Origin of the sequence: Nocardia arthritidis, assembly GCF_011801145.1 — a bacterium.
GTDB lineage: Bacteria > Actinomycetota > Actinomycetes > Mycobacteriales > Mycobacteriaceae > Nocardia > Nocardia arthritidis_A.
Window position 1 is genome coordinate 4,012,215 of sequence record NZ_CP046172.1, and the last position, 461,373, is coordinate 4,473,587.

The following is a 461,373-nucleotide window of genomic DNA, read 5'->3' on the forward strand; positions in this document are numbered from 1 at the left end:
GTCCAATCGGTGGCGTACAAGGTCATCCGAGGCGCCTCTTCTTCGCAAATGATGATTTTGATTATTCGGGCCGAGGAGTCGGCCGAGCGTGGATTACCTTGTCAGAATGGCGTGTGAATCTCTTGGCGGGGATTCGATTCCCGGGCGGCGGTTTGTTCTTGCACGCAACGCGGGCAGAGCGGTACGAGGCGCGGGCATGCGGCGGGACCGACGGATAAACTGAATTCTCGGTGTGACCGGATAGTGGTCCCCGGAAACGAGTGATTCGTATGACGAATGTTCCGCACGACAACCGGTGTGCGCGGCGCGTGGCTCGTGGGGTGAAAATCGCGGGCGGTTCCGATTACGAGGCGGCGCTCGCGGTACATCGGCATTGCGGGGTGTCGTTGCTCCGGGCACACCGCATTGCCTGCGGTTACACGCTGATGGATGCGGTGGAGGCGCTCAAGGAGGTGCTCGCATCGCGGGGGATGCCCGCCGCGGGCCTACGCCATCAGCGGATGTCGCAGTGGGAGCACGGCCAGGATGTGCCGTCTCCGCACTATTTGGACGCGCTGTGTTTTCTGTATCGCACCAGACCCGACCGGCTCGGATTCGGGCACGACTATTCCGAACCGAGTGGTGTGTTCTCGGCGGATGAATTGCGGGAATCGATGGACCGACGTCATTTCGTGAGTTTTGCCGCGACCGGCGCGATGTTCATGTATGCGCCGCCGGACGGGATATTCGGCGACGATATCGACCCACCGGGTGGTCCGCGGGCTACGGCGGCGTATGTGGGTCTACTCGAGGAACTCACCGAGCAGAACGGTTATCGGCTCTATTCTCGGCCGACGGAGTTCATTCCCGCGCGCATGATCGATCTGGCTCGGGTACAGGCGTGCTTGCTGGCCGCGCCGACCCAGGATATTCAGCGCAGGCTGTATCGGATCTATGCCAAGAATGCCGGATTCATCGCCAGGCGGCTCACCGATATCGCGGGCGCGGGCGACGCGTTCGAGTGGTTCGGCATCGCCCGCCGCGCCGCCCGGCTCGCCGAGGACACGGCGGTGCAGGCCTGGATCGCCGGCTGGACCTGCGACGCATGCGCCTGCCATCGCCAGTTCAAACCCGGCCTGGACGCCGCGCGCGCCGCCCAGTCGATCGGAGTCCGCGATTCGTCGACGGTGCTGGGATACCTCATGGAGGCGGGGGTGCATGCCCGATTGGGGCGGCGCCGCGAAACTCTCGAGGCCGTATGCAACGCCGACCGGTTGTTCGCCGAGCTCCGGGCGGACGACTGCGTTCCCGACGGATTCCATACCAGCGAATATCTGTTGCGCTGGCACCAGGCCAACGCGCTGGCCCTGGTCGGCGCGCACAGCCAGGCCGCGTCGCTGCGCCGGCGGGTGCTCGAGTTTCCGTTGGCCGACCACGATCAGGTCGGACGCGCGCTGCTGTGGCTGGACGAGGCCGCCGCACATATCGACGCGGGTGAACTGGAATGGGGCTGTCACCAGCTCATGACGGTGTGGCAGCAGCTACCGAACGAGATCGGCGGTGGGCTGGTCCCGGAGCGCGTCGTCGAGATCCTGGATGCCCTTACCGTCGGGCGCACCGCCATCCGTCAGGTGGCCGAGGTTCGCCAACTCCTCGAATCCACCGCGGCCGGACGCCTGGCCCTCGCTCGATCGGCTCGACGATAGTGGTGCGCGACGTTCTCATCCGACGACCCGCAGCGCGCCACGGCGGCGGTGGGCCCGGACGGATGCGCAGGTGTACGTGCGCAGCAGCCATCGATCGGTACCGTCGTAACGCGGTTGAAATACCGTGCGGCCGTGGACCGTTCGCCGGTTGTCCACCAGCAGCAGGTCGCCGGGACGTGCGTGGTGACCGATCGCCGCACGGTCGAGGGCCGCGGTCAGCGCGATCATCGCCGCGGCCGCCTGACGGTCGTCGGGATCGGCGGGACGTTGGTAGATCGCGTCGAAGCAGATCTCCGGGTCGTCCTCGGGTCCGGTCAATATCGGCGCGGCGACGAGGTCGACGGGGTGCGGGAGGTCGTGTTCGGCCGAGGGCACCATGATGAACCGCGGCTGACGCAGGACCGCCGTTATCTCATCGGGCAGATCGAGGTTGCGGGCCGACGCCAGCACTGTCGCGGCCCCGGGGTGGCCGCGCAGACACAGCAATCCGAAGTAATCGCAACGGTCGTCGGTGAAACCGTCCTCGACATGCCACTGCAGCGCGGCGGTACTGCCGCCACCGTTCTGGTCGTCCTCGTGGCCGGCTACCGGGACTATGTGTTCGACAAGCCGTCCATCGATCAGTGATCGGAACGTGAACGGCTCACCCAGCGACCAGGAAACCGCCAACAGCAACAGTGCGGCGGCATCGACCACCGGTGTTGACACCGAGGGTGTCCGGGTTGCCGGAGTGGCAGGCAATCCGGCCGCACTCGCGCACAGATTCCGAACCAACAGCACATTGTGTGCGGTGCCGACGGTGCGGAAGCGGTGCAGTGCGCCGATCACACTCGACGGAAGGTAGGCAATGAGACCGGAAGCGACCTCGACGGAATCCTGCGATCCGCGGTGCGCGCAGGCCGCCCGCAGCGCCGCCGTCCACACCCGAGCCGCCTCCTGCCTGCGCAACTTCACGACTTCGCCGGGAACAAGTCGATCGAACATCAGCGATCGCCCCCTGAACATCCGTAAACCGCTGGGCGGTACTTATCGCGTCCGTATTTCGCCTCCGGTACGGCTCGCGGCGACAGCAATTGATTTCCAGCGAATGGTGAAAACTTGAATTTCATGCCCCGGTCGGCACGTTTGGTGGTGTTCGGATTCATAGTGGCTGTCCTTCGGATACGTCTGCGACACATCTGCCGCTACGAACAGCAAATCCGGACAAACCTCGCGTCCGACACCTGTTCGGACAGACCGGCGGATCCGCATTGCATTTCCGGACCGTCCGGCGGACATCGAGCAGACACTGCCGGACAATTGATGACGTGCGACGAAGGGGCGCTGGTGAAGGGGGGAAGTGCGTAATGGCCGCGATTCCGAACCGGGCGGTGACACGCGAATACCTGGCGAGGCTCACCAACCAGACCGAATTCGGCGGTGCGCTGCGCAGAATCCGGGAAGCGGCCGGCCTTTCGATTCGTCGGCTCGAACGAAAAGCGGCCGACCGGGCCAACGGCGGGCCGCACCGTTTCGTCGGTCTGACGAAGAATCTGATCGAGGACATGGAGAAGGGGAAACGGCTCGAAGGTAACCCTATCGGCGCGGCGAACGACAACAGGCTGGAGATCTATTTGTGGTGCTGCGGCGTACCCCGGGAAGACCTGCCCGCATGGCTGGAAACACGCCGCCGGATACGCCGCGCGGCACTGCGACCGGAACATGAGCCCGCCTCGGATGTCGCGACTCAGCTGCGTCCGGCGGTCAAGACGGCCCTGCGTCGCGACGTGGGCACCTTCATCGGACGCGACGCCGAACTCCAGCAGATCCTGGCCGCGGCCGCCACCGACCGCGGACCCCGGATCTACACCATCGATGGCATGCCCGGTATCGGGAAGACCGCACTTGCGACCCGGGCGGCGCACCTGTTGGTGGATCAATTTCCCGACGGCCGGTATTTCGTCGAATTGCACGCCCACACCGCGGATCGCGCGGTGGCCGAGCCGACGGATGTGCTGGCCGGCCTGTTGATCAGCCTCGGAGTCGACACCGATTACATCCCCGACAGTCTGGAAGGGCGGCGCGACCTGTGGCGCGACCGGCTGACCGGTAAGCGAGTGCTGCTGATCCTCGACGATGCGCGCGATGTGGCGCAGATCGAACCGCTCCTGCCCGCCGCCCCCGAATGTCTGACGCTCGTCACCAGCCGACGCAGGCTGATCACCCTGGACAACACGGTCCCGGTGGCGCTGGACATCCTCGATCCGCGCGCTGCCGCAGAGTTGTTCGCCGCCCTGGCGCAGCCCACCGCGGACGGCGACGCGGATCGGGCGGCGGTGGCGCGGATCGTCCGGCTGTGCGGATATCTACCGCTGGCGATCACGCTTTTGGCGGGCCGTTTGGCGCACCATCCGACGTGGACGATCGCCGAACTCGCCGACGAATTCAGCCGGGCAACGGATCGTCTCGGCGAACTCGATGCCGGTGACCAGGTCGTCCGCGCCGCGTTCGACCTGTCATACCGTGACCTGCCGTCCAAGCATCGCCTGCTGTTCCGCCGGTTGGGTCTGCACCCGGGCCCCGACTTCGATGCGCATGCCGCGGCCGCGCTGGTCGGCGTCGATGTCGCCACGATGCGATGGGACCTGGATTCGCTGTATACCGACCATCTCCTCGACGAGCCTGCTCGGGGCCGCTACCGCCTGCACGACCTGCTGCGCGAATTCGCTCGCGCCCTCGCCGACGCCGAGCCCGGCGGCGACAGCTCCCGAGCGCAGGAACGGTTGCTGGACTATTACCAGTACACGGCCGCCGCGGCGGATCGCTGGCTGACCCGCTGGACGCGCACCACCAGCGAGCGTGGCGACCCTCCGGCCGGCCGTAGGGTCGCCGCACGGACATTCGGCAACGAGATCCAGGCATTGGAATGGATGCGCCTCGAACGGGAGAACCTGCTGGCCTGTCTCGACACCCTCGCCGACAAACACCCGACCCGGGTGATCGCCTTGGCCGGAGCGCTGGCCGGACTACTGGACCGCGACGGACCTTGGCCACTGGCAGGCAAACTGCATCAACGTGCCGTGGGTGCCGCACGTGGTCTCGGCGACCAACTCGGCGAGGCCTGTGCGCTCAACAATCTGGGCGGCGTGCACTGGCGCGCCGGGAATTATCCGGCGGCCATCGACCGCTGCGAGGCGGCACTCACCCTGTACCGCAAACTGGACGACCGGCTCGGCGAGGCGAATGTTCTGAACAACTTGGGCACCATTCACGGTGAAACCAGCGACTATTCGAGGGCCGCCGGTCTGCATCGACAGGCGTTGACCCGCTATCGCCGACTCGGTAACCGGCTCGGCGAGGCGAATACGCTGAACAGTCTGGGCACCATTCATGAGAAAATTGGGGAATATCCGAAGGCCGGGGATCTGCATCGGCAGGCGTTGGCTTTGTATCATGAGTTGGGTAATCGCCTCGGCAAGGCGAATGCGTTGAATAACCTCGGAATTGTCCGCGCTCGGACGGGTTTGCACAGCGAGGCTGTTGATCTGCATCAGCAGGCGTTGGCTTTGTATCATCAGTTGGGTAATCGCCTCGGCGAAGCGAATGCGTTGAATAATCTCGGTATTGTTCGTACTCGGACGGGTTTGCACAGCGAGGCTGTTGATCTGCATCAGCAGGCGTTGGCTTTGTATCATCAGTTGGGTAATCGCCTCGGCAAGGCGAATGCGTTGAACAACCTCGGAATTGTCCGCGCTCGGACGGGTTTGCACAGCGAGGCTGTTGATCTGCATCAGCAGGCGTTGGCTTTGTATCATCAGTTGGGCGATCGCCTCGGCGAAGCGAATGCGTTGAACAACCTCGGAATTGTCCGCGCTCGCACCGGTCTGCGTGCCGAGGCCGTGGACCTGCACCAACGGGCTCTCGCTCTGTTCCGCCAACTCGGCTACCGTCGCGGCGTGGTCGAGGTTCTCGTCGATATAGGCACGTTGTTGCTCGATACCGGTGCGCCTGATGTGGCACTCGGCAGGTTCACCGAGGCCCTCGCGGTCGCCCGTGAGCTCGGCAGTCAACTCGAACAGGCGCACGCCCTGGAAGGTATCGCTCGGTGCCGAGTGGGCATGGGGGCGGAGGGTGATCTCGCGGAACTCCGCGAGGCGATCGAAATGTATGCGCGTATCGGAGCCCCGGAGGCAGCGGCGGCCGCCGCGTACCGGTCCACATTGCGGCACGGCAGGTCCTCCGCCTGATGGCCGTCAGCCGGCCGAAGCCCCTTCGCCCGGTGCCCGCGCCGTACCCGGAGCGGTAGCCGTGAGTTGATCGAAGAGGTAGCGATCGACCGACATGCGAATCGCCCAGGCTCTGCTGCGCTGCAACCGTGCACAGAGATCGGCCAATCGTGCCGAGGTCGGCGCATCGAGATGGATATCGACGGGCACGCCGACCCGGGTATCCGATCCGTCGTGCACGATGGCGCCCGTCAGCGGGTCGAAATCTCTGGATTCGACGATGCCCGCGTCGGATACCCGATACGTGCCTGCGTCCACTCTTTCGGCCGGTGCTCGGATTTCATCGTCGGCATCGAAGTAATCGAGCATCGCGACGACGGCCGCGCAGATCATTTCCTCTTCCGAGGCGGAGTGCGCGCGCGCCAGTGGGCCCACAAGCGATATGGCGGCTGACGTGAACATTACGGTGAGTCGTGTTTCGGCGGTGTAGCGCTTCATGAACGGCGCACCTCGTCTTTCGGCCATGTGGTGAATGGCTTTGTGGCGCAATGTCTTTGCTTCACAATTGAAAGGCTGATGCGACAACACACCAATAGGTATGATAGCACGCTGATCGCTGGAAATGCCATGAGATGCGTATTCTCATCGCGAAATGCGTTCTCGCCCCGGCGAATCCGCTAGACCGAGTGCGCGGGTGTTGGCCGTCCGAGATGTGCCTCCATACCCGGTGTCGGCCTTCGGATGGCCAAACCGTCGGCAACGAACGCGGGTACGACCGTGAACCCGCATCCGGCCAGTCCGCCGAGGTGCAGCACGCCGATGTGTCCGGTGATGCCACGCGGGACCCATTCGGCGATGGCCCGTTCGGCGGAGGGCCGAAGCCCGTACCAATACCGAATTTCACTGCCCGCCAGGGCGGGGCCGAACGCCGGAAAACGCTCGAATACGCGGTCCCTGATCTCCCGGACCGCCTCGGTGATATACCCGGGAGCGCGTGCGGGGTCGGCGAGTCCTCGCTCCAGTTCGTCGTATTCCTCCGGTTCCGTGACGAGCCGTCCGGACGCGCCGCCGAGGCATACGTGGCCACATGCACGATGAGGGATGCTGTAGGTCAACTCGTGGTCCCGATCCTGGTCCATCAGGACAATCCGGTCGAACGGCGCGGGCACTTTCCGAATATCGACGAGAAGTAATATCCCGAGATCTCCTTCGATTCGTTTGTCCCCGAGTAAGAATTGTGCGCGATCACCCGCGGCGACGCAGGCGATCTCGGCACCGAATTCGGCGGTGACGGCCAGTAGCTCGCCGAGGTCGCGCAGATGGAGCAGGCGGGTCGTGACACCGGGAAGTTTTTCTACCGCGGCGTACAGCTTGGGCATGAGAGAACAGGTGGAAATAATGGATCCGTCGTCGAGAAAATTGGCTCGACGATAGAAGGGCGCCGAGTAAGCGGTCGGATCCGATGACATCGCGGTGCCCGGATGTCCGGCCGGGATATGCACACCGCGTTCACGTGTGAGGTAAACGCTTTCGGTGCGGGCAAGGAAATTTCCGAAACCGAGCTCGGTCAGCATGGGCCAGTTCAGGAAAGATCGTCGCGCCCATGTGGCGATCCTGGGATCGCCATGCAGGAATGGCATGTGCCAGCCGGTGGCACCGAAACTCGCGATGCGATGATCATGTCGATCGGCGATCCACAGAATCTGGATGGGGCTGGACGCGCGGCGGGCTGCCGAGAATAAGCTGTACACGATTTGGTGGCCGACGATTCCGTGGCCTACCACGACCACCCGCCCGGTGCGCAGCGCGGTCTCGATTAACGACTCCGGCTCGCGATCCTCGATGTGCTTGAAGCTGACATCGGCCATGGCGAGCACCTCTTCCACCGCATCAAGGGTCCTCACGTGCAAGACCCCGATTCCTCGATGCTGTCCCAGCTCAGAGTGGATGTCAAGCGGTACTGAACCGTGCTGGCCGATCCGGTAAGTCCCACTTGATGTGTGATACAGTTCATACTCCTTGCCGCGCCTGGGTGGGAAATCTGGAGAGGGAAAGCCATGCGCGAGGTGAAGCTGGCCGCGACGCTGAAGCGACTCGTCGACGAGGGGGAATTCCAGGGCAATCGCAGGCAGGTCTGCGCCGAGCTGAATATTACTCCGGCGGCATTGTCGCAGTACATCAGAGGGCAGACGATGCCGAGTGTGGAAAAGCTGATCGCAATGGCGGACCTATTCAAGGTGTCGCTGGATTTCTTGATGTTCGGCGAGGATACTGTCGCCGGGCCGGGCGGTGTCCTCGAATATGGACCAATCGCCCGCTACATGGAGGTGAGTATTTCCTCGATACGTGCCGACATTGCCGCGGAGACCGCCTTCGTCGCAAAAATCGGAACGATCCTGACCGATCAGATCACGGAGGCGGCCCGGACCGCTGCCCGGCGGGCGATGACGCTGCACGGGATGCTCGACCGAGTGCAGATTCTCGAACTCGAGCGTTTCAGTGAAGACAGCACGATCGTCACCGGGAACCTCGATGACGATATCGTCGAGGTCAACAGCGATATCGAGCGGGGTATGGCCGCGGGCAACTTCATCACGGTCGTTGCCGAGAACTTGGCGAAGAAACGACGCTACCACTTCGTCCTGTCGCCGGATATGCCCGATCGTGAGCAGGTGGCCCAGCGATATCGGACGCTGCTGCTCGGGAAGGGGCTGAGCCGCAAAGATCTGGAACGTTGCCGATTCAGCGTCGCCGCCAGCAACCTATTCGTCGGCTTCGGGTTGTACACGCTGGATGTCGACGGTTTGCGCCGGAAGAGCCCGGTATTATTCCAATACGTCGAGCCTTATCTGGGCAATGGCGGCAGGGTCGGTTACATTGAACCGCCATCGTCGCCGTTCCAAGCTTTTTTCTTGATGGACCGGGGACGCCAGCAGTCGGCGTCCGAGGCGTTGGCACGATTGTGCCAGTAACCTGCCTCGACGACCGAAGGCCGCCTATATGAGTCTGCTCCGCCGGACGAGTTACTACATTCGCCCCGATCTCGCGGTTGCGTCGAGGGCGCACGCGGAGCAAACGCGGCGACATCGCCCAGTACGGGCGGTAGTCGAGGTGGTCAACCGTTGATTCCGGGTCTCACCTCCGGCGAGGTAGTGGCACTGACCGAGCCGGAGACGGCACACGTCTGGGATTCGGCGCTGCGGGCGGCGTATAAGCAGGCGGATCCCGCCGAGTCCGCCGCCGATCTGATCGCCGATCTGCCCCGGCGCCTGATCGCCGCCCTGCTTCGGTTTCGTGCCGTCGGCACGACACACAACGCGCTGTTGCTGCGGGGCATGTGCGGGGACCTGGCCGAATTGCCGACCACCCCGGCCACGGTGACACCGGGCGCGCTGCCGCCCACGGTCGGGGCCGCCGAATTGCTGCTACTCGCCGTGTCGTTGCTGCTCGGTGAGCCGTTCACGTTCCGGGGGCTGTACGACGGGCGGCTGGTGCAGCATGTCATCCCGGTCCCGGGGCACGAGAGCGCGCAATCCAGCGCGGGCAGTGCGTCGATGTTGCAGTGGCACGTCGAGGACGGTTTCACCGACGACCGCTGCCACTACTTCGGCCTGCTCTGTCTGCGCGGCCATCCAGGAGCCGTGACGATGCTCGCGCCCGCCCGGAATCTCGATCTGGCCGCCGATGTCGCGGCCGTGCTGCGTGAGCCCCGGTTCATGATCGCCGCCGACATCGCCCATGACGGGCCCTGTCATACCGCACCGGTCATCGGACCGGTGCTGACCGGACCGGACACCGACCCGGAGATCTGTTTCGATGCGATCTATCAGCAGCCGGCCGACCCCGCCGATCGTCCGGCGGCCGCCGCGCTGACGGCGCTTTCGGCCGCGCTGGATCGCGCCACGATCGGTCACGAACTGCGCCCCGGTGATGTGCTGGTGGCCGACAATCGCCGAATAGTCCACGGCCGCACCCTGTTTCATCCACGCTACGACGGTTTCGACCGATGGCTGCTGCGCGCTATGACGTCGGCCTCGATCGAGGCGCAACGTCGCCGTGGTTCGGTCCGCCTGGTCGGCTGACGCCGCCGGACGCCACGATTGCGCCCCTTCCCTTCCGAAAGGACCGTTTTGTGACGTACTCGGCCACGCCGCGGCCTGCCCCTGCCCCGCCTATGGCCGAGCCCGGTCCGGTGGAATCACATGACGAATTCAGCCCGCTGCTCGAGGTACTCGTCGGCACCGCGGAAGGTGCGCGAATACCGCCACTGGACCGTTCGGCATGGCTGAATCTCTATCCGGATCTCGATGCCGCCGAGCTGGCCGGTGTCGAGGTCGGCGCCTTTCCGCCCCGGGTGCTCGCAGAGGCCGCCGAGGATCTCGACGGACTCGCCGAGCTGCTGGAAGGCCTCGGGATTCGGGTGTTTCGGCCGGCCCCGGTGGCACATGAGCGCGAGTTCGGTACGCCGCACTGGCGTACCAGCGGCTTCTATTCCTACTGCCCCCGTGACCTCGCGCTGATCGTCGGCTCGACCATTATCGAGGCGCCGAGTCCTATGCGGGCGCGGCTGTTCGAACTCGCGGGCATGCGAGAGCTGTTCCAGCAGCGCATGCTCGCCGGATCGGTGTGGATCGCGGCGCCGCAGCCGCAACTGCGGGACGACTTGTTCCCCGACGACGGTCACGGCCGGGTCACCTTGGGCGAGACCGAACCGGTCTTCGACGCCGCGAACGTCCTGCGCTGCGGATCCGATCTGTTCTACCTGGTATCGGCCAGCGGCAACGAACTCGGCCATCGCTGGTTGCAGACCACGCTGTCCGCGCTGGGGGACTATCGCGTGCACCCGATTCGCGGCGTCTACCCCTATACCCACATCGATTCCACGATCAGCCTGCTGCGCGAGGGACTGGCGCTGTTGAATCCCGAACGGATCAGCGATCCGGCACAACTGCCCGAACCTCTCCGGTCGTGGGAGCACATCTGGTGTCCGCCGATGGCCGCCTCGCCCTGTTCCGCACGGTATCCGTTGTCATCGACATGGATCGGGATGAACCTGTTGATGGTGCGACCCGACCTCGCCGTCGTCGATGCCGCACAACACGACCTCGGTGTGGCCCTGCGGCGGCGTGGAATCGAGGTCGTCCCGTATACGCTTCGGCACGCGCGCACGATGGGCGGCGGATTGCATTGTGTCACTCTCGATCTGCGCCGAAGCGCCGGGCACGGCGTGGCGCGGTCCACTCGCCGAACCGATCACGCGGGGCTTCGCGGCCTGGTGGTGAAGGATTCCTGGTCGGCAGGGCGCCCGTGATCGCGGGGACTGCGCACCCGCTGGTTCAGCCGAAGTTGATGATGCCTTGGCAGCCGGCTTGGGAGCTGCCCGACCAGGGTTGGGAAGTCACCCGGTACGAGATCACGCCCGGGTCGTTGGTGCCCAGGTCGATGGAGTTGGGGGTCCAGAGCCAGGTGTTGGGTAGTTGCAGGTCGACGTTCTTGGAGGGGATCAGCAGGTGGGTTTGGGTGGTCGGGTTGAAAGCGGTGACGACCACCAGTTCGAGTGGTACGCGTGCGGCCGTGAAGATCTGTGTTCTGCTGCAGACGCCGTTGGTGACGCCGAGTTCGATCCGCAGCGGTTGCGGGTCGGCCGCGGCGGGGGTCGCGGCCGTGAGCAATCCGGCGGCGACGGTGCCGAGTAGGCCGATAATGTTGCGGTACAACGGTTTCTGGACAATATGCACGATCTTGCCTCGCTTCTCGAAGTGGAACCCGGCAAGCTTCGGTAACAACCTTCGGCAATATTGTAGCTAACCTAGGTGGCCACTGATCGCGAGGCGCGTCACCGCACCCGGAACACCGGTCCCTGTGCGGTGAACGGCAGCCGGGCGCCCTCGGGGATGAGGAAGGCGTGTTCGCGCCGGATGCGCAGCACATCGCATTCGGCGTCGGTGATGACCAGAATTGGTGCGCCGGAAGGGAAGTCGCGGGCGCGCTGCAGCAGGTCGATGCCGGGCTGGAGCACCGTGCCGCCGCGGCCGCGCACCCGGACGCGTCCGGCGATCTCGGTGACGGGAAGGAATCCGGCGTCGTGCGGGGCGGCATCGCAGAAGATGACGCGCGCGGCGGGCACATCGCGCGCCTCGGCATAGGATGCGATGGCGCCCAACGCCTTTCCGAGCAGTGTGCGGCTCATCGAGCCGGAGGTGTCGAGCACGACCCCGAAGGTGCAGCGCGCCACCTCTTCCGGCGGATACCACCGGCCGGCACGGGGGATATCCGGGGTGGCGGACTGGCGGCGGGACGGCCGGGCGTAGCTGCGCACCGGTTGCGGGCGCGGCACGAATTCGTCGAACCACCTCGCCAATTGGGCGTCCCACGGGATCGGTGGATGGGTCAGCGCACGGATCTCCTCGATCAGTCCGGCCGGAAGCAGGCCGCGATCGCGGGCGCTGTGCAATTCGAAGCCCTGCGCCAAACCGCGACGGTAGAACTCGTCGAGGTCGACGTAATGGGCGGGGCCGCGGGCGATCGGCTCGCCGAGAATATCGCCGCGGCCCTTGCCGCGCAGCGTCGCGAGGCGGCGCAGCCTGCGCAGGTCCACGGCGATCCGGTCGTAGATCTCCTCGGCCGAAAGGCCTTGGAGCTCAGGGTCGTACAGCAAACCCTCGGGCATGTCGCCGACATCCATCTCACGCAGCCAGCCGTTGATGACATAGTCGGCCGCGATATTGAACAGGTACGGGTCGCGAGCGCCGCAGCGGTCGCCGTGCCGCAGCGCGGCGTGCAGCATCTCGTGTGCCAGCACGAAACGCCACTCCTCGTCGGTGTAGCGGATCAGCGGGTTGATATAGATCTCCCCGGCCGTCGCGCTGACCGCCGCGATGGAAATATCGTGCGCGCGGGCGATTTCCGCGTCGGCCACCAGGGTGAGACCGGCCGCGATGCCGCCGAGCAGGGGATAGGAGGAGATGAACCAGCTGAGGGCGCGATCCCAGGCGCGCAACGGAATTCGCTCTCCGGTGAACTTCTCGCGCCGTCCGCCCGCCACATCCATGGCGGCCGAGATCGTCCGGGTGAGTGCGTGCGCGAACACCTCGGGCCAATCCGGCACCGCGGTATTCCACGTGTTCATCGGTTGCAGTATCTGGTCGGGCTCTGGTCCGGCGGCGCCACAGGATTCGTACTCCGCGGGAATGCCCTCGAGCCGCCACCGCCGGGCCAGTTGCTCCTCGTCACCCGCGGGGTAGGTGGCGGGCAGCCGGTCCGGGCAGCGGCCGACGGCGAACTTCTGCTGGAAGCGGCCGACCACGGCGCAGCGGGCCGCCAGCTCGAACCGATCCGGTTGGCGGCGTTCGGTTTTCGCGGCCGGGACATGACCGAAGCCGAGGTGCAGCAGGCAGTGTGCCAGCGCCCAAGCCCATTCGTCCGGGTCGGCGCGGCGGGTCGGGTGTGCGTGTATCGCGCCGTTCGAATCGACGGCGGCCAGCCCGTGTTCCGGTGCCGAGGTGCATTTCGGGTCCCGGCAGAAGTTGACCTGCAATGCGTCGAGCGCCGGGTTCGCCCGCACCAGCGCGAGACCGGCCAGATAGGCGATCGTCGCCGGATCTTGTTGGGTCTCGGCGCTTTTCGCGCGCGATCGGCTCACGCCCTGGCCTCGACGAGTCGAGGCGTGTCGCGGGCGGCCTCGATCAGGAACCAGCCGGGCAGCACCGGATGGCCGTCGGCGTCGGCGGCGATCACGGTCTGCGCCACCTCGACCGAGATCTCCGCCAACTGCACCAGCAGCGATTTCGCACGGTAGGCCATTTTCATGACCGCGGGCGAGGCGTGCTGCTTGTTCGCGGGCAGCTCCTTGATCAGCCGTCCGCGGAACGAATCCGCAAGGAAATACAGCAGATCCCGGTCTTCGACGCGATGCGGCCATGACGCCTCGCCCTTGAGGATCGCCTCGATGCCGTAGCGGCTGCGGACCGTCTTCACGTATCCACGGAACGCCGCCGCGTGCGCGGGTGTCAGCGTGCCCTGTGCGACCACGGCGAGGATGTCCTCGTCCAGGGCCGGGCCGAAGGAATGCAGCGCGTCGGACAATATGTGCCAGGAGCGTGGGGTGGAGAACGGCTCCTCTGTCTTCGGCGGCGCCGTCCACAGGTGATCGGGGCGATCGGTCAGGTAGTCGATCACCCACGGGTGGATGCCGTGACCGGCCGCCCACTCCAGCCAATCCGCCGACGAGGCCGCGAGATGCACGTGGGCGAGGCGGTTGATCAACGCCGAGGCCATCGGCCGCGCCAATGCGTTGTCGGTGGCCCGATTTCCGGCGCCGATGACGATGCTGCCCTGCGGCAGTTCGTAATTCCCGATCCGGCGATCGAGAATCAAGGAATAGAAGGCCTTCTGCACATCGGGTGTCGCCGCGTTGAGCTCGTCGAGGAATAGGCAGTACGGTTCGTCGCGGGCGATCGTCTCCGGCGGGCAGAATATGGAGCGCCCGTCGCGGATCTGCGGCACCCCCATCAGATCCTCCGGCGCCAGCTGCGTGCCGAGCAGGCTCACGCATGCCAACCCGAGCGATTCGGCGAAGTCGCGCACGAGTGACGACTTGCCGATACCCGGTGCGCCCCAGAGGAATACGGGGCGCACCGTGGCGAGCCCGAGTAGTAGCTCGGGCAAGCGGGCCGGGGTGACCGTGACAGCAGCCTGCACGCGGATCCTTTCGATGGTCGAGGTGGCGCGCAGGTGGCGCGATCCGGGTAGATCTCCAGCGTGCGGCACTACCCGTGCGGTTGCAACCGGTTTTCCGGATGGCTCGCGTGCTGCGCGCCCGACGTTCGACGCGGTATCTGGGTGAATCCCCAAACAGCAAGTCCGGCAAGGGAATAGCCCGCTCCGGCCCAGCACGAGGCCGCCCAACCCCAGGTGCCGTACGCCCAGGTGGTCGTGATCGCGCCGAGTGCGGATCCGAGGGAATAGAAGGCCATGTAGGCCCCGATGACGCTGCTGGCGCGGTCCGGATGCGCCGCGGTCAACAGATGCTGGCTGCTCACGTGCACCGCCTGGACGGCGAAGTCGAGCAGCACGATGCCGATGACCAGCAGCGCAAGCGTCGTCCGGAGCTGTGCGATGAGCAGCCAGGACACGGTGAGCAGCGCCAGTGCGGAACCGGTGATCAGCTGCGCGCGCCCGGCATCGGCCCATCGGCCCGCGCGGGCGGCGCCGAGCGCTCCGGCCAGGCCAACCAAGCCGAACAGGCCGATCTGCGTTGTGCCGAAGTTCCATGGCTCGGCGCCGAGGGGGAGGGCGAGCCCGGTCCAGAGCGTCCCGAACGACGCGAAGAGGAAGAAGGTGATCAGGCCTCGGCTCAGGAACAGGCGATCCGTGCGCACGAGCCGCCGCATGGACGCCAGCACCTGCGTGTATCGCGCACCGGGAGTTCCGCGATCGGCGTCGAGCGTCGCGTGGACGATATACGCCAGGGTCACGCAGAGCACGGCGAGCAGCGCGTACACCGCGCGCCAACCGACCGTATCGCCCAGGACGCCCGCGAGTACGCGGACGCCGAGGATGCCGATCACCACACCCGAGGTGACCGCGCCGATATTGCGGCCCCGCTCGCTCGGTGCGGAGACCGCGGCCACGTAGGCGACGGTCACCTGCACCACCACCGCGAACAGGCCCGCGACCACCAGTCCGGCGACCGCGACGGCGCCGTTCGGGGCGGCGGCCGCGACGGCGGCGCCCGTGGCGGTGAGTATCAGATGCACGGTGATGAGCCTGCGGCGATTCACCACGTCGCCGAGCGGGACCAGCAGGATCAGACCGGCGAAATAGCCGATCTGTCCGGCGGCGACCAGCCCGCCCATCGATTCACGCGCCAATCCGAGGCCGGCGCCCGCGGCCTCGATCACCGGCTGGATCGCATAGATCGTCGACACGGCCACCGCGCACACCAGCGCCAGCACGAATCGCTGCGACCTTGTCACACCTGTCGCCATCACACCTCCCAAATCAGTAGCAAAATGCAACCGTTTGACCGTAGGGCATAATGGTTTCGAATTGCAACCGATTGAGAGGTGGCTCATGATCACGACGCTCGGTACCGGCCGCGAATGGACCGATCCCACCTGTCCTGTCGCGCGAACCGCCGACCTCGTCGGCGACCGGTGGAGCCTGCTGATCGTGCGCGACGCCATGGACGGCGCGGCCACCTTCACCGAATTCCAGCAGCGCCTCGGCATCGCCCGGAATATCCTTACTGATCGCCTGCGCAGGCTGGTCGATCACGGCATCCTCGCCACCGCCCCCAGCGGTAAGCGGCACACCTACGAACTCACCGAAGCGGGTCGTGACCTCTTCACCGTCGTGGTGGCGATGCGCCAGTGGGGCGAACGCCACGCCTTCGCCGCCGGTGAACCCCACTCGGTGCTCGTGGACCGCGACGGCGACCCGATCGCCCAGTTGTGCGCCGAAAACCGCGACGGCGAACCGGTTTCCGCGGCGACCACCCGGGTCCGCAAGGTGGGTGATTTGTAATCGATCGCGCCACAAGCGATTCCGGTGGACCGGTGATGGCGGGCGTCTTCAGCGAAACGAAAATGGATTGGGCGGTGCCGCAATCACTTTCAATACCGCCCGATGGATGTGGCGGATAATGTCATTCCGGGCTTTTCTCAAGAGGTTGGAAAGCGGCGTCACCTGATTCGCGCGGCAACGGAGTGAGCGGCCCCGGTCCGTTGACGGATCGGGGCCGCTCCGGCTTTGCCGATGATCGCTATTTCCGCGCGATCAGCACTGCTTCCACGAGAAATGGTAAGTGGTGGTGATGCTGCCGTCCGCGGAATCCATGGTCATGAAGCTGGTGGTCCTGGTCGGATCCGAGGAGCCCGCGTTCACCCGCAGTTCGGTATTGATATTGAAGTTGCGGTTTTCGCCGCAGGGCAGGAATACGATCGACCCGACCGGGGCCGTATCCGTTGTCTGCCAGTCGTCGTCGTACACACCGTTGAACGGGTGGTCGATATACGTGCTCGGCGAATTGCCCTGGAAGTAGTACCGCGCCCGCTCCAGGCCGCTGGCACCGGCCTCGAGATGGGCGAATCCGCGGTAGTCCGCCTCACCTATGCCGTAGGTGAAACCCTGGGGGTAATGCACCAGCAGGTTCAGCTGGCAATTCTTGCGGAAATCGGTCGGGCTCGCCCCGACGCCGACCTGCGCGGTGTACTGACTGTACGTCACCGTGAAGGACGTATTGTCCGGCGCGACCGCGACGGCCGCGGATCCGGGCGGGCAGCCGCTTCCGTTCACGGTCACCACGTCGATGGTGATTTTATCCGGTGGCGGTGAATTCAACCCGGGATCCGCGGAGCTGGTCGAGCTGGATATCGGAATGGCGAACGCGAATATCGCTGCGCCGACGGCGGCGAACTTCTTGAACATGGATTTCTCGCGATATCTCTTGTTTGGAAAGGGAATTCGGAGGTCTGTGAAGTCAGGCCTCGCGAGTGCGCCCGGTGTCGGTCCCGATCCCGGCTGGCCCGAACGTGCCGAAATCGTAGCATCGTGACCAGGCGGTATAATGTCCCCAGTTGTGTTCTGCGCCAAGGGAAGGCGGATATCCGGGAACAAATCGCTTGTCCGGCAGCCGAAGTCGAGTCGCCTACCGCCAACCGCATTGTATTCCCCAGAATTCGGCCGAATCCAGGGCGCAACCGAGCGGTCCCGCGGTTCAATTCGCCGGCCAACCGGTGGTCGATTACGTCGCCGACAACAGGCCTGATCATCGGTCCGCCCGCGCGGGCTTCGGCCAGTGGGTCGGCACGAGCGGACCGTAGTCCGCCGCCCGCTCCGGAATGAGCACGGTGGTGCATCTGGTCCACGACGTCACCGTCGTCCGCGCCGGATGATCAATAGTCGCGGGTTCGACCGGTGGGTCGATATCGAGGAGTTCGTGTTCGGCGCAGTACGCGTCGTTGTAGACGGTGTCGAAATAGCGGTGCGGACCGTCGGGAAATATCGCGGCGATCCGCACATCCGGGTCGTGCACGCGCGCGACCCATCCCGCCACCAGTGCGACTGCGCCCACGCTCCAGCCGCCGGTCGCGTAGTGCGTCGCCGCCAGGGTGCGGCAGGCCCATACCGCCTCCGACGGTGCGACCCAATGGATTTCATCGAAGGCGCGGTAGTCCACATTGGCCGGATGAATGCTCGACCCGAGTCCGCGCATCAAACGCGGCCCGGCCGGCTGGCCGAAGATGGTGGAGCGGATCGTGTCGACGCCGACGAGTCTCATCGCTGGGTTGAACCGGCGCAGCACGCGGGCCACACCGGCGGAATGGCCGCCGGTGCCCACCGCGCAGACCAGCACGTCCACTCGGCCCAGCTGGCCGATCAATTCCAGTGCCAGCGACTCGTAACCAGCCACATTGTCGGGATTGTTGTACTGGTCCGGGCACCACGCACCGGTATCTCGCTCGAGCAGTTCGGCGACTCGCTCGCGCCGCGCCTGCTGCCAGCCGCCGACGGGATGGGGTTCGTCGACGAGTTCTATTCGCGCGCCGTACGCGTTGAGTAACCGCGCCACCATGGGTTCCAGCCCGGGATCGGTGACGACGACGACCGGATGCCGGGTGCTGATCCCGGCCAGGGCGAGGCCCAAACCCAATGTGCCGCTGCTTGATTCGATTATCCGCGCCCCCGGCGCGAGCTCTCCGCGCTGTTCGGCGCAGCGCACCATGTGCAGTGCGGGCCGGTCCTTCATTCCACCTGGATTGAACCCTTCGAGCTTGGCCCAGAACCCGCGGCCGCACGGCGCGAGCGGTGCGCCGACCCACATCACGGGTGTATTGCCGACGAGGGCGTGCGGCCGCCGGGCGGGTATGGGCGCCGCGACCAGCGCCGCGGGGATCTCGGTCGGGTCATCGAGCGCAATCTTGTTCATCGACTGTCGCTTCCGGTATCGAGGCCGCCGTCCAGCGGCGAAAGATGAGCAGGGCAGCGAACTCCGGCCGACGGGACCGAATACACCGTCGGCCTGCCGCTGACCTGTCAGCGCCGAGCGATACAGAAGCGATCGAGCAGAACCCGGCCATCGCATGCCGGAAGTTCCGCGACCGGCGGCCCGCGCACCGTGCCGACCCGCGACATCTCGAATTCGCCGGGCCGCGAGACCATTCCGTCGAGCGGGACGGAATGGATCAGGGGCGCGACGATATCGGTCACCGCCGACCGGGTCCTGGAGTCGATGACGTCCGGACCGCGATTGTCCGGGCATCCGTGTGCCTCTACCTGTGGGGCATCGGTGGTCGACGCGTATGCGGTATCGACGACGGCCGTCGACGTTTCGTCGTGATCGGCGCAGAGCAACTCGCAATTCGCCGCGGCGGGTACGGTCAAGAGGATCACGGCCAGCAGCGCCAGGACCGGGCCTGCCCGCCGTATCCGCGCCTTGCCGAGACCGTGTGGCACCGCATTACCCTCCCCGTTCTCGAAACACGTTACGGTGGAAGGCGTCTCGCGATCACCGAGGACGCGGGCGAGAACATGCGATCGATAGCTTTCGGCTACTGCCGGGATCGTAACCCAACCACTTCGGCCGGCGCGGCATCCCGAACTGGGGACGCGTTCGGGCGTGCGCAAGTGGCGATCCACTGTCCGTTGACAATCTCGCGGGCGCTCACCGATTCTCGGTGAATTCTCGGCATGACGATTGGATGGCGGTCTGCATGCATATCCTCACGCGCAGCGACCTGGCGGATCTGGATCTATCCCCGAAAGATGTGATCGACGCCGTCGAAAACGGTTACCTTGCACTGGCGAACGGGCGATCCCGGTGCCCGACGAAGCTGATGATGCCGCTGCCCGACGAGGCACGGGATTCGGTGTCGTATTCGATGCTCGGCTACGACGGCGACCTCGAATTCCTCGGCTTCAAGACGTCATACCGCCAGGGCAGCCGGACCAACGAAAAGTATTACACCACAATCAGTTTGTACGACGACGCGACCGGCCTACCGTACGCGCTCATGGACTGTCAGCGGGTCGGCGCCTCCCGCACGCCGGCCACCACGGCGCTGATCGCGCGCAGCTGTGCGCGACCGGATGCGCGGTCGGCGCTGATGATCGGCACCGGGGTGCAGGGCGTGCACACGCTGCCGTATCTGCTCACGACGCTGCCGCAGCTGGAGCGGCTGCGGTTATTCGGCACCCACCCGGATGGAATCGCCTTGTCGCAGCGCATCTTCCGTGAGCACTTCCCGGAAAGGGAACTCGAATTGGTGACGGATGTGCCCGCGGCGGTGGCTGCCTCCGATATCGTGGTCGCCGCCTCGGGGCGGGCCGCGCACCCGCCGGTGCAGACGAGTTGGCTGCCGCCCGGCGGACTGCTCGTCTCGGTGGCCAGCAAGGGCGTCGCCGGCGGCGCGTTGCGGGACGCCGACTACACCGTGACCACCAGCATCGGCCAATTAGGCGTTACCGGAACGCGATTGGCCGGACCCGACGGCAGCGTGCGCATCGACGCGGTCCTGCCCGATATCCTCGCCGGGCGGGCCGCGGGCAGGCGCAGCCGGGACGACCGCGTCTTCGCCTTCTCCAGCGGGATGATCATCACCGATATCCCGGTGGCGCACGCGCTCGCCACCCGCGCGATCGCCGCGGGCCGTGGACAGCGAGTCGAACTGTGGCAGTGACAGTTTCGGCCACCGGACCCGCTCTGCCCGCGATCCAGTCCGACTGGGCGCTGCGGGCGCAGGCCGACCCCCGCCTGCTCGCCGATATCGCCCGCGCGGTATCCGGACCGTTCCATGTGATCAATCCGGACGGATTCGGCGACAATCTCGCGGCATTCAAGGCTGCGCTCGGCGCTGCGGGCGTGGATGGCCAGATCTATTACGGGAAGAAGGCCAACAAGGCGGGCGCCTGGCTGGACGAATGCGCGCGCTACGACGGCGGCGTCGACGTCGCCAGCGCGCCCGAGTTGATTCACGCACTGGCGCATGGCATTCGGGGCGAGGACATCGTCGTCACCGGCGCGGCGAAGGCGGACCGCCTGCTGTGGTTGGCGTCTCGTCATCGGTGCCTCATCGCCATCGACAGCCTGGACGAACTCGATCGTCTGATCGACATCGGCGTCCGAGTCCGAATCCTGTTGCGAGTGCTGCCCGAAGCCGATCCGGACAGTCGATTCGGCCTCGACCCAGAGCAGCTCGCCCGCGCCGTCGACCGCTGCGCGCAAGCGTTGGACACGGTGACGATGGACGGATTCTCCTTCCACCTCAACGGTTATCAGGTCGCGCCGCGGGTGGAGCTCGCCGATCGACTGGTCGACGCGTGCGTGGCGGCGCGCGCCCGCGGACTGGCCGCGACATCGATCTCCATCGGCGGCGGATTCGCCTGTAGCTACCTCGAATCGGCCGACTGGCAACGTTTTCGGGACGGCTACCGCCCCGACTGGTTCCATTCCGGTATTCGATTCGCGAAGTTCTACCCCTACCATCAGAGCCCGGCCGGTGCGCGGATGCTCGCGGCGATTCTCGGCGAGGTCGGTCGGCGCTTCGCCGCGACCTCGACCCGGCTGCTTTGTGAGCCGGGGCGCGCGCTTCTGGATCAGGCCGGGTTCTCGGTGTTTCCGGTGCAGGGATTCAAATGGCGCGGCGACCACGGTGTCGTCACCGTGGCCGGGCTGAGCATGAGCCTGTCCGAACAGTGGAAGGGCAGCGAATTCCTTCCGGAACCCATACTGTGGCAAGCGAATTCGGACACCGACTCGCCGGTGACCGCATTTGTCGGCGGTGCGAGTTGCCTCGAATACGACGTGCTCACCTGGCGCAAGATCACCTTTCCGCGACCGCCGCGGCACGGCGATCTGCTCATCTATCCGAATACGGCCGGCTACCAGATGGACAAGAACGAAAGCGAATTCCATCAGTTGCCGCTGCCACCCAAGGTCCGGCTGCGCGAGCACGACGGCCGATACGTCTGGACGCTCGACACCAACTGACCGAGGGCTGCCGCATGATGCCACGATTCGTCGGCGACAAGATCCACCCGCGCGGCTATCGGCCGGTGATCGCGCTGGCATTGCCGATCGCGGGCATTCAACTCGCACAGGTCGCGTTGACCACCGTCGACCTGGCGATGATGGGGCTGATAGGCGTCGTCGCGGTCGCCGCGGGCGGGCTGGCCATCCTGCTGTACAACCAAGTGCGCACCATGTGCGTCGGCATGGTCACCGGGGTGGGGAATCTGATCGCGGGTGCGGTCGGCAGCGGTGAAAAGCGAACGGGTGGAACGGAAATCGATGATCGGACCCGCGCGCAGGTGCGCGACCTGGTGCGGTCGGGATTTCTCGTCGCCACCGTCGTTGGTCTCGTCGCCGCCATGGCGCTCACCGGGTTCGGGCTGCTGCTGCCGTGGTTCGGGCAACGCCGGGAGATCGTCGAGCAGGCCCGCCCGATGATGATCGTGCTCGCCCCGGGGCTGCTGCCGATGCTGTGGCTGAATGTGTTGCGGCAGTTCGCGATCGGGATGCGTCGGCCCGGCTCGCTGCTGAAGGTCACCATCGTGTCGATCGCGGTCAACGCGGTACTGAACGCCGCGTTCATCTACGGCTGGCTCGGGCTGCCCGCACTCGGCCTGACCGGCATCGGTCTGTCGACAACCTGCGTTCAGGTGTTCACCCTCGCGGTCTTCTACTCCCGCATCCGGCGCGACCCGCACCTCGCCGGGCTGCTCGCCCTCGACTGCTGGAATCTCGATCGCGGCAGCGCCCGCCGCATCGTGCGAATGGGGATCCCCATATCGCTCACCTACGGCAACGAGGCCGCCATCACCTCGGTCGCCACCCTGTTGATGGGTGCGTTCGGGCCGGCCATGCTGGCCGCGAGCAATGTGGTCAACCAGCTCACCTACATCGCCTATCAGCTGAATATCGGTCTTTCCCAGGGATCTTCGATTCTGATCAGCCGGTCCGTCGGCGCGGGCGACCGCGCCGAGGCCGGGCGGATCGGCCGCCGTGCGCTCACCGTCGGCGCCGCCGCCATGACGGTGCTCGCGCTGGCGTATCTCGCCGGGCCGCATCTCGTGCTGGCGCCGTTCCTGCACGGCGGTGACGATGCCGAGGTGGTCGCGACCGCGGCCACCCTGCTGTGGTTCGCCATCGCGCACCAGTATTGCAAAGGCGCACAGAATATTTGCGTCGGAATGCTGCGCGGCCTCGGCAATACGACCGCGGGCCTGCGCATTACGGTGATCGGCTATTGGTTGATCGGGATACCGGCGATGGCCGGGGCGGCCTACCTACTGCACTGGCGCGGCTACGGCGTCTGGCTCGGACTTTGCCTCGGCTTCGGCAGCACCGCGGTGCTACTCCTGAAACAATTCCGTGCGGAACTCCGCATCGAACCGGAACCGGCCGACAGCCGCTGACCACGATCGGTGCGGACCAGCAGAGGAGATGGATCGATGTCGGGTGTCAAGCCGTCGGCCCCCGGACCGGTCGAACGAGCCGAGTCGGTCGCATCGACGAGACGACGTTCGCTGGCAACGCTTTTCGCCGGCGCGGTGCTGATGAATACCGGCGCGGTGGGCTTGTCGACGGTGGCGACGATGTTCGCCGCGGAGCAGGCGGGACCGGGTGCGAGCGGGCTGTCCAACGCGGCGCTGGTATTGGGTACGGCGGCAGGGGCGTTGAGCACATCCGCGCTGCTGGCCAGGCACGGCCGCCGCACCGCGCTGCTGGTCATGTATTGCGCGGCCGGCCTCGGCGGAGTGGTCGCGACCGTTGGCGCGCTGCGTTCTTCGCTGCCGACACTGCTTGTCGGCGTGCTGGTCTTCGGCGGCGGCTACGGTGCGACCCAGTTGTCCCGCTATGTCGCCGCGGCCGTAATGCCCGACCATCGGCGCGGATTCGGAGTATCGCTGATCGTGTGGGCGGGGACGGTCGGCGCGGTCGCCGGACCCGCCCTCATCGCGCCCGCGTCGGCGGCCGCCGACGGTGTGCGGTTACCCGGCCTGTCCGGACCGGTCGCGCTGTCGGCGATATTCGCCGTCGCCACCGTGGCGGTGACCGTCGCGCTGCCGCACGCCGCGGGCCGGGCCGACGACGGGCGACCGGAGCGGTCCTCGCTGTGGTCGGCGCTGCGTGCACGAACGGTGCTGGCGCCGCTGGTGGCCATGGTCGCCGCGCAGGCGGTGATGGTTTCGGTGATGACGATGACGCCGGTGCAGATGCGCCATCTCGGCAGCGGGTTGGACACCGTGGGCTGGGTGATCAGCGCGCATATGGCCGGAATGTACGCGCTCGCACCGGTATCCGGCCGGATCGTCGACCGGTGGGGCGGCCGCGTCGCCATGACGGCGGGTCTGGCCGTGCTGCTGGTCGCGGCGATCACCGTCGTGGCGGCGCCGGGTTCCTATCGGCTCTGGATACCCATCGGGCTGTTCCTGGTGGGCTACGGCTGGAATCTCGTATTCGTCGGCGGCAGCGGCACACTCAGCCGCGACCTGCCGACTGGGGAGCGCGCCCGGTTACAGGGGCGGGTCGACGCCGTGGTGTGGGCCAGCTCCGCGCTGGCCAGTCTGTCGGCGGGACAATTGTTCGCCGCCGGTGGATTTCGGTTGGTGGCCGTGGTCGCGGCGGTGGTCGCCGGGGTGGTGCCCTTGGTGGTCGTTCGGCATCGTGGCGGCGGCCGGCGGTGACGGTTCGGTCGATCTGGGGATGACGAACGTATCGCGGGACGCGGTATCTCAATAAACTGGCCAGTCGATGTCGTGTTCACGACGCAGACGATGGAACGTTCGATGGTCGATCTCGGTGCAGCGCAGTCGCATTCGGCCGGGCAGGGTGCGCTGTCCCGGGCGGCGGAGCCGATCGCCCTCGTCGGCATGGCGTGCCGGATGCCGGGCGGGGTGTCGAGCCCCGAATCGTTCTGGCGGTTCCTGCGCGCGGGCGGCGATGGTGTCGTCGAGATGCCGAAATCCCGGATGGCTGTTCCGCATCGGGCCGGATTACTCAGCGGCATAGACGAATTCGACGCCGAGTTCTTCGGGATCTCGCCTCGCGAGGCCGCGGCCGTCGACCCGCGGCACCGGCTACTGCTGGAGGTCGGGTGGGAGGCACTGGAACATGCCGGATGCCCCGCCGACCGGCTGGTCGGCGAGGCGGTCGGGGTGTTCGTCGGCGTATCCCATGACGAGGGTGTGCGAATTCCTTCCGGGCCAATGGATTCGGTATCCGGGCATGCGCTCACCGGCGGCGCGGCCTCGTTCGCGGCGGGGCGGCTCGCGTACCATCTCGGGCTGCGCGGGCCTGCCGTCGCCATCGACACGGCGACCTCGTCATCGCTGGTCGCCGTGCATCTGGCCGCCCAGAGCCTGCGTGCCGGCGAATCCGATCTCGCGCTGGCGGGCGGGGCCAATATCCTGCTGTCCCCGTACTGGTTCCGGGTGCTGTCCGAGGCGCGAATGTTGTCGCCGACCGGACGCTGTCGAGTGTTCGACGCGACCGCCGACGGTTATGTGCGCGGCGAGGGTTGCGGCGTCGTCGTGCTCAAACGTCTGACCGATGCGACAGCGGACGGCGACCGCATCTGGGCGGTGATCCGCGGTTCCTCGGTCAACTCCGACGGCCGCAGCCGCGGCATCACCGCACCGGACACCGACGCCCAAATCGACCTGATCCGTGCGGCATTGCGCGCCGCGGACCTGCCGCCCGAACGGATCAACTATGTGGAGGCGCACGGCACCGGCACGCCCATGGGGGATGCGGCGGAGCTGCGCGCGTTGCGCACCGCACTCGGCGCGGACCGCGACGGTCGGCCGCTGCTGGTGGGTTCGGTGAAGTCGAATATCGGCCATCTCGAACCGGCCGCGGGTGTCGCGGGCCTGCTCAAGGCGGTGCTGTGCCTCGCGCACGGTGAGATTCCGCCGCATCCACACCTGAAAACACTCAATCCCATTGCCGGAACTGGCATCTCGGTCCCCACCGAGCTGACCACGCTGCCACCCGATCGGCCGCCCGTCGTAGGAGTGAGCTCGTTCGGGGCCAGCGGCACCAACGCGCACGTCATCCTCGAACGGGCCTGCGGCACAGCCGGAAACGACCCGGCCGGGCCGGATCGCACCGCGCACGTCCTTGCCCTGTCGGCGAAATCGGTCGCCGCCCTGACGAAACTGGCCGCCGCATACTCCGCCCGATTGTCGGCGATCGATGACAATCGGCTCGCGGACCTGTGTTTCACCGCGAACATCGGCCGGGCCTTGTTTCCATATCGCGCGGCAGTCACCGCGAGCACCGCGCGGGGCATGCGGAAACGCCTCGCGGAGCTGGGCTCCCAGCCCCCCGGCGGGCGGATCGTCTTCCTGTTCTCCGGGGAAGACGCGGTCTACCCGGGCATGTGTAGTCGGCTGCTCGATACGGAGCCACGCTTCCGGGAAACCCTGGCCGAAGCCGATGAAGTACTGCGGCCACTGCTCGGCTGCCCACTACCGGATGTGCTCAACCGCGACGATCTGCTCGCCCAGCCCCGCTACGCCCGCCCCGCGCTGTTCGCCGTGGAGTACGCACTCGCCCGACTGTTGCGGCATTGGGGTATCGAAGCGGATGTGCTGCTCGGCCGCGGTGTCGGTGGGCTGGTGGCTGAATGTGTAAAGGGTGCATTGGATTTCTCGACCGGGTTACGGTTGGCCGCAGAGAGCGGTGCGCGTGGCGGGACCGGTTTTTCACCTGGTGGGATCGACGGTGTTCCGGGGGGATCCGATCGCGCGTGTGACGGGTGCGACCGCGCGCCACGAGGATTGGATCGTGCGGCAGCAAGGTCGGAGTCCGCGGTAGGCGGGTTGGACCGTATGCCAGGCGGATTGGATGGTGCGGCGGCAGGGTTGGAGTCTGCGGCGGGCAGGTCGGACCGCACGCTAGGCGGGTTGGATCGTGCGGCGGCAGAGTCGGTGTCCGCGGTAGGCGGTTTCGACCGTGCGCCGAGTGAGTTGAGCGGTGTGGCTGCCGGATTCGCCGACGAGGTGCGTGCGGTGGCGACGCAGGGTGTCGGCGCCTTTGTGGAACTGGGGCCGACCCCGACACTGCTCGGTCCGGCGGAGGCTGCGGTGCCGGGCGCGCTGTTGTTGCCGACGCTGCGTCGGGGACGGGACGATTGGCAGGTGCTGGGGGAGTGTGTTGCCGCCTTGCATACCGCGGGTGTCGCGATCGACTGGCGCCGTTTCGATGAGGGCAGGGGGCGGCGTTTGGTGACCGCGCCGACCTATCCGTTCCGGCGGGATCGCCATGGGGCGGCCGGGCGGTCCGAGGAACCGCCGCTGCTCGGCCGACGATTGCAATCCCCGCTGCCCACTGCGCAATTCGAATCGACGCTGGCACCAGTGATGTATCGGGCGATCGATGAGCATGTGGTGGACGGCAGTCCACTGGTCGGGGCTGGTGTGCACCTGGCCATGGCGGCGGACGCGGCGCGAGAGTTGACCGGGACCGGGGCGGTGACCATTCGGGACTACGAGCTGACTCGGGCGCTGTGGTTGGAACCGGACGACCGCAGGCGCGTCCAGTTCGTGGTGGAGCCCGACGGTTCGTTTCGGCTTCATTCGACCGACGCGGCCGAACCCGCCGACTGGGACCAAATCTGCCAGGGGCGCACCGATATCGCCGCCGAGCCGTCCACGATGGATGTTGCCGCGATGCGAGGTCGGCTGACCGGCGAGCTGACCGCCGACGACCTGTACCGGCGGCTGTGGCGGCGCGCCGTGTACCTCGGTCCGGCGGCGCGCTGGGCCGAACATATCTGGTACGCCGACGATGCGGCGATGGCTCGGCTCAGCTCGCCCGAGCACATCCGCTGGGATGGGCGCACGCCGCACCCCGGATTGCTGGAAGCGATGTTCCACACCGTTTTCGGTTGTCTACCCGAGCAGCCACCCGTGGTCACTCGGATAGAGCGATTCGTCTGGCAGGGCACGACCACCGGCCAGCCGCTCTACTGTTACTGCCGAGTCGATCCGAATCCGCCGCTGGCATCGTTCTTTCTCGCGGATGCCTCCGGCAGAGTCGTCGCCGAGGCTCATCGCGTGGAATTCCGCGTGGTGGCTCGGGATTGCCCTGTCATCGTCCACGACTCGACCCGCACCCAGGACTCGGTGGATTCCGGGTCAGTGCTTGCCGCCGAGCCGGTGTTGGACGATGTTGCCGCTGGGTCGGTGCTCGATGGCGCTGTCGCCGAGCCGATACACGGTGCAGCTGCCGCTGCGTCGGTGACCGCTGTCATTGAGTCGATACCCGGTGCGGCTGTCGCCAATTCGGCGCTAGATGACGTTTCCCTCGAACCGATGCGCGAAGCGTCTGCTGCCGATTCGGTGCATGATGACGCTTCCGTCGAGCCGATGCGCGATGCGCCGACCACCGCCGCACCGAATCATGTTGCCGCACAGCCGTTCAACGATGCCGACCGAGTACGCACCGTCGTGATCGCAACGCTGGCCCGGGTTCTGGACATCCGCGAAGCCGATCTCGACCCCGGCATCCCCATGACCGATCTCGGCCTGGACTCATGGATGGCGCTGGAGGCGCAGGACGCGCTGCGCGACGACCTGGGCGTGGCCCCGCCGCTCGACGCATTCCTGAACGCGCCCAGCGTCGACAGTTTCATCGCCGACCTGGTCGGCGCGCCTGAAGCGGAGGGGCACGAGTCCGCGCCGTCGACGCCGGACGAGGCCGGTCGTCATGATCCGTTCCCGCTCACCGATTTACAGCACGCATATCTGGTCGGCCGGTCGACGGCGTTCGAACTCGGCGGAGTCTCAACCTATTCCTATTTCGAAGTCGATATCGTCGGCCTAGAAATAGACCGGCTCACCTCGGCGCTGCGGGTGCTGATTCGGCGGCACGACATGCTGCGCGCGGTGGTCAGCGCGGACGGCACCCAGCGAGTGTTGCCGACGGTACCCGAATTCACCATCCGCACAGTGGATCTCGCCGACCTGTCGGCCTCCGAACGGGACGCCGCGCTCGATCGCATCAGAAGCGAGTCGAAGGGCCAGGTCTTGGATGCGGCCACCTGGCCGCTTTTCGACGTCAGGGCCACCCGGCTGGACGCACGAACCACCCGGCTGCACATCGGTCTCGATGCGCTGGTGGTCGACGGCTGGAGCGCGGCGCTGCTGTTCCGGGAATGGGCCACGGTATACCGGGATGGTCCGCACGCGCTGCCGGAGCTGACGCTGACCTTCCGCGACTACCTTGCCGCGCTGCGGGAGCGGCGCAATGCCCGCCGGCGCGCCGATGCCGAGCGGTACTGGCGTGAGCGCATCGCCGAATTACCCGGGGCGCCAAGGCTTCCGCTCGCCATAAACCCGGCCGAGGTCGGCATCCCCGAATTCACCCACCACACTACGACATTGTCCGCCGCGGAATGGACCGAGCTGCGAAGGATCGCCGGCGCGCACGGCGTCACCCCGTCCGCGGCGCTGTGCACCGCGTACGCGTGGATTCTCGCCGCATGGAGCGGCACAAGCTCTTTCACCCTCAATGTGATGTTCGCGAACCGGGTGATGTCACACGAGCAGGTGGACTCCGTTGTCGGGAACTTCAGCACCACAACCCTGCTCGCGGTGGACCTCGCCGACGAAACCTTCGCCCGCACCGTCGAACGGATTCAGAGCCGGCTGTGGACGGATCTGGAACACGGCGACATGTCCGGTGTCGAGGTGCTGCGCGAGGTGAATCTGCTGCGCGGCAACATCATCGGCGCCAGTATGCCGGTGGTGTTCGCCAGCATGGTCAACTTCGCGGGCCGGGACGGCGCGGGCGGTATGACCGGCATGGTGCATCACCTGCTCGGGCTCGGCGAGGCGGCGACGGAGGTGTACAGCTGCGTTCGCACACCCCAGGTGTGGCTGGATCACCAGATCATCGAGGAGGCAGGCGAACTGGTCGTCAACTGGGATGTGGTGACCGGTCTGTTCCCGGACGGCATGATCGAGACGATGTTCGGCGCGTACGCCGGACTGCTGCGTCGCCTGGCCGCCGACGAGTCCGCGTGGCAGCGGCCGGCCCCGATCCTCGCGCCCGATGCCGATCTGCTGGCTCGCCGGTCGGCCAACGCCACCGGCGAATCCGTCGACGCGGGCCTGCTGCACGAGCCGTTCCTGTTGCGGGCCAAGGAGAATCCGCATGCCGTCGCCGTGATCTCGGCCGCGGCGACCCTCACGTACGGCGAGCTCGAAACGCGGTCGGCGCGGCTGGCGAGCCGCCTGCGGGATCGGGGTGTCGGCGGCGGAGCGCTGGTGGCGGTTGTGCTGGACAAGGGCGCGCATCAGGTGGTCGCCGTGCTCGGCACGCTCAGGGCGGGCGCGGGCTATGTGCCGATGGACGCCGACGTTCCGGCCGAGCGGTTGCGGGTGCTGCTCGCCGAGTCGGGCGTCGCGGCGGTCCTGACCGAGCGGGCGGTCGAACAGCGCACCGAGTGGCCGAGCGGCGTAGATCTGCTGTGCGTCGACGAACCCGAACCGGACGAGTCGACCGATGGCGCGCCGTTGCCGTGTTCCGCCAGGCCGGATGATTTGGCATATGTGATCTTCACTTCCGGATCCACCGGAACGCCCAAGGGTGTGATGATCGAGCATCGCGCCGCCCGCAACACCGTGCTCGACATCAACGATCGGTTCCGGATCGGCCCGGGGGACCGGGTGCTCGGACTGTCCGCGCTGAATTTCGACCTGTCCGTCTACGACATCTTCGGCACGCTGGCGGCCGGCGCGGCACTCGTGCTGCCGGAGCCCGCGGCACATCGGGAACCGGCTCGGTGGGCGGATCTCGTTGCCGCGCACGGAGTCACCGTGTGGAACAGTGTGCCCGCGCTGATGGAGATGTTCGTCGATCACCTGACAGCGCGACCCGCGCCGGTTCCGTTGCGGGTGGTGCTGCTGAGCGGCGACTGGATCCCGGTGACCCTGCCGGACCGCATCCGAAAGCTGGCCCCCGCCACCGTGATCTGCGGTCTCGGTGGCGCGACAGAGGCTTCGATCTGGTCGATCCACCACCCGATCGACAGGGTCGACCCGGCTGCGACGTCGATCCCGTACGGAAAACCCTTGCGCAACCAGCGATTCCACGTACTCGACGAGGCGTGGCGGCCATGCCCGACCTGGGTCCCCGGTGAGCTGTACATCGCGGGCGCGGGCCTTGCCCGAGGCTATCTCGGCGACGAGGCCAAGACGAAGGCCGCCTTCGTCCGGCACCCGGCGACCGACGAACGGATGTACCGCACCGGGGATCTCGGGCGTTACCTGCCGGACGGGTCCATCGAATTCCTCGGTCGCCGCGACACACAGGTCAAGATCAACGGCTATCGGGTGGAGCTCGGTGAGATCGAGGCGGCGCTGCTGCGCGACCCCCGAGTTCGGGCCGCCGCGGCCGCTGTCGTCGGCGAACAGCAGGATCGGCGGCTGGCCGCGTACGCCGTTGCCGACGCCGTGACACCCGACGAGTTGGTGACGGCGCTGCGCGCGGAACTGCCCGACTACCTGGTGCCGAGGCATATCATGCTGCTCGACGCACTTCCGTTGGGCCGCAACGGAAAACTGGATCGCGCCGCACTGCCCCTGATCGAACTGTCCCCGGCTGCCCCGCCCGCGCTGGTCGCGCCGCGCGACGACGTCGAACGGACGCTGGCCGATATCTGGGCCGAGCTGTTCCCCGGCCGGAACTTCGGCATGGACACCACATTCTTTGCGCTGGGCGGAAATTCGCTGCTCGCGGTGCGCCTGATGGCCCGCATCGGCACACAGCTGGGCCGTGCGCTACCCCTGTCCGTCCTCTTCGAGCACCCCACCATCGCCACGCTGGCCGAGGTGGTGCGCGAAGGGCGGGCTCGTCGGCGCGCACTGGTGCCGATCAGGGAAACCGGTTCGGCGACACCGTGGATCCTGGTGCATCCGGTCGGCGGCGATGTGCTCTGCTACTCGGATCTGGCTTCGCGGCTCGGCCCCGACCAGTCGGTGTACGCGCTACAGGTACCGGACACCGACGAGCCGCTGACCACAATTCCAGAGCTGGCCGCGCACTACGTCGACGCACTCCCACGCGGCCGGTACCGGCTCGGCGGCTGGTCCATGGGCGGCATGATCGCGCTGGAGATGGCGGCACGGCTGAACCGGCGGGGCGCCGAGGTCGAATTCGTCGCCATGGTAGATGTGCTCGAACCGCCGAGCCCCCGGAATCCGGATATCCCCGCGGACGCCACACTCCTGTCCTGGTTCGCGAGGGATCTCGCGGGCCTCGCCGGAATCGAGTGGGCACCAGTAGAATTCGATTCCCTCGACGATCTGCACGACTGGGCGCGCGCCACGGGCGTCCTGCCCGCCGACGTGGACGCCGCCACGCTGACCGCCATCGTCACCCGATTCTCCCGCAACACCCGGGCGCTGCTGACCTACCGGGCTCCCAATTACGCGGGCGCCGTTCGCTTTTACCACGCGGCGAACGGTGCGACCCCGGCCACCGCCGCCGCGTGGCTCGCGCATTGCACGGGCGACGCCCGGATCGTCGAGCTGCCCGGCGATCACTACGGCATCGTCCGGCCACCCCATGTCGAGGCCCTCGCCGAAGCGCTGCTGAACGAGATCCGCGAGTAGGGACGGAAGCAGTATGCGAATTGGTTGACCGGGTCGACCGCGGCTACCGCGTGTGCGTCGAGATTCCGTGCGGGACAACGAAGTAGCCGCGGCAACAGAACTGGAGATCTATCTGTCCGTTGGGTTCGGCGTAGCCGTCGTGGAGCATGTTCTCGGTGGGGGCGATATAGGCCTCGCCCGGGTGGATGGTGATCTTCGTGACCGGATAACGCGGGAACACCTCCATGAAGCGATTGCCCAGGGCGCGGCGCGGGTTGTCCGCGCCGTCGAGCAGCCCGCGTCGGCGCAGCGCCCGCTCCATCGCCTGGAGGGGAGCGTTGACGCAGAGCAGCCAGCGGTCGTGATGACCTACGTTGACGGACAGGCGATTCGGCGCCGTCGCGCGCTCCGCCAGCGGGCTGTCGTCCCAACTGTCGACGTGCAGTCCGACCCTGCGGCCGTCATCTCCCGTCGTCATCGTCGGATTCCCCGCGGGTGTTCTGCCGTAGATGAGCGGGTTTTCGATACCGGGCCGCGCCGGGTCGTTCAGCGTCATGGCCCAGCGGATCGCCTCGACCAGCGCCATGCGGCCCGCCGGACCGTCGATCAGTGATCTCAGTGCCTGCCCATCGCCGTCGGCCGCTGCGGCGCGCAGTGCGGTGAACGCCGAAAGCACCTGAGCGGGAACGGGAAGAACGGTGATCCAGTCACCGGGCCGCGCCTGCGGGGCGGGCGTGCCGTACAGGACGGAGCGTTCGTGACAGGTCGGTGGTCGCCACCGCTGGTTGGGTACCATCGCGCCATCGGAATACGTTGTGGCGCAAATGGTTTCGGTCGCCGGAAGGACGCCGGAACTCAGTTCCACCCGTCCGGCGGCCGGTGCGCCGGACGGGAGCATTAGGGTCATTCCGTCGAGGAGGCCGGGGTGGTCGATATCTTTTCGGATCAGCATGGTTGTTCCGGGGGTCGGTAAGTGGTTGGGGTGCCGCGTATTTCGCGGTTATGCGACGGCGTGCTGTCGTTGCCACTGCGCTACCGTCTCGGGTACCCGGCCGCGCAGCTGCTCGATGATGTAGGCGATCATCGGCCTGGCGGTGCACAGCAGGGTGCCGTGGCCGTCCTGGTCGCGATCGCGGGTCTCGGTATCGGCGACCAGCGAGCCGCCGCAGACGTCGAAGAACGGGCAGGACAAGCAGTTTCGAGCCACCCTGCGCTCGGCCTCGACCGCGCAGCGTTCGAAGACCGGGCCCGCCAGCATATCGGCGAACGGCTCGGTGAAGATATTGCCGATCGACCATTCGGGATCGCCGTAGGGTTCACCGTAGGTGAAGCACGAACCGTCGGTGTTGACCAACAGCACCGGCAGCCATTCCCGGCGGTCGCAATACTCGGTCCGCTGGGCCCCGGCCAGATGCTGGGCCGCGAACTGCACATAGCCGTCGAGCGGAGCCGGGGGTCGCGCCATCGTCTCGCCCGCCAGCCACAGATCGACCAGTCGCGCGAGCGCGGACAACTCCTGCTCCCTGCTCACCTCGAACGGTGTGGTCTGGCCGGGTTCGCCGGTATCGAACAGTGGCAGCACCCGAAAGTGCAGATTCCGTTCCTCGAAGAAGCGGAACACCTCGTCGACGGCATGGATGTTCTGTGCGGTCAGGACCGATATGCAGCCGAAGGGGATACTGTCGGCCAGCAGCGTGTCCAGGTTCCGCGCCACGCGGTCCTGCGAGTCACGCCCCGCCGCGTTCACCCGCAATCCGCCTGCCACGTCGATGGATACGCCGACGGAGTCGAAACCCTCGCCGAGCAACTGGCGGCGTTCGTCGTCCAGCACAACGAGATTCGTCTGTACGCTGTTGCCCGTCGGGATCTCCGCGCCGAATATCTCCCGCTGATCGGCCCACGTCTGTCGGTAGAACTGTGCAGGCTGCAGCAGCGGTTCGCCACCGTGCCAGATGAATTCGAGCCTCGTCCGCGCGCCGTCCCGGTTGTCGGCGAATCGGATATAGTCACGCAGGTTGCGGTACATGGCGGCCACCTGCGCATTGGACATGGCCGCGCGGTTGCCGAGTTCCGGGTATTCATAACAGTATCGGCAGCGCAGATTGCAGAATTTCGAGACCTTCACCACGATCTGCATACTTCTGTTGGTCGAATCCACTTGGGGCACAATCCTTCTTGCGTCGGCGTCTGGGGGGCGCCCGCCGCCAGGACGTGCACGGCCTGGCGACGGGCGGGTGCGCGGATCAGGGTTGGGACAGCTGCTGGAAGGGGTCCGGCGGCGGATTGACCGGCGGGGGCGCCTGGTGGAACGGCTTGAACTGGTCGAAGCCTGTTCCCTGACGGAATGGACCCTCGTTGTACTGATGGAACTGATGGAACGGATTCGGTTCCACCGTGTCCGGATGCACGCCGTGCGCGGCGGTGAGCTCCACGGTGGCCCCCTGGCCGAGCAATGTCGACAGGTGAGTCAGCGGTGCGGCCCCGACTGCGGGGGTCGGCACCGGCGGGGCGGTCGCCGCCTCGGCCGGACCGGCGACGCCGGCCACGACCGCCGGAACGGCGGCCATGGTCGCGGCGATCGCGGCGAGCCGGGCTATGGCCGCGGCTCTACTGCTTGGAGATGACATTCGGTTTCCTTCCGGTTGAGCCCCCGCCGGTACCGGTGGGCATCGACGGGGACATTTACGGATATGTCCGGGCGTTACACGCCGGGACCGGAAACCGATGCGGTGCACATCTTTCGAACGCCGACCAGCCGAGACTCACAGTGCCGCAGCATCGTCGGCGGGTAGACCGCCGCGACGGGCAACGGGCAGCAGCGCGCCGAGAATGCCGAAGCTCGCAAGGGATATGAGATCCAGCGAGATGGCGGACAACAGTACGCTCGCGATCAGCATGACCGGACTCCACCACGGCAGCCGGCCCGCCCGTGCGAGCAGAATCGCAAGCACTACCAATCCGAGGTAGAAAAGCTGCGGCCCAACGGTATACACCGCGAGGTGGATGCCTGGGATGGTCCAGAAATCGTGGTAGAGCTCGTTCATCCGAGCGTTGTCGCTCGCCATGGCGGCGACGACGATATCGGCGCCGAACTGAATGATCGCGGCGATCAACCCGGCGATGGTGACGGCCACGACGCCGCTGCGGGCTGCGGTGCGCGGCAGTTCCCCACCCAGGCCGAGCACCACCGGAACGAACAGCACCACTGCGGCCAGCCCGGCGAGATGCGCGGCCTGCCAGGCGAAACCGGGACCATACAGCCCACCCGCCTTTCCGGCAAGCCGGATCAGACCGTATCCGCAGAAACACAGAGATGCCGAAACAGTCAGCACACCAGAAAATTTCACCTGCTCATCCTGGTGGCCCGCCGCTCAGCGGACCTCAGGGAAAACCCTGGTTCAGGCCCTGAACGGCGGAACCACACCGCTCCCAACCGCTTTGGGCGCGGTCAGTCGAGACCTTCGACCACCCGGACATCGCGCCGCACCGTATCGCCGAGCACGGCGACGGCTTGTTGATAGCTCGCGCTGCGGTAGGCGGCGAGCGCCGCCGCGTAACTGGGGAACTCCACCAGCACGGTGCGCTCGGCGATGCCGAGCTCGAATCCGGTAACCCGGCCGCCGCGGGCCAGTATCCGCCCACCCGCCGCCTCCAGCGCCGGTTTGGCGAGCGCTCCGTATTCGGCCAGCCTTTCCGGATCCTGCACCGAGCGATAGGTGCCGACCAAGTATCCCTTCGCCACTTCCGACCTGCCCTTCTCTATTCGAATGTTTTCCCGGACGGATACTAGGCATCGAATGCGGACAGGTTTAATTCCTATTCCGAATGCGGTATGCACCACAGTTATGCTGGCTGGTCACGGTCTATGCTCGATGCTTATGGATGTCGAATTGCGGCAACTCCGCGCATTTATCGAATTGGCTCGGGAACGGTCGTTCACCCGGGCGGCGGAGCGATTGCACATCACCCAGCCTGCTCTTACTCGCACCATCCAGCAGCTGGAAACCGCGGTGCGTGCCCGACTTTTCGACCGCAGTTCGCGCCACGTCGCGCTGACCGCCGAGGGCCGCGAGCTGCTGGAACCGGTGGAACGCGCACTCGGCGAGCTGAACCGGGCCGTCGACGCGCTGCACCAGCGGGGCACGGTCCGGTTGGGTTTCAGCTGGCTGATGCCGGATCCGTGGGCGCAGAAAACCATCGACGAATTCGAGCGCAGCTGCGGCCACCGGGTGCAGGTGACCCGCTGCGAGGACCCGCTGGCCGATCTGCGGCGGCACACGATCGATATCGCCCTGGTCCGCGGGGATGTCGACGCGGAACGGTCGATCCGGCTGGTGCACCTGTTCGACGAGGCGCGCGTCGCGGTGGCGTGCTCGATCCGGTCGGAGCTGCGCGACGCCGAATCCATCGATTGGCGCGAGGTGCCGCGCTGGCCACTGGTGGCGAACGTGGTCAGCGGGGCCACCGGGCCGTGGTCCTGGTCGCCCGGCGCGGGTCCGGCGTCGGTGATAGAGACCGCGAACTACGACGAATGGGTGGAAGCGGTGGCCGCGAACAGGGGTATCGGCGTCGCGCCTGCGAGCGGGCGGCGCCGGATAAACCATCCCGGAGTGATGTTCATCCCATTGCTGAACGCACCTGCATTTCCGGTTCGATTGGCATATTTGCCGCAGTCGCAACGGCTGCCGCTGCGCCGTTTTATCGATGTGGCCGTGGCCTCGGTGGACTGACGCGCACATCGATCTATACGCTGCGGAAATAGATTCGGCACATCAGGCATTTCTCATCGGCGTGCGGAATATCTAGCGTTATCGGCGGGCTTCGTCCGCCGATGCCCAGAAAGAGCGCTGATGATCGACCACGAATTACGCACGAAGAAACCTGCGACCACAGCGGGAATCCGGATATTCGCCGTATACGCGGGCGCGGCACTCGGCCCGCTCGGCGGCGGAGTGGTGGCCCCGATGTTGCCGCAGATCGCCGGCTCGTTCCACGCCGGCACCGATACGACGGCGCTGACGATGACCGCGTACTTCATTCCCTTCGCGGCCGTACAGCTGATCTCCGGGACCGTCGGGGAACGCTGGGGCAGGCGCCGGACCGTGCTAGCCGCCTATCTGATCTACCTGATCGCCGCGGTGGCCGGGGCGGCGGCGCCGAATATGGTGGCGCTGTTGGTAACTCGGACGATCATGGGTACCGCCAACGCGTTCATCTCGCCGCTGCTGCTATCCGGACTGGCCGATATGGTGCCCGCCGCCCGGCTGAGCCGAGCGGTCGGACTGCTCGCCAGCTGCCAGGCCGCCGGACAGTCGGTGGCGCCACTGCTCGGAGGCATTGCGGCAGCGACGAATTGGCGTTGGGCGTTCGTCGGCGTCGCCGTCGCGGCCGGTGCGCTCGCGCTGGCGCCACCGCCGGGAGCGCCCCGCCCAGGCACCCGAGCACCGCGCCTACGGCCGCTGGTGAATCGGCGGATGGGCAAGCTGTCGGCGGCCGCGTTCGTCAGCTACTTCGGCGCGGCCGGATTGCCGTTCCTGGTCGCGCTGTACGCCGGGGAGCACCTGGGGGTCCGGCCCGCCGTGATCGGTGTCGCCCTGCTCGGATTCGGCGTCGCCGGACTGCTGCTCGGCGCGAGCTGGGGCGCGCTCGGCGACCGGTTCGGCGCCCGGCGCTGCGGGGCGATCGCCGCCGTCTGCTCGGCGGTGCTCGTCATCGCGACCGGATCGACGACAACGCTGCTGGAGCTGGTCATCTGCTGGACCGGCGCGGGCGTCGCCTACTCGATGCTCAATGTGTCGCTGCAAAACCTCACTGTCCGTGAGGTTCCCGACAATCGGGGCGGCGCGCTGTCCGCGGTGTCGGCCTTCCGGTTCGGCGGGGCCGCCGTCGCCCCCATCGCCCTGCTGCCGCTCTACCACGTGGCACCCGAGCTGTCGTTCCTCGTCGCCGGTGGATCGCTGCTGGTGGCGACGATCAGCCTGGCGCTGCTGCGGCCGCCGATCGCGCTCGCGGCACTGCGGCCGTGACACAGATGTAGCTGGCCGCCAGTGGTTTTCGACCGGACTATTGTTGGGTTCGATCGACGTCCGGTACGAGAGAGGATGTGCTGTGCCGACAGGGGGGCACAACGAATATCTGTTCGAGACAATGGGTTCGGAACCTCGGCTGATCGCCGACGGCGGCCGCGCGCGCGATTTCCGCAAGGTATCCAGCATCTTTCGGGGCGCCGAGCGGACATTGATGAACGGTCTGCTCGCCGAGGTCGTCGCGACGGGGGACACCGTGGTCCGGACCGGCCGCACCGCCGACGACGAACCGCGCACGATCGCCGGGTTTCCGGTGATCGGTCCGGACAACAACGTCGCCGGTGTGCGGGTCGCGGCCGACGCCGATACCGCAGCGCCGGTTCACCATCGGACGACCGTCGCCTACCAGTGGGAGCTCGGGATTCCGAACGGTCCACCGCGCCTGCATATGCCGCAGCAGTTGGTGGATCTGCTGGAGATCACCGAAACCCACCGGGATCGAGTGGTGTTCGGGCCGTTGGACTTTTTCATCCGGGTCGCCCGGACTCCGCAACTCGTGCGGATGTGGGAGTCGATCGTCGACGCGCAACCCGGCTATGTGGACTCCGGGACGTTGCTCATGCAGACCGGCGACGGGCAGCCGTGGGCGCTGCTGTACGCGCAACGGTACGTCACGACCGAGGTGGGGCCGCGGCTGCGGGTGCTGTGCCAGGACGTCACCGACACCATGGACCCGCGTGAGATGCGCAGGGAGATAATGGATGTCAACCTGGCGCACGCGGCCATCGAGTCCAGTGGGCAGTTCGGCAATATCTGGGACTGGCGGTGGCCGGTCACCTGCATCCTGAAATGGATTCCGGGTTTCCCGCCCGGCCTGGGACACGGCGCCAGCAGCGGCCAGCGGCCTGGGCTGCATCCGGACGATATCGCCCGGATGCCCGAGATCCGCGCCCGTGCGTTCGCCGAAGGGCATGTGCGAGAACGTGTTCGAGCGCGCCGATTGGCAGGCGGTTGGATGTCCGGCACCTTCACCTGGCGTCCCATCGATCCGGAGGTATCGAAGACCATCGGTTTCGCACTGGTGAAATTCGATGAGCCGGATGGCGAGTGACAGCCAGGTTGGCCGCAATTGTCAATGGATACCGATCATGGCTCGACTACTGTCCTGAATTGCGGTATGTCACTTCGAGGTCGGCCCCTTCCGGCGGTCCTCCCGCCATCCCGTACCACGCGTACCTCCCGATGAGGTTGTGGCGCCCCCGCACATCCGGGGCGTTACCCGCGCTCGACGGTTCCCGTAGGCGACTGCATGCGCCCACACCATCGAGGCCGAGGTATGCCCATCTTCCACTCCGTCCACATCCATTCGACATACCGCGAGTGCACCGAGGATTCCCGGATGTGGGGCTCGGTCAGCATTCATCAGGACATCGGTTCCCGGTCGGCCGAATCCGGGGAAAGCCAGTGGGGGAGCGCCGATCCCAGAGCTTCCGGAACCACCGACGCGGCGCGTCGATGCCGAAGGCTCCGCTGAACCGTGCCGTCGCCGCGATCACGATGGCGAGCGCGGGGAGCATCCACAGGGCGGCGCTCAGTCCGGTGCGGTCGGCCAGGTGGCCGATGAGTGGCGGTCCCGAAACGTAGCCGAACCAGCCGAGCGCCGCGACGGCCGCGATAGCCGAGCCGTGCGAATTGTCTTGGCCGACAGCGCCGGCCGCGCTGAACGCGCTCGGGACGAGCAATGCCAGCCCGACCCCCATCGCGGCGAAACCGAGTAATGCGACCGTCGGCTGGCGAACCGCCAATGCCGCGCACATGCCGACCGCGTACACCGTCGCCAGCGCCGGAAGAAGCGTCCTGTTACCGAATCGGCGTTGCAGCACAGCGCCGTTCAGCCTGGTCAGCACCATCGTGAACGCGTACGCCGCATAGCCGAGGCCGGACGACGCCGCACCGGCGCCGAGGTCGTCGCGGAGATAGGTCGCCGACCAGTCGGCAACCGCGCCCTCGCACAACATCGAGGCAAAAGCTATGCCGCCCAACGTCAATACCGTCACGGAGAGGTGTCCGCGCGTCGGATTGGGCTCGGTTGCGGCGGGTTTCGCGCCGTCGGCGATAAGTGGCCGGGACAGCGCCCAGATCAGCGCGATCGCGATCGAGCCGAGCCCGGCGAGTTGGACGCTCAACTCGAGGCCGATCGCGACGGCGCCCGCGCCGACCAGTGCGCCCGAGAATCCGCCGATACTCCAAATCCCGTGCAGCCGAGACATTATCGGCGCGGCCACCGCCCGCTCCACCGTCACGGCCTGGGTATTCATCGCCACGTCGAGCGCGCCCTGGAACAGGCCCCAGAACGCGAGCGCGGCGAACAGCAGGATCGTCGAATCCGCGAGTCCGACCGCCACCCCGCCTGCCGCGTAGCCGACCACCGTTGCCTGGATCATGCGCTTGCTGCCGAGCCGCGGCAGCAACCAGCTCGCGATCGTCATCGCCGTCACCGAACCGATCGGGGCGCCGAGCAGCGCGGTGCCCAAAGCTCCGTCGTCGAGCTGCAATCGGTCCTTGATGTGCGGGATGTGCGCGGTCCACGATGCGAACAGCAGTGCGTGCACGAAGAATGTCGCCGCGATCGAAACATGCGCGCGGACATGCGGTTTCGCTCGGGCGATGGTCGCGGCTCCCGCCGAATCAGACACGATGCACCTCGATGCCTTCGGCGCGTAACGCGGCGACCGCATCGTGCGGGGCGTCGGTATCGGTGACGACGATATCGATCGCCGAGGTCTGGCAGACGACGGCCATCGCCGTGCGCGCGAATTTGCTGGAGTCGACCATCGCGATGGTCCGCGTCGACGCGGACATGGCCGCCCGCTTGACCGCCGCGTCCTGCAGGTCGTAGGCCGTCACCCCGCGGTGTGCGCTGAAACCGCAGCAGGTCAACAACATTGTGTCGAATCGAAGCGTCGACAAATTCTGCTCGGCCATCGGTCCGACCAATGACAACTCACCTGTCCGCACGGTTCCGCCCGGCAGCAGCAGCGAAACCCGCGCCGCCGTCGCGAGTACCGCGAGCGAATTGACCGCGAGCGGCACCACCGTCACCCGGCGCGAGCTCAACGCGTGCGCCGCAGCCAAACCTGTTGTGCCGCTGTCGAGTACGACCGATTCGCCATCGGCGATCAACGAGACCGCAGCGGCGGCGATCCGGGCCTTGACCTCGCCGCGCTCCAACTCCCGCATGGCGAACGGCAGCCCCTCGCCCCGCAGCATCGAACTGACCGCGCCGCCGCGCACCCGCCGCAGCACCCCGGCATGCTCCAGTTCGGCCAGATCACGCCGAACCGTAACCTCCGATGTCCGCAATGCGCGGGCCAGTTCCGCGACGGTAACCACCTCACCGGCCTGCAACGCCCGAACGATCTCCGCATGCCGATCCGCCGCCACAGTCATGCCCATAACATACATCGACTCTGATCATTCGAAACTGTTTTATGATCGATTCGAAGGTTGACGTGGTCGTGTACTCGTATGTTGCCAGGGCTGTCTTCATCGGGCGGCGAACGTCAATTCGTTGCAGTGCAGCATGATTCGTGATGTACTGTTCGCCCGGCTCGCCGAGTCGCAAGCGAGTTGCCTTGTAGAGCTCCGTTCAATCGGCGAGCACGGAAGTCCATACCGGGGGGTGGCGGTTGTTTCCGCCTGATCGGTGGACAGCGTTTGGAACGTCTTGTCGGTACTGGTCGATAGTCTGCTCGAACGTCGCATCGGCCTGGCCTGGATCTGGTCGGCGAGAGGGTGGTGGTATGGCGGTAAGGTCGCGTGGCCCGATAACCGAACTGCGCGGGCGTTGGCAAACGCTGCAATTGTTGAGCCCGGTCTTCGAGTTGCTGAATCGGGCCGCGCCGCGAGCGGAGTTCGATCATCGGGGCTATGACCTCGCACAGCTAGCACTTCGGCTGATCGACTATGTGGTCGTCCATCAGGCGAGTCTCGAAGGAGCTGTGACGCCGAGCGCCGCGGTCGATCATCTGACTCAACTGTCCAGGCGCATGCATCCGGTGGATCCGGATCGGCCGTGGTCGAAGGTCGCAAGGATGGTCTTCGCGACTGTGCTGAACAACGGCCGTCCGCACGAAGCTGTTTGGGTCGAACCGGAATCCGAGCTCGGTCCGGCCCGAACCGAGGAGTTTCGTTTTCGACTGCTGCGGTTGGCCGATAGTGAAGCGGGGCCATGCGTCACGGCCAGCGATGAAGCCATCGTTCTGTACCTGCAGGCGTTGAATACCGATCTCGCGGATCGGGCGCTGGCGCTCAAGCTGATGGTCGAAATACAAATGAACGCAGGTGAGTTCGAGAAGGCGCTGGAGTCGGCCCGGCAGGCCACCCGGACGGCCCGGGGTCTGTCGGCCAGCCTGCGTGAGCGGCTGGCCGACACCAAACGCGATGTGTCGGCGGTGGATTGGCAGGGTGAGATGCCGGTCTGGTTGACCGACGTGGTGGGCCAAGTGGGGCAGCAGCTCGAGCGCGATCACCAATTGCGTGAGCTCGCGGCGAAATTCTTCAGCGACGTTGGCGCGGCGACGGTGTGCCGCAGCATCGACGAGGAGGTGCAGCGCGGCCAGGAGGTGTGGATTCGACTGGAACGTTATCTGCAACAAGCTATTCCGGTATTCCTGGAAGCGCAGGCGGTGCAGCGGTTTCAGCCGAGGGGTCTAGCGGTGGCCATCGATTTGTCGCGGGATGTTCTCGATCCGGCGCTGGGTCGCGACGACCTGCTCGAGATCGTTGCCGAACGATTGATCACGGGCGTCGCGCCGCCGGTGCGTCCGGCATGTTGGGGGCTCGGCGACCTGTGTGACATTCTGCTCCGTATCCCCGTAGCGCAGGAACGCCGTCCGCCGGATATCGACGATCCGGGCGAGTTGGGTGAGGCTATCGGTGACTCCATACCTGCGGATTCGGCGGCAGTGGCCGCCGAAATACTGAGCGGTGTTTCGGAAAAGCCGGCGAGGCTGTCGGAATTGCTGACAGCCGGGCGAGACCGCGCGGCCGATGTCGCCGATCCGGCGCGGCTACTGGACATCCTGTGGGGTGCCGCGCTGTGGACATTCGTCGTCGATGCCGATGCGACACCAGAGGAGCGGCCGCAGAGCACCGACCTGGCTGCTGCGGTGGCCGCGCTCGTAGCGACGCTGGACGACCGTCAACTGGCTGATGAGCGGTATTCGGGATCGGATTTGCTATTGGCGTCGCCGATCTCGTTGGACCGAATGGATCTCGACTCCGAGGAGATCGCATGAATTCCGCCGATATCTCCGATGCGGCGCGGCTACTGCGTTATGCATTCGGCCCCAAGGAAAGACCGGCACCAGGGAGCCAATATCGGATTCTGCTGGACCGCTACCGAACCGACGTCGGATTCGCGGAGATCGTCGGCCGGATCGCTGATGGGCTCGCGCTCGATATCCATACGGCGACTCAACTCGGACTGCTGATCTCGGGCCGAGCCGAGGGTCCGTTCGCGGTGAACCTGGACAGCTGTGGATTGCCGATCAGGTCCGGTGACGGGCGACTGCAGGATCGGCGATGCTTCGGACTGGTTCTGGTCGCGCTGGCCGCCTATGCGTACCCGAACGGGGAGGCGTTGGCCGATACAGTAAATCCCACGGTTCGTCGCGGCGAGCTCGAGCGGTTCCTCGATCGGCGCATCGCCGCACTTGTGGAGCGGCCGCCCGGCTCAGATGAGATGGAGCAGCAGCTCGGCGCGGCGGCCGGTATCTGGATGGACCTGCCCGAAGTGCTGCCGGGGCAGCGCGGGGGAGTGCTGCGCAACTGTCGCCGCTGGTATGTGAACCACCTGCTCGCGTTTCTGGTCGAGCAAGGGCGAGCGCGCCGGGAACCGACCCTGGACGACGAGCACGGCGAAGCGTACGTGCTCAACGACCGGTTCCGAATCGGATTGGCCGAGATGTCGGGAGCTCTGATGCCGGAGGCATGGCAGGAGCTGGGGGAAGCGGAGGAGCCCTGATGTTCCGTTTGCGCAGACTGTATTTCGATTCGATCGGCGTCACAGAAAACCGGTTCGCAGATCTGCTGGTGGACCTGACGGACTCGGCAGGCGAACCCGCCGATGCCATCGTCTGGCTGCGCAACGGCGCGGGCAAGACAACGATGCTGTCGCTGCTGCTCGCTCTGATCTTGCCGGATCGCCGCGACTTTCTGGCGACCCGAACCAAGAAACGCACACTCGAGGATCTGGTGCTGGCGGGAGATACGGCACACGTCGTCGCCGAATGGACCGATCCGGATGGGCAGCTCCTGCTGACCGGCGCGGTATACGAATGGGATGGGCGCACACGGCCACACGACTACAACGGGCGTGGTAAAGAGCGGCTACAGCGCAATTGGTGGTGTGTGCATCCGGATCCGGCCGTGGCGGGCGCCACGCTGGACGATCTGCCATTCACGCTGCGCAGCGGTGGAAACTATGACCGCGACCGATTCTGCACGCATGTAAGGGGTTTGGCCGCGCTCGGCGTCAACGCGGTCGTCGCGTCGCAGAGCATCGCCGAGTGGCACGGCGCATTGCGGGAGCGGCGGTTCGACCCGGATCTGTTCCGGTACTTCACCGAAGTGAATGCCGCCGAGGGCGGGATCGACGGTCTGTTCAACGACATCGATTCGCCGGGCCGATTCGTCCGTTACCTGTTGCGCTTCGTCGGCGATCATCAGCGCGTCGCGCCGGTGCGAGAGTTGTTGTCGGACACTGCGGTCGAGATCGCGAAACGTCCGGCCTATGCCGCCCAGCGGCAGTTCTGTGTCGACGCCGCGCCACGGGTCACGGCGCTGGGCGATGCACACCGGCGTTTTGTCGTGCGCCGTGACGAGCGGGCGGCGATCGTCGGCCGGTCCGCAGCCCTCAAACGTGCGCTGTTCGACGCGGTCGCCGCCGCGACGGCTCGTTACGAGCTCGCGGAACAGCGTGCGGCCGATTACGACGCTCAGATCAGCGAAGTGCGCGCCCAGATCGATCTGGCTCGTCGCAGACGGGACGAATATGCCTTCCGGGCAGCGAAATTCGAACTTACGGAGGCGAAAAAGCTTGTCGAACAGGCGAAGATCCGGATGGATCAGTGCAAGCTCGAAGCCGACGCGTGGGCGGCCGCGGAACGATATGCCCAACTAGAGGAACGCAAGGTGGCCTACGACGCACACCGGTCGGCGCTGGAAACAGCGGCCCGGGATGCGCGCCCGCTCATCGACCGATGCGATACGGCCAAGGCGGTGCTCGCGGCTGCGCTCACCGGCGAAATCGAAAAGATCGGCCTGGTGATCGAAGAGCTGGCAGTCCGCAGGGACCAGGCCGAAGCCGACGGGGACGCGGCCGCCGAGCGGTGGCGACAGGCGGAGCGGCGTTTGGCCGAACTCGATAGTGAAGCCGAACGAATTCGCGGCCAGCTCGCACGGTTCGAAGACGATTGCCGGTCGATGGTTGCCGATGGGATCATCGGTGCGAGTGAGCGACTCGGGGATGCGGTGAATCGCTTGGCCGAAGAGCACGTGGAAGCCGCGGCAGAACTGGAGCGGCTTCGTTCCGAACGTGACGATCTCCAGTATCGCATCGGAACTGCCGCGACCATCGAGACGAAAGCTCAGGAGAAAACCGGTGGCGCTCGCACCGCGTACCAGGAGTTGGACGGTCAGCTGAACCGCCTCGTCGCGAAGGCTCGGCGACTGGCGGATGACTCGCGACTGCGCACGCTGCACCAAACCGATCTTGTCGAGTTGGAAACTGTTGCGACCGAGACGATTACGCTGTTGACCCGCGAGATCACGGCAGCGGAGAAAATGCTTGCGGCGCTCGGCGAGGAATCGGCGCGTGGTGAACGCGCCATCCGCGCGCTGGCCGACATCCAGCTGCTGCCGCCGCGGCTGGCGGTTGAGAAAGTCATCGAAAAGCTGGATGACGCCGGTATCACCGCCGTCGCCGGATGGCACTATCTCGCCAAGCACATCGATCGAACCGACCACGGCCGCTACATCACGGAATTGCCGGAGGTACTCGACGGTGTAATTGTCTACGGCGACGCGACCGCTGTCGCCGCGGCGGCGGACCGCGCCGGATCCAGCGATGAGCTGGTTGTCATCTCCGCCGCAGGGGTTTTCGAGGATCGACGTGCCGCACATGTCGTCATCGGTCCGGCCGAAGCGCAACACGATACCGCCGCTGGATCTACAGAACTGCAGCGGCGCACCGGATTACGTGATGCGTTGCAGCTTCGGATCAGTGATGCGGCGAGGCGGCGCGATGCGGATCTCGAACTGCGGTCGGCGATTACCGCATGGGAGAGCGATCTGCCGCCGGACGGTCTCGGCGGATTGCGTACCAGGACCACTGCCGCGAAGGCCGCTTTGGACGATGCGATGACCAAGGAGAAGCGCGCGACAGAGGCATTGGCTCAGCTGAGAAGCGCCTTCACCGGGTGCGAGGCGCGCATATCGGACGTACGTGAACGACTTGCCCGTTTAGACAGCACGCTCCCCAGGGTGCGCAGCGCCGCAGAATATGAGAGCGACTATGTAGAGCCGGGTCGAACTCGGTCGGCCGCCATCCCCCGGGAGATCGATCGGGTTCGTGTTCAGCGAGATAGGGCGCACGAGGATCAGCGGCAGGCCATCGCAGACGTGCAGTCGATCGGGACCGAAAGTCAGCTCGAAAAACGTCGCCGGAATGAACTGCGCGCGGAGCTGGCGGCTCTCCCGGAACCGACAGGTCCGACAGATCTTTCGGTGGCGGCCGCGCGTGCGGCCGTGGAAATCGCCGAGACCAACCTCCGGGAGCGTTTCGAGGAAACAACACTACGGCAAGCGGTGCGGCAGGCGGAAAAGGAAGTCGCGAAGGCGGCGCAGCTCTGGAATGCCATCGAGGACGGGATTCGTGGCCGTGCGGCCGAATTAGCAACCAGCGCAACAGGATCCGATCCGGCCACGCGCGCGGAAGCCGCCGAGCGAGCGGGGGTGATGCTGACACGGGCAGCGGAGACGCATGGGACGGAACGCGGGCGGCTCCGTGACGCGCAAACGCGATATGAAACGGCGCAATCGGCTCGTCCGAAGGGCGCCGTCGAGATCGAGAATCCCACCGACCGCGAACACGCATTGGACCTGGCCGATCGATCGACCGATGAGATGGCGCAACGGGAGACCACCCGGCACCGGTTGGATGGTGATCGCGATGCCGCATTGAAGGATGCCACGGCGGCGAAGGCCCGCCAGGAAATGCTGAACGACCAGATCGCTCTACTGCGTTCGATCGAGCCAACCGACACATCCACCTTTGCGATACCGGTCGACAACGCCGGTGTCCGCTCGGTGGTCCAGCGCATAGTCGATGAACTGGCCGCTGCGGAGGCCGCTCTCGGTAAAGCAGATCGGGTGCGCGCCGAGCAGGCGGATCTGCTCGATCATTGGGCGGGGAGCGACGAATTCGTCACGCTCGCGGAGGACGAACACGGCAGCGCGGTGCGTCGGCTGCGCGAGATGTTCCGGGACAAGAACCGCATCGAGCGGGTGGCCGATAATGCCGACGAACTCGTGCACGATCTCGACGTACGCGCGAAAGCCATTGCACAGCAACTGGAGCAGGTCGAAACGCACAAGCGCAATGTGGTCGTTCGGATGATCGAGCTGGTCGACGACGGGCTGAGTATGCTCACCCGGGCTTCAACGTTGTCCGAGCTACCCGAGGGTATCGGACCGTGGGCGCACAAACGGTTCCTCGCGGTCGAGCCGCGATCCAGGCCCTCGCGTGAGCAGATCGGACTGCGGGTCGGCGAACTTGTCGAGGCGATGGTGGCCAGCGGGCGGATCGAAACCGACGCCGCCGAACTCCTGTGGCGAGCCACCGAAGTGTCTGTGCCGGAAGGTTTTCGGGCGACCGTGCTGAAACCGGCACCGGACCAGCCGACCGGCCGAACACCGGTGGAAGAGATGCGCAAATGGTCCGGCGGCGAGAACTTGACCGCCTCGCTGGTGCTGTTCTGCGTCCTGGCGAGGTTGCGCGCCGAGCGTCGGGTAGGCAGCCGGACCGGCGCCGCTGGCGGCGTGCTTCCGCTGGACAACCCCCTTGGCAAAGCGAACTACCTGCCGTTCCTCGATTTGCAGCGGAGGGTCGCGCAAGCCTGTGGCGTACAGCTTGTGTTCTGGACCGGTATAGGTGATCTCGGTGCGGTCACCACCTTTCCGCGGATCGCGGCGATGCACAAACGACCGTCGACTACCCGCGCGGGTCGCGCGTATGTCCAGGTCGATATGGAGAATTCGCAGCTACTCGACATCGTGTCGATGGTGCGTCGTGAATCGTGAGCCATTACTGGCCGCCGCGATTCGCGACTGGATCGCGACCCACCCCACGGTGCGGGTGCCGTTACGCGAGATACTCGGCGCGGCAGCGGCGGTGGACCGAACCGCCGCCGCATCGGTCGGCTGGCGGACGCGGATCATGGCTGCCTTGACCGACCTGACCGAATCCGGCGATATCCGCTTACCGACCACCTCCTGGGATCGCACGGCGCTACCTGCGCTGCCGTCGTTCGTGACCAGGGCCGTCGAGCCGAACGACCCGCCGCCGTCGCGAGAGCGAGCGGTTTGGCATGCGGAGCTGTCATGGGCAGCGCAGCTCTGTGATGCGGATGTACTGACGGCGACCGAGTACCGGCAGCTGACGGATATCAACGCATGGCTGCGCCGACGTACCGGGACGGTGATTCCGATGCGCGAACGGTCGTTGGAGATCTTCGGTGACGAAAAGGTTCTCGACACCGTTGTCCTCGGCCGGCTGTTCTCGCCTGGCAGACTCACTTGGGAACTGCTGCAAGCCTTTCCGTGCTGGCCGCCGGTCGAGCAGGTCGTGCTCGGCAACGCGGCCTGGCTCATCGTCGAGAATTACACGACCTATTACTCGATCGCTCGTCGTGCCCGCGAGACGGATTTCGACGGCCGGATCATCTGGGGATCCGGAAACCAGGTGGCAACTCGCCTTTCCGCGCTCACCGGTGCGCCGAAACCGTTGCGGTGCTGGTATTTCGGTGACATAGACGCAGGTGGATTCCGGGTGGCCCGATCCGCGTCCCGCCGGGCACAGCTGCTGGGACTGCCAGCTCTGGAACCTGCCCGCGGCCTGTATAGGCTGGCGTTGCGGCATGGGAACGCGCGTGTGGACAAGGCGAATTCGCCCAACGAGGACGCACTTATCTGGATCCGGGACTGGGTAGGCGGGCAGCTCGGGCGGGACCTGGCGGAGTCGGTTCGCGGCCGAAGCCGGATCGTGCAAGAGTACGTCGGGCGGGTATTGCTCGCGGAAACCAGTGTTGTGCAATGGTTTTGACGGTGCCTCGCCGGGGCCGAGCCCCCGCGAGGCACTCGGGTACTCAGGTGGTCATTCGGCGTTGATCATGGAGTTGCCGTCGAAATCCTTGCTGGCGGGTACGCCGAGCAGGGCGACGGCGGTCGGGGTGATGTCGACAAGCGAATTCGCGGTCTTGGCACCGGGTTTGAACGCCGAGCCGCGGGCGATCACGAAATTTGCCGTCTCCTCGGCGGATTGGCCGCCGTGGCCGCCATTGGGGCGGTGGCCATGGTCGGCGGTCACGATGATCTGCCACTTCTCGGCGGGGTTCGCCTTGGCCCTGGCGTCAACGGCCGCAACGATTTTGCCGACCTGCTCGTCGACGCGCTCGATGGCGTCGAGGTACTCCCGCGACTTGCTGCCGTGGCTGTGGCCCGCCTCGTCCACCTGGTCCAGGTGGACGAAAAGGAAGTCGGGAGCGTCCTTGGCGATCGCCGCTGCGCCGGTGTCCGCGGTGGCCGCGTCGATCTTCGATTCGTCCGTATCGTTCGGCTGACCGGGCGTCGCGATATTGACGTCGGCGTGCGGATCGTTGCTGCCCGCCATGATGGTGATCGGCTGCCAAGTGGCGATCGATTCGGTCTTCAGCCCCGGCTTGGCCTGCTCCAACTGGGTGAATACGGTCGGGTACTTCTCGAACGGCGTTGCGTCAAAGTTGTTGTTCTTGATGCCGTGCTTGGTATCCCACACCCGTGAGCACGGTGGCCCAGGACGGTCCGGAGATGGTGGTGTGCGGTGCGATCGAGGACTGGCCGAGCGTGCCCTGCTCGGCCAGCTTCAGCAGATTCGGCGCCTTCGCCTCGACGACCTTGCTGTACATGGTGCCGTCGAGCCCGATGACCACCACTTTCCTACCGCCCGGCCTGGTCGAGCCGCCATCGGACGATCCGCTGCCCGGCGAACCGGTATCGGGCAGCTGGGGGAGTGCCGCCGCAGGTCCGGCGGCGCCGAGCACGGCGGTGGCAATGGTGGCCGCGACGGTCGCGCGGAGGATGGTGTTGGCGTTGGCGGCGCTATTCGATCTCATGGTCTAGACCATTCCATCTGAAATTAGCTGAACGCTAGTGCGGTGCAGCTGAATTCACCGACGATTCGACCGGGTAAACTCCCGGGTGATGGACTTTGGCCAGCGAGTTGCCTTCCGCAGCTGGAAGTTTCATGTATCTGCTGGCCAGGTGGTTGTGCGCCCATCGTCCGGAAATGTCCGATTCTGTTCGTTTGCCGGTAACTCTCGGGCTATCGAGAGTCGGCGCGCAGCCGGGCGAAGTTGTCGTAGACTCGCTCGACTTCGGTCCGGCCGATCGCCGTGTATTCGCGCAGGCGTTGTTCGTAGCGGGCCACCGCGGTCGGCAGATCCGAGTCACCGTCGCGCACCTCGATCAACTCGGCGGCGAGCTGATCGGTATGCAGCAGTGCGACATTGGCGCCGTTGCCGCCGGGCGGTGCGAGGTGCCCGGCGTCGCCCAGCAGGGTGACCGCGCGAGTCTGCCACGCGGGCAATGGATCTCCTAGACGCATGGGCACGATCCCGCTGTTCTCCGGATCGGCGTGCCGCACCAGCGCGCGCAGCTCCGGATGCCATTCGCGGATCGAATCGAGTATCCGGCTCGGGTCGCCGTCCGCGGGCGCCGGGCCGGGCATCAGGAAAACCCAGCGGATATAGCTGGAGACGTCGGGCAGCCGCACATCCGGCGCCATGGTCTGCGCGGCGAGCGCGGGTGACCGACGAAAACGCATGGCGCCCAGCATCAATTGAATATCCGGGCTGGTGACGAAGAGGCTCCGCCCGGAAACCAACCCCGCGAATCGCTCGGTGAGCGGGGTGCGCCCGATGGCGGCGCAGATGGGTAGTTCGCGCATCTCGACCTGCGGCAGGAGTTGTCTGCGCACCTTGGAGCCCAAGCCGTCCGCGCCGATGACCAGATCGGCCGATGCGCTGCGGCCGTCGGCGAACGCCAATTCGACGTTCCCATCGGGCAATTCGGTATACCGCTCGAACCTGTGGCCGAACCGGACATGGTCGGCGACACCGGCGAACAGCAGGTGGCGCAGCACATTGCGGTCGAACATCCGGCCGTGATGGCTGAATTCGGGCTTGTCGAGCGTGGTCAGCTGTGGATCCACGGTGCGTGTGGTGCCGTGGAATTCGTCGCCGATCGCCTCGAGCAGCTCGTGCAGCCGGGTGGGTACCGCGCGGCGTAACGCCGCGAAGCCCGCCTCCTCCAAGGTGATTCGGTATCCCTGGAAGCGGGCCTGCAGCGCCGTATCTCGCTCGTAGACATCGACCTGGAATCCTGCCGCCAGTAACCGATGGGCCGATGCCAAACCGCCGAGTCCGGCGCCGATGATCGCAATTCGCATGCGGCTCAGCGTGCTCGGATCATCTTGCGGCGCGCTTGCGCCGCACATGCGTCGGCTCGGGACACGCTCGACGCACCGGTCAGGAATTCTTGCGGGTGAACGTGTATACCGAGCTCTGCATCTTGCAGGGAATCGGCTTGTTGACCACCACCGTGAGATTGCCGGAGGCCGGATCGTAATCCAGGCCCTCGGATTCGAAGGTGCCGTGGCAGACGCTGAGCTGCGGCAGGGTGCCGACGGAACGCACCATCGCGGATTTGTCCTTGCCGTCGAGCACCCCGCTCCAGCTGACCTCCAAGAGAGTAGGCGTGGTCCCGCCGCCGTTCGGGACGTCGGAGGTGCACAGCAGCGTCGTCGCGTCGAAAAAGGTGCAGCCCTGCACGTTCTGCACCGGCTTGTCGAGGTTCAGATACCCGGATCGAGTGATCGGTCCGGGCTGCGCCGCCGCCGTGTTGAGCAGCGGTGTCGGGAAAATCAGGAAGCGGGACATGCGATCCCACTCGCCGTTGAGCATCCACTGACCGTCGGGCGTGACTGCGACCCACGAATTATTGAATCGCGCACCGGGTTCGAGCGTGTAGACGAAGTCCGCGGTCGCGCCCGCGGGGTCCGTCGCACGGAAGAGTTTCGTCGAGCGACCCGACTGCTCGTAGGCGTCGAACAGGTAGCCCTGTGCCGAATCCGGATCGCCGACGTGATTCCAGCCCTTGTCCGCCAGGTCGGCGGGCACCTGCCCGACGCCGCGGAACACCAATTCCGAACCGGCGGCGGTCTTTCGGGTCGCGACACCCTCGCCGACGGTGAACACCGAATCCTGCCGGACCGCGGTCTGCTGCCAACCCTCCAGCGCGGCTTCGGCGTTCATCTCCGCCTGCGGCCCCTGCTGCGCCGGTTGCGCCGCGGCGACAGCCGGAACAGTAAGCGCGACAAAGGCTGCCGCGCAGATCGCACCCCAACGTAGTCTCATTCGCGTCTTCCCCGTTCAATCTGCCCGATACCCCCATGCGAATCCTGTCATGCGAGCACATGATTCGAGTGGGCTTGCCGACACGCCGGGAACGTCAGCGGATCGGACAAGAGCTCGGTGCCGCCACCACCCGCCGCGGCCGATGAGTTCCTTTGTGGCTAATGAACTTTCGATCCACCACCCGACGACTTCTTGCCGGAACCTGAGGTCAGGGCGTCACCGACCTTGCCGAACGAGCTGCTGCCCGTGCCCAGCGCCGCACTGCCGGAGCCGAGCGCCTTGGCCAGGGCGCCCAGCGGCTCGGCGATCGCGCTGCCGGTGCCTCCGGTGCTTCCGCTGCTGATCAGGCCCGCCACCGGCGCGGCGGCGGCGCTGCCCGTGCCGAGGGCCGAGCTGCCGCTGCCGAGGGCTTGCGCCAGCGCGCCACCCGCGGAGCTGCCGCTGTTCAATACCTCGGCGATACTGCTCAGCACCGCACCGAGATCGGGCGCCTTCTTCGAGTCGGCGACGGGTTCGGGGCGGGCGTGGCGGGGGCGCGTGGCCGGACGATCGGACACGTTCTGCGTCCGGCTCTTGTTCGGGGCCTTCGGCTCGGTATTCACCGCGGTTGTGTCGGGTTCCGTCGAAGCCTCGTCATCCGGGTCGGTGGCCTCGGTGAGCGGCAGACCGCGCTGGCTCGACGGCGTTTTCGGTTGTCCCACTTCGTATTCGATCGGGTCCGTCGCCGGTGCGACCGCGGCGATGCGGTCCGTTGTCGGCGCGGCCGCGGCGGGCGGGGCCGCATTGTCGGATTGCGGAGCGGTATCGAGGTCGGTCCAGCTGCTGGCCAGGGTCGTCGCCCGATCATCCGGCGTCGGTCCGTTCTCGGTCGAGACGGCGGCCGTGATCAGCGCGGTCATCGAAAGCATGGCCAACCGCGCCGAAACGAGGGGATTGCGCGGTGCGCTGTGTTTACCCATCAGTTCTGTCCTTCTGGAGTCGTGGATTTTCGCGAATTCGAATACTCGATGGCGCGATAATTTCGCGACGGGCGTATATCGATCTGGACAAGCTGCGGCATTGCATTTCGAAGCGTATGTGCCGGAATGCGAGATGGCCAGCCCGATGAGTGCGCCTAAAGATGAGTTAATCTCGGCCGAAACCCCTGGTCAGTCTTAAGTGGTGGCTTAAAACCCTTTCAGTGCAACACGATTCGCATTGCGAGCAGGTCACGGTTTGCCTACGATTGGGTGGCGGACCTGCTGACGGGATTCGCTGGACCGAATATATCGAATCCGTTCCGATGATATTTCGGATGCCGACTTCGGGCATCGAAGTACACGGGATATTTCTTTGTTCGCTCAGGCCGGAATATCCGAGCGCGCAGTCATCGCACATCATGCCGACGGCGAAATGCTGTGCGCCTATGTGGGAACGCTGTTTCTACCCGACATACCTCGAAGGAATCATGAGCCTTTCATCCCTTTCACTGCGATCACTGTCCGCCGCCGTCGCGCTGTCGGCCGTCGCGTTCTGTACCGTCACGGCGGCGCCCTTCGCCTTCGCCGCGCCGCAGTCCGCGTCCGCCGCCGACGAGGTGATCAGCCTGACCAACGCCGAACGCGCCAAGGCCGGATGCCCCGCGTTGAAGACGGAAAGTCATCTCACCCGCGCCGCCCAAGACCACACCGAGGATATGGCGGCCAACGGATACCTCGATCACAACTCGTCGAAGGGCGATCCGGGTGACCGGATCAGCGCGGCGGGCTACCGCGCTCAGGGTTGGGCCGAGAACATCGCCGAAGGTCAGCGCAGCCCCGCCGAGGTGGTCGACGCGTGGATGAACAGCGCGGGGCATCGCGCCAACATCCTCAACTGCGACCTTCAGGACATCGGTGTCGGCTATGCCACGAGCGGCGACGGCACACCCTATTGGACCCAGGACTTCGGCACGCCCGCTGGGACGAGCCCGGGTCGGCCGGGTAACGGCAACAACCCTGGCAACGGCAACAAGCCTGGCAACGGCAATCCCAGCGACGGCGACAACCCCGGCGACGGATACCCCAGCGACGGTGACACTTATCCGGGCGGTGACAACGACTGGGGCAACTGGGATACCTCCGACACCGGCCAAATCCCTTGGGACCCATGGCACAACGGCTACGACATGCCGTCCGAAGGCCAGATGGACGAATACTCGATGTACTGATCTGCTGGCGGGCCGTCACGGTACGACAGTTTCCGGCGCACGGTTGGCGCCAGTGGGATAGTGGCAACCGTGACAACGGAATTCACGGTGCGTCCGGTCGGCTGGGTGGAATCGTCGCTCACCGACCGGGCGGCGGCGCCCAAGCAGGGTGACGAAGGCGCGCCGCCTGCGCGAATCAGATTGTGCGCGGACATCTTCGAGGCCGCGGCCGACCTGCGGCCCGGTGCGGAGGTGCTGGTGCTGACCTGGCTGCACCAGGCGGATCGCGATGTTCTGACGGTGCGTCCGCGCGGGGATATGTCGCGGCCACCGACCGGCGTCTTCGCCACCCGGTCCCCGGCGCGGCCGAATCCGATTGGGCTGCACCGGGTGACGATCACCGGCATCGACGGAATGTTCCTCTCGGTCGACGCGCTGGAGGCCGTCGACGGCACGCCCGTCATCGATCTGAAGCCCGTGCTCGTCGGGGCCGACGAGCGATGATCACCACCGTCGTCATTTGCCAGTCGTTTTCGGGCAAGGGGCGGATCAGCGGGGTCGGTATCCGGCGATAGTCCTCGACCCCGATGTAGTCCGCGGCGTCGATCTCGGCCAGATGCATCGTGCGACGTCAGCGGTGGCCGAGCCCTGCCGTGAAAGCGGTGAACAGGTTGCGCCCGTATTGCCAGATGCCAAGGCCGCTGGCGGAATTGATGTGTCCGAGGCTGCCCGCGATGATGTGGTCGAGTCGCCACCCGGCCGCCAAGGCGGCGGTCGCGGCGGGCGCGCAGTAGGGATCGTCGATGCTCGAGACCACGACACCCGGAAACTTCAGTGGCGCGGTGGTGGTCGAAGCGAAACTCCGTGCGGCCGTTGGGAAGTTCGGGCCCGCGCTGTCGGGAGGCGCGACGAGGGACGCGCCGATCACGCCCGCGGCGCCGGGGCGTCGGCGGATCAACCATTCGGCGACCGCAAGGCAGCCGAGGCTGTGGGCCACCACCACCGTCTCCGGTGCTGCGACGGCGCGATCGAGGGCGTCGAGCCAGTCGTCGAGGTCGGGTTCGGTCCAGGACGACGGCGCGATACGCGTTGCCGCCGTACCCCATTCGGCTTGCCAGTGGCTCTGCCAGTGATCGGCGTCGGAGTCATCGATGCCGGGAACGACCAGATAGTGCACTATCGTTGCCTTTCATTCCCTGAAGCGGGATGGTGCGGATGTTTCGATGGACAACTGTGTGCGATCCATTCGCCGCTGTCACGGCAGGCCGATGAATGGAAAGCGGATGACCACACGGACAACGGTTTCATTGGATCCCACCGACCGGGCGATCCTTCGGTTGTTGCAAACCGAGGCCCGCCTCGGCGTCACCGAGATCGGCCGCCGGGTCAATCTGTCCCAACCGGCGGTATCGGCGCGGATCAAACGCCTCGAACAATCGGGCGTCATCACCGGCTACCGTGCCGTGGTCGATCCGGTGGCGCTCGGCCTGAATCTGCATGCCGTCATCCGGTTGCGCACCACCCATGCCCACCTCGCCGCCGTCCTCGCGCATTTCGAGGAGGTCCCCGAGATCACCACCGTCTACCGGCTGACGGGGGAGGACTGTTTTTTGATCGATGTGTTCGCCGAAAGCTCCGAACGCATCGAACAGATCGTCGACGCAATCGCCCGATTCGGTCCCGTCACAACATCTCTGGTCCTGCGAACCTACGAAACCAAACCCGTCGCACCCCGCTAGATACGAAGCGGCCCCGGTAACCGAGAGGTCACCGGGGCCGCTTTCAGGTCGCTCGACAGAGCACCCCGTATCAGCCGGCGCTGATGCTGATCCCCGTGCCGACAACCTTGACAATTTCGATCGCCAGGTTGGCGAGCGCGGTGAGCAGTTCGAGCATGAGGTGACTCCAATCATTCGGTACTACATCGGACGCTAAAGCATCCGTGAAGTCTTTTTCGGGAAAATGAACGCGCGGCGGCCGAGCGGCTTCGAATACCGGACGTTTCGCCGAAACGGGCGACGAGCACGCCTTATAGCCTGGAAATAATTCTATGGAAAAACTCACGGTTTCAACGTAATTCGCCCACATCGGACATTTAGCGGGTTTCGATCATTTTGCCGCTTTCAAAATTTTTAATGAACTCGGCGCATTGGCAGAATATGGCATTTCGTCCGATCGCGCGACCGAAGGGCCGATCCGGCCGGACGATGCAGTGCCGTGTGCGCGGGCTCCTCCGGTGATCGATGGAGGGCTTGCGGTCTCACTAGTCAGTGCTACTATCTACCGGTAGTCAATGGCACTAAGTAGTAACCGAGGGGTGATCATGACGATGACAACACAGCAAAATCCGGCGATCCAGGTGCGAGGTCTGGAGAAGTCGTACAAGGACCTGCACGTGCTGCGCGGCGTCGATTTCGACGTGGCGCGGGGGGACATCTTCGCCCTGCTCGGCTCCAACGGGGCGGGCAAGACCACGGCCGTGCGAATCCTGTCCACGCTGCTGAAATCCGACGCGGGGACGGCGAGCGTCAACGGCTACGACGTGGCCGCGCAACCGGCCAGTGTGCGTGAATCCATCAGCCTCACCGGGCAATTCGCCGCCGTCGACGAAATCCTCAGCGGGCGGGAGAATCTCGTGCTCGTCGCGCATCTGCGGCGCGTCGCGAATCCGGGGGCGGTCGCCGACGACCTGCTCGCGCGTTTTTCGCTGACCGACGCGGCCACCCGCAAGGTGTCGACATATTCCGGCGGTATGCGCCGCCGCCTCGATATCGCGATGAGCCTCATCGGGAATCCGCCGGTCATATTCCTCGACGAGCCGACGACCGGACTCGACCCCCAGGCCCGTATCGAGGTCTGGGAGGCAGTGAAAGAACTTGCCGCACAAGGCACCACGGTGTTGCTCACCACGCAATACCTGGACGAGGCCGAACAACTCGCGGACCGGATCGCGATCCTGCACGAGGGCCGGATCATCGTGAACGGCACCCTCGCCGAACTGAAGCAGCTGCTGCCACCGGCCAGGGTCGAATACATCGAGAAGCAACCAACTCTCGAAGACGTCTTTCTTGCCCTCGTCGGCGCCGACACCACGAGTAAGGATCAGTAATGACAGCACGTTTTCTCGGCGACACCGGCTACCTGCTCGGCCGGTCGCTGCGCCATATCCTGCGCAGCCCCGACACCATCATTACGACCGCGATCACGCCGGTCGCGATGATGCTGCTGTTCGTCTACGTTTTCGGCGGCGCGATCAAGTCGGGGTCGGATAAGTATGTGAACTACCTATTGCCCGGCATTCTGCTCATCACCATTGCTTCGGGCATTTCCTACACCGCATACCGGCTCTTCCTGGATATGAAGAACGGCATCGTCGAACGATTCCAGTCCATGCCGATCGCCCGCTCGTCCATCCTGTGGGCGCATGTGCTGACGTCGTTGGTGTCCAATGCGATCTCCCTCGTCGTCGTCGTACTCGTCGCCCTGCTCATGGGTTTCCGCTCCGGCGCGGGCCTATTGGCCTGGTTCGCGATCGCCGGGATTCTGCTCCTGTTCACCCTGGCATTGACCTGGCTCGCCGTCATCCCCGGCCTCACCGCGAAAACCACCGACGGCGCGGGCGGATTCTCCTACCCGCTCATCTTCCTGCCGTTCATCAGCTCGGCATTCGTGCCGACCGACAGCATGCCCGGGCCGGTGCGCGCCTTCGCCGAACACCAGCCGGCCACCTCGATCGTCAACGCCATCCGGGATCTGTTCGCGGAGCAGCCGGTCGGCAACGACATCTGGGTCGCCCTCGGCTGGTGCGTCGGCATTCTTCTTGTCGCGTACTACTTCTCGATGGTCGTCTACCGCCGCAAGGTCTCCTGACCGATCTCGCGTGAATTCTCCTGGTCCACACCGGGAGATTACGGGAGTACGAGGCAGATAGGTCCGAGTTGGATGCCGGTACCGACGTTCACCGATGCGGTGACAGGTGTTGCGCCGGGGTGGTTTTCCCGCACCCAGATGCGGTGCGCGCCTTTGGTCGTCGGCGTCCAGGTGACGGTCGCCTTGCCGTCCACATCGGTGGCCAGGTAGCTCGGCTTCAGCGTTTGGGTGGTGCGGTCGTTCGCGGTTTCGTCGACGAAGATCAGCGCGTCGTCCGGCGGGGCGCTCGCCGTGACCTGGTACGAGCAACCGGTGCCATAGGAACTGGAACTGCCGAAGCTGAGCCCGGGCGCGACGTCCACGCGGCTGATGTCGGCCTGTGCGGCGGGCGCCGCGAAGCCGATGGCGGTGATCAGCGCGCCGGATGCCAGCGCCGCCGCGGCGACCTTCTTCGAGTGGATCAAGGCGAATCTCCCTCTGTGTCAACAGGATTCCCCTGCAAAGGGGTCGAAATCGAGAGTACACAGGCGGAGTGCTGCCACCCGACCCAAGTTTCGGGGGATGGTGCTTCTAAGCAAGGTCGCGTCGGTCGGCCACCGAAATGCCCTCGAGTCATGTACTGCTCGAGGGCATTTCGATGGGCGATAGGTCAGCTGGTCGGGGCGGTCCTGCTGCCTGCCGTGGCGGGTGAACTCGTCCTAGGCGCCGCTTCGGGGGCTGCCGGTGCGGCGGTCGGAAGCGGGTCGGCCATGGCCATATTGATCACCATGTTGCCGAAACCCCTTGACATGAACTCCATTACAGCGAAATCGTTATTGTCGAAGTTATCGCACCAGCGGAACGGGTTGTCCACGCAGCCGCCGTCGGTGCCGGGCACGTTGCCCTCGAAGTTGCCGGTGGTCCCGCCGAACAGGGCGACATCCGAATCCAGCTTGCAGCAGTCCTGTCCGGTGAGTACGCCACTGGCCGGGATGCCCGCCTGGTTGAAGGTGAAGGCATCGGTGCCCACCGGCGAGAACAGAATGTTCTTCTTGCCGATCGAGTCGAAGTATTTGATACCCAGATCCCGGGCGACCTGCGACGGTTTGTACACGTTCGGCGGGAACTGGGTGGAGACGGTACGGGTGAACAGGTCCACCCCGGCCGGGTCGAGCACGCCGACATCGTAATTGGGCGTCGCGGTCACGTCCGCGTCCAGGTCGTATCCGATCTTGGCCTTATCGGCCGCGCTGAGATTGTTGACGTAGTACGTCGAACCCAGCAGGCCGAGTTCCTCGCCGCCGAACCAGATGAACCGTAACTTGTTGTGCGGCTTGGCCTTGTGCAGCAGTTGGGCGATGTTCAGGATCGTCGTCGAGCCGGAGGCGTTGTCGAGCATCCCGGCGCCGTAAATGGCGTCCAGATGCGCGTCCACGACGACGGTGTGGTCCGGGTCGCCTTCCTTGGAGTCGGCGATCACGTTGTAATCATCGGCATTCGGATTCACCACCGCCTGCACGTCGATGGTCATCGTCGGTACCGCGGATCCGCCCGCGTTGACCTGGGTGAGCAGGTCGCTGCCCGTCGCGAACGAGGTGAACGCGACCGGGATCTGCGGCACGATCCGGTTGCCGTTGGCGTCCACCAGGCTGCCGTTGACGACGCCGGTTCGCCCCGGATTCCCCTCGTTGAAGATGATCACTCCGGTGGCGCCCGCCGTTTGGGCGTTCTGCACCTTGACGCCGTAGGAGCAGCCGCCGCGCTGGATCAGCGCGATATGGCCCGCCGTGAAACCCGTGAAATCGGCGGCGGTGCAACCGCTGGTCGAGCTGGGCGCCGGGGTCGGCGGGATGACGATTCCGCCCGCGGCTTGCAGGGGCGCCGTGGCCGACCCTTGGGCCTGGCCGGGATTCCAGTCGGTGACGACGGTGTAATCATGTGGCGTAGGCGATGTTTCGCTGAATTTCGGCAGTCCCGTGAAAGCGAAGTAGAAGAACTTGTAGTTCTGGATCGTTACGTCATAACCGCTATGGCGCATGATTTCGGCTACGTAATCCGCCGACGCCTTGTAACCCGGTTCGCCGGAGTTGCGGGAGGGGTGGCCGTCGGGGCCCGGATTGGCATCGGCGATCGCTTGGAAAGCACGCATATGGTGCTCCAGATCCGCCGCCCGAATACAGGGCAGCAGCTTTTCCGCGGTGTCGTTCACGCGGTGAAAGCAGCCGGACCAGCTCGGGTCCTCGCCGTTCGCGGGCTCGGCGCCGGATGGCGCCGTGGCCATGGCGGCCGACAAGGCGGCTGCCGCCGAGAAGATCATTAATCGGCGGAGCAGCCGTCGAGGACGTCGTGACATTGGTTACGCTCCCATCAAAAACCTTGGAGCCGAATGAATTACGTATAGGGTGACATGCGCGCGTCAATACATGACTGGGGAAACTTCGCTCCCCAGAACACATTCCGGCGTCCGTTCAACGGGATTCGCGGTCGATCGCCTGTAGCCGCTGCCATTTGGCCATCGTTTGTTCGATTTCCTCGCGCAGGAATTCGAAAAACCGACGGGTCTCGTCCAGGCGGCGTCCGGCGGGGGAGTCGGGACCCAGGAGTGCCGCGCCTTGTTCGGCGTTTGTCTGCACCTGCGCCAGGATCGGATCGGATTGGCTGATGAAGTGGCTCCAGGTGTGCTCGTGGATCCGGCAGAAGTCGCGTCGGCTGCCGGGTTCGCGGCCGCGTTCGACCAGCCGCACCTGCACCAGATATTTGATCGCTCCGGAGATGGCCGACGCACCCACGCCGAGTTGGTCGGCGAGTTCGGCGGCCGACAGCTTGCCGGAGTCGTCGACCATCAACGCGGCGTATACGCGCGCGGCCATCCGTGGCGTACCGGATTCCACCATGATCTGTGCGAACCGTTCCCGAAAGGCAGCGATCGCACTCTGGTCCGCTCGCGTCACCGAAGCAGTCTCCTTCTCGCATCATATGTTTCACGAAATTCGTGAAACATGAGTAGCATAGCCGGTGTGCAAGCTACCGAACTCGACGGAGTGCAGCGGACCGCCAGCCCCGTCCTCAGGGCCAAAGCACTGGACAACCGGCTGCCGGACCCGATCCTCGCCGACACCTATGCCGAACAGACGATGCGCCGCCTCGACCCGGACTACGACAAACGCAGATTCGGCACCAGCCAGCTCGGCCTGGCCGCCGTGGTGCGCGCCAAAGCCCACGACGATTGGGCCCGAAGCTATCTCGCCGATCATCCCGACGCGGTGGTGCTGCACCTCGGTTGCGGTCTTGACGCCCGGGTGTACCGGCTCGACCCGCCGGCCACCGTCGACTGGTACGACCTGGACTATCCAGCGATGATCGAACTGCGGCAACAATTCCTGCCGCCGCGCGAGCACTACACCCTGATCGGCTCCAGCGTCACCGACCTGACCTGGCTGGACCGTATCCCCCGCGGCAGGCCAGTGCTGATGATCGCCGAGGGACTGGTGCCCTACCTGACCGAGGCCGACCTGCGGCGGCTGCTGACCGGTATCATCGATACCTTCCCCACCGGGCAAATACAGTTCGACACGGTGCCGGTCTGGGCGTGGCGAACCTCGAAATGGGATCCGACCCTGCGCAAATACCACACCCAATTCCATTGCGGCTTCGACGATCCCGCCGCGCTGGCCGATTGGCACCCGCGGCTCGAATTCGTCGACGAGGCGCCGATGAACGACTCACCGATCCTGATGGCCAAGGCCCCCGCGAACGCCCGCCGCATCTTCCACCTGCTGAACCTGCTGCCCGGTATGAAGCGGTCCTCCCGCATCGTGCGGTTCCGGTTCTGAATCCGACTGTCCGGTGGCGGTTTTCGCGCGCCACTGGTCAACGACCGTGGGTGATCTCGGCCCGGACACGCTCCTTCGGCGTCGCGACATCCCACCATCGGGCGGTGCCGCGCGCATCGCGGTAAGCGCCGGTGCCGCCGGTGATGGCCATGTCGAGCGGGCTCTCGTTCGCCGTCTGGAGCGCCTGCATCGTCAACGATCCCTGCTCGAGCTTTATCGTGAGCACGCATTGCATGGTGCTCTTGTCGCCCTCGATGCGGACCACCTGACATGAGCCACCGCCCTGTCCGACTCGACGGCCGTCCTTCAGCATCCAGCCCGAATAGGCGCTCAGATCACCGAGTTTCGCCACTGCCGGAGTCTGGTCCGGACCCGCGAACTGGTCGTTCTCGATCGCGAGTTCCAGAACCTCGACCCGATCATTCGGCGCCGTGTTCGCCTGACCGCAGGCGCTGAGCCCGGCACCGACGACCAACGCCCCGATGGCCGCCGTCAGGACGGTTCTTGTCGACGCCTTCTTCGAGTACATGAGATCTATTCCTTGTCTTCAGGTTTCGTTGTTGTCACAAGCTATGGCCGCGAAGGCGTTTCGACTAAGCCCGTTCCCGGTTTCGGCAACACCGCCTCGGCGGGTGTGCAAAGAGTCTTTGCAAAGAGTCTTTGCATGATCTAGCCTGGCTGGCGTGGCCGATCATCCCGCCCCCCGCACGATTACCGATGTCGCCGTGCTGCGGCTGCTCGCGCATCCACTGCGCCGTCGCATCGAGGAACAATTGCGCGGCGGGCCGGTCACCGCGACCACCCTTGCCCAAGCCCTCGGCGAAAGCAGTGGGCTCACCAGCTATCACCTGCGACAACTCGCCAAACACGGCTTCGTCGAAGAGGTTCCGGAGCTGGCCACCGGAAAGGAACGCTGGTGGCGCGCCGTGCCCGGCGACCGCCGCTGGCCGCCCTACACCGAGCAGACTCCCGAAATGCGGGAGGCCAGTGCGGAAATGAGCCGCAACAACCTCGCCGAACTCGTCGAACTCTATGAGCGATTCGAACGGCAAGCACCCGAGCTCGGGGCGTGGGCCGACGCATTTCTGTTCTCCCGCGCGACAATTCGCGTCGACCTGGCGCGATTGCGCGAATTCTTCGAGGAATACATCCGGCTCGTCCAGCGCTACGGCGCCGACGATGCCGCCGAGGAGCCGAAAACCGTGTTGCTGCGGCTGTTCAGCTTCCCCGAAGCCTGAATTGACCTGAAAGGCAACTGAATATGCGCTCCCTTCGCCCACTTCTGCTGGCATCGGTGCTGTTCACCGTTCTCCTCGCCCCGGCGGCCGCGGCCGAACCCGCGCCGGCGGCGCAGAGCACGGACGTCACGTTCACCGGTGGCGGCGGGACGACCCTGCACGGCAGCGTGATCGCCTCGGCCGCAACACCTTCCGGTGCACCCGGCATCGTCCTGGTCGGCGGCGCCGGATCCGGGCCGCGCACGGAATATCTCGCCGAGGCCCGCGCCTTCGCGGCGGCCGGGATCACCGCATTGATCTACGACAAACGAACCACGGGCTACTCACGCACCCACCGCGACTTCGACCTGCTCGCCGACGACGCCCTCGCCGCGGTCGAAACCCTGCGCCACACACCGGGAGTGCGAGCCGATCAGGTAGGGCTGTGGGGATTCAGCGAGGGCGGGTGGGTCGCACCGGCGGTCGCCGCGCGATCCGCCGACGTCGCATTCCTGATAACCCTCGGAGCCCCCGGGTTCACGCCATTGCGCACGCAGACCTGGAGCCTGGCCGAAACCCTTCGCCACCACGGCGATACCGGTCCGCTCGCCGGGGTCGTCGCGGGGCCCGCCGCCCGATTGCTCGGCGAGACCGGGGCGTTCCCCGAAGCCGCATTCGATCCGCTACCGGGATTGCGCGGCGTGCACGTCCCGGTGCTGGCGCTGTGGGGAGCTCGGGACGTACAGGTACCGCCTGCGGAAAGCGCTGCGGTGCTGCGGGATTCGCTGACCGCATCCCCTTCGGTGACCATCCGCTTCGTCGCGGGCGGCGCCCACAACGGGCGCTCGACCACCGACGGCTTCGACCGGCCGGGCGCCGCGGCGGGTCCGGGCGCGCCGCGCGGGGCCTTCGCTCCCGGCTACCTCGACACGATGACCGGATGGGTGAACCAGGTCGCGAACGCCGCCGCACCGGTTTCGTCGGCGGAACCGGTTCCGGCGCAGGCGCGTTCGAGTACCGACCCGGGCCACGGTTGGTGGGCCTCGGCGTGGGTCCAGTTGGTGGTGTTCGCCGCCGTGCTGGCCGGATTCCTCGCATCCCTGTTCATGAACCGCCGCCTCGGATCGGCTCGGCCGTCGGCGCTGTTCGGGTTGCTCTCCCTGGTCGCGACCGTGGTGTATGTGGAGTCGATCCTCGCCCAGTCCGCGCGGACCGTCGGCCCGGTGGTCGCGGGCCGGCCGCTCATCTGGCTGATCCTGCAGGGTCTCGCGATACTCACCGTCGCGCTGCTGGCCGTCACCGCGGCCGCGGCGGTGCGCGACCGGGCCGCGGCATCGCGCGCCGGGCTCGTCGTTCTGCTCGCCGCCGGGTCCGCCTGGCTGGCTTGGGCCATCACCTGGGGCCTGTTCGCCATTCGATGAAACGAGTCGACCATGTTGTGCGCCTTGGGTTCCGGCGCGCCGGTGGGCAAAGCCATCGATAGTGACGGGTTGCCGAGATCGCTGAACGGGAGAACGGTGGTAATTGCGCACGGGGGAGGGCGAGATCTCCGGACGAAAGCGAGTGTCGCGGACCCGCCGTCGCCCTGTTCGCGACGAAAGTGGAACCAGCGCAACACTGGAACATCCAGGGTGAGCATGTATGGCATCAGGCTGGCCGGAGCCGAACCGGCGGACATTCGGGGGATCGCCACCACACCGACCGGCACCGAGCGGTGTGGCACGTCGAGTCTGCCCGACCATTTATTGCCCGGCATCGTAGTTTTGAACGAGCGCTACTTCCCGGAGAACGAGTTGGCCGCCGCGCGGGTCGGCGCGACCTCGTTCGCCCGTTCGGTGCTGCGCTGCCTGCGGCGTGCCGAGCTGTTCGCCGGGATGATCCTGTACCGGCGCGACGAGACGTCCGACGAACCCGTGCTCGAGACGGTGTACCGGTCGGGCATCACCTGCATCGTGCTGAGGTTTCATTTCGGCATGAGTGAGCGCGCGGTGCGCGCCGCCATCGCCGAGGCCGCCGACCGGCTGCTCGCCGGCTACGGATGGGACGGCCACGGGGTGCTCTGCTACCAGACCGACGTGCTGCTCCGGTTCCATCCCGATGAGCTCATCTGCTGTGTCACCCACCACGGGCCGTTCGTGCACGACGTCGTCGGTACGTTCTCGGCGCAGGAGACCGGCCGCGCCTTCGGCGGGGCGACGAAGGCGCTGCATCTGCTCGAACAGCAGGAGCGCGGTCTGGCCAGGGTCCGGGAAAACGCGAATATGTATGTGCTGCAACACTCGTTCCTGCAGCGCTCGTATCTGATCGACCGGGGCGTCGACGACCGGCGCATCTTCGCCTTGCGGCCACCGATATCCGTTCCCGCCGCCCCGGCGCCCATGCGGTCGGCCGAACTGGCCGCGTTTGTCGCCGATGCCGGGCTGCTGCTCTGCACCGCGGTGGCCCGGTTGGACCACTTCAAGAATGTCGAGCTGCTCATCGATGCCGGTATCCGCCTCTGCGCCAAAGGAATACCGATCCGGATACTGGTGGCCGGCGGCGGAGACAACGAACAGTCCGTGCGCGCGGAATTGGCGAACCGGGTGCCGAGGGAGTACGCCGAGCAATTCATGGCGGTCCCCAAACTCACCAAACCCGAACTCTATTCGCTGTTCCGGCAGGCACGGCGCAACGGCATCTTCGTTTGCCCGTCCCGCTACGAGACCCTCGGCATAACTCCGTTGGAAGCCGCGCTGAGCGGTGTCTGCACATTGATCGCGGACTCCGAAAAAGTCGAGGCCGCACGGCTTTTCCCATCGACGTACCGCTTCGACCCCACGGTGGACGGCCTCGCGAAGGCGATCGAGCGCATCCACCGCAACCCCCGCCCGCCCGAAGCGATCGGCGCGCAACTGCGGCGGGCCGTCGCCGCGGAGGTCTCCGAGGAGAACTTCCGGCGCGATCTGCTGCGGGCGTGGGGTCAATTCGCCCTCGACACTCGGGGATCCGATGACTGATCGACGAGATCCGATGCGCGTCAGCGTGTTCGCACCCCATCCCGACGACGAGACGATCGGGTGCGGCGGCTGCATCCTCAAGCACGCGCGATCCGGCAACGAGGTGGCCGTGCACTATCTCACCAGCGGTGATGCCGGAAATCTGCGGTACACGCGGGCCGACCTCGGCGCCATCCGGGAAAAGGAGGCCATGGCCGCCACCCGGGCACTCGGCGTCGTCCGGGTCGATTTCCTGCGCCAACCCGACAGCCTGCTCACCGAAAACGCCGAATTGCTCGGGGCGATCGTGAATTCGATCCGGGACTGGCGTCCCCATCTCGTCTATCTGCCGCACGAGCACGACGACCATCACGACCACATCGCGGCCCACCGACTGGTATTGAAGGCCGTCAATATCGCTGCGGGCCCGTGGCTTCCGGAATCGGCGGGTCAACCGTGGACGGTGCGGACCATCCTGGGCTACGAGGTGTGGTCGCCGATCTCGCGACCCGGCTACCTGGAGGACACCACCGAATTCATCGACCGACAACTATCGGTGATCGACAATTACGCCTCGCAACTCGACGATATCCCCTACGAGCAGTTCATCCTCGGCCTCAATCGATACCGGGGCGCCAGGCTGGGGCGAGGCAGGACCGCGGAGGCGTTCCAGGTCCTACGCATGTCCGCATCCGTAACGGGAAGCGACTGATGCGCCCTTCGTACGCCGCCATCCTCTTCGACGTCGACGGCACCCTGGTCGATTCCCGCGCGGCGACCGAACGCACCTGGCGGACCTGGGCGCAGTCCTACGGCCTGGATCCCGCGCACGTTCTCCGAATCTGTCACGGCCGCCGCACCGAGGACACCGTCGCCGCGCTGCTACCGCCGCCCGAACGCACCCGAGCGATGGAACGCCTTGACGCGCAAGAGATCCGCGACCTGACCGATATCGTCCCCATGCCCGGCGCGCAACGCCTCCTCGGTCGATTACGCGACTTCCCATGGGCCCTCGTCACCTCATGCACCGCCCCGCTGCTGCGCGCCCGAATGTCCGCCGCCCACATACCGCTCCCCGATGTGGTCGTAACCGCCGACGACGTCCGCGACGGCAAACCGGACCCCACAGGCTACCTACTGGCGGCCGACGCGCTCGGCGTCCGCGCCGCAGACTGCCTCGTAATCGAGGACGCACCCGCAGGCATCGAAGCCGGCCTACGCGCCGGCGCCACCGTCCTCGCCATCACCACCACCCACGACGCATCGGACCTCCGCGCCGCCCATGTCATCGCACCCTCGCTCGACTGGGTGACGGTCGCCCACGGCCCGGACGGAGTCGTCGTGGGACTACGCCAGCCCTTCGAGCCTCGCAGGACCAGGTAATGCCGTTGGCGGGCAATCACATACGGCTACTTGTTGTTTCGCGGGCGATTGGTGAGGTGTCGACCGTACTGCCACGGTGACGGCGCAGTGTGAATGGCTGCAGCAGCCCCGCTATGCGGTTCGTCGATCAATACCGGCCTGCTGTGTCGGGATCGGCACGGCCGAACGGTAATCCCCATCGGAAGCAGATTCACCTATTCGGAAGCCGTTGTGCATCAGCGATTGTCGTCCGGGCTCGGGCGAAAAGTGTTAGCTTCTCGTGGATTGCTTTTCGGGGAGGAGTCTGTGTGGCGCATCTGGTTTCGTGGACTGTACCGGTCCCACGGTACCGGCCATGACCGGCCGACTGCTGGACTTCACCGGATCCCTCGTCGCGCTCGTGACGCCGTTCAACGCCGACGGCGGCATCGACTACGGCGCACTGTCGGAACTCGTTGCGCTGCACGAGGAGTCGGGCACCTCGGGCCTGTTCTTCCTCGGTGTTGCGGGAGAGGGCGCCACCCTGAGCGACGCCGAATTCGCGGAGTTCGTGCGACGGGTGCTCGAACCCCGCAGGCGCATCCCACATCTCATCGGTTGCACGGGTCGATACACCCGTGATGCGATCGATCGGGTGGCGCTCGCCGCCGAATACGGTGCTGACGGAGCCATTCTCACCGTTCCCGCGAATATGGGTCCGGACCAGGCGCAGGCGGCGAGCTACTTCCGCGAGGTCGCCGACCACAGCGCCATACCGATCGGCACGTTCAACAACCCCGCGCGGCTGATCACCGACCTCGACACGGCGACCCTGCTCGAGATCTTCGAGCATCCGGCGATCGAATTGCACAAGGAGGGGTCACCGCGGACCGGGCAGATCGGCGAAATCCTCGCCGCGCGTCCGAAGGTGTGCTTCCTGGCCGACGACAGCCCCGAACAGGACATCCTGGTGACCGCGATGTCCCTCGGAGCGCGCGGAATCGCCAACGCCACAGGCAATCTCGTGCCAGGCGAACTCGCGGCCCTCGCGCGGCCGTGGACGTCCACGACCGATCTGGATACCTTCCGCGCGCTATTTCCGGGTGCTGCCCCTGATCAACTTCCTTTACGGCTACCGGAGTCCGATCGGCATCAAATCGCTGATGAACGCGGTGGGATTGCCCGGCGGGCATCTGCGCCGACCGCTGAGCCCGCTGTCGGACACCCAGGTACAAGCCGGTGTGGACTTGATGAAGGCCCTGTCCGACGCGGTCGCCGACTGACCCATGGCGACGCCGCACACCCTGTCCCGGCTGCTTCCGGAGGGTGGGCCCAGCCGGGTGCTCGCCGCCACCGTGCTGGTGAATATGACCGCGGCGTCGGCTTCGCACTCTGTGGAGCGGTTGTCCCGACGGCCATCCGCTGGGCGGAACGACATCGACCCGCCGAAGTCGGGCGCACGGTGTGATCGTCATCACGAACCGACGGGATCGCTCGGGCCCGGGTCGAATAGGACAGCAGCAGATTCTCGCTGCGCTGAAACCTGATGGTGTAGGGCGATATCGGGCCGACAAGAGTCGGTGTCGAAATATGTTGCCGGGCATGCGAATTCAGAAGTATGCACACGCAGTCGCGTCTAGGCGGCTTGAAACAGACCGATTTTCTCCGGTCTGTACGGTCACCGCTCGCGATACGGTGTTTTCAGCGGCGAACATGGGGCGGTATTCGGTGGCGGGCACGGAAATATGTCGGGCGATCTGTTGATAGGACGAGGTAATGGGCGATATGACCCTGGTGCTGGTGCACGGGTTCTTCTCGAACGAGCGGACCTGGGATCGGTTCGCCGACGTGCTCGGCGCCGACCAGGAGTTCGGTAAATCATTGGTGGTCAAGCGATTCGGCTATACGACCCCGGTGCTGCGGGTGAGCCCGCTGCGGCGGATACCGGACCTGGGGGATATAGCGTCGAGCCTGCGCGGCTGGCTGCGCGACGAGGCGGCGCGGGGTCCCGTTTTGATCGTGTCGCACAGCATGGGCGGCCTTGTCACGCAGCGCTTTCTGGCCGATCGCCTGCGTGCGGGGCGGCTCGACGAACTGGCGAATATCGCCGGAGTCGTCATGTTCGCCTGCCCGAATCAAGGGTCGGAGATCTTCGGCGCGCTGCGGCGATCGATGCCGTGGTGGCGCCATCCCCAGGAGCGTCAATTGCGTCCGCTCAATGCGGAAGTGACCGAGGCGCAACAGGTTGTCATCGAACGGGTCGTCCACTCGGCGACCGCGAAAGTGCCGGGAGTGCCGATACCGATCTGGGCGTTCGCGGGCGATTCCGATCGGGTTGTCCGATCACGTTCGGCCACTTTCGTTTTCGACGACGAGCGAAGTTTCACGCTACCCGGCGACCACTCGTCGATCATCCGTCCGGACTCGGCCGCGCATCGCAGCTACGCGGCATTACGAAGGGCGGTGAACGAAGCGGCGCAATTGTTCACCGAACGAGAAACCGCAAAGTCAAGCACCGGAACCGGGGCGATTCCGGCGAGTGGGGCGAATGCCGCCGCCCCGAAGGGAATCGGCGCCACCCAGTCGATCACGAACAGCACGATCGGGGCAGATGCCGTGCAGCTGGCCGATATCCACGGTGACGTCGACGTCGTCAGGGCGCCTTCTGCGCCGCCGCCGGCGGGTACGCTGCCCGACCGTAGGGGCTCCGTGCCACCTCCGCCGACCGGATCCCAGTCGGTGCACGAATCATGGATCGGAGGATCGGTCTATCAGGTCGACGGAGTCGGTGGCGACGTGACCTTGGAATAGTGAAAGTCCTACCGGCCGTCAGCATTTCACCTCGATGATCCAACCGTGGGGAAAGCGCCGTCCGAGGTCGGGAATTGCCCACTCCGCAACGCCGATGAACGCGAGCCGAATGGTGTCACGGTCGGCCCTCCGCGTCGAATCCGATGCCGCGCTTGCCGATTCGATTACCGTTCGAGGTCGGTCTCGGCCTTTACCGGCGTGGGCGTTCGCGCGCTCGGCGCATGCCGGTGGCGTAGCCGTCGAGTAGCCGGTCCAGTCCATGTCGGAAGCCGCGTTCGGCGCGGTCCGCCGCATGCGGTTCGTTGGCGTCGAGCCAGGCTTTGGTGACCAGGGGGAATCGTCCGCTGTCGATGATCGTCCGGGCGTACGCGTCATGGGCGGCCATCCAGGTGTCGAGGTCTTGGCCGGACCGCAGTGTCGCCGCTCGCTCCGCCAATTCGCGAACCGCGTAACCCTGCACGTACGCGTCCATCGACTCGACGATGACGATCATTTCGTCGATCGAGAGCCCCCACCCGTCGACCGCGCGTAACCCGCGCTCCTGCAAGGCCAATCCGTGCGGCCCGACGGCCGGCCGGCCGGACAGTGACGCCATCCAGGGGTGGTCGAGGATCAGTGCTCGTTTCCACGATGCCAGCAGGGTGAGGTCGCGGCGCCAGTGTTGGGTGGGCCGCGGTAGCGGCACCGATCCCAATACCTGGTCGACCATCAGGTCGAACAGGTCGTCCTTCGAGGTCACATAGCGGTAGAGGGAGGTCGTTCCGGTCCCCAGCTCGGCGGCGACCCGTCGCATGGATACGGCTTCCAGGCCCTCGGCGTCGGCGATGCGCACGCACGAGGCCGCGAGCTCGTCCCGGCTGTGTGCCGGTTTCGGCCCGCGTGCCGCCCGCTCCGGTCGCATCCAAATGACATCCACTGCGAACAGTGTAGCCTGGTTTCATAACTGCGAACACTGTGCCCGGGAGAACCTGATGGATGTCATTGTTGTGGGAGCGGGTCCGGTCGGAATGCTCCTCGCCGCCGAACTGAAGCTGGCGGGCGCCGATCCGCTGGTGATCGAAAAACATGACGGCCCTTCGGGTCAGCCGCGCGCCAGGGGTATTGGTCCGCTGGCGACCGAGGCGCTGGTGCGCCGCGGCCTCGGCGCCGAACTGGCCGAACATGACGAGAAAGGACGCGCGGACAAGCTTCGCGATCACGGCAGCGCGAAGGGCCACTTCGCCTCGATCTTCAAGATCGACCAGGACGCCCAGGAAGAACCCGACCGCCGCTTCACGCTGATCTGGCAGGCGGAACTGGAGAAAGTCCTCCTTCGGTACGCACGCGGCCTCGGCGTCGAAATCCGTTACGGCACAGAGCTGACCGAACTGCACCAGGATGCCGACGGCGTCACCGCCAACGAGCTTCGCGCGGACTATCTCGTGGGCTGCGACGGCGGCCGCAGCACGGTCCGCAGGCTCGCCGGCTTCGAATTCCCTGGCACACCACCGCTGATGACCGTGCGCCGGGTCGTCGCCCAGGTCACCGGCGAGCTACCGCAACCAGGGCGACTCGACAACGGCACGTTCTACTACAGCGGCGGTACGGTCGCCACCTTCGATTTCGACGATCACGACCGCCATGACGGCCCGATCACGGCCGAAGAGATGCAAGCCAGCATCAAACGGGTGACGGGCGCCGATGTGACGGTGATGAACGTGGGTGATGGGCTACGGTTCACCGACCAAGCGCGCCAGGTCACCGATTACCGTCGCGGCCGCGTATTCCTGGCCGGCGACGCCGCGCATGTCCACTCGCCGAGTGGTGGTCAGGGCCTGAATCTCGGCCTGATGGATGCGGTGAACCTCGGTTGGAAACTTGCCAACGGCCGGGACGGCCTACTCGACACATATCACCTCGAGCGCCACCCCGTCGGCGCCGCGGTCCTGCACAACACCCGCGCGCAATCCGCACTGCTGCGACCCGGCCCGCACACCGACGCGCTGCGCGACATCATCTCCGACCTCATGGACATTCCAGCGGTCGTGCGGTACTTCGGCCGAATGACATCCGGCCTCGATACCCGCCATGACCTGCCGTATCCCATCGACCACCCGCTGGCCGGGACATACTGTCCCGACCTGCATCTCACCTACGCCGACGGCAGGCGTGGCAGGTTATCCGATCTGACCCGCACCGGCGGACTGGTGCAGATCGGTCCGCCGGACATCGTCTCGACCGGCCGCGGGGATCTGGCCGCCGCGCTGATCCGCCCCGACGGCGTCGTCGCCTGGGCAGTCGCACCGGGCGGCTCGTACGAGACGTTGGCCGCCGCGCGCAGCACTTGGGAATGACCTACGTCGTTGTGAATTCACGGCAAGGCCAGTAGTGCGATGGCGGTGGCGGCGCCGAGGAGGCCTGCGGTCTGGCGTCGGTTGACGCGCTCGCGCAGGAAGATCAGCGCCAGCAGCACTGGGATGGCCGGGTATAGGGCGGCCAAGACGGTGGCGACGGCCATCAATTGTTGGTGTGTGGCAATCCAATACAGGATTATCGCGACGCTGCCGATCGCTCCGGCGCCGGCGGCCGCGCATCCCCAGCCTGCGGGCATTCGTCTATTGCTGACGGTGGCCAGGACCAAGCTCATGATCACCAGCACCGAAACCACGCGGCTCACCACGACGGGCCAGAGCCCGGCCGACAACGGAATTCGTGTCATGCCGAGGAATTGGACGGCGAATCCCACACCGGCGATCAGTGAGTCGCGCACCGCCGATGGCCCGGTGACGTGTCCGGTTGTGGCCGGTCCGGCGGAGATCAGCCAAATCGCAGGCAGCGCAACGACAATGCCGAGCAGTCCGGTCCAGCCCGGGTGTTCGCCGAGTACGGTCAGCCCGATCAGGACGGGGATCGCGACGGCGCCGACATCGCTGATCGGCACCACCACGCTGAACGCGCCCGAACTCATCGCACGATAGAGGAACGCCACCCCGACTCCCGTTCCGGCGCCGGACAGCGCTCCCCAGCCGACGGCGGATATCGTCGCCGGGCCGTGCTGCCACAGCAGGGCGGCGATGATGGCGATCGCGGTGCCGCCCAACTGGGCATACAGCGACACCACCATCCCCGGCGCGCGGCGCGCGGCCAGCCCGCTGACGAAATGGGTGATGCCGAAGCACCCGGCCGCCGACAGCGCCATCAGCTCACCCATTACCGGCCGCTCGCCGGACCGAACAACCGGAGGCGGCTCTCTTTTCCGCTATGAATCTGCCTGTGGCGCATACGCATTCCCCTCTGTGCCGGATTCGAGAACGGTCAACCGTCGGCGATCGACGATCACCGAACGATCGTGAAGTTTCGATGGAGGTATGCCCACCGGCTTCGGGTTCGAAGCCCGGTCGCACACGGGAGCGCGCCGCAATTCCATACCGCCCAGCTGCTATCCGCCGACACACTCCCGGATCACACCGTGCCCCAGGCGGATTCATCTTGACCGGCCGAGGAGCCCCTGCAATCGGCTGGCGCGGGTGCCGCACTGGTTGAAAGCCGTGCTCGGGAAACCGCGCTGGGATTAATCAGGAAAGGAGGTTACTCAGCTCGAATTGTCTTCGCCGCCAACACATGCCAGAGCCACCGGCGCGGCTCATGAGGCGCCGTTGTGCGGGGATTCGGCGGTGGTGGGGTAGGGTGTTGGGCACGAGGCTAGACTTGGGGGGCAAATGCGTTGGGGCGCAACGAATGTCCTGCGAGACCGCAATGCGCGATTGTATCTGGGTGGGGTGATCGTCTCCGGATTCGGCGACACGGCGATGATGCTGGCCGCCGGAATCTGGGTGAAGACGCTCACCGGTTCCAACAGCCTTGCCGCACTGGTCGGGTTCTGTGTCTGGGCGCCGACCATCGCCGGGCCCGTGCTCGGCATCGTGGCCGACCGGGTGCCGCGTCGCCGGCTGCTGGTCGGCACCAACCTGGCACTCGCCGTGGTCATGACCGCACTGCTGACAGTGCGCACATCTGGACACGTGTGGCTGCTGTTCGCCGTGCTGCTGGTGGTCGGTATCGGCATGGTGATCACCGATGCGGCCGAGACGGCATTGGTGGCCACCGCGATCGCTCCGGAACTGCGCGGCGACTTCAACGGTCTGGTGCGCACGGCCATCGAAAGTATGAAACTGGTTGCGCCCCTTGCCGGAGCGGCGCTGTTCACCACGATCGGCGGGCCTGCGGTGGCACTGGTGGACGCGGTCACCTTCATGATGGCCGCGGCGGCGTTCCGGCTGCTGCGCGTCCCACGGCACAACCCGACCGTGCGCACCCGACGGTGGCGGACATCCGAAAGCGCGGGCATCCGGCTGCGGGACCGACGCGTCAGGCCGCGCACGCGGACCCGGTGGACGGCCGATACCGCCGACGGGATTCGCTATCTGTGGCGGCAACCCGAGTCGCGGGCGATCGTCGTCTCGGCGGGGTTCGCGATTATGCTGGCCAGCCTCAGCAGTACCGCCACCTACGCGATGCTGGACTCGGGGCTGCACCAGTCTCCGGCATTCGCCGGAGTCCTGATGCCGGTGCAGGGGATGGGTTCGATCGTCAGCGGACTGGCGGCCGGTGCGCTGATGCGCCGGACGTCCGAGCGCAGCTTCGCAACGGCCGGGCTTGTCGTATTCGCCCTCGGTGTTCTCGCGCGGGCCACGCCGTGGCTGCCGGTCGTGCTCGGCGGCAGTCTGCTGATCGGGCTGGGCCTGCCGTGCCCACTGGTCGCGGCTATGACCGTCATCCAACAGCGCACCCCGCACGCCCTGCTCGGACGCGTGGGCGCGACAGCAAACACGATCATGTTCGCCCCCAACGGCTTTGCGCTGCTTGGCGGTTCGGCGCTGGTAGCCGTGCTCGACTACCGAATGCAGACGATCACCGCAGGACTGCTCGCCCTGACCATCGCGACCCTCTTGGCCCGGACCACAACACGTCGAAACACCACGACGGCAGCAATATCCACCTCAGACATCGATGTGGTCTGATCGTCGAATTCGGAACAGAACTCGCTGAGCTGGTGCTGGGCCTGGATTCCGGCGCCGACGACTACCTGGCCAATCCGTTCGATTTCGCCGAGCCAGCCGCTCGCGTGCGCGCGGTGTCGTGCCACCCGGTGACGGCCGGCGGTGCGGAGCTCGCCGTCGGGGATGTGCGGCTCGATATGGCGACTCGGCGGGTGTGGTGCGCGGAGGTGCTGACCCCGTTGACCCCCAAGGAATTCGCCGTGCTCCATTTCCTGATGCAGCGCGGCCGGCGAGGTGGTCAGCCGCATTGGCCGGCGGCACCCTCGAAGCCCGACATGATCGGTCGACAGGTGAGGCGTCCGGAGGTGCGCTCGACGTCGACGAGTGTGTGTCGTGCTACACAGTGCGTGGCAGGGAGGTTAGTATCATTAGCTGTCTGTATCTCGCTATCGAGATGGATATCTGTTGGCTGCTAAGAACTTTCGTGCTTCGGGGGTGGCGTGACGAGACATTTTTATCGGTCTACGGCAAGGGAAGTACTCACCACGCCCTCACTGTCAGCAGTCATCACAACGCAGCTGAGTCGGAGGGCCCAGCCAGTAGAGCAAAGAGGGTGGGACGCTAGCCTGCCACGTCTTGCTGAGATCCTGGTTGATGCCGGACTGCCTCTGGTCGACATGCTCATCGAATATCCCCTGCCGGGATCGAGCTACCGGGCCGATGTGGTGCTCGCTGGAGTGCACCCGGTCACCGGTGCTGCCAACTACGTCGTAGTTGAACACAAGCAGTGGAGCGAAGCTCAGCTGGCGTGGAACAGCGATCGGATCGTGCGGTCGCGTCAGTTGCGTGGAGACCACATGCACCCAGTCGATCAGGTTCGGGGGTACTGCAACTATCTAAGGCAGTCAATGGTTCTGCTTCACGACCGGCCTGAAGCGATACACGGTGTCGCTTATCTATACAACGCGACCCGGCAGTCAGTGAGTGCACTGTTCGCGCGGGTACAGGATGACCTGGGGCGAATGTTCACGGGTGATCAGTACGATGAATTCATAGCGTATTTGCGTTCCCAATTCGCACCCGCTCCCGGCGCTGCGGCCGCAGACCTAATTATTGCCAGTGAGATTCGGCACAGGAAGACGTTATCTGTCCGGTTCGCCGTTGACGATCCCTGGATGGTTGCCGAGCGCTCCCTTCCTGACAGCCTAAAGCTCGCTTATGAGAGCGTCATGAATCGGATCAGGCTGGTGTCTACCTCGACACATAAGAGCGTCATACTTGTGACCGGCGGTCCCGGCAGCGGGAGGAGCCTGATTGCTGTTTCGCTTCTTGCCGAACTGTACAGAGCCGGGCGGCGAGTGCGTTACGCATCAGGTTCTTCGGCTGTCATCGAAACGATGCGTAAATTTCGCTGTGCGCAATCACCGGAGCTCAGGAAACTGTTCACTTACTATAAGCAATACGCTGCAGTCGAGCCGAACGCACTTGATGTGCTGATCTGCGATGAGGCGCATGGTATTCGTCGGACATCGGCAAATCGCTTCAGCCAGCGAGGGTATACTACCGAACGGCCCCAAATTGACGAGTTGATGACTGCAGCACGGGTGCCGATTTTTCTTTTGGATGAGCACGAGATTGTTCGCCCCGATCAGGTCGGGACAGTCGACTTAATCATGGACCATGCGGCTCGATCAGGATTTCCGGTATTTCATATCAAGCTTGACGGGCAGTTCAGAGTCGGCGGTAGTGCGGCATTTGACGAGTGGGTTTTGCGCTTGCTCGGCATACGGGCGGGAGGTCCGACAGTTTGGACGGGCGATGACTTCGAGGTACGCGTGGCGCGTTCACCGCAGGAGATGGAGGACTTTCTTCGTATCAAACACAATCAAGGGGAAACGGCTCGAATGGCGGCGGGGTACTGTTGGCCGTGGAGTGATACACGAGATGACGGGTCTCTTGTGTCCGACATTGTCATCGGCGACTGGTCGAAGCCGTGGAACAAGAGAGACAACCGAATTACTGGCAGTGCGCCACCTGCGACGTTGTGGGCAACTGACCCTCGTGGCTTTGAGCAAATCGGCTGTGTCTATACCGTGCAAGGGTTCGAGTTCGACTGGGCTGGCGTAATCATAGGGCCAGATATAGCAATCGACAGCCAACACTTAACGGTAACAAGGGAGTTTAACGTCGATCCGGGGTTGAAGGGTTCTAAGGAAAATCCGATTTTGGACGAGGACTTCGAGGCCCTCGTGCGCAATGTTTACAAGGTGTTGTTGACTCGCGGGATGCGTGGGGTAGTCATATACGCTGTTGATTCGGAAACGCAGGACTTCCTTACCGGCTTGGTCGGCCCGGGTCGTTCGATGCGTATACGTGAAACTGACACATCGAAGTCGGCGTGGGCTCCTCAGGGAAGTAGGGTGCAGAAGGCGCTTGTCTCACTGTCTGAGAACATTCCTGACTTTGGGCAGGCTTTTCTGTGTCATTCGTCTGGCGACAAGGCGGCAGTTCGGGATTTATATCAAAAGCTTCTCCGCGAGGGATTTCGACCATGGTTGGACGTGGAGGAACTTATACCAGGTCAGGATTGGGAGTACGAAATTCGTCAGGCTATCGAGTCGTCAGACGTGGTAGTCGTATGTCTATCCGAGAGTTCCATTACGAAGACAGGTTTCGTCCAGAAGGAGATTTCAATCGCTCTAGACGCCGCCGAGAGAAGGCCAGAAGGTGAGATTTACCTTATCCCTACCCGGTTGGAACCATGCTCAATTCCGCGTCGGCTCTCACGTTGGCATCGGGTGGATTTGTTCGACAGCGACGGCTACGGCCGTCTAACGGAAGCGATCCGTAGAGCGGCTCGCGGGCGGTAGGTTGGATGCGGTGCGGGCGCAGCCCGTTCCGCGAACTGAGGATGACATTGTGCACTGGGTAGGTATGACTTTAGAGATCCTGACGATCGGCAACGAGGAAAGTCCTACGGACATCCGAGACGCATCCCATCTCTTATCCGGAGCGCCTACACGAAATCTGCATGGCAGCGCCCTGCCAGCACCCTCGGGCCTGAACGCCATCCTGCCTAGTGACTTTGGAGTCTCTGTGAACACGTGCTGCATATAAGAAGTGAATGAGTCGGCGGCAGCGCTTTTTGTGGCCGAGTTGTTATCCGTCCAGGACGCATCGCATCCTTTCGCGCCGGCGGCCGCCTTTGGAATCCTGCCGTTTACGAGCTATACCCTCGTGGCCCTGCGGCGCAGTTCGGCTCTGTCGATTTTGCCTGTTGTCGTGCGGGGGATCGAGGGCAGAACGGTGACGGTACGCGGGTGCTCGTAGCGCGAGAGGCGATCGGTCAGCAGTTCGGTGAGGTCGTCGACCGCGAGCGTCTCGGCGGTGAGCACGATGTAGGCCGCCAGCGCCATTGTTCCGGATTCTGCTGGATATCCCACGACGGCCGCTTCGGTGACAACCGGATGGCTCAGCAGCACCGCCTCGACCTCGGCCGGGACGACATTGCAGCCATCGATGCTGATGGCGTCGTCGGTGCGGCCACGCATCCAGAAGTAGCCGTCGGAGTCGCGGCGGCAGAGGTCGCCGGTCAGCGTCCAGCCGTCTCGAATCGCGGTGAGTTGGCGCGGGTGGTTCAGATAGCGGCATCCGGTAGGGCCTCGTACCGCGAGCTGCCCTATTTCCCCGTCCTGGCATGGGTGACCGTTCTCGTCGACGACCCGGGCCTGATAGCCGGGTACCGGTAATCCGGTGGAACCAGGGCGGATTCGGTCTTCGGTGGCGCCGAGCACGCCGTTGGTCAATTCGGTCGCGCCCATTATGTCGATGATTTTTCGTCCAGTTCTGTCGTGCCATGTGTGCCACAGGGATTGGTCCAGGTGCTCGCCACCGGACACGTAACGACGAGGGGCACAAGGAATCTCGGTGTCCGGCAGGCCGACTCCGGCCCGGTAGCCGGACGGCGTGGTGAGTACGACATCTGCCCGGTGGCGGGCGCAGGCGTCGAACAGCGACTCGGGACCGGAGTCGTCGGACAGCAGCGACGCGGCACCGAATCGCAACGGCGACAACACAAGTCCGCCGAGGCCATAGGTCAGGGCCATACTCCGATTGCAGGCGACGAGGTCGTCGGGTCGTAGCCGCAGGAGATGGCGGCCGACGGTGTCGCCGACGGCGAGCAGATCGCGGTGAAAATGCAGAGATGCCTTCGGATTACCGGTGGTTCCGGAGCTGATCAGGATGAGCGCGACATCGTCGGCGGCCAGATCCGTTCTCGGACAACCGATAGGATGCCGCGTCAGGCGCCGACGCAGTTCGTCGGTATATTCGAGGACCGGCACACCGGCACCGTGGAGCGCGTCCAGGCTGTCGGCATCGCACAGCGCGGCCGACGGGTCGACCGCATCGACGATCGAGTTCAGTTCATGGCCGCGCACGATGGGTGGCAGCGGCACCGCGACCGCGCCGGCCTCGAGAATCGCCAGCAGACAGGCGATGAACCAGGGCGAGTTCGCGCCCATCAGCAGCACACGATTGCCGGATACGACTCGCAGGTCGTCGTGGAGCACGTGTGCGATCTGGTTGGCGCGGGCCAGCAGCTCCGCGTAGCTCCATACCGCGGATTCGGTGACGATCGCGCGGCGCGCCCGCCCGTACCGTGCCGCGGTGTCATCGAGCAAGGCGGTGGCGGCGTTGAATTGCTTCGGATATCGCAGGTGCGGCGAGGTGTGGATCAGGTCCGGCCATGGGCGCACCGCGAGCGCGTGGCGTCGGGTGAACCTGTCCACGTGCATCGACGGTGTCAGATTCGGGGCGTTGTCGGTCATGCGGGCAGCGCCTCGGAGACGATCACGCGATGCACGTCACCGATGTCGGAAGTTCGCCCGCAGCCGGTGCACCAGCAGCAGAACCAACGCTCGTCACGAGCCCAGAATTCTTGCACCAGTGCCGAATTCGGATATCTTCGCCCGCACCACGGGCAGTAGGTCGGCGTCGTCATGAGACCGCCTCCGCGAGGTCCGATCCCAGATCCAGCCCGACTTCGCCGTAGCGGCGGGCGATTTCGGCGCGCCGCGGGCTGAATCGGGGGTATGCCGCGGACAGGAAGTCGCGGACGAAATCGATGCCGGATCCGAACTTCTCGATCTCCTGTGGGATATCGATGATCTCATCGGCGCCGCGGTGCACGCCGAGCGGATCACGTCCTTCCGCGACGGCGGTCATGGCTTGGAAATACATGCGGCGCAACAGGATAATCCCGCGATCGACGGTTCCGAGGTGTTCCTTGGAGCGATCGGCGATCCGGCCCTGGGTCACCCAGGCCATGATGTCTTGGCCCTCGACGTGATCCACGCGATGTTCACCGTTGGGCCAGCGCCACGGCACCTCGAATGACGCGATCGGGCCGGGGTCGGGCACCGGCAAACCGCCGGGGCGCCACGCGGTATACCACAGCACCCAGGTGTTCTCGTCATCGATGGGCACCCGTAAGTGATAGTGCGAGCTACCACCGCCCCCGAGCCGGAGCATGTGCGGAAAGATCAGCGGGTGCCCGATCGACCAGTCGTCGGCGTCGGCCCCTTGGCCGTGCAGTTGACGGCGCATGAGGATGCCGTGCTCGAATTCCTCGAACGCCACTTCGCGATTGAGCTTGGCGAAGGTCGCCGGGATGCGCACCGCATGGCCGCGATCGGCCATCCACCGGCTGTACCGTCCGTGCAACCAGGCCACGTGATCGAGGTCGACCGCGTTCTCCATGATCTGCACGAAATTGCAAGGCACCGTTGCGTATCCGATGTCGCGGATGGCGTCGTCCCAGCAGAACAGGTCGTAGCGCGGCAGGGTCGGCGCCGGTTCGGGCCCCAGATACGCGAAGACCAGACCGCCCAATTCCCTTGCGGGATAGGCCCTCGCGGTGACCCGGTGCGCGAAGGTGGATTCGTCGGGTTCGCCGGGTTGCTCCAAACAGGTTCCGGTGCCGTCGAAAAGCCATCCGTGATACGGGCATCGCAACCCGTTCGCTTCGACGATCCCGTGGGAGAGCGCGGCGCCCCGATGGGGACAGCGATCCTCCAGCACGTGCACGCTGCCGTCGGTGAGCCGGTAGAGGACGAGGTTCTCGCCGAGCAGCCGCACCTTGCGCACCTCGGGTGCCGGGAGGTCGGCGGAGATGGCGACCGGCCACCAGTAGCGTCGCAGCAGCTCGCCCATCGCGGTGCCCGCGCCGAAGCGGGTGAGCAGCTCGTTGCGTTCCGTCGAAAGCATCTCAGACCTCCTCGATGCTCACGCGCCGCAGCTCGCCGGATCGGATGAGTTCGACCAAGGCCGCGATATCGGTGTCCGATCGCCGATCCGCGTCCAGGAACGCGACGCGCTTGCGGACCGCGCGAAACGCCGCCAGCGTGCCGCGTCCGAGCCGCTCGTGCCCACGCAATTCGACGGCCTGGCACAGTGCCGCCAGGTGAATCGCGGTGATGTTCTGCACCAATTCGACGATCGTGCGCGCATCGCGGGCGGCGATGGTACCCATGCTGACCTTGTCCTGGTTGTGTGCCTCGGTGGACCGGGAGAACACTGTCGCCGGAGCGGCCAGCTTGAGCGCCTCGGCCGTGAGCGCCGAACAAGCCAGCTGCATACCTTTGAATCCGTGGTGCAGCCCCGCCTGATAGTCGTCGTCGGCGAAGCGTGGAATGAGGTTCGGCGTCAGCCCGCGGTTGAACTTCTCGTCGACGATGAGCGCGAGCTGCCGGTCCAGGAGATCGCCGACGCTGGCCACCGCGACCTTGAGACTGTCCATCGCCTGCCCGACGTGCCCGCCGTAGAAGTTCCCGCCGTTGTACACACTCTGCGTGTCGACATCGAACAGGGGATTGTCGTTGGTGGAGTTGATTTCGGTATGCAGCCACGGGCGCACCCAGTCCAGCGTGTCCAGCAGAACACCGGTGACATGGGGTGCGCAGCGGATCGAATAGCGATCCTGAATCGGATGGGTCAGCTGGACGTATCCCTGGTCGCCGAGCTCCGGATTCTCCGCCAGCACCTGAGGTTGGTCGCGGCACAGTTGCGATCCGGCCAGCAGTGCGCGAATGCGCGCGGCGCTGCGCAGCTGGCCGGGATGCGGTTTCTGCGTGTGGATCACCGCCTCGAAATGACCGCGATTGCCCAGCAGCGCCTCGACCGCCAGCGCGGTGCACACATCGGCCGCCGCGGCCAGCTCGGTGGCGTCCGCCGCGGCCAGGACGGCGAACCCGGACATGAACGACGTGCCGTTGATCAGCGCGAGAGCTTCCTTGGCCTGCAACACGATCGGTCGCAATCCGGCCTCGGCCAGCGCCCGCTCGGCCGGCCACAGCGTCCCCCGGAACCGGACCTCGCCCGCGCCGGTCAGCATATTCGCCAAGTAGCACAGGGGAACCAGGTCACCGCTCGCACCGACCGAGCCCCGCTCCGGAATGACCGGCAGGACATCGGCATTCAGGCAGTCCAGCAGCAGCCGCACCACCTCGGGCCGGACGCTGGAGTAGCCACGAGCCAGACAGTTGGCGCGAATCAGCATCGTGGCGCGCACCACCTCCGCGGCCGCGTCCGGCCCGGATCCGTTGAGGTGGTAGCGAACCAGGTTGCGCTGCAACTCGATTACCTTGTCCGGGCTGATCTGCCGGATACAGCTGTCGCCGAAGCCGGTGGTGACGCCGTAGATGGGCTGGCGGTCGGCGATGAGCCGGTGCTTGAGCGCGACCGAGTTACGCATCCGCGCGATCGCGCCCTCGTGCAGCCCGGCCCGCCGCTGGCGGGGATTCCTTGCCAGACATACAGTTTCGCCGATGGTCAGGTTGTCCGCACCCACCTCCAGCTCGTCGGGCGCGACGTTTTTCACCATGACCAGCGGCCCGGTGTCGTTGACGGTGCATCGTTTGCTGGTGAAGGGGGCGGTTCGACGAGGTTCCGGGTTCCGTGTCATGGATCAGCCCTTCGCGGAGGAAAGCCGGCCAGATGGTCATCACCGCACGGCGCCGAATTTTGTTGCGCGCCTGCGGGAGATCGTTGCGATACAGATAAAGTGTGTCGGCGCTGGGCAGGTGCGGCCCAATCCCAGGTGGCCATGCCATCAGGGCATGGCCCGGTGTTCGTAAATGGCTTGTCAAGGAGGGTTTTTCACTAGCATCCCGGTATGGAGTTGGAAGTGCGCCACCTACGGATGCTCTGCGCGATCGCGGACCACGGCAGCCTGACCCGGGCCGCCGCGGCGCTCGGCATGTTGCAGCCGGCTCTGACCAGGCAGCTGCAACGCCTCGAACACGGGCTCGGCGGCCCGCTGTTCACCCGCAGCGGTAACGGATCGGTGCCGACGCCGCTGGGTGAATATGTGCTGTCCAGAGCCCGTGCGGTACTGCCCGCACTGGATGGGATCAACAGCGACGCCCTACGCGAGGCGGCCGGCGCCGACATCCCGAGCCGGATCCGCTTCGGTGCGGTGCTCGGGCCGTTGGCCGCTGGGCTGCTGCCACCGTTGCGGCGCCTGCTTCCCGCGGCGGAAATCCGGTTGCTCACCGAACCGTCCAACGCCGTGCTGACCGATCTGGTGGCCGGGGGACGACTGGAGCTCGCGGCGATCCTGGAGTTCCCGGGCTATGAGTTGCCGATGAAGCCCGATATGCGACGGCACGTCATCGCCACCGAACCGGTGTTCGTGCTGCTGCCCGATGACCATCCCGCGGTCGGGTGGCCCGAGGTCTGCCTCGCGGAGCTGGCGCGAGAAGACTGGGTTCTGGAACCGCCCGACGACAACAGATTTCGCGAGTACGTCACGATGGCCTGCCGCGACGCGGGCTTCATGCCGCGTGTGTGCTACGAGGCCGAAGCGGGCAGTTTGACGGATCTGATCAGTAGCGGTCAGGCAATCGGCCTGGGACAGGCCACATTTCGGGTGACCCCGCGGATCGTGGTCAAACCGCTGGCAGGGAACCCACTGTGGGCGAGCCACGCACTGGTCTGGCAGAAATACGGTCCGATCGCCGGGCTCGCACCGAAGCTGATCAGCGCGGCGGAAGAGGTCTACGAGGCTGCGGTGGACCGCAGTCCGACCTTTCTGGAGTGGCGAGACCGCCGAGCCCAACAGTCGTGAGTCGGGCGGAATCCGTTGCTGTTCAACCGGTTTCCTCAGGCGATGATTGGTGCCAGTCTGGGTTCGGCGAGCCGTAGGTAGTCCGCGGTGGCGACGGCGACCGAGCGGTCGAGGCGGGCGGCGTTGAAATACAGCTCGGGCGCGTCGAGCAGGGCCGGGTCGGCGATGACCTCGAGATCGGGATGGTAGCTGACCGGCAGCACGGTACCGCTGACGCTACCGGCCAGTGCCTCGGCCTTCTCCTTGCTCGCGAACGCGACATAAGTGCCGTCGAGCAGTGTTTTGATCGCGTTCAGGTCGAGTCGCGCGTCGCCCGGGACCACTGCCAGCACATGCCGGGTCACCTTCTTGCCGACCTTCACCATGACGATCAGGCATTTGGCCGCATGCGAAATATCGTGTCCGCGTAGGGCGCTCACCAGTTCGGTACGGCCCTCGGGCGCGTGATCGATGATCCGGTACTCCGCACCGCACGCCTCCAGATCGGCGATCAGCCGCCCGTACAAACCACTATCCACCGCTCGACATCCCTTGCGCCTCGGCCAGTTCCAGCAGGAAGGCATTATGGCAAAAAGCTAATTGCCTTGTCCATATGGTCGAGGCCCGTCGCGGTCGCGAACCGGAGCGATGGGTTATGACCTTCGGCGCGCCGAGTTCCTAGTCCGAGCCGATCACATCCCTTGGCGCGCAGACGAAGGTCTCGTGGTCCTTCTCGTCGGCGGCCAGGTTCTTGGTCCAGTCGGAGCAGACGGTGGGATTGCCCCGAGTGCGAACCGTGATGGTCGCCGGGCGATTACAGCGGTTGTGGTAGTAGACGGTGACGGTCGCGTTGTCGTCCTGCTCGTCGAAAGACCAAGAGATACAGCCCGAAACGCCTCGATCGGCGGAGGCGGTACCGGTGGCGATTCCGAGCCCGGCGGCTGCCATAGCAAATACCGTGGCAATCTTTACGATTCGCATAACATCCTTCGAATTGTTTTCGGGCATGAGCGCCCTCGGACCGCGCAGGACGGTTGTGCCCCCGACGATCGCACTTCTCCGTGCGAACGCCCCCGTACCCACACGATCAACGATGCTAGAAGTGGGCGGTGGGCCCGAATTGCCGGTGCGCGCACGAATGTTGTCGCCGCGCGCAGCACCTGCCCGGCCGCATAGCGGATGACCGTTCGGTGCAGCGACTTTCGGGCCTACGGTCATGTCCGCATGAGCCGATGGCATCACGCGCGAGGCTCCGATGGTGGTGTGCCATGGCGAATATCGCGGGGAGTGACGCCGAAACGGTGGCGGAAGGCGGTGCTGAAACTACTCGCGGAACCGAAACCCAGGTCCAGACCGACGGTGGCGATGCTCTGGTGGCGATACGCGGGACTTTGCAAACGGGCGCGCGCGAGCCGCAGGCGTTCTTCCTTGATGAGTTCGCGAGGTGTGGTGCCGCCGCGTTGGAGGGCGAGTTGAACCTGGCGCAGCGACCAGCCGAGGTCGCGGGCTACTTTGGCGCCGATCAGTTCGGGATCGTGGGCATGTTGTCGAATGTATTGGCGGACCGTTGCTTCCACGGCATCGAGGTGATGCGGTTCGGTGGGCTGGTCGCCGAGGATCTGCATGCACAGCAGTTCGACCAGTCGTTCGGCGACGGCGTCGAACTGGTGCTGGGTGAGGACGTCTCGTTCGGCGACCAAACCGGTGGCGAGATCCGCGACCACCCGTCCGATGCCCGATCCGAAATTCAGTAGCTGCGCCGGTTGCCTGCGGTCGAGGCGATGATCGATCTCGCTCCGGGGAATGGTCATGGTAAGGCCCTCGGTGCCATCGATCTGGCTGAAGGCGAACGGTTGATCGACGGTCACCAGACAGCCGATGCCCGGTGTCAGGGTCGCGGGCCGATCGGGCTGCCAGATCGCGACGCGCCCGGTGGTGGGCAGCATGAGGCGGTAGTCCTCGTCGGAATCGGCGCGCACGAGGCCAGGAGTGCGGTAATAGGTGACCGCATCGGCTCGCCAGCCGATGATCTGATAATTGGTGGTGCGCCGAAGTACGGTGTGCCCGTGAAAGTCTCGTCGGCGCGGGAAGGCGTGACCGATGCGACGGCCGTGGTGCGATTGAATCAGCGCGGCCCAGTAATCCATGCGCTCATGGGGAGCGACGGTCCGCGTCGTCGCGGACTCGACGAGATCGACTCCGTCGTTCATCGGCTTCCTCCTCGATAGTGGTCAGCTGAGAGCGCCACGCAGGATAGTTGGCCGACCTTGCGTGCGGCCACAACTTTTCTGCGTGTATCGAAAACGCTGGCCCCGCGCAGTAGCTATAGCGTCGAAATCTCGACTGACAGAAGAGGTTGCAAGACCATGGCGCTGACTCACTGGGGATTCATCTATATCGCGGACGGCTGCGATCCGACCCGCGACGTCTCCGTCATCGATACCGGCGCCAGCCGCACCGTATTGGTCGGTGTCGGCAAACCCGACCAAGCCCTCACTGTCGCAGCGAAATTGGTCGCCGACGGCGCCCAATTGATCGAGTTGTGCGGCGCATTCGGACCGACATGGACGGCGCTCGTGATAGAGGAGATCGACTCGGCGGTCCCCGTCGGCGCCGTCGGCTACGGACCCGAGGCAATCGGCCCACTGCACACACTGTTCGGCTGACTCACCCGCGGCGAACTGTCGATCGCCGAGCTGCCCGAAACCCGGAAATGCCCGTGCTTCGTTTCTGGTTGGATACCCCCTGGAAGCCTCGGTCAGCCCTCTGTTTCCGCGTCTTGGTCGAACCTGAATCCGAACTTCTGGCTGGGTCGATCGTGTTCGATGGTGATGTAGTAACCGTGCCGGAGGAAGAAGAATCCGAGGATGTTGGCCAATCGATCCAATACGACCCTGGAGAACCGGGCGAGCAGCCGAGTGATCTGTTCTGGTTCGAGGTCACCGAGCTGACCGGTCGCCGGGTCTCGGCGGCAGACGAGGGCCGGTCCGCGGACGAATACGCGTTGTGTGGGAATGAGTGTGGCGCAGATGTAGTCGGCCGTGTAGTTACGGTCGTCCGCCGATAACGGGTCGTGCAGCATGAGCATATCGGCGTCGAGTTCGCGGAACTCGACCCGAGCGAACGAAGTGCCGAGCCGGGCGGCGATCCAATCCTGTACCTGGTCCGAGGGCATGTGGACATGGTCGCCTACCGTGACCGGACCGGGTTGCGTGAGAATGCTTACGGTTTCAGGAATTTCGGCGGCGCGCGGGGAGTCCGTTTCGAGGTCCCGACCGAACCGCTCGATGATCCGGTCTATTTGCGCCACGAACAGATCGTGCACCATGCCGCTCTTGGAATCATTCCGGCAGAGCGCGACTGGACCGCGAATAGTGCCGGGAAGCGGTGCCGAATAGGCGTGGGCCATGCTGTTGGCAACGGTGTTCTGGTCCCGGTCGGAATATCGATCGAAATAGAGTCGTATTTGCGGTCCTAGCTGGATGTAGTCGATGGCCGCTGCCGCAAGTACGGTCCGCAACCAAGTTTCCGAATCGGTGGTGTCGAGCTCTCGATACTCGATATGGCGCGTTTCATGTATTACCACCGTGGCCGGTCGAGTGGCCATGTCTCCCCCCTGAAAGATAAGTCCCCGCGATGTATCCGAGAGCCGACGGCAGCCGTCATAAGGAATCAGGACGGCATAGCCGAGATGCACCCCAATGCTAGTGGTTTCGAAACCTGAGCAAATAAACCCCAATTCCGATGGGTTGACTGGTCTGCTCTTGGTAGTGGCCGAATTCCGGGGAGGACGGTACCGGCGTAGTGTCCATGGCCTCGTTGCGGCCGGTCGGGTTCGGCAGGCGATCCCGATGCGAGATTTGCATCGGGTGATGCGTAAACGGTTGCGCCACAATGCTGTTCACGCACTCGAATCCAGCGGGACAATAGTAGCCTGCGGTCAGCTGGTCGATGCCGAGATCGCTTGGGGTGCTGCGGTTTTCGGCTCCGAACAATAGGGGAGTATGCGCATGCGTTCGAGATTTGTAGTGATCGTGCTGTCGGCGACATTGTGGTCGATCGCGTGGAGCCCGGCGGCGCACGCATCGGTGATCTGGTCCGGCGATCCCGCCCAGGGCACCGGCGTGTTCGGGAACCTCAACTGTGATTCACCGGGCAGCATCACCGTCGGGCAGGATCCGGACCATGGCGCGGTCTGGCAGTACCAGAAACCGGCGGGCGACAATCGCTGTGAAAGCCATGGCATCTCGGTCGACGGGCAGAAATATCATTTCCAGAACGACTCGACCTACTATTTCGGCTGGTGGAGCAAGCTGAGCAGCTCGGCCGACGACAATGCCAACTTCCAGTGGAAGTCGTACGGGGACGGCATGACTCAGAACTGGCCGTTCGTCATCAAGGTGAAAGACGGACGCATGGTGGTGTTGCAGCGCCAGCCCGGCAACCAGCAGCAGATCGTCTGGACCTCGAACCCGATCACGACCGACACCTGGTATCACTATGTGGTCGGCCTCCATACGTCCGATGATCTGACCGGCGGCTGGATCCAGTTGTGGTTCAACGGCCAGCCCCAGACCTTCAGCGACGGCACCACCCAATACAGCTGTCGCACATGGGATGTCAGCAACGATCCGAAGTGGGGCGTCTACGGCGCGGAGGATACCGACTTCACCAATACCGTTGCGGGCCTGAAACTCGGCACCGGCTACGACGACGTCTCGAATTAGGGCCTGCGCTGCCTGGACGAGCGGAGGCCTGAGCGCCGGACGGGGAGCCATGCAGAGCAGGTGCCGACACCCGGACAAGGTCACTCGGGCACTTCTGACGGGCTCTGTTGCCATGGAGCCGAAGGATGACCCGGCACCGTTCTAGAGGAGGACGGCGGGTGATACCTGGGCCTCGACCAAAGTACGAATCGGGTCGGGACTCGTGGGCGATGTGGCGGCGGTATCGAATGCCGAAGATCTGAAGGGCACACATACCGATGGGAGGAACGTCTGTGAGTAGCAACGAGTTCGACGGTTACCGGAGTGCCGGGGCGGATCGCATGATCATCAGCACAATGAACGACCTGCCCGGCTACGAGGTGGTGGAGGTGCTGGGGGATGTCGTCGGCCTGACGGTCCGCAGCAGGCACCTGGGTTCGCAGATCGGTGCGGGCATCAAGTCCATGTTCGGCGGCGAGCTCAAGGGCATGACGAAGATGTTGTACGACAGCAGGATCGAGGCCAGGGACCGGTTGATCGAGAACGCACGGGAGCAGGGCGCGCACGCCGTACTCGCAATGCGCTTCGACGCCAACGACTTCGGCGGCGACGGCCAGGAGATCTGCGCCTACGGCACCGCGGTCAGGATCCGGAAGCTGTAGTGTCCGTTGATCATTCGACGAGGTCCAGCGCGGCCCGCACGATGCTGTCGGTATCGATGCCGTGGTGGCGGTAGACGTCGTCGAGCGATCCGGACTGTCCGAACGCGCTGACCCCGAGGGCGGCCGCGGCCACGGAGTTGACCCCGGCGAGGAATGCGAGGGTGTGCGGGTGGCCGTCGAGAACGGTCACCATCGGCGTGGCCCGCTCGGCCGGGAAGATCTGGCCGAGGATCCACGACGGACCGTCCGCCAGCCCGCGCCGGGCCTGCAACGCCCGGAACAGCAGGCCGGGACTGGTGACGCACACGACGTCGGCGGCAATGCCTTGTTCGGCGAGTCGGTCTGCGGCGCAAAGGGTTTCGGTGATCATCGCACCCATGCCCACCAGGGTGACGGCGGGGTTCGCCGGATGCCGCAGGACGTACCCGCCCGCGACGACCTGCCGACGCCGGCGCTCCCGTGCCGCGGCATCGCCCGGCACCGCGGCCAGCGTCTGATCCACCGGCCGGGTCGACAGGCGCAGATAGGTGGAGCTGCCATCCGGTCGGCCCAAGCGGCGGATGGCGTCGAGCAGGGACCATTCGACATCGATCGCGAAGGCCGGTTCGTATCCGACGCATCCCGGCTGCTCCAGTCCGATTGATGGGGTCGTGATCGATTGGTGCGCACCGCCTTCCGCGGCGAGGGTCACCCCGGACGGGGTGCCGACCAGGATCGACCGGCCGCCCGCGTAGATACCGTACGACCAGGGCTCCAACGCCCGCTGGATGAACGGGTCGTACATGACGCCGATCGGGAAAAGCGGCTGGCCCCAACGGCTCCAGGTCGCGCCGAGCTCACCGATCAGCCCGACGAGATTCGTTTCGGCGATACCGAGTTCCATATGCTGACCGGCCGGTGTCTCCCGCCAGTGCATGATGGTCTCGGCGTCGTCGGCGAACCAGTCCCGCCGTTCGTTCGGCGACCACACGCCGACCTTGTTCAGCCAGCCGGCCAGATTCGTCGTCGAGCTGACATCCGGACTCACCGTGACGACTCGCCGAGCGGCCTCGGGCGCCGCCCTGCGCAGATCGAGCAGCACCCGCCCGAGCGCCGCCTGGGTCGACGAGGTGCCCGCGGGTGTGCGGCCGATATCGGTGGGCACCGTCGGAGGCGCTGTGGGAGTGGGATTTTCGCGGCTGAGCCGTTGCGCCGTTGCCAGGCATCGAGCCGCGGCGGCGCTGTCGGGGGCGAACCGCGTCCACGGATTCGCCGGATCCACGCCGAGTTCGGCGGCCAGTTGTTCGTACTGCCGCACCGTCAGCAGTGACGAATGATTTTGCGGGTGGCCCTGTGTCGGCAGTCCGTAGCCCTTGATGGTGTAGGCGATGATCACCGTTGGCCGGGTGTCATCGATCTGCGCATATGCCTCGCGCAGCGCGTCCAGATCGTGGCCGCCGAGGTTGCGGATGGCGCGCGTCAGGGTCGAGTCGTCGAGATCGCCGATGAGCGCACCGATTTCGGCGGCATCGGATCCGTTGCCGGGCAGTCGCTTTCGGATCTCCTCGGCATCGCACCGCAGCAGCCGTTGATATTCCGGATTGGGCATATCGAGGATCCGGGTGCGCAGCGCCTGTCCGCCGGGCCTGGTGAACAGTGACTCGAGCAGCGCGCCGAAGGTCACGGTGATCACCTGCCAACCGGCGGCGGTGAACATACCCGCGAGGCGGCCCGCGGCGATATTGGGCACGACCCGATCCAGCGACTGCCGATTCAGATCGACGATCCAGACGATTTCGCCGAGTTCGGTGACCGAGGGGTCCAGGATGGCCTCCCACACCGCGCCCTCGTCCAGCTCGGCGTCGCCGACCAGCGAGTACTGCCGACCGGTTCCGGCTCGGCCGAATGCGGCCTCGACGTACCGGCGCGCGATGGCGCCCCAGATCGGCGCGGTCGCCCCGATGCCGACCGAACCGGTCGAATAGTCGACGGTGTCAGGGTCTTTCGCCCGGCTGGGGTAACTCTGCAGACCGCCGAATTCGCGTAGCGTCGTCATCTGGGTGTCGTCGAGTTCACCGAGCAGATAATTGATCGCGTGCAGGACCGGGGAGGCGTGCGGTTTGACCGACACCCGGTCGCCCGGCCCCAGCTGTTCGAACCACAGCGAGGTCATGATCGACACCATCGATGCGCACGAGGCCTGGTGGCCGCCGACCTTCAAGCCCGACGGATTGGGCCGAATCCTATTGGCGTGGTGGATCATCGACGTCGACAACCACAGCACGCGCCGCTCGATCTCCGCGAGCGCGTCCGTGGCCTGCCGGGTGGACGGGGCGTCGAGCGTCCAGGCGGTCATTGCTGTGGTCCTTTCGACAAGGTTCCGGCGCCTGATCCGAGCTGCGTGTGCAGAACTCCGCCCATAGCCGATCATCGACGCACAGTTTGGGCAATAGTGGTCGCGAAAATTGAGCATTCTGCACGCCGTGGCGCGCAGGCGGCAGGCTGGAGGTTGGCAGTATGGTCAGGCCACCGGACTGCTCTGCGCACGCTCCGGTACCGGATGACGCGCCCGCCGGACGGATATCTCGACCAGCGCTGCCACCAGGATGTTGATACCGAGTGCCGGGATTCCCGCGTTCACATTCGCCAGACCGATTTTCCACAGCGTCACCCAGATGACGAACGCTTCTCCCGCGACGATGCCCGCGATGATCGCCGGTGCGCTGAGCCGCGGCCGTTCCCGCAGGCCGGCCACCAGACCCGGGGCGAATTGCACCAACCCGCTGTAGGTGAGCAGCAGCAGGTTGGCCAGTGCGTTCGGCCGGACCAGGTCCAGGACCAGTGCCAGCGCCAGAATCACCACGACCGCACCATGATTGGTGAAGAACTGCACCCGTGGGTTGCTCGTGCGAATTACGTTGCGGGCCATGTTCGACGACATGCCCAGGATCATGGCCGACGCCGGGACCATCGCCGCGGCGGCGCCCGCGACGGCGATGAGGCCGACCAGCCAGCCCGGCAGCGCCAGCGACGTCAGGGTGAGCAGCGCACCGTTGGCCGACGATCCCTTCGGCAGCGCCAGAATCGCCACGAATCCGATCATGATGGGCAGGATCAGCGTGATCTGGTACAGCGGCAACAGAATCCAATTGCGGCGCAGGCTTTTCACGCTGTCCGCGGACAGCACCGCGGGCCAGGTGTGCGGAAAGGTGAACAGCGCGACGCCGATCGTGCTGGCGATCATGCTGGTGGTCCACCACACCCGATCGTTGGTGCCGCGATGCACGGTGAGCAGGTCCGGGTGCAGGCGCGAAACCTCGTGGAAGGCATGGCCGAGCCCGCCGGTGAAGTGCAGCGGAATCGCCACCGCGAGCACAACGACGGCGATCAGCATCAGCGCGTCCTTCAGATACGAGGTGTTCGCGGTGCCCCGGATCCCGGCCCACAGCACGAAGGCCGCGGTCAGCACGGTTCCGATGACCTCGCCCCAGATCCCGGATCCGGTGTCGTGGGTGACCAGCTTGATGATCAGCCCCATCCCGGCGATCTGCAGCTGCAGGTAGGGCAGCATGAAGACCACCGCGAACAGTGCCACGAGCGTGCCGAGAGCCTTGCTGCCGTAGCGCTTTTCGTAGAAGTCGGCCTGGGTGATGTATCCGTCCCGGCGGCCGAGCCGCCAGATCCGCGGCCCGATGAAGTACCAGACGACGCAGGCTATCGGGACATAGGGAATCGCGTAGGTGGCCGCGACGCCGCCGCTGAAGGCGAGTCCGGCCATACCGAGGAAGGTGAAGGTGGTGAAGACCTCGCCGGCCTGGAGGAACCAGATCGTGACGGCGCCGAAACGCCGTCCGCCCAAAGACCATTCGGCCAGATCGAGGGTGGGCTTGCGGCGGCCGAGCAGACCCACCGCGGCGATCACCACCATACCGAGCAGTGCTACTACCAGTACGACGCTCATTCCGGATCCTTCTTCTCCAACACCCGGGTGCGTCCGAATTCGACGGCGGCCAAGGCCGGAACGATCATCAGAACCCAGAACGAGGTCCACACCAGCATCGCGGGCAGGCCCAGCCACAGGTGGGCGGAATTGACCATCGGCAGGAAAGGGGTGGCCACCAGTGCCGTCGTGGGGATCAGCGGTAGCAACAGCAACAGGTCACGACTGGTTCGCATGTGCGGCCTCTCGCTCCAGTCGCCGAATCGCCAACTCGGCCAGCAACGTTGCGCCATCGGGCAGCACAGCGTCGTCGAAGATTGCATAGGGCGAATGGTTGGACGGCGCGGTCTGTGGGTCGGTGCCCTCCGGCGCGGCGCCGAGCATGGCGAAACTGCCTGGCACAGCGTCCAATACGCGGGAGAAATCCTCGGATGCGGTGAGCGGGTTCGCCATCGGCTGGAAGCGCTCGGGGCCGAAGACTTCGGCGACGGTCTCGGTGAGGAAGTCGGTCTCGGCGGAATCGGTTGCCGTCACCGGGTATTCGTTCGCGTACTCGACGTCGACCTCGAGTCCGTGCGCGGCGGCGATCCCACGGACGACGGCAACCGCGGCATCGGTGATGCGGGCCTGGGCGGTTCGGGTGAAGCTGCGCACGGTCGCCTCGAAGAAGGCGGTGTCGGGAATGATGTTGCGTTTGGTGCCCGCCTGTACGAGACCGATGGTGAGCACCACCGGGTCGAACACATCGAATTGGCGGGTGACGATGGTCTGCAGTGCGGTGATCATCTCCGCCATGGCGGGTACCGGATCCTTCGCCCGGTATGGCGCCGACCCGTGCCCGCCCGCGCCGCGAACCGTGACGGTGAGACGGTCGGAGGCGGACAGCATCGGCCCGGTTCGTGATGCGAAAACGCCCCGCGGGAAACTCGCCGCGGAGACGTGCAACCCGTAGGCGGCACTGACCCGCCGGCCCGCGCCGTCCAGCACGCCCTCCGACAACATCGCGCCGGCCCCGTCCCACCCCTCTTCCCCGGGCTGAAACATGAAAACGACATCGCCGCAAAGGGTTTCGCGCCGCGCGGCCAGCAGATGCGCCGCGCCGACCAGCATAGCCACGTGCAGATCGTGGCCGCAGGCGTGCATGGTGTCGCCGGTCTGGGAAGCGTAGGACACATCGGCCCGCTCGGTGAGCGGCAGCGCGTCCATATCGCCGCGGAGCAGTACCGCGGGGCCGCCGGGCCTGCCGCGCAGCACCGCGGTCACCGAGGTGAGCGCGCTTCCGGTGCTGATCTCCAGCGGCAGGTCCGCGAGCGCGGTGAGCACCCGCTCCTGAGTTCGTGGCAGATCGAGTCCGACCTCCGGTATTCGATGCAGGTCACGCCGCAGGCGAACGAGGTCGGGGGATAGCGCGGATGCATCGTCACGCAGGGCCATGGCGCAGCCTCTCGTCGAGCAAAGTTCGGTGCACAGCACCGAACTGGTGAACAGAGTTGTGATCTTCCCCGCACAGCAGCGGGCGCACAAGATCGAACCCACGGCGCGTTCGCGGCAGGGAAGCCCGGCTCGACGGCGGTGACCTCACATCATCGGATAAGAATCGAGGAAAGTCGTCCAAGCTTTGGGCGCTCACTTCGCCTGACGGCCTTCGGTCGAACAGTAGCCACTCGATTCATCAATACCGATAACACTTGGTAGGCCATCATATTCGCCAATTTTCAGGCGGCCGGGAATAGCGCGGAACCAATAAGGCGAATATCGCCTCGTTCGGCGGCGATCCGGGCCGCGTGACCATCGGCGTCCCATCGGAGGACTGGCATCCCTTCCGCGACGACAACGACCTGCGCGTATTCGGCCCTCCGGCGTCGCGCGACACGACCGTCCTGGAGGCGTGGAGCTACTGACCGACACCCACACCGCCGCCGAGGGTCCTGAACAATGCACGGGCTCCCGACCGGGCAACCGGTGCACTTCAGCACCTTGCTACAGCATCTCAACGGCACTTTCGGGATCGACCGAGTCGGCGGGACCAGCTTGGCCGCATCGCTGTTCGCCGTTATGGAGGCTGGCATCGTGCAGAGGCGCGGCGGCCGTCCGATCGGTTTCGCCAACTCGGTCTCTATCGGCTCGCTGATCCCTGCGGCCCGGATCAGGGTTGGCTGGTCGGATTCTTGCGCTCGATCGCGGCTTTCATCGCGTCCAGGCCGATCAGGTTGTACGGATGGCCCAGCGTCCGCATCAGCGAGTTCTCCGTCGGCCGGTACACGCCGTACTTGTGGTAGACCGCGCCCTCGTAGGTGTCGACCACACCGCCGTCGGGCGACTGCTTGCCCAGATACCGGTACCACTTGGTCTGGTTCTGCTGCATCTGTGCGGCGGTGTAGGTGGAGGCGTTGGGTTCGCGCGGCTCCGGCCCGGTATAGGTGTCGTCGGGGTAGTCGTACTCGTCGGCCAGGCCGCCGATGGAGTGCCCGAGCTCGTGCAGCACGATTTGTCCTGCCTTGACGTTCTGGCCGGACGATGTCGCGACCCGTCCGCCCGCGCCGCCGTACTTGGTGGTGTTGGCCAGCGCGATCACCTGGTCGGCCGCGGGCGCGAGCCCGGCGAACTGCAATGCCTTGGTCTCGTTGACGCACAGCAGACGTTCGATGCCGTCGCACCAGAACGTCATTTCCAGGGCGGTGCTCCGGTGGGTGCCCTGCGGATCGTTGGAGACGCCCGACTCCTGGGACACCACGTTGACCGCCCAGACGTCGAAGGAGTTCTGCTCCGATTTGAACGGTTCGACCTGGATCATCTCGTTCCACCGGTTGAGCACGTCTTGCTTGTACTTGTCCAGTTCATCCGAGGTGTACCCGTCACCGACGAACACCAGGTCGAACCGTTGATCGGACGGCCCGGTCACCTGGATCGGTACGACGTCGGCCCGCACGGCGGACTGCGGCGCCGGGACTTCGTCGTGGACGGGCGTGACAACACGGCTGATAGTGCCGTCCTCCGAGAACACTTCCCGCTCCTGCTGCGCAGTTGCCGATCCGGGAGCGGCGGACAGTCCGGCGATGGCCAACGCACAGACAGCGATCGTGGACAGATATCTTGACAAGGGCATGACGGAACTCCTGGAGTGAGTCACGAATTCGATCCGGACAGCGGCGTTCTGTACGTCGGTGTGCCGAATTCTCCGTCAAGGAACCATATTTGGGCGATGATCTCGACTGGGGGGCAGTGGGGAGTGACTGGCCGTTCGACGAAAGTTGTACTGTGCCTTCAGTAATAGCGCGACGAACCGGAGATGGGCAGATCCGCCTGGCCATACCAGTGAGGTTAGCCAGAGTATTGCGGAAGTCTCGGTAACTGCCGTGGAGTGGAAAATGCCGTACTGCGCGGGACTGTTCGGCATATCCATGTCGTCGCGTCCACCTCGGGAAGATGTATTTGTTTGGGACATCACGACTCTTCGTATTTGGTCTACTTGTCAACCCGACCTTCCCCTGTGCTGGGGTGGATCGATAGCGGGTATCCGTCTTGATTGAGCCCGATGTGAACAAAGTTGGCATTTGTCCTATTCGTCATTCATCTGTCGAATCTCGAGAAGTTCGAGCGAATAGGAGAACGCCGCGGAGGTGAGCGATGAGCGAATGTCCGGCCTAGAAGAGGGCGGGCGAATCGATCGGCGAGTTGTCGTCGTTGGAGCGGGGTGCGGATCCCCGTATTCGTTCGGGGCAGCGTCGCTTTTGCCGGTCACTTCGAGAACGGTCGGACCGGGCGGCCGGCGCGAGGCTAATGCGGGCGTGCTTTCGGAATCGTTCGATGCGTGCGGCGGAAATCGCTGGGCGGATGGCCGTTCCACCGCACATAGGCGCGCCGGAACTCGCGCACATCGCCGTATCCGGTTTCCGCGGCGATCTGCGTGACCGTCAAGAGGGTCTCCTCCAGCAGGATCGCCGCACGCCGTTGCCGCACACGGTCGCGAATGTCGTTGAATCGCTCACCGGCGGCATTCAACTGCCTGCGCAGAGTTCGTTCGGTCAGACACAGGCGGTCGGCGACCTCGACCATCGTGATCTGGCTGCGCAGGTTCTCGGCCACGATGGCTTCGACCGCCGCGACTACGTCCTGGCGGGCGTTACCGTCATCCAGAAGCCGGTAACAGGCTTCGACGGCTGCGAGCCGGTTGGCCTCGTTGCGCGTGGCGATCTTCCGCTCGAGCATCCGGGTGGCGAAGCTTACTGTGTTGGTCGGAGCGTCGAATACCACTGGGCAGCGGAATATCCGCTGATATTCGGCGGAATAGTCCGGTTTCGGGTAGCCGACCGTGATTCGTGTCGGCGCGGCGTCCTCGCCGAGCAACGACCGCGAGAACAGAGTCGCGGCGGATAGGAATTCTTCGCACAGGAACGGGAGGAGTTCGGGGTCGGCCATGCGCTCCTGGAGTTGCACGGTGGTCGCCTCCCCACGGCCGGTCAGTTCGAAGTTGAGCAGGCTGCCGGCGCATCGGTGCAGCTCGAGTGCCAGCTCGAGGGCCTCGGCGGCGGTCTTGCAGGACCGGATCGCGAAACCGAGCAGACCGAACGCGTCGCGGGCGTCGCGCGCACCCACCCGCAATCCGATCGGTTCGCCGGGGAACGTCCGTAGTGCCCGCCGGATGACCGTCGTGGCTTGCCGGAAGGACACCCTGGCATCCGGAGTGGTCAGCTGGTCGGGCGATACGCCGGTGCCGGCGAACCATGGGCCGACGTCGTATCCACGCTCGGCGGCAACGGCGCGCAGTCGGGCCAGAATCGTTGGCGGGATGGTGGCCTCACACAGTTCGGAGTCACGGATCTCCATCGGAACGCCTCCTTTCTCGCGTTCGGCACCTGCGCCGCTGTCCCGGAAGCAGGAGGAGATCTGAGGTAGTTGGCCAGCGGCTGGTTTGCTGATGTCGTCGTGTCTCTGGTTCGACCATCGTTCGCGGTGTCTTTGTCCAGGTCAAGCCACTCTGTGTAGATAGCCGAGTATTCGCTGGTCGATGGGCGTTTCCGCGTGATCCGGACTCTCTGGTTGCTCGTCGTTATCTGGAACCGCTTGCCTGCGATTCTGGTAGCTGATCTCGAAGATCGCGGGATCACCTGCCGACCGGTGACGGCGGCGAGGGCCGCAACGGTCAATACGGGGGAGTAGCGGACAGATCGGCCGGGCTGGGAATCGTATGTGGTGGCGCCGACCGTCCCGAATGCATTTTTGACGGAAAAGATATCGACCCCGCTGTCCGGTGAAACCCGGATCTGTCCGGTGCTGCCCTGCCCGCGATAACTGCGCGACGGATATGTTCAAAAAATGAAATCAGCTAATTATTAGCAATTTCATATGAAGTTGCGATTGCCGCTATCCTCCGGGAATTTACCGGGCTTGTGGGCAATCAGCATATCCGCAGCGACAGGAGATTTTATTCCCGATCGTCGGCAAAGGCGATGAGAAATTGCTGTCGATCTGTCGCGATTGGATTCCCCATCCGCAAATGAGCTGGATCGTCAGTCGAACGGAAGGTTGTGATCGCATGAAGATCAAGAAGTTCATGGCTACATCGGTTCTCGCCATAGCGGCAACCGGCATCGCGTCCACCGTCGCACACGCCGACCCCGCGGCCGCCTCCCCGCTGAGCGGTACCGACCAGGGGATCGCGTACACCACATCGCTGGCCGATAACCATATGGGTGTGACGACCCATCTGACCGGCGGGTCGTTCTCGGTATCGAATGGTCAACTGGCCGTGAAGAACTCCGACGGCGCAACGGTCGAACACGCGCCGCTGAGCTATCAGGTCGCCGGGCGTACGGTCGGCCTGACGCCGCAGGTGAGCGCGGACGGCAGCACCCTGACACTGGGTACCCCGGACTGGAACGCCCCGGTCAACGGCGCGACATTCGACAACGGCATGCGCGATGTCGTGATGCCGCAGGTGCGGGCCAGCCTGCCCGGTGAACACCAGGTCGGCCTGATCGGCGCCTCGGCGGGCGCGATCATCGGCGTCGCGATCGGCGCCTGCGTCGGCTTCGCACTGGGCCTGCCGTTCTTCGTCGTGGGCGCCATCCCCGGCATGTTCATCGGCGGCGCGGTCGGCGGCGCGATCGGCGCCGTGGTCGGTGCCATCGTGCTCTGACGATCAACCGCCGGGCGCCGACGTCGTGCGGGCTGCGAACCATTCGCAGCCCGCACGCCGACCTGATCTATGCACTGTCCGTCCGAGCCGCGCTACCGACAGTGGCCTGCCGTTGAATTCCCGGGCCGAACCAACCGTCGACGCGGTGAGCTTCCGAGGCCGGTCCTGGCTGCCTCGGTCTCGATGAGGAGGTCGGGAGTCGGCAGCGGAAGCAGGCCGCGGCCCCGTGCGGTCTCGATTTGATCAAAGTATGCGCTCGGAAAAGTTGTTTCCGCCCCCATCGCGGCCATTTCCGATCTGCGGAAGTTAGCATGACCGCGCACGAAGTCTCTCATACGATTCGGAAGCGTAATCGGGACTCTTCGAGGGAGATGGAAATGGATGATAACGAGCTCACCGACAAATCTCCATCGGGTCGGTACATGACCGGGGCGCCCGAGTTCGAGCCACCACGCGCCCCGGGAATGGATATCGTGTCAGCGTCGGAGACCGAAATGGGCGATGCCTGCTGGGAGTTCCGATGCGAAGTCTGGCATCGCGCGGGAGAATATTTGAACCGAGCCGGGCAGGTGCATTAAGACCGTGTCTCATGTCGCTGATTTCGCCAGTTTCTGTAGCAGATCAACGCCGCAGCCAGGGTGAGGAAGCCGAGGCGTTCCGATTTGCGCCGACGCCGGCCACGCCGCGACCGCACATCCGGTACCGCCTTCGCCTCGTACACCAGGCCGAAACGATCACATCAGCGTGCCGAGCGGGCGGCGCTCGAGGAGCGTGTCCGCGGGGTCTGGGCGCAAGGTCAGGCTATGACGTGAGCGGGCTGGATGTGGAGGATCACCCGCTCGACATTCCGTCTCTGCTCGTAGGGGTAGGTGTCCAGATCCAGGTATTTGCGTGCCAATTGGTCCAGGAATGCTTTCTCGGGATCTGGCTCGATCTTGACGACACGGCCGCGGACTTCCAGGTAGCGATAGGGGTCGTCGGGATCGAGGATCGAGACCGACACCCGCGGATCCCGCTGGATGTTGCGGTATTTCTGCCGGTCGGTGCCGGTCGAGACGAGCAGCCGCCCGTGGGCGGCATCGAAGTCGAACCATACCGGGTGTGATTGCGGCTCACCGTCGGGCCCCAGAGACGCCAGGTGCGCGAAGCCCTTCTTGTACAGGATGTCGGTGTGGCTGCTGGAGATCGTGGCAGGCCGTGTGTTCCCGTGGCGTGTTCGCCGGTTGATGTCGTCGAGATCGTCCGCCGTGTTGCGGCTCTCAGCCATCGTTGCCCCTTGCCGTCGTGAATATGGAGCCGAAGCCGGGCGACCGCACCCTTTCGGGGGGATCACTCACCTTCGGTATGTCAGCATGTTGACATACAGATTCTGTGTCAACATGCTGACATGAGTCAAGAGGAGACCGTGGGCGAACTAGAGCAGTCGGTGGGCTATGTCCTCAAACAGGCCCAGGCCGCGCTGCACTCCGCGATGGACGCGGCGCTGCGGCCGCTGGAGCTGACCGTCTCGCAATACGCCTGCCTCGAACTGCTCGGCCAGAACCCCGGAATATCCAACTCCGAACTCGCCCGTGGCGCGTTCGTCACCCGCCAATCAATGAACCTCGTCCTGCGCGGATTACAAGACCGTGGCCTGCTCACCCGACCCGAGCAAGCCCCCCACGGCCGCGTGCTGCCCACCCGGCTCACAACCTCCGGGCAGGAAAAACTGCACGCCGCCAGCGTGGCCGTGCGCGCCATCGAACGGCAAATGTTCTCCCCACTGTCCGCGGAAGAACAACGTCGGCTGCGCAACGACCTTGCCGTCTGTGTTGCCGCCATTCCCCCGGCCGCACCCAAGTAGGAACCCAGCCACTACGGCACCGCCCTCGCCGCCGCATCGGTCCGCTGCAGAAGACCGGCGAAATCGACGACATGAGACACGATCTAAGGCCGCATTCGAAATTCTCGGGCCGCTCACCGCGACGGCTGGTACGCCTCTATCCGCTGGGCGATCTGGCCGGGTCGGACGCCGTGCCACCAGCTCGGATCGGCCGAGCCGACGGTGACGGCGCCGTCTGTGTGGTGGTAGTGCCGTTCGTCTCGGTCGGCGTCGAATTCGCCGTCCAGCGCGTGCCTGCCTGGCTTATGTGACAGATCGACCGTCACAATGATCCGCTGATATATGTAGGCCGACCGACCATAGGAGACATCGATGCGCCATAGGTTGTTGCGCGGTACCGGCGCGGTTCGGCTGACTGCCTTGATCGTCACGGTCGGGGTTGTGCTCGTCGGCTGCGGGCATTCGGCGGCGCCGGCAGAGAGCGGTCGGGGGACGCTGATCGTCGACTTCCTGAATCAGCCCGGGCTGCCTGCGAACTTCCGGACCACCGGCATGCCACTGGGGTCCGACGGTGGGCCGGCTCCGAGTGTCGCCGGACTGGTCGAGCTGCACGAGTCCGGGAGCACCGCGCCATCGGCCGATGGGTTTCGCGCCATACAGGAGACGCTGCCGCCAGGGCGGCACATCGATGTGGATTTGCGCCAGGAGACGCATCTCTACGTCAACGGCATGGTCGTTTCCTGGTACGGCCCCGGCGACGACGCGAATATGGGTATGAGCAAGCAGGCCGTGCTGAACCTGCAGGACCAACGGGCGCGACAACTTCACGACGATCGCGAAATCACCTTCGGTGGTCCGCACGGCAAGCCGATACCGCCGATCACCGGCCCCCGCACCGTACAGACCGAACAGCAAGCCGCCACCGAAGCCGGGATGGAATACGCGTATTTTCCGGTGCCGGACCGCCACATGCCCGATCCGGGCACGGTCGACGATTTCGTCGCCTTCGTGCGCGACCTGCCACCCGACACCTGGTTGCATTTCCATTGCCGGGCGGGCCACGGCCGGACGACAACCTTCATGGCCCTGTACGACATGATGCGCAATGCTAAACAGGTGTCACTGGCTGATATCCTGCGCCGTCAATACCTCATCGACCCGCCCCACGCGGGTACCAAAGGCGCGGCGAACCTCGAAAAGGAATCCGCCGCACACCCATTTGTCGATCAGTTCTACCAATATGCCCACGACAACAATGACGACTTCCGGACGTCGTTCACCGCCTGGTTGAAAGCCCACTCCGGATAACCGGCCCTGCTCTGGCCGATGATTCGGGTTTTCCGGGTAATTGAGGAGTCGGAAAACGTCCGGATATCGTCAGTTGGGCCGCAGACTCTTCCGCAAACGGGCTCATGGTCCCCTGGCTCTCGGCCCTGAAAAACTAAGGGGCGCTTCACGGTATGGGCCGTACCTGGTCGAACGTTACGGCCCTACCGTTCGATGTTTCTCGCACAATTCCGAGCCCCTTGACGCACCCTGTCACGAAACCCTGGAATGCTCCTGCCATTCCGGCGAGCGCCGCACCGGTAACCACCCCCATCGGACCGGACGGAAGAGCGGTGAGGCCACCGGTTATCGCGGCGATGATGCCCGATATAACCGCCGATGGAAGACCTTCCTGGACACATGCCGACATCATGTCACCGGCATGTGAGACGAAATTCGCGAGAACCTTCGCCCCTTCTCGCAATCCGTCTTCGACGAACGCACGCAATCGCCTGCCATTGTCCTCGATCGCGATCTTCAATCGCCGCGTCGTCCGATCAACAGTTACCAGCGGAACAATCTGCTCGATCAGCCGATCCGCGGAATCGACGACATCGACGACACCCGTCACCGCATCCTCGACGAATCGCCCGGCCGAAACGGCGAGCAGCGCTCCGGAGTTCTCGATATTGGTCGCCAGAACCGTCGCCGCATCGGTGATCGGATCCGCTCGTGCGATACGCACATCCGACCCGCCGACAAATACCACGCAAGCGGCGACGACCAGCACCGAGTTCGCGAGCCGACGGATACGCATCGTCACAGCGAACATAGTGCGCCATATTCATCGGAATTCTCCGGCGACCGCTACCTGCGGCGATTTGCGCGAATGCGGGAATTTCCGAATGCTGGCACGATTTTCGCGGGAGCTGGCGGGGCTCCGCCCATTGATGGTTGCGATCCGGGGCACGCTCAGGAGAACTGGACGTCGATCGGCCGCGGCCGGATCCCTCCCGACGCTGGTCCGTCATGTGGTGCTCGATTTCTGGCCGCTCGAATCGGGCGGCAGATGGGCGAGGAGGCTGCGGCGGGCCGTGTGGACATGTTCTTCGGCGCAGTGGGCCAATGCTTCGCGGTCGCCGCCGCGCAGCAGGGCCACCAGTTCACGGTGCTCGTCGACCACACGTTCGCGATAGTGCTCGTAGCCGAAGGCGACCCGGCGCGTTTGGAACAGGTAGACCTGTGAGCGCACCGCCTGCCAGGCCCGGTTGAGTCTGTCGTTGTCGGCGGCTTCGTATATCCGGTCGTGAAAGGCGATGTCGAGCGCGAGCAATCGGGGTGCCGACGCCGCATCGCCGAGTTCCGCCGTCATCGCCTCGACCAGGGCGTCGAGTTCGGCCCATTGCGCCGGGCCGGCCTTGGCCTGGGCGGTGACGGCCGCGAGCCGGTCCAACGCGGAGCGCAGTGTGTAAACCTCTTCGACATCGCGTGCGGTGATCTCGATAACGCTGGTGCCGCGGTGCCAGCCGCCTCGAATGAGTCCCTCGCGTTCCAGCAGCGCCAAGCCCTCGCGCACCGAGCCGCGGCTGATTCCCAGCGCGGCGGCGAGCTGAACCTCCCGCAGCGGCGCCCCCGGCGGGAAATCGCCGGAGAAGATCGCTTGGCGAATGAGATCGGCGGCCTCGTGTGCCAGGCCGCGACGGGGCACCTTGGGCAGCGTTGTCATGTCTGAATGTTGACATTCGGACATTCGATGCCGCAAGCTCGAACCCGCTCCGCTTCGCAGGAGCAGATCGGATCGAAGGGAGAAGTCATCATGGCGACCCGTCCCGCGGTACATCTGGCGATACCGGTCGACAGCCTGGATGAGGCCCGCAAGTTCTACCGCAATGTGCTCGGCCTCGACGAGGGACGCTCCACCGACCATTGGATCGATTGGAATCTGCGTGGTCACCAATTGGTGACGCACCTGGTGCCGGGCGGCCGGATCCCGCCGGGAACCAGTGAGGTCGACGGGCATGACGTGCCGATCCCGCATTTCGGACTCCTGCTGACGCCGGACGACTTCCATGCGCTGGCCGACCGGTTGCGCGCGGCCGGGATCGAATTCGTGATCGAGCCCTATCTCCGCTTCCCTGACCGGCCGGCGCGGCAGTGGACGATGTTCTTTCGCGATCCCGCCGGAAATGCGTTGGAGTTCAAGGCATTCCACGACGAGTCGCAGATATTCGCCCGATGAGGAACGTCCTTGTCACCGGAGCCTCGCGTGGGATCGGCCGGGCCGTGGCGCTGGCATTCGCCGAGTGCGGTGATCGGGTGGCGGTGCATTACGGGAGCGATCGCACCGGCGCCGAGGAAACAGTGCGGCGGCTACCTGGAATCGGGCACACGATTGTGACCGGCGATGTCGCCGATCCCGTTGCGGCGCAGCATATCGTCGACCAGACCGCGCGTGCGCTCGGTGGGATCGATGTCCTGGTCAACAATGCCGCCATCGCGCCGGGCGCCGACAACCGCCACGCCGTGACGGAGGTGAACTATCCCGAGTGGCAACGGATTTGGCGGCGAATGATCGATGTCGACCTCCTGGGCGCCGTCCACCTGACCTACTGCACCGCTCGCCATCTCATCGACCGCGGTGCGTCCGGCAGCATCGTCAATATCGGTTCGCGCGGTGCGTTCCGGGGTGAGCCGGATTTCCCCGCCTACGGTGCGAGCAAGGCCGCACTGCATGCTTTCGGGCAGTCGATGGCCATCGCGCTTGCCCCGCACGGGATCGCGGTGACTTCCGTAGCGCCCGGAATCGTCGGCACCGAACGCCAGGAGTCGTCCCTGGCCGCTCCGGCCGGTGCGGCGATTCGCGCCCAGAGCCCCTTCGGGCGTGTGGGGACGCCCGAGGAGGTCGCCGCCGCGGTCCGGTATCTGGCCTCGCCCGAGGCGGCCTGGGCGTCCGGGACGGTACTCGACCTCAATGGTGCTTCCTACCTGCGGACCTGACGATCCCGCACCCTGCCGTATCCGGGATTCACTCGCTACGTGCGAGCTCGTATCGTCGCTCAAATCGCCCACGAATCGTTCCAGCGTGCCGACGAAGTGCTCGGCGTCTCCTTCCGGCCAATCGGCGACAACCTCTTCGAAGACCGCGGCCAGGGTCTGGCGTGATTTCGCGATTGCTCGTTCGCCGCGCGGCGCCTCACGAGTAGCCCAGTGCGGCCATCTGTTTCGCCATCCGCTCGGCGTCGTCCTTACGGTGTTGGCTCTGGAACAGCTCCAGGGCCTCCTGCCAGACGGCCAACGTTTGGTCGGGCCGACCGAGGGCCCGGTAGGTGTGACCTATCTGATCGAGAGTGGCCGTCAACCCGAAATCCATACCGAGTTCGCGGTCGATCGCGAGGGCCTGCTGGTAGAAGGTCAGGGCATCGGTGTGACCGCCGCTGTGGTGGGCGATGTAGCCGAGGGTGTCCAGCGTCATCGCCTCGCCGAGTCGGTTGCCGTGACGTCGGCAGAGCTCCAGGGCTGTGGTGGCGTCGGCGCGGGCGCGGTCGTAATCACCCAGATGGGCGAAAAGCCATGCGACGCTGTTGAGTTCCTCCCCCTCCCAATCCGATCGGCCGAGGGTCTGAAACAGCCGCAATGCGTGGGTGGCGTGCTGGACTGCCCGGTGCGGATCGCTGCGGCCCATATCCCAGTAGCAGCAGAGGAGATGGTGGGTATGGGCCTGGCCTGCCAGGTCGCTCGTCTGCTCGTCCAGCGCGAGAGCCTTTTCGAGATGTTCGCGCATTTCCACCCACAGCCCGACCGTGCTGCAGGCTTGGCCGAGGAGCCGGTGTGCATGGGCCTGGGCGACGGGGTCGCCGAGCTCGTCGGCCGCGGCCATGCCTGCCCGGCAGACGGCGAGATCGGCGGACAAATGGCCGCGCTGGCAGTGGAACTGGCGCAGAGTCGATGCCAGCTGCCATACGGCTTGGTGCAATCCCTGGGTGATGGCCAGTTCTTGGGCCGCGGTCACATTGAGATGCTCGGCATCGAACCACGCGAACGCGGCGGTGTGATCGTGCAACGGGCGCGGGTGACAGCCCGGCGATGGGAAGTCCGGCCGGAACAAAATCCTGGTCGGTCGTAGCAGCCGGTCACCGGCGTAGGCGGTGTGCAGATAGAAGTCCACCAACCGTTGCGCGCACTGTCGTCGGCTGTCCGGAGTTTCCTCGGCGAGCATGGTGGCATGCGCGTGATCGCGCAGCAGATCGTGGAAACGGTAGCGACCGGGCCGGGGCTGCTCGAGCAGGTGGGCGTCGACCAGACTCTCCAGCAATCGCTCTGCGGCGTCGAGGCCGATCGCGGCCAGGGACGAGGCCGCCCAGATGTCGATATCCGGGCCGCGTACCAGGCCCAGCAGTCGGAACATCCGCCGCTGCTGCGGATCGAGATGCTGGTAGGACAGGGTGAAGGCGGCGGCTACGCTGCGGTCGCCGACCGCCAGTTCGCCGAGCCGACGCTGCTGATTACGCAACCGGTCGGCAAGATGCCGCACGGTCCAGGCGGGCCGGGCGCGGAGTCGGGAAGCGGCCAGCCGGATCGCCAGCGGCAGCTGCCCGCAGAGCGCTGTCACCTCGGCGACCACGGTGCGTTCGGCGATGACGCGAGCGTCATCCACGATCCGGGTGAACAGGTCTATCGCCTGCTCGGAGGACAGCACGTCGATGGAGAGCGCACGCGCACCCTCCAGATCGGCCAGCCGCCGTCGGCTCGTCACCAATGTCACGCAGGTGCCCGCGCCTGGGAGCAGCGGCCGGACCTGACCGCTGTCGGCGGCATTGTCCAACACCAAAAGCATGCTGTGCCCGGTGGTTTCGGCGCGCCAGAGCGACGCACGCCGGTCCAGCGTGGCGGGGATGATCTGACCGGGCACGCCGATCGCGCGCAGGAGAGCTTCCAGGGCGGTCATGGGGTCCAGGGAGTCGTGCTCGCTGTGGCCGCAGAGGTCGATGTACAAGTGAGCATCGGGGCAGCGATCGGCCAGCCGGTGTGCGGCGTGGACTGCGAGGGTGGTCTTGCCGACACCGGCCATGCCGTCGATGGTGACGACTCCGCCCGTGGTGGCATTGTCGTCGCCCTGACCGAGAACGGACATCAGGCGGGCCAATTCCTGTCCACGTCCAGTGAAATCCGGTATGTCCCTGGGAATGTCTTTACGGCCGATTTGTCTGGTGGATCGCTGTGTGGTCGGAATCGGGGAGCCACGCAGGATGGACTGATATTGCTGTTGAAGCTGTGGTCCGGGGTCGACGCCCAACTCCTCGGCCAGCCGGCCACGCAAGTCGTGGAATACCTGCAACGCCTCGGCTTGTCGGCCGTTGCGCCGCAACACATCCATCCACTGGCCGATCAAACGTTCATCCAGCGGATGTTCGGCAACCCACGTGGGCAGCACGCCGATCAGTTCCGGATGCCGCCCTGCCCGCAGCATCCGGTCGATCCATTCGCCTTGTACCGCAATATGTTCGGCCTCCCATCGATCGGCCACCTCGGCGAGCCATGGGCTGTCCAACCCGGAAAATGGTGTACCACGCCATAATTGCAGTGCCTGGCCGAACAAGTCGGCGGCTCGAACGTCATCGTCGACCCGGCGTGCGTCCTCGGCCAACTGCCTGAAGTGGTACACATCCACAGCCGCCGGCACAGCCTCGATCACATAGCCGCCCGTCCGCCGGCGCAACGTCACATCTACCGTCTCCAGCACGCGACGCAACCGAGATGCGTAGCCGCGCACGGTCTCTCGCGCCCGCATCGGCGGGCGTTCACCCCACAACCGATCGATCATCACGTCCACGGATACCGGCCGGCCGACCTCGACCAGCAGTACGGCCAGCGCCGACCGTTGCCGCGCATGTCCCAGATCGACTGGACTACCACCGACCACCACTTCGACGGGTCCCAGCACACGGAACGTCGCCACTATGCCACCCCTCGATGGATAGACCACCATCGCGCCTTTACCAGCGAATTCTACGTTCCCACAACGATTGCGCGCGGGTGAACGAGCACTCTCTGATCACCCGCCGATTCGGCGGGAGAACGCACGGTCAGGGTGGCGGCCACGATATCCGGAGGAGACGAGGGGCATGTCGGTCCAGCTTATGGTGCGGCCACGGATCAAAGAAATCTTCGGTGTCCTGCTACTGGCTCGGAGGATTCGTCTCGACGCGGGCGAGGGGTACGCGGCCGAGATCGGTGATCCCGAGGGCAGGTATCGCCGGCTCGTTGTGCTGCTGGATGGCAGCAGGACGATCGGACATTTGAAGGACGAACTCCGCGACGTACTGACTCCCCGGGAAGTCGATAACGCTCTCCACGAACTCGATGAATCCGGATATCTGGAGGATGCGGTGGAGCCGGATATGTCCCGAGATGAATTGGAAGGATACCTGGACAACCTGAGCTTCTTCGATCTTCTCGGTCCGATGGGCGAATCCAAATATCGGCACCAGCGCTCACTGAAGCAATTGCGCGTCGGACTGATCGGCATGGGAGATATCGGGTCCAATGTTGCGATCGCGTTGGCACAGTTGGGCGTAGGTGTAGTCAGAGCGGTGGACTTCGACAAAGTCCATTTTAGTGATCCGAATAGACAAGGCTCGACCTCCGCTGTCGACGAGTTGGAGGCAGGCGTCAGCCACCTTCGCACCGGATTCGATACCGACTTCGCCGCGTCAGCTCGCCGGATCCGTTGGGCGGAAGACGCGGCCGATTTCATCGATGACGCCGCACCCCATGTAGTTGTCTGCGTTGCCGACAAGCTCGACGGCTTCATCAACCGATGGGTCAATAATGCTTGCGTCGATCGCGGCATCATCATGATCGCCGGCAGCGTCGCAGCCGGAATCGGCAATGCATATTCCGTCACGCCCGGCCGCTCCGGGTGCTACAACTGCCTGGTTGCGGAAAAGCGCGCTCCGAAATTCGCCCAGGAACTCAGCTGTACTCGAGGCAGCGATTTCAACGTCGCGAACGGGGCGGCCGGCATGTTCCATGCCTACTTCCTGGTGTACGAAATGTTGCGATTGACACTAGGGATCGCCCCGCCACTGACTTTCAACAGACTCTTCGAAATAAATTTCGTCACATTCGAGCAACATTTCACCGAGTTCCGAAAACTCGGCCATTGCAAGGTATGCGGCACGGCGAGCGACGCCGCAGATGATCGCTCATGATCAATGTGCATTCTGCGCCAGATCCGGTATTCGGCCGGAATCGCCACAGGCCGTTGCCGAACCTGGAAGGGGCGTGAGTCGACTGCGACACTGGATGCATGCCTCATGTCGAGATTTCGAACCCGTTTGTGTCGAGCCCGCTCGGGCCCGAGATCGCCGCGCTCTATCCGGAAGTTGCCGTTGCGGGGAGCCTGGATCTGGTGCTCCAGGCGGAACTACGTCGTGTCGGTTTCGACCTGGCGGTGGTTCCGTCTGAATCTCCGGGTTGGCGGTATGTCGGAGCCACGGTTCGCAACGATCGTCGGTATGTGAGCATCTTGCTCGCCATCAAGGAGCGGTGGTTTTCTCTCCAGTTCTGGGAGCGCGGCGTCATGATGGCCAGCGGAGGGACTGTCGAACTGGACGCCGCCGCTGGCGCTGTCGGTCTTTGGCAATCCGGCGCCACATTGCGGGACCTGCGAAACGGGTGGTCGTTCGTCCGTTACAGCGAGCTCGCCGAAGCCTATGAGCACGGCGATCCCGTCGCCGTTACGTGGAAATCCTATCGTCGGACCCGAGCATCGCATATCGACCACGACCTGATCGAAGCGGCTTACGCGCAACCACGACTGCGGGTCCTGTTCCCCTTCACCAGCCACGAGTCACTGCGTCTGAGCCGCTGCACCCGGTTTCCCTACAGCCGCGACCTCCCCGTGATCTGGCCTTTGAAGGACGGCAGATACCGCGTGGTCAGGCAGGGCATTCCGCACCGTGAGCCAGTTGAGCTCGGACTGGTCGACACCCCCGACGAGGCGGTCGCGCTGCTCGTTGCCCACCTTCCCGACAATTGCGGCCCAGCCATCGACGGCACCGCCGAGGATCTCGACAGAACAGATTCCACAGAAACATCAAAATGATCAAGAGGCAGATGTGAGACATCTTCTCGATCCGTGATGTCGTCATGGTGGTTTCGGTGCGGCATCCGTTGATCAGGTTGGGGCGGTGATGGATTCGGCATGGGCGGGCTGCGTCGGCACGAAGGCGAGGGTGCCGAGAGCTACGGCGCCGAGGGCCAGGCATCCTGCCTGTACCAGTCCGGCACGCGGGACCCGGCCGCATACGGTCAGAAGAAGTGAAGCGATGGCCGCGCCGATGCCCATCACCAGCAGCCACACTCCAGGGGGCGTCACAGCCAGCGCACTCGGTAGTCTGGGTTCAGGAGGGGATCCGATGGGCGCACTGAACGGTGGACGATCGCGGCTGTCGCAAGGCATCACGGCGGTGATCTTCGGCTTCTTCAGCTTGATGTGGTTCGGCTGGGGGCAGGAAGCTCCGCCAGGATGGCTGAAATTCTGGCTCGACATCGGCACGGCACTTGCCGTTGTCGTCGGAATCGCCGGTGCCGCAGTCTGTTTCCGCAATCGAGGCGGCGACACCGTTGTGCGGGACGCCGCGGCGAGCCGCCACTACGCCATTATCGTCGGCGTCGAATTCGGTCTGATCGCGGTTCTCGCCGCCGTTCTCGGAGCAACCGGGAACTCGGCTTTCATCCCGGTCGCCGTCGCAGGCGTAGTCGGGGCCCATTTCTATCCGCTCGCAGCACCTTTGAACGATCCAGGCCTCCAACCCCTGAGCGTCCTCACCTGCCTGGTCGCCCTAGCCGGTCTCGTCACAGGCCTCGCCACGGCTGTTACCCCCAGCGCGGTCGTCGGCCCGGGTATCGGGATCTTGCTGACCGGTTACGGCGCACTAGGACTCGTGGCGCCCGCCCGGTATCGGTGAGACCGTGCTTTATATGCATTCCTATCGGTTTGTGTCGCTGAGTTGGCTGTCACACGCTGCCATGCTGGTCCGGCCCGCGCCCGCGGGGATGAGCCCTGTTCTGAAACCCGTTGCGGGACCGGCTAGTCCGCCCCGCGTCTGTGGGGATGAGCCCCCTCGGGATCTATCACGGTCGCCAGGGCGGGCGTCGGCCCTGCGCCTGCGGGGGATGAGCCCAGGGCTGGTGCTGGCGCTCTGTCAGCTCACGCCGGTGGGATGTCAGTGGTTCGTCGGGAATTCGAGCTAGCTGACCGCAACGGCGAATCATGTTGTGGTAGCAGATGTTTGCGCGTGCTCATGCTGAGACCGACTGTTAGACTCGGTAGGTCTCGCGGACTGGATGTTTGAGCAATGAGCAGAGCCTATGTGGTGTACACCATCGCATTGGTGGGGGCGGTCGCCATATGTGGAGCGATTGTTTTCCTTTCGGCCTGGACGCTGAACTACTGGCAGGCATGGGCGCTGATGGCAGCGATGCTCGGCAGCTACAGCGCGGCGATCCTGGCTTCTTTCGCGCGTCGTGACGAAGCACCGTCGTGGCGGCGAAGGTCGGGTGAATCGCAGCGCGAAACTCTGACGAGTCAGCGGCTCATCGTAATCCTCGCGAGGCTCGGCTTCTGCGCCCTGCTCGTCGTCCCCGGCTTCGACCATCGGTTCGGCTGGTCATCGGTCCCGCCCTCGATCAGCCTCGCCGCCGACCTCCTCGTCGCCGCGGGCCTGCTGATCACCTACCGCGTACGCCAGGAGATCCTCCGCCGCGCCACCTCCGTGACCACCGAGGCGCCGCAGGATCGGCGGATGATCTCGACCGGCCCCTTCGCCGTCGTCCGCTCCCCCATGCACGCCGGGGTCCTCCTCTACGCGGCCGCGATACCCGTCGCCCTCGGATCCTGGTGGGGCCTGGTCGTTTTCGCCGGCATGGTGCCGCTGTCATTGATGCGGATGTCCTACGAGGAGAAGGTCCTGCGCCAGATATTCACCGACTACTCCGATTACACCCAGAAGGTCGAATACCGTCTGCTCCCACACATCTGGTGATCGGTGACCAACTTTCAAACGCACCTTGGGTCGGCTCCGGTTGTAGGCATTGGTTCTCCGGACCGCGGTGACCGGGCTCTCCGGGTAGATGGCCATCGGGGGTTCGGTGGTGGTGTGGTTCGGATGCATTGTGGTGATCGTGTTCGAGGTATTCGATGCCGATGCTGTCGTCGATGGCGGGGCAGCCGATGCGGATGCGATGCGGTCGCCTTCGGGTACGAGCGTTCTGCGTCGCCTTGACCTTCGGCATACCGGGCTCACCTGGCTCGCCGACGCTAGCTCCTGCCGCACCGGCTACAACAGATCGCTGGCCACTCCGATCCCAGTATCACGCAGCGTCACCTGCACTCCGACATCAAGGCTCTTCAAGACGACGGTGCGATGCTCTCCTTACCCCTGCAAAGATCAAGCTGGTCCCAAAGTGGTCCCCAAGGCTCCGAATCGTCCGCAGTAGATGTTGGCGACCAAGTCGATGCGAGCCACGGTGCCGAATTCGTCGAGTGTGTCCCAGGTGAGAGGAACGCGTTGTGCCGCAGTGTAAGTCGGCCGTGGTTCACGGGCGTCGTGGAGGGTTGCGAGTTGAGAGCTGGTGGAGGCCTCGCTTACCGAGGTGAGACTGGCCTGATGCAGCAATTGTTGAGCGGCGTCGAGCCGATCGGCATAGTAGAGGGATAGAAATATGAGCCGGAGCTGTGATCAGTGGTTCTGGAATGCCCTGTCGACCGAGCTTCTGTAGCGATCGATGGGTTGACAACGATTACGAGATACGAGGCTTGGCATCGGTGGGAGCCTGTTCGGAGTCAGGGCGGGTATTTCCAACCGTGGATTCGGAGGTGGCATCGGCCCGTTCTCGGTCGGTGTCTCGCGCCATCGACGACGTAACCGAAGTCGTGGGAGAACAACACGAACTTCGCGGACCGGTACAGAGAAACCCCCGAACGCAAGCTCATTCCTTGAGTTTGTCCTGGTCCTGGTTGTCATCCTCTGCTGGCTGGTACCACGCGTCTTGCGATTGGTGCGCTATTTGATCGTGACTTATCCGAAATCCACGGCTGTAGTTGGTATCGCGCTTGGTATCACCGTGTGCGTCAGTACCGCCGCAACCGGTCATTATCCACAGATCGCGTGGGGTGTATTGCTGGTAATCGCATCAATTTCGGCTTGGGTGTGGCTTATGAGAAGGGAGCACGTAGCCGCAATTGCGGAGATCGCCGCTCGTGCGGATGCTCAGCACGCCGCTTATCTTCGAGGTGCGGACTTCGAAATTTACGGCGATCAGGGGCGCCTGGAACTGTAGCCGAACTTCAGTACCCAATTGCCAATCTTCGATGCACGTCGGTCAGCACTTTAATGTCGGCGTGAATATCACGTCTCCGGCAAACTATACTTTCGAGCTGTGGCACCATGCAAACGGTGTGATCTAGAGACCTGGATCGGCATTCTCGGGAGGGGTGAACCCTTTCGGCCACGTCGTATCGTTGTTGTAATGAACGTGCTCTAATTTCGCCTGGCCTAGATTCTTCGCCGCAGTCGAATGCTCTAAATTAACCTCCGGGGCAAAGTCTGCGCCGGATAGATCGGAGAAGCTGATCTCCAAGCCCTTGAGGTCTGCTCCTAAAAAGACCGCGTTGATCAAGGGGCAATTGATCATTTTGGCGCTACGAATATTGCCATCCTCCATTAATGCGGCGGTAAAGTTCACGACCTCAAATCTTGCCTCTTCCAAGTTCACGCCATTCATGTATGCACTGTGAAAATTCGCCAAGTGTACTGTTGCCCCTTGAAGATTTGCGTGCCGCATGTCGGCCCAAACGAGGCTGGAGAACTCCAGGTCTACGTTCCGTAGGTCTGCGAACCTAAGGTCAGCTCCTTTAAGGCAGGTGCGGGAAAGATCCACGTGGCCAACGCTCGGGGTATCGCGTCGACCGATCACCGTTATGGCGGATTGGATATCGGGTGCTAGCCTAGGAAGGTCGTCGGGGTTTGGATGCGGTGGCGGTAAGGTAGAGCATTCGGGAGTATTTGGTGCCCGCGTTCGGACGAAGGCGCCGAGCACATCGAATACTGTTGATCGATCTGCTGGGGAGTCATGGGCAATCCGCTCGAGCGAATAAATCGCACCGATTCTGGTATCGAGATGGTCGCTGTCGAGTTGTTCGACGGCCTTCGAGAATCTGTTCGTAACTTCCGCCTGCTCGGCCACCCCGAGCTGTCTATTGGTGGCGTCAAGTGAGTGTGAAGTGAACCAGAGTCCGCCGAGCACTCCGGATGCGGTGGCGATCGCACCGAGTTTCAGCCAGCCGTCCCACGTGACTCCGGCGTGAATCCACCTTCCTAGTCGCCGAATACCGGTCGAGCGTTGGCGAACTGGGGTGGCAATTCGCATGCGACGACTGCGTTGTGGTCGACGCCTCCTCACCGGGTCCGCATGTCTATGTTTTGTTACCAACCTCCTTATTCGCAGTAAGCGTTTCTGAAGGCGACTGCGGGGTCTTGGGCGTTCGAGCTGCGGGACTCGACCGACCGGACGCCGCTGCGAGGCAGCAGAGTTCACGCCTCGATGATCGACCGAATCATGTTGTGAAGATAAGGGTCTTGGGACACTTCAACGGTCTGCAGTGTCATCACACCGTCGTGCTGTCGTAATCAACGACACGACGGCGTGGTCAACGACAGAATCCCCGGACGCCTGGCAGGGTGGAGATACCGGCGAATCCGGGGATTCTGGTGTAGAAAACGTCGGCAGCGGAAGCGGATTGAAACCAGCCGCCGTCCAACCCACTGTGTGGACTGCGGGCTGACCCGTACACGGCGCTTGCCCGGCCACGTGCTTCCCCAAGCGCATGGCTACTGCGCCAGGTGTTACACGGCCGCCGGGCGTGCACAGAACTATGGCGCTGCGTGACCGTCACCGGCCGTCGGCGGCAAGGTATCGAAGAGCCGTGCGGTCCGGCTTGCCGCTACTGATGGTCGGCATCTCGGGCAGAATCAGCACGACCTCGGGTGCGTAAGCTTCTCCCATTTCGGCCCGTACCCAATCCATGACCTCATGCTCGGACAGCTGGTGCGATGCTTTGGGAACCACTGCGGCGGCGATCTTTTCATCCCGCACAGCGCCGACGGTTACGCCGAACACGGCGGACTGCTGAATTCGGGGATGCCGGTTCAGGACCTTCTCGATCTGGGCCGGATACACGGTCTCGCGGACACCGACGATCGTGTCCTTGCTGCGGCCGACGACATTGAGATAGCCGTCGCCATCGAGAAAACCTAGATCACCGGTGTGAAGCCAGCCGTCGCGCAGCACTTGGGCGGTCAGCTCCGGCAGTTTGTAGTAGCCGCTCATCAATCCCGGTCCACGGACGCAGATTTCGCCGGTCTGGCGGGTGGCCAGTGGCTCGTCGTTGACGTCGCGGATACTCACCTCCACGCCCGGTACTGGGCGTCCGACGGTGTTGAGTAGTTCAGGATGCTGGTGTTCGGCTGGGCTGAGCATGGTGATCTGGCCGATTTCGTAGGTGCCGTATCCGGAGGAGATGATCGGCCCGAATCGGTTGACCGCCTGAGCCATTCGTTCTGGCGTTGTGGGACCGCCGGTGATCATCAGCGAGCGCAGGCTCGAGGTGTCGACGGACTCCAGGGCCGGATGGTCGAGCAATTGGTGCAGCATCGCCGGTTGCATCCAGATGAAGCCGATCCGTTCGCGCTCAATGGATTCCAGGACGTGACCTGGATCGAAGGCGTTCTCGCCGTGCAGCACCACGCGCCCGCCCGCGGTGAGAACGACTTCGGCGAGCTGCCCACCGAGGTGCCCGACCGCGGTGGAAAGCAATTGGGTGAAGTTCCAGGCTTGCAGCGCGGCCGGACTGTAATAGACCGGCAGAGCGAACGTGTGTGGGATGCCTTTGGGTGTTCCGGTGCTGCCGCCGGTGAGCCGAATCGACGAAAGATCCTGGGGTCGCGCTCGGACGGTGACCGGTTCTCCGGACTGGGCGGCGGCCAAATCCGCGAGGTTCACCGCGTCCGGATGCGGGCCCAGCGCGAGTGCCGCAGTGCCCGGCATCTGCTTGACCACCGCCAGCAGATGGTCATCGTCAGGGCCGGGAATGAACACGACCGCGGCCGGTTCGACATAGCTCAGCATCTCGGTCAGCAGCGACGGTCCGAGGCCGTCATAGATGATCCAAACGGCGCAGCCGAGGGCGTTGGCCGCGAACTTCAGGGCGAATGTGTCCGGGTCCGCGCCGGTTGCCAGCGCGACGACGTCGCCGGGTTTCAATCCTCGAGCAGCGAGAGAGCGCGCCATCCGGTGAACCCGGTCAAGCAGCTGCCCGTACGTCCATTCCCCTCCGTTATAAGTGATTGCCACTTGCGGTGAATTCCGTGCGAACGCGGCGAGGGTGAAACCGACGGTGGTCTCGTATGCGGCGGAAGTTGTTGTCATCAAGCGCCTTTCGATGATCCACGGTCGGCATCGTGTGGTTCGCGTTGTCGCCCCGCCGGGTGGCGAGCACGAGGGCAGCGTCACCGGGCTGTCGTAGTATCTACCGGTCAGACGGCCGGTACGGGACAATAGCTGTCGACTTCCTTCAAGCTGACCTCGACATGGTTCTCCGTCAATTCTTTCAGCTCGGTACCTAGAGTGAGAAGCGTTGCAGCCAGCAAGGTTTCGGTACGGTACGCCCGACTATATCGGTATCGCCGGTAGTATTCGGCGATGTTCCATCGGCTCCGTGAACGGGCTTGCTCTGGCGTGTCCGCCGTGGCTCAGCCGGAGGACTTGGAGGCGGCGGGCGCGTCTCTGTTCGGCTGAACTGTGATCGCGGCGCGCCGGGCGTCGGCAGGATCTTGGAGGGATGGTCCCCGAGCCGAGAGCGTGCAAACCCCTCCGACCGCTGGTCGGCAGGGGTTTGCACCGTCGGGCTGACAGGATTTGAACCTGCGGCAACTCGACCTCGGTCGAGGAATGGGTACCCGATATAGAAAATTCGGGCGCGAAATGCTCGATATGCACGCGCGCATAATGAGCGAAATCGTGCCATAGCTCGGATATATAAAAATAAAATACCTAACAGTTGGTTTCTGTTGGAAATGATCTTGAAGGAAACTGTGCTCGAAATGTGCACGGGGATCGGGTTGACAAAATCCTGTCAACCCCCTTGAGCGAGTCGTTGCCTGAGTATAGTCTGTGAGGGCAGCAGGGGAGTTTCAAATAGGGAGGGACTCATTGCGCGTCTCGAAGTTATTTGTCCGATTGCTCGATGGAATTATGCATTCAATGCATCGGTGTGATGACTTATGATTCAGGTTGCCTGACGGCGCCGAAGCGTGACGATTTTCGATTACCATCATCGTAATCGAAACCGGTATCAATTCAGAACTTTGCCGAAGTCGAAAGACTTTGACCATGCATTATATCCACGGGTGAGAGCCTTCGTTCGGCTATCTATTGCATCATAGTGGGACAGGAGGTGATTCGATCATACCGAGGTCGGCGGGCGTCACGGTATGTGCTTCGGCTGGTCAAGGATTATATTTAATCAGAAAGAACCTCAATGCGAAACCATCTCAGGTTCCATATCCTCGGCCCGCTCGAGGTCTGGGGCGAGCGCAGGGTGCGCATCAACAGCCGTCGGGACCGGGTCGTCCTTTCCATGCTGCTGTTGAAGCCGGATCAGATCGTCTCGGTCGATCGCCTCATCGACGGTGTTTGGAAGGACTATCCGCCGACGACTGCACGGCGGCAGATACAGTCGTGCATCATGCGACTTCGCCGAAGTCTCTGCCCCGACGGCGATGGCGAAATAATAGAAACCGCTCATCCCGGATATGTTCTCGAGCGCTCCGATCATTTCTTCGATCACTACGAGTTCGTCGAGCGGATGAGTAAGCTGGTGTCGGCTACCGAGCGTGGTGCCATGGACTGGCCTGCGATCTCCCGAGGTGTCCGAGGAGCACTCTCGTTATGGCGGGGGCACGCTCTGGATGGGGTGGTAACACCCTTGGTCGAGGGCGAGGCCGCCCGGCTCGATGAAATGAGATTGGCGGCTGTCGAGTGGTTGATGGATGCGGAGTTGCTGGCGGGCAAGGACTGTGAGTTGATTGGTGAGCTGATCCCGCTCACCAATAATTATCCTTATCGGGAGCGTTTTCGTCAGCAATTGATGATAGCGCAATACCGCGCAGGTCGGCGAGGTGACGCATTGACAACTTATCGGACGACTCGTCAGCTGATGCTGGACGAGATCGGAACGGAACCCGGGGATGAATTGAGAATGTTGCACGACGCGGTGCTGCACGATGATCTGGCCCGTATCGTCGTCAGAATACCCTGGGTCGAAGGCGCGGATAATGAGCTGTACAGCGAGGGGCCGAGCTTTGTCTGGTAGTGCAAATAAGTTACGCACGATTCGCCGGTCGGCAATATTTCCAACGTTCCGTGCTACCATCGCATGAGCGGTGGACAAGTTTGCGATCTCAGCGATTCACGATTCGAAATTTCATGGCACTGCGCATCGACTACGCGAGGGGGTTGTAGTAGTGGCCAATGATCACCCGGGTGCCGGAGACGAGTCGGCGACAATCGACACGGAGTCGGCCGTCGTATCCGGCAGCCGAACCGAGCTTCATTCGGATACTGCGGCGTTGGTCTTCGAGGGAGTGACGAAGACGTATCGCCGTGGGGGCGAGACGATCTCGATCCTCGACCAGGCCGACCTCGAAGTTCGCTCCGGTGAAATCGTCGCACTGATCGGGCGAAGCGGTTCGGGTAAATCCACGACGCTGTATCTTGCTGCGGCACTGGATGATCCGGACAGCGGGCGAGTGGCTGTGCACGGCGCCGAGCTACGGCCGATGAGCGCCTCGGCACGCGCCGAACTCCGCAGGCGTCATGTGGGTTTCATCTTCCAGTTCTTCTATCTGATCCCCAGCCTGACCGTACTCGAGAACGTCGCGCTTCCGCTCGTTCTCGATCACCGCAGGGGTCGCGAGGCCGCGATGAAAGCGCTTGACAGCGTTGGGCTTTCCCATCGGGCGGCCCATGTGCCGAGCGAGCTCTCCGGGGGCGAGATGCAGCGCGCGGCCATCGCCCGTGCCATGGTCGGCGAGCCGACGCTGCTGCTCGCCGACGAGCCGACGGGCAGTCTGGACGCCGCGACCGGTGAACGCGTGATGAACCAGTTGGTGGCGGCTTCCCGCAGGCAGGGCTGCGCGGTTCTGCTTGTCACGCACGACCTCGGCGTAGCGCAGGCGGCGGACCGGATCGTGCGGCTCGAGGGCGGACGGCTGGTCCAGTGACGGCTTTGCTCTGGCTTTCCATCAGAAGGGTCTGGCGCCAGCCTATCCGCACAGTGCTGGCCGTGCTCGCGGTCACAGGGGGTGTCGGGCTCAGTGTGGCGGTGTTGGTCGAGGCACGCAGCGTCGATGCCGCCAACGAAAGCTTCAACGTCCAGATGGGTGGTGGCGATCTCGATGCCGTCCGGGTCGTCGGACCGACTCGAAGGGGCGGAATCACCCCGAGCGATATGGCCCGCATCGAGTCAACCGCGGGCGTTGCGACGGCTGTGCCTGTGGTTCAAGCGATTACGCTGGTAGAGACCGGCGATGCGACGAGGACCGTACTCGCGCTCGGGATCGACTGCCGCAGCCAGGCGCTGGTCGGCCAGGTCGGTTGCGTCGACGCCTTGATCGCGAACGCGAAGGACTCCGACCCGCCGATTCTCTCGGATAAGCTCGCGGGTGCGATCGGTGCCGGAAGTCGGCTGCGCACAGATCATGCCCGAATTCCGATCGATCCCGAGCGTGCGGTGCCGCAACTCGATGCGCTCAACGACGGTGGCGTCGTCGCGCTTGCATTACCTGTCGCGCAGCGCGTATTCGATCGCGGCGATAACGTCGATGTCGTCTACGTTCGTCCGCAACCGGGAGTATCGAAAGAGGAACTGCGGCAACGACTCGTCGAGTCCAGTCGGCCCCAGCTCGCGATTCTGCGGCCGACCGATCGATCGCCAGGGGTGAACGTCACCGGACAGGTGTTGCCGCTGATCGGTGTCGTCGGTCTGTTCGCCGTCGGGATCGGTGCGATTCTCGTATTCAATATCGTCGGTCTGTCCGTTGCCGAACGCCGCCGTGATCTCGCCGTGGTGGCCGCTCTCGGCGGGAGTCCGAGGACCGCGGTGTTCGGGGTCCTCGGTGAGGCTGCGGTATTGGGCACGCTCGGCGGAATTCTCGGCGGGGGCGTCGGGGTTCTGCTGGCACAGCCATTGGTGGCGAGTATGTCGACGTTGTCCGAGCGGTTCGTCGGGTTGCGCATCAGGCCGGTGATCGAAACCCCATCCCTGGTTTCGGGGATATTGATGGGTGTCGTTGTCGCCGTGCTGGCCGCGCTTGTCCCGGCATGGCGAGCGGGCCGGACGAATGTTGTTGCGACCTTGACAAATCGGGACGTTGGCGCGGAAAGCCGCGGCCGCCCGCTACGTGGCCGTGCTGCGGCCGCAGTGATCGTCGTCGGCATCGCCGTGTCGATATCGGAAGCGACGCGCCGGGGTGGCGGACTGGCCTGGTGGCAGTCGCCGACCAGCGCGGTGGTGTTCGGTATCGCCACTGTCGCAACGCTATTGGCGGTGACTCAGTTGACGGCGATGGTCCTCGGGATCGTCAACCGCCGGATGGGCGATCGGGCCGGCGTCTTCCGGGTGGCGCTCGCGAACATCGCATCGGATCCTCGGCGTACCTCGGTGATGGCGTCGGCCGTCGCCGTTGCCGTCGCACTGTCGACGATTCTGGCGATGCTGATACCGGCAATGAAGAATGCGTCTTCGGCGACCACCGGTGCGTACGCCGACGGCCGAGTCGCGGTGAACGTACTTCCATTTTCGGATTCGTCCGAATTCGATGCGAAACTTTCCCCGGAACTCATCGATCGGTTGGCCCGCATTCCGGGGGTGGCCGCGGTCGAACGAGAATCGTATATGGAGGTCGGCAGCGACGGCGCCGATCAGATCGCGGTCACCGCGGCAGAGCATCCGACTTTTCCGTTCGCCGTGGTAACCGGAGACGCAGGAGCGGCGGTGCTGGCACGGGGAGATGTGCTCGTCGGCGCGATGCTCGCAAGGGAACGCGACTTGGCGGTCGGATCCACGCTTTCGATTCCCACCGGCAACGGCGACCTGAAGGTGACCGTCGGTGCAATCTGGGAGAACGCCAATAACGCCGGACGGATCGTGACCGTCCCTTGGCAGATGTTCGAGCGAATATGGGGGCCGCAGCCGCCCGATCCTTTGTTCCTCAGACCGGCGCCGGGTGTCACCGTTGACCAGCTGGCGTCGAACGTCCGAGCCGCGGACGTGGACCCGGCGCTTCGGGTGGCGACCCCGACCGAGCTCGCGGCCGAGGGCGCCGACTCGACCAAGCCCTATCTCACTCCCTTTTGGGCGCTGCAGCGGGGGCTCCTCCTCGTGGCATTCATCGCGACAACTTCGAGCCTCTTGCTCATCGGGTTGCAGCGACGCCGAGAAGTCGGGGTGCTCTCGGCCTTGGGTCTGTCTCCGGCCGCGCTGGGGCGTCTCGCTATCTACGAGGCCGGTGCGGTCGGCATCGTCGGCGCATTATTGGGTGCTGCGGGCAGCCTGATCATTTACGAAGCCCTCCGGAACCAGGCGCTGTTTCTGGTCGGGTTCCGGCCGCCGTTCGATATCGACATCGCCGATGTGCTGCTCTATGTTCTGCTGTCGATCGCCGTTGTGCTGGTCGGCACGGTCGTCCCCGCGATCCGGACAGCGCGGCAGCCGATCGTGGAGGCCCTCCAGTACGAATAGCCGCACTACCACTCGACAGCGAACCCGCTGACCTCCGTGTGGGTCAGCGGGTTTCTGTTTTCTGAAAGTCGTTGCGCGAAAACAGAATAGAGCTCAGCTGAGAACGTGATGATGCCGGCTGTGGCTAGGGTCGCTCCTAACGTCGAGCACAGCAGGGAGGGGCCGGAGATGGACACTTTGTGGGGATTGGTCGATGGGGTGGCAAAGCGATCTCCGTCGCGCACCGCGGTGACAGGTGCGGATGGGGCATTCACCTACGAGGAATTGATGCGGCGGGCGCGGGACATTGCCGCGGGGATTCGGGCACACGGGCTCGGCCGAGGCGATGTGATCGGTGTGGCCATGGACCGCACCAAGCAGCTACCCGCTGTCCTGCTCGGAATCTTGGGTGCGGGTGCGGCATATTTGCCACTGGATCTCGAATGGCCGAAAGCGCGCATTGAAACGATGGTGTCCGAGGCTCAGGCGAAAATGGTGATCGTCGAGGACTTCTCCTTCGATCCCACAATCGAAGTACCGATCGTGTGCGCTACCGATCTGCACAATGGATCGTCGATAGATAGCAGCGACGCCACTGCCGAAGATCTCGCGTACGTGATTTTCACTTCCGGCTCGACCGGAAAACCCAAAGGGGTCATGGTGGAGCACGCCGGTGTGATCGGCGTGCTGGAGTCCTTCGCCGAAATTCTCCAGCTCGATTCGGACTGGACGTTGGTAGCGGTGACCACGTTGACCTTCGATATTTCGGTGCTCGAGATCTTCTTGCCGCTGGTGACCGGGGGCAGTCTCGCCATCGCGACGGAGCGGCAGCAACGGGATCCGAACCTGCTGGCCGAGCTGCTCGACCGAGCCGAAGCAACGGTGTTGCAGGCGACCCCGATCACCTGGCGGTTGCTGTGCGAGGCGGGCTGGCCGGGCCGGCCGGGATTGATCGGGTTGTGTGGCGGTGAGCAGATGCCCGCCGACCTGATCGCGCCGTTGCTCGAGCGTGGCGTACAGCTCTGGAATGTCTACGGCCCCACCGAGACAACGATCTGGGCGACAGCGGAGCGAATCACCGAAGCGGTGCCCCGCCCATCTATCGGCAGGCCCTTGCCCGGGTATTACGCCTACATCCTCGACAGGGCGCTGGAGCCGATGCCGATCGGTGCGCGCGGCGACCTGTGGATCGGCGGCAGCGGCGTGGCACGAGGCTATCTGGGCGCCGCGGCGAAGACCGGTGCGGACCGTTTCCGAACCGACCCATTCGCGCCTCAGCCGGGTCGGATGTATCGGACCGGAGATCGGGCGCGATTTCTGCCCGACGGCCGGATCGAATTCCTGGGGCGCGAGGACGACCAGGTGAAGATCCGCGGTTTCCGTATCGAACCAGGGGAAATCGAAGCCGCACTAGCGAGGCATCCGCAGGTCCAGGCCGCGGTGGTCACGGCGCCCGAATTGCCGGATGGTGAACGCAGGCTGGTGGCTTACGTTCGAACCGATTTGGCGGCCGACGAGCTCGATATTCTCGCCGATCATGCCAGGACGCTGCTGCCGAGCTATATGGTTCCGGTCGATTGGGTGAAAGTCGGCTCGTTCCCGCTGAACACCAACGGAAAGATCAACCGCGGCGCGCTGCCCGCGCCGCAGCCAACGGCCGGGCGAGCCCCGAAGTCGCCGCCGCGGACCGATATGGAACATGAGATCGCCCGACATTTCAGCCGAGTTCTGCGGAAAGCCGATATCGGTCGGGATGAAGACTTCTTTCGGCTCGGCGGTCATTCGCTCTTGGCAATCGAGGTCTGTGCGGGCCTCTCGGAAATGACCGGTCGGGATATCAGCCCGTATCTGTTGTTCGAGAATCCCACCGTGGCGGGCCTGGCGGCATTGTTCGCCGATCCTGGAGCGTTGTCCACTGTCACCACAATTGAGCGGGCACCCGAAGACTTGCCGAGGCAACCGTCGTTCGCGCAGCAGGGTTTGGCATTCCTGAATATGATGACCGGCGGCGATCCGGACGCGTTCTTCAACCAGCGCACCGCTTTCCGGATTCGCGGCCGCTTCGACAAGGCCCGGTTGGATCTTGCGCTCACCGAGCTCATCGCACGGCACGAGGTGCTGCGCACAACCATCCACGGCGAACCGATCACCAATGTGGAACTGCACCCGGCGCGGCCGTACGTATCGGATTTCCTCGATGTGAGCACGCTCCCGGAGAAGGAACGGGTGGCTGCCGCAGTGGCGGCGGCCACCACGGCCTCGGAGACTTCGTTCGACTTGACCAGTACGCCGCTGCTGCGCTGTCTGCTGATCCGGATCGGTCCCGACGACCATGCGCTGATGTTGTCCCTATCCCATTTCGCCGCCGACTGGGAATCGCTGGCGATCGCATTTCGTGAGATCGCCGAGGTGTACGAAAACGGCGTCGGCACATTGCCCGAATTGCCGATCCAATACCACGATTACGCGCAATGGCAGCGTGGTCTGGCGACCACGGAGCTGCCTCGTCAGTTCCAATACTGGAATGACCGCTTGAGCGGCATACAGCCGATGCGGCTGCCGGAGTCGAAACCGTGGCCGGGCCAGGCGTCCCCCAACGGACGATCGATACAATTCGACATTCCGGACACGCTGCGCGAGGCGGTGGTGCGGCTCGCGCAGCAACATCAGGCCACATTGTTCATGACCCTGCTCAGCGCGTTCTATACCCTGATCTATCAACGGACCGGATGTGCGAAACCGCTTGTCGCGGCCTTCGCGCAAAACCGCCTTCGTCCCCAGACGCGTCCGCTGATCGGTATCTTCCCGAATATCTATGGGTTGACCGCCGATCTCAGCGACGAGTTGCGGTTCATCGACGTCGTAGACCAGGTTCGGGCGGCGACACTGGACGCCGCACACAATGCCGACGTTCCGTTCCATATGCTCCTCGCCATCGAATCGGTCGCGAAGGCGCTGGATCGGGGCTTGTCGAATTCCGTCCTCTTCTACGTCATCGAGGGACGGCCGTGGAATCTCGAGCTGCCTGGTTTGGCTATCGATCCATGGGCCGAAGAGATCGAGTCCACAGAATATCCGCCCGCCGCGAATGGCGAGCCCGATGAGATCAATATCGGGCCGGTGGATCTCGATCTCACCTTCCATGCGGACGCCAGTTCGCTGGTAGGTACCTTGGCCTTCAACAATACGGTTTTCGACGAGGCCGACATGACGCGATTCGTGGTCGACTATCTCGTTCTGCTGGAGGCGGCTGTCGAGAATCCGGAATCGGATCTGCGCAGTATCTGTGCGTTCGTCGACCTATCCGGGGCGAGCCGATGAACAGCCTGGACGAGATCGTCGCGCAGGTCGCGGCACAAATGCCGCAGCGCTGCGCCATCGAATCGCAGTCGGGCAGTGTGACATACCGCGAGTTGCACCGCCGCTCCGCCGAGGCATGTGACGCACTGCGATCCGCCGGTGTAGGGATCGGTTCGCGAGTGGTGCTGAGTGCGGAACTCGACATTGATTGGCTTGTCGCGATGTTGGGAATCCTGCGGGCCGGAGCGATCTGTGCGCCGTTGGACCCGCGCCATCCGTCGGCGCGGCGAGAGTTGTTGTGCGGCAGGCTTCGTCCGGCCGCGGTGCTCACCGCGGATCGGACGGACGCCGCGCTGTCGGCGCACGGGACGGTATTACCGCTGTCCGAGCTGGCCGGGTCGGCCGATATCGAGTCGGTGACCGGGGATGCCGCGTTCATCCTGCACACCTCCGGCTCGACTGGTGTCCCCAAGGGGGTCGTCCTCTCCCATCTCGGATTGCTCAATCACTGCGAGGCCGCCGCGCGATTGCTCGCCCTCGGCGCGGGCGATCGGGTGGCGCTGCTCAGCAGGCCGGGTTCGGACATCATGCTCGAGGAGGTGTTCCCGACCTGGCGATGCGGGGGCACAGTCGTTCTGTTGGACGAGGCGACTCCACTGCTCGGACAGGGCTTCAACGATGCGGTCGAAAGCCGTGGCGTCACCGTGCTCGACCTACCGACCGGCAGATGGCGGGAATGGCTCATCGATATGGAGCGCAGCGGCGCGCCGCTGCCGGAAGGCCTGCGGACGATCGTCGTCGGTGGCGAATCGGCCACGGCCGCCGACTACAAAAGATGGCTGCGCGTGGCAGGCTCCGCGATTCGCTGGATCAATACGTACGGACCGACGGAGACCAGCGTGATAGCCACCGCGTGGGTCGGCGACGGTGTGCCGAGCGACGATGACCCGCCGATCGGATCGCCGCTGCCCGGAGTCCGGGTGCGGGTGTGCGACCAGAGCGGGCTGGAAGTTCCTGACGGTGTGCCGGGCGAGCTGCACATCGGTGGTGTCGGTGTCGCGCTGGGATATTTCGACGCTCCGGCCGAAACCGCCGCGGCGTTCGTCCGAGGCGGCCCGGATGACGCGGTCTGGTACCGCACCGGAGACCGGGTACGGGGCTCCGCGGGTGTGCTCGAATTCCTGGGCCGGATCGACGATGAGGTCAAGATTGCCGGCGTCCGTGTGCGGCCCAGGGAGATCGAGGCGGTACTCCGGCAGTGTCCCGTCATCCGGGATGTCGCGGTGGTCGCGGTTCCGCGTCGCGATCGGTCCGCGATTCTCGCCGCTTTCGTCGTTCCCGGAGATGGGATCGATCATGGCCGAGCCGAGCTTTCCGGTGCCGAAGCCGAACAGGTGAGCCGATGGCGCGAAATCTATCAGCAGGACCTGGAAGCGGATCGACCCGTCGACGAGGCTTTCGATATCGACGGCTGGAACAGCAGCTATACCGGCGTACAGCTGCCGGAAGCGGATATGCGGGAGTGGGTCGAGAACACCATCGCGGCACTGCGTTCGGTGCCACATGATTCGGTTCTCGAGATCGGTTGTGGCACAGGACTTTTGCTGTTCCGACTCGCCCCGTCCACGACCCGATACGTGGCGAGTGACTTCGCCGAGCACACCCTGCGCAGGGTGGCGACGCATGCGGAGCGCCTGGGACTGTCACAGGTACAGACCAGAATCGCGGAGGCGACCGACGATACCGGACTGCGCGACGGCGAATTCGATCTCGTGGTGATCAACTCGGTCACCCAGCATTTCCCGAGTGAGCGATATCTGGACGCGGCAATTGATCTGGCGCTGCGGGTAACTCGCGAGGGCGGGCACGTATTCGTCGGTGACGTCCGGAATTTGGCGCTGCTGCGTGACCACCATACATCGGTCGAGCTTTACCGGGCGGAGCCGGAGGAGCCTGTCTCGGCGATCCGCGCACGGGTCGCCCGCGCCTGCGCCGATGAGCGCGAGTTGCTCATCGATCCGGGTTGGTTCTACGCACTGGCCGAGCGGGATCCCCGAGTGGGCGGTGTGGACGTGGCGCCGAAAATGGGCAGGCGGCGCAACGAGATGAACCGCTTCCGCTGCGATGCGCTGATCCGCAGAGGAAGTCGGCGTGCGGTCGCATCCGACATTGTCCGGTGGGATCGGTCGCACGGTCTGGACCAGGTGGATCGGATACTCGCCGAACTGCCCGAACATATCGTGCTTGCCGAGATTCCCAATGGCCAGCTGATGGACGTGGTTCGGCCCGCATCGTTGGACATGATGCCCGATGATGGTGCCGCGCATACGATTGCGGCCGCCGATCGGGGAGTTCATCCGGCCGATCTGGCCGCTCGGATACGAGCGCATGGATACGATCCGCACTGGGCCATGGGGTCAGGTGCGGCCGGTCGTGTTTTTACCGTGCTGCTTAGTCGGCGTGGAGCCGCGCCGTTCGATATCCGTGAGCGCGTCGGAGGCCGCGAGCTGGTGAATTCGCCTGCGGCCAACATGATTCGACCGGTGCTGCGCGCGAATGCGATCAACGAGTCCCGTCGCTGGCTGGCGGCGCGGGTGCCGGAGTCGCAGGTACCTGCGGTGCTCGAAGCCGTTGATGCGTTGCCGCTGACCGACCGCGGCAAGGTCGACGTCCGCGCACTCGTGGACCGGGCCACGCACCTCGCGGACGATGCGGGTGACTCGACCGACGCCCCGTATCACCACGCGGTCGCGGCGATCTGGTGTGAAGCGCTCGGGGTGGGAACCGTTGGTCCGCGAACGAACTTCATAGCGGCGGGCGGGGATTCGCTGCTCGCGGCCAGGATGCTGGCCCGGGTCCGCGACGAACTCGGATTCGCCGTGGAGCTGCGAACATTGTTCGAGCATCCGACACTGGCCGAGTTCTGTTCGGCTGTCGCCGAATTGCCAAGCGGATCAGTAGATTTCGATCGTGCTCCGACTGCGCGATACCTGACCGCCCGCACCCGTCCGCTGAGCTCGGCGCAGCTTCGCATCTGGCTTGCCGAGCGAATGTCCCAGCCTTCGGCGCGCCTGACATTATGGGCCGTGTATCGGCTGACCGGATCCGTTGACTCGGAGGTGCTTGCCGCCGCCGTCGGCGATCTGGCGATGCTGCATCCGGCGCTCAGCATGCGCGTCGTCGAGGACGGCGGTCGCCCCGCGCAGGTTTTCGACCGCGCACCGAAACTGGAGCTGCGCACGTCCGCCGACAGCCGACAGGAGGCGCGGCGGATAGCGAGCGAACCGTTCGATCTCGCGGCCACCGGTCCATTCCGCGCCGTCTTGTCGACCTCGGCGGTGGAGAGCGTGTTCGGGTTGTACCTGCATCACATTGCCGGCGACGAAGCCAGTTTGGACATACTCGCCGCGGATTTGGGACGGTGCTACGCGGCTCGGCTCGGTACAGTTCCGGTTCCGCGACCCGAACCGGTCGGCACGCCGGACGAACTCGACCGCGCGATCGATACGGACAGCGAAACCCATTGGTGGCGAGCCACTTTGGCGGGACTGCCACCGCGGACGCCGCTCCCGCTCGACCGGCAGCCCGGTCCGGTCCGATCCGGCGACTGCGGCGAGATGCGCACAATCGTCGACCCCGCCGCTCTGCGGGAGCTGCGCGCACACTGCACCGAAACCGGAACGACGCTGTTCATGGTCATGCTGGCGGGGTTGGTGGCCTTGCTGGCGAGGTACGAGGACGCGGACCGCATCGCGGTGGCGACGGCGCTTTCATCACGAACCGGCGGTAAATCCGAGCGAATCGTCGGTCCGGCGGTCAATCCGTTGATTGTCGCGGTCGAGGTGGATGCGCGGACCACCTTCGCGGATCTGCTGCTGCGCGTCCGGGATCGAGCGCTTTCCGCTTTCGACCATGGTGGCCTGCCGTTCCAGCAGGTGGTCCAGGCCGCGGCCCCGCAGCGCCGGGCGGGCGTGCAGCCGCTGTCCCAGCTTCTCTTCCAGGTGGTCCAGCCGTTCGCCGAACGGATCGTGCTGGGCGAAGCCCTGGCCGAACGCTTGGATCTCCCAGCGGTCGCGGTGCGGTTCGATCTGGAGATCTTCGCGATGGATCGCGGTGCCGATATCGAACTCGCGTGGGCCTTCGCCACCGATGTCCTCGACCTCGGCACCGTCCGGCGGATGGCCGGGTCGTACCACCGGTTGTTGAGTGCCGCGCTGGCCGACCCGCTGCGGCCGATCGGTCGGCTGGAACTGCTCGATTCGGATGAACAGAAGAAATTGAGATCGTTTTGGGGAATCCGCTGAACCCGCGTTGCCCGGTATATGACTGGTCCGATCTCGGTAGATAAATTATGGGGGGAATATGGGCCTTCGAATAGTCGCCACTGCCGTGAACACCGATCAGGACACGGCAAGTTATATCGAACGTGCGGCTCGGGCCGCCATCGCCTGCCTCGATGCGGCCGGCATCGGCGCAGGCGATATCTCGATGCTGCTGAATACCGGGGTATATCGGGATTCGAATATCTCTGAGCCCGCTGTCGCCGCGCTGGTGCAGAAACGCGCCGGCATCGGTTTGACATATCGTCGCAGGCAGTCGCCGACGATGGCGTTCGACGTGATGAACGGCCCGTGCGGCTTCCTGAACGCCGTCCAGATCGGTGCCTGCTTCCTGGTGCGGCCGTCATCGCGGCGCTGTTTGGTGGTTGCGGGTGATACGCATCCTTCCCTGACCAGGGACCGGCCGACTCCCGACTTCCCCTATATAGGCACCGGAGCCGCCGCGATCCTCGAACGAGCCGACGACGACTCGGGATTCGGCCCGGTGCACAGTGCGGCGGGCGCAATGAGCGTGACCGGATCGGGCGGCTACGTCGATACCGCCGTCATGGGCGCCGCCGGCCGGTCACAGGTGACGATTTCGGTCGACGACGGTGCGGAGTGGGATGTGCTCGGTGCAGCCTGCCAAGCGGCGAGAAATTGTCTTCGAAAGAATGCGCTGGCTCCCGAAAATACCGTCCTGGTCACGTCCGAACCATTTCCTGACTTTGCCGAGCGGATCCGGTCCGGGCTCGGCTTGCAGGGGCAGGTGTGCCTACCGGATACGAGTGGGAATCCGCATACCTCCGGACTGATATTTGCTTACCACGCCGGGTTGCGGCGTGGATTTCCAGATGACTGCCGGCATCTGCTGTTCGTATCGGCCGGAAATGGTCCGACGGCGGCGTCCGCTGCGTATCGAATCCGATAGCGAGGTCGAAAAATATGAAAATCGGAAACTCTGCGGAGCGGGTGCATTCCGGGTGGCGGCCGCTGAACCGGTCCACCGATGGCGTTCGCATCCCATTGTTGGATCGGATCGCCAACGGCGAGCGGTACGCGCTGGCCTTCGGTGGCCAGGGCTCGGACTGGCTCGATTCGCTGGCCGCGACAGTGCAGGACAACGGACTCGAGCGCGAACTGGGCCGGCTGGTCGACGAGGCGGCAACCATCGTCGAGCCGCTCCGCCCGCAATTGAATCTGGTTTGCCCGGACGGATTCGACCCGATTACCTGGATCGGTGTCGGCGATTCGGATACGGCGAGCACACGGCCACCCGACGCACTGACATCGGTCGCGATATCGGTTCCAGGCACATTGCTCGCGCAGCTGGCGATCATGCGCGCGCTGAAGACATACGGCCTGGATCCACTGGTCACACCGCCTGCGCTGGTGCTCGGCTATTCGCAAGGGGTGCTCGGCGTACAGTCCGTCGTCAACCGGGACAAGGCCGACGTCCAGTTGCTCGCGACGGCACAGGTGATCGGAGCGGCCGCGCGGCTGGTCGCGCGGCGTCGCGGGTTGATCTCGATCGGCGAGCGGATGCCGATGTCGGCGGTCTCCCAGGTGGATCCGGATCGGCTGCGCGCCGTGGTGATGGAGCTGGGCGCCGGGGTCGACGCCGGCGTGGCGCCGGTGGTTGCGATTCGCGCCGGTCGTCGCAGGGCCGTCGTGAGTGGCCCGCCGGATCAGTTGGACCGCGTGCGCCGCCGGTGCGCGCAGATCGCGACGAACGAGGAGCGGCAGCGGGCGGCGAAAGTGCGGGGCGGGGCATTGTTCGCTCCGGTCTTCGAGGACCTGCCGATCGAGGTCGGCTTTCATCATCCGGGGTTGGCGGAAACGATCGAACTGGTCGACCAGTGGGCCGCGCGCTGTGGTTTGGACACCTCCACCGCGGTGCGGTTGGCATCGGAGATATTGATCGAGCCGGTCGACTGGGTCGCCTCGGTCGAACGGGTCGTCGAGACCGGCGTGACCTGGGTGCTCGATATCGGCCCGGGTGACGCACTCACCCGCATGACCGCGCCCACCGTGCGCGGCCGCGGTGTCGGCCTTGTGGCCGCGTCGACGCGAGATGGGCAGCGGAGCTTGCTGACGCCCGGCGCCGCGCCCGAAATTCCGCCCGCATGGTCGAAGTTCGCACCCCGACCGGTGACATTGCCGGATGGTCGCACGGTCACCGAGACGGCGTTCACCAGATTGACCGGGCGTTCGCCGATCCTGCTCGCCGGCATGACACCGACTACGGTCGATGCGAAAATCGTTGCGGCCGCGGCGAATGCGGGGTACTGGGCGGAATTGGCCGGCGGCGGTCAGGTGACCGAGCAGATTCTCGCCGATCGGCTGGTCGAGCTGCGGTCGCTCCTGGAGCCGGGGCGGGCGGCGCAGTTCAATACGCTGCTGCTCGATCCGTACCTGTGGAACTTGCATTTGGGCGGCAAACGTCTTGTCCAACGGGCAAGGGCGGCCGGCGCCCCGATCGATGGTGTCGTGGTGAGCGCGGGTATCCCGGAACTGGACAGGGCGGTGGCGCTGATCGAGGAACTGTCCGATGCCGGTATCGAACATGTGGCCTTCAAACCGGGGACGGTGCCGCAGATACGGGAGGTACTGCGCATCGCGCGAGAGGTTCCCAAGCGCATGGTGATCGTGCATATCGAGGGCGGGCGCGCCGGTGGCCACCACTCCTGGGAGGACCTCGACGATCTATTGCTCGAGACCTACGCCGAACTGCGTGCCCAGCGCAATGTCGTGATCTGTGCGGGCGGGGGAATCGGCACGCCGGAGCGAGCCGCGGAATATCTGACCGGAACGTGGTCGGTCGCCCACGGATATCCGATCATGCCGGTGGACGGTGTGCTGGTCGGCACCGCGGCGATGGCGACACTCGAGGCGACCACCAGCCCGCAGGTGAAGCAAATGCTGGTCGAGGTGCCGGGTACCGCGGATTGGGTGAGCGCGGGCGCGGCGTCGGGCGGCATCGCGTCCGGTCGCAGTCAATTGGGCGCCGATATCCACGAAATAGACAACACGGCCTCACGGACCGGCCGATTGCTGGACGAAGTCGCCGGTGACGCGGATGCGGTCCAGGCTCGGCGGGCGGAGATCATCGCCGCGTTGAACAGTACCGCCAAGCCGTATTTCGGTGATGTCGCGACAATGACATACGTTCAGTGGTTGTCCCGCTATGTCGAGTTGTCGTACTTCCCGGTCGACAGCGGCGCGAACTGGGCGGACATCTCGTGGCGGGATCGATTCGCCGAGATGCTGCAGCGCGCCGAGGCTCGCCTGCATCCGGCCGACGCCGGACCGATTCCGACCCTGTTCACGGATCCGGACCTGCTCGATCGCGCCCGGGACGCGATCGATTGCTTGATCGAGGCGTATCCGCAGGCTGCGGCCACTGTCCTGCATCCGGCCGATTCGGCCTTCTTCATTTCGCTGTGCAAGAAGCCGGGCAAGCCGGTGAACTTCGTCCCGGTCATCGATGCCGATATCCGACGGTGGTGGCGGTCGGATTCGTTGTGGCAGGCCCATGATCGGCGGTATCCCGCAGATCAGGTCTGTGTGATTCCGGGTCCGGTGTCGGTGGCCGGAATCACGCGGGTGGACGAGCCGGTCGCGGATCTGCTCGGCCGCTTCGAACGCGCGACGACCGATATCCTGCTCCAGCGCGGGCACGCACCGGTCGCGGTATCGGCGCGGCGTTGCGTTGACGGCGCGGTCGGGTCGATCGAGGTGGTGCTTGTCGCTCCCGATGTGTACTGGGCTGGCAGGACAACAGTCAATCCGGTGCGTCGGCTCGGGAGCATCGATGAATGGGTGTTCCAGGACACGGAGTTCGGCGCGTCCCGGGCAGCGGTCCATACCGCGACCGGCGCGATGCTGGTGGAACACCCAGTGAATGGACAGGGGACACAGGTCGAGTTGACCGTCCCATTGTCGGCTGCGGGTCAGGCGGCGGTACTCGATCTGCGTATCCGAATCGGCGTGCCGCCCTCGGCGCTGACGGGTGGGGCGCCGGTGATCACCGCCGCGGATGCGGAATCCGCGATGGCCCGACTGCTGGTCGTCGCGGCCGGATGCGGCGGCGGTGCCCGCGCCGGATTGCCGGAGGTTCGGTTTGACGGCGGTGCACCGGTCGCTCGGCTCGAGGTGCGCTGGACACCGGAGGTAATCGCCGACCACGCCGGGGCCACGGCAGGCGGCCCGGGGAATTCGTCCGGCGAGCGCGGCCGGGTTGTGCCGGACGTGTTGGTCGGCGTCTGCTGGCCTGCGGTGTTCGCCGTGCTCGGCGCGGCGACCGGTCCGGACGGCACGAGGGTCATCGAAGGAATGCTCGATCTCGTTCATCTGGATCATCAGGTGCGACTGCTGGCCGACGTGCCCGAGCGGGAAACGGGTCTGATGATCCGAGCGGAGGCAGCCACGGCGGTCGACACCGATCTGGGACGAATCGTCGAGGTACGGGTGCGGGTCGACGCGAGTTCCGGCGACGGCGGACCCGCCGTACCGACGGCGGAGTTGGTGGAGCGATTCGTGGTCCGCGGGCGAACCGGTGATGCGATAGTGCCCGAACCACCCAGGGCCGCAGGCACGGTCGGCGACTCCGTAGCCGCCACCGCGCGGCGCCGTCGGTGCGACCGCACGCTGACGGCGCCCCGCAACATGTCCGCATTCGCGGAGGTGTCCGGCGATCACAATCCGATCCACACCAGCGGGGCGGCCGCGCTGTTGGCGGGCTTGCGGGAGCCGATTGTGCACGGCATGTGGCTGTCCGCCGCGGCGCAGCACGCGATCTCCGCAGGCGACAGCGATGAAAACCGGCCCGCCAGCACCATTACGGCGTGGACCGTCCGTTTCGTTGCGCCGGTGACTCCCGGTGCGACGATCGCGTTACGGGCCGATCGAACAGCCATCGACGCGGGCGCCGAAATCCTGGAGGTTTCCTGCCGGGTCGACGGCGAGATCGTGCTGTTGGCCACCGGACGGGTGGCGCCGCCGCGGACCGTTCTCGCCTTTCCCGGCCAGGGGGTGCAGCGCAAAGGCATGGGGTTGGCGGCATGCGCCAGATCGCATGCGGCCAGGCAGATCTGGGCACAGGCCGACCGTCATACTCGCGTCGAACTGGGTTTCTCCATCTTGGCCGTGGTGCGCGACAACCCCGTCGCGATCACTGTCCGCGGCATCGAACACCGTCATCCCGATGGCGTGCTGAACTTGACGCAGTTCACCCAGGTCGCCCTGGCAACCCTCGCCTGCGCCCAGGTCGCCGAACTTCGTGAGGCCGGTGTGCTGGTGGCGGACCCGCCGCTGTGCGGACATTCGATCGGCGAGTTCAGCGCCCTGGCCGCGGCGGTCGGTGTCATGTCGCTGGAAACCCTGCTGACCGTTGTGTTCCGGCGCGGAACCCTGATGCATGCGCTCGTACCGCGTGATCCGCTGGGGCGCAGCAACTATCGAATGGCCGCGATCCGACCGTCCGAGTTCGGGTTGTCCGATGCGCAGGTGATTCCCTTCGTTGCCGAGATAGCCTCTGCCGCAGGGGAATTCCTTCAAGTTGTGAACTTCAATGTGCGCGACGCCCAATATTCGGTTGCCGGGACCGTCGCCGGGCTAACCGCCCTGGCGGCCGAAATCGACCGCCGCCGAGCGGAATCCGGTGGCAAACGGGCGTTCATCGAAGTTCCCGGCATCGACATACCATTCCACTCCGATGTGCTGCGGCCCGGTGTCACGGAGTTCCGTACGGCGCTGACCGAGCTGCTACCCACCGCGATCGACCCGAAACAGCTTGTCGGACGCTACATTCCAAATCTGCTGCCCCGGTTGTTCGCACTGGATCGGTCCTTCGTCGCGGAGGTCGCGGCGCTGGTGCCATCGGAACCACTTGCACAGGTGCTCGCCGACTTCCAGGCTTGGTCGGCCCGCCCGGCAGAGCTCTGCCGGATCCTGCTTATCGAACTGCTCGCCTGGCAGTTCGCCAGTCCGGTGCGTTGGATCGAAACTCAGGACCTGCTTTTCACCGAAATCGAAGGCGGTGGTCTCGGCATCGAGCGATTTGTCGAGGTCGGTCTGGCCGAGGCGCCGACAGTCGCCAATTCGGCTGCCGCGACGGTGAAGGCTCGGGGACCAGCGTGGCCGGTGGCGATACTCAATGCCGAACGCGACGCGGCGGTCCTATTCGGTGCCGACACCGATCCGGACACCGAGGCCGAAGTAGCCGAATCGGATGACGAGAGATCGGTAGCGGCGCCCCCACCGATGACGACATCGGTCCCGGCCGATGAACTTCCGGTGCCCGTGCCGAGCGGTCAACGGCCCGAGGACATCTCGTTCACCGCTGCGGACGCCACCAGGGTATTGCTGGCGACGTGGGCCAAGCTGCGGATAGACCAGATCGGCTCAGCGGACACAATCGAGACGCTGTGTGACGGAGTGTCGTCACGGCGCAATCAGGTGCTGGTCGATCTGGGCGCGGAATTGTCACTCGGCGCGATCGACGGCGCCGCGGACGCGGATATGGTCGCCCTGTCGGCGACGGTCAACAAAATGGCCCGCACTTACAAGCCATTCGGTCCCGTGTTGACGGGATCGCTCGACGGACACCTTCGCAAACTGCTCGGCCCGTCCGGTCGCCGACCGGACGGGATTGCCGAGCGAGTCCGTAATCATTGGCTACTCGGCGCGGGGTGGGCTGCACATGTGACAGCGGAGCTGGTGCTGGCCACCCGGGACGGGAACAGCGCGCGCGGTGGTGAATTGGGTGATCCGGCCTTGATCCGGCCTGGTGACGGACCCGCGGTGGATGCGCTCATCGATGCCGCGGTGCATACGGTCGCGAACCGGCACGGAGTAGTCGTCGGATTGCCCGCTGACACCTCGGGTGCGTCGAGACCGGCGGTAGACGCCGCTGCACTCGACGAACTCGGCGCGCGTATCGCGGGCCGGGACGGCGTGCTGGCCTCGATGGCTCGCCTCGTCCTGGACAAGCTGGCCCTGACCGAACAGCCGGTGGAGCCGATGCGGATGGACAACACCGAGCTGGTGGACCTGGTGTCCGCGGAATTGGGCTCGGAGTGGCAACAGGTGGTAACCCCGGTTTTCGATGCGCGTCGAGTCGTCCTATTCGACGATCGGTGGGCGAGTGCCAGAGCAGATCTGGCCGATATCTGGGTGGATTCCGGCGCGAACGCCGCCGGTCGCAATTTTGCCGGAGCCGGCGAAATCGTTGCCGCGCAAGCGCGATGGTGGCGCAACCGGGCCGACGCCGCGGCCGCATCGGAACTCGCCGAGCTCTACGAACGGATCGAACTGGCGGCTTACGACTGCGCCGCGGGGGAGTTCGCCGCGGACGTCGCGGTGGTGACGGGAGCCAGCGCGGGTTCGATCGGAGCCGCGGTGATCAGGCGATTGCTGGCCGCGGGTGCCACGGTGGTCGCGACGACGTCACGGCTGGACGAGCAGCGGCTGACCTTCTATCGCGACCTGTACCGGGACAATGCCCGGGTCGGGGCCGCACTGTGGGTGGTACCGGCGAATATGGCGTCGTTCTCCGATGTCGATGCGCTGGCCGCCTGGATCGGCGAGGCCGTCGTCGACCATTCCGGTGGGAGTTCGGTCCCGGTCAAACCGGCGCTCATCCCGACGCTGCTGTTCCCGTTCGCCGCCCCGCAGGTGCTGGGAACGCTGTCGGACGCGGGCGCTCGTACCGAGTTGGAAATGCGCGTACTGCTCTGGTCGACGGAACGACTCATCGGCGGGCTGGCCGCGCTCGGCGCGGATACCAGCGTCGATGCCAGACTGCATGTCGTACTGCCGGGATCGCCCAACCGCGGCATGTTCGGCGGTGATGGCGGCTACGGCGAAGCCAAGGCGGCACTGGACGCCATCGTCGCGAAGTGGACCGCCGAGCGCGGCGACCGCGGTGCGCACGGGTGGGCCGATCGCACCACCTTGGTGCACGCCCAGATCGGTTGGGTTCGTGGCACCGGGCTGATGGGTCACAACGATCCGTTCGTGGACGCAGTCGAAGCCGCCGGAGTCCGCACCTGGTCCCCGGACGAAATAGCCGAGCAGTTGCTTGTCTGGTGTAAGCCCGACGCCCGAGCGCGTGCGGCCACTGAGCCGTGCTTGCCCGATCTCACCGGTGGACTGGCCGAGGCGGAGCTGCATCTGGCCACCCGTCCAGCGGGATCGGACAGCCCTGGGGATGGCGCGATCGGCGGTAACGCGGCGCCAACCATCGCCGCGTTGCCCGCCCCGCCGATGCGTCCTACGGAGTTGCCAGTGCCGGATTGGCCCGAGGTCGCGGCCGCCCCCGAGGAACTGGTGGTCATCGTGGGCGCGGGCGAATTGGGTCCATGCGGTTCGGCGCGTACCCGGTTCGAACTGGAGGTCGAGGATCGATTGTCGGCTGCCGGTGTCGCCGAGCTGGCCTGGGTCACCGGCATGATCACCTGGGAGCACACCCCGGAACCCGGTTGGTACGACACCGCGACCGGAGACCCGGTACCCGAGGCAGAGGTCTGCGAGCGATACCACGACGCCGTTGTCGCACGCTGCGGCATCCGCCCGTACGCCGACGACGGCGAAATGACCGTCGGCCCCGATGGTTCGGTGACGGCGCCCTTGTTGACGTCGGTGTACCTCGATGAGGATCTGACATTCGCGGTCCGCGGCGAGGAGGACGCGCGCGCCTTCCAGATCGCCGATCCGGAGCACACGGTGATCGCACCACTCCCGGACTCGACCGACTGGCAGGTCACCCGCAGGGCTGGTACGGAGATTCGAGTGCCGCGGCGGCTCAAACTGACTCGGACCGTCGGTGGACAGGTCCCGACCGGATTCGACGCCACCCGGTGGGGTATCTCGCCCGACCTGGCGGCCTCGATGGACCGGGTCGCGCTCTGGAACGTCGTCACCACCGTCGACGCGTTCCTGAGTGCCGGATTCAGCCCGGTCGAGTTGATGCGCTGGGTGCATCCGACGATGGTGGCCAACACCGTCGGAACCGGAATGGGTGGCGCGCGGTCGGTGCGGCGGATGAACGTCGATGTGCTGCTCGGCACGGATCTACCGAACGATCTACTCCAGGAGATGCTGCCGAATATCGTTGCCGCGCATGTCGTCCAGTCGTACATCGGCAGCTATGGGCCGATGGTGCATCCGGTGGCGGCATGTGCGACGGCGGCCGTTTCGGTGGAAGAAGGAGTCGATAAAATCCGCCTCGGTAAGGCCGATTTCGTGGTTGCGGGCGGTGTCGACGATATCGACATCTTCTCGGTCGTCGGATTCGGTGCGATGTCGGCCACCGCCGACTCCGCGGAGATGGCGGCCAAAGGTCTTGCCCCACAGCAATTTTCCCGCGCCAATGACCGCAGGCGCGGCGGGTTCGTCGAATCTCAGGGCGGCGGAACGGTTCTGCTCGCGCGCGGAAGCGTCGCGGCCGAGCATGGGTTGCCGGTGCTCGGCGTCGTCGCCTATGCCCACTCGTTCGGGGACGGAATTCACACCTCCATCCCGGCGCCCGGGCTCGGAGCGCTCGGCGCGGCGCGCGATGGTGCGGAATCGGAGTTGGCCACCCGGCTACGCCGGTTGGGGGTCGCTCCGGACGATGTCGCGGTGGTGTCGAAACACGACACGTCCACACTCGCGAACGACCCGAACGAGGCCGAACTGCATGAGCGACTGGCGGATGCACTGGGTCGGTCGGACTCCGCACCGTTGTTCGTCATTTCGCAGAAAGCGCTGACCGGTCATACCAAGGGCGGCGCGGCGATATTCCAATTGATCGGGCTGTGCCAGGTCCTGATGCACGGCATCATCCCGCCGAATCGCAATCTGGATTGCGTCGACGCGGTCATGTCCGAGTATCGCCACCTGGTGTGGCCGACCGAACCGCTGCGCTTCGACGGCCGGTATCCGCTCAAGGCCGGCCTGGCCACCAGCCTCGGCTTCGGCCACGTGTCGAGTGTGCTGGCCGTGGTGCATCCGGAGGCGTTCGTGCAGGCTATCCCGGCCGAGCGGCGCGCCGACTATCGGAGGCGTGCCGGTGATCGTGCGGCGGCGGGCCGACAGCGAATGGCCGAGGCGATGTGCGGTGGCGCCCCACTCTATGACCGGCCGGTCGATCGCCGGCTCGGCGACGACGGTGAACCGGCCGATCGGCTGCGCGATCAGGAGGCCAGGATGCTGCTCGATTCGGCCGCCCGCCTCGGCAGCGACGGTGTGTACACCGTTGATCATTGAAAGGAGTCATTGTGCCAACTCCAAGATTCGAATCCATTGGCGTACACCTGCCGACGGCATCACTCTCGACCGCCGAAATGCTCGCGGAGATCGGCGATCGGCTGACCGTGGACCTGGCCCGGGTCACCGGTGTCCGGGAACGGCGGGTATACAGTCGCACCGAAAACGACTACGAGGATTCGTTCGCGCTGGCGAAAAAGGCCGCGAATATCTGTTTGGCGAACTCTCGATACAGTGCGCGGGATCTCGACATCGTGATCTCGACATCGATTACCCGCACCAGGGATCGGACCAAATTCTGCTTCGAGCCGCCATTCAGTCTGATGCTCCGCAATGAACTCGGCGCACCGGAAGCCGCGTATTTCGATATTTCCAATGCGTGCGCCGGGATGATCACCGGTGTGATGGTGCTGGATCGAATGATTCGCGCGGGTGTGGTCGAAAATGGGCTCGTGGTCAGCGGGGAGCAGATCACGCCGATCGCCGAGACCGCGGTTCGGGAGATCGTCGGTGACCTCGACCCTCAGTTCGCCGCGCTGACAGTGGGTGATGCCGGTGCCGCCGTAATACTCGACGCTGACGGTGGCCCCGGCGACCTCATCGATTATGTGGAGACGATGACCTGTGCCGAATACGCTGAGTTGTGTATCGGTATGCCCAGCGACAAGAGCCAAGGCATCGCGATGTACACCGACAGTGTCTCGATGCACAACGCCAACCGGTACCTTCAGGGTATTCAGTGGGCCATCGATTATTTAGCGGCACAGGGGAAGTCGTTCGATTCCGAGGGTTTCGACTTCGTCATCCATCACCAGTTCAGCTCGACTGCGATCGCACAGATCCAGGAAATCAGCGAGCGGGAACTGGGATTACCCATGCCGCGGAGCCTGTTGACACTGGAACGATTCGGCAATACGTCCTCGACGTCGCATTTCGTTGTGCTGCACGAGTATCTGCGCCGAGGCGTGATCGAGAAGGGCGCGAAGGTGCTACTGGTGCCGACGGCTTCGGGGATGGTGTTCGGTCAGCTTTCCGCATCCGTATCTCTCACTGTGGCCTGAACGATGTCGATTACGCTCTACGATCCCGCTCGGGGTGTCGCTGAGGTGCGGGGAGCCTTGCTCAGCACCCGATGACCGCCTCAGACGACGAATTCGGCACCGTCGGAACAGATTTCCACACCTGCCTGCTCGACCAGAGTGCTCGCGGTAGAGCGAGGATCCAGGAGGGGGTTGGTGTTGTTGAGGTGGGTGTAGATCCGGCGCAGGTTCGGATGGTGGGCTAGTGCGGCGAGCGTGCCGTTGTGGCCGGTGATGGGCAGATGGCCCATTCGGGCCTGTTGCGTGCCTGGATGCGAGCCAATGGTGGTGCCCATTTCGTCGGCGCTGAAGAATGTGCCGTCCAATAGTGCGCAGTCGGCGGAAGTCAGTAGATCGTCCAGGCCGGTCGGCCGTGCGGGCAGGCAGGGGGCGTACAGCAACGCCCGGCCGGTCGCCGTGTCCTCGATTCGCAGGGCGGTGACCCAGTGGTCGTCCCTGGCCGCCGCCACGACGTACTTCGGTGTCTTGTGGCCGACCGGGTGAGCGGTCACGCGCAGCCCACCGGCCAGGTCGAAGCCGCCAGGCCGGACGCTGTCGCGCCACATCCACGGCGCGTAGCGGTCGAGCAGGCCGCGCAGCGGCAGCGAGTCGAGCACCGCCGTTGTGGCGTAAACGGTCAGATCCGTTGCACCGCGCAGGATCAGCAAACCCAGTGTGTGATCCACTTCGGCATCGGTCAGCAGCACACCGCGCACGGGAGTGTCCCGTGGTTGCGGGCCGGGCCGCAGCGCCGGGGTGCCGAGCAGCTGCGCGCGGATGTCCGGAGAGGCATTGAGCAACCACCAGTCACGCGAATTGCCGCTGACGGCAACGCATTCCTGACTACGTGGCGGCAGCGTCCCGCGGCGAGCCCCGAGACATAATGCGCAGGCACAGTTCCATTGCGGGAAACCGCCGCCCGCGGCGGTGCCGAGCAGAATGACCCTCACGGTAGCCGCCGCATCATGAAGATCGGCTGTGCCGCCTGCCGCAGCGCGGCATCCACCAGCGGCCGGTGCGGGGAGAGCCCGCAGACCGGGTCGGTGGCCCCGGCATCGCCGGTGAACAGGAACGCTTGGCACCGGCAGCCGCCGAAGTCGGTGTGGCGTTCCGGGCAGGAGCGGCACGGTTCGCGCATCCAGGCCGTTCCCCGGTAAGCGTTGAATGTTCTTGAGGCATACCAGATCTCGGCCAGCGGGCGGCGCAGAACGTTCTCCACCGGGAGCGTGGAGATGGCGGACGCCGCCGGACACGGCAGCACGTCTCCCGCGGGGGTGACGGTGAGTTGGATTCTGCCCCAACCACCCATGCACGGTTTCGGCCGGTCGGCGAAGTAATCCGCTACCACGTATATCAGTTCGGGACCGCCCGCGTACTTTGCCCGGGCCCGCCGCACGGCTGCGCGCGCGGCGGCGAGCTGAGCCGTCGTCGGCAGCAACGCGGCACGATTGCGCAGCGCCCAGCCGTAGTACTGGGTGTTCGCCAGCTCGATCCGGTCGGCACCGAGACCGACGGCGAGGTCGATGAGCTGCTCCACCCGGTCGATATTCGTCCGGTGCAGCACGACATTGACCGTGAGTGGTAGCCCTGCGGCCGTGATCGCCTGGGCCGCACCGAGTTTGACGGCGTGAACGCGAGCCCCCGCAACTATGTCGGCGGCCCGCGGATCCGCGTCCTGCAGGGAGAGCTGAACATGGTCGACTCCGCGCTCGGCAAGCAGGCGGGCCCGCTCGGCGGTCAGTCCGACACCGCTGGTGACCAGGTTGACATACGCGCCGAGGCGCCGCGCGTGCTCGACCAGGTCGGGCAGGTCCGGGCGGGTCAGCGGTTCGCCGCCGGACATGTGCATCTGCACCACGCCCAGTTCTCGGGCCTGGGTGAACACATCGGACCACTGTTCGCGGGTCAGCTCTTCGGAACGCGGAACGAGTGCAACGGGATTGGAGCAGTAGGGGCAGTGCAGCGGGCAGCGGTGGGTGAGCTCGACCAGCATCCCGAGCGGCGCCTCGACGGTCGTTTCAGTCACTCAGGGTCACCACCCGGCGCTGCGCGAGCCGGTCCAGGAGTTCGGTGACGTCCTCGGCGCGGACGCCCTCGAACTCCGCACCGAGCCGCTCCACGATGCGGCCGACGCTCGATGCGCCGTCGCAGAGCGCGAGCACCGCGGCGGCGGTGTCGTTCAGGACGACCACCCCCTCCGGCAGCAGGGCGAGCGTGCCGCGTGCCGGGTCGCGGGTCAGCCGCACGCCGGGCCGCAGCCGCGGAACATTCGGCTCGGGCAGACCGGTCATCCGCGGCTCCTCCCCGCCCCCGTGTAGTAGTCCAGCGCGTCGAGAACGGCCTGCAGCACATCGCATTTGAAGGCGAGCGCGTCGACGCAGGCCTGCTGCTGCGCGCGGGTGGCGGCATACCGGACCACCAGGTCGAGCAGGGACCGGCCCTCGGCTCGCACCACCTCGATGCGCGCGGTGAAGTATGCGAAGCCTTCCTCCGCGATCCAGGGGTAGCATCGCCGCATCCGGCCCAGCCGATAGGTGAGCAAGCCGGGCGAGAAGAGTTCGGTGAGGCCGGATGCCGCCGCCTCCAGCCACGGGCGGCGCCGAGCGAAGTCGAGATAGGCGTCCACCGCGAACCGCACCCCGGGCAGCACGATGCGCTCCGAGATCACCTCGTCCCGCCGTAGACCCACGGCCTCGGCCAGTCGCAGCCACTTCTCCGCTCCGCCCGAGCCGATTTCGGTTCCGTCGTGGTAGACGATCCGTGACAGCCACTGCCGCCGTACCTCCGGCAGCGGGCAGTTGGCGATGATCGCGGCATCCTTCTGCGGCAGGCACCGCTGGTAGTACCAGCGGTTGGCCGCCCACAGCCGCAGCTCCTCCTTGTCCAACCGCCCCTCGTGCAGCCGCTCGTGGAACGGATGCCGGTCCCAGTACGCTGGTTCGACAGCGTACAGCGCCTCCTGGAATTCGGCTGCGCTCCAAGGGGTTTCGGACTCCAATGCGGCGGGCATCAGCCGCGGCCGGAGTACGCGGTGACTTCCAGCGCCGTATCGAAGAAGGCGAAATCGGGGCGGTGCCAAGGCTTCTTGGCTTGCTCGGGGGTCTTGCCGATGGTTTCCATATGAACGCCTCCGGTTGCGAAAAGGATTGCTACTGAGCCGTAAAGGATGCGAGCCCCGACATCGTGCCGAGGACGACGTTGGTTCCCGATACCGCGGGAGCGGCGAAATGCGGTAGCGGCCCGGTGCTGAACTGCTGGACGACGGCGCCGGTCGCGGGATCGAGAGCGTAGAGCGTTCCGGAACGCCAGTCGGTGACCCAGAGGTGTCCCGCGCCGAGGACCGGCTGGCCGTTCGCGGAGACCGTGGCCCGCCACAGGACCGACGCGCTGCCGTCGGCAGCGATGCGGACGGCCGCGGTGCCCTTCGAACAGGGCAGGTACACAACATCATCGGCCACCGCCGCGGCCCCGAAGGCGCGGCAGCCGGTGAACGCGGGAGCCAGATCGCTGATCCCGCCGAGGTGGGCGGCATCGAGGACATACCCGTCGCCCGCCTTTCCCGCGATGACGATATGGCTGCCGACCAACGCCGGGTTCATGGAGCCGAGATCCAGGTCGGCCGCGTTGTCGTCGGCCCACGTGGCCGGCGCGAAGAAGTCCGCGCGCCGCATATCCGGCGTCAGGGCAACGACCGAATCGGTGTTGTCGTAGTCCTGCCCCGACCCGGCATTGCCGTTGCCGACGGAGTAGTACAGCAGTCCGTTCGCCTGGGCCGGCGCGCCGGGTGCCCAGATACCGCCGCGACCGCTCGTCGATGCCTGATACCAGGCGACGGCCTTGCTGGAAACGTCAACGGCCGCAACGGCACCGGTGTAATTTCCGCAGTCCCCCAATTACCGCCGAACGCGGCGAAGACGCGACCGTTCGCGACCACGAGCGCCGGACGCTGCAGATACGACGGCGAATCACCGAAGGGCGGATCGATCGTCAGCTGCATGGTCACCGCGCCGGAGTCGGAGTCCAGTCCGTACAGCACATGGTGCGCGTCCGATGTTTCGGCGACAACGTACAGCCGATGGGCTGCGCCGTCGAAGGCCGGGCGCCCGGTGATCCCCTCCGGGTCGATATTGCCGCAGGGCAGGGCGGACTGCGAGATCGGGTCCGCGACATGGGTACTCCACCGCACCGCGGAATTCGACACCGCGTAGACCGTGCCGTTCTCGGTCGCGGCGTACACGTTGTCGCCCGCGACGATCGGCTGACCGTAGACGGCTCCGTCCAACGCGACGGTACTGTCCGCCGCCCGCGCATTCGTGGATGCCTGAGGAGCCGCCGAGCCGGTGCCGTAGGCGACCGCGCACATCGCCGCGCACCACAGCGCGGCGACGACCAGGCTCGTTCGCCGCGGGCGGGGCGCGATACATGCAGGACCCGGTCCACGCCGGCGAGCGAACCGAGGGCGGCGGATCGGCTCAGGGATCACATTGGCCATGGCCGACTCCTGTTGCAGAGGGCTGTCATGTCGACGGTCGATCGAACACCGGCCGTGGAAATACCGCACGAGCCAAAGGTGTTCGTACACAACAATTATCGCCGATATGGCACCTTCCCCAATCCAGTCGGCACTGGGGATCGACGGAGCTGTCGGATCCGCCACCACCAAGGCCGGTATCACCACCGGTTCAGCCGACGCCGTCGACGGTATGGTCCGCGCATTCACCGGCTCGGCCGAGTCGCTCGGCGGCCCGCGCGAACTGCTCACCGGATCGAGCTCGCCCTCGACGCTGAATCCGTAGGCTGTTCAGAGTCAGCGCAATTCCGATGACACACAACGGATATCGGTGAGCTCGAGTCGGGGAGAACTTGTGATCCACACGCCCAACGAATTCTTGTCCCGCCTGGTGGGTTGCCGTCTGTTCTCAGTGGTGTTCGTCATGGACTATGTGCAGCTGTGCTTCGACTCGGACGCTACCGAAGACAGGCCGATACTTACGTGCGATGTCTTCCCGGTGGTCCATACGGAAAGCGCCCAGCTTCGAGAGGGCGAGATCGGTTACGCGGACGCGCTGAGGGCGTTCATCCCCGGGCAGGTTGTCGCAACGGCCGAAGCGTTCGAGGTGGGTCTACGAGTGGAATTCTCGAACGGCGCGATAGTGCTGCGCCCGACCTACGACGAACTCGTCGGCCCTGAGATCGCTACTCTGTCTGGGTTTGTCGACAGGGCGTGGATGGGTTGGCGACCGGGTGAGGACGTCTTCGAATACCTTCGCTGACCTGTTTCACCCGCACTGATCGACGCGGCATTCGGCTAGAGCGCGCGATGTCAGCTGTCGGGAGTCGTTCGGGCCGTTGATGTTCGAGGCGGCTCTGTGGCGCCTCGAACCATGCGACTATTTCGTGCACTTCAGTCCTCGGATGTGAAATCTCCGAAACCGGAACTGGCTACCTGCGGTTGGTCAGTGGTCGAGGTGGGCGAGGACGGCCAGGACGCGGCGGTTGTCGTCTTCACATTCCGGGAGGTTGAGTTTGGTGAAGATGGCGGCGATGTGTTTGGTGACCGCGCTGGCGGAGATGGTCAGTCGGCGGGCGATGGCGATGTTGGAGCGTCCGGAGGCGATGAGGCTGAGGACTTCGCGTTCGCGGGGGCTGAGGTCGGTGGTGCGGCCGCGTGCGTCGCCTCGGGTCAGCAGTTTGGCGACGACCTGTGGGTCCATTGCGGTGCCGCCGCGGGCGACGGATTCGACTGCGCTGATGAACTGTTCGGCGTTGGACACTCGGTCCTTGAGCAGATAGCCGACCGCGCCGATGCCGTCTGCCAGCAGTTCGCGGGCGTAGAGCTGTTCGACGTATTGGGACAGCACCAGTACTGGGAAGCCGGGCCGTTCGCGGCGTGCGTGGATGGCGGCCTGCAGGCCCTCGTCGGTGAACGAGGGCGGCAGTCGGACGTCGACGATCGCGATATCGGGCTGGTCCTCTGCGAGGGCCCGGCGCAGGGATGGGCCGTTGTCGACGGCGGCGGTGATGGTGAAGCCGTGCTCGGTGAGTAGACGGACCAGCGCGTCTCGGATGAGGAACAGGTCCTCGGCGACGACTACTCGGATCGGATCGCGCACGGCACCTCCAGCCGTATGTGGGTCGGGCCACCGGGCGGGCTGTCGATCGCGATGGTGCCATCGAAGACCGCCAATCTGCTCCGGATACCTTGGAGCCCTGTGCCTTTGGCCGGGTCCGCGCCGCCGTCGCCGTCGTCGATGACAGCACAGCGCAGCACACCGTTGTGGTAGCCGAGGGTGACGTGCACGGCGGCCGTACCCGCGTGTTTGCCGATGTTGGCGAACAGTTCGTTGACCGCGAAGTAGACCGCCGACTCGACCGCCGGCGCCGGTCGCCCGGGCAGCTCGCAGGACACTTCGGCATCGAGCAGGGAATCCAGTGCCAGGGCGCGGATCGCGTCGGCGAGGCCTCGGTCGGCCAGGACCGGTGGATGCACGCCGCGCACGAGGTCGCGCAGTTCGTCCAGCGCTTGTGATGAGGCTTCTCGTGCCGCGGCCACGAGTTGCCGTGCCGCGTCCGGGTCCTCGGCGAACAGCCGTTCGGCGTTGCCTAGGCCGATACCCAGCGCGACCAACCGGGCCTGCGCACCGTCGTGCAGATCCCGTTCGATTCGGCGCAGCTCCGCGGCTTGGGCGTCGATACTGTCCGTGCGGGTGTCCACCAATGTCTCGACCCGTCGTTTGAGCCGGGTGGTGCGTGACGGCTCGAGCAGGTCGCGCGCCCAACTGGCACGCAGCCGCAGCAGTGCCGGCCCGATGTAGAGGCCCAGCGCGATCAACCCGATCCCGACCGGGATCGCTGCCAGCGCGGCGGCCGTCGAGGTCACGTGAATGGGACCGTAGGCGTTGACACCCCCGGCGCGCGCGTTGGCCCGCCACACCCACGGTTGCACTGCGGCGCCGTACAACCCGTAGAGCGGCATGCCGAGCGCCAGCGCGGCAGTCCAGGTACCGATGATCGGGTCGACGAACGCCCAGGCCACATCCCGCCAAGTAGAGGGTGCCTTCAGCAGCTCGGCAGCGCTCGTCTCGTCACCGTAGGGGCTTTCGATGTCCACGCCGAGCCGTCCCGACAGCCGCCGAGCCGCGTCCGCGACCGTCCGCAGCAACGCGACCGCCGACGGGAACACAAACCGTCCGACGCCGACCACCATCAGCGCCGCACTGACCAAAACCAGTGCCGCCGAGCCGATTCCGGCGACCGACAGACAGATCATGCCCAGCGCGTACACCGGTGTGGCAAGTCTCGCCCGCATCCCCGTCCCCCCATTCCGTGCCGTTGGCCACGTCGCATCGCCGTCCGAAGATCCCATCATCCCCGGCTTCCGATCCGCCGCAATACCACCAGGCTTATCGAGCCCGCGACGCCAGCAGGTTGAGAACGACATGTTTGCCATATATCGCAGCCTCCCCGATCGAAGGCCCGCTGCCATTGCAGCTGAATTCCCATATCACCTGTAGTTTTCTCCACTGCAGGTTCGGGGAGATCGGTGTGAGCGCGACGACGGCGCATCGCCAGGTCACGCGGATAAGTCGGCTACTGCTACTCCAGTGCCTTCGGCGTTTTCCAGCGCTCGCGACCAATGGATCAGGCCCCGATCGCTCAGCTCGTCGAGTACCGCCTGGTGCAGCCGCCGCCACGCTCCGGCGTTGGTCCACTCCCGCCGAATTGCCGCTGGCGGAAAGTCAAAGGGTGGTTGGGTCGGCCATCATTCTCCATGAGACTGCCAACCGGCTCGGATTCAATGAGCATGGATTGACCCCGGCAACTAGCTCGACAATTGCTAACGGTCTGCTCGAATTGATGCTGACCACCCGGATCCCGAGACCGGTGAACGACCCAAAGGTTGCTCTGGGCGTGTGCACCGTCGCTCAGCCGGGGGACTGGGAGGCGACGGGCGCCTCACTGTTCGGCTGAATTGTGATGACGATGGGGATCGTGTTGGCATGATGTTGGAACGATGGTCCCAAAGTGGTCCCAAGGCTCCGAATCTTCCCCTAACGGCAACCCCTCCGACTGCAGGTCGGGAGGGGTTTTCTCTGTCGGGCTGACAGGATTTGAACCTGCGACCACTTGACCCCAGAAATCCGGATTTTCAATCTCCGCACGTCACGAACATTAGGCACTCATTCGCCGTTATCGAACGACCTTGGATGTTCACGCCCGCGCATCTCGTGTGGTCCCAGGTGGTCCTAAGCCGGCAGAGCGGTTTCGTCCGACCGACCGAGTTTCCAGATGGCAGTCACACCCGCCTGGGCCTCAACGCCTGGGGCTGGGTTGCACTATCGGGGACAATCACGGTCCACGGCTGGCTAGGGGATCGGCTACGCCACAGTTCTTGGTCTACGCTATCTACGACCTCCGACCGCAGTCTTGGCTCGTCTTCCAGTTCCGAAGCGGGAACCCGCTGTCACCCGTATGCGCTGCTCAACGTTTACGAGCCCTAGCACCGCCATTGTCAACGCTTCGGGCTCTATCCATTTGTTAATATGATCGTCCTTGATGCGGACGGGATTTCCCTCAGAATCAAGAGCCAACTCCTGCTTCTTGAGCTTGAAAGCATGCATAACCTTTGACACCAGCTCATCCTCGTACACCTGTTTGACAAGGGAGATTACATCGTTTTGGTCGGCCTTGGGATACTCTTGGGTCCAGAAGTTGAACTCGCTCCTGAACAGAGGAAATGCAGTATTTACATAGATTGTACCGAATGAGCCTGCAGCTGAATCCCTCCTGTCGAATCGCGCGGCGTGCTGGACGTCCTCCTCGCGAAATGTTTCCCATCTGATATCGGGTAGGCCGTCACTCTTTCGGCGTTCAGAGCCCGAAAACTCGCCAGACTCGTCACGGTTAAGAATAATCTTGTCTCCAGTGCCTCCAGCGTCCTTCGAGCGATTTCGTGGCCTAGTGGCCACCGATTCTTGGTTGTGTGGGTTCCCGGTCCCGGCCCTCGGTCTGCCAGTCGTCGACGATGCCGGATTTCCAGATTCTCGGCCAGCATCGTTTTGAACCAGCAGTACTGGGCGAAATCTGGTCGCCAGGCGCTCCATTGTCCGCTTGAGTCGTTCTCGACGGTCAAGGTCATTACTGTCCGCAACCCCCTCTCGACTCGCCTCGATTGCCTTTTTTATCGGACCTGGCATTTGCTGATAGAAATTATCCTGCCAATCTTCCCAGGGAAGATTGGTGCTACCCTTACCGATAAGCATTCCTCGGGATGCTTGTGGCATGACGCCCCAGTGCGTAGGCTCTGACTCCTTGTAGGGCGGCGGAATAACAAAAAGCCAAACACGCATTCTGATGGCGTCCGGAATACCAAACTGGCGGTACTGTTGAAGTCGATCTTTACGATCGTATGCCTCGTTTTCATATTGAACAGCTATGATCGGCTTTGTGGGCCCCTTCTCGACATAGAGTGCATCCTCGTCCTTGTCGGTGAGATACCATTCGATACGGGTTCCGTGCCTCACCATCACGGCCCCATGCTGATGGCTCGGTGAAATCACCGCCTTGATGCCATCTACCCTACGCGGATGAATTGCGAACTTATTTCCGTCCGGGTCGACGATGATTCTGTCCTTACTTTCGCGCCTTTCGGTCTCGACAGGCTTTGGTTCGATAGTTGCCACGCGCACGGTGACGTTCCTTGGGAGCTCAACAAACCGTGAGTTGAGATAGTTCACAATTCCTCGCTTGACCTCCTCCTCGCCGCGCTTGTAATCGCCACCCACGGTATCTCTTTTAATGCCGTCGCCTAAGAAGAGAAAGACCGTGCCATGTCCAGCGGCCTTGATTTCGCCGAAGTGAAATTTTCGCAAGTCAATTCCAAGAGCTTGATTAAACGCAGGTGGAATGCGGTCGCTGATATCATCTGGCGTTCCCGCAAGGTCGGAATCCTCGTAGTAAACTTCAAAGTCTTTGAGCTGCCACCGATCATGGCGCTCATCGAAGTGAATCCATATCATTCGACCATCTGGCGTCTTCTTGGTCCACGATATTACGATAATACCGTAAGGATTCCATTCGTAGCACGACGCCTTGAATCCTTGTCCAAAATTCTCGGTCAGCGAGATTGTCCGTCCACCGCCACCGAACGAGGACAAGAATATCTTGAGATCTTCCTCGTCCATCCCGAGCCCGTTATCGGCAACATAACGCCGTGCGACTCCATGTGCGGCGAAGGACTCTTCGTCTACTCCGAAATAGACCCATGTCGCTTCGGCCTGAATGGAGTTAACGAGAGCTTCTCGTGCCCATTGATACGGACCACCAGCATTATACGCTTGACGGATCAGATGATGAACGTTCTTGTCTGCAACAGAGACAATTGTACCCATAGTCGCTTATCGCTTTCTCCTAGCTTGCTAGGAGGCCGTACTAGCGCCTCTAATGGCGCTAGCTCGTGTCGGTGATCGTACTCGCAAGCACGCGACGTAACCAGAAGATTGCGATGAGTTACAGGACTTCTGTGCGCATGCAAGGCTCATTACGAGCTACTAACGCAAAACGTGCCAACCGTTTTGTTATAAGCTTGCCCACGATCCTTTGTGGTCGAGCCAATGCTGCCCCAAACGAAAGCACCGGGACAGTGCCTGGACAAGAACGGGACTCGCCAAGTCCCGGCACCGTCCCGGCAGGTGACCTTGAAAATCTGCCCTGAACTGCGCGTTCGGCACACGACCAACCAAAGAACAAATCCGGGCAGATTTTCAAGGTTACCGAGGAGGGACGGGAGGGGCGTGAGGACGCAAATCGGGGCCGGGTGCCGAGTGGTTGCGTTGGTCGACACGTTGGATGTCCGCTGCCCACGGCGGTGTGTTCGCGCGTCGTAAACGCTCAGTGCGCTAGACCAGGCCACCACCGAGAGTGGCGGTTCGAAAACCACAAATGACGGTGAGCTCTTGTCGCGGTTCTTGACGATGCCGAACGTCGGGCCGCTGATCCCCGAGCTGCTGGCGCGCATCAGCGGCGAAGAGTACTGGTCCTCGGACGGTCCCAAAGTGCTGCCGAGGCTTCGGATCGTCCCCGACGACGCCTGACAACACTGAGAACGGGGTGATTTACCTGTTGTGGTCCCCACATGGTCCCAAGCCGAGCGGACCCTCCAACGAGCAAACCCCTCCGATCGCACGTCAGGAGGGGATTTTCTCTGTCGGGCTGACAGGATTTGAACCTGCGACCACTTGACCCCCAGTCAAGTGCGCTACCAAACTGCGCCACAGCCCGTTGCACCGGTTGTTTTGGGTGCTCGAAGAGATTACCTCAGGGTGTTGCGTGACGACGAATCGCCTGGAAGATGGGTGTTTTGTGGGGGTGGGGTCATCGCCAAATGGGCTGCCCGCGTGGCTACTTCGGTGGCGGAGGCGGGGTTTTGGCCGGTGATGAGGTGGCCGTCGGTGATTACGTGGGGGAGGAAGCTCGGTCCTGTGGAGATGTCGGCGCCGCGGGCGGCGAGTTCGTCGGCGAGGAGGTAGGGAACGAGGCGGGTCATGCCGACGGCGCATTCTTCGGCGTTGGTGAAGCAGGTGATTTTTTTGCCGGTTATCAGGGTGCCGGCGTTGAGTAGGGCCGCTGGGCCGTGGCAGACGGCGGCGATGACGCTGCCGGATTCGTGGTGTCGTTGGATGAGGTGGGCGAGGTCTGTGGCGTCCGGGAAGTCGAGTGCGGCGCCGTGTCCGCCCGCGAGGAAGAGGATGGCCGCGGGTTCGATTTCGGACGGGCAGGCCGTGTGGGCGAGTTTGGTGCGCATTTGTGGGTCGCGGAAGAAGGCATGCTGCACCGGGTCGCGTTCGTCGATCGCCTCCAGGGGTGGGCGACCGCCGCGCACCGATACCGTGTCGACCTGGAAGCCGTTGTCGCGGAACACTTTCCAGGCGTCGGCTAGTTCCGATGCGTAGGCGCCGGTTGGTCGGTCGCCGATGCGGTCGCAGCTTGTCATGGCGAGGATGGCGCGCATGGTCAATCCTCGCGTTCGGCGAGGGCGGCCAGCGTTTCGACCGATCGCGGGATGCCTGCGGTGAGCGCGGGGCCGAAGCTGTGGCCGAAGTGGTCCGCGGCTGGTCCGACCAGTTCGGCGCGGTGGGTGATCCTGGTGCGGCCGTTGGGCAGTGCGGTGAGGGTGTTGACGAGGCGCAGGGTGACGGTGTCGGCGATCTCGGTTTCCGAGACGTAGCCGGTGTTCTCGGTCGCGTCGGCGATGCGCAGGGGCAGCGGTTCCTGGCCGGTGGGGGTGAGTTCGCCGGTGGCGCCCGCGGTGAACGGGCCGTTCAGCCGGACCTGTTCGACGGCGTTGTTCCAGGTGGGCCAGCGCGAAACGTCGGTGTAGAGCCGCCAGATGGCGGCGGGTTCGGCGGGTGTTTCGACGCTGTGTTCAAAGGTCCACATCGGAGGTTGCCTCCTCGATCAGGCCGCGCTCGCGCGCGACGGATGCCAATTCGTCGACGGTGCCCGCCATCAGCACCGGCAGGTGTGCGGTGACCTCGTCGACCGGCCAGCGCCACCAGGCGATCCGGCGCAGCAGCGCGATCCGCTCCGCGTCGAACCGCAGCCGCACCAGCCGGGCCGGATTGCCCGCGACGATTCCGTAGTCCGGAACATCCACTGTGACAACGGATCTGGCGGCGACGATCGCGCCGTCGCCGATTCGCACGCCGGGCATGATGACGGCCTCCTGCCCGATCCACACGTCGTTGCCGACGACGGTGTCGCCGCGGTACGGGCGGTCGCGGAAGAGTTCGGCCGCCTGTGTCCATGCCCCGCCCAGCAGCGGGAACGGATAGGTGGATACGCCGGTCGCCCGGTGGTTGGCGGCGTTCATGAAGAATTGGACGCGCCGGGCCAGCGCGCAGTATCTGCCGATCACCAGCCGGTCCGGCCCGTAGTGGAACAGGATGTTGTTGCGTTCGAAGCCGGTCGGGTCGTCGGGGTCGTCGTAGTAGGTGTAGTCGCCGACCTCGGTGAGTTCCGACTGTACGAGCGGTTTGAGGAATACCACCCGCTGCTGTTCGATCGCGCCACCCGCACGCGGGCTGTACAGGGCGGGGTAAAGCTGGTCGGGATCCGGTGCTGCCAGGTCGCTCATGTCGTCCGCCATTCGATCGGCAGATGTTTGATGCCGTTCTGGAAGTTCGATCGCAGCCGCTGGGGTTCACCGGCGAGTTCGACCTCACCCAGTTGTTCGAGCACCGCGGCGAACATCGCACGCATCTGGGTGCGGGCCAGATGGGCGGCGATGCAGAAATGCGGTCCGTGCCCGAATGCCAGATGCGGATTCGGGTCGCGGGTGATGTCGAACCGGTCCGGGTCCGCGAACACCCGCTCGTCCCGGTTGGCGGAGGCGAAGAAGACGACGACCTTGTCGCCCTCCTCGATGGGCACATTGCCGAGGGTGGTGTCGGCGTCGGCGGTGCGCCGGAATTGGGTGACCGGCGACCACCAGCGCAGCATCTCCTCGACCGCGCTGTCGAGCAGGCCGGGATCCGCGCGCAGCCTGCGGTATTCGTCCGGATGCGACAGCAGCGCGAACATGCCGCCCGGCAACGCGTTTCGGACGGTTTCGTTCCCGGCCACCGAGAACAGGAAGAACACCTGCTCGAATTCGTCGAGGGTGACCCGGTCGGCCTGCTGCAGCAGGATCGACATGATGTCGTCGCCAGGATGACGACGCCGGTATTCGCCCAGCTCGCGCGCGTACGCGTAGAGATCGGCCATACCGAACGGATGCCGCGAGTCCGGCATCCTGCCGTCGGCGTCGGGTTGCGGGCGCACCCGCAGCGCGGTGCGGGCCATCGGGCTGGCGTTGGCGACGTCGAAGGCGTCGCTGGCGTTGTATTCGGCGTCGAGCAGGCCGATCACCCGGTTGCTCCAGTCGAACATGAGCCATCGGTCCGACTCGGGTATTCCGAGCAGATCCGCGAGGCTCAGCAGCGGCAGGTCCGCGGCGATATCGCGGGCGAAATCGGCCGTACCGCGCCGCGCCAGCGCGGCGACCAGGCGATCGGCGTGCTCCCGGATGCGTTCCTCCAGCATCGCGACCGCGCGCGGGGTGAACGAGCGGGCCAGCAGACCGCGGATCCGGCCGTGGTCGGGCGGATCCATATTGATCATCATCCGGCGCAGCGGTCCGAGCAGTTGCGGTGTCGCGTCGTAGATCTGGGTCAGCCCGCGGCTGGACGAGAAGAGCCGTGGCGTGCGCAGTACGACCTGCGCCTCGGCGTGGCGCAGCACGGCCCAGAAGCCGGGGCCGGGTGCGAGATGGTCGACGGCGGGTTCCTCGACCCACACCGCGGCGGCCGCCTGCCGCAGCCTGGCGAACGCCTCGTGCGGCACGCCGCGCACGTAGCTGTCGGGATGGAAGATGGCCGTGGTGTCGTCGATATCGTTGCGGGTCATGGGGATACCTCGGCGAGCGCGATGTTGTGGTTGAAGCGGAACATGTTGTCCGGGTCGCAGCGCGCCTTGACCGCGGCGAGCCGGGCGAGGCGGCGGTCGTCCCAGCACGCGCGCACCCGATCGGTGTCCTCGTCGTCGCCGACGAGGTTCAGATAGGTGTTGCCGTGGCTGAATGCGCGCAGCGTGCGGCCCGCCGCCCTGGCCCAGTCGCGGCAGCGTTCGGTGTCGGCGGGGTCCTGCCACTGACCCATCACGTGGATCAGCCAGCTCTCCGCGCGTTGTGCGAAAGCGGTTGCGTCCGTTGGGATTCTGGTCGGTGCGGCGTTGAAAGGGATCACCTCGACGATCGAATGCCCCGACGGCAAGGTGGCGCCGATCTCGGCGACGGCATCGATTTCCGCGGTGCCGAAGGCGGGCAGATATTCGCCGGTCCAATAGTTGAGGCCGCCGAAGGGGTTGAGCGGATCCAGCAGCGACTGCACGCTCGCGTAGTCCATCGGCGCGACGAAGTCGACGATCGGCGTGCCGAACGCGCGGATCGGCTGGATCGCCTCGGCGCCCGCCTCGGCCGTGCCCGCGTACCGGACGAAGATGCCGATCACCCGTTTTCCGATGTGTTCGGCCGGAAAGACGGGGATCGGCGGCACATGCTGGAAGATCGCGTCGGCGCTGAGCTCCTCCGGCGCGTCGGCGATGAAATCGCGCAGGAAGGCCAAAACCTCGGCGGCCCGGTCTATCGGGTAGGCGATGAGCCCGCCGTAGACGGTGGTCACCGGGTGGGCCCGGAATTCGAAAGAGGTGACGACGCCGAAGTTCCCGCCGCCGCCGCGCAGCGCCCAGAACAGTTCCGCGTCTTCGGTTTCGCTGGCCCGCACCAGCGAACCGTCGGCGGTGACGATATCGGCCGACAATAGGTTGTCGCAGGTGAGGCCGTACTTTCGTTGCAGCATGCCCATGCCGCCGCTGAGCGTGAGCCCGGCTATCCCGGTTTTGGACACCTGCCCGCTCGGGGTGGCGAGCCCGTACAGCTGGGTTTCGCGGTCCAGATCGCCGAGCGTCGCACCGCCCTGGACGCGGACGGTGCGCCGCAGCGGATCGGCGCGGACGCCCCGCATCATGGACAGGTCGACGAGCAGCCCGCCGTCGCAGGTGCCGTGCCCGGCCACGCTGTGCCCGCCGCCGCGGATCGCGACCGGCAGCCCCTCCGCGACGGCGAATCGCAGGGCGGCGCGGACGTCGGCTGCGCCGATACAGCGGACGATGAGCGCGGGCTTGCGGTCGATGAGCCCGTTGTGCACCGCGCGGGCCCGGTCGTATCCCGGCTCGCCGGGAACGATGACGGTACCGGCCAATCCGGCACGAAATGGCTGAATCACGTTGTCGTCCATGGGTTCTCCAGATTCAGGCCGAGACGGCGGGCAATTGGTCGAGGAAGGTGCGCAACCGCTCGTCGGGCAGTTCGGCGTCGGTGAGCGTGCCGTCGCGGAAGGACTGGTAGGCCGAGAGATCGAAATGCGCGTGGCCGGTGACGAGCAAGAGGATCGTTTTCGCGGCGCCCGTCTCCCGGCAGCGTTCGGCCTCGTCGAGGCAGGCGGCGACGGCGTGATTGGATTCGGGTGCGGGCAGGATGCCCTCCGCCGCGGCGAAACGCACTCCGGCGGTGAAACATTCGCGCTGCGACTTGGCGACCGCCTCGATCAGCCCGGTGTGGTAGGCGTACGAAATCAGCGGTGACATACCGTGATAGCGCAGCCCGCCCGCGTGGATCGCCTCGGGTACGAACGCGTGCCCGACGGTGTACATCTTCATCAGCGGCGTCAGCCCCTGCGAATCGCCGTGGTCCCAGGCGTAGCGGCCGCGGGTCAATGCCGGGCATGCGGTGGGTTCCACCGCGAGCGCGCGGATATCCCGCCCGCCCGTTAGCTTTTCGCGCAGGAACGGAAAGGCGAGCCCGCCCATACTCGATCCGCCGCCGACACAGCTGATCAAGACGTCCGGGTAGTCATCGGCCAACGCGAATTGCTTCAGCGCTTCCTCGCCGATGACGGTCTGGTGCAGCAGAACATGTCCGGCGGTGCTGCCGAGCGCGTACCCGACCGCCGGATCGGCGAGCGCGACCTCGACCGCCTCGCTGACCGCCAGCCCGATGCTGCCGCGGGTATTGCCATCGGCCTGGGCGCGGCGGCCGGTTTCGGTCACCGCCGACGGGCTGCGGTGCACGGTGGCGCCGAACGCCTCCATGAGCACCTTGCGGTAGGGCTTCTGATCGTAGGAGCTGCCGGTCCACCACACCTCGCAGCCGACACCGAACTGGGCGCAGGCGAAGGCGAGCGCCGCACCCCACTGACCGGCTCCGGTCTCGGTGGTGAGCCGTTCGATACCCGCCGCCTTGTTGTAGAACACCTGTGGCACAGCGGTATTCACCTTGTGCGAGCCCGTGGGGCTGACGCCCTCGTACTTGTAGTAGATGCGGGCGGGCGTGTCGAGCAGGCGTTCCAGCGCTCGGGCCCGGAAGAGGGGTGTCGGCCGCCAAAGCCGGTAGATGTCCCGGACGACGGATGGGATCTCGATGTATCGCTGCGTCGACCCGTCCTGTTCGAGTAGGCCGATCGCGGAGAGGCTGGTCATCTCCCGCGCGGTCATCGGTTGGTGGGTTCGCGGATGCAGTGGACGCGGCGGGCGTTCCGGTAGGTCGGCGACGATGTTGTACCAGTGGGTCGGCAGCTCCGACTCGTCGAGCAGGTACTTGACCTGGTCGGTCATCACAATCTCCGGTATCGAAAGTGGTTGCTAGCGCGCGGGTGTCACGGCCATGGGACGGTTCGGGGCGCCGTTGCCGAGCCGCTGTCCGCGCAGGAAGCGTTCGAACTTCTCGTGGAAGTCGTCGGGTGCGCGCATCCGCAGGCCGCGCTCGCGGTCCACCAGGGCGTGCCCGGACCTGGCCTCGGCGAGCAGTTGACCGCCCTTGCGGCGGTAGATCTCGTAGTGGCAGTCCAGCCGTGCGGTGGGTGTCGTCGCCCAGGTCCTGATGACGATCTCGTCGAGGTACCGGGCCGACGCGTGGTAGCGGATGTGGAATTCGGTGGTGGTGATCAGGTAGTTCCAGAAGTCGACGCCGACCGCGAGGGCGAACGCCTCCCGGCCGAGATCGCACCAGGCCATGTAGTTGCCGTAGTAGGCGTGCTGCTGGCCGTCGCATTCGGACCAGCGGACGGTGGTGCTGGTTTCGACGTAACCCCAGCGCATCACCTTCGGCGCCGATTCGACCCAACGTGGCATATGTCCTCCTCGGTCTCGCCGAACGCGCGCGATACGGTGCACGGCGGACGAATCCCTGAATCTCCGGCCCGAATTCGGGTGCGCTGAACTTCGCGTCGGGAGTTCGGTCCGCACCGGCTCGGGTCGTGTTGAATGGAGAATGCTGGAATTCTCCGAATTTGTCAATGGAGCCCCATTTTCTGGGGCAGAATAATTGGTATACCTACTCGAGGTTTAATATGTATAACACCAGCTAGACGAGGGTTCTTGCGCAAATATTTCACATATCATTTATTGTGCGAAAGACGCTGGCCAGAAAGCTTTGATCTTTCCTTCATCGGTGTTTCCCAGCGACTTCCAAGAATATTCGACCGCTTGACATCGTCGTTTTCGTATTTCTAGACTCGGGTACGCCGACCGGCGATTCGATAATTGTCCGTAAGTTATGTCGCCGGTTGGTCATTTCGGTAAATCTGGGGGTTTTCGCCTTGACATCGAACCAACTCGCGCCGCGCTGGCGGACCGCCGGTAATCGCCTCGCCGTCGACGGCATGGGCGCCCGCCGGATCCACCGGGCCGGAATCGACCTCGGCGATGTCGAGCGCATCGGCGTCACGGTCCGGCGCCGCGGCGACGACCTGGCCCAGCGCGTGTGCACCACCGCCGAACTGGCCGCGCTGGACGATCCGATCGCCGGGCTGACCGCCCTGTTCAGCATGAAGGAAAGCGTGGTGAAGGTGCTCGGTGGCATGCCGCGCGGCGGGCGCTACGCCGATATCGAAATCGGCCCGGCCGCCGAGGTCCGGCCGATCGCGCTGCGCGGCGAATTCGCCAGGTGGGCGGACCGGAACGCGGTGACGATCGTCGCGGGATATGCCGAGGTCGCGCCCCGGCTCCTGCTCTCGTGGGCGCTGGCATCGACCGAGGACGGCGCGCGATGAACCCGATCGAGCCCGCATTCGTCTTCCCCGGACAGGGCAGCCAATATCCGGGCATGGGCCGCGAGCTGGCCCGCTGCGATGCGGCGGCGCTGCGGCTGATACCGATGGCCGAAGAGATCAGCGGGCTGCCGGTCACGGAGCTGCTGCACCGGGCCGACGCGGCGACCATCGCCGATCCGGCGATCGCGCAGCTGCTGGTCTTCGTCTCGTCGTCGGTGCTGTACACCCACCTGACCGGGCTCGGCTACCGGCCGAGCGCGGTCGCCGGGCACAGCCTCGGCGAATATTCGGCGCTGGTGGCCTGCGGCGGCCTCGAGTGGACGGACGCGCTGGCGCTGGTGGTCGCCCGCGGTCGCGCGATGGCCGATGCGGCCGCCGACGCGCCCGGCGCAATGGCCGCGGTGGTCGGCCTGCCGATGCCGGAGGTGCTGCGGCTCTGCGCCGACACGCGGGCCGACGAGGTCGCGGTGCCTGCCAATATCAACTCCGACCGGCAGGTCGTCGTCTCCGGCTCGCCCGAGGTGATCGACCGCGTGGTCGCGACGGCGAAATGTCGAGGAGCGTTGCGCGCCAAGCGATTACCGGTCGGCGGCGCCTACCACTCACCGCTGATGGACGAGGCCGAAACGGCGTTCGCGGCGCGGCTGCTCGTCGCGCCGCTGCGCCCGCCGCGGCTGCCGTTCGTCTCCAGCGTCACCGCGGACTGGGTCGCCGATGTCGCCGCCTACCGCGCCGAGCTGCTGCGCCAGATGACCAGCCCGGTGCGGTGGCGCGACACCTTCCGCACCATGTTCGACGCGGGCATCCGCACGTTCGTCGAGGTCGGTCCCGGCCGGACGCTCACCGGACTCGATCGGGAGATGAATCGCGACGCCCGTCATCTCACCGCGCAGGAGGCGCTGTACTCCCGCGCGATCATCGGCGAAGGCGCGGTGCGGCGATGAGCGTGCGGGACCGGATCGCGCTGGTGACCGGCGCGACGAAAGGGATCGGCCTGGCGATCGCGCGGGACCTGGCCGCCGAGGGCGCGACCGTCCTGCTCAACTACCGCTCCGACACCGAGCGTGCCGAACAGGCGCTGCTGCAGGTCGCGGCCGTCGGTCCGAAGGCGGAGCTCATCCAAGCCGACGTCGCCGACCCCGACGCGGTCGCGGCGATGTTCCGGCGGATTCGCGCCGACCACGGCCGGCTCGACCTGTTCGTCAACAACGCCGGAATCACCGCCGACGGCTACGCGCTGATGCTGGGCGACGCGAAATGGCAGCGCGTCATCGGCACCGATCTCACCGGCGCATTCCTGTGCTGTCGCGCCGCCGGGCGGCTGATGGTCCGGCAGCGCGGCGGCGCGATCGTCGTGGTGAGCTCCACCAGTGCCGTGAATGCTCCTGCGGGCCAAGCGAATTACGCGGCCGCGAAGGCGGGTCTGCAGGCGATGGTCCGGGTGCTCGCCAAGGAGTTCGGCGAGCACGGCGTCCGGGTGAATGCCGTGCTGCCCGGCTTCGTCGACACCGCGATGACCCGCGGCATGCCGGGTGACCAACTCGCCAACTACCTCGCCCACGTGCCGCTCGGGCGGATCGGCCGCCCCGAGGATGTGGCGGCCCCGGTGCGCTTCCTGCTCGACGACGAGCAGAGCGCGTACGTCACCGGTGCCTCGCTACTCATCGACGGCGGACTCACCGCATGAAATCACCAGGAGGACAACGACAATGGCCATGACACTCACCGAGGCCCGGGCCCGCGGCGACGCCCGCGACGAACTGTGCGGACAGGTCAAGCGACTGCTGGTGGAGCGGCTCGCGCTGGAGATCGAACCCGAATTGATCGGCGACGATCAGCCGCTGTTCGGCCGCGGGCTCGAGCTCGACTCCATCGACACCCTCGAGCTGGCGATGGCGATCGAGGACGAATTCGGTGTCGTCATCACCGATGACGAGACCGAGATCCTGATGTCGCTGAACCGGCTCGTCGATCACGTCGAGGCGAACCGCACGTGAGTGAGCCGTTGACCGCCGACGACGTACTCCGGCTGCTGCCGCACCGGCATCCGTTCTTCCTGCTGGACCGGGTGACCGAGCTGGAGCCCGGTGTCCGTGCGGTGGCCATCAAGAACATCAGCGCCGCCGACGGCGTGCTCGCCGGGCATTTCCCGGGCCGGATGCTCTATCCGGGCGTCCTGCTCGTCGAATGCGTCGCCCAGCTCGCGGCGGTGATCTACGGGACGGGTGCGCTGGCCGCGGCGGGCGCGGACCTCGGGGACGTCGCCGAGCGGGTCGGCTATCTGGCCGAGATCAAACAGACGAAATTTCTCAAGACCGTCACCCCGGGCGATCAGGTGGTGATCCGGGCCCAGAGCGGACCGCGGCTTGGCCGCTTGATCTCCGTGCAGGGCCAGGCATCGGTCGGCCGCGACGTGGTGATGACCACCCGGCTCGTGGTGACCGACCGGGACGACACCGATGGCAGCGGGCAAGGAGCACGCAGATGAAAACAGATATCGATGTGAGCACCGGTTACCGGGCACTGCGCCACGGCACCGGTCTGCTCGACCACGCGGGCACCGGCCTGTTCCGGGTGGCCGGTCCGGGGGCCGGGAAATTCGTCGGCACGGCATCGTCGCGCAACGCCGACTTCCTGCTGGAGGGTCAGATCGCGGTGGCGCTGCTGCTGCGCGCGAACGGCACGGTCGTCGCGGAGGCGCTGATCCACTGTGACGGCGCGGAATACCTGCTCGAGGTGTGGCCAGCGCAGCGGGATGCGGCTGCCGAACATCTGCGTTCCCTCGCCGAGACCGTGCCGGACGTGACCGTCACCGATGTCGGCGAGCGGTACCGGGTCCTGGCGGTCGAGGGGCCCGAGTCGTATCGGATCGCCAAGAAGTACCTGTCGTTCCCCATCTCCTCGATGGCCTACCGCAGCTTCGCGGTCGAGCGGTGGAACGACGCCGACCTGCTGATCTCCCGTACCGGCGTCACCGGCGAATACGGCTACAAACTGCATGCGCCCGCCGAGGCGGCGGACGAGCTGTCGGCCGAACTCGCCGAACTCGGTGCGCAGCGGGCCGGACCGGACGCGCTCGATATCTGCCGGATGGAGATGCGCTTCGTCAACCTGGAACGCGAGGGCGGTCCCGACCCGTTCACGCCGTTCGATGTCGGATTGCAGTGGATGGTCGATTTCCAGCACGAATTCCTCGGAAGGGATGCGGCGCTGCGGATCTGGGAGCAGGGGCCGGAACGATCGCCGATCTGCTGGAAGGCGGATGCGAGCGTGACCGCCGTCCCGGAGCGTGGTGCGCCGCTGCTCATCGGTGGGATCGTGGTCGGCGCGGTCTCGCACGCGGTCTGGTCGCCATCGCTGGAGCGGGTCATCGGCACCGCGCGGGTCGACCGCGCGGTGGCGGCCTCCGGCGTCGAATTCCTGATCGACGACGCGCAGGCGCGCAGCATCTCCGCGCCGTTCCTGGTGCCGTCCAGCTTCGGCCGTCCGCTGGAGTAGTGATGACGACGCGCAGCGAAGAACGGGTTGCGGTCACCGGACTGGCGATCAGCTGCTCACTCGGCACCGACACCGAGACGGTGTGGCGGGCGATCCGCGAGGGACGGCGCGGGATCCGGCTGCTGCGCCGGTTCGACGTGCCGACGCTGAGCTGCCGGTACAGCGGTGAAATGGATGAGGTGCCGATTCCGGCCCGGCGTCCGCGCGGGCGGCTGGACCGGGCGAGCAGGCTGGCCCTCGCGGTCGCGGACGAGGCGGTCGGCGCGGCCGGGCTCGATATCGCCGCGCTCGACCCGTACCGGATCGGTGTCGCGCTCGGCACCTCGGTGGGCGGGTTGGACGAGGGGGAGCGGTTCCATCGGGAATTCCTCGACGGCGGCGCGCCCGCCGCGCGCAGACATCACCTGCTGGTCTATCCGCTCTACACGGCGGCCGATGCGGTGAGCGCCGCGTTCGGATTGCGTGGTCCCAAGGCGGTTATCTCCAATGCCTGTGCGGCAGGGGCGAATTCGATCGGCTACGCGGTGGATATGATCCGCGAGGACCGCGCCGACGCGATGCTGGCCGGCGGCGTCGACGTGCTGGACATCCTGTCGATGGCCGGATTCTCCAGCCTCGACGCGCTCGATCCCGAACCCTGCGCACCCTATTCGCGCAGTACGGGCCTGAACCTGGGCGAGGGCGCGGCGATGCTGATGCTGGAGGCGGAATCGGCGGCGCGGGCGCGCGGCGCGACCATCATCTGCTATCTGCAGGGATACGCGTTGACCAGCGACGCCCACCACGCCACCGCGCCGGAACCCGGTGGCAGCGGCGCGCTGCGGGCGATGCGGGGCACGCTGGCTCAGGCCGGGCTCGCCCCGGACGCGGTCGACTACATCAACGGCCACGGCACCGGCACACCGGCGAACGACAGCGCCGAGCGCAAGGCGATCGACACCCTCGTCGGCGCGGCGTCGCGAACACCGGTGAGCAGCACCAAATCTCAGGTTGGTCATATGCTCGGCGCCGCGGGCGCGATCGAGGCCGCGGTGTGCGCGCTCGCGCTGCGCGATCAGGTGTTGCCGCCCACCATCAATGTCGCCGATCCGGCGGCGCAGAGCCGGGATATCGTGCCGAATCGGGCGCGTCCGGCCGCCGCGGATGTGGTGCTGTCGAATTCGTTCGCCTTCGGCGGCAACAACTGTTCGCTGCTGTTGACCCGCCGCCCGTACGAGGTCCCGCGGCGGCCGGATCGCCGGGTCGTGCTGACCGGCGCGGGTGTGGTTTCGCCGATCGGATTGGGCCGCAGCGGTTTTCAAGACGCGCTGCGGGCGGGCGCGACCGGCATCGCCCCGGCCCGATCGATCGACACCGGCGGCTGCGGCAGCAAGCTGGTCGCGGAGATCACCGATACCGGCTACCGCGCCTACGTGGATCGGTCCTACGCGCGCAGGCTCGATCAGCTCGGACTGCTGGTGCTGTCCGCCTCGCGGATGGCGCTCGACGACGCCGGACTCAAGATCACCCGGGCGAACAGCGAGCGGGCTGGCATGGTGTTCGGCACATACACCGGTCCGCTGGAGACGGTCGGCGCGCTCACCCGCACCATCCAGACCAGCGGTCCGCACAAGGTCAGCCCGCGGCTGTTCCCGAATTCGGTGATGAACGCCGCCGCCGGGCATGCCTGTCTATCCCTGCAATTGAAGGGGCCGCTGTCCACGCTGGCCACTGGAACCGCTTCCGGCGCATTGGGTTTGGGCTACGCGGTGGATCTGGTGCGGCGTGGGGCCGCCGAGGTGATGCTCGCGGTGGCCGCCGACGAGCTGACCTCGCTGCTACACCTCGGATACGACCGGCTCGGCCTGCTCTCCAACGGCGGCCCCCGGCCGTACGACATGGCCAGGGACGGCTGTGTGCTCGGTGCGGGCAGCGTCGCGCTGATCGTCGAATCGCTGGAGCACGCGTTGGAGCGCGGCGCGACGATCCTGGCGGAGGTGACCGGTCAGGCCGTCACCTCTGACGCTTACCGGATAGCGGGCAACGAGCCGTCCGGGCTGGCGTGGGCGGAGAGCTTCCGCCGCGCACTGACCGACGCCGGCCTGTCCGCCGACGAGGTTTGCGCGGTATACGGTGACGCCCGCGGGATGCGAGTGCTGGATCAGGCCGAGGCAAGGGCCATCGCCGCGGTGTGGCCCGGCGGCGGCGTGCGGGTGGCGAATCTGTCCGGGCAGGTCGGTCACGTGCACAGCGTGACGCCGCTGCTCTCGGCGGTGGCCGCGCTGGAAACCTGTGCGACCGGCTGGGTGCCCCGGGTGTACGCGCTGAGCGATCCGGTACCCGAATTCGCCGGGCACCCGGGCTATTTCGCCGGGGCGGCCGATCCCCCGGGGCCGTGCGTGATCTCGGCGGCCAATTGGGGCGGGACATACGCGACCGTCATCGTCGGACCGTACCGGTGAACGTCACCTACGAGATCTGCTCGCTCGCCGACCTGCCCGGCCGGGCGGACCCGCTGTGGCGGGAGTGGCTGACCGCGGCGGAACTCGCCTACTGCAACGGTTTTCGGCGCGTCGAGGAGCATCTGGCGGTCCGGCTGCTGGCCAAGCGCGCGGCGGCCCGGGCGCTCGATCGGACCGAGGTGCCGTGGACCGACCTCGCGGTGCTCCGATCGCCGGACGGTCCGCCGAGGCTGGTCGCGCGCGGTGAACTGGACCGGGTGCCCGGGATCTCGCTGACCCACGCGGGCGGTCACGCGGCGGCCATCGCCTGGCTGACGGGGGAGCGCTGATCGTATGACGGGTGCGGCAGTCGCGATCGTCACCGGCGCGGCCGGTGGCATCGGGCGCGCCATCGCCGCTGAATTCGCCACGGTGGGAACGGGTCTCGTGCTGGGCGATATCGATGCCGAGGCCTGTGCCCGCACCGCTGCGGCGATCACCGCCGAGGTGCCCGCCGCCCGCGTCGTCGCCGCCGGGTTGGATGTCACGTCCGCCGGTGACTGGGACCGGATCGTCCGGCTGGCCCGGCGCCGCTTCGGCTATCCGTCGGTCCTGGTCAACAATGCCGGGGTACTCGGCATACACGGGCTGACCGGGGTGTCGGAGGCCGAATGGCAGCGGGTCGTCGACGTCGGTCAGCGCGGTACCTGGCTCGGTATGCGGGCGGTCGCGCCGTCGATGAGCCTGGCCGGGGGCGGCGCGATCGTCAACGTCGGTTCCGTGCTCGGTCTGGTCGGCACCGGCGCCGCCTTCGCCTACAGCGCGGCCAAGGGGGCGGTGCGGGCGATGACGGTGTCGGCGGCGATCGAGCTTGCGCCGCTTGGTATCCGGGTGAATGCCGTATCTCCCGGTTTGGTGCACACCCCGATGACCGACGGGCTCCCGTCCGGCTTCGTCTCCGCGTTCATGGCGGCAACTCCGTTGGGCCGCAAGGCGAATGCGGTTGAGGTCGCGCGCGTCGTGCGGTTCCTCGCCTCGGACGAGGCGTCCTACGTCACCGGCGCCGAACTACCGGTGGACGGCGGGTACACCGCCCGATGACCTTCGCCGACAACATCTTTCACAGCCCAGGAGGCTTTCGTGTGCGGTATCACCGGTTGGGTCGACTGGCATCGTGATCTCACCATGTCGGGTGAGGTCGTCGACGCCATGACCGAAACGCTCGCCTGTCGTGGCCCGGACGCGCGCGGCACGTGGCTTTCCCCGCGCGCGGCGGTCGGGCACCGGCGGCTCGCGGTCATCGATATCGATGGCGGCGCGCAGCCGATGATCGCCGAACGCGGCGGCCGCCCCGTCGTGCTCACCTATAGCGGCGAGGTGTACAACTATCGCGAGCTGCGTGCCGAATTGCGTTCTCGGGGGCACTATTTCGATACGGAGTCGGATACCGAGGTGGTGCTGCGCGCCTACCTCGAGTGGGGTGCGGATTTCGTCACCCGGCTCAACGGCATGTTCGGCCTGGCGATCTGGGATGCGTGGCGGCAGGAACTGCTGCTGGTGCGCGACCGGCTCGGCGTGAAGCCGCTCTACTACCACGAATACGACGGCGGGGTGATCTTCGGCTCGGAACCCAAAGCGCTGCTGGCCAATCCGGTCTTCGACGCGATACTCGACGATGCCGGGCTGGTGCGGTTGTTCGCGCTGTTCGGCACCGCGACACCGGGCGAGGGCGTGCTGCGCGGTCTGCGCGAGGTGCGGCCGGGCACCCTGGTCCGGATCAGCCGCGAGGGTACGCGGCATTCGCGGTATTGGGAGTTGGTCAGCGCGCCACATCCCGACGACGCGGCGACAACGGTGCGGCGGGTACGCGAGCTGCTCGCGGATACCGTTGCGCATCAGCTGGTTTCGGATGTTCCGCTGTGTGCGCTCGTCTCCGGCGGTGTCGACTCCAGCGCCATCGCCGCGCTCGCCGCCGACCGGATGGGCGGTGCGAAGTTGTCCACATACGCGGTCGATTTCCGGGACAGCGAACGGGATTTCGCGGCGGATGTGGCGCGGCCGAGCCGGGACGCCCCGTTCGTGCGCGAGCTGGTCGCGCATATCGGCTCGCACCACACCGACGTCGTGCTGGACACGCCGGATCTGCTCACCGTGCAGGATATCGCCAGCCGCGCCCGCGACCTGCCCTGCCTCGGCGATCTGGACGCGTCGCTGTATCTGCTGTTCCACGCCATCGCCGGGCGTTCGACGGTGGCGCTCTCGGGTGAGTCCGCGGACGAGGTATTCGGCGGCTACTGGTGGTTCCACGACGAAAACGCCCGTCGGCGTGCCGGTTTCCCGTGGTCGATGGATGATGTCGGCTTCGCGGCCGTACTGTCGCCCGCGATCAAGGACCGGATCGATCCCGGGGAGTACGTCCGTGAGCATTACGCCGAGGCGCTGGCCGAGGTGCCGCGCCTGGCCGGGGAAAGCGATGCGGAGCGGCGTTCGCGGGAAATGATGTACCTGGGCCTCACCCGCTTCCTGCCGGTGTTGCTCGACCGCAAGGACCGGATGAGCATGGCGGTCGGGCTCGAGGTGCGGGTGCCGTTCTGCGATCACCGGCTGGTCGAGTACCTGTGGAATGTGCCGTGGCGGATGAAGGCCGATGGCGCGCCGAAAGCCTTGCTGCGCAAGGCCGTCGCGGACCTGCTGCCCGACGCGCTGGTGTGGCGGCCGAAGAGTCAGTACCCGGCCACCGTCGACCCGGACTACGACGCCACCGTCCGCGCCCGCGCGCGTCTGCTGCTGAGCGGGGAGTCGGCGGTCGGTCCGCTGCTCGACGCGCAGCGGGTGCACGCCCTGGTGGACGGCAGCAGCAAACGCCCGCCGTGGATGCAGCGGCTGGCGCTGGCCTACCTGTGGCAGATCGACCGCTGGCTGCGCGCATACGACGTGCGGGTGACGGTCTGAGAAGGAGTGCAATGATGACCGCGCGCCCGACCCTGATGTTGTTCGTCGGCGCCCGAGGTATCCGGGTCGCCGACACCTGCGCCGCGCTCGCGCCGCTCGCCGAGGTGGTGCTCGTGACCAGCGACCGGATCGTATCTCGGCGCGCGGATCGGCTCGCGGACGCCGCCGAGACCGTGCGCGATATCGTCGTCGTGCCGACCACCGGCGAAATACTCACGCGGGCAAGGGAATACGCCCGCGCCAAACCGGTGGACGGCGCATTGACCTTCAGCGACGATCTGGTCGAGGTGACCGCCGCCTTCGCCGCCGAGCACGGATTGCCGGGTTTGGGTGGGCCCGCGGCGATGGTGTGCTACCGCGACAAATTCGCGCAGCGGCGGGCGCTGGCCGCGGCCGGTGTTCCGGTGCCGCCGTTCCATCTGTTGCGCGAACCGGCCGATGTCGATGCGGCGCTGGCGGCGGTGCCGTTGCCCGCGATACTCAAGCCGACCCGGGGCAGCGGCGGTGCGCTCGCCTTCGTAATCTCGCGGCCCGAGGAGCTGGAACCGGTGCTGCGCGAATCGCTTTCGGGGGTGGCGGATGCGGGCGCCGCCGTCGAATCCGGAACCGAATTCCTCCTCGAGGGTCTGCTGGTAGGCGATAATTGGCATGGCACAACGGATTTCGCGCCCTACGTGAGCGTCGAGTCGATCGGCGGCCGAGGCGAGATCGCGCATCTCGCGGTCACCGACCGGTTCCCGGTCGCGCCGCCCGCGCTGGAGACCGGCATGGTGCTGCCCTCCTCGCTGCCCGCCGGGCGGCGCGCCGAAGTCGTCGACGCGGCGGATAAGGCGTTGCGCGCCTTGGGGTTCGATACCGGCCTCGCGCACACCGAGCTGATGCTCACCGCCGACGGGCCTCGGGTGATCGAGGTCAACGCGCGGGCGGGCGGTGCGCTGCCCTATCTGTTCCCGCTGGTGTCGTCGGTGGATCTGACGCGTGAGGCGGGCCGGGTCGCGCTCGGCCTGCCGCCACGGCGGGAGGCCGAGTTCGGCGGGTACGGGGTGTTCGTCGCGCCGCAGCATCCGGTCGGCGCGCGGGTGCGGCGGGTCGATGGTTTGGCGGCCGCGGCGCGGGTACCCGGGGTGCGCGCAGTGATCCCGCTGGCCGCGGAGCCTGGGCATACCGTGGATTTTCGGCAGACGATGATCGCGGTGGTGCTCGGCGTCGCCGCGACCGCGCCGGACGCGGCGCGATTGTGGCGCGAGGTGATGGATACGATTCGGCCCCAGTACCGGGAGGCGAATATGCCGGATCACTATCACCGCACGCCGATGCGTGGAATCGCCGGTGCATGCTGATATTCGGCGGTGGGAATGGATGCGGTGCGGTTGCCCGAATAATGTATCGGCCGCTGATCGGGTAAAGCGTAAATAAAATTCAAATCGTGGTCGATGCATTTTCGGCGTGTTTACCGGGCTGGATCGATTTGCGTGGTTGATCAGCAAGATCATGTAATTCGACACGACTTCGGTGCACCCATCCGTACTTATGGACAGTTGGTCATCGGACCAACTTTCTGTCACGTCACGCCGGGTTTGCTGAAACACATTCGACCTTGTGTTCGTGACAGAAATTTTCGCCTCGAGCGGGTCACTGAGCGATACGGATGCCCTCAGTATTCTGGGATGCTGGCGGTGTTTGAATGGGTGTAAATTCGGGCACGAACGATATGTCGGCGAACCGGGGGGACGGAGGTCGCCGACCCAAGCGGAACGAGGAATGTCCGTGGCGCGAAGCAGTACCGGGGAGGAAGCCGACGGATGGAAGTGATAATTCTCAACTGGCCCGCCGAGGCACGGGAACGCGACCGCTACAAGCGAATGGGTGTGCCGATCATCCTCGTTGGAGCGGATTCGGCGCCGCCGCCCGGCCTCGGCATGCTCGAAGACTATGTGCGGCAACCGATTGCCCCGGAAGATCTGCGCTCCCGGGTCGAGGCGCTGGAAACGCTTGCGCGAGCGACGATTCCGGTGGTGGACGGTGCCGGCGTGCTGCGCTTCGGCGGCGGCTGGCTTTCGCTGTCGGCGGCCGACGCGCGAATGATGGAGGTGCTGGTGGATTCCTTCCAGTCGGTGGTGTCGCGAGCGGATCTGATCGAGGCGGGCTGGCCGGAGTCGCCGCCGAAGCGCAATGCGGTGGACCTGCGAATCTTCAGACTGCGCAAGCGCATTCGTCCGCTCGGCCTGTCGATCTGCACGGTCTGGGCCAAGGGCTACCTCCTGGACCGGGTGCCCGCCTGAACCCGGTCGGCGGCGAGCGCGGCGAGCGTGGCGACGCTCTGTGCGGCCTGTTCGTTGACGGCGGCGGTGAAATGCAGACCCATCGTGTCGAGCGCGTGGTGCGGCACCGACGGCTCGTGGATGATGCGGGTGCCGCCGTCCGGCCGCGCGGTCAGGTAATGGCCGTACCAAACCCAAACATCGTGTGCTACTTCGATTTCCATGGTGAACGAGATCGGATCGGTCACCGTACCGATGCGCATCGGCCGCACCGCGCCGTCGGCCATGCGCAGCTCGCCGGTGCCGCCGGTGGCGAACGTGCCTCGCGCGGCGGCGACACCGGCCAGCCACTCCGGCCAGGACTCGATGTCGGCGTAACGCTCCCACACCTGCTCCCGCGGCGCGCTGCTGTCGGCGAGCGGGGTTCCGCGCCACCGGGATACGGTCGGCCGCACCTCGATATAGCCCAGATCCTCCGGCATCGGATACCGTTTGGCGATATCGACGGCCTCGTCCATATCTTTGCAGGTGATGAGGTAGAAACCGTTGAGCGCCACCGGGTTCGGGCTCGCGGGCCCGGGTACGGCGACGGATTCGCCGTCGCCGGTGGGGCGGACGGTCACGGTGGCGGCGACGGGCTCCAGCGCGTGCGAGGTGACGATCCTGGTGCGCGCCTTGACCGTCTTGTTGAATTCGACATGCCGATTCATCAGTGGCTCCGGATCGTTCGCCATGATCTCGGCCATCTGGGCGTCGTCGCTGTAGAACAGCAGCAGGTATTCCATGGGTGGTTCATTCCGTTCGATCGGCGGACGGCAGTGGATTTCCCGCGGGCGCCAGGCGGTGTTCGAGGCTGCGGCGGACCGGATGTCCCGCCGCGGCGACCAGCACGCCGACGGTGACGATGAGCCACACCGGCCCACCGAGGTCGAGCACCAGGATCACCACGAACGCGTCGAACAGCGCGATGAGATTGAAGCCGAGGTGGGATACGTATTCGCGGCTCGGCGCCCCGCCGCGGGCGGGACGGACCCGGCAGGCCTCGGTCGACCGCCAGATCATGTAGAAGCCGAGCACCAGGAAGGCCGAGTAGAGCGTCTGCGCGGTGCCGTCGAGCCGGGACCATTCGGCGGCGATCGGCAGCGCGAGGAAAACGATGGTGCCGATCAACGTCCACAGATGCGGCGGACACAGCGCGCTCCGGCGTAGTGCCGCGATGCCGGTGCCGAAGGATGCGACGCCGAACGCGGCATGCAGATAGATCAGGACGGTATGCAACACGGCAGGGCTCTTTTCCGTCTCGGTTATCCCACTGTGCTAGGTCCTCCTCCAGCATCGACCACCCACAGTGGGATGTCAATAGTTCGTTGACATCCCACTGTGTCATATCTAGCCTCGATGTATAGACCTTCCACAGTGTTGGGTTATTCGCGGGGAGGAGCCCTGCCCGATGTCCAGAACCGCATCGCATCGAATGTCCTCGTCACGGCCGGGCGCGGCCCGGCGCCGGTGGTTCGCTGTGCTCGTGATCGCCGTCTGGCTCGCGGCGGGCGGACTGCTCAGCGTGCTCGGGGGCAAGCTCAGTGATGTCGTCACCACCGGAAGCGCGAATTACCTACCGGCGGCGGCCGATTCGAAGACGGTCGACAAGCTGAACGAGCGGTTCGGCGAGGCGCAGAGCTCGCCGGCGGTGGTGGTCTACCAGCGGGACGGCGGGCTCACCGACGCCGACCTCACCGCGGTCAGGACGCAGACGGACCGGATCGGCGCCCGATTCCACGACGTACTCACCGGACCCGTTGTCGGCCCGATGATTTCGGCCGACGGCAAGGCGGCCGAGGTGATCGTGCCGTTCGCCGGATCGGATAGCGCGGCGGCCGGGCACGTACCCGACCTGCGCGGACTGCTGGCGGCGGACGGCGGGCTCGCCGTGCACATCACCGGCCCGGCGGGCGGCGCGGTCGACCTGCAGAACGCGACCGGCGGTATCGACGTGATGCTGGTGCTGGTCACCGTCGCGGTGATTCTGGTGATCCTGGTCGCGGTCTACCGCAGCCCGCTGCTGCCGTTGCTCGTGCTCGTAGTCGCCGGGCTCGCACTGGAATCCGCGCAGGGCGTGCTCTATCTCCTTGTCCGGCACGGTGTGCTGGCGCTCGGCTCGGAGGTGCAGGGCATCTTCAACGTCCTGGTGCTCGGCGCCGCAACGGATTACGCGCTGCTGCTGGTGTCGCGGTACCGGGAGGAATTGCGCGAACGGGATGACCGTTTCGAGGCCATGCGGGTGGCCTGGCGTCGCTCGCTCGGCCCGATCGCGGCCAGCGGCGGCACGGTGGCCGTCGGTCTGCTCTGCCTGCAATTCGCCGATCTGGGCCTGAACCGGGAGCTCGGCCCGGCCGGTGCGATCGGCGTGCTCTGCGCGCTGCTCGCGATGCTGACGCTGCTGCCCGCGCTGCTGATGGTGTTCGGGCGGGCGGCATTCTGGCCGCGGCGTCCGGTATCGGGGGAGGTCGCGGCCGTCGGCCGCTGGCCCGGAATCGCCGGATTCGTCGACCGGCGCCGGCGGGTGCTGTGGATCGGCACGGCGCTCGTGCTGGCGGCGCTCGCCGCGGGGGCTTTCCAGTTGCACGCCAACGGAATTCCGGAAAACGAGATGATCCTCGGCAAACATGTCGATTCGGTGGCCGGGCAGCAGGTGCTGGCCGGGCACTTCCCGGCGGGCAGCGGCAGCCCGGTGAATATCGTCGTCCGGCAGGACCGGCTCGACGCGGTGCTCACGGCCGTCCGCGGTGTCGAAGGGGTCACCGCGGCCGCGCCGTACACCGGGACGCGGCAGGTGCCGGTCGTCGTCGACGGTCTGGCCCGCGTGGATGCCACGCTGGCCGACGCACCCGACAGCAAAGCCGCGCTCGATACCTATTACCGGCTGCGCGCCGCGGTGCACCGGGTGTCCGGCGCCGACGCGCGGCTCGGCGGATATACCGCGACGCTCGCCGATTTCAACGACACCGCGGCCCGCGACCGCGCCGTCATGCCGCTGGTGCTGATCGTGGTCTGCGCCATCACCGCCCTGCTGCTGCGCGCCCTCGTCGCGCCGCTGTTGCTGCTGCTGACCGTCGTGCTGTCCTATCTCGCCGCGATCGGGGTTTCGGCGCTGGTCTTCCAGCATGTATTCGGGTTCTCGGCGGTGGACGCGACCTTCCCCGTGCACGCGTTCGTCTTCCTGGTCGCGCTCGGCACCGACTACAACATCTTCCTGATGACCCGGGTGCGCGAGGAGACCATGGGCAGCGACACCAGGACCGGGATGGTCCGCGGTCTCGTCGTCACCGGCGGGGTCATCACCTCCGCCGGCGTTGTGCTCGCGGTGACCTTCGCCGCGCTGGCCGTGATCCCGCTGGTGTTGCTGGTGGAGTTGGCGTTCACGGTCGCGTTCGGGGTGCTGCTCGACACCTTCGTGGTGCGGACGGTGCTGGTGCCCGCGTTGACGATCGATGTCGGGCGCGCGATGTGGTGGCCCGGTCGGTTGTGGCGGCGGCGCGAGCAGACAGCGCCGGTTGTCGCGCCGCAGGTGCGGGTCGCGGCGGAGGGCTGAACTCGGTCTGTCGCGTGCCGCCGACGTCCGGCGTATTCGTGACATGTCACAATGACATGTCATCGTGGATCGGATGAAGGGAGTAGAGCGATGGTTCGCTCCGGACTCAACGCGACCGCCGCCTCCCTACTGGGCTTTCTGCACGAAGGCCCGATGACCGGCTGGGATCTGGTGGCCGTCGCCCAACAGCGCATCGGCAGCTTCTGGACCTTGACGCAGAGCCAGGTGTACCGCGAACTCGCCGCGATGGCGAACGCCGGACTGGTGACCGTCGGCCCGCCGGGCCGCCGCGACCGCAAGCCGTACACGATCACCGACGAGGGCCGCGCGGCCTTCCGGGAATGGCTCGAACAGCGGCCCGGCCTGGAACAGATCAGGTTCCCACTCCTGGTGACGATCATGTTCGCCGACCACCTGCCCCCGGAGCGGCTCGGCGCTGCCATCGCCGAACACCGCGCTATTCATCGCGAACGATTGGCCGGATACGAGCAGGCGCGTGGCGAACTGCGCGAGCTCGGCAATGCCGACTTCCGCTTGGCCACACTGGAATTCGGCATACGGTATGAACAGGCCGTGCTCGATTGGTTCGAGCAGTTGCCGGAGGTGCTGCCGTCGGTGGCGCTGGCGGATCCTGAATCGAGCACTGCCGGTTCGCATGGTCCGTAGGATGGCGAACTACCCAGCGGCGTAGCGGATTCGGGTGCTCGACACGGCTATTATCGGCCGCGATAGTGACTTTCGCGGATCCGTGGGTGCGGTCACGATAAAGTCCGGTTCTTCGGAGCATCGGGGTCGCCGGTGGTCGAACCGAGACGCGGGAGGGTCAGCGTGGTGGTGCCGCATGAGGTTCCGTTCGGGCCTCGGGTTTTCGTCAACCGAGAGTCGGATTTCGAATGGATGGAAGACTTCTGGGCTTCGGCAGCGACCCGAGTCGGTGTGTGCACCGGGCTGCCCGGCGTCGGGAAGACGGCATTCGTCCGGCGGTGCGTGGAGCGGGCAAACGGCGTATTCGGCGACGGTGAACTGCATGTCGATTTCGGGGCGGAGCGAGCCGAGCGAACATCCGTCGCGGACGCGTTGGCACAGTGCCTGAGAGCACTGGGCGTGCAACCGGAGGTCATGCCCGCTACGGCGGCGGAGCGGGCGAATCGGTTGCGCACTCTCACGGCGCGGAAATCGGTCCTGATCGTGCTGGAGAACGTGACCGGTTCCGCGGAGGTATTGCCCTTTCTGCCGAACAGCGCGACGAGCGCGCTGCTGGTGATAAGCACCAGCCGACTCACCGAGCTGTGGCTCGAAGGGGCCGCGGTCCGGGAGTTGCGGCCGCTCGACGATGCCGAGGGCGCCCACCTGATCATCGAACTCGTCGGCGCCCGTGCGCATTCGGAGCCCGAAGCGGTATCCGAGCTGGTCGGCCAGTGCGCGGGGCTGCCAGTGGCATTGACGGTCGCCGCCGCGAAGTTGCGGTCGCGTCCCGGGCTGCGGATCCGCGCGCTGGTCGCCGCGATCACGGCCGACGAACGCGGGCTCGCGTCGTTCGCCCTCGATGGAAGGGACAAGGTCACCGCAGTGTTCTCCGAGGGGTACGCCGAATTGGGCGATGATGCGGCGCGGCTCTATCGGTTGCTCGGGCTGTTCCCGGGGCAGGACCTCACCATGGACACCGTCCAGGCGCTCACCGGAGGCGATGCCGCGACAACGGATGCCGCGGTGGGCGCACTGGTCGAGGCCGGACTGTTGGCAGAGGATTCCATGCAGCGGTTGTCATTTCATACGTTGCTCAAGCGGCACGCGGCCGCGCTGGCGCACGAGATCGACTCGGCGAAAGAGCGGACGGCGGCGATCCGGGCGGTCACCGAATATCTGCTCATCAAGGCGGCTTTCGCGGATCTGGCCGTGCTTGGGGAGAAGCGCTATCGGTGCGTATCGCCGAATCTGTTGGCAGACCGCCGGACCCCATTCACCGGCGATGAAACCGAGGCGCGCGGGGCCGCGCTTGATTGGCTCGACGCCGAGCGGATGAATCTGCTTGCGGTGCAACGCATGGCGGCCGATCTGGGGTGGCACGATTGGGCGTGGCAGCTCGCCGAATCGCTCACCGCGGTCTACGTGACGAGGCGCTATTACACCGATTGGACGGTCTCCAGCGATATCGGCGCGACGGCGGCCCATTTGGCGGGGAATTCGCGCGCCGAGGCGCGGCTGCGCAGCTTCGTGTCGCGGGCGTGGCTCGAGCAGCGGTCGGACACCGGCCAAGGGTTGGCGCGCGCCCGCGAGGAACTGATCGATAAGGCGCTGCCGTTGGCCGAGGCCGCCGGTGATCGCCGATTGCTGGCCTCGGTGTGGGAGTTCGTCGGCCGCTATCGTGACGTCGCCGATCCGGATAACGCCGGTGCGGCGTATGAACGTTCGCTCGACCTGTTCAGACGTGAAAACGATGCTCGCGGACAGGGATTCGTCATGTTCTTCCTCGCGCGGACGCAGCGCCGCGCCGGAGATCTCGAACAGGCCGAGTCGACGATGCGGGCCGCGCTCGAGCTGATCAGGGGTGCGCGCGATCCGCGGATGGAAGGACGATCGCTGATCGACCTCGCCGAGATACTCACCGAGCGTGGCGAACACCGGCGGGCGCGGGCCATGATCCACGAAGCGATCGAGGTCCTGGCCGCCAGCGGTGACGCCTTCTACGAGGCGCAGGCGCTCGAACTGCGGCTCCGATTCGCCGAGGCGGACGGCGACGAGGAGGTTCGGCGCGCGACGCTCACCAGAATGGTGTGGATCCACCGGAACCTCGGCAGCGACCGGGCCGACGAACTCGCCGCGTTGCTGCGGGGCTTCACCGAAAGATCTTGAAGGACACGGTGATCGAGATGGTCCCGGCACGGATGGTGATGTCTTCGTGCCGGGGTGATGCGGCGAGGAGCCAGCAGTACATCGCCGAGGCGATCAGCTGGACCTGGGCGCCGTCGACCTGGGCATCGGCCTCGATCACCGCGCCGCCGCGGGCGACGGCGCGGAAACCCGCCGAGGTGGCGGTGACAGCGAGCCGAGCGCCGGGATGGTCCGCGAGCGTCGCATGCGCCCACACCTGCGCGGCTGGGTAATCGAGTGTCCTGGAAGACGTTACGGCCGCGGCCCGCTCGAGGATCTTCGGATCGGGTTCGGTCTCCGATGCGGTCACGTGGGTTTCGTAGCGGTCCGGGTCCGCGCGCCGGTGCCAGACCGATGCCGGGATGCGTTCCAGGGTCAGCGTCGCATCCTCGATCGGAGCGGTCCGCACGACGTAGCCGGTGACCGTCCGAATCACGCAGTGCGGGACCGGGATTCGTGTCAGCGATGAGGTGTGGGCCGGTGGCGTGATGTCGAGCCTGCGGTAAATCAGGCGCTGGATGTTCCGGGTCGCTTCGCCGACATGGTCGAATACCCGGTCGGTGATGTCATCGAATTGGCCTGGCACATGGCGTTTTCGAGCGTCATCGAGTTGTTGGACCAGGTCATCCCCGGGCCGGAGCCTTTCGGCGGCTTCGGTGAGTGCGGCGACCGGTGTGCCGGTTACGGTTTCGGCGGCGCCGCCCGCCATGAGCAACGGTTTGTCCAATGCCGCCGCGAACAGGCCGAGCGAGCCGTGATCGGTGATGACCTGATCGGCGGCGATAAGCGCGGCGTGCCAACCGGATTCGGGTGGCATCAGGATCAGCCCGGCGTCCAGCGCCGCGGACAGCCAGACCTCGATCTGCAATCGTCCGTACCTGGACCAGATATTCGGATGCAGTACGAGCAGCACCTGATACGCATCCGCGTCGAGGGCGGACAGGAGTCGCACGGGCAAGGTGCGCCATCGGGCGATGGCCGAATGCTCGCCCCAGGTGGAGGCGATGACGATCAGGGTTCGGTCCCCGGTGCCGAACGCCTCGCGATACAGCGCGCGCAGCGGTCGGCTGGCTCGGAGTCGATCGAGGGTCGGGTCGCCGACGACCTCGGTGGCGGGCGCGATATCGGGGCTGATCGCCGCGAGCTGTTCGCGTTGTTCGCGATGCGAGAGCGAAATGGTCACCTTGCCCGCTCGGATCGCGCTGTGCGGCGGTAATCCGGCGAGGCGCAGTGCCTTGCCATTAGGGACGTGTTTGTTGAATCCGAGCCCGTGCGGCAGCAGAATCGTATGCGCGCGCAACGCGGAAAAGTCGATGTTCTCGCTGGCCGTCAGCGCCAAATGATAGTCGAACGAGCGGTCTTCGATCCGGCTCCACGCCACCAGATCGGCACCGGATTCGCGCAGTAGCTCCCGGACTCCGGTGCTGAATGCCGACGATTCGTCGACGGTGAAGATCAGCTGGACGCGGAAGTCGTCCCGGAACCAGTGCACGGCCTCCAGCAGGCGATAAGCCGAGGTGAGCGTGCGGGCGACGGCGAGAACGACGTACTGGTCGGCGCCGAATGTGAGCCACGCCGGATCGTCGCGGCGATTGCCGGACTTCGGTTTTCGGCCGCGCCGGGAGATCACCGGACACCTCGCCGAATGGCGCCCGCACGGCGTCGAAGATCACGCGCCGGTTTGCGGTTTGCGGTTTGCGGTTCGCGGTTCGCGGTTCGCGGTTCGCGGAAATTCTCAGTATAAATTGGCTCGCGCGGCCGCAGACGCGGATCGTAAATCTCGAAAATCGTTTTCCGAGAGGGAGAAAGTGCCGCCGCTGTCCCGGGTAAAACCTCGGCTGACGGCCTCACGAACACTTGACTCCCTGCGATGACGAACGGTGCTTCGTTCAGCCACGGTAGCCGATCGTCGTGCGCGCTCGACGACTCAGTCTCCTATTCCCGTCGCCGACGTGTACCTGAGCGAGCGCTCCCGCGGTTGCGGCGGGCCCGTTCAGGTGGCCCCGCTCAACGCAACGGACGGAAGAAGGCGCGGATCTCCTCGACGAGCAGTTCGGGACGTTCCATGGCGGGAAAGTGGCCGCCGCGCGGAAGTTCGGTGTAGCGCTGGAGATTACAGCCGCGTTCGAGCCATTCGCGTGGCGGCAGCCAGCTTTCCTTCGGGAATTTGGCATAGCCGGTCGGTACGGAGATATAGCCGGGCTCCATGGTGGATGCGGCGGGGAGTCCGGACCCATGACCGGCGCGGTCGAATCCCGGTTGAGCAGGATGCCGACGACGTGCTCGGCGTGATCGCGGCCCAGCCGCGCCGGGACGGCCGACCCCAGTCGCCGCCCTGTGCGCCGTAGCGCGAATAGCCGAGCACCTCGCTCATCAGCCGATCGAACAGTGCCGCAATCTCTTTCGGCCCGATGCCCGGCCGGCCAGGATGCGGGGAGAACCCGTAGCCGGGCAGGCTGGGCACGACGACGTGGAACGCGTCGGCCGGATCGCCGCCGTGCGCGGCCGGATCGGTGAGCGGTCCGAGGATCTTGTGCGCCTCGAAGAACGATCCGGGCCAGCCGTGGCTGAATCATAGCGCCGGAATCGTCGCCGACCCGCAACACTGCCGCGTGGATGAACGGATTGCCGCCGGATAGCTCGATAGCATCTACGCATGATCGGTGGGCGGCGGGTCGCGGCAGTGCCGGGCGCATATGTGGGCGCCTCGGTTCCGGCTGCCGAGGATCGCGCACGCGCCGCTTGGGGATCCCCAGTTCGGTTGGACATCAGCGGAATTCGTTTCGTTCGCCGCCCACTGGCGCGCATGTCGTTGCGGTGCCGCGAGATTCGTTTCGTGGCGGCGGCAGTCGTCGTGGTCGTAACGATATTCGGTTCGGCTGTGGCGACGGCGGGCCCGGTGGATGATGGAAGGATGCAGGATCTGACGGGGTGGGTCGATCCGTTCATCGGCACTCGGCCCGGAGATGTGGACATGGGCACCGGCGGCGGGGCGGGTAATACCTTTCCCGGCGCCGACGTGCCGTTCGGCATGGTGCAGTGGAGTCCGGATACGGTGACCCAGCAGCACGGTGGCTACTACTACGACGACAATCGGATCAAGGGATTCAGCCTCACCCACCTGTCGGGTGCGGGCTGCGACACCTACCAGGATGTGCCGTTCATGCCGCTCGCGGGCACGATCGGCGCCTCACCGGCGACCTCGCCGGACGCCTATGTCGCCACGTTCTCGCACGCGCACGAGCAGGCGAGTCCGGGGCGCTACCAGGTCGATCTGGACGGCGGGATCCGGGTCGAACTGACCGCGACCCAGCGCACCGGCGCCGGCCGATTCACCTTTCCCGATGGCGGCCCGGCGACGCTGCTGATCAACGCGGCGGGCTCGATTTCGGGCACCGATGACGCGCAGGTCACCATCGGCCCGAATTATGTTGCGGGCCATGTGCACAGCGGCCGGTTCTGCGGCACGAACAGTTTTTACACCCTGTATTTCCACGCGGAATTCGATCAACCGATCACGGAGTCGGGCATCTGGGACGGGGATCAGGTGCGGTCCGACGACACCGCATCGGGCACGCAGGTCGGCGCCTACGTCACCTTCGATCCGGGAAAGCCTGCCGTCGTCAACGTGAAGGTCGGTCTGTCGTTCGTCTCGCCGGACGGCGCCGCGGCCAATCTCGCCGCGGAGAATCCGGCGCGGACCTTCGACGAGGTGGCCGCCGCGGCCAGGGACAGCTGGAATGCGCGGCTGAACCAGATCCGGGTGACGGGCGGCACGGACGAGCAGCGCACCATCTTCTACACCGCGCTGTATCACGCTCTGCTACAACCGAATGTGTTCTCCGACGTCGACGGTCACTATGCCGGATTCGACAAGCGGATACACACCACCGATCCGGCCCACCCGATATACACGAACTTCTCGGGTTGGGATATCTACCGCTCCGAGGTGCAGCTGCTGGCGCTGCTCGCGCCGCGGGAGGCGGCCGATATCGCCCGCAGCATGGTCACTTTCGCGCGCGAGGGCGGTAACTGGGACCGGTGGACGGTCGCCAACGACTACACCGGCGTGATGAACGGCGATCCCTACCACATCATCGTGTCGTCCATATATGCCTTCGGCGCAACGGATTTCGATGCGACCGAGGCACTGGACCTGATGGTGAAGGGCGCGAGCGTACCCGGCACGAACAGCCAGGGCTACGAGGAAAGGCCGGGGCTGGTCGGCTATCTGGCGCTCGGCTACGTACCCGACGGGGCGGCCGACACCCTCGAATACACCAGCGCCGACTTCGCCATCGCGCAGCTGGCGCACCGGCTGGGCAACCAAGCGATATACGACGTCTTCATGCAGCGGGCGCAGAATTGGCGCAACCTGTTCAATCCGGCCACCGGATATCTACAGCCCCGGCATCTCGACGGCTCGTTCGCCGCCGATTTCGATCCGGCCGATCCGAACGGATATGTGGAAGGCAATGGGGCCCAATACACTTGGATGGTGCCCTACAACTATCGGGCGCTGATCGATGCGCTCGGGGGCCCGGCCGCCGTGAATGCCCGGCTGGACACCTTCTTCACCAAACTCAATGCGGGAACGCATGAGCCGTACGCATTCCTCGGTAACGAACCGACGCTGGAGACACCGTGGATCTACAACTACACGGGCGCCCCGTACAAGACGCAGTCCACCGTCGACCGGGTGCGTAAGGAAATCTGGAAGGCCGCGCCCGGCGGTCTCGTCGGAAACGATGATCTGGGCGAGATGTCGTCGTGGTATGTCTGGGCCGCGCTCGGCCTCTATCCGGAGGTTCCCGGCCGCGCCGAATTGGTAATCGGCAGCCCGATTTTCACCAGCGCCACGATTACCCGCCCGGGTGGACCGGCGATCACCATCAATGCCCCGGACGCATCGCCGACGAATATCTATATTTCGGCGCTGACGGTGAACGGGGGGAATTGGACCAAGCCCTGGCTTCCCGAAACCTTCGTAACCACCGGCGGCACACTGGATTTCACTCTCTCGCCCGCGCCGAATACGGCATGGGGTGCAGACCCGGCCGACGCGCCGCCGTCGTTCCAGGACGGAAGCAACTCCGTCTGAACCGGTCACGGCGGCGGGTTTCCGTTCGGGTCGAGCCCCCGGGAGCGCCGGAGTAGGGCGCGGCGGTGGCGGGCTCCGCAGATCCAGATCACGACATTGGTCGCGATCAGGACCGATACCAGAATGAGCAGCGGAGTTGTCATCGGCATCGACCGTAGGGGCGGGGTTGCGGGCCGTCGAGGAAGATTAGGGGAGATTCGATCGGTTTCAGCTGGGGTTCACGCGGGTGGAAATTCGGTTGCGGGGCGATATATGGTCGTGATGTGAAGTAGAAGTGAGCCGAATTTGTTGGGACCCATGTTTTGTCCGGTGTGGGTTCGATTCTGTCGATGGTTCGTCACTCTGGAGATTTCATGACCGATGCCATATTTCTCGCCGACCTCGTCACTCGTTTGGCGGCCCTGCCGCGGGTGCGGGCGGTGACGCTCGGCGGCTCACGTGCCGATGGCACCCACACCCCGGACAGCGATTGGGATTTCGCGATTTACTATCGGGGCGAGTTCGACCCGGCCGAGCTGCGTGCGATCGGCTGGCCGGGTGAGGTTTCGGAGCTCGGCGGTTGGGGTGGCGGTGTTTTCAACGGCGGTGCCTGGTTGACCGTCGACGGGCGGCAGGTCGATGTGCACTATCGCGATCTCGAAGTGGTGGAGCACGAACTCGCCGAGGCCGAGGCGGGGCGATTCCATTGGGAGCCACTGATGTTCCATCTGGCGGGCATCCCGAGTTACCTCGTGGTCGCGGAGCTCAGCGTCAACCGGGTGCTGTCCGGTGAATTGCCACGCCCGGGCTATCCGGCGGCGCTGCGGGCGTCGGCGCCGGTGTTCTGGCGTGAGCGTGCGGTAGCGACTTTGCGTTACGCGCGAGGCGCTTTCGCGTCGAAGGGGCAGCTCGCCGAGGTAGCGGGTGCGATAGCCACGGCGGCGATGCAGACCGCCCATGCGATCCTCGCGGCGCGCGGGGAATGGGTGACGAACGAGAAGCGGCTGCTGCGGCGGGCCGGGCTGCGCCGCGTCGACGCGGTGCTCGCCGATCTCCGGCCGGAGTCGTTGCCGCAGGCGATCGTTCGCGCGGAAGCATTGTTCGACAAGGTATTTCGCGAGCAGACCGCGGCAGCGCGGGCATAGCTTCACCTGCCGAGGCCGAAGCAGCCGCGCCCGGTGTGGATCCGGCGTCCCCGCCACGCCGGATCCACACCGCGAAACCCTCGGCGGCACCGCGGAATCCGGTGCTGCCAGCGAATCGGGTCAGACGGGTTGCAGCCCCGCGCCGACGCCGCCCGCGCCGTCCACGGCCTGCATGATGCGGTCGATGGGCTGGAAGTAGGCGGGTGTGTGCAGCGGGAATGCCGCGGCGACGCAGGGGATGTCGATGCCGCCGGGTGTGAGGTGGCCCTGGTTCATGCCGACGAGCCGATCACCCATCGTCACCGGTCCGCCGGAATCGCCTGGGATGGAACAAGATTGATTGACGATCCGGTTGTTCATCGGTCCCCACACCACGCCGCAGTCGAATCCGCTCGACCGGCCGTTGCTGCACACAGTCGCCCCGGGGCCGGGCGCCGGACCGAATCCGGCGATGGTGGTGCCCGCGAGGCTGCGCACCGGGGTCACCTTGGCCGCGTCGAATTCGATTACCGCGTAGTCGAGGCCGTTGCCGCGATCGGAGGCGACGACATTGCCGACGACGCCGGCACCTCGGTCGTGCTCGGCGGTCACCGAGTCGCCGACCGCGGCGCAGTGTCCCGCGGTAAGGCCGACCAGGCGGCCCGCGCCGTCGTGGCCGATCGTGGTCAGCGAGCAGCGGGCGTGGCCGCCGAGCACGATGCCGGAGCCGCCGCCCAGCACGGCGGAGCCCGGATCGGCCAGGGCGGTACCGGCGCCGAAGATCGTGGCGCCTGCCGCGACGATCCCGATCGCCGTGGCGATGATGGCGTTCTTGGGCACGAGATGCTCGCTTTCTCTTCGAACCGCTCGTTCCGAGGCGGGTGGGCGCGACTCGAAGCGGTGCACCAAGTAAAGGTATTTAGCAAACTTTTAGCAATCGAATGGTTGCGCGGAAGGGCGGCAGTGATCGTCCGTTAACCCGGCGTTCACCGGCCGAGGCCCGCATATGGCGATGCTGGATGGCCACCAGTGGCGTCGCTGTTAGATGGACCACCGTCCAATTGTTATCGAACGGCTAACTCGGATTCGTTGCGGAATGTTGACTGTCCCCGGGTCGACCCGCTCACCGGACCGGACACTGGCCGGATCGGCGTCCTCGGCGTAGTTTTGTTAGCAGAGGTAAGGTCAGTTCGATCGCGTTCAACCCATTCACCACTCGAGACCATCTGTGTCACAGGATGATTCGATATTTTCGGAGGTAGGCGTGCGCACTGAAGGGGATACCTGGGACATTGTCAGCAGCGTCGGCGTCACCGCCCTCGGCGTCGCCGCCGCGCGGGCGTTGGAGACCGCCCAGCCGGACGCGCTGGTCCGCGACGAATACGCCGCGCGGTTCGTCGCGGCGTCCGGGCACGCGGAAATGAACCGCTGGCTGAATGACCCTGCGGCGCTGGACGATATGCCGATGCCCCCGGTCGTGATGGGCTATCGGAGCAAATTCTTCGACGACCATTTCGCCGCGGCGGCCGCGGCCGGGGTGCGGCAGGCGGTGATCCTCGCCGCCGGATTGGACGCGCGCGCCTATCGCCTGGATTGGCCCGCGGGCACGGTCGTCTTCGAACTCGATCAGCCGAAGGTGCTGGAGTTCAAGCGGGAGGTACTCGCGGATATCGACGTGCGTCCGGCGGCGGATCGGCGCGAGGTCGCCGTGGATCTGCGCGACGACTGGCCCGCCGCCCTGCTCGACGCCGGTTTCGATCCGTCGGCGCCGTCGGCGTGGTCCGCCGAGGGTTTGCTGCCGTACCTGCCGGGCGCCGCGCAGGACGCGCTGTTCGAACGGATCCAACGGCTTTCCGCGCCGGGCAGCCGCGTGGCGACGGATATGATCACCGACGCGACGGGCCTGGACCGGCTGGCCGATCAGGAGGCCGAGGTGATGCGCCGGTCGCCGATGGCGGGCATCAATGTCACCGAGCTGTTCTACACCGACGAGCGCACCGATCCCGATATCTGGTTCGCCGCCAATGGCTGGACTACCGAATCACTTTCGATTCCGCAGTTGGCCGAGCGGTACGAGCGCGCGCTGCCGGAACTGCCCGAAGCGCTCGCTCCGCTGGTCGACCTCACCAGGTATGTGACGGCGGTGAAGCCCGGAAAGCCGTAACGAACTTAGGTTTACCTAAGTTGCTGGTATGGTTGGTTGGTGCGAGTTAGCGAAATGTCGATCGGGGAGGTCAGGCACCGGTTCGGGCTCCCCGCCTCGACGCTGCACTACTGGGAGCGGCGCGGGTTGCTCACGCCGACGCGGCGGGCCGGAATCCGGTACTACGACGAGGATCAGGTGTGCCGGATCGCCCTGATCGCCACCTGTCGCGAGATCGGCATGCTCGGCGTCGACGAGGTGGCGGCGGTGCTGCACGGGACCGATGCCGAGACGGACTGGCGGGCCGTCGTGCGGGCCAGGATGTCCGAAATCGATGCGCAGATCGCCGCGCTGCGCGATGCCCGCGGCTATCTGGAACATCTCACCACCTGTCGACGCGACCGGGACGTACACACCTGCCCGGCCTTCCGGGCCGATGTCGAAAACCGCTGGCCGATAAGGGCGTCCGCCTGAACGCCCATCACGCGTACGCGTGCCGCCAGCGCACGATGCCGAGGAAGGCGAGCACCGTTCCGGCCAGCGTCGTCACCGGCAGCCAGCCGACCGAAATACCGAGAACGACTGCGCCGCAGGCGGATCCGGTGGCGATACCGATCTGGTAGCAGGTGACGTATACGGCGGACGCGCGATCCTGTTCGCGGCCCGCCGCCCGGATGATCCCCGACTGGAAGATCGGCCCTACCGCGGCGTACGCGGCGCCCCACAGCGCGACAGCGGCGGTGAGCGCCGCCACCGCCGCCGCGGTGGGCAGCTCGAGATCGGTGACGGTGAGCAGGGTCGCGCCCACGACGAAGACCCCGGCCGCGATCACGGTGGAGCGCTGCGGATTCCGGTCGTTGTGCCGCCCGGCGAAGTAGGTGGCGATCGCGCCCGCGACGCCGAACAGGCCGAGATAGGCCGCGACCGCGACACTTCCGTCGAGCACCCGGTTCACGATCAGCGCGAGATAGGTGTACGAGACGAAATGCGCGAAGACCAGCAGCAGGGCCAGCAGGCAGATCGCCGTGACCTGGTTCCAGCGCGGCGGCGCATCATGCCCAGAATCCGAATCTATTTGTCTGGCATCGGTATTCGGCAGGGTGAACAGCAACCCGGCCGCCACCGCCGCCGTCACGGCGGCCAGCGCCACCGCGGTGGCCTGCCAGCCGATCGCATGGCCGAGCAGGGTGCTCACCGGGCTGCCGAGCACGGAAGCCAGTGTGGCGCCCGCGAATACGACGGCGGTGGCCATCCCGACCCGCCGCGCGGGCACCAGCGCCGCCGCCGCGGGAGCGACCAGCGACCACAGCACCCCGTGCGTCAGGGCGGCCAGCACCCGGCTGGCCACCATCATCGGATAGTTGGTCGCCAGCGCCGTCACCAGCTCCGCGGCGATCAGCGCGACCAGCGATGCCAGCAGCGCCCACTTCCGAGTTATCCTGCGCGCCAAGGCGACCGACGGAATCGTGACGATGGCGGCGACCACCGCGTAACCGCTCACCAACAGCCCGATACTGCCGTCGGAGACGTGCAGATCGCCGGCGATCGCGGTGATCAGCCCGACCGGATACAGCTCGTAGGTGACGTAGATGAAGGTGGCGGCCGCCAGCAGGCTCAGGCGTAGCCGGACGCCGCTGTCGATATCGCCGCCGGTGCGGGTCGCGACGGTCACCGAATCACCTCACCGGGCGATGCGTTCCACTGCCGCAAGGACTTCCGGCAGTTCGGTGAACCCCTCGTCGCCGAGGAAGTGCCCGCCGCCGGGGATCTCGATGAGTTCGGCCGCCAGTTCCTTGCCGAGAGTGATGGATGCCGACGGCGGGACGATGGAGTCGTTGTCGGAGTGGATCATGGTGCGCGCGTTGATCTGTGGCACCAGCGGCCGGACATCGATGCCCTCGGCCATGTAATCCTCCAGTTCCGGCAGCACCTCCAGTCCGCCGGTGAAGCCGGAGACGGAGACGAGTCCGCCCAGCGTCCAACCGGATTCGAGACTCGCGAGGTGGCGCAGTGCGGTGATGGTGCCGAGGCTGTGCGCGACGATCAGGGTGTTCTCGTCGACCGCGCCGATCGTCTCGGCCAGCACCGCCTCCCATTCGTCGCGCTTGGGCTCGCTGGGGGTTGGCAACTCGACGACCTCCACCTGATGTCCCTGATCCCGCAGCTGCTTCGCCAGCCAGGGGAACCAGTGCTCGGTAACGCCTGCGTTGTAGCCGTGCACGATGTAGATGTCCACGAAGGAACTCCTTCTCGATTGCTCGTGGTGTGCCGTTCAGTTGCCAGTGTCGAAATGCAACAGCACCTTGGGTCGTGATCTTCCGCGTTCGGCGAGCCGATCGAAGGCGGCGGCGGCCAGATCGATCGGGTACACCCGGTCGACGAGTGCGTCGAGGTTTACCGCGCCGGCGCGCACGAGCGCGATCAGCGCGTCCCAATGGCCGACGCCGGAGAGCACGCCGTGCACGGTGAGATCCTTTATCACCAGGGCCGATGCCGGAAAGTCCGGTACGGTGCCGTGCGGTGTGCCCAGCTGGGCGACGCGGCCGCCCGATGCGGCGAGATGAATCGCCGCGCTGCTCGCCGCCTCCGCCCCCGACGCCTCGATCACCGCGTCGTAGTGATCCATATCACCGGCCTCCGGCGCCGGTTTGGCGGTAAGCGCAAGGGTTGCGGTCAGTTCGGCGAGTCCGGGATTCGGTTCGAAGACGGTCACCTCGGCCCCCGCGGCGCGCGCGATCTGCGCGGCCGCCGAACCGAGCGTGCCCGCCCCGAGCACCGCGACGCGCTCACCGGGCCGGATGCCGAGCCGGGTCGCGGCGTGCATCGCGGCCGCGGTCGGCTCCAGCATGGCCGCCGAAATATCGGACAGCTCATCGGGAATCGGGCTCAGGGTGGCCGTCGGAACCGTCAGCAGTTCCGCGGCGGCGCCGGAGCGCGGGCCGAGTACCCCGATCTCGCTGCGGTCGGGGCAGTACCTGATGCGCCCGGCCGCACAGTGCCCGCAGCGCCCGCACGAGCGGAAGTTGTGCCCGGAAACCCTGCGCCCCAGGAGTTCCCGTGACACCTCGGGTCCGGTGTCCACCACCGTGCCGACCCATTCGTGGCCCGGTACGAACGGATACGATTTGAGCCCGTCGTGCAGGTAGTTGCTGCTGCCGTCGTAGAATCCGAGATCGGTGCCGCACAGCCCGAGATGCGAGATCCGCACGGTCACTTCACCGACGGCGGGCGACGGTGGCTCCAGTTCCGCGAACGTCAGCTCCTTCGGGCCGACCAGGGTCAGCGCTTTCATCGCACTCCTACGTGTTCGGTTGCGGGCGAGACGGTTTCGACACCGCGGAAGCCGCGGACCGTCCGGCCGCCCCAGGCCCGCACCAGCGGCAGCTCGATCCAGGTGAAGGCCAGCCAGGACAGTGGCAGCGTGATCGCCAGTGCCAGCAGGAAATAGACGGCGATGGCCTGCGGTGAGTCGCTGGGGCCGTGCAGCAGGTACACGTTCAGGAAGTGCAGCACGCTGAAGTGGATCAGATAGAACGCGAACGAGATCTCGCCGAGCAGCACCGGAATCCGGGCGCGCAGCACGCTGGGCGCACCGGCCAGATCGCACTGCGCCGCGGCGGTGATCAGCAATGCGCACGGCACGATCAGGGCGACGCGCTGGCCGTAGAGCACCGGAATATTCAGTGCGAGAAGGTATCCCACGATCAGCGTCGGGATCGCGAGCCGGAACCGGATGCGCGGGAACTGATGGAAACGCACCAGCCTGGCCAGGATCATGCCCACCAGGAAGTCCGGAATCCGGGTGGGCGGGAAGACGTAATCGAACCAGTACTGGACTCCGGAGACGGCGGGCTCGTTGGTGAGCCGCTGGCCGCCCATCGGCAGTAGCCCGCTGACCGCCGGTATCGCCAACTCGACGAAAAGGGTTGCCGCCAGCGCGATCCACAGCCCGCGCCGGTGCAGCCTGACCAGCCCGAGCATCAGCGCAGGGAATACGAGATAGAAGAATCCCTCCGCCGCCAGTGACCAGCCGGGGGCGTTCACCGCGAAGTTCAGCGGGTAGTCCGGCACCCACACCTGCAACATCGCCAGGTACAGCACGGTTTTCCGCAACGAGAAGTCGTGCAGGTGCATCACGAACACCGCCAGCGCGCACGTGATGTAGTACAGCGGCAAGATTTTCACGAACCGCCGCCGCCAGAAGGCCGGGGGCGAATCGGTTTCGCGGGCCGACCAGGCGATGACGAACCCGCTCAGCACGAAGAAGAAGGTGACGCCCGCACCACCGGCCTGGCTCACCGCGCGGTAATAGTCGCCCTGTAGGGCGGCATCCCGTAGCAGCGGCAGCTCCGGTAGCGCGGTATGGAATGCGAAGACCGCCAGCGCGGCGGGGAAGCGCAGGCCGGTCAGCGAATCCAGGCGCAGGATGGCGGGTTTCGCGGTTGCCCTCATGAGGCGGCGCTCCCTCCGGATCGGGCGCGGAATGCCGCGCGGGCCCAGGCGATATCCCTGATGAGGGCGGATTCGCTTGCGCGGTAGTCGTTTTCGAGAAGCACGGCGACGGGCCGGTGATGAGGGAGGAGTTGGTGGGCGATCAATTCGCTCAGCGGTGGTGCGCCCGGCGCGGTCGGCGCCTTCACGTGGATGTCGGAGTGCAGGCACACCGTTTCGGCGAGTGCGAACATCTCGGGGATGGCATGTCCGGCGTCGACGAGATTGCCGGTATCCACCACGATGGTCAGCTCCCGTGCGCCGGTCAGCCGATACAGCAGCGCCAGATCGGCTGCGCCGAGGCCGGATTCGGAGGCGACGCCGATGCCGAACCGCCGCGCATACGTCGCGGCCGCCGCGAGGAATTCGGCCGCGATCCGCAGCTTCGCGGCGTCGGTGACGGCACTCGCCCGGAAATTGGGTATATGCACGGTAGGGATGCCGAGCTCGGCTGCGACCTGAATCGCCCTCTCGACCAGCCGGAGGCAGTGTGGGGCGAAATCACCGGAGCCGCCGAACATTCCGACATCGTTGACATGATTCACCGCGAGCACCGGGACCTCGACACCGGCCATGGCCCGCGCCGTCTCCCGCAGCGTCCGTGGATCGTCCAAGCGCGGGCCGCGATGCGCACCACCGAAATCGAGGTGTACGCGGGCGATGCCGTGCCGCAGGGCGCGCAGGATGGCGATACCGCGGTCGGTGTCGAGCCGCCACTGCGGCAGCGCCAGCGCGGTCATGCGGCCGCGCCGATCGTGACGGCCGCCTTGATCACCCGTTCACCGCGAAAAGCGCGCTCGCCCCGCAGAATCGCGGTGAGCAGTTCGGCCGCCGTCGCCAGATCCGTCTCATGTGTGACGAGCGGGCCGTAGCCCGCTGGATCGGCGTCGAGTTCGGCGGCCGCCGCCGCGAGGTGCGAATTGGCGACGCCGCGGTGGCCGAACACCGTGAGCGGTGCGGCGAACGGTCGCGCGAAGCGTTCGGCCCGTGGCGGATTCGGCTCGCCACCGCAGTTGTATGCGCGAATCCTGGCGATGTCGAGTGCGCCCGCGTTCGTCGCGATGCGGCCCGGCGCCAGACCGCCGTGCACGTCGACGAACAGTTCGGCGCGGATAGTGGCGTCGAGCGTGACGAGTGCGGGCACCGTCGCGGTGCGCGGCGTCGCCAGCAGCCCGGCCACCGGGCCCGCCGCCCGGCTCAGCGCGCGTGGCAGGCCCGGATCATCGTGGCGCAGTGCGATATCCGCGCTACCGTGCCGATCGGACCAGCGCAGCCCGCGATCGGTGTGGTGGATCTGCACGATGGTGGTTTCGGGATGCCTGCGCCGCCAGAAGTGCGCCGCGAGGTGACCGATGATGCCGTCGCCCCAGATCACCAGCGTCCGTGGCGCCGCACCGAGCACCGCGCCGGTGATGTCGTAGCTGTACAGCACCGAGGCGAGCGGTTCGATCAAGGCGGGCAGCGCCCCGGACGGATATGCGGGCAGCGTGAGCACCAGTCCGCCGGTGACCGCCGCCGCGGGGATGAGCGTCCGCTCGGCCCACAGCCCGTCGACATTGTGGCCGAGCAGGAACGAATCATCGTGCGGATGAGTCGGATTCACGATGACGACGGCGCCGGGAGCGGGTCCGGTCGTGCCGGGCCCGGTGGCGAGCACCCGCGCGATGCCCTCGTGCCCGAGCACGGGCGCGGGATCGCTGCGCAGGCGGGCCAGTATCTGTAGGTCCGTGCCGCAGATCCCGGCGACCAGCGGTTCGAGCAGCAGTTCGCCGGGGCCGGGCCGGGGAGTCGGCCGTTGCCGCACCGCGATGCCGTCCTCCCCGTCGCGTACCAACGCTAGATGCGTCACCGGGCCACCGCCAATTCGCCGCGCAGCATCCGGGCCGCGCCGCGCATGCTGTCGATTTCGCCGGGGGCACAGAGCTTTACGTGACGGGTCAGCCACTCCTCGTCACGCCCGCGGTCGGCATAGGACCGGCGCTCGGCGAGCAGCCGGAACAGTTCGGCTCGATAGAACTCGCGCAGGTTCTCCACCACGCCGCCGCCGAGTCCGACCAGATCCAATTGCGGTGTGGTGTACCACAATCCGCGCAAGAATTCGGCGATCGGCGCGACCGCGACGCGTAACACGCGCAGCGCCAGCCGATCCCGGGCCGCGAGCCGCTCGGTGAAGCCCGCGGTGAAATCCGGGCCGCAGTCGAGCCCGACGGTGGCGGCCACCTGCTGGATTCCAGGCCCGGATGCGATCGCGCCGATATGTCCGCTGGCGCCGCAGCCGCAGCGCGGGGCCGGGTGCAGCTCGTCCGAGAGCGGCGCGGTCAAATGACCGACCTCGCCCTGCAACCCCCATTCGTCCACCGGGATCGTGCGGCGGGCGAAATCGGCACAGCGGTAGGCGATTCCGCTGCTGACGGTGAGATATCCGATCAGCCGTGCGGTGGACGGGGCGAAGCGCGCGAAATCGGCGAGGCCCGCGGTGAGGTCGTTCACGAGATACCACCGGACGTCGGGACGGCGCTCGGTGAGCGCGTCGACCAGCCGGAACTGATCTCGGGCCGCACCCCACAGCGGTGCGGAACCGTAGACGATGCCGCGGGTCTCGTCCATCGCCGCACCGCACGACATGGCCACGACCGCATCGGAAGGTGTTCGGGCGCAAAGGAGTTCGACGAGCTCACGGCGCAGCTCGGCCACCGTGCGGTCCGGTCGGCGCAGCAGGCTCGGCGCCGGGAGACAGGTGACGACGGGGCTCGGGCCGGTCGCGTCGGTGAGGCGCAGCCAGGTTCCGCCGAGGTCGATCAGGTAGGTGGCGTTGCGGCCTCGGACGCGCTGCTCAGTCACCATCCGGGACCGCTATCCGCACGGCGTCGCCGGTGAGGTCGAGCGCCACATCGGCGAAATCCGCGATTCTGGTCAGCGTGCCGTCGAATTCGGTGATCGCGCCGACGACGACAGTTGTCGCGCCGCTGGCGATTCCGGCTCGCACGCCGGCCACCGAATCCTCGAATACGGCGCACTCGCCGATCTCGACGCCGAGCCTGCGGGCCGCCATGAGGTAACCCTGCGGGTCGGGTTTGCCCGCGGTGATGTCGTCGGCGCTGATGAGGATATCGGGCAGCGGGACGCCCGCGGCCGTCATCCGGTTCACCGCGAGCGTCCGGCTGGCCGAGGTGACCACCGCCCAGAGGTGAGATGGCAAGCGCCGCAACAGCTCCCGCGCGCCCGGCACCTGCCGCAGACCGGTGGTCTCGGTCTCCTCGTACGCGACGAGGCGGGCCGTCTCCGCCGCGGCCAATTCATGGTCGCCGAGGAATTCGTGCACGGTGGCGCGGGTCGGCCTGCCGTGTGCGAAGGCGATGACCTCATCGGCCCGCAGACGGTGTTTCGCCGCGAAATCGGTCCAGGTCTGTTCGACGAGCGCACTGGAATCCACCAGCGTGCCATCCATGTCGAACAGCAGCCGGGTCGCCCGCAGTTCGACCATTTGCCGGGGCGTCATCCGGCGACACCCAGCGGGCGCGATTGGGATACCGGCAGGCCGTCGGTGATCGATTGCCAGCCGCCGCCCTTTTCGACGATGAACACGTCACGGGCGAATCCGGCGCCCTTCGCGCGGGCCAGATCGGTTGCGAACGGGCCGAAGTCGGCGGGCTGCATATAGCCGCTGTAGTCGAAATCGGGCGCCCGGCGGGCCCGGATTCCCGGCGATTCCACCATCCCTGCGGGCATGACCTGGGCGAACCGAATGACGTCGGCGTCCTCTTCCTGTGCGACGGAACCGATCAGCGAGGCGGCGGCGGCCTTGGTCGCGGCGTAACCGGAGCGGGCCGGACCCGCGTTGTAGACCACCTCGGACGAGACCGAGAGGAATACGCCGGGTTTCGCCGCGCGCAGCGCCGGAATGGTGGCCTGCAGGGTGAGCCACAGCCCGTGCACATTGATATCGAGCTGGTCGCGCCAATCCTCCTCGCCGACGTCGAGGAAATTCTCCCGCCGCAGCGTGTAATAGATCGCCGAATAACACACCAGCTCGACCCGCGCCGGCACCGTTGTCGTGAGCACCTTGCGCGCCTGCGCCGGATCCCGGAAATCGAGCTGCTCCCAGCGCAATTCCGCGGCGCCGTCGCCGACCGGTTCGGATCGGCTGTAAACGGTCACCTCGTGGCCGAGCGCGGCCCACGCGTCGGCGATACCACGGCCGATTCCGGTGGAACCGCCGACGACCAATGCCTTTGCCATGACTGCTCCTTCGTTTCAGCCCGCGGTGCGCGCGGAATCGTCGAAGTGCGCCGGGAAGCGGACCTCGACGGTGGCCAGATACTCCAATCCGGCGTGCAATTCCTGCGGTGTCAGGTCGTTGACGAACAGGTGGTGGCCGATGCCGACCGGCAGCGGCAGGCGCTGCTGACCGTCCCGGTGCCGGACGGTGTCCTCCAGCGCGGCGTCGAGAATGCCGGGCCGGGCCAGCACCTCGTTCCACAGCGGCAGTTCCAGCGCGCGCATCACCCGGAACACCCGGGCCGCGTCGGCCTCGGTGATGTAGCCGCGCCGCATGCCGATCGCGGTGGTCAGCGCCATATCGATGGAGACTGCCTCGCCGTGCAGCAGCTCGGGCAGTGCATGCATCTCGATGGTCGGACTGAAGGTGTGCCCGTAATCGACACAGCGCTCCAGCGTCGCCTCCCAGAGATTCGGCTGCAATTCCTCCAGCATCAGGTGGATGGATTCGGCGATAATGGTGCGCGCCGCCCGGTCCAATTCCGGGGTGCTGCCCTGGAAATGGTCGGCGAGCACGTCGCGGCCCGAGTTCTCCAGCAGTTCGAAGAGTTCGCGGGACTTTATCAGCGCCATTTTGAGTATTTCGCCGAGGCCATTGCTGATATGTCTTCGTTGCAGTGTGCGCAGGAAAGTCCGGTCGAGTAGCGTGACATCGGCGTGCTGATAGGTGCCGAGCCGGTTCTTGCCGAGTTTGTAATTGATGCCGGTTTTCACGCCGACGCCGGCGTCGACCAGGCCGATCAGTGTGGTCGGTATCCGGATATAGGGTGTGCCGCGGCGGAATATGCTGGCCGCGAATCCGACGACATCGGTGAGCACACCGCCGCCGATGGCGACGACGGGTTCGCGGCGGCGGTCGATGCGGAAATCGTTCATCGCGTCGACGACGGCGGTCACCGAATCCCAGCGCTTGACCGTCTCGTCCGCGGTGACGGGGACGATCTGTGTTTCGATACCGTTGGCCTCGAAGAAGTTCCGGATGCGGTCACCGTGTATGGCCGCGACGTTCGTATCGATGACGACCAGGCGGCGGTCACCGGGTGACATTTGCCGTCCCGGTAGGCCGAACAGTGCGGTGTCGTTACCCGGCCCGAACAAATCGTCGGCGATTCGCACCTGGTATTCGATTTGCTTGACCGCCTCCACGGTCCAGCTCAGATCGGTGGTTTTGGAACAGACCAAGCCATGCTTGGAGCTGACGAGATTTTGCATCATCCAGTACCCATTCGACGATCGCAGACAAATTGGTGAAGCGTATTTCGAATCGGCCCGATACCCCCAACGTCATCGTTGATGTTCGACCGGATCTGACATCACCCGGAACGCTAACGCAACTTTGTGTCAGCCGCATAGCGCCAAACGTATATGTGATCGAGATCTCTTCCATATGGAATGGTTACCAAGGGTTGGGTAATTAAGGGTAGGGTAATTTCCGATAAGTCCGGATCGGGTAATTCGCGCGTATTGTAACCACTGAATTTTCAGCGCGCGGCAGCGTGTTGTTTCACCACTGTAAAACTATTTCCCGGAAATCTGCGGAGTTTATGTCAGCGGATCGAGGTCTCGGCGTACGGCCGGTTGTCGAGCACCCGCTGGTAGCCGAAACGACTCAGATCCAGCGTGCGGAACTCGCCGTGGCGGACCAGTTCGGTCAGCGCCCGCCCGACGCCGAGCGCATGCATCAGGCCGTGGCCCGAAAAGCCGCATGCCAGTAGGAAATTCGCCGGTCCACGCGGATTCGCGCCGAGAATCATGCTGCCGTCCAACCGATTCTGATCGTAGTGGCCCGTGGTGGTGGCGCGCAGGCGCAGCCGGTCCAGTGCGGGCAATCGGTGGGCCAGCGCGGGCCAGACGACGCGCTGGAAATAGCCGCGGCCGCCATCGTCGCCGAATTGTGCGAAATCGACCAACCCGGTGGACAATCCGTCACCCTGTGGCCGAACAGCCAGCCCGGCAGGGTCTTTCACGAACGGCAGGTCCGAAAGGTCGACGGGCGTTTCGATCTGGTGCTCCCACCGGCGCATCGGCTCGACCGGCACCGGCATGCCGACTCCCGCCGCGAGTTCGGCCGCCCAGCAACCGGCCGCGTCGATGAAGACCTCGGCCGCGCGCGGGCCGGAGACCAGTCGAGCCGCGCGGACGACACCGTCGCGAACAATGAAGTCGCACACCCGCTCTCGCTGGAATTCGGCGCCGAGCCGCTGTGCGGCGGCACGCAGACCGGACAGCATGGCCCACGGATCGAGCCAGCCGTCATCGGGGGAGTGGACCGCCCCGGCGAGATCCCGGATCTCCAGCGCCGGGAATCGCGCGGCGAGTCCGGCGGGCGTCAGCCAATCGGCGCGCACACCATTGTCGAGTTGCCGCGCATGCGCCGCCGCCAGCCGGTCGGCGTGGTCCGGTCCGGCGATGAAGAGATATCCGTTCGGTCGCCAATGCAATTCGGGCGCGCCGGCCCCGACGAATTCGCGCCAGTCGGCGACGACCGTCAGGGTGTATTGCGTGAGCGCGATATGCTCCGGCAGCGAAAACAGCTGCCGCACACCGCCGGACGCGCGGGGCGTTGCCGCGTGCCGATAGCTCGGATCCGGCTCGACCACCAGCACCCGCAGGCTCGGCTCGGCGCGCAGTAGCTGAACCGCGGTGGCGCAGCCGATAATTCCGCCGCCTGCGATGAGGACGTCGATCATCGTGCCGCCGTATTCGTCGCGGCCCTGGTGTGCGCGAGGTGGTGGCGCAGCGCGGCCTCGGCGGCATCGGGATCGCCCGCCGCGATCGCCTCGGCGATGGCGCGATGTTCCGCGAGCAGCGCGGGTGCGGTCTCGGGCGACGGATAGTGTTCGCGCGGCCGCGCCCCGGCGAGCAGATCCAGTTGCAGCCGCATCATCCTTTCCAGCATGAAGTTGCCGGTGGCGGCCGCGACCGCGAGGTGGAAGCGCACGTTCTCCGACCAGTCGCCGTCGGAGCCCGCGCACGCGGCGAGCACCGCCTGCCGCGCCTGCTCGCCGGCGCGGGTGGCAGCGAGCCGGACGACCTGTGTTTCCAACAGTTCTCGGGCCTCGAGGATGTCGGCGATCACCGACTCCTCCAGCCGCAGGATCACCCCTTCGGTAGGTAGGGCCGCGGCGAGATTGTCGGCACGCAGGTGGCGGCCGCCGCCCGCGCGCGACCGCACGATGCCGCGCATCTCCAGCACCCGGATCGCCTCGCGGAGCACGTTCCGGCTCACCCCGAGCCGCTCGGCGAGGTCGCGCTCGGCGGGCAGGCGCGCGCCCGGCGCCAGCTCACCGGCGGCGATGAGCGCCAGCACTTGCCGGACCACCGATTCGTAGCGCCGCTCGCTCGGAACTTTGTCGAACAGGTCCGCGTCCATGCGGTGTCCTCCATAATTGGACAACTGGGTCACCCAATTGTGCACTCAGATGTTGGACAGCGGAAGGCGTATGCCATGATCGAACCCCTCGCCCCGGACCTCCTCGCCCTGCACCGCGACTTCTGGCGTTGGCGGGCGCTGACCGCGCCGGACACCTACGACGATCTGTTCCGCTTCGACCGTCCGCCGGGCTGGCGGCCGGACTGGTCGGCGGACGCGATCGCCGAGCGACGCGGCGCACTCGCCGAATTCGTTGCGCGGCACCGGAACCTATCCGCCCCGCGGTCGGTCGCGGCGGAGGTGGACCAGCGCCTGGTCGGTTGTGCGCTGGCTCGGGCCCGGTGGGAACTCGATACGCTGCGCGGCTGGCAGCGGAACCCGTATTTCTACGTCGAGCAGGCCATCGGTCCGCTGTACGCGCTGCTGCTGGTGCGTGATTCGTTCGATGCGGCGCGGGCCGACCAGATAATCATTCTGCTCGAACAGATTCCGCGCACCCTGGCCGATGCGCGGGTGAATCTGCAAGGCACGGCCGCGGCGCCGTTCACCCGGTATGCGGTGCGCATGCTCGGCCCCGTAGAGGACCGAATGACGGCTTGCGCCAAGGCATTGGCGGCCGCGTTTCCGGCCGAGCGGGTGCCACGGCTGTCCGCGGCGGCCGCGGCGGCGACCGAGGCGCTGGTCGCCTACCGCGACTGGCTGACCGAAACTCCGCCCGACGGCACCGAAGCGACGGCGGTGGGTGCCGCCGCCCTGGCAAGCCTGCTGTATACGGTTGCCCTGCTTCCGTATTCGATACCGCGCCTGCGGGATATGGCGGCGCAGGAGTGGCACCGCGTGGTGGCCACCGAAACCATTCTGCGGCACCGCCATCGAGATCTGCCGGACGACCCGCTGTTCCCCGACGCGGCCGCGCAGGTCGCGGGCGAGTATCGCGACGAGCTGGCGGTGCGCGACCACTACACCGGGCACGATCTGCTGACGCAGCCGGAAACGTTGCGGCACTATCGATTCCAGGAGATGCCCGACTACCTCGCCCCACTCACCTGGCTGGGTGTCTGCCACGATCCCGCGTCGCAGGCCAGGATGGACGCGGACGCCGTTCGCTACATCAGCGATCCCGCGCCGGATCTGCCGTATTTCGAAGCGGCCAAGGCGCGCGACCCGCGCACCGCCATCGCGCACGAGGGCGTGCACGCCCAGCAGTTGGCGCTGTCCTGGCGGCATCCCGACCCGATCCGCCGCACTCCGTTCGACTCGGTGCCCAACGAGGGCATTGCCAACTACAACGAGGAATTGTTCCTGCTGTCAGGGCTTTTCGACGATCGGCCGCATTCGGCCCTGTTCCATGTGAACTCGATGCGCCTGCGCGCGCTGCGGGTGGAGATCGATATCGATCTCGCGGTCGGCGCGATCACCGTGGACGAGGCCGCCGATCGGCTGGCCCGGCGGGTGCCGCTGGATTCCGCGACGGCATGGCAGGAGGCGGTGTTCTTCGCGAGCAATCCCGGGCAGGGGCTCAGCTACCAGGCGGGGCGGTGGCAGATTCTCGAATTGCTATCGGATTGCTCGCGGCGGCCAGAATTTGACATACATGCGTTTCATGATCGGCTGTGGCGTGAGGGTAACGTGCCGATCGCGCTGCAGCGACTCGAGCTACTCGGGTCGCGCGACCATCTGAACGCGGCCGATCGCCTGGCCGCGAGCGGTACGGAGGCCTGACAGAACGCCCGGTCGGTCGCGGGAGCGTTGCGAATCCGTATCGACTGCGTTGGTTTGCCCGTGTGTATTTTGGATGTGCTTTGCCGGTGGTAAACCAAGAGCATGAGTGAGGCGGTTGGCACCGCGAGCGCGCCGGCGGCGATCGGGCGTTCGGCCGAGTTCTGGGGTTATGTCATGTGGGGGCTGGCCGGGATCGCGATCGCGATCCCGGAGTTCGCCGCCATCTTCCGGGTCGGGCCGTGGCCGACCATCTCCGCGACCATCGGACATCTGGCCGATCAGCACGATTGGGTGCGGTTGATCGTGGTGTTCGTGATCGTCGTCGTCGCCTATTACGCCGTCGGGCAATTGCGGGGCGATCCCGAGGTGCCGCGGATCGTCGCCGGTAAGCAGCTCACCGCGAACGGCCGTGTCACAACGGATCTCGCGGCGGTCCGCTATGTGAACATGGAGGTCTACCTGCTGCTCGCCGCCGCGTCCTACATCGTCGGCATGGCGTTCGCGATCACCGACCGGCGGATGAATCCGGACTCCTACCTCGGCGCGTACGTGCTCTACGGGCTGATCGCGCTGATGTGGGTCATCGTGCCGAGCGTGCTGGCGCTGTTCCGCCGAGAAGTGCCGTTTCCCACGCTGTTTCGCACCATCGGCTATCTGGAGCGGCGCGCGCACCCGGTGGCCGCGGTGCTGCTCGCGCTGCTGGTGATCCTGCTGCTGCACCTCGCCTTCTATCCATGGCCCGGCGTGCTCAACTGAATTACGGTGCGGCCGTGTGCAGTCGGCTCGGCAGCCGCAGCCGCTTGATCGGGCCGAAGAGAATGCTCGCCAACCTCGTGTACGGCCAGATCGCGATGAGCAGCAGCAGAATCAGCCCGCGCGCCTGATAGATCAGCGGGGCGTACCGCATGACATCCGGATTCGGATGCAGCGTGAACAGCGAACGGAACCAGGCGAAAAGCGTTTCGGCGGTGCGTGAACCGCCCTCGTCGTACGGATCGAACCGGATCATCGCATGGGTGATCAGCCCACAAGCCAAGGCGGGCAGGGTGATTCGGTCCACCGGGGTGACGGCGGGCCTCGGCGCGGCGGAAATCAGATTCGGCACCAACACCAGCACGATGCCGGTGGCCGCGCAGGGGATGGAGATGGCCTGACCGATCACCAGCGCCGTATGCAGGTTGCCGCCCGGGTGCGTATGCGGCCCCGAGCTGAGCAGATCGATGACGCGCACCATGATACCGACGGTGAAACCGACTCGAAAGGTTAACGCCCCCACCCGATATGGCAGATCTTGGTCCTGCTCGACAGCATCGCGGCCGAACCGGTCGCGCCGGTAACGCCACACATGCCCGACTAGGAAGGACGCGAATGCGCTGTACGGCAGCAAGAGCCACAGCATTGTTGACACCTGTCGAGTTTCCGCGCACCGCGGCCGGTAGGCAAGGGGGCGAAGGACCCTTGTGTCTCGGCCGGTCCACTGACTCGCCGAGTTCGGCGACCGCGAGTTCCGCATTCACCACGGGTTGATCGAATCCAGCTGTTCCGGTGCGGGCCGCAGGATCCACATATCGCCGCGCGGTTGCTCGGATAGTCCCGGGAGCGCGGCCTGTGCCGCGGTGTCGCCCACGTCGGCGGCCGCGTGGATGATCTCGTTGGCGGCGAACGGTTTGAATTCGAGGTCGTCGTACGGCCATTTCCCGGTGCCGGTCGCGGCCGGGATCGTATAGTCCACCGAGCCGAAGATGGTGCCGCCGTTGGGATTACGGTAGCCCCACAGATCGACGCCGACATGCCTGCCGATCATCGCCAGCCGGGTGAGGGCCAGCAGATTGAAGGTCGAGTAGTGCCAGCTGCGGGTGCGGGTGAGCTCCCTCGGCTGGGTGCCGTCGGCCGCCAGCTGTCCGTCGATGCGCGAATTGCGCGCCGCGGCAACGATATCGGCCGCCAGCTGCGGCATGCCCCCGGCGAGCGCGAGTCCGGCGGCCTGCATGTCGAAGAAGGATCCGTGGTTGTTGTCCGCGGCCGCCTCGGCTCTGCCGTTCGGGCTGGTGCGCAGCCAATCCAGGAATTGCCGGTACCAGATCGTCATGCCGATTCGGTCGAGTGGATTCCAGCCGGGCGCGCCGGCGTCGAGAATCGCGGTGGCGTCCATGAGATCGGTGAACTGCTGGGAGAAGTCGATGATGCCGATGCCCTGCCCGTCGAACATGCACGGCACGCCCTGTGCGAAATTCAGGTTGGGATTCATCCTGGTGGCCGGGTCCAGGAACCAGGTGCGCAGATCGAGTATCGCGCGGTCCGCGTACGCGGTGTTGCCGGTGTAATACCAGGCCAGGGTGAGGCTGTAGACGGCATCGAACATCTTGCCGTGCGCGGGTTTGTCCGGAATCGCGTCGACATCGGGATTGCGCCGGCCGTCCCGGTTTTCATAGGGGCAGCCGTTCGGATTGTCGGCGGTCTTGTCCGCGGTGGGCCAGTAATACGGCGCGAGGCTCACGTAATCGTGCTTGTCGCCGCTCGGCGGCAGATAATCCTTGGCTACCACCGTCCACGGGCCTTGATTCATGTACTTATCGGCCATACCGGTGAGGTTGGCGAGCGCGGCAAGCGCCGCCGGGTCGCCTGCCTGGACCGCGGTGCGGGCCGCCGCAAGCCGTTGGCCGTCGAGCACGACGGTATTCGGCACCGGCAGATCGGGCAGCGCGGCGGCGTTCGGCGGAAATACGGTGGTGCCGAGTAATGCGAGCACACCCATTGCCAACGCGCGAACCGGCCTCGCGGTACTGCTGTTCATGGCGGGCACGCTACGCTGGGCGACCACCCGCCACGGCCCGTTCGAATTGCGTCCGCGGCATCGGCCGATGCTATTTGCACATGGCGCGAGACTAAGTTGCGGATAGTTTGCTACAAATTGACCTCGTGACCGATTTGCTCCGGGCCGGAGCGCAGTTCGCGGGATATGTCATTCGCATGCCGCTGGGGAGGGCGGCAGCAGCGAGGTGTATCTCGCCGACGATCCGGTGCGCGGGCGGCCGGTGGCGCTGAAAATACTGAACCGGGACGCCGCCGTTTCCGCGGCGGCGCGCAGCCGCTTCCGCAACGAATACGCGGTGGCGGCGCTGCTGCGGCATCCGAATGTCATCACCGTATTCGACCACGGCCAACTCGACGGCCGCCCCTGGCTCACCTACGAGTACGTACCCGGTGGAACCGCCGTCGCGCTGGTGCCGGATCGGCATGCCGAAATGGATCCGGTCCGCGTGCTGCCGCTGCTGGCGGGTATCGCCGCCGGACTGGACTACGTGCACGGGCGCGAGGTGGTGCACCTGGACGTCAAACCCGCGAATATGCTTGTCGGCGCGCATAATTCGGGTGTGCTCACCGATTTCGGGATCGCTCGCCGATCGGCGGACCGGCGGCACGACGGGCGGGTGATGTTCGGGTCGATACCGTACGCGGCCCCCGAGGTGCTGCGCGGCGGCCCGCCGGGGCCTGCGGCGGATCAGTACTCGCTGGCCTGCGCGATCGTCGAATTCCTCACCGGCCATCCGCCGTTCCCGCTGCCGGATCGGCTCGCGGTGATGGAGGCGCAGCTGCGGCGGACGCCGCCGGACGTTTCGGGACGGCGGCCGTGGATTCCGCACGCGGTGGATTCGATTCTGGCCAAATGCCTGGCGAAGGAGCCCGGGGCCAGATACAACTCGTGCAGCGAGCCGGTGCGGCTGATCACCCGCGCGCTGCGCGATATCGAGCCGCCCGCGCCGCGATCCCGGTGGCGCCGTTGAACTTCTACGATCCGGCGACGAGCCCGTTCACGTGCGCGTACACCACGGCCTGCACCCGATCTCGCAGCCCGAGCTTCGACAGTATCCGGGAGACATGGGTTTTGACGGTCTCCTCGCTCACCCGCAGCGTCAGCGCGATCTCCGCATTGGCTTTGCCGTCGGCGAGCAGCAGCAACACCTCGCGTTCCCGCGCGGTGAGCCGTTGCAGTTCAACGGGTTCCCGGCGCGGCGCCAGGCTGCCCGCGAACCGGTCGATCAGCCGTTTGGTCACCGAGGGGTCGATCAGCGCATCACCCCGGGCGACGACCCGAAGTGCCGCGACGAGTTCGGCGGTCGGCATGCTTTTCAACAGGAATCCGCTGGCACCGGCCCGCAGCGCGCGGTAGACGTAGTCGTCGAGATCGTAGGTGGTGAGCACCACGACCTTGGCGAACGCGCCGGGCACCGCCAGGATCGCCTCCGCGGCGCCGAGCCCGTCGAGTTTCGGCATGCGGACGTCGAGTAGCACGATATCCGGCTGTAGCCGAAGGGTTTCCGCGACCGCGGTGCGCCCGTCCCCGGCCTCGCCGACGCAGCACAGATCGGGCTGGGTCTGCAGCGCGAGCCGCAGCCCGGACCGGAAGGTCGCGTGATCGTCGGCCAGCAGCACCCGCACCGTCACGACAGCACCTCGCCCGCAACCGGTTTCGCGAGCGGAAAGGTGACGGCCGTGCGCCAGCTGCGGCGCGCCGGATCCGGCCCGTGGTCGACGCGGCCGTCGAAAAGTACCGCGCGCCGCCGGATTCCGGCCAGCCCGCGATGGGTGACCGGATCGGCGGCCGGAGCCGGATCCGGCGGCAGCGGGTTCTCGCTGGATACGGTCAGCCCGGCGGCGTCGCGCTCGATGCGCAGGTGCACCGAACCGTCGCCGTGCCGAAGGGCATTGGTCAGCATCTCCTGGGTGATGCGGTAGAGGGCGATGTCCAGGGATCCGGGCAGCGGCGCGAAATGCGCACCGGTGACATCCATTCGGACCCGCAGCCCGGCGGCGCGCACCCCGTCGATGAGCTCGTCCAGATTGGCGAGGCCGGGTTGGCGCATGCCGTCGCCGTCGTTGCCGTGCAGCAGGTCGAGCATGCGGCGTAGGTCGTCCATCGCGGCGTGGCTGGAACTTTCGACCTCGTCGAGCGCCTTGGCCAGCACCAGCGTGCCGTTTCGTGTTGCGGCCGAGCAGTTTCGCGCGCCGGACTCGCCTTGCGCCGCGGCCAGGCCGAGCCGCGCGGCGCCCGCGTGCACCCCGATCGCGCTGACGTGGTGGGAGATCATATCGTGCAGGTCGAGCGCGATGGCGCGGCGCTCGTCGAGCACGGCCTCCGCGATGGCCTGCTGCGCGTCGCGACGATCGTTGTCGGCCTTGCGATCCAGCTCCGCGAGGTAGGCGCGGCGCGCGGTGGTGTACCGGCCGACCAGCCACGGCAATATCGAGCTCTTGACACCGACGATGGACAGATGGGCGAGATCGAAATCGCCGTTGTGCATGCGGGTCAGGATCGCGCCCGCGAACAGCGTTGCCATCGCGGCGATTCCGGGCCAGCCGCGCAGCCAGGCGCCCACGCGGTAGCCCGCGATCATCACCCCCGCGTCGTTGCCGCCGTAGCGGGCAGGGGTGTCGTACAACAGGATTCCCGCGGTCAGCATTACCGCGGCGTGCGCCACCGCGATCCGCCCCGACCAGCGCGCGGGCGCGGCGAGCGCGAGATCTGCGACGATAACCGCGATGCAAACCAACCAGTACGCCACCGAGCCGGATGCCGCGGGAAACCGCAGCAGCAGCTGCGCCAGATCCGCGAAAAGCGCGCCGAGCGCCACCAATTGCGATTGGCGCGCCAGCGACCTGACGACGTCACCGCCCGGACCCCACATATCACTTCACCGTCTTCCGTCTCGGCCGCATCGTGGCAGATCGCGGCGATCCGATCATCACTCTGACGGGGGATTCGCGATCACCTCCTGCGGTGATGCCCGAGGAGAATGCCACTCCTAGCGTTGTGCACGATGATGAACACGATGTGCGCCCGATTGCGGGATATCGGCGCGATTCTGCTGTGCGCGGGCCTGATCGCGCTCGGCGGCGCGGGCCCGGCGGTCGCGGACAGCCCGTCGTCGGGTGGTGACGTGCAGGTCGCGCAGACCTTCGACGGGCGCGAGCTCACCGTGATCCTGCGCCGGATCACCTCGGTGCCAGGACCGTTGCGGGTGGATGTGGTGAGCCACGACGGCGACCGAGCCGGGCGACTGACGATCAGCGCGCTGTTCACCGGCGGCGCACCGGGTTCGGCGCCGCGGGGAACGGTGGATCTGCCCGGCACGCCCGGCATGTACGGCACCACGCTGCCGGTGGATCGGGCAGGCCCATGGGAACTCGCGATCGATGACGGTACGCGGGTGGCGCGCATCCCGTTCGTCGCGAGCCCGCAGGTGACTTCGCCGCCGGAGCGCTACGTCTACGGCGGATTCGCCGCCGCCGGAATCTGTCTCGTCGCGACGGTGGTGGTCGCCACCCGGTCCCGGCGCGGCGGATGGGCGCTGCTCCCGGGTGCCGGGCTGGTCGCAGGCATCGCGGTGGCGGTGACCGCGGCGGTGCTCTCGGTGATTTTCCCGCTGCCGCCGCAGCCCGGAGTGCAACTGGATCCGACGGTCGGCAATGTCACCGACCCGTATGCGAGGTCGCAGCCGCCGATCGTGAACTTCTCCAGGCCGCCGGTGAATCTGACCGTCGCACAACGAACTTCACCGGACGGCGCGGAGCTGACGATCGAATTGTCCGATGCCGCGACCGGTTATCCGGTGGACGATCTGATCGTGCACGACAGCGCGCTGATGCATCTGTTGCTGATCTCGCCGTCGGGCCGCCTTTCGCACGTACATCCGATCCGGATCGCGCCCGGTGTGTTCGAGGTGGGGCTGCCCGCACCGGAACCGGGCCACTACGCGGTGGCCGCCGAACTGTCCCGCCGCGGCGGCGGCGTACAGCAGGTCCGCGCCGCGGCCGGACTGGATATCGCCGGCGGCGCCGCCGTCCCGGTGACGAATCCCGCGGGCGCGGGGCGGCGTTCGCTCGGCGATGCACCGGTCGATGTCGCGGTGACCGACGCGGTGGCGGGCGCGCCGGTCACCATCACCGCGACCTTCGGCGACCGCGCCGAGCTGCAACCGTGGCTCGGCATGACCGGGCACATGATCGTCGCGGGTCCGCTCGACATCGCCGAACCCGCGGGCGTGGCAGCCGAACGAGCGCAATTGCTGGCACACGTCCATTCGATGAACGGCGGTTCCGGTTCGATGATCTACAACATCGCACCGGCGAACGGCGACAGCCCGCCCGACGAGACCGTCGCGAATCTCGGTCCGGCCGTGCCGTTCACCTACCGGTTCCCGCTGCCGGGCCGGTACCGGGTGTGGGTCCAGGCCGAGCGCGGCTACCGGGTGCTGACGGTGCCGATCACCGTCGATATTCGCGCGTCAACCGAAAATGGGGGTACACCATGACAATTCGTCAGCCGCCGGTGCGACGCCGGTCCGCCGTCCTCGTCGTCGTGGCCGCGCTGATCCTCGCCGTCGCCGCGCTGGTCTGGTCGCTGTGGCCGTCGAGCGGCGGGCCGACGGTGCTCACCTCGGCGAGCGCGCAGCACACCGTTGTGCTGACCGCGGCCGACTTGCGGGTCGGCACAACCGCATTCGACCTCGAGATCAGCGATGCGCACGGCGCACCCGCAACCCTGGACCAGGTGCGGGTGGAGCCGGTGATGGCGATGATGGGCCACGCCATCGGCGCGGTCACCGCGAAACCGGTGGGCCCGGGACGCTTCCGGGCCGACGGTATCGAGCTGACGATGGCCGGTCAGTGGCAGATCACCGTCACCCTCGTCGACCGGTCCGGCATCGACCGGGTGATCGTGCCGGTCACGGTCGGCAACTGAAATACCTTGTGAGAAAGGACTATTCATGGACATAGCGGCCCATCCGGGCGGGGTTGCCCGGCCGCGGTCCGCCGTCGCGGCACTGCGGATAGACGCCGAACGCGCCGGCGCGCTGACGGTGCTGCTCGGCACCGTGGTTTCGCTGATCGGGCTGAGCTGGGATGTGCAGTGGCACAACGATGTCGGCCCCGACACCTTCTTCACGCTGCCGCACCTGTTCCTGTACTCCGGGAGCGCGATCGCCGGATTCGCCAGCCTGGCGATGGTGCTGCGGGCCACCGCGGCCCAGCGCGCCGACCGCGACATCACTGGATTCCGCGGCGGCGTCCCGGTCCGGGTATTCGGCGGAATGTTCACCGCCCCACTGGGTTACATGGTGGCGGGTGCGGGGGCCGCGTCGTTCCTGCTGTACGGCCTGCTCGATCTCGCCTGGCATTCCATCTACGGTTTCGACGCGGTACTGAACTCGCCGCCGCACATCGCGCTGTTCCTCTCCATGTCGATCACCATGGCGGGCAGCCTGATCATCTTCGCGTCCGCGCGTGAGCAGCTGTGGGGGCGAACGGGTTTCGTGCTCGCGGTGCCGATCCTGATGACGTTCACCCCGATCACCGTGCTGGCGTTCGCGGCGTTGCCGTTGCCGGTCGATCCGCGGACGCTGGGCACCATCTTTTTCGTCGTGCTGTTGCTGATCCTGTCCGCGGGTGTGCTGCGGTTGCCGTACGGCGCGGTGCTCGTCGCGGTGGCACTGGGCGCGATGCAGGGGGTGCTGTGGTGGTTTTCCCCTTGGGCGGCACGGGTTTACGCGGATTGGGTCGGCCTGCCGCTGCGTGACGGGCTCGTCGCGCACCCACCGTCGATTCCGAGCGCTATCCCGGTGTGCCTGATCATCGCCGCAGTGGTGGTCGACGGAATCCGCTGGCAGGCGCTGCGGCGCGGCTGGCCCACCCGCTGGCTGCCCGCGTTGATGGGCGCAGTGGGCGGTCTGGTGATCGGTGTGACGTTCCCGATGCAGCATGTGCTCCTCTGGCATCTCGCGACGCCGTCGGTCTCGCGCCTGGTGACCATTGGCGTGTGGGGTATCGCGATCGGCGCGCTCGCCGGGTTCCTCGGCCAGCGCATCGCGCTGCTGCTGCGCTACGACGAACTGGTCGCGCTGTCCGGAAAGGGACGCTGACATGCGCGTATTACGCACTCTCGCAGCGATTTTCGGTGTCACACTGCTGACGCTGCTGCTCCCCGCGACGCCCGCATCGGCGGTCACCCCGGTGACCGTCGTGCACACCGAGCACGTCAAGGCCGGGCCGTACGACGTCACCCTCGGCTTCTCGGTATGGCCGCTGCGTGCGATGAAATCGCTGGACTTCACCTTCACCCCGGACGGCGGAATCGCCGGGAAATCCGGGAAACTCGTGCTGGACGGTCCCGGCTTCAAGGGCGGACACGAGGTGGAGCCGCTGGTCCGCCATCCCCGCGAGCGCGACGATTGGGGGCTGGACGTTCGCGCGTTCGACGCGCCGGGCACCTACCGCATCGGATTCGAGATCGACGGGCCGGCCGGGCACGGCGCGGGCGCGCTCGAGAATCTGACGGTCCTGGATCAGCCCGGTCCGCCGATCGCCGCCAGCTGGGTGGTATGCGCGCTGCCGGTGCTCGGGCTGATCGCCCTGTTCGCCATCGCGTGGCGACGGGTGCGGCCGGGCCGGATGGCCGCGGCGGCGCCGCTGTAGCTCGCCGGAAAATATCGACGGCGGTGGTGGACGGGCGGGCGGATGTGCCATGGTGTCCCAATGTTCGGTACGCGATTGACAACGATGAGATGGCGTTCCGAATCGGGGCGGTTGGTTACGGTGATGGCCGTCGGATTCGGATTGACGGTGGTGATCACCCGGCTGTATTTGATGGCATCCGGGTATCCGAAGATCGGCGGCAGCACCTATCACATCGCGCACGCGCTGTTCGGCGGGTTGCTGCTGGTGATCGCCTGCCTGGTATTCCTGTTGTTCACGGGCCGGGCGGCACTGAATACCGCGGCGGTGCTGTCCGGTGTCGGGCTGGGCCTGTTCATCGACGAGGTCGGCAAATTCATCACCGCGGACAACGATTATTTCTTCCCGCTCGCCGCGCCCATTATTTATCTGGCCTTTCTGCTCATCGTGCTGGTCGCCCGGTACGCGGCCAGGAAACGGGTGCAGGCGCCGTCGGTGATACTCGGCGAGGTCACCGCGCAGGTGGGCGAGGAGGTCGGCTCCAGGATCGGCCCGCAGCGCCGGGCGAACCTGCTGGATCGGCTGAATCGGTTGGACCGCAGCACCTTCGGGCCCGACATGATCGAATTGTGTGATGCGCTCACCGATTACCTCAACACCACCCACGAGGACAACCGTTCCGCGCTGAGCACCAGGATCGCCCACACCGCGGTGCGGCTCGAGGCGGCGCTGCTGCCGCTGCCGTTCCTGCGGGTCGCGCTGATCACGGTGATGCTCGGCCATTCCGTGTGGACGCTGGTGCGGTTGGTGGCCGCGGTGGTGGTGATCTCCGGCTGGCATTCGCCGTGGCGGCAACTCGATCACATGCTCGACCCGTCGCAGCACCACGGCTGGAAATCCCTTGTCGGTCTGTCGATCGCCGCGGTGGCCGAGTTGATAGTCGCGATCGGGTACGCGGCCGGTTCGGTGACGTGGCTGCGCGGCCGCGCGGAAATCGGTGTGCGCGTGGGAATCTGGTCCACCGTTCTCTCGCTGACCGTGGTGAATGTGCTGGCCAGTTACTTCAGCCAATTCCTCACCGTATTCACCGCGATCGCCGAGGCGGTGCTGCTCTGGCTGCTGATCCGGTATCGCACCAGAGCCGGGCTGACCCGGCCGACCGGTACTGGACAGGTCATGGACCAACCGGCTGCCACGTCGTCCGGAAGCTGAAACACGAAGTAGTGGAACGCCGTTCGACGTACCCTTGGAGGGGCGCCCGAACGCGGTCGCCAGGTAGTGAGCAAATACCAGCAGTCGGCAGGCACGGCAGTGACTGGAGTTCAGCGATGCCGGACAATGGAATTCGAAGAACTGCACTCTCCACCCGAACCGATCCCGGCTTGTCCGGGCCCGCCGCGACGGCGGAATCCCTCAAACACCTACACCGGCTACCCCGGCCACGGAATACCGAACTCGCCCAATTGGATCCGTTCGCGGGCATGGCGGCCGGAATCGCCGCGGCCCGGATGCTGGACCCGGACGAGCGGAATTGGCTCACCGGCCATCTGGCCGAGCTGTCGGGCCGGTGGGACAGCATGCCGCTCGGCAGGCCGTGGTGCGTCATCCGCGGTTCGGCACCGCTCGACGAGCTGATCGTCATCGATGGCGCGATGGTCATTCCGCTCGCACTGGAGCGGGCGGTGATCGGGCCGCCGGAGTGGGATCTGGTGCGGATATCGATGGAGCTGTGGTCGTTCGGCTGGCGGACCGCACCGGAATACGCCGAATTCTGCCAGGCGTACGGCCAGGACGTCACACGATGGCCGGGCTGCTATCTATTGCGCGACATCCAGGAATTCCGGATGGTCGTCGAGGTCACGGTGGCCGCGACGGCCGATCCGGGATTGCGCGGGCAGAGCGCACACCGGCTGGCCTGTATCCGCGGCGATGTCGGTCCCCGGCCGTGGCCGGGGTGGGTTTCGATCGATCAGTAGGGGCGGGCCCGGCTCGCCCATTGCGGATTCAATTCGGCGGCACGGCTTTTCGGAAACGATACGGTGGCCGTGCCGCCATCGGATGTGTAGCGCTGGTCCGGGTTCGCGGCGAGCCGGTCCAGCCAGTAGCCCGAATCGAAGGCGACTCGGGTTCTGCCGGAACGTATTCGGGGCAGCGCGGCGGGGTCGAGCCTGCCGTACGGCGACGGTGCCGGTTCGGCGCCGACGAGTAGGACGGCGTCGAACCGGTAGTCGCGCCCGTCCCAGCTACCGGAGGTGGCCAGCGCGCGATCGGCCGGGTAGACGCCGAGCGGCAGGGCCATGGTTCGCACCGCGACGCCGGGGACGGCGGCCTCGATCGCGCGCAGATTCTGGACGAGTTCGCGCTGCACGCCCGCGCGGTCCAGCCTGCCGAGGTTCGCGTGGGTCGCGGTGTGCGCGCCGATCTCGTAGCCGTGCGCGGCCAGCCACGGCAGTGCGCGCGGATCGCCGCCGAACGGGTCGTTGTTCACGTAAAACGTTGCGGTGGGCCGGAAATCCGGATTCCGCGCACCGAATTCCTGGAGGATGCCGACCGCGCAGTCCGGTGTCGGCGCGCCGCCCTCGGCGAGGGTGAGCTGGCTGCGCGTCGAGTCGTCGAAGGTGAGCACTACCGGATGCGTACCCGCTGGCAGGTCGAGATGTCCTGAGCGGTAATCGGATACGGTGACCGGGCGGTAGCCCTCGCGATGCAGCCGTTCCAGTTCGGCGCGGAATTTGTCCGGGGTCTGGTCGTATTCGCCGAGTGGGTCCGCCACCACCTGGTGATACATCAAGATCGGCACGACGCCGAGCTCGTCGGCGTCGATCGGTGCCGCAGCGGACGCCGCCTGCGGCGCTGCGCTGCTCGTTTCGGCCGGTGGCCGCGGCGCGGGCGCGCCGCAGCCCGCGATCAGGAAAACCATGATCGCCGAGCATATTCGGCTGCCGAGCGCGAACGGACGCGTCATCGATCCAACAATAGCCGCGCGTCGCGATTTCGTTTGCGCGATAGTAATGGCATCGACGAACGAAAGTTGGTGCGCGCGTTGCTCGAACGGATCCGGCGGACAGGGCGGCACTCCAGGACGGTTGGCCGGCGCGGGCGGCCCGGCGGCGGTAGACACCGTTTGACGCTGGCCACGCTGACCGCGGTGTTGTCGATCCTGGTCGTCTCGGTGGCCGTCGGTGCGGTCAGGGCCGAGCCGGAGCGGCTGCCGGTGGCCGGTGTGCCGAACGGGCCGGTCGGTGCGAAAGCGTTGCCGGGCTTGGATATTCAGGTGGACGCGCGCGGCAACGATCCACATGCCGTTCGCCTGACGCTCGACGGTGAACCGGTGAGCGGCCGGGTGGACGGGTCGGTCGTCCACTTCCAGCCCGGCTATCTGCCCGACGGCAAACACACCCTCGGCGCGACCATCCCGCCGCGCGGCTCGCTCAGCTTCCTGCGCACCGGTCCCGGCGTCACCACAACCTTTACCGTACAGAGCAAACCGCCCCGTCTGGACCAGCTGCAGCCGGTCACCGCGCTGTCCTACCGGCATCCGGTCACGGTGCGCGGCAAGGCGATCGGCGCGGAGCGGGTGAGCGTCGGCGATCAGGTGGCCCGGGTGAGCGAGGACGGCTCATTCGAGCTGACGCTGCCGCGGGCGCCGGTCGGCGGCAGGCTGGTGGCCGTCGACGCCGCGGGAAACGAAGCGGCACAGGACATTACGGCGACCGTCACGGTGCCGCAGATCAAAGCGGTGCATGTGACCGCGTATGGCTGGGCCGACGCCGGGCTGCGCGAAGGGGTGCTGCGGCTGGCGCGGGCGGGCCGCATCAACGCCGTACAACTCGATATCAAGGACGAGGACGGTGTGGTCGGCTACGACTCGCAGGTGCCGCTGGCCCGGGAATCCGGTGCGGTCGCGGGCATCTACGACGCACGCGCGGCGGTCAAACAACTGCACGACCTCGGCCTGCAGGTGGTCGGCCGGATCGTCGCCTTCCGCGATCCCACCGTGGCCGGATGGGCTTGGCGCTCAGGGCATCCCGACTGGGTGATCCAGAACCCGGCGGGGCAGCCGTACGCCAGCCATTATGGACCGATCGCGTTCACGAATTTCGCTCAACCCGAAATCCGCAGGTACAACACGGATCTCGCGGTCGAGGCGGCGCGGATCGGCTTCGACGGGATCATGTACGACTACATTCGGCGCCCGGACGGGAGTCTGTCGCAGATGCGCTTTCCCGGCGCGACACAGGAGCCGTCGATATCCATCGCGGATTTCCTGCGGGACAGCCGCGACCCGGTTCGCGATGCGGGCGCCTATTTGAGCGCCGCCGTCTTCGGTATCGCCGCCACCCGGCCCGACGAGATCGCACAGGATATTCCGGCGATGGCGAAGAGCCTCGACTATGTGTCGCCGATGCTGTATCCCTCGCACTGGAACGCGGGCGAATACGGCGTGGCGAATCCCAATGCCCAGCCCTACGACATCGTGTACCGCGCGCTGGCCGATTTCGCCGGGAAACTCGCGGGCACCGGTGCGAAACTGGTGCCGTGGCTGCAGGATTTCAGCCTCGGCGTCGATTACGGACCGGATCGGGTGCAGGCGCAAATCGCTGCCTGCGCGGCGGCGAATGTCGACAGTTATTTTCTCTGGAGTCCAACGGTCACATACCATCTGGATTGAATTCGCCGAATTCCGCCGACGCGCTGAACGGCGCGGCCGAATGTGGTACTCGTACAGCGTGGATGGGACGCCGTTCGGGCGATACCGGTTGCTCGAGCTGCTCGGCGCGGGCGGTATGGGGCAGGTCTACCGGGCATACGACACCGAGACCAGCCGCACCGTCGCGCTGAAGGTGCTGCCGCGCGAATTCGCGCACGACGAGACATATCGCGAGCGGTTCCGCCGCGAGGCGCGGGCGACGGCGCGGCTCACCGAACCGCATATCGTGCCCATTCACGCGTACGGCGAAATCGACGGACGGCTGTTCCTGGACATGCGACTGGTCGAGGGCGCCGATCTCGGGACGCTGCTCGCGGCCGAAGGACGGCTCCCCGCCGCGGTGGCCGTCGAACGGCTCGGCCAGATCGCCGGTGCGCTCGACGCGGCGCACGCGGCCGGACTGGTGCACCGGGATGTTAAGCCGTCCAACATCCTTGTCACCGCGGCCGGGTTCGCGTACCTGATCGATTTCGGTATCGCGGTGGCGGCGGGAGACAGTGCGCTGACCACCGTCGGGTCGGCGATCGGCACCTTCGCCTATATGGCTCCGGAGCGGTTGACCGGCGGCGTCTGCGATGCCCGCTCGGATGTGTATTCGCTGAGTTGTGTTCTGTACCAATGCCTTACCGGTGTGCGGCCGTTTCCCGGCGACAGTGTCGAACAGCTGATCACCGCGCACCTTTCCGCACCGCCGCCGCGGCCGTCGGCGATGGATGCCGGGCTGGTGGCATTCGACGCGGTGATCGCACGCGGGATGGCCAAGGATTCGACGGCGCGATACGACTCGGCGGGCGAGTTGCTGGTCGCGGCCGGGGCGGCGCTGGAAGGAGCTGCGGGGCCGAGGTTTTCGCGAACCGGACCGACCAGGATCAACCCCGCGGGTGCGCGTGCCGCGCCGGAACCGGATGCGGCGCGGCCGAAATCCGCCGGGCCGGGATCCCGGGACCGCATGAGTACGACCGTGATCGTCATCGTGCTGATCGCTCTCATCACCGGCTGGGTGCTGTACGACCACTACTCGAATCGCGCGCACACCTCGAATCCCGTTCCGAGCGTTACCGATTCGCCGACCACCGAAACGTCGGACACCGAAACCGCGACCACCGAATCGCCGTCCGGCGTGCCGACCGCGCCCCGGCTGGGCTCGCCCGGTTGATCCCGGCGGAGTTCAGGCCGGGATCTCGAACCGCGTCGAGAGTCGGTCCGCCAGTGCCGTCAGCGTCGGTGAGCATCCCGCGTGCAGGGTGAGCGTGGCCAGTTCATCGCCCCTGGTCCGCCCGCGGTTCACGATGACAACCGGATGCCCGAGCTTGGCGGCGTGCCGGACGAATCGCAGCCCGGACAGTACGGTCAGCGACGATCCGGCGACCAGCAGCGCATCCGCCGACTCGACGACCGCATATGCGTCGGCGACCCGATCCTTCGGCACATTCTCGCCGAAATACACGATGTCCGGTTTGAGCATGCCGCCACAGCGCGCGCAATCGACCATCACGAAGCCCGTGGTGTCCGCGACCACCGCATCGGCGTCCGGCGCCACCTCCAGCCCGTCGAGCCGCGCCGCCGCGGCGAATCCCGGATTGGCCGCCTCCAGCCGCTCGGCCAGCGCCATCCGGGAGATGAGCGCGTCGCAGCCGAGGCAGCGCACCCGGGCATAGGTGCCGTGCAGGTCGATCACCCGGCGCTGCCCCGCCTTGGTGTGCAGCATGTCGACGTTCTGCGTGATCAGGCCGGTGACCGCGCCCATCCGTTCCAGCCGGGCCAGCGCCCGGTGTCCCGCATTCGGCCAGGAACCGTCCATGCGTCGCCAACCGATGTGGTTGCGCGCCCAATAGCGTTGCCGGAATACGGGATCGGCGACGAACTGCTGGTACGTCATCGGATTGCGGGGCGGCGAATCCGGGCCGCGATAGTCGGGTATGCCGGAGTCGGTGGAGAGCCCGGCGCCGGTCAGGACGGCGATCCGGCGCCCGCCGAGCGATTCGAGCAGCCGCTCGAATCCGGGCGGTTCCTGGATATCGGGCATGTGTCCAGCGTACGACGCCGGTGATCAGCGCCGCCCGCGCAGGCCGAGCACCGCGAGCGCGTAGTCGGTGAACAGCGGCGCCAGCTCGGGTACCCGCGCGGCGCCCGCGTCGACTATCACCCGCCGGGTCCGTTCGCCGATGGCATCGGGTATCAACGCGATGAGGTGGTCGGGCAGCTGCGGCAGCGCCGGATCCGCGGCGCGCGCCTGCGCGTAGAACTCCCGGTACAGATCCGCGAACCGGTCGACGGCGAGATCGCGGTAGGCCACCGCGGCCTGCTCGACCTTGAACGACTCGACCAGTACCAGGCGCGCGAAATCGGCTTCGGCGGCGACGGTTTCACAATATGTCGCCACCATCGACGCGATCTTGGCCACGGCATCCGCGTCGGCGGGCAGCTGCGCGAGTTCCTCCGCGATCCGGCAGGCCACGATATCGATGCCGGTGTGCACCGCCTCGACGAAACACTGCTCCTTGTTCGCGAATTGTTCGTAGAAGGTGCTGCGCGAAACATGGGCCCGCGCCACGATATCGCTCAGTGTGGTGGCCGAATAGCCTTTGTGCTCAACACATTCCACCATCGCCTCGATGAGTCTGCCGCGCGGCGACGCCAGCGCTGTCGACCGGGCCGCCCGATGCCGGTCGGCGAAAGCCGTGCTCACCCACTCCGCCGGCGCACGCTCGCCGGGATCGAACAGGGTTGTCGCGCACGGCCGCTCGTCGGGCATCCATACCTTCTCTCGGGTCGGTTCGGGGTTACGTCCCCACCGCCGGGCCACCGATTCGGCTCGGCCCGCGCCCCATTATCGGGGACGGCGGCGCGGAGTTCAGTGGTGGGCACAGGATCCGGGTCCTCGGTACAGGGCCGGAAGTGACCGAGGTGAAGGATCTGTTCGACATCAGTGGGTCGGGTCACAGTCGGGGGTGATAGCGCGTGTATTGCCGGAATGCGGCAACCGCTGGTCAGGGGTCGGCGTGCGGGTGACGAGGTGTCGGCTCGGATGGGCCTGTGCACAACATCTTTCGGTGCGGTCCTGGGATGATCTCGCGAAACTTCGCAATATGTATGGCATGTCGGTCGATACGTCGAGCGCGATCGACAACCCTGCTAGGGTGATCGAATCGTCGGGTTCCGGGTTGCTGGCGGGACTCCGCTGTGGGTGGTGGGCGGTGCTGGAATCGCCTGTCCCGCAGGTACTGTGCGGTCCGCCGCCGGTCACCCGCCAGGTGCTCGGCATTCGACGCGGACCGTATCCGGCCTGGTCGGCCGCGGTCGGTGTGGCGAGGAAGGTGGGACGAAACTCTGTGGCAGCTGGCTGTCCACAGCGCCGGAGCGGGCCGACACCGGTTGTGGCGTGGTCAGGTTTTCCGGACGATCCCCGAGCTGGTCGACGACGAGAGAACTGATGAATTTGGATATCGCCGTGGTACTTCCGTGGATCATCGCCGCCGTCCTGGTACTCGCCGCGGCGGGGTACGCGGTACGAACCGGGCACGCGAAGCAGGAGCAGATCACCGCGCTGACACGGGAACAGCGGGCCCGCGAGGACGCACTGGAACATTTCGCCGTCAGCACGCTACCCGCCGTGACCGAGGCGGTGCGCCGCTTCGAACCGGCGCCGCGGGTGGAACTTCCCGCCGGACTGGAGGATTCGCGGTTCGCCCAATACCTGCGCTGGATCGCCGAGCGCGGCGCCGAGGACCTGCGCGCGATTCAGGCCGAAACCAGGGAGCGCACCAACCGTGAGGCCGACGAGCGCGCGCAGCAGGCGATCCACGCCGCGGAGGAGGCGACCCGCGCCAAGGTGACCGCGAGCGCCCGCGAGGCCACCGCCGCCGCGGTGCGCTCCTTCGGCACCTCGGTGGTGAGCCTCGGCGCCGACGTCGGCCAGGTGGTGAGCCAGGCGCTGCGCGAACACCGCGACGACGAGGTGTACGGCACGCTGACCCGCATCGACCACACCGTTCAGCAGATGATCCGCCAGGCCCAGTCCTATGTGATCGTCTCCGGCGGCCTGCCCGGCCGCCGCTGGCCGGTTCAGTCGCTGACCGATGTGGTCGGCGGCGCCGTCGGCCGCGTCCGCGACTATCTGCGGGTGCGGCCGAACCAACTCGACCGGATGGTCATCAGCCGCGCCGTCGAACCGCTGGTGCACACCCTGGCCACGCTGCTCGACAACGCGCTGCGCTATTCCCCGCCAACGTCTTTCGTCGATGTGAGCTTCCAGGAGGGGCATCACGGCGTCACCGTCATCATCGACGACGCCGGCGTCAGGATGAACGCCGAGCAGATGGAGGAGGCCAGGCAGGTGCTCGCCAACGAGCGCCCGGTCGACATCCACCAGCTCGGGCCGTCCCCGAAGGTCGGCTTCCCCGGCATCGCCGCGCTGGCCCGCCGCTACGGCTTCACCGTCTACATCGACGGCCCCAACGCCTACGGCGGTATGCGCGCCATGGTCTACATCCCGGAGGCACTACTTGTCACGCCGCAGGTGGCACCGGCGCCGGCCGTGCCGCAGCAGCAGAGCGAACCGCAGCATCAGCCCGCACCCGTCCCCGCCGACGAGATCGCACCGGAGCCCGCTTCGGTGACCGTGAGCGAACAGCCAATGGAGGAGCCACAATTCGCGCTGCACGAGATCACCAACGGCGGACTACCGAAGCGCAGGCGCCGAGATGTCGCGCCTGCCTTGCGGGTTGACGGTCCACGCACCGAACCGGCGCTGGCGCGACCGGATATCGCCGCCGCCTGGCAGACCGGATCCAAGAGCGGCCGCGCCGCCGCTTCCGATCACAGCGAAGGGATGGATTCTTGATGGGCACACCGGCAACCGACAGCGGCAACAAACTGGCCTGGCTACTAGAGGATCTCGAAATTCCCGGGGTCCGCTTCGCGGTCCTGCTCTCCGAGGACGGCCTGCGGATCGCGCATTCGGCCGGCGTCGCCAAGGACGACGCGGAACGGTTCGCGGCCGCCGCGTCGGGGCTGCGTTCGCTCGGTAAGGCGCTCGGCGAATTCTGTGGCGGCAGCGGAAATTCCGTGCGGCAGAACATGACCGAATACGACGAGGGCATGATCCTGATCACCGCGGCCGGTGAGGGCGCGCTGCTCGGCGTCTCCACCACCACCGATATCGACGTGGGCCTCATCGCGCACCGGATGAACGAACTGGCCGGGCGCGTGGGCCGGGAGCTCGGCGCCGAACCGCGCAGGCGAGTCGACCTGCGATGAGCCGGCCACGTCGCGACCCTGACCTGGTGCGCGCCTATGTGCGCACCGGGGGACGCTCTCGGGCCACCCGTGACCTCGACCTGGTCACGCTGGTGGTCGCCGCCAAGGATCCCGCGCCGGGGGCGAGGCCCGACGCGCGCCGGGTCATGGACGTGGTCCGCCGCGGCTCGCTGTCCATCGCGGAAATCGCCGCGTACCTCGATCTGCCGCCCTCGGTGGTAAAGATCGTCGCGTCGGATCTGCTGGACAGCGGACATTTGAACTCACCGGCACCGGCCGATGCGCTGCCGGATCTGGCCCTCTTGGAGGAGGTACTGAATGGGCTCCGTGCTCTCGCCGTCTGATGTCGATCCGGGTGGGTGGCGGTCGGCGGAGCGGGTGAACTACGTCGCCGAGACGGTGACCCGGTCGGTGAAGTTGTTGGTGGCGGGCAATTTCGGTGTCGGCAAGACCACCTTCGTCGGCAGCGTTTCGGAGATCAAGCCGCTGCGCACCGAGGAGACCATCACCGAGGCCAGCGTCGGCGTCGACGATATGGCGGGTCTGCCCGGCAAGTCGACCACGACGGTCGCAATGGATTTCGGTCGCATCACGCTGAATCCCGAACTGGCGCTGTATCTTTTCGGCACGCCGGGGCAGCAGCGGTTCGTGCCGCTGTGGGAGGAACTGGCCCGCGGCGCGCTCGGCGCGCTGGTGCTGGTCGACACCCGCCGCATCGAGAAGGCCGACGAGGTGCTCTCGGTGCTGGAGGAGCGCGGCGTGCCGTATTCGGTGGCGGTGAACCAATTCGAGGGCGCCAAACAGTTTCCGCTCGACGAGGTGCGCGATGCGCTCGATCTCACCCCCGACACCCCGCTGACCATGCTGGACGCCCGCGACCGCGGCACCTGTCTGCGCTCGCTGATCACGCTCGTCGAATTCCTGTTCCGTAGAATGGAAGGACGTCTTTGACCCCGTCGCAGCGACTATCCACCGCCGGGTCCACCGAACAAGCCCGCTGCCCGGTCGCGCACGGGTCGCCGGTGGACACCGACGGACCAAGGGTCGCACTGTATTCCGAGGAGTTCGCCGCCGATCCGCACCGCGCCTACCGCGAAATGCGCCGGAAATTCGGCTCATTGGTGCCGGTGGATCTCTCACCCGGCGTACCGGCGACCCTGGTGATCGGCTACCACACCGCGGTGCGCATCCTCAACGATCCGGACCACTTTCCGGCCGACCCGCGCATCTGGCAGCGCGAGATACCGGGTGAGTGCCCGATTCTGCCGATGCTGGAGTGGCGCCCGAACGCATTGCGCAGCGCGGGCCTCGAACATGCGCGCTACCGGCAGGCCAATATCACGGCCATCGGCGAAATCGATTTGCACGCGCTGCATTCCACCGTGGAACGGATCGCGATCCCGCTGATCAACAGTTTCTGCGGCGACGGCGTCGCCGATCTGATCAGCCAGTACGCCTTCCCGCTCACCTTCGCCGCGTTGAACGAAATGCTCGGCTGCCCGGCCGATATCGGTCAGCAGGTGGCCACCGGCATGGCCGCGATGTTCGAGGGCGTCAACGCCGACAAGGGCAACCAGATGCTCACCGACGCGCTGTACGAGCTGGTGATGCTGAAGCGGCGGGAACCGGGTGACGACGTCACCTCGCGGTTGATCGCCCACCACGCCGGGCTCGGCGACGAGGAGATGATCCATCAGCTGGTGACGCTCTACGGCGCGGGTATCGAACCGCAGCAGAACCTGATCGTGAACACCCTGCTGCTGATGCTCACCGACGATCGGTTCGCCGGAAATGTGTTGGGCGGCAGCCTGTCCACCCGCGACGCGCTGGACGAGGTGCTGTTCAACGACCCGCCGATGGCCAACTACTGCGTCTCGTATCCGAAGCAGCCGATCCTCATCGACGAGGTGTGGCTGCCCGCGCATCAGCCGGTGGTGATCAGCATGACCGGCTGCAACAACGATCCGGCGATCGACGCGGGCGGCTACACCGACAACCGCTCCCATCTCGCGTGGAGCGTCGGCCCGCACGCCTGCCCGGCCCGCTCGGTGGCCTATCTGGTGGTGCAGGACGCCATCGACCAATTGCTCGACGCACTACCCGAAATGCGTCTGTCCGTACGGCCCGAGCACCTCACCTGGCGGCCAGGGCCCTTCCATCGCGCTCTGGTGTCCCTACCGGTCACCTTCCCGAAATCCCCTCCGCTCAACGTGTATTAAGGAGATTCCGATGGATCAACAGCCCCTAGTCCTCGATCCCACCGGAACCGATATCCAGGGCGAATCCGCGCGGATTCGCGAGCGCGGCCCCGTGACAAAGGTGGAATTGCCCGGCGGCGTACAGGCTTGGTCGGTCACCGATCAGGTGCTGTTGAAGCAGCTGCTGGTGGATCCGCGGGTGTCCAAGGACGCCAAACAGCACTGGCCTGCCTTCATCAACGGTGAAATCCCGCCCGACTGGCCGCTTTTCCTGTGGGTGGCGGTGAACAACATGTTCACCGCGTACGGCGCCGACCACCGGCGGCTGCGCAAACTGGTCGCCCCGGCGTTCACCGCGCGCCGCACCGAGGCGCTGCGGCCGCGGATCGTCGCGATCACCGAAGAACTCCTCGACGAGCTGGCCACACAGGACGGAATCGTCGATCTGCGTGAGGGTTTCGCGTATCCGCTGCCGATCCGGGTGATCAGCGAGCTGATGGGCGTGCCGGAGGCGCTGAATCCGGGGCTGCGCACATGCGTCGACGGCATCTTCGACACCACCCTCACCCCGGAGGAGTCGCAGGCCAATTACATGGAGATGTACCGGATTCTGGCCGAACTGGTCGCATTCCGCCGCGAACATCCCGGCGACGATATGACCAGCCTGCTGATCTCGCACCGCGACGAGGACGACGGCTCACAGCTCACCGAGCAGGAACTGATCGACACACTATTGCTCGTCATCAGCGCCGGGCACGAGACCACGGTCAACCTGCTCGATCAGGCTATCTTCGCGCTGCTCACCCGGCCCGAGCAGCGGGCGAGTCTGCTTGCGGGCCAAGTGGGTTGGTCCGATCTGGTGGAGGAATCGCTGCGTTTCGAGGCGCCGGTGGCGCATCTGCCGCTGCGCTACGCCGCCGACGATATCGAGCTGGACGGCGGCATAAACATCGCCAAGGGCGAACCGATCCTGGCGTCCTATGCGGCGGCGAACCGCGATCCGAAGGTACACGGCGCGACCGCCGACGAATTCGACGTGACCCGAGCGACCAAGGAGCACTTGGCCTTCGGCTACGGCGCCCATCACTGCCTGGGTGCGCCACTCGCCCGCCTGGAGGCCGAGGTGGCGCTGCCCGCCATCTTCCAGCGCTTCCCGAATATGCGGCTGGCGGCGGATATTTCGGAGCTCGGCACGGTGGCGAGCTTCATCTCCAACGGGCACCACCAGTTGCCGGTGACCCTGTAGGGATTTCCTTCGAGGGGTGCCGATCTGCGGCGGCACCCCTCTAGTCGGAACTAAGTGACGATACGCAGTGGTTGTTCGATGATCGACTTCAGCTGCTGCAGGAACCGGGCGCCGGTCGCGCCGTCGATCGCGCGGTGATCGGCGGACAGCGTCACCCGCAGGATCTTCCGCACCACGATTTCACCGTCGGCGAGCCGCAATTCGTCGGTGGCCGCCCCGACCGCGAGGATGGCCGCCTCGGGCGGGTTGATGACCGCGGCGAACTGTTCGATACCGAACATGCCCAGGTTCGAGATGGTGAAGGTGCCGCCGGACATTTCGTCGGCACGCAGTCGGCCCGCGCGGGCGCGTTCGGCCTTTTCCACTGTCTCCGCGGCGATTTCGGATACGCCCTTCCGGTCGGCATCCCGGATCACCGGCACGACGAGGCCGGTGGGGATCGCCACCGCGACACCCAGGTGAATACCGTTGTGCCGCAACAGTTTATCTCCGGCGAAGGAGACGTTGACGGCCGGGTCGGTGCGCAGCGTCGCGGCCACCGCCTTGACGATGAGGTCGTTGACGCTGACCTTGCGCTTGCCCGCGCTCTCCAGCGTGGCGTTGACCTCGGCCCGGAAGGCCAGCAGATCGGTCACATCGATGGCGCTGGTCAGATAGAAGTGCGGGGCCTGCTGTTTGCTCTCGGTGAGGCGCTTCGCGGCGACCCGCTGGATATTGCTCAGCGGTTCCTCGGTGTAATCGCCCGCCGGTGCGGCGGATACCGTTGCGGCAGCGGCTGTTCCGTTAAGCGACGTTCCCGGTGGGGTAGCGGCGGTCGGCTGTCCGGCGTCGGTATCCTGGCGCGTGATCGGGCTGCTCGGTATCGATGCGGGTGTGGCCCGGTGCGCCGCCTCGACATCTTGGCGGGTGATACGGCCGCCTGGGCCGGTGCCCCGCACGGTGGCGATATCGATTCCGAGCTCGCCCGCGATCTTGCGCGCAAGCGGGGACGACTTCGGTCGCGCGCCGTTGCCGGGCGAAACGCTCTGCGCGCCAGCGCTTGACGTTGCGTCACCGGTCGATGCCGCAGCTCCGGGCACATCGGCAACGGATGTGTTACCGGCGACGTCATCCGCGCTGAGCGATCCCGCGCTCGCCGAACCGGCAACCGGCGCAGCGGATTTCGCGGCCCCGCTACCATCGCCGACCAATGCGATCGGCGCGCCGATCGCCACCCGGGTTCCGGGTTCGACCAGGATCTGTTCCAGCACCCCGTCGTCGTAGGCCTCCAATTCCATGAGGGCCTTGTCGGTTTCGATTTCGGCCAGCACGTCACCGCGCGCGACCCGGTCGCCGACCTGTTTGAGCCAGGCGGAAACGACGCCGTCCTCCATGGTGTCGGAGAGCCGGGGCATGGTGATTTCGGGCATGGGTGTCCTCCGGATCTCAGCGTCGTTTGCCGACGGCGGCAAGGGTTTCCACGGCGGCGGTGTACAGCGAGTCGGCCGACGGCAGCGCGAGGCGCTCGAGTGGTTTCGCGTAGGGGAGCGGCACCTCGGCCATCGCGACCCGCCGCACCGGCGCGTCGAGGTAGTCGAAGGCGCCGTCGGAGATGGAGGCGGCCACCTCCGCGCCGATGCCGTAGGTGAGCCAGTCGTCCTCGCCGATCACGGCGCAGCCGGTTTTGCGCACCGAGGCGACGATGGTGTCGCGGTCCAGCGGGCGCAGGCTGCGCAGGTCGACGACCTCCGCCGAAATACCTTCCGCGGCGAGCCTTTCGGCGACCTGGGTGCAGACCGTCGCCATGCGCGAGTAGCCGATGAGGGTGATGTCGGTCCCGGTGCGGGTCACCGCGGCCTTGCCGATCTGGGCGGCCGGAAGATCTTCGGGCACTTCGCCTTTGGTGTTGTAGAGCGAAAGGTTCTCCAGGAACAGCACCGGATCGTCGTCGTCGATGGCGGCCTTGAGCAGGGCCCTGGCATCGGCCGGGGTGCTCGGCGCGACCACTTTCAGCCCGGGGACGAACGCGTAGTAGAGCTCGATGTTCTGCGAATGCGTCGCACCCAGCTGCTGTCCGCCGCCACCCGGGGTGCGGATGACCATGGGCACGCTGGTCTGTCCGCCGAACATGCCGTAGATCTTGGCGGCGTGGTTGACGATCTGGTCCAGCGCGAGCAGCGAGAAGTTGATCGTCATGATTTCCACGACCGGGCGCAGGCCGAGCATGGCCGCGCCGATCGCGGCGCCGACGAAACCCTCCTCGGCGATCGGTGTGTCGCGCACCCGCTTTTCGCCGAATTCGGCGAGCAGGCCCGCGGTGATCTTGTAAGAGCCCTCGAAAACGCCGATCTCCTCGCCGATGAGGAAGATATCGTCGTCGCGCCGCATCTCCTCACGGAGGGTTTCGCGCAGCGCTTCCCGATAGGTCATGACAGCCACGGTGATGTAATCCTTTTCAGGCGAAAGCTAGGCGAAGAGTGGGTCGGCGGGCAGGCGGTGGGAATCGCCGGGCACCGGGGTCGCGTAGTTGTAGTCGAACAGACTCGACGGCTCGGGATGCGGGCTGGAATCGGCGAATTCGACCGCGGCGGCGACGCTTTCGGCCACCTCACGCTCGATGTCGGCTGCGGATTCCGCGGTGAGCACGCCGGCGTCGAGCAATTTGGCGTGCCAGATCTCGATCGGATCGTGCGAGCGGGCCGTCGAAACCATATCGCTGCTGCGGTATTTCGCCGGATCGACGACGGAATGTCCCTTCAGCCGGTAGCTCACCGCCTCCAGCAGCGCCGGTTTGCCTTCGCGGCGGGCGGTTTCGATGAGCTCGCTCGCCATATCGCGCACGGCGAGCACATCGGTGCCGTCGACGCGTTCACCGCGCATGCGGTACGCGGCGGCGCGCTTCCACAGATCCGGTTCGGCCGAGGAGCGTTCGACGGTGGTGCCCATGCCGGTCTGGTTGTTGATCACCAGGAATACGATCGGAAGCCGCCACAGCGCCGCGATATTCAGCGATTCGTGGAAGGCGCCGATATTCGTCGTGCCCTCGCCCATCTGGCACACCACCACATCGTCGCCGCCGCGATAGTCGACGGCGAGCGCCGCGCCGATGGCGAGCGGAACCTGGCCGCCGACAATGGCATAGCCGCCGAGCAGTCGGGTCGCGGTGTCGTACATGTGCATCGACCCGCCCCAGCCCTTGGAGGTGCCGGTGGCGCGGCCGTAGAGCTCGGCCATCACCCGGCCGGGTTCGATGCCCTTGGCGAGGGCGTAGCCGTGTTCGCGGTAGTTGGTGAACAGATAGTCGGTGGGGCGCATGGCCGCGCCGAGCCCGACGACGGTGGCCTCCTCGCCCAGATTGAGGTGGCAGTAGCCGCCGATCTTGGCCTGCTGGTAGGCCTGCGCGGTGCGCTCCTCGAAGCGGCGCACGAACAGCATGTCCCGGTACAGGCGCACCAGGGTTTCCGGATCCGTTGCGGTGAGCTGGTTTTCGGCGGCGGCGGGTTTGCCGGACTTACGGGTGGTCTTGCGCGGTGCGGTCGAAGTTGTCACGATCGGTGCTCCTCAACGCTTCTTGCGCGGCGCGACGTGCACGGGCAGGCCCAGCGCGCTGAGCGCGGCCTCCATGCCGATCTCGCCGAGGGTCGGGTGGGCGTGGATGGTGTCGGCCAGTTCGTCGAGGGTGGCCTCCAGCGTGATGGCCAGCGCGCCCTCGGTGATCAGATCACTGGCCGACGGGCCGATGATGTGGACGCCCAGGACCTCCTGATGTTGTTTTCCGGCAACGATTTTCAGGAACCCCTCGGTATCGCCGAAGGTCTTCGAGCGGCCGAGCGCCGCGAACGGGAACCGCGCGGTGATCACCTCGTGGCCCGCCGCCTTCGCCGCGGCCTCGGTGAGCCCGACGCTCGCGATCTCCGGATGGGTGAAGGTGGCCGCCGGGATCGCGGCATAGTCGATCCGGACATCATGTCCGGCAATGACATCCGCCGCGGTGAGGCCCTGATGCGATGCGACGTGCGCGAGCAGCGCGCGGCCGGTCACATCGCCGATCGCGTGCACATGCTCCACGCCGGTGCGTAACTGGTCGTCCACCGGAATGAAACCCCGTGCGTCGGTGACGATTCCGGTCTTCTCCAGATCCAGTTCGGCGGTATTGGGTTTGCGGCCGACCCCGACCAGCGCCACGTCGGCGTCGATCTCCTGCCCCTTCGGGCCCTCGACGGTCACCCGCAGCGCGTCGGTCTGCGCGATCGCGGCGACCGTATGCCCGGTGAGCACGGTGATGCCACGCTTGCTGAACGAGCGGCCGAGCGCCGCGGAGATGTCCTTGTCCTCGGCGGGCACCAACCGGTCCTGCATTTCGACGACGGTCACCCGGCTGCCGAAAGTGGCGAAGAGACTTGCCCATTCGGCGCCCACCGCGCTGCCGCCGACGATGACGATCCGGTCCGGGACCTCGGTGAGGCCGAAGGCGCCGTCGGAGGTGATCACGCCGGGCAGGTCGGCGCCGGGGATGGGCAGGCGCGCGGGTACCGAACCGGTCGCGATGATCACGTCACGCGCGGAGACACTGCGGATGAACTTCCCCGGCGCGGCGGCGTAACGCGGACCGTCGGGCGCGATCGGCGACGGACCCGTCTCGTACAGGTCGACGGTGGTCGGGCCGGTGAATCGGGCGTGGCCCGCCAGCACCGAAACACCGTTGGCCGCAAGCAGTCCCGCGACCCCGTCGGTGAGTTCGGTGACGATACCGTCCTTGCGCCGCCGCACCGCGCCGTAGTCGAAGCGCACATTGTCCGCGAGCACGCCGAATTCGGCGGCATCCCTTACGGTTTGGAAGACCTCGGCGGAACGCAGCATCGCCTTGGTCGGGATGCATCCCCAATTAAGGCACACCCCGCCGGGGCGCTCCTTCTCCACCAGGCCCACCGACAGACCACGCTGCGCGGCGCGGATGGCCGCCACATATCCGCCCGGCCCACCCCGACCACCAGCAGATCGAATTCCGGCACTCGTGGTGCTCCTCAATCTCGAATGATTCATCCGCGCCGAGGTTGTGGCACGGACCATGCCGGAAAAGTCTTTCGCGCCAGAATTGCACACACAATGCCCGAAAGCCCAGGTTTGTGTGACCGAAAATGGGCGCTATGCACAATTTGTACCCGGCGGTAGGACCGACGGTACCGGTCTCAAGCAGTGGTTTCGGGCAAGCGCAGCGCCGTCAGGGCGAGGGTGAGCTCGAGGTAGGCGCGCTGTCCGTCGAGCGGCCTGCCGAGCAGATGGGTGATCCGCTGTAGCCGGTTCAGCACCGTGTTGCGGTGGCAGTGCAGCCGCGCGGCCGCGTGCGCGGCCGAACAGTTCTCGGCCAGCCACGCGGCGAGGGTGTCCAGTAGTACGTCGCGTTCTTTCGCGGGCAATTCGAGCACCGGGCCGAGCAGATGCGCGGTGAGCAGCCGGGTCAGATCGGGGGAGCGCACCAGCAGCGCTTCCGGATAGCGCTCGTCGAGCGAGATCAGCTCGATCGCGTTGTGCGGCAACGTCTCCAGGGCGATGAGTGCCAACTCGTGCGCCGAATCCAGTTGTGCCAGTTGGGCGACCGCGGGCGAGCAGCCGGTGCGGCCGCGGTTGAGCGGGCGCAGCCGGTGCAGCACCGCGCCGGCGTCCCGGTGTTCCAGCGCGACGATGCCGATGGCGGTGTCCACCCTGCTGTGCCAGACCGAACGAATTCCCAAGGCCGCCAACACCGTTTCCGCACCGGGCAGCACCGGTGCGCCGTCGGTCCTCGGCTCGGCCGCCACCACCAGGTAGGCGCCGTGCGCGGGTAGGTCCAGTTCGCGCGCCGCCTGTGCGGCGAAGGTGGCGTCGTGTGCGCGGCCCGCGAGCAGATCCTCGATGAGCGCATGTCTGCGCCGCTCGTCCCGGCGCACCTGTTCGAGCTGGGTATTGCGGTAGGAGGTGGACAGTGCCGACGACAGCCCATCGATCACCGTCCACATGGCGGTGCCGACATCCCTGATCTCCTGCGGTCGCGTCCCGGTGTGCTCCGCATTGTCCAGCAGCGCCTCCCAGATGATCCGGCCGCCGAGCCGGAAGGTGCGCAGCATCGCCTCCAGCGGCACCCCCTGCTCGGCGCGCCGTCGCCCGATGGCCGCGGCAACATCGTCGTGATCCGGGTCGGCGGCGGTGCCGGTCAGCAGGTCGAGGATGCGGGTGAGGTACCGGCGGCAGCCGTCGCGCAGATCCGCGCGCGGTACCGAGGTGTAGTCGTTCCATTCCGGGTTGTCGGTGAATACGGCCGCCATCAGCCGCCTGGTCAGCACCGGAGTCTCGGCGCGGCAGCGTTCGGCGAGCCGCTGGATGCCCGGGGTCGGTGGTGCTGATCGTGGCGTCGCCATTCGTTCGACGCTACCGGGTCACCGCCGCGGCTACGGCCGCGGCGCTCGGCCACGTTTGAAATCCGAACAGTGGGTAAACATTCAGCAGACGGTCTGTTCGATGAGGCGAACCAGGTGGCCGCCAAAATGTGAAACCGCTTGTCGGCCCCCTGTTTCCGGCGCACCCGTCCGGCTCGCGAATTCTCTTCCCGGCGAGCGCTTTTCCCCAATTCAATAGTGCAGTCCCACCGGACCACCCTGGTCTGGACGTTCGACCATCACGAGATCGCTTGTCCGCAGCAACGACGGCTGAGGAGGAAAGACCGTGAGCAGTGTATTGGCCGATATGGATTCGGCACTGAAACGACGGACTACCGATGCGGCACTGCACATCGTGCTGGTGGCGCCACCCTACTTCTCGGTGCCGCCATCCGGATACGGCGGGGTGGAGGCGGTGGTGGCGCAGCTCGCCGACGCGCTGGTGGCGCGCGGTCATCGGGTGACACTGCTCGGGGCAGGGGAGCCGGGCACGCGGGCGCGGTTCATCCCGCTGTGGGAAACCACGCAGGCCGCGGTCCTCGGCGACCCGTTTCCGGAGGTGATGCACGCGCTGAAGGTGCGGCGCTGTGTGCAGCGGCTGGCGACCACCGAGCGTATCGATGTGGTGCACGACCACACGTTCGCCGGTCCGCTGAACGCGCCCGCCTACCGCGCCCTCGGCATCCCGACGGTGATCACCGTGCACGGCCCGGTCGAGGACGGACCCGGCGACTACTACCGCGCGATGGCGGCCAGCGCGCAACTGGTCGCGATCAGCGATCGGCAGCGCTCGCTCGCGCCCGATCTCAACTGGATCGGCCGGGTGCACAACGCCGTCGATCCGGATACCTGGCCGTTCCAGGCCGAAAAGCAGGACTACCTGCTCTTCCTCGGACGCTACGCCCCGTACAAGGGCGCCCATCTCGCATTGCCCGCCGCGCACGCCGCCGGCCGCAGGCTGGTGCTGGCCGCGAAATGCAACGAGCGTCCGGAGCGGGCCTATTTCGACAGCGAGGTCCGGCCGCTGCTCACCTCGTCGGACTGCGTATTCGGCGAGGCCGACGCGGTGTCGAAGCGGCTGCTGCTGTCGCAGGCGCGCTGCCTGCTCTTCCCGATTCGCTGGGAGGAGCCCTTCGGCATGGTGATGATCGAGGCGATGGCCTGCGGCACACCGGTGGTCGCGCTGCGCGGCGGTGCGGTCGCGGAGGTGATCGAGGACGGTGTCACCGGTTTCATCTGCGATGATCCGGCGGAACTGCCCGATGCCATCGCCGCGATCGACAGTATCGATCCGCGCAAATGCCGCCTGCGTGTCGAGCAGTTGTTCAGCATCGACCGGCTCGGTTCCGGTTACGAGGCCGCGTACCGGGCGGCGGTCGTCCGCGCGGACGACGCGATCGAGTTCCCGAAGGTCGATGCCGCCGAATCCCATCTGGCCGGTGCCGTGACGCTGTTGCACGGCGGTGAGCGGAGCAGGCCGTGACCGTGCCGCGGATCTTCAACGCGGGGCCGCCGGTCGGCGTCGGTGGTGGTCATTCGACCATCACCCTGGTCGAGGCCAGCACGTTCTGCCTGTCCGACCAGCACGGCGATATCCACCCCGGCGGCACGCTCGGGCTGTTCTACCGGGACGCGCGGGTGCTGTCGCGCTGGGCGTTGACTGTCGACGGGCATCCGGTGGAGCAGCTCAGCGTGCAGGCCTCGGAGGCGTTCGACGCCCGTTTCCTGCTCCGCCTGCCGCCCCGGCCGGGACTGGCCGACAGCACGGTGCTGATCGAGCGGCACCGCCGGGTGGGCGGCGGCCTGGAGGAGACGCTCACGGTGCACAACCTGGGCGGCGAGGACACCGCGCTGACGCTGACCATTCACATCGACGCCGATTTCGCCGATCTGTTCTCGGTGAAGGAGGGCCGCAGCAAACACGGCACCGCCGAGGTGGCGGTGGCCGGCGACGAGCTGCATCTGACCGCGCACGCGGATCCGGGACGCGGGCTGGTGGTCACCGCCAACGGTGACCCGATGGTGCTGCCCGGCACCCTGAACTGGCGCGCGGTCGTGCCGTCCCGCGGCAACTGGTCGGCGACGGTGCGGGCACAGCCGGTGGTCGGGCATCAGCGCACCCAGGTGACGCAGGCGCCCGCCGACGGTCCGGCGGGCCGGATCACCGCGTGGCGGGCCACCGCGACCGATCTCACCGCGACCGATCCCGGTCTGGCGCATATGTTGCGGCACACCGAGAGCGATCTCGGCGCGCTGCGGATCGAAAGTCACGACGGTCTTTCGTCTTTCGTCGCGGCGGGCGCGCCGTGGTTCATGACGCTGTTCGGCCGCGACAGCCTGCTGACCTCGTGGATGGCGCTGCTGCTCGATCGCGGCCTGGCCATGGGCACGCTGCGCAGATTGGCGAAACTACAAGGCAAAGAGGTCAATCCGGTGACCGAGGAGGAGCCGGGCCGGATCATGCACGAGATGCGGCGCGGCCCGGCGGGCGATCAGGTGCTCGGCGGCACGGTGTATTACGGCTCGGCCGACGCGACGCCGCTGTTCCTGATGCTGCTGGCCGAATGCCGGAGATGGGGTGCGCCCGACGACGCGGTGCGCGACCTGCTGCCCGCCGCGGATGCCGCGCTGGATTGGATCGAGCACTTCGGCGACGCGGACGGCGACGGCTTCGTCGAATATCACCGGAAAACCGATCGGGGACTGTCGAATCAGGGCTGGAAGGACAGCTTCGACGCGATCAACGACGCCGCGGGCGACCTCGCCCATCCGCCGATCGCGCTGTGCGAGGTGCAGGGCTATGTGTACGCGGCGTGGCTGGCCCGCGCCGAATTGGCGGAGGCCTTCGGCGATTCCCGCGTCGCGCAGCGCTCGCGCGCCGCGGCGGCCGAGCTGAAGCGAAAGTTCAACGAGGCCTTTTGGATACCCGAAAAGGGGTGGTATGCAATGGCTTTGGATCGCGACAAACGACCGGTCGACGCGCTGGCCAGCAATGCGGCGCACTGCCTGTGGACCGGAATCATCGACGACGAGCACGCGGGCGAACTGGTCGCCGCCATGGCCGATCCGGCGATGGACAGCGGGTTCGGGTTGCGCACCTTGGCAATCGGCATGGGCGCGTACAACCCGATGAGTTACCACAACGGTTCGGTCTGGCCGCACGACACCGCGATCGCGGTGGCCGGTCTGCTGCGCTACCGGCATATTCCGGGGGCGCTCGCCCTCGCCGAGAAGCTGACCGGCGGCATCGTCGCCGCCGCGCTCGCCTTCGACGGCAGACCGCCGGAGTTGTTCTGCGGCTTCGCCAGAGAGCAGTTCCCGGCGCCGATTCCGTATCCGACGTCGTGTTCCCCGCAGGCCTGGGCCAGCGCCGCGCCACTGCTGCTCGTCCGGTCCTTTCTCGGGTTGGCGCCGGATGTGCCGCGGCGGACGCTCACCGTCGCGCCGCGCATCCCGGCGGACTGGGGCAGGCTCGTCCTGACCGATCTGCGGCTCGGTCCGGTGACCGTGCGCATCGAGGCCGAGGGCACCGACCTGCTGGTGCGCGGCCTGCCCGACGACTGGACGTTGGACGAGCCGGGCGCCCGTACCGACGAGCCGGTATACGTATCGGTCGGGGAGTCCTGAATTCCATTTGTCTTCGAGCGCAACACGATTGGATCCGAGTATGACGGGTATGCCAGTACTGTCGGCAACCGCGGGTCGCCGTCACCGTCAACGGCGACGAGATCTCAACGGCGAGATCTGGGTCGGTGCACCCGCGGTCGAGGTGCGGCACATGACATCACCGCGCGGATCGTGTACACCGGTGACGTGCCATCCTTCGAGGTTCGACCGGGAGTTCGGTTTTGGCGCGCGGGGTGAGCACACTCGTTGTGATCCGGGGAAATTCGGCATCCGGAAAGTCGACGGTCGCCGCGGCGACGCAGCGCAGGTTCGCCCGTGGGCGATGCGTTGTCATCCCGCAGGACGTGGTGCGCAGGCAGATGGTTCGCGAGGCGGACCGGTCCGGCGGATTCAATATCGAGTTGATCGAACATATTGCGGCGCTGTGCCTTTCGCGCGGACTGGTGGTGATCGTCGAGGGCATCCTCGATGCCAGGCGATACGGTGCGATGCTGGAGCGGCTGGCCGCCGCCGCGCGGGCCGCGCTGTTCTACAGCTTCGATCTGACCTTCGAGGAAACCCTGCTGCGGCACGCCGGACGCCCGCAGTCGGCCACCATTCCGGAATCGCAGATGGCGCTGTGGTTCCACGGCTGGCAGCCGCTGTCCTTCGTCGGCGAGACCAGGATCGAGAGCAACTGGACCGTCGAGGACACCGTCGACCGGATCTGCCGCGATATCCGCGCGGCCCGCAGGTCCGGCGGGGTCCGGTCCTCGGAACGGGCCTGAAAAGCGAAGCGGCTCATCGGAAATCCGCCACCGAGGCGTGCAGCGCCGCCCTGGCGGCATCGATCGCCGGATGTGCGCCGGTGCCGCGCCGATACGCCAGATGCGTTCTGCGCCTTGTCCGCAGCGGTGTCAGGGTGACGCCGGGCGGCGGTTCGAGGGCGCCGAGGCCCGGTACCAGCGCCACGCCCTGACCGGCGGCGACCAGTGCGAGCACGGTGCCGAAATCGTCGGCGTGATGGCGGATCCGCGGCGTGAATCCGGCGGCCTGGCAGGCCCGTACCGTCATGGTGTGACAGAGCGTGCCGGGTGTGCTTGCGATCCAGGGGCTTTCCCGTCGCGTATCGAGGGATCCATCGGAAAGCGCCGCCAGATAGACGGTTTCGGTCAGCAGCGGTTCGGTGTCGAGCGCCGGATCGGGTTCGACCGGCACGTAGTCGTACTCCTGGACCAGCGCGACATCGAGCGTCCCGGCCCGCAGCGCACCCGGTGCGAGCACCGGATCCAGTTCGGAGACGAACAGTTCCAGGCGCGGATGCGCGGTGCTCAACGCCACCAGGGCGGGGGAGAGGATGGTGCGCACCGCGGTGGGGAATACGCCGATCCGCAGATGTCCGGTGAGTTCGTCGCCGGTGAGTTCGGCGGCGGCCTGTTCCAGCACGGCCAGAATGGTTTCCGCGTGCGCGACCAGCCGGTGCGCGGCCGGGGTGAGCGTCACCCGGCGGCCGGTGCGCTCCAGCAGCGGCGTACCCGCCTCGCGTTCCAGCGCGGTGAGTTGCTGGGATACCGCCGACGGAGTGTAGTTGAGCGCCTCGGCCACCGCGGCGATCGTCTCCCGGTGGGCCAGTTCGCGCAGCAGGCGCAGTTTCCGGACATCGAGCATTACCTCAGCTTATGCTCAGCGGCAGAAATGTGAACTGGACCTGAAGCTTTTCGCGCGCGAACCTGGAACCATGACGCTCGCAGGCCTTTTCATCCCCCTGATCACGCCGTTCACCGCGGGCGGTGACCTCGCCACCGACGCGCTGGAGCGGCTCGCGCACGAGGTACTGGCCGACGGCGCCACCGGCATCGTCGCCCTCGGCACCACCGGCGAACCGGCGACGCTCACCGCCGACGAACGGGAGACGGTCATCCGGATCTGCGCGAACGTGTGCCGGGAACACAACGCGCCCTTGATCGTCGGCACCGGATCCAACTCCACCGCGGCCTCACACGCGGCGCTGCGCGACCTCGATCCGGGGCTCACCGCCGCGCTGACCGTCGTCCCCTACTACACCCGGCCGTCGGAGGCCGGTGTGCTCGCGCATTTCCGCAGCCTCGCGGCAACCAGCCCGATACCGCTGATCGTCTACAACATTCCGTACCGCACCGGACGCACGCTCGGCGCGGATACCCTTGTCGCCCTTGCCGAAACGCCGAATATCATCGGCGTAAAGCAGGCCGTCGGCGCGATCGACGAAACCACGATCGAGCTGATGCGTAGGCGCCCAGCCGATTTCGCGGTGCTGGCCGGTGACGACCTGTTCATCGCTCCGCTGCTGGCCCTCGGCGCGGCGGGCGGCATTCTCGCCTCCGCCGCCGTCGCGACCGCGGAGTTCGCCGACCTGATCGCGCTGTGGCACAAGGGGTCCATCGATGCGGCGCGCGCCATCGGACACCGCCTCAGCGCGCTGTCGTCCGCGTTGTTCGCCGAACCGAACCCGACGGTCATCAAATCGGTACTCGCCGCACTGGGTCGAATTCCCAGCCCGGCCGTCCGGCTGCCATTGTTACCGGCCGGCGAATCGGCCACGATGGCCGCGCTCGCACTCGCCGACGAATTTCCGCCAGCGCAGAAGTTCCGAATTCACTAGAGAAATAGCGAAAGTGGTGGAACGCTTAAGCGGTGACATCACCTCCGGATATAGCGGCGGCGGGCCCAGACCCGTCGACCGACAAACTCGACCCCGCGGTCCTCAAGGTCGCGGGTGTGGTCGTACTGGGTGCGATCATGTCGATTCTGGACATCAGCGTGGTCATCATCGCGCTGCCGACCTTCCAAACCGAGTTCAACACCACGACCGCCATCGCGGCGTGGACGATGACCGCGTACACCCTGGCGTTGGCCACGGTCATCCCGCTGACGGGTTGGGCGGCGGACCGATTTGGCACCAAGCGCCTGTACATGCTGGCGCTGACCTTCTTCGTACTCGGTTCGGTGCTGTGTAGTACCGCATGGAATATCGAGTCGCTCATCGCTTTTCGCGTTGTCCAGGGTTTGGGCGGCGGCATGCTGATGCCGCTGGGCATGACGATCATGACCCATGCGGCGGGTCCGCAGCGGATCGGCCGCGTGATGGCCGTACTCGGCGTGCCGATGCTGCTCGGCCCGATCTCGGGCCCGATCCTCGGCGGCTGGCTGATCGGCTTCCACTGGGCCGACGGGCACAATATGTGGCAGCTGATCTTCCTGATCAACGTGCCGATCGGCATCATCGCACTCCTGCTCGCCTACATCGTCTTTCCGTCCGACCGGCCCGAGCCGTCGGAATCCTTCGACTTCCTCGGCATGCTGTTGGCCTCACCCGGCCTCGCGCTGTTCCTGTACGGCGTCTCGTCGATACCCGGCGAGGGCAGGGTGATCGCGCCGAAGGTCTTGATACCGGCCGCCATCGGCCTCGCGCTCATGGTGGCGTTCGTGTTCCACGCGCTGCGCACCAAACATCCGCTGATCGACCTACACCTGTTCCGGAACAAGGCGCTGACCTTCGCGGTGCTCACCATGGTGCTGTTCGCGACCGCCTTCTTCGGCGCCGGTGTGCTGCTGCCGAACTACATCCAGCAGGTGCGCGGTGAGACGCCGGTGATGACCGGTGTGCTGCTGATACCGCAGGGTCTCGGCGCGATGCTCACCATGCCCATCGGCGGCAAACTGGTCGACAAGATCGGTCCCGGCAAGGTCGTGCTCAGCGGACTCACGGTGATCGCGGTGAGCTCGGCCTTCTTCACCCAGCTGAAATCGGATACCCCGTATCCGATGATTCTGTCCGCGCTGTTCGTGATGGGTCTCGGCATGGGCTGCACCATGATGCCGACCATGACCGCGGCCATCCAGACGCTGACCCATGAGCAGGTGGCGCGCGGATCGACGCTGATGAACATCATCAACCAGACCGGCAGTTCGATCGGTACCGCGACCATCTCGGTGGTGCTGACGAACAACCTGAAACATCAGGAGTTGGCCGGCCCGGCGATGGTGGCGCTGAAGGATCCGGCGTTCGCGGCGAAACTGCATCTGCCGCCGCAGGCGATCGAGCTCGGATTGAGCCAGGCGGCAACGGCTTTCGCGCACACCTACGTGGTCGCCGTGGTTCTGATCGTGTTGACGCTGATCCCGGCGTTCCTGCTGCCGCGGACCAAGCCGAAGGCGCCCGCGCAGGACGCCGCGGCGGCCATGGTGCACTGACACACCGAATTCGATGAGGTCCGGCGGCTGCCGCGGCAGCCGCCGGACTCATTTGATGCGTCTGACGTATCGGTCGATGCCCAGATGGTGTTGGACAGGCATCAGTCGGCCGAAATAGCCTGCTGACAGGCCAGGTGATGTGACTCGAACCACATCCGGCGTCGACAGGAGGACCGACGATGACGCAACGAATCCTCGTCACCGGGGCCGCAGGCGGGATCGGCACGCTGATGCGGCCGCGGCTGGCCCGGCCCGATCGCGTACTGCGCCTACTCGACCTGCGGCCGCTGCCGCCCGCCGGGCCCGGCGAGGCCGTCGAACTCGTCACGGGTTCACTGACCGATCCGGTGACGATCGCGGCCGCCTGCCGGGACGTCGACGCGATCATCCACCTCGGCGGCATCAGTCGCGAGGACAGCTGGGATCGCATCGTCGCCGCCAATATCGACGGCACGCATACGGTGCTGGAGGCGGCCAGGCAGGCCGGGATATCCCGGATCGTGCTCGCATCGAGCAACCACGCCGCCGGATTCGCCGAAATCGGCGCGGAAAAGGTTGCCGGAGAAGCGTTTCCGCGGCCGGACACCTACTACGGGGTGAGCAAGGCCGCCGTCGAGGCGCTGGGCAGCCTCTATCACTCCCGATTCGGCATGGACGTGATCTGCGTGCGGATCGGTTCCTGTTTCGAGCGCCCGGCCGATCTGCGCGGACTGTCCATGTGGCTGTCGCCGGACGACTGCGCCCGGCTGCTCGAGGCCTGCCTCGCCGCGAAAAGTCCCGGCTACCAGGTGATCTGGGGTGTTTCGCCGAATACCCGCGCGGTGGTCTCGCTGCGCGAGGCCGAGGCGCTCGGCTATCGCGGCGTCGACGACGCCGAACGCTTCGCCGCCGAGATCGACACCGATCCGGCGAATGCGCCGAAATATATCGGCGGGCCGTTCTGCGATACCCCGCTGGGTAAACCCAACCCACTCTGAAACGCATTGCGCGATACCGAGAACGAATCGTATTTCCGCGCAATCATCGTCCCCGCGCATGTGACGCTGGGAATCTCCGCTAGACCGCGAAAGAAGCGCAGCACCATGCAGTACAAATCGACGGTGTCGGCTCTCGGCGCCGATGTTCGTTTCCTCTATTTCTTCGGCGCGCTCGGCGGCATCCTTTTCGGCTACGACCTGGGCGTGATTTCCGGGGTGCTGCTGTTCATCAAGGATCAATGGCACCTGACCTCGTTCACCAAGGGCGTGATCGGCGGATGTCTCGCCGCGGGCGCGATATTCGGCGCCGCCGCGGCCGGGCGCATCACCGACCGGCTCGGCAGGCGGCGCACCATCATGATCGCCGCCGCGGTATTCGCGGTCGGCGCCATCGGCTGTGCGCTCGCGCCGAATGTCGCGGTGCTGGTGGTCGCCCGGTTCATCACCGGTATCGCGGTGGGCTGCTCGTCCGCGACGGTGCCGACCTATCTGTCCGAGCTGGCGCCGACCCGGGCCCGCGGTGCGCTGTCCACGCTGAACCAGCTGATGATCGTTTCCGGAATCCTGTTGGCCTACATAGTGGATTGGGCGCTGTCCGGCTCCGGGAACTGGCGGCTGATGTTCGGGCTTGCCGCGGTTCCGGCGGTGGTGTTGCTCGCGGGCATGTCGGTGCTGCCGGAGACGCCGCGCTGGCTGGTGCAGGCGGGAATGGTGGAGCAGGCGCGCGGCGTGCTCGCCGGAACCCATCGCGCCGACGAGGTGGACGCCGAAATCGACAGCATTCGCACGGTGATTCGATTGGACGCCGAACGGAAGGGCCGGCTGCGCGATCTGCTGATGCCGTGGGCGAAACCGGCGCTGCTCGTCGCGCTCATTCTGGCCGTCGGGCAGCAGTTCTCCGGTGTCAACGCGGTAAACCTCTACGCGCCGACGATGTTCACCGATCTCGGCTTCGGCAATTCGACCTCGCTGCTCGCCTCGATCGTGCTCGGCGTGATCAAGGTGGCGTTCACCGCGTGGGTGATCTTCATGGTCGACCGGTGGGGCCGTAAACCGCTGCTGCTGCTCGGCAATGTCTGCATGGCGCTTTCACTGTTCCTGCTCGGCCTGGTGGTGCTCACCGTGCACAACCACACCGTCACCGGTTTGACGACGCTGATCCTGCTCAACGTCTATCTCGCCGGATACGAACTCGGTTGGGGTGCGGTGGTTTGGGTGATGATGGCCGAGATCTTCCCGCTGCGCGTCCGCGGCGTCGGCATGGGTGTCGGCAGCGTGGTGCTCTGGGCGTCCACCTTCGCCATCACCTTCCTCTTCCCGGTGATGAACGACCATCTGGGACTTGCCCATTCGGCGTGGGTGTTCGGCGCGGTGAGCGTGCTGCTGTACTTCCTGGTGCAGCGGTTCGTGCCGGAGACGAAGGGACGCAGCCTGGAACAGATCGAGCTGGAGCTGCGGGCGCGCGTCGGCGGCCATGCGGCGCAGGCGAAGTGAGGGTGTAGCGGGTGATCGTGTACGTGTCGAATGCGGAAAGCCGCGCGATCTCGGTGCTGCGGCTGACCGCAACGGGTGAGTTGATTCCGCTGTCCGCCACCGATGTCGGTGGGAAGGTGATGCCGCTCGCGGTCGCCCCGGATCGCCGGTATTTATATGCCGGGCTGCGGTCGGAGCCGTATGAGGTGGTGGTGCTCACCATCGATCGGGCATCGGGGGAGTTGCGGGTTGTTTCGCGAAATCCGTTGCCGGACAATATGGCCTACCTCGCGACCGATCGGTCCGGGCGGTATCTGCTCGGCGCGTCGTACACGGGCGGCCGGATCGCGGTGTGCCCGATCGATGGTGCGGCGGTGGGTGCGGCGGTCGCGGTGGTCGCGACGCCGCCGCACGCGCATTCGATCGTCGCCGATCCGTCGAATCGCCACCTGCTGGTCGGTGCGCTCGGTGGTGACGTGATCCTGCGATATCGATTCGACGAAGGTCTCGTCCACGGTGAGCCGACCGCTACGCCGACGAAATCCGGTGCGGGACCACGACATATCGTCTTCCACCCGAACGGGCGCGTCGTATTCGTCTCGAACGAACTCGACGGCACGGTGAACGGCTACCTGTTCGATGCCGGTGTATTGACCGAGACCGCGTCGGCATCGGTGCTGCCGCCCGGCCATGCCTCGGCATGGACATCCGATCTGCACATCACCCCCGACGGCCGGTATCTCTATGTGGCCGACCGCAATTCGAGCACACTGGCCGGATTCCGGGTGGACGGCGCGACGGGCGGGCTGGAACCGATCGGGTATACGCCCACCGAAACGCGGCCGCGCGGTTTCGCCATCGATCCCGGCGGGCGCTACCTCGTCGTCGCGGGCCAGCTGTCGGGGCAGGTGACGAGCTACGCCATCGGCGGCGACGGCGCGCTGCGGGCCGTCGGCCGCTGCCGGGTCGGCGACGATCCGAACTGGGTCGAGATCGTCGATCTCGCGTCATGACGCTCGATACCCACCCGGTATCGGACGATGCGGAAATGGCGTTGGACGAGTATCACTTCGGCGGCATAGCCTGCGATTACGCCGTTGTACAGGAGGCCGACGATGAACAGCGATAGCCACCGGGCGCCCGCGTTGCTGCGCCTGGCCGCCACGCCGTCCAACGGCAACCCGCGCGTCGACCTGATCCGTGGCGATGCGGGCAAACTCGGCTCGCTCATCTCGCTCGAGCACATCCGCGGCTTCGTCACCGTCGCGGAGGAGGGCAGCTTCCGCCGCGCCGCCGAGCGGCTCCGGATGACCCAACCGCCGCTGAGCAGGCAGATCCAGAAGTTGGAGCGCGATATCGGCGTCGAACTCTTCGATCGCACCCAGCGGCAGGTGCAGCTGACCCCGGCGGGCGAGGTATTCCTGATCGAGGCGCGCAGGCTGCTCGCGCTGGCCGAGGCGGCGCCCGGCGCGGCCCGGTTGATCGCGGCGGGGGGTGCGGGCACGGTCCGGGTGGGCTTCACCGCCGCCTCCGGTTTCGGCTTCCTCGGCCGCTTCCTCAATCACATCGAGCAGGGGCTGCCCGGCGTCGAGGTGGTGCTGCGCGAGATGGTGAGCGCCGAGCAGTTCGCCAACCTGCGCAGCGGGCGACTCGATCTGGCGCTGGCCCGCCCGCCCTTCGATCAGAACGAATTCGATTGCCGCGCGGTGCATTCCGAGCGGCTGGTGCTCGCCGTCCCGGCCACGCACCGGCTGGCCGGGCTGGAGCCGCTGCCGATCGAGCAACTGGGCGGCGAATCACTGCTGGTATACGCGCCGGGCCCGGCCCGGTATTTCGCCGACCTGGTCGCGGGCATCCTGGCCGCCGTGCCGTACACCGCGACCCATGAACTGACCCAGGTGCACACCATGCTCGCACTGGTGGCCGCGGGCCGCGGCTTGGCGCTGGTACCGGACAGCGCCACCCACCTACATCCCGACGGCGTGCGGTTCCGCCCGCTGGCCGGTGTCGACGACCCGGTCGTACTGCATGCGGTGTGGCGGCGCGACTGCGCCAACCCGGCACTGCATCGCGTTGTCGCACTGCTGGATTCGCTGCCGCCCGCGCACTGAATCCGCCGATCGTTCCATGTCCCCAGGAGGAAGACCGTGTCCCATCTGTCCGCGGAAGAACTGGGCCCAGCGCTAGGGCGCGGGCTGCTCTCGTTCCCCGTCACCCACTTCGACGCCGACCTCGCCTTCGACGAGGCGGCCTACCGCAAGCACATCGCCTGGCTGGCCCAATACGAGGTGGCCGGGCTGTTCGCGGCCGGCGGCACCGGCGAGGGATTCTCGCTGACACCGCAGGAGATCGATCAGGTGGTGCGGGCCGCGGTGGCCGAAACCGGCGGCCGGATCCCGGTGGTCGCACCCGCGACGGCGGGTACGGCGGTGGCCATCGAACAGGCGCGGGCCGCGGAAGACGCTGGGGCGGAAGGGATTCTGCTGATGCCGCCGTATCTCACCGAGGCGGGTCCCGACGGTATCGTCGAACACGTCGCGGCCGTCTGCGGCGCGACCGGGCTCGGCGTGATCTTCTACAGCCGCGCCAATGCCGCGGTGAACGACGTGACGGTGGCGCGGATGGCCGAACGCTGCCCGAACCTGGTCGGTTTCAAGGACGGCGTCGGCAATATCGAGACGATGACCCGCGTCTACGCCCGCCTCGGCGACCGCTTGACCTACATCGGCGGGCTGCCGACCGCGGAGACCTTCGCGCTGCCCTACACCGAAATGGGCGTTACCACATACTCTTCGGCCATCTTCAACTTCGTCCCGGAGTTCGCGCTCGATTTCTATCGGGCGGTGCGGGCGCACGACCGGGCCGCCGTCTACCGCAAGCTGCGCGAATTCGTCATCCCCTATCTCGACATCCGCGACCGCAGACCGGGTTACGCGGTATCCATCGTGAAGGCCGGGCTCGCCGCGATCGGCAGGCCCGCCGGATCGGTGCGGCCGCCGCTGACCAACCTCACCGAAGCCGAGCTCGACGAACTCACCGAGCTGGTGCGCACCATCACGGTGGCGTGATGAGTTCCGTCGACGAAATCACCGGCGTCGCACTGTCTTCGGTGGTGGTGCCGCTGGAGGCCGGGATCAGCGACGCCAAGGTGCTCACCGGCAGGCAGCGCCCGATGACCGAGGTCGCGGTGCTGCTCGCCGAGATCGACACCGCGGCCGGGCTGCGTGGCCTCGGCATCAGCTATGCCAAACGGGCCGGTGGGCCAGGGCAATTCGCGCATGCGCGGGAACTGGCCCCGGAGCTGCTGGGCGCCGATCCGAACGATATCGGCCGGATCTGGGATCGGTTGGTGTGGGCGGGTGCGTCCGTGGGCCGCGCTGGGCTCGCGGTACAGGCCGTCGCGGCATTCGATATCGCGCTGTGGGATCTGAAGGCCAAGCGCGCCGGGCTGCCGCTGGCCAAACTACTCGGTGCACACCGTGATTCGGTGCGTTGTTACAACACTTCGGGCGGCTTCCTGCACGCATCGATCGACGAGGTGCTCGACCGCGCAGCCGAATCGCTCGCGCAGGGCATCGGCGGGATCAAGATCAAGGTCGGTCATCCGGACCGGTCCGTCGATCTGGCCAGGCTCACCGCGATCCGGGAGAAATTCGGCGACCGGGTGCCGCTGATGGTCGACGCGAACCAGCAGTGGGATCGCGCGACGGCCCGCCGCATGTGCCGCGCCCTCGAGCCGTTCGGTCTGGAATGGATCGAAGAACCCTTGGACGCATACGATTTCGCGGGACACGCCGGGCTGGCCGCCGCCTTCGACACCCCGATCGCCACCGGCGAAATGCTCGCCGGCGCGGGAGAGCACGCGCGGCTCATCCAGGCGGGCGGGGCCGATATCGTGCAACCCGACGCGCCCCGGGTCGGCGGCATCACCCAGTTCCTGAAGATCATGGCCCATGCGGAACGGGAAAACCTCGCGCTCGCACCGCATTTCATGAAGGAGGTGCACGTCCACCTGGCCGCCGCCTATCCGCTGGAACCGTGGGTCGAACATTTCGAATGGTTCGACGCGCTGTTCGCCGAACGGTTGACGATCAGCGACGGCCGCATGCACCTGTCCGACCGGCCCGGACTCGGCGTGACGCTCACCGAACAGGCGCGCGCCTGGACCGTCGCGGAACATGTTGTGCGAGCCTGATATGGCGCGCTCGCTTGCCGATGGACCTGGTCCCGGTATCGCGCAGAGCGCGCGCTCGGCCGTCGGCGAGCGCGGTGCGCGGAACTGATTTCGCGTACCGATCACCGCTCGACCTCGAAAGGAGACAGATGGATACCGATTCGCGAGACCTGGACCGGATCATCGCCGATGCGGCGGCCGCCGCCGTTCGGATCGCCGAGACCACCCCCGTCGAGCGGGCGAGCTGGTTGATGCGCGTCGCCGATGCGTTGGACGCGGCCGCCGATGAACTGATTCCGCTGGCCGCCGCGGAAACTCACTTACCCGAGGCTCCGCGCCTGCGTGGAGAGTTGCTGCGCACCACCTTTCAGCTGCGGTTCTTCGCCGATGTACTGGCCGACGGTGAATTCCTCGGCGCTACGGTGGATCACGCGGATCCGGGGTGGCCGATGGGTCCGCGGCCGGACATCCGGCGCGCGATGGTGCCGATCGGGCCGGTATTGGTCTTCGCCGCAAGCAATTTCCCGTTCGCGTTCAGCGTCGCGGGCGGTGATACCGCGTCGGCGCTGGCGGCCGGGTGCCCGGTCGTGTTGAAGGCGCATCCGGGACATCCGAGACTGTCCGAGCGCACGGGTGCGATCGTGCGCGCGGCGCTGGCCGAATCCGGTGCGCCCGAAGGAACTTTCGCGGTGGTCGAGGGTGTCGATGCGGGTGTCGCCGCGCTGCGGCATCCGGATATCGCGGCGGCCTCGTTCACCGGTTCGGTGACGGGCGGCCGCGCGCTGTTCGATATCGCGATGAGCCGACCGCGCCCCATCCCGTTCTACGGGGAACTGGGCAGCGTCAATCCAGTGGTGGTACTGCCGGGCGCCGTTCGCGCACGTGGGCCGGAAATCGTTGCGGGATACCTGAATTCGTTCACACTCGGGGCCGGGCAGTTCTGTACGAAACCGGGACTGCTGCTGCTCCCGGCCGGACACGGCCTGACCGAACCGCTGCGCGCCGCCGTCGACGCCGCACCGGAGCAGCCGCTGCTGAACGACCGCATCGCCGAGGGCTATTCGACCCGTGTCGAGAGCATCCGCGAACATCCTGCTGTCACAGCGATTTCCGCGCCGGACCCGGGCTCGCTGCGGCCGACCCTCCTGAGCGTCCCGGCAGCCGATTTCCTGGCGGCGGGACAGGTGCTGCGGGACGAATGTTTCGGGCCCGCATCGCTGGTGGTCGAATACGCGAACGCCGACGAGCTGGCCGGGTTACTCGGCGAACTCGAGCCCGGCCTCACCGCAACGGTTTTCGCCGAGGACACCGAGATCGACGACGTCCGCCCGCTGCTGCCCGCGCTCACCGCGCTGGCGGGCAGGTTGCTGTGGAACGACTGGCCCACTGGTGTCACGGTGAGCTGGGCTCAGCAGCACGGCGGACCCTATCCGGCCACCACCACGCCGACGACCACCTCGGTCGGTGCGGCGGCCATCGACCGCTTCCTGCGGCCGGTGGCCTGGCAGGGCTTCCCCGACGCGCTGCTGCCGCCCGCGCTGCGCGAACACAATCCATGGGATCTACCCCGACGTATCGACGGAAAGCGAAGCTGAAGTATGACCGCCGTTATCAAGGATGTCCGGCTCACCCCGATCCTGATCGCCGATCCGCCGCTGCTGCTGGTGGGCGGCGTGCATCAGCCGTATACCCCGCGGCTGATCGTCGAGGTCGAAACCGATTCCGGCACGGTGGGTCTGGGCGAAACCTACGGGGACCGCCGCTACCTGGAGCGGGCCACCGAACTCGCGCCGCGGCTCATCGGCATGCCGCTGGCCGGTATCAACGCCATCCGGCTGCTCGGTGCGCAGCGGGCGAGCGGCGACCGGCTGATCGATGACAACCCGCTGGCCAGTGGGTTACGCGGGGCGCTGACCACCGATAAGGTCCGGCTGAGCGTGTTGTCCGCCTTCGAGGTCGCCGCGCTGGACGCGCACGGCCGTGAGCTCGGCCTGCCGGTGCACGCGCTGCTCGGCGGGAAGGTGCGCGACCGCGTCGACTACTCGGGTTACCTGTTCTACAAGTGGGCCGAACACCCGGTGCCGGACGCCCCTGTCGACGAGTGGGGTGCGGCCCTCGATCCGGACGGCGTCGTCGAACTCGCGCGGAAGTTCAAGGCGCACGGCGGATTCCACTCCTTCAAGTTGAAGGGCGGGGTGTTCGAGCCGGAGGCGGAGTGCGCGGCTGTCGAGGCGCTGGCCGTCGCGTTTCCCGGCCATCCGCTGCGACTGGACCCGAATGCGGGCTGGTCGGCCGAGACCGCGCTGAAGGTGGCCGAAAGGCTTTCCGGCACAGTCGAATACCTGGAGGATCCGACCGCCCGGCTGACCGATCTCGCGGAGCTGCACCGCCGCACCGGTATTCCGCTGGCCACGAATATGGTGGTGACCTCGGTGGCGGAGATCAAACCGGCGTTCGACCTGGACGCGGTGCAGGTGGTGCTGTCCGATCACCATTACTGGGGCGGCCTGCTGGCCACCCGGGAGCTGGCGGCGATATGCGGCGCATACGGCAAAGGCGTTTCGATGCACTCGAATACCCATCTCGGCATCAGTCTCGCCGCCATGACCCACGTCGCCGCCACCATCGCCGAGCTGGATCACGCCTGCGACACCCATTACCCGTGGCAGGCGGAGGAGGTGATCACCGAGCCGTTCGAATTCCACGACGGCGCAATCGAAGTCACCGACGCGCCCGGACTCGGCATCGAACTGGACCGGGATGCGCTCGCCCGGTTCCACGAACGCTGGCAGCGCATGCCCGCGCTGCGCGACCGCGACGACATCGCGGCCATGCGGGTGGTGCGCCCGGATTATCAACCGCCCGCGGGGCCGAAGTTCTGATCGAAAAAGCCCGCTCGCAAAGGGAGCGGGCTCGGCCTCAGCCGTACAGCGCGACGAACCTGTCCAGCGATCGTTCGATATCGCCCTTCACCGCCCGCGCCACCCCGGCGCCGATCGGACCGAACAGCGGTGCGCCGCCCAATTCGATGTCGACCGTGACCTCGGAACCCGAACCCTTCGGCCGCACAAGCAATTCCAGGCCCAGCTTGGTCCCGCCCTTACCCGCGCCACGCAGGGCCAGCTTGTGTGGCGGTTCGGCGGCGCGCACCGTCCAGGTCACCCGGTTGCGCAGGCCTTTCACGGTCGCGACTCCGACGAGTTGGGTGCCGACGGTCAGCTCCGCGGGCACCTCCCCGCGCCACGCCTCGTGCATGGTCAGCCACTTACCCAGGTCGGCCAGATTGGACGTGTGCGCCCACGCGTCCTCCGGCGGGATCGGCACATCGACGGAAACCTTCAGCTTTGCCACCCGCGCATGGTAACCGGTACCGAAAGTTCTGCCTACCGCACGGAAAGGCGGCGGATATCGACCAGTCGCGGAACGAGACGCGGCCCGCGCCGGGCCGAGCTGCCGCGTGCGGCACTCGTATACCCGGCGCGGGCGGTCTCTCCTTACGCGCGAGCCGGTTTCACGCTGCGGAAGGTCAGCGCGACGAGGAAGGCCAGCGCCGCGATGCCGACCGCACCGGCGAAGGCCGCCGTGACGCCGCTGACGAGCACATGCTCGGGTGATCCCGTCGCATCCTTGGCCGCGGTGCCGAATACCGTGACCAGGATGGCCAATCCGAGTGCGGCGCCGGTCTGCTGCAGGGTTTGCAGCGCACCGCCCGCCGCGCCGGCGTCGGCGCTCGGCACGCTGGACATGATGATCACGTTCAGCGGCGAAAAGGCAAGGCCGATACCGCATCCCAGCAGCAGTGTGGCGACGAACAGCATCGGGAAGTACGCGCTGTCGGTCGAGAGCTGGGTCAGCAGCGCCAATCCGGCGCCCATCGATACCGTTCCGGTCAGCGTGAGCGGCTTGGGCCCGAGGCGGGGCAGCAGCCGCGGGACGAGCCGGATCATGGTGAACATCATCACCGCGGTCGGCAGGAAGGCGAAACCGGTTGTCAGCGGGCTCATTCCGCGCACCTCCTGGAGGTACCGGGTGAGGAAGAAGAACATCGACATGCCCGCCATCGGCCCGAGGAACATATTGGCGTACGCGGCGGCGCGATTGCGCTCGACGAACAGGCGCAGCGGCAGCAGCGGTTCGGCCGTGCGCATTTCGATGGTCAGGAAGGCGGCGAGCAGTCCGGCGCCGACGGCCAGCGAGAGCACGGTGGTGGTGGCCGACCAGCCATCGGATGCCGCGCTGATGAAGCCGTACACCAGCGTCGCGATGCTGCCGGTCGCGGTGAACGCGCCGGGCAGATCGAGGTGGGCGGGCCTGCGCTCGGAATCGGGCAGGTAGCGCAGCGCGAGCACGCCGACCGCCGCGCCGAACGGCACGTTGATGAACAGCGCGGACCGCCAGCTCAGCCACTGGGTGAGCAGACCGCCGATGATCAGGCCGATCGCGAAGCCCGCGCTGGACATGCCGGAGAACAGGGCGAGCACCCGGACCCTGGCCTTCGGCTCGGTGAAGGTGGTGGTGAGCAGCGCGAGGGTGCTCGGGCCCGCCATCGCGCCGCCGATGCCCTGGACGACGCGGGCGGCGATCAGCCAGGTCGCGGACGGCGCGAGCCCGCCCGCCAACGAGGCGAGGGTGAACAGGGTGGTGCCGACGACGAACAGGTTGCGCCGACCGAACAGATCGCCCGCGCGGCCGCCGAGCAGCAGCAGACCGCCGAAGGTCAGGGTGTACGCGTTCATCACCCAGGACAGGCCGGTGGCGCTGAAGTGCAGGTCGGTGCGGATGCGCGGCAGCGCGACATTCATCACGGTGATGTCGAGGACGATCATCAATTGGCAGGTCAGCAGGGTGGCCAGCACGACGCCATGCCGCAGTGGGCGGGCGAGGGCCGGACGGATGTCCGCGGCAATGGTGTTGGTAGACAAGTACGCTCCATGGGATGAACCTAAGCGGAGAGTGTCTCCGTTTGGACAGGAGCTAGCATATGGAGAAGGTCTCCGTTTACGCAAGCCTAAACGGAGAGTTCATCCGTTTCCAGTGGAGGAATCAGTGGACGCACCGTCGACCGCACGGCCCATGCGCGCCGACGCGCGGCGCAATTACGAGCGGATCGTCGAGGCCGCGCGGGCGGCCTTCGCCGAACACGGTCCGGATGCGCCACTGGATGACATCGCCCGCCGCGCCGGGGTCGGCGCGGGCACCCTGTACCGGCACTTCCCCAACCGCGACGCGCTCATCGAGGCCGTCTACCGGTCGAGTATCGAGCGGCTCAGCTCGTACGCGCACGAGCTGGCCGCGACCCATCCGCCGGAGGCGGCTCTGGAGATGTGGCTGCAGCGGCAGGTGCGCTGGGTGCTCGAGGAACGCAGTCTCGCGGTGACGCTGAAGGCGCTGATCGACCGCGAGTCGGAGACCTTCGAGATGTGCCGTGTCCTGATGAACGACGCGGCGACCGCGATTCTGAAACCCGCGCAGGCGGCGGGCATGGTGCGCGGCGATATCGAACCGCGCGACCTCCTGCGCTTCGGGCACGGCATCGCCATCGCCTGCGAAACCGCACCCGAGGCGGCGGACCGCCTGCTCGCGGTCACCATGGACGGCCTGCGAACAACCGGCGCGCACCCCGCCGACGGGTGAGCTTGCGCGGGTATTCGCCTGTGCCCCGCTATTTTTCGCGAGTCATCATGCGGCCGACGGAGCTGCGCAAGCCGCTTGTTTGCTAACCCGAACTTACCCGGCGGCGATGGCCGAGGTGACCTGAGTGATGTAGGCGCGGAACAGCTTCGGCATATCGACTTGCTCCGGATCGAGCAGCCATTGCAGCTGTAGGCCGTCCATCATCGCGAACACCTGGCGGGCGAGGGCGGCGGTATCGGTATCCGGTCGGATGGCGCCGTCGGCGATTCCGTCGTCGAGCGCGCGCACCAGCCAGGTCTCCAGCATGCGGTAGCGGCCGACGACCCATTCGTGCGCGGGGTGGTCGATGGTCACCGCCTCCCCGGTCACCACCGTGAACAGTCGCACCAGCCCGGGCAGGTGCGCGTTGTATTCGACCAGCTGCACCAGCCGCTCCAGTGCGGCGACGCCGGACAGTCTGCCGTCGAATTCCATTCGCCGCGCGTCGATTTCGTCGCGGCGCTGGAGCACCGCCGCGAGCAGCTCGGTCTTGCTCGCGAAGTGGTGCAGCAGGCCGGGTTGGGACAGTCCGCAGTTCGTCGCGATATCCGCCAGGGACGCGCCGCGGAATCCGTTCTCGGCGAACGTCTTCAGCGCCACATCGAGGATCTGTTCGCGGCGCGCGTCGCCACGCGGTCTGCCGTACCGTCCGGTCATGGTCTCGAATATATAACATTACCGAGTGAGTGCTCGGTTACGATGCCGGTTGTCGGCACACTCGTGTCGTCGCAATCGAGGAGGATTGATGAGTTACGCCACCGGGAACACCGCCGAAATCGTGCCGTTCGACCTGCGTGGGGGCGCGGGGCGGCTGTCGGCGTGGCGTTCGGCGCCGCCGGACGGTGTCGAGGTGCGCGGCACCGCTCTGCTCGTTCCGGGCTTCACCGGTTCCAAGGAGGATTTCGAGGCCATGCTGTCGCGCTTGGCGCGGGCCGGATTCCACTGTGTCGCTTACGATCAGCGCGGCCAGTGGGAGTCGGACGGTTCGGACGATCCGGCCGACTACACGCTGCGCGATTTCGCGGGCGATCTGTTGGGCGTCGCCGAGCGGATCGGTGCGCCGGTGCACCTGGTGGGCCACTCCTTCGGCGGTTACGTCTCCCGCGCCGCGGTGCTCGCGGATCCGGGCCGCTTCCGCAGCCTGACCCTGCTCGCCTCGGGGCCCACCTCGGTGCGCGATATCGCCTTCCCGCCACCGCGATCGGTCGCGCAGATGGTGGAAGCCGGTGGGCAGCAGTCGATCTGGGAGCAGATGAGTTCCGCGATGAGCGCGCTCCCCGACGCGAAACGAGATTTCCTGCACCGGCGGATCATGGCGACCAAGAAGGCGAACCTCGTCGGCATCCTGCACACCATGGAGACCGTCGACGACGATATCGCCGGTCTGCGGGCCGCGGCGGTACCGATCCTCATCGCCTACGGCGACACCGGCGATCTGTGGGAGCCCGCCGTGCACGAGCGTTACGCCGATGACCTCGGTGCGCGGCGCGTCGTCTACCCCGGCGTCGGCCATCTGCCGAACGAGGAACGGCCCGAACAGGTTTGCGCCGACCTCACCGCGTTCTGGGCCGAGGTCGACTCCCGGCGGTAGCCTGCGCCGATCCGGGAGTCACTGCCTCTAACATCTCCGGGGTGACCGGATACGACCTCGACGCGTTCGAGCACCTCGACACCTCGCTGCTGCCGCCGCGCCAGCAGCGGATCCTCGCCACCATTCGGGATTGGGTGGTCCGGTACGGGTACCCGCCCAGCACCAGGGAACTGGGCGACGCCGTCGGGCTGCGCTCGACCTCGTCGGTGTCGAAACATCTGAACAGCCTGGAGGAGAAGGGCTTTCTGCGGCGCAGCGGTTCGGTGTCGCGGCCGATCGATGTGCGGATGTTCCTGCGGGCGGCCGAGCCGCGCACGCAGGACACGGATTCGGTCCCGGTGCCCGTCGTCGGCGATATCGCGGCGGGCACCCCGATCCTGGCCGAGGAGCACACCGACGACGTCCTCACCCTCTCGCGCCAACTCGTCGGCCGCGGAACGGTTTTCGGGCTGCGGGTGCGCGGCGACTCGATGATCGACGCGGCCATCTGCGACGGCGATATCGTGGTCGTCCGCAAACAGCACGAGGCGCATTCGGGGGAGATCGTCGCCGCCATGATCGACGGGGAGGCGACCGTCAAGGTGTACCGGCGGCGCAACGGGCACGTCTACCTGGAGCCACGCAATCCGGCGTACGAGGTGATCGACGGTGATGCGGCGGTCGTGCTCGGCAAGGTCGTCTCGGTGATGCGCCGGGTCTGATCATTCAGAGGCGGTTCACGGCCTTGATGATCGCCGAGTGCATCCCGTCGGCCACCGGATGCGTCGCGGAGATCTCGATGTCGCCGAATCCGGCCGCCGCCAAGTGGTTTCGATACTCGCCGAACGACAGCGCCCCCGCGATACAGCCGACGTAGTCGCCGCGCTCACCGCGCTGGGCGGGGGTCAGGGCGTCGTCGGCGACCACATCGGCGATCCCGATGCGACCGCCAGGCACCAGCACCCTTGCCATTTCGGCGAATACCGCCGGTTTGTCGGTCGACAGGTTGATGACGCAGTTGGAGATCACCACATCGATGCTGTTGTCGGGCAACGGGATCGCCTCGATCGTGCCCTTCAGGAACTCGACGTTCGTGACACCGGCCTTCGCCGCGTTATCCCGGGCCAGCGCCAGCATCTCATCGGTCATATCGACGCCGAATGCCTTGCCGCTCGGCCCGACCCGGCGCGCCGACAGCAGCACGTCGATGCCGCCGCCGGATCCGAGATCGAGTACGGATTCGCCCGCGCGCAACTCGGCGACCGCGGTCGGGTTGCCGCAGCCCAGTGATGCGGCGACGGCCCGAATCGGCAAGACATCGCGGTCGGTGGCCCCGTACAGGCTCGCGCCGAATTGCTCGTCGATCTCGACCCCACAGCCGCTGCCGCCGCAACAATCCGTCGCGGTACCGCCATCCGCGACCGCCACGGCGGCGGCCGCGTAGCGCTCACGCACGGTTTCCCGCAGCTCGTTACCCTGCTCCGACATGAGAACCAACTCCTGACCAGGTTGTATTGAAATCTATCGAAGCAAGTTTGCCGCTCTGATTAGATATCTGTCAATATTGATGTGTGTCGAAACAGGAGCTTCCGCTGATCGCCGCGATGACGGGCTGCTGCACCACGTTGTCCGCACCGCTGGACGCCGCCGCGGCGGTCGAGTTGGCGAGCGCGTTCAAGGCGCTGGGCGATCCGGTCCGGCTGCGGCTGCTGTCGTTGATCGCCGCCGCCGGCGGCGAAGAGGTCTGCGTCTGCGAGCTGACCCCGGCCTTCGACCTGTCCCAGCCCACCATCTCCCACCACCTCAAGGTCCTGCGCGAAGCTGGGCTATTGACCTCGGAACGACGCGGCACCTGGGTTTACTACCGGGTGGTTCCCGCTGCGCTGCAACGACTTTCCGATATCCTCGCGCCGACCGCAGCACCCGTGTAGGCCCCGCGGGTCAGTGCCTGGTGAACATCTCGACGAAGCTGTGCGGCGCGGCGGCGCCGAACATGAACTCGAAGACCTCGGCGCCGTCGGCGGCGGCCGCGGCGGCGCGCGGGAACAGTGCCTGTTCGTATTCGGTCAGCGCGGACTCGACGTCGCCGGGGTGCGCGGCGATGGCCTTGCCGAGTTCGGCGCCGTCCTGCATGGCCAGGTTGGCTCCTTCGCCGTTCGGGGGTGCGAGGTGGGCAGCGTCGCCGATCAATGTCACTCCCGGCACTCGGTCCCAGCGGTGTTCGATCGGCAGCGTGTTGAGTGGGCGCAGGACCGGTGCGGTGTCGCTTTCGGTGATGAGCGCGGTGAGTTCCGGTGCCCAGCCGTCGAATTCGCCCGCGATGCGCGCGGCGGCCGCGGCCGGGTCAGTGAAATCGATTTCGGCGAACCAGCTTTGGGATTTGGATAGTGCCACATAGGTGTGCAGGGTCTCGCCGCGCTCACGGTGGGCCTGAATGCCCTTGCCCGGCTCGGGCGCGATGAGTGCCCCGCCGCCAACGGCTTTCGCGGCGGCCGGATGACGGGTGTCGGCGTCGAACAGATAGGTCTCGACGAATGACATGCCGGTGTACTCGGGGGTGGCGGCAGACAGCAGCGGCCGAACCCGCGACCACGCGCCGTCGGCGCCGACCAGCAGATCCGTGACCGCGGTGCCGCCGTCGGCGAAGCTCACCTCGTGGCGGCCGTCGCCGATGGCGCGGGCGCCGCTGACCTTGTGGCCCCACCGGACGGTGCCGGGCGGCAGCGAATCGAGCAGCAGCCGTCGCAGTTCGCCGCGCTGCGCCTCGGGGCGTCCGCCCGTACCGTCGTCGGGTTCGTCGAGCAGAACGGTTCCGTCCCGATCGAGGATCCGCAGCGCCTGACGTCCTTCCAGGATGAGGCCGCGGAACTCGTCCAGCAGACCGGCCGCCGCCAGCGCAGGCTGCCCGTTGTAGTCGTGGATGTCGAGCATTCCGCCCTGCGTGCGTGCGGTCGGGGAGTCCTCCGCCTCGTAGACCGTGGCCGGTATGCCGTTGACGTGCAGGACGCGGGCCAGCGTCAGGCCGCCGAGCCCGGCGCCGATGATCGTGATCTTCATGGTGGCTCCTTCGAGGTTCGACCTTCTGGTATGCCATTCCAGAACTGGAATGCCGTTCCATGTTGGAGCAACGTTCCAGATGTGTCAAGATGGCGGCATGGCAACGCGGACACGTCGGGCAGCGGCGCTTTCCCGGGAGACCATCGTCGAAGCCGCCGTCGAACTGCTCGACGCCACCGGCGCGGGCGGGCTCACCTTCCGGACATTGACCGAACGCCTCGCCACCGGACCCGGGGCGATCTACTGGCATGTGGCGAACAAGGACGAACTGCTCGCCGCCGCCACCGACACCGTCGTCGCCGCCGCGCTGGCCATCGCGCCCGCCGAATCTCCCGGCACGGCGCGGGACGAGATCCGCGCCATCGCGCTCGGCCTGTTCGACGCCATCGACGAACATCCTTGGCTCGGAACGCAACTCGCCATGCAGCTGGCCCGCAGCCCATGGGGTTCGATGACCCGGCGGATCTACGAGAGCATCGGTCGCCGGGTCCGCGCGCTCGGCGTGCCCGAGGGCAGTTGGTTCACGGCCACCTCGGCGCTGGTGAACTACATCCTCGGCGCGGCGGGCCAGAACGCCGAGAACTCCCGCGTCGGCGAACAGCATCCGGACCGCGGCGAATTCCTCGGCGACGCGGCGGCGGCATGGGAAGAACTCGACCCCGACGACTACCCGTTCCTCCGGTCCATTGCCGATCAACTCCGCGGACACGACGACCGCGAGCAATTCCTCGCGGGCATCGATTTCCTGCTCGCCGGTGTCATCGCGGCGCACCCGTCCACCTGAGCCGCAGTGGCCGGGTAGCGTGCGCCCATGCCGACTCCGCCGGGTGCCCGTCGCCGCCTGCCGACCTGGCTGACGCCGAATCTCCGGGTGCTGTGCGGGGTCAGCTTCCTCGCCGACACCGCAGGCGAGTTGCTGTATCCGATTCTGCCGATCTTCCTCACCGTCACCCTCGGCGCGCCCGCCGCCGTGGTCGGCGCGGTCGAAGGCGCGGCCGAGGCGGCCGCCGCGCTGACCAAGATCGCCGCGGGCCGCCTCGGGGACCGCTACCGCAAGCGGCCGTTGATCGCGCTCGGATACGCGCTCGCCGCGCTCGGCAAGGTCATCGTCGCCGCGGCGTTCGCCTGGCCGCTCGTGCTCGCCGGGCGCTGTGTGGACCGGCTCGGCAAGGGCGTGCGCGGGGCACCCCGCGATGCCCTGCTGATGGTCGGCGCCGATCCCGCGGTCAAGGGCCGCATATTCGGGGTCCACCGCACCATGGACACGCTCGGTGCGGTTGTCGGACCCGCGCTCGGGCTCGCGCTCTACGAACTACTCGACCACCGCATGCGGCCGCTGCTCGTGCTCGCCGTCGTCCCCGCGCTGGCCGCCGTCGCGCTGGTCGCCGCGGTCCGCGAAAACTCCTCCGGCGCAACGAATCGCACAGTCGATGAGCCGGATGATCCGTCGTCCCAACGGTTCTCGACGCGATTGAAGACGCTCATCGCCGTGCTGACGGTCTTCTCCCTGGTGAACTTCCCCGACTCGCTGCTCCTGTTGCGCGCGCACCAACTCGGGCTTTCGGTGGCCGGGGTCATCGGCGCCTACATCGCCTACAACGCCGCATACGCGCTGCTGTCCTACCCGGCCGGCGCGGTATCGGACATGCTGCCGCGGCAATTCGTCTTCGCGGCCGGGTTGGCGTGCTTCGCGGTGGGCTATCTCGGCCTCGGGTTCGCGACCTCGCCGGGATGGGTCTTCGTCGTCCTGCCGATCTACGGCGGATTCGCCGCGGCCACCGACGGGGTCGGCAAGGCCTGGATCGCCGATATCGCGCCTGCCGCAAGGCAATCCACCGCCCAAGGCATCTATCAAGGACTCACAGGCGGCGCCATCCTCGCCGCCGGACTGTGGGCCGGACTCGCCTGGTATGCCGACGGCCGCATCCCCCTGCTGATCTCCGGGGCCACCGCACTCGCACTGGCGGTGGCGCTCGTCCTGGCCGGAGAACGTCTGCATCGGTAATTCCATTCAAAGTAAAGACCGGCCGGTATTCTTGGAGCGACTGTCGAGCAACGGCGTTCGAGTTCGCGAGAGGACCGGCGATGGCGGCGAGGCGGATATGAAGGGGCTGCCGCGCTATGCGCCGATGCTGGCCACGGCCGGCGTCATACCCGGAAACGACTCGCAATGGAATTACGAAGTGAAATTCGATGGCGTCCGCGCCATCGGCTATATCGATAGCGACCTGCGGTTGATGTCTCGAAACGACAAGAACATCACCGCGGCCTGGCCCGAACTCGCCGGGCTCGCCCCATCGGATCCGCCATTCGTCGTCGACGGTGAAATCGTCACCTTCGCCGCGGATGGGCGGTCCTCGTTCGAGGCGCTACAGCCGCGGATGCATCAACGCAATCCCGCCGCGATCCGCGCACTGGTCAGCAGCGTCCCGGCCACCTATATGATTTTCGATCTGCTCCATATCGGGGATCGCTCGCTGATCGACCTGCCCTACCAGCAGCGACGGGAATTACTCGAACAACTCGACTTGCGCGGCCCGAATTGGCAAACCCCGGCTCGCCTGAACGGATCCGGCGCGGCGGTTCTCGAAGAATCGCGGCGCCTCGGATTGGAGGGAATTGTCTGCAAACGCGTGGACAGCCCTTATTCGCCGGGCCGACGCAGTCCGCTGTGGATCAAGGTGAAGAACATCCGCGATCAGGAGGTCGTGATCGTCGGCTGGCGGCCGGGCGCCGGACGGCGCGCCGGGCAGATCGGCTCACTGCTCATGGCGGTGCACGACGACACCGGTGAACTCACCTACATCGGAAACGTCGGCACCGGCTTCACCCAGGCCATGCTCGCCGACCTACATGCAAAACTCAAACCGCTGCAACGTAATACAGCTCCCGTAGCGGCCCCCGTCGCCGACGCCGTCTGGGTCGAGCCGACCCTCGTCGGCGAGGTGACCTTCACCGAATGGACCGGAGACGGCAGGCTTCGCCATCCCTCGTGGCGAGGATTGCGGCCCGACAAGGAATCTCGCGACGTGAAACTGCCGGAATGACCTCAGGGCTGTTTCGCTGACCAGTCGCGGATCGCGGCGACGAACTCCTCTGGCGCGTCGGATTCCACGTAAGTGCCTGCACCCTCGACGATCACGGTCTGGTGCTTGGGGAAGGTCGCTTCCAGACGCTTGCGCTCCTGGGGGCGGAAGGCGATGTCGGCGTCACCCCACACGATCAGTGTCGGCAGGTGGGCGAGGTCGGCAAGACCGGCCTCGAGCTCGGCGAAGAAGGCTCGGCTGATGAGGACCTGGCGGGGGAATACGGCGGAGGCCTTGCGCCGCTCGGGGGTGTCCATAGCCCGGCGGTAGTGGGCCATCTCGGCTGCCGTTGGTTTCCGCCGCCGGTGACCCAAGGGGATGAACACGTTGACGATGAAGTTCAGGCGCTGGGCGAGGAAGCGGCCCAGGGGTCCGCCGAAGATGCGAGAGAAGTACTCGAAGTGTAGGACACCATTGACCGGCCAGGCCCAGGTGTCGGCGAGCACCAGCCGATCGAACACGCTCGGCCGACGCTCCGCGGCAGCCAAGCCGATCAGGGCGCCCCAGTCCTGCCCGACCAGCGTGACACCCTCGAGGCCGAGCTTGTCGACGAATCCGGTGACCACGTCGGCGTGCTCCTCGGGCAGATAACGGTAGCCGGGTTTCGCCGCCGACAGCCCGAAGCCAGGGTAATCCATTGCGACGCAACGGAAGTCGTCGCGCAGTGCGCGAATCACGTCGCGCCAGAGGAACGACCAGGTCGGGTTGCCGTGCAGGAGCAGCAGTGTGGGCCCCGACCCCTCGTCGACGTAGTGCACGGTGTGCCCGTCGATATCGACGAAGCGGCTCTCGAACGGGAACAGGGTGTCGTCGACCCAATCGGGCCGCACGCTGCTGGTGGTATCGGCCATGGCGGCCCCCTCTAGGCTTGGCGGCAAGGTATGCTTGAGAATGTCACGCACACTTGAGAAAAACAAGTAGAAGGAATGATGCGTAGCTACGGCCAGTACTGCGGGCTCGCCCGGTCCCTCGAAGTCGTGGGCGACCGGTGGAACCTGCTCATCGTCCGCCAGCTCCTCATCGCCCCCGCCCGCTACCGGGACCTGCTCGACGGCCTCCCCGGCATCGCGACCAATCTGCTCGCCGACCGGCTCCGCGACCTCGAGACCGCGGGCGTGATCGAGCGGCGACTGGCCGGTGCGGGCAATGCTGTCGAGTACGCCCTCACGCCGTGGGGTGCCGAGCTGCGCCGGCCGATCGAAAGCCTGATCCGCTGGTCCACCCCGCTGATGCTGCGCGGCCCCGACGGCGACGCCTTCCGCCCCGGATGGCTCGCCCTCGCCGTCCCCGCCCTGCTCGACACTCGGGTCGCGGTCCGCCCCTCGGCGACGGTGGGCCTCGAGATCGGCGGCCCACCCTTCCAGCTCCGCGCGACGCGCTCCGGCTTCGAGGTCGGCCCGCACGACGGCCGCGATCTCGACGCCACCGTCCGCGCCGAACCCGCCTACATACTCGGACTCGCCGCGGGCGCCATCACCCTCGGCGACGCCCGCGCCCTCGGACTGGTCGAGATAGACGGCGACGAATCCGTCGTCCGCGCCGTCTTCGCCGCCTGACGGGTGCCGCTGCGTCGGATGTGCGGTGTCCGATCAAACCTGCTTCGGACCGTCGATATCTGCGGATGGTTACTTTCGCGCAATCAGGGAAGACCACCGGTGCAGGTATCGAGAAAACTCACACGATCGCGATTCGAAGGAGGACATCTCATGAGATTCGCCAAGGCGGGTGCCTCGGTTGTACTGCTGGCAGGTTTGTGTGTCGCCGGGGCGGGTGTCGCACACGCCGACCAGACCATCACCGTCACCACGGATTTGCTCGGCTGCGCGACCCGCGCCGACATCGACGTTTCCGCGCTGAACGGGGTCAGCCCGGGGACATCGGTGTCCATCTCGGACACGTTGGCGGCGCAGCTCCGCCAAAACGGTTGCATGCCTTGATCTTTCAGCAGGGCCAGAGCGCGCGGCCACGGGATGCCACCGTCGGCCGCGCGCTGCGGGCCATCGAAGGCGACGATTCCTTATGACCCGGACAGGAGTAATGCCGTACGCGCGTAGGCGGGCGTCATCCAAGCCGGTCAGGATGAGACGTCCGGTGGTGCGCTCCGGAGTCTCCCACGAGTGATCCGCCGCAACCCGCATTACCTCGCGATCATATTGGGCCGCAACGAAATTGACCGAACGATCCATTGGCATCGCCCGCGACCATTCCCAACGCACCAGATCACCGACGCGAGCGATGATGATAGCGGTAACGGAACAGCCGTAATCGCCGCAGCCCCTGCACCGTGCGATGGGGACAGTGCGTGGCAGCGGCCCGGCGGCCAGACGATTGGTCGCGTGATCTCCCGGCATTCGGCGGCGATTGGATAGGGTCGTGGCGATGCCTTGGGCCGGAAGGGGTTGCGCATGGGCTGGTGGCGGGATGCGGTGTTCTATCAGATCTATCCGCGCAGCTTCGCCGATTCGGATGGGGACGGTGTGGGTGATCTGCCCGGAATCATCGGGCGGCTGGCGCATTTGAAGGATTTGGGGGTGGATGCGGTCTGGCTGTCGCCGTGCTATCGGTCGCCGATGGTCGATTTCGGTTATGACATCAGCGATTACCGCGATATCGACCCGGTGTTCGGCACCTTGCGCGATTTCGACGAGTTGTTGTCGGCCGCGCACGGAATGGGGCTGCGGGTGGTGTTGGATCTCGTCGCCAACCACACCTCCGATCGGCACCCGTGGTTCCAGGAATCGCGGTCCGCGCGGGATGCGCCGCGCCGCGATTGGTATGTGTGGGCCGATCCCGCGGAAGATGGTGGGCCGCCGAACAATTGGCTGAGCACGTTTCCGGACACCGGAGCGGCGTGGACATTCGACGAGGCCACCGGCCAGTACTATCTGCATTCGTTCACGCGCAATCAACCCGACCTCAACTGGTGGAATCCCGCTGTGCGGCAGGCGATGACCGAGGTGATGCGGTTCTGGCTGGATCGCGGTGTCGACGGCTTCCGGTTCGACGTCCCGCACCGTTTGATCAAAGACCGTGCGCTGCAAGATAATCCACCCGATGTGGCGCACCTGCGCAAGGCGACCGGCGCACCGCCGGGGCGGCAGCGGCATATCGATCGCCCGGAGGTGCACGAGGTGCTTCGCGCCTTGCGGGCCGTGCTCGACGACTATCCGGACCGGGTGGCAGTCGGCGAGGTGGGCGTCACTGATTCCGGCAGGCTGACCGCCTACTACGGCGACGACGACGAACTGAATCTGCTGTTCAATTTCGCGTTCTGGTCACAACCGTGGTCCGCCAACGGTTTTCGTGACGCGGTCGCGGTCGTGGAGGCCACGACACCAGCGCACGCATGGCCGACCTACGCGCTGTCCAACCATGATCTCCCGCGCGCCGCCCACCGCTACGCCGAAGACGGCCACGGTCCGGCGCGGGCGCGTCTGGCGGCGATGATGCTGCTCACCCTGGGCGGCACGCCATTTCTGTACTACGGCGAGGAGATCGGCATGACCGATGTACCCGTCCCGGCGCAGCGGGCACACGACCCGGACGGCCGCGACGGCTGCCGCGCACCGATGCTGTGGGACGAAAACCGGCACGCCGGATTCACCCTCGGCACACCCTGGCTGCCCATCGCCGCCGACGCGCCTGCCATCAATGTGGCGGTTCAGCGCGCCCGGCCCGATTCCCTGCTCAACCTGTACCGAAAACTGCTGGCGCTGCGTCGAACTCATCCGGCACTGACCGAGGGCGCCTACCGCGTAGCCGATTTCGGTGACGATCGGGTCTTCGCCTATCACCGCGAGACTGGTGACGAGCGCCTGCTGGTCGCACTGAATTTCGCGGCGACCTCGGTGACCGCTCCGATGGCGCTCGCCGATGCTCGCCTGCTCTGCTCCACCCACCCGGGCAGCACCGGATCGGGTGGTCTTCGCCTAGGCCCGCACGAAGGAATCCTCGTATCGATCGGGTGACAGCCAGCATGTGTTGTCCGGCAAGGTATCCGATCGGTGGTCGGCGCTGCCGTTGACGCGGCGGGCGCCGACCCGAAGATCAGGATTCGACGAAAATCGGAGTCAGCGTCAGCGGCAGGGTGGCGCGCCCGCCGGTGACCCGGACGGGAACGGGTTCGCCGTACGCGTTGAGCGCGCGGGCGGTGGCGGTAGGCCAGGGGAGTTCGTGGGCCGTCGCCGGGGCCGACTCGTCGCCGAGGTCCGCGTGCCGTTGCCATGCGACGACGAGCGGCCCACCGTCGCGGTCGACCTCGAAGATGTAGGAATCCGGATTCTCGGTGGGTGTCCGCCGAATCATCTTGGCGCCGTGCAGCATTCGGGAAGTCAGTGCGAGGGCGTCCGCCTGTCGGTGCCGCAGGGTGATGTCATCTCCCTCGTAGTCCATGAGGGCGAACTTGTTGAACATCAGGCCGAGTATCGTATAAGGCTTTTGGCCGCCGGGTGTTTCGGGCGCGAGGTTCCAGCATGCCGTGCGCCGGATACCCGCCGAAAGGGCGAGCAGGTTGCGCATCACGATCTCTCGGCACATCCAGCGATCGTGCATATCCGCGTACTCCGGCGGGCAGCCCTGCATGAACATCTGCAATTGGGGCGGCAATTCGGGCATCCGGTTGTACAGCTCGACCATCGCGTCGTGTTCTGCGGCGGGTTTGTCGTCGGTGGTGGTCGCGGTCCAATCGCTGTTCTCCGAGTTCTCCGACATCATCGCCATGAATCCGGGAGCTGCGGCCGCCAGGTATGTCCACACCTCCGGTCCCGGCAGCGGGCCGTTGTATTCGGCGGCGACAATAGGCTTTTGGTAGCCGTGCCGGGCCATCAGGGCGCGGATCGCGGCGATCCGGTCCGGAATCTGGTACGGATCCTCGTACAGGTGCACGTCGTATACGTCGAAATGATCGCGGCCGTGTTCGACGAGGTATTCGAAAGTGCCCGGCCGCATGTTGTTTTCGGGTGGTTCGCCGCCGAGCATGACGAGGGCGTCCGGATCGGCGGCGCGCACCGCGGCCGCGAACACCTTCAGCTGTTCGAGGTATTCGGCGGGCGTCCCGGCCCACAGGATCGGTATGGACGGCTCATTGTCGAACTGCCAGTAGGTGATTCGGCCACGGCAGCGGGTGACCAGCGCACGGACGAACGCGCCGAAGGTGTCGAGATCCTTTGCCGGAGAGGGCGGCAGCATATCGGTGACCCGCCGGGTGCCCCACAGCGATGCGGACGAGACGGTGATCAGCACCTCCTCGTCGCCGTCCAACTGCCCGAGCAGCGCATCGACGGCATCCCAGACGAAGCGGCCCGGCTCGGGTTCGATCTGTGACCAGTACAGGTAGCAGCGCAGCATGCCCGCGCCGACGCTGCGTACCGCGGGCATGATCCGTTCCGGCGGGCGCAGCAGACCGTAGGTGATGCCGCGGACGACGCCGAGCCGGATACCCGGCGAAATGTCTCGGTCCAGGGCGATTTCAGTCATGGTTTCCTCCCAACTAGACAGTGTTCACTGAACACCGTCTAGTGACAGTAGCTGAACACTGTCTAGTAGAAAAGGTTAGGATCATCCGCCATGGCCCTCGACCGTGAACTGATCGTGCGCACCGCCCTGGCTCAGCTCGACGAGGTCGGGTTGGCGGCGCTCTCGCTGCGCCGTCTCGCCAAGGACCTCGAGGTGCATCCGTCGGCGCTGTACTACCACTTCCAGAACAAGCAGGATCTGCTGAACGAGATGGCGCGCGAGCTGGTGCTTTCGGTGGTCGGCGAGGTGGGGTATCCCGGCGCGACGTGGGACACCTGGCTGACTCATCTCGCGCGCACCCAGCGCCGCGCCATCCGCTCCCGCCGCGACGGTGCGCTGCTGATGATCAGGGCGCGGCCGGACGCCGAATATCAGCTGGACTATCTGGACCAGCTCTTCGAACTCCTTGCCGCGGCGGGCTTTTCCCGTGAACAGGCGGGCGCGGCCTTCATCGCCGTCAGCAACTACACCGTCGGCATGACGCTGTCCGAACAGCAGCAGGAAACCGTGACCGGCGCCGCACGCAACCTCGACCGCCCCGGCGTCCAGAGCATCGCCGCCGCGTCCGCGGACGCCGACACCACCTTCGAAACCGGCCTCCGCTGGCTGATCGACGGAATGCGCCCGGCGTAAACCGGCCGGTTACTGCCGGCCGAGTTCGGCCAGGCGGGTCAGTGCGGGGAGGGCCGCGGCCAGCGCCTCGCGATCCTGCTCGGTGAGTTGGTCGACGAGGGGTTGAAGTCTGCGGATGCGGTCCGCGTGGCGGGAACGAACGATATGCGAGCCGGCCTCGGTGATGTGGACCAGTACGGCGCGGCCGTCGGTGGGGTCGGGGCGGCGTTCGACCAGGCCGTCGCGTTCGAGCCGGGTGACGAGCTGGGTGATCGCGGGTTGGGTGACCTGCTCGGACTTCTTCAGTTCGCTGAGCCGCAGCGGGCCGTCGGAATGCTCGAGGGTGAACAGCACCGACAGGGTGGTGAACGACAGCGTCTCCAGCGTGGGCAACCGGATGAAGAAGCGGTTGAACTGCTCGATCGCGATGGCGAAGGCGTCGACGTCGATGGTGTGATCCACGGCGACCAATCTAATCACCGAGCTTATTTAAGTTATTTATTTAAATGACTTATGCTGTTGCGGCGGCGCGGGACGCCGCTGTTCGTCGGCTCTGAGAGAGGTACCCATGACTGTTCGGATCGGCATCAACGGCTTCGGGCGCATCGGCCGCAGCGTCTTCCGCGCGGCGTTCGCCAGGGACGCGGAGCTGGAGATCGTCGCGATCAACGACCTCGGTTCCGTCGCGACGATGGCGCACCTGCTGGCCTACGACTCGGTGAACGGCCGCTTCCCGGCGGCGGTCACCGCCGAGCCGGGCGCCATCCGCGCAGGCGACCGCCTGGTCACCGTGCTGGCCGAGCGAGATCCGGCCGCGCTGGCCTGGGGCGATCTCGGCGTCGATCTGGTGATCGAGGCCACCGGCCGCTTCACCGACGCCGATCGGGCCCGCGCACATGTGCGCGGCGGCGCGAAGAAGGTGATCGTCGCGGCGCCCGCCGACGGCGAGGACGTCACGATCGTGCTCGGCGTGAACGAGCACACCTACGATCCGGAGCGGCACACCGTGGTGTCGAACGCCTCGTGCACCACCAATTGCCTTGGCGTACTTGCCAAAGTGCTGCACGACGCGATCGGCATCGAATACGGCTCGATGACCACCGCGCACGCGTACACCCAGGACCAGAACCTGCACGACGGCCCGCACGGCGATCCGCGCCGGGCCAGGGCCGCCGCGCTCAACATCGTGCCGACGTCCAGCGGCGCGGCCAAGGCGATCGGCGCGGTGCTACCGGAACTGCGCGGACGGCTCGACGCGTCGGCGCTGCGGGTGCCGGTGCCGACCGGTTCGCTGACCGACCTGACCGTTATCACCAAGCGCCCCACCACGATCGAGGAGATCAACGCCGCGTACGCGGCCGCGGCGGCGGGTCCGTACCGCGGTCTGCTGTCCTACACCGAGGCGCCGATCGTGAGCAGCGATATCGTTGGCGACCCCGCCTCCTGTGTCTTCGACGCCGGGCTCACCCGGGTGCTCGGACCGCAGGCGAAGGTCGTCGGCTGGTACGACAACGAGTGGGGGTACTCGAATCGGCTGATCGATCTGGCGTTGCTGATGGGATCCGCGCTGTAATCCCGGTCCGCTCAATAACTTTGCGACAAGTTGTATGACACGCAGCGGCCGGTGTCGCCGTTGGTCCAGCCGATGAGGATTCCGTCGGTCAGGAAGCACATACTTCCGTTCGGCACGCACTGGCCGTTCGTGTTGATGACGGCGCTGCCGTTGTCGCACTTGGTGCCCGGCGGCGGTGCGGCGTGCCCGACGGCCGTCGAGGCCATCGTCAATCCGAGCGCGACGACTGTGCCGGCGGCGAGGCGAGTTGGCAGGTGCGGCATGGGTTCTCCCTATCGCATCGAGTCCGAGCCGACACTATAGGCGGATGTCGCGGACCGCTGCTGTGGTGCGCCTGCCCACCGGTGAAGAGTCGCTTCGAGACCGGTTGTATCGGTCGTGTCGCAGGCCCAAGCGACCACCCCGTCCGGGCGGACCAGCACACCGGTCGGCGTCGCGTATTCGTCGGTCACGCGGCGCACCCGCTCGCCCCACGCCGCGCCGAGCCGGGCGAACGCGCCGTCCGGAGTGCGATCGAGCAGCAGGAATTCGCCGCCGTGACCGTGATCGACGAGGCGTGAGCCGTCGCGCAGCCACAGATCGGGGACGAGCCGCCCGATCAGCGGATGGTCGCCGGGCAGCTCGACGCGCTGGTCGACGCCGGAGATCTTCTTGACCGCGTAGGTCGCGCCGTCCCCGGTGTTCAGCAGATCGGCCAAGATCCCGCGCAGCGCGGCCGATTTGGCGTCCCCGCGCATTACCGCGGTCTGGGATCGTGTCCAGTCCAGCACCCAGGCGCCGAGGGGGCGGCGTTCGGCGTCGTAGGTGTCGAGCAACCCGTCCGGCGCCCATCCGGCGACCACGGCGCCGAGCTTCCAACCCAGGTTCATCGCATCGCCGACCCCCAGGTTGAGCCCTTGACCGCTGAACGGCGGGTGCACATGTGCGGCATCGCCCGCCAAGAGCACCCGGCCCGACCGGTAGGTCGCGGCTTGGCGGGCATTGTCGGTCCAGCGGGTCGGGGTGGTGCGCAGCGCGGTCAGCGTGACGTCGGTGCCCGAGATCCGGCGCAGGCTGGTTTGCAGCTCCGCGAGGGTGACCGGCGCCGAGCGATCGACCGGACCGCCGTCGAATTCGACGGTGGCCACCCGGCCGGGCTGCGGTCCGTAGCGGTAGGCGCCTTCGGATGACCAAACCCATTTGTTCGCAAGCTTTTCCGGGTCGGCGATCTCGACGACCGCCTGGTATCCGGTGAATTCGGGGTCGGTGCCGGGAAATTCGATGCCGGCGAGGCGGCGCACGGTGCTGTGCCCGCCGTCGCAGCCGACCAGCCAGCCGGTGCGGATCCGGCCCGCGGTAGTGCCTACGAGCACGCCGTCGCCGGTGTCTTCCAGCTCGGTGACCGTCACCCCGCGATGCACCGGAACACCAAGTCGCGCAACGTGTTCGGTGTGCAGCGCGACCAGTTCACGCTGCGGCACCATTCGCGCCCCGGCGGCCGCGGTATGTGCGGCGAGGTCGGGATCGGACCAGTCGACGAGGTCGGCATCGAGGACGATTCCCGCGAAATGTCCGGTGAATCGGTTGTCGGGCGTGCCAGCGAACGGCCCCATGCGCGCGAGCGTTTCCCGGTGCACCGCCGCGGCGGCGGGGAGCAGGCCGCGGCGGTCGAGCGCTTCGGCCGTCGGCACGTTGATCGCCTGTGCCTTCAGTGCCTCGTCGGGCTCGGTCAGGCGCTCGAGCACCTGCACTTTCGCGCCGGAGAGCGCCAGCTCAGCGGCGAGTATCAGGCCCACCGGCCCGGCTCCGACCACGGTCACGTCTCGATCATTGAACACGAACATTGTTCTACTTACGAACACCGTTCGTGTCAAGGGCAGTGCTCTATACGCGAACGCCGTTCGTGGCGGGCTATGGTTGTCGCGTGAACCCGAGACAGCGGCGCGCGGCGCGCCACCTGCCGCCGAATCCGGAGGTCGAGGCCGGTCCGCGGCCGCGGCGCCGCAAGGCCCCGATCACCGTGGAACAGGTCGTCGACACCGCGCTCGGCGTCATCGCGACGGAGGGCTACGAGGCGCTCACCATGCGCAGGCTGGCCGGCGCGCTCGACACCGGACCCGCCTCGCTGTACGCGCACGTCGTCGACAAGGCCGACCTCGGCGAACTGCTCATCGGGCGGCTGTGCGCCGAACTCGTACTACCCGAACCCGATCCGGCGGCCTGGCGGGGACAGATCCGCGACGTGTGCACCCAGCTGCGCGACAAATACCTGAAATACCCCGGGATTTCGCGCGCCGCGCTCGCAATGGTCCCGACCGATCTCGAGATCGTGCGGATCAACGAGGGAATGCTGGCGATCCTGCTGGCGGGCGGCATCGCCCCGCAGGTCGCCGCGTGGACGGCCGATGCCCTCCTGCTGTACGTGGCCGCGTACTGCCTCGAAATATCGGTCGTGCGTCAGCGCGCCGTGCACGACGACACCGCCTGGGTCCTCGACCGCGCCGAACTGATCCGCAGATTCACCGCGCTGCCCGCCGAAACCTTCCCGCACACAACCCGTTACGCCGCCGAACTCACCGCGGGCGACGGCCACGAACGGTTCGATTTCACCATCGACCTGATGATCGGCGGACTCTAGGTCTCTTCGGCGAAGCGCAGCACGTTGCCGAACGGATCGATGGCGGCGAGGGTGCGGAATCCACCGTCGTCCTCGATGCCGGGGCGCAGGAATTGGTATGGGCGCGAATGTAATTCGGTGCGCAGGGCCTCGACATCGCGCACCGCGATCCAGACGACGGTGTTGGGGCTGCCGTCGCCGTGATGCTCCGACAGGTGCAATACCGTATTCGACCGCGAAACCTGAAGGTAGTGCGGCATATCCGGTTCGTATTGATGCACCCAGTCGACGGTGAATCCGAGGTAGTCGACATAGAATTCGGTCGCCTTGGCGAGGTCGAAGATGCGCAGCACCGGAATCGCGGCGGCGCAGGCGAATCCGCCGTTCGCGGTGCCGGACAGCGTATTCCAGTCGCGGGCGTTCAGCTGGCGGGCGACGATCTCCAGGCACTGGCCGTGGCCGAGCGTCACATCGTGTTCGGCCAGCGCCGAACGCAGCGCACGGGCCATGGATTTGGCGCGGGAGGTGGGTTCCATCGGGACATCCTTGCTCGCGGCGGAAGTTGACGGTGGTGCTCACATTGCCACGATCACGCCGCGCACTCGATGTCTCGCGTAGTTCGTCGAGGATGCGTTCACCTGCCCCGAACCGGGGGTGAGCGGCGGGCCGCACCTGGCCGATCGCCAGCTTCGCAAGCAGCCCCGCCGGCTGTCAAGGACATTGTGGGTCAGGACTGTCCCGCAACGGGCGTATTCGGTCCGAGGACCGAATCGTATTCGGCGGCGAGCCAAGGGGCGAGATCGTTGATGAGGTCGTCGAGGACGGCGGGGTCCGGGGCGGTGGCGGCGGTCGCGGCGGTGCGCATTTGCGCGGCGCGGGTGGGGTAGTAGCGGCCGAAGACGGTGGCGGACAGTTGCAGGTCGCTGGTCCAGCCGCCCCAACGGGGCATGACCAGGGTGAATCCGGTGCGGACGATGCGGCGGGTGGCCTTGCGGCACAGCATGATCCGGTCGGCGTCGGTGAGTTCGGTGTCGAGTTGGGCGCGCCAGGCGGCGATGGCCTGGTCCAGGTCGGCGTTGGCGGCGCGGGCGAGGCGTTCGGTGGGGCGGTAGCGGGGAAGCTGAGCGGCGAGGTCGTCGCCGAGCAGCGGGGTGCACAGGCAGGCGACCATCCAGCCGAGGTCGTGGTGGCCGATATCGTCGAGCAGCGTGGTGGTCGCGGCGATTTGCATTCCGGCGCCGTCGATCTGGGCGAAGGCGGCATCCAGTTCGGCACCGATGCGGTCGGCGTCGGCGCGGTCCTCCTCGGTGGGTTCGCGGCGCAGCGCGAGCAGCACATCGAGATCGGATACCCCTGGCACGGCGGTGCCGCGCGGCACGCTGCCGTACAGGTAGGCGCTGTGCAGTCGGCCGGGGCCGAAGGTGTCCGAGATCAATTCGCGGGTACGCGCCACCAGCGGCGCGAACTCCGGCTGAACATTGCTGAGCGAACCCTCTCGTGCGATGAACCCATCGGCATCCAACCCGGTCACGGCCATATATGCACTATGTCAGCGAAAGTAGCTGCATGCGAGCCCATTTCACCGCGTTTCCGCAGATCGCGAACACACCGATTCCGCCCACGGCCGAATCCGTGGCGCCCACCCGCTCGGTCCGTCTGTAATCGACCGATGGCAACGGAGGGGCTGAAACCGAATGAATACCGGATATGACGGCATCGCCGACTGGTACGAGCGCGAGTTCCTGGCGAGCCAGCGCCCGGGAGACCCGCTGGAGATCGATCGCATCCTCGGCGAATTGCTCGGCCGCCGCGAGGAAGTCGACACCTGTCTCGACATCGGTTGCGGCACCGGAATATACGCGGCCCGCCTGCGCGAGCTCGGCTGGCGCCCGCTCGGCGTCGACCTGTCCGCCCGAATGCTGGCATACGCGGCGCCCCGGCTACCGGTGGTGCGCGGCGATGCGAAACGACTTCCGTTCCACGACAACAGCATCCCGGCCGCGGTGGCGATCATGACGCATACCGATATGCCGGACTATCCGGCTGTGCTCGGCGAGGTGCGGCGGGTATTGCGACCGGGCGGGATATTCGTGCATATCGGCGTACATCCCTGCTTCTGTGGGAGTTTCGCGGATCGCGGCGACGCGGCGGCGATCGTGATCCGGCCGGGTTATCGGGAACCGCACTGGACGACGCGGTCGTGGACCGATCGTGGATTGCGGGACAAGGTCGGGGCCGCGCATCTGCCGCTGGCCGGGTTGTTGTCCGAATTCGTCGGCGCTGGAATGGAATTGGTTGGGTTCGGGGAGGGAGGGTGGCCGACGCCGACGGTGCTCGCGGTGAAGGCGGTCAGCGTAGGGCCAGGGCGAGGAAGAAGTCGACTCGGTCTTCCAGCCGGGACAGGTCGCGGCCGGTGAGCTCCTCGATCCGTTGGATGCGGTAGCGCAGGGTGTTCACGTGAACGTGCAGCAGCTCAGCGCATTTCGTCCACGAGCCGGAGACCTGGAGGAAGGTTTCCAGGGTGTGGATGAGGTCGGCGCGGTTGTCCTGGTCGTAGCTGCTGAGCGGGTCTAGCAGGCGTAGCCGGAACATGCGGCGCACCTCGTCGGGCACGCTGGCCAGCAGCAGCATGTGGGTGGCCAGTTCGCCGTGGCCGACGACGCTGGCCCGCTGCGGGCGGGCGGCGGCCATCCGCCGGGCGTAGCGCGCCTCCTCCACCGCGCCGCGCAGCCCCTCGCCGTCGACGATGCCGCTGACGCCGACCGAGAGCCTGCTGCCGCGCAGCCCCGGCGCCAAAGCCTCGACGGCGTCCCGTATTTCGTCGATGACGGAGCCGCCGTCGTCGGCGGGCACCAGCGCGATGGCCTCCTCCTCGACGACGCCGACCGCGGGCCGCCTGCCGAATTGCATCTCTCGCAACAACATTCGCACCTCACCCGGCCGCAGCAGATCCGCGTCGGCGGCCACCGCGAGATAGTTCTCGGTGGCGCCGAGCCCGGTGAGCTCCAGCCGGGAGATGATCTCGGCCGGTTTCGCGTCGGAGACGATCAATTGGATGAGTTCCTGCGCGAGCCGCCCGGAGGTCCGCTGCCGGTCGTCCTGCCTGGCGCGTTCGAGCGACACCACCGCGGCCAATTCCTCGGCGAGCGCGCGCCGCTCCTCCGGCCAATCCTTGAAATCGCCCTCGAAGACCAGGAACCAGTCGGCGGCGCGGGAGGTGCTGTGCTCGTCGACGGCGAACAGCGACAGCCGCCGGTCGGCGATCAGGTGCGGTAGGCGGCGGGCGCCGAGAAAGGCGGCGGTGACGTCGGCGGGCGGTTCGGCGGGCCCGGCGACCACCCGGCCGGTGGACGACAGCACCCAGCAGCGCATGCCGAGGTCGCGTTCGATCAGCTCCAGCACCGCGCCGAGCCCGTCACCGGAGACCAGTTGGCGGTGCCGGTCGAGCACCGCGGTGAGGTCGGCGGCGCGGCCGGTCGACAGATTTCGGGTGATCTCCTCGGTGACCTGCGCGAACGCAATGTCCTCCGGGACGCGGAAGAGCGGGAGCCGGTAGCGGCGACAGGCATCGACGATATCGGGCGGCGCACCGCCGTAGCGGGCGTCGCCGGTGGCCAGCGCGGCGGCACCGGATCGGGCGACGGCGGCGACGAACGCCTCGCTGTCGGCGGCGTCGCGGCGCCACTGCATCCCGGTCACCACCAGCTCGCCGCCGGACAGGTAGCGGCTGGGGTCGAGCATGTCGGTGGTGACCACCCAGCGCACGAACCGGTCGAGCTGATCCTCGCCGGTGACCAGCTGTAGGCCCAGGTCAGTCATGGTGAGCAGGGATCGAAGTCGCACGTTTGCGAAGGTTAACAGGGTTAACGAGAGGTGGCCTTGGACATAAGTACAAAAGCTGGGTTGTGAAGCAGCGCACAATTCAGATTTCTCGCTTCTGGCTGTGGATCTCCAATGCGGGTGTACTGGGCTGACCACCGGATATGGCCGCATGGAGGTTGGATGTCGAATGGAATCGGATGGCTCAACGCGCTGCCGCCCGACCAGGCCGAGCGGGAACTGCTCACCTGCTGCGCCTCGCCGAGGTGGGCGCGCACGGTGGCGTCGGGTCTCCCGTACGCCGATGCGGCCGTCCTGATCGAGACCGCGACCGCCGCGGTCCGCGAACTGGCCTGGCCCGATGTCGAGGCGGCGCTCGCCGCCCACCCGCGCATCGGTGATCGCGCCGAAACCAAAGGGCCGCATGGCCTTTCGGAGCGGGAAGCGGCCTGGTCGCGGTCCGAGCAGTCCGGTGCGGCCGACGCCGACACGGCCGTGCTCGCGGCGCTCGCGCAGGGTAACCGGGACTACGAGCAGCGCTTCGGCCATGTGTTCCTGATCCGGGCGGCCGGGCGCGACGCGGCGGAGATGCTCGTGGAATTGCACAAACGGCTGGGGAACCCGCCCGAGGTGGAGCGCGATGTGGTGCGCGATCAGCTCGCCGAGATCACCGGGCTGCGGGTGGCCAAGCTGGTGGAGGGACACAGTTGAGTCTGTCCACCCATGTGCTGAATGCCGCGACGGGCCGCCCGGCGGCCGGCCTCGCTGTCCGGCTGGTCGCCGCGGACGGCATGGTGCTGGCCGACCGGCGCACCGATGACGACGGCCGGGTCAAGGATCTGCCCGCGCCCGCGCCCGGCGTGCACCGACTGATCTTCGACACCGCGGCGGTGAGCCCCTTCTATCCGACGGTCACCATCGAATTCACCGTCACCGATGCCGACGAGCACTACCACGTGCCGTTGCTGCTGAGTCCGTATTCCTACTCCACCTATCGAGGTAGCTGAACAATGTCGATCAAGCTCGGTCCGAACCGATACGGAAAGTCGGAGAACCGTGTCGTCAAGGTGACGAAAAACGGTGGCGTACATGAGATTCGGGATCTCAACGTGAGCGTCGCGCTCTCCGGCGAGATGGACCAGGTGCATCTCACCGGCGACAACGCGACGGTGCTGCCGACCGACACCCAGAAGAACACCGTCTTCGCCTTCGCCAAGGAATACGGCATCGATTCGCCCGAGGCGTTCGGTCTTTTGCTCGCAAGGCATTTCGTCGGCTCACAGGAGCCGATCCATCATGCGCGGGTTTCGCTCGAGGAGTACGGCTGGGAGCGGATCGTCGCCGACAACGGCGACAAACAGCATTCCTTCGTGCGCAACGGTCAGGAGACCCGGACGGCCCGGGTGCACTTCGACGGCGAAAACGCCTGGGTGGTATCGGGTTTGCGCAATCTGGTGGTTCTGAACTCGACCGGTTCGGAATTCCACGGCTACATCAAGGACAAGTACACCACCCTGCGCGAGACCACCGACCGGATCCTGGCCACCGAGGTGAACGCCGAATGGCGGCACGCCTTCGATGCCACCGCCGATTGGGACAAGTCCTACCGGGAGGCGCGGCGCGCGATGCTGGAGGCGTTCGCGCAGACGCACAGCCTCTCGCTGCAGCAGACCCTCTACGCCATGGGCGACAGGGTGCTCGCCGCCTGTCCGGAGATCGTCGAGGTGCGGCTCTCGCTGCCGAACAAACACCACTTCGAGGTGGATCTGGAGCCGTTCGGGCTGGTCAACGATAACGAGGTGTTCTTCGCCGCCGACCGCCCGTACGGGCTCATCGAGGGCGCCGTGCTGCGCGAGGACGCCCCGGCCCCCGGCCCGGCGTGGGAGTGAGCGATGGATTTTCTACGACCCGAAAACTGGTCGCACGCACTGGAATTGAAGGCCGAGCGCCCCGATGCCCGCGCGATACAGGGTGGCACAGATGTGATGGTGGAACTCAATTTCGACCACAGCCGCCCGGCCGCGCTGCTCGATCTCAACCCCTGTCGTGAGCTGTTCGGCGTGCAGGCGGAGGGGAACCGGCTGCGTATCGGCGCGGGCGTGCCCTACGTGAAGATCATCCGGGATCTGCACCGGCAGCTGCCGGCTCTGGCACAGGCCTCGCGCACCGTCGGCTCGCCACAGATCCGCAACCGCGGCACCGTCGGCGGCAACCTCGGCGCGGCATCCCCCGCGGGCGACAGCCATCCGGCGCTGCTGGCGGCGAATGCGGTGATCGAGGTGGAATCCGCGGCGCGCGGCACCCGGATGATCCCGGTGGACGACTTCTACGTCTGGGTGAAGCGCAACGCGCTGGAGCCCGATGAGCTGATCCGCGCCATCTGGTTGGAAAACGCAAGCGGACCACAGTATTTCGCCAAAGTCGGCACGCGGAACGCAATGGTGATCGCGGTCTGCTCGTTCGCCGTCGCGCTGCATCCGGAGACGAAAACCGTTGGCACCGGGATCGGTTCGGCGGGTCCGACGCCGCTGCGGGCAACCCCGGCCGAGGAATTCCTGGCCGCGCGACTGCCGTGGGACGATCCGGCGCCGCTGCCGGATGCGGTGCGGCGCGAATTCGGCGCACTGGTCGCGGCGGCTTCGAAGCCGATCGACGACGTGCGCGGCGCCGCGGACTACCGCAGGCACGCGCTCTCGGTGCTGGCGCGCCGCGCGCTGGGCTGGGCCTGGAACGACTATGTGGCAGAAAGGAAGGCGGCCTGATGCGCGTCACCTTCGACGTCAACGGCTCCGAAGAGACCGTCGACGATGTCTGGGAGGGCGAGAGCCTGCTCTACATGCTGCGCGAGCGAATGGGCTTGCCCGGCTCCAAGAACGCCTGCGAACAAGGCGAATGCGGTTCGTGCACGGTCTATTTGGACGGCACCCCGGTATGTTCCTGCCTGGTCGCGGCCGGACAGGCCGACGGCCGCTCGGTGCGCACCGTCGAGGGGCTGGCCCAGGGCGACCGGCTCGATCCGATGCAGCAGGCCTTCGTCGAGGCGGGTGCGGTCCAATGCGGTTTCTGCACACCGGGTCTCATCGTGCAGGCGCACGACCTGATCGAGCGGGTCCCCGATCCGTCGGACGCCGAGATCCGTGAGGCGCTGGCCGGGAATCTGTGCCGCTGCACGGGTTACGAGAAGATCCTGGATGCCGTCCGGCTGGCGGCCGAGCGGAAGGCGGCGCGGTCATGAAGCTCGTCATCGAAAACGCTTACATCGCACCGATTGCCGGGCCGGAGATCGAATCCGGGTACGTGGTGGTGGACGGCGGGCTGATCGAGGCGGTCGGCTCGGGCGCGGCGCCCGCGGGCCCGGACGCCCAGCGGATAGACGGCACCGGTTGCCTGGTGACGCCCGGTCTGGTGAACACCCATCACCACCTGTACCAGTGGGCGACGCAGGGCCTGTACCAGGACGCCACCCTGTTCGAATGGCTGACCGGCCTGTACCGGCTCTGGGCGCGGATGGACGCCGATGTCGTATATGGCGCCGCCGCAGCGGGTTTGGGCTGGATGGCGCTCACCGGCTGCACCACCAGCACCGACCACCACTACGTCTTCCCGAAGGGTCGCGGCGACCTGTTCGAGGCCGAGGTGCGCGCCGCGCACGAACTCGGCATCCGGTTCCACCCGTGCCGCGGTTCGATGGACCGCGGGCAGAAGGACGGCGGGCTGCCGCCGGACGAGGTGGTCGAGGACCGGGACGAGATCCTGTCCAACACCGCGGAAACCATCGACAAGTACCACGATCCGTCCTTCGGCTCGATGCTGCGGGTCGCGGTGGCGCCGTGCTCGCCGTTCTCGGTGAGCGCGGATCTGATGACCGAATCCGCGACGCTCGCCAGGAGTATGGGCGTCCGGCTGCACACCCACCTCGCCGAAACCCTCGACGAGGAGGAGCACTGCAAGGAGCAGATGGGCTGCACCCCGGTCGAATACATGGAAAAGCTCGGCTGGCTCGGTGACGACGTCTGGTTCGCGCACGCGGTGCACCTGCACGACAAGGATATTCGCCGCTTCGCCGAAACCGGGACGGGTTCGGCGCACTGCCCCAGCTCCAATGCCCGGCTGGGCGCCGGAATCGCCCGCGTCACCGACCTTTTGGCGGCGGGCGCACCGGTGGGCCTCGGCGTCGACGGCGCGGCCTCCAGCGAATTGACCTCCCTGGCCGGAGAAATGCGGCAGGCCATGCTGTTCCAACGCGCGGTGCACGGACCGAAGGCGCTCACCGCGCGGCAGGCGCTGGAGATCGGCACCATCGGCGGCGCGCGAAACCTCGGCCGCCAGGACGAGATCGGCACGCTCGAACCGGGCAAGCTGGCCGATATCGCGATGTGGCGGGTCGACGGTTTCCGGTCCGCGGTCGCGGATCCGGTGTGCGCCCTGGTATTCGGCCCGCAGCCGCCGCTGGCCCGGCTGCTCGTCGGCGGCCGGACCGTGGTGGAGAACGACGAATTGCGCACCGTCGCACACGATGCCGTCGGCCGCGCGGGTGCTTTGGCCCGTAAACGCCTCGCGCGATTCGAACAGGAGGGGCGATGACTACAGCACGTACTACGCGATTTCCGGAGCAGGTCGCCGCGCCGGGTAAGGGCGGCGTCGGCGAGAGCCCGCTGCGCCCGGACGGCACGCTCAAGGTGAAGGGCGAATTCGCCTACGCCTCCGACCTGTGGATGGACGGAATGCTGTGGGGTGCGACGCTGCGCAGCCCACACCCGCGCGCCCGCATCGTCTCGATCGATATCGCGCCCGCACTGGCACTGCCCGGTGTGCACGCGGTGCTCACCCACGAGGATGTACCCGGGCGCAAGATGTACGGGCTCGACCACACCTGGGATCAGCCGGTGCTGGCGATCGGGGAGGTGCGCCACCACGGCGAGCCGATCGCACTGGTCGCCGCCGATCATCCGGAGATCGCCCGCCGCGCCGTCGCGGCCATCGCGATCGAATGGGAAGTGCTGGAACCGATTACCGATCCGATCGCGGTGATCGAGGATCCGGAGCGGCTGAAGGTGCAGGAGCGCGGCGGCATCGCCCGCCATCAGCCGGTGCGCACCGGCGATCTCGCGGTGGGCCGCGCGCTCGCGGAAGTCGTTGTGACCGAGGACTATACGGTCGGCATCCAGGATCAGGCCTTCCTCGGCCCCGAGGCCGGTCTGGTGATACCCGGCGAGGACGGCGGGCTCGACTTCTATGTGGCCACCCAGTGGATGCACAACGATCTCTCGCAGATCGGCCCATGCCTGCGCCTGCCGCCGGAGAAGATCCGGATGACGCTGGCCGGCGTCGGCGGCGCGTTCGGCGGCCGCGAGGACCTGTCCATGCAGATCCACGCGGGCATGCTGGCGATGTACACCGGCAAGCCGATCAAGATGATGTACAACCGCGAGGAGTCGTTCTTCGGGCATGTGCACCGGCACCCGGCGCACATGCGTTACGAATACGGCGCGACCAAGGACGGCAAGCTCGTCTACGGGAAGGTGCGCATCGTGCTCGACGGCGGCGCGTATACCTCGGCGACGCTGAACGTCACGGGTAACGCGTCCTCACTCGCGGTGGGCCCCTACGAGATTCCGCATCTCGAGATCGACGCCTACGGTGTGTACACCAACAATCCGCCGTGCGGCGCGATGCGCGGATTCGGCGCGGTGCAAGCGTGTTTCGCGCACGAGTCGATGATGGACAAGCTGGCCGAGGCATTGGATATGGATCCGGTGCGGGTGCGCCAGATCAACGCGGTATCGCAGGGTTCCAAGCTGGCCACCGGACAGGTGCTGCACGCGCCGACGCCGATGGCCGAGATGTTGAGCAGGGCGAAGGCGATGCCGCTGCCGGAACCGTTGGACGCGGCCGACATTCGCAATCTGCCCGGCGGGGCGTCGCAGACGACGCACGGTGAAGGTGTGGTGCGCGGCATCGGATACGGCGTCGGCATCAAGAACATCTGCTTCTCCGAGGGTTTCGACGACTACTCGACGGCGCGGGTGCGGCTGGAGGTGATCGGCGGCGAGCCGGTGGCGCTGGTGCACACCGCGGCGGCCGAGGTGGGCCAGGGCCTGGTGACGGTCGAGGCGCAGATCGCGCGAACCGAACTCGGCATCGAACGGGTCACCATCCATCCCGCGGACAACGGAGTCGGCGACGCGGGCTCGTCCTCGGCGTCCCGGCAGACCTATATGACCGGCGGCGCGGTGAAGACGGCATGCGAGGCGGTACGTGAGACGCTACTGAAACGCGCTGCCGCACAGGGGCATCCGGCCGTCGCGCTGATCGGCGGCAAGGTGGTCTCCTATACCGGTGAGGTGCTGGCCGCCATCGTCGACATCCTCGGCGACGAATTCATCGAGGAGACAAGGACCTACTCGCATCATCGGACCACCGGGATGGATCCGGTCACCGGCCAGGGCAATAGCCACACCCAGCTCGCGCTGTGCGTGCACCGCGCGGTGGTGGACGTCGACACCGAGCTGGGTCTGGTGAAAGTCGTTGCGCTGGACGCGGTTCAGGACGTCGGCAAGATCATGAACCGGCTCTCGCTGGAGGGTCAGATCCACGGCGGCGCCGTGCAGGGCCTCGGCCTCGCGGTGATGGAGGAGATCCAGGTGCGCGACGGCAAGGTGCGCAACCCGTCCTTCACCGACTATCTGATCCCGACCATCCTCGATACGCCGCCGCAGCGGCTCGACATACTCGAAAACCCAGATCCGCGTGCCCCATACGGGCTGCGCGGCGCAGGCGAGCCACCCACGCTCTCCTCGACTCCCGCCATCGTCGCCGCCATTCGTGACGCGTGCCGGTCGGCGGGTGGAACCGTGCACATCACCCATGTGCCGGTGCGACCGGAGGACATCATCCGGAGCTGTTGATCAACGGGGGCCTGGCGGGTGACATGTCCGGGCCCCACAACCGCTAGATCCGAACCAACCGGTGCCGGGGCGGCAACCCCGCGCACCGTAGGTCGGCTACGCCCTTAGGAGGGCAGCCATGACCCAAGTACAGACCCAATCTCCCGCATCGCGGCAGGCGATTGGTTCGACCGCGCTCGAGAAGTTGTTTCGACTGCGTGAACGCGGAACCACTATAACCCGGGAAATCCGCGGCGGTGTCACCACATTCGTCGCTATGGCGTATGTCATACTCCTGGTCCCGCTGATCCTCGGCGGCGTCAAGGACGTCAACGGGGCATCGCTCAGCATTGCCCAACTCACCACGGCCACCGCGTTTTCCGCGGGGCTGAGCACCATCCTCATGGGTGTCGTCGGCAATGTGCCGCTGGCCCTGGCGGCCGGTCTCGGCGTGGTTCCGGTGGTCGCCTTCCAGGCGGCGCCGCATATGACCTGGCCGCAGACCATGGGCCTGGTCTTCCTGATGGGCGTGATCATCGTGATCATGGCCGCGACCGGGCTGCGGACACTGATCATCAACGCCATCCCGATCGGGCTGAAAAACGCCATCGGCGTGGGCATCGGCCTGTTCATCGCGATGATCGGACTGGTGTCCTCCGGCGTCGTCGGGCACGGTGCCAGCGATGGTCCACCGGTGACGCTCGGGCAGAGCGGGCACCTCGTCGGTTGGCCCGTAGTGGTTTTCGCCGTCGGGCTGGTCCTGATGCTCGCGCTCTACGTCCGGAAAGTGCCCGGCGCCATCCTGATCAGCATCGCGGTCGCGACCGTTGTCGCCGTCGTGATCAATTCGCTGGCCAGGATCGATCCGAAGTCCTGGGGCACGGTGGTGCCGAAGACGCCGCAAAAGCTGTTCGCCGCACCGGATTTCGGGTTGATGCTGCATATCGATCCGCTCGGCGGCTTCGCCACCGCGGGCGCGCTGACGGCGGGTGTCGTGCTGTTCACCCTGGTGCTCACCGGGTTCTTCGACGCCATGGGAACGGTTTTCGGGGTATGTGACGAGGCCGGGCTGCTCGACGAGCGCGGCACCATGCCGGGGCTCGGCAAGGTGCTCACCGTCGACGGCGTCGGCCAGATCATCGGTGGTCTCAGCGGCGGTGCGGGCAACACCGTGTACGTCGAGTCCGCGACGGGTGTCGGTGAGGGTGCCCGCACCGGACTCACCAGCCTGGTGACCGGCGGATTGTTCTGCCTCGCAGTGTTTTTCACACCGCTCGCGGGTGTGGTGCCGATCCAGGCCGCTGCGCCCGCGCTGGTATTGGTCGGCGCGCTGATGATGACCCAGGCCCGCAAGATCGACTGGACGGATCTGGAGGTGGCGGTACCGGCGTTCCTCACCATCATCCTGATGCCGTTCACCTACTCGATCACCAACGGTGTCGGCGCGGGTCTGATCGCGCTGCTGGTGATCAAGACGGCGCGCGGCAAATTCCGCGAGGTGCACTGGTTGCTCTGGGTGGTCGGCGCCGTATTCGCCTGTTACTTCGGGATTTCCGCGATCGAGCTGCTGCTCGGCGGATAGGAAAGGGTCGGGAGATAATGCGTGACCTCGCGGCAGAACTCGGGAAATGGCATGCGGCGCGGAAGAATTACGCCGTTGCCTCGGTCATCGGCATCACCGGAAGCGCGCCCCGGCCGCTCGGTGCCGCCATGGCCGTCGACGATGAGGGCACAGTGATCGGAAGTATTTCCGGTGGCTGTGTGGAAGGCGCCGTTTACGAGCTCTGCCGCGAGGCACTTCGCACCGGAACGCCGGTGCGCGAAAGCTTCGGGTACAGCGACGACGACGCGTTCGCGGTCGGGCTGACCTGCGGGGGCGTCATCGAGGTCTTCGTGCAGCCGGTGGGGGAGGCCGAACGGTCCGTCTTGGATACGGTGCTGCGGGCGGTCGAACCCGTTGCGCTGGTGCGTGATCTGCGTTCCGGCGAGGCGATGGCCGTCGGCGCGTCCTGGATCGTCGGGACGGAATTCGATGCCACCGTCGCCGCCGAGGCGCGGGCGATGCTCGAATTCGGCGCGACCGGGGTGCGGGTGCTCGGCTGCGCCGATCGGGAGCGCACCGTCTTCATCGAGTCGCAGGTGCCGCCGCCGCGGATGATCGTGTTCGGCGCAATCGATTTCGCGGGCGCGGTGGCGCGGATCGGGAAGTTCCTCGGCTACCACGTCACCGTGTGCGACGCCCGGCCGGTGTTCGCGACGAAGGCGCGGTTCCCGGAGGCGGACGAGGTGGTGGTTTCCTGGCCGGACCGCTATCTGGCCGGTACGCAGGTGGATTCGCGCACCGTGCTGTGCGTGCTGACGCACGAGGCGAAATTCGATGTGCCACTGCTGGAGGTGGCGCTGCGGCTGCCGGTGGCCTATGTCGGCGCGATGGGCTCGCGCCGCACCCACGCGGACCGGATGGCCCGGCTGCGCGCCGTTGGATTGACCGAAGCCGAACTGGCGCACCTGCGTTCGCCGATCGGGTTGGATCTGGGCGGACGCACCGCGGAGGAGACCGCGGTATCCATCGCGGCCGAGATCATCGCGTTGCGCCGCGGCGGCTCCGGCCTGCCGCTCGGCACGAGCGGCGCCCCGATCCACCGGGACAGCGTGCCGGTGCCCGAGGTCGCGGTGCCGGATACCCTCGAATTCGCGGAGTTCGATGTGTCGCCGGGTCGTCCGGCTCGGCATGGGTGACCAGGGCGGTAGCCTGTTCGCCATGCGATTACGCGCGGAGTTCACCACCGAGCCCTTCCGTGGCGAGGGCGATCCGCCGCCGCATGCCACCGAGGCCTTGGCCGCGCTGGAGAAGCTCGGTCTCACATGCGAATTCGGCCCGCTCGGCACGTTGGTGGCCGGTCCGGCCGCGGCGCTGCTCCCGGCGTTGCAGCAGATGCTGGTGGTGGCCTTCGGCAACGGTGCATCACGGGTGACGCTGCAGGTCGAGCGGGACGATGACTGAATCGCCCAGGCCCGACCGCACGCATCCGGTGCTGGTCACCATCGCACCGCTGCTGGAACGCGTTGGCGCGACGCTGATTCCGGCCGCCGACTGTGCCGCCGACGATGTGCCGCTGGTGTGGGAGGGTGCGACGCTCGCCTGCGTGCGGCTCGGCGTCGCGGACGGTATCGAGCGCCTGCTGCGGGAGGTCGCGGCCGAATTCGACCGGCCGCTAGCGGAATTGCCGCGCGCGGACAAGCAGCGCGCGGTGCGGTTGCTGGAGGAACGCGGTGCGTTCAGCTATCGCAGGTCCGCCGAGACGGTGGCCGAGGCGCTGGGGGTCACCCGGTTCACCATCTACAACTACCTCAACCGCACTCGCTCCTGATTCGATAGTCACTTGAAACCCGTTGCGATGCAACGGGTGTCCCACGTTTCGTAGCGAGTTCGGCGGTTGCCGGGTTCTACTGACCGCAGCGCGGTTTCAACAAACTGTTGACGCAACGTCGTGACCTGTGACACTATTTCTCTAGTCGGAATCATAATTCCGCAATGCGAGAAAGTGCTGCCTATGCTCACAATCGACGAGTTCAACGGGTTGGGGAGCGAACGACTGTTGCCCGCGCTGCTCGAATGCTGCGACGCACCGCGATGGGCGAACGCCCTGCTCGGCGCCCGGCCGTATCGGGATCTCAACAGCCTGCTCGACACCTCCGATCGCCTCGCGGGCGAGTTCACCCCGGCCGAGGTGGACCGCGCGTTGTCCGCTCACCCGCGCATCGGCGAGCGCCGCGACGGCGCGGACCGTGGCGCGGCCTGGTCCCGCGCGGAACAGTCGGGAATATCCGCCGACGCGGCGACCGCGTTGGCTGCGGCGAATCGCCGGTACGAGAACAGATTCGGGCGCGTCTTCCTGATCTGCGCGACCGGTCTGACCGCCGACGAGGTGCTGACCGCGCTGGCGGCGCGCCTCGACAACGACGAGGAAACCGAAATCCGGGTGATCGCCGCCGAACTCGGGAAGATCGCCCGCCTGCGGCTGCGGAGGGTGATCGCGGAATGAGCGCTGTCACAACGCATGTCCTCGATACGGCGCTGGGTGTACCGGCCGCCGGAGTTCCGGTGCGGCTGGAGCTGGCCGGCGCGGGCGTACTCGGCGCCGGTGTTACCGACCTTGATGGCCGGATCCGGGAGCTGGGCCCCGACCACCTCGAATCCGGTTGCTACCGACTCGTTTTCGACGTCGCCCAGTACGGCGTCGCCACCGGGCAGGACTACTTCCTCACCACGGTGGATATCGGCTTCACGCCTGTCGAGGGGCGCGCGCACTACCACATACCGCTGCTGCTCAGCCCATTCGCCTGTTCCGTTTACCGAGGGAGTTGAACGTTTCGCATGGCAATCCAGCTTGGACACAATCAGTACGGCAAGGCCGAGAGCCGGGTGGTGCGGGTCTACCGCGACACCGATCGGCACGTCATCCGCGATCTCAATGTCTCATCGGCGCTGCGCGGCCGGTTCGGCGATGCGCACATCACCGGTGACCAGCGCGACGTCCTGCCCACCGACACCCAGAAGAACACCGCTTTCTCCTTCGCCAAGGAGAAGGGTGTGCGCGCCATCGAGGAATTCGCGCTGACGCTGGCCGACCATTTCATCGCACGCTGCCCCGGCGCCGACGGCGCGCGCGTGGAAATCGAGGAGTACGCCTGGGACCGGATTCCGGTAGACGGTGCGGGACACGATCATTCGTTCGTGCGGGCCGAGGGCGGCGTGCGCAACACGGTCGTCAATATGGACGGCTACGGCGACCAACGCCGCACCCACGTGATCACCGGCATCCGAGATCTGTTGCTGCTCAAGTCGACCGGCTCGGAATTCCACGGCTTCTTCACCGACAAGTACACCACCCTGCGGCCGACCGAGGACCGCATCATGGCGACCTCACTGGTCGCGCGGTGGCGCTACGACCATACGGAGGTGGACTGGGACAAGTCCTATGCCTCGATTCGCGCGACCCTGCTGCGCCAGTTCGCGGTGGTGCATTCGATGGCGTTGCAGCAGACCCTCTACAGCATGGGTCGCGCTGCGCTGGAACAGCATCGGGAGGTCGCCGAGATCAAATTCTCCGCCCCGAACAAGCATCACTTCCTGGTGGATCTGAGCCCGTTCCAGGTGGAGAATCCGGGCGAGGTGTTCATCGCCGCCGACCGTCCCTACGGTCTGATCGAGGCGAGCGTGCACCGCGACGATGCGACCCCGGCGGGCAACGCCTGGCTCGGGGTGCCCGGATTCTGTTGAGGAAACACCATGAAACTCACTGGGCGACAAAGGCATCCGGGCACCGAGGACGAACGCTATCCGCTGCCGAAACTCGTCGTCTACGGCACACAGCACATCCTCACCATGTACGGCGGGGTGATCGCGCCGCCGCTCATCGTCGGCGGGGCGGCGGGACTGTCCGGCGCGGATATGGCGCTGCTGGTCACCGCGGGACTGTTCGTCTCGGGTGTCGCCACCCTGCTGCAGACCATCGGGATCGGCTGTATCGGCAGCAGATTGCCTATCGTGCAAGGCATTTCGTTCGCCAGCGTATCGACGATGGTGACCATCGCGCATTCCGGCGGGCTGCGGGAGGTCTACGGGGCGATCATCGTCGCCGGGCTCATCGGCCTGGTGCTCTCCTCGTTCTTCGCGAAACTGGTCCGGCTGTTCCCGGCCGTGGTGACCGGCACGATCATCACCGCGATCGGATTGTCGCTGCTGCCGGTCGCATTCCAGTGGGCGATGGGCAACGATCCGCGCCAACCCGGATACGGGTCGATGGGCAATATCGGCTTCGCCGGCCTCACCCTGTTGATCATCCTGGTGCTCAGCCGGGTGTTCCAGGGTGCGATCTCGCGGCTGTCCATACTGATCGGGCTGGTGCTCGGCACGGCGGCGGCCGCGCTGGCGGGCAAGGCCGACTTCGGCGCCGTTGCCCACACGAAAGTTGTTGCGCTACCGCAGTTTCTGCCGTCCGGCGCACCGACCTTCGAGATCGGGGCGATCGTCTCGATGACGATCGTGATCCTGGTGATCATGACCGAGACCACCGCCGATATCCTCGCCATCGGCGAAATCGTCGGCACCACGGTCGATTCCGGGCGCGTCGCGGACGGTCTGCGCGCGGATATGGCGGCCACCGCGGTGGCGCCGCTGTTCGGGGCCTTCCCGTGCAGCGCCTTCGCGCAGAACGTCGGATTGGTCGCGCTGACCGGCATCAGGAGCCGGTTCGCGGTGGCCGCGGGCGGCGCGGTCCTCTTGCTGCTGGGTTTGGTGCCCGCGATCGGTGCGATAGTGGCCGGCATTCCGTATCCGGTGCTCGGCGGCGCGGGCATCGTATTGTTCGGATCGGTTGCGGCGAGCGGTATCCGGACGCTTGCACGGGTGCGGTTCCAGGACAACCTGAATATGGTGATCGTGGCCGTATCGCTGGCCGCGGGCCTGATTCCCATTGCCGCGCCGACCTTTTGGGATGCCTTTCCGCGATCGTTCGCGGTGGTGGCGCATTCCGGAATCAGCGTGACCGCGCTGGTCGCGATCGTGCTGAACCTGCTGTTCAACGAATTGACCATCGGAAATCGATCCGGCGCGTCGGTATTCACCGCCGCCGCGGACGAACGGGACGGTTTCGGCGACCGGATCGACGACGACATCCGGGACTGAGCCGCCGGGCTGGACGAACCTACGAAATCGGCTCCCGATCGATTCGCAGGATTGTGCTGATCGCGGCTTTCGCGGCGGTGTGACCGCCGACATAATTTCGATCGACGGAAAGGAAGGACCCGATAATGCCCCTGATTTTCCTGAACGGCGGCGCCATGCGCGGCGGTCCGCTCAACCATCTGCTCGACGGCGCGCCGTTCGCGGGCACCGCACGGACCGCACCGCAATACCGGTTCTATTCGGTCGGTGACCGTTTTCCCGGGCTGCATCCGGTATCGGACGGCGGGGCCGCGATTCAGGGCGAGCTATTCGATGTTTCCCTCGACGTGCTGCGCACCCGGTTATTGCCCGCCGAACCGCCGGAATTGGAATTGGGCGTAATCGAGCTCGACGACGAGCGGTCGGTGCTTTCGATGGTGCTGCGCCGTCCGCCCGTTTCCTATCCGCAACTCATCGATATCACCGAAATCGGGAGTTGGCAGAAATACCGCGAAGGAGCATGATGCCACGGTTCGACGTGAACTGTTCGATACTCTTCACCGAACTGCCGCTGCTGGAACGCCCGGCCGCGGCCAAGGCCGCCGGATTCGACGCGGTCGAATTCTGGTGGCCGTTCGGGGCGGATCCGGTGCCGGGCGACCGGGAAATCGATGCGTTCGTCGGTGCGCTCGCCGACGCCGGGGTGCGACTCGTCGGCCTGAATTTCATCGATCTCATTCCGCTCGGCGGCCGCGGTCTGGTGTCGGTGCCGGGCGAGGTCACCCGCTTCCGCGACAATATCGACGTCGCCGTCGGCATCGCCGAGCGCACCGGCTGCAAGGCGCTGAACGCACTGTACGGCAACAGGATCGAGGGTGAGGATCCGGCGAAACAGGACGAGCTGGCGCTGGAGAACCTGCGCCTGGCCGCCCAGGCCGCCGCGGGCATCGATGCCGTCGTCCTGGTCGAGGCGCTGAATTCCATTGAGTCGCCGCACTATCCGATCGTCGACGCCGATCACGCCGTGCGCGTCATCGAGCAGACCGGTGAGCCGAATATCCGCTTCCTGCTCGATCTCTACCACCTGGCCCGGATGGGCGCCGATCTGAATCGGGTGATCCGAACGCACGCAGCGCATCTCGGCCACGTACAGATCGCCGATGCGCCGAACCGCGGCCGTCCCGGCAGCGGCGAACTCGACTTCGCCGAACTGTTCGCCACCCTCGACGAGGTGGGTTACGGCGGCTGGATCGGCCTGGAATACAAAGACCCTGAACTGGATTGGACTTGGATCAAGTGAAGAAGATTGGTTTTGTCGGGCTGGGGATCATGGGGAGCCCGATGGCTGGACACCTCGTCGCGGCCGGATACGAGGTCACCGGTTACGACGTCGCCCCGGCCGGGCTGGAGAAGTTGAAGGCGGCGGGCGGCGCGACGGCGGGCAGCGTCGCGGAGGCGGTGCGGGACAAGGACATCGTGATCACGATGCTCCCGCAGGACGAGCACGTGGAGGCCGTCTTCACCGAGGTGCTGCGGCACGCGGAGAAGGGTGCGCTGTACATCGACTTCTCCACGATCGCGCCGAAAACCGCGCAGTGGACCGCGACCGAGGGCGCCGCGAAGGGTCTGCGCGTGCTGGACGCGCCGGTGAGCGGCGGCGAGGCGGGCGCGGTGAACGCGGCCCTGTCGATCATGGTCGGCGGGTCGGCGGAGGACTTCCAGACGGCGCTGCCGATTTTCGCGGCCGTCGGGAAGACGTACGAACTGGTTGGCGGCAATGGTTCCGGGCAGTGCGTCAAGGCCGCCAACCAGCTCGTCGTCGGCGGTACGTACGCCCTTGTGGCAGAGGCGATCCTGCTCATGGAGAACCTGGGCGCGGATGCGAAGAAGGGCCTGGACGTGCTGGCCGGTGGTCTGGCGGGCAGCCGGATCCTGGAGCTGAAGCGGGAATCGATGCTCGCCCGCAATTTCGTACCCGGCTTCCGAATCGACCTGCACCACAAGGATATGGGCATCATCCTGGCCGCGGCGCGCCAGGCCGAGGTGTCGATCCCGATGGGCGCGCTCACCGCGCAACTGATCCAGGCGGCCCGCGCCATGGGTTATGGGAATCTCGATCATTCGGGTCTGCTTCTGGTGGCCGAAGCGCTGTCGGGTCGCGGCGAGGGGAGCTGACGATGGCTCGTATGCGTGCGGTTGATGCGGCTGTGTTGATTCTGGAAAAGGAAGGAGCGACACAGGCTTTCGGGTTGCCGGGGGCGGCGATCAACCCGTTCTACAGTGCGTTGAAAGCCCACGGTGGGATCGGGCATGTGTTGGCGCGGCATGTGGAGGCGGCCTCGCATATGGCCGAGGGCTACACCCGCGCGGCGGCGGGGAATATCGGGGTCTGTGTCGGGACCTCCGGTCCGGCGGGGACCGATATGGTCACCGGGTTGTATTCCGCGAGTGCGGATTCGATTCCGATCCTATGCATCACCGGGCAAGCGCCGGTCGCCAAACTGCACAAAGAAGACTTCCAGGCGGTCGATATCGCCGCGATCGCGGGACCGGTGACCAAGTGGGCGGTCACCGTGTTGGAGGCCGCCCAAGTGCCCGGCACCTTCCAAAAGTCGTTCCGGCTGATGCGCGAAGGCCGTCCCGGCCCGGTATTGATCGACCTGCCGATCGATGTGCAACTAGCCGAGATCGAATTCGATATCGACACCTACGAGCCGCTGCCGGTGCAGCGTCCGGCCGCGACCCGCGCGCAAGCGGAGAAGGTGCTGGCCATGCTCAATGTGGCCGAGCGGCCGTTGATCGTGGCTGGGGGCGGGATCATCAATGCCGACGCGGCCGAATTGTTGGTGGAATTCGCTGAGCTGACCGGGATTCCGGTCGTGCCCACCCTGATGGGATGGGGTGCCATCCCCGATGACCACCCGTTGCACGCGGGGATGGTGGGGTTGCAAACCTCGCACCGGTATGGCAACGCGTCGCTGTTGGCCAGTGATGTGGTGGTCGGGATCGGGAACCGGTGGGCCAACCGCCACACCGGCGGCCTCGACACCTACACGCGGGGGCGAACGTTCGTGCACATCGATATCGAATCCACCCAGATCGGGCGGGTCCTGGCCCCGGATTACAGCATCGTCTCCGACGCCGCCGCAGCCTTACGCGTGTTGATCGATGTCGCGAAACAACACGCCGCACAAGGCAAACTCGCCGATCACAGTTCGTGGGCAACCCAGGTGCTCGCGCGTAAGCAGACGGGTTTGCGGAAAACGCATTTCACGCAGGTGCCGATCAAACCGCAACGGGTGTATGAGGAGATGAACCGGGCGTTCGGCCGCGATGTCCGCTACGTGTCCACCATCGGGCTGTCCCAAATCCAAGCCGCCCAACTCTTGCACGTCTACCGGCCGCGGCATTGGATCAACGCCGGACAAGCCGGGCCACTGGGCTGGACCTTGCCCGCCGCGTTGGGTGTGGCGACCGCCGACCCCGACGCGACGGTGGTCGCGCTCTCGGGTGACTATGATTTCCAGTTCCTGATCGAGGAGTTGGCTGTCGGCGCGCAGTTCAACATCCCGTATATCCATGTGGTGGTGAACAACTCGTATCTGGGGTTGATCCGGCAAGCCCAACGCCAGTTCGACATGGACTATTACGTCCAACTCGACTTCGACAACATCAACAGCCCCGAACTCGGCGGCTACGGCGTGGACCACCTCAAAGTCGCCGAAGGCCTGGGCTGCAAAGCACTCCGCGTCTTCGAACCCGACCAGCTGGCCCAAGCCTTCGAAGACGCCAAAAAACTCCTCACCCAATACCGCGTCCCGGTCGTGGTCGAAGTCATCCTCGAACGCATCACCAACGTCTCCATGGGCCTGGAGATCGACAACATCAACGAATTCGAAGAACTCGCCGAAACCCCAGCCGACGCACCCACCGCGACCTTCGAACCGGAACCGGCATGACCGGACCGGGCGCACCGCGCAAGCTGTGGCAGGAAGGGCATATCGTCCTCGCCCCTGACAAATTCAAGGGGTCGTTGACGGCGCCGGAGGTTGCCGCACACCTGGCGGCCGGACTGCGTCGGGTCCGGCCGCACCTCCCGGTGGTCGTGGCGCCGGTGGCCGACGGCGGCGACGGTACGGTCGACGCGGTGGTTGCGTCCGGTTTCGCCCGGTTCCAAACGAATGTGACCGGACCGCTCGGCGATCCGGTGGTCGCCTCGTTCGCGATGCGGGGCGACTCGGCCGTCGTCGAGCTGGCCGAGGCATCCGGACTGCGCCGGGCGCCCGAACCGACTTCCGAAACGGCGTTGGCGGCAACGAGTTTCGGCACCGGTGAGCTCATCAGAGCGGCGGCGGCACGCGGTGCGCGGCGAATCGTGTTGGGCCTTGGCGGAAGTGCGTGCACCGACGGCGGCGTCGGCCTGCTGTCGGCGCTGGGTGCGCGGTTCGTCGATGAGCGTGGCCGGCCGATCCCGCCGGGCGGCGCGGGTTTGCGGACGGTGGCCCGCATCGACACCACCGACTTGCTTCGGGTGCCGGTCACCGTCGCCTCCGATGTGGACAACCCACTGCTCGGCCCGCGCGGCGCGGCGAACGTCTACGCGCGGCAGAAGGGTGCGAGCGAGGCGGATATCGCCGAACTCGAAAGCGGCTTGGCGCATCTCGCGCATATCGTCCGGCGCGACCTCGGTATCGATGTCGCGGACACACCGGGCGCGGGCGCCGCGGGCGGGGTCGGCTATGCGGCCCTTGCCTTTCTGGGTGCGGCGGTCCGGCCGGGTATCGAGTTGATCCTCGATGAGCTCGGTTTCGCCGAACAGGTCGAGGGGGCCCGGCTGGTGATCACCGGCGAGGGCTCCCTCGATCGGCAGACGTTGCACGGTAAGGCGCCCGTCGGGGTGGCGCGGGCGGCGGCAGCGGCGGGCGTCGCGGTGGTGGCCGTCGCCGGACGGCGCGAGCTGACGGACGGGCAGCTGCGCGGTGCCGGAATCGCGGCGGCGTACGCGCTCACCGATCTGGAGCCGGATCCGGCGGTGTGCATGCGCGAGGCGGGTCCGCTGCTGGCCCGGCTGGCGGCCGATATCGCAGGCGAATGGCTGGGTGACCCGCTGCGGGCCGAACGGCGGCAACACGTATGACGTTGGTGGACAGGGTGTTTCGAGACGAGGTTGGTGTAGATGTATGAGCTGGTGATCCGTTCCCGGCGCGTGGTGCTGCCGGACGGCATCCGGGCCGCGACGGTGGCGGTGCGCGACGGGCGGATCGCCGCCGTCGTCGATCACGCCACCGCGCTGCGGGGTACGACCATCGTCGACCTGGCGGATCTGGTGCTGCTGCCCGGTCTGGTCGATTCGCATGTGCACGTCAACGAGCCGGGGCGAACCCAGTGGGAGGGGTTCGCCACCGCCACCAGGGCGGCGGCCGCCGGCGGCGTGACGACCATCGTGGATATGCCGCTGAATTCGCTGCCGCCGACGGTGAGCGTGCCGGATCTCGGCGTCAAACGGGCTGCGGCCGCCGGGCAGTGCCACGTGGACGTCGCGTTCTGGGGCGGTGCGATTCCAGGTAATCTGCCCGCGCTGCGCCCATTGCACGAGGCGGGCGTCGTCGGCTTCAAATGCTTCCTCTCGCCGTCGGGCGTCGACGAATTCCCGCCGCTCACACTGGAAGAGGTCGCCGCGGCGATGAAGGAGATCGCCGAATTCGACGGGCTGCTGGTGGTGCACGCCGAGGATCCGGCGCGGCTGCGGGAGCCGGACGGCGGAAGTTACCGCGCCTTCCTGGATTCCCGGCCCGGCGCCGCGGAAATGGTTGCGGTGCAGCAGGTTATCGCGCTGGCCGAGGCGACCGGCGCCCGCACCCACATCCTGCACGTCTCCGCCGCGGACTGTCTGGAACCGCTGGCCGAGGCGCGGCGGCGTGGCGTGCGGATCACCGCCGAGACCTGCCCGCACTATCTGACACTGTCCGCGGCACAAGCGGATTCGACGGCATACAAGTGCTGCCCGCCGATCAGGGACGCGGCCAACCAGGACGCGCTGTGGGAGGGTCTGCGCTCCGGGGTGCTGTCCTGTGTGGTGTCCGATCATTCGCCGTGCACGCCGGATTTGAAGGTCGGCGATTTCGCGACCGCATGGGGCGGCATCTCGTCGCTGCAGCTCGGCCTGCCCGCGGTCTGGACCGCCGCGCGCGCAAGGGGATTCGGCCTCACCGACGTGGTGCGCTGGATGTCCACCGCACCGGCCGAACTGGTCGGCCTCACCGACAAGGGCCGTATCGCGGTCGGCTGCGACGCCGATCTGGTCGCCTTCGACCCGGCCGGCTCGTTCACCGTGGAGCCGAACGCCTTGGCGCACAAGAATCCGATCACACCGTACGGCGGTCAGGAACTGTCCGGCATCGTCCACTCCACCTGGCTGCGCGGCCGGGTCGCCGGCGCGGGGCATCCGCAGGCCGGACGGCACCTGCTCATCGAAAACCGTTGAGGGAGAATATATGTCAGATTTCACCGGCCTGCCCGACCTGGCGCTGCGCAGCAACCGAGGCAGCGTACTCGCCGCCAGCGACGAATCCTTCGAGGAGCGGGAGAATCTCATCAACCCGTGGGAGCCGAAGTTCTCCCCGGAAACCTTCGGCCCCAAGGGGCAGGAGTACGACGGCTGGGAGACCCGCCGCCACCGCGGCCCCGGACACGACTGGGCCATTGTCCGATTGGGTTTCGCGGGCGTGATCCGCGGCATCGTCGTCGACACCGCGTGGTTCAAAGGCAACTACCCGCCGCATATTTCGGTGGACGCGGTGCGGGCGCAGGGTTATCCGACCGTGGCGCAACTGAATACGATGAAATGGTCGCAGCTGGTGCCGCGCAGCGCGATCGGCGGTGACGCCAAGCACGAATTCCCGGTATCCGACGAGCGGATCTTCACCCATGTGCGGCTGAATATGCTGCCCGACGGCGGAATCGCGCGGCTGCGGGTGCACGGCGACGCGGTGCCGGATCCGGCGCTGCTCACCGGGCTCACGGTCGACCTCGCCGCGCTGGAGCACGGTGCGCGCACGGTGGGGTGCTCCAACTGGTTCTACTCGGCGCCGGACAATATGCTCGCGCCGGGCCTGGCGCGCAATCAGTCAGAGGGCTGGGAGACCGCGCGCCGTCGTGACGACGGAAATGATTGGGCCACGATCAAGCTTGCCGCTCAAGGGATTCCGGAGGTGCTCGAGCTCGACACCAGCAACCTGCTGTTCAACGCGCCGGGTGCCGCCAGAGTTCTCGGCATCGATCACGATGGTGGGGGCCCGCTGCCGCCGGTAACCGATCCGGCGTGGTTCGAACTCCTGCCCCGCACCCAGCTGCAGCCCGACACCCCGCACAAATTCCGGCTGACCGTCCGCCGCCCGGCGACCCACGTGCACGTGGATATCTACCCGGACGGCGGCATCGCGCGGCTGCGGGTCAACGGTGCGCTGACCCCGGCCGCCGAGGCGGCGCTCACCGCGCGGTGGAATCAGGCGTAGCGGCTCACATCGAGCACCGTGACGTCGTTGCCGCCCAGGGTGGCGCCCAGGTAAACGCGTTGGCCGTTGGGCGATACCGCGATCGCCGGTTCGAATCCGGTGCTCACGTCCAGCGTGTCGACCACCTGACGGCTGGCCGCGTCGACCACGGCGAGCACGCTGCTGGTGGGATCCTTCTTACCGGCGACGAAAATATAACGGCCGCTGGGTGATACGGCGATGTTGACATTGGACAGGGTGAGGTTCACCGTGCCGGCGACGCCGCCGGTCGCGGCGTCGATGACGTCGATGCCGCCGGAGGGTTTGGGCAGGTAGAGGTATTTGCTGTCCGGGCTCACGGCCATCCGCACCGGCTGCGCCTCGCGGGGGATCTGGGTGACGACCGTGTCGGCGGCCGTGTCGACCACCGAAATACCGTGCGGGTCACCGACATACGCGTGTTTCCCATCGGGCGCCATGACGACCAGCTTCACGCCGTAGAGCTGGCCCGCGCTGAACGGGATGGTGGTGAGCGGGGCCATCGCCTGCGTGTCGTACACCGTCACCGTCGGGTTCACGCCGTTGGCGACGTAGAGCCTGCGGCCGTCGGGTGTGAGGGCGACGCTGTCGGCCGGGCCGCGCACCTCGCGGGCGCTTTGCCGGACAACGGAATTGGTCGTGGTGGAGATCGCGGCCACCGCGATATCGGTGACCGTGTAAACGAATTTGCCGTCGGCGGAGGCGGCGAGGCCGTACGGTATGCCGGGCACCGGAATCGACGCGGACATCTTGTTCGTCTCGGTGTCGATGATCGAGACCGTGCGGTCCTTGCGGTTCGAGACGAACAGGTGCCGCGAATCCGTGGCCGCCGCAAGGCCGCCCACCTCACCCGCGTAGATGCGCGGCGGGCCCGGGGCGACGGAGGTGGTGAGCCCGCTCGTCGCGGCGGTCTGCGGATTCGAGTCGCGCAGGACGAAGGCGAGGACGGCGGCGATCACGGTGAGCGCCACCATCACCGTGGCGCCCGCGACGAGGAAGGGGAGGAGTCTGCGGGCCTTCGGGCTGAGCGTCGGCGGCGCGGCGGGACGCCGGGGCGGCGGTTGCTGGATGCCCGCTACGGCCGGGAAGCCCTGATGCGGAGTCGCGGGACCGGGCAGCGGCCGGGCGTCGCGGTCCGTCGCGGCATGCGGATTGCCCTGGGGGGCTTGTGGATTCGCCGGTGCGGGGGACGGCACGGTGGTCGCGTTCGGCTCGGTGGTCGCCTCCCACCGGGTCGGGGAGCGTTGTGGTTCGGCGCCGGATGGCATTTGGATGCGATGCCGTTCGGTGACCGCCTCGGATGGGGCCGGCTGTTGTTGTGCCGCAGCCGGTTCCGCCACGGTCATGCGCACGGTCTGTGGGATCGGCGGGTCGAGCCGGACCACCAGTTGTGCCGCGAGCGGGCGGTCGTCCGGATTCTTGCGCAGGCATTCGAGCACCACCTCGCGCAGCGGTTCCGGTACCCGGCGCAGGTCGGGTTCGATCTCGATGATCCGGTGCAGTACCTCGATCGGGGAGCCGGCGCCGAACGGTCCGGCGCCCGTCGCGGCGTAGACCAGCGCCGCGCCGAGCCCGTAGACGTCGGCGGCCGGACCGGCCGGTTTACCCTCGGCCACCTCTGGCGAAAGATAGCCAGGATTGTCGAATACCGGTGTGGCGGATACCAGGTCGGCGGACTCCGGGGTGATTCTGATGGCCGCGGGCGACATACCGCCGTGCACCTGCCGGGTCGCGTGCAGGCGCGCGAGTCTGCGCGCGACATCCGCGCCGAGCCTGCGCACCAGGTCCGCGGGCAGCGGACCCTGGGCGGCAACGATTTCCAGCAGTGAGCCGCCCGGCTCAGCACCTGGTTTCAACGCTATCCCCTCGCTCGCACCGATTCCGCGCCGTCCGCGCATCCATGATCATCTTCCGCTACCACCCCGGTCGCCGAACCGCAGGCCCGGCGGTGCGTCGTGCCATCCCACCACGATGGCACTCGGAAGGCGAATCCGGTAGCCGGGGCCCGCTATACGCGTAGCGCGCGGATGAGAGTGGAGATAGCGGTGAGGGTGTCGGCTCGCCGCCGCGCCTGCTCGCCCTTCGGTGCGGCGGCGATCCAGCACGACGCATCGATGAGCGCGCCGTTGATGAGCACCGCGAGGCTGTGCGCGGAGACGTCCGGGGTGATCAGGTCCTGGGTTTGGGCCGCTGTCAGCAGGCTGGTCATCGACGCGACGCAGTGGGAGTTCGTCGCGTCGACCGTGCGTCCGAGTACCGACGGCGCGTCCTGGAACAGGATGCGCTGGATATCGGGTCGCGAGGAGAGCTCGAGATCGGCGCGACACCGCTTGTCCAGTGCGGTGAGCGGATCGGGTTCCCCCGCGATGAGTTCGGTCAGCCGCGCGTCGAGTTCGGTGTCGAGGGCGTCGACCACCGCGGCGAGCAGACCGCTCTTTCCGCCGAAATGGTGATAGAGCGCGCCGCGGGTGAGTCCGACGGAGGCGGTGAGATCGTCCATCGACGTGTCCGCGTAGCCGTATTCGCCGAAGTGATCCCGAGCCGCGTCGAGCAGCTTGATCCGGGTCTCCTCCAGCATGTCGGCACGTGTACGGCTCGCTCCCACATCGAGAAAGCTATTTGACATACGTCGCGTATGTCAAATAGCTTGCCTTCACATACGCGCCGTATGTGAATCTGGATGGCGCCGGTCGAAGGGAAGCGCATGGCCAACTCCTACCGCGAACTGTTTCGAATGCCGGGGGCGAAATCGCTCACCCTGGCGGGTTTGCTGGCACGAATGCCGTTGTCCATGGTGGGCATCGGGCTCATCACCATGGTTTCGCAAACCCGCGGCAGCTTCGGCCTCGCCGGAGCGCTCGCCGCGACCTACGCGATCGCGACGGCGGTGGCCGCGCCGCAGGTGTCGCGGTTGGTCGACCGATTCGGGCAGCGGCGGGTGATCCCGGCGGCCGCGGCGCTGAGCGTCACCGCGCTGGGCGCGCTCCTGCTGGTCTCGGCCGTGAACGGCCCCGACTGGTCGCTGTTCGCATCGGCCGTCGTCGCGGGCGCCATGCCGAGTGCGCCCGCACTGGTCCGCGCGAGATGGACCGAGCTGCACCGGGATTCGCCACTGCTACACACCGCGTTCGCCTGGGAGACGGTGCTCGACGAGGTGTGCTACATCGTCGGCCCGCCGATCTCGCTCGGGCTGAGCGTCGCACTGTTCCCACAGGCCGGGCCGCTGATCGCCGGTCTGCTGCTGATTATCGGAGTGCTGTGGCTGGCCGCCCAGCGGGGGACCGAACCCGCCGTCGGCGCGCTCGAGCGGCGCTCGCTGCTCAGCGCGCTCGAGCACCGCGCCGTGTGGACGGTGGCGCTGATGATGGTCGCGATGGGCGCCATCGCGGGCACCATCGATGTCGCGAGCATCGCCCTCGCCGAGCTACAGGGCAGCCCCGTGGCCGCGAGTATCGTGCTCTCGGTCTACGCCATCGGTTCGTGCGCGGCCGGATTCGCCTTCGGCGCAGCGAAACTCACCCGCCCGATCGGGCAGCTGCTCGGCTACGGCATGTCGGCGACCGCGCTCATGACGCTGCCGCTGCTGTTCGTGCACTCCATTCCGGCACTGGCCGTGACGGTCCTGATCTCGGGCGCGTTCTTCGCGCCGAGCATGATCCTGGCGGCCCGGATCATCGAATCCACGGTTCCCCCGGCCACTCTCACCGAGGCGCTGACCTGGTCGACCTCGGGGCTCGGCTTCGGTATCGCGATCGGCCCGGCCGCCGCCGGACCGATCATCGACGGACACGGCGCGAACGCGGGCTTCGTGGTCGCGGTGGCGGCGGGCGCGGTGCTGCTCGGCATCGCGGCCCTCGGACGGCCGGTGTTCCGCACCGCCGAAACCGTCACCGTGGCAGCGGAACTCGACCAGACGCCGTGCCCGCAGTAGGCGCAACGCTAGACGGGCCAGTGTTCGGCCCACGGACGCGCCTGCTCCAATTGCGCTGCCACGGACAGGATCGTCGATTCGGCATTCGGGCGGGCGATGAGCTGGATGCTCAGCGGTAGTCCGTTCGGGGCGAATCCGGCGGGGACGGCGGCGGCCGGATTGCCGGTGACATTCCAGAGCGCGGTGTAGGCGGTCATCGGAAGGCTGCGCAGGAGGGCGCGCGGCACGCCGACACCGTCCAATTGGCCTACCGGCAGCGGTAATTGGGGCAATACCGGGGTGAGCAGCAGATCGTAGGTGTCGAAGAGGCGGTTGACGGTCGCGGCGACTCGCTCGCCGCGTTCCTCGGCCCAGCGCAGCACCGGTTCGGGGGTGAATACCCTGGCGAACGCGGCGATGGCGCGGGTGCGGCGCTCCAGGAGATCGGGCCGGGCGACGAGGTCGGCCTCTTCCTTTATGCCGCCGACGAATTGGGGGAGGAAGGCCGCGGTGGCATCCGGATAGTGCGGATCGAATTCCTCCACATGGTGGCCGAGCTTCGCCAATGTCTCCGCGGTATCGCGCACGGCCGCAGCGCATTCCGGCGCCGGGCGGACGAAAGGCACGGCGGTGCGGGTGGTCACCGCGATGCGCAGCAGACGCTCGGGTTCGGTTGTGCTGAAACGGATTTCGGGCGCCTGCCAGCGGTCGGTCGCACCGCCGCCCGCCAGCACCCCGTAGAGCAGTGCGCTGTCGGCCACCGATCTGGTCAGCACGCCGAGCACACCGAGCGCGCGCCACAGATCCCGGTGTGGCGCGGTGCTGATCCGCCCGCGCTGCGGCTTGAGACCGAACAACCCGCACCAGGCGGCGGGGATGCGGATGGAGCCGCCGCCGTCGCCCGCGGTGGCCGCGGCGACGATACCCGCCGCCACGGCGGCCGCCGAGCCGCCGCTGGATCCGCCGGGCGAACGCGTCGGATCCCAAGGATTGCGGGTGTAGCCGTTGGCCGAGGATTCGGTGAACGGCCAGGTGCCGAATTCCGGCAGCGCGGTCTTGCCGACGAAGACGGCGCCCGCCGCCCGCAGGCGCGCCACCATCGCCGAATCATCCTTCGCGGCAACGGTATTCGCCGCACCGCCGAAAGTGGTCGGCACACCGGCGATATCGGCCTCGTCCTTGACCGCCATCGGAACGCCGTGCAGCGGGCCGAGTGGCTGCCCGCTCGCCTGCTTGGCGTCCAGCGCGCGGGCCTGCTCGAGCGCTTCCGTGGCGAGCACCCGGGTGAACGCGTTGAGCCGCGGCTGCCACCGTTCGATGCGGGCCAGGGTCTGCTCGGTGAGTTCGACCGCCGAAATCCGGCCCGCGCGGACCGCATCCGCCTGCCCGGCGACGCCGCCGAATGCGAGTTCGGTCATGCCACCCCGCCTATATTCCGCTGCGTACTGTGTGACGGGATGGTTCGCACGACGCTCCTCTCGGCGGACTGGATGCACGATCTGGTGAGTACACGCCGGTTCCCGGCGGGTGTCAACCGGGACCGTTTCGGAATTGCGCGGTCAGCTGGTGGCCTGGACGCGCAGGGCGTCGAAGAACCACCACGCGGCGACGCCGGTCACCGGAAGGCCGACCACCACATTGCCGAACACCGCGCCGATCGCGCCGGCCGCCGCGCCGGTGACCAGGCAGCCACCGAGAAATCCCGGCACCGCGAGCACGCCGATGGTCGGCACGGCGGTCGCCGCGCCCACCAGCAGACCGCCCGCGACACACCCGATCGCCGCGCCGACGGCGGTGCCGATCAGCGTGCCGAGCGCGACGCCGAGGGCGGACTGGGTGGCGAAATTCATCACGGCGGTATTGAACGCGGTGGACTGTGGGTCGATCGCGATATCGCGGGCCGGGACGGTCGCGGGGATCGCGTTGCGCGGGTCGGTGTCGGGGGTGAGCCGCGCCGAGGTCGGGTGCACGGTGGTGGCGATCGGATGGATCAGATCGTCGCGCCGGTAGGTGAGCGGAAAGGAGGTGACCGGATTTCCGTCGGTATCGCGCACCTCCAGCCTGCCGTCGGTGGCCGCGAGCGTGCCCTTGTCGATGGTGAGCTCGACCGAACCGCCGTCCAGCCGCAGCGAATAGCCGATCTGTGGCGGAGACGGCTCGGCCGAGGCCCGCGCCGCCGAGCCGGTGACCGCGGCCACCGCACATGCCGAAACCACCGCGAATGTCATTGCCTTCATGGAACGAATGCCCTCTCCGCGCGAACCGCGCGCCGGGATGGAGTGAAAGTTGTTGTCCGGCACCGGAACGCGGATGCCGTCGGGGACAGGTCGGTGGTGACGGCCCGGAAGTTCCCCGCGATCGGCGATAGTGTGAGCCGGATCACCTGCGGCAGCACGTTTTCGGAGTTGCCGGAAATTCCCGGGAACTATCGCGTTCGATCGCGCGACTAGCTGATCATGCAGCGAACAGCCATGCGGATCGCGCCGCGGGGAGATTTCGGCGTCGTGGTCGAGGGTTTCGACCCGGCCGACGGGGACGATATCCGCGACCTCAAGCGGGCGATCTATCGGGAACGGATCGCGCTGGTGCGCGGGCTGGACCTGGACCCGCACCGATTGCTGGCGCTGGCAAGCGCTTTCGGGCAGCCGGTGCGGTATTACGAACCCATCTACGCGCATCCGGAGGTGCCGGATGTATTCGTCTCGTCGAATGTCGACAGCGGTCCGCGGCGCGTCGGCGTGCCGAAGACCGGGAAGTTCTGGCATTCGGACTATCAGTTCATGCCGCGCCCATTCGATCTGACGTTCATCCACCCGGTGGCCGTGCCGTCGCGCGATCGCGGCACCTACTTCATCGATCTGGCCCGCGCGCACGAGACCATCGACGCGCGCCTGCGCGCGGCCGTCGCGGGAACGACGGCGACGCACAGCGTGCACCGGTATTTCAAGATCCGGCCCGCCGACGTCTACCGGCCGATCTCCGAGGTGCTCGCCGAAATCCAGCGCAGGACACCGCCGGTCACCATGCCGACGATCCATCCGCATCCGCACACCGGCGCCGACGTCGTCTACGTCAGCGAGGGGTTCACCACCATGATCACCGAACCGGACGGCACCGAACGTCCCGACCTGCTGCACGAACTGCTCGACGCCACAGGGCAACTCGACGAAACTATGGAACATCCGGCGATCCGGTTGCAGACCTTCGACGCGGGCGATCTGCTGATCTGGGACAACCGCAGCCTGATTCACCGGGCCCGGCATACCAGCACCGACGAGCCGACGGTTTCGCATCGGGTCACCGTGTACGACGACGCGGGAATCCCGGCATGAGATATCCGAACGATCCGGCCCTGCTCGGCGAGGTGCTGCGCTGTTACCAGCCGCACTGCCGGTACCTGGGCGCGTTGCGTATCGAGTCGGATGGTGAAAAGACGGTCGGTACAGCCGATTTCGAGATAACGGAATCCTGCTACATCGACGCGACCGGACATCTGAACTCCGTCGAGGTGAACATCTGTTACAACCAGATGCTGTACCAGAGCATCGCGATGCTGGTGCGCAACCGGGTGGGCGCGGTGTTCGGCGCGTGGACGATGGACGAATTCCGGCGGCGGCAGCTGCCCGACATCCTGATCACCCGCTTCGAAAGCGCGTTCCGGCGGCCGATCGAGCCGCGTCGGTTTCACGGAGAGATCACGATCGACGGTGTCGCACAGCGGGTTTCGGGTGAGGGGGCGGAGTATATCGCGCTGGACACCGGCTTCCGGTGCTGGGACGACGCCGGTGGGGCGTGCGCGGGCGCGGTGCGGATCGCGGTCGTCGGCGCGGACTTGCGATTGGCGGCGGCGCGGTGACCGTGGGCCTGGCCGAGCGGACCATCGGCTCGATACTGGACGAATATGCCGCGACCCGGGGTGGCCGGGCCGCGATCATCTGCGCTGGAAGGGAACTCGACTACGCGACGTTGTGCGCGGACAGTTCGCGGCTGGCCGGTGCGCTGGCCGCGGACGGTGTCGCCGCCGGTGATCGCGTGGCCTACCTGGCGCAGGAATCGGTCGACTACTACCTGATGTTCTTCGCCTGCGCCCGGCTCGGTGCGGTGCTGGTGCCGATCAACTTCCGGCTGACCGCGCCGGAAGTCGAACATATCCTGCGGGATTCGGGCAGCGTGCTGGTCCTGGTCGACGACGGCACCGCAGAAATCGCGCGTGCCGCGGCGCCGACGCTGCGGCTGGTCGCGCTCGACGGCCCGGATTATCGCGAATGGCTCGGTGGCCCGGCGATTTTCGAGCGGCGAGCCGAATCGCGTGCGGACGCCGTCATCCAGCTGTACACCAGCGGCACCACCGGCCTGCCCAAAGGCGTTGTGCTGGCGCAGCGCAGCTTCTTCGCCATCGCCGAGGCCATGGCCGCCGCCGGATCGGACTGGATCGATTTCCGCGCGGACGACCGCAGCCTGATCGGGTTACCCGGATTCCACGTCGGCGGAATCTGGTGGGCGGTACAGGGATTCGCGGCCGGGATCACCAATGTCGCGATGCCGCGCTTCGACAGTTCGTCGGCCGTCGCGCTGATCGAACGGCTCGGGATCACCACCATGTGCGTCGTCCCGACGATGCTGCGGCTGCTAGTGGGCGAACCCGGCGTCGGCCCCGAGACCTTCGCCACGGTGCGCAAGGTGGTGTACGGCGGCGCGCCGATCTCGGAAACCGCGTTGCGGCAAGCGATCTCGGTTATCGACGCCGACTTCGCGCAGATATACGGCCTCACCGAGACCGGTAATACCGCCATCTGCCTGCCGCCCGCGGACCATCGGACCGGCGGACCGCGCACGGCCGCGGCGGGACGGCCGTATCCCGGTGTGCGTGTGCGGATCATCGACGAGGACGGCGCGGCGCTGCCGCCCGGCGCGATCGGTGAGGTATGCCTGCATACGCCCGCGGCCATGCTCGGCTATTGGAACCGGCCGGACGCGACCGCGGAAACGTTGGTGGACGGCTGGATTCACACCGGCGACGCCGGATACCTCGACACCGACGGTTATCTGTACATCCGCGACCGGGTCAAGGACATGATCATCGTCGGCGGCGAGAACATCTATCCCACCGAGATCGAGAACGTCCTCGCCCGTCATCCCTCGGTGGCCGACGCCGCGGTGATCGGCATCCCCGATGAGGCGCTGGGCGAGGCCGTATGCGCCTTCGTCGTCGCCAGGCCCGGCGCATCGGTGCGGGCCCGTGATCTGGTGGATTTCTGCCGAGAGCGGTTGGCGCTGTTCAAGATTCCCACCCGCATCGAATTCGCCGAGCAGCTGCCGCGCAACCCGAGCGGCAAAATCCTGCGCAGGCGGTTGCGCGCGCCGTTCTGGGCCGATCGCGAAAGACAGGTCAACTGAACGCCATGCCAGAGCCGCTGACCTATGACCGGCTTCGCGCCGATATCGCCGAGCTGCTGTACCTGGAACCCGAGGAGCTCGCCGCCACCGACGATCTGTTCGACGCCGGGCTGGATTCGGTTCGGCTGGTCGGCCTCGTCGAACGCTGGAAAACGCACGGCGCGGCGGTGAGTTTCGCCGATCTGGCCGAGCGGCCGACGCTGGACGGCTGGTGGGCGCTGCTCGCGCCGCACCAGGACGCGTGATGGTCGATTTCTGGCCACTGACCTCGGCGCAACAGGGTGTCTGGCTCGGGCAGCAGCTCGCGCCCGAGTCGCCACAGTTCAATATCGCCGAGTACGTTGATATTTCGGGTCCGGTCGAGATTTCCGTACTCGTCGCATGCATCGAGACCGCCGTGGCGGAGGCCTCGGCGCTGCATGTTCGATTCGTGGAATCCGGTCAGGTACGGACCGCGGTTACCGCCGAGGTGGCGGTGATCGATCTGCTGGACGAGGCCGATCCGGTGGCGGCCGCGCGATCGTGGATGCTGCGCGACGTCGCGGTACCACGGTCGTTGACCGGTGGTGATCTGTTCGCGCACAGGGTGTTTCGGGTAGGTGACCGGCGGATCCTCTGGTACCACCGGGCACATCACATCCTGCTCGACGGATACGGGATGGCGTTGCTCACCGGGCGGGTGGCCGAACTCTACCGCGCCGCCGTCGACGGGCTGCCGACTCCGCCGACCACATTCGGTGACTGGTCGGCGGTGATCGCGGCGGATCGCGCATACGCCGCCTCGGCGGATCGCGAACGGGACCGGGCGTTCTGGCTGGACCAGCTCGCGGACCGGCCCGCACCCGTCACACTGTCCGGCGCGGCCCGCGCCACCGCGCCCGCGAGCCCGGTGCGGGCGAACGCGGTGCTGCCGCCGGATATCGTCGCGGGCCTCCATGCGACGGCACGGGCGGCGCGGACGAACTGGACCGAGGTGCTGATCGCCGCCGTCGCGGGATATCTGCACCGGATGACCGGAGCCGCACAGGTGTGTCTCGCGCTGCCGGTGATGCTGCGCACCGGCACGCCCGCGCTACGCGTTCCGTGCATGACGCTCAACGGAATTCCGCTGTGGATCGAATTCGGCGACGATCCGGCGCTGATCGACGTGACGGTCCGGGTGGCGCGGCAACTGGTGCGGGGAAGGCGGCATCACCGCTACCGCGCCGAGGACCTGCGCCGCGACCTCGGGCTGGTCGGTACCGACCGGGCCATGTACGGGCCGTCGGTGAACCTCATGCTCTTCGACTACGATCTGCGAATTCCGATGTGCGACAGCGTGGTTCACAATATTTCCGCGGGCATGATCGACGATCTCGTATTCAACCTGTACGACCGTGCCGACGGTGCGGATCCGATGCTCTACCTCGATGGTCACCCCGCCGTCTACTCGTCCGAGACCCTGAATACCCACCTGCGGCGGTTCCTGCATTTCCTCCGGGCGGTACTGGAGTTGCCCGGGGTTCCGGTGCGAGATGCCGACCTCCTACTGCCAGGCGAGCGAGAAACGTTGCGGGCGTGGGAAACCGGCCCTGTTCGCAATTGGCCGGAACGGAATCTGCGCGACCTTTTCGTCGAAGCCATCGATCGAGCACCACAGGCGTCCGCCGGGGCGGAGGACACCAACACGACGGATCCTCACGACGGTTCCCGCGGTGGAAGCGACGACAGCCGCACGATGCGAGCTCTGGCGTCGGCGGCGATGAGTCCCGTCATCGTGCCGGATTCGACCCGGACCGAGCGGGATTGCCGGGGCGGCGTCGGACAATTATCGCGACTTCCGGGTCCGGCCGGGGCCAACGCCGCCGGTATGCGGGCCTTTGCGGGCGGCGACTCCGCTCAGGTGGCGAAGCCAGTCGATCCCGGGGGCGTACGGCCGCTCGGCGCGCCAGTGTGCGGGACCGTTGTACCGGACGTGGCGCACTGCGGGTTGCTGTTGGGGACTTGGGTTCTCGGATCGCCGCGATAGCCGGTGTGCTCGAGGAGTTCGGTGCGCGCCCCGGGCAGGTGGTGGGTGTTCTGTTGCCGCGCACGGCGGACGCGATCGCGGCTGTGTTCGCGGTGCTGGAACGCGGCGCGGCGTATCTGCCACTCGATCCGGGGCAGCCGGATGCGCGTCTGGCGGCGCTGCTCGATGGCATCGAGCTGGGCGAACTCGGTCTTGCCGCCCTGATCACCACGGCGACTATGTCTTCGCGGATTCCGGATCGGTTCAGTGACCGGCTCGTTGTGCTGGACCATCTCGGTGCCGGTTCGTCGCCGAAACACACCCCGCTTATCCGATCGGATGACCCGGCCTGGCTGGTGCACACCTCCGGCACCACCGGAACACCGAAAGCCGTTGTGATAAGCCATGATTCGGTTGTAAACCTCTTCCACCACCATCGCACGACGATGATCGAGCGTGCAGGGCGCGGGCGGCGGATGCGGGCCGCGTTGACGGCGTCGCTCTCGTTCGACACGGCATGGGAGGGCCTGTTCTGGCTGCTGGCCGGGCACGAACTGCACCTGATCGATGACGACTTGCGCCGCGATCCGGAGCGTCTGGTCCAGTACATCCGGCGCGAACGGATCGACTTCCTCGATATCACACCGACTTTCGCGCGCGAGCTGCTGAACGCCGGATTGTTGGACGGACCGCATCGCCCGGGAATTGTCGCGCTGGGCGGTGAGGCGGCCGATCCCGAGCTGTGGCGGGCGCTTCGGGCCGAACCCGATGTGCTGGCCTACAACCTTTACGGTCCGACGGAGTGCACCGTCGATGCCACGTGGTGTCCGCTCGCGGACCGGCCCGAACCGTCCATCGGCACTCCGGTGACGAACGGGCGCTGCCATGTGCTGGATCGCCGGATGCGGCGGGTGCCGACGGGTGTCGTCGGTGAGCTGTACATCGGCGGTGCGCCGGTGGGGCTGGGATATCACGGCGACCGGGCGAGCACCGCGACCCGATATGTCGCCGATCCGTTCGGCGCGCACGGCGCGCGGTTGTATCGCACCGGCGATCTGGTGCGCTGGCATCCGGACGGTCACCTCGAATACCTCGGCCGCGGCGACGACCAAATGTCGTTGCGCGGGTATCGAATCGAGGACGCCGAGGTAGCGGCCGCGCTCACCACCCATCCGGCCGTAGACGCGGCGGCCGTGCGGATCCACGACGAGATACTGGTCGGCTACGTGGTGGCCGCATCCGGCGCGGACCGGCCCGAACCCGCCGAGCTCCGCGTGCATGCGGCCGAGCGGCTGCCCGACTACATGGTGCCGTCGGCGTTCGTATATCTGGATCGATTGCCGCACAACGCCAATGGCAAGCTCGACCGGGCCGCCCTCGCACCGCCGCCCGCGTCGGCGACGGGATCGCGGCCCGCCCGCACCGAGACCGAGCGCACCCTCGCCGGGCTGTTCGCGGCCGCACTCGACCGCGCCGAGGTCGGCATCGACGACGACTTCTTCGCGCTCGGCGGGCATTCGCTGCGCGCCGCCCGCGTCCTGACCGGGATCCGCGAAAACTTCGGTGTGCGCTGGGATCTGCGTGCGCTCTTCGACTCTCCGACCGTCGCCGGGCTCGCCGAGCGGTTGGCTACCGGAACGGAAAGCGAATCATCCAGGGCGGGAATAGATCTGGAGAGCGAAGTGCTTCTCGACGAAGCGATCCGGCCCGTCGCCGCACCCGGACGGCCGCGCACGGTGCTGCTGACCGGTGCGACGGGCTTCCTGGGCAGCTTCCTGCTGGATGAATTGCTGCGGAGCACCGAACTTTCCATCCACTGCCTGGTCCGCGCCGACAACGATGCCGCGGCACTGGACCGGATACGTGCGGCCCGGCGCGAATACGGACTCGACACCATCGAATTCGATTCCCGGGTCACCGCCGTCGCGGGCGATCTCGCGCAACCTCGGCTGGGTCTTCCGGCCGAACGGTTCCTGGAACTCGCCGACGATGTGGACGTCATCCTGCACAACGGCGCCCGGGTACACCACTTCGAACCGTACGCGCGCCTGCGCCCGGCGAATGTGCAAGGCACCGAATGGATTCTGCGGTTGGCGACGACGGGCATCGGTAAATCGGTGCACTTCGTCTCCTCTGCCGATACCGCCTATGCCGTGTCGGACAACCCGCCCATCCTTCGCGAGGACCACCGTGCGCCCGCGAACGCGTTGCCGCCCAACGGATATATCGCGAGCAAGTGGGTTTCGGAGGGTCTGGTGCTGGCGGCGGGGGAGCGGGGCATACCCGTCGCGGTCTATCGTCCGGGCCGGATCGGCGGCCATTCCGGCACGGGTGTCATCGGACCCGACGATGCGTTCTGGAGCCTGATCAGGGCGATGGTCCTGAGCGGTTCGGTGCCTGCGGAAATGACCGAGACGGCCACGATTGACCTGTCCCCGGTGGACTGGGTTGCCGCGGTGGTTGTCCGGCTCATGGTCGAAAAATCCGGCCGCACATACCATTTGACCGGCCAGAACGAAATTCCGTTCGCCGGGCTCATCCGGCTGCTCGACGCCGAGGACATCCCGTTGCGTCCGGAACCGTTGTCCGACTGGCTGGCCCGGCTGCGCGAGCTCGCCGAAATATCCGGCGACCGTGGCGATCACGCGCCCGCCATCGCGCTGGCCCACGCCGCGCACCTGACCGCGCCCGTCGATCCGGTGCGCTACGCCCGAGACAACACCATGGCCGCGCTGGCCGACGCGCCGATCGCGCAACCCGATCCGCGTTCCGCCCTGGCCGCCACGATTTCCCACCTACTGCGCACCGGATTCCTCCCGGTGCCCGCTCAACCCAGGAGAGGTCGACGATGAACCGTGCCGGTGTGCTGGCCATGGCGCTCGGCGTGCTCGCCGTGGCCGGATGTTCCACCACGGTGCCCGAATCCAGTTCGGCCGCAAGGACTTCCGTCGCGGCGACCGAGGGCGCGACGCACTATCCGCTGACGCTGGACAACTGCGGCAGGACATACACGTTCAATCGGGCGCCCGAACGGGTGGTCGTGATGAACGGCGGCTCGATCGGTGAGGTGTCCACGCTGGTCGCCCTCGGCGTCGGCGACCGGGTGGTGGCGAATGCGCAATCGTACGGCGTCTCCGATGTGCCGGGCCGGGCCGCCGTCATCGACGCGCTGCCGACGGGCGGCTTCAAACCCGACAATCTGCAAGACATTCCGCGCGAGGCCATGCTGAGTCAGCACCCGGATCTGGTGATTTCCACCGGCGGTGGCGGCTTCTCCGCCGACCTCGGCTACGCCACCCGCGACCAGTTGGCCGCCGCCGGCGCGAATACCTATGTGCCGCAGTCGAACTGCGGTGTCACCGGCGCGGTGACCGGAATCCCGACCGTTGAGGACAGCTATGCCATGCTGCGGGATTTCGGCGCGATCTTCGATACACCAGGTAAGGCGGACCGCTTGATCGCCGAATCCCGCCGCGCCATCGCCGAGATCGTGGCGAAGGTGGCGGGGCAGCCGAAAAAGAATGTGCTGCTGGTGTTTCCGGATATGGGCATGGGCGATTCGTCCGACTTCTCGGCCATCGCCGCCGGCGGCATCTGGAACGACATCATCGAGAAGGCCGGTGCGGTGAACCCGTTCAACCGCACGGACGGAACGACTTTCGTCACCGTCAGCAAGGAGCAGCTGGCGGTGACGCCGATCGACGGGCTGATCGTGGTGAACTACCGCAGCCGCGATATCGATGCCGCCGCCAAACGGATACTGGATCAGTTCCCGCAGTGGGCCGCCGCCAAGTCGAACAACTACACGGTGCTCGCGGATTCGATCTACCTGGGCCCGAGTAACGATATCGCCGTCGACCGGATCGCCAGGCTCGTGCACCCGGATCGGTTCCGGTGAGCCGTGCCGGGCGGCCGCCGCTGGCGCGAATACCGTTGCCGGTGGCGATCGCCGGATCCGCGGTTCTCCTGCTCGCGGTCGCGGCGGTGGCGGTCTGCGTGGGCTCGGCCACGGTGTCACTGGCCGACACCGGGCGCGTGCTCATCGCGCATTTGTCCGGCCGCACACCGGATCTGGGGTTCACCGTCGATCAGATCGTGTGGAACTACCGGCTGCCGCGGGTCGTACTCGCCGCGCTGTGCGGTGCGGGACTGTCCGTATCCGGTGTGATTCTGCAAGCGCTGGTGAACAATTCGCTGGCCGACCCCTATGTGCTCGGCGCATCCTCCGGCGCATCGCTCGGCGCGGTGCTGGTGATCGTCGCGGCAGGCGGCGGCATCGGCGGTATCGGCGTCTCGATGGGTGCGTTTCTCGGCGCGATGGCGGCCGTCGCGGTCGTCTTCCTACTCGGGCAGCAGCGCGGCACGCTGGTGCCTGCCCGGCTGGTGCTCGCCGGTGTCGCCATCGGCTATCTGCTGCTCGCGGCGACCAACTATCTGCAGCTGCGGGCTACGCCGAACGAGCTGCGCTCGGTGATGTTCTGGACGATGGGCAGCGTCGCGGGCGCCAGCTGGCAGCGGCTCGGCCCGGTGACCGCCGTCGTGCTGCTCACCCTCGCCGTCGTGCTCGCCTTCGGCAGGCGGCTGAACGCTCTGGTCACCGGCGACGATCAGGCCACGGCGCTCGGCGTCGACGTGCGCGCGCTGCGGATCACGCTGCTGGTGCTGACCTCGTTGCTGACCGGCGCGCTGATCGCCGTCGCGGGCGGAATCGGCTTCGTCGGCTTGATGATTCCACATCTGGTGCGGCTCGCGTTCGGGTCCGACCACCGCAGGGTGCTGCCGCTGTGCACACTGCTCGGTGCGGCGTATCTGGTTGCGGTGGACCTGCTTTCACGCATCGCCGACCCGCCGAACGAACTGCCCATCGGTATTTTCACCGCCGCCTTCGGCGCGCCGTTCTTTCTCTGGCTGTTGCGCCGAAACGGGAGCTCAGCATGACCCAGGCCGAATTATCGGTCACCGGAGTGAGTGTCGGCTTCGGTGACACCGCCGCACTGGACGCGGTGACCCTGCATGCGCCGCCCGGTGCGCTCGTCGGCGTCATCGGCCCCAACGGCAGCGGGAAGACCACGCTGCTGCGCACGATCTACCGGTCGCTGCGTCCCGACAGCGGCGCGGTGCTGGTGGACGGCAAGGACATCGCCGCGATCTCGATCAGGGCCGCGGCCCGCACCACCGCGGCCGTGCTCCAGAACGGCGCGGGCACACCGGAATTGACCGTGCCGGAAATGGTCGCGCTCGGCCGCAATCCGCATCACGGACTGTTCGGCCGCGACAGCGCGGCCGACCGCGCGGCCGTGGACGACGCCATGCTGCGCACCGGTGTCGCCGCGTATGCCGACCGGACCATCGGTTCCCTGTCCGGCGGCGAACGCCAAAGGGTGCTGCTGGCAAGGGCGCTGGCGCAGCAGCCGAGCCTGCTCGTACTCGACGAGCTGACGAACCACCTGGACGTCCGCGCCCGATTCGAACTGCTGGATCTGGTGCGGGCCACCGGTATCACCACCCTCGCGGTGCTGCACGAACTCGACCTCGCCATCCGCTACTGCGACCGGCTCGTAGTCCTGGATCGCGGGAAAGTCGTCTCCGCAGGGCAGGTGCTGGACGTCGTCACGCCGGAGCTGCTCCGAAATGTCTTCGGCATCACCGCGACCGCCGACCGCCACCCCGACGGCATCATCCGATTGCATTACGCCGCAAACCCTTTGGCCGCGCCGGAATAACCGGATCAGGATGTCGGCACGGCCATCAACGTCGCCTGCATGAGCGCGATGGTCCGCGTGCTGTCGTCGGCCACCACCTCGGCGGTACAGACGGTCAGGTTGCGCCCGGACCGCACCACCGTCGCCGTTGCCCGGAAATACTGCCCGACAGCGGGACTCATCAAATTGACCTTGAATTCGACCGTGAGGATATCGCGATCGGGCGGCTGCAACGACATGGCCGCGTAACCGCATGCGGAATCGGCGAGCGTGGTGATGGCCCCGGCGTGCACGAACCCGTTCTGCTGGGTCGACGGCGTCGCCGCTGTTCGATGAGCTGACGCTGCTGACCGGCGTCGGCATCGTAATGCTCTGACCTGGGCCGAATCGGGCTGCGGCAACGGGTCTCGGGCGCTTGCTACCCTCGATCCGGACGGATTGGTGAAAGGGCGGAACACTGAAGATCACCGTGCTCGGCGGCGGCGAGAGCAATGAGCGAGACGTTTCGGCGGCCTCGGCGGCTGCCGTCATCGAGGCATTGCGCGCCTCCGGCCATAATGTCACCGCGATCGATCCGGCGACTTGGCCTGCGCCCGCGCGGTTTTCGGCACAGGTGGGCCGAAATGCCCCGTCGGAGGCCGAGGGCGCGCGACTCGCGGCGGCCTTCCGGGCGAACCTGCGCGACGAGGCGTTCTGGCGCGCCGTCGACGGCGAGGTGATCTTCCTTGCCCTGCACGGCGGTATGGGCGAGTCCGGTGAACTCAAGGCGGAGCTGGAATCCCGTGGCCTTGTCGGCACCGGCGCGTCGGCCGCGGTGATGGCGCGGTCCTGGGACAAGCAGGACACCGTCGCGGAGTTGGCGGCGGCGCAGGTGCGGGTTCCCCGGCGGCTGCGGCCGGAGACCGACGAGAACGGCGAGCTCAGCTGGCCCGAACCCACCGCGGGATGCATCGTCAAACCGGCGCTCGACGGGTCGAGTATCAATGTGTTCAAATGCGCGACAGCAGACGAGATAGCCGTCGCGGTCAAGGAGATCGACGGCCCGGTGCTCGTCGAGGAGCTGCTGCCGGGCCCGGAGTTCACGGTGGGCGTTGTCGGTTCGCGGGTGCTGCCGCCGGTGCTGATCGAACCCGGCGAGGGCTGGTTCGGCTACGAACAGAAGTATCAGGCGGGTCGTTCGCGTGAAATATGCCCCGCGCCGATCGATGATGTCCTGCGCGACGAGTTGGTCGAGCTCGCGCGACGCTCGGTCGATGTGCTCGGCTTCGGCGCCGAATCCTATGCGCGGGTGGACATCATGCTGGACGCGGCGGGGCGGCCGTGCGTATTGGAGGTCAACTCGCTGCCGGGGTTGACCGGCACGAGCCTGCTGCCGTTGGCGGCGCGCGCCGCGGGATGGGATTTCCCCCGGCTGTGCGCCGAGATCGTCCGGCTCGCGACGGCCTGATCAGCCGCTCTTGCGCTGCCCGCCGAATCGCGTTGCGGCGACGAGATCTTCGCGGGCCCGCGCGACGCGGGAGCGCACGGTGCCGACCGGGCAGCCGCATACGGCGGCGGCCTCGGCGTATGACAGTCCGAGAATCTGGGTGAGCACCAACGCTTCTCGGCGTTCCGGCGCCAAATCGTTGAGCAGCAAATTCAATTCGACGATATCGGCCGCACCGTCCCGGCGCGTGGTCTGCCGGTCGGCCGCGGCCACCCAGTCGACGCCGTCGGCGATCCGCGGCCGCGCCACCGCCATCCTCACCTGGTCGACCACCACCCGGCGGGCGATGGACAGCAGCCAGGTGCGCGCGCTGGCCCGGCCCTCGAACCGCTTGATGCTGCCGAGGGCGCGCAAATAGGTCTCCTGGGTGAGGTCGTCGGCGCGGCCGACCTCGGTGAGGTGGGCGAGCAGCCGCCAGACATCACCCTGGGTGGCTCGGATGAACGCTTCGAGGGCCCGGCGATCTCCGCGTGCCGCGGCGAGGGCGAGCCGAGTGGTGTTGTCGTCCTCGGCGGGCGTCGGCATGAGGACGACAATAACCGGTCACTCGACCATCTACGCAAACCGGTAGTAGTTCAACCGTCGGGAACTTCGGCGCACCGGTAGCCGACAATTCACATGTGGAGTGCAAAGTGTGCCGGACGGCGCTGTCGGCCCGCATCGACGGCGAACGCGAAACCGTTCCCGCGGCGCGGGTGGACGAACACCTGGAGCGGTGCGACGCGTGCTGCTCCTGGTATGCCGCCGCCGTCGAACTCGCACAGCATCTGCGCGGCGCCCCGGCCGTCGCGCCGGATCTGACCGATGCCATCTTCGCGGCCGCCGAGCTGGAGCGTCCGCGCTGGTCACGGCTGTCCCGGCTGCGTGATCGGGCGCTCGCGGCGCGGCTGTCGGCGGTCCGGTTGCTGCTCGGTGTGCTGGGTGCCGCGCAGTGCGGACTCGCGCTGGCCCAACTCGCCGGCGTCGATTTCGGGATGAGCCACCACCACGGCGCCGAGATGACCCGGCACCTCATCAACGAGACCACCGCGTGGAGCCTGGCCATCGGCATCGGGCTCGTCTACTGCGCGGTCCGGCCGCATGCGACCGCGGGTGTGCTGCCGGTGCTCGGTGTGCTGGTCGCCACACTGACCGTATTCGTGGTGAACGATCTGCGCTCCGGGGTGGTGCCGGTATCCCGGGTGCTCTCGCACCTGGTGCTGGTCGCCGCGCTGGTGCTGGTCGCGATCGTGCACCGGACCCGCCGCCCGCAGACCTCGCCGCCCACCCGCGACGGTCTCGGCGAACCGGTCGAACTGGTGTTGCCGCCGGGCGCGCGCCTCGGCCGCCGCGCCACCCACCTGCGCGCCACCCAAGATCCCGCCGCCTGATCGAACGGACCCATGACCGACCTCGCATTGCGCCCCGAACCCACCCGTATCTCGCTCGCCGTCTCCGGAATGACCTGTGCCGCTTGCGCGAACCGCGTCGAGCGCAAGCTCAACCGAGTCGACGGCGTCACCGCCTCGGTGAACTACGCGACCGGCGTCGCCACCATCGATGCGCCGAACGACCTTACGGCCGAAGAACTCTGCGCCCAGGTGGTGGCCGCCGGGTATGGCGCGGAACCGGTTTCGCCGGATACCGGCTCCTTCGGCTCCGCCGCCCCCGAGGATGCGGCGGTGCGAGATCTGTTCCGCCGCTTGGTGGTCGCGCTGGTGCTGTTCTTCCCGCTGGCCGACCTCTCGGTGATGTTCGCCACCGTCCCGGCCACCAGGATCACCGGCTGGCAGCCGATACTGACCGCGCTGGCGCTGCCGGTGGTGCTGTGGGCGGCGGCGCCGTTCCACCGCAAGGCCTTCGCCGGTGCGAAAAACCTTGCGGCGAGCATGGATACGCTCGTCTCGGTGGGTGTGCTCAGCGCGACGCTGCTATCGCTGAACACCTTGTTCCTGCAGCCGGACCGGGCCGCTACTGGATCGGACGGCGTGTGGGCGGCGATCTGGCACAGCGATTCCATCTACCTCGAGGTGGCCGCGGGTGTCACGACATTCGTACTCGCCGGGCGGTATTTCGAGGCGAAGGCGAAGCGGTCGGCGGGCAGCGCGCTGCGGGCGCTGGCCGCGCTCGGCGCCCGCGAGGTGACGGTGCTCACCCGCGACGATCGCGAAATGCGGGTCCCCATCGGCGAACTCGTCGAGGGGCAGCGCTTCGTGGTGCGCCCCGGCGAGACCGTCGCCGCCGACGGGCTGGTCCGATCGGGCGAATCGAGCATCGACGCCAGCGCGATGACCGGCGAATCGCTGCCCGTCGACGTCGGTCCCGGCATGGAGGTGATCGGCGGCACCACCGCGCTCACCGGGCGGCTGATCGTGGAGGCCGCCGCCGTCGGCGCGGATACCAAGCTGTCGGGGATGATCCGGCTGGTCGAGCAGGCGCAGACCGGCAAGGCGCGGATGCAGCGGGTCGCCGATCGAGTGTCGGCGGTTTTCGTTCCGTTCGTCTTCGCCGTCGCCGCAACAACTTTCGGTGTGTGGCTGGCCGTGGGCTCTGGCGCCGACCGGGCCGCGTCGGCGGCGCTGGCCGTGCTGGTGGTCGCCTGCCCGTGCGCGCTGGGCCTGGCGATTCCGACGGCGCTGATGGTGGCCTCCGGGCGCGGCGCGCAGCTGGGCATCTTCATCAAGGGCCATCAAGCGTTGGAGGCCACCAGGGACGTGGACACGGTCGTCTTGGACAAGACCGGAACGGTTACCGAGGGCGCGATGAGCCTCGTCGCGGTGACCGTCGCCGAATCCTTCGGCGAGGACGAGGTTCTGCGGCTGGCCGGTGCGGTGGAGGCCGCGTCGGAACACGCCGTCGCGGTCGCTGTCGCCGGATATGCGCGCGAGCGGCTCGGCGAGCTGCCCGCGGCCGAATCCTTCAAGGCCCTACCCGGTTTGGGGGCGCGCGGGATGGTCGACGGGCGGGAGGTGATCGTCGGCAGGACGCGCCTGTTCGACGAGATCGCCGTGCCGCAGGAGATGAATCGCGCGGTGCGCCAACAGGAACGGGCCGGGCGCACCGCCGTGCTCGTGGTCGTGGACGGTGCGGTGGCCGCGGTGCTCGCGGTGGCCGACACGGTGAAACCGAGCGCCCGCGATGCGGTGGCCCGGCTGCACGCCCTCGGCCTGCGCACCATGATGTTCACCGGTGACAACGCATACGCCGCCCAATCCGTCGCCGACGAGATCGGCGTGACGGAGGTTGTCGCCGAACTGCTTCCGGAGGGCAAGGTCGAACTGATCGCCCGGATGCAGGAGCAGGGCAGGCGCGTCGTGATGGTCGGCGACGGCATCAACGACGGCGCCGCGCTGGCCACCGCCGACCTCGGCATGGCCATCGGCGCCGGCACCGATGTGGCCATCGCGGCCGCCGATGTCATCCTGGTGCGCGAGGATCTCGGCGCGGTGGCCGACGCCATCGAGCTCGCGCACGCCACGCTGCGCACCATCAAGGGAAATCTGGTGTGGGCCTTCGGCTACAACGTGATCGCCATCCCGGTCGCCGCGCTCGGCTGGCTGAACCCGCTCATCGCGGGCGCGGCCATGGCTTTCTCATCCTTCTTCGTGGTGTCGAACAGCTTGCGGCTCAGGCGGGTTCGGCTCTAGCGCCGGGTGCGGGCCAGCTGTTCCAGCATGGCGTTGTACGCGGCCAAGTCGGAATCGCCGTACTCGTCGTCTTTGCGGTCGGTGCGCACCGCGGTGCGGCGGTCCTGCGCCACCCACTGGGTGAGCAGGGCGCCGACCACCAGCAGGATCGGGACTTCGCCGGAGACCCAGGCGATTCCGCCGCCCATCCGCTGATCGGACATCAGCGAGTACGGCCAGGACAGCTGCAGCTGACTGTAGAAGCGTTCGCCGATGACGGTGGTCATCGACATCACCGCGACACCGAAGAAGGCGTGAAAAGGCATGACCGCGAACAGCATTCCCAGCCGTCCGAGATGCGGCAGCCGCCGCGGGCCCGGATCGATGCCGATGATGCCCCAGTAGAAGAGATATCCGACGACGAGGAAGTGCACGTTCATCGCGACATGGCCCCAGTGGTACCGGATCAGCCCGTCGAACAGCGGCGTGAAATACAGGCCGTAGAGCGAGATCACGAACAGCGCGAGGGCGGCGCCCGGATGGGCCAGAATCGCCGTCGGACGCGAATGCAGCAGGGACAGCACCCATTCCCGCACACCGGGCACGCCGTCGCGCGGCGCGGGTGACACCGCGCGCAGCAGCAGGGTGACGGGTGCGCCGAGCACCAGCAGCACCGGCGCGAACATATTGAGCGTCATGTGCTGGATCATGTGCATGCTGAACATGCCGTAGCCGTACGCGCCGAGCCCGGACGAGGTGGCGAGCAGCAGGACGAGGCAACCGGTGAGCCACGAGAGGGTGCGCCACGGTGACCAGGTGTCACCGCGCCCGCGCAGGCGCAGCACACCGGCGAGGTACAGCCCGATGGCGGCGATGGCGGCGGTGCCGAGCACGATATCGAAGCGCCACAGGGTGATCAGGCGCAGCGGATCCGGTGCGTGCGGCAGATCGAAGCCGAGGAAAACCTGCTGTGCGGTGAAGGTGCGGTCGGCGAAGGCCGGTGCGGGCCGGACGGCCATGGCCACCAGCGCCGCCTGCGCGAGCATGGAAAGCGCACCGGCGCAGGCGATCCGGTGCACGGAAGCGGTCCGGCGCACCAGGAACGAAATACCAACCGCCGCAACCAGGCTCACCAGGGCCAGCCGCCCGTAACCGGTGCCGAGCACGGCGGAGGGCGGGAGCAGCACGGCGACGAGCACGGCACCGCTCGCCGCGGCCGCCGCGAGACACAGCCGCACGATGCGCACACAGCGCCGAATCGCGGTGTCCGCGTTGGCGCCACCGCGCCGGACGTGCGCCGCGACACCGAACAATAGGCCGGGCAACACCGAGACCGCGATCTGGAAGATGATCACCGCGCCGGTGCCGTAGTCGTGATTCGGCCCCTCACCGGCATTGCCGACAACGGCGGGCGGCAGCACCGCGAGCCCCGCCACCCCGACCAGAATCGCGGATCCGTTCCAGGACAGCGTCATCCGGGTCGCGACCGCGATCACCGCGGCCAATATCGCGACAACGATCCAGGCGCGGGGCTTCTCGCTGGCATCCAGTAGCGCGCCGAGCGCGCCCAGCCGCAGCAGCGTGCCGGTCGACATGCCGCCCGCCTGCGCCGCGCCGACCGGAATCAGCGCCAGCGCCGCGAGCAGCCACACCAGGCTCGCCCGCTCGGCCGTCCGCAGCCCGGCATATCCGTCGACATCGACCCGGCCCTGTTTGGTGATCGCGGTACAGCAGACCGCGTACACCAGCGAACCCAGGGTGAACGCGCCTGCCAGCGCGGCGACCACCCGCAGCAGCACATAGCCGACGGCATCGAGCGCACCGGGATAGGCGGTACCCGCCGCGTGATACGGCATGGCGCCCGCCGCGACGGCGGAGCCGATGGCCAGCGCCAGTGCCCCGATCGCGGCGGCGAGACCGACCGAACGGTGGGAAAACTCTCTGATCTGCACGTTCGTACCCGCCATCCTGATAACCGGAACCTCGCGTCTCGCAGCTGAATCGAACAGCACTCCGGTTACGGGTCGGCTGGGCGGGCGGAAAAGTTCCCGGCGTCTTCGTCGGCGCTGTGGCATCGGTCACGCCGCCGCTCGGCAAGCGCGGAGCAAAGCGACTTCAGGGTCCGAATCGGGGTTTCACCCGATGGCCGTGCGTCGCCGGATTCCTAGGCTGGGTACGGCGGCCGAGCGGTCGTGCGGGGTGGAGCGAAGGGGATGCCTTGTACGCGAAGCTATTTCGGCACCAACCGGCGACGGGTGCCGCGAATCGCAACATTATGGCGGCGGCCTGCGCCGCAACGATCGTAGCGGGATCGCTTGTGGGAGTGGGCGTCGCTCGGGCCGATGCGGTGGGCTTGGATCGCTTCTATCGGCAGCAGGTGGACTGGCGGGCCTGCGGCGACGAGCAGCTGGACGCGGCGGGCGCGCGGTGCGCCGATATCACCGTCCCGCTGAATTATGCCGAGCCGCAAGGCCGCACGATCACGGTGGCGATCTCGCGGGTGGCGGCCACCGATCCGGGGCGACGGCACGGGGTACTGCTGTCCAATCCGGGCGGGCCGGGTGTGGCGGGGCTGACATTCACGGTCCAAGCCGCGCGGTCGCTCGGATCCGGGGTGCGTGAGCGCTTCGACCTCGTCGGCATGGATCCGCGCGGTGTCGGCCGCTCGACTCCGCTGCACTGCGGCTGGCCGATCGCCTCCCAATTGCGCTCCGGCGGCAGCGACCTGATCGCCTACGGCAAGAACGTCGGGACCGAGGCGGAGCTGGCAGGCCGCTGCCTGATGACACACGGTGCGGAAATTCCGTACATCACCACGCGCAACACCGCCCGCGATATGGATGTGATCCGCGGCGTGCTCGGCGAGCAGCGGGTGAGTTATCTCGGCGGGTCGTACGGCACCTATCTGGGCGCGGTGTTCACCCAGATGTTCCCGGAGCGCGTCGACCGAATCGTGCTCGACAGCGTGGTCGATCCGGCGCGCTACCCCCTCGGCATGCTGCAGGACGCCGGCCCGGCGAACGAGGCGGCGTTCGATCTGTGGGCGGCGTGGGTGGCCGCGCGCGACGGCGAATATCACATGGGCACGACGGGTTCAGCGGTTCGCGCGGCCGTGACCGAACTGCTCCGGCAGGCGGCGCGGGCGCCGATCCGAATCGGCGATTTCGCCGTGGACGAGTACCTCCTCCCATCGCTGCTGATGGACGGCATCGTGGACGATCAGGGGTATCCCGAACTGGCCCAGGGCGTTCGGCAGCTCGCCGATGCCGCTACCGGAATGCCGGTGCGGCCGAATCCGGATCTCGAAACCTCGCTGAGATCCGGGCTGCGCGCCGAGCCGATGGAGTATTCCGCGCAGTCCATGGTGTTCTGCGGCGACGTGGCGGCGCCGCGAAATCCCTTGTGGTACTGGCGGAATATCGAGGACAGCCGCGCCACCCAGCCGATTTTCGGATCGTTCGTCAACAACATCTCGCCGTGCGCGTTCTGGCTTCCGCCGGTGGAAGAGCCCACCGCCGTGAATAATTCGGTGCCCGCGCTGATCCTTCAGGCCACCGGCGACCCGCGTACCGTCTACCAGGGTGGCGTCGCATTACATCGGGCGCTGACCGCATCAAGGATGGTGACGTTGCGCGATGTGGTGACCCACGGAGTGTTCCTGAAGAGCGTATGCGCCGCGCGGATCGCCACCGGGTATCTCGGCGACGGTGCGCTGCCCGCCGAGGACATCACCTGCGAGGCCGGTTAACCCTCGGCATACAAGCTGGTCAACTAGATTCTTGAACGCTGTTCATGAAAATACTTGAACAGTGTTCAAGTCGGTTGCTATGTTGCCTGGCATGGCAAGTGATCTTTTGAATGTTTTGGTGGACAAGGCTTTCCGCAGGGAAGCGCCGTCCAGAAGTGAGGCACTGGAACTGCTATCCGATTCGCACGATGTGCTGCAGGTGGTGGCCGCCGGATCCCGGGTGCGGCAGGCGCATTTCGGCAAGCGGGTGAAGCTGAACACCATCGTGAATATGAAAAGCGGCCTGTGCCCGGAGGATTGCGGTTACTGCTCGCAGCGCCTCGGCTCGGCCTCCGATGTGCTGAAGTACTCGTGGATCGCACCGGAGAAGGCCGCCGAGGTCGCCCGTCAGGCCGTCGAGGCGGGAGTGAAGCGGGTATGCCTGGTGGCCAGCGGGCGCGGGCCCGGCGACCGGGACATCACCAGGATCGAGCACACCATCGCGGCCATCAAACAGGACAGCCCGCTGGTGGAGGTGTGCGTCTGCCTCGGCCTGCTGGCCGACGGCCAGGCCGAGCGGCTCGCCGCGGCGGGTGCGCACGCCTACAGCCACAACCTGAACACCAGCGAATCCCGTTACGCCGAAATCTGTTCCACGCACACCTTCGCCGACCGCACCGATACACTGCGCCGGGCCACCGCGGCCGGGCTTTCCCCGTGCTCCGGCGCCATCTTCGGCATGGGCGAAACCGATGACGACATAGTCGATCTCGCCACCGACCTGCGCGCCCTCGATCCGGATTCGGTGCCGGTGAACTTCCTCATCCCGTTCGAGGGAACCCCGCTGGGCGGGCGCTGGGAGCTCACTCCCGACCGCTGCCTGCGCATACTCGCGCTGATGCGGTTCTACTTCCCCGACGTGGAGGTGCGGCTGGCCGGCGGGCGCGAAATCCATTTGCGCGGTTTGCAACCCATGGCGCTGCACCTGGCCAACTCGATATTCCTCGGCGACTATCTGACCAGCGAGGGGCAGCCCGGCGCGGATGACAGGCAGATGATCGCCGACGCCGGATTCGTCATCGAGGGCGCCGACGAACAGAGCCTGCCCGAGGCCAGACACGACCTGGTGGCCATCCGCAGACGCGGCGCGGGCACGAATCTGCCCGCCAACGCCTGAGATTCAGCGCAGCCCCGCGAATTTGTCCCGGTTGAGCTGGACGTGCACGGCGTGAATCCGGTTGTCGCCGTCCACATCCAGCGCCAGGATCAGGTACGGCAGATCGTGTGAGGTGATGATCGCGCCCGGGCCGCCGTTGACGGTGACCGGGCGGATGCCGAGCGCGGGCGGCCAGGCCCAGGTGATCGAGCACAGGTACTCGGCCACCGCCGCCCGGCCGCGCACGGGTTCGCGCGGAGTCTCGTTGCGGCCGTCCGCGTCGGCCGAGAACGTGACGCCGGGTGCGAGAATTTCGGTGAGCGAGGACAAGTCGCCGCCGATGGCCGCGGCGAGGAAGCGCTCGGTCACCTCGCGATGGGCGCCCAGCGCGGGCCGGTGCCGCGGCCTGCGCGCCTCGACGTGTTTGCGCGCACGGTAGCCGAGCTGGCGGGTGGCCCGCTCGGTGCGCCCGATCATCGCGGCGATCTCCGCGTGCTCGAAGCCGAATGCCTCGTGCAGCACGAAAACCGCGCGCTCGACCGGATCGAGCGATTCCAGCACCACCAGCAGTGCCATCGAAACCGATTCGGCCAGTTCGGCATCGGCGTCCGGCCCGGCGATCAGCGGTTCGGGCAGCCAAGGGCCGATATAGCTCTCACGGCGGGCACGGACGCGGCGCAGCCGATCGATGGCCAGCCGCGACACCAACCGGAACAGATACGCGCGCGGTTCACGCACCGCCGACCAGTCGACCTCCGTCGTGCGCAACCAGGCCTCCTGCAGCACGTCGTCGGCGTCGGTGCGGCTGCCGAGCATCCGGTATGCCGCGCCGAACAATTCGGCGCGGTGGTCTTCGAAATCCACGTCCATATCCATTCGACGGATGGGCCCGCCGTCGCGTCACGCGGCCGTGTGACGCGAACGGGTCCGGGTGCGTCTCACCCGTGTCAACCATGCACGGAAAGGTACGGATATGACCACCTCCGAAATCGGGACCGATCGCGCCCTGGTGATCGAACTGTTCCGCCGGTTCGGCGCGGGCGATATCGATGGCGCGCTCGAACTGCTCGGCGCGGACTTCGTCTCGCACAACCCGCGCGTGCCGCACGACCCGGAAACCCGAACGGGCAAAGCGGCATTCGCCGACTTCTTCGCCACGCCCGCGGGCCGGAAACTGGCCGCGGCCAAAACCGTGGTGCACCGCATCATCGCCGAGGGCGGATTGGTCGCGATCCACTCGCAGCTGGTCCTCGCGGGCGGTGATATGGCCGTCGTGGACATCCTGCGCGTGGAAAACGGTGCGGTCGTCGAACATTGGGATGTGGTGCAGCCGGTGCCCGAACCGCTGCCGCATCCGCACGGCATGTTCTGACGCCGGATCAGTCACCCTCGATCGCTCGGGAAGGGGTTCTCCGCGGCCGATGCCCTCGCGTCGAAGATGCTTCGGAACGAGGTCATCGCGAAACCGTAGATCCGAATATTTGATTCGACTACTCGCCGATAGAAGAATTATCTTCAGCTGACTGGATCTATTTCCGTTAATTATTCATACTCGCTCACGAAAGGTGATCCAGCTCATGCGCTGGCGCCTACCGGAACGGTCCATCGGATACAGGAGTGCAGGTGAAGATCGGAATCCCCCGCGAGGTCAAGAACCACGAGTATCGCGTCGCGGGAACCCCCGCGGGCGTGCGTGAGCTGGTCTCCCGCGGCCACACCGTCTACGTCGAGGCGGGCGCGGGCGCCGGCTCGGCCTTCGAGGACGCCGCATACCAGGTGGCGGGCGCGCAGATCCTGCCGACGGCCGACGAGGTGTGGGCCGCCGCCGATATGGTGCTGAAGGTGAAAGAGCCGATCGCCGAAGAGTATTCGCGTATGCGCGACGGTCAGCTGCTGTTCACCTACCTGCACCTGGCCGCGTCCAAGGAGTGCACCGACGCGCTGCTGACCTCCGGCATCACCTCCATCGCCTACGAAACCGTCACCGGCAAGGACGGTTCGCTGCCGCTGCTCGCGCCGATGAGCGAGGTGGCGGGCCGCCTCGCTCCGCAGGCGGGCGCCTACCACCTGATGCGCAGCGAGGGCGGCCGTGGCGTGCTGATGGGCGGCGTACCCGGCGTGCGCCCGGCCGAGGTCGTGGTGATCGGCGCCGGTGTCGCGGGTAGCAATGCCATCGCGGTCGCGGTCGGCATGCACGCCTCGGTGACCGTGCTCGACCTGAACATCGCCCGGCTGCGCGAGATCGACGCGCTCTACGGCGGCCGGGTGCGCACCGTCACCTCGAACGTCCACGAGGTCGAAAGCGCCGTGCGCGCGGCCGATCTGGTGATCGGCGCGGTGCTGGTGCCCGGCGCCAAGGCGCCCAAGCTCGTCTCGAACGACCTTGTCGCACAGATGAAGCCGGGCTCGGTGCTGGTGGACATCGCCATCGACCAGGGCGGCTGCTTCGCCGACTCCCGGCCGACCACGCACGCCGAACCCACCTACAAGGTGCACGACTCGGTGTTCTACTGCGTGGCGAATATGCCCGGCGCGGTGCCGAACACCTCGACCATCGCGCTCACCAATGCCACACTGCCGTACGTGATTTCGCTGGCCGAGCGGGGTTGGCGGGAGGCGACCGCCGCGGATCCCGGTCTGGCGGCGGGCCTGAGCACGCACGGCGGCATGCTGCTGAACGAATCCGTCGCCGCCGCACACGGATACGCCGCACAGCACCTAGCGGCTTAAGCTCCGATGACCGCTCCGGCGCGGGTGCGGGTGTGCTCGAAGATGAGGATCGTCTCGGTGGAGGCGACCGCGGGATGGGCACTGAGATGGTCGAGTACGAACACCCGCAGCTCGTCGGAGTTGGCCATGGCCACGTGGATCAGATAGTCGTCCGCGCCCGCGATGAAGTAGACATTGAGCACTTCGTCGTAGGAGGCCATCTGATCCCCGAAGGCCGCGAGCTGTCCCCGCGCGTCGGCGCGCACCCGCACGGCCACCATCGCCTGCAGGTTGCGCCCGACCGCGGCGGGATCGATATCGGCGTGGAAGCCGCGGATGATGCCGCGCTCCACCAGTGCCCGCACCCGGCCCAGGCAGGTGGACGGCGCGATGCCCGCCGCCTCGGCGAGCGCGTTATTGGTCATCCGGCCGTCGCGGGCGAGGTGATCGAGCAGGACGCGGTCGATATCGTCGATCGGCGCGGCCGTCCGCGGGTTGATCGTCGATCGTGCGGCGGTCGGGCGGGGCGATGCTTCATTCTTTCGCACAGCGGCAACGGTACCGAATATTCTTCAGCAGATCAGCTGTGGATTTGCTGTGCGTCGCACCTTCGCCGCGGTTCTGGACGGTCGCCTGCCGTTCGAATCGGGTTCACCGCCCGGCTACGCAAGTGCGATTCGGATTCATTGCCGGTTACCCGGCGTGGTTAGCCTTCCGGCATAGCGGAAGGAGCCGCGGGCATGGAGTTCCGACATCTGGTCTCGTTCATCACGATCGCCGAGGAGTTGCATTTCGGTCGCGCGGCGCAGCGCCTGCATCTCACCCAGCCCAGCCTCAGCGCGCAGCTGCGGAAGTTGGAGAAATCCCTCGGCGTGCAGTTGGTCGCCCGCAACTCACACGTGGTCGAGCTCACCCCCGCCGGACGCGAATTCGAGGGCCAGGCCCGGCTCATCGTCGCCCAGATGGACCGGGCCGCCCAGGCGGCCAAGGCCACCGCGGCGGGCCGGACGGGCACACTGAATATCGGATACAACCTCCCCGCCAGCAGACATGTGCTACCCGATGTGCTGACCAGGATGACCGAACGGCACCCCGACATCATGGTGTCGCTGTGGGAGAAGCGAACCGGGCCGCAGCTGGCGGCGCTGTCCGACGGATCACTGGATCTGGCAATGGTTTACGGGCATCCGAGCACCCCGGAATACCGGTATCGCCGTCTGCTGCATCGGATTCCGCTGGTCGCGGTGGTCGGGCGCAGACATCGCTGGGCGGACCGGCCGGGCATGCCGTTCGCGGAGCTGGCGGGGCAGGGTGTCGTACTGTTCGCGCGCGAACAGTGTCCGGCCATGTACGACACCATCTTTCGCGCGGCCGCCGATACCGCGATCAGCCTGTCGGTGGCGCAGATCGCCGATGATCCCGGCGCCACCGCGCACGTGGTCTCGGTGCGGCCGCTGGTGGGATTCGCCTCGCTGCCGCGGGCGATTTCGATGGGTATGGGCGCCGATGCCGGCACCCCGGTGGCGGTGAAGCTGTTCGATCCGGTGCCGACGCTGGATCTGTACGCGGTGTGGCGCGCCGACGAAACCAATCCGGCGGTCTCGCGGTTCCTGGATTGTGTTGATACCGACGAACATCACCGGCCGTCCCCGGCCAGCGCGGCCAACTGTGCGAGCACCTCGTCCGTGGGGCGATCGTAGAGCGCCGTTGCCGGGGTCGCCTCGATTGCGGTGGCGATGACGGTAGAACCGATCAGATCGATTCTGCTGTAACCGAATCCGGCCAGGCCGCGGTGCCTGGTCGCGGGCGGCATCGGATCGATTCGATAGGCCAGTGCGGGCCCGAGCCAGACCGGGATTCCGGCCACCGCGGCAGCCGCGGTCAGGTGGTTGTGCCCGCAGATGATCATCTGGATATCCGTTCCGGCGACGGCGGTTTCGAGCAGTTCGGGCCGCTGCAGCCGGAGGTATTCGGTGGCCGCCAGCGGTGAGGCGATCGGAGGATGGTGCAGCACGAGCAGCGTGCCGCGCGGGGCCGGGCGGCGCAGTTCATCGGTAAGCCAAGCCAATTGGGCGGTTTCCAGATGGCCCTCGTGCCGACCCGGTGTTGTGCTGTCGAGCGCGATGATGCGCAGCCCGCCCACATCGATGACCTGGTCGAGCGTTTGCTCCGGCCGCACCGTCGCCGGATCGGCGCCGAGCAGTTCCACCGCGAAAGCGCCACGCTCGTCATGGTTTCCCATCACATAGAGAATGGTCGCGCCGAGTTCGGCGGCCACCGGTGTGACGGCGTCGCGCAGCCGTCGATACGCCTCTGGCGATCCGTCGTCGGTGAGATCACCGGAGAGCACAAGCGCGTCGATCGACTGGTCGGCCGCCAGGAGCTGCCCGAGCACGTGGGTGAGATTCGCGTAGGTATCGACACCGTGCACGGACTGGCCCGCAGGGCGGATATGGGTATCCGTCAGCTGAACGACGGTGCGGCCGTTCATGATTGCGGCAGGAGTCCGGCGGCCTGCGCGCGGGCCGCGGCGAAGGTGGACCGTGCGTCCGTGCCCTGGAACACGATCGATTCGTCCGCGTTCGTCATGCCATCGCGGATCTCGTGGGTGGCGTACAGGACGAATTCGGCGGTCTTGTCGACCAATTCGGCAATGGGTGTCATGCGGTCAGTCTGAGGTGACAGCGGTGCGGTCCGCCGGGACGATAGCCAATTTCGATCGCACGAATCAAGACAGCAGGAAGGCCCCGCTCGCCGAGTTGGGCCTTCCGTCTGTTTCCGGTGGAATCAGCTCGGAATGTCGCTGTTCAGGGCGATATTCACCCAGCTGGGTGCGTCGGGGTCGAGGCGCAGGTGCTGTGGCTTCAGCTGGCTGTCGGCCAGGATCGGCATGGGCGGTGCGCCTTTCGGGAAGTTGCTCGCGTACACGTCGACCCGGAGGCGGTGGCCCGGTTGCAGGACGGCATCGACGGGGGTGAGGGCGATGTCCATCGTCACCGGCTCGCCGGGTGAAACCGTCTGGCGGCGTTCGAGTTCCAGGTAGTACGCCGGTTTGGTGTAGTCGCCGTTCGCGGATTTCTCGCTGGCGGCCTCGTTGATCTGGCGCAGTGAGGTCACCAGCTGGCCGGTGGCGATCTCCCGAGACTGTCCGTCCGGCGCGACATCGTTGACGGTGGCGACCCAATATCCGTCGATCGCGTCGAGCACCGTGTTCAGGTGGACGGCGATCGGCCCGGAGATGGTGGTCGGCTCGGTTGCCGCCGCGCTGGTGAAGGTGAGGCCGTTGGATTCCCAGATTCGCGAATCCTCGGTGCAGGCAACGACTATCGCGGGGATGCCCGCGAGGATGCGGGCGGTGTCCCGGCTGCACACACTGGCCAACCCGGGGGCGACGGTCAGGTCACGCACCGATCCCTGCCGTGGATCCGCCGCGAGACCGCCGTCGTAGAGCGAGGTTTGGGTGGTGCCGGACGGAGTGTCGTTCAGATACATGCGCCGATACGTGGCCTCGGGGCGGGGGAAGGCGGTGCCGCCGGTGGCCCAGCCGCCGCCCTGCTGTTTGAGGGTGAGCGGGCTGTACTCGTCGATGCCGTTGTCGATTCCCTTGAGCCACTTGTCGAACCATGCCCGCTGCAGGACATCCAAACGCGGTGGCATGCCCGGTCGACCGAAGCCGCCGACGCCGGTGCCCGAGTGGTAGCCGTCGCCCATGATGAGTTTCTTCTGGGTCTCGGGCAATGGAATGCCGTTGAACGTACCGGTCGGTGTGGTGCCGAAGATGTCGAACCAGGCGCCCACCATGAAGGTCGGCGTCTTGATATTCGCGACGTTGGTTTTCAGGCCCTTCCGGAATCCGGAGTCGGGGTCCAGGATTTCCCGCGTCCGCGGCGTGAGCTGGCCGACCGACTGTGCCGTGTAGGCATTGGCCACCACATCCAGCATGGTCGCCGGATCCGCCAAACGATCACGCAACCACTGTAATTGCTGTGCGGGATCGAATTTGCCCGCGATGACCGACTCCACGTCGGGAGCCATTTTGGCCAGGTTCACGGCGACCAGCCAGAAGGCGAGGAACCCGAGGCCGACTCCGCCGCCGACACCGACGATATCGTTGATGATGTCGGCGCTGCCCTCGTAAGCGAATACGGCGTCGAGGCCCGGCGGATTCCGGTCCGCGGCCTGTAAAGCGGTGATAGCGGTGAACGAGGTGCCCATTGTCCCCACCTTCCCGCTGGCCCACGGTTGCCGATTGATCCAGTCGATCACCTCGGCGGTGTCCTGCCGCTCCCGTTCGCCGAACACCTGCCACTGGCCCTGTGAAGTTCCCGTTCCACGCAGGTCCACCTGCACCAGGGTGTAGCCCGCTTTGGCCAGATCGAAGTCCTGGATCGCCGCCTGGAGCGCGCCCGAATCCAGTTGCCGCGTAAAGTCGGTGATGCCATCGAGGCCGCTGCCGGGAAAGTTCAGCGAGGCGAGCCACGGCAGCAGCACGCTTTCGATGCCCGGAATGTGCAGCAGCACCTGGGCCAGATTCATGGCGACCTTGCCGTACCCCTGCATTTGCAGGATGACCGGCGTTTTCTCTTGTGCCACTTGGTTTCCGCGCGCAGGGCGAATGATATCGGCCTTCAGTACGGTTCCGTCGTCCATGGTGATGGGCACCGCCAGATCCGCGCTGATATCCGGATACGGTTGCGCCCCATCGACCGCCGCCCGCCAGGCCGCCGCGTACTGTCCGCCGTCGATGCCGGTGAACCCGCCGTCCGCCCGTGCGGTCGGCGTCATCGACGGCGTGACGACCACCGCCGCGACCACCGCCGCAAAAACCTTGGGAGCCCGCCACTTTGCTCGATATCCCGCCCTCATCCCGACCTACTCCCTTGTATGACCCGCATCAGGTGGTGTTGCTGTGCCGTCGATTACCGGCGAGTAGGGAATGTAGCCGCTCTCACATCGAGCTGACAAGATTTCGACCACTCGAAATATTTGTTGGGTCCGCGTCCGGTAGTGTTCGAAGGCATCCGATCGACCAGGAGGGAACACGCGGTGGCGACCTCACGGCGCACACAGGCGGAACGCCGCGCCGACACCGAGGCGAAACTCATCGAGGCCACCATCCGCTCGATCGTCGAAATCGGTTACGGCCGAACGACGGTCAAGGAGATATGCCGCCGGGCAGGTATCTCGCACGGTGGGCTCTTCGGCCGCTTCGAGACGCTGTTCGATCTGGTCGTCGCCGCGGCCGTCGAAGTGGGCCGCCGCCAGATCGAAAGTTTCACAACCGGTTTGGCGCGGTTGGCCGATCCGGAAGACCTCGGTGCGGTGCTGGAACTACTGCGCGACAACGCGCGCAAACCGATCAACGTTGTCTGGATCGAGCTCACCATCGCGGCCCGCACCGACCCGGTGCTGCGCGCGAAACTCGCTCCGGTGCGGACAGAGTACGGCGTGGCCATCGCTGCGGCCGCCGAACGGATTCCGGTCCTGCGTTCCATCCCGGCGGAGGTCGTCCCGTACCTGGGTGCGATCGTCCTGCAGCGTTTCGATGGCGATGCCATCGCCGATGCCGCATATCCGGAACCCGAACACGACGGTCCGTCGCTGCGGGTGTTCACCGCCGTGCTGCACGGCTATCTGCAATCCGTGAGCGGTCCCTGACACCCTGGCCGGGGCCGGTGAATTCCCGGGGGCTCCAATAGAACCCGTACCCGGACGCGACGCGCGATGGATGGTGCGGATCGTTGTCCGGCGGGTCGGCTATTGCTATTTTGCCCACGATATCTGTCATCGATCTTTGGTATCGAGCCTGCTTTTGCCGTATGTGACCGCGAAAGGGCTATGCCGGAAATGGTCTCGACGATACGTGGATTTGCCTTGCTATCGGGTTGTGCGCTGCTGATCGCGCTGGGCGCGGATCCGGTTCCGGCGGTCGCCGCGGCGCCGGGTGCGGATTTTCCGATCGCGTTGGCGCGGGCCTTGTCCAGGGATCTCGGGCTCACCCCGGCGCAATTCGTGCATCGCGCGGATACGGCGCGGCGACTGGCGGCCTTCGAGAAATCCGTGCGCCGCGTATACCCGTCGGTCATCCGTAATGTTCGTCTCGATCGCACCGGACGCCCGGTCGTCGTCCTGGCCGATGTCCCGATCGCCGGTGCGATACGAGCGGCCGCCGAATACGTCGGCTTCACCGTCGAAAACGCTGATCAGGCGCCGACGACCCTTGTCGATGCGGAATCGGGTACCCCCGGAGCGATTGTCGGCAACGAGTTGTCCAACCCGGCGGCCGCCGGTCTCGACGTCGTCGGCGGGACCTGGTTGTACACCGTGCGCGGCGGGATTTCCCGTTTCTGCCGAACGGGATTCAACGCCACCGACGGTGACGGCAATACCGTCAATATCACCAGCGCCCATTGCGACCGGACCCAGCCGAATCCGCCGAGCGGCCTTGCCATTCCGGTGCCGCAGCCGCCCGATTCGGATGCGAATGTGGTCCGGATAATGCCGAACGCCCTGCCGCGATTCCTCGCCTCCCCGCTCGGTTCGCGGGTCGGAATTCTGCGGACCCCGCCGCTCGATGTGCGTCTCGACTACGGGATCGTGCGGATCGATGATTCGGTCAAGGGCCGCTTCCAGAACAATCTCGTCGGACTGGACAAAGGGGCGTCCGTCGCCATCGATGGTGTGACAGACCCCGTAGCGGGCGCGCCGGTCTGTAAAGTCAACTCGCCCATGGGCTTTGCCTGCGGGACGGTGACGGTGGTGGATATAGATGAAATCGATGGGAAGAAGTTCGACGAAAAGAACTTCAACACATTCGGGCGAATATTCGAGCACATAGCCGTGGCGGATATCGATCCGGGCTCACTCCCCGGCGACGCGGGCACACCACTATTCAGCGGAACCAAAGCGCTGGGCCTCGACCTGGCGGTGGTCGGCGGCAAGGTCTTCTTCCAGCCGATCCGCTCAATCCTCGACGCGAATCCGGGCCTCACCCTGCGCACCGGCTAGTTTCGGCGCAGGTCCACCACGAGCGGCGTGCCACCCACGAACCAAGCGCGGTGCAGCTCCAGGATTTTGGTGCGAGTCGGAATGCCGCGACGGTTGAAGGCGTTCTCCGCGTAGTCGATTGGATGGACCGTCTCGCAGAGAGCGGCGTAGGCGGCGGTGCGTTCGGCACCATCGCGCGGATCGCGCGCGACTCCGGCGAAGGTGCCGCCGCGGACCCGGAGGATTACCTTAGGGTCGGCGCGAATATTCTTCAGCCACAAGGCATTCTCGCCGCCGATCGACACCATGTAGGCCTTGTCGCCCCGCTGGATCGCCTTGACGAATGTTCGGCGGGGCTTACCGCTTCTCCGCCCCGTGGTGGTGAGAATGCCCATGCCGTGCGGTAGGCGAATGGCGAACCAGACGGTGTGCAGAGCGTGCAGCGGCCGGGTGATCCGCCGAACGTCACGCCGCGTCGGCTGCCCAGCACGACGGCGGATTCGCTCGGGAAAGTAATTGCCGTCGTGGTATCGGAGCGAGTCGGGAATGTGGCCGATCACTGGTTCGTCCATGGTGTCCCCTTGTGCGCAAACGCAATCCACTACATCAGAGCACAGGGGCGCTCGACGCGGCAATACCGCTACGTTGCGCTGGGTCGGGGTGTGCGGGCGGCGCGTCGGGCCGCGATCAGCAGCAGGATTTGCGCGATGAGGCCGAGTGCCCACGGTGTCGGGAAGAGGATGACGGCGTCGAGTGCGGTCGAGATCCCCAATATCCATGCGATGAATGGTGGTGGCGTGATTCCGCGCCGATCCAGCCACAAGACGATCAGTCCGATCACGATCATGGGTGGGCCGAAGCTTTCCAGGGAGAACCAGAAGGCGCTGCCTGCCTGACTCATCGGCAGAAATCCGTCCTGCGCCTCCCGCCACAGCCCACCGCTGAACCAGGTGCCCGCGTAGCGCGCGGCGTGGTCGATCGTCAGGGCTCCGATGGTGTGTGCGGCGCCGAGCGCCACCAAGAGCCACCCTGCGGTCTTGATCATGTGAACTCCATATGGTTATACGGTTCTGTATAACGCAAGGTTAAACCAGTTATACAGAGCTGTACAATGGCTTGGGAGAGTGAGGTGGGCGACACGATGGGCGCATTGCGCACACCGCGTGAGGTGTGGGTGGAGGCCGGGCTGCGGGCGTTGGCGGAGGGCGGTGTGGATGCGGTGCGCGTCGACGTACTGGCCAAGACGCTCGGCGTCACCAGGGGCGGGTTCTACGGCTACTTTGCAAACCGTGACGCGCTGCTGACCGAGATGCTCGACACCTGGGAGCGGGAGAGCATCGACGATGTGCTCGAGCAGGTCGAGCAAGCGGGCGGTGACGCGCTGGACAAGATGCGGCTGGCCGGGCGGCTCACCTTCGAGAGCGATCGGCTGCTGCCGATCGATCTGGCGGTTCGCGACTGGGCCCGCCGCGATCCGGCCGTCGCCGAACGCCTGCGCCGCGTCGACAATCGGCGCATGCAGCTGTCCCGCGAGGCGATCGGCTCCTTCTGCTCCGACCCCGATGAGATCGAGGCCCGCAGCCTGCTCGCCTTCTGCATGGCCATCGGCAGTCATTTCCTGGCCGCCGACCATCCCGGCCGCACCCGGGATCAGATCAAGGCCCGCGCGAGCGGCATCATTTTCGACCGCGTACACGAGGATCCGGCGACCGAAAAGAGTTGAACAGTACGAAACAGTTTCGTACACTTCGATCGTGGTTCGAGGACAGCAACGGGTAGACGCGATTCTGGCGGCCGCGCTCGATCTGCTCGCCGAGCGCGGTTATGCCGCGCTCACCATGGATGCGGTGGCCGAGCGGGCCAAGGCCAGCAAGGCGACCATCTATCGGCGGTGGCGCAATAAGGCGGAGCTGGTCAAGGCGGCCATGGACGCGTACGACGCCGACCACAACGCCGCCATCCCGGACACCGGCACCCTGCGCGGTGACCTGGTCGCGGTGGTCGAGGCGTTGGGCGCCAAGAGTTCCGAGCGCTATCTCACGATGGTCGGCGGACTCGCCGCCGCCATGCGGCACGACGCGGAACTGGCCGCCGCGCTGCGCGAACATATCGAGAACGAGGAGCTGTCGCCGTTCCACGAGGCGCTGCGGCGCGCGGTCGCCAGGGGCGAGCTGCCCGCGGACACCGATTTCGAGCTGGTACACGACGTGGCCGAGGCAATGATCCTGCGCCAGTTGCAGATCGGCGCCGGCTTCGGCGCGGCGTTCACCACCCGCCTCGTCGACGATGTGCTGCTCGCCCTACTCCATTACGAAGGACAATGAGATGACCGTGCTGATCGTCGGCGCCGGGCCGACCGGGCTCACCCTGGCCTGCGACCTGGCCAGACGGGGTGTGCCCCACCGAATCGTGGACAGGGCTGCCGAACCGTTCATCGGTTCGCGCGCAAAGGGTTTGCAGGCGCGGACCATGGAGGTGTTCGACGATCTCGGCATCGTCGACCGGATACTCGACGGCGGCGAACCCTTCCCGAAATTCCGCTTGTACCAGGGGCATACGGTGGTCTGGGAGCGGACCGTCGACGAATTGCTCGGTGCGCCGGCACGATCGGCGTCACCGTCGATTCCGTATCCCGGTCCGTGGCTCATCCCGCAGTGGCGGACCGAGCGAATCCTGCGCGACCGGCTCGCCGAGCTCGGCGGGGGAGTCGAGTGGAATACCGAAATCAGCGGTCTCACACAGGATTCCGACGGCGTAACACTGCACACCGGCGATGGGAGTCTGCGCGCCGACTATGTGGTCGCGGCCGATGGCGGACGCAGCACCCTCCGCAAGGCGCTCGGCGTCGGCTTCGAGGGTGACACCTTCGACATCGAACGCACCCTGATCGGCGATGTGCGCGCCGACGGCCTGGACGGCAGGCGCTGTCATCTGCTGACGGGCGGAGGCGATGTCGGCGAACGGTTTTCGCTGTGGAACCTGCCGGACAGCGACTACTACCAGTTCGTCGCGACGGTGCCCGCCGAGCGCACGCCCGAACTCACCCTCGACGCGGTCCGCCAATTGTGCCGGGATCGCTCCGGGCGCACCGACATTCACCTGCACGACCTGCGCTGGATCTCGCTGTACAAGGTGAATGTCCGGATGGTCGACCGCTTCCGGGTCGGAAGAGTGTTCCTGGCCGGCGACGCCGCGCACGTGCATTCCTCGGCGGGCGGCCAGGGTCTGAATACCGGCGTGCAGGACGCGTACAACCTCGGCTGGAAGCTCGCCGCCGTCATTGACGGCGCTGATCCGGCGCTGCTGGAAACCTATGCGGCCGAACGGATGCCGGTGGCGGCGCAGGTGCTCGGGTTGAGCACGCTGCTGCATCATCAGGACTTCCACGGCGGCGATTCCGCACCGTCGATCGATCAGCTCGACATCACCTACCGGAACGGTCCACTGGCGCTCGACGATCGCGAGGCGCCCGGACCGCTGCGGGCGGGCGATCGCGCGCCGGACGGCGTATTGTCTTCGGGGAAGCGGCTTTTCGATCTTTTCCGGGGCCCGCACGCGACGGTGCTCGCAGTCGGCGCCGCCGTCGAGGATTTCGGCGTTCCCACGGTGGCGGCCGAGGGTTACGACGTCGCCTCCGGCACATACGTACTGGTCCGTCCGGACGGATATATCGGGGCGATCAGCGAATCCGCCGCGGCGATCAGGAAATATCTGGCGGCGACGGTCCTACCTTCGGAACCGCGCCCGGCGTCGTTCGACGCCGCGAATATCGGGGGGCGGCGCCCCGGGTGGTGACTCGCACGTAGGTATCGGGAACGTGAGCCCACGGCGTTCCCGTTCCCGCAACAGCCACCACCGCATGCCACACGCGTCCTGAGTATCGCCGCCTTCCTTTTCGACACAATCCCAGTGTCCCGACAGCCAGACCTCGACCTCGGCATCGAAGAGCGGCTGAGCCATCGACGCAGGCGGGGTATGCCTGCGCTCGCTCTTGCGACCCATGAACCGATATCCAACTCGCCCGCGGCCCGCGACGCAAACATGTTGCGTCATCCTGGAATACCGGGTGTGGCGCTATTCGAGCCAGGCCGCGCTGCGAGCCGCCCACGGATTGCACTCGTAGAGGGATGGCTGTGCGGGTGTCGACGGATCGTCGGCGGGATGCTCGCCCCAACCGAACCAGTTGGCGACATTCTTGCTGGTGCCGTGCCAGCGGCGTTCGCCGGGACGGTCACCGGCGCCGCTGTTGTTGTCGTACGCCTGATCCGCCATGGCCTTGCTGACCGAGCCGCGTCCGGTGCTGGTGCCGTAGAACATTCCGGAGAAGCACCACGCCTGCAGCTCGAGGCGGCGGTTCAGCAGATCGGTTTCCGAACCCGCCCAGTTGAGCGCGTTCCCGCGCGCCTGGAACGCGTTGAAAATTCCGGTCAACTGCTGAATATGGTGGCCGTACTCGTGGGACAGCACCGCGAGCGCATATCCGGCGCCGTTGCGGCTGATCGGTTGCATGGTGTCGAACGGCATGACGATCGTCTGGTCGCGGGGGCAGTAGAACGCCTCGCGGCCGGTCCCGTTGTGGCCGCATCCGCCGTCGTACTGCGCGGAGCGGGCGCCCGCCCAGAGCTTCGGCCCGGTGAACTCGATACCGAATCCGGTCAGCGTGGACCGCCATGCCGAGTTGTGGCATTCGATCGCGGCCCGGTAGAACGCCTCGGCCGCCGCCGGATCGGCACTCCACGCGGGCAGCTGACAGCTCACCCCGGAGATCCCGACGCCCTGCCGCCGCAGCACCGGATTGGATCCGAGGTCGGGATCCGACTCGACCGGACCCGATGTGTTCGGCACATGCGTCGAGGGCTTGGCCGAGGCACTGGACGCAGAACTGGTCGGTCTCGTACTCGTGGCCGCGGCGGGAGCGTGATACGCGACCTGATCACCCGAATCCTTGGACCCACAACCACATACCGCGGCACCGACCACCGCGGCGACGACTGCGATTCGCGTCAGCCTCAGAGCCGCGCCTCCGATAGACGCAGTGCGAATTCGCATACCGTCCTCCCCGGACCGAATAGTTCCGTCCGGCAAGAGCATACGAGACGGCCGCGCCACCCGGGACCGGGTGGCGCGGCGTCGTTCACCGAGTGGTCTGCCGCTTCGGCAGTTTCCAGCCCGGGCGCGGGAAGTGACAGGTGTATCCGTCGGGGTAGCGCTGCAGGTAGTCCTGGTGTTCGGGCTCGGCCTCCCAGAACGTGCTCGCCGGGGTCACCTCGGTGACCACCTTGCCCGGCCACAGACCCGAATCCTCGACATCGGCGATAGTGTCCAGCGCGACTCGCTTCTGCTCGTCATCGAGGTAGAAGATGGCCGAACGGTAGCTGGTGCCGATATCGTTGCCCTGCCGGTCCTTCGTCGTCGGATCGTGGATCTGGAAGAAGAACTCCAGCAGCGCCCGGTAGTCGGTGCGCGCCGGGTCGTAGACGATCTCGACGGCCTCGGCGTGGCCCGGATGGTTGCGGTACGTCGGGTGATCGTTGCGGCCGCCGGTGTAACCGACCCGCGTCGAGAGCACCCCGGGCTGTTTGCGGATCAGCTCCTCCATACCCCAGAAGCAGCCGCCCGCCAGAATCGCCGTGCGCGTGTCCGTCACGCGTCCTCCTTCGTGAACAGGGTTCGGTACTGCGCGTAGCCTTCCGCCTCGAGGTCGTCGAGATGGATGAACCGCAGCGCCGCCGAATTGATGCAGTATCGCAGGCCGCCCTCGGCGCGCGGCCCGTCGGGGAATACGTGCCCGAGGTGGCTGTCGCCGTGCGCCGAGCGCACCTCGGTGCGGATCATGAGGTGGCTGAAATCCCGTTTCTCCACCACATTTCCGGTGTCGATCGGCTTGGTGAAGCTCGGCCAGCCCGAGCCGCTGTCGAATTTGTCGACCGAGGCGAACAACGGCTCACCGGACACCACATCCACGTAGATACCCGGCTCGTGGTTGTCCCAGTACTCGCCCGTGAACGGCCGCTCCGTCCCGTTCTCCTGGGTGACGTGGTACTGCTCGGGCGAAAGCGCCGCCACCGCCGCGGGGTTGCGGTTGTATTCCTGTGCCACATGACCTCCTCATATCGGCACCCGGTACAACCAACGTGCGGGTACGGAAAGTTCCTGCGCGACCCGGGCGTCACACTTCGTTCACAACTCACTGGCCGGGACCGCTGATTGACAGCCCCCGGACCGCGTGTCACCGTGACGAAACCCAGGGATGACGGAACGCGATGAGATTTCTGCAACCGGAACTACCCGCCGTCGATATGGCGGAATGGAGTGGCGGCACGCGCGCCGCCCGCATCCGGCAGATGGCCCGGTACTGGGCGGAGGCCGGGTTCGGGACGCCGGCGGCACTGCATCTGCTCTATGTCGCGAAGATCGGCGGGTATCTGCTCGTCGGTTGGCTGATTGCCTTGTCCACCAATGGTATTCGTGGGTTCGGCGACTGGTCGGAGCCGATCGTCTTCCAGAAGGCGGTGCTGTACACGCTGCTATTCGAGGTGATCGGCCTCGGCTGCGGTTTCGGCCCGCTGAACAACAGGTATTTTCCGCCGTTCGGCTCGATACTGTATTGGTTGCGGCCCAAGACGATTCGGCTGCCGCCGTGGCCGCGCCTTATTCCGCTGACGAAGGGCGATGATCGAACGTTCGTCGATATCGCTTTGTACGCGGCGCTTTTGGTGGCGACCACGCTGACGCTCTTCTCCGACGGCACCGGTCCGGTGCCGGAATTGCACACCACGATCGGTCTGCTGCCCGCGTGGCGGGTCGCGGTGATTCTCGCCCTGCTGGCGCTGATCGGCCTGCGCGACAAGGTGATATTCCTGGCCGCGCGCGGCGAGGTATACGCGACATTGGCGGTGACCTTCCTGTTCGGCGCGGATTTCGTGGTCGCCGCGAAGGTGGTTTTCCTGGTGATCTGGCTGGGTGCCGCGCTGTCGAAGCTGAACCGGCACTTCCCGTTCGTCATCGCGACGATGATGTCGAACAGTCCGCTGATCCGGCGAAAATCGTTGAAGCGCAAGTTCTTCGAGAAATTTCCGGACGACCTGCGGCCTGGCGCGCCGTCGCGGATTATCGCGCACACCGCGACCGCGATCGAACTCGCGGTCCCGGTGGTGTTGTTCTGCACGCACGGCGGTGTGCCGACGGTGCTGGCCGCGGCGCTGCTGATCGGATTCCACCTGGCGATACTGTCGGCGATTCCGATGGGCGCGCCGCTGGAGTGGAACGTCTTCATGATCTTCGGCGTGCTCACCCTGTTCGTCGCGCATGCCGATCACGGGCTCGGCGACCTGCGCCATCCGGTTGCGGTGGCGGTGCTGTTCCTCGTGCTCGCGAGCATCGTCATCGCCGGAAACCTGTTCCCGCGCAAGGTTTCCTTCCTGCCGGGCATGCGCTACTACGCGGGGAACTGGGACACCACGATGTGGTGCGTCGCACCGTCGGCCGCGGCGAAGATCGGCGCGCACGTCGTCGCGCTCGCGAGCATGCCGCAGGCCCAACTGGAGCGGTTCTACGGCAAGGACCGCGGGCAGTTGTCGATGTACCTCGGTTACGCGTTTCGCGCCATGAACACCCACGGCAGGGCGCTGTTCACGCTGGTGCACCGGGCCATGGCCGACGGCGACGAAGCCGATTACACACTCACCGACGGCGAGCGGATCTGCGCCACCGCGCTCGGCTGGAATTTCGGTGACGGCCATCTGCACAACGAGCAGCTCATCGCGGCGCTGCATCGGCGCTGCCGCTTCGAACCCGGGGAGGTCCGCGTCGTCCTGCTCGACGCCCAGCCGATCCACCGGGGCATACAGCGGTATCGCCTCGTCGACGCGGCGACCGGCGAATTCGAGCGCGGATACGTCGAGGTGGCCGAGATGGTGACGCGCCAGCCGTGGGCCGACGACGTGCCGGTGCACATCACCGGCGGGCCCGGATTGACCAAGTCGTGACGTCGCGATGACACGCCGATGACCTGCGCGGGGACAACATATGCCATGGTGACGCGCACGATTGTCCGATCGGCCAAGTGCCGCCGCACTTTATTTAGCCAATTCGCTGATCACAGCGTGTTTGTGGTCGTATTAGCTTCTTGCGGCTACACAGTGTGACCTGCGTTACGCATTGTCGCGTGACGCGGAGGACGGAGAGGATGCCCCATGTCCATTGCGGAGTTGCGCGGCCAAATGCTGCGCCGCAAACCCATCGGGCAGATCGAGGACGACGACACGCCTGCGGATGAACGGCTGTCGAAGCAACTCGGTCTGTGGCAGCTGACCGCCATCGGCGTCGGCGGCATCATCGGCGCGGGCATTTTCACCCTCGCCGGTTCCGTCGCGCACAAGGTCACCGGCCCGGCGGTGCTCATCTCGTTCCTGATCGCGGGCGTCGCGAGCGCCTGCGCCGCGCTGTGTTATGCCGAGTTCACCGGCATGGTGCCGAAGGCGGGTTCGGCGTACACCTACGGCTATGTGTCGCTGGGGGAGATCGCGGGCTGGTTCATCGGCTGGGATCTGCTGCTCGAATACATCGCGGTGGCGGCGGTGGTCGCGATCGGTGTATCCGGCTACTTCGGCTTCCTGCTCGATCAGGTCGGGATTCACCTACCGAACTGGATGCTCGGCGCGTTCGGCACCGGTGACGGTCACAAGTTCGATGTGTTCGCGATGGTGTTCTGCCTCGGCACCGCGTGGTTGCTCTCCCGCGGCATCCGCAGCGTCGGCCGGTTCGAGATCGTCGCGGTCGCCATCAAGGTCGCGCTGGTGTTGCTGATCATCGTGCTCGGCGTCTTCAAGATCAACAGCGCGAACTATCACCCGTACTTCCCGTTCGGCGCGAACGCGGTGTGGACCGGTGCGGCCACCGTCTTCTTCGCGGTATTCGGCTACGACGCGATGAGCACCGCCGCCGAGGAATCCACCGAGGCCAAAAAGCAGCTGCCGAAGGCCATCATCTACTCGCTGAGCATCGCCATGGTGCTGTACGTGCTGGCCACGCTGGTGCTGACCGGTATGCAGAACTACAAGGACATCGACCCGAACGGCGGCTTCTCGCACGCCTTCAAATCCGTCGGCATGAACGGCATCGCCAACGTCATCGCCGTCGGGGCCATCGTCGGCATCATCACCGTCGTGCTCACTTTCATGCTCGGCGTCACCCGCGTCTGGTACGCGATGAGCCGCGACGGCCTGCTGCCGGAATGGTTCGCCAAGACCCACCCGCAGCGCAAGGTGCCGACCCGCGTCACCTGGATCGTCGGCGTCGGCTCGGCGATCCTGGCCGGCGTGCTGCCCATCAACACCGTCGCCGAACTCACCAATATCGGCATCCTGATGGCGTTCATCGTGGTGAGCATCGCGGTGATCGTGCTGCGCTACACCAGGCCCGACGAGCCGCGCACCTTCCGGCTGCCGCTGATGCCGGTGGTTCCGGTGGTCGGCATCGGCTTCTCCGTGTACTTGATCTGGTCGCTGCCGTGGCAGACCTGGGTGCGTTTCGCGGTCTGGCTGGTCGTCGGCCTGATCATCTACTTCGCCTACTCCCGAACGCATTCCAAGCTGCAGGGGGCCGATCCCGTGACCTCGGTGCACACCCCCGTCGCGTAACGAGTCACGAAACGCCTTGCGGAACTGCCCGATCCGATGAGGGGTCGGGCAGTCCCGCAGGGTTGCATTAGGATTCGTTGCAGTTTGGGGAATTTCTGAGGCGGTACGGGGTGGACGGAAGTCGGGTCGGCATCATCGGTGGCAGCATCGCCGGATGCGCCGCCGCCGTCGTATTGCGGCGAGCGGGTTGCGATGTCACGGTTTTCGAGCGGAGTTCGGGACGGCTGCGTGATCGCGGACATGGCGTCGGGCTCTCGGCCGAGGTCCGCGCCGAGCTGGCGGCGGCGGACCTGATCGACGCCGAGCTGCCCGCGCATTCGATCACCCAGCGTTCGTGGTATGTCCGCGACGGGGACGCCCCGCTCGGCCGACTGCTGTGGGAGCAGTCGTTCACCACGGTCGTGCACAACTGGGGCATGCTGTGGGCGAACCTGCGAAAGCGCGTCGCCGACAACGACTATCGCGACGGTGTACCGGTGAACCACATCGAGCCCGACGCCGACTCGGTCACGCTGCGCCGCGGCGACGGGACGGCCGAACGGTTCGATATCGTCTTCGGCGCGGATGGTTACGGGTCGGCGGTCCGCGCGCTGGTCGACCCGGCGGCGTCGGTCGAAAATTCCGGCTATGTGGTGTGGCGGGGTGGCTATTCGGTTACCGAACTCCCGCAACCGGTGCCCGACGCGCTGCACGACCAGATCGTGACCGTGGCCTACACCGGCGGGCACTGTCTCATCATGATCACCCCCGATCCGCGACCCGGTGTTCTGCGGGTCTACTGGGGTCTGTATCACAAACCGGCGCAACCGTTTTCATCCGATACCGATGAGGCGCCCGGTGATTCGCTGCCCGGTCTGGACGCGGTGCTGTCCGCCGATTTTCCGCCGTATTGGGCCGAGGTGATAGCCAAGACCAGCCCGGCGAGCACGGTTGTCCATCCGGTTGTCGATATTCGTAGTTCGAGCTATGTCGCGCATCGGCTCGCGCTGATCGGCGACGCGGGCACGGTCGCCCGGCCGCATACCGGCAGCGGCGCGGTCAAGGCCGTGCAGGATGCGCTGACGCTGGGCCGCCTGTGTCGCGAGCACGGGAACTGGGCAGAGCTGCTCGCCGCATATGACGCGCAGCGGTGTCCGGCGGGCACGGCGCTGGTGGAACTCGGCAGGCGCCTCGGGCAGGCTCAGGTCACCGAGACTCCGCCGTGGTCCTCGATGACTCCGGACGACTTCACGGAGTGGATTCGGTCGGTGCTCGCGGGCCGTCGGCTCTACTTGTACGAAGGCGGCGAGTAGCCGATCGGCAGTGCGCTGAGGATCGGGCCGAAGCCCCAGTTCAACATGTGCTCGGCATCGTCCTCGGCGACGGTTTCGCTATCCGGTGAGCTGTGCAGCACCACACCGATCAGCGGCTGCCCCGCCCTGACGGCCTCGAACAACAGACAGGTTCCCGCGGCGTCGGTGGATCCGGTTTTGATGCCCGCGGTGCCGGGATAGTCGTGCAGCAGCAGGTTCGTTGTCTGCCAGATGTGATCGCGATTATTCGGTCCGGCGGGCAGGTGATAATTCTGCGATCGCACGATATCGCGGAAGATCGGCAGGCTCATCGCGCGCAGACCGAGCCGCACCAGATCCGCAGGCGTGGAATAGGTGGAATAGTCGCTCGGATTGGGCAGGCCGCTGGGATCGGTGAAATGCGTTCCCGCCAGGCCGAGTTGACGCGCGGTGTCGTTCATCTTGTCGATGAAACCGGCTTGGCCGGGCCCATATGCCTCGGCAAGAGCGTAGGCGGCGTCGCAGCCGGACGGAAGCAGTAGCGCGTAAAGCAGCTGCCGGGCGGTGAGCACCTCACCGGGAGTCAGGCCCGCCGTGCTCGCGCCGTACTTGTTGTCGTAGGCGATGATCGCCTGCGGCACCGTGATATTCCGATCGAGGTCGCCCGCGCCGATCACCACCAGCGCGGTCATCACCTTCGTGATGCTGCCGATCGGGGCCGGACTGTCCGGCTGCCGCGACCAGCGCACCGCGCCGGTGTTCCCGTCCGCCAATTCCGCCAGCGGCGCCTGCACGCCCAGCGGTTCGGGCGACGGCCAGAAGGGCAGGTGGGAATCCGCGTAACTCGGGGCGGGCGTCACGAGCAGTGCTCCGGCGACGGCGCTCAGCATCAATCCGGCAAATGACCGCATCGACATATTGTGCCGTGATGCTGGGGTGAACAACGGGATTTTCGCGGTTCGACAAATGCGTGCCGCCGTTGATGCGGCTATGAACTGGCAATCAGACTGTTCGCTGGTCGGGCCGTGTCGTCAACGGTCCGTCGAGGAAAGCGGTTGTGTCGGATCGGGTTTCACCGCCCAGAACAGCATGTGGCCGCCCGTGCCCTCGGGGATGAATTCCGCGCGCCGGACCTCGAAGCCCGCCTCGGCGAGCCAGGTTCGGTAGGTGGTGGCGTCGGCATGGCTCCACCACATGGTCTCTCCGGTATCGAGCCAGTTGTCGTCGGTGCCGGTCCCGGCCCGGTGGCCGGTGGTGAGAACGAACAGACCCCGCGGGCGCAGCCAGCGGGCGACCTTGGTCAGCAATGGAAGCTGTTCGTCGAGCGGCATGTGGATGAGCGCGTAGAGACAGATCACCGCGTCGAACGATGCCGGTTCGAAGTCGACGGCGGCGGCGTCGGCGCGGATGAACTCGGCCGTCGGCACGAGTCGGCGGGCTCGGTCGACTTGAACATCGCTGATATCGACGCCGACCACCCGGCGTCCGGTCGTCGCGAGCATGCGGGCGACGGGGATGCCGGAACCGCAGCCGAGGTCGAGTACGGTTGCGGCCGAGGGGATTTGCTGATCGAGCTCGGACAGCCATGCCTGATATTTGGTTTCGCCGCCGAAGGCTCGGTCGTAGTGTTCGGAGAGGGCGTTGTAGCCCTGTCGGACAAGGTCTTTCGGATCGCCTGTGGTCACCGGCGGCATCATCGCATGATCGGGCGATTGCCGCACAATGGTTTTTGCGCAAGAGGCACTCCATTGAGCTCGCATCGATCCACGGCAGCAGATCCCAGTCGGCCAGGATCACCGCGGCGATCGCCTGGACGATGTTGGGTGAGCCCCGTTGTACTCTGCGCGGACCTAGGGGCTGACGGCGGTCGCGCTCCGGATGGGCGGGGGTCGCGGGCCGGGGCGCGCGGTGGCAGACTGCGACCGGTGAGCGCGCTGGACTGGGATCACAATGCCTTCTATCACCGCCTACTATTGCGTCAGCTGCCGGACGGATTGCGCCGGGTACTCGATGTCGGTTGCGGTGCGGGCGTTTTCGCGTCGAAGCTGGCAGCCCGAGCCGAAAAGGTCGACGCCGTCGACAAATCGCCGGAGATGATCGCCGCCGCATACGACACGACCCCGGACAACGTCACCCTCCTACTCGGCGATGTGCTGAAAGAGCCACTGCCTGAGGCGGGTTACGACGCGATCGTCTCCGTAACCGCACTGCACCACCTCCCGCTCGAGATGGCGCTTCCGGTGCTGGCGCGTGCGCTGCGCCCGGGCGGTGTGCTCGTCGCGGTAGCGCTGCCACGCACCGACCTACCCCGCGAACTGCCCGTCGAACTTCTCGCCCTGATAAGTCAGCGACTATTCGGTCTCACCTTCGCCCTGCTACGAAAGTTCAACGGCGGCAACTGGTTCGCCCACGAACCCACCCACTCCGCAATGCCGGTGCTACTCGATCCACCCCTGGCCACCCGCCAGGTCCGCGAATACGCCGCCGCACTGCTCCCCGGCGCCCAGGTGCGCCGCCTCGTCTTCTGGCGCTATTTCCTCCTGTGGCACAAGCCGTCCGACTGACTACGTGTGCGAGCACGACGTCGGCGACCTGGACGATCGGCACGGTCGTCACCACTTCGAGCGTGGCCGATTCCCCGAGCAACGGCTCGACCGTCGCCACATTGTCCAGCGCCTCTGCGAGCTCGATCGCATCCTTACCACCGACTGGGTTGTCAGTTCGCTGCGAACCGATCGAAGAGGAATCGGGTCGTGGCGTCGATGACGTCGTCGAAGTGCCCGCTGGGGCCGGGGTAGTGGAAGCCGTGCTGGGCGTTTTCGTACTCGCGCAGTGTGCAGTCGTTGCGGGCGTGCGCCATGGCGTCCCGGAAGCGCCGAACGTGGTCGACCGGCTCTACCTCGTCGTCGGTGCCGTGGCAGATCAGCATCGGCGGATTGCCCGGCCGCACGAACTCGATCAGCGAGTATTCGATCAAGGCTCCCGTATCGATGCCGACCCGATGTTCGAGGGAACGCTGCAATTCCGGCGGGAAGGCGAGGAGATCCAGGCCCGCCGGATTGAGGGCCACCACCGCCGCGGTACCGGATGCTGGTGCGGGCCTGCCGGGGGCGGTCATCGCGGCGACAAGCGCGAGATGTGCGCCGGCCGAACTGCCGCCCGAGGCCAGGCGGGATGGCGCGAGCCCGCGTGGCGCGGCCAGCGTCCTGAAGTGCTCAACCGCCCGCCGGACGTCGGTCACGCAGTCCGCGATGCTCTCAGCGCCCTGACCGAGTAGCCGGTACCCGGCGGAGACCGCGAAAATCCCGCGCGATGCCAGTCGACGACAGTGTGGGGCCAGCATGTCGGCCGATCCGGTGCGCAGCGCGCCGCCGTGGAACAAGACGATGCCGGCCGCGAGCCGCGTGGCCTCGGACGGCTCGAAGACCAACATGGGCTGTTCGCCGCCGTCAGCAGCCTGGTAGCCCATCGATGATTCGCGCCAGGCGGTCATGAACGGCATTCGACCATCAATCGCGGACCGCAGCAACCGAATTGGCCAGGCTCCTTGGATGGTCAGCGTGCAGGTCCTGTCTGTTCTCTCGAGGTTTGCTCAGCTCTGCGCCAAGGGTGCGATGGAGGAATCGCGACGTATCCAAGATCGCCCCTCCGAGATCGGGAGCAGTCGGCGGATAACCAAGCCGACTCGCTGATTTCGACCGCCTATCGATCAATAGGCGAAGAAGTCCAGGAGCTCGGTCGTCACTGCCGCGGGATTCTTTTCGGCGATGAAGTGTCCCCCGGGTATTGGTTTCCGCGAACCGCCACCGCCCATTCCCGCCAGATTCGTTGGCACGGGTTGTGCCCGCACACCGTGGTGGGTGTGCGGGTCAGTCCCGGTCTGTTGGTGGTTGTGAGTTGTTGGGCCAGTCGCGGTGGCGGGACTGGTCGTGGTTGTTGCGGTGGTGGATCCGTGATAGGGCTCGTGCCAGCAACTCGCCGGGGTGGTGGCGGTGGTTGACGCGCGGTGTCCTGGTGGGGTCGATGTGTGGTGGCGCGATCCACCCGGTACGGCCTGGATACCGTGAATCCTTGCCCAGGACAACGGTTTTCCAGCCGTTGGGGCCATCGTTGACCAGACTGTGGCAGTGGTCGCACGCCAAGGTCAAATTTTCGATATCCGTTGCGCCGCCGGCGTGCCACTCGCTCACATGGTGCACCGCGCACATACTCGCCGGTGCGTCGCAGCCCGGGCGGGTGCAGCCACGCAGGGCCGCGGTCAACGCCAACCGCTGTGACGCGGAGGCCAGGCGTCGTTTCCGCGCGAAATGCAGTGGCAGACCGTGTTTGTCGAATACCAGCAGGTAGGGGTCGGCGTGTTCGGCCAACCGCAGGGCCTCGCTGATCGGGATGGTGCCGCCGGTCGCGGTTGTCGCCACACCGGTCTTGCGTTCCAGATCCTCGACGCTGACGGTCATGATCATCGACACCGGCAGGCCGCGGTGTTCCCCGAGTTCATCGACCCGGGTTTGCGGGTCCAGCAGCATCGCCAACGCGTCGTGCTGACGTTGCGCCACCGTGCGGGTATCGCGTGTCGCGGCCGCCACCATCGCCTCGCGATCGGCGACATCACAGGCCCCGCGCGGTGAGTCGGGGTCGTCGGGGTTGTTCATGCCCGGGCGCGCGTATTTGGCCATGAACGTATCCCACAAACCCCGCAACGTCGGCGACAGCTCACCCCGGATCACCGACATCCCGTCCGGGCGTTGCCGCCCCACCGTGACACCCCGCATCCGGGCCCGATCCTTGTCATCGGTGACACGACCATCCGGATCCAGATACGCCAGGACCTTGTCCCCGACCGCGGGAATGTCATCAGCGCACAGGGTGCGGGCCAGCCCGGCCAACAAGGTTTCGGTGGCCTCGAATTCGGGATTGTCCACCGACCCCGGCACATGCGCGAGCACCGCCGAAATCCGTTGCGCGTGCGCCATACTGATCGCGCCCTCGGCCAACGCGGCCGCGGTCGCGGGCAGCAACGGCGGATGCACCTCCCCGGCCATATCGACACGTGGACCCAACTCCTTGGCCGCTTTGGCCCGCGCCGACGCCTCAGCATGCGGAATCCGCAGCGTCTCAACCAGAAACCCCGACACACCCCGCGCACCCACCTTCGCCGGGATCGACCGCTGAGCCAACTCCACCGCCAGCCGATGTTCTACCGCGGCCAGCCGACGCTTCTCGCACTCGACTCGCCGCACCAATTCGACCAGTTCCTCATCGGATACCCCCACCAACGAAAGATCCGACACCCAGTCCACACCAACGGCCAACGGGTCGCTAACCCGTTGCCCACCAGCGGGATCGGCCGAAGTCATATCAAGACTCTATCGAACCTGCATTCGAAAGTCACGAGAAAACAGCCACTCGAACCAAGAGTTATGTCTTTCGCAAATGAGTCCAAAATGATTGTGTCACACTAAGTTCGGAATATCCCAACAGGAACGTTCCACATGATAAGACTCTCTCGAAACCGGCGAAACCATGAATTAGCTTGCATCCCATCGGCAACCGCGATTTCGGCACGTCAAGCCACGAGATCTGGGCGCAAACCGGTCGGACACCGTTTGCGGGCGAAGGGTTTCGCCTCATTGACGTGCCTGGGACCACGTTCTACTAGCACCCGCTCACGTGGGGCTACCTGCCCGGCGAGCTGATCCACAGGGTTGCGGGCAAGAGCGTGGGGGACTTCCTCGCCGCCGAGATCGCCGAACCGCTCGGGCTGAGCCTGTGGATCGATCTGCCCGAGAGCGAGGAGTACCGCGTAGCACCCCAATTCACCCGCAAACCCCTGTCGACCGTTGACGTCGTGCAAGCGCGCCCGGCCGGGCTCGCGATCGATATCGGTTCTCGCCTGATACGAGCGATCCTGGCCGGTCTTGCCATTGCGGAGATCATCCATCCCGCAACGCTGTTCGACAGCGGAGCCCTCGGGTAAGCCGGTACCGGAGTCGAATCGGCCTCGCGCACCCCGAGTCGGGCCTCGCGGTCGGCTACACATGCACCAACATGGTCGGAGACGAGGCGGGCGGGCTCGACCCCCGCTGGCCGCAGTGGGCCGAACCGCTCCGTGCCATCGGGCTCAACGAGCAACGGTGAATTCGGTTCGGTTCTTTTCGAAATAGTCGCGTAGCGAGGTTGCCGGGTGGCCGGTGATGGTTCTGATCGTGCCGAGGATGTCGTCCGGCTCGGTCAGCGAACCATTGCGTGTGCGCTCGAATACATTTCGGACGCAAGCCATGTACACCGGGTCCGCGCCCGCTCGGACCATGTTGTCGTAGAACGTTTGTGGTTCCGCGGGTCGGTATCGCCATTGTTGCCGGGTGACCGCCGTCAGTTGCTCGACGATCTCGCTCATCGACGCGGACTCCGCGGCCAGGTCGTAGGCGTGCCCGGCATACGCCGCCGGATCGCGCAGCACGATCGCGGCTACCTCCGCGATGTCGTCGGTGTCGATCCAATTCGTCCGTGCGGCACCGATGAAATGTGTGAGCACGCCGGGCTCGCCGATGCCGCGTGCGAGGTTCTGCATGAAGGCGGCCGGACGAAGGTGGGTGTAACCCAGTCCGGAACGCTCGATATACGCCTCGATGAGTTGATGCCAGGCAAAGTGCGCAATTGTCGTGTCCCTGGCCGCCGAGACACCGATATGGACCAGGTGGGTGACGCCTTCGGCTTTCGCGGCGTCGACCGCCGCCTTCGATTCCGCCAGCATCTGCACGGTGTAGCCGGTGAGCAGAAAGACCCGATCGATGGAGGTGAAGGCTGATCGGATTGCCGTCAGCCCTTCGCTTTCCGCGTCATCGAGATCGAGCCGGCGTATTTCGATCCCATGGTTGTGCCACCGCTCGGCGGCCGCTTCGGGATGCCGGGTCGCGACCACCAACCGCAGGTGCCGGTCTCGATGGTCCGGTATGAGCCGATCGACGAGAGCGGAACCGATGATGCCCGTGGCGCCGATGATCAGGACGGTGGGTTGCGACATGTGTTTCCTCGCTTGTGAATTGGCTGCCGCAGGACCGTAAGGCCTCACGTGGGCGAGAGGGTCAAGGGGTTACGTTGGATGTGTGCGGATCGGTGAGTTGGCGCATCGTACGGGTGTGAGCGTGCGGGCACTGCGCTATTACGAAGAACGGGGCCTATTGGTGCCGAGCCGAGTCTCGAACGGTTATCGCGACTACACCGAGGCGGCGGTGGAAGTCGTTGCCTGCATACAGCTTCTATATGCCGCGGGCCTGTCGAGTGCCAAGGTCGCCGAGGTGCTGCCCGCCGCTTGTCGCGACGCTGTCGGAGTAGTCGTATCCGGAGAATTGACCGGTGAACTCGAGGCGGTTCGGTCGCGGCTCATCGCCGAGATCGAACAACGGCAGGCCTCGTTGCACATGCTCGAGGAGGTCATGGCCGCGGCATGCTGGGACGCGCCTCGGCCGGATAAGTGATCGCCGGGGGTATATCACCCTTGTCAGGCGACGTCGGCGAAGAAGTTCAGAAGCTCGGTGGTCACCGCCGCGGGGTTCTCCTCGGCGATGAAATGTCCGCCCGGTATTGGTTTTCCGCGAACCGCCACAGCCCAGTCTCGCCAGATTCGTAGCGGGTCATACCATTCCGCGACCGCGCTGTCGGTGGCCCACAGTGCCAGGACCGGGCAGCGAATGAGGCGGCTGCCCTTGTCTTTTCGGTCGTGGTGATAGTCGAGTGTCGCCGCGGCGCGGTACTCCTCGCAGATGGCGTGAATGGTTTCCGGCGGCGAGAACTTGTCGATGTATTCGGACCGGATCTCGTCGGTGAAGCAGGATGGGTCCGTGGACCATGTATCGAGCATGTGGTTGACCAGCGTTGCCGGGTCGTTGGCGATAAGTGTCTCCGGCACGGGGTACGGGGCCGCGAGGAACGACCACACCCAATACCCGAGGCTGAACTTCATATCGGCATTGTCGAAGGCATCGCAGGTCGGGACGATGTCCAGGACGGCGAGCCCGGTGACATTATCGGGGTGGTCGAGCGCCATGCGGTACGCGCAGCGGCCGCCGCGGTCGTGCCCGGCGACGCCGAATGCGTTGTGGCCGAGCCGTTTCATCACCTCGACCTGGTCGGCGGCCAGCGCCCGCATCGCGTACGGCGCATGATCGGCAGTGCTGGCGGGCTTACCGCTGGCCCCGAAGCCGCGGAGGTCGGTGACGACCACGGTGTGTTCTTCGGCGAGCGCGGGCGCGACCCGATGCCACATCACATGCGTTTCGGGTATGCCGTGCAACAGCAACAGCAGCAGCGGCGCACCCGCGCCGCCGATTCGCCCGTGGACGGTCGTCCCGGCCACGGCGATATCGAATTCCTCGAATCCATCGAACATGGTGGATTATTGCCCGGATTCGGCGGGGGTTCAGACGGTTGCGGGGACTGGTCCGGTGGGGGATTTGCGGATGTAGCGGGCCAGGAGGTAGGCGGCGATGACGGCCGGGATATTCATGGTGAGGCCGTACAGGGCGGGGGCGACGGCCATTTTGTCGTTGTGCAGGACCGATACCGCGACGGTTATGGCCAGGGCGCCGTTGTGGATTCCGATTTCCATGGCCGAGGCGATGGCCTGGTCGGCGTCGACGCGGGCGAGGCGGGGCACGAAGTAGCCGATGAGGAAGCTGATGGTGGACAGCACCAGGCAGAGCGTGACGAGCTTGCCGAAGTTGTCGGCGAAGGTCTTCGGCTGCTGCGCGAACGCGCCGACCACCACGAGTGCCAGCACCACGCCGGACCCGATCTTCACCGGGCGGCGCATCCGTTCGGCCCATGCGGTGAACCGGCGGTGCACCAGCATGCCGATCGCCACCGGCACCAGCACGATCGCGAACACCTGGATGAATTTGTCCGGTCGCACACCGAGTTTCGAGCCGTCGTCGAGGAAGCGGTCGAAGGCGAAGGCGGCGATCAACGGCATGGTGAACACCGCGATAACCGAATTGATCGCGGTGAGCGTGATATTCAGCGCGACATCGCCGCCCGCGATATGGCTGAACAGGTTGGCCGACGGCCCGCCGGGCGCCGCGACGAGCAGCATCATGCCCGCGGCCAGCGCGCCCGTCAGCCCGAAGAGGTGGATCAGGCCGAAGCAGATGACCGGCAGCACCAGGATCTGACAGGCCAGCGCGACCGCCGCCGCCTTCGGATAGCGCAGCACCCTGGCGAAATCGGCTGTGGTCAGCGTCAATCCGAGTCCGAACAGCACCAGCGCCAGTGCCAACGGTAGGAATACCGCGAACAATGTCGAACCCACTCTTATCTCCTCAACTCCGCGAATAGGTCGTCCGGACAACGGATCTCGACGTTATCGGGTGTCGGGCGGTGGGGCCAGCGAACTTTGGGTTCGCTTAAGAAAACCGCGAGCGGATCAGCCGAAGACGTTGCAGCCGTACCCGAGATGCACGCCCGTCGCGACCCTGATGTCGATCGCGATGCCCTGCTTCGCGTCCGGCGCCTGGAACGCCGCGATGGTGTGCGTCCCGACGCTGCCCGGAACCCATTGCAGCAGTGCGACTCCGCCGGAGGGCCGGATGGTGCCGATGGGAACCCCGTTGTCGTAGAAGGCGACCGGAACGGCGGCGTCGTCGACGATGGCCTCGATCATGTACGTGCAGCCGGTGCCGTAATTGGTGCCGAGCCCGAAGTTGATCCCCGGCAGCACCGCGATCCGGTTCGCGGTGGCTCCGGCGGTCGGGGCGGCGAATGCGATCGCGATGGCGGCGAGCCCGCCCGTGACGGCGGCAGCCTTGGCGCCGCGGGTTGGCAGGTACCTCATATGCGTTCCTCCGGCAGGTCGGCTGCGGGCGATCCGTATCGATCCTTAACCGAAATACCGGCAATCGGGAACCCGAATCGCCGGATTGGTCGCATCGTCTTCTTCAGACTTCCTTAATGCCGCCGGGGTCATTGTGGAACCGTGTCATCCCGCCTCGCCGCAATCCTGCTCGCCGCAGGTGTCGCCGGCACGCTCATCGGGTGCGGTTCCGATCCGTCGAGCCAAGTCCCGGCCACCCATCGGGCCGTCACCAAAACCGTTGAGCTGAAACCGGATACGACCCAACCGGCCGATCCGCAGCGGTTCCGCGACGCCACCGGCTGGTATTTCACCACGCCGAGCGGCAGATATGCCTGTGGCATCGTCGAAAAGGGCGCGGGCTGTCAGGGCCCCACCAAACCGCTGCCCGCGGATATGGCGGACTGCCGGGCCGAACCGGGCGAACCGGCCATCGAGGTCACCGACACCGCCCACTTCCGCTGCCTGACCGAGAGCACCTACACCGGCCCGAACCGGCACATCCTCGCCTACGGCGCGACGCTCACGGTGAACGGCTACACCTGCACGTCCGCGAGGAACGGCGTCACCTGCCGCAACGACCGCACCGGGCACGGCTTCCGGATCGCCCGCAGCACCAACGAGCTGTTCTGAGCCACGGTCACAAACGGTTCCCGCGCCGCGAAACCCACAAAGATCGGCTCAACCGTACAACCGCCGATGCAGCGCCAACTGCAGCTCGAGCAGCAACCGGTCGCCCGGGTCGCCGAGGTCGATGCCCAGGATGTTCTCCACCCGCCGCACCCGGTAGCGCAGGGTATTCGGGTGCACGCACAGCGCGTTCGCCGCGTTGCGCACGTCGCCGTGCGCGCGCAGGTAGATCTCGACGCTCTCCCGCAGATTCGCCGAATGTTTGCGGTCGTACTCGAACAGCGCCTGCAACCGCGGGTCGTGCAGGTCGGGCCGTCCGGCGACCAGATCGAGGATCTCGCCGAGCAGCACCGAGGTGCGCGATTCGGCGAGCGTGGTGACCTTGCGATCCGGATTGCTGTCGAGCACCCGGTCCACCTCGCCGCGTGCGGCGGCGACCTTGGTGAGATCGGCGACCGGGCAGGCGATCGCCGCGCACAGGTTCACCGACCGCTTCGCCTCCAGTTGTTCGACGAGCTGGCGCGCCCACTGGGTGACGGCCCGGCTCGATTGATACTGCGGGAACAGCACATACGCGCGATCGCCGAGCAGGGTTGTCACCGCGTCGGGCCGAAATGAGCTGGCGCGCAGGCGAAGTAGATTGCCGAATGAGGAGTGGTCGCCGACACCGGTGAGCGCGAAGCCGATCACCGCGGCGGGGCCGGTCATCGGGATGTTCAAAGTGCTTGCCGCACCGGCGATATCGATGCCGCCCTGGCGGGCGCCGAACAGCCGCTGCACCAGCATCGCCTCGGCCGACGGCGCGGCGAGGCTGCGCGAGATGATGCGCGCGGCGATGGCCGCCGCGCCGCGCAGGATCTCCGCGGCGTCCGGTTTGAACGGCCGGTCGCCCTGCTGCAACCAGATCGAGCCCAGCAGCCGCGGCGCGACCCCGGATTCGTCGGCGGGACGGTGGATGCCGACCGCGAGCCTGCGCTTGATGCGCAGCTCCTCGTGCGCGGGCACGTCGATCACCTCGTCGCTGCGCCGCAATCGATCGAAAACTCCCCACTTGCGCAGGACCTGCAGATATTCGCGTGGGCCCTCGCGGCCCAGGATAGAGAGCACCCGCATCTGGTCGGCCGCTTGATCGGACGCGGAGTACGCGAGTACATGCGACTGCGGATCCTCGATCGACACCATGCCGCCCGCGCTCTGGGCGACCATCTGCGCCAGGCCGAACAGATCGGTGTCCGTCCCCAGCAGATCCTCCTCAGTCGCCACCTTCATCAAGCCTCCTGCGTTGTCGTGCGGGGATCGCCCGCACAGAGTCACACACTTGTGTGTTTTGGCCAATTCGCCAAGACGCACATCCCATCTTTATCCGTCTGGCTCATCCTCATGGGCGTTTTGCCGTGTTGACTTCGGCTGAGCTGCTACGAATCAGAACAGAGGAGCCCAAATGGACGCCATCGTGGCCACGCCACGACCGAGCAACGAGCCGGTCGGCACCTTCGCGCCCGGCACCGCGGAGCGCGCTCGTCTGCAGGCGAAGCTGGCCGAGCTCGCGGCCGAGCCCACCGAGATCCACCACGTCATCGGCGGTAAGCACCGGCGCACGCCGGGGGAGTCGGTCGCCGTTGTCCAACCGCACAAACACGCCGCGGTACTCGGCACCTTCACCCCCGCCTCCGCCGCCGACGTTCAGGACGCGCTCGCCGCCGCCGCGGCGGCCGCCCCCGGCTGGCGGGCGCTCTCGTTCGAGGACCGGGCCGCCGTCTTCCTGCGCGCCGCCGATCTGCTCTCCGGCCCGTGGCGCGAAACCATCGCCGCCGCAACGATGTTGGGTCAGTCCAAGACCGCGTACCAGGCCGAGATCGATGCCCCGTGCGAGCTGATCGATTTCTGGCGATTCAATGTGCACTTCGCCCGCCAGATCCTGGCCGACCAGCCCATCTCGTCTCCAGGTGTGTGGAACAAGGTCGAATACCGGCCGCTGGAGGGTTTCGTCTACGCGATCACCCCGTTCAACTTCACCGCGATCGCGGGCAACCTGCCGACAGCGCCCGCGCTGATGGGTAATACGGTGCTGTGGAAGCCTTCACCGACCCAGGCCGTCGCCGCCTACTGGACGATGAAGCTGCTGGAGGCCGCGGGCCTGCCGCCCGGCGTGATCAACCTGGTGCACGGCTTCGGGCCCGAGGCGTCCGAGGTGGCGCTGGCCGATCGCAGGCTGGCGGGCATCCATTTCACCGGCTCGACGGCGACCTTCCAGCACCTGTGGCGCACGGTCGGCAACGGTATCGACCGCTACGACACCTATCCGCGGCTGGTCGGCGAGACCGGCGGCAAGGATTTCGTGCTCGCGCACAGCTCCGCCGATCCCGCGGCGCTGACGACCGCGCTGATCCGCGGCGCCTTCGACTACCAGGGCCAGAAGTGTTCGGCCGCCTCGCGCGCGTTCATTCCGAAATCGGTGTGGGCCAAGATGTCCGGCGATTTCATCGACAAGGTCGGCGCGCTGTCCTACGGCGACGTCACCGATTTCGGCAACTTCGGCGGCGCGGTGATCGATAAGCGCGCCTTCGATCGCAATGTCGCGGCCATCGAGCGGGCCAAGGCGACGCCGAGCCTGACCATCGCGGCAGGCGGGCATGCCGACGATTCGGTCGGCTACTTCGTCGACCCGACCGTGCTGATCGGCGACGACCCCACCGACGAGGCGTTCCGCACCGAATACTTCGGGCCGATCCTGGCGGTGCACGTCTACGACGACTCGGTCCCAGGCGCCTTCGACAATGCGCTCACGCTGGTGGACGGCGGTTCCGCCTACGGGCTCACCGGTTCGGTCATCGCCACCGACCGCACCGCCGTCGCCGCGGCGACCGAGCGGCTGCGGTTCACCGCGGGCAATTTCTACATCAACGACAAGCCGACCGGCGCGGTGGTCGGGCAGCAGCCGTTCGGCGGGTCGCGCGCCTCCGGCACCAACGACAAGGCAGGCTCGGCGCAGAACCTGCTGCGCTGGACCTCCGCCCGCACCATCAAGGAGACGTTCGTGCCGCCGACCGATCACCTGTACCCGCATATGAAGGAGGTGTAACCGATGGCCAATCCGCTTCGCCCGGCGCTGCTGGCCGCCGCCCGGTCGCCCCGGATCGCGCGCACGCTCACCGGCATGCGCAGCACCAAACGCGTCGTCGATCGCTTCGTCGCGGGCGAGACCGAGGAGCAGGCGGTGGCCGCCGCCGACGCGCTGCTCATCTCCGGCCGCTACCTCACCGTCGACTATCTCGGCGAGGACATCACCGAGATCGGGCAGGCGCGCGACACGGTCGAGCATTATCTGCGGCTGCTGTCCGCGCTGGCCGAGCTGCCGCCCATGGAGGATGCGGAATCGGTTCGGCCGCTGGAGGTTTCGCTGAAACTCTCGGCGCTCGGTCAGTCGCTGCCGAAGGACGGCCACGCCATCGCGCTGGAGCATGCGCACACCATCTGCACGGCCGCCGCCGTCGCGGGCGCGTGGGTCACCATCGACGCGGAGGATCACACCACCACCGATTCCACGCTGTCGATCGTGCGTGAGCTGCGCGCCGATTTCCCTTGGCTCGGCACGGTATTGCAGGCCTACCTGCACCGCACCGAGGGCGACTGCCGCGATTTCGCCGGGCCCGGCTCGCGGATCCGGCTGTGCAAGGGCGCGTACGCCGAGCCACCATCTGTGGCGCATCAGGGCAAGATCGCGGTGGACCAGTCCTATCTGCGCTGCCTGCGAATCCTGATGGAGGGCAAGGGTTATCCGATGGTGGCCACGCACGATCCGGCGATCATCGAATCGGCGACGCGCATGGTGGTGGCCGCCGGGCGCAAGCGCGACGAATTCGAATTCCAGATGCTGTACGGCATCCGGGACGCCGAGCAGCGCCGCCTCGTCACCGCGGGGAACAATGTGCGCGTCTACGTTCCGTACGGCAACGAATGGTACGGCTACTTCATGCGCCGTCTCGCCGAACGCCCGGCCAACCTGACCTTCTTCCTACGGGCGATGGCCGAGCGAAACCACAACTGACCGAACACCATACGAATGCCGGGATCCACCTGGCGACACCACGGATCCCGGCATTGCCCGCGCGGGCGGGCACCCGGCGGCCACGGACATCATCCGGAGATACAGTGCCGCGTCATATTTCTCGAACAAGGAGATGAAGGTGGGCTCAGCGGTCCAGGAAACCGCGGACGGCACTGCGACAATCGACGGCGTGACGGAAACAACGTGCGCGCCTGCGATTTCGACCAGTGAGCCATCGAATGCCATACGGATAGAACGCGATTCGATCGGCGCGCTCGAGGTCCCCGCCGCCGCGTACTACGGCGTGCACACCGCGCGGGCGCTGCGCAACTTCCGGATCACCGGTGCGACGATCGGCCAGTACCCGGCGCTGATCTCCGCGCTCGCCGCCGTGAAACAGGCCGCCTGCCAAGCGAACCGGGATCTCGGCCTGCTCGACGACCGGCGCGCCGACGCGATCGTCGCCGCATGCGTAGAGCTGCGCGCGGGCCGGTGGCTCGACCAGTTCCCGATCGATCCGATCCAGGGCGGCGCGGGCACCTCGACGAATATGAACGCCAACGAGGTGATCGCGAATCGCGCGCTGGAGATCCTGGGCTATCCGCGCGGCGCGTATTCCGAACTGGATCCGCTGGATCACGTCAACCTCGGCCAGTCCACCAACGACGTCTACCCGACCGCGATCAAACTGTGCCTGGTCGGCCATCTGCGCAACCTCATCGCCGCGCTGGGCCGCCTTGCCGACTCCTTCGAGCGTAAATCGGTCGAATTCGCCGACGTGCTCAAGATGGGTCGCACCCAGTTGCAGGACGCGGTGCCGATGACGCTCGGCCAGGAATTCGGCACCTACGCGCGAATGCTGCGCGAGGACCGCGACCGCCTGGACGAGGGCGCGCGGCTGCTGCTGGAATCGCACCTCGGCGGCACCGCGATCGGCACGGGCATCAACGGGCATCCGGACTATCCCGAACTGGCCTGCGCATATCTGCGCGAGTTCGCCGGTGAGCCGATCGTGCGGGCCGCCGACCCGATCGAGGCCACCCAGGATTGCGGTGCGTTCGTTCAGGTTTCGGGAATCCTGAAGCGGGTCGCGGTGAAACTGTCCAAGACGTGCAACGATCTGCGGCTCATCTCCTCCGGCCCGGCCGTCGGTCTCGGTGAGATCAATCTGCCCGCGGCACAGGCGGGTTCGTCGATCATGCCCGGCAAGGTGAATCCGGTGATCCCGGAACTGGTGAACCAGGTGGCCTTCGAGACGATCGGCAACGATCTCACCGTCACCATGGCAGCCGAGGCGGGACAGTTGCAGCTCAACGCCTTCGAGCCGGTCATCATCTACAGCCTGCTGCGCAGCACGACGCATTTGAGCGCCGCCGCCGACACCCTGGCCACCGAATGCGTCGACGGCATCACCGCGAACCGGGAACATCTGGCCGCGGGCGTGCGCCGCTCGGTGGGCCTGGTGACCGCGCTCTCGCCGTACATCGGCTACGCGGCCAGCGCGTCGATCGCCAAGAAGGCGCTGAAAACCGGTGCCTACGTTGGGGATATCGCCGTGGCCGATGGTCTGCTGACCTCGGATCAGGTCGCGGAAATCCTTGCCCCCCAACGGCTGGCGGGAATCACCGCGCAGCCGGATGCCGCGAGCTGACCCGAAGACCGCCCGGCCCGCTGTCCGCGGGTCGGGCGGCATCGGATTTCACAGCGCCCGTTTGGCCTTGACGATCCGGGTCAGGTTGGCGGTGACCATGCCCGCCGCCCGCTGCACCTGTTCGGCCAGCGCCGGGATGCGCTGCGCCTCGGTGACGGTGGCGGCCAGCGCGGCGACCACCTCACCGGCCGGGCCGCGCACCGGCGCCGCGACACAGGCCAGCCCGAGCCGGTTGGCATCGACGTCGTATGCGATGCCGCGGCCGCGCGCCGCCGCCGTCATCCGCTCCCACTCCCGGTACGAGAAACCCTCCGGTGCGGGCTTCTGCGTATTCGGCGCGGTGAGCACCTGTTCGGCGGCCGTGCCCGGCGGCAGCAGCACGCCGGCGCGCAGCGGGAAGATCTCGTCGATCTCCTGTCCGATCCCGCCGACGAGCATGATCTGGCGCCGATCGGCGATCGCGAGGCTGAAGCCGCCGCGACCGTTCGCCGCGGCGAGCTGGCGCAGCGGCTGCGCGGACGCGGCCCGCAGCAGCCGCGCCGGCTCCCAGGTCTGCCCCAGCCGGAATACCCTGGGCCCCAAGCGATACCGTCCGGCCCTTCGCTGGACCGCACCCTCGGTGACCAGCTGGTTCAACAGCCGGTACGCGGTCGCCTTCGGCAGTCCAGCCGCCGACGCGAGTTGGGTCAGCCCCGCCTCGTCGCCGTGCGACAGCACCTCCAATAGAGCGAATGCTCCCTCCAGCACCCCGCGGCCCCCGAATGCCGGTGCTGGGCGTTCCAATGTTGCCTCGTCCACTCTGTCCTCCCGCCTTACAGAAACCGCAACAACCGAGCACGCGCGTTAACTAATCGCGCGCGGTCGAACGAATGGAACAACCGGTTCGCTCACCCGACCATCCGCTTTCGCTCGGTCACGGGCCGATCCAGGATTGTTCCGTCGCGTTCGGGCGTCTCCGGAGCGGCTCGTCGTACCTGACCGAGTCTCCGGCGTGCACCCTTCATTCAGATTTCAGCGGCGTCTCACGGCGTGGGCCGGTGCTGAAATCGGGCGGCGTGACCTGGGCTCGGGGGAATTACAAGGTATGTAATCGAGGGGAGAACATATGGTCGACAGCCTTTTCGCGGATGTGTCCTACTTCCAGGCGCGGGTGGACGATTCCTACCCGTACGGGATCTTCAGCTTCCGCTCCAACGACGGAACCTTCCGCGACGACAACTTCGCGGCCAATTACGAATGGGCCCGCGCGGCGGCCGATGACGGGCGCCTGGCCTGTTTCATCGTCTACTTCTACTGGCGGCCGAACTGGCAGGACTGCGTCCAGGTACACCGGGACATGGTCGCCGCGCAGGGCGGGCCGCATCCGCGGATGATCACGATGATCGACGTGGAAACCGGCGGCAATCCCGCCGGCGACCAATCCGACGGCATCAACCGCGCGTATTGGAATCTCGCCGACTGGCTCGGCGATCCGCGCCGGGTGATCGGCTACGCCAACCGGTCCGACTTCTTCGAAATGTGGCCGGACCGGCCCGCCGGATTGCGGGTGATCGGCGCCGGTTACGGCAGGAACCCGAACCTGCCGGGGCAGATCGCCCATCAATACACCGACGGGCAGGGTTACGGGGGCGGCCTGCCCGAAGGCTGTCCGCCCTTCGGCAATTGCGACATGAACTCCGCGGATGGCATGTCGCCCAACGAATTCGCCGCGGCCTGCGGCATCGGAACACAGGAGGAATTCATGTCCGCATTGAACGACGCCGAACAGCGTGAGCTGCTGGAGAAGACCCGCGATATCTGGGTCCAGCTGCGCGGTCCGGACGGGAAGGGCTGGCCGCAGCTCGGCCAGAACGCGGATGGTGCCAACCGCACACCGGTGGACGCCATCGCCGCGGTGGAGGCCGCGGTCCAGCACAAGTAGTCTCAGGAAAGCGGAATCTCGTTGCGCGCGTGCACATCTCCTTCGACGATGCGAGCACCGGTGGTCGGATGGAAGAGGTGCACCGCGCCGCCGTCGCGGACCCGCACGGTGATCGTCTCGGCCAGCCGGGCCGGATTGCGGTGCGGGGAGCGGGCGACGAACGTGAGTGGATTTCCATCTGGCGTACGGACATCGGCACCGGAAGGGCGTCCGTAGACATAGGATTCGCTGCCGAGCTCCTCGATCAGCTCGACCGTCAGCGGGAAACCCGGTGCGGCGAGCTCGAGTTGATCGGGCCGGACACCGACGGTGACGGTGTCGAGGCCCGCGAGGCCATCCATCGCGGTGCGCGGCAACTCCAGCGTGCTGCCCGCGAGATCTATTCCGCCGGAGACGATCCCGGCCTGGAAGAGGTTCATGGCCGGTGAGCCGATGAAACCGGCGACGAATGCGTTGGCCGGGCGGTCGTAGAGGTCCGTCGGCGGGCTGAACTGCTGGAGCCTGCCGTCGCGCAGCACGGCGACCCGGTCGCCCATCGTCATGGCCTCGATCTGATCGTGCGTGACATAAACGGTGGTGGTGCCCAAACGCCGTTGCAGCGCGGCGATTTGGGTGCGGGTCTGCACGCGGAGTTTGGCGTCGAGATTCGACAGCGGCTCGTCCATGCAGAAGACGCGGGGTTCGCGGACGATGGCGCGGCCCATGGCCACCCGCTGGCGTTGGCCGCCGGACAGTTTCGCCGGTTTACGGTCCAGATATTCGGTGAGATCCAGCAATTCGGCGGCGGCCCGGACCCGGCGGGTGCGCTCGGCCAGCGGCACCTTGCGCATCTTCAGCGCGAAACCCATATTCTCCGCGACGGTTTTGTTCGGGTAGAGGGCGTAGTTCTGGAACACCATGGCGATATCGCGGTCCTTGGACGGTACGCCGACCATATCCGCGCCGTCGATGGTGATGGATCCGGCATCGATCTCCTCCAGACCGGCCAGCATGCGCAGCGCGGTGGTTTTACCGGAACCGGAGGGGCCGACCAGCACCACGAATTCACCGTCGGCGATATCGAGGTCGAGCGAATCGACGGCCAGGCTGGTCGCGCCCGGGTAGACGCAGGAGGCGGATCGGTAACTGACGGAAGCCATTTCGCGAGCTCCTTATTTGATTGCGCCGAAGGACAGGCCGCGCACCAGCTTGTTCTGCGCGAGCCAGCCGGCCAGGATGACGGGCAGCGCGGTGAGCACCGCGGCCGCGGAGAGCCGGGCCCAGTACAGGCCCTCGCCGGTGATGAAGCCGACCAGGAAGACCGGAATCGTCTGTGCCTGAACGGCGGTCAGGTTCACCGCGAAGAAGAATTCGTTCCAGGAGAAGATCACGCAGATCAGCGCGGTGGCCGCGATACCGGGCGAGACCAGCGGCGCGATCACCTCGCGCACCGCCGTCCAGGTGCTGGCCCCGTCCATGCTTGCGGCCTCCAACAGCTCGCCCGGCACCTCCAGGAAGAACGAGCGCATCATCCACACCGCGATGGGCAGATTCATCGCGGTGTAGAGCACGACGAGGGCCCAAACATTGTCCAGCACACCAAGATCGCCGACGATGACGTACAGCGGGACGATGGCCGCGACCACCGGCAGCATCTTGGTGCTGATGAAGAAGAACAGCGCGTCCCTGGTCTTGCGCACCGGGCGGAGCGAGAGCGCGAAGGCCGCCGGAATGCCGAGGGCCAGTACCAGAATCGTCGATACGACGGTCGCGAAGGCGGAATTGGCCAGCGTGGTGCCGATACCGCTGTCGAGCACCGCACGGAACTGGTCCAGCGTCGGGGCGAAGACGATCTTCGGCGGATCGGTATAGGCGTCGCCCTCCTGTTTGAAGGCGGTGAGCGCCATCCAGAGCACCGGGAAGAAGAACCCGATGGCCAGTATCCAGGCCAGCGCGCCCCAGCCGACGTTTCCCCAATTACGTTGTCTGCGAATGTTTTCCGATGTAGTCATGCCGCCTGCTCGGATCCGGTGAAACTCTTGAAGATGAGGCGAAGCGCCAGGGTGGCCACCAGCATGGTCGCCAGCACGGTGACAACGCCCATGGCCGCGGCCTGCCCGATGTCGAAGCCGAGGAATGCGCGCTGATAGATGTAGTAGGGCAGGTTCGAGCTGGCGATGCCCGGCCCGCCGGAGGTCATCATGTACACCGCGTCGAAGGTGTTGACCAGGTAGATCGCGCCGAGCACCGCGCCGAGTTCGATGAACCGCCGCAGATGCGGCAGGGTGATCTCGCGGAACAGCGCGAACGCGCCCGCGCCGTCCACCCTGGCCGCCTCCAGCACGTCACGCGGCATCGATTGCAGTCCGGCCAGGATCAGCAGCATCATGAACGGCGTCCACTGCCAGACCAGGTCGGCCATGACCGCGGGCAGCGGATATCTGCTGACCCAGTCGATCCGGTGCACCCCGAACGGTTTCAGCACGAAGTTCACCAGGCCGAAGACCGGGTCCAGCAGGGTGGTCTTCCAGATGAGCGCCGCCGCGACGGGAGTCACCAGGAATGGGGTGATCAGCAGCGTGCGCACGATGCCGCGGCCGATGAACGCGCGATCGAGCAGTAGCGCCAGCCCCAGTCCGAGCGCCACCGAGATGAGCACGGTGCCGACGATGAGCACCACCGTATGCCAGGCCACCTCCCGGAACTGACTGTCCCGCAAGACATCCGCATAATTCTGCAATCCGGTGAAATGCCGGGAGCCCGGCCGGACCAGATTCCACGACTGCGTCGAGTAGTAGAGCGTGAACAGGAACGGGATCTGGGTGACCGCGATCATGAAGATCAGCGCGGGCAGCAGCGGCCCGCGCCTGCGCCAGCGTTCGGCCCGCGAGATCTGGTCGCGCTTGGACAACAAGGTGGTCGCCGACGCGGAAGAGGTTGGGGCGGTGAGTGTTCCGGTCACGACTACTGGTCCTTCCGGTAGGTCTTGCCCACCACGTCCGCGTACTGCTGCGCCTGCGCCAGCGCGTCGTCGACGCTGGTGCGGCCCGCGATCGCGGCGCTGATCTGCTGGCTCACCCGAGTGCCGAGATCCTGGAACTCCGGAATGGTGAGGAACTGCACGCCGGTGTACGGAACCGGTTGCGCCGTAGGATGTTCGGGATCGGCGGCCGCCATCGAATCCAGCGTCACCTTCCCGTAGCGCGCGGATTCCTTTTTGTACTCCGGGATTTCGTAGGTCGACAGACGGCTGCCGGGCGGCACATGGGTCCAGCCGAGCTGTTCGCCGACCGTCCGGATGTACTCCTTGCTGGTCATCCAGGACACGAATTTCCATGCGGCGTCCTGTTTGTGGCTCGTCTTCGGGATGCCGAGCGACCAGGTGTACAGCCAACCGGAATTCGGCGTCGACTTCGTCGGTGCGAGTGCGTAACCGACCTTGCCGACCACCTTGCTGGACGCCGGATCCTCGGTGACGCCGACCGCGGCCGTCGCGTCGTACCACATGGCCGCGTGTCCCTGGGCGAACTGCGTCGCGCATTCGCCGAATCCGCTTGTGGCCGCGCCTGGTTCGCCGTATCGGCGCACCAGATCGACGTAGAACCGCACGGCCTCGGCCACCTGCGGGCTGGTGAACTGCGCATGCCAGTTCTCGTCGAACCACCGGCCGCCGAAGGTGTTCATCACCGTGGTGAGCGGTGCGAGCACCTCGCCCCAGCCCGGCTTGCCGCGCAGGCAGATTCCCGACCGGTCCGCGGTGTTCAGTTTCGCCGCGAATCCGGCGACCTGATCCCAGGTGGGATGTTCGGGCATGGTGAGCCCGGCCTGGTCGAACAGATCCCTGCGGTACATGAGGAAGGAGGATTCGCCGTAGAACGGCACCGAATACAGATCGCCCCGATACGACAGCGATTTCTGGAGCGACGGAATTATGTCGGCCTGATCGTAATCCGGCGCCTGCCGGATGTACGGCCCGAGATCCGCCAGCCATCCGTTCGCGGCCCACTGCGGCGTCTCGTAGTTGCTGATCATCACCACGTCGAATTCACCGCCGCCGGTGGCCACCGACGCGGTGATCTTGGCGCGCGCCTCGTTCTCCGACAGCGAGGTGAATTTCAGCTTGATACCCGGATTTTCGCGTTCGAAGCGCGGGGCGAGGCGGATCGCGTCCTGCATCTGCGAATTCGACACGATCGCGATGGTCACCGCGTCGGCGCCGCCGCCGGTGAGCGCCCCCGCGCCCGCGCATCCGGTGACGGCCAGCATAACGGTGACGAAAAGCGCTGCGGCGCTACGCCTTCGCAGAGTTTGGGGCTTTCGCCGACCTCGGGGCCTTCGCCGATTTCGGGTGGCCGGGACCGAGTTCCGCATCGGTCGCCTCCTCTTTTCTTTCCAACAGCCATCGCGCGCAATCGGCGTCGGTGACCAGCACTGTGGCCAGTCCGCCGTTGAGCGCTCCGAAAATGGCCTCGTACTTCGGTTCGCCGCCGGAGACCAGCACCGACGTCGGACAGTCGCGCACGGCGTCGAGGGTGACCCCGACCGTGCGTTCGGGCAGCGGGCCGCCGACGGGCTCGCCGTCGCGCCGGAAGAACCGGCCGCCGATCTCGCCGACCGCGCCCAGTTCGCGCAGTTCGTCCAGTAACGCGGTGTCGAGGTAGCTGCCCGCGAACAGGGTGGTGGCGGTGGAGACCGGGCCGACGCCGAAGACCATCACATCGGCGGCGGCCCCGATGGCGAGCGCCTTGCCGAGTACGGAATCCCGGCTGAGCGCGGTGACGGTCGCCGGATCGGCGTAGAGCGGTGCGTGCAGCCGGATCGGGGTGGCCTGCAGCTGCGTCGCGCAGCGGCCGAGGGTGTAGTCGACGCCGGTCTGATAGTCGATCGCGGTGAGCGAGCCGTCGAGCTGAACGACGGTGGCGCAGCGGGTGTTCCGGGTGCGCAGCTCCTGTGCGATCGCCACGATCTCCGGGCCCCAGGTGAATCCGAGCGTATCGGTCGGCTGGAGGCGGCGGCCGAGCAGCGCGGCCGCCGCCCGGCCGAGTGCCTGTGTGCCGGAGGCGGATTCGGCGAAGACCTGGCCGAGCACCACCGCCTCGGTGAGCCGGTAGCGGCGCTCGAGGTCGCGTTCGAGGTCGGTGTGCACGGTGGCCCGCAGGTCGGGCGGGACGTTGATCTCGATCCGGACCAGGCCCTGCGCCCTGGCCTTTGCGACCAGTCGTCCGGCGGTGGGACGCGAAACGCCGAGCTTGGCAGCGATTTCCGCTTGGGTCGCGCCCTCGAGGTGGTAGAGCTCGGCGGCCCGGAGGGCGAGCCGCACATCGTCGGGCGGCGGTGCTTCGTGCGTCACAGACATCCTTAATCGTGACCACAGCCTCGGCAGTGAGCAAATGCTCAGAAGCTGAACTATTGCTCAATACGGTATCATTCGAAATGTGATGCACGCAACACTCGTTGGGGTCGCCCGGTGACCCCGCTCGGCAGGGGAACCCTGCCCGAACTGGCCGCGACGGTCTCTGTCCCCGGCTACGACCGCTCCGAAATTCGCACCGGCATAGTGCATTTCGGCGTCGGCGGCTTCCACCGCGCGCATCAGGCGCGCTATCTGGACCTGTTGCACGAGCTGGGCGCCGCACGGGAATGGGGGATCTGCGGCGTCGGCGTGCTGCCCGCGGACCGCCGCATGCGCGATGCGCTCACCGGGCAGGACTGCCTGTACACGCTGTGCGTCGCGGAGGGCACGGATGCGTGGACGCCGCGGGTGGTCGGCTCGATCATCGAATACCTTTACGCACCAGACGATCCCGAGGCCGTCATCGAGAAGCTGGCCGGCCCGGACATCCGCATCGTCTCGCTGACCATCACCGAGGGCGGATACAACTTCGTCGCCGCCACCGGGGAATTCGATGCGGCGAATCCGGCGATCCTGGCCGATCTGGCGCCGGACGCCGTGCCCGCCACCGTATTCGGCCTGGTGACCGCCGCGCTGGCCCGCCGCAGGGCGCGCGGCCTCGCGCCGTTCACGATCATGTCCTGCGACAATATCGCGGGCAACGGCGATGTCGCCCGGCGCACCTTCACCGCCTTCGCCCGGCTGCGCGATCCGGAACTGGCCGAATGGATTTCGCGGGCAGGCGCATTCCCCAACTCGATGGTGGACCGGATAACGCCGGTCACCACCGCGCCGATGATCTCCGAGCTGGCCAGGCGCTACGGCGTCGACGACGCGTGGCCGGTGCTGACCGAACCCTTCACCCAGTGGGTGCTGGAGGACCGATTCCCGTTGGGCAGGCCGGAATTCGAGCGGGTCGGGGTGCAGGTCGTCGACGATGTCGCGCCGTACGAGTCGATGAAGCTGCGGCTGCTGAACGGCAGTCATCAGGCGCTGGCCTACCTCGGCCATCTCGCCGGATACCGGCTGGTGCACGATGCCGTGGCCGATCCGGCGTTCGCGCGCTTCGTATCCCGCTACATGGCCGCCGAGGCGCTGCCGACACTGCCGCCGGTCCCCGGTATCGATCTGGCGGCCTACCGGCGCACCCTGCTGGAGCGGTTCGGCAATGCCGCCATCGGGGACACCATCGCCCGCCTGGCCACCGACGCCTCCGACCGCATACCCAAGTGGGTGCTGCCCGTGGTGCGCGACCAACTCGCGCTCGGTGGTGAAATAGACTGTGCCGCAACGATCATCGCGGGTTGGGCGCGCTACTGCACGGGTATCGACGAGCAGGGCGAACCGATCGAGATCGTCGACCCGCTGCGCGAGCGGCTGGTCGCGGCGGCACGCGCGCAGAGCGACGATCCGGTCGCATTCCTCGCCGACCGTGAACTCTTCGGCGATCTGATCGATGAGCCGCGATTCGTGGCCGCCTACCGGAAGGCGTTGGACTCCTTGCTGACTCGCGGTGCGCGGGCAACCGTGCTCGCGCTGGCCGTCGCGGCCGACAGCGCGGTCGTCCCGGCCATGGAGGACTAGGCCAGGTACCGCCCGTACCAGTCGAGGACGCGGCGCCACGCCTCGCTCGCCGCGGCCGGGGCGTAGCGCGGGCCGGTGTCGTTGAAGAAGGCGTGGTCGGCATCCGGTGCGACGAATGATTCGTGTGGCACACCGGCTTTCGTCAGCGCGGCCTCCGCCGCGGGCCTGGTCGCGCCGACTCTGGTGTCCAGCGCGCCGTAGATGGCGAGCACCGCGGCCTTCGACGCGGACAGATCGCCGTTGTCCGGGAACGGTCCGTAGAACGGTGTCGCCGCGGCGAGTTTCGGCCCGCCCGCGGTCAGCAGCAGCCAGACCAGACCGCCGCCGAAGCAGAAACCGGTGGCGCCGAGCTTCTTACCGGGCGTCCGCCGCTCGAGCTCGTCGACGCCCGCGCCGAGGTCCGCGACGAACCGGTCGGTGGGGATCTTGCTCAGCGCCGCGGTGGCCTGCGCCGGATCGCTGAATTTATCGGTGCCGCCCTCCTCGGAGAGCAGATCGATGGCCAGCGCGGAATATCCGGCGCCCGCGAAACGCCCGGCCACCGAACGGATGTGATCGTTGAGGCCGCGGTTCTCGTGGATGACGAGCACCGCGCCGCGCGGCTGGGCCGCCGCTGCCCAGGCGCCCTGTAGGGTGCGATTCTGCGGACCCTGGAACGTGATCGGCGTCGTCGGCACCGCGGCGGCCATCCCGGGTGGCCCGGAAGTTGTTGTGGCAGTTGATGTTCGGCCGGGGCTCGGCGACCCACCGTCCGACGAGCACGCGGCGAGCAGTGCGGCCGCGGCCGGGACGCCCATGCCGAGCAGGCCGAGGCGGCGCAGCGCCTCCCGCCGGGTGAGGATGCCATCGGCGTGATCGGCGGCGATTTCCTCCGCGATATAGCGCTGCAGCGGCGTCATGGATCCAACCTAGGCCGGAAGCCGTGTATACGCGTGACTTCCGGACGAATCTGCGAGCGCGCTGTGAGATTCCTGTGCCCGCGGGCCGATTTGCTATACGGCGCAAGACACTTCCGGTCGGGTGTTAGCATTAGCTGAATGGTGTCGGCCGCGTCGGCGGCCCCGTCTCGGGGGAGAATCACGTGTTCGACTTGTATTCCGGGCTGCTCGCGCTGTGCGGACTGGCCATGCTGTGGGTCGCCGTCAGCGGTACGGCCCCGGCGCCGATGATCTTCGCCCGGTCCGCCGGGCGATCCGGCTCGGCGGCATAGCGCCGTTGGGGGAGTCGTCGCGCCCACCACGGGGGCGGGCGCGACGATCATCGGTTCCGCAAAATTCCATTCCTGATCGAATTGCGCGCTCGTTGCCGCATTCGGCACATTCGGACCGGGAAATCGTGATCTTTCCGTCGGCACCGATATGCGGGAAAACGTTGATCTTTACCGCCCGAAGGTGAATACGTGCTCGTTCGGTGCGACGGTGCTGGTGCGGACCACGTCATCCGTGATATCGAGAACCCATGAAACCGACGCGTTCCTCCTATGACGTGGTGATCGTCGGCGGCGGCCACAACGGCCTGGTGGCCGCGGCATATCTGGCGCGGGCCGGGCGATCGGTCGCGGTGCTGGAGCGGCAGCCGCGGACCGGCGGCGCCGCGGTGTCCGCGCGACTGTTTCCCGGCGTCGATGTGCGCGTGTCGCGGTATTCGTACCTGGTAAGCCTGCTGCCGCGCCGGATCGTCGACGACCTCGGGCTGCGATTCGCCACCAAGCGCAGGCGGATCTCGTCCTATACGCCGGTGGGCTCCGGCGGGTTGCTCGTCGACACCGCGTCCGCGGCGGGCACCCGCGCGAGCTTCCGCGCGCTCACCGGCTCGGACCGGGATTTCGACGCCTGGCGGCGCTTCTACGGGATGACGCACGAGGTTGCGCGCCAAGTCTTTCCGACGCTCACCGAACCGTTGCCGACCCGCGCCCAACTGGCGGGCCGGGTGGGCGATCCGGACGCGTGGGCGGCGCTGTTCGAGCGGCCGCTCGGCGAAACCATCGAGGCGACCTTCGTCGACGATACGGTGCGCGGCGTCGTACTCACCGATGCGCTCATCGGAACCTTCACCGACGCACACGATCCGGCGTTGCGGCAGAACCGCTGCTTCCTCTACCACGTGATCGGCGGCGGCACCGGCGATTGGGATGTGCCGGTCGGCGGAATGGGCGCGCTCACCGACGCGCTCGCCGATGCCGCGCGCGCCGCGGGCGCGGAACTGGTGACCGACTGCGCGGTGGACGCGATCGAAACCGGCGGCGCCGCGGCGGAGGTGCGCTTCGACGGCGGCGCGGTCGGTGCCGGGCATGTGCTGGTGAATGCCGCGCCGCACGAGTTGGACCGGCTGCTCGGCCGGACACCGGAGCCGAAACCCGAAGGCGCGCAACTGAAGATCAATATGGTGCTGCGGCGGCTGCCCCGGCTGCGCGACACCGCCGTCGATCCGCGCGACGCCTTCGCCGGCACCTTCCACATCGCGGAGTCGTATTCCCAACTGGCACAAGCATATCGGGAGGCCGCGGCGGGACGAATCCCGGCGGCGCCGCCGTCGGAGATCTACTGCCACACCCTCACCGATCCGTCGATCCTGTCCGCCGAGGCGGCCGCGGGCGGAATGCACACCCTCACCCTCTTCGGCCTGCACACCCCCGCGCGGCTTTTCGCCGACGATCCTGCGGGCACCACCGACGCACTGGTGAAATCGACCATCGCCCAACTGGATTCGGTACTAGCCGAACCGATAGCGGACTGCCTCGCCACCGACGCGAACGGAAACCCCTGCCTGGAAGCGAAATCCCCGATCGATCTGGAACGCGAGATCGGCCTCCCCGGCGGCCACATCTTCCACCGCGACCTGGCCTTCCCCTACCGCACCGACGAAGCCGACGACCCGGCCTCCCGCTGGGGCGTCGCCACCGGCCTACCCAACGTATTCCTCTGCGGCGCAGGCGCTGTCCGCGGCGGCGGCGTCAGCGGCATACCCGGCCACAATGCCGCGATGGCGGTGCTGGAGTAGCTGTTCGACTACGGAACGCGGTTGCCGGTCTATGACATGACACCTAGATTGATCCCATGTCATCGAATCGTGGACGGTCGAACGCCGTTGCCGCCGACTACGACTGGATCAAGGGCGACGATCTATACGATGCGTTCTGCTTGACCCTCGTGCGCGGGGTCACTCCGCAGGAGTTCATGGACCGAATCGGTGCGCGGATTACGTTCGGCGCCCTACCGTTCGGCGCAGAGTTCACCGAGATCGCCTTCGACTGCTGGGACAAGTCGCAGGGCGATGTTCTATTCATCGGGGCGACCACAGTGGCCGGGGCCGGTGGCGACTGGACACTGGCGTTCGAAAGGAATGGTTACCTGGGACAGATTCTCGAACTCATGGCCCCGCTGTCAGCGGGGTCCAGACTGGTCACGGTTTTCAACAGCATGAACACCGGCGGCTACTTCCACTGGTTCGAGGACGGTGACCTCCGGCTGAGGTTCGAGGCCATATTCGCTTACGACCGCTGGGGCAGCACCCCGGACGCTTGTCTCGAGTACATGAAGCAGATCGGCTTCAACCTGAACGAGGACCGCGAAGACATCGGCCCGACCATCACCGCCGCGCTCGCTCTGGCCGAACGGTGCACCGGAGTCCGAGTGACCGACGACATGCTCTACGGAGCGGACTTCCTGTGCGGTACGGCCCGCGATCCGCGCCGGACCTGATCATTTCGATCAGGTCGCCACACGCGACCACGAAACGGCTCACCGGCCGACATCGCTCGGACTCCGGCATCGGGAAGCTGGTTATCAGTTGTTTCCGAACTCGGTTACCGTGCAGCGGCTCTCGGTCGGCGTCAGAGTGCACGGCCGTTGCGGGACTAAGACGCGGTACGTCCGCCGATCCGGCGGGTGAGGTTATCCGCCGTCGCGCGGACTCGGGTGGCCAGTGGGGTCCAATCGAATTCGCATGGATCGCCGTCGCAGTGGTGGCGCAGGGTGACGCTGATGGCGGCGATCGGTAGGTGTCCGTGATCGAATACCGGGTAGGCGACCGAGGCGAATCCCGCTGTGACATGGCCGTCTTCGCAGGCCCATCCGCGTCGTCGTTCGGCGGCCAAGGTCTGGCGCAGCTGGGACAGGCTGTGTGGGCCGCGGTCGGTGCGGCGGACGAACGAGGATGCCGACGGGTACAGCGCGCGCACGTGGGCGGCGGGGAGGTGCGCGAGGATGGCGCGGCCCGAGGCGGTGAGGTGGGCGGGCAGCCGGACGCCGACATCGGTGACCAGCGTTTCCGGCCGGGCGGGGCGCTCCTTGATCAGGTACACCAGCTCGTTGCCGTGCAGCACGCCTAGGTGCGCGTTGTGGCCGACCTGTTCGACCAGCTCCCGCAGCAGGGTGCCCGCCAACCGCTCCAGCGGATCGTGGCGCAGGTAGGCCGAGCCGAGTTCGAAGGCGGCGATGCCGAGTCCGTAGCGGCGTTCGGCGGGCAGCCTGGTGACGAACCGGGTCCGCTCCAGCTCGGCGAGCAGGTGATATGTGGTCGAGCGCGGGAGCTCCAGTTCGCGGGCGATGGCGGAGGCCGAAACCGGGCCCGCCTTGCCCGCCAGCAGTTGCAGCACCGCGAGACCGCGCCGCAGCGCGGGGATATCGCTGCTCGTACCCATGGTCTTCTCCTCATCGAGTCTGGTATTCCAGACTAATTCCGGCGTGGCCTGATACTGCACGCACCCTCGCAAGGGTGGAATAGACCGCATGCCGGAAACTGCGCAGTTAGCAACCGTGGCCGTTGACGGGCCGCTGACCAGGGACAGCGTTGTCGCTGTCGCCCGGGCGGGTGCGAAGGTCCAGATCAGCGACGCGGCCGAGCGGCGGATCGCCGCGGCCCGCGCGCACGTCGACGCGCTGGCCGCCGGTACCGCGGCCACCTACGGCGTGTCCACCGGATTCGGCGCGCTCGCCACCCGGCACATCCCGCCGGAGAGCCGGGTCGCGCTGCAACGCTCGCTCATCCGCTCCCATGCCGCGGGCGCCGGACCCGCCGTCGAGCCGGAGGTGGTGCGCGCCCAGATGCTGCTGCGTCTGCGCACAGTGGCCACCGGGCACACCGGGGTGCGGCCGGAGACGGCCGCCGCACTCGCCGCGCTGATCAACGCCGGGATCACGCCGGTCGTGCACGAATACGGATCGCTCGGCTGCTCCGGCGATCTCGCGCCGCTGGCCGCGGTGGCGCTGGCGCTGATGGGCGAGGGACAGGTCACCGACGCGGCAGGCGAGCTGGTCGATGCGGCGACGGCGTTGCGCGCCAACGGCATCGAACCGGTCACCCTGCACGAGAAGGAGGGCCTCGCGCTCACCAACGGCACCGACGGCATGCTCGGCATGCTGGTGCTCGCCGTCCACGATCTGCACGCGCTGCTCGATATCGCCGACCTGACCGCCGCGATGAGCGTCGAGGCGTTGCTCGGCACCGACCGGGTCTTCGCCGACGACCTGCAGGCGCTGCGCCCGCATCCCGGACAGGCGCGGTCCGCGCGGCGAATCCGGTTGGCGCTGGCCGATTCTCCGATCGTGGCCAGCCATCGCGGCCCCGACTGCAATCGGGTGCAGGACGCCTACTCGCTGCGCTGCGCGCCACAGGTGCACGGCGCGGCCAGGGATACCGTCGCATACGCCGAATCGGTCGCCGAGCGCGAAATGGCCTCGGCCGTCGACAATCCGGTGGTGCTGGCCGACGGACGCCTGGAATCCAACGGCAATTTCCACGGCGCCCCGCTCGCCTATGTCCTGGATTTCCTGGCGATTCCGGTCGCCGACGTGGCGAGCATGGCCGAGCGCCGCACCGACCGGATGCTGGATGTCGCGCGCTCGCACGGACTTCCGGCCTTCCTGGCCGCGGATCCCGGCGTCGACTCCGGACATATGATCGCCCAGTACACCCAGGCCGCCGTGGTGAGTGAGCTGAAGCGGCTGGCCGTACCCGCCTCGGTGGATTCCATCCCGAGCAGCGCGATGCAGGAGGACCACGTCTCGATGGGCTGGTCGGGCGCGCGCAAGCTGCGCCGCGCGGTGGATGGTCTCACGACCGTGCTGGCCATCGAATACCTCACTGCCGCACGAGCTTTGGACATGCGCGCGCCGCTGCGGCCCGGTCCGGCCACGGACGCGGCCGTGCGACTGCTGCGCACCAGGGTGGACGGGCCCGGCCCGGACCGGCACCTGGCGCCGGAGATCGCCGCCGCCGAGGAGCTGATCCGCTCCGGCGAGCTGCGTGCCGCGGTCGCCGCCTATCTCGACTGATTCGTTGAATACGCCTGAAACGGAGGCACTTTCATGACACGGACGGTGCGCGCGGCCCGGGGGCCGCAACTGACCGCCAAGAACTGGCAGACCGAGGCCGCGCTGCGGATGTTGCACAACAATCTGGATCCCGAGGTCGCCGAGCGCCCACAGGATCTCGTGGTCTACGGCGGCACCGGCAAGGCCGCACGGGATTGGGCCAGCTTCGACGCCATCGGCCGGGCGCTGACCTCGCTGGACCAGGACGAGACGCTGCTGGTGCAGTCCGGCAGGCCCGTCGGCGTATTCCGCACACACGAGTGGGCACCCAGGGTGCTCATCGCCAACTCGAATCTCGTCGGCGATTGGGCGAATTGGCCCGAATTCCGCAGGCTGGAGGCGCTCGGCCTGACCATGTACGGCCAGATGACCGCGGGCTCCTGGATCTACATCGGCACACAGGGCATCCTGCAGGGCACCTATGAAACCTTCGCGACGATCGCCGACAAGCGTTTCGGCGGAACGCTTTCCGGCACGCTGACGGTGACGGCGGGCCTCGGCGGCATGGGCGGCGCGCAGCCGCTCGCCGTCACCATGAACGGCGGCGTCGCGCTGGTGGTCGAGGCGGACGCGGCCAGGGCGCGGCGCCGGGTGCACGACCGCTACCTCGACGAGATCGCCACCGATTTCGACGATGCCGTGCGCCGGGTTTCGGCGGCGCGCAAGCAGCGAAAGGCGTTGTCCGTCGGCCTGATCGGCAATGCCGCGGAGATGCTGCCGAAGCTGCTGGCCAGCGGGCTGGAGGTGGATATCGTCACCGACCAGACCTCGGCGCACGACCCGCTGTCCTATCTGCCGCGCGGCATAGCCGTCGAAGACTGGCCCGATTACGCGCTCAAGAAACCGGACGAATTCACCGAGCGGGCCCGTGATTCCATGGTCGATCACGTGAACGCCATGCTCGGCTTCCTCGACGCCGGATCCGAGGTATTCGACTACGGCAACTCGCTGCGCGGCGAGGCGAAGCTCGGCGGCTGCGAACGCGCCTTCGATTTCCCGGGTTTCGTGCCCGCCTACATCCGCCCGCTGTTCTGCGAGGGCAAGGGGCCGTTCCGCTGGGCGGCGCTGTCCGGCGATCCGGCCGATATCGCCGCGACCGACCGGGCCATCCTGGATCTGTTCCCGCACAACGAATCCCTGCGCCGCTGGATCACCATGGCCGGGGAACGCATTGCCTTCCAAGGACTTCCGGCGCGCATCTGCTGGCTCGGTTACGGTGAGCGGCATCTGGCGGGGCTGCGCTTCAACGAGATGGTGGCCAGCGGTGAGCTGAAGGCGCCGGTGGTGATCGGGCGCGACCACCTCGATTCCGGCAGTGTCGCATCGCCGTACCGGGAGACCGAGGCGATGGCCGACGGCTCCGACGCCATCGCCGACTGGCCGCTGCTGAACGCGTTGGTGAACACCGCGTCCGGGGCGAGTTGGGTATCCATCCACCACGGTGGCGGCGTCGGGATGGGCCGGTCCATCCACGCGGGTCAGGTGACCGTCGCGGACGGCACCGAGCTGGCCGCGCGCAAGATCGAGCGGGTGCTCACCAACGATCCGGGGATGGGCGTGATCCGGCACGTCGACGCCGGATACGAGCGCGCGGCCACGGTCGCGCAGGAGCGCGGGGTGCGAATTCCCATGCAGGAGCACGGATGAGCGCGGACAAACTGCTGACCGCCATCGAGGCGGTCGGCAAAGACACACGGCGCGGCGGATATTCGCGGCACGTATTCGATTTCGCCGAGCTGGAGCTGCGGGATTGGTTCACCGAGCAGGCGATCCGGCGCGGACTCGACGTGCACACCGACCGCAACGGCAATATGTGGGCCTGGTGGGGCGGACCGGGCCCGGACGCGGTGGTGACCGGCAGCCACCTGGATTCGGTGCCCGGCGGCGGCGCGTTCGACGGGCCGCTCGGCGTGACGAGCGCGCTGGCGGCGGTGGATATCCTGTCCGCCAAGGGTTTTCAGCCGTCGAAGCCGCTGGCGGTGGTGGTATTCGCGGAGGAGGAGGGTGGCCGGTTCGGCGTGCCGTGCCTGGGTTCCCGGCTGCTCACCGGCGCACTGGACCCGAACCGGGCCCGCGCGCTGCGTGACAGCTCCGGGACGACGCTGGCCGAGGCGGCCGCGGCGGCCGGGCACCGGCCCGACCTGTTCGGACCGGATCTGGAGGCGCTCGCGCAGATCGGCTGCTTCGTGGAACTGCATGTGGAACAGGGGCGCGGGCTGATCGATCTCGGCGGCCCGGTGGCCACCGGCAGCAGCATCATCGCGCACGGGCGATACCGATTCTCCTTCTCCGGCCAGGGAAATCACGCGGGCGCGACGCTCATCGGCGACCGGCGCGACCCGATGCTGCCCGCCGCCGCGGTGGTCGCCGCGGCCCGCCGGGTCGCCGCGGCGACACCGGATGCCAGGGCCACCGTCGGCCGCCTCGTGCCGACGCCGGGCGGCACCAACGTCATCGCGTCGACGGTGGATCTGTGGCTCGACGCCCGCGTCGCGGGTGCGGGCAATACCGCCGCGCTGGTCGAGGAGATCGCCACGGCGGCAAGGCGAGCGGCCGCGGACGAGGGGTGCGCGGTCACCATCACCGAGGAGTCCTACACCGACGACGTCGTTTTCGACGAATCGCTGCGCGGGCGGATGGACCGGGTGCTCGGCGGCATCCCGGCGCTGCCGACCGGCGCGGGACACGACGCGGGTGTGCTCGCGGCGCATGTTCCGTCCGGAATGCTGTACGTGCGCAATCCGACCGGGATCAGCCACGCCCCCGAGGAATTCGCCGAATCGGCCGATATCGAGGCGGGCGCGCAGGCGCTGGCCCGGGTGCTGGAGGAACTGGCCGGATGAGAGTTCGCCGCCGGAGCCATCCGAAATCGCCGACGTCACCGAATGCTGCGCAGTGCCAGGCGGAGTTCGTCCGGCACGCCGTGACGAACCGATGAGGGAGTGGGGCCGATGACCGTCTACTGGGCCGAATACGCCTGGCTGCCGACCGGAGTGGCCGAGGCGGTGACCATCGATATCGCCGGAGCGTCGATCCGGTCGGTCGCCGTTGGCACCGAGAAATCCGGAAAGGTGCTGCGCGGCTTGACCGTTCCCGGTTTCGCGAATGCGCATTCGCACGCGTTCCACCGGGCGTTGCGCGGCCGCACCCAGGGCGGGCGCGGCGATTTCTGGACCTGGCGCGAGCAGATGTACCGGGTGGCCGCACGGCTGGATCCGGACTCGTACTACCGGCTGGCCCGCGGCGTGTACGCCGAGATGGTGCTGGCCGGATACACCAGCGTCGGCGAATTCCACTACCTGCACCACGCGCCGGGTGGCGTGCGCTACGACGACCCGAACGCCATGGGCGCCGCGCTCGTGGCGGCCGCCGAAGACGCGGGCATCCGCCTCACTGTGCTCGACACCTGTTATCTCGCGGGCGGTTTCGGGCGCGAACTGAATGCGGAGCAGCTGCGGTTCAGCGACGGCGATGTCGGCGCGTGGGCCGAACGCGCGGCGGGCTTCAAACCCGAACAGGAACTGGTCCGCACCGGCGTGGCCGCGCATTCGGTGCGCGCGGTGCCCACCGGCGCGCTGCGCGTCGTCGCCGAACAGGGTGCGGGCCGCCCCACCCACGTCCATCTCTCCGAACAGCCCGCCGAGAACCGGGATTGCCTTGTGGCGCACGGCCGTACGCCGACCGCGCTGCTCTCCGAGGAGGGCTTCCTCGGGCCGGACACCGTCGCCGTGCACGCCACCCACGTCACCAGGCCGGATATCCGGTTGCTCGCGGGCACCGCGACTCGGGTGTGTTTCTGTCCGACCACCGAACGCGATCTGGGCGACGGTATCGGTCCGGCAAGGGAATTGGCCAGTGCTGGCGTGCGGCTGTGCCTCGGCAGCGACAGCCACGCGATCGTCGACGGTTTCGAGGAGTGGCGGGCGCTCGAACTCGACGACCGGCTGGCCGGGCACGCCCGCGGCCGCTTCGCGCTCGACGAGTTGTACGGCGCCGCAACGGCACACGGCTCGATCGGCTGGCCGGAGGCCGGGCGGATCGAGGGCGGCGCCGCGGCGGACCTGGTGACCGTCGACCTGGAATCCGTCCGCACCGTCGGCGCCGAACCGGCGGCGGCGCTGTTCGCGGCCACCGCGAGCGATATCCGCGAGGTGTTCGTCGCGGGCCGCCAGATCGTCTCCGGCGGCAGGCATTTGCTCATACCGGATACGGAATCCGTACTGCGAGAGGAGATTCGGGCGCTGTGGCAATCCTGATCACCGGAATCGGCGAACTGACCACGAATACCGAGGGCGGCCCGCTGCACGACGCCGCCGTGGTGCTCGACGGGGAGCGCATCGCCTGGATCGGGCCCGCGCAGGCCGCGCCCGCGGCCGACGAGCGGGTGGACGTCGGCGGCCGGGCGGTGCTACCCGGCTGGGTGGACAGCCACACCCACCTCGTCTTCGGGGGTGATCGGACCGCCGAATTCGAAGCCAGGATGTCTGGGCAGCCGTATCGCGCGGGCGGTATCGCGGTCACCGTCGCCGCGACCCGCGCCGCGAGCGATGCGACGCTTTCGGCGAATCTGGCCCGGCATGTCGCCGAGGCGCGCAGGCAGGGCACCACCTGCCTGGAAACCAAAACCGGCTACGGGCTCGATGTTCCGGGCGAACTGCGTTTGGCCCGCATCGCCGCCGAACTGGCCGACGAGGTCACCTATCTCGGCGCGCACCTGGTGCCCGACGGTATGGACGCGGATGCCTACATCGACCTCGTCTGCGGTGAAATGCTCGACGCCGTAAGGCCTTTCGTGCGCTGGGCGGACGTGTTCTGTGAGGTCGGCGCGTTCGACGCCGGACAATCCGAGCGGGTGCTGCGCGCCGCCGCCGCGAGCGGGCTCGGCCTGCGCGTACACGGCAATCAGCTCGGGCCGGGGGCCGGCGTACAACTCGCCGTGCGGCACAACGCCGCAAGCGTCGACCACTGCACCCACCTCACCGACGCCGATATCGAGGCGCTGGCCGGTTCGGACACCGTCGCCACCGTGCTGCCCGCCTGCGACCTGTCCACCCACCAGCCGCTGGCCCCCGCCCGCGCCCTGCTCGACGCGGGTGCGACGGTCGCGCTCGCCACCAACGCCAACCCGGGCAGCTCCTACACCACCTCCATGGCCTACTGCGTCGCCACCGCCGTACTCCAAATGGGCCTGTCCGTCGCCGAAGCCGTGTACGCCGCCACCGCCGGTGGCGCGAAAGCCCTGCGCCGCACCGACGTCGGCGTTGTCGAGGTGGGGGCGCGCGCGGATCTGCAAGTGCTCGCCGCCCCCTCGGTCACGCATCTCGCGTACCGGCCCGGTGTGCCGCTGACCATCGCCGTCTGGCGAAAAGGTGAGCGGCTGAAGGATTTCGGGCCTACCGTCGAGTGATCCGCGACCGGAGTCAGCTTTTGCAAGGGAGGGCAGTACGACGGGGTGATCCTCGACGTCGAGCGCGGCAATTAAATCGTGTCGGCATTTCTCGGGCGCGAGTTCGGGACGTGGCTGGACTTCCGGGCTAGCTTTTCTGGAGCGTGCCTCTAATGTCGCCGACGCCACCTGCGGTGGTATAGGCCAGCGAGCCGTCGGGCTGTAGGACGACCGTCGACGTCTCACCCTCGTCGTGGCAGCCGAACGCACCACGGAGCCCGCCGGTCAGTCTCGCCGTGAAGCTGAGTTGGCGCTCGGTGGCGGCGGTGAGCGTCTCGGCGCGTTCGCATTTCGCGCCGGACAGGTGGCCGGTGTTGGACGATGTTGCGACCTCCGCGCCGACATTGCCGTCCCGAACCGTGAGCACGATGTCGAAGACCGCCAATGCGTCGCTGGCGGTGCCTTTCCATTCGCCGACAAAGGCTTGCGGTACCGATTGAACCGGTTGTCCCGCAGGCGATGACGCGGCGGCGGTGACCGGCGCCGCGGTGGTTCCGGGCGCCTGAGTCGCAGTGCTGGTGGAACCGGCAGACGAACCGCCCGTCAAATGAGAGCCGACCACGAAGGCGGCCACGGCGACGGCTGCCGCCACCACGGCGGCACCGGCGATCACGGCGGCCCGGAGTCGGGCCGAATGGGGTGCAGCGGGTGGGGATGCGGGTTGGTCCGAAGGTTGAGGTCGGCTGGGCGGATACTGGTTGATCGAACCGAGCGTGGTGTGGAAACCCGGTGTGCCGGTGTCGGATCGAGACTCCACCGGATTCGAGTCCGGCCAACCCGTAACGCGCTGTGGCGCGGCGATGGGAACGCTCCGCTGGGTCGGCGCGATCCGGGACGAATCCGGTTGTGCCGCTTCGGGTTCGGTGGTGGGGTGCGGGCCGGAATCGAGGTCGAGCAGTCGGATGGCGCGGCGGCCGACCTCCTCGACGACCGGGCCGGGGAGCCAGCCCGCGGCGTCGGGGATGTCGAGGCGGCCGAGGTCGTCGAGTAATTCCTTTGTGGTGGGCCGGTTTTCGGGGTCCTTGGCGAGGCAGGCGGCCACCATCGGGCGCAGCCGGTCGGGGAGCTGTTCGAGGCGGGGATCCTCGTACATCACCCGCCACATCAGCTGCATGGTTTCGGCGGTGCCGAACGGACCGTGCCCACTGGCCGCGAATACCAGCACACCGGCGAAGGAGAACAGGTCGCCCGCCGGGCCGACGGGTTGACCGGTGATCTGCTCGGGACACATGAATCCCGGTGAGCCGATGACCTTTCCGGTGGTGGTGAGCGCGGCGTCGGTGACGGCGCGGGCGATGCCGAAATCGATCACCTTGGGCCCGTCGATGGCCAGCAACACATTCGACGGTTTCAGATCGCGGTGCACGATACCGGCCGAATGGACCGCGACGAGTGCCTCCAGCAACCCGCGGGCGAGCACCAGCAGCGTCGATTCGCCGAAGACGCCGAACCCCTCCACCGCGTCGGAGAGCGACAGCCCGGCTACGTAACCCGTTGCCAGCCAAGGCGGTTCGGCGTCGACGTCGGCGTCGAGCACGGGTGCGGTGAACTGCCCGCCGACCAGCCGCGCCGCCGCGACCTCGCGCCGGAAGCGCTCCCGCGATTGCGCGTCGGCGACCAACTCCGGCCGCACCACCTTCACCGCCACGGTGCGCCCGCCGGCATTGCGGCCCAGGTACACCCGGCCCATGCCGCCGACGCCGAGCAGTCCGAGTAGCCGATAGTCGCCGATCCGCACCGGATCATCCGCCCCGAGTGGTCGCATCGCGCACCGAACTCCCTTCGCACCGAACAGTGGAAGGCTACCGACCCGCCCGCCGATCCACCTAGTGACCGGCCGCCCGGCAACATCACGGTTTTCTCATGGACGACCCGAGATGCTGTTGCGCGAGACGTTCCGAGAGGCGGAACGCGAGGGAAAGGGATTGTTCATGAAGCGGATGTTCGTGGTTGCGGTGGCGGCGGTCGCGGTGCTCGGTGTCGGGGCCTGCTCGGGGAAGTCCGACAGCAAGACCGCGGCACCCACCACCAGCGCGGCGACCTCGGCCAAGGCCGCGCCGGCGAGCGCACCGGCCAATGCCGCGAAATCCGCGGGCACCAAGCAGGCGTGCACCGATTCGGAGGCGGCGTTCAAGGACTTGGCGGGTAAGCAGGACGAGATCAAGTCCGAGGCGGCGGCGGGCAACTACGAGGCGGTCCAGGCCTACTACCAGAGCTTCACCGCTCGGATCCGCAAGTCCTCCGGCGTCGCCGACGACGCGACGGTGAAGAACGGGTTGGAGTCCATCGCCAAGCTGGGTGACGCCGTTGTACACGCCACCACCACCGATGAACTGAAGGACGCCCTGATGAAATTCGGCACGGCCGCCACCGGCGATCAGTTCGACAAGATCGGCGCGATCTGCGACGCCGCCTGATCGCTGTATCTGAAAATCACCCCACCTCCAGCGATAGCAAGAAGATTGCTATCTTCTCGTGCCGAGCTCGAATTACCTACTGGCGGCGGAGTGGTCGAGGAGGACCATGGCTTCGAGGCGTGGTGCGGTGCTTGCGGTGCTCGTCGTGGTGCTGGCCGGATACGCGGTCGGCCCCGCGGCATCGCAGGATTCGACGGTGCGGGACAGGGCGGGGCAGTGGACGGCCGCGCACGACGGGGCGCAACAGTATCCCGACGTGCACATCGACTGGGATGTCCCGATCCGGATGAGCGACGGAATCGTGTTGAAGGCCAACGTGTATCGGCCGATCGACGAGTCCGGCGCGATCGAGGGCCGTCCGCTGCCCACCATCGTCAACCTCACCCCGTACACCAAACTCATGACGAACCTGATCGATTCGGCGCTCGCCGCGCCGAATCTGCGGCCGCTCGTCATGGATCTGGTGCACCGGATCAACCTGTCCGGCACGCCGTTCAGCGGATTCGGCGATCTGTTGCACGCGCTCGACGGCGGCACCGTGCAGACCGTACTCGGCGTGGACCGCAACCTGATCCGCAGCGGATACACCGAGGTGGTCGCGGATGTGCGCGGTACCGGATTCTCCCAGGGCGCTTGGGATACGCTGGGCGCGCGCGAGCAACAGGACACCAGGGAGGTGCTGGACTGGGCGGCCGCGCAGCCGTGGTCCAACGGTAAGCTGGCCATGAGCGGCGGATCCTATGCCGGGATCAACCAGTTGCGCGCGGCCGAAAACGCCCCTGCCGCACTGAAAGCCATCTTCCCGGTGGAGCCGGGCAGCGACCTGATGCGCGATGTGGTCGCACCGGGCGGCGGTATCGGCACCACCTTCCTGCCGCTGTGGCTCAACAACGTGAACCAGCTGAAGATGCTGCCCGATGTGCGGTCGATGTTCGACGGCAGCTTCGACTGGTCCTGGCTTTCGGCCCGGATGGCCGATCCGACAACGAATTACGATCTGCTCACCGAGGCGCTGCTCACCCCGTCGCTGGACGAGCTGCCGTCGGCGCTCGCCGCGGCGCTGGACGCGACCAGCGATTTCCGGCAGGCGATCCTCGGACATCCGGAGCGAATCACCGTGCCCACCTTCGTATACGGCGGTTGGCACGATATCTTCGCCAACAGCGCGACCAAGCTCTACAACGCGATTCCATTGCCCGCCGGGCGCAAACAGCTGGTGGTGGGCGACACCTACCACGCGAATCCGGGCGCGGGCACCGGAGCCGGTGACGCGCCGCCGCGGCTCGACGTGCTGCAGCGGGCCTGGTTCGACAAGTGGCTCAAGGATATCGACAACGGCATCGGCGATTTCGGTCCGGTGACGGTGCACGAGCAGGGCGGCGACTGGAAGGGGTTGCCGCGCTTCCCGGAACCGGGCGTCACGCACCGCCGGGTGTACCTGACCGCGGCCGCGAGCGGTACCGCCGCCGAAAGCGGTTACGACGGTTCGCTTTCCGGTGACAAGCCGGGTGCGGCGAGCACGCTGACGGTGGCGCCGGGCCTCACCACCGCCTGCTCGCGCGACGCCGCGCAGGGCTCGGCCGGTATCACCGCGGCAATCGATATGTGTGCCAAGGATTCCCGGATCGCCGAACGCGGCGGGCTGACCTTCACCGGGCCCGCGGTCACCGAGCCGACGGTGATTTCCGGCCCGATCAACCTGCACCTGAACACGATGCACGACGCCACCGACGGATATTGGAGCGTCACGGTGAACGACGTGGCGCCGGACGGTGTTTCGGCGGTATTGAGCACCGGCCAGCTGACCTCGTCGCTGCGTGCGGTCGACGATCGGCTGAGCCTGAAATCGGATAACGGCGACTACACCGCGCCGTACAACCCGATCACCGTGGACAGCATGCTGCCCGTGCCGCCCGGACAACCGGTGACCCTGGACATCGCCGTCATCCCGACCCAGGCCGTGCTGCGGCCGGGTCATCGACTCCGGGTGGACGTCTTCGCCGGAAACTCCCCGAAATCCATGGCATTTCGGCCGATGCTGAACAACACCGAGCTGAAACCGCAACATCTGCTGCTGGATCCGGACGCGCCCAGCTTCCTCAACCTGCCGACCGACCACCCGGTCGTCTAGCGGCGGCGGCCCGCTCCAGCAGCAGCGCCCGCTCGGCATTGTTGGCGGTGAGTTCCGCGGCGCGAATGAATTCCGCCGCGGCCTCGCGCGGCCGTCCGGCCCGGGCGAGCAGGTCGCCGCGCACCGCGTGCAGCAGGTGGTAGCCGTCCAGCGCGCCGTTCGCCGCGGCGGCCGCCACCAGCTCGAGGCCGGCGGCCGGTCCGTGCACCATGCTCACCGCGACCGCCCGGTTCAGCTCCACGACCGGCGACGGAAAACGTTGTGCGAGAACGGCATACAGTCCGGCGATGCGCCGCCAGTCGGTCGCCTCCGCGCTCGGCGCCATGGCGTGCACGGCGGCGATGCCGGCCTGCAGCGCGTACCGTCCCGGGGGCACGCCACGGGTGCGCGCGGCGGTATGGGAGCGGGCCAGCGCGGCGAAACCGCGCCGGATGAGCAGCCGGTCCCAGCGCGACCGGTCCTGCTGATCGAGCAGAATCAGGTTCTTGCCCAACCCGTTTCGCGCTCGCGCCCGTGACGCCTGCAGCTCGAGCAGCGCGGCGAGCCCATGCGTCTCCGGCTCGTCCGGCAGCAACTGTGCCACCATGCGGGCCAGCCGCAGCGCGTCCTCGCACAGGTCGACGCGCAACCAATCATCGCCCGTCGTAGCGGAATAACCCTCGTTGAAGATCAGGTAGACCACCTCGAGCACCGAGTCGAGGCGTTCGGTGAGCGCGGCGCCGTGCGGCACCTCGTACGGGATGCCCTTGGCGGCGATGGTCCGCTTGGCCCGAACGATGCGTTGTGCCACAGTCGATTCCGCCACCAGGAAGGCGCGGGCGATCTCCTCGGTGGTCAGGCCGCCGAGCAGCCGCAGCGTCAGCGCCACCCGGGCAGGCGGGGCGAGCGCCGGATGGCAGGCGGTGAACACAAGCCGCAGCAGATCGTCCTCGATGGCCTGATCCGGATCGAGTCCGGCGGGCAGCTCCGGGTCGGCGCGCCGCTCGGTCAGCAGTTCGTGACCGAGCAGCGCGAGCTTGCGCGCCAAGGTGCCGCGCCTGCGCAGCCGGTCGATCGCCCGGTGCTTCGCGGTGAGCATGAGCCAGCCGCCCGGATTCGGCGGCACGCCCTCGTTCGGCCACTGCTCGAGGGCGGCGACCAGGGCGTCCTGCGCGAGCTCCTCGGCGGTGTCGATATCGCCGACGATCCGGGTGAGCCCGGCGACCAGCCGGGGCCACTCCATCCGCGATGCCGCCTCGGCGGCGCGCCGCGCATGTCCGGGCGACCGCTCGGTCATGCGTCAGCCCTGCTCGTCCACCTGGCGGATTTCCACCGCGACGGTCCATTCCGGTCCGTGGATGTCGAGGAAGCGCGAGGACCACTCGACCGCCTCCTCCTTGGATTTGACCTGCAGCAGGCTGTAGCCGCCGATGATCTCCTTGGATTCGGTGAACGGGCCGTCGAGCACCGTCTGTTTGCCGCCGGATTGCTCGATCCGGACGGCCTCTTCGATCGGGCGCAGTCCGGCCGTGTCGAGCAGCACTCCCGCCTTGGTCATCTCCTCGAGCACCCGGGTGACCTCGGCGATCAGCTTCTCGTCCGGTTCGGGCGCGGTGGTCGGGTCGAGCTTGATCAGCATCAGGTAGCGCATCGGAACATCCTCCGGTTTTCCTCGGTATTTGTCGCGGGCCGGTCGGCCCTCACCTCAACGCATCGAACGGGTGATCCGGAAATCGACATCGGGACAAAAGATTTTTCTGGGCGCTCAATTCGCCACCGCGAGCAACTGGGCGAGCTCGCGCCGGGCGTCGGCCGCCAGCGGCAGCAGCGGTGGCCGCGGGTCGCCCGCATCGATGCCGAGCTCGCGCAGTCCGGCCTTCACCGTGCGGGGCAGCCCGCCCCGCGACATGGCCGCGAAGAGCGGATGCAACCGCTCGAAGAGTTCGGCGGCCCCGGCATCGCCCGAGCGGAACAGCCGCCACAGCCGCACCACCGCCTCCGGCGCCAAACCCGGTGCGGCCGTGCACCATCCGGCCGCACCGGCCTGAAAGGCCTGCTGCACCAGCCGATTGCTGCCGTTGAAGAACGCCACCGCGCCGCCGCCGAGCTCGGCGATGCGGTACATCCGCGCGATATCGCCGCTGGATTCCTTGATCATGGTGATGTTGTCCACCTGCTCGACCAGCTCGACCAGGAATTCCGGCGACATATCGATGCCGGAGGTCGCCGGATTGTTGTATGCCATCACCGGCAGCGACACCGCCCCGGCGACCGCCGAAAAATGCTGGCGCAGTTCGGGTTCGGTCAGCTTCCAGTAGGCGATCGGCAACACCATGAGCGCGCTGGCGCCCAGCCGCTCGGCCAGCCGGGCGCGTTCGACGGTGGCGGCGGTGCTCAGCTCGGACGCGCCGACCACGATCGGCACCCGGCCCGCCACCTGCTCGACGCAGATCGCGGCGACCCGGCGCCACTCCTGATCGTCCAGGTAGGCGCTTTCACCGGTGCTGCCGAGCGGCGCGATCGCGTCGACCCCGGCGTCGATCAGGCGGTCGAGCAGGTGACGCAGCACGTTCTCGGCGACGGCGCCGGATTCGGTGAAAGGTGTTACCGGGTAGGCGACAACGCCGGACAACATGGTCATCGAGATCTCCATTCCTCGCCCCGATCATCCCGCGACGGCGCGTTCGGGCAGGATGGTCGGTATGGATTTGCGCATCTTCACCGAACCACAGCAGGGCGCGAGCTACGAGACGTTGCTGAGCGTGGCCAAGGCGGCCGAGGAATTCGAGTTCGACGCGTTCTTCCGGTCCGACCACTACCTGGCGATGGGCGGCGTCGACGGGCTGCCCGGCCCCACCGACGCCTGGATCACGCTGGCCGGCCTGGCCAGGGAGACGAAACGGATCCGGCTGGGCACGCTGGTCACCGCCGCCACCTTCCGGCTGCCGGGCCCGCTGGCCATCCAGGTCGCGCAGGTGGACCAGATGTCCGGTGGCCGTGTGGAATTCGGCCTCGGCAGCGGCTGGTTCGCCGAGGAGCACACGGCATACGGCATCCCGTTCCCGGATGACAAATTCGCCAGGTTCGAGGAGCAGCTGGCCATCATCACCGGACTGTGGGCGACCAAGGAGGGCGACAAGTTCAACTTCGACGGCAAGCACTACCAGCTCACCGATTCGCCCGCGCTGCCCAAACCCGCGCAGGAGCGCATTCCGGTGGTGATCGGCGGCACCGGTGCGGTGCGCACGCCCCGGCTCGCGGCGCGGTACGCCAGTGAATTCAATGTGCCGTTCGCCTCGGTCGAGGACAGCGCGCAGCGGTTCGACCAGGTGCGCGCCGCGGTGGCGAAGGCGGGCCGCCCCGCCGACGACATGATCTACTCGAACGCCCTCGTCGTCTGCGTCGGTGCGAACGACGCCGAGGTGGCGCGCCGCGCGGCCGCCATCGGGCGCGAGGTCGACGAGCTGAAGACCAACGGCCTGGCCGGATCCCCGGCCGAGGTGGTGGACAAGATCGGCCGCTACGCCGAGGCCGGATCCGCCCGCATCTATCTCCAGGTGCTCGATCTCACCGACCTGGCTCATCTGGAACTCGTTGCGAGCCAGGTGCAATCGCAGCTGTGAGGGCGTCGACGGCCGCCGCCTGGGTCGCGAAATTGGGCCGGTCGTCCTCGGCGACCGGCCCGCGCCAACGGAATCCGTACTCGTCGCCCCGGTCGCGTAGCGAATCGGCTTGGCGGGTAAGGAATTCCGCGGTGGCGGCGGTGGAGCGGCCGGTGTCGAGCAGGTCCCGGTAGGCGCGGACGAAAACGCCTTTGAAGGTCTCCACGTCGCGGCAGCCGGTGCCGGGACAATCGGTGGCGGCGGCCTCGACGAGGATGCCGTCCCGGATGAACGGCGAGCCGTCGCGGGTCGCGGCCGCGGCGATCCGGTCGGCCGCGGCGCGCGGGGCATCGTTGCCGGTGGCCTGATACAGCGCGACCAATCCGTCGATCAGCATGCCCTGGTCGTAGGTCCACCGGCGGTTTTCATCGTCGAGGACGCAGGTGTCGCCCGACCGGAGCAGATGGTCGTCGACCAGGCCGGACGGGTCGAGCAGAGCGCGGCCCGGTGCGGTTTCGAACCAGCTCCACGCCGCGGTGGCCCCGGCCAGATACCGCGCGCGGTCCGGCTGATCGACGCGGGTGCTCAGCCGCGCGGTCGCGGTCAGGTACAGCGCGTTGGTGATCGTATTCACCTGCTCCCACGGGCGCTGGTCCGGATCGATTCCGATACGCGCCCAAGCCAATCCGCCGCCGCAGAAGGTGGTCCGCTGGTCGTCGAGACCGTCGACGATCGTCCGCGCGGCAGTTAGGTAGCGCGGGTCGCGGGTGAGATCGAAGCCCTGGATCCAGGCCAGGGCCCACCACAGTTCGTCGTCGTTGTAGCCGGTCCTGCGGGGGATGCCGATGCGGGCGACGTCGCCGTGCCGGTAGGTCTCGTCGAGGTAGGCGAGGTATTGGCGGTCACCGGTGCGGCGCACGTAGCCGAGCACGGCGGTGAGCGCGTTCGCGCTCTGCCAGGTGCTGGCGTCGTTCTCCCAGAGCCCGGCCCGGTGGTCGTAGCGCTCCAGCAGCCGGTCGACGGCGCGCATATCCCGATCGGGCGGTGGATCGCCCGCCGCGGTCCACCGGGTGCAGCGGATCTCCGGCCGGTCGCCCGCGCGGCCGCAGGCGCGCAGCGCACTGCCCGCGTACCGGTAGTACCCGGTGTGTTGTGCGGTGTCCGGTGCGGAAATGCTTGTGGCGCCGAGGTTTCCGTCCTCGATGCGCTCCGGGCCGCCGCGATCGAGCCACACCGTATCGCCGGGCTGCCCGTTCTCGATGCGCGCCGACGCACCGCCGTCGGCCGTGCGCAGCGTGATGGTGCGCGACCACACCCGGACCCGCGGGTCGACGGTTCGCGTTCCGCCGACGGTCGCGGGATCGTCGCCGTCGCAGGGTCCGCGCACACAGCCCACCAGACGTTCGGCCAGCTCGCGCGCCGAATCCGGCCGCAGCACAAGGTAGGTCGTCAGTGCCAGCGCGAGCACGACGCCGACGGCGCCCCACCGCTTACTTCCGATCACGCCCGACACGGTATCGGTTCGCCGCGAACGGCATTCAGCTGCGCATCTCCTCGTCCAGTGCCGCGACGAACGCGTCGACGTCATCGGGTGTCGTATCGAACGAACACATCAGGCGCACCTCGCCCGTGTCCTCGTCCCAGACGTGGAACCGGTGACGTTTGCCCAGCCGTTCGATGACCGGCCGGGGCAAGAGCGCGAAGACGGCGTTCGATTCGACCGGCCTGGCGATGCCGACACCGTCGATCGCGCGTACTCCAGCCGCGAGCCGGGCGGCCATGGCGTTGGCATGGGTGGCGTTGCGCAGCCAGAGGTCGCCGCCGAGCAGCGCCTCGAATTGCACCGAGACGAAACGCATTTTGGAGGCGAGCTGGGTGCTGAGCATGCGCAGATATTCGATGTCGTGAATGTGCTCGGCTAGGACGAGCACCACCTCACCGAGGATCAGGCCGTTCTTGGTGCCGCCGAACGAGACGATATCGACGCCGGCGTCGGTGGTGAAGGCGCGCAACGGAACTCCGAGCGAGGCCGCGGCGTTGGCCAGCCGCGCGCCGTCGACGTGTACCAGCATGCCGCGCTCGTGCGCGTGCGCGCAGATCGCCTGGATCTCCTCAGCGGTATAGCAGGTGCCCTGTTCGGTGCTCTGGGTGATCGATACGGCCAGCGGCTGGGCGCGACGCTCGTTGCCCCAGCCCCACGCCTGCCGGTCGATGAGTTCGGGCGTGAGCTTGCCGTCCGGGGTCGGCACCGGATAAACCTTGATACCGGCCACTTTTTCGGCGGCGCCGCACTCGTCGCCGAAGATATGCGCGGTCTCCGCCGTGATCACCGCACCCCAGCGCGGCAGCAGCGCCTGCAGCGCAACGATATTGGCGCCGGTGCCGCTGAAAACCGGATAGGCCCTGGCCGTTTCGCCGAAGTGTCCGGCGAAGATCCGTTGCAGCGCGACCGTGTAGTCGTCGGCGCCGTAGGGCGGCTGATGTCCGCCGTTGGCGAGCGCGAGCGCGGCGAGTATCTCGGGATGCGCCCCGGCCCAATTGTCGCTGGCGAATTCGCGTACGGCGGGATTATGTCTGCGGATGGCATCGGTGGTTTCCACCCAGGCCACGGTACGCGGGGGCGGCCGACCACGATCAATTCCGTAGACTGAGCCGGAAATCGACCGAGGAGCCCAGTTGACCGATCTACCCAACCCGCTCGTTGTCGTGATGGGGGTGTCCGGGTCGGGTAAGACGACGGTCGGCGAGGAATTGGCGGCGCGGTTGGGCGTCGAATACGCCGAGGGCGACGATTTCCATCCGGCCGCCAACGTGGCGAAGATGTCCGCGGGTATTCCGCTCACCGACGCCGACCGCGCGCCATGGCTGGATCTCATCGCGGCCTGGCTCGCCGGGCACGCGGATCGCGGCGGCGTCGTCACCTGTTCGGCGCTCAAGCACGGCTACCGGGACCGGCTGCGCACGGCCGCGCCGCACCTCTTCCTCCTGGAGCTCGAGGTGCCGCGCGATGAGCTGCTGCGCCGATTGAACTCGCGCGTCGGGCATTTCATGCCCGCGAGCCTGCTCGACTCGCAATTGGCCGCGCTGGAGCCGCTGACCGCCGACGAGATCGGCGCGAGCATCGACGCCGACCGCCCACCAGGTGATGTCGTCGTCGAAGCGCTTGCGGCGCTCGGCGTTACCAGCCGATGATCGGCAGCGTGGCCCGGCTCACCCGTTTCCCGGTGAAATCGACCGCGGGAGAGCACATCACCGCGACGCTGGTCGACGCGCGCGGTCTCGTACACGACCGGGGTGGGCCGCATACACCGCGGACGGCGGGATCGCGAGCGGCAAGACCACCCGACGGTTCCGCAAGGTCGATGGGATGATGCTCTGGCGCTCAACGGTTTCCGCTGATGGCGTACTGCTGCACGCCCCCGACGGCGCCGCCTATTCGGTGCTGGACCCCGCGGCGTCGGCGGCACTGTCGGGGGCGCTCGGCCAGCCGTTGGAGCTGCGGCCCGAGACGAATATCGCGCATCACGACGCGAGCGGCGTCCACCTGGTCACCACGTCGAGCCTGCGCGCCGCCGCGGGTATCGGCGATGCGGAGCCGGACCACCGCAGATTCCGCGCGAATATCGTAATAGACACCGACGGAACGGGTTTCGTCGAAGACGGCTGGATAGGTGCGGTACTGGCCATCGGCTCGGAGGTGACCATCCGGGTCGGCGCGGGCATGCAGCGCTGTGTGATGATCGACCGCCCACAGGCGGATGTGACACCGGAAGCGCCGCTGCTGCGCGCGCTCGGGCGGTATCACGACACCGCGTTCGGCGCGGAGGCCGAGGTGCTCACCCCAGGCCGGATCGCGGAGGGCGATCCGGTGCGTCTGGTGCGCTGATCAGCGCTCGATGCTGGACGGCAGTGGGTGGTCTGGTTCCAGTGCGGGCAGGCCGTCGATGCTGGCCGCGTTGTCGCCGCCGATGCGCCTGGCGAAATCGTCGTCGGTGCGCCGGGTGTGGTATGCGTCGAGCACCGGGCGTTCGTCGACCAGTTCGAGATAGGGCACCGAGTATCCGCACGAGTCGGCGATACGGTCCACCGTGATGACGATCACCGCCCGGATTCCCGGATGTTGTAAACCGAAATGCGGTCGCAGCCGGTCGAATTCGGCGGAGTCCGGCCGAACCACCCGTCCGGTGCCGAACAGCCGCAGAATTCGCGATGTTCGGGTGAACGAGCAGAACATCACCGTGATGCGCCCGTTATCGCGCAGGTGCGCGATGGTTTCCGCGCCGCTGCCGAACAGATCCAGATAGGCGACGGTGTGGTCGCCGAGCACCGCGAAAGTATCGCGATATCCCTTGGGGGAGACATTGACTCGCCCGCCGTCGGAGGGCGCGGTGGCCACGAAGAACATCGATTGCCCCGCGATGAACTCGCGGAGCTTATCGTCGATTTCCGTGAATACCTTCGCCATCGATCACCCCTGTCCCGCTCGACCGGATTCAGACTAACCGACGCGGCAGCGGCACAATATGCGAGATAACTCTCAGCGAGGCGCCGGGCATACGGCGCTGGACACGTGTGGGATACACACCCCGCCCGCGTCGGCGATGAGCAGTCCGGCCCCGAAGACCAAGGCCGCCAACGCGATCGCCCCGAACACCAGCACCCACAGCAGTCCGGGCAGATGGGTGAGTCGTGCCAATTGATCCGCATCCGAATCTCGGGAGCCGCCCCAGCGCCGAGATCGGGTGCGCTGCAATTCGATTACCGGACGCAGCCCGGCGAACAGCAGGAACCACGCGCCGAGATAAGCGAATCCGGCCTGCAGCGTATCGGTGCCGAACCAGGAGACCGCGAAAACCGCGCCGCCGACCACGAATACGGTGAACAGCCCGTAGATGTTGCGCACCTTGATCAGCAGTGCGAGCAGCAGCACCAGCGTGACCCACAGCATGAGGGTGATCCGGTGCGCGCCGAGCAGCGCGGCGAAACCGAGCCCGATGAGCGCGGGCGCCGGATAGCCCGCCATGGCCGTCAGGATCATGCCGAGCCCGTACGGTTTCCCGCTCGACACCGTCAGCCCGGAGGTATCCGAATGCAGGGTGATGCTGTTGAGCCTGCGCCCGGTGAGCAGCGCGATGAACGCGTGCCCGCCCTCGTGGGCGATGGTCACCACATTCCGCATCACCCGCCACACCGGGCTGAAGCCGACGAGTACCAGCGCCGCGACGCCGGTCGCGGCCACCAGACCCCACGGCGGCGCGGTCTGGGTCGTCGTCAGCCGATCCAGGATCGAGGTCCCGTGCTCGACGAATTCCGCTCTGTCCACCGCCGCACCATAGCGGTCCCGGGGCCGCCATGGCAGGCCCGGCGGAATCCGGCCGCTCGGCGAAACCGGCTACGGTGGCGGAATGACTTCCGAGAGAGCCGGATTGGTGCTGGAACGCCGTCGATTGACCGGTTGGAGCCGGACCGCGCCGACGGTGGCCGCTGTCCTGTCGACACCGGATATCGACACCATCGCGGAAACGGTGCGCACGGCGGGCCCGCGCGGCGTCATCGCCCGCGGCCTGGGCCGCAGCTACGGCGATCCGGCGCAGAACGGCGGCGGCATCGTCGTCGATATGACCGCGCTGGATCGCATCCACCGCGTCGACCCGGACAGCGGGCTCGTCGACGTCGACGCCGGTGTGAGCCTGGACACGCTGATGCGGGCGGTGCTGCCGAGCGGGCTGTGGATCCCGGTGCTGCCGGGCACCAGGCAGGTCACCGTCGGCGGCGCGATCGCCGCCGACATACACGGCAAGAACCACCACTCGCACGGCAGCTTCGGCAATCACGTCGTCTCGCTCGACCTGCTGACCGCGGACGGTTCCGTGCGCACCCTGACCCCGGAAGGCCCGGAGGCGGAACTGTTCTGGGCCACCGTCGGCGGCATGGGCCTGACCGGCATCATCCTGCGCGCGCTGGTGCGGATGAAGCACACCGAGACCGCGTACTTCATCGTCGACTGCGATCGCACGAAAAACCTCGACGAGACAATGGAATTGCTCACCGGCGGCTCGGACGACGGCTACGAGTATTCGGTGGCGGTCCCGGACACGATCAGCACCGGTGCGCGCCTCGGCCGGGCGGGTTTCAGCAGGGGATCGCTGGCCAAGCGGGACCAGCTGCCGGCGAAGCTGCGGCGAGATCCGTTGCGGTTCAACGCGCCTCAGCTGTTCACGGTGCCGGACATCATCCCGAGCGGCATCGTGAACAACTTCACCAACCGGATTGGCGGTGAGGTCGCGTACCGCGTCTTTGGCAAACAGGGGCGCGGGGTGATCCAGAACATCACGCAGTTCCTGCATCCGCTGGATGTGCTGGGGGAGTGGAACCGGGCCTACGGCAGGCGCGGGTTCATGCAGTATCAGTTCTCCATGCCGTTCGGCGCGGAGGACCAGCTGGCCGATGCGGTCCGGATGATCGCCAACTCCGGGCATCGGTCGTTCCTGAATGTGTTCAAGCGCATGGGTCCGAGCAGTCGTGCGCCGCTGTCGTGGCCGCATCCCGGGTTCATGCTCAGCCTGGATTTCCCGCTGAAACCCGGACTCAACGAATTCTGCGCCGAGCTGGATGAGCGGGTGCTGGCCGCGGGCGGGCGGCTGTACTTCGCGAAGGAGTCGCGGGCGACACCGGAATTGATCCGGGCGATGTATCCGCGGCTGGACGAGTGGCGGCGGATCCGTGACGCCGTCGATCCGGAGCGGGTGTTCGTATCGGATCTGGCGCGGCGATTGCGGTTGGTCGCCTGATCTCGGGGACAGATCTTCGCTGTCCCATCTTTTGGGGGCATCCGCGTGATTGCCGAGCCGCCAAGGCTGACTGTAGTGTCGGATAGCTAGGGGCGGTTCGTCCCTAAAACAGGTGGCAGTGAAGGGTTTTCGTGGATGTCAGGCATAAGGAAGCCGATATGCGGGGTGGTTGCGGCGGTGGGCGCCGTGCTGCTGTTCGCGGGCTGTGGCAGCAGTTCGACGAGCAGTCAGCCGACTTCGAGTAGTGCGAAGGCGACGGCCACGGCCGCCGCGACCACATCCGCGGGGGGTGCGAACACCTCCTCGGGTGGCGAGAACCCTTCCGCCGGGGGCGAGAACCCAACGGCCGCACCGGCGCCCGCTCAGCCTCCGGCGCCCGCGCAGCCGCCCGCGCCTGCTCAGCCGCCTGTGACGGCAGCGCCCGAGGTCACGCTCTGGGATCCGTGCGAGATACCCGACACCGATATCACCAGACAGGGGTTGCGTACCGCCAGCAAGCAGCGGGACAAGTACCAGTGCACCTGGCAAGACGCTTTGAGCGACTATGAGGTGACAATCCTGTCCACCCCGACGACGGTGCAGGAAATGCTGAAGAACGGGCGCTACACGGGTTTCAGCCGGACGACGGTCGGCAGCGGCCGGGAAGCCTACCAATTCCGTGCGTCGCAGGATTCGAACAAGATCGGTTGCTACATCGGCATTCCGACGGCACACAGTGGCCTCGTCCTGTTCGTGGTGCGGAATCTGAAGCCCGAGGCCCTCGAACCGTGCGGCACGGCGCACCGTGCCGCAGATAACCTCATCGGGTATGTGCCCTGACCTGGACCGATAGCTGGAATGCGCGGTGCGGCAAGGATCTTCGGTTGGCCTCAGACCGTGACCAGCGCACCTGATTCCGCGGAACGCCGGGCCGCCGCCAGCACCCGCAGCGCGGCGACGGCATCCCGCGGATCCACCGGAACCGGTGCGTCATCGAGTAGGGCTGCGGCCATTTCGCGGTAGAACGCCGGATAGTCGCCGGGCAGGGTTTCGAGCGGCTGCGGGTCCGGTTCGGTCCCCAGCTGTCCCCAGCGTTCGGAAGGCAGTGTGCCCCAAGGTGTTCCGTCGCCGGGGCGGCGACCGGCCCGCAGGGCGTCCTCCTGCGGGTCCAAACCGTATGTGACATAGCCGGATCGGGAACCCAGAACCCGGAAGCGCGGCCCGAGTTGTGGCGTCACCGCGCTCATCCAGAGATGTGATCGCACACCGGATTCGTGCGTCAGCGCGACGAAAGTGTCGTCATCGGAACGGATTCCGTCGCGCCGCCGATCCATTTCGCAATACACCGTGCGCACCGGCCCGAACAGCGTCAGTGCCTGATCGATGAGATGGCTGCCGAGATCGAACAGGATCCCGGCCCCCTCCTCGGCCGCGCCCATTTCCCGCCAGCTGCCCTTCGGAATCGGCCGCCAGCGTTCGAAACGGGATTCGAAACGCGTTACGGCGCCGAGCTTTCCGCTTTCCAGCAGCCACCGCACGGTCCGGAAGTCGCCGTCCCACCGGCGATTCTGGAATACCGAGAGCGCGACGCCGGCTCGCTCGGCTCGTGTCAGCAACTGCTCGGCCTCGCCGACGGTGACGGCGAACGGTTTGTCCACCACCACCGGCAGTCCGGCGTCGAGCGCCCGCGCGGCGAGCGGCGCATGCGTTCGATTCGGCGTCGCGACGACCACCAGATCGATATCGTCCGGCCGGTCGAAAAGCTCATCGGCACTGGCGAATACCCGCACCCCCGGATGTTCGCGCCGCGCCTGCTCGGCCCGCTCGGCCGACCCGGTGACCACCGCCGCAACCCGCATGCGCGGTTCCGCGGCGATGAGCGGTGCGTGGAAAACCGATCCGGCGAGTCCGTATCCGAGGATGGCGACATCGATGGTGCGCATAATGCCGACGTTACGGCAAGCGAATCACCGGTTATCGCGGGGTGATCGGAACATGATGACCGGTCGATACCGTTCGGTTCGTGCAGGAGAATACGAAGCGGCGCGGCCCGCTGTGGTTCGCGATCGCGGTGACGGCGCTGGTCGCGATATTCGCGGCGAGCCTGGCCATGTACGAGGGCGGCCGGTCCCGCGCCGACACCGTGTACCGGGTCGGAAATACCGGCGAGCCGAATCGCGTCGATATCGACGTCTGGGTCGGCAAACTCGATCCGGCGATTCAGACCGCGACCGTGGAGGTGCTGGCGCAACCGCGCGGCGCGCTGGCCGACAGGTCGGGCTTCTTCGCGGCCGACAGCGTGCTCTACACCTCGGGACTCAAGGCCGACCCGATCAAAATCAAAGCGGGCGAACCGATTTCGGCCCTCGAACTCAAGGTGGCGGTGGCCGGAACCTTCACCGACTATCCGTTCGACAGCTATCGGACCACGCTGGCCTTCGACGTACTGCAGGGCGACAGGCACCTGCCGCTGACCGCCAGCGTGTCCAGCGGCGACACCTTCTTCACCCTCGAGGAGGCCCCGGCCGCCGATGGCGTCGATCTCGCGGTGCACGCGAAAAGGTCTTCTCCCGCGGTGTTCTTCGCGCTCTTCATCATGGTGCTGATGCTCGGTCTGGCCGTGGCCGCGGCGACGGCGAGCTTCTATGTGCTGCGCTGGCAGCGCGGTCTGATGTGGCCCGCCTGCTCGATGATGTGTGCCCTGCTGTTCGCGCTGGTCCCGCTGCGCAACGCGGTACCTGGCGGGCCGCCGATCGGCTCGATCATCGATTTCACCTCTTTCTTCATCGCCGAGGGCGTCATCTCGGTCGCCCTGGTCGCGTCCGTGCTGATCGGGTACCGGGTCGAGATCACGAAGGAACGTGCGCAGCTGCGGGAAGAGGCCCAGGGCGTGCAGTCGTTGGTGCGGGAGCCCGAGCTGCTCGGGACCGCCGCGGGACACCCGCGGTCGATCTTCGAACAGGGCATGCCCGGCGCGCCGACCGCTCCCTGGGAGCGGCGCGAGCGTTGACGAGATCCGTCGGCCCCGGCGAATCGGTCATTTCCGGCCGACGCGCGCCGGGCCGGACGGGGTGCCGAGAACGGGTACGGGGTCCGGTTTGCCGAGCGAACCGGACTCCTGGACCGGACTGCATAGTTTTACCCGGTAGTAACTCTTTACGCTTTTCGGTGGTCGATCAGCTTACTACCGGCGAGTAGCCATTGACCTGGACATCTGTCCATCAGACCTCGCAATTCGGGCGAGATGGGCTACTTTTCAGCTAATTCGACGTTATTCAAAAACCTCCGGAACCGGACAAATTTCCAGATAGTTACCGTGGCGAACGTCACGATGGCAATTTTCCAACCTGCCCGGAGGGGTACCAAACCGGCCGTTTTGTTCGCGATGACGTGGCGTTTTATGAAACGTTTACGATTCCGCCGCGGACCGGCCGAGATGCCGAATTCGACGGTCATTGTGACGCTGCACGTCGAACAATTAACCGACCTGCCTTACCGTCTGGAACGCACCCGATTCAACGCTGATTCGGCCTGTGATCGTTTGACGAACTCGGCACTGGTGAGTTCGTTTTCTACCGGAACGGACGGAGGCCGCACATGCGTGTGCCGCTGCAAACCGCGCTCGCCAAGAAAATAAGATCCGACGCCGCACGAGCGGCGGGAATTTCGGCGGATCGAGTAATTCCCCGGCTCTCCGCGGAAAATCTCGCCCGACTCCCGGAAACTGTTGTCCGGCCCGGATTCGCTCCCGAGAGCACCGGAATTCTGCACCTGGGTTGCGGTGCCTTCCACCGCGCCCACCAGGCGTTGCTCACCCAGCACGCCATGACGGCGGCGAACGATCCGCGCTGGGGTATCGCCGCGGTCGCGATGTCGCGACCGACGGTGGTGGACGCCCTGCGCGCGCAGGACAACCTGTACACCACGCTGCTGCACGATGACGACGACGCACAGGTGGAGGTGGTCGGCTCGATCACCGAAACCGTGCACGCCCCCACCGACCGGATCGGCGTACCCGCCCGGATGGCCGATCCGCGCATCAAGATCGTGACGCTGACCGTGACCGCCACCGGCTACTGCCTGTCCCCGGTCACCGGCCGCCTCGATATCGCCTGCGAGGCCGTGCATCACGACATCCGTTGCCCCGCAACGCCGATCACCCCGGTCGGCATGCTGGTGCGCGGCTTCGAGCTGATCCGGGCGCGCGGCGGAACGCCGCCGGTGGTGATCAGCTGCGACAACCTGTGCGAGAACGGCAGGAAGCTGCGCGCGGCGGTGGTCGAATTGGCCGGGCTGCGCGACGAGGCGCTGGCCGGCTGGATCGCCCGCAACGTGCAGTTCCCGAACAGCGTGGTCGACCGGATCGTGCAGCCGAGCACCCCCGCCGATCTGGCGGTGGCGCGCAACTGGCTCGGCGGTATCGAGGATCTCGCGCCCGTTTCCGCCGAACCCTTCATGACCTGGACCATCGAGAACTTCGACGGGGAGCGCCCGCTCTGGGAGGCCGCGGGCGCGCACTTCGTCGACGATGTCACCGACTACGAGCTGGCCAAACTGCGGCTGCTCAACGCATCGCACATGCTGCTCGCCTATGTCGGCGGCCTGGCCGGGTACCGGACCATCGCCGAGGCCAGCAACGATGACACCCTCGCCGCGCTGGCCCGCCAGTTCATGCTGCGCGAGCAGGGCCCGACGCTGGCGCTGGCGCCCGCCGAGCTGGACCGCACCGTCGACGGGCTGATCCGCCGCTTCCGCAATCCGGCGATCTGCCACGATATGACCAGGGTCGGCCGCAACGGCTCGGACAAGATGGTGCCGAGGGTGGTGAGCGCGATGTGCGAGAACATCGCCGCGGGCCGCCCGACCCCGGCCGCGACGCTGCTCATCGCGGCCTGGATCCAGTCGTTCGCCGACCGGCCCGGCGCCGTGCTCGAGGTGATCGACCAGCACGCCGAGAGCCTGAAAGCGGCGGCGGCGGAACCGGATCCGCAGCGCCGGGCCGGGAAGTTCCTGCGCCGCACCGATATATTCGGGACGTGGCCGGACCCGGACCGGGTGCGGCGCGAGGTCGGCGCCGCGCTCGCCGAATTCGGTCGCGACGGCGTCGACGCGACCGTGCGGCGCAGGCTCACAACGGAATTCGAAAGGAGTGTGGCATGACCGACGTGCGACCGGTGCGCGCCGTCGTCTTCGATATGGACGGCCTGCTCATCGATTCGGAGATCCTGGCGATGGAATCGCTGGTGAGCGCGGGCGCCGAACTCGGCTACGAGATGCCGACCGAGTTCTGCCGCAGCATGATCGGCGTGCCCGCCGACCGCTGCCGCCAACTCGCCGTCGAGTCGTACGGCGCCGATTTCCCGCTCGAAGCGTATTTCGACCTGCACGAGGTGCATCTGCGCGAATTGGTCGACGGCGGACGGCTGACCACCAAGGCGGGCGCCATCGAACTGTTGGACGAGCTGGAGCGCCAAGGGATTCCGAAGGGCATCGCCACCTCCTCGTCCCGGGTGCGGGCCGACCACCATCTCGAATTGGTCGGGCTGGCCGGACGTTTCGACGTCGTGGTCACCAGGCAGGACGTCACCAACGGCAAACCGCATCCGGAGCCGTATCTCACCGCGCTGTCCGCACTCGGCGGCGAGGTGGAAACCGCACTGGCACTGGAGGATTCGACCAACGGTTTGCGCGCCGCGCATGCGGCCGGACTGCGCTGCCTGCTGATTCCGGACCTGGTGCGCCCGACGCCGGAGTCGCTGGCCAAGGCGCACCGGGTGCTGCCGGATCTGTATCGCGCCATCGACTACATCGCCACCGCGAATCAGGTCACCGCCGGAATCCGTTGAGCCGGTAGCGAATCAGCGCTCGATCTTGCGCAGCAGATCGCGCAGCGCGGACAAATCGCCGGGTGCGAGCGCCGCCAGCGCGGGCGGCGCCGGATCCGGCGTGGCGTACGCGTCGGTCAGCGCCGCGCGTCCCCGCTCGGTGATGGTGACCAGTTTGCAGCGCCGGTTCTCCGGGCTGATCTCGCGCACCACCAGCCCCCGGTCCACCAGGTCGTTGACGACGACGGTGGTCGCCGGTTTGTCCATCATCGCCGCATCGGCGAGCTGGGACATGGTCAGCGGGCCCGAGCGCAGCCGCTTGAGCACGCGAACCCGGCTGAACTGCAAGCCCGTTCGCTCGGATATCGCGCGCTTCCATTGGTCGCGGGTATCCATCACGAGGTGGGTGAGCATGGCCCAGACCTCGTCGGAGGTGGGGGCGTCAGTGGACATCCTGGAGCACTTTCTGATCGAGCATCGGGGCGACCGCCGCCTGTGATCGGCGCGCCCATGCGGTATTCGCGACGATCCCGAGTATGGCGATGCCCGCGGCGCCCGGCGCGATCACCCACCACACACCGGTCGTGCCGAGTACGCCGCACAGCGCGACGCCGATGCTGACGCCCACCTGGCGGCTGGTGGATGCCACCGCGGCGGCCGCGCCCGCGCGGTCCAGCGGCATTCCGCTGACGGCCGCGGTGGTGATCGGCGCGTTGACCGAACCGAAGCCGATGCCGAATATCGCGAAGACGATGATCAACATCCAGATCGGCGTATCCGGGGTCAGCTGGGTCAGCGCGAGCGCGGCGACCGCCATGGCGATACCCGATACCAGCAGCGACGGCTTGGTGCCGAGCCGTCCGACGAGCCGACCGGACAGCGGCGAGGCCACCAGCGTCGCCGCGGCCATCGCGACATACAGCAGTCCGGTATGCACCGCCGAATATCCGCGCACCGTCTGCAGATACAGCGAACCGGTGAACAGGAACGCGCCTAAGCCCGCGAAGGCGAATACCGCGACGACGGTGGCCGAGGCGAACGGGACGCTGCGGAAGAAGCGCAGATCGATGAACGGATCCTTGCGCCTGCGCTCGTACCAGATGAACGCGGCGATGGCGGCGGCCGCGGCGGCGAACATCGCGGGCATCCGCTCGATCAGCCCGTAGACCAGCGTGAACATGAAGGCGATGGCCAGCAGCTGGCCGACCGGATCGATATCGCGCACCCGGTTCGACTTCGATTCCGGCACATAGACGGTGGTGAGCAGCACGGCGACGGCGCAGATCGGCAGGTTGATCCAGAACACCGACTGCCAGCCGAACAGATCGATCAGCCCGCCGCCGACGATCGGCCCGAGCGCCATCGAGATGCCGACCACCGCACCCCAAATGCCAACGGCGCGAGCGCGTTCCATCTTGCCGGTGAATACCGTTGTGATGATCGACATGGCCACCGGGTTGAGCATCGAGCCGCCGATGGCCTGCACGAAGCGCGCGGCGATCAGGATGTCGATATTCGGTGCGAGGCTGCACAGCAGCGAGCCGAGCGCGAAGGTCACCAGCCCGATCCGGAACAGCCGCCGCCTGCCGAATCGGTCGGCGGTGGCGCCGGCCAACATGAGCAGGCTGGCCAGGGTGAGGGTGTAGATGTCGATGATCCATTGCAGCCGGGGCAGCGGCGCGTGCAGCTGGTCGCGGATGGCGGGTATGGCGACGTTCACGATGGTCGCGTCCATGGAGGCGATCAGCAGGCTCAGACAGCAGGTGGCCAGGATGATCGCCTTGCGGCGCTGCGACAACCCCTCAACAGTTGTGTTCACACAATGATTGTGTAGTCACAACTGTTCCGAGCGCAAGGGCGCCGGTTCTTCAGCCGACCCTCAGAAAATCGGGGTGCGATCCGTAATAGCGTGGAGGAGTGGTCATCGCGAGATCCGATGGCTGAGGTGAAATACGTTGGGTAAGTGAGTGATTCGAGGAGAAGTCATGAATCGTCGGAAACGCGTCGGCGGCGCGCTGCTAGCCGCTGGAGTGCTCGGCGTGACGCTGGTCACCGGATTCGGCGCGGGGGCCGCGGCCGCCGATCCCGTCCAGTGCAATCCGCAAGCCCGCGCCCAGGCGCTGGCCCAGAGCAGGTCCAATGTGTCGGCGTATCTGGCCGGACACCCCGATGTGGCCGCGGAGGTGGCGAAGATCAAGGGTCTGCCCAAGGATCAACGCAAGCAGGAGCGTCACGAATACTTCCGCAGCCACCCGGCGGTGGCCAACGATATGAAGGCGGCGCTCCAGCCGATCCGGGACTACCGGCAGGCGTGCCATCCGAAGTGATCCGGCCCGCCCGCCCGAAGGAGGCGAGATGTGCGCGCGGGTGCTGGTGGTCGAGGACGGTGCGGCCATCCGGGCGGCGGTCGCGGCGGCGTTGCGCGACGCGGGCCACGAGGTGCTGGCCCGCCCCGACGGGCAGCGGCTCGAACACGATCTGACCGACTTCCGGCCGGATCTGGTCGTCCTCGACATCATGCTGCCCGGCCGCGACGGCTTCCAACTGCTGGAGGTGATCCGCCGCCGCAGCGCCGCCGGTGTGCTGATGCTGACCGCGCGCGACGCCGTTCCGGACCGATTGCGCGGATTATCCAGCGGTGCGGACGATTACGTGCTGAAGCCGTTCGTGCTCGCCGAACTCATCGCCCGGGTGGACGCGGTGGGGCGCAGGCTGGGCCGCATCGCGGCCACCGTACAAGTCGGCGATCTGGTGGTGGACCCGGACGCCGGCCTGGTGACCCGCGCCGGAACGCCGATCACCTTGACCCCCACCGAATTCGCCGTGCTGCGCCACCTCGCCGAACAGCGCGACCGCATCGTCACCAAAACCCAGATCCTCACGGCCGTATGGGGTTACGAGAACTACGACGACAATCTGGTCGAGGTCTACATCAGCGCGCTGCGCCGCAAGCTGGAGGCGCACGGCGACCGGTTGATCCACACGGTGCGCGGGCGCGGATTCGTCATGCGCGCCGATGCCGCCGAGCCGCCGGAGTGAGCCGGAGGACGTGATGACGCGCACCGGGGGCGCGCCGGTCGATAGCATCGGACGATGGTCGACGCCGATGGCCGCCCAGCCCCACCGCCAGCGCCTGTTCCGGGCGTCGCTGACGCCGGTTCGGATTCCGCGGCCGCGCCGAATGCCGCCGATCGCCGTTCCGCTCACTCGTCAGTTCCGGATGCCCCCGGCCTGGCGGCGCATGCGTCCGTGGTTGTGCCGGGTGCCGATGGTGCGCAGATGATCCGGCGGCCCGCGAGCCTGTCGACGGTATCGCTGCGGCGGCGGGTCACCGCGATCTCGGTGGTGCTGGTGGCGATCGCGCTCGCGGCGCTGGTCGTATTGGCGAACGCGCTGTTCGGGCTGGTCGCCGACCGGGGAATGAACGCGATCCTCACCGACCGGATGCGCGAGGCGCGGGAGCTGTCGGCGCGCGGTGTTCCGGCGCAGCAGTTGGTGTTCGAACTGGACCAGCGGTCGGTGCGCGCCCGGCTGGTGCTGCCCGACGGGCAGGTGCTCGGCAGCCTGACCGAGAAGCGAATCGCGCACGGCCAGACGATGACTCGCACCATCGAGCTGACCGGCCCGGCCATCGGCAGGGCGCGGCTGACGCTCGGCGTCGACACCGGGATACTCGCGGGCGCGCGGGCCCGGCTGTGGTGGCTGGTCGCGCTGTCCGGCACCGCCGCGCTGGTGGCGACGGCGCTGGCGCTGAGTATCGGCGTCGGCCGCGCGCTCGCGCCGCTGGACACCATGACCCGGCTGGCCCGCGAGATCGCGCACGGCCGCAGGGGAATTCGGCTCGCGCCGACCCGCGCCGACACCGAATTGGGCCGCACCGCAGCGGCTTTCGATGAAATGCTGGACGAGCTGGAGGGTGCGGAGGCGCGCGCCATCGCCGCCGAGGAGCGCACCCGCACCTTCGTCGCCGACGCCGCGCACGAATTGCGCACGCCCATCACGGGAATAGCCGCGGTGGCCGAGGCGGTGCTGCGCGAATCGCCGGACGCCGATCCCGAGGAGCGGGAGCGGCTGCATCTGCTGCTGGTGCGCGAGGCGCATCGGGCCGGACGGCTCGTCGACGATCTGCTGGATCTGGCCAGGATCGATGCGGGTGCGCTGGAACTGCACCGGGAGCCGGTGGAATTGCGCGCGCTGGCGCAGACCCAGGTGGACCGCGTCGCGGTCCAGCATCCGGAGCTGACGGTGGCCGTCGACGGCGATGAGGTGACCGTCGGCGCGGATCCGGCGCGGATCAGCCAGATCCTGGCCAATCTGCTCGACAATGCCTGTCGCGCAACGCCTTCCGGTGGCCGCGTCACGGTGTCGATCGGCCGTCGCGCCGATATCGCCGAGGTGCTGATCACCGATACCGGCGTCGGCGTCCCGGATGCCGAGCGGGAACGCATCTTCGATCGACTGGTCCGGCTCGACCGCGATCGCGGCCGAGCCACGGGTGGTTCCGGCCTCGGGCTGCCCATCGCGCGCGGTTACGCCCGCGCGCATGGTGGCGAATTGGCCTGTCTGCCAGCCGATTCGGGTGCGGAGTTCCTGCTGACGCTGCCGGTGTAGGCGAGCGCGTCAAGGGGGTTTGCAACCACACCGTTGACTTGTTGTTGCGACAACAGTTACTGTTGTCGCAACAACAACTAAGGAGTTGCCCAGATGTACGTCATCGCCGAAGAATCCATCATCACCGGGGATATCGCGCAGATCTGGCAGGCCGCCACCGACGTCGAGAACTGGCCGTCCTGGGATCCGCACGAGCAGGCGGCCCGCATCGACGGCCCGTTCGAGCCGGGCACCCAGGGATGGGTGAAGCCCAAGGGTGCGCCCGCCGGGCCGTTCATGCTGGTGGCGGTCGAACCGGAGCGCTCGTGGACCAGCGAGGCGGCCATCCCGTTCGGCAAGATCCGCGGCCACTACACCTACGACCCGCTCGGCGACGGTACTGTCCGAGTCGCCAAGCGCATGGAGGTGCACGGACCGTTCGTCCCGATCTTCCGGCTCATCTGGGAGCGGGGGATCCGCACCGATATGCGCCTGACCATGGCCGCGCTGGAAAAGGAGGCGCGGCGCCTGACCATCGCGAAGGAGGACGCCGACCGTGGCTGAACCGCGCGGCCCGCTGATGAGTCCCGGATTCTGGCTGCATCACGCCGCACTGGAGTGGCGGGCGACGGTCGAGCGGAACCTGCGCCCGCTCGGGCTCACCCTCACCCAGTTCAACCTGCTCGCCTCCACCGGCTGGCTGTCCCGCCACGGCGAACTGCCGACTCAGCAACAGGTCGTCGATATGGCCGGGGCCGATCGGATGATGGGCTCACGGGTGATCCGGGCGCTGGCCGAAAGCGGCTTCGTCGAACGGCATATCGACCCCGACGACGCCCGCGCGCTGCGCCTCGCGGTCACGCCGAAGGGCCGCGAGGTGGCCGGGCGCGCTATCCGCATCGTCAACGACACCGACGAGCAGATCTTCGGCCCCGATGCCGATTCGCTCCGCGCCCAGCTGCAAACCATTGCGGCGCAACGGCTTCCGCACCTGACGGACTGAATCTCCGTTACGAGGACGCGCCGAACTTGTCGGCCCGCGCGATGGCGAGCGAGCGCCAGAGCTGGCTCTCCATCGAATCGAAGACGACATCGACGAGATGCGTCGCCAGTTCCTGTGTCGCCCTGCTGAGCCGGGCGGGCGGGCGATGCGGTCCGGCCGGGCTGGTCGGCGGATCGTGTCTGCCGGACAGGTAGTCCAGTTGTTTGCCGGTGTCGTGTTCGATCGCCCGCGCCAGCCGGGAGGTCTGGCGGAAGAATTCCTCCCCGGTCGATTCCAGCGCCGTCATCAGCCACCAGCGCACCGCCGGATCATCATGTCGCAGTGCCAATTTGGCGAATTCGATCATATGCTCCCGGTGCACGTCCATATCCGGATCGAGGAAGATGAACCGCAGGGCCTGCGATGCGGAGAAACCGAGCAGATCGTCGAGTTCCAGTGTGTCCCAATCGGTGAGGAACAGGTCGCTGTGCGCGGACAGGCGGGCGGCCCAGTCGTTGATCGCGCGGCGCGCCGGATCGGCCGCCTCCGGATAGGGCATGGCGTATTTGTTGAGATCCCGGTAACCGAATATGTCCATCAGCCACATCGGGATGAAGCGCCGGAGCCGGGCCGAGGGCCGGATGCCGTCGTCCGCGCGCAGCCACGCGTAGAACGGGTGCGCGGCGGCGCGGGCCTTGCGCATCTCGAGGTGCTGTGCGACGAGCGCGTCCCGGTTGTCGATCGGAATCACCTGCAGCGGCGGGGCATTCCAGTTCGCGAGGGCTCGGGGGCGCGGCGCGGGCCGCGTCGGCGTGGTGTCGGTATCGATATACCGCTCGGCGTAGTCGAGGAAGGCGTCGAAGATCCGATCGAAGATATCGGCCATCCTGGCGCACACCGCCGCGGTCCGGGCGCGGCGATCCGGGTCGAGGATATGGTCCTCGAATACACCCTCGACATTGCCGACGTGCCCGGTCTCCAGATCGAGGTGATAGGTGCCGAAGTAGCGGTAGTCGAGGCCGGTGTGCCGGGCCAGCTCCGCGGCGACCCGGGCGGTGTTGTCCAGGAAGACATGTCCGGCGGCCTCGCCCGCCTCGGAGTGCCCGAACCGGACCAGCGCGTCATCGTCGTCCTCGACCGCCAGCGAGACGAATTCGATTCCGCTGCGCCGGAATACCTCCTGCTCCGGCGAGAGGAACAGCCACCAGAGCGTATCGCTGGTCCGCCAGTTCAGCCGCCGGTCCAATTCGAGTTTGTCCCAGTCCTCCAGGAACATGCGTGAGTGCTTCTCGTCCTCCCAGGTGCCGAGATCGATGACCCATTCGAACTCGTTGCGCGGCTTGGGAAATCGGAGCACCCATCGGTTCATGTCGCGGAACTGCATGATGAAGAAGGCGCCCATCGGAGCGAACCGCAGCCGCTGCTGCGGCGGGAGCGGACTCGACTGTAGCCAGTGGAAGAATGGGTGCCGGGTGAACTGTTCTTGGCGCGTATCCCGCAGCGCCATGATTTCTTTCATGATCGTGCCTGCTTTTACACGGAAATGTTCGTGGTAGGCCGCACGGCAGTGTGGGCCGAAACGGCCCGACTTCACATTGACACTCGCTGTGGTGCAGGTCAATATGAATTGTTCCGGCGAAATCCCCAGCGCGGCAAAGGGGAAGATCTCATGGAGCTGTGGGGACTGTTCGATCCCGCGATCCGCGCCGATCCTTACCGTCACTACCGGAAGCTGCGCGACCAGGGGCCGAGCCTGCACGACAAGGGTGCGCACCTATTCCTGAGTCATGCCGACTGTGCGAGGCTGCTGCGCGACCCCGAGTTCGGCCACGGCCGGGGCGGCGCGGCGACCATACGATCGTTCCTGTTCCTGAATCCGCCGGAGCACACCCGATTACGGCGTCTGGTGTCCGCGGCGTTCACCGCGCGCACGGTCGAGGGTCTGCGTCCGCGGATCGAGCGCATCGTCGGCGATTTGCTCGACACCGTTGTCGATGCCGGGGATTCGGACCTGGTCGCCGAGTTCGCCCGCCCGATTCCGGTCACGGTCATCTGCGAATTGCTCGGGATACCGGCCGAGGACCGGTCGCGGTTTCCGGGGTGGTCGCACGATCTGGCCTTGGCATTCGATCCGGACCTCGACACCCATCAGCCACCGGAGGTGCTGGCCCGGCGTGACCTCGCGCACAGCTTGTTCGCCGAGTATTTTCTGGCGCTGCGCGCGGAGCGATTGCGCCATCCGGGCCGGGATCTGGTGAGCCGCCTGGTCGCCGAGGACGGTGGTGTGGCCGGTGACGCCCTCGCACCGGACGAATTCGTCGCCACCTGTGAGCTGTTGCTGCTGGCCGGGCACGAGACGACCGTCAACCTCATCGGCAACGCGATCGCCGAACTGATCCGGCAGCCGGATCTGTACGCGGCCGGGCGCAATAGCCCCGAGCTGGTCGGCGCGCTCGTGGAGGAGACGCTGCGGATGCATCCGTCGGTCCAGTTCGTGCCCCGCCTGGCGCTGGCGCCGACCACCTTCGCCGGGCACGAGATCGCCGGGGGCGACCTGGCCATCGCGTTGGTGGCGGCGGCCAATCGCGATCCGGACGTCTACCCCGACCCGGATGCATTTCGCCTGAATCGGCCCGGGGCGCACCATCTTTCGTTCGGCGCGGGACCGCATTTCTGCCTCGGCGCGCCGCTGGCCCGGCTGGAGGCCACGATCGCGTTGACGATGCTGCTGGCCCGCGGTCGCTTGGAGGCGACGGGCAGCATCGCCTACACGGACAACAACGTGCTGCACGGTCCCGCCAAGCTGCCCGCGCGGATCCGGCCTTGATACGTCTCGGATCCCTTGATACACCTCGGATTTCAGCGCCGCCGAGCCGGTGAATACTCCTGCTCCGGGCGTCCGGTGGTGCCGTAGCGCAACCGCATACTCACCGTGCCCGCGGCGACCAGCGCCGCGAGGTACCGCTGCGCGGTGGCCCGCGAGATGCCGATCGCCACCGCGACCTCACCCGCCGAGAGCGGCGCCTCGGAATCCATGATCGTATGCAGCACAAGGTCTTTCGTCGGCGAGGTGGCCGAGTTGCCCGTTGTCGGCAGCGCGGCCGGGCGCAATGCCTGCAGCGCCGATTCCACCCGTCCGTTGTCCACCTGCGGGGTGGCCAGGATGCGCCGGTAGCGGGCGTAGCCGGCGAGCCGGGCCGCGAGCATGGTGTGCGGGAACGGTTTCACCAGGAAGGCGAGCGCGCCGGCGGCGATCGCGGCGCGCACCGTCGCGCTTTCCGTCGCCGCCGTCAAAACCATGCTTTCGCAGGATAATTCGCGCACCAGATCGATTCCGGAACCATCCGGCAGATAGACATCGACCAGCGCCAGGTCGATATGTTTCGCCGCGACGATATCGCGGGCGGCACGCACCGTGTTCGCGGTGCCCCCGATGGTGAAACCGGCGATGGATTCGACGATTCCGGCGTGCAGATTCGCCACGCGGAAGTCGTCGTCCACCACCATTACGGTCAGATCTGTTGCGGCCATGGCATCTCGCTGTCTACAAGGACTCCGGGTAGTCGGGCAATGAATTCGGCGCCGGTGAGCGGCGGGTTGGCGCCGCGCGGCGCGGCGAGCCGGACATCGCCGCCGTGCGCGCGGGCGATCTGGCGGATGAGCGCGAGGCCGACGCCGCGGCCGCCGGGTACGCCGGCGCCGACCCACCCCGTCGGCGCCGCCTGCCCGTCAGCCGGGTCGGTCCGGGTGGAGACACCCTCGGTGAACAGCGTGTCGACCACCTCGGGCGCCACCCCGTCGCCGCTGTCCGCCACCACGATGTGCAGCGTCGAATCCTCTTGCAGCAGTTCCACATCCACCTGCTTCACCGGGTTGTCGGAGATGCGCGCCGCCTCGATGGCGTTGTCGAGCAGATTGCCGAGCACGGTGGTGACGTCGACCGGGTCGGCGACGCTGCCCGCCACCCAGGTGTTCGCGCCGAGCGTCAGCTGCACCCCGCTCTCGCGCGAGTGCGCCGCCTTGGCGGCGAGGAAGGCCTGCAGATAGGTGTCGTGGATGGCATCGATACCGGGTGTCGCCGCGCCCAGCGGGCCCGCGCCGACCAATTCGTCGACGACATGGGCGGCCTCCTCGGTGCGCCCGCCGTGCAGCAGCCCGCTGAGCAGGTGCAGTTTGTTGGAGAATTCGTGGCGCTGGGCGCGCAGCACGGTGCTCATCGTCTGCACCGCGTCGAGCTGTCTGGTGAGCGCCTCGACATCGGTGCGGTCGCGCACGGTGAGCACTGCGCCGAGGTCGCGACCGTCCCGGCTGACCGGGCGGGCGGCCACCACGACGATATGCGAGCCGACGGTGGCCGGGGTCGGCTGGGAGTCGAGCGCCCGGAACACCTCCAGAACCCGTGGCGTGAGCCCGATCTCGTCGACCGGCTGGCCGAGTTCGGCGTCGATGCCGAGCAGCCTGCGCGCCTCGTCGTTGACGAAGGTGGTGCGCCAGCGCGAATCGACGGCGAGCACCCCGCGCCCGATGCCGTGCAGCACCGCGGCCTGGCCGCGCACCAGTTCGGCGAGTTCGTTGGGTTCCAGGCCGAGGGTGAGCCCGCGCCAGCGGCGGGCGAGCAGTGCCGAGCCGATGATGCCGAACACCAACGCGACGGCCACCAGCAGAGCGGCGGTGCGCAGGTCGTCGAGCAGCTGGCCGCGCAGCGCCTCGGTGGAGATGCCGACGCTCACCGCGCCGACCACCCGATCCGTATCGGGTTCCAGCACGGGCACCTTCGCGCGCACCGAATTGCCGAGGGTGCCGCGCTCGGTGGTGATCTCCTCGCCGCCGCCGAGCGGGACCGACGGATCGGTGCTGACCCGTTCGGTGAGCCGGTCCAGATCGGGGTGGGCCAGCCGCATCCCGGCGTCGTCGGTGATGACGACGAACAGCGCGCCGGTGCGCCGGGTGGCCTCGACGGCTATCTGTTCCAGCGGGCCCGCCGCCAGCTGGCGCCGCAGCTCGGGTTCGGGCAGCGCGGAGCCCGGCGCGTACCGGGCGACCTCGGCGCGCACCTGCGGATCGGCGGCGACGGTGCGGGCGATGGCGAGCGCGCGCTGACCGTACGCGTCACCGAGACGCCGGTCACTGACATAGCCGAAGACCGCGAACGCGACGCCGAGAGTCAGCGTCACGATCACGATCTGCAATATCAGCACCTGGGTGCGCAACCGGAAGGCCGGTGATCCCGCTCTGGCCATTCCCGCAGCTTAATGCACCAATCGGCCGATGAGCACAATGTGCGAAAGTGGCGAATTGTGCGGTTTGCGCACCTTGTGAGCAAAACAGCGGCCATGTGAGCCAAGCCACGTAACTTCCCGTTTACCAATCTGTAGGAGTTACAACAGCATGACCGTTCCACTCATCGAGCTGCGCGGCGCGACGAAGCGATTTCCCGGCTCGAACGGCGGCATTCACACGGCCGTCAAGAATCTCGATCTCCAAGTTGCCCCAGGCGAATTCGTCGCCGTCGTCGGACCGACCGGATGCGGCAAATCGACGACGCTATCCCTCGTCTCCGGGCTCGAACCGGCCTCCGCGGGCCGAGCCATGGTGCACGGCAAGGACGTTCACGGAATCCCCGATGGCGTCGGCTATATGTTCCAGCAGGACGCGGTGCTGCCGTGGAAGAGCGTGCTCGACAATGTCGCGCTCGGCCCCCGGCTGCGCGGCGCGCCGAAATCCGAAGCGCGCGAACGGGCGAAGGCCTGGGTGGTGAAGGTGGGCCTCGCGGGCTTCGAGAACTATTACCCGCATCAGCTCTCCGGCGGTATGCGCAAGCGGGTCGCGCTGGCGCAGACGCTGGTCAACGAGCCCGAAATCATTTTGATGGACGAGCCTTTCAGCGCGCTCGACGTGCAGACCCGTCAGCTGATGCAGGACGAACTGCTGCGGGTGTGGTCCGGTACCGGCGCGGCCGTCATCTTCGTCACCCACGATCTGGAGGAGGCCATCGTGCTGGCCGACCGGGTGATCGTGATGACCGCGAGTCCGGCCACCATCTGCGGGAATTTCCCTGTCGCGCTTGATCGTCCGCGCAATGTGGAGGAGGTGCGGCTCACCGGGGAGTTCCGCGACATCTATTCCGAGATCTGGCGGACGCTGCGCGATCAGGTCGAGGCGGCCCGAGCTCAGGGGGCCTCCCGTGTCGCATGATGTGCTGCCCGCCGTCGTCCCGGTCAACGAGCCGGATCACGAAATTCTGGCCCGCGTACGAAATAACGTACGGCGCAAGCGGATTCGAACCTGGGGTCTGCGGATCGCGCTGATCGCGCTGTGGCTGGGCTCATGGGAGCTCACCGCGACGCTGTGGATCGACCCGTTCTTCTATTCCAAGCCCTCGCTGATCTGGCAGCGCCTGGTCGAATGGTTCACCGACGGAACGCAATTCGGCTCCATCTGGCTGCAGATCCTGACCACCGTCCAGGAGGCCGTGCTCGGTTTCGTCATCGGGACGGTCGCCGGTGTCGTGCTCGGCACGCTGCTCGGCCGCAGCCGGTACTGGGCCGAGGTGCTCGCGCCGTTCATCAAGGCGCTCAACGCCGTTCCGCGCATCGTGCTCGCCTCGCTGTTCATCATCTGGTTCGGCCTGGGCCTACAGTCCAAGGTGGCGACGGTGGTGGTGCTGGTGTTCTTCGCGGTGTTCTTCAACGCGTTCACCGGCGCCCGCGAGGTGGACGGCAATGTCATCAACAATGCGCGCATCCTCGGCGCGAGCAGGCGGCAGGTGCTCGGCGCCATCGTGCTGCCCAGTGCGACCACCTGGATCCTGTCCAGCCTGCACACCGCGTTCGGCTTCGCGCTGATCGGCGCGGTGGTCGGCGAATACGCGGGCGCCGGTAAGGGTTTGGGCCTGCTGATCAGCAATGCGCAGGGCACCTTCGATTCGGCGGGCATCTACGCGGGCATGATCATCATCACGGTGATCGCGCTGATCGCCGAGTGGGCGATCGGCGTCGCCGAGGCGCGACTGCTGAAATGGCGTCCGTCGCAGGCGCAGTCGGGCCACGGGATCTGAGATATGAGGTACACCAAGCACTTCGCGATCGCACTGGTGGCCGTCGCCGCGCTGCTGCTGGCCACCGGATGCCGTGACTCACGGACCATTCCGATGGCGGGCGGGCGGCCGCAGATCACCATCATGGTCGGCGGGCTGGAGAAGGTGATCTATCTGCCCGCCATGCTCACCGAAAAACTCGGCTTCTTCGAGCAGAACGATATCGACGTGAAGCTGATGGGCGAACAGTCCGGCGCCACCGCCGAAACCACGCTGCTGACCGGTGACGTGCAGGGCGTGATCGGCTTCTACGACCACACCATCGACCTACAGGCCAAGGATCAGTGCATCAAATCGGTGGTGCAGTTCTCCGATGTGCCCGGCGAGGTCGAGCTGGTCTCGAAAGCCGATGCGGCGCAGATAAAGTCGGTGCGGGATCTGCGCGGCAAGAACCTGGGCGTCACCTCGCTCGGATCGTCCACCGACTTCCTGACCCAGGCGCTCACCGGCCAGGAGGGTATGTCCACCGCGGACTACAACCGGGTGAAAGTCGGTGCGGGACAGACGTTCATCGCCGGTATGAACCACAACGGCATCGACGCGGGCATGACCACCGACCCGACCGTCGCGCAGATGGTGAAATCCGGTGACGCGAGCATCCTGGTCGATATGCGCAACGAGGCGGGCACCAGGGCCGCGCTCGGCGGGCTGTACCCGGCGACCTCGCTGTATATGCGGTGCGAGACCGTCGAATCGCATCCGGATATCGTGCAGAAGGTGGTCACCTCGTTCGTGCAGACGCTGCGGTGGATCAAACGGCATTCCCCGGAGGAGATCGCCGCCAAGATGCCGCCGCAGTACGCGAATGCGGGCAAGGATCTGTACGTGCGGTCCGTGCGCGATTCCATCGGCATGTTCAACGGTGACGGACTGATGAAAGCCGAAGGCGCCCAGAATGTTCTGACGATCCTCGGCAAGTATTCGCGCAACGTCGCCCCGGTGAAGGATCGCATCAGGCTGGCCGACACCTACACGACGCGGTTCGTGGAGGAGGCGCTGCGCACGAACCAGTAGTGCCGCGGCGGCCGGGCGGACAGCAGCCGCCCGGCCACCGGCCCCGCCGGGTGAACACGAGCCGAAGCGCAGGTCACGGACCGAATGCAGGTGTCGGACAGATCGACATCGCCGCCGCCCGCGGTTCGCGGGGATCGACTACGGTCGAGATATGGACAGCGGTGTTGGACGGTTGAGCGGTTCGGCTCGTCGGCGCGCACAGCTGTGGGTGCCGGGGGCCGAGGCCGCGCCCGCACAGCTGCCGCCGTGGCGCCGGATCGATCTCGCCGATGGTCAGCGGGTGGTCGCGCGCGTCGCCGAGGGGGAGACGCCGATACTGCTGCTGCACGGTTGGGCGATCACCGCCGACGTGAACTTCTGTCACGTGATGCAGCCGCTCGCCGACGAGTACGGCATCGTCGCGATGGATATGCGCGGGCACGGCCGCGGTCTGCCACTGAAGCGCGGCACGCGATTCGATATCGCGCAGTGCGCCGACGACGCCGCCGCGGTACTCGACGCGCTCGGCGTCGAGAAGGTGGTGGTGTGCGGGTATTCGCTCGGCGGCCCGGTCGGGCTGGAATTCGCGCTGCGCCATCGTGATCGGGTGGCCGGACTGGTATTCCAGGCCACCGCAATGGCTTTCGACAGCACCGCGGACAAATTCGGCCGGATGCTGTTCCGTGCGTTGCGGCCGCTGGCCGATCACAATCGGCGCGGGTTCGGCCGCTCTGCTCCGGTGGCCTACTTCCGGCACGTGCGTTCGCGCGGTTCGCAGAACGCCGCGTGGTGGCCGTGGCTGCGCAGCGAACTCGTGCTCTGCCATCCGCGGGTGATCGTCGACGTGATACTCGCCGAATACGACTTCGACTTCCGCCCGCATGCGCAAGATCTTGCCGGACTGCCGGTTTCGTCGGTGATCACCGCCAGGGACGGCGCGGTGCCGCCACACGATCAGCGCGAGCTCGCCGCGCTGTTGAACGCCAAGGTATTCGAGCTGGACTCGGCGCACGACGTATTCCTGACCGACCCGTCCGCCTACACCGCGGCTACTTTCGCGGCCATCGAATACGTACGCTCACACGGCGATTGAGCATTTTCAAGGAAAAGCCCCGGCTCCGAATCGGTTTCGGAGCCGGGGCTTTACATATGCGCTACTGCTGCGGCGCACCCGTCTTCGGGTCGAGCAGCAGGGTGGGCTGGGTCTTCCCGGAGAAGTCGAACATCGCGTCCAGCGCGCCCGCCTTCTCGTCGTAGGAATCGTCGCCGATCCGGCCGGTCTTCCAGTTGTCCTCGATGAAGCGCAGGACCGACGCCTGATCGGTCAGCGTGTGGTCGACGAAGTTCGACTTGGCGTACGGCGAGATCACCAGCAGCGGCAGCCGCTGGCTGTAACCGCAACGACCCTGGTACTTGGCGGGCTTGGCCTTCACGTCACCGCATACGCCCGGGCCGCTGTAGCCGTCCTGCTCCGAGGCCGAGTTCATCGCCAGCTGCGGGGCCTTGTGGTCGTACCAGCCGTCGGAGTCGTCGTAGGCGATGACGACCGCGGTGTCCTTCCAGTCCGGCAGCTTCTGCAGGTGGTTGATGGATTCGACGAGGAAGCGCTGCTCGTCCAGCGGATCGGAGTACGCGGCGTGGCCGTCCTGGTAGCCGGGGGCCTTGAGGTAGCTCACCGCGGGCAGGTGGCCCGCATCGGCGGCCGCCCAGAAATCGGACAGGTCGTACTGGTGGTTGGCCTGATCGTTCTGGCCGATCTTGTCCACCGAGCTCGGCGGCAGGTGGTGCGGGTTCGCGGTGGACTCGAAGTACTGGAAGGGCTCGTGGTGCGGGATGTAATCGCCCTTGGTGTCGAACGGCTTGTCACCCGACTTGCCCGTGCCGCCGAGTTCGACGCCGACATTGTGGGTGGCGCCGCAGACGGCCTTGCCGTTCTTGTTGTCGGTGGGCTTGAAGCCGCCCTGGAAGAAGCCCCAGGTGACGTTCTTCTTGTTCAGCAGGTCACCGATATTGGTGCCGGTCAGCTGCACAGTGTCGCGGCTCGAGCAGTCGTCGCCGTACGGCTGCGGGTCGCCGACCACGGTGCCCTGGCCGTTGCCCGCGTTGTCCAGCACGGTGTCGGCGGGGAAGGGCTGGCCCGACGGCGGCACCGACTTGACCACCCCGTGGGTCTGGCCCGCGACCAGGTTCAGCGCGCCGACCGTCGACGGGCCGAAGGTGGTGGCCCACGAGTTGTCGCTCATCGAGTAGTGCTGCGCGTAGTTCCACAGCGCGGTCACCGAATTGCCGTCGTAGTAGTCCATCACCAGGCCCTGCGGGCCGTACAGCGGCGCCTTGCAGTCCTTGCCCTCGGAGACCCCGGTGTGCTCGACGAACTGGTCCATCTTGCCGCCGTTGAGGGCGAGCTGCTCGTCCTTGTACTCGTGGTCCTGGTCGCAGGTGATCTGCTGGTTCGGGCCGCCGAGCCGGACGGGCTGGAACTTGTTGGGGTTGTGCGTCAACAGATCCGGGGTGAGCCCGTCGATCTTCGGCGTATCCGGTTTCGCGGTGAACTTGGTGCCGTCGGTGTTGGCCGCGTTCGGGTAGGTGCCGAAGTAGTGATCGAAGGACACGTTCTCCTGGAAGATCACCACCAGATGCTTGATCGGCGTCGCGGTTTCGGGTCCCGACGCCTGGTCGGAACTGCTCGAACACGACGTCGCGGTGAGCGCGAGCAGAGCCGCGGACGCGACGGCGAGCCGGGTCCGGCGGGCAGAGTTCCTGCTGCCCCGGATGGTTGACATGTGACCTCCTGGTCCTAGTAACGCACGTCCGCGACGCCGACCCTGCACCGAGCCGCGCGGACGCCCGTAATCATGCGCCGGTCCAAATGAACGGATGTTGAACCTCCGGAAAATACCGCCACCATGATTGTTCGCGTCGGATCGCGGTACTGCCGGTGCCGTCGGATCCGGCCCGGCGTTCACGAACAGTTCGCCCGCCGTTCGCGACCTCGCGATAGGACATCCGAGTGGATGAGAACGAACAGTCGCCGGGCAACGCGGCCGAGCCGCGCAGATTCAATCGCCGGACGCTGTTCGGCGCGGCGGGAGCGGCCGCGGTGGTGGGCGGCGCGGCCGGAATCGGCGGCGGCGCGGTCCTTTTCGGTAAAACGAGCGGACCCGACCTGTGGCGGCGGCCGGATCGGGCCGGTGCGCCGCGGGTGGGCGGGCTGCATCTGCAGTTCGGCTCCGACGCGGCCACCGAGGCGGTGGTGTCCTGGCACACCAGTGTGCCCGTCGACAATCCGCGGGTGCTGCTCGGTTCGCCGAACGGTGGTTTCGGACAGGTCTTCCAGGCGCGGACGGTGACCTACCGGGACGGCAAGTCGCAGCGGGAGGTTCGGGTGAACCACGCTCGAATCACCGGGCTCGCACCGGATACCGACTACGTCTACGCGGCGGTGCACGACGGCACGACGCCGGAACTGGGCACTCTGCGTACCGCGCCGCGCGGCCGGGCGGCGTTCCGCTTCACCAGCTTCGGCGATCAGGCGACCCCGACGCTCACCAAACAGGTCAACGGGACGTTCACCAACGACAACCGCGGCACCCCGGCCGCGGGCGATATCACCGCAGGCATCGAACAATTCGCGCCGCTGTTCAATCTCATCAACGGCGACCTCTGCTACGCGGACCTGGCCACCGACCGGGTCCGCACCTGGTCGGACTGGTTCGACAGCAATTCCCGCTCCGCACGCTACCGGCCGTGGATGCCCGCGCCGGGCAATCACGAGAACGAACTGGGTAACGGGCCGATCGGATTCGGCGCGTACCAGGCCTATTTCGCGCTGCCCGACTCCGGATCCGATCCGGAGACCCGCGGCCTGTGGTACTCGTTCACCGCGGGCGCGGTGCGGGTGATCAGCCTGGCCAACGACGATATCTGCCTGCAGGACGGCGGCAACTCCTACGTGCACGGCTATTCCGGCGGCGCCCAGAAACGTTGGCTGGAGGCGGAATTGGCGAAGGCACGGGCGGATCGCGGCATCGACTGGGTGGTGGTGTGCATGCACCAGACCGCGTTCTCCACCTCGCGCACCGGTAACGGCGCCGACCTCGGCATCCGGCAGGAGTGGCTGCCGCTGTTCGACAAATACGGGGTCGACCTGGTGGTCTGCGGGCACGAGCACCACTACGAGCGCGCGCATGCCGTGCGCGGCGTGCTCGGCACCGAAACCCTCACGCCCGCACCGGTTTCCTCGTCCGACGAGATCGACACCTCGAAGGGTACGGTGCACCTGGTGATCGGCGGCGGCGGTACCTCGACGCCGTCGAATCAGACGCTCTACGACACGCCGCGGGCGCGGGTGCTGATGAGCGTCGGCGCCTACGATCCGGCGATCCGCCGCAAGGCGCAGAACTACGTCGAGGAGGATGCGCCGTGGTCGGCGTTCCGCGACCGGGTGAACCCTTACGGCTTCGTTGTTTTCGATGTCGATCCGGGGCAGCGCGGGGGAAGGACCACCATGAAGGCGACCTATTACGCGCTGACCGGGCCCGCCGACGATCCGACTCCCGTCGACCGGTTCACCCTCACCCGTCCGCGCACCGACTGACCGCCGAATTCGGTTGCCGAAGTGGGGGACCGGCCGTGCTACGCCGTGGCCGGGGCCGATTCGGCGGCGGCGAGGTCGCGCTTCCATTCCCGGAAGCCCTCCTCGGTGCGGCCGCGCCGCCAGTAGCCGGAGATCGAATTCGCCCATTCCGCGGGCACATTGCGCTCCTTGCGGATGTAGCGGCGCAGGTCGTGCATTACGGCTTTGGCCTCGCCGTGGATGAAGACCTGCACATTCCCGTTGTCCCACGGCGCTTTCCGGACCGCGGCGGCGAGGAGTTCGCCGGGCTCGGCGGCGCCGCGGTGCAGCCAGGTGAACTCGACGCCGTCCGGTTTACGCAGGGGCAGTTCATCTTCCGGGCCGGTCACCTCGACGAACGCCCGGCCGCGCGCATCCGGCGGCAGGGCGGCGAGTGCGGCGGCGATGGCGGGCAGTGCGGCCTCGTCACCGGCCAGCAGATGCCAATCCGCGTCGGGGCGCGGCGCGTACGCACCACCCGGCCCGTACAGATCAATCGTTTCGCCGGGTTGGACCTTGGCTGCCCACGGTCCGGCGATGCCATCGGAGCCGTGCAAGACGAAGTCGGCGGCCAAGGTTTCGCCATCGAGGTCGATCGAATGCACCGTATAGGTGCGCAGCACCTCGATGCCGTCGCGCGGGAAGATGAATTTGACGTAGGCGTCGGTGAATTCGTTCGGTTTGAACGCCGCGAAGCCCGGACCGCCGAAGTGGATGCGGATCAGGTGCGGGGTGAGCTGTTCGGTGCGCAACACGGTGAGGGTGGTGCGGGCCCGGGCCATAGGACAACCTCCGACTATCGGTAATAAGGTATGCCTTACAACCTACTCCGTGCGGCCGTCTTTGCATATATCGTCGACCTATCGGCGATTGCCTATCCCGAGGGCCGCGACCATCGACGCCGCGACCAGACCGGCCCCGAGCAGCAGCGCCTGCCGGTAACCGCTGTGCAGCAGCGGCGCGGCGAGCAGCGGCCCGAGCACCTGACCCGCCGCGTATCCGGTGGTGAGCAGCGCCACCGCGCGCGGGCCGCGCAGGTGGGTGCCGATACCGGTGGCCAGCGCGACGATGCCCATGAAGGTCGCGCCGAACAGTACCGCCGACACCATGGCCGCCACCATGCCGCCGAATAGGGCGGGCAGTGCCATACCGGCGGATTGGGCGGCCAGTGCGATGACGAGCAGTGTGCGCTCGGCGAACCGGTGCGCGAGGCGGGTCCACAGCACGGTGGACGGGAAGGCCGCCAGGCCGACCAGAATCCATGCGGCGCTGCCGATTTCGGCCGGTGCGGTGCGCTGGACGGCGGCGACGAGGAAGGTGCCAGCGATGATGTAGCCGACACCCTCCAAGGTGTAGCTGGCCATCAGCGCGCCGAACCCGGGTGCGCGCCCCGCCGGATCATGCTGTGGCGGTGCCGAAGTCGCCGCGGCGGGTTCGGCTACGACCAGCGGCCAGGCGTATAAGGCGCAGGCCGCCGCGAGTACGGCGCAGGCCGACCACGTCGCGCGCCACGAGGCGTGCTCCAGCGCGAGGACCAGCGCGCCGGAGAGCGCGATGCCGACACCGACACCGCCGAATGCCCACCCGGCCAGCACCTTTCGTCCTCCGGCCACCGCGGCGACCGCGTGCAGCGCGAACACCAGGATCAACGCGCTGGTCGCACCCGCTATCAGCCGCAGCGCGAACCAGACGATGCCGTTGCGCGACAACGGCATCGCGGCCATCGAGAGCACCAGTGCGAGCAATGCCACCCGCCATGCCTTGCGGGACACCGCGATTCGCGGCGCGAGCACCGCGGCGACCGCCCCGCCGAAGTAACCGACATAGTTTCCGGTGGCCACCAGCGCGCCGGTCTGCGCCGACATTCCGGCCTGCGCGTGCATGATCGGCAGGATCGGCGTGTACGCGAACCGCCCGACACCCATCGCCGCCACAAGCGCGACCCCGGCGCGGGCGACCGTATGCCAGGCCGCCCGGCGATCGACGAGATCGGTGGTCACCGCGACGGCCATGGCAGCACTCCTTCATTGGGCATCCCTCTGAACCTATGCGCGGGCGGCGTACTTGTGAAATGCCTTACGAGCACCATCTATGCCTCACCGGAATAGTTGAGCGTAGGCTTCTCGCAGTGGAGGTCGAACTGCGTCATCTCCGGGCGTTCACCGCGGTGGCCCGGCACCGCTCGTTCACCGCGGCCGCCGCGGAATTGCTGATCACCCAGCCCGCGCTGAGCCGGACCGTGCGGCAGCTGGAGGCGATTCTGCGAATTCGGTTGCTGGACAGATCTTCCCGGCAGGTGCACCTCACCGAGACCGGCGCGGAATTCCTGACGCAGGCCGAACGCGTGCTCGCGGCGGTGGATCAGGCGCTCGACGTCGCGCGCAAGCGGATCGTGCTGCGGCTCGGATTCGCCTGGCTGCTGCCCGATCCGTGGGCGCAGGACGCCGTCGCGGGCTTCGAGGAGGCCACCGGCGGCACGGTCGCCATGGTCCGCGTCGACGATCCGGTGGCCGCGCTGCGCAACAGTGTCATCGATATCGCCTTGGTGCGCGGTGATATTCGGCCATCCGGCATGCGGCGGGTGCCGCTGTACGAGGAGCGGCGGATCGCGATCTGTTCGGAGCGCAGCGATTTGGCGACCCATACCCGCCTGGACTGGTCCGAGGTGCGGAACTGGCCGCTGGTGATCAACACGCTCAGCGGCACGACGACCCCGGCGCTGTGGCCACCCGAGCTACGGCCGCAGCGCCTCGTCGAGACCGCCAACTACGACGAGTGGCTGGAATCCGTTGCGGCCAACCGCGGTATCGGCATCACGCCGACGGTCGCCCAGCGCCGCAATATCCATTCCGCGGTGCGCTACGTCCCGCTCACCGGCGCGCCGACCGTCAGCGTTCAGCTGTGCTATCCGAATCAGCACGGCGGCAAGCTGATTCGCGATTTCGTCGAGGCCGCGCGGCGCGCGGTGCCGGAGAACGGGGATTAGCGCTCAGGAACGCAGATACCGTTCGGCGCCCCAGTAATTCGGCCCGAATCGCACCGGCGTGATCCGTACCGGCGTCGCGGCGTCGAACGCCTCGATCATCCGCTGCTCGCCGATGTACATCGCGACGTGGTAGATCGAATTCGGATCCTTCAGATCGTCGGCGTAGAACAGCAGATCGCCCGCCCGCAACTGGTTCTGGTCGACCGGCCTGCCGTTGCCGTACATCGCCTGCGGCGCGGCATCCCTCGGCAGGGTGATGCCGTTGACCTGGTAGATGGTCGAGGTGAAGCCGGAGCAGTCCATCCCGAAGCCGGAACGCCCGCCCCACAGGTAGGGACGGTCCAGGAACAGGGTCGCGAACCGCACCAGATCCTCACCGGTCGGGTAGGGGATATCCGTTTCGCGCTGATAGACGTGGACGGTGTTGGCGTCGAGCCACTTCGGTGGTCCGTCCGGGATGGCGACCGCGATCGCCCCGCCGATCTGGGCGAGTACGGGAAGCCTTGTGCCCGCGCTGATTTCGAGTGCGGGGCGGGACAGCCCGGAATCCTCGAACAGTGAGGTGGTCGGGGCGAGGTCGGCCTGTGCGAACGGGCGATTGTCCTTCAGCGCGGCGAAGATCGGATTCGTGGTGAGCTGCGCCTTCGGTATCCAGCCGGGATAGCCGAGCGAGTTCTTCGGCGTCGGCTGTCCGGCCACCGCGACCTCGTCCCAATCGCCCTGCTCCCGCAGGACATACACGCGATCACCGTAAACCGCCTGGGTCTGCGTGAGATTGTCCGAGGTGAGCGCCTCCTGCTGGGCCAGCGTCATATCCGCGAGCCAGCGCCGCAGATCGACGGGATTGGTCAGCGCGGGCCGATCGACCGGACGCGGGCTCTGCGGGGAGGTCCATACGGTGGCCGCCGCCACATCGACGTAGGCGCTGGGTGGATCCGGCGGCGAGGGGTCGGCGTGGGCGGATATCGGCAGCGCGGCGGCTATGCCCAATGTGCACAATATGCCGCCGAAACGGCGGCGATGATGAGTGGCCATTGCGTAATCCGTTCGTGGCTACGACATATCGGATACCTTCTCACCATACCCGCCGGTATTGCGCTGCCGCTCAATAACTTTCGAATCGATAGGCGCCTTTGCTCAGGCCACCACTTTCTTCTTGATCAGTTCGAACGAGCGGACCCGGTCGTCGATGTCGTAGACCATGGTGTTGAACATCAGCTCGTCCGGTTCGGTGCGGCGCACCAGATCCGTGAGCTGGCGGCGCACCGTCTCGGGCGAACCGAGCAGCTGACCCTTGCGCCGGTGCGCGACGAATTCCCGCTCCCGGTCGTTGCGCGGGAAGCCGGCGGCCTGCTCCGGCGTCGGAACCGCCTGCGGGCGGCCCGCCGTCAGATACGCGAACGCGAGATCCCTTGGGCGGGAAAGTTCCTCGGCGCGTTCGTCGGTGTCGGCGCAGATCGCGGCGACCGCGACCATCGCATGCGGCCGATCCAGACCCTCCGAGGGCTGGAAGTTGTCCCGGTACAGCGCGAGCGCCTGCTCGGTGTTGTTCGGCGCGATGTGATGGGCGAAGGCGAACCGCAGCCCGAGCAGCGCCGCGACCTGCGCGCTGAACCCGCTCGAACCGAGCAGCCACACCTCGGGTCGTTCGCCGCGCCCCGGCGTCGCGATGATCCCGCCGGGACCCTTGTCCCGGAAGTAGTCGAGGAGCGCCACCAACTCCTGCGGGAACGAATCCCCGGACAGGCCCTCCTTCGTGCGGCGCAGCGCCAGCGCCGTGGCCTGATCGGTGCCCGGCGCGCGGCCGATCCCCAGATCGATCCGGCCCGGATGCAGCGCGTGCAAGGTGCCGAACTGCTCGGCCACCACCAACGGCGCGTGATTGGGCAGCATGACCCCGCCCGACCCGACCCGGATCCGCTCGGTCGCCGCCGCGAGATGCGCGAGCACCACTGCGGGCGCCGAACTGGCGATACCCGGCATATTGTGATGTTCCGCCACCCAGAACCGCTGGTACCCAAGCGCTTCGGTACGCCGCGCCAATTCGGTGGTGGCCCGCAACCCGTCGCCGGCCGAACTATCCACCTGCACGGGGGCCAAATCCAACACGGACAGCGGGACGTCGATCATCGCACTCCTCGAAACACGGCAACTGCTGCGTGCAACGCGGAGGCGCGCCGGAGTATTTCAGGTGATCCACGGGTCGTACGGGTTGCTACTGGCTTGCGCCGCCTCCTGTGCCTTGACCCACGCCCGGTAGGCCTGGAAGTACCGGAGTACTCCGGTCAGTGTCGTCTGGGCGTCGGCCAACTCCCGGCCGTAGTCGCCGGGTGCTTGCTGGTCCAGGTATTCGTAGATCTGGATCGACTCCAGGATCGTTGGATATACGCCCGGCCAGACTCGTTCGGTCAGCATGCCGATTTTCGCCGCGAGGTGCAGCGTCGCAGCGAGCCGTGGCAGGTACTCGGGGTGGTATTCGACCAGCTCGCGATACAGGTAGATGGCCTCGTCGGCGGGTCTGATGGCGGCGAACGGAGTCTGGTTCCTGACCTGCAAGCCGGCCAGGCCCTCCGCCGCGGCCGCCTGGCTCGAACGAAATGACGGGTCGTCGTCGGCCAGTTCGCGGAACAGCATGAGTGAGTGCGCCATGCGTTCGATCGCCTCCGCGAGCTCCTTCGATTCGGCGAGATCGAGGGCGAGGCCGTAGAGCGCATCGGCGAACCCGGCCCGATATCTGTCCGGATCGTCATCGAACAACATGCGGAAGCGGTCGAATGCTTCCGTGCTCGCCCGCTCGGCCTGCGGCGTCCGGCCGACGGCGCGCAACTTCGTGCCCAACTCGACGAGGGCGTCGGCGAGGTCGCCCCGACTGCGTATCGAATCGTTCTGTGCCAGGCCACGATAGATCTCAACCGCCTCCTGGGCGGCGAGGATGCCCTCCTCATCGGTGCTGTCCACCGTGCGCCGAGCGACCTTGCGCAGCGCCGCGGCCAGATCCGACTGATAGGCCGAATCCCGCTGCGCCATACGGCGATACAGCGCAACCGCATCCCGATTCACCGGCAGCGCCTCGGATTCGCGGCCGAGTGAGGTCAGCAGATCGTCGTAGAAATAGAGGAATCCGGCATAGATCGGCTCATACCTGACATCGGCCCAGGCCAGTTCCCGGTACAGCGGCGCGGCCTCGGCCGCGAGCGCGACGGCCCGGTCGCCGCGGTCGGCCGCGGCTCGGCGGGCGCTCACCGAACCCAAAGCCGTTGCCAGATGCGGCAATCGAGCTTCCCGATGGTCCGCGAAGAGTTGTCTGCACAGGCTGAGCGCCTCCTCGTCGGCGGCCGCCGACTCGTCGTCGCGCTGTTGCTCGGCCAGCAATTCGCCGAGGAGTAAGAGCATTTCGGCCAGCACCGGCCGGTGTGCGTCCGGATCCCATTCGATTAGCGCCCGAAGTCCGTGTGCCACTTGTTCGGTCGGCTCCACCGCGTCGGCGCGCTGTCCCGCCTCCAGCATCTGGTCGATCCGGCGGCGCTGCGCCGTGACCCAGTCGAACAGATAGTCGGTGGGTTTGCGGCGGGCCAATTCCTGCAGGATCAGCGCCGCCTCGCGGATCGTGGACAGCGCCCGCTCGGTCTGTCCGGCCAGGCGCAGCTGTTCGTTCAGCAGGCGTAGGGATTCGGCGAGATCGCCCAGGTAGTCGTACGGTTCCCAGTCGACGAGCCGCCTGCGCAGCCGCACCGCCTCCTCGGTGGCGGCCAGCGCTTCGTCGTCGCGGCGCATCAGGAACAACTGACGGCCGCGATTGTGCAGTGCGCCGGCCAGCGCGGGCAGCGGGGAGTTGTCGTCCGGATTGTCCTCGGCGAGGGTGCGGCCGACGCGCACGGCGGTCTCGGTCATGGCCAGCGCCTCGTCGTCGGCGCCGGAACCGGTGAGCCAGTCGCCGTATTCGCCGGACAGCGTCGCGATATCGGTGAGCAGTTCCTTCCTGGCCGCCGCGGGCAGATTCGGATACAGCGACAGCGCCGCGCCCGCGTGCTCGACGGCGGCCTCGGTCTCGCCGAGCCGGAATTCGGCGATGCCGAGCTGGGTGAGCGCCGCGGCGAATTCCGTTTCGTCGACGGTGGTTTCGGCGCGCAGGAGGCCGACGGCCGCGGCGGCGATGCGTGCCGCTTCGCCTGAACCGGCGTCGTTGAGCCGCTGCGCGTGCAACCGGTGCACGCGGGCCAGTTCCACTGGGCCGCGCGCCGCCGCCAGCCGCTGCTCGTAGGCCTTGCCGGAGATCAGCGCGACCATGAACGCGCTGCCCTGCTCGTGGGTGTGCCGAGGATAGCGGGTGTGCCGGGGATAGCAGGATTCGAGCGCGGTGAGCACCGGCAGCTCGATGCCGTCGAGTCTGGCGAAGCGCTCGACGGTCGCGTCACCCGCCGCGACGAGGACGTGCGGATGCTGCCGGATCAATGGGAAGAGCACCTCGCTCGCCACATGCGGCCAGCGCCGCGCCGTCTCCACCAGACCCGTCACCACCTGCGGCGTCCACCAGGCGAGCAGGGATGCCTCGCGGGCGCCGGTCTCGTCGGTGAGCAGCCGCCGCAGCGCGGCGCCGGTCCACGCGTCGGATGCGATGGTGTCGGGTGCGGGCGGGCGTCCCGGGATGGACAGCGCGATGAAATCCTCGCCGAGCCGATCGGGGTGCAGGCCCTCCAGCACCGTGTGCGGATCCTCGGGCGGATAGCAGTGCAGGTGATCGTCGGTGAGTTCGGTGGCCTTCTCCGGCGTCGACGCGAGCCCGACATGGGCCAGGATGCCCTCGGCCAGATGCGGTGTCACCGCGCCGATCAGGGTGGCGAGCCAGACCACCCGCCGCATCGTCTCCGGCCGGGCGCGGATCTGGCCGACCTCGGAAAGCCTTGTCCAGTGCGTGTATTCGCGACGCAGCAGATAGCCCGACAGCCCGGCGGGGTCGCCGGGCATCGCGGCGCCGCGCAGCCTGCTGTCGACGGCGACGAGCGCGGCCAGGTGCAGGGACAGCACCGAGGAGAAACCGGGTCGGTCCAGTTCGATTTCCGGCGGCGAGCCGGCGCCGGGATCATGGCTCGCACCCATTGCCGCCGCGAAAGCCGTTGCGGCGGAGGCGAACAGGATCTGCCGGTCGATCTGTGCGCCGAGCGGTGTCAATTCGGTCGCCTCGGCATCGATATCGAAATCGCCCGCCAGATCGTTGGCGAGCGCGGGCCACCAGTGCGCCGACGAGCGCGCCACCAGCAGCACCCGCACCCGAATGCCGGGATCCACGGTCAGGAAGTGCAGCTTCGCGATCAAGGAGCGCAGGTGCGAGAGCAGCCAGCGGTCCGCGTAGTCGACGAGCACCAGCACGCCGCGCCGGTCACCCAATTCCAGAGACTGCTGGGCGACGGCCGAATCGGGGGAGTACACCGCACGCCAGATCATCCAGCCGGATTCCGCGGCCTTCGCGGCGTAGTGGGTGGTGAGCCGGGTCTTACCCTGACCGCCGCCGGCGTGGATCAGGCGGACCCCGAGCGGTTCCGGCCGTCCCATCCAGCCGTGCAGTTCGGCGATTTCGTCGTGCCTGCCGATGAACGGCACCACCTGATATCGCGGATGCAGCAGGCGCGACGGCTGTGCGCGGGCCCGCTCCGGCGCGACCGCGGGCGCGGCGACCGGCATGGCCTCGATGCGATAGCGCGGATGTTCGGAGGAGATGGTGACATCACCGGTGACATCGGCGATCTGGATATTGTCGCGGAAGACTACGGTATTGCTGACCGACTGGCGCCGGCGCCAAGGGAATTTCACCGGCCCCCGGCTAACCCGCCGCCATCGTGGATCTGGTCCACCGGCCCGGCGATCCTGCTGTGCGTGACGGGCTGCCGGACCTGCCGATCAGATCGGCGATGCCGATCCCCCACCCGATGAATCGTTGTCCCACAACGACATTATCCGCGCGAGTCGGTCGCGGCATGGCGATCTCGGTGGACCGGGTGAGCGAGGTTCGGATCGGGTGATGTCGGGTACGTAACAAAGTCGTCATTTCGAACATGCGATGATCCGACGTCACATGTTTCGGATCGCGGGCCGGTGCGCACAGCGCCATGGCCCGCGGCCGAACGAGGGAAGGAACGGACCATGACAGCCTCGGGCCATCCGGTGCCGGACGCGGCGCTACAGGAGGGGGTCGGCAGCACCGACTCCGAGGGCTATTCGCGCGGGTTGAGCTCGCGCACCATCCAGATGATCGCCATCGGCGGCGCCATCGGCACCGGCCTGTTCTACGGCGCGGGCGGTGCGATCGAGCAGGCGGGCCCGGCGCTGATCCTGGCCTACCTGGCCGCGGGCCTGGCCATCTTCGTGATCATGCGCGCGCTCGGTGAGCTGCTCACCTACCGTCCGGTCTCGGGCAGCTTCGCCGAATACGCGCACGAATTCTTCGGCCGCTTCGCCGGATTCGCCACCGGTTGGTCCTACTGGGCGGTGTGGGTGAGCACCTGCATGGCCGAGATCACCGTCGCGGGCAAGTACGTGCAGTACTGGTTCGATATCGAACCGTGGGTCACCGCGCTGGTGGTGCTCGCGATCATGTTCGTGGCGAACCTGATCTCGGTGCGGCTTTTCGGCGAGGGCGAATTCTGGTTCTCCGCCATCAAGGTCACCGCCATCCTGGCCATGATCGCCATCGGCATCGGCGTGCTGATCTTCGGCTTCGGCCATGCCGCGAATCCGACGGTGAGCAACCTGTGGAACGACGGCGGCGTCTTCCCGCACGGCTTCGGGCAGGCGCTGCTGGTGCTGCAGATCGTGGTGTTCGCCTATGTCGGCGTCGAAATGGTCGGCGTGACCGCGGGTGAGGCGCGGGATCCGAAGGCCACCCTGCGCAAGGCCATCAATACGCTGCCGTTCCGCATCGGGCTGTTCTACGTCGGCGCGCTGATCGTCATCATGTCGGTGGCGAGCTGGCGCACCTTCCATGCGGGGCGCAGCCCGTTCGTCGAGGTCTTCCAGCAGATCGGCATTCCGGCGTCGGCGGGCATCATCAATTTCGTACTGCTCACCGCGGCGCTGTCGTCCTGTAATTCGGGTATCTACTCGACCGGCCGCATGCTGCGCAGCCTGTCGCTGCGGCAGGAGGCGCCCGCGAAACTCGGCGCGCTGAGCTCGCGGCACGTGCCCTACGCCGGCATCTGCGTCTCGGCGGCGGCGATGGTGATCGGCGTCATCGTCAATATCGTCTCGCCGGACAAGGCGTTCGCCTACATCACCTCGGTGTCCACCATCGGCATCATCTTCGTCTGGGGCATGATCCTGGTCTGCCACATCGCCTACCGCAGGAAGGTGGCGCGCGGTGAACTGCCCGCCGCCGATTACCGACTACCCGGCGCGCCGTACACCTCCGTCGCGGCGCTGATCTTCCTCGGCCTGGTCGTGGTGCTGCTGTTCTTCAGCGAGAGCGGGCGCACGGCGGTCGTCGTCGGCGCGGTGTGGGCGGTGCTGGTCTGCGGCGGATACCTGATCTGGAACAAGATCGGAATCCGGAGCGGCGCAGCCGATTCCGAGTCCGCGGGGCGGTAGCGCACGGCGGAAAGGCCAGTGGCGCAACGGACTCGCGGGAGTCGTTGCGCCACTGGCCTTTTCTGCTATCTACGTCGATCCGGGCGCTCAGGTTTTCACGCGGTGGCGTCGCGGTGCGGCATCATCGACGATCCGATCACCATGATCGCCGCCATCGCGGCGACCGCGATGAACACCAGATGGATGGCGGGCGAAAGCACTTCGGCGGCCGGGTGATCGCGATGGCCGACCTTGGCGTTGACGATCGCGCCGAACACCGCGACACCCACCGCACTGCCGAGTGCGCGGGCGAACATATTGGTCGAGGTGACCACCCCGCGCTCGCTCCATTCGGCGCTGGACTGGGCGGCGATCAGCGTCGGCGTCGCGACGAGGCCCATACCGGAACCGATCACGAAACACGATGCGGCGACCTGCCACAGGCTCGACTGCGCGTCGATCAACAGGGTGGACGCCGCGCCGAGCGTCGCGAGGCCGCTGCCGATCAGCGCCGTCGAACGGAAACCCAAGCGCAGGTACACCTTTCCGGCCTGTGACGCGGCCAGCGGCCAGCCGAGGGTCAGCGCGCCGACGGTGAGCCCGGCGATCAGCGCGCCGGTGCCGAGCACGCCCTGCGTGAAAGTCGGTACATAGGTGGTCAATCCGACCAGGATGGTTCCGACCAGCACCGAGATCAGGCTGCTCGAGATCACCACCCGTCTGGTCAGCACCCACAGCGGCAGAATCGGATTCGCGGCGCGGCGCTCCACCAGGCCGAAGGCCACCAGCAACAGCGAGCCGCCGGCGAAGATGGCGATGCTGACCGGTGAGGACCAGGCCCAGGACTGGCCGCCCTCCAGCAGTCCGAGGATCAGCGAGCCCGCACCGATGGTGAGCAAACCCGCACCGGCATAGTCGATCCGGTGCCGCTGCCGGGGCGCGCTCTCGGTGAAGTTGCGCACCAGCGTCCACGCGGCGAGCGCGGCCAGCGGCAGGTTGATCAGGAAAATCCAACGCCAGCTGACGTATTCGGCGAAGATGCCGCCGAGCAGCGGGCCGAGCACCGACGACATCGCCCACACCGACGCGAGATAACCCTGCACCTTCGCGCGTTCGGTGAGCGTGTACAGGTCGGCCGCGATGGTCATGGTGATCGGGCCGAGCGCGCCGGCGCCGATACCCTGCACCGCGCGGAAGATGATGAGCGCGAACATATTCGTGGCCATACCGCACAGCAGCGAGCCGAGTGCGAACACCGCGATGCCGAACAGCAGCACCGGTTTACGCCCGACGGTGTCGGCGAGCTTGCCGTAGATCGGCGTGGTCACCGCCTGCCCCAGGAGATAAACCGAGAAGAGCCAGGGGAATTGGGCGAAGCCGCCGAGACTGTCGGTGATGGTGAGCACCGCGGTGGCGATGATGGTCGAGTCCAGCGCCACCAGACCGTTCGCCAGCATCAGGGCCGCGAGGATGGCGCCGCGTTCCGACCGTAGCCCGACTGATATCTCCGCTGTCTCGGTCGCCACTGCGGCCCCTCTCGTTCGTTCGCCTAACCATCCGGAACGAACATATTCGGCGGCGCGCTATTCCCGCATCCGTATTTTGGTGGGATCAGCAGATGACCTGGCGGCGGGACTACGCGTACCTCCGCATTCGCTCCGGCCGTGCGCAGGCTTCGGACGGCTTCGCCGGCAGCGCCCATTAGGCTCTGCACATGGTCGAATCGACGAGGATCGTGCTTGCATCCCGGCCGGAGGGCGCGCCCACGCCGGCGAATTTCCGCACCGAAACCTACGAACTGCCCGAACCGGCCGATGGGCAGGTGCTGCTGCGAACGCTGTATCTCTCGCTGGATCCGTATATGCGGGGCCGGATGAGCGCCGCCAAGTCGTATGCGAAACCGGTCGAGGTCGGCGAGGTGATGGTCGGCCAGACCGTCGCCGAGGTGCTGGAGTCGAACTCGCCCGATTTGGCGAAAGGTGATGTGGTGCTGGCCAATTCGGGCTGGCAGACGCATCAGGTCGCGCCCGCGAAGGCGCTGCGCAAGCTGGATCCCGGTGCGGCGCCGGTGTCCACCGCGCTCGGCGTGCTCGGCATGCCCGGCTTCACGGCGTACTCGGGACTTTTGAAGATCGGTAACCCGCGGCCGGGGGAGACCGTGGTGGTCGCCGCCGCGACCGGCCCGGTCGGCTCGGCGGTCGGTCAGATCGCGAAGGTCAAGGGCGCCAGGGCGGTCGGCATCGCGGGCGGACCGCGGAAGGTGGCCTATCTGCGGGAGCTGGGTTTCGACGCCGTCATCGATCACCGGGCGCCGGATTTCGCCGAGCAGCTGCGTGCCGCCGTGCCGGACGGTATCGACGTCTATTTCGAGAATGTCGGCGGCGCGGTCGCCGAGGCGGTCTACCCGCTGCTGAATACCTTTGGGCGCGTACCGGTTTGCGGTTTGATCGCGAGCTACAACGCGACCGGTGCGCCGACGGGCCCGGACCGCCTGCCCGGCTTCATGCGCTCGATCCTCACCAAGAGCCTGACGGTGCGCGGATTCATCATGTCGGAGTTCGTCGACGAGATGTTCGGGGATTTCCTGCGCGATATGTCCGGTTGGGTGGCCGAGGGCCGGGTGCGTTACCTCGAGGACGTGGTCGAGGGGCTGCCGAACGCGCCCGAGGCGTTCATCGGCATGCTCGAGGGCCGGAATTTCGGCAAGCTGGTGATCAAGGTCGGTTAATCGCTCGCCAGTGCGCCGCCGCCGATGCCCAGGTAGACCAGCATCAGGGTGAACAGGAACCAGCCCGCGCCCTGCCAGATCGGCCAGCCTTCGCGGCGGCGCCAGGCCAGATAGGTCTGGACGAAGGCGCCGATCCCGCCGAGCAGCAGTACCACGGCCGGGCCGAATACGACGGCGGTCTGCGCGGGGCCGTCGCACAGCATCCGCTGGGACAGGCACTGCGGCCGCTGTGCGGCCCACCCGACCGTCGCCCCGAAAACGATTCCGGCGCACACCAGTACGACGATGCCGTAGCGCATCGCCCGGCGCGCCGACCGCGGATCGCGCCAGCGCTTCTCGGCGTCGTTTACCATCGGCCTCCCTTCCTCTGGTCGGGATTGCCGGGCTGATCCGTCTGAAACCCGATCACGGCTTGCGGCCGATGCCCGCCCAGTACCAGGCGGATTCCGGGTCCGGCGCGGTCTCCGGCGGCCGGTCCACCAGCTCCGGCCGCCACGCCGCCACCGGAACGACACCCGGTGCGACCAATTCGGTTCCGGCGAAAAGGCTTTCGGTTTCGGCGCGACTGCGCGGCTGGAAGGGTATGCCCGCCTGCTCGGCCGAGTAGACCACCCGCGCCATCGCCCGCGCGTCGAAATCCGCGGTGGGGTGGGTGATTACCAGATAGCTTCCGGTGGGGGCCGCGGCCAGCAGCCGTTCGATGATGCCGCGCGGATCGTCCTCGTCGCGGAAATACATCATGATCGCCACCAGCATGATCGCCATCGGCCGCGCCGGGTCCAGCGTGGCGGTGAGCGTGGCATCGCCGAGGATGGATTCGGGATCGTGCAGGTCGGCGTGGATGAACGCGGTCCGGCCCACCGGCGTGCTCGCCATCAGCGCGCGGGCGTGCGCCAGCACGATCGGATCGTTGTCGACGTAGACCACCCGCGCGGCCGGATCGAACCGCTGCGCGACCTCATGGGTATTGCCCGCGGTCGGAATGCCGGTGCCGATATCGAGGAACTGCGTGATACCGGCCTCGTTCACCAGATAACGCACCGAGCGCGCGAGAAATGCGCGGTTGGCCATGGCCATGGTGCGAATCGCCGGAATATGGCCGGCGATGGCATCGCCGAGCGCGCGGTCGGCGGGATAGTTGTCCTTGCCGCCCAGCCAATAGTCGTAAACCCGCGCCTCATGCGCGACGGTCGTATCGATCCTGGTCGGTAGTCCGGTGCCCGATAGGTAGCTGTCCGACATGGTGAATCCCTCTCCCCGGCACGCTGATCCGCTGCTGTGCCGTTACGCCACAGGATATCCAGCGAATCTGCGGCATGATGTGGATTCGGTTGTGAAACATCGCCGGATCTGCGACCGGAAGAATGCGTGATGATCGGATGTCCGGAGGAATTTCCACCGCTGGGGGCGGGACATCCGCGGGATGGAATTCGGTGATCACGGCCTTGTTCCAGGTCGGTGTGTCGAGCTGCTTTCGCGATCTTGCTGAGGTTCAATCCAATAGGTCGGTATGTTTTTGCATACGGGCCGGGCTACCGCCGCCCACCGGTGTGCAAGATGTGAATCCAAATCTCCAGCATCACCTCAGCATCCGAAAAGGAGCATCGAAAGTGAGCATGATTCTGGCCGCGCTACACGACACCGTACTTGCGCAGGTCGGCAATCCGACGCCGGAGGCGCCGCCAATGGCCGACAAACTCATGCAGATGGTCCGCTATTTCACCTGGCTGGTTGAACTGTCCGGGGTTACCGCCATCACCTACGGCGGTGGCCGGTTCGCCTGGGAGAAATGGAGCGGCGGCGGGCTGCAATCCCCGAAAATGGTCGCCAGCGCAATGGCGGGCGGCGCCGTCGCCACCAGTGCGGGCACCATCATGAACGCGCTCATCGGCAGCTGAGACCGACCGCCTCGCGGACTCCGGCCGAAACGCCGGCCGGAGCCCGCATTGCTGTGCATCCTGCCTACCGCCCCGGCCGAATCCCCAAGTCGCCGCGGCCCTCTCGCCAAGAATGGGAAGTGGGGATTGACGTCCGGGAGCGGAGACCGTACCGTTCGCCCAATTCTTATCAACATCAACTCGGCGTGACAGCAGGGGGAGTAGTGGCAGCCCTACTCACGAATGACAATGCGCCGGAAGCGGTTCCGGACGTCACGGGGGTGGGGAAGAAAGCCGCGGTCGGCCGCTCGCCCGGCCAACTCGCCTGGCTGCGATTCAAGCGGGACAAGTCCGGTGTGATCGCGGGCATCGTCGTATTGTTCTTCTTCGTCGTCGGCCTCGGCGCGCCGCTGATTTCGCTGGCCTACGGTAAGGATCCCTACACCCCGTACGCGACGCCGAGTAACGGTCTGCTCACCGACACCGGCTTCCCGATCAAACCCAACGGCGGCATCGATGGCCAATTCTGGTTCGGCATCGAGCCGCACACCGGGCGCGACGTATTCATGGTGGTGGTGTACGGAATTCGCACCTCACTGCTGATATCGGTGGCGGTGGTGCTGCTGACCACGATCATCGGCACGGTGCTCGGGATCACCGCCGGATATCTCGGCGGCGCGATCGATTACGTCATCAGCCGGATCACCGACATCCTGCTGTCGATTCCGTCCACGCTGTTCATGCTCGCCTTCATGCCCGTCGCCTGGGCCAGCTATCTGGCGACCGGCGAGGAGATCCCGGTCTTGGTGCGTGCCGCGAGCATGATCGGGTTGTTGACCCTGTTCGGCTGGACCCGCAATGCCAGACTGCTTCGCGGACAGGTGTTTTCGCTGCGGGAGCGGGAGTTCGTCGAGGCGGCCGTCGTCACCGGTGCCGGTCCGGCGCGGATCATCTTCCGTGAGCTGCTGCCGAATCTGTTCACGCCCATCCTGGTGCTGGCCACGCTGGATCTGCCCTACTACGTGACCATCGAGGCCGCGCTGTCGTTCCTCGGTGTCGGCATCACCGATCCGACGCCCGACTGGGGCGTGCTCGTGCAGCGCGGAGCCAGCCTGATCTCCTCGGACATCACCTTTCTCGTCTTCCCCGGTATCGGGATGATCGTTTTCGTGCTCGCCTTCAACTTGCTCGGGGATTCGGTGCGAGACGCTCTCGACCCGAAGGGAAGTCGTTAAGCCGTTGGGTCGCCGGTCGTCGGCGGCAGGAGTAGTCAGGATCCGGAATGAAGAGAACGCATATCGCGCGGGCGGCCGCGGTCGCCATGGCGGCCGCGCTGGCGGCCGCGGGTTGCTCGGCCGGTGGCACCAATGTCGGTGGTAGCAATCAGCCGACGGTCACACAGAACAAGCTCACGCTGGACCCCGACGGCAAACAGTCGAACGGTCCGGCCGCCGACGCACCCGGAGCGAAGAAGGGCGGCAAGCTCAACCTGACTTTCCGCGTCGACTTCCAGCACTACGATCCGGCCAAGATCTACAACTCGCCGGACGATGAGGTGTTCAAACTCCTCAACCGCCGCCTCACCGAATTCCGGCAGGGCGACGACGGTTCGATGGCGCTGGTCGGTGATCTGGCCACCAACACCGGTGAGGCATCCGACGGCGGTAAGACCTGGAAGTACACGCTGAAGGACGGCGTGAAATACGCCGACGGCACACCGATCAAATCGCAGGACATCAAGTACGCCATCGAGCGCACCTTCGATACGAGGTTCGCCACGGGGCCGTCGTGGGTCCAGCTGTGGCTGGTCGGGAAGGACGATTTCCACTCGGTCTATCCCGGCCCGTACTCCGGTCAAGAGCTCGGATCCGACAAGATCGAGACCCCGGACGACAAGACGATCATCTTCCATCTGGCCGAGCCGCAGTCGGATTTCCCGTTCGCCGCATCGATGACCCAGACCGTTCCGGTGCGCAGGGACCGGGACGCCAAGCCGGACGACCTGGACGCCAACGGTCTCGGCGATATGATCACCGGCCCGTACAAGATCGCCGCGCACGACGTCGACAAGACGCTGACCCTGGTGAAGAACCCGAACTGGGATCCGAAGACCGACCCGGTGCGGCATCAGTACGTGGATGAGATGCATTTCCAATTCGGTGTCAAACCCAAACAAGAGACCGACCAGCTGAAGGCGGATATCGATCCGAACGCCGCCGCGCTGTACAGCGGTATCGACGTCGATCAGGTCCAGGCCATCATGCAGGACCCGAATCTGAAGAAGCGCACGGTGGACAACCAGACCGGCGCGGTGCAGATGTTCTCCATCAATACCGCCCGGGTCACCGATGTGAACGTGCGCAAGGCCATCGCCATCGCGTTCCCGAAGCAGGACGTCGTCACCACCCAGGGCGGCCCGTTCTTCGGCGATATCGCCACCACGATCGGTCCGCGGACCGCGCTGGGTTACGCACCGCAGCCCAACCCGTTCGGTGTCGGCAACAATGGTGATCCGCAGAAGGCGCGGCAGATCCTCACCGACGCGGGCAAACTCGGCTACACGGTGAATGTGGCCTGGGATTCCACCCCGACGGCCGACCGGTGGGGCGACCCGATCAAGCGCGGACTGGAAGCCGCCGGTTTCAAGGTCAACCTGAATCCGTTGCCCGACAAGGGCTTCTACGACGCCATCAAATTGCTGAGCAATCCGTATGACGTGATCTGGAACCAGTGGAGCCCGGACTGGCCGACCAATCGGACCGTGTACAGCGCGCTGTGCTACGGCGGGGCGGTCATGGAGGGCGGCAACAACTTCGCCCAGCTGAAGGACAAGAAGGTCGACGACGAGATCAACCACGTCCAGGCGATCCAGGACATCAGCGAACAGGGTAAGCAGTACATGCCGCTGGATCAGCTCATCCAACGGGACTACGCGGCGGAGATCCCGCTGGTGTACACGCGCAAGCAGATGATGTTCGGCTCGAAGGTCGGTGGCGTGCGGATGGACGCGATCACCACCACCCTCGACCTGTTCAACGTCTACCTGAAGTGATGCTGGCCTTCCTCGTCCGCCGCATCCTCGGCGGCCTCGCGATCCTGTTCATCATCTGCGCGAGCACCTTCATGCTGTTCTATATCGCTCCCGGCAGCAATGTCGCGAGGCTGGCCTGCGGCAAGACCTGCTCGCCCGAGCTGATCGCCGCGGTCGCGCATCAGATGGGCGTCGACAAACCGGTGTGGCAGCAGTTCCTCGAATATCTCGGCGGGATCTTCGCCGGGCGCGATATCAGCGATACCCATTGCGCGGCACCGTGTTTGGGCTATTCGTTCCACAATCGCCGCCCGGTGCTGGACACCATCCTGGATCGCCTGCCGGTCACGCTGTCGCTGACCATCGGCGCGGTGGTGATCTTCCTGACGGTCGGCGTCGGCCTCGGCATGCTCGCCGCACTGCGCAAGGGCAAGCTCTCCGACAAGGTCGGCATGGGTTTCGCGGTGGTCGGCGGGGCGCAGCAGATCTTCGTGCTCGGCCCGTTCCTGTTGTTCATCTTCGTGTATTCCACACACATCATGAACGTGCCGAGCTATACGGCGTTCTTCACCGATCCGGTGAAGTGGGCGACCGGACTGATCCTGCCGTGGGTCTGTCTGGCCATCATCACCACCGCGTACTACGCGCGGCTCACCCGCTCCTCGATGGTGGAGGTGCTGAACGAGGATTACGTCCGCACCGTGCGGGCCAAGGGGATGGGTCCGGCGAATATCTATGTGAAGCACGCTTTCCGGGGCGCGATGAGTCCGATCGCCACGCTGCTCGGCCTGGATATCGCCGTGCTGCTGAGCGGGGCCATCATCACCGAGACGGTGTTCAATCTGCCGGGGGTCGGCCAATTGGCGGCCAACTCCGTGCTGGATTCCGATCTGCCGGTGATGATGGCGGTGGTGCTGTTGGCCGCGACCGCCGTGGTGGTGGCCAATATCGTCGTCGACATCATCTACGCGTTCATCGATCCGAGAGTGAGATTGGGATGAGCATCGCGACCCGAGCCCAGCGGGAGGAGTCGGTGACCACTGCACGCAGCGTCATCCTTTCGATGCGAGATCTCAAGGTGCACTTCCGAACCGAGGACGGCGTCGTCAAGGCGGTGGACGGGCTCTCATTCGACCTCGCCCGCGGCCGGACGCTCGGCATCGTCGGCGAATCCGGTTCGGGCAAGAGCGTCTCCACCATGGCCATCCTCGGCCTGCACAACCGGGCGAAAACCACCATCGAGGGCGAGATCCGTTTCGAGGGAACGGATCTCGCCGGAGCCGACGAACGGACCATGCGGCGTTTCCGTGGCAAGCGGATCTCGATGATCTTCCAGGATCCGCTCACCGCGCTGTCGCCCTACTACACCGTCGGCGATCAGATCATCGAGACATATCGCCGCCACACCGGCGCGAACCGGAAGGCGGCGCGGGCGCGGGCGATCGAAATGCTCGCGAAAGTCGGTATCCCGCAACCGGAACGGCGTATCGGCGACTACCCGCACCAGTTCTCCGGCGGTATGCGGCAGCGGGTGATGATCGCGATCGCGCTCTGCTGCGATCCGGATCTGCTGATCGCCGACGAGCCGACAACGGCCCTGGATGTGACGGTGCAGGCGCAGATCCTGGACCTGTTGCGGGAACTACAGGCCGAATTCGATACGGCGATCATCCTGATCACCCACGATATGGGTGTTGTCGCGCAGATGGCCGACGACGTGCTGGTGATGTACGCGGGCCGTTGTGTGGAACGGGGTTCGGTGCGTGAGGTGCTGAAAACCCCACGGCATCCGTACAGTTGGGGGCTGCTGTCCTCGATTCCGCGTCTGGGCGGGGACGTCGACGCGCCACTGCATCCGGTGCGGGGCACCCCGCCCAGCCTGATCGATGTGCCGCCCGGCTGCCCGTTCCATCCGCGCTGTGATTTCGTGGAAAAGGTTGGCGGCCAACGGTGTATGACCGAGCGACCCGAAATCGGCTCGGCCACCGAACGCGGGTCGGCGTGTCATCTGTCCGACGGGGATGCCGACCGCGTCTTCGCCGAACAGATCCGGCCGACGCTCGGGACGGCGTCATGACCGAACAGATACTGTCCCAGGCGATTTCGCCGGGTATCGGCGACGGGCCGCTGCTCACCGCGACCGGGCTCGAGATGCATTTCCCGATCCGCTCGGGCATCCTGTTCAAGCGGAAGACCGGCGTGGTTCGCGCCGTCGACGGCATCGATCTGAGCGTATCCGCGGGCGAGGCATTCGGTCTGGTCGGCGAATCCGGTTGCGGGAAGTCGACAACCGGCCGAATGCTGGCCAGGCTGCTGGAACCGACCGCGGGCACGATCACCTACAACGGTCAGGACATCACTCATCGCAGCCGCCGCCAGTTGGCGCCCATCCGGTCCGAGATCCAGATGATCTTCCAGGATCCGTACTCCTCGCTGAACCCGCGGCAGACGGTGGGGAAGATCATCGCCGCGCCGATGGAGATCAACGGCATCGACCCGCCGGGCGGCCGTCGCGAACGGGTGCGGGAACTGCTGGCGACCGTCGGCCTGAATCCCGAACATTTCAACCGCTTTCCGCACGAATTCTCCGGCGGTCAGCGCCAGCGCATCGGCATCGCCCGCGCGCTCGCGCTGGAGCCCAAGCTGATCGTCGCCGACGAACCGGTGTCCGCGTTGGACGTATCCATTCAGGCGCAGGTGATCAACCTGCTGCAGCGACTGCAACGCGAGCTGGGGATCGCCTTCGTCTTCATCGCGCACGACCTTGCGGTGGTGCGGCATTTCAGCGAGCGCATCGCCGTCATGTACCTGGGCAAGATCGTCGAACTCGCCGACCGCGCCGATCTTTACACCCGCCCGCAGCATCCGTACACCCAGGCGCTGCTGTCCTCGGTGCCGGAGGCCGATCCAGACAGCGTCGGGCAGAAGGAGCGGATCCGCCTGGCGGGCGATGTCCCTTCGCCGATCAATCCGCCGTCCGGCTGCCGTTTCCGCACTCGCTGCTGGAAGGCCGAGCATATCTGCGCGGAGCAGGAACCCCCGCTGCTGCAACTCGGTGGCGCCGCCGAAGGCCATCTGGCCGCATGTCACTTCCCGGAACCCCGGCAGGTCGTCGCACCGGACTCGTGACCTCGGCTCGGCGGGCCGACTAACGGTCCTTGATCGCGGACAGTGCGTATAGCAGCGGTATGCGGGCATCGTCGGGCGGCAGGCGCCACCAACCGGATTCCTCGTCGCGGATCATTCGGTCGAATCGCGGCCAGGGGATGAGTTCGCTTTCCCGCAGCCGCGTGATGGTCAGGCCCGCGCCGACAAGGGCGGTGACGACCTCGCCGAGGCCGTGGGCCCATTCGTAGACCGGAGCCGCGTCGGGCGGCAGCGCGGGGCCGTCGGTGTAGGTGTGGGTGCCGTCGTGTTCGAGGGGACCCCGGCCCGCCAGATAGTCGTTGCGCAACAACAACTCCTGCCGGTTCGGGTCGGGTTTGGGGCCGAGTGAGGTGAGCACCGGATGGAATTCGACGATGTACACCAGGCCGCCGGGCTTCAGCAGTTCGGCCAGGATCGCGGCCCACCGCTCGAGGTCCGGTAGATAGCACAGCGCGCCTTTGCCGGTGTAGACGATGTCGAAGCGGCGGGCGCCGAGGGCCGCGACCGCGTCGTATACATCGGCCCGGACATAGTCCACCTCGACGTGGTGCTGGTCGGCGATGCGGCGGGCATGGTCGATGGTCCGTGCCGAGAAGTCGAGTCCGACGGTGCGGGCTCCTCGCCTGGCGAACGCGATCGTTTCCGTGCCGAGGTGGCATTGCAGATGGGCCAGGTCGCGGTTTGCCAAGGGGCCCAGGTCATTCCATTCGAACGGGGCGAACCACCAATCCGCGGGTGTCGCGCCGTCCGCACCGTAGAACCGCGACGCCGCGTGGATGGGGGCGCGGGCGTCCCAGTTGCGTTCGTTGGCGCGCATCAGTTCGGTTGTGCCGGAGTCGAATTCGCTGTTCATCTGGGCTCCTGCCGGGTAGCGGCCGTCGAACAAGGGATACCACAGCCGCGGCGCCCCGCGCGCGTCACCTGTGCGCTGGATCACAAACAGATAGATTGTGCACAATTGAATTGGGCACTATGTTGGCTGGTGGAGGCGATCGGATGGACGAGTACGACGGGTTGCGGCTCGATCGGCAGTTGTGCTTCGCGCTGTACGCCGCCTCCCGGGCGGTGACCAGGTTGTATCGGCCACTGCTCGACGAACTCGGCCTGACCTATCCGCAGTATCTGGTGATGCTGGTGCTGTGGGAGCACGGGCCGATGACCGTGAAGGATCTGGGCGTGGCGCTGGAACTGGATTCCGGGACGCTGTCGCCGCTGCTCAAACGGCTGGAGTCGACGGGGCTGATCGCCAGGTCGCGCTCCGCCGACGACGAACGGTCGGTGCGCATCGCGCCGACGGAATCCGGTGTGGCCCTACGTGATCGGGCCAAGGACATCCCGCTGCGGGTGGCCTGCGCGACCGGACTCGAACTCGCGGAGGCGGCCGATTTCCGTGACCGCCTGCGTGCCATCGCCGAATCGGTGGGCCACCACCGGCTGGCGCTCGACGAACCCAACGAGGAGTAATCATGCAAGCCCTGTACACCGCGAAGGCGACGGCGAGCGGCGCGGGCCGCGCCGGACACGTCCAGTCCTCCGACGATGTGCTGAACTTCGACCTCAGCGTGCCGAGCGGACTCGGCGGCGCCGGTGGTACCGGCACCAACCCGGAACAGCTGTTCGCCGCGGGCTACGCCGCCTGCTTCCACGGCGCGCTGCAGGTCGTCGCCCGCCGCGAGAAGGTGAAGCTGGAGAATTCCACCGTCACCGGCGAGGTGTCGATCGGCAAGGTCGGCGAGGGTTTCGGACTCGCCGTCGCGCTGACGGTCGAACTGCCGGGTGTGGAGCGCGCCGAGGCCGAGAAGCTGGTGGCGGCCGCGCACCAGGTGTGCCCGTACTCCAACGCGACCCGCGGCAACATCGACGTCGAGCTGAACGTCGCCTGATCAGGAAGGCGTTGCCGCGCAGCGGGTTCCGTGCGCGGGAACGGTTCCGTTGAAGAAGTAGTCGTGGACGATGCCGTCCACGCAGGCCGAACCCTTGCCGTAGGCGATGTGGTCGTCGCGCTCGTTGACGACCAGCACCGCGTCGGCGAGGTTTCGGGCCACGTTCTCCGCCGCGGCCAGCGTGGTCGCGGCATCGCCGGTGTTGTTGATCAGCACGATGGTCGGCGCGCCCGCCGCTTTGAGCGCATGGATCTTCAACGACGGCGCCACCGGCCAGAAGGTGCATTCCGCACCGCGATAGACGCCCGCGACGCCGAACAGCGGCGAAACCACCCTCGCCTTCTCGGCCTCGCGGCCCAGCTTGTCGATGATCTCGGCATCGGATTTCGAACGGTACTTGGCCGGATCCCCGTTCATGCACTGCACCGCGGAAAACGCGTAGGGGCTGGTTGAAAACTTGCCCGCCGCATCGCGTTTCAGGTAGGCGTCGGCGAGCGCGGCCAGGCCGGAGCCGTCGCCGTGTTCGGCATCGGCGATGGCCTTGTCGAGTATCGGCCAGTCATCGGTGCTGTACGTGGCCTGGAAGACGCCGTACAGCGCCAGATTGGAGCCGAGTTTGCGGCCGTCGGGCAGCGCGATGGGATCGGCCTCGACCCGATCGATCAGCGCGCGCAGATTCGTCATCGCGACATCGGGATCGGCGCCGACCGGGCAGCTCGGCCGGGCGGCGCAGGCGCCGAGAATGGTCTGTACGGTCCGCTCGTCCTGGGTGAGTTCGCCAGGAGTTGGCTGGAATTCGTCATCGGCGTCACCGGACGCATCGTTCTCACCGGGATCGTCGATGGAATCCAGCAGCATGCGGCCGACCCGGTCCGGGAATTGATCGGCGTAGAACTGGCCGACCCGGGTGCCGTAGGAAAAGCCGATGTAATTGAGTTTGTCCTCGCCGAGGCTGGCTCGCATGACATCCATATCCTTCGGGATGTTCTCGGTGCCGACGAAGCCGAGCAGTTTTCCGGCATGGTGCCGGCAGCCTTCGCCGTAATGTTTGAGCGCGTCGACGACTTTCCGGCGTCCCGCGTCGTCGGTCGGCGTGAAATCGGTGGCCAGATAGTCGTCCATATCCTTGTCGGACAGGCAGACGATGCCCGCGCTGCGACCGACGCCGCGCGGATCCCAGCCGATGATGTCGTAGCGTTCGCGCAGCGGGCGCAGCGTGGTGTCGTTCTCGTTGAGCGCGTCGAGCGTGCTGTCGAAACCCGAGACGCCCGGTCCGCCGAAATTCGCGGTGAGCACGCCGATCCGGGCCGCCGGATTCGTCGCGGCCAATTTCACCAGCGGCATCGTGATGGCGGCGTCGCCGGGGTGCTGGTAATCGATCGGCACTCGAATGGAACCGCATTCGGCGCCGGGATGATCCGGGCACGGCTGCCATTCGATGTGCTGGGACTGATAGTCCGCGAGGGTGGCGAGCGGTTGCGCGGTCCCGCCGTGCGTCGAGTCGCCGGATTTTCCGGAGTCCGAACATCCCGCGGCGAGCGCGAGCGCCGCGACGGTGAGCACGATCCTGATTTTCATCGGGTCCTTCCAGGGCGGGCGGTGGAACGGACTCAACCACGGTGTGCGTGAGAACTTCGTGAAGCGGGTCGCCAAATGCATGGTAGCCACAGGTTCACTGAAAACTTCTCATTTCGATTGTTGGCGCGGCGGTCGCGGAATTTGCGGCGTTGCGAACAGCGGCACCCCAAGATCGGCGGCATGCGTGACGAATTCTGTTGCACTACAACGAAATTGTGAGGTTATCCAGAAATGTTGTTGCAGCATCGGCAACGCTGCTGGTAGCGGTGGCGATGTCCGCCTTACCATTTCGCGCGGCCGCCGAAGCGCCGCGTCCGGTCGCCGAGACGTCGCTCGGCGGCTCCGCCGTACAACTGGACGTCTACTCGCCCGCCATGGGCCGGGTGATCACGAATCGGGTGCTGCGCGCCGCGGGCCCCGCGCCGACCGTATACCTGCTCACCGGTATCGGCGGTGGCGTCGACGGCATCTCCTGGTGGGACGACACCGATGTGGTGCGCTTCTTCGCCGACAAACACGTGAACGTGGTGATGCCCGTCGGCGGCGCGTTCAGCCTGTACACCGACTGGCTGGCCGACGATCCGGTGGTCGGGCGCAACCGCTGGCAGACCTATCTGACCCAGGAATTGCCCGCCGTCATCGACAGCCACCTGAACGCGACGGGCCGCAATGCCGTCATCGGGGTTTCGATGAGCGCGGGCTCGGCGGTGGACCTGGCGATCCAGGCGCCCGACCGGTACCGGGCCGTCGCCGCGCTGAGCGGCTGTCCGTGGACCGCGGATCCGCTCGGCACGGCCATGGTCAGCGCGCAGGTGCTGCGCGGCGGCGGCAATCCGCTGAACATGTGGGGGACGCCCGGTACGGACGGCTGGCGCGCACACGACGCGTTCGCGCACGCCGAAACGCTCGCGGGCAAAGCGGTGTACCTGTCCGCCGCCACCGGCATTCCCGGTGCGATAGACCGAGGCGGCCTTGCCTTTCCGCCGATCGAGGCGATCGCGAGCAGCTGCACCACCGCCTTCGCCGCTCGCCTCGCCGCCCTCGGGCTACCCGCCACGCACATCAATCGTCCGGAGGGCGGCCACACCTGGGGCCAATTCGAAACCGACCTGCACGACGCCTGGCCCCACCTGGCCCCCGCCCTTAATTCGTGAATCACGGCCTGCGCCATATCCGGAACGTGGTCGCGATCATGCCGCTGGCCGCGAACAACACCGCCGCGCCCGCGTTGCCGAGCACGACGAGGGCAACCGTCGCCACGGTGATCACGACGAGTGCGGCCAGGTCGAACCAGAGTGTGCGTCGTTGAAATGGCATATCGGACGTCTCTCCGTATTCAGGGTTCACGCAGCAGTTCGCCGAGTCGCAGCAGCGATTTCGGCGGTGTGTGGGCCATGGTCGACAATCGGTCCGCGACGATGAGGAACCGCTCGGTATCCGACTGGTCCGCGAGGTAGCGGGAACCGGCCATCTCGTGCAGGCGGACCACGTCCGGCATGCTGTTCTCCCGGAACCGGAAATAAGTGAACGAGCCCGTTACGAATGCGGGCCCGCACGCGGTGTCCGGCACGATCTGCAGGACCACGTGCGGCAGCGACGCCAGCTCACGCAGCTGCTCGATTTGCTTGCGCCACACGGTATTTCCGCCGACCCGCCGTCGCAGCGCGGCATCCTCGACGATCAGCCAGACCCTCGGCGGGTCGACGCGGGTGATGATGATGCGATGCGCTAGTCGGGCGGCGAGCATCGGCTCGAATTCCGCGTCCGGCAGCACCGGCTCGGCCAATCGCAGTGCGGCACGGGCGTATTCGTCCGTCTGGAGCAGCTCGGGGACGAGTCCCTGTTCATAGCGACGCAGTGTCTCCACCGGCTCGAGGTCGAGCAGCGTGCCGAAGCCCGAGCCGAGCGTCTCATCGTCGAAATGGCAGCAGCCGGAACCGTTTACCTGTGGTACCCAGGCCAGATACGCCGAGAGCTCGGACGGTGCGACCCGGTATAGCGTCAGCAGGTTGCGAACATCCTTCTCCTGGAAGCGGATCAGGCCCGCCTCCAGGCGGCTCACCTTGGAGTCGGAGGCGAAGATCGCCGCACCCGCCTGTTGCTGGGTGATGCCGCGGGCCTCGCGCAGGCGGCGCAGCCGCGCGCCCAGGAACAGTGGTAACACGGTTGACCTGCCGGGCTTTTGGCGTCGGCCGATGAGTTCGAGCCTGCCTTCGAGACCACTCCGTGAGGTTGCCACCGCCAGAGTTTGACACGCCTCGCGGCGGCTTGGGCAGGCTGCGGTGAACTTGCTTCTGCAATTGCAAATCGACGAACATCCGGCGAATGATCGCGATCCGCGCGCGGACGTTCCGGATCGCGTTGCGCGCCCGCGCTTTCGGCGCGGGTGCCGGATCAGGCGGGTTGACCTGGGGAGATGTGGGCGACGGCGTGATAGCGCAGCGCGGTGCGGGCCGAGGCGGGTGCGCTGGCGGCGACCGGGGCGAGCAGGGTGCCGACGTGGTCGCCGAAATCGGTGCGGTGCACCACTTCACCGACGAACCAGCCCGCGGCCGCCGCGAGCACCGGCACGCCGTAGGGGCCGTAGCGCCACTGGCAGTGCGTGAACTTGTCGACCTCGACGCCGGATTCGCCGCCGAACAGCCGGGCCAGTGCGACGTTGCGCCTGCTGATCAGGTGGACGGCGAGGTGGTCCGCACGGGCGGCGACGCCGAAGGTGTAATTGTTCTTCGACAGGCCCACCAGGAAGCGTGGCGGTTCGATACTGGCCTGCGCCGTGAATCCCACCAGACATCCGGCCTTGTCCTCGTCCGCGGCTGCGGTGACGATCCACATGGGAAAGTCGGCGGCGGCGACGACCGCGTCGAAGGCGTCGCGGACCGCTGCGGTCGGCTCCTGGCTACCCATCGGATGACCTCGGCTCGTGATCAGCTGGTGCGATCACTGTATCGGTGCGACGGGGCCCGGTGATACCGGAAGCGCCGGGGCGGCTGCGGAGAAACTCGCGCCGAATCGAATTAGCGTGGGCAGCAACATATTTCGAAATACGCATGGTGACTGAGTAGTAGTACCTATCCGATTCGGGTAGGCACACCGGTCCGCACGCACCCCTCGTCGGCGAGGCTCGATACAACGAGAACGGGAGGAGTGGGGGCGTGCCGAAGAGGTTGTTCACCGCGGGCACCGTCTGGTCGGGGGCGGACTGCCTGCCGCATACCGGATGGCTGCTGATCGGCGACGGACGGATCGAGCGGGTCGGCCGCTCCGATGAGCCCGCGCCCGCGGCGGACGAGGTCGTCGATCTCGCGGGCCGCCACGTGCTGCCCGGATTCATCGATACGCATTCGCATCTGTCGGTGGCGGCGCTCGTGCGCGACGGAATCGACGGCGCGGCTTGGCATTCCGTCGCGACGGCGCTCGCCGCGATCGGCGCCGCCGCGGCCGCGCGACCCGAGCTGCCCTGGCTGCTGTGCTGGAATTCGACGCCGCACGAATGGCCGGAGTCGCGACTGCCGACCGCGGCCGAACTGGATGCGGTCGCGCCGGGCCGCCGGGTGCTGGTGAGCGGTGTCGATCTGCATCGCGGCGCGGCGTCATCGGCTGCGCTGGAAGGATTTTCGCCGAGATCGAAGGACGGCGACGTCGGGCGCGGGCGCCGCACCGGGGAGGTGTGGGAGGCGGCGTACGGCGCAATCCTGCACCGCGCGCTGCGCGACCTCGAGCTCTACCGCCGCGACGCCGGTGCGGAACTGCTCGCGATCGAGGCCCGGCGGCAGCTGGCGTGCGGAATCACCCACGCACACGATCCGTTCGTCCCGCCCGCCGGACAACCGGCGCTGCCGCGGTTGGCCGGACGGACGCCGCTGCGGCTGTCGTGGGCGACCGGATCCCCGGCCGGAATCCTCAATCCGCCAGGGGATCCGGCGTCGGCGCCCGACGGACCGTACGGTGCGGCGGGCCGCGAGGTGAAGATCTTCCTCGACGGGGCCGACCGGTGCGCGCTCGAATTGCCGATGCGTGCCGTGCCAGGCCTGGTCGCGGGCACCGTGCGCGAGGCGCTGCGGCACCGCGGCTGCGGGCCGGTGCGCGAAGGTATGCGGCAGGCCGTGCGGATGCGCGCGGGCCGGGTGCGGATGCCATATCTGCGCTACACCGACGCCGAATTGCGCGAGACGCTGGCCGCGTACGCCGCGTCCGGATTCCGGATCCGGTTGCACGCCTTGGGAAATCTGGCGGCCACGCAGGCGGCGCTCGCGCTGCGCACCGTTGGCGTCCCCGCGGGTACGGTGACGGTCGACCATCTGACGGTGCTGGACCGCCGCACCGCGGATCTGGTCGCGACCGGCGGCGCGTACGCCGCCGTGCAGCCCGGATTCCTGCCGCGGTTCGGACCGCAGTTCGTGCGTCTCGGCATCGACCGGCATCGCGCGATTGTCGGCGCCCGGATGCTCGCCGCCGCGGGCGCGCCGGTGGTGTTGAGCTCCGATCATCCGTGCGGGCCGCTGGATCCGCTCGGCAACCTGCGCACGGCGGTCGGCAGGCGCGGGCGCGGCGGCGCGGTGGTGCAGGCCGATCAGGCGCTCGCTCCGGCGGCGGCCGTCCGCGCCGCCACCGTGACGGCCGCAGCCTCCCTAGGCATTCCGGATCGCGGCGCGCTGTCGCCGGGGCAGGCGGCCGACCTGGTGATCTGCGACGGCAACCCGTTCGATCCGGCTACCCGCGTCACCCAGACCTGGGTCGCGGGCGAAAAGGTTTGGCAAGAAAGGAAATCGGCATGACAGCCGCGACACCGCGCGAACGTTGGCGACTGGTCCGGCTGCGGACCTGCTCGGCGCTGCTCGCGCTCGTATACCGCACGGCCACCGCGCGTCCGGTGCTGTGGCGGTTGATGGTTCGCACATTCCGCCCGTCCTTCGCGCGGCTGGCCGCCGCGCAGGCGGTGGCGGCCTGCCGGTCGGCGGCCGTCGACGTCCCCGCCTATCGCGACTTCCTGGCCCGCTCCGGAGTCCGGAAAGCCCAGCGGCTGCGGGACTTTCCGGAGACCGACAAGCGTAACTACGCGGGCGCGTACGACGAGGAGAGCCGGTGCCACAACGGCAGGCTGCACCGGGCGGGCGTGGTCGTCGACGAGTCGTCGGGTTCCACCGGCAAGCCGTTCAACTGGGCGCGCGGCCCGCGCGAACTGGCATCGATCTACCGCAACGCGGCGGGCTACGTCGAAATGGTCTTCCCGGGCGAGCGTCTGTTCGTCATCAACGCCTATTCGATGGGTGCGTGGGCGACCGGCACCACCACCGGCGCGGCGATGACCCGCATCGCGATGGTGAAGAACACCGGCCCGGATCTGGCGAAGATCGTCGACACCCTCACCCACTTCGGCCCCGGCTACGACTACATCGTCGCCGCGTACCCGCCGTTCCTGAAGCATCTGCGCGATCGGCTGGACGAACTCGAATTCCCTTGGGACGCATACACGATCCGGGGAATGGTGGGTGGCGAGCCGATGACCGAGGCGCTGCGCGACTACCTCGAACAGCGCTTCACCCTGGTGCGTTCGGGCTACGGCGCCAGCGACCTTTCCATCGGTATCGGCGCCGAGACCGGGTTCACCGTCTGGCTGCGCAAACAGCTGACACACGATGAGGAGCTGCGGCGCGAACTGCTGGGGGAGCACGAGCAGCGGCTGCCGATGATCTTCCACTACAACCCGCTCGACACCTACCTGGAAACCAATGCGAACGGAGAACTGTTGTGCACCATCACTTCTCCGCACTGCGTGCAGCCGAAGCTGCGGTACAACGTCGGCGACGAGGCCCGGTTGCATACGCTGCCCGCCGTGCGGCAAGCGATCCGGCGCGACCCGGCCCGTTGGGTGCGCTGCCGCGACGCCATGGGCGGCGACCGGATGAACCTGCCGCTGCTGTTCCTGTTCGGGCGTAAGGACAGCACCGTCTCCTACATGGGCGCCAATCTCTACCCGCAGGATATCGAATACGGTCTGTACCAGGGGAATCCGCATGCCGACCGCATTTCGCGGTTCTGCCTGTCGCTGGAGGAGCTGCCGGATCTGGAATCGCGCCCGGTGGTGAATCTCGAACTGCGCGACGGTCTGCTGGATGCCGCCGCGCGAGACCGGTTGGCGGACAGCTGCCGTCGCGGAGTCCTCGACCATCTCGCCCACGTCTCCCGCGATTTCGCCGAATCGCTGCGCGAGGATCCGGCGGCCGCCGATCTGCGGGTGCGCTTGTTCGCGCCCGGCGCCGGGCCGTTCGCGGCCATGACCAAGCTCAAGAACACCTACCTCGTGGAGCGACCGTGAGAACCGCCGACTTCAGCAGGACCCCGCCGCAGGGACAGGCGACCGCGATGTTCATCGGCGCGACCCGCTACCGTGGCCCGCTGTCGATCATCACCCTGACCCGCACCTGGTTCCGGATGGTGCGCGATATGCGGCGAATGCGCGGATACTGCTGGCACAAGGTGTATTACGAATTCCCGCTGACCCTCGGCACCATCGCGTTCTTCACCGACCGCGACGCGATGCTGCGCTTCGCCCGCAGCCGCCACCATCGGGATCTGATGATCTGGGTGACCGACGGCGCCAAGAACGCCAAGGGCGGATTCATCCGGCTCTACCATGCCGAGCCGGACGGTTACAGCAACGGCATCTGGCGGGCGGAAGGCAATGCCATGGCGCATATTCCGACCTTCACGCCGCTGTCCACCGAATCCGGGCCCGGCCCGGTGGTGGAGCGCCGCCGATGAACTTCCACCGAGTCGAGAACCGCAGGCAATTAAGGGAATTCATCGATCTGCCGGATCGCCTGCACGACGGCCGATACGTGCCGACGCTCCGGCAGACCATCTGCGGCTGGTATCGCGACGGCATCGGCCTGTACCTGCTGCGCGACGACGGCGGCAGGGTGGTCGGCCGGACCACCCTGCACACCGACGACGCCTTCGACGCGAAACTCGGCCGCCGCCCGCAGCTGTTCGGGCTCACCGAATTCGCGCCCGGCGCCGAGGTGCCGCTGTTCGCCGCGATCTGCGCCGCGGGCCGGGCGGCCGGGCGGTCCAGTGCATTCGGCCCGGTGTCGTTGCTGCCCAACCAATCCGGTGGCGTCATCACCTCGGGCTACGGCGAGCGTGGATTCATCGACAGCGCATGGAATCCGGACCGCTACCCGGCGGCGTACGAGGCGAACGGCTTCACTCGGCGTTTCGAGTCCGACACCTGGGTCTGTCCGGTCACGGCAGATCCCGACACCGTCTTCCGGTTCGACGAATCACGCTTGGCCGCAGAGGAATTGGTGCTGCACCGGGGCGACAGGAAGAATATCGGGGCACAGCTGCCGATGCTGCGTGCGATGCTCAACGACGCCTTCGCCCAACTCGGTTACTACACCGAGATCTCCGCCGAGCAGCTGGCGGCCCAGACCGATGGGCTCGCCTATCTGCTCGACGAATCGCTGCTGCTGTATCTGACCAAGGCCGGTCGCCCGGTCGCCTTCGTGCTGTGCGTGCCGGATATCTCCGAATTCGTCAGCGCGGTGGGCGCGAATCTGAACCCGCTCAACCAGATTCGGCTGCTCGCCACCCGTTCCAGGTACCGCCGCGACGCCGTGCTGATCGTCAAGGGCACCGTGCCGGGCGAGCAGGGGCACGGGTATATGCGCTATCTGTCCCGCGAACTGCTGCGCAACCTGCGCGCCGGCGGCTACCGGCGGCTGCGCAGCACCTACGTCGAACACACCAATCCCGGTTCCGCCGCGCATTTCCGGGCGATGGGCGGGCGGCCGCTGCACGGATACACCTTCTACGAAAAGGATCTGGCATGACGCGCCGCTTCGACGCGGGCGCCCTGCGCGTGCTGGAGCCCGATTTCCGGCGCGCCCCGAGCGCGCACAACACCCAGCCGTGGACGCTGGCCTACCGCGACGATTGCATCGAAATCGGCTGGGATCCAGCCCATTCCCTGCCCGCGAGCGATCCGAACGGGCGGGATCTGCTGCTCTCGCTCGGCGCGTTCGTCGAATGCTGTCTCATCGTGTGCGCCGACGCCGGATTGTGTGTCGGATTCGAGGCCGATCGGGCCGAGCGACGCATCGGATGGTTGGTCCCCGCCGCCTCGCGGTATGAGACATCGTTCACCACCGCCGACATCCGGTGTCGTGCCTCGCATCGAGGCGCATACCTGCCGGGGACCATGGACGAGGCCTCGGCGGTTCGCCTCGCCGATATCGCGACCCCGGCCGGACTTCGGCTGCTTCCCGGCGCTGACTTGCGAAAGCTGTTGTACGAGGCGGATTTCGAGATGTTCGGCAATCCGTCGGTCGTCGGTGAACTGCGGGAGTGGTTGCGGCTCACCCCACACCACCCGAACTACCGCCGGGACGGCCTGACCGATCGGGCGCTATCCCTTTCCCGCTCGGAGGCGTTCGGGTTGCGGCTGGCCCTCGGCGCGTATCCGGCACTGCGCCGCGCCGGATTGCCGAGACTGCTGGCCGCCGCATCGCGTGGCCCGCTGGACGACGAGTGCGAGGTGCTCGTCCTCATCGGGCCACCGGACGAGGCGGACACTGTCGCGGTGGGCCGTGTCCTGCTGCGGATCTGGCTCACCCTATCCCGCGGCGGCTACGCGACCCATCCGCTGAGTCAGCTCATCGATTCGGCACGGACGCGCGAACAGCTCTCTCGCGCAATGGGAATCGATGATCCGGCGCGCCTGCTGCACATCGCCAGGGTGGGCAGGCCCGCCGCGACGCCCGTTCGATCCCACCGCCGTTGATCGGCGCCCGACCCGGTATCCGAAGACCAGCGCGCGACAGTCTGTGATCCTTCGCCGCCGCGTAGTTCGGTGACGTCACCGTAAATTTCAACAACCCGTTGACCTCTTCAACAGCTAGAGGTAGCGTCGCGGCAAATCTAGAGAGTGGAGGTCCGCGATGTCGCGAAACCTTGCGCTGCGCGGGGCGCTGCTGGCGGGTGTGGTCGGATTTCTTGCCGCGTGCGGGGGCGGCCCGGACGGCGCGGGGGGTACGTCGCCGGGCGCGGCCGTCGCGGACACCGGAGCGATCATCGGCGCGGTCACCAAGGATCCGGGGCTGAATGCCGCACTGCCCCAGTCGATCACGCAGTCGGGCACGCTGCGCCTCGCCTCGAACATCCAATCGGCGCCGAACAACTTCTACGCCGCCGACGGTAAGACCCCGGTCGGCTACGAGGTCGATATCGCCAAGGCCATCGGCGCGAAACTCGGTGTCGGAGTCGGTTATCAGGACATGGCCTTCGGCTCGCTGATCACCTCGCTGGAATCCGGCCGCATCGATCTGACCATGGCGGCGATGAACGACACCAAGGCGCGGCAGGAGCAGATCGACTTCGTCGACTACTTCACCTCCGGCATCACGATCATGATCCGCAAAGGCAACCCGGACGCCATCGGCGGACCGGATGCGTTGTGCGGCAAAAAGGTCGCGGTGGTGCAGGGCACCAGCCACCAGAAGTTCGCCGAGGAGCAGAGCGCGAAGTGCGCACAGGCGGGCAGGCCCGCGCTGGAGGTCACCGCGACCGACAGCGACAACCAGAACCAGAATCAGTTGCGCACCGGCCGGGTCCAGGCCATCCTGAACGACCTGCCCAGCGCGGTCTACATCGCCCGCACCGCGGGTGACGGTAAATACTTCGAGGTGGTGCCGGGTGAGCCGATCAACGGGGGACCGTACGGGATCGGAGTGCGCAAACAGGATCGGCCGTTGGCCGAGGCGGTGCGAAATGCGTTGAACGCGTTGATATCCGACGGCACCTACGGGAAGATCCTGCAAGCCTGGGGTGTGCAGCGGGGTGCGGTCAAGGAGGCCGTGATCAATGGCGGAAGCTGAGCTGCCCATTGTCCGGCTCAGCCACTGGGGGCGCTGGGTCGCGGGCGCGGTGATCATCGCGCTGCTGGCGCTGCTCGCCGTCGCACTCGGGAACGCGCAGATCGAATGGCATCGGGTGCCGGAATTCCTCTGGTACCGGGTGATGTTCACCGGCCTGGTGAATACCCTTGTGCTGGCGGTGCTTTCGCAGGGCGTCGCGATCGTGCTCGGTGTGCTGATCGCGCTGCTGCGGCGCAGTGCGAACCCGGTGGCCAGCTGGTTCGCCGCGGGCTACATCTGGCTTTTCCGCGGTCTGCCGGTGCTGCTGCAGATCCTGCTCTGGTACAACCTGGCGCTGGTCTTCCCGCAGATCTCCATCCCGTATCTCTTCCACGCCCAGACCAACGTGCTGATCAGCGCGTTCACCGCCGCCTTCCTCGGCCTGGCGCTGAACGAGAGCGCATATATGGCCGAGATCGTGCGCGCGGGCCTCAACAGCGTGGACAGCGGACAGGCCGAGGCGGCGAAATCGATCGGGATGACGCCGGCGGTGACGCTGCGCCGAGTGGTGCTGCCGCAGGCCATGCGGGTGATAATCCCGCCCACCGGAAACGATTTCGTCAACATGCTGAAGGGAACGTCGATGGCGTCGGTGATCGGCGTAACCGAACTCGTGCACGCGGCCAACAACATTTCGTCCAACAACCTGCTCGTGATGGAGACGCTGATCGCCGCCGCCTGCTGGTACATGGTCGTGGTGACCGTCGCCGGCATCGGCCAGCACTACCTGGAGCGCGCATACGGCACGGCCGAGCGTGGACCGCTGGTACGTGCCGGAAAGGCCTTGCGCGGTGCGCCATTGGTGCGGAGCGGCCGTGCCTGAACCACTGCTGCGCGCGGTGCGCGTGCGGAAAAGCTACGGCGCCAACGAAATTCTGCGCGGGATAGATCTCGAGGTGTACAAGGGGCAGGTGGTTTGCCTGCTCGGGCCGTCCGGCGCGGGTAAGAGCACCTTCCTGCGCTGTGTGAACCATCTGGAAAGCATTGACGGCGGCCAGATCTGGGTCGACGGTGAGCCGATCGGCTTCCGGCTGCGCGGTGGCAAACTCCACGAATTGCGCGAACGCGAGGTGGCGCGCCAGCGTCGCGATATCGGCATGGTGTTCCAGCGGTTCAACCTCTTCGCGCACCGCACCGCGCTGGAAAACGTTGTCGAAGGACCGATCCGGGTACTCGGCGCGGATGCGGACGCCGCGCGGCGGCAAGGTTTGGAGCTGCTCGACCGGGTCGGGCTCGCGGATCGGGCCGACGCCTATCCGGCCCAGTTGTCGGGCGGGCAGCAGCAGCGGGTGGCGATCGCGAGATCGCTGGCCATGCGCCCCAAGCTCATCCTGTTCGACGAACCCACCTCGGCGCTCGATCCGGAACTGGTCGGCGAGGTGCTGGAGGTGATGAAGACATTGGCCGACGAGGGGATGACCATGGTCGTCGTGACGCACGAAATGGGTTTCGCGGCGGAGGCCGCGGACGAGGTGGTCTTCATGGCCGATGGTACGGTCGTCGAAACCGGGCCGCCCGCAACGGTTTTCAGCGAGCCGAAACACGAACGCACCCGGCGGTTCCTCGCCAGGATCCTGCGGTGAAGCCGCAGCGGATCTCGCCGCGCTACCTGCTGCAGTTCGACGAGCCCGCGGGATATCTCGACTTCGCCCGGTTCGGGCCGCCCTCGCACGCCGTGCTGGACACCACCGCGAACCTGCTGCACGAGGCCACCACCGCCGGGCCGTCCACCGTCGACGATCTGATGCGGCAGGAGATCAGGGCCAAGGCGGCCGTCGCCCGGCTGGCTGGTTCGGACACCGATCACACCGTGCTGCTCCCGCACACCAGCCTCGGCCTGTTCCAGGCGGCGTTCAACTACGGCGGCGAGGTGCTGGTGTCGGCGGCCGAATTCCCGGCCAACACCTACCCGTGGGCACGCGCCGAGCAGGCGGGGCGGCTGGTCGTGCACCGGTTGACCGGCGGATACGTCACCGCCGACCGGGTCGCCGCCGCATTGACCGATGACGTCACCACGGTCAGCGTGAGTGCCGTCGATTTCCGCACCGGCTACCGCGCCGACCTCGCCGCGCTGCGCGAGGTGATCGGCGACCGGCTGCTCGTCGTCGACGGTATCCAGGGATTCGGCGTCGTCGACGAACCGTGGCAGGTCGCCGACATTCTGGTGGTGGGCGGCCAGAAATGGTTGCGGGCCGGATGGGGGACCGGGTTCGCGGTGCTCTCGGACCGGGCGCTGGAAAGAATGGATCCGGTGCTGTCCGGCTGGTCCGGCGCGCGCGATCCCGGACTGTTCGACGACGAGATCCATCCGCCGGACGCCACCGCGGCGGGCTGGTCGCTGTCCAACCTCAGCCCGATCACCTCCGGGGCGTTCGCCGCCGCGCTCGAACTGGTCGAACAGGCCGGGACCGCCGCCATCGCGGCCCGGATCGCCGAGCGGATCGGCGAATTCTCCGATGTGCTCGCCGATGTCGGCGCACAGGTGGTCTCCGCGGTCGAGCGGCGGGCCGGAATCCTCGCCTTCACCGTGCCGGGCCATTCGGCCGCACAGGTCGGCGCCGCGCTCACCGCGGCCGGAATCGCCGCGACGGTGCGGCCCGAACACGTGCGCCTCTCGCCGCACGCCTCGACACCGGCGGCCAGCGCGGAACTGCTGCGCGCGGCTCTGGAAACACTGCGCAGGCCGCCGAAAACAGTTGTGCCGGTTGCCACTTCGGCCACCCGGGAGGTGCTGGCCGCATTGGCGCCCGCCGTGCCGGGCCTGGCCGCGATGCTCGGCCCCGGTAACGAGGTGCTGCTGCACGACCTGAGCCGCCTGCCGGATTCGATCATCGCCATCGCGGGCGATCTGACCGGTCGCAGCGTCGGCGGGCCGATGACGGATCTGCTGCTCGGCCTGGTTCGCCGCGGCACCACCCAGGACCTGACCAACTACCGCACCCACGGTCCCGACGGCCGCCCGATCCGTTCGTCGACGCTGTTCCTGCGCGACGACGCGGGGGTCGCGATCGGCTGCCTGTGCGTCAACAGCCTCGATACGGCCGCACCCACCGACGGCGCAGGCGCACCGGAAACCTTCCCGGCCGACGTCGACAGCCTGCAGCGCTACCTGGTGGACCGGGCGGTGGGAAAGGTCGGCATCCCGGTGGATCTGATGAAGAAGCGGCACAAGGCATCCGTCGTCCGCGAACTGGACGAGGCCGGTTTCTTCCTCATCAAGGATGCGGTGGACCATCTCGCCGGGCGGCTCGACGTCACCCGCTACACGATCTACAACTACCTCAACGAGATTCGGGCGTGAGGCGGTCGATTGCCAACCGCCGCAACGCCGTATCGAGCTCCCGCCACAGCTCGCCGACCCGGCCGCGACCACCCGGCGGTTCCGGATAGCGCATCAGGACGCCGACCACGGTCGCGTCGGCCGAATCCGTTGCCTTCGCGATGTATTCGGCACCGATACGGTGATCATCGCCGGCGTCCAGTTCGAATGCCCGGGCCGCGTGCGCGGCCGACATGAGGATGTGACCGCCCTGGGTCGCCTTCGCCAGCGGATGCAGATACGCGGCCCCGCCCGCATGTCCGGCGGCGAGCGCCGCGTCGGCCGCCGCCGCGTATCCCAGCTCTCGCGCCTCCCGGGCGGCCCGGTGCGCATCGAACGCGGTCGTGCGTATCGCCTTCGTCCGCCTGCCGCCGGTGGCGAACTCGCGCACCGCGTCGAGCACCGCCCTGGCCCGCGGATCCGCCGGACGGTCGCGCTCGAAGATCGCCGAAGCGGGTTCCGCGCATGCCACGGCATAGCCCGCGATCGCACGCAGTTCGGCCGTGCTCAGTTCGATATCCATGCTGATCAACAATATCGTTGAACAACCTATTGGGACTTTTCGGCAGTATCGGCAGGACAGCGCGGCAAAAGCTTCAAATCGGGATTATGCGGAGACCGCCGCCAGTTCGACGAGCCGTGCGCGGACGATATCCGGGCGTTCGTCGGCGATGAAATGACCGCAGCCGGGGACGGCTTCGAAGGTGTAGTCGTCGGCCATGGCGGTTTCGGCGGCGGCCATGGAGTGGTGGATGGCGGTGTCGTCGAGGCCGAACAGCGCGCGGATCGGGATCGTCGGCCTGCGGCGCTCGGGATTGCTTGCGGTGCTCCGGAGTTCGTGTAGCCAGAAGGTCCGGTAGGTGTCGGTGGCGGCGCGGGCGGAGACCGGGTCGCGGAAGCTGTCGGCGAAGGCGTGCACGATTTCCGGGGTTACCGCCTCCCGGTTGGTCATGGCGCGCGATATCAGCCATTCGAGCACCGGTGTGTGGCGTTGCAGCGGCACACCCAGGGTGGCGACGAGCGGTTGATAAAGGGCGAAGCGCCAGAGGTGGCGCAGCGCAGTCGATTTCGGCACCCAGGGATGCGAGATGTTCAGGGCCAGATAACCCTCGAAGCGCTCCGCTGCCCGCAACACCATCCGATAGCCGATGTAGCCGCCCCAATCGTGGCCGACCAGCAGCACCCGCGGCAACTCCAGAACATCCAGTAACGCAAGGACATCCGATGCGACATCGTCCTTGGCCCACCGATGCGGCGCGGGCCCGGACCAACCGTATCCGGGCAGATCCGGTGCGATGACGCGCATTCCGTCCGGCGGGTCCGCGAGCAGGTCGCGATAGGCGTAATGGTGCTGCGGCCAGCCGTGCAGCAGCAGCACTGGACGTCCGTCCGCCGGTCCTGCCTCGGTGATATGGAAGCGCACGCCGCGGGCCTCGACGAAATACCTGCGCACACCGGGGATATTCGGTGGCTGGGAACTAGCGGTACCGGTATCTGCCATGTGCCAACCGTAATTGGGCGAGGCCGCCGCCGAAACCGCCCGTGGGCGGAGGCGATGGCAGCGGGAAAATCGATGGACAGGGCTGAGATGCTCGACGGGTGATCGTTGTGCCGGAGTTCTTCGCCGACCGTTTGGTCAAGATGGAGCCTGCGTCCCGGGATTGGCTCGACGGACTGCCTGAGCTGGCGGCCCGATACGCCGACCGTTGGCAGCTGCGTTTCGATGGGGCGCCGATGCACGGGTACGGGGCGCTGGTGCTGCCCGCGGTGCGCGCGGACGGAACCGAGGTGGTGCTCAAACTGGGCTGGCAGACACCGGAGACCCGGGACGAGCCGGCCGCCCTGGCCGCGTGGCAGGGCCGGGGTGCGGTGCTGCTGCTCGACAGCGACGCCGAGCACGGTGCGCTACTGCTCGAACGTCTCGATCCCGCAAGATCTTTGGACAAGCACCCGATCCGGGAAGCGGAGCGGATCATCGCGGAGTTGTTGCGCCGCCTGGCAATTCCCGCGCCGCCGGGCATCTCCCGGGACCTGCGCACCGAATCAGAACATTGGATTGAACAGCTCCCCAAGGACTTTCATCGTCTCGGTGCACCCTTCCCGCGCATCCATCTCGACGCCGCCGTCGATATCTGCCGCCAACTCGGCCCGACGGCCGACCATCTCCTGGTGAACGAGGACCTGCACTACGAGAACGTCCTGGCGGGCGCCCGCGAACCCTGGCTCGTCATCGACCCGCAACCCATCGCCGGCGACCTCGAATTCACCATGCTGTCGCTCCTGTGGAACCGCGAACACGAATCCGACCTCGCCCACCGCTTCGCCACCATCGTCGAAACCGCCGCCCTGGACCCCGACAAGGCCCGAGCCTGGACCCTCGTCCAATGCGCCCGCAACTGGCTCTGGTTCGTCGAGGACGAGGACTACACCGACTTCGGCTACGCCGCCGTCCAAACCATCATGCCCTGGATCTTCACCCACCTCCCCTGACCCGCAGACCGGTACCCCCTATCGGACAACGGCTTTCGCCTTCGGGCCGGGGCCGCCGCTTGTCCGCGCTCGCCGGATTCGGATGCGAAGCACCCGTGCGAGCGGTCGGCACAATTACCATGTCGGCTGTGGATACCATCGCGACATATGCCGCGGCGAGAATGAGCAGATCGCGAACCGTTCTCTGCGCCGCGGTGTTCGTGGCCGATGTGACATTGAGACTTTCGCCGCTGCCGTTGTGGGAATCCTTGACGCCGCACACCATCGCCGATCTCGCGATTGCCGCGGCGTCGATCGCGGTCGGCTGGATATCGGTGATACTCGCGCGCCGGTCGCCGATCGGGCGAACACTGTCCGTTTCTATCGCAGTACTCGCCGCGGTGTCCGTCATTTTGCAGATCGCGAAAATCTCCTTCGCCTACGACGGGCACCGTAGCCTGCGATTCGTCGACCACGTCCTGGTGACACCGCACCGGGACCTCGTCTATTTCAACGTCCCACTCATACTCACCTACACCGCAGATATCTTGCTGTGGCTATTGGCCCTGGCGTTGTCGACCGCATCGACGCGCGTCCTGAAACACCGTGGCGCGTCCGTCAACTGAGTCCGCATATCTGCCAGGCATCGCCGTTCATCTGATAGACCCCCGACGCGCGGAATTCGCCATTCCGGTCGTATGCGACGGAGACGTCCGCACTGGCCACGGACTCGTGCACTTTGATTGCGCGCACGGCGGTGACACTGCCTCGACCGCGTTTCGCCAGTGCCGAACGTGCTTCTGCCGCAAAGTTTTCTGGGTCGGCGGCGGCCAGATCGGTGCGAAGCTGACCACATGAGATGGTGATCAGATCGTGCAGATCGCCCGCGTTGTAATCATCGATCGCGCGCTTGGTGACCGCGGTGATCTGCGCATCGGTACCATCGAACGGCTCCGGTGCCCCCGCTGATTGCGCGGACCCGAGTGCGACGCAGGTACCGAGCGTGGCGGCCGCAAACGCCGCGCCGACGCCGGTTTTCCAGTGCATTCTCATACCTCTCACATCTATCCCCACGGCCCGTTCTTCCCCGGGATGGGTGGTTGAAAAGTGGTTACGGCAGTCCAATAGACCAGCGCGGTCTTCGAACAGGTGTCGAATCGCGGATCGACATAACCGTAGGCGTACTTACAGTTCTGCAGCATCTGATCGAACAGCTGGTTGTTGCAGAAATTATTGGTTCCGCCATTTTCCAGACACATATCGTGGCGAGCGCACGGTCCGCGGAAGTCCGCGTTGGCTCCGGGGGCCGGGAACTGATCGGGCGCACCTGAGCAGTAATCGTGCATGTACACCCAACTGTCGCAAGTGCGCCCGGCCGGAACATGTTCGCAGTTCGGATCGTAGATGTAGTCGTCGGGGACCTCGATCTTCGTGCCCGAGCCGTTGATCGCGCTGTGACCGCGGCAGCTGCCATCGGGGTTGTGCCCGAACGGACAGAATCCGATGTCCTGCGGTCCGGCGGAACAGGGCGCGCTCGGTTCGTTTCCCGGCAGGGTCGGCGGAACATAGTCGATGGCGGGCACGATCGCCCGGCATGGATCGATGGTGTGCGGCAGTGTCGGCGGAGTGAGCGCCTCGGCGGGTGGTGGTGCGGTACCTGGTTGTGGCACAACGGGATTCGGAACCTGCGGGACGGTCGGCGGTGGGCCGGGGATATTCGGTGGCGTCGGTTCCTCGATCTCGGGAAAGATACCCCAGCACGGCCAACCGGGATGCTGAGCCTGCCATTCGGGACACGGCACATAGGGATTGATCGGTTTTGCTCGGGCGTCAGGTGGTTCGGCCATGACCCCGATGGCTCCGATGATCAGAACTACGGCCGCGGCCAATCCGGCCACCTTTTGTCCGAGGGCTGCGAGCTGGTAACGCCTACGGCGCGACGACATTCCCGCCTCACAGGTAGATCGGATCGCCGTAGACAGCCACCGAATTATCCGCAGTGGGTGTCGAGATCTTCGCGACCGCATAGGATCGCAGGCTCACCGGGCCCAGGCAACCGTCGATTTTGATGTGCACCTGCTCGGCGGTGATCGAACCGTGGCGCCCGGTGAGCCCTTTCGTGCCGAACGGGATATTCGCGATAGTGCCCGGTTTGAGGTTGACGGTTGGCGTGAACATCGCACTGGCACCGAGATTCGACCATACGCCGATGCTGACACTCGGGCCGATCGCCAAACCCAGTGTGACGCCGCTGGTTACGTCGACCTGGCAACCGATCTGATAGCCGAGGGTGATCGCTCCGGTATTCACCGGCGCGGTACCTTCGCCGTCGATATCCGCGACGGCCTTCAGGCTGACGAACCCTTCGCGGGTGAACATCGTCGCCGCCAGGTTCGGATAGCGATCGAGGTTTTCCTCGGACTTGGTGACACGCAGCTGCCAGCCGTCATCCGTCGTGATGTCCCGCGTCTTGTCCGCCAGCGGTTCCGCGGCGGCTGTTCCGGTTCCGATTACGACAGCGGCGGTGGCCGCCGCGAACGAACTCAGCAATACCTTCGAAACACCCCGTGCAGGCATGACTCTCCCCAGATAGAGATTGCAGCAATAGAGCACAAGAACCCGATCAGAGCAGGTCTCCTTGTGCTACAAGCGAATCCCCTAAGAAGACCACCCCTTCAGAGATGTGACTGTAGTACAGCATGCCGCCGAATGCCAGAGGGCGCACGGTAATTCGGTGTTCACCGATCTGCGCGATACCGCTGTCGATTCTCGGCGATGTGATGTGCTGATTGCTTGCTGGATCATCAATGGCGCCAAGGTTTCTGAGATTGCGGTCGCGGGTTGGCCACTGGTTTGCCCGCTATCCATGGTCGCTGCTCCGCTAATTCAGCGCTTGTCATGGCTGTCCGATAACGGATGTCAGACAAGAGTTTTCGTTCGCCAAGGACGGAATCCGTTGGATAACGGTCTATTGCGACGATGCCTACCCAATGGTGCATTGTACGTTGCGCATCAGGGTAATCCACGATCTGGATAAGACGCTCTTCGCTCGATGATGGACGCCGTGCACGCTGCCCGCTCGAGCGATCTCGCGGTCGCCGATCGGCAAACAACAGCGGGTGCAATCCGGAAATTCGGCGGCCGGTCGACAGTGCGGACGATGTGACGATCGGCTGGGGCGCAACTCGATCTCGGTCTGGATTGACGCAGCGGCGGTGTCCCGTCGACCCCTGATAGCGGCGCGGCGGGCGTTGGAGTTGCCGGGTGGGCTGGGGCAGGACACGATATGCGGTGGAGTGGGTAAGCGCGACCCGTAGGGGGCCACGGCTGATGACCGAAATCTCTGCCGCAGACCGGACTTCCGATCGTCGAGCCGGTGGTCGGGGGCGTTCGATCAATTTGTGGTTGTTCGGGGTGGCTGTTGCGGCGGGACTGCTGCAGTTGATCGTGCTACCGGTGTTCCTGTTGCCGCGCAGTGCGGCGTGGGGCTGGATATTGGTGCCGTTGGTGCTGCTGACGACGCCGTTCTGGTCGCTGATTCACGAGGCTATCCACGGCATGTTGGTCTCCCGGCGCGAGGTGAACGATCGCTGTGGGCGGGTGCTGGGTGTTTTGTACGGGTCGCCGTTCGCGCTGTTGAAGGCCGGACATCTGTTGCATCACCGGTTCAGTCGGGTGCGTGATCGCGGCGAAATCTACGATCCGGCGACATCGAGTTGGGGGAGAGCGGCATTCGGATACTACTTGCGGCTGCTCGGCGGGCTGTATCTGCTCGAGGTTGTCGCGGTATTGCTCGCGCCGCTGCCCGCGCCCGTATTGCGCCGGCTCGCCGAGCGGCTGGACGCACCGGATTCCGTTGCGGGGCCGCTGTTCGAACGTCTCG

At 66.7% G+C, this 461,373-nt stretch carries 415 protein-coding genes, 1 tRNA gene and 2 pseudogenes (2 of these 418 running past the window's edge); 234 read left to right on the forward strand and 184 right to left on the reverse strand.

Annotated features, from left to right (window positions below):
- Window positions 1-26, reverse strand: partial view of a hypothetical protein gene (locus F5544_RS18085; protein WP_174867353.1) — the 5' end (the start) only. The gene continues 385 nt to the left of window position 1, outside the view; 26 of the gene's 411 nt are visible here — the first part of the coding sequence; it begins with the start codon at window positions 24-26; its stop codon lies off the left edge, out of view.
- Between the two features lie 243 nt (window positions 27-269).
- On the opposite strand from F5544_RS18085, the gene F5544_RS18090 reads away from it, so the two are divergent.
- Window positions 270-1,685, forward strand: a complete 1,416-nt coding sequence (locus F5544_RS18090) for a hypothetical protein (protein ID WP_167474266.1) — start codon at window positions 270-272, stop codon at window positions 1,683-1,685.
- A 15-nt stretch (window positions 1,686-1,700) separates the two neighbouring features.
- On the opposite strand, the gene F5544_RS18095 is transcribed toward F5544_RS18090, so the two are convergent.
- Entirely contained in the window at window positions 1,701-2,669 is a 969-nt protein-coding gene (locus tag F5544_RS18095) for a TauD/TfdA family dioxygenase (protein WP_167474267.1), read from the reverse strand.
- A gap of 362 nt (window positions 2,670-3,031) precedes the next feature.
- Here F5544_RS18095 and F5544_RS18100 point away from each other — a divergent pair, with 362 nt between their 5' ends.
- Complete coding sequence (locus F5544_RS18100; protein ID WP_167474268.1) at window positions 3,032-5,911, forward strand: ATP-binding protein; 2,880 nt, start codon at window positions 3,032-3,034, stop codon at window positions 5,909-5,911.
- 6 nt (window positions 5,912-5,917) lie between these two features.
- On the opposite strand, the gene F5544_RS18105 is transcribed toward F5544_RS18100, so the two are convergent.
- Both F5544_RS18105 and F5544_RS18110 read right to left on the reverse strand, forming a co-directional pair.
- On the reverse strand, window positions 5,918-6,478 hold the full coding sequence (locus F5544_RS18105; protein ID WP_167474269.1) for a ribbon-helix-helix protein, CopG family: 561 nt from the start codon (window positions 6,476-6,478) through the stop codon (window positions 5,918-5,920).
- Between the two features lie 89 nt (window positions 6,479-6,567).
- On the reverse strand, window positions 6,568-7,794 hold the full coding sequence (locus F5544_RS18110) for an FAD-dependent oxidoreductase (protein ID WP_167474270.1): 1,227 nt from the start codon (window positions 7,792-7,794) through the stop codon (window positions 6,568-6,570).
- Window positions 7,795-7,947: 153 nt separating this feature from the next.
- Here F5544_RS18110 and F5544_RS18115 point away from each other — a divergent pair, with 153 nt between their 5' ends.
- From F5544_RS18115 to F5544_RS18125, 3 genes are all read left to right on the forward strand, one after another.
- Window positions 7,948-8,862, forward strand: coding sequence for a helix-turn-helix domain-containing protein (locus F5544_RS18115; RefSeq protein WP_167474271.1), 915 nt, complete (start codon window positions 7,948-7,950; stop codon window positions 8,860-8,862).
- 150 nt (window positions 8,863-9,012) lie between these two features.
- Window positions 9,013-9,972 carry a TauD/TfdA family dioxygenase gene (locus F5544_RS18120; protein WP_167474272.1) on the forward strand — a complete coding sequence of 320 codons (960 nt, stop codon included), beginning with the start codon at window positions 9,013-9,015 and terminating at the stop codon, window positions 9,970-9,972.
- A gap of 50 nt (window positions 9,973-10,022) precedes the next feature.
- Window positions 10,023-11,201 carry a scyllo-inosamine-4-phosphate amidinotransferase gene (locus F5544_RS18125; protein ID WP_203217589.1) on the forward strand — a complete coding sequence of 393 codons (1,179 nt, stop codon included), beginning with the start codon at window positions 10,023-10,025 and terminating at the stop codon, window positions 11,199-11,201.
- 25 nt (window positions 11,202-11,226) lie between these two features.
- Here F5544_RS18125 and F5544_RS18130 read toward each other — a convergent pair whose 3' ends face one another.
- The 4 genes from F5544_RS18130 to F5544_RS18145 form a co-directional block, all read right to left on the reverse strand.
- Entirely contained in the window at window positions 11,227-11,628 is a 402-nt protein-coding gene (locus F5544_RS18130; RefSeq protein ID WP_167474273.1) for a hypothetical protein, read from the reverse strand.
- 98 nt (window positions 11,629-11,726) lie between these two features.
- Window positions 11,727-13,532, reverse strand: a complete 1,806-nt coding sequence (locus F5544_RS18135; RefSeq protein ID WP_167474274.1) for a vWA domain-containing protein — start codon at window positions 13,530-13,532, stop codon at window positions 11,727-11,729.
- Window positions 13,529-14,590 (reverse strand): ATP-binding protein, encoded by a 1,062-nt coding sequence (locus F5544_RS18140; protein WP_167474275.1) that lies wholly within the window; start codon window positions 14,588-14,590, stop codon window positions 13,529-13,531. The genes F5544_RS18135 and F5544_RS18140 overlap by 4 nt, the downstream gene beginning before the upstream one ends.
- Window positions 14,591-14,658: 68 nt before the next feature.
- Window positions 14,659-15,879 carry an MFS transporter gene (locus F5544_RS18145; RefSeq protein WP_174867355.1) on the reverse strand — a complete coding sequence of 407 codons (1,221 nt, stop codon included), beginning with the start codon at window positions 15,877-15,879 and terminating at the stop codon, window positions 14,659-14,661.
- An 85-nt stretch (window positions 15,880-15,964) separates the two neighbouring features.
- Here F5544_RS18145 and F5544_RS18150 point away from each other — a divergent pair, with 85 nt between their 5' ends.
- On the forward strand, window positions 15,965-16,417 hold the full coding sequence (locus F5544_RS18150) for a winged helix-turn-helix transcriptional regulator (RefSeq protein ID WP_167474276.1): 453 nt from the start codon (window positions 15,965-15,967) through the stop codon (window positions 16,415-16,417).
- A 252-nt stretch (window positions 16,418-16,669) separates the two neighbouring features.
- Here the strand turns inward: F5544_RS18150 and F5544_RS18155 are convergent, their stop codons facing one another.
- Window positions 16,670-17,197 carry a DUF4360 domain-containing protein gene (locus F5544_RS18155; protein WP_238847465.1) on the reverse strand — a complete coding sequence of 176 codons (528 nt, stop codon included), beginning with the start codon at window positions 17,195-17,197 and terminating at the stop codon, window positions 16,670-16,672.
- Between F5544_RS18155 and F5544_RS46400 the strand changes: the two genes are divergently transcribed.
- Entirely contained in the window at window positions 17,121-17,447 is a 327-nt protein-coding gene (locus tag F5544_RS46400) for a hypothetical protein (protein ID WP_238847575.1), read from the forward strand. The two genes, F5544_RS18155 and F5544_RS46400, sit on opposite strands and share 77 nt — an antisense overlap.
- Window positions 17,448-17,660: 213 nt before the next feature.
- On the opposite strand, the gene F5544_RS18160 is transcribed toward F5544_RS46400, so the two are convergent.
- Together F5544_RS18160 and F5544_RS18165 are read right to left on the reverse strand one after the other, a co-directional pair.
- On the reverse strand, window positions 17,661-18,821 hold the full coding sequence (locus tag F5544_RS18160; protein WP_167474278.1) for a PLP-dependent cysteine synthase family protein: 1,161 nt from the start codon (window positions 18,819-18,821) through the stop codon (window positions 17,661-17,663).
- A 107-nt stretch (window positions 18,822-18,928) separates the two neighbouring features.
- Window positions 18,929-19,348: a hypothetical protein gene (locus tag F5544_RS18165; protein ID WP_167474279.1), complete on the reverse strand. Its 420-nt coding sequence runs from the start codon at window positions 19,346-19,348 to the stop codon at window positions 18,929-18,931.
- 257 nt (window positions 19,349-19,605) lie between these two features.
- Here F5544_RS18165 and F5544_RS18170 point away from each other — a divergent pair, with 257 nt between their 5' ends.
- The 5 genes from F5544_RS18170 (at window position 19,606) to F5544_RS18190 (ending at window position 32,518) form a co-directional block, all read left to right on the forward strand.
- Complete coding sequence (locus F5544_RS18170; RefSeq protein WP_238847309.1) at window positions 19,606-20,571, forward strand: ornithine cyclodeaminase; 966 nt, start codon at window positions 19,606-19,608, stop codon at window positions 20,569-20,571.
- Window positions 20,562-21,881: an alanine racemase gene (locus F5544_RS18175; protein ID WP_342760421.1), complete on the forward strand. Its 1,320-nt coding sequence runs from the start codon at window positions 20,562-20,564 to the stop codon at window positions 21,879-21,881. The genes F5544_RS18170 and F5544_RS18175 overlap by 10 nt, the downstream gene beginning before the upstream one ends.
- A gap of 14 nt (window positions 21,882-21,895) precedes the next feature.
- Window positions 21,896-23,308 carry an MATE family efflux transporter gene (locus tag F5544_RS18180; RefSeq protein ID WP_238847310.1) on the forward strand — a complete coding sequence of 471 codons (1,413 nt, stop codon included), beginning with the start codon at window positions 21,896-21,898 and terminating at the stop codon, window positions 23,306-23,308.
- A gap of 36 nt (window positions 23,309-23,344) precedes the next feature.
- Complete coding sequence (locus F5544_RS18185; protein ID WP_167474280.1) at window positions 23,345-24,580, forward strand: MFS transporter; 1,236 nt, start codon at window positions 23,345-23,347, stop codon at window positions 24,578-24,580.
- Between the two features lie 102 nt (window positions 24,581-24,682).
- Window positions 24,683-32,518: a non-ribosomal peptide synthetase/type I polyketide synthase gene (locus F5544_RS18190; protein ID WP_167474281.1), complete on the forward strand. Its 7,836-nt coding sequence runs from the start codon at window positions 24,683-24,685 to the stop codon at window positions 32,516-32,518.
- A gap of 43 nt (window positions 32,519-32,561) precedes the next feature.
- Here F5544_RS18190 and F5544_RS18195 read toward each other — a convergent pair whose 3' ends face one another.
- The 5 genes from F5544_RS18195 to F5544_RS18215 all read right to left on the reverse strand — a co-directional run bounded on the left by F5544_RS18195 (window position 32,562) and on the right by F5544_RS18215 (window position 36,239).
- The gene (locus F5544_RS18195) at window positions 32,562-33,404 is read right to left on the reverse strand and encodes a hypothetical protein (RefSeq protein WP_167474282.1); all 843 of its coding nucleotides are present in this window, start codon (window positions 33,402-33,404) and stop codon (window positions 32,562-32,564) included.
- Window positions 33,405-33,497: 93 nt separating this feature from the next.
- The gene (locus F5544_RS18200) at window positions 33,498-34,655 is read right to left on the reverse strand and encodes a radical SAM protein (RefSeq protein WP_167474283.1); all 1,158 of its coding nucleotides are present in this window, start codon (window positions 34,653-34,655) and stop codon (window positions 33,498-33,500) included.
- An 85-nt stretch (window positions 34,656-34,740) separates the two neighbouring features.
- Complete coding sequence (locus tag F5544_RS18205; RefSeq protein ID WP_167474284.1) at window positions 34,741-35,124, reverse strand: hypothetical protein; 384 nt, start codon at window positions 35,122-35,124, stop codon at window positions 34,741-34,743.
- Window positions 35,125-35,259: 135 nt separating this feature from the next.
- Entirely contained in the window at window positions 35,260-35,844 is a 585-nt protein-coding gene (locus tag F5544_RS18210) for a hypothetical protein (protein WP_167474285.1), read from the reverse strand.
- Window positions 35,845-35,945: 101 nt separating this feature from the next.
- Window positions 35,946-36,239, reverse strand: coding sequence for a DUF1330 domain-containing protein (locus F5544_RS18215; protein ID WP_167474286.1), 294 nt, complete (start codon window positions 36,237-36,239; stop codon window positions 35,946-35,948).
- A gap of 136 nt (window positions 36,240-36,375) precedes the next feature.
- Between F5544_RS18215 and F5544_RS18220 the strand changes: the two genes are divergently transcribed.
- From F5544_RS18220 to F5544_RS18230, 3 genes are all read left to right on the forward strand, one after another.
- Window positions 36,376-37,227 carry a LysR family transcriptional regulator gene (locus tag F5544_RS18220; protein ID WP_167474287.1) on the forward strand — a complete coding sequence of 284 codons (852 nt, stop codon included), beginning with the start codon at window positions 36,376-36,378 and terminating at the stop codon, window positions 37,225-37,227.
- A 120-nt stretch (window positions 37,228-37,347) separates the two neighbouring features.
- Window positions 37,348-38,523 carry an MFS transporter gene (locus F5544_RS18225; protein ID WP_167474288.1) on the forward strand — a complete coding sequence of 392 codons (1,176 nt, stop codon included), beginning with the start codon at window positions 37,348-37,350 and terminating at the stop codon, window positions 38,521-38,523.
- 82 nt (window positions 38,524-38,605) lie between these two features.
- On the forward strand, window positions 38,606-39,634 hold the full coding sequence (locus F5544_RS18230; protein ID WP_167474289.1) for a GAF domain-containing protein: 1,029 nt from the start codon (window positions 38,606-38,608) through the stop codon (window positions 39,632-39,634).
- Between the two features lie 301 nt (window positions 39,635-39,935).
- On the opposite strand, the gene F5544_RS18235 is transcribed toward F5544_RS18230, so the two are convergent.
- Entirely contained in the window at window positions 39,936-41,219 is a 1,284-nt protein-coding gene (locus tag F5544_RS18235; RefSeq protein ID WP_238847311.1) for an MFS transporter, read from the reverse strand.
- Window positions 41,212-41,973 (reverse strand): DeoR/GlpR family DNA-binding transcription regulator, encoded by a 762-nt coding sequence (locus tag F5544_RS18240; protein ID WP_167474291.1) that lies wholly within the window; start codon window positions 41,971-41,973, stop codon window positions 41,212-41,214. Before F5544_RS18240 ends, F5544_RS18235 begins: the two co-directional genes overlap by 8 nt.
- A gap of 353 nt (window positions 41,974-42,326) precedes the next feature.
- Between F5544_RS18240 and F5544_RS18245 the strand changes: the two genes are divergently transcribed.
- Entirely contained in the window at window positions 42,327-43,823 is a 1,497-nt protein-coding gene (locus F5544_RS18245; RefSeq protein ID WP_167474292.1) for a hypothetical protein, read from the forward strand.
- Window positions 43,820-44,551 (forward strand): hypothetical protein, encoded by a 732-nt coding sequence (locus tag F5544_RS18250; protein WP_167474293.1) that lies wholly within the window; start codon window positions 43,820-43,822, stop codon window positions 44,549-44,551. The genes F5544_RS18245 and F5544_RS18250 overlap by 4 nt, the downstream gene beginning before the upstream one ends.
- 365 nt (window positions 44,552-44,916) lie before the next feature.
- Here the strand turns inward: F5544_RS18250 and F5544_RS18255 are convergent, their stop codons facing one another.
- Window positions 44,917-45,705 (reverse strand): hypothetical protein, encoded by a 789-nt coding sequence (locus F5544_RS18255; protein WP_167474294.1) that lies wholly within the window; start codon window positions 45,703-45,705, stop codon window positions 44,917-44,919.
- A complete protein-coding gene (locus F5544_RS18260; RefSeq protein WP_167474295.1) occupies window positions 45,706-46,740 on the reverse strand; it encodes a hypothetical protein in 1,035 nt (344 codons plus the stop codon).
- 195 nt (window positions 46,741-46,935) lie between these two features.
- Here F5544_RS18260 and F5544_RS18265 point away from each other — a divergent pair, with 195 nt between their 5' ends.
- Both F5544_RS18265 and F5544_RS18270 read left to right on the forward strand, forming a co-directional pair.
- Window positions 46,936-48,888: a hypothetical protein gene (locus tag F5544_RS18265; RefSeq protein ID WP_167474296.1), complete on the forward strand. Its 1,953-nt coding sequence runs from the start codon at window positions 46,936-46,938 to the stop codon at window positions 48,886-48,888.
- Entirely contained in the window at window positions 48,878-49,909 is a 1,032-nt protein-coding gene (locus F5544_RS18270) for a Wadjet anti-phage system protein JetD domain-containing protein (protein ID WP_167474297.1), read from the forward strand. The genes F5544_RS18265 and F5544_RS18270 overlap by 11 nt, the downstream gene beginning before the upstream one ends.
- Before the next feature lie 51 nt (window positions 49,910-49,960).
- Here the strand turns inward: F5544_RS18270 and F5544_RS18275 are convergent, their stop codons facing one another.
- From F5544_RS18275 to F5544_RS18295, 5 genes are all read right to left on the reverse strand, one after another.
- A complete protein-coding gene (locus F5544_RS18275) occupies window positions 49,961-50,620 on the reverse strand; it encodes an alkaline phosphatase family protein (RefSeq protein WP_167474298.1) in 660 nt (219 codons plus the stop codon).
- On the reverse strand, window positions 50,580-50,957 hold the full coding sequence (locus tag F5544_RS18280; RefSeq protein WP_167474299.1) for an alkaline phosphatase family protein: 378 nt from the start codon (window positions 50,955-50,957) through the stop codon (window positions 50,580-50,582). Before F5544_RS18280 ends, F5544_RS18275 begins: the two co-directional genes overlap by 41 nt.
- Before the next feature lie 209 nt (window positions 50,958-51,166).
- Window positions 51,167-52,291 carry an FAD-dependent oxidoreductase gene (locus tag F5544_RS18285; protein WP_167474300.1) on the reverse strand — a complete coding sequence of 375 codons (1,125 nt, stop codon included), beginning with the start codon at window positions 52,289-52,291 and terminating at the stop codon, window positions 51,167-51,169.
- Window positions 52,292-52,370: 79 nt separating this feature from the next.
- The gene (locus F5544_RS18290) at window positions 52,371-53,258 is read right to left on the reverse strand and encodes a hypothetical protein (protein ID WP_167474301.1); all 888 of its coding nucleotides are present in this window, start codon (window positions 53,256-53,258) and stop codon (window positions 52,371-52,373) included.
- Between the two features lie 158 nt (window positions 53,259-53,416).
- A complete protein-coding gene (locus F5544_RS18295) occupies window positions 53,417-54,217 on the reverse strand; it encodes a hypothetical protein (protein ID WP_167474302.1) in 801 nt (266 codons plus the stop codon).
- Between the two features lie 488 nt (window positions 54,218-54,705).
- Between F5544_RS18295 and F5544_RS18300 the strand changes: the two genes are divergently transcribed.
- Window positions 54,706-55,446: a CAP domain-containing protein gene (locus F5544_RS18300; RefSeq protein WP_167474303.1), complete on the forward strand. Its 741-nt coding sequence runs from the start codon at window positions 54,706-54,708 to the stop codon at window positions 55,444-55,446.
- Window positions 55,447-55,515: 69 nt separating this feature from the next.
- The gene (tsaA, locus tag F5544_RS18305; protein WP_203217591.1) at window positions 55,516-55,929 is read left to right on the forward strand and encodes a tRNA (N6-threonylcarbamoyladenosine(37)-N6)-methyltransferase TrmO; all 414 of its coding nucleotides are present in this window, start codon (window positions 55,516-55,518) and stop codon (window positions 55,927-55,929) included.
- A gap of 127 nt (window positions 55,930-56,056) precedes the next feature.
- Here tsaA and F5544_RS18310 read toward each other — a convergent pair whose 3' ends face one another.
- Window positions 56,057-56,602, reverse strand: coding sequence for an RBBP9/YdeN family alpha/beta hydrolase (locus tag F5544_RS18310; RefSeq protein WP_203217592.1), 546 nt, complete (start codon window positions 56,600-56,602; stop codon window positions 56,057-56,059).
- A 106-nt stretch (window positions 56,603-56,708) separates the two neighbouring features.
- Between F5544_RS18310 and F5544_RS18315 the strand changes: the two genes are divergently transcribed.
- Window positions 56,709-57,164, forward strand: coding sequence for an Lrp/AsnC family transcriptional regulator (locus F5544_RS18315; RefSeq protein ID WP_167474304.1), 456 nt, complete (start codon window positions 56,709-56,711; stop codon window positions 57,162-57,164).
- Window positions 57,165-57,234: 70 nt separating this feature from the next.
- Here F5544_RS18315 and F5544_RS18320 read toward each other — a convergent pair whose 3' ends face one another.
- Window positions 57,235-57,489 (reverse strand): hypothetical protein, encoded by a 255-nt coding sequence (locus tag F5544_RS18320; protein ID WP_167474305.1) that lies wholly within the window; start codon window positions 57,487-57,489, stop codon window positions 57,235-57,237.
- Between the two features lie 259 nt (window positions 57,490-57,748).
- Between F5544_RS18320 and F5544_RS18325 the strand changes: the two genes are divergently transcribed.
- Together F5544_RS18325 and F5544_RS18330 are read left to right on the forward strand one after the other, a co-directional pair.
- Window positions 57,749-58,534 carry an ABC transporter ATP-binding protein gene (locus F5544_RS18325; RefSeq protein ID WP_275107041.1) on the forward strand — a complete coding sequence of 262 codons (786 nt, stop codon included), beginning with the start codon at window positions 57,749-57,751 and terminating at the stop codon, window positions 58,532-58,534.
- Window positions 58,534-59,295 (forward strand): ABC transporter permease, encoded by a 762-nt coding sequence (locus tag F5544_RS18330; protein ID WP_167474306.1) that lies wholly within the window; start codon window positions 58,534-58,536, stop codon window positions 59,293-59,295. Before F5544_RS18325 ends, F5544_RS18330 begins: the two co-directional genes overlap by 1 nt.
- Before the next feature lie 38 nt (window positions 59,296-59,333).
- On the opposite strand, the gene F5544_RS18335 is transcribed toward F5544_RS18330, so the two are convergent.
- The 3 genes from F5544_RS18335 to F5544_RS18345 all read right to left on the reverse strand — a co-directional run bounded on the left by F5544_RS18335 (window position 59,334) and on the right by F5544_RS18345 (window position 62,225).
- Window positions 59,334-59,759 carry a hypothetical protein gene (locus tag F5544_RS18335; protein ID WP_167474307.1) on the reverse strand — a complete coding sequence of 142 codons (426 nt, stop codon included), beginning with the start codon at window positions 59,757-59,759 and terminating at the stop codon, window positions 59,334-59,336.
- A 185-nt stretch (window positions 59,760-59,944) separates the two neighbouring features.
- Entirely contained in the window at window positions 59,945-61,627 is a 1,683-nt protein-coding gene (locus tag F5544_RS18340; protein WP_167474308.1) for a M28 family peptidase, read from the reverse strand.
- A gap of 115 nt (window positions 61,628-61,742) precedes the next feature.
- On the reverse strand, window positions 61,743-62,225 hold the full coding sequence (locus tag F5544_RS18345) for a GbsR/MarR family transcriptional regulator (RefSeq protein WP_167474309.1): 483 nt from the start codon (window positions 62,223-62,225) through the stop codon (window positions 61,743-61,745).
- A gap of 48 nt (window positions 62,226-62,273) precedes the next feature.
- Between F5544_RS18345 and F5544_RS18350 the strand changes: the two genes are divergently transcribed.
- Window positions 62,274-63,107, forward strand: a complete 834-nt coding sequence (locus tag F5544_RS18350) for a class I SAM-dependent methyltransferase (RefSeq protein ID WP_238847312.1) — start codon at window positions 62,274-62,276, stop codon at window positions 63,105-63,107.
- A gap of 37 nt (window positions 63,108-63,144) precedes the next feature.
- Here the strand turns inward: F5544_RS18350 and F5544_RS18355 are convergent, their stop codons facing one another.
- Window positions 63,145-63,636: a dirigent protein gene (locus F5544_RS18355; protein ID WP_167474311.1), complete on the reverse strand. Its 492-nt coding sequence runs from the start codon at window positions 63,634-63,636 to the stop codon at window positions 63,145-63,147.
- A 154-nt stretch (window positions 63,637-63,790) separates the two neighbouring features.
- Between F5544_RS18355 and F5544_RS18360 the strand changes: the two genes are divergently transcribed.
- The 7 genes from F5544_RS18360 to F5544_RS18390 all read left to right on the forward strand — a co-directional run bounded on the left by F5544_RS18360 (window position 63,791) and on the right by F5544_RS18390 (window position 71,451).
- Entirely contained in the window at window positions 63,791-64,345 is a 555-nt protein-coding gene (locus F5544_RS18360; RefSeq protein WP_167474312.1) for an ArsR/SmtB family transcription factor, read from the forward strand.
- 23 nt (window positions 64,346-64,368) lie between these two features.
- Window positions 64,369-65,745, forward strand: a complete 1,377-nt coding sequence (locus F5544_RS18365) for an alpha/beta hydrolase family protein (RefSeq protein WP_167474313.1) — start codon at window positions 64,369-64,371, stop codon at window positions 65,743-65,745.
- A 216-nt stretch (window positions 65,746-65,961) separates the two neighbouring features.
- Window positions 65,962-67,320, forward strand: a complete 1,359-nt coding sequence (locus F5544_RS18370) for a glycosyltransferase (RefSeq protein ID WP_167474314.1) — start codon at window positions 65,962-65,964, stop codon at window positions 67,318-67,320.
- Window positions 67,313-68,011 (forward strand): PIG-L deacetylase family protein, encoded by a 699-nt coding sequence (locus tag F5544_RS18375; protein WP_238847313.1) that lies wholly within the window; start codon window positions 67,313-67,315, stop codon window positions 68,009-68,011. Before F5544_RS18370 ends, F5544_RS18375 begins: the two co-directional genes overlap by 8 nt.
- Window positions 68,011-68,682, forward strand: coding sequence for an HAD-IA family hydrolase (locus F5544_RS18380; RefSeq protein ID WP_167474316.1), 672 nt, complete (start codon window positions 68,011-68,013; stop codon window positions 68,680-68,682). Before F5544_RS18375 ends, F5544_RS18380 begins: the two co-directional genes overlap by 1 nt.
- 334 nt (window positions 68,683-69,016) lie before the next feature.
- Complete coding sequence (locus F5544_RS18385) at window positions 69,017-70,108, forward strand: dihydrodipicolinate synthase family protein (protein ID WP_167474317.1); 1,092 nt, start codon at window positions 69,017-69,019, stop codon at window positions 70,106-70,108.
- A 308-nt stretch (window positions 70,109-70,416) separates the two neighbouring features.
- Window positions 70,417-71,451: an esterase/lipase family protein gene (locus tag F5544_RS18390; RefSeq protein ID WP_167474318.1), complete on the forward strand. Its 1,035-nt coding sequence runs from the start codon at window positions 70,417-70,419 to the stop codon at window positions 71,449-71,451.
- Between the two features lie 190 nt (window positions 71,452-71,641).
- Here the strand turns inward: F5544_RS18390 and F5544_RS18395 are convergent, their stop codons facing one another.
- Window positions 71,642-72,367, reverse strand: a complete 726-nt coding sequence (locus F5544_RS18395; protein ID WP_203217593.1) for a TetR/AcrR family transcriptional regulator — start codon at window positions 72,365-72,367, stop codon at window positions 71,642-71,644.
- Between the two features lie 55 nt (window positions 72,368-72,422).
- Between F5544_RS18395 and F5544_RS18400 the strand changes: the two genes are divergently transcribed.
- On the forward strand, window positions 72,423-73,784 hold the full coding sequence (locus F5544_RS18400) for an FAD-dependent monooxygenase (protein WP_167474319.1): 1,362 nt from the start codon (window positions 72,423-72,425) through the stop codon (window positions 73,782-73,784).
- A 17-nt stretch (window positions 73,785-73,801) separates the two neighbouring features.
- Here F5544_RS18400 and F5544_RS18405 read toward each other — a convergent pair whose 3' ends face one another.
- Window positions 73,802-74,641, reverse strand: a complete 840-nt coding sequence (locus F5544_RS18405) for an EamA family transporter (protein ID WP_167474320.1) — start codon at window positions 74,639-74,641, stop codon at window positions 73,802-73,804.
- A 508-nt stretch (window positions 74,642-75,149) separates the two neighbouring features.
- Here F5544_RS18405 and F5544_RS18410 point away from each other — a divergent pair.
- The gene (locus tag F5544_RS18410) at window positions 75,150-76,451 is read left to right on the forward strand and encodes an MFS transporter (RefSeq protein ID WP_167474321.1); all 1,302 of its coding nucleotides are present in this window, start codon (window positions 75,150-75,152) and stop codon (window positions 76,449-76,451) included.
- Window positions 76,452-77,107: 656 nt separating this feature from the next.
- Window positions 77,108-79,300, forward strand: a complete 2,193-nt coding sequence (locus F5544_RS18415) for a DNA/RNA helicase domain-containing protein (protein ID WP_238847314.1) — start codon at window positions 77,108-77,110, stop codon at window positions 79,298-79,300.
- Between the two features lie 357 nt (window positions 79,301-79,657).
- On the opposite strand, the gene F5544_RS18420 is transcribed toward F5544_RS18415, so the two are convergent.
- The 4 genes from F5544_RS18420 to F5544_RS18435 are packed head-to-tail and all read right to left on the reverse strand — an operon-like array spanning window position 79,658 to window position 84,393.
- Window positions 79,658-81,259 (reverse strand): AMP-binding protein, encoded by a 1,602-nt coding sequence (locus F5544_RS18420; protein WP_203217594.1) that lies wholly within the window; start codon window positions 81,257-81,259, stop codon window positions 79,658-79,660.
- Window positions 81,256-81,432 carry a hypothetical protein gene (locus F5544_RS18425; RefSeq protein WP_167474323.1) on the reverse strand — a complete coding sequence of 59 codons (177 nt, stop codon included), beginning with the start codon at window positions 81,430-81,432 and terminating at the stop codon, window positions 81,256-81,258. The genes F5544_RS18420 and F5544_RS18425 overlap by 4 nt, the downstream gene beginning before the upstream one ends.
- Complete coding sequence (locus tag F5544_RS18430; protein WP_167474324.1) at window positions 81,429-82,697, reverse strand: aromatic ring-hydroxylating dioxygenase subunit alpha; 1,269 nt, start codon at window positions 82,695-82,697, stop codon at window positions 81,429-81,431. The genes F5544_RS18425 and F5544_RS18430 overlap by 4 nt, the downstream gene beginning before the upstream one ends.
- Window position 82,698: 1 nt before the next feature.
- Window positions 82,699-84,393, reverse strand: a complete 1,695-nt coding sequence (locus tag F5544_RS18435; RefSeq protein WP_203217595.1) for an aromatic amino acid ammonia-lyase — start codon at window positions 84,391-84,393, stop codon at window positions 82,699-82,701.
- A gap of 210 nt (window positions 84,394-84,603) precedes the next feature.
- On the opposite strand from F5544_RS18435, the gene F5544_RS18440 reads away from it, so the two are divergent.
- Window positions 84,604-85,557, forward strand: a complete 954-nt coding sequence (locus tag F5544_RS18440; protein WP_167474325.1) for a LysR family transcriptional regulator — start codon at window positions 84,604-84,606, stop codon at window positions 85,555-85,557.
- A gap of 35 nt (window positions 85,558-85,592) precedes the next feature.
- On the opposite strand, the gene F5544_RS18445 is transcribed toward F5544_RS18440, so the two are convergent.
- The 3 genes from F5544_RS18445 to F5544_RS18455 all read right to left on the reverse strand — a co-directional run bounded on the left by F5544_RS18445 (window position 85,593) and on the right by F5544_RS18455 (window position 87,746).
- Window positions 85,593-86,075, reverse strand: coding sequence for a YbaK/EbsC family protein (locus tag F5544_RS18445; protein WP_238847315.1), 483 nt, complete (start codon window positions 86,073-86,075; stop codon window positions 85,593-85,595).
- Between the two features lie 139 nt (window positions 86,076-86,214).
- Window positions 86,215-86,484: a hypothetical protein gene (locus tag F5544_RS18450; RefSeq protein WP_167474327.1), complete on the reverse strand. Its 270-nt coding sequence runs from the start codon at window positions 86,482-86,484 to the stop codon at window positions 86,215-86,217.
- Between the two features lie 290 nt (window positions 86,485-86,774).
- Window positions 86,775-87,746 carry a helix-turn-helix domain-containing protein gene (locus F5544_RS18455; RefSeq protein WP_167474328.1) on the reverse strand — a complete coding sequence of 324 codons (972 nt, stop codon included), beginning with the start codon at window positions 87,744-87,746 and terminating at the stop codon, window positions 86,775-86,777.
- Window positions 87,747-87,902: 156 nt separating this feature from the next.
- Here F5544_RS18455 and F5544_RS18460 point away from each other — a divergent pair, with 156 nt between their 5' ends.
- Window positions 87,903-88,202, forward strand: a complete 300-nt coding sequence (locus F5544_RS18460; protein WP_203217596.1) for a DUF6506 family protein — start codon at window positions 87,903-87,905, stop codon at window positions 88,200-88,202.
- A 92-nt stretch (window positions 88,203-88,294) separates the two neighbouring features.
- On the opposite strand, the gene F5544_RS18465 is transcribed toward F5544_RS18460, so the two are convergent.
- Window positions 88,295-89,275: a hypothetical protein gene (locus F5544_RS18465; protein WP_238847316.1), complete on the reverse strand. Its 981-nt coding sequence runs from the start codon at window positions 89,273-89,275 to the stop codon at window positions 88,295-88,297.
- 271 nt (window positions 89,276-89,546) lie between these two features.
- Here F5544_RS18465 and F5544_RS18475 point away from each other — a divergent pair, with 271 nt between their 5' ends.
- Together F5544_RS18475 and F5544_RS18480 are read left to right on the forward strand one after the other, a co-directional pair.
- Window positions 89,547-90,263 (forward strand): hypothetical protein, encoded by a 717-nt coding sequence (locus tag F5544_RS18475; protein WP_203217597.1) that lies wholly within the window; start codon window positions 89,547-89,549, stop codon window positions 90,261-90,263.
- Between the two features lie 320 nt (window positions 90,264-90,583).
- Entirely contained in the window at window positions 90,584-90,904 is a 321-nt protein-coding gene (locus F5544_RS18480) for a YbjQ family protein (RefSeq protein WP_203217666.1), read from the forward strand.
- Window positions 90,905-90,914: 10 nt separating this feature from the next.
- On the opposite strand, the gene F5544_RS18485 is transcribed toward F5544_RS18480, so the two are convergent.
- The 6 genes from F5544_RS18485 to F5544_RS18510 all read right to left on the reverse strand — a co-directional run bounded on the left by F5544_RS18485 (window position 90,915) and on the right by F5544_RS18510 (window position 99,650).
- Window positions 90,915-93,239 (reverse strand): transketolase-like TK C-terminal-containing protein, encoded by a 2,325-nt coding sequence (locus F5544_RS18485; RefSeq protein ID WP_167474332.1) that lies wholly within the window; start codon window positions 93,237-93,239, stop codon window positions 90,915-90,917.
- A gap of 165 nt (window positions 93,240-93,404) precedes the next feature.
- A complete protein-coding gene (locus F5544_RS18490; protein ID WP_167474333.1) occupies window positions 93,405-94,844 on the reverse strand; it encodes a sodium:solute symporter family protein in 1,440 nt (479 codons plus the stop codon).
- On the reverse strand, window positions 94,841-95,059 hold the full coding sequence (locus tag F5544_RS18495) for a hypothetical protein (RefSeq protein WP_167474334.1): 219 nt from the start codon (window positions 95,057-95,059) through the stop codon (window positions 94,841-94,843). The genes F5544_RS18490 and F5544_RS18495 overlap by 4 nt, the downstream gene beginning before the upstream one ends.
- Entirely contained in the window at window positions 95,043-96,257 is a 1,215-nt protein-coding gene (locus F5544_RS18500) for a M20 metallopeptidase family protein (protein WP_167474335.1), read from the reverse strand. Before F5544_RS18500 ends, F5544_RS18495 begins: the two co-directional genes overlap by 17 nt.
- A 712-nt stretch (window positions 96,258-96,969) precedes the next feature.
- Window positions 96,970-97,929, reverse strand: coding sequence for a M64 family metallopeptidase (locus F5544_RS18505; protein WP_167474336.1), 960 nt, complete (start codon window positions 97,927-97,929; stop codon window positions 96,970-96,972).
- A 671-nt stretch (window positions 97,930-98,600) separates the two neighbouring features.
- Window positions 98,601-99,650: an AraC family transcriptional regulator gene (locus F5544_RS18510; protein WP_167474337.1), complete on the reverse strand. Its 1,050-nt coding sequence runs from the start codon at window positions 99,648-99,650 to the stop codon at window positions 98,601-98,603.
- A 709-nt stretch (window positions 99,651-100,359) separates the two neighbouring features.
- Between F5544_RS18510 and F5544_RS18515 the strand changes: the two genes are divergently transcribed.
- Window positions 100,360-100,962 (forward strand): hypothetical protein, encoded by a 603-nt coding sequence (locus tag F5544_RS18515; RefSeq protein WP_167474338.1) that lies wholly within the window; start codon window positions 100,360-100,362, stop codon window positions 100,960-100,962.
- A gap of 796 nt (window positions 100,963-101,758) precedes the next feature.
- Here F5544_RS18515 and F5544_RS18520 read toward each other — a convergent pair.
- Window positions 101,759-102,229, reverse strand: a complete 471-nt coding sequence (locus tag F5544_RS18520) for a PPOX class F420-dependent oxidoreductase (protein ID WP_167474339.1) — start codon at window positions 102,227-102,229, stop codon at window positions 101,759-101,761.
- Between the two features lie 120 nt (window positions 102,230-102,349).
- On the opposite strand from F5544_RS18520, the gene F5544_RS18525 reads away from it, so the two are divergent.
- Window positions 102,350-102,805 (forward strand): MarR family winged helix-turn-helix transcriptional regulator, encoded by a 456-nt coding sequence (locus F5544_RS18525; RefSeq protein WP_167474340.1) that lies wholly within the window; start codon window positions 102,350-102,352, stop codon window positions 102,803-102,805.
- 113 nt (window positions 102,806-102,918) lie between these two features.
- Here the strand turns inward: F5544_RS18525 and F5544_RS18530 are convergent, their stop codons facing one another.
- A complete protein-coding gene (locus tag F5544_RS18530; RefSeq protein ID WP_167474341.1) occupies window positions 102,919-103,110 on the reverse strand; it encodes a hypothetical protein in 192 nt (63 codons plus the stop codon).
- 46 nt (window positions 103,111-103,156) lie between these two features.
- Between F5544_RS18530 and F5544_RS18535 the strand changes: the two genes are divergently transcribed.
- Entirely contained in the window at window positions 103,157-104,092 is a 936-nt protein-coding gene (locus tag F5544_RS18535; RefSeq protein ID WP_167474342.1) for a protein tyrosine phosphatase, read from the forward strand.
- Window positions 104,093-104,237: 145 nt separating this feature from the next.
- Here the strand turns inward: F5544_RS18535 and F5544_RS18540 are convergent, their stop codons facing one another.
- Window positions 104,238-104,873, reverse strand: a complete 636-nt coding sequence (locus F5544_RS18540; RefSeq protein ID WP_167474343.1) for a hypothetical protein — start codon at window positions 104,871-104,873, stop codon at window positions 104,238-104,240.
- 204 nt (window positions 104,874-105,077) lie between these two features.
- Window positions 105,078-105,776: a GntR family transcriptional regulator gene (locus F5544_RS18545; protein WP_167474344.1), complete on the reverse strand. Its 699-nt coding sequence runs from the start codon at window positions 105,774-105,776 to the stop codon at window positions 105,078-105,080.
- Window positions 105,777-105,866: 90 nt separating this feature from the next.
- On the opposite strand from F5544_RS18545, the gene F5544_RS18550 reads away from it, so the two are divergent.
- On the forward strand, window positions 105,867-106,289 hold the full coding sequence (locus tag F5544_RS18550; RefSeq protein ID WP_167474345.1) for a VOC family protein: 423 nt from the start codon (window positions 105,867-105,869) through the stop codon (window positions 106,287-106,289).
- Window positions 106,286-107,047, forward strand: a complete 762-nt coding sequence (locus F5544_RS18555) for an SDR family NAD(P)-dependent oxidoreductase (RefSeq protein WP_167474346.1) — start codon at window positions 106,286-106,288, stop codon at window positions 107,045-107,047. The genes F5544_RS18550 and F5544_RS18555 overlap by 4 nt, the downstream gene beginning before the upstream one ends.
- 196 nt (window positions 107,048-107,243) lie before the next feature.
- Here the strand turns inward: F5544_RS18555 and F5544_RS18560 are convergent, their stop codons facing one another.
- Complete coding sequence (locus F5544_RS18560; protein ID WP_167474347.1) at window positions 107,244-110,006, reverse strand: AfsR/SARP family transcriptional regulator; 2,763 nt, start codon at window positions 110,004-110,006, stop codon at window positions 107,244-107,246.
- Between the two features lie 166 nt (window positions 110,007-110,172).
- Here F5544_RS18560 and F5544_RS18565 point away from each other — a divergent pair, with 166 nt between their 5' ends.
- The gene (locus tag F5544_RS18565; RefSeq protein ID WP_167474348.1) at window positions 110,173-111,261 is read left to right on the forward strand and encodes a HesA/MoeB/ThiF family protein; all 1,089 of its coding nucleotides are present in this window, start codon (window positions 110,173-110,175) and stop codon (window positions 111,259-111,261) included.
- A gap of 98 nt (window positions 111,262-111,359) precedes the next feature.
- Entirely contained in the window at window positions 111,360-112,157 is a 798-nt protein-coding gene (locus tag F5544_RS18570; RefSeq protein ID WP_167474349.1) for a DUF6193 family natural product biosynthesis protein, read from the forward strand.
- A gap of 72 nt (window positions 112,158-112,229) precedes the next feature.
- Here F5544_RS18570 and F5544_RS18575 read toward each other — a convergent pair whose 3' ends face one another.
- Window positions 112,230-112,430, reverse strand: a complete 201-nt coding sequence (locus tag F5544_RS18575; RefSeq protein ID WP_174867359.1) for a hypothetical protein — start codon at window positions 112,428-112,430, stop codon at window positions 112,230-112,232.
- A 40-nt stretch (window positions 112,431-112,470) separates the two neighbouring features.
- On the opposite strand from F5544_RS18575, the gene F5544_RS18580 reads away from it, so the two are divergent.
- The 3 genes from F5544_RS18580 (at window position 112,471) to F5544_RS18590 (ending at window position 115,396) form a co-directional block, all read left to right on the forward strand.
- On the forward strand, window positions 112,471-113,022 hold the full coding sequence (locus tag F5544_RS18580) for a hypothetical protein (RefSeq protein WP_167474350.1): 552 nt from the start codon (window positions 112,471-112,473) through the stop codon (window positions 113,020-113,022).
- A gap of 390 nt (window positions 113,023-113,412) precedes the next feature.
- Complete coding sequence (locus tag F5544_RS18585) at window positions 113,413-114,099, forward strand: methyltransferase family protein (RefSeq protein WP_167474351.1); 687 nt, start codon at window positions 113,413-113,415, stop codon at window positions 114,097-114,099.
- Window positions 114,100-115,114: 1,015 nt separating this feature from the next.
- Window positions 115,115-115,396 (forward strand): hypothetical protein, encoded by a 282-nt coding sequence (locus F5544_RS18590; protein ID WP_167474352.1) that lies wholly within the window; start codon window positions 115,115-115,117, stop codon window positions 115,394-115,396.
- 123 nt (window positions 115,397-115,519) lie between these two features.
- Here F5544_RS18590 and F5544_RS47090 read toward each other — a convergent pair whose 3' ends face one another.
- A complete protein-coding gene (locus tag F5544_RS47090) occupies window positions 115,520-116,155 on the reverse strand; it encodes a pentapeptide repeat-containing protein (RefSeq protein ID WP_275107060.1) in 636 nt (211 codons plus the stop codon).
- A gap of 33 nt (window positions 116,156-116,188) precedes the next feature.
- On the opposite strand from F5544_RS47090, the gene F5544_RS46410 reads away from it, so the two are divergent.
- Window positions 116,189-116,332: a hypothetical protein gene (locus tag F5544_RS46410; RefSeq protein ID WP_238847318.1), complete on the forward strand. Its 144-nt coding sequence runs from the start codon at window positions 116,189-116,191 to the stop codon at window positions 116,330-116,332.
- Window positions 116,333-117,007: 675 nt separating this feature from the next.
- Here F5544_RS46410 and F5544_RS18600 read toward each other — a convergent pair.
- On the reverse strand, window positions 117,008-118,543 hold the full coding sequence (locus F5544_RS18600; RefSeq protein ID WP_167474354.1) for a class I adenylate-forming enzyme family protein: 1,536 nt from the start codon (window positions 118,541-118,543) through the stop codon (window positions 117,008-117,010).
- A 1,111-nt stretch (window positions 118,544-119,654) separates the two neighbouring features.
- On the opposite strand from F5544_RS18600, the gene F5544_RS18605 reads away from it, so the two are divergent.
- From F5544_RS18605 to F5544_RS18640, 8 genes are all read left to right on the forward strand, one after another.
- Entirely contained in the window at window positions 119,655-120,488 is an 834-nt protein-coding gene (locus F5544_RS18605) for an AfsR/SARP family transcriptional regulator (RefSeq protein WP_167474355.1), read from the forward strand.
- Between the two features lie 256 nt (window positions 120,489-120,744).
- The gene (locus tag F5544_RS18610; RefSeq protein WP_167474356.1) at window positions 120,745-121,398 is read left to right on the forward strand and encodes an ABC transporter ATP-binding protein; all 654 of its coding nucleotides are present in this window, start codon (window positions 120,745-120,747) and stop codon (window positions 121,396-121,398) included.
- 62 nt (window positions 121,399-121,460) lie between these two features.
- Entirely contained in the window at window positions 121,461-123,917 is a 2,457-nt protein-coding gene (locus F5544_RS18615) for an ABC transporter permease (protein WP_167474357.1), read from the forward strand.
- Window positions 123,918-124,085: 168 nt separating this feature from the next.
- Window positions 124,086-127,217 carry a non-ribosomal peptide synthetase gene (locus F5544_RS18620; protein WP_167474358.1) on the forward strand — a complete coding sequence of 1,044 codons (3,132 nt, stop codon included), beginning with the start codon at window positions 124,086-124,088 and terminating at the stop codon, window positions 127,215-127,217.
- Window positions 127,214-131,500, forward strand: a complete 4,287-nt coding sequence (locus F5544_RS18625; protein WP_167474359.1) for a non-ribosomal peptide synthetase — start codon at window positions 127,214-127,216, stop codon at window positions 131,498-131,500. Before F5544_RS18620 ends, F5544_RS18625 begins: the two co-directional genes overlap by 4 nt.
- A gap of 85 nt (window positions 131,501-131,585) precedes the next feature.
- On the forward strand, window positions 131,586-132,446 hold the full coding sequence (locus F5544_RS18630) for a hypothetical protein (RefSeq protein WP_238847319.1): 861 nt from the start codon (window positions 131,586-131,588) through the stop codon (window positions 132,444-132,446).
- A 14-nt stretch (window positions 132,447-132,460) separates the two neighbouring features.
- Window positions 132,461-141,766 (forward strand): type I polyketide synthase, encoded by a 9,306-nt coding sequence (locus F5544_RS18635; RefSeq protein ID WP_167474361.1) that lies wholly within the window; start codon window positions 132,461-132,463, stop codon window positions 141,764-141,766.
- Between the two features lie 11 nt (window positions 141,767-141,777).
- Window positions 141,778-142,827 (forward strand): 3-oxoacyl-ACP synthase III family protein, encoded by a 1,050-nt coding sequence (locus F5544_RS18640; protein WP_167474362.1) that lies wholly within the window; start codon window positions 141,778-141,780, stop codon window positions 142,825-142,827.
- An 80-nt stretch (window positions 142,828-142,907) separates the two neighbouring features.
- Here the strand turns inward: F5544_RS18640 and pqqB are convergent, their stop codons facing one another.
- From pqqB to F5544_RS47565, 7 genes and pseudogenes are all read right to left on the reverse strand, one after another.
- Window positions 142,908-143,795, reverse strand: a complete 888-nt coding sequence (gene pqqB / locus F5544_RS18645) for a pyrroloquinoline quinone biosynthesis protein PqqB (protein WP_167474363.1) — start codon at window positions 143,793-143,795, stop codon at window positions 142,908-142,910.
- Window positions 143,792-144,871, reverse strand: coding sequence for a pyrroloquinoline quinone biosynthesis protein PqqE (gene pqqE, locus F5544_RS18650; protein WP_167474364.1), 1,080 nt, complete (start codon window positions 144,869-144,871; stop codon window positions 143,792-143,794). Before pqqE ends, pqqB begins: the two co-directional genes overlap by 4 nt.
- The gene (pqqD, locus tag F5544_RS18655; protein ID WP_167474365.1) at window positions 144,864-145,136 is read right to left on the reverse strand and encodes a pyrroloquinoline quinone biosynthesis peptide chaperone PqqD; all 273 of its coding nucleotides are present in this window, start codon (window positions 145,134-145,136) and stop codon (window positions 144,864-144,866) included. Before pqqD ends, pqqE begins: the two co-directional genes overlap by 8 nt.
- A complete protein-coding gene (pqqC, locus tag F5544_RS18660; RefSeq protein ID WP_167474366.1) occupies window positions 145,133-145,855 on the reverse strand; it encodes a pyrroloquinoline-quinone synthase PqqC in 723 nt (240 codons plus the stop codon). Before pqqC ends, pqqD begins: the two co-directional genes overlap by 4 nt.
- Window positions 145,855-145,965: a pyrroloquinoline quinone precursor peptide PqqA gene (gene pqqA / locus F5544_RS18665; RefSeq protein WP_167474367.1), complete on the reverse strand. Its 111-nt coding sequence runs from the start codon at window positions 145,963-145,965 to the stop codon at window positions 145,855-145,857. The genes pqqC and pqqA overlap by 1 nt, the downstream gene beginning before the upstream one ends.
- 29 nt (window positions 145,966-145,994) lie before the next feature.
- Window positions 145,995-146,738: a PQQ-binding-like beta-propeller repeat protein gene (locus F5544_RS18670; protein ID WP_428847149.1), complete on the reverse strand. Its 744-nt coding sequence runs from the start codon at window positions 146,736-146,738 to the stop codon at window positions 145,995-145,997.
- A 314-nt stretch (window positions 146,739-147,052) separates the two neighbouring features.
- Window positions 147,053-147,337: pseudogene (locus F5544_RS47565) on the reverse strand (hypothetical protein); the annotation flags it as partial.
- Between the two features lie 106 nt (window positions 147,338-147,443).
- Between F5544_RS47565 and F5544_RS18680 the strand changes: the two are divergent.
- Window positions 147,444-147,641: a hypothetical protein gene (locus F5544_RS18680; protein ID WP_167474370.1), complete on the forward strand. Its 198-nt coding sequence runs from the start codon at window positions 147,444-147,446 to the stop codon at window positions 147,639-147,641.
- A gap of 69 nt (window positions 147,642-147,710) precedes the next feature.
- Window positions 147,711-148,118 carry a hypothetical protein gene (locus tag F5544_RS18685; RefSeq protein WP_167474371.1) on the forward strand — a complete coding sequence of 136 codons (408 nt, stop codon included), beginning with the start codon at window positions 147,711-147,713 and terminating at the stop codon, window positions 148,116-148,118.
- 183 nt (window positions 148,119-148,301) lie between these two features.
- Here F5544_RS18685 and F5544_RS18690 read toward each other — a convergent pair whose 3' ends face one another.
- From F5544_RS18690 to F5544_RS18700, 3 genes are all read right to left on the reverse strand, one after another.
- Entirely contained in the window at window positions 148,302-148,958 is a 657-nt protein-coding gene (locus tag F5544_RS18690) for a LuxR C-terminal-related transcriptional regulator (RefSeq protein WP_238847320.1), read from the reverse strand.
- Entirely contained in the window at window positions 148,937-150,154 is a 1,218-nt protein-coding gene (locus F5544_RS18695) for a sensor histidine kinase (protein ID WP_167474372.1), read from the reverse strand. Before F5544_RS18695 ends, F5544_RS18690 begins: the two co-directional genes overlap by 22 nt.
- Before the next feature lie 1,093 nt (window positions 150,155-151,247).
- Window positions 151,248-153,236 (reverse strand): hypothetical protein, encoded by a 1,989-nt coding sequence (locus F5544_RS18700; protein ID WP_167474373.1) that lies wholly within the window; start codon window positions 153,234-153,236, stop codon window positions 151,248-151,250.
- A 564-nt stretch (window positions 153,237-153,800) separates the two neighbouring features.
- On the opposite strand from F5544_RS18700, the gene F5544_RS18705 reads away from it, so the two are divergent.
- Window positions 153,801-153,938 (forward strand): hypothetical protein, encoded by a 138-nt coding sequence (locus F5544_RS18705; RefSeq protein WP_167474374.1) that lies wholly within the window; start codon window positions 153,801-153,803, stop codon window positions 153,936-153,938.
- A gap of 113 nt (window positions 153,939-154,051) precedes the next feature.
- Here F5544_RS18705 and F5544_RS18710 read toward each other — a convergent pair.
- The 8 genes from F5544_RS18710 to F5544_RS18745 form a co-directional block, all read right to left on the reverse strand.
- Window positions 154,052-154,125, reverse strand: a tRNA-Pro gene (locus tag F5544_RS18710).
- A gap of 31 nt (window positions 154,126-154,156) precedes the next feature.
- A complete protein-coding gene (locus tag F5544_RS18715) occupies window positions 154,157-154,855 on the reverse strand; it encodes a type 1 glutamine amidotransferase domain-containing protein (protein ID WP_167474375.1) in 699 nt (232 codons plus the stop codon).
- A 2-nt stretch (window positions 154,856-154,857) separates the two neighbouring features.
- Complete coding sequence (locus F5544_RS18720; protein WP_167474376.1) at window positions 154,858-155,283, reverse strand: SRPBCC family protein; 426 nt, start codon at window positions 155,281-155,283, stop codon at window positions 154,858-154,860.
- The gene (locus F5544_RS18725) at window positions 155,270-155,980 is read right to left on the reverse strand and encodes a CatB-related O-acetyltransferase (protein WP_167474377.1); all 711 of its coding nucleotides are present in this window, start codon (window positions 155,978-155,980) and stop codon (window positions 155,270-155,272) included. Before F5544_RS18725 ends, F5544_RS18720 begins: the two co-directional genes overlap by 14 nt.
- Window positions 155,977-157,290, reverse strand: a complete 1,314-nt coding sequence (locus tag F5544_RS18730; protein WP_167474378.1) for a cytochrome P450 — start codon at window positions 157,288-157,290, stop codon at window positions 155,977-155,979. The genes F5544_RS18725 and F5544_RS18730 overlap by 4 nt, the downstream gene beginning before the upstream one ends.
- Entirely contained in the window at window positions 157,287-158,678 is a 1,392-nt protein-coding gene (locus F5544_RS18735; protein ID WP_167474379.1) for an FAD-binding oxidoreductase, read from the reverse strand. Before F5544_RS18735 ends, F5544_RS18730 begins: the two co-directional genes overlap by 4 nt.
- Window positions 158,679-158,691: 13 nt before the next feature.
- Window positions 158,692-160,053, reverse strand: a complete 1,362-nt coding sequence (locus F5544_RS18740) for a TrpB-like pyridoxal phosphate-dependent enzyme (RefSeq protein ID WP_167474380.1) — start codon at window positions 160,051-160,053, stop codon at window positions 158,692-158,694.
- Between the two features lie 27 nt (window positions 160,054-160,080).
- The gene (locus F5544_RS18745) at window positions 160,081-160,569 is read right to left on the reverse strand and encodes an acyl-CoA thioesterase (RefSeq protein ID WP_167474381.1); all 489 of its coding nucleotides are present in this window, start codon (window positions 160,567-160,569) and stop codon (window positions 160,081-160,083) included.
- 467 nt (window positions 160,570-161,036) lie between these two features.
- Between F5544_RS18745 and F5544_RS18750 the strand changes: the two genes are divergently transcribed.
- The 12 genes from F5544_RS18750 to F5544_RS18805 all read left to right on the forward strand — a co-directional run bounded on the left by F5544_RS18750 (window position 161,037) and on the right by F5544_RS18805 (window position 172,641).
- A complete protein-coding gene (locus F5544_RS18750; protein ID WP_167474382.1) occupies window positions 161,037-161,489 on the forward strand; it encodes a holo-ACP synthase in 453 nt (150 codons plus the stop codon).
- Complete coding sequence (locus F5544_RS18755) at window positions 161,486-162,433, forward strand: ACP S-malonyltransferase (protein WP_167474383.1); 948 nt, start codon at window positions 161,486-161,488, stop codon at window positions 162,431-162,433. Before F5544_RS18750 ends, F5544_RS18755 begins: the two co-directional genes overlap by 4 nt.
- Complete coding sequence (fabG, locus tag F5544_RS18760; RefSeq protein ID WP_167474384.1) at window positions 162,430-163,176, forward strand: 3-oxoacyl-ACP reductase FabG; 747 nt, start codon at window positions 162,430-162,432, stop codon at window positions 163,174-163,176. Before F5544_RS18755 ends, fabG begins: the two co-directional genes overlap by 4 nt.
- Before the next feature lie 22 nt (window positions 163,177-163,198).
- Complete coding sequence (locus F5544_RS18765; RefSeq protein WP_203217599.1) at window positions 163,199-163,486, forward strand: phosphopantetheine-binding protein; 288 nt, start codon at window positions 163,199-163,201, stop codon at window positions 163,484-163,486.
- Window positions 163,483-163,977 carry a 3-hydroxyacyl-ACP dehydratase FabZ gene (fabZ, locus tag F5544_RS18770; protein WP_167474385.1) on the forward strand — a complete coding sequence of 165 codons (495 nt, stop codon included), beginning with the start codon at window positions 163,483-163,485 and terminating at the stop codon, window positions 163,975-163,977. The genes F5544_RS18765 and fabZ overlap by 4 nt, the downstream gene beginning before the upstream one ends.
- Window positions 163,974-164,987: an aminomethyl transferase family protein gene (locus F5544_RS18775; RefSeq protein ID WP_167474386.1), complete on the forward strand. Its 1,014-nt coding sequence runs from the start codon at window positions 163,974-163,976 to the stop codon at window positions 164,985-164,987. The genes fabZ and F5544_RS18775 overlap by 4 nt, the downstream gene beginning before the upstream one ends.
- Before the next feature lie 2 nt (window positions 164,988-164,989).
- Window positions 164,990-167,428: a beta-ketoacyl-[acyl-carrier-protein] synthase family protein gene (locus F5544_RS18780; protein ID WP_167474387.1), complete on the forward strand. Its 2,439-nt coding sequence runs from the start codon at window positions 164,990-164,992 to the stop codon at window positions 167,426-167,428.
- A complete protein-coding gene (locus tag F5544_RS18785; RefSeq protein ID WP_167474388.1) occupies window positions 167,425-167,757 on the forward strand; it encodes a hypothetical protein in 333 nt (110 codons plus the stop codon). Before F5544_RS18780 ends, F5544_RS18785 begins: the two co-directional genes overlap by 4 nt.
- 4 nt (window positions 167,758-167,761) lie before the next feature.
- The gene (locus tag F5544_RS18790) at window positions 167,762-168,508 is read left to right on the forward strand and encodes an SDR family NAD(P)-dependent oxidoreductase (protein ID WP_167474389.1); all 747 of its coding nucleotides are present in this window, start codon (window positions 167,762-167,764) and stop codon (window positions 168,506-168,508) included.
- A 39-nt stretch (window positions 168,509-168,547) separates the two neighbouring features.
- Window positions 168,548-170,359, forward strand: a complete 1,812-nt coding sequence (gene asnB, locus F5544_RS18795; RefSeq protein WP_167474390.1) for an asparagine synthase (glutamine-hydrolyzing) — start codon at window positions 168,548-168,550, stop codon at window positions 170,357-170,359.
- 11 nt (window positions 170,360-170,370) lie between these two features.
- Window positions 170,371-171,699 (forward strand): ATP-grasp domain-containing protein, encoded by a 1,329-nt coding sequence (locus F5544_RS18800; protein ID WP_238847321.1) that lies wholly within the window; start codon window positions 170,371-170,373, stop codon window positions 171,697-171,699.
- Window positions 171,700-172,161: 462 nt separating this feature from the next.
- Window positions 172,162-172,641, forward strand: coding sequence for a response regulator transcription factor (locus F5544_RS18805; RefSeq protein ID WP_167474392.1), 480 nt, complete (start codon window positions 172,162-172,164; stop codon window positions 172,639-172,641).
- Here F5544_RS18805 and F5544_RS18810 read toward each other — a convergent pair.
- Entirely contained in the window at window positions 172,614-173,405 is a 792-nt protein-coding gene (locus F5544_RS18810; RefSeq protein WP_167474393.1) for a YciI family protein, read from the reverse strand. The two genes, F5544_RS18805 and F5544_RS18810, sit on opposite strands and share 28 nt — an antisense overlap.
- A gap of 7 nt (window positions 173,406-173,412) precedes the next feature.
- Window positions 173,413-173,901 (reverse strand): hypothetical protein, encoded by a 489-nt coding sequence (locus tag F5544_RS18815; protein ID WP_167474394.1) that lies wholly within the window; start codon window positions 173,899-173,901, stop codon window positions 173,413-173,415.
- A gap of 169 nt (window positions 173,902-174,070) precedes the next feature.
- Between F5544_RS18815 and F5544_RS18820 the strand changes: the two genes are divergently transcribed.
- The 3 genes from F5544_RS18820 to F5544_RS18830 all read left to right on the forward strand — a co-directional run bounded on the left by F5544_RS18820 (window position 174,071) and on the right by F5544_RS18830 (window position 179,065).
- Window positions 174,071-176,212, forward strand: a complete 2,142-nt coding sequence (locus F5544_RS18820; RefSeq protein WP_203217600.1) for an MMPL family transporter — start codon at window positions 174,071-174,073, stop codon at window positions 176,210-176,212.
- A gap of 90 nt (window positions 176,213-176,302) precedes the next feature.
- A complete protein-coding gene (locus F5544_RS18825; RefSeq protein ID WP_167474395.1) occupies window positions 176,303-176,878 on the forward strand; it encodes a PadR family transcriptional regulator in 576 nt (191 codons plus the stop codon).
- 162 nt (window positions 176,879-177,040) lie between these two features.
- The gene (locus tag F5544_RS18830; protein WP_167474396.1) at window positions 177,041-179,065 is read left to right on the forward strand and encodes a tetratricopeptide repeat protein; all 2,025 of its coding nucleotides are present in this window, start codon (window positions 177,041-177,043) and stop codon (window positions 179,063-179,065) included.
- Here the strand turns inward: F5544_RS18830 and F5544_RS18835 are convergent.
- Both F5544_RS18835 and F5544_RS18840 read right to left on the reverse strand, forming a co-directional pair.
- A complete protein-coding gene (locus F5544_RS18835) occupies window positions 179,049-180,713 on the reverse strand; it encodes a hypothetical protein (protein WP_167474397.1) in 1,665 nt (554 codons plus the stop codon). The genes F5544_RS18830 and F5544_RS18835 overlap by 17 nt on opposite strands.
- Window positions 180,714-181,090: 377 nt before the next feature.
- A complete protein-coding gene (locus F5544_RS18840; RefSeq protein ID WP_174867361.1) occupies window positions 181,091-181,291 on the reverse strand; it encodes an alpha/beta fold hydrolase in 201 nt (66 codons plus the stop codon).
- A 598-nt stretch (window positions 181,292-181,889) separates the two neighbouring features.
- On the opposite strand from F5544_RS18840, the gene F5544_RS18845 reads away from it, so the two are divergent.
- Window positions 181,890-184,184: a GH92 family glycosyl hydrolase gene (locus F5544_RS18845; RefSeq protein ID WP_167479313.1), complete on the forward strand. Its 2,295-nt coding sequence runs from the start codon at window positions 181,890-181,892 to the stop codon at window positions 184,182-184,184.
- A 5-nt stretch (window positions 184,185-184,189) separates the two neighbouring features.
- Here F5544_RS18845 and F5544_RS18850 read toward each other — a convergent pair whose 3' ends face one another.
- On the reverse strand, window positions 184,190-184,327 hold the full coding sequence (locus F5544_RS18850) for a hypothetical protein (protein ID WP_167474398.1): 138 nt from the start codon (window positions 184,325-184,327) through the stop codon (window positions 184,190-184,192).
- A 210-nt stretch (window positions 184,328-184,537) separates the two neighbouring features.
- Between F5544_RS18850 and F5544_RS18855 the strand changes: the two genes are divergently transcribed.
- On the forward strand, window positions 184,538-185,308 hold the full coding sequence (locus F5544_RS18855) for a nucleotidyltransferase domain-containing protein (RefSeq protein WP_167474399.1): 771 nt from the start codon (window positions 184,538-184,540) through the stop codon (window positions 185,306-185,308).
- A 120-nt stretch (window positions 185,309-185,428) separates the two neighbouring features.
- Here F5544_RS18855 and F5544_RS18860 read toward each other — a convergent pair whose 3' ends face one another.
- Window positions 185,429-186,127: a S1 family peptidase gene (locus tag F5544_RS18860; RefSeq protein ID WP_238847322.1), complete on the reverse strand. Its 699-nt coding sequence runs from the start codon at window positions 186,125-186,127 to the stop codon at window positions 185,429-185,431.
- A 424-nt stretch (window positions 186,128-186,551) separates the two neighbouring features.
- On the opposite strand from F5544_RS18860, the gene F5544_RS18865 reads away from it, so the two are divergent.
- Entirely contained in the window at window positions 186,552-187,451 is a 900-nt protein-coding gene (locus F5544_RS18865) for an SAM-dependent methyltransferase (protein WP_167474400.1), read from the forward strand.
- A 39-nt stretch (window positions 187,452-187,490) separates the two neighbouring features.
- Complete coding sequence (locus F5544_RS18870; RefSeq protein WP_225729162.1) at window positions 187,491-187,904, forward strand: MerR family transcriptional regulator; 414 nt, start codon at window positions 187,491-187,493, stop codon at window positions 187,902-187,904.
- Window positions 187,905-187,911: 7 nt separating this feature from the next.
- Here F5544_RS18870 and F5544_RS18875 read toward each other — a convergent pair whose 3' ends face one another.
- The 12 genes from F5544_RS18875 to F5544_RS18930 all read right to left on the reverse strand — a co-directional run bounded on the left by F5544_RS18875 (window position 187,912) and on the right by F5544_RS18930 (window position 199,572).
- Window positions 187,912-189,102, reverse strand: coding sequence for an MFS transporter (locus F5544_RS18875; protein WP_167474401.1), 1,191 nt, complete (start codon window positions 189,100-189,102; stop codon window positions 187,912-187,914).
- Between the two features lie 9 nt (window positions 189,103-189,111).
- Window positions 189,112-189,666 carry an RBBP9/YdeN family alpha/beta hydrolase gene (locus F5544_RS18880; protein WP_167474402.1) on the reverse strand — a complete coding sequence of 185 codons (555 nt, stop codon included), beginning with the start codon at window positions 189,664-189,666 and terminating at the stop codon, window positions 189,112-189,114.
- Window positions 189,667-189,702: 36 nt separating this feature from the next.
- Window positions 189,703-190,722: a zinc-dependent alcohol dehydrogenase gene (locus F5544_RS18885; protein WP_167474403.1), complete on the reverse strand. Its 1,020-nt coding sequence runs from the start codon at window positions 190,720-190,722 to the stop codon at window positions 189,703-189,705.
- Window positions 190,719-191,882: an acyltransferase family protein gene (locus F5544_RS18890; protein WP_167474404.1), complete on the reverse strand. Its 1,164-nt coding sequence runs from the start codon at window positions 191,880-191,882 to the stop codon at window positions 190,719-190,721. The genes F5544_RS18885 and F5544_RS18890 overlap by 4 nt, the downstream gene beginning before the upstream one ends.
- Window positions 191,879-192,661, reverse strand: a complete 783-nt coding sequence (locus tag F5544_RS18895) for a TIM barrel protein (RefSeq protein ID WP_167474405.1) — start codon at window positions 192,659-192,661, stop codon at window positions 191,879-191,881. The genes F5544_RS18890 and F5544_RS18895 overlap by 4 nt, the downstream gene beginning before the upstream one ends.
- The gene (locus tag F5544_RS18900; protein WP_167474406.1) at window positions 192,658-193,770 is read right to left on the reverse strand and encodes an alcohol dehydrogenase catalytic domain-containing protein; all 1,113 of its coding nucleotides are present in this window, start codon (window positions 193,768-193,770) and stop codon (window positions 192,658-192,660) included. The genes F5544_RS18895 and F5544_RS18900 overlap by 4 nt, the downstream gene beginning before the upstream one ends.
- Window positions 193,767-194,765 carry an ROK family protein gene (locus F5544_RS18905; RefSeq protein WP_167474407.1) on the reverse strand — a complete coding sequence of 333 codons (999 nt, stop codon included), beginning with the start codon at window positions 194,763-194,765 and terminating at the stop codon, window positions 193,767-193,769. Before F5544_RS18905 ends, F5544_RS18900 begins: the two co-directional genes overlap by 4 nt.
- Window positions 194,755-195,420, reverse strand: coding sequence for an HAD-IA family hydrolase (locus F5544_RS18910; RefSeq protein WP_238847323.1), 666 nt, complete (start codon window positions 195,418-195,420; stop codon window positions 194,755-194,757). Before F5544_RS18910 ends, F5544_RS18905 begins: the two co-directional genes overlap by 11 nt.
- The gene (locus tag F5544_RS18915) at window positions 195,417-196,160 is read right to left on the reverse strand and encodes an SDR family NAD(P)-dependent oxidoreductase (protein WP_167474408.1); all 744 of its coding nucleotides are present in this window, start codon (window positions 196,158-196,160) and stop codon (window positions 195,417-195,419) included. The genes F5544_RS18910 and F5544_RS18915 overlap by 4 nt, the downstream gene beginning before the upstream one ends.
- Before the next feature lie 15 nt (window positions 196,161-196,175).
- The gene (locus F5544_RS18920; protein ID WP_342760422.1) at window positions 196,176-197,414 is read right to left on the reverse strand and encodes a sedoheptulose 7-phosphate cyclase; all 1,239 of its coding nucleotides are present in this window, start codon (window positions 197,412-197,414) and stop codon (window positions 196,176-196,178) included.
- Window positions 197,415-197,746: 332 nt separating this feature from the next.
- Window positions 197,747-198,889: an NAD(P)/FAD-dependent oxidoreductase gene (locus F5544_RS18925; protein ID WP_167474409.1), complete on the reverse strand. Its 1,143-nt coding sequence runs from the start codon at window positions 198,887-198,889 to the stop codon at window positions 197,747-197,749.
- A complete protein-coding gene (locus tag F5544_RS18930; protein ID WP_167474410.1) occupies window positions 198,886-199,572 on the reverse strand; it encodes a FadR/GntR family transcriptional regulator in 687 nt (228 codons plus the stop codon). Before F5544_RS18930 ends, F5544_RS18925 begins: the two co-directional genes overlap by 4 nt.
- 75 nt (window positions 199,573-199,647) lie before the next feature.
- Between F5544_RS18930 and F5544_RS18935 the strand changes: the two genes are divergently transcribed.
- Both F5544_RS18935 and F5544_RS18940 read left to right on the forward strand, forming a co-directional pair.
- Window positions 199,648-201,294, forward strand: coding sequence for a DUF885 family protein (locus F5544_RS18935; RefSeq protein ID WP_167474411.1), 1,647 nt, complete (start codon window positions 199,648-199,650; stop codon window positions 201,292-201,294).
- A gap of 102 nt (window positions 201,295-201,396) precedes the next feature.
- Window positions 201,397-202,050 carry a hypothetical protein gene (locus tag F5544_RS18940; protein ID WP_167474412.1) on the forward strand — a complete coding sequence of 218 codons (654 nt, stop codon included), beginning with the start codon at window positions 201,397-201,399 and terminating at the stop codon, window positions 202,048-202,050.
- A 1-nt stretch (window position 202,051) separates the two neighbouring features.
- Here the strand turns inward: F5544_RS18940 and F5544_RS18945 are convergent, their stop codons facing one another.
- Together F5544_RS18945 and F5544_RS18950 are read right to left on the reverse strand one after the other, a co-directional pair.
- Window positions 202,052-202,807 (reverse strand): respiratory nitrate reductase subunit gamma, encoded by a 756-nt coding sequence (locus tag F5544_RS18945; RefSeq protein WP_342760423.1) that lies wholly within the window; start codon window positions 202,805-202,807, stop codon window positions 202,052-202,054.
- The gene (locus tag F5544_RS18950) at window positions 202,808-204,088 is read right to left on the reverse strand and encodes an alginate lyase family protein (RefSeq protein ID WP_203217602.1); all 1,281 of its coding nucleotides are present in this window, start codon (window positions 204,086-204,088) and stop codon (window positions 202,808-202,810) included.
- A gap of 163 nt (window positions 204,089-204,251) precedes the next feature.
- Here F5544_RS18950 and F5544_RS18955 point away from each other — a divergent pair, with 163 nt between their 5' ends.
- The gene (locus F5544_RS18955) at window positions 204,252-205,079 is read left to right on the forward strand and encodes a serine/threonine-protein kinase (protein ID WP_275107061.1); all 828 of its coding nucleotides are present in this window, start codon (window positions 204,252-204,254) and stop codon (window positions 205,077-205,079) included.
- 4 nt (window positions 205,080-205,083) lie between these two features.
- Here the strand turns inward: F5544_RS18955 and F5544_RS18960 are convergent, their stop codons facing one another.
- Window positions 205,084-205,740: a response regulator gene (locus F5544_RS18960; RefSeq protein WP_167474415.1), complete on the reverse strand. Its 657-nt coding sequence runs from the start codon at window positions 205,738-205,740 to the stop codon at window positions 205,084-205,086.
- A complete protein-coding gene (locus tag F5544_RS18965) occupies window positions 205,737-206,981 on the reverse strand; it encodes a sensor histidine kinase (RefSeq protein ID WP_167474416.1) in 1,245 nt (414 codons plus the stop codon). The genes F5544_RS18960 and F5544_RS18965 overlap by 4 nt, the downstream gene beginning before the upstream one ends.
- 132 nt (window positions 206,982-207,113) lie before the next feature.
- On the opposite strand from F5544_RS18965, the gene F5544_RS18970 reads away from it, so the two are divergent.
- From F5544_RS18970 to F5544_RS18995, 6 genes are all read left to right on the forward strand, one after another.
- Window positions 207,114-208,607 carry a hypothetical protein gene (locus tag F5544_RS18970; RefSeq protein WP_238847324.1) on the forward strand — a complete coding sequence of 498 codons (1,494 nt, stop codon included), beginning with the start codon at window positions 207,114-207,116 and terminating at the stop codon, window positions 208,605-208,607.
- Window positions 208,604-209,038 (forward strand): FixH family protein, encoded by a 435-nt coding sequence (locus F5544_RS18975; protein WP_167474417.1) that lies wholly within the window; start codon window positions 208,604-208,606, stop codon window positions 209,036-209,038. Before F5544_RS18970 ends, F5544_RS18975 begins: the two co-directional genes overlap by 4 nt.
- Before the next feature lie 25 nt (window positions 209,039-209,063).
- Window positions 209,064-210,215, forward strand: a complete 1,152-nt coding sequence (locus tag F5544_RS18980; RefSeq protein ID WP_238847325.1) for a hypothetical protein — start codon at window positions 209,064-209,066, stop codon at window positions 210,213-210,215.
- Window position 210,216: 1 nt separating this feature from the next.
- A complete protein-coding gene (locus F5544_RS18985) occupies window positions 210,217-210,768 on the forward strand; it encodes a hypothetical protein (RefSeq protein WP_167474418.1) in 552 nt (183 codons plus the stop codon).
- A gap of 123 nt (window positions 210,769-210,891) precedes the next feature.
- Entirely contained in the window at window positions 210,892-211,959 is a 1,068-nt protein-coding gene (locus F5544_RS18990; protein WP_167474419.1) for a hypothetical protein, read from the forward strand.
- A 116-nt stretch (window positions 211,960-212,075) separates the two neighbouring features.
- Window positions 212,076-212,723 carry a hypothetical protein gene (locus F5544_RS18995; protein ID WP_238847326.1) on the forward strand — a complete coding sequence of 216 codons (648 nt, stop codon included), beginning with the start codon at window positions 212,076-212,078 and terminating at the stop codon, window positions 212,721-212,723.
- On the opposite strand, the gene F5544_RS19000 is transcribed toward F5544_RS18995, so the two are convergent.
- A complete protein-coding gene (locus tag F5544_RS19000; protein ID WP_167474421.1) occupies window positions 212,717-213,712 on the reverse strand; it encodes a polysaccharide deacetylase family protein in 996 nt (331 codons plus the stop codon). The genes F5544_RS18995 and F5544_RS19000 overlap by 7 nt on opposite strands.
- A gap of 159 nt (window positions 213,713-213,871) precedes the next feature.
- Here F5544_RS19000 and F5544_RS19005 point away from each other — a divergent pair, with 159 nt between their 5' ends.
- Window positions 213,872-215,419, forward strand: coding sequence for a putative glycoside hydrolase (locus F5544_RS19005; protein ID WP_238847327.1), 1,548 nt, complete (start codon window positions 213,872-213,874; stop codon window positions 215,417-215,419).
- 58 nt (window positions 215,420-215,477) lie between these two features.
- Window positions 215,478-216,614 (forward strand): serine/threonine-protein kinase, encoded by a 1,137-nt coding sequence (locus F5544_RS19010; protein WP_167474422.1) that lies wholly within the window; start codon window positions 215,478-215,480, stop codon window positions 216,612-216,614.
- Window positions 216,615-216,626: 12 nt separating this feature from the next.
- Here the strand turns inward: F5544_RS19010 and F5544_RS19015 are convergent, their stop codons facing one another.
- Together F5544_RS19015 and F5544_RS19020 are read right to left on the reverse strand one after the other, a co-directional pair.
- Complete coding sequence (locus tag F5544_RS19015) at window positions 216,627-217,484, reverse strand: NAD-dependent protein deacetylase (RefSeq protein ID WP_167474423.1); 858 nt, start codon at window positions 217,482-217,484, stop codon at window positions 216,627-216,629.
- A gap of 24 nt (window positions 217,485-217,508) precedes the next feature.
- Complete coding sequence (locus tag F5544_RS19020) at window positions 217,509-218,213, reverse strand: TetR/AcrR family transcriptional regulator (RefSeq protein WP_167474424.1); 705 nt, start codon at window positions 218,211-218,213, stop codon at window positions 217,509-217,511.
- A 678-nt stretch (window positions 218,214-218,891) separates the two neighbouring features.
- On the opposite strand from F5544_RS19020, the gene F5544_RS19025 reads away from it, so the two are divergent.
- From F5544_RS19025 to F5544_RS19050, 6 genes are read left to right on the forward strand one after another with little or no spacing between them, the layout of a single operon-like run.
- Window positions 218,892-220,301, forward strand: coding sequence for a sensor histidine kinase (locus tag F5544_RS19025; protein ID WP_167474425.1), 1,410 nt, complete (start codon window positions 218,892-218,894; stop codon window positions 220,299-220,301).
- Entirely contained in the window at window positions 220,301-220,717 is a 417-nt protein-coding gene (locus F5544_RS19030; protein WP_167474426.1) for a roadblock/LC7 domain-containing protein, read from the forward strand. Before F5544_RS19025 ends, F5544_RS19030 begins: the two co-directional genes overlap by 1 nt.
- A complete protein-coding gene (locus F5544_RS19035; RefSeq protein ID WP_167474427.1) occupies window positions 220,714-221,061 on the forward strand; it encodes a DUF742 domain-containing protein in 348 nt (115 codons plus the stop codon). Before F5544_RS19030 ends, F5544_RS19035 begins: the two co-directional genes overlap by 4 nt.
- Window positions 221,036-221,668 (forward strand): GTP-binding protein, encoded by a 633-nt coding sequence (locus F5544_RS19040; protein WP_167474428.1) that lies wholly within the window; start codon window positions 221,036-221,038, stop codon window positions 221,666-221,668. Before F5544_RS19035 ends, F5544_RS19040 begins: the two co-directional genes overlap by 26 nt.
- On the forward strand, window positions 221,665-222,936 hold the full coding sequence (locus F5544_RS19045; protein WP_238847328.1) for a cytochrome P450: 1,272 nt from the start codon (window positions 221,665-221,667) through the stop codon (window positions 222,934-222,936). Before F5544_RS19040 ends, F5544_RS19045 begins: the two co-directional genes overlap by 4 nt.
- Before the next feature lie 10 nt (window positions 222,937-222,946).
- A complete protein-coding gene (locus tag F5544_RS19050; protein ID WP_167474429.1) occupies window positions 222,947-224,161 on the forward strand; it encodes a cytochrome P450 family protein in 1,215 nt (404 codons plus the stop codon).
- A 50-nt stretch (window positions 224,162-224,211) separates the two neighbouring features.
- On the opposite strand, the gene F5544_RS19055 is transcribed toward F5544_RS19050, so the two are convergent.
- The 5 genes from F5544_RS19055 to F5544_RS19075 all read right to left on the reverse strand — a co-directional run bounded on the left by F5544_RS19055 (window position 224,212) and on the right by F5544_RS19075 (window position 230,535).
- Complete coding sequence (locus tag F5544_RS19055) at window positions 224,212-225,570, reverse strand: dihydrolipoamide acetyltransferase family protein (RefSeq protein ID WP_174867363.1); 1,359 nt, start codon at window positions 225,568-225,570, stop codon at window positions 224,212-224,214.
- 16 nt (window positions 225,571-225,586) lie between these two features.
- A complete protein-coding gene (locus tag F5544_RS19060) occupies window positions 225,587-226,570 on the reverse strand; it encodes an alpha-ketoacid dehydrogenase subunit beta (protein ID WP_203217603.1) in 984 nt (327 codons plus the stop codon).
- 36 nt (window positions 226,571-226,606) lie between these two features.
- The gene (gene pdhA, locus F5544_RS19065; protein WP_167474431.1) at window positions 226,607-227,689 is read right to left on the reverse strand and encodes a pyruvate dehydrogenase (acetyl-transferring) E1 component subunit alpha; all 1,083 of its coding nucleotides are present in this window, start codon (window positions 227,687-227,689) and stop codon (window positions 226,607-226,609) included.
- Window positions 227,690-227,701: 12 nt separating this feature from the next.
- Window positions 227,702-229,168 (reverse strand): dihydrolipoyl dehydrogenase, encoded by a 1,467-nt coding sequence (gene lpdA / locus F5544_RS19070; protein WP_238847329.1) that lies wholly within the window; start codon window positions 229,166-229,168, stop codon window positions 227,702-227,704.
- A 161-nt stretch (window positions 229,169-229,329) separates the two neighbouring features.
- Window positions 229,330-230,535: a PucR family transcriptional regulator gene (locus tag F5544_RS19075; protein WP_167474432.1), complete on the reverse strand. Its 1,206-nt coding sequence runs from the start codon at window positions 230,533-230,535 to the stop codon at window positions 229,330-229,332.
- Between the two features lie 325 nt (window positions 230,536-230,860).
- Between F5544_RS19075 and F5544_RS19080 the strand changes: the two genes are divergently transcribed.
- From F5544_RS19080 to F5544_RS19090, 3 genes are all read left to right on the forward strand, one after another.
- Window positions 230,861-232,036 (forward strand): glycosyltransferase family 4 protein, encoded by a 1,176-nt coding sequence (locus tag F5544_RS19080; protein WP_167479324.1) that lies wholly within the window; start codon window positions 230,861-230,863, stop codon window positions 232,034-232,036.
- Complete coding sequence (locus tag F5544_RS19085; protein WP_167474433.1) at window positions 232,033-234,180, forward strand: amylo-alpha-1,6-glucosidase; 2,148 nt, start codon at window positions 232,033-232,035, stop codon at window positions 234,178-234,180. Before F5544_RS19080 ends, F5544_RS19085 begins: the two co-directional genes overlap by 4 nt.
- A 233-nt stretch (window positions 234,181-234,413) precedes the next feature.
- Window positions 234,414-234,947: an AAA family ATPase gene (locus tag F5544_RS19090; RefSeq protein WP_167474434.1), complete on the forward strand. Its 534-nt coding sequence runs from the start codon at window positions 234,414-234,416 to the stop codon at window positions 234,945-234,947.
- A gap of 13 nt (window positions 234,948-234,960) precedes the next feature.
- On the opposite strand, the gene F5544_RS19095 is transcribed toward F5544_RS19090, so the two are convergent.
- Window positions 234,961-235,827 (reverse strand): LysR family transcriptional regulator, encoded by an 867-nt coding sequence (locus tag F5544_RS19095; RefSeq protein WP_167474435.1) that lies wholly within the window; start codon window positions 235,825-235,827, stop codon window positions 234,961-234,963.
- Between the two features lie 70 nt (window positions 235,828-235,897).
- Between F5544_RS19095 and dapA the strand changes: the two genes are divergently transcribed.
- The 10 genes from dapA (at window position 235,898) to F5544_RS19145 (ending at window position 247,898) form a co-directional block, all read left to right on the forward strand.
- Complete coding sequence (gene dapA / locus F5544_RS19100; protein WP_167474436.1) at window positions 235,898-236,800, forward strand: 4-hydroxy-tetrahydrodipicolinate synthase; 903 nt, start codon at window positions 235,898-235,900, stop codon at window positions 236,798-236,800.
- 32 nt (window positions 236,801-236,832) lie between these two features.
- Entirely contained in the window at window positions 236,833-238,392 is a 1,560-nt protein-coding gene (locus F5544_RS19105; RefSeq protein WP_167474437.1) for a DHA2 family efflux MFS transporter permease subunit, read from the forward strand.
- Window positions 238,393-238,571: 179 nt separating this feature from the next.
- Window positions 238,572-239,369: an NAD-dependent epimerase/dehydratase family protein gene (locus tag F5544_RS19110; RefSeq protein WP_167474438.1), complete on the forward strand. Its 798-nt coding sequence runs from the start codon at window positions 238,572-238,574 to the stop codon at window positions 239,367-239,369.
- 105 nt (window positions 239,370-239,474) lie between these two features.
- On the forward strand, window positions 239,475-240,863 hold the full coding sequence (locus F5544_RS19115; RefSeq protein ID WP_167474439.1) for a sugar porter family MFS transporter: 1,389 nt from the start codon (window positions 239,475-239,477) through the stop codon (window positions 240,861-240,863).
- Between the two features lie 11 nt (window positions 240,864-240,874).
- A complete protein-coding gene (locus F5544_RS19120) occupies window positions 240,875-241,855 on the forward strand; it encodes a lactonase family protein (protein ID WP_167474440.1) in 981 nt (326 codons plus the stop codon).
- A 102-nt stretch (window positions 241,856-241,957) separates the two neighbouring features.
- Window positions 241,958-242,953 carry a LysR family transcriptional regulator gene (locus F5544_RS19125; RefSeq protein ID WP_167474441.1) on the forward strand — a complete coding sequence of 332 codons (996 nt, stop codon included), beginning with the start codon at window positions 241,958-241,960 and terminating at the stop codon, window positions 242,951-242,953.
- A gap of 36 nt (window positions 242,954-242,989) precedes the next feature.
- Window positions 242,990-243,910 (forward strand): 5-dehydro-4-deoxyglucarate dehydratase, encoded by a 921-nt coding sequence (gene kdgD, locus F5544_RS19130; RefSeq protein ID WP_167474442.1) that lies wholly within the window; start codon window positions 242,990-242,992, stop codon window positions 243,908-243,910.
- Window positions 243,910-245,037 carry an L-talarate/galactarate dehydratase gene (locus tag F5544_RS19135; protein WP_167474443.1) on the forward strand — a complete coding sequence of 376 codons (1,128 nt, stop codon included), beginning with the start codon at window positions 243,910-243,912 and terminating at the stop codon, window positions 245,035-245,037. Before kdgD ends, F5544_RS19135 begins: the two co-directional genes overlap by 1 nt.
- Before the next feature lie 128 nt (window positions 245,038-245,165).
- Window positions 245,166-246,611, forward strand: coding sequence for an aldehyde dehydrogenase (NADP(+)) (locus F5544_RS19140; protein ID WP_167474444.1), 1,446 nt, complete (start codon window positions 245,166-245,168; stop codon window positions 246,609-246,611).
- A gap of 3 nt (window positions 246,612-246,614) precedes the next feature.
- Window positions 246,615-247,898, forward strand: coding sequence for an enolase C-terminal domain-like protein (locus F5544_RS19145; RefSeq protein ID WP_167474445.1), 1,284 nt, complete (start codon window positions 246,615-246,617; stop codon window positions 247,896-247,898).
- A gap of 37 nt (window positions 247,899-247,935) precedes the next feature.
- Here F5544_RS19145 and F5544_RS19150 read toward each other — a convergent pair whose 3' ends face one another.
- Together F5544_RS19150 and F5544_RS19155 are read right to left on the reverse strand one after the other, a co-directional pair.
- Window positions 247,936-248,367, reverse strand: coding sequence for a type II toxin-antitoxin system Rv0910 family toxin (locus tag F5544_RS19150; protein ID WP_167474446.1), 432 nt, complete (start codon window positions 248,365-248,367; stop codon window positions 247,936-247,938).
- Between the two features lie 143 nt (window positions 248,368-248,510).
- Entirely contained in the window at window positions 248,511-249,938 is a 1,428-nt protein-coding gene (locus tag F5544_RS19155) for an MFS transporter (protein WP_238847330.1), read from the reverse strand.
- Window positions 249,939-250,062: 124 nt separating this feature from the next.
- On the opposite strand from F5544_RS19155, the gene F5544_RS19160 reads away from it, so the two are divergent.
- Window positions 250,063-250,650, forward strand: coding sequence for a TetR/AcrR family transcriptional regulator (locus F5544_RS19160; protein ID WP_238847331.1), 588 nt, complete (start codon window positions 250,063-250,065; stop codon window positions 250,648-250,650).
- 93 nt (window positions 250,651-250,743) lie between these two features.
- Here the strand turns inward: F5544_RS19160 and F5544_RS19165 are convergent, their stop codons facing one another.
- Window positions 250,744-251,346 carry a TetR/AcrR family transcriptional regulator gene (locus F5544_RS19165; protein WP_167474447.1) on the reverse strand — a complete coding sequence of 201 codons (603 nt, stop codon included), beginning with the start codon at window positions 251,344-251,346 and terminating at the stop codon, window positions 250,744-250,746.
- An 88-nt stretch (window positions 251,347-251,434) separates the two neighbouring features.
- Between F5544_RS19165 and F5544_RS19170 the strand changes: the two genes are divergently transcribed.
- Window positions 251,435-252,280, forward strand: a complete 846-nt coding sequence (locus F5544_RS19170) for an alpha/beta fold hydrolase (protein ID WP_167474448.1) — start codon at window positions 251,435-251,437, stop codon at window positions 252,278-252,280.
- A gap of 41 nt (window positions 252,281-252,321) precedes the next feature.
- The gene (gene lexA / locus F5544_RS19175) at window positions 252,322-252,981 is read left to right on the forward strand and encodes a transcriptional repressor LexA (protein ID WP_167474449.1); all 660 of its coding nucleotides are present in this window, start codon (window positions 252,322-252,324) and stop codon (window positions 252,979-252,981) included.
- Between the two features lie 4 nt (window positions 252,982-252,985).
- On the opposite strand, the gene arsM is transcribed toward lexA, so the two are convergent.
- Window positions 252,986-253,747, reverse strand: coding sequence for an arsenite methyltransferase (arsM, locus tag F5544_RS19180; protein WP_167474450.1), 762 nt, complete (start codon window positions 253,745-253,747; stop codon window positions 252,986-252,988).
- Window positions 253,748-253,830: 83 nt separating this feature from the next.
- Here arsM and F5544_RS19185 point away from each other — a divergent pair, with 83 nt between their 5' ends.
- A complete protein-coding gene (locus F5544_RS19185; protein ID WP_428847150.1) occupies window positions 253,831-254,190 on the forward strand; it encodes an ArsR/SmtB family transcription factor in 360 nt (119 codons plus the stop codon).
- Window positions 254,191-254,200: 10 nt separating this feature from the next.
- On the opposite strand, the gene F5544_RS19190 is transcribed toward F5544_RS19185, so the two are convergent.
- Complete coding sequence (locus F5544_RS19190; protein WP_167474451.1) at window positions 254,201-255,316, reverse strand: FAD-dependent oxidoreductase; 1,116 nt, start codon at window positions 255,314-255,316, stop codon at window positions 254,201-254,203.
- A gap of 97 nt (window positions 255,317-255,413) precedes the next feature.
- Here F5544_RS19190 and F5544_RS19195 point away from each other — a divergent pair, with 97 nt between their 5' ends.
- From F5544_RS19195 to ligD, 3 genes are all read left to right on the forward strand, one after another.
- Window positions 255,414-256,100 carry a TetR/AcrR family transcriptional regulator gene (locus F5544_RS19195; protein ID WP_167474452.1) on the forward strand — a complete coding sequence of 229 codons (687 nt, stop codon included), beginning with the start codon at window positions 255,414-255,416 and terminating at the stop codon, window positions 256,098-256,100.
- 27 nt (window positions 256,101-256,127) lie between these two features.
- A complete protein-coding gene (locus F5544_RS19200; protein ID WP_167474453.1) occupies window positions 256,128-257,321 on the forward strand; it encodes an MFS transporter in 1,194 nt (397 codons plus the stop codon).
- Between the two features lie 97 nt (window positions 257,322-257,418).
- Window positions 257,419-258,363 carry a non-homologous end-joining DNA ligase gene (ligD, locus tag F5544_RS19205; protein WP_238847332.1) on the forward strand — a complete coding sequence of 315 codons (945 nt, stop codon included), beginning with the start codon at window positions 257,419-257,421 and terminating at the stop codon, window positions 258,361-258,363.
- A gap of 2 nt (window positions 258,364-258,365) precedes the next feature.
- Here ligD and F5544_RS19210 read toward each other — a convergent pair whose 3' ends face one another.
- Window positions 258,366-259,253, reverse strand: a complete 888-nt coding sequence (locus F5544_RS19210) for an alpha/beta fold hydrolase (RefSeq protein WP_167474454.1) — start codon at window positions 259,251-259,253, stop codon at window positions 258,366-258,368.
- A gap of 78 nt (window positions 259,254-259,331) precedes the next feature.
- Between F5544_RS19210 and F5544_RS19215 the strand changes: the two genes are divergently transcribed.
- The 3 genes from F5544_RS19215 to F5544_RS19225 all read left to right on the forward strand — a co-directional run bounded on the left by F5544_RS19215 (window position 259,332) and on the right by F5544_RS19225 (window position 262,370).
- The gene (locus F5544_RS19215; RefSeq protein ID WP_167479329.1) at window positions 259,332-259,958 is read left to right on the forward strand and encodes a winged helix-turn-helix transcriptional regulator; all 627 of its coding nucleotides are present in this window, start codon (window positions 259,332-259,334) and stop codon (window positions 259,956-259,958) included.
- A 150-nt stretch (window positions 259,959-260,108) separates the two neighbouring features.
- The gene (locus F5544_RS19220; protein WP_167474455.1) at window positions 260,109-260,339 is read left to right on the forward strand and encodes a hypothetical protein; all 231 of its coding nucleotides are present in this window, start codon (window positions 260,109-260,111) and stop codon (window positions 260,337-260,339) included.
- A gap of 468 nt (window positions 260,340-260,807) precedes the next feature.
- On the forward strand, window positions 260,808-262,370 hold the full coding sequence (locus F5544_RS19225; protein ID WP_167474456.1) for an alpha-amylase family glycosyl hydrolase: 1,563 nt from the start codon (window positions 260,808-260,810) through the stop codon (window positions 262,368-262,370).
- 79 nt (window positions 262,371-262,449) lie between these two features.
- On the opposite strand, the gene F5544_RS19230 is transcribed toward F5544_RS19225, so the two are convergent.
- Complete coding sequence (locus F5544_RS19230; RefSeq protein ID WP_167474457.1) at window positions 262,450-263,877, reverse strand: hypothetical protein; 1,428 nt, start codon at window positions 263,875-263,877, stop codon at window positions 262,450-262,452.
- Window positions 263,878-263,967: 90 nt separating this feature from the next.
- Here F5544_RS19230 and F5544_RS19235 point away from each other — a divergent pair, with 90 nt between their 5' ends.
- Window positions 263,968-264,549, forward strand: a complete 582-nt coding sequence (locus F5544_RS19235; RefSeq protein ID WP_167474458.1) for a TetR/AcrR family transcriptional regulator C-terminal domain-containing protein — start codon at window positions 263,968-263,970, stop codon at window positions 264,547-264,549.
- A 9-nt stretch (window positions 264,550-264,558) separates the two neighbouring features.
- Here the strand turns inward: F5544_RS19235 and F5544_RS19240 are convergent, their stop codons facing one another.
- Window positions 264,559-264,990: a MarR family transcriptional regulator gene (locus F5544_RS19240; protein ID WP_203217604.1), complete on the reverse strand. Its 432-nt coding sequence runs from the start codon at window positions 264,988-264,990 to the stop codon at window positions 264,559-264,561.
- Window positions 264,991-265,096: 106 nt separating this feature from the next.
- Between F5544_RS19240 and gap the strand changes: the two genes are divergently transcribed.
- On the forward strand, window positions 265,097-266,101 hold the full coding sequence (gene gap, locus F5544_RS19245; RefSeq protein WP_167474459.1) for a type I glyceraldehyde-3-phosphate dehydrogenase: 1,005 nt from the start codon (window positions 265,097-265,099) through the stop codon (window positions 266,099-266,101).
- Window positions 266,102-266,112: 11 nt separating this feature from the next.
- Here gap and F5544_RS19250 read toward each other — a convergent pair whose 3' ends face one another.
- Together F5544_RS19250 and F5544_RS19255 are read right to left on the reverse strand one after the other, a co-directional pair.
- Window positions 266,113-266,364 (reverse strand): hypothetical protein, encoded by a 252-nt coding sequence (locus F5544_RS19250; protein ID WP_167474460.1) that lies wholly within the window; start codon window positions 266,362-266,364, stop codon window positions 266,113-266,115.
- Between the two features lie 9 nt (window positions 266,365-266,373).
- Window positions 266,374-267,900 (reverse strand): FAD-dependent monooxygenase, encoded by a 1,527-nt coding sequence (locus F5544_RS19255; RefSeq protein WP_238847333.1) that lies wholly within the window; start codon window positions 267,898-267,900, stop codon window positions 266,374-266,376.
- 104 nt (window positions 267,901-268,004) lie between these two features.
- On the opposite strand from F5544_RS19255, the gene F5544_RS19260 reads away from it, so the two are divergent.
- Entirely contained in the window at window positions 268,005-268,718 is a 714-nt protein-coding gene (locus F5544_RS19260) for a TetR/AcrR family transcriptional regulator (RefSeq protein WP_167474462.1), read from the forward strand.
- On the opposite strand, the gene F5544_RS19265 is transcribed toward F5544_RS19260, so the two are convergent.
- Both F5544_RS19265 and F5544_RS19270 read right to left on the reverse strand, forming a co-directional pair.
- The gene (locus F5544_RS19265; protein WP_167474463.1) at window positions 268,715-269,233 is read right to left on the reverse strand and encodes a glyoxalase superfamily protein; all 519 of its coding nucleotides are present in this window, start codon (window positions 269,231-269,233) and stop codon (window positions 268,715-268,717) included. The two genes, F5544_RS19260 and F5544_RS19265, sit on opposite strands and share 4 nt — an antisense overlap.
- Window positions 269,234-269,424: 191 nt before the next feature.
- A complete protein-coding gene (locus tag F5544_RS19270) occupies window positions 269,425-270,234 on the reverse strand; it encodes a nucleotidyltransferase domain-containing protein (protein ID WP_167474464.1) in 810 nt (269 codons plus the stop codon).
- A gap of 157 nt (window positions 270,235-270,391) precedes the next feature.
- Here F5544_RS19270 and F5544_RS19275 point away from each other — a divergent pair, with 157 nt between their 5' ends.
- Complete coding sequence (locus F5544_RS19275) at window positions 270,392-271,114, forward strand: class I SAM-dependent methyltransferase (RefSeq protein ID WP_167474465.1); 723 nt, start codon at window positions 270,392-270,394, stop codon at window positions 271,112-271,114.
- Here F5544_RS19275 and F5544_RS19280 read toward each other — a convergent pair.
- A complete protein-coding gene (locus F5544_RS19280; protein ID WP_167474466.1) occupies window positions 271,047-272,540 on the reverse strand; it encodes a PucR family transcriptional regulator in 1,494 nt (497 codons plus the stop codon). The genes F5544_RS19275 and F5544_RS19280 overlap by 68 nt on opposite strands.
- A gap of 159 nt (window positions 272,541-272,699) precedes the next feature.
- On the opposite strand from F5544_RS19280, the gene uraD (F5544_RS19285) reads away from it, so the two are divergent.
- From uraD (F5544_RS19285) to alc, 22 genes are all read left to right on the forward strand, one after another.
- Window positions 272,700-273,227, forward strand: a complete 528-nt coding sequence (uraD, locus tag F5544_RS19285) for a 2-oxo-4-hydroxy-4-carboxy-5-ureidoimidazoline decarboxylase (RefSeq protein WP_167474467.1) — start codon at window positions 272,700-272,702, stop codon at window positions 273,225-273,227.
- A complete protein-coding gene (gene uraH, locus F5544_RS19290; protein WP_167474468.1) occupies window positions 273,224-273,523 on the forward strand; it encodes a hydroxyisourate hydrolase in 300 nt (99 codons plus the stop codon). The genes uraD (F5544_RS19285) and uraH (F5544_RS19290) overlap by 4 nt, the downstream gene beginning before the upstream one ends.
- Before the next feature lie 3 nt (window positions 273,524-273,526).
- A complete protein-coding gene (gene pucL, locus F5544_RS19295; protein WP_167474469.1) occupies window positions 273,527-274,405 on the forward strand; it encodes a factor-independent urate hydroxylase in 879 nt (292 codons plus the stop codon).
- Window positions 274,406-274,408: 3 nt separating this feature from the next.
- Window positions 274,409-275,278, forward strand: a complete 870-nt coding sequence (locus F5544_RS19300) for an FAD binding domain-containing protein (protein WP_167474470.1) — start codon at window positions 274,409-274,411, stop codon at window positions 275,276-275,278.
- Window positions 275,278-275,751 carry a (2Fe-2S)-binding protein gene (locus tag F5544_RS19305; RefSeq protein ID WP_167474471.1) on the forward strand — a complete coding sequence of 158 codons (474 nt, stop codon included), beginning with the start codon at window positions 275,278-275,280 and terminating at the stop codon, window positions 275,749-275,751. Before F5544_RS19300 ends, F5544_RS19305 begins: the two co-directional genes overlap by 1 nt.
- Entirely contained in the window at window positions 275,748-277,100 is a 1,353-nt protein-coding gene (locus tag F5544_RS19310) for an 8-oxoguanine deaminase (protein WP_167474472.1), read from the forward strand. The genes F5544_RS19305 and F5544_RS19310 overlap by 4 nt, the downstream gene beginning before the upstream one ends.
- Window positions 277,097-279,424 (forward strand): xanthine dehydrogenase family protein molybdopterin-binding subunit, encoded by a 2,328-nt coding sequence (locus F5544_RS19315; protein ID WP_174867365.1) that lies wholly within the window; start codon window positions 277,097-277,099, stop codon window positions 279,422-279,424. Before F5544_RS19310 ends, F5544_RS19315 begins: the two co-directional genes overlap by 4 nt.
- 118 nt (window positions 279,425-279,542) lie before the next feature.
- A complete protein-coding gene (locus tag F5544_RS19320; protein WP_167474473.1) occupies window positions 279,543-280,985 on the forward strand; it encodes an NCS2 family permease in 1,443 nt (480 codons plus the stop codon).
- Between the two features lie 17 nt (window positions 280,986-281,002).
- Window positions 281,003-282,142, forward strand: coding sequence for an XdhC family protein (locus F5544_RS19325; protein ID WP_167474474.1), 1,140 nt, complete (start codon window positions 281,003-281,005; stop codon window positions 282,140-282,142).
- A 22-nt stretch (window positions 282,143-282,164) separates the two neighbouring features.
- Window positions 282,165-282,407, forward strand: a complete 243-nt coding sequence (locus F5544_RS19330) for a thiamine-binding protein (protein WP_167474475.1) — start codon at window positions 282,165-282,167, stop codon at window positions 282,405-282,407.
- Entirely contained in the window at window positions 282,400-282,774 is a 375-nt protein-coding gene (locus F5544_RS19335) for a helix-turn-helix domain-containing protein (RefSeq protein ID WP_167474476.1), read from the forward strand. The genes F5544_RS19330 and F5544_RS19335 overlap by 8 nt, the downstream gene beginning before the upstream one ends.
- Before the next feature lie 183 nt (window positions 282,775-282,957).
- Window positions 282,958-283,449 carry a 2-oxo-4-hydroxy-4-carboxy-5-ureidoimidazoline decarboxylase gene (uraD, locus tag F5544_RS19340; RefSeq protein WP_167474477.1) on the forward strand — a complete coding sequence of 164 codons (492 nt, stop codon included), beginning with the start codon at window positions 282,958-282,960 and terminating at the stop codon, window positions 283,447-283,449.
- Window positions 283,446-283,772: a hydroxyisourate hydrolase gene (gene uraH / locus F5544_RS19345; protein WP_167474478.1), complete on the forward strand. Its 327-nt coding sequence runs from the start codon at window positions 283,446-283,448 to the stop codon at window positions 283,770-283,772. The genes uraD (F5544_RS19340) and uraH (F5544_RS19345) overlap by 4 nt, the downstream gene beginning before the upstream one ends.
- A 9-nt stretch (window positions 283,773-283,781) precedes the next feature.
- Window positions 283,782-284,687: a factor-independent urate hydroxylase gene (gene pucL / locus F5544_RS19350; protein ID WP_167474479.1), complete on the forward strand. Its 906-nt coding sequence runs from the start codon at window positions 283,782-283,784 to the stop codon at window positions 284,685-284,687.
- 9 nt (window positions 284,688-284,696) lie between these two features.
- Entirely contained in the window at window positions 284,697-286,094 is a 1,398-nt protein-coding gene (locus tag F5544_RS19355; protein ID WP_167474480.1) for a nucleobase:cation symporter-2 family protein, read from the forward strand.
- Window positions 286,095-286,219: 125 nt separating this feature from the next.
- Window positions 286,220-286,597 carry an allophanate hydrolase-related protein gene (locus tag F5544_RS19360; protein ID WP_167474481.1) on the forward strand — a complete coding sequence of 126 codons (378 nt, stop codon included), beginning with the start codon at window positions 286,220-286,222 and terminating at the stop codon, window positions 286,595-286,597.
- The gene (locus F5544_RS19365; RefSeq protein ID WP_238847334.1) at window positions 286,597-287,373 is read left to right on the forward strand and encodes a hydroxypyruvate isomerase family protein; all 777 of its coding nucleotides are present in this window, start codon (window positions 286,597-286,599) and stop codon (window positions 287,371-287,373) included. The genes F5544_RS19360 and F5544_RS19365 overlap by 1 nt, the downstream gene beginning before the upstream one ends.
- Complete coding sequence (locus F5544_RS19370; RefSeq protein WP_167474483.1) at window positions 287,370-288,248, forward strand: NAD(P)-dependent oxidoreductase; 879 nt, start codon at window positions 287,370-287,372, stop codon at window positions 288,246-288,248. The genes F5544_RS19365 and F5544_RS19370 overlap by 4 nt, the downstream gene beginning before the upstream one ends.
- A 2-nt stretch (window positions 288,249-288,250) precedes the next feature.
- Entirely contained in the window at window positions 288,251-290,032 is a 1,782-nt protein-coding gene (gene gcl, locus F5544_RS19375) for a glyoxylate carboligase (RefSeq protein WP_167474484.1), read from the forward strand.
- Entirely contained in the window at window positions 290,029-291,210 is a 1,182-nt protein-coding gene (locus F5544_RS19380) for a glycerate kinase (protein WP_167474485.1), read from the forward strand. The genes gcl and F5544_RS19380 overlap by 4 nt, the downstream gene beginning before the upstream one ends.
- 39 nt (window positions 291,211-291,249) lie before the next feature.
- Window positions 291,250-292,557 carry an allantoinase AllB gene (gene allB / locus F5544_RS19385; RefSeq protein WP_167474486.1) on the forward strand — a complete coding sequence of 436 codons (1,308 nt, stop codon included), beginning with the start codon at window positions 291,250-291,252 and terminating at the stop codon, window positions 292,555-292,557.
- A gap of 10 nt (window positions 292,558-292,567) precedes the next feature.
- Window positions 292,568-293,587, forward strand: a complete 1,020-nt coding sequence (gene alc, locus F5544_RS19390; protein ID WP_167474487.1) for an allantoicase — start codon at window positions 292,568-292,570, stop codon at window positions 293,585-293,587.
- On the opposite strand, the gene F5544_RS19395 is transcribed toward alc, so the two are convergent.
- Complete coding sequence (locus F5544_RS19395; RefSeq protein ID WP_167474488.1) at window positions 293,578-295,461, reverse strand: protein kinase domain-containing protein; 1,884 nt, start codon at window positions 295,459-295,461, stop codon at window positions 293,578-293,580. The genes alc and F5544_RS19395 overlap by 10 nt on opposite strands.
- Before the next feature lie 152 nt (window positions 295,462-295,613).
- Complete coding sequence (locus tag F5544_RS19400) at window positions 295,614-296,183, reverse strand: TetR/AcrR family transcriptional regulator (protein ID WP_167474489.1); 570 nt, start codon at window positions 296,181-296,183, stop codon at window positions 295,614-295,616.
- A gap of 126 nt (window positions 296,184-296,309) precedes the next feature.
- Between F5544_RS19400 and F5544_RS19405 the strand changes: the two genes are divergently transcribed.
- Window positions 296,310-297,536: an MFS transporter gene (locus F5544_RS19405; protein ID WP_167474490.1), complete on the forward strand. Its 1,227-nt coding sequence runs from the start codon at window positions 296,310-296,312 to the stop codon at window positions 297,534-297,536.
- Between the two features lie 8 nt (window positions 297,537-297,544).
- Here F5544_RS19405 and F5544_RS19410 read toward each other — a convergent pair whose 3' ends face one another.
- Both F5544_RS19410 and F5544_RS19415 read right to left on the reverse strand, forming a co-directional pair.
- Window positions 297,545-298,933 (reverse strand): amidase, encoded by a 1,389-nt coding sequence (locus F5544_RS19410; RefSeq protein WP_167474491.1) that lies wholly within the window; start codon window positions 298,931-298,933, stop codon window positions 297,545-297,547.
- A gap of 141 nt (window positions 298,934-299,074) precedes the next feature.
- Entirely contained in the window at window positions 299,075-299,743 is a 669-nt protein-coding gene (locus F5544_RS19415) for a hypothetical protein (protein WP_167479332.1), read from the reverse strand.
- Window positions 299,744-299,971: 228 nt separating this feature from the next.
- Between F5544_RS19415 and scoE the strand changes: the two genes are divergently transcribed.
- Genes scoE through F5544_RS19460 form a run of 9 tightly spaced genes read left to right on the forward strand, consistent with a single transcriptional unit; the run spans window position 299,972 to window position 310,622 of the window.
- On the forward strand, window positions 299,972-300,847 hold the full coding sequence (gene scoE, locus F5544_RS19420; protein WP_238847335.1) for a (3R)-3-[(carboxymethyl)amino]fatty acid oxygenase/decarboxylase: 876 nt from the start codon (window positions 299,972-299,974) through the stop codon (window positions 300,845-300,847).
- The gene (locus F5544_RS19425) at window positions 300,844-301,371 is read left to right on the forward strand and encodes an FcoT family thioesterase (protein ID WP_167474492.1); all 528 of its coding nucleotides are present in this window, start codon (window positions 300,844-300,846) and stop codon (window positions 301,369-301,371) included. The genes scoE and F5544_RS19425 overlap by 4 nt, the downstream gene beginning before the upstream one ends.
- Window positions 301,368-302,912 (forward strand): long-chain-fatty-acid--CoA ligase, encoded by a 1,545-nt coding sequence (locus tag F5544_RS19430; RefSeq protein WP_238847336.1) that lies wholly within the window; start codon window positions 301,368-301,370, stop codon window positions 302,910-302,912. Before F5544_RS19425 ends, F5544_RS19430 begins: the two co-directional genes overlap by 4 nt.
- Before the next feature lie 5 nt (window positions 302,913-302,917).
- Window positions 302,918-303,157, forward strand: a complete 240-nt coding sequence (locus F5544_RS19435; RefSeq protein ID WP_167474493.1) for a phosphopantetheine-binding protein — start codon at window positions 302,918-302,920, stop codon at window positions 303,155-303,157.
- Window positions 303,157-304,920 carry a condensation domain-containing protein gene (locus F5544_RS19440; RefSeq protein ID WP_167474494.1) on the forward strand — a complete coding sequence of 588 codons (1,764 nt, stop codon included), beginning with the start codon at window positions 303,157-303,159 and terminating at the stop codon, window positions 304,918-304,920. Before F5544_RS19435 ends, F5544_RS19440 begins: the two co-directional genes overlap by 1 nt.
- The gene (locus tag F5544_RS19445; RefSeq protein WP_167474495.1) at window positions 304,896-307,751 is read left to right on the forward strand and encodes a non-ribosomal peptide synthetase; all 2,856 of its coding nucleotides are present in this window, start codon (window positions 304,896-304,898) and stop codon (window positions 307,749-307,751) included. Before F5544_RS19440 ends, F5544_RS19445 begins: the two co-directional genes overlap by 25 nt.
- On the forward strand, window positions 307,748-308,797 hold the full coding sequence (locus tag F5544_RS19450; RefSeq protein WP_167474496.1) for an ABC transporter substrate-binding protein: 1,050 nt from the start codon (window positions 307,748-307,750) through the stop codon (window positions 308,795-308,797). The genes F5544_RS19445 and F5544_RS19450 overlap by 4 nt, the downstream gene beginning before the upstream one ends.
- A complete protein-coding gene (locus F5544_RS19455; RefSeq protein ID WP_203217605.1) occupies window positions 308,794-309,837 on the forward strand; it encodes a FecCD family ABC transporter permease in 1,044 nt (347 codons plus the stop codon). Before F5544_RS19450 ends, F5544_RS19455 begins: the two co-directional genes overlap by 4 nt.
- Window positions 309,834-310,622 (forward strand): ABC transporter ATP-binding protein, encoded by a 789-nt coding sequence (locus F5544_RS19460; RefSeq protein ID WP_167474497.1) that lies wholly within the window; start codon window positions 309,834-309,836, stop codon window positions 310,620-310,622. Before F5544_RS19455 ends, F5544_RS19460 begins: the two co-directional genes overlap by 4 nt.
- A 5-nt stretch (window positions 310,623-310,627) precedes the next feature.
- Here F5544_RS19460 and F5544_RS47095 read toward each other — a convergent pair whose 3' ends face one another.
- Window positions 310,628-311,059 carry a PaaI family thioesterase gene (locus F5544_RS47095; RefSeq protein ID WP_167474498.1) on the reverse strand — a complete coding sequence of 144 codons (432 nt, stop codon included), beginning with the start codon at window positions 311,057-311,059 and terminating at the stop codon, window positions 310,628-310,630.
- An 11-nt stretch (window positions 311,060-311,070) separates the two neighbouring features.
- Between F5544_RS47095 and F5544_RS19470 the strand changes: the two genes are divergently transcribed.
- Window positions 311,071-312,048, forward strand: a complete 978-nt coding sequence (locus tag F5544_RS19470; RefSeq protein ID WP_167474499.1) for a D-alanine--D-alanine ligase family protein — start codon at window positions 311,071-311,073, stop codon at window positions 312,046-312,048.
- Here F5544_RS19470 and sigC read toward each other — a convergent pair whose 3' ends face one another.
- On the reverse strand, window positions 312,049-312,612 hold the full coding sequence (gene sigC / locus F5544_RS19475) for an RNA polymerase sigma factor SigC (protein ID WP_167474500.1): 564 nt from the start codon (window positions 312,610-312,612) through the stop codon (window positions 312,049-312,051).
- A 95-nt stretch (window positions 312,613-312,707) separates the two neighbouring features.
- On the opposite strand from sigC, the gene F5544_RS19480 reads away from it, so the two are divergent.
- A complete protein-coding gene (locus tag F5544_RS19480) occupies window positions 312,708-313,457 on the forward strand; it encodes a zf-HC2 domain-containing protein (protein WP_167474501.1) in 750 nt (249 codons plus the stop codon).
- Between the two features lie 12 nt (window positions 313,458-313,469).
- On the forward strand, window positions 313,470-315,713 hold the full coding sequence (locus F5544_RS19485; protein ID WP_167474502.1) for a heavy metal translocating P-type ATPase: 2,244 nt from the start codon (window positions 313,470-313,472) through the stop codon (window positions 315,711-315,713).
- Here the strand turns inward: F5544_RS19485 and F5544_RS19490 are convergent.
- Window positions 315,710-317,659 carry a cytochrome c oxidase assembly protein gene (locus tag F5544_RS19490; RefSeq protein WP_167474503.1) on the reverse strand — a complete coding sequence of 650 codons (1,950 nt, stop codon included), beginning with the start codon at window positions 317,657-317,659 and terminating at the stop codon, window positions 315,710-315,712. The two genes, F5544_RS19485 and F5544_RS19490, sit on opposite strands and share 4 nt — an antisense overlap.
- A 350-nt stretch (window positions 317,660-318,009) precedes the next feature.
- Between F5544_RS19490 and F5544_RS19495 the strand changes: the two genes are divergently transcribed.
- Together F5544_RS19495 and bioB are read left to right on the forward strand one after the other, a co-directional pair.
- Window positions 318,010-319,440, forward strand: a complete 1,431-nt coding sequence (locus F5544_RS19495) for an alpha/beta fold hydrolase (protein ID WP_238847338.1) — start codon at window positions 318,010-318,012, stop codon at window positions 319,438-319,440.
- 91 nt (window positions 319,441-319,531) lie between these two features.
- Complete coding sequence (bioB, locus tag F5544_RS19500; protein ID WP_167474504.1) at window positions 319,532-320,596, forward strand: biotin synthase BioB; 1,065 nt, start codon at window positions 319,532-319,534, stop codon at window positions 320,594-320,596.
- Between the two features lie 3 nt (window positions 320,597-320,599).
- Here bioB and sigJ read toward each other — a convergent pair whose 3' ends face one another.
- Complete coding sequence (gene sigJ / locus F5544_RS19505; RefSeq protein WP_203217606.1) at window positions 320,600-321,439, reverse strand: RNA polymerase sigma factor SigJ; 840 nt, start codon at window positions 321,437-321,439, stop codon at window positions 320,600-320,602.
- 109 nt (window positions 321,440-321,548) lie between these two features.
- On the opposite strand from sigJ, the gene F5544_RS19510 reads away from it, so the two are divergent.
- Together F5544_RS19510 and ald are read left to right on the forward strand one after the other, a co-directional pair.
- On the forward strand, window positions 321,549-321,947 hold the full coding sequence (locus F5544_RS19510) for a nuclear transport factor 2 family protein (protein ID WP_167474506.1): 399 nt from the start codon (window positions 321,549-321,551) through the stop codon (window positions 321,945-321,947).
- 251 nt (window positions 321,948-322,198) lie between these two features.
- A complete protein-coding gene (gene ald, locus F5544_RS19515) occupies window positions 322,199-323,305 on the forward strand; it encodes an alanine dehydrogenase (RefSeq protein WP_167474507.1) in 1,107 nt (368 codons plus the stop codon).
- Here ald and F5544_RS19520 read toward each other — a convergent pair.
- Window positions 323,302-323,832, reverse strand: coding sequence for an Lrp/AsnC family transcriptional regulator (locus tag F5544_RS19520; RefSeq protein WP_167474508.1), 531 nt, complete (start codon window positions 323,830-323,832; stop codon window positions 323,302-323,304). The two genes, ald and F5544_RS19520, sit on opposite strands and share 4 nt — an antisense overlap.
- 192 nt (window positions 323,833-324,024) lie before the next feature.
- Here F5544_RS19520 and F5544_RS19525 point away from each other — a divergent pair, with 192 nt between their 5' ends.
- Window positions 324,025-324,984 carry a LysR family transcriptional regulator gene (locus F5544_RS19525; RefSeq protein ID WP_167474509.1) on the forward strand — a complete coding sequence of 320 codons (960 nt, stop codon included), beginning with the start codon at window positions 324,025-324,027 and terminating at the stop codon, window positions 324,982-324,984.
- Here the strand turns inward: F5544_RS19525 and F5544_RS19530 are convergent.
- The 3 genes from F5544_RS19530 to F5544_RS19540 all read right to left on the reverse strand — a co-directional run bounded on the left by F5544_RS19530 (window position 324,921) and on the right by F5544_RS19540 (window position 328,150).
- Window positions 324,921-325,775, reverse strand: a complete 855-nt coding sequence (locus F5544_RS19530; protein ID WP_167474510.1) for a metallophosphoesterase family protein — start codon at window positions 325,773-325,775, stop codon at window positions 324,921-324,923. The two genes, F5544_RS19525 and F5544_RS19530, sit on opposite strands and share 64 nt — an antisense overlap.
- Window positions 325,772-325,948 carry a hypothetical protein gene (locus F5544_RS19535; protein WP_167474511.1) on the reverse strand — a complete coding sequence of 59 codons (177 nt, stop codon included), beginning with the start codon at window positions 325,946-325,948 and terminating at the stop codon, window positions 325,772-325,774. Before F5544_RS19535 ends, F5544_RS19530 begins: the two co-directional genes overlap by 4 nt.
- Window positions 325,949-326,071: 123 nt before the next feature.
- On the reverse strand, window positions 326,072-328,150 hold the full coding sequence (locus F5544_RS19540; protein WP_167474512.1) for a CocE/NonD family hydrolase: 2,079 nt from the start codon (window positions 328,148-328,150) through the stop codon (window positions 326,072-326,074).
- A 180-nt stretch (window positions 328,151-328,330) separates the two neighbouring features.
- On the opposite strand from F5544_RS19540, the gene F5544_RS19545 reads away from it, so the two are divergent.
- Both F5544_RS19545 and F5544_RS19550 read left to right on the forward strand, forming a co-directional pair.
- Window positions 328,331-328,942 carry a TetR/AcrR family transcriptional regulator gene (locus tag F5544_RS19545; protein ID WP_167474513.1) on the forward strand — a complete coding sequence of 204 codons (612 nt, stop codon included), beginning with the start codon at window positions 328,331-328,333 and terminating at the stop codon, window positions 328,940-328,942.
- Between the two features lie 216 nt (window positions 328,943-329,158).
- Window positions 329,159-330,292, forward strand: a complete 1,134-nt coding sequence (locus tag F5544_RS19550; RefSeq protein ID WP_167474514.1) for a S1 family peptidase — start codon at window positions 329,159-329,161, stop codon at window positions 330,290-330,292.
- Here F5544_RS19550 and F5544_RS19555 read toward each other — a convergent pair.
- The gene (locus F5544_RS19555; RefSeq protein WP_238847339.1) at window positions 330,289-330,843 is read right to left on the reverse strand and encodes a nitroreductase family deazaflavin-dependent oxidoreductase; all 555 of its coding nucleotides are present in this window, start codon (window positions 330,841-330,843) and stop codon (window positions 330,289-330,291) included. The genes F5544_RS19550 and F5544_RS19555 overlap by 4 nt on opposite strands.
- 68 nt (window positions 330,844-330,911) lie before the next feature.
- Entirely contained in the window at window positions 330,912-331,316 is a 405-nt protein-coding gene (locus F5544_RS19560; RefSeq protein ID WP_167474515.1) for a DUF6463 family protein, read from the reverse strand.
- A gap of 66 nt (window positions 331,317-331,382) precedes the next feature.
- Here F5544_RS19560 and F5544_RS19565 point away from each other — a divergent pair, with 66 nt between their 5' ends.
- From F5544_RS19565 to F5544_RS19575, 3 genes are read left to right on the forward strand one after another with little or no spacing between them, the layout of a single operon-like run.
- A complete protein-coding gene (locus tag F5544_RS19565) occupies window positions 331,383-331,994 on the forward strand; it encodes a TetR/AcrR family transcriptional regulator (protein ID WP_238847340.1) in 612 nt (203 codons plus the stop codon).
- Window positions 331,995-332,022: 28 nt separating this feature from the next.
- Window positions 332,023-332,595, forward strand: coding sequence for a TetR/AcrR family transcriptional regulator (locus F5544_RS19570; protein WP_167479339.1), 573 nt, complete (start codon window positions 332,023-332,025; stop codon window positions 332,593-332,595).
- A 1-nt stretch (window position 332,596) separates the two neighbouring features.
- Complete coding sequence (locus F5544_RS19575; protein WP_167474516.1) at window positions 332,597-334,066, forward strand: FAD-dependent monooxygenase; 1,470 nt, start codon at window positions 332,597-332,599, stop codon at window positions 334,064-334,066.
- 279 nt (window positions 334,067-334,345) lie between these two features.
- Here the strand turns inward: F5544_RS19575 and F5544_RS19580 are convergent, their stop codons facing one another.
- The 3 genes from F5544_RS19580 to msrB form a co-directional block, all read right to left on the reverse strand.
- Window positions 334,346-335,116, reverse strand: a complete 771-nt coding sequence (locus F5544_RS19580) for a neutral zinc metallopeptidase (RefSeq protein WP_203217607.1) — start codon at window positions 335,114-335,116, stop codon at window positions 334,346-334,348.
- Between the two features lie 289 nt (window positions 335,117-335,405).
- A complete protein-coding gene (msrA, locus tag F5544_RS19585; protein ID WP_167474518.1) occupies window positions 335,406-335,918 on the reverse strand; it encodes a peptide-methionine (S)-S-oxide reductase MsrA in 513 nt (170 codons plus the stop codon).
- A complete protein-coding gene (gene msrB, locus F5544_RS19590) occupies window positions 335,915-336,370 on the reverse strand; it encodes a peptide-methionine (R)-S-oxide reductase MsrB (protein ID WP_167474519.1) in 456 nt (151 codons plus the stop codon). The genes msrA and msrB overlap by 4 nt, the downstream gene beginning before the upstream one ends.
- A 164-nt stretch (window positions 336,371-336,534) precedes the next feature.
- On the opposite strand from msrB, the gene F5544_RS19595 reads away from it, so the two are divergent.
- The 3 genes from F5544_RS19595 to F5544_RS19605 all read left to right on the forward strand — a co-directional run bounded on the left by F5544_RS19595 (window position 336,535) and on the right by F5544_RS19605 (window position 341,204).
- A complete protein-coding gene (locus F5544_RS19595; RefSeq protein ID WP_167474520.1) occupies window positions 336,535-338,259 on the forward strand; it encodes a DUF3556 domain-containing protein in 1,725 nt (574 codons plus the stop codon).
- Between the two features lie 207 nt (window positions 338,260-338,466).
- On the forward strand, window positions 338,467-339,912 hold the full coding sequence (locus tag F5544_RS19600) for an amino acid permease (protein ID WP_167474521.1): 1,446 nt from the start codon (window positions 338,467-338,469) through the stop codon (window positions 339,910-339,912).
- 110 nt (window positions 339,913-340,022) lie between these two features.
- Window positions 340,023-341,204, forward strand: coding sequence for an FAD-dependent monooxygenase (locus tag F5544_RS19605; protein WP_167474522.1), 1,182 nt, complete (start codon window positions 340,023-340,025; stop codon window positions 341,202-341,204).
- Here F5544_RS19605 and F5544_RS19610 read toward each other — a convergent pair.
- Window positions 341,180-342,094 (reverse strand): D-alanyl-D-alanine carboxypeptidase family protein, encoded by a 915-nt coding sequence (locus tag F5544_RS19610; protein ID WP_167474523.1) that lies wholly within the window; start codon window positions 342,092-342,094, stop codon window positions 341,180-341,182. The genes F5544_RS19605 and F5544_RS19610 overlap by 25 nt on opposite strands.
- A 120-nt stretch (window positions 342,095-342,214) precedes the next feature.
- Complete coding sequence (locus tag F5544_RS19615; protein WP_203217608.1) at window positions 342,215-342,868, reverse strand: class I SAM-dependent methyltransferase; 654 nt, start codon at window positions 342,866-342,868, stop codon at window positions 342,215-342,217.
- Window positions 342,869-343,108: 240 nt separating this feature from the next.
- Between F5544_RS19615 and F5544_RS19620 the strand changes: the two genes are divergently transcribed.
- Window positions 343,109-343,747, forward strand: coding sequence for a class I SAM-dependent methyltransferase (locus F5544_RS19620; RefSeq protein ID WP_238847341.1), 639 nt, complete (start codon window positions 343,109-343,111; stop codon window positions 343,745-343,747).
- Window positions 343,748-343,899: 152 nt separating this feature from the next.
- Here F5544_RS19620 and F5544_RS19625 read toward each other — a convergent pair whose 3' ends face one another.
- Window positions 343,900-344,676 (reverse strand): alpha/beta hydrolase, encoded by a 777-nt coding sequence (locus F5544_RS19625; RefSeq protein ID WP_167474525.1) that lies wholly within the window; start codon window positions 344,674-344,676, stop codon window positions 343,900-343,902.
- Between the two features lie 376 nt (window positions 344,677-345,052).
- Complete coding sequence (locus tag F5544_RS19630; protein ID WP_167474526.1) at window positions 345,053-346,540, reverse strand: HNH endonuclease signature motif containing protein; 1,488 nt, start codon at window positions 346,538-346,540, stop codon at window positions 345,053-345,055.
- A 362-nt stretch (window positions 346,541-346,902) separates the two neighbouring features.
- On the opposite strand from F5544_RS19630, the gene F5544_RS19635 reads away from it, so the two are divergent.
- On the forward strand, window positions 346,903-347,160 hold the full coding sequence (locus tag F5544_RS19635; RefSeq protein ID WP_238847342.1) for a hypothetical protein: 258 nt from the start codon (window positions 346,903-346,905) through the stop codon (window positions 347,158-347,160).
- A 144-nt stretch (window positions 347,161-347,304) separates the two neighbouring features.
- On the opposite strand, the gene F5544_RS19640 is transcribed toward F5544_RS19635, so the two are convergent.
- The gene (locus F5544_RS19640) at window positions 347,305-348,207 is read right to left on the reverse strand and encodes an NmrA family NAD(P)-binding protein (RefSeq protein WP_167474527.1); all 903 of its coding nucleotides are present in this window, start codon (window positions 348,205-348,207) and stop codon (window positions 347,305-347,307) included.
- Window positions 348,208-348,289: 82 nt separating this feature from the next.
- Here F5544_RS19640 and F5544_RS19645 point away from each other — a divergent pair, with 82 nt between their 5' ends.
- The gene (locus tag F5544_RS19645) at window positions 348,290-348,661 is read left to right on the forward strand and encodes a MerR family transcriptional regulator (RefSeq protein WP_167474528.1); all 372 of its coding nucleotides are present in this window, start codon (window positions 348,290-348,292) and stop codon (window positions 348,659-348,661) included.
- A 23-nt stretch (window positions 348,662-348,684) separates the two neighbouring features.
- On the opposite strand, the gene F5544_RS19650 is transcribed toward F5544_RS19645, so the two are convergent.
- The 3 genes from F5544_RS19650 to F5544_RS19660 all read right to left on the reverse strand — a co-directional run bounded on the left by F5544_RS19650 (window position 348,685) and on the right by F5544_RS19660 (window position 351,012).
- Entirely contained in the window at window positions 348,685-349,572 is an 888-nt protein-coding gene (locus F5544_RS19650; protein WP_167474529.1) for an alpha/beta fold hydrolase, read from the reverse strand.
- A 30-nt stretch (window positions 349,573-349,602) separates the two neighbouring features.
- Window positions 349,603-350,490, reverse strand: coding sequence for a bile acid:sodium symporter family protein (locus F5544_RS19655; RefSeq protein ID WP_167474530.1), 888 nt, complete (start codon window positions 350,488-350,490; stop codon window positions 349,603-349,605).
- A 114-nt stretch (window positions 350,491-350,604) separates the two neighbouring features.
- Entirely contained in the window at window positions 350,605-351,012 is a 408-nt protein-coding gene (locus tag F5544_RS19660) for a hypothetical protein (protein WP_167474531.1), read from the reverse strand.
- A gap of 141 nt (window positions 351,013-351,153) precedes the next feature.
- Here F5544_RS19660 and F5544_RS19665 point away from each other — a divergent pair, with 141 nt between their 5' ends.
- Complete coding sequence (locus F5544_RS19665; RefSeq protein WP_167474532.1) at window positions 351,154-351,663, forward strand: DUF6636 domain-containing protein; 510 nt, start codon at window positions 351,154-351,156, stop codon at window positions 351,661-351,663.
- Window positions 351,664-351,711: 48 nt separating this feature from the next.
- Here the strand turns inward: F5544_RS19665 and F5544_RS19670 are convergent, their stop codons facing one another.
- The gene (locus F5544_RS19670) at window positions 351,712-352,929 is read right to left on the reverse strand and encodes a PucR family transcriptional regulator (protein WP_167474533.1); all 1,218 of its coding nucleotides are present in this window, start codon (window positions 352,927-352,929) and stop codon (window positions 351,712-351,714) included.
- Window positions 352,930-353,101: 172 nt separating this feature from the next.
- On the opposite strand from F5544_RS19670, the gene pruA reads away from it, so the two are divergent.
- From pruA to F5544_RS19685, 3 genes are all read left to right on the forward strand, one after another.
- On the forward strand, window positions 353,102-354,742 hold the full coding sequence (pruA, locus tag F5544_RS19675; protein ID WP_167474534.1) for an L-glutamate gamma-semialdehyde dehydrogenase: 1,641 nt from the start codon (window positions 353,102-353,104) through the stop codon (window positions 354,740-354,742).
- 3 nt (window positions 354,743-354,745) lie between these two features.
- Window positions 354,746-355,708 carry a proline dehydrogenase family protein gene (locus F5544_RS19680; protein ID WP_167474535.1) on the forward strand — a complete coding sequence of 321 codons (963 nt, stop codon included), beginning with the start codon at window positions 354,746-354,748 and terminating at the stop codon, window positions 355,706-355,708.
- 244 nt (window positions 355,709-355,952) lie between these two features.
- Window positions 355,953-357,359 carry an aspartate ammonia-lyase gene (locus F5544_RS19685; RefSeq protein ID WP_167479342.1) on the forward strand — a complete coding sequence of 469 codons (1,407 nt, stop codon included), beginning with the start codon at window positions 355,953-355,955 and terminating at the stop codon, window positions 357,357-357,359.
- Between the two features lie 48 nt (window positions 357,360-357,407).
- On the opposite strand, the gene F5544_RS19690 is transcribed toward F5544_RS19685, so the two are convergent.
- Window positions 357,408-358,157: an IclR family transcriptional regulator gene (locus F5544_RS19690; protein ID WP_167474536.1), complete on the reverse strand. Its 750-nt coding sequence runs from the start codon at window positions 358,155-358,157 to the stop codon at window positions 357,408-357,410.
- A 307-nt stretch (window positions 358,158-358,464) separates the two neighbouring features.
- Between F5544_RS19690 and F5544_RS19695 the strand changes: the two genes are divergently transcribed.
- The gene (locus tag F5544_RS19695) at window positions 358,465-359,280 is read left to right on the forward strand and encodes a hypothetical protein (RefSeq protein ID WP_167474537.1); all 816 of its coding nucleotides are present in this window, start codon (window positions 358,465-358,467) and stop codon (window positions 359,278-359,280) included.
- A gap of 2 nt (window positions 359,281-359,282) precedes the next feature.
- Here the strand turns inward: F5544_RS19695 and F5544_RS19700 are convergent, their stop codons facing one another.
- From F5544_RS19700 to F5544_RS19720, 5 genes are read right to left on the reverse strand one after another with little or no spacing between them, the layout of a single operon-like run.
- Window positions 359,283-360,419 carry an ABC transporter ATP-binding protein gene (locus F5544_RS19700; protein ID WP_167474538.1) on the reverse strand — a complete coding sequence of 379 codons (1,137 nt, stop codon included), beginning with the start codon at window positions 360,417-360,419 and terminating at the stop codon, window positions 359,283-359,285.
- Window positions 360,420-360,431: 12 nt separating this feature from the next.
- Entirely contained in the window at window positions 360,432-361,271 is an 840-nt protein-coding gene (locus F5544_RS19705; RefSeq protein ID WP_167474539.1) for a carbohydrate ABC transporter permease, read from the reverse strand.
- On the reverse strand, window positions 361,268-362,173 hold the full coding sequence (locus F5544_RS19710) for a carbohydrate ABC transporter permease (RefSeq protein ID WP_238847470.1): 906 nt from the start codon (window positions 362,171-362,173) through the stop codon (window positions 361,268-361,270). The genes F5544_RS19705 and F5544_RS19710 overlap by 4 nt, the downstream gene beginning before the upstream one ends.
- 50 nt (window positions 362,174-362,223) lie before the next feature.
- Window positions 362,224-363,525: an ABC transporter substrate-binding protein gene (locus F5544_RS19715; RefSeq protein ID WP_167474541.1), complete on the reverse strand. Its 1,302-nt coding sequence runs from the start codon at window positions 363,523-363,525 to the stop codon at window positions 362,224-362,226.
- A 25-nt stretch (window positions 363,526-363,550) separates the two neighbouring features.
- Window positions 363,551-364,615, reverse strand: a complete 1,065-nt coding sequence (locus F5544_RS19720) for a sugar-binding transcriptional regulator (protein ID WP_167474542.1) — start codon at window positions 364,613-364,615, stop codon at window positions 363,551-363,553.
- A gap of 111 nt (window positions 364,616-364,726) precedes the next feature.
- Here F5544_RS19720 and F5544_RS19725 point away from each other — a divergent pair, with 111 nt between their 5' ends.
- Window positions 364,727-366,235, forward strand: coding sequence for a mannitol dehydrogenase family protein (locus F5544_RS19725; RefSeq protein WP_174867368.1), 1,509 nt, complete (start codon window positions 364,727-364,729; stop codon window positions 366,233-366,235).
- On the opposite strand, the gene F5544_RS19730 is transcribed toward F5544_RS19725, so the two are convergent.
- Window positions 366,232-367,134: a dienelactone hydrolase family protein gene (locus F5544_RS19730; protein WP_167474543.1), complete on the reverse strand. Its 903-nt coding sequence runs from the start codon at window positions 367,132-367,134 to the stop codon at window positions 366,232-366,234. The two genes, F5544_RS19725 and F5544_RS19730, sit on opposite strands and share 4 nt — an antisense overlap.
- A 182-nt stretch (window positions 367,135-367,316) precedes the next feature.
- Between F5544_RS19730 and F5544_RS47100 the strand changes: the two genes are divergently transcribed.
- From F5544_RS47100 to F5544_RS19740, 3 genes are all read left to right on the forward strand, one after another.
- Window positions 367,317-367,445: a hypothetical protein gene (locus tag F5544_RS47100; RefSeq protein ID WP_275107042.1), complete on the forward strand. Its 129-nt coding sequence runs from the start codon at window positions 367,317-367,319 to the stop codon at window positions 367,443-367,445.
- A 248-nt stretch (window positions 367,446-367,693) separates the two neighbouring features.
- Window positions 367,694-369,235, forward strand: coding sequence for a phytoene desaturase family protein (locus F5544_RS19735; protein WP_167474544.1), 1,542 nt, complete (start codon window positions 367,694-367,696; stop codon window positions 369,233-369,235).
- 56 nt (window positions 369,236-369,291) lie between these two features.
- Window positions 369,292-369,936, forward strand: coding sequence for a DUF6461 domain-containing protein (locus F5544_RS19740; protein WP_167474545.1), 645 nt, complete (start codon window positions 369,292-369,294; stop codon window positions 369,934-369,936).
- Between the two features lie 155 nt (window positions 369,937-370,091).
- Here F5544_RS19740 and F5544_RS19745 read toward each other — a convergent pair whose 3' ends face one another.
- Window positions 370,092-370,877, reverse strand: coding sequence for an IclR family transcriptional regulator (locus F5544_RS19745; protein ID WP_167474546.1), 786 nt, complete (start codon window positions 370,875-370,877; stop codon window positions 370,092-370,094).
- Window positions 370,878-370,965: 88 nt separating this feature from the next.
- Between F5544_RS19745 and hutH the strand changes: the two genes are divergently transcribed.
- From hutH to hutI, 5 genes are all read left to right on the forward strand, one after another.
- Entirely contained in the window at window positions 370,966-372,510 is a 1,545-nt protein-coding gene (gene hutH / locus F5544_RS19750; protein ID WP_167474547.1) for a histidine ammonia-lyase, read from the forward strand.
- 33 nt (window positions 372,511-372,543) lie between these two features.
- Complete coding sequence (gene hutU, locus F5544_RS19755) at window positions 372,544-374,196, forward strand: urocanate hydratase (RefSeq protein WP_167474548.1); 1,653 nt, start codon at window positions 372,544-372,546, stop codon at window positions 374,194-374,196.
- The gene (locus tag F5544_RS19760) at window positions 374,193-375,392 is read left to right on the forward strand and encodes an allantoate amidohydrolase (protein ID WP_167474549.1); all 1,200 of its coding nucleotides are present in this window, start codon (window positions 374,193-374,195) and stop codon (window positions 375,390-375,392) included. The genes hutU and F5544_RS19760 overlap by 4 nt, the downstream gene beginning before the upstream one ends.
- Window positions 375,393-375,500: 108 nt before the next feature.
- The gene (locus F5544_RS19765) at window positions 375,501-376,805 is read left to right on the forward strand and encodes a formimidoylglutamate deiminase (protein ID WP_167474550.1); all 1,305 of its coding nucleotides are present in this window, start codon (window positions 375,501-375,503) and stop codon (window positions 376,803-376,805) included.
- Entirely contained in the window at window positions 376,793-377,956 is a 1,164-nt protein-coding gene (gene hutI, locus F5544_RS19770) for an imidazolonepropionase (protein ID WP_167474551.1), read from the forward strand. The genes F5544_RS19765 and hutI overlap by 13 nt, the downstream gene beginning before the upstream one ends.
- Window positions 377,957-378,083: 127 nt before the next feature.
- Here the strand turns inward: hutI and F5544_RS19775 are convergent, their stop codons facing one another.
- Window positions 378,084-379,760, reverse strand: a complete 1,677-nt coding sequence (locus tag F5544_RS19775; protein WP_167474552.1) for a serine/threonine-protein kinase — start codon at window positions 379,758-379,760, stop codon at window positions 378,084-378,086.
- Window positions 379,761-379,926: 166 nt separating this feature from the next.
- On the opposite strand from F5544_RS19775, the gene F5544_RS19780 reads away from it, so the two are divergent.
- Both F5544_RS19780 and F5544_RS19785 read left to right on the forward strand, forming a co-directional pair.
- Window positions 379,927-380,412: a hypothetical protein gene (locus F5544_RS19780; RefSeq protein ID WP_167474553.1), complete on the forward strand. Its 486-nt coding sequence runs from the start codon at window positions 379,927-379,929 to the stop codon at window positions 380,410-380,412.
- A 106-nt stretch (window positions 380,413-380,518) separates the two neighbouring features.
- Window positions 380,519-382,543: a CocE/NonD family hydrolase gene (locus tag F5544_RS19785; RefSeq protein ID WP_167474554.1), complete on the forward strand. Its 2,025-nt coding sequence runs from the start codon at window positions 380,519-380,521 to the stop codon at window positions 382,541-382,543.
- On the opposite strand, the gene F5544_RS19790 is transcribed toward F5544_RS19785, so the two are convergent.
- From F5544_RS19790 to F5544_RS19800, 3 genes are all read right to left on the reverse strand, one after another.
- Window positions 382,512-383,819 carry an RNA polymerase sigma factor gene (locus F5544_RS19790; protein ID WP_167474555.1) on the reverse strand — a complete coding sequence of 436 codons (1,308 nt, stop codon included), beginning with the start codon at window positions 383,817-383,819 and terminating at the stop codon, window positions 382,512-382,514. The genes F5544_RS19785 and F5544_RS19790 overlap by 32 nt on opposite strands.
- A 3-nt stretch (window positions 383,820-383,822) precedes the next feature.
- Window positions 383,823-384,173: a YciI family protein gene (locus F5544_RS19795; protein WP_167474556.1), complete on the reverse strand. Its 351-nt coding sequence runs from the start codon at window positions 384,171-384,173 to the stop codon at window positions 383,823-383,825.
- A gap of 114 nt (window positions 384,174-384,287) precedes the next feature.
- Entirely contained in the window at window positions 384,288-385,163 is an 876-nt protein-coding gene (locus tag F5544_RS19800) for a dihydrodipicolinate synthase family protein (RefSeq protein WP_167474557.1), read from the reverse strand.
- Window positions 385,164-385,224: 61 nt separating this feature from the next.
- On the opposite strand from F5544_RS19800, the gene F5544_RS19805 reads away from it, so the two are divergent.
- Window positions 385,225-386,145, forward strand: a complete 921-nt coding sequence (locus F5544_RS19805) for an LLM class F420-dependent oxidoreductase (RefSeq protein WP_167474558.1) — start codon at window positions 385,225-385,227, stop codon at window positions 386,143-386,145.
- On the opposite strand, the gene F5544_RS19810 is transcribed toward F5544_RS19805, so the two are convergent.
- Together F5544_RS19810 and F5544_RS19815 are read right to left on the reverse strand one after the other, a co-directional pair.
- Entirely contained in the window at window positions 386,090-387,628 is a 1,539-nt protein-coding gene (locus F5544_RS19810; RefSeq protein ID WP_167474559.1) for a glycoside hydrolase family 76 protein, read from the reverse strand. The two genes, F5544_RS19805 and F5544_RS19810, sit on opposite strands and share 56 nt — an antisense overlap.
- 34 nt (window positions 387,629-387,662) lie before the next feature.
- The gene (locus F5544_RS19815; RefSeq protein WP_167474560.1) at window positions 387,663-388,724 is read right to left on the reverse strand and encodes a threonine aldolase family protein; all 1,062 of its coding nucleotides are present in this window, start codon (window positions 388,722-388,724) and stop codon (window positions 387,663-387,665) included.
- A 76-nt stretch (window positions 388,725-388,800) separates the two neighbouring features.
- Between F5544_RS19815 and F5544_RS19820 the strand changes: the two genes are divergently transcribed.
- On the forward strand, window positions 388,801-389,316 hold the full coding sequence (locus F5544_RS19820; protein WP_428847151.1) for a gluconokinase: 516 nt from the start codon (window positions 388,801-388,803) through the stop codon (window positions 389,314-389,316).
- A gap of 175 nt (window positions 389,317-389,491) precedes the next feature.
- Entirely contained in the window at window positions 389,492-390,010 is a 519-nt protein-coding gene (locus F5544_RS19830; RefSeq protein WP_167474562.1) for an MOSC domain-containing protein, read from the forward strand.
- Here F5544_RS19830 and F5544_RS19835 read toward each other — a convergent pair whose 3' ends face one another.
- Window positions 390,011-390,589: a pyridoxamine 5'-phosphate oxidase family protein gene (locus F5544_RS19835; RefSeq protein ID WP_167474563.1), complete on the reverse strand. Its 579-nt coding sequence runs from the start codon at window positions 390,587-390,589 to the stop codon at window positions 390,011-390,013.
- A 72-nt stretch (window positions 390,590-390,661) separates the two neighbouring features.
- Window positions 390,662-391,447: a M50 family metallopeptidase gene (locus F5544_RS19840; RefSeq protein WP_167474564.1), complete on the reverse strand. Its 786-nt coding sequence runs from the start codon at window positions 391,445-391,447 to the stop codon at window positions 390,662-390,664.
- Between the two features lie 82 nt (window positions 391,448-391,529).
- Here F5544_RS19840 and F5544_RS19845 point away from each other — a divergent pair, with 82 nt between their 5' ends.
- Together F5544_RS19845 and F5544_RS19850 are read left to right on the forward strand one after the other, a co-directional pair.
- On the forward strand, window positions 391,530-392,915 hold the full coding sequence (locus F5544_RS19845; protein ID WP_174867370.1) for an FAD-binding oxidoreductase: 1,386 nt from the start codon (window positions 391,530-391,532) through the stop codon (window positions 392,913-392,915).
- A 135-nt stretch (window positions 392,916-393,050) separates the two neighbouring features.
- Window positions 393,051-393,734 carry a DUF3558 family protein gene (locus tag F5544_RS19850; RefSeq protein WP_167474565.1) on the forward strand — a complete coding sequence of 228 codons (684 nt, stop codon included), beginning with the start codon at window positions 393,051-393,053 and terminating at the stop codon, window positions 393,732-393,734.
- A gap of 50 nt (window positions 393,735-393,784) precedes the next feature.
- On the opposite strand, the gene F5544_RS19855 is transcribed toward F5544_RS19850, so the two are convergent.
- Complete coding sequence (locus F5544_RS19855; protein ID WP_167474566.1) at window positions 393,785-394,837, reverse strand: Gfo/Idh/MocA family oxidoreductase; 1,053 nt, start codon at window positions 394,835-394,837, stop codon at window positions 393,785-393,787.
- An 80-nt stretch (window positions 394,838-394,917) separates the two neighbouring features.
- On the opposite strand from F5544_RS19855, the gene F5544_RS19860 reads away from it, so the two are divergent.
- The 3 genes from F5544_RS19860 (at window position 394,918) to F5544_RS19870 (ending at window position 398,740) form a co-directional block, all read left to right on the forward strand.
- The gene (locus F5544_RS19860; RefSeq protein ID WP_238847345.1) at window positions 394,918-395,904 is read left to right on the forward strand and encodes a DUF4436 family protein; all 987 of its coding nucleotides are present in this window, start codon (window positions 394,918-394,920) and stop codon (window positions 395,902-395,904) included.
- A 587-nt stretch (window positions 395,905-396,491) separates the two neighbouring features.
- Window positions 396,492-398,054 carry a mannitol dehydrogenase family protein gene (locus tag F5544_RS19865; protein ID WP_167474567.1) on the forward strand — a complete coding sequence of 521 codons (1,563 nt, stop codon included), beginning with the start codon at window positions 396,492-396,494 and terminating at the stop codon, window positions 398,052-398,054.
- Window positions 398,051-398,740, forward strand: coding sequence for an HAD family hydrolase (locus F5544_RS19870; protein WP_167474568.1), 690 nt, complete (start codon window positions 398,051-398,053; stop codon window positions 398,738-398,740). The genes F5544_RS19865 and F5544_RS19870 overlap by 4 nt, the downstream gene beginning before the upstream one ends.
- A 12-nt stretch (window positions 398,741-398,752) precedes the next feature.
- Here F5544_RS19870 and F5544_RS19875 read toward each other — a convergent pair whose 3' ends face one another.
- Together F5544_RS19875 and F5544_RS19880 are read right to left on the reverse strand one after the other, a co-directional pair.
- Entirely contained in the window at window positions 398,753-399,172 is a 420-nt protein-coding gene (locus F5544_RS19875) for a MarR family winged helix-turn-helix transcriptional regulator (protein WP_167474569.1), read from the reverse strand.
- On the reverse strand, window positions 399,162-400,538 hold the full coding sequence (locus F5544_RS19880; protein ID WP_167474570.1) for an MFS transporter: 1,377 nt from the start codon (window positions 400,536-400,538) through the stop codon (window positions 399,162-399,164). Before F5544_RS19880 ends, F5544_RS19875 begins: the two co-directional genes overlap by 11 nt.
- 166 nt (window positions 400,539-400,704) lie before the next feature.
- Here F5544_RS19880 and F5544_RS19885 point away from each other — a divergent pair, with 166 nt between their 5' ends.
- The 5 genes from F5544_RS19885 (at window position 400,705) to F5544_RS19905 (ending at window position 404,312) form a co-directional block, all read left to right on the forward strand.
- Window positions 400,705-401,046 carry a hemophore-related protein gene (locus F5544_RS19885; protein ID WP_167474571.1) on the forward strand — a complete coding sequence of 114 codons (342 nt, stop codon included), beginning with the start codon at window positions 400,705-400,707 and terminating at the stop codon, window positions 401,044-401,046.
- Window positions 401,047-401,074: 28 nt separating this feature from the next.
- Entirely contained in the window at window positions 401,075-401,758 is a 684-nt protein-coding gene (locus F5544_RS19890; protein WP_167474572.1) for a response regulator transcription factor, read from the forward strand.
- Between the two features lie 54 nt (window positions 401,759-401,812).
- The gene (locus F5544_RS19895) at window positions 401,813-403,330 is read left to right on the forward strand and encodes a sensor histidine kinase (protein ID WP_238847346.1); all 1,518 of its coding nucleotides are present in this window, start codon (window positions 401,813-401,815) and stop codon (window positions 403,328-403,330) included.
- Window positions 403,331-403,423: 93 nt separating this feature from the next.
- Window positions 403,424-403,873, forward strand: coding sequence for an SRPBCC family protein (locus F5544_RS19900; protein WP_167474573.1), 450 nt, complete (start codon window positions 403,424-403,426; stop codon window positions 403,871-403,873).
- On the forward strand, window positions 403,866-404,312 hold the full coding sequence (locus F5544_RS19905) for a MarR family winged helix-turn-helix transcriptional regulator (protein ID WP_167474574.1): 447 nt from the start codon (window positions 403,866-403,868) through the stop codon (window positions 404,310-404,312). Before F5544_RS19900 ends, F5544_RS19905 begins: the two co-directional genes overlap by 8 nt.
- A 7-nt stretch (window positions 404,313-404,319) precedes the next feature.
- On the opposite strand, the gene F5544_RS19910 is transcribed toward F5544_RS19905, so the two are convergent.
- On the reverse strand, window positions 404,320-405,810 hold the full coding sequence (locus tag F5544_RS19910) for a hypothetical protein (protein ID WP_167474575.1): 1,491 nt from the start codon (window positions 405,808-405,810) through the stop codon (window positions 404,320-404,322).
- A gap of 150 nt (window positions 405,811-405,960) precedes the next feature.
- Between F5544_RS19910 and F5544_RS19915 the strand changes: the two genes are divergently transcribed.
- Window positions 405,961-407,118, forward strand: a complete 1,158-nt coding sequence (locus tag F5544_RS19915; RefSeq protein WP_167474576.1) for a cytochrome P450 — start codon at window positions 405,961-405,963, stop codon at window positions 407,116-407,118.
- 32 nt (window positions 407,119-407,150) lie between these two features.
- Here F5544_RS19915 and F5544_RS19920 read toward each other — a convergent pair whose 3' ends face one another.
- Window positions 407,151-407,822 carry a response regulator gene (locus F5544_RS19920; protein WP_167474577.1) on the reverse strand — a complete coding sequence of 224 codons (672 nt, stop codon included), beginning with the start codon at window positions 407,820-407,822 and terminating at the stop codon, window positions 407,151-407,153.
- On the reverse strand, window positions 407,804-409,531 hold the full coding sequence (locus tag F5544_RS19925) for a sensor histidine kinase (protein WP_167474578.1): 1,728 nt from the start codon (window positions 409,529-409,531) through the stop codon (window positions 407,804-407,806). Before F5544_RS19925 ends, F5544_RS19920 begins: the two co-directional genes overlap by 19 nt.
- Before the next feature lie 148 nt (window positions 409,532-409,679).
- Between F5544_RS19925 and F5544_RS19930 the strand changes: the two genes are divergently transcribed.
- From F5544_RS19930 to F5544_RS19945, 4 genes are all read left to right on the forward strand, one after another.
- Window positions 409,680-410,486: an ABC transporter ATP-binding protein gene (locus tag F5544_RS19930; protein ID WP_167474579.1), complete on the forward strand. Its 807-nt coding sequence runs from the start codon at window positions 409,680-409,682 to the stop codon at window positions 410,484-410,486.
- Window positions 410,476-411,348 (forward strand): ABC transporter permease, encoded by an 873-nt coding sequence (locus F5544_RS19935; RefSeq protein ID WP_203217609.1) that lies wholly within the window; start codon window positions 410,476-410,478, stop codon window positions 411,346-411,348. The genes F5544_RS19930 and F5544_RS19935 overlap by 11 nt, the downstream gene beginning before the upstream one ends.
- Window positions 411,349-411,351: 3 nt before the next feature.
- Entirely contained in the window at window positions 411,352-412,401 is a 1,050-nt protein-coding gene (locus F5544_RS19940; RefSeq protein WP_167474581.1) for an ABC transporter substrate-binding protein, read from the forward strand.
- Window positions 412,402-412,552: 151 nt separating this feature from the next.
- The gene (locus F5544_RS19945) at window positions 412,553-413,473 is read left to right on the forward strand and encodes an alpha/beta fold hydrolase (protein WP_167474582.1); all 921 of its coding nucleotides are present in this window, start codon (window positions 412,553-412,555) and stop codon (window positions 413,471-413,473) included.
- 61 nt (window positions 413,474-413,534) lie between these two features.
- On the opposite strand, the gene F5544_RS19950 is transcribed toward F5544_RS19945, so the two are convergent.
- Window positions 413,535-415,163: a phospholipase C gene (locus F5544_RS19950; protein ID WP_167474583.1), complete on the reverse strand. Its 1,629-nt coding sequence runs from the start codon at window positions 415,161-415,163 to the stop codon at window positions 413,535-413,537.
- A 227-nt stretch (window positions 415,164-415,390) separates the two neighbouring features.
- On the opposite strand from F5544_RS19950, the gene F5544_RS19955 reads away from it, so the two are divergent.
- Complete coding sequence (locus tag F5544_RS19955) at window positions 415,391-416,977, forward strand: purple acid phosphatase family protein (RefSeq protein ID WP_167474584.1); 1,587 nt, start codon at window positions 415,391-415,393, stop codon at window positions 416,975-416,977.
- 38 nt (window positions 416,978-417,015) lie between these two features.
- Here the strand turns inward: F5544_RS19955 and F5544_RS19960 are convergent, their stop codons facing one another.
- Together F5544_RS19960 and F5544_RS19965 are read right to left on the reverse strand one after the other, a co-directional pair.
- Complete coding sequence (locus F5544_RS19960; protein ID WP_167474585.1) at window positions 417,016-417,777, reverse strand: siderophore-interacting protein; 762 nt, start codon at window positions 417,775-417,777, stop codon at window positions 417,016-417,018.
- A 78-nt stretch (window positions 417,778-417,855) separates the two neighbouring features.
- Window positions 417,856-419,007, reverse strand: a complete 1,152-nt coding sequence (locus F5544_RS19965) for a YbfB/YjiJ family MFS transporter (protein ID WP_203217610.1) — start codon at window positions 419,005-419,007, stop codon at window positions 417,856-417,858.
- Between the two features lie 116 nt (window positions 419,008-419,123).
- Between F5544_RS19965 and F5544_RS19970 the strand changes: the two genes are divergently transcribed.
- Window positions 419,124-419,981, forward strand: a complete 858-nt coding sequence (locus tag F5544_RS19970) for a LysR family transcriptional regulator (RefSeq protein ID WP_167474586.1) — start codon at window positions 419,124-419,126, stop codon at window positions 419,979-419,981.
- A 3-nt stretch (window positions 419,982-419,984) separates the two neighbouring features.
- On the opposite strand, the gene F5544_RS19975 is transcribed toward F5544_RS19970, so the two are convergent.
- The 3 genes from F5544_RS19975 to F5544_RS19985 form a co-directional block, all read right to left on the reverse strand.
- Window positions 419,985-421,016 (reverse strand): C40 family peptidase, encoded by a 1,032-nt coding sequence (locus F5544_RS19975; protein ID WP_167474587.1) that lies wholly within the window; start codon window positions 421,014-421,016, stop codon window positions 419,985-419,987.
- Between the two features lie 102 nt (window positions 421,017-421,118).
- Window positions 421,119-422,111, reverse strand: a complete 993-nt coding sequence (locus tag F5544_RS19980; RefSeq protein ID WP_167474588.1) for an LLM class flavin-dependent oxidoreductase — start codon at window positions 422,109-422,111, stop codon at window positions 421,119-421,121.
- 57 nt (window positions 422,112-422,168) lie between these two features.
- A complete protein-coding gene (locus F5544_RS19985) occupies window positions 422,169-425,789 on the reverse strand; it encodes a tetratricopeptide repeat protein (RefSeq protein WP_167474589.1) in 3,621 nt (1,206 codons plus the stop codon).
- Window positions 425,790-426,119: 330 nt separating this feature from the next.
- On the opposite strand from F5544_RS19985, the gene F5544_RS19990 reads away from it, so the two are divergent.
- A complete protein-coding gene (locus F5544_RS19990) occupies window positions 426,120-427,559 on the forward strand; it encodes an amino acid permease (RefSeq protein WP_167474590.1) in 1,440 nt (479 codons plus the stop codon).
- 95 nt (window positions 427,560-427,654) lie between these two features.
- Here the strand turns inward: F5544_RS19990 and F5544_RS19995 are convergent.
- Window positions 427,655-429,073, reverse strand: a pseudogene (locus F5544_RS19995) (MDR family MFS transporter); the annotation flags it as partial.
- Between the two features lie 179 nt (window positions 429,074-429,252).
- Between F5544_RS19995 and F5544_RS20000 the strand changes: the two are divergent.
- Complete coding sequence (locus F5544_RS20000) at window positions 429,253-430,266, forward strand: NADP-dependent oxidoreductase (protein ID WP_167474592.1); 1,014 nt, start codon at window positions 429,253-429,255, stop codon at window positions 430,264-430,266.
- Here F5544_RS20000 and F5544_RS20005 read toward each other — a convergent pair.
- Window positions 430,263-430,619, reverse strand: a complete 357-nt coding sequence (locus F5544_RS20005; RefSeq protein ID WP_167474593.1) for a hypothetical protein — start codon at window positions 430,617-430,619, stop codon at window positions 430,263-430,265. The genes F5544_RS20000 and F5544_RS20005 overlap by 4 nt on opposite strands.
- 52 nt (window positions 430,620-430,671) lie before the next feature.
- Entirely contained in the window at window positions 430,672-431,508 is an 837-nt protein-coding gene (locus tag F5544_RS20010) for an SAM-dependent methyltransferase (RefSeq protein ID WP_167474594.1), read from the reverse strand.
- A 374-nt stretch (window positions 431,509-431,882) separates the two neighbouring features.
- On the opposite strand from F5544_RS20010, the gene F5544_RS20015 reads away from it, so the two are divergent.
- The 6 genes from F5544_RS20015 (at window position 431,883) to F5544_RS20040 (ending at window position 438,303) form a co-directional block, all read left to right on the forward strand.
- Complete coding sequence (locus tag F5544_RS20015; protein ID WP_167479349.1) at window positions 431,883-432,164, forward strand: hypothetical protein; 282 nt, start codon at window positions 431,883-431,885, stop codon at window positions 432,162-432,164.
- Window positions 432,165-432,424: 260 nt separating this feature from the next.
- Window positions 432,425-433,378, forward strand: coding sequence for an ABC transporter permease (locus F5544_RS20020; RefSeq protein WP_238847347.1), 954 nt, complete (start codon window positions 432,425-432,427; stop codon window positions 433,376-433,378).
- Window positions 433,379-433,425: 47 nt separating this feature from the next.
- On the forward strand, window positions 433,426-435,195 hold the full coding sequence (locus tag F5544_RS20025) for an ABC transporter substrate-binding protein (protein ID WP_167474596.1): 1,770 nt from the start codon (window positions 433,426-433,428) through the stop codon (window positions 435,193-435,195).
- The gene (locus F5544_RS20030) at window positions 435,195-436,175 is read left to right on the forward strand and encodes an ABC transporter permease (RefSeq protein ID WP_167474597.1); all 981 of its coding nucleotides are present in this window, start codon (window positions 435,195-435,197) and stop codon (window positions 436,173-436,175) included. Before F5544_RS20025 ends, F5544_RS20030 begins: the two co-directional genes overlap by 1 nt.
- Complete coding sequence (locus F5544_RS20035; protein WP_167474598.1) at window positions 436,172-437,251, forward strand: ABC transporter ATP-binding protein; 1,080 nt, start codon at window positions 436,172-436,174, stop codon at window positions 437,249-437,251. The genes F5544_RS20030 and F5544_RS20035 overlap by 4 nt, the downstream gene beginning before the upstream one ends.
- Window positions 437,248-438,303, forward strand: coding sequence for an ABC transporter ATP-binding protein (locus F5544_RS20040; protein ID WP_167474599.1), 1,056 nt, complete (start codon window positions 437,248-437,250; stop codon window positions 438,301-438,303). The genes F5544_RS20035 and F5544_RS20040 overlap by 4 nt, the downstream gene beginning before the upstream one ends.
- A gap of 19 nt (window positions 438,304-438,322) precedes the next feature.
- Here the strand turns inward: F5544_RS20040 and F5544_RS20045 are convergent, their stop codons facing one another.
- A complete protein-coding gene (locus tag F5544_RS20045) occupies window positions 438,323-439,174 on the reverse strand; it encodes a class I SAM-dependent methyltransferase (protein ID WP_167474600.1) in 852 nt (283 codons plus the stop codon).
- 143 nt (window positions 439,175-439,317) lie between these two features.
- Here F5544_RS20045 and F5544_RS20050 point away from each other — a divergent pair, with 143 nt between their 5' ends.
- Together F5544_RS20050 and F5544_RS20055 are read left to right on the forward strand one after the other, a co-directional pair.
- Window positions 439,318-439,785: a MarR family winged helix-turn-helix transcriptional regulator gene (locus F5544_RS20050; RefSeq protein WP_167474601.1), complete on the forward strand. Its 468-nt coding sequence runs from the start codon at window positions 439,318-439,320 to the stop codon at window positions 439,783-439,785.
- A 2-nt stretch (window positions 439,786-439,787) separates the two neighbouring features.
- Window positions 439,788-440,204 carry an organic hydroperoxide resistance protein gene (locus F5544_RS20055; RefSeq protein ID WP_167474602.1) on the forward strand — a complete coding sequence of 139 codons (417 nt, stop codon included), beginning with the start codon at window positions 439,788-439,790 and terminating at the stop codon, window positions 440,202-440,204.
- On the opposite strand, the gene F5544_RS20060 is transcribed toward F5544_RS20055, so the two are convergent.
- Window positions 440,205-441,782: an alpha/beta hydrolase gene (locus F5544_RS20060; RefSeq protein ID WP_167474603.1), complete on the reverse strand. Its 1,578-nt coding sequence runs from the start codon at window positions 441,780-441,782 to the stop codon at window positions 440,205-440,207.
- A 272-nt stretch (window positions 441,783-442,054) separates the two neighbouring features.
- Here F5544_RS20060 and F5544_RS20065 point away from each other — a divergent pair, with 272 nt between their 5' ends.
- Entirely contained in the window at window positions 442,055-442,936 is an 882-nt protein-coding gene (locus F5544_RS20065) for an alpha/beta hydrolase (protein ID WP_167474604.1), read from the forward strand.
- A 1-nt stretch (window position 442,937) separates the two neighbouring features.
- Here the strand turns inward: F5544_RS20065 and F5544_RS20070 are convergent, their stop codons facing one another.
- The 3 genes from F5544_RS20070 to F5544_RS20080 all read right to left on the reverse strand — a co-directional run bounded on the left by F5544_RS20070 (window position 442,938) and on the right by F5544_RS20080 (window position 444,689).
- Window positions 442,938-443,099 (reverse strand): hypothetical protein, encoded by a 162-nt coding sequence (locus F5544_RS20070; RefSeq protein ID WP_167474605.1) that lies wholly within the window; start codon window positions 443,097-443,099, stop codon window positions 442,938-442,940.
- A gap of 19 nt (window positions 443,100-443,118) precedes the next feature.
- Complete coding sequence (locus F5544_RS20075; RefSeq protein ID WP_167474606.1) at window positions 443,119-444,021, reverse strand: DUF5753 domain-containing protein; 903 nt, start codon at window positions 444,019-444,021, stop codon at window positions 443,119-443,121.
- Window positions 444,022-444,176: 155 nt separating this feature from the next.
- Window positions 444,177-444,689 carry a flavin reductase family protein gene (locus F5544_RS20080; protein WP_167474607.1) on the reverse strand — a complete coding sequence of 171 codons (513 nt, stop codon included), beginning with the start codon at window positions 444,687-444,689 and terminating at the stop codon, window positions 444,177-444,179.
- Between the two features lie 248 nt (window positions 444,690-444,937).
- On the opposite strand from F5544_RS20080, the gene F5544_RS20085 reads away from it, so the two are divergent.
- The 9 genes from F5544_RS20085 (at window position 444,938) to F5544_RS20125 (ending at window position 455,003) form a co-directional block, all read left to right on the forward strand.
- Complete coding sequence (locus F5544_RS20085) at window positions 444,938-446,560, forward strand: amidohydrolase family protein (RefSeq protein WP_167474608.1); 1,623 nt, start codon at window positions 444,938-444,940, stop codon at window positions 446,558-446,560.
- Window positions 446,557-448,101, forward strand: coding sequence for a phenylacetate--CoA ligase family protein (locus F5544_RS20090; RefSeq protein ID WP_167474609.1), 1,545 nt, complete (start codon window positions 446,557-446,559; stop codon window positions 448,099-448,101). Before F5544_RS20085 ends, F5544_RS20090 begins: the two co-directional genes overlap by 4 nt.
- A complete protein-coding gene (locus F5544_RS20095) occupies window positions 448,098-448,547 on the forward strand; it encodes a DUF4188 domain-containing protein (protein WP_167474610.1) in 450 nt (149 codons plus the stop codon). Before F5544_RS20090 ends, F5544_RS20095 begins: the two co-directional genes overlap by 4 nt.
- Entirely contained in the window at window positions 448,544-449,620 is a 1,077-nt protein-coding gene (locus F5544_RS20100; protein ID WP_167474611.1) for a hypothetical protein, read from the forward strand. The genes F5544_RS20095 and F5544_RS20100 overlap by 4 nt, the downstream gene beginning before the upstream one ends.
- Complete coding sequence (locus F5544_RS20105) at window positions 449,617-450,570, forward strand: nitroreductase (RefSeq protein WP_167474612.1); 954 nt, start codon at window positions 449,617-449,619, stop codon at window positions 450,568-450,570. The genes F5544_RS20100 and F5544_RS20105 overlap by 4 nt, the downstream gene beginning before the upstream one ends.
- 157 nt (window positions 450,571-450,727) lie before the next feature.
- Complete coding sequence (locus F5544_RS20110; RefSeq protein WP_167474613.1) at window positions 450,728-451,663, forward strand: ABC transporter substrate-binding protein; 936 nt, start codon at window positions 450,728-450,730, stop codon at window positions 451,661-451,663.
- Window positions 451,650-452,525, forward strand: a complete 876-nt coding sequence (locus F5544_RS20115) for an amino acid ABC transporter permease (RefSeq protein WP_167474614.1) — start codon at window positions 451,650-451,652, stop codon at window positions 452,523-452,525. Before F5544_RS20110 ends, F5544_RS20115 begins: the two co-directional genes overlap by 14 nt.
- Window positions 452,518-453,285, forward strand: a complete 768-nt coding sequence (locus tag F5544_RS20120) for an amino acid ABC transporter ATP-binding protein (protein WP_167474615.1) — start codon at window positions 452,518-452,520, stop codon at window positions 453,283-453,285. The genes F5544_RS20115 and F5544_RS20120 overlap by 8 nt, the downstream gene beginning before the upstream one ends.
- Window positions 453,282-455,003 (forward strand): aminotransferase class V-fold PLP-dependent enzyme, encoded by a 1,722-nt coding sequence (locus tag F5544_RS20125; protein WP_167474616.1) that lies wholly within the window; start codon window positions 453,282-453,284, stop codon window positions 455,001-455,003. The genes F5544_RS20120 and F5544_RS20125 overlap by 4 nt, the downstream gene beginning before the upstream one ends.
- On the opposite strand, the gene F5544_RS20130 is transcribed toward F5544_RS20125, so the two are convergent.
- Both F5544_RS20130 and F5544_RS20135 read right to left on the reverse strand, forming a co-directional pair.
- Window positions 454,984-455,544: a putative immunity protein gene (locus F5544_RS20130; protein ID WP_167474617.1), complete on the reverse strand. Its 561-nt coding sequence runs from the start codon at window positions 455,542-455,544 to the stop codon at window positions 454,984-454,986. The genes F5544_RS20125 and F5544_RS20130 overlap by 20 nt on opposite strands.
- Window positions 455,545-455,628: 84 nt before the next feature.
- Complete coding sequence (locus F5544_RS20135; RefSeq protein ID WP_167474618.1) at window positions 455,629-456,522, reverse strand: alpha/beta fold hydrolase; 894 nt, start codon at window positions 456,520-456,522, stop codon at window positions 455,629-455,631.
- A gap of 98 nt (window positions 456,523-456,620) precedes the next feature.
- On the opposite strand from F5544_RS20135, the gene F5544_RS20140 reads away from it, so the two are divergent.
- Both F5544_RS20140 and F5544_RS20145 read left to right on the forward strand, forming a co-directional pair.
- Window positions 456,621-457,511 carry an aminoglycoside phosphotransferase family protein gene (locus F5544_RS20140; protein ID WP_167474619.1) on the forward strand — a complete coding sequence of 297 codons (891 nt, stop codon included), beginning with the start codon at window positions 456,621-456,623 and terminating at the stop codon, window positions 457,509-457,511.
- 200 nt (window positions 457,512-457,711) lie between these two features.
- Entirely contained in the window at window positions 457,712-458,116 is a 405-nt protein-coding gene (locus F5544_RS20145) for a hypothetical protein (protein ID WP_167474620.1), read from the forward strand.
- Here the strand turns inward: F5544_RS20145 and F5544_RS20150 are convergent.
- The 3 genes from F5544_RS20150 to F5544_RS20160 all read right to left on the reverse strand — a co-directional run bounded on the left by F5544_RS20150 (window position 458,109) and on the right by F5544_RS20160 (window position 460,067).
- The gene (locus F5544_RS20150) at window positions 458,109-458,537 is read right to left on the reverse strand and encodes a hypothetical protein (RefSeq protein WP_167474621.1); all 429 of its coding nucleotides are present in this window, start codon (window positions 458,535-458,537) and stop codon (window positions 458,109-458,111) included. The genes F5544_RS20145 and F5544_RS20150 overlap by 8 nt on opposite strands.
- A gap of 17 nt (window positions 458,538-458,554) precedes the next feature.
- Window positions 458,555-459,379, reverse strand: coding sequence for a hypothetical protein (locus F5544_RS20155; RefSeq protein ID WP_167474622.1), 825 nt, complete (start codon window positions 459,377-459,379; stop codon window positions 458,555-458,557).
- A 64-nt stretch (window positions 459,380-459,443) separates the two neighbouring features.
- Window positions 459,444-460,067, reverse strand: coding sequence for an MspA family porin (locus F5544_RS20160; protein ID WP_167474623.1), 624 nt, complete (start codon window positions 460,065-460,067; stop codon window positions 459,444-459,446).
- 837 nt (window positions 460,068-460,904) lie between these two features.
- Between F5544_RS20160 and F5544_RS20165 the strand changes: the two genes are divergently transcribed.
- A protein-coding gene (locus F5544_RS20165) for a fatty acid desaturase family protein (protein ID WP_238847348.1) crosses the window boundary here: on the forward strand, window positions 460,905-461,373 show its 5' portion. It continues 383 nt past the right edge of the window; the window shows 469 of its 852 coding nt (coding positions 1-469); the start codon lies at window positions 460,905-460,907; its stop codon lies beyond the right edge, outside the window.

Coding starts and splice junctions, on each gene's coding strand:
- F5544_RS19875 (WP_167474569.1), bottom strand. CDS start 399,172: ATGTCCACTGACGCCCCCACCTCCGACGAGGTCTGGGCCATGCTCACC.
- F5544_RS19425 (WP_167474492.1), top strand. CDS start 300,844: ATGAGATATCCGAACGATCCGGCCCTGCTCGGCGAGGTGCTGCGCTGT.
- F5544_RS19980 (WP_167474588.1), bottom strand. CDS start 422,111: ATGATCGACGTCCCGCTGTCCGTGTTGGATTTGGCCCCCGTGCAGGTG.
- F5544_RS18890 (WP_167474404.1), bottom strand. CDS start 191,882: ATGAGGGCAACCGCGAAACCCGCCATCCTGCGCCTGGATTCGCTGACC.
- uraH (WP_167474478.1), top strand. CDS start 283,446: ATGAGCGCTGTCACAACGCATGTCCTCGATACGGCGCTGGGTGTACCG.
- F5544_RS19200 (WP_167474453.1), top strand. CDS start 256,128: ATGCCGACTCCGCCGGGTGCCCGTCGCCGCCTGCCGACCTGGCTGACG.
- F5544_RS19365 (WP_238847334.1), top strand. CDS start 286,597: ATGCCACGGTTCGACGTGAACTGTTCGATACTCTTCACCGAACTGCCG.
- F5544_RS18700 (WP_167474373.1), bottom strand. CDS start 153,236: ATGGGTACAATTGTCTCTGTTGCAGACAAGAACGTTCATCATCTGATC.
- hutU (WP_167474548.1), top strand. CDS start 372,544: ATGACACGGACGGTGCGCGCGGCCCGGGGGCCGCAACTGACCGCCAAG.
- F5544_RS19700 (WP_167474538.1), bottom strand. CDS start 360,419: ATGGCTTCCGTCAGTTACCGATCCGCCTCCTGCGTCTACCCGGGCGCG.
- F5544_RS18330 (WP_167474306.1), top strand. CDS start 58,534: ATGACAGCACGTTTTCTCGGCGACACCGGCTACCTGCTCGGCCGGTCG.
- F5544_RS18290 (WP_167474301.1), bottom strand. CDS start 53,258: ATGAGACTACGTTGGGGTGCGATCTGCGCGGCAGCCTTTGTCGCGCTT.
- F5544_RS20150 (WP_167474621.1), bottom strand. CDS start 458,537: ATGCACTGGAAAACCGGCGTCGGCGCGGCGTTTGCGGCCGCCACGCTC.
- F5544_RS18775 (WP_167474386.1), top strand. CDS start 163,974: ATGAAAACAGATATCGATGTGAGCACCGGTTACCGGGCACTGCGCCAC.
- pruA (WP_167474534.1), top strand. CDS start 353,102: ATGGACGCCATCGTGGCCACGCCACGACCGAGCAACGAGCCGGTCGGC.
- F5544_RS18485 (WP_167474332.1), bottom strand. CDS start 93,239: ATGACCGCCTGGACGCTCGACGCCCCGTCCACCCGGCAGGCCACGGAC.
- F5544_RS18150 (WP_167474276.1), top strand. CDS start 15,965: ATGATCACGACGCTCGGTACCGGCCGCGAATGGACCGATCCCACCTGT.
- F5544_RS18980 (WP_238847325.1), top strand. CDS start 209,064: ATGGACATAGCGGCCCATCCGGGCGGGGTTGCCCGGCCGCGGTCCGCC.
- F5544_RS19050 (WP_167474429.1), top strand. CDS start 222,947: ATGGATCAACAGCCCCTAGTCCTCGATCCCACCGGAACCGATATCCAG.
- F5544_RS19775 (WP_167474552.1), bottom strand. CDS start 379,760: ATGCGACCACTCGGGGCGGATGATCCGGTGCGGATCGGCGACTATCGG.
- F5544_RS18745 (WP_167474381.1), bottom strand. CDS start 160,569: ATGCCACGTTGGGTCGAATCGGCGCCGAAGGTGATGCGCTGGGGTTAC.
- F5544_RS18145 (WP_174867355.1), bottom strand. CDS start 15,879: ATGGCGACAGGTGTGACAAGGTCGCAGCGATTCGTGCTGGCGCTGGTG.
- F5544_RS19530 (WP_167474510.1), bottom strand. CDS start 325,775: ATGAACGGCCGCACCGTCGTTCAGCTGACGGATACCCATATCCGCCCT.
- F5544_RS19060 (WP_203217603.1), bottom strand. CDS start 226,570: ATGACCTATCGGGAAGCGCTGCGCGAAACCCTCCGTGAGGAGATGCGG.
- F5544_RS18220 (WP_167474287.1), top strand. CDS start 36,376: ATGGATGTCGAATTGCGGCAACTCCGCGCATTTATCGAATTGGCTCGG.
- F5544_RS19490 (WP_167474503.1), bottom strand. CDS start 317,659: ATGGCGGGTACGAACGTGCAGATCAGAGAGTTTTCCCACCGTTCGGTC.
- F5544_RS19015 (WP_167474423.1), bottom strand. CDS start 217,484: ATGCCCGATATCCAGGAACCGCCCGGATTCGAGCGGCTGCTCGAATCG.
- F5544_RS19265 (WP_167474463.1), bottom strand. CDS start 269,233: ATGGAACCCACCTCCCGCGCCAAATCCATGGCCCGTGCGCTGCGTTCG.
- F5544_RS18935 (WP_167474411.1), top strand. CDS start 199,648: ATGATCGAACCCCTCGCCCCGGACCTCCTCGCCCTGCACCGCGACTTC.
- F5544_RS19795 (WP_167474556.1), bottom strand. CDS start 384,173: ATGCGCTACCTGATGCTGATCAAGCTCGACCCGACCACCGCGCCCGAA.
- F5544_RS18400 (WP_167474319.1), top strand. CDS start 72,423: ATGGATGTCATTGTTGTGGGAGCGGGTCCGGTCGGAATGCTCCTCGCC.
- F5544_RS19915 (WP_167474576.1), top strand. CDS start 405,961: ATGGAGCTGTGGGGACTGTTCGATCCCGCGATCCGCGCCGATCCTTAC.
- F5544_RS18945 (WP_342760423.1), bottom strand. CDS start 202,807: ATGCGGAACTCGCGGTCGCCGAACTCGGCGAGTCAGTGGACCGGCCGA.
- F5544_RS19000 (WP_167474421.1), bottom strand. CDS start 213,712: ATGACGCGTCCGTTCGCGCTCGGCAGCCGAATATGCTCGGCGATCATG.
- hutH (WP_167474547.1), top strand. CDS start 370,966: ATGCCGGAAACTGCGCAGTTAGCAACCGTGGCCGTTGACGGGCCGCTG.
- F5544_RS18315 (WP_167474304.1), top strand. CDS start 56,709: ATGACCACACGGACAACGGTTTCATTGGATCCCACCGACCGGGCGATC.
- F5544_RS19035 (WP_167474427.1), top strand. CDS start 220,714: ATGAGCCGGCCACGTCGCGACCCTGACCTGGTGCGCGCCTATGTGCGC.
- F5544_RS20045 (WP_167474600.1), bottom strand. CDS start 439,174: ATGAACAGCGAATTCGACTCCGGCACAACCGAACTGATGCGCGCCAAC.
- F5544_RS19115 (WP_167474439.1), top strand. CDS start 239,475: ATGCAGTACAAATCGACGGTGTCGGCTCTCGGCGCCGATGTTCGTTTC.
- F5544_RS20005 (WP_167474593.1), bottom strand. CDS start 430,619: ATGGTAAACGACGCCGAGAAGCGCTGGCGCGATCCGCGGTCGGCGCGC.
- F5544_RS18885 (WP_167474403.1), bottom strand. CDS start 190,722: ATGAAAGCGCTGACCCTGGTCGGCCCGAAGGAGCTGACGTTCGCGGAA.
- pucL (WP_167474469.1), top strand. CDS start 273,527: ATGTCGATCAAGCTCGGTCCGAACCGATACGGAAAGTCGGAGAACCGT.
- F5544_RS18995 (WP_238847326.1), top strand. CDS start 212,076: ATGCCGGACAATGGAATTCGAAGAACTGCACTCTCCACCCGAACCGAT.
- F5544_RS18765 (WP_203217599.1), top strand. CDS start 163,199: ATGGCCATGACACTCACCGAGGCCCGGGCCCGCGGCGACGCCCGCGAC.
- F5544_RS18825 (WP_167474395.1), top strand. CDS start 176,303: ATGGTTCGCTCCGGACTCAACGCGACCGCCGCCTCCCTACTGGGCTTT.
- F5544_RS18225 (WP_167474288.1), top strand. CDS start 37,348: ATGATCGACCACGAATTACGCACGAAGAAACCTGCGACCACAGCGGGA.
- F5544_RS19435 (WP_167474493.1), top strand. CDS start 302,918: ATGCCAGAGCCGCTGACCTATGACCGGCTTCGCGCCGATATCGCCGAG.
- F5544_RS19250 (WP_167474460.1), bottom strand. CDS start 266,364: ATGCCGCACCTGCCAACTCGCCTCGCCGCCGGCACAGTCGTCGCGCTC.
- F5544_RS19525 (WP_167474509.1), top strand. CDS start 324,025: ATGGAGTTCCGACATCTGGTCTCGTTCATCACGATCGCCGAGGAGTTG.
- F5544_RS19760 (WP_167474549.1), top strand. CDS start 374,193: ATGAGCGCGGACAAACTGCTGACCGCCATCGAGGCGGTCGGCAAAGAC.
- F5544_RS20080 (WP_167474607.1), bottom strand. CDS start 444,689: ATGGGTAGCCAGGAGCCGACCGCAGCGGTCCGCGACGCCTTCGACGCG.
- F5544_RS19360 (WP_167474481.1), top strand. CDS start 286,220: ATGCCCCTGATTTTCCTGAACGGCGGCGCCATGCGCGGCGGTCCGCTC.
- F5544_RS18390 (WP_167474318.1), top strand. CDS start 70,417: ATGGGCGATATGACCCTGGTGCTGGTGCACGGGTTCTTCTCGAACGAG.
- F5544_RS18280 (WP_167474299.1), bottom strand. CDS start 50,957: ATGAGATCGAATAGCGCCGCCAACGCCAACACCATCCTCCGCGCGACC.
- F5544_RS19145 (WP_167474445.1), top strand. CDS start 246,615: ATGACCGCCGTTATCAAGGATGTCCGGCTCACCCCGATCCTGATCGCC.
- F5544_RS18500 (WP_167474335.1), bottom strand. CDS start 96,257: ATGGCCCTGCGTGACGATGCATCCGCGCTATCCCCCGACCTCGTTCGC.
- bioB (WP_167474504.1), top strand. CDS start 319,532: ATGGCAAGTGATCTTTTGAATGTTTTGGTGGACAAGGCTTTCCGCAGG.
- F5544_RS19595 (WP_167474520.1), top strand. CDS start 336,535: ATGAGATTTCTGCAACCGGAACTACCCGCCGTCGATATGGCGGAATGG.
- F5544_RS20030 (WP_167474597.1), top strand. CDS start 435,195: ATGCTGGCCTTCCTCGTCCGCCGCATCCTCGGCGGCCTCGCGATCCTG.
- F5544_RS18975 (WP_167474417.1), top strand. CDS start 208,604: ATGACAATTCGTCAGCCGCCGGTGCGACGCCGGTCCGCCGTCCTCGTC.
- F5544_RS19485 (WP_167474502.1), top strand. CDS start 313,470: ATGACCGACCTCGCATTGCGCCCCGAACCCACCCGTATCTCGCTCGCC.
- F5544_RS19355 (WP_167474480.1), top strand. CDS start 284,697: ATGAAACTCACTGGGCGACAAAGGCATCCGGGCACCGAGGACGAACGC.
- F5544_RS19650 (WP_167474529.1), bottom strand. CDS start 349,572: ATGTTCGATGGATTCGAGGAATTCGATATCGCCGTGGCCGGGACGACC.
- F5544_RS19765 (WP_167474550.1), top strand. CDS start 375,501: ATGACCGTCTACTGGGCCGAATACGCCTGGCTGCCGACCGGAGTGGCC.
- ligD (WP_238847332.1), top strand. CDS start 257,419: ATGAAGGGGCTGCCGCGCTATGCGCCGATGCTGGCCACGGCCGGCGTC.
- F5544_RS19800 (WP_167474557.1), bottom strand. CDS start 385,163: ATGACCATGTTGTCCGGCGTTGTCGCCTACCCGGTAACACCTTTCACC.
- fabG (WP_167474384.1), top strand. CDS start 162,430: ATGAGCGTGCGGGACCGGATCGCGCTGGTGACCGGCGCGACGAAAGGG.
- F5544_RS19220 (WP_167474455.1), top strand. CDS start 260,109: ATGAGATTCGCCAAGGCGGGTGCCTCGGTTGTACTGCTGGCAGGTTTG.
- F5544_RS18095 (WP_167474267.1), bottom strand. CDS start 2,669: ATGTTCGATCGACTTGTTCCCGGCGAAGTCGTGAAGTTGCGCAGGCAG.
- F5544_RS19440 (WP_167474494.1), top strand. CDS start 303,157: ATGGTCGATTTCTGGCCACTGACCTCGGCGCAACAGGGTGTCTGGCTC.
- F5544_RS19960 (WP_167474585.1), bottom strand. CDS start 417,777: ATGGCCCGGGCCCGCACCACCCTCACCGTGTTGCGCACCGAACAGCTC.
- F5544_RS18840 (WP_174867361.1), bottom strand. CDS start 181,291: ATGGAGCCCGGCTATATCTCCGTACCGACCGGCTATGCCAAATTCCCG.
- uraD (WP_167474467.1), top strand. CDS start 272,700: ATGTCGAATGGAATCGGATGGCTCAACGCGCTGCCGCCCGACCAGGCC.
- F5544_RS20090 (WP_167474609.1), top strand. CDS start 446,557: ATGACAGCCGCGACACCGCGCGAACGTTGGCGACTGGTCCGGCTGCGG.
- F5544_RS18730 (WP_167474378.1), bottom strand. CDS start 157,290: ATGACCCGCAACGATATCGACGACACCACGGCCATCTTCCATCCCGAC.
- F5544_RS18790 (WP_167474389.1), top strand. CDS start 167,762: ATGACGGGTGCGGCAGTCGCGATCGTCACCGGCGCGGCCGGTGGCATC.
- F5544_RS18285 (WP_167474300.1), bottom strand. CDS start 52,291: ATGCGAATTGCGATCATCGGCGCCGGACTCGGCGGTTTGGCATCGGCC.
- F5544_RS18295 (WP_167474302.1), bottom strand. CDS start 54,217: ATGGGTAAACACAGCGCACCGCGCAATCCCCTCGTTTCGGCGCGGTTG.
- F5544_RS18780 (WP_167474387.1), top strand. CDS start 164,990: ATGACGACGCGCAGCGAAGAACGGGTTGCGGTCACCGGACTGGCGATC.
- F5544_RS19140 (WP_167474444.1), top strand. CDS start 245,166: ATGGATACCGATTCGCGAGACCTGGACCGGATCATCGCCGATGCGGCG.
- F5544_RS19300 (WP_167474470.1), top strand. CDS start 274,409: ATGGATTTTCTACGACCCGAAAACTGGTCGCACGCACTGGAATTGAAG.
- F5544_RS19040 (WP_167474428.1), top strand. CDS start 221,036: ATGGGCTCCGTGCTCTCGCCGTCTGATGTCGATCCGGGTGGGTGGCGG.
- F5544_RS19845 (WP_174867370.1), top strand. CDS start 391,530: ATGACTTCCGAGAGAGCCGGATTGGTGCTGGAACGCCGTCGATTGACC.
- F5544_RS19195 (WP_167474452.1), top strand. CDS start 255,414: ATGGCAACGCGGACACGTCGGGCAGCGGCGCTTTCCCGGGAGACCATC.
- F5544_RS46410 (WP_238847318.1), top strand. CDS start 116,189: ATGGGCAATCCGCTCGAGCGAATAAATCGCACCGATTCTGGTATCGAG.
- F5544_RS19780 (WP_167474553.1), top strand. CDS start 379,927: ATGAAGCGGATGTTCGTGGTTGCGGTGGCGGCGGTCGCGGTGCTCGGT.
- F5544_RS19320 (WP_167474473.1), top strand. CDS start 279,543: ATGACCCAAGTACAGACCCAATCTCCCGCATCGCGGCAGGCGATTGGT.
- F5544_RS20055 (WP_167474602.1), top strand. CDS start 439,788: ATGCAAGCCCTGTACACCGCGAAGGCGACGGCGAGCGGCGCGGGCCGC.
- F5544_RS19055 (WP_174867363.1), bottom strand. CDS start 225,570: ATGCCCGAAATCACCATGCCCCGGCTCTCCGACACCATGGAGGACGGC.
- scoE (WP_238847335.1), top strand. CDS start 299,972: ATGCAGCGAACAGCCATGCGGATCGCGCCGCGGGGAGATTTCGGCGTC.
- F5544_RS18550 (WP_167474345.1), top strand. CDS start 105,867: ATGGCGACCCGTCCCGCGGTACATCTGGCGATACCGGTCGACAGCCTG.
- F5544_RS19560 (WP_167474515.1), bottom strand. CDS start 331,316: ATGATCAAGACCGCAGGGTGGCTCTTGGTGGCGCTCGGCGCCGCACAC.
- F5544_RS18805 (WP_167474392.1), top strand. CDS start 172,162: ATGGAAGTGATAATTCTCAACTGGCCCGCCGAGGCACGGGAACGCGAC.
- F5544_RS19930 (WP_167474579.1), top strand. CDS start 409,680: ATGACCGTTCCACTCATCGAGCTGCGCGGCGCGACGAAGCGATTTCCC.
- F5544_RS18570 (WP_167474349.1), top strand. CDS start 111,360: ATGCCTCATGTCGAGATTTCGAACCCGTTTGTGTCGAGCCCGCTCGGG.
- F5544_RS18620 (WP_167474358.1), top strand. CDS start 124,086: ATGGACACTTTGTGGGGATTGGTCGATGGGGTGGCAAAGCGATCTCCG.
- F5544_RS20050 (WP_167474601.1), top strand. CDS start 439,318: ATGGACGAGTACGACGGGTTGCGGCTCGATCGGCAGTTGTGCTTCGCG.
- F5544_RS18535 (WP_167474342.1), top strand. CDS start 103,157: ATGCGCCATAGGTTGTTGCGCGGTACCGGCGCGGTTCGGCTGACTGCC.
- F5544_RS18240 (WP_167474291.1), bottom strand. CDS start 41,973: ATGACTGTGGCGGCGGATCGGCATGCGGAGATCGTTCGGGCGTTGCAG.
- F5544_RS18160 (WP_167474278.1), bottom strand. CDS start 18,821: ATGAACAAGATTGCGCTCGATGACCCGACCGAGATCCCCGCGGCGCTG.
- F5544_RS19380 (WP_167474485.1), top strand. CDS start 290,029: ATGACCGGACCGGGCGCACCGCGCAAGCTGTGGCAGGAAGGGCATATC.
- F5544_RS19410 (WP_167474491.1), bottom strand. CDS start 298,933: ATGACCGAACTCGCATTCGGCGGCGTCGCCGGGCAGGCGGATGCGGTC.
- F5544_RS19855 (WP_167474566.1), bottom strand. CDS start 394,837: ATGCGCACCATCGATGTCGCCATCCTCGGATACGGACTCGCCGGATCG.
- F5544_RS19270 (WP_167474464.1), bottom strand. CDS start 270,234: ATGGCCGTGACCGGGTTGGATGCCGATGGGTTCATCGCACGAGAGGGT.
- F5544_RS18380 (WP_167474316.1), top strand. CDS start 68,011: ATGCGCCCTTCGTACGCCGCCATCCTCTTCGACGTCGACGGCACCCTG.
- F5544_RS18625 (WP_167474359.1), top strand. CDS start 127,214: ATGAACAGCCTGGACGAGATCGTCGCGCAGGTCGCGGCACAAATGCCG.
- F5544_RS19830 (WP_167474562.1), top strand. CDS start 389,492: ATGATGCTCTGGCGCTCAACGGTTTCCGCTGATGGCGTACTGCTGCAC.
- F5544_RS20070 (WP_167474605.1), bottom strand. CDS start 443,099: ATGCCATTTCAACGACGCACACTCTGGTTCGACCTGGCCGCACTCGTC.
- F5544_RS19460 (WP_167474497.1), top strand. CDS start 309,834: ATGACCCAGGCCGAATTATCGGTCACCGGAGTGAGTGTCGGCTTCGGT.
- F5544_RS18520 (WP_167474339.1), bottom strand. CDS start 102,229: ATGGCTGAGAGCCGCAACACGGCGGACGATCTCGACGACATCAACCGG.
- F5544_RS18600 (WP_167474354.1), bottom strand. CDS start 118,543: ATGACAACAACTTCCGCCGCATACGAGACCACCGTCGGTTTCACCCTC.
- F5544_RS18475 (WP_203217597.1), top strand. CDS start 89,547: ATGCGTTCGAGATTTGTAGTGATCGTGCTGTCGGCGACATTGTGGTCG.
- F5544_RS18420 (WP_203217594.1), bottom strand. CDS start 81,259: ATGACCGACAACGCCCCGAATCTGACACCGTCGATGCACGTGGACAGG.
- F5544_RS19315 (WP_174867365.1), top strand. CDS start 277,097: ATGACTACAGCACGTACTACGCGATTTCCGGAGCAGGTCGCCGCGCCG.
- F5544_RS18715 (WP_167474375.1), bottom strand. CDS start 154,855: ATGCGCGCCATCCTCGCCATGACAAGCTGCGACCGCATCGGCGACCGA.
- F5544_RS18605 (WP_167474355.1), top strand. CDS start 119,655: ATGCGAAACCATCTCAGGTTCCATATCCTCGGCCCGCTCGAGGTCTGG.
- F5544_RS18810 (WP_167474393.1), bottom strand. CDS start 173,405: ATGGAATACCTGCTGCTGTTCTACAGCGACGACGCCCAGATGGCCGAG.
- F5544_RS19400 (WP_167474489.1), bottom strand. CDS start 296,183: ATGCTGGAGGAGACCCGGATCAAGCTGCTCGACGCGGCTCGGGATCAC.
- F5544_RS18245 (WP_167474292.1), top strand. CDS start 42,327: ATGGCGGTAAGGTCGCGTGGCCCGATAACCGAACTGCGCGGGCGTTGG.
- F5544_RS19230 (WP_167474457.1), bottom strand. CDS start 263,877: ATGACTGAAATCGCCCTGGACCGAGACATTTCGCCGGGTATCCGGCTC.
- F5544_RS18850 (WP_167474398.1), bottom strand. CDS start 184,327: ATGACAACTCCGCTGCTCATTCTGGTATCGGTCCTGATCGCGACCAAT.
- F5544_RS19600 (WP_167474521.1), top strand. CDS start 338,467: ATGTCCATTGCGGAGTTGCGCGGCCAAATGCTGCGCCGCAAACCCATC.
- F5544_RS19210 (WP_167474454.1), bottom strand. CDS start 259,253: ATGGCCGATACCACCAGCAGCGTGCGGCCCGATTGGGTCGACGACACC.
- F5544_RS18365 (WP_167474313.1), top strand. CDS start 64,369: ATGCGCTCCCTTCGCCCACTTCTGCTGGCATCGGTGCTGTTCACCGTT.
- pqqC (WP_167474366.1), bottom strand. CDS start 145,855: ATGCCCGCCGCATTGGAGTCCGAAACCCCTTGGAGCGCAGCCGAATTC.
- F5544_RS18430 (WP_167474324.1), bottom strand. CDS start 82,697: ATGCTTTCGACGGAACGCAACGAGCTGCTCACCCGCTTCGGCGCGGGC.
- F5544_RS19740 (WP_167474545.1), top strand. CDS start 369,292: ATGTCATCGAATCGTGGACGGTCGAACGCCGTTGCCGCCGACTACGAC.
- F5544_RS19305 (WP_167474471.1), top strand. CDS start 275,278: ATGCGCGTCACCTTCGACGTCAACGGCTCCGAAGAGACCGTCGACGAT.
- F5544_RS20000 (WP_167474592.1), top strand. CDS start 429,253: ATGGTCGAATCGACGAGGATCGTGCTTGCATCCCGGCCGGAGGGCGCG.
- F5544_RS18115 (WP_167474271.1), top strand. CDS start 7,948: ATGCGCGAGGTGAAGCTGGCCGCGACGCTGAAGCGACTCGTCGACGAG.
- allB (WP_167474486.1), top strand. CDS start 291,250: ATGTATGAGCTGGTGATCCGTTCCCGGCGCGTGGTGCTGCCGGACGGC.
- F5544_RS19535 (WP_167474511.1), bottom strand. CDS start 325,948: ATGACACCCATTGCCGAATTGGTCGACAAGACCGCCGAATTCGTCCTG.
- gcl (WP_167474484.1), top strand. CDS start 288,251: ATGGCTCGTATGCGTGCGGTTGATGCGGCTGTGTTGATTCTGGAAAAG.
- F5544_RS18915 (WP_167474408.1), bottom strand. CDS start 196,160: ATGGCAAAGGCATTGGTCGTCGGCGGTTCCACCGGAATCGGCCGTGGT.
- F5544_RS19660 (WP_167474531.1), bottom strand. CDS start 351,012: ATGAGGTACCTGCCAACCCGCGGCGCCAAGGCTGCCGCCGTCACGGGC.
- F5544_RS18855 (WP_167474399.1), top strand. CDS start 184,538: ATGACCGATGCCATATTTCTCGCCGACCTCGTCACTCGTTTGGCGGCC.
- F5544_RS20100 (WP_167474611.1), top strand. CDS start 448,544: ATGAACTTCCACCGAGTCGAGAACCGCAGGCAATTAAGGGAATTCATC.
- F5544_RS18635 (WP_167474361.1), top strand. CDS start 132,461: ATGAAAATCGGAAACTCTGCGGAGCGGGTGCATTCCGGGTGGCGGCCG.
- F5544_RS20065 (WP_167474604.1), top strand. CDS start 442,055: ATGTCCGCCTTACCATTTCGCGCGGCCGCCGAAGCGCCGCGTCCGGTC.
- F5544_RS19730 (WP_167474543.1), bottom strand. CDS start 367,134: ATGACGCCGCTGCAGCGCTATATCGCGGAGGAAATCGCCGCCGATCAC.
- F5544_RS18800 (WP_238847321.1), top strand. CDS start 170,371: ATGATGACCGCGCGCCCGACCCTGATGTTGTTCGTCGGCGCCCGAGGT.
- F5544_RS19745 (WP_167474546.1), bottom strand. CDS start 370,877: ATGGGTACGAGCAGCGATATCCCCGCGCTGCGGCGCGGTCTCGCGGTG.
- F5544_RS18965 (WP_167474416.1), bottom strand. CDS start 206,981: ATGTGGGGTCCGGGCGGTGACGTCGTCAGGTCGCTGGCGCGCCAATCG.
- F5544_RS18385 (WP_167474317.1), top strand. CDS start 69,017: ATGACCGGCCGACTGCTGGACTTCACCGGATCCCTCGTCGCGCTCGTG.
- F5544_RS19625 (WP_167474525.1), bottom strand. CDS start 344,676: ATGACCGCCTGGCGCGAATCATCGATGGGCTACCAGGCTGCTGACGGC.
- F5544_RS18195 (WP_167474282.1), bottom strand. CDS start 33,404: ATGACCCTAATGCTCCCGTCCGGCGCACCGGCCGCCGGACGGGTGGAA.
- F5544_RS19330 (WP_167474475.1), top strand. CDS start 282,165: ATGCGATTACGCGCGGAGTTCACCACCGAGCCCTTCCGTGGCGAGGGC.
- F5544_RS19950 (WP_167474583.1), bottom strand. CDS start 415,163: ATGTCAACCATCCGGGGCAGCAGGAACTCTGCCCGCCGGACCCGGCTC.
- F5544_RS18740 (WP_167474380.1), bottom strand. CDS start 160,053: ATGACCGACCAGGTCAAGTACCTGCTCGACGAGTCGGAGCTGCCGACC.
- F5544_RS18425 (WP_167474323.1), bottom strand. CDS start 81,432: ATGACGACGCCGACCTACTGCCCGTGGTGCGGGCGAAGATATCCGAAT.
- F5544_RS19170 (WP_167474448.1), top strand. CDS start 251,435: ATGAGTTACGCCACCGGGAACACCGCCGAAATCGTGCCGTTCGACCTG.
- F5544_RS20115 (WP_167474614.1), top strand. CDS start 451,650: ATGGCGGAAGCTGAGCTGCCCATTGTCCGGCTCAGCCACTGGGGGCGC.
- F5544_RS19125 (WP_167474441.1), top strand. CDS start 241,958: ATGAACAGCGATAGCCACCGGGCGCCCGCGTTGCTGCGCCTGGCCGCC.
- F5544_RS18205 (WP_167474284.1), bottom strand. CDS start 35,124: ATGTCATCTCCAAGCAGTAGAGCCGCGGCCATAGCCCGGCTCGCCGCG.
- arsM (WP_167474450.1), bottom strand. CDS start 253,747: ATGTCGGAGCAGGGTAACGAGCTGCGGGAAACCGTGCGTGAGCGCTAC.
- F5544_RS19575 (WP_167474516.1), top strand. CDS start 332,597: ATGACCGTGCTGATCGTCGGCGCCGGGCCGACCGGGCTCACCCTGGCC.
- F5544_RS20105 (WP_167474612.1), top strand. CDS start 449,617: ATGACGCGCCGCTTCGACGCGGGCGCCCTGCGCGTGCTGGAGCCCGAT.
- F5544_RS19680 (WP_167474535.1), top strand. CDS start 354,746: ATGGCCAATCCGCTTCGCCCGGCGCTGCTGGCCGCCGCCCGGTCGCCC.
- F5544_RS19415 (WP_167479332.1), bottom strand. CDS start 299,743: ATGACATTCGCGGTGGTTTCGGCATGTGCGGTGGCCGCGGTCACCGGC.
- F5544_RS19190 (WP_167474451.1), bottom strand. CDS start 255,316: ATGAAGATCACGATCATCGGCGCCGGGCTCGGCGGCCTGACGCTGGCC.
- F5544_RS19275 (WP_167474465.1), top strand. CDS start 270,392: ATGAATACCGGATATGACGGCATCGCCGACTGGTACGAGCGCGAGTTC.
- F5544_RS20110 (WP_167474613.1), top strand. CDS start 450,728: ATGTCGCGAAACCTTGCGCTGCGCGGGGCGCTGCTGGCGGGTGTGGTC.
- F5544_RS19405 (WP_167474490.1), top strand. CDS start 296,310: ATGGCCAACTCCTACCGCGAACTGTTTCGAATGCCGGGGGCGAAATCG.
- F5544_RS19110 (WP_167474438.1), top strand. CDS start 238,572: ATGACGCAACGAATCCTCGTCACCGGGGCCGCAGGCGGGATCGGCACG.
- gap (WP_167474459.1), top strand. CDS start 265,097: ATGACTGTTCGGATCGGCATCAACGGCTTCGGGCGCATCGGCCGCAGC.
- F5544_RS19640 (WP_167474527.1), bottom strand. CDS start 348,207: ATGTCGCAACCCACCGTCCTGATCATCGGCGCCACGGGCATCATCGGT.
- F5544_RS20135 (WP_167474618.1), bottom strand. CDS start 456,522: ATGGCAGATACCGGTACCGCTAGTTCCCAGCCACCGAATATCCCCGGT.
- F5544_RS18355 (WP_167474311.1), bottom strand. CDS start 63,636: ATGTACTCGAAGAAGGCGTCGACAAGAACCGTCCTGACGGCGGCCATC.
- F5544_RS18455 (WP_167474328.1), bottom strand. CDS start 87,746: ATGAACGACGGAGTCGATCTCGTCGAGTCCGCGACGACGCGGACCGTC.
- F5544_RS19990 (WP_167474590.1), top strand. CDS start 426,120: ATGACAGCCTCGGGCCATCCGGTGCCGGACGCGGCGCTACAGGAGGGG.
- F5544_RS18895 (WP_167474405.1), bottom strand. CDS start 192,661: ATGACCGCGCTGGCGCTGCCGCAGTGGCGGCTCGACACCGACCGCGGT.
- F5544_RS18405 (WP_167474320.1), bottom strand. CDS start 74,641: ATGGGTGAGCTGATGGCGCTGTCGGCGGCCGGGTGCTTCGGCATCACC.
- F5544_RS19095 (WP_167474435.1), bottom strand. CDS start 235,827: ATGCTCGATGTCCGGAAACTGCGCCTGCTGCGCGAACTGGCCCACCGG.
- F5544_RS18735 (WP_167474379.1), bottom strand. CDS start 158,678: ATGGACGACAACGTGATTCAGCCATTTCGTGCCGGATTGGCCGGTACC.
- F5544_RS18725 (WP_167474377.1), bottom strand. CDS start 155,980: ATGAGCGACCTGGCAGCACCGGATCCCGACCAGCTTTACCCCGCCCTG.
- F5544_RS18375 (WP_238847313.1), top strand. CDS start 67,313: ATGACTGATCGACGAGATCCGATGCGCGTCAGCGTGTTCGCACCCCAT.
- F5544_RS19835 (WP_167474563.1), bottom strand. CDS start 390,589: ATGGCGAAGGTATTCACGGAAATCGACGATAAGCTCCGCGAGTTCATC.
- F5544_RS20060 (WP_167474603.1), bottom strand. CDS start 441,782: ATGAAAATCAGGATCGTGCTCACCGTCGCGGCGCTCGCGCTCGCCGCG.
- F5544_RS18910 (WP_238847323.1), bottom strand. CDS start 195,420: ATGACGCCCCGGCAAATGGTCGAACTGCGGGCGACCCGGCTGCTGTTC.
- F5544_RS18250 (WP_167474293.1), top strand. CDS start 43,820: ATGAATTCCGCCGATATCTCCGATGCGGCGCGGCTACTGCGTTATGCA.
- F5544_RS19900 (WP_167474573.1), top strand. CDS start 403,424: ATGTACGTCATCGCCGAAGAATCCATCATCACCGGGGATATCGCGCAG.
- F5544_RS19165 (WP_167474447.1), bottom strand. CDS start 251,346: ATGACCGGACGGTACGGCAGACCGCGTGGCGACGCGCGCCGCGAACAG.
- F5544_RS18480 (WP_203217666.1), top strand. CDS start 90,584: ATGATCATCAGCACAATGAACGACCTGCCCGGCTACGAGGTGGTGGAG.
- F5544_RS19135 (WP_167474443.1), top strand. CDS start 243,910: ATGAGTTCCGTCGACGAAATCACCGGCGTCGCACTGTCTTCGGTGGTG.
- F5544_RS19785 (WP_167474554.1), top strand. CDS start 380,519: ATGGCTTCGAGGCGTGGTGCGGTGCTTGCGGTGCTCGTCGTGGTGCTG.
- F5544_RS20035 (WP_167474598.1), top strand. CDS start 436,172: ATGAGCATCGCGACCCGAGCCCAGCGGGAGGAGTCGGTGACCACTGCA.
- F5544_RS18180 (WP_238847310.1), top strand. CDS start 21,896: ATGATGCCACGATTCGTCGGCGACAAGATCCACCCGCGCGGCTATCGG.
- F5544_RS19925 (WP_167474578.1), bottom strand. CDS start 409,531: ATGGCCAGAGCGGGATCACCGGCCTTCCGGTTGCGCACCCAGGTGCTG.
- F5544_RS19940 (WP_167474581.1), top strand. CDS start 411,352: ATGAGGTACACCAAGCACTTCGCGATCGCACTGGTGGCCGTCGCCGCG.
- F5544_RS19720 (WP_167474542.1), bottom strand. CDS start 364,615: ATGTCTGTGACGCACGAAGCACCGCCGCCCGACGATGTGCGGCTCGCC.
- F5544_RS19705 (WP_167474539.1), bottom strand. CDS start 361,271: ATGACTACATCGGAAAACATTCGCAGACAACGTAATTGGGGAAACGTC.
- F5544_RS19965 (WP_203217610.1), bottom strand. CDS start 419,007: ATGGCCGTCGCGGTGACCACCGATCTCGTCGATCGCCGGGCGGCCTGG.
- F5544_RS18920 (WP_342760422.1), bottom strand. CDS start 197,414: ATGATGCAAAATCTCGTCAGCTCCAAGCATGGCTTGGTCTGTTCCAAA.
- F5544_RS18905 (WP_167474407.1), bottom strand. CDS start 194,765: ATGGTGACTGAGCAGCGCGTCCGAGGCCGCAACGCCACCTACCTGATC.
- F5544_RS19555 (WP_238847339.1), bottom strand. CDS start 330,843: ATGGACGAACCAGTGATCGGCCACATTCCCGACTCGCTCCGATACCAC.
- F5544_RS18940 (WP_167474412.1), top strand. CDS start 201,397: ATGAGTGAGGCGGTTGGCACCGCGAGCGCGCCGGCGGCGATCGGGCGT.
- F5544_RS19225 (WP_167474456.1), top strand. CDS start 260,808: ATGGGCTGGTGGCGGGATGCGGTGTTCTATCAGATCTATCCGCGCAGC.
- F5544_RS18505 (WP_167474336.1), bottom strand. CDS start 97,929: ATGCCCTTGTCAAGATATCTGTCCACGATCGCTGTCTGTGCGTTGGCC.
- F5544_RS19565 (WP_238847340.1), top strand. CDS start 331,383: ATGGCTTGGGAGAGTGAGGTGGGCGACACGATGGGCGCATTGCGCACA.
- F5544_RS19450 (WP_167474496.1), top strand. CDS start 307,748: ATGAACCGTGCCGGTGTGCTGGCCATGGCGCTCGGCGTGCTCGCCGTG.
- F5544_RS18720 (WP_167474376.1), bottom strand. CDS start 155,283: ATGTGGACCTTTGAACACAGCGTCGAAACACCCGCCGAACCCGCCGCC.
- alc (WP_167474487.1), top strand. CDS start 292,568: ATGTCAGATTTCACCGGCCTGCCCGACCTGGCGCTGCGCAGCAACCGA.
- F5544_RS19715 (WP_167474541.1), bottom strand. CDS start 363,525: ATGCTGGCCGTCACCGGATGCGCGGGCGCGGGGGCGCTCACCGGCGGC.
- F5544_RS18565 (WP_167474348.1), top strand. CDS start 110,173: ATGTCGGTCCAGCTTATGGTGCGGCCACGGATCAAAGAAATCTTCGGT.
- F5544_RS18695 (WP_167474372.1), bottom strand. CDS start 150,154: ATGCGGGCGAGACTTGCCACACCGGTGTACGCGCTGGGCATGATCTGT.
- F5544_RS18680 (WP_167474370.1), top strand. CDS start 147,444: ATGGCACCTTCCCCAATCCAGTCGGCACTGGGGATCGACGGAGCTGTC.
- pqqA (WP_167474367.1), bottom strand. CDS start 145,965: ATGGAAACCATCGGCAAGACCCCCGAGCAAGCCAAGAAGCCTTGGCAC.
- F5544_RS18190 (WP_167474281.1), top strand. CDS start 24,683: ATGGTCGATCTCGGTGCAGCGCAGTCGCATTCGGCCGGGCAGGGTGCG.
- F5544_RS18415 (WP_238847314.1), top strand. CDS start 77,108: ATGCTCATCGAATATCCCCTGCCGGGATCGAGCTACCGGGCCGATGTG.
- F5544_RS19025 (WP_167474425.1), top strand. CDS start 218,892: ATGAATTTGGATATCGCCGTGGTACTTCCGTGGATCATCGCCGCCGTC.
- F5544_RS18300 (WP_167474303.1), top strand. CDS start 54,706: ATGAGCCTTTCATCCCTTTCACTGCGATCACTGTCCGCCGCCGTCGCG.
- F5544_RS18820 (WP_203217600.1), top strand. CDS start 174,071: ATGTCCAGAACCGCATCGCATCGAATGTCCTCGTCACGGCCGGGCGCG.
- F5544_RS18460 (WP_203217596.1), top strand. CDS start 87,903: ATGGCGCTGACTCACTGGGGATTCATCTATATCGCGGACGGCTGCGAT.
- F5544_RS19805 (WP_167474558.1), top strand. CDS start 385,225: ATGGATTTGCGCATCTTCACCGAACCACAGCAGGGCGCGAGCTACGAG.
- F5544_RS20040 (WP_167474599.1), top strand. CDS start 437,248: ATGACCGAACAGATACTGTCCCAGGCGATTTCGCCGGGTATCGGCGAC.
- F5544_RS20160 (WP_167474623.1), bottom strand. CDS start 460,067: ATGCCTGCACGGGGTGTTTCGAAGGTATTGCTGAGTTCGTTCGCGGCG.
- F5544_RS19020 (WP_167474424.1), bottom strand. CDS start 218,213: ATGCCCGACGAGCGGCCGTGCGCGACAACCCTGTTCGATCCCGGCGAG.
- F5544_RS19920 (WP_167474577.1), bottom strand. CDS start 407,822: ATGGCCGCAACAGATCTGACCGTAATGGTGGTGGACGACGACTTCCGC.
- F5544_RS19310 (WP_167474472.1), top strand. CDS start 275,748: ATGAAGCTCGTCATCGAAAACGCTTACATCGCACCGATTGCCGGGCCG.
- F5544_RS18545 (WP_167474344.1), bottom strand. CDS start 105,776: ATGACAACGCTGCCCAAGGTGCCCCGTCGCGGCCTGGCACACGAGGCC.
- F5544_RS18410 (WP_167474321.1), top strand. CDS start 75,150: ATGCGTTGGGGCGCAACGAATGTCCTGCGAGACCGCAATGCGCGATTG.
- dapA (WP_167474436.1), top strand. CDS start 235,898: ATGACGCTCGCAGGCCTTTTCATCCCCCTGATCACGCCGTTCACCGCG.
- F5544_RS18495 (WP_167474334.1), bottom strand. CDS start 95,059: ATGCGAACCAGTCGTGACCTGTTGCTGTTGCTACCGCTGATCCCCACG.
- F5544_RS18585 (WP_167474351.1), top strand. CDS start 113,413: ATGAGCAGAGCCTATGTGGTGTACACCATCGCATTGGTGGGGGCGGTC.
- F5544_RS18450 (WP_167474327.1), bottom strand. CDS start 86,484: ATGGCAGCCGCCGGGCTCGGAATCGCCACCGGTACCGCCTCCGCCGAT.
- F5544_RS20015 (WP_167479349.1), top strand. CDS start 431,883: ATGATTCTGGCCGCGCTACACGACACCGTACTTGCGCAGGTCGGCAAT.
- F5544_RS19895 (WP_238847346.1), top strand. CDS start 401,813: ATGGTCGACGCCGATGGCCGCCCAGCCCCACCGCCAGCGCCTGTTCCG.
- F5544_RS19630 (WP_167474526.1), bottom strand. CDS start 346,540: ATGACTTCGGCCGATCCCGCTGGTGGGCAACGGGTTAGCGACCCGTTG.
- F5544_RS20130 (WP_167474617.1), bottom strand. CDS start 455,544: ATGGATATCGAACTGAGCACGGCCGAACTGCGTGCGATCGCGGGCTAT.
- pucL (WP_167474479.1), top strand. CDS start 283,782: ATGGCAATCCAGCTTGGACACAATCAGTACGGCAAGGCCGAGAGCCGG.
- F5544_RS18185 (WP_167474280.1), top strand. CDS start 23,345: ATGTCGGGTGTCAAGCCGTCGGCCCCCGGACCGGTCGAACGAGCCGAG.
- uraD (WP_167474477.1), top strand. CDS start 282,958: ATGCTCACAATCGACGAGTTCAACGGGTTGGGGAGCGAACGACTGTTG.
- F5544_RS18100 (WP_167474268.1), top strand. CDS start 3,032: ATGGCCGCGATTCCGAACCGGGCGGTGACACGCGAATACCTGGCGAGG.
- F5544_RS18090 (WP_167474266.1), top strand. CDS start 270: ATGACGAATGTTCCGCACGACAACCGGTGTGCGCGGCGCGTGGCTCGT.
- F5544_RS18440 (WP_167474325.1), top strand. CDS start 84,604: ATGGAGTTGGAAGTGCGCCACCTACGGATGCTCTGCGCGATCGCGGAC.
- F5544_RS18515 (WP_167474338.1), top strand. CDS start 100,360: ATGAAGATCAAGAAGTTCATGGCTACATCGGTTCTCGCCATAGCGGCA.
- F5544_RS18555 (WP_167474346.1), top strand. CDS start 106,286: ATGAGGAACGTCCTTGTCACCGGAGCCTCGCGTGGGATCGGCCGGGCC.
- F5544_RS19075 (WP_167474432.1), bottom strand. CDS start 230,535: ATGGCGACGCCACGATCAGCACCACCGACCCCGGGCATCCAGCGGCTC.
- F5544_RS18325 (WP_275107041.1), top strand. CDS start 57,749: ATGACGATGACAACACAGCAAAATCCGGCGATCCAGGTGCGAGGTCTG.
- F5544_RS18845 (WP_167479313.1), top strand. CDS start 181,890: ATGTCGTTGCGGTGCCGCGAGATTCGTTTCGTGGCGGCGGCAGTCGTC.
- F5544_RS19510 (WP_167474506.1), top strand. CDS start 321,549: ATGACCACCTCCGAAATCGGGACCGATCGCGCCCTGGTGATCGAACTG.
- F5544_RS18510 (WP_167474337.1), bottom strand. CDS start 99,650: ATGGAGATCCGTGACTCCGAACTGTGTGAGGCCACCATCCCGCCAACG.
- F5544_RS19735 (WP_167474544.1), top strand. CDS start 367,694: ATGAAACCGACGCGTTCCTCCTATGACGTGGTGATCGTCGGCGGCGGC.
- F5544_RS18350 (WP_238847312.1), top strand. CDS start 62,274: ATGAGTAGCATAGCCGGTGTGCAAGCTACCGAACTCGACGGAGTGCAG.
- F5544_RS19910 (WP_167474575.1), bottom strand. CDS start 405,810: ATGAAAGAAATCATGGCGCTGCGGGATACGCGCCAAGAACAGTTCACC.
- F5544_RS18950 (WP_203217602.1), bottom strand. CDS start 204,088: ATGAACAGCAGTACCGCGAGGCCGGTTCGCGCGTTGGCAATGGGTGTG.
- F5544_RS19670 (WP_167474533.1), bottom strand. CDS start 352,929: ATGAAGGTGGCGACTGAGGAGGATCTGCTGGGGACGGACACCGATCTG.
- F5544_RS19945 (WP_167474582.1), top strand. CDS start 412,553: ATGGACAGCGGTGTTGGACGGTTGAGCGGTTCGGCTCGTCGGCGCGCA.
- F5544_RS19335 (WP_167474476.1), top strand. CDS start 282,400: ATGACTGAATCGCCCAGGCCCGACCGCACGCATCCGGTGCTGGTCACC.
- F5544_RS18370 (WP_167474314.1), top strand. CDS start 65,962: ATGTATGGCATCAGGCTGGCCGGAGCCGAACCGGCGGACATTCGGGGG.
- F5544_RS19540 (WP_167474512.1), bottom strand. CDS start 328,150: ATGAGGGCGGGATATCGAGCAAAGTGGCGGGCTCCCAAGGTTTTTGCG.
- F5544_RS18435 (WP_203217595.1), bottom strand. CDS start 84,393: ATGACACGGAACCCGGAACCTCGTCGAACCGCCCCCTTCACCAGCAAA.
- F5544_RS18925 (WP_167474409.1), bottom strand. CDS start 198,889: ATGATCGACGTCCTCATCGCAGGCGGCGGAATTATCGGCTGCGCCACC.
- F5544_RS20010 (WP_167474594.1), bottom strand. CDS start 431,508: ATGTCGGACAGCTACCTATCGGGCACCGGACTACCGACCAGGATCGAT.
- F5544_RS18580 (WP_167474350.1), top strand. CDS start 112,471: ATGGGCGCACTGAACGGTGGACGATCGCGGCTGTCGCAAGGCATCACG.
- sigC (WP_167474500.1), bottom strand. CDS start 312,612: ATGCCGACGCCCGCCGAGGACGACAACACCACTCGGCTCGCCCTCGCC.
- F5544_RS18985 (WP_167474418.1), top strand. CDS start 210,217: ATGCGCGTATTACGCACTCTCGCAGCGATTTTCGGTGTCACACTGCTG.
- F5544_RS19325 (WP_167474474.1), top strand. CDS start 281,003: ATGCGTGACCTCGCGGCAGAACTCGGGAAATGGCATGCGGCGCGGAAG.
- F5544_RS18970 (WP_238847324.1), top strand. CDS start 207,114: ATGATGAACACGATGTGCGCCCGATTGCGGGATATCGGCGCGATTCTG.
- F5544_RS18755 (WP_167474383.1), top strand. CDS start 161,486: ATGAACCCGATCGAGCCCGCATTCGTCTTCCCCGGACAGGGCAGCCAA.
- F5544_RS19790 (WP_167474555.1), bottom strand. CDS start 383,819: ATGACCGAGCGGTCGCCCGGACATGCGCGGCGCGCCGCCGAGGCGGCA.
- F5544_RS18525 (WP_167474340.1), top strand. CDS start 102,350: ATGAGTCAAGAGGAGACCGTGGGCGAACTAGAGCAGTCGGTGGGCTAT.
- F5544_RS20025 (WP_167474596.1), top strand. CDS start 433,426: ATGAAGAGAACGCATATCGCGCGGGCGGCCGCGGTCGCCATGGCGGCC.
- F5544_RS19080 (WP_167479324.1), top strand. CDS start 230,861: ATGGATTCGGCACTGAAACGACGGACTACCGATGCGGCACTGCACATC.
- F5544_RS19235 (WP_167474458.1), top strand. CDS start 263,968: ATGGCCCTCGACCGTGAACTGATCGTGCGCACCGCCCTGGCTCAGCTC.
- F5544_RS18340 (WP_167474308.1), bottom strand. CDS start 61,627: ATGTCACGACGTCCTCGACGGCTGCTCCGCCGATTAATGATCTTCTCG.
- F5544_RS18490 (WP_167474333.1), bottom strand. CDS start 94,844: ATGAGCGTCGTACTGGTAGTAGCACTGCTCGGTATGGTGGTGATCGCC.
- F5544_RS18930 (WP_167474410.1), bottom strand. CDS start 199,572: ATGGACGCGGACCTGTTCGACAAAGTTCCGAGCGAGCGGCGCTACGAA.
- F5544_RS19870 (WP_167474568.1), top strand. CDS start 398,051: ATGACCGACGTGCGACCGGTGCGCGCCGTCGTCTTCGATATGGACGGC.
- F5544_RS18170 (WP_238847309.1), top strand. CDS start 19,606: ATGCATATCCTCACGCGCAGCGACCTGGCGGATCTGGATCTATCCCCG.
- F5544_RS19695 (WP_167474537.1), top strand. CDS start 358,465: ATGGTCGACAGCCTTTTCGCGGATGTGTCCTACTTCCAGGCGCGGGTG.
- F5544_RS19975 (WP_167474587.1), bottom strand. CDS start 421,016: ATGGCCACTCATCATCGCCGCCGTTTCGGCGGCATATTGTGCACATTG.
- F5544_RS19865 (WP_167474567.1), top strand. CDS start 396,492: ATGCGTGTGCCGCTGCAAACCGCGCTCGCCAAGAAAATAAGATCCGAC.
- F5544_RS19885 (WP_167474571.1), top strand. CDS start 400,705: ATGAATCGTCGGAAACGCGTCGGCGGCGCGCTGCTAGCCGCTGGAGTG.
- pqqD (WP_167474365.1), bottom strand. CDS start 145,136: ATGACCGGTCTGCCCGAGCCGAATGTTCCGCGGCTGCGGCCCGGCGTG.
- F5544_RS19030 (WP_167474426.1), top strand. CDS start 220,301: ATGGGCACACCGGCAACCGACAGCGGCAACAAACTGGCCTGGCTACTA.
- F5544_RS19610 (WP_167474523.1), bottom strand. CDS start 342,094: ATGCGGTCATTTGCCGGATTGATGCTGAGCGCCGTCGCCGGAGCACTG.
- F5544_RS19850 (WP_167474565.1), top strand. CDS start 393,051: ATGTCAGGCATAAGGAAGCCGATATGCGGGGTGGTTGCGGCGGTGGGC.
- F5544_RS18990 (WP_167474419.1), top strand. CDS start 210,892: ATGGCCGTCGGATTCGGATTGACGGTGGTGATCACCCGGCTGTATTTG.
- F5544_RS19890 (WP_167474572.1), top strand. CDS start 401,075: ATGTGCGCGCGGGTGCTGGTGGTCGAGGACGGTGCGGCCATCCGGGCG.
- F5544_RS19215 (WP_167479329.1), top strand. CDS start 259,332: ATGCGTAGCTACGGCCAGTACTGCGGGCTCGCCCGGTCCCTCGAAGTC.